Annotated in this window: 435 protein-coding genes, 3 tRNA genes, 1 other RNA gene, 1 pseudogene and 4 riboswitches (1 of these 444 only partly in view); of the genes and pseudogenes, 253 read left to right on the top strand and 187 right to left on the bottom strand. The window is 60.3% G+C overall.

Going from position 1 to position 453,875, the window contains the following annotated elements; translation table 11 throughout:
- Positions 1-524, top strand: the 3' portion of a protein-coding gene (gene murB / locus AB6803_RS04420) for a UDP-N-acetylmuramate dehydrogenase (protein ID WP_371107752.1). Its footprint begins 451 nt before the window's first position; only the last 524 of its 975 coding nucleotides appear in the window; its start codon lies beyond the left edge, outside the window; the stop codon is at positions 522-524.
- Between the two features lie 89 nt (positions 525-613).
- Here murB and AB6803_RS04425 read toward each other — a convergent pair whose 3' ends face one another.
- The gene (locus AB6803_RS04425; RefSeq protein ID WP_371107753.1) at positions 614-1,945 is read right to left on the bottom strand and encodes an MFS transporter; all 1,332 of its coding nucleotides are present in this window, start codon (positions 1,943-1,945) and stop codon (positions 614-616) included.
- A gap of 261 nt (positions 1,946-2,206) precedes the next feature.
- Here AB6803_RS04425 and aqpZ point away from each other — a divergent pair, with 261 nt between their 5' ends.
- From aqpZ to ligA, 9 genes are all read left to right on the top strand, one after another.
- Positions 2,207-2,893, top strand: coding sequence for an aquaporin Z (gene aqpZ / locus AB6803_RS04430; protein ID WP_371107754.1), 687 nt, complete (start codon positions 2,207-2,209; stop codon positions 2,891-2,893).
- Positions 2,894-3,191: 298 nt separating this feature from the next.
- Positions 3,192-4,118, top strand: coding sequence for a D-alanine--D-alanine ligase (locus tag AB6803_RS04435; protein ID WP_371108321.1), 927 nt, complete (start codon positions 3,192-3,194; stop codon positions 4,116-4,118).
- The gene (locus tag AB6803_RS04440; RefSeq protein ID WP_371107755.1) at positions 4,106-5,038 is read left to right on the top strand and encodes a cell division protein FtsQ/DivIB; all 933 of its coding nucleotides are present in this window, start codon (positions 4,106-4,108) and stop codon (positions 5,036-5,038) included. Before AB6803_RS04435 ends, AB6803_RS04440 begins: the two co-directional genes overlap by 13 nt.
- A complete protein-coding gene (gene ftsA / locus AB6803_RS04445; RefSeq protein WP_371107756.1) occupies positions 5,035-6,366 on the top strand; it encodes a cell division protein FtsA in 1,332 nt (443 codons plus the stop codon). The genes AB6803_RS04440 and ftsA overlap by 4 nt, the downstream gene beginning before the upstream one ends.
- Before the next feature lie 110 nt (positions 6,367-6,476).
- Positions 6,477-8,237, top strand: a complete 1,761-nt coding sequence (gene ftsZ / locus AB6803_RS04450; protein WP_371107757.1) for a cell division protein FtsZ — start codon at positions 6,477-6,479, stop codon at positions 8,235-8,237.
- Between the two features lie 331 nt (positions 8,238-8,568).
- Positions 8,569-9,525 carry a UDP-3-O-acyl-N-acetylglucosamine deacetylase gene (lpxC, locus tag AB6803_RS04455; protein WP_371107758.1) on the top strand — a complete coding sequence of 319 codons (957 nt, stop codon included), beginning with the start codon at positions 8,569-8,571 and terminating at the stop codon, positions 9,523-9,525.
- Positions 9,526-9,812: 287 nt separating this feature from the next.
- The gene (locus AB6803_RS04460) at positions 9,813-10,682 is read left to right on the top strand and encodes an outer membrane protein assembly factor BamD (RefSeq protein ID WP_371107759.1); all 870 of its coding nucleotides are present in this window, start codon (positions 9,813-9,815) and stop codon (positions 10,680-10,682) included.
- Between the two features lie 12 nt (positions 10,683-10,694).
- A complete protein-coding gene (gene recN / locus AB6803_RS04465) occupies positions 10,695-12,368 on the top strand; it encodes a DNA repair protein RecN (RefSeq protein ID WP_371107760.1) in 1,674 nt (557 codons plus the stop codon).
- Between the two features lie 80 nt (positions 12,369-12,448).
- Positions 12,449-14,602, top strand: a complete 2,154-nt coding sequence (gene ligA, locus AB6803_RS04470; protein WP_371107761.1) for an NAD-dependent DNA ligase LigA — start codon at positions 12,449-12,451, stop codon at positions 14,600-14,602.
- A 38-nt stretch (positions 14,603-14,640) separates the two neighbouring features.
- On the opposite strand, the gene AB6803_RS04475 is transcribed toward ligA, so the two are convergent.
- Together AB6803_RS04475 and AB6803_RS04480 are read right to left on the bottom strand one after the other, a co-directional pair.
- Positions 14,641-15,177 carry a GNAT family N-acetyltransferase gene (locus AB6803_RS04475; RefSeq protein ID WP_371107762.1) on the bottom strand — a complete coding sequence of 179 codons (537 nt, stop codon included), beginning with the start codon at positions 15,175-15,177 and terminating at the stop codon, positions 14,641-14,643.
- Positions 15,178-15,260: 83 nt separating this feature from the next.
- Entirely contained in the window at positions 15,261-15,473 is a 213-nt protein-coding gene (locus tag AB6803_RS04480; RefSeq protein WP_371107763.1) for a hypothetical protein, read from the bottom strand.
- 112 nt (positions 15,474-15,585) lie between these two features.
- On the opposite strand from AB6803_RS04480, the gene AB6803_RS04485 reads away from it, so the two are divergent.
- Positions 15,586-16,080 (top strand): CreA family protein, encoded by a 495-nt coding sequence (locus AB6803_RS04485; protein WP_371107764.1) that lies wholly within the window; start codon positions 15,586-15,588, stop codon positions 16,078-16,080.
- 265 nt (positions 16,081-16,345) lie between these two features.
- On the opposite strand, the gene AB6803_RS04490 is transcribed toward AB6803_RS04485, so the two are convergent.
- A complete protein-coding gene (locus AB6803_RS04490; RefSeq protein WP_007697141.1) occupies positions 16,346-16,810 on the bottom strand; it encodes a chemotaxis protein CheW in 465 nt (154 codons plus the stop codon).
- Positions 16,811-17,189: 379 nt separating this feature from the next.
- Between AB6803_RS04490 and AB6803_RS04495 the strand changes: the two genes are divergently transcribed.
- From AB6803_RS04495 to AB6803_RS04505, 3 genes are read left to right on the top strand one after another with little or no spacing between them, the layout of a single operon-like run.
- Positions 17,190-17,792, top strand: coding sequence for an SCO family protein (locus AB6803_RS04495; protein WP_371107765.1), 603 nt, complete (start codon positions 17,190-17,192; stop codon positions 17,790-17,792).
- Positions 17,793-17,799: 7 nt separating this feature from the next.
- Positions 17,800-18,948, top strand: coding sequence for an FAD-dependent oxidoreductase (locus tag AB6803_RS04500; RefSeq protein WP_371107766.1), 1,149 nt, complete (start codon positions 17,800-17,802; stop codon positions 18,946-18,948).
- Between the two features lie 20 nt (positions 18,949-18,968).
- Positions 18,969-19,847, top strand: coding sequence for a 50S ribosomal protein L11 methyltransferase (locus tag AB6803_RS04505; RefSeq protein WP_371107767.1), 879 nt, complete (start codon positions 18,969-18,971; stop codon positions 19,845-19,847).
- Between the two features lie 209 nt (positions 19,848-20,056).
- Here AB6803_RS04505 and AB6803_RS04510 read toward each other — a convergent pair whose 3' ends face one another.
- Positions 20,057-20,197, bottom strand: coding sequence for a hypothetical protein (locus tag AB6803_RS04510; protein WP_368509868.1), 141 nt, complete (start codon positions 20,195-20,197; stop codon positions 20,057-20,059).
- A 341-nt stretch (positions 20,198-20,538) separates the two neighbouring features.
- Here AB6803_RS04510 and AB6803_RS04515 point away from each other — a divergent pair, with 341 nt between their 5' ends.
- Positions 20,539-22,374 carry an aminopeptidase P family protein gene (locus AB6803_RS04515; protein ID WP_371107768.1) on the top strand — a complete coding sequence of 612 codons (1,836 nt, stop codon included), beginning with the start codon at positions 20,539-20,541 and terminating at the stop codon, positions 22,372-22,374.
- A gap of 280 nt (positions 22,375-22,654) precedes the next feature.
- Here AB6803_RS04515 and AB6803_RS04520 read toward each other — a convergent pair whose 3' ends face one another.
- Both AB6803_RS04520 and AB6803_RS04525 read right to left on the bottom strand, forming a co-directional pair.
- On the bottom strand, positions 22,655-22,966 hold the full coding sequence (locus AB6803_RS04520) for an AzlD family protein (RefSeq protein WP_371107769.1): 312 nt from the start codon (positions 22,964-22,966) through the stop codon (positions 22,655-22,657).
- 2 nt (positions 22,967-22,968) lie between these two features.
- Positions 22,969-23,691, bottom strand: a complete 723-nt coding sequence (locus tag AB6803_RS04525) for an AzlC family ABC transporter permease (protein ID WP_371107770.1) — start codon at positions 23,689-23,691, stop codon at positions 22,969-22,971.
- Positions 23,692-23,925: 234 nt separating this feature from the next.
- Between AB6803_RS04525 and AB6803_RS04530 the strand changes: the two genes are divergently transcribed.
- Entirely contained in the window at positions 23,926-24,177 is a 252-nt protein-coding gene (locus tag AB6803_RS04530; RefSeq protein ID WP_371107771.1) for a DUF2164 domain-containing protein, read from the top strand.
- Between the two features lie 6 nt (positions 24,178-24,183).
- Here AB6803_RS04530 and panB read toward each other — a convergent pair whose 3' ends face one another.
- Entirely contained in the window at positions 24,184-25,005 is an 822-nt protein-coding gene (gene panB / locus AB6803_RS04535; protein ID WP_371107772.1) for a 3-methyl-2-oxobutanoate hydroxymethyltransferase, read from the bottom strand.
- A 1-nt stretch (position 25,006) separates the two neighbouring features.
- Positions 25,007-25,882, bottom strand: coding sequence for a pantoate--beta-alanine ligase (panC, locus tag AB6803_RS04540; protein WP_371107773.1), 876 nt, complete (start codon positions 25,880-25,882; stop codon positions 25,007-25,009).
- Positions 25,883-26,236: 354 nt separating this feature from the next.
- Here panC and AB6803_RS04545 point away from each other — a divergent pair, with 354 nt between their 5' ends.
- Positions 26,237-27,622, top strand: a complete 1,386-nt coding sequence (locus AB6803_RS04545; protein ID WP_371107774.1) for a hypothetical protein — start codon at positions 26,237-26,239, stop codon at positions 27,620-27,622.
- 1 nt (position 27,623) lies between these two features.
- On the opposite strand, the gene AB6803_RS04550 is transcribed toward AB6803_RS04545, so the two are convergent.
- The 4 genes from AB6803_RS04550 to AB6803_RS04565 form a co-directional block, all read right to left on the bottom strand.
- A complete protein-coding gene (locus AB6803_RS04550) occupies positions 27,624-28,709 on the bottom strand; it encodes a glycosyltransferase family 4 protein (RefSeq protein ID WP_371107775.1) in 1,086 nt (361 codons plus the stop codon).
- A gap of 79 nt (positions 28,710-28,788) precedes the next feature.
- Positions 28,789-29,412: a bifunctional nicotinamidase/pyrazinamidase gene (gene pncA / locus AB6803_RS04555; RefSeq protein WP_371107776.1), complete on the bottom strand. Its 624-nt coding sequence runs from the start codon at positions 29,410-29,412 to the stop codon at positions 28,789-28,791.
- Positions 29,413-29,524: 112 nt separating this feature from the next.
- Positions 29,525-30,808 (bottom strand): L-fucose:H+ symporter permease, encoded by a 1,284-nt coding sequence (fucP, locus tag AB6803_RS04560; protein WP_012651798.1) that lies wholly within the window; start codon positions 30,806-30,808, stop codon positions 29,525-29,527.
- A 379-nt stretch (positions 30,809-31,187) separates the two neighbouring features.
- Entirely contained in the window at positions 31,188-33,659 is a 2,472-nt protein-coding gene (locus tag AB6803_RS04565; RefSeq protein WP_371108322.1) for an ATP-dependent helicase, read from the bottom strand.
- 358 nt (positions 33,660-34,017) lie between these two features.
- On the opposite strand from AB6803_RS04565, the gene AB6803_RS04570 reads away from it, so the two are divergent.
- The 4 genes from AB6803_RS04570 to AB6803_RS04585 all read left to right on the top strand — a co-directional run bounded on the left by AB6803_RS04570 (position 34,018) and on the right by AB6803_RS04585 (position 40,620).
- Positions 34,018-35,175 (top strand): efflux RND transporter periplasmic adaptor subunit, encoded by a 1,158-nt coding sequence (locus AB6803_RS04570; RefSeq protein ID WP_371107777.1) that lies wholly within the window; start codon positions 34,018-34,020, stop codon positions 35,173-35,175.
- Positions 35,172-38,336 (top strand): efflux RND transporter permease subunit, encoded by a 3,165-nt coding sequence (locus tag AB6803_RS04575; protein WP_371107778.1) that lies wholly within the window; start codon positions 35,172-35,174, stop codon positions 38,334-38,336. The genes AB6803_RS04570 and AB6803_RS04575 overlap by 4 nt, the downstream gene beginning before the upstream one ends.
- 247 nt (positions 38,337-38,583) lie before the next feature.
- Positions 38,584-39,597, top strand: a complete 1,014-nt coding sequence (locus tag AB6803_RS04580) for a flagellin (RefSeq protein WP_371107779.1) — start codon at positions 38,584-38,586, stop codon at positions 39,595-39,597.
- Positions 39,598-39,951: 354 nt separating this feature from the next.
- Positions 39,952-40,620, top strand: a complete 669-nt coding sequence (locus AB6803_RS04585; RefSeq protein WP_371107780.1) for an OmpA family protein — start codon at positions 39,952-39,954, stop codon at positions 40,618-40,620.
- Positions 40,621-40,690: 70 nt separating this feature from the next.
- On the opposite strand, the gene AB6803_RS04590 is transcribed toward AB6803_RS04585, so the two are convergent.
- Positions 40,691-41,098, bottom strand: coding sequence for a DUF2000 family protein (locus AB6803_RS04590; protein ID WP_371107781.1), 408 nt, complete (start codon positions 41,096-41,098; stop codon positions 40,691-40,693).
- A 14-nt stretch (positions 41,099-41,112) separates the two neighbouring features.
- Between AB6803_RS04590 and AB6803_RS04595 the strand changes: the two genes are divergently transcribed.
- Positions 41,113-42,018 carry an AraC family ligand binding domain-containing protein gene (locus AB6803_RS04595; RefSeq protein ID WP_371107782.1) on the top strand — a complete coding sequence of 302 codons (906 nt, stop codon included), beginning with the start codon at positions 41,113-41,115 and terminating at the stop codon, positions 42,016-42,018.
- Between the two features lie 19 nt (positions 42,019-42,037).
- On the opposite strand, the gene AB6803_RS04600 is transcribed toward AB6803_RS04595, so the two are convergent.
- The 4 genes from AB6803_RS04600 to AB6803_RS04615 all read right to left on the bottom strand — a co-directional run bounded on the left by AB6803_RS04600 (position 42,038) and on the right by AB6803_RS04615 (position 44,894).
- Positions 42,038-42,763: an amino acid ABC transporter ATP-binding protein gene (locus AB6803_RS04600; RefSeq protein WP_371107783.1), complete on the bottom strand. Its 726-nt coding sequence runs from the start codon at positions 42,761-42,763 to the stop codon at positions 42,038-42,040.
- Entirely contained in the window at positions 42,741-43,400 is a 660-nt protein-coding gene (locus tag AB6803_RS04605; RefSeq protein WP_153365266.1) for an amino acid ABC transporter permease, read from the bottom strand. The genes AB6803_RS04600 and AB6803_RS04605 overlap by 23 nt, the downstream gene beginning before the upstream one ends.
- Positions 43,397-44,068, bottom strand: a complete 672-nt coding sequence (locus AB6803_RS04610; protein WP_371107784.1) for an amino acid ABC transporter permease — start codon at positions 44,066-44,068, stop codon at positions 43,397-43,399. Before AB6803_RS04610 ends, AB6803_RS04605 begins: the two co-directional genes overlap by 4 nt.
- 64 nt (positions 44,069-44,132) lie before the next feature.
- Positions 44,133-44,894 (bottom strand): transporter substrate-binding domain-containing protein, encoded by a 762-nt coding sequence (locus AB6803_RS04615; protein ID WP_371108323.1) that lies wholly within the window; start codon positions 44,892-44,894, stop codon positions 44,133-44,135.
- A gap of 389 nt (positions 44,895-45,283) precedes the next feature.
- On the opposite strand from AB6803_RS04615, the gene AB6803_RS04620 reads away from it, so the two are divergent.
- The gene (locus tag AB6803_RS04620; protein WP_371107785.1) at positions 45,284-46,696 is read left to right on the top strand and encodes an FAD-binding oxidoreductase; all 1,413 of its coding nucleotides are present in this window, start codon (positions 45,284-45,286) and stop codon (positions 46,694-46,696) included.
- Positions 46,697-46,888: 192 nt separating this feature from the next.
- A complete protein-coding gene (locus tag AB6803_RS04625) occupies positions 46,889-50,593 on the top strand; it encodes an AsmA family protein (RefSeq protein WP_371107786.1) in 3,705 nt (1,234 codons plus the stop codon).
- A gap of 28 nt (positions 50,594-50,621) precedes the next feature.
- On the opposite strand, the gene AB6803_RS04630 is transcribed toward AB6803_RS04625, so the two are convergent.
- From AB6803_RS04630 to ssrA, 4 genes are all read right to left on the bottom strand, one after another.
- Positions 50,622-50,834: a ribbon-helix-helix domain-containing protein gene (locus AB6803_RS04630; RefSeq protein ID WP_007697059.1), complete on the bottom strand. Its 213-nt coding sequence runs from the start codon at positions 50,832-50,834 to the stop codon at positions 50,622-50,624.
- 104 nt (positions 50,835-50,938) lie between these two features.
- Positions 50,939-51,133 carry a DUF4169 family protein gene (locus AB6803_RS04635; RefSeq protein ID WP_371107787.1) on the bottom strand — a complete coding sequence of 65 codons (195 nt, stop codon included), beginning with the start codon at positions 51,131-51,133 and terminating at the stop codon, positions 50,939-50,941.
- Between the two features lie 53 nt (positions 51,134-51,186).
- Positions 51,187-51,696: an SspB family protein gene (locus AB6803_RS04640; protein ID WP_371108324.1), complete on the bottom strand. Its 510-nt coding sequence runs from the start codon at positions 51,694-51,696 to the stop codon at positions 51,187-51,189.
- A gap of 118 nt (positions 51,697-51,814) precedes the next feature.
- Positions 51,815-52,186, bottom strand: a transfer-messenger RNA (tmRNA) gene (ssrA, locus tag AB6803_RS04645).
- A 195-nt stretch (positions 52,187-52,381) separates the two neighbouring features.
- Between ssrA and AB6803_RS04650 the strand changes: the two genes are divergently transcribed.
- Positions 52,382-53,305, top strand: coding sequence for a thymidylate synthase (locus tag AB6803_RS04650; RefSeq protein WP_371107788.1), 924 nt, complete (start codon positions 52,382-52,384; stop codon positions 53,303-53,305).
- A gap of 102 nt (positions 53,306-53,407) precedes the next feature.
- A complete protein-coding gene (gene yghX, locus AB6803_RS04655) occupies positions 53,408-54,295 on the top strand; it encodes a YghX family hydrolase (protein ID WP_371107789.1) in 888 nt (295 codons plus the stop codon).
- Between the two features lie 30 nt (positions 54,296-54,325).
- Here yghX and AB6803_RS04660 read toward each other — a convergent pair whose 3' ends face one another.
- The gene (locus tag AB6803_RS04660) at positions 54,326-54,778 is read right to left on the bottom strand and encodes a DMT family transporter (RefSeq protein WP_371107790.1); all 453 of its coding nucleotides are present in this window, start codon (positions 54,776-54,778) and stop codon (positions 54,326-54,328) included.
- Positions 54,779-54,788: 10 nt separating this feature from the next.
- On the bottom strand, positions 54,789-55,316 hold the full coding sequence (locus AB6803_RS04665) for an N-acetyltransferase family protein (RefSeq protein WP_371107791.1): 528 nt from the start codon (positions 55,314-55,316) through the stop codon (positions 54,789-54,791).
- A 331-nt stretch (positions 55,317-55,647) separates the two neighbouring features.
- Here AB6803_RS04665 and AB6803_RS04670 point away from each other — a divergent pair, with 331 nt between their 5' ends.
- Entirely contained in the window at positions 55,648-56,214 is a 567-nt protein-coding gene (locus tag AB6803_RS04670) for a helix-turn-helix domain-containing protein (protein WP_371107792.1), read from the top strand.
- A gap of 27 nt (positions 56,215-56,241) precedes the next feature.
- Here the strand turns inward: AB6803_RS04670 and AB6803_RS04675 are convergent, their stop codons facing one another.
- From AB6803_RS04675 to AB6803_RS04705, 7 genes are all read right to left on the bottom strand, one after another.
- Positions 56,242-57,444, bottom strand: coding sequence for a LysR family transcriptional regulator (locus AB6803_RS04675; protein ID WP_371107793.1), 1,203 nt, complete (start codon positions 57,442-57,444; stop codon positions 56,242-56,244).
- Positions 57,441-58,325: a DUF1932 domain-containing protein gene (locus tag AB6803_RS04680; RefSeq protein ID WP_371107794.1), complete on the bottom strand. Its 885-nt coding sequence runs from the start codon at positions 58,323-58,325 to the stop codon at positions 57,441-57,443. The genes AB6803_RS04675 and AB6803_RS04680 overlap by 4 nt, the downstream gene beginning before the upstream one ends.
- Positions 58,326-58,428: 103 nt before the next feature.
- Positions 58,429-59,595: an ABC transporter substrate-binding protein gene (locus AB6803_RS04685; protein ID WP_371107795.1), complete on the bottom strand. Its 1,167-nt coding sequence runs from the start codon at positions 59,593-59,595 to the stop codon at positions 58,429-58,431.
- A 79-nt stretch (positions 59,596-59,674) separates the two neighbouring features.
- Positions 59,675-60,412 (bottom strand): ABC transporter ATP-binding protein, encoded by a 738-nt coding sequence (locus AB6803_RS04690; protein WP_371107796.1) that lies wholly within the window; start codon positions 60,410-60,412, stop codon positions 59,675-59,677.
- Positions 60,405-61,160: an ABC transporter ATP-binding protein gene (locus AB6803_RS04695; protein WP_371107797.1), complete on the bottom strand. Its 756-nt coding sequence runs from the start codon at positions 61,158-61,160 to the stop codon at positions 60,405-60,407. The genes AB6803_RS04690 and AB6803_RS04695 overlap by 8 nt, the downstream gene beginning before the upstream one ends.
- The gene (locus AB6803_RS04700; protein ID WP_371107798.1) at positions 61,157-62,206 is read right to left on the bottom strand and encodes a branched-chain amino acid ABC transporter permease; all 1,050 of its coding nucleotides are present in this window, start codon (positions 62,204-62,206) and stop codon (positions 61,157-61,159) included. Before AB6803_RS04700 ends, AB6803_RS04695 begins: the two co-directional genes overlap by 4 nt.
- Positions 62,206-63,060, bottom strand: a complete 855-nt coding sequence (locus AB6803_RS04705) for a branched-chain amino acid ABC transporter permease (protein WP_371107799.1) — start codon at positions 63,058-63,060, stop codon at positions 62,206-62,208. The genes AB6803_RS04700 and AB6803_RS04705 overlap by 1 nt, the downstream gene beginning before the upstream one ends.
- Before the next feature lie 296 nt (positions 63,061-63,356).
- Here AB6803_RS04705 and AB6803_RS04710 point away from each other — a divergent pair, with 296 nt between their 5' ends.
- From AB6803_RS04710 to AB6803_RS04755, 10 genes are all read left to right on the top strand, one after another.
- Positions 63,357-64,091, top strand: coding sequence for a PIG-L deacetylase family protein (locus AB6803_RS04710; RefSeq protein ID WP_371107800.1), 735 nt, complete (start codon positions 63,357-63,359; stop codon positions 64,089-64,091).
- A gap of 23 nt (positions 64,092-64,114) precedes the next feature.
- Positions 64,115-65,080 carry a VOC family protein gene (locus tag AB6803_RS04715; protein ID WP_371107801.1) on the top strand — a complete coding sequence of 322 codons (966 nt, stop codon included), beginning with the start codon at positions 64,115-64,117 and terminating at the stop codon, positions 65,078-65,080.
- The gene (locus AB6803_RS04720; RefSeq protein WP_371107802.1) at positions 65,080-65,751 is read left to right on the top strand and encodes a 4-carboxy-4-hydroxy-2-oxoadipate aldolase/oxaloacetate decarboxylase; all 672 of its coding nucleotides are present in this window, start codon (positions 65,080-65,082) and stop codon (positions 65,749-65,751) included. The genes AB6803_RS04715 and AB6803_RS04720 overlap by 1 nt, the downstream gene beginning before the upstream one ends.
- Positions 65,744-66,799: a 4-oxalomesaconate tautomerase gene (locus AB6803_RS04725; protein WP_371107803.1), complete on the top strand. Its 1,056-nt coding sequence runs from the start codon at positions 65,744-65,746 to the stop codon at positions 66,797-66,799. Before AB6803_RS04720 ends, AB6803_RS04725 begins: the two co-directional genes overlap by 8 nt.
- A gap of 402 nt (positions 66,800-67,201) precedes the next feature.
- Positions 67,202-68,308, top strand: a complete 1,107-nt coding sequence (locus tag AB6803_RS04730) for a glycosyltransferase family 2 protein (protein WP_371107804.1) — start codon at positions 67,202-67,204, stop codon at positions 68,306-68,308.
- 291 nt (positions 68,309-68,599) lie between these two features.
- The gene (locus tag AB6803_RS04735; RefSeq protein WP_371107805.1) at positions 68,600-69,436 is read left to right on the top strand and encodes a DUF1932 domain-containing protein; all 837 of its coding nucleotides are present in this window, start codon (positions 68,600-68,602) and stop codon (positions 69,434-69,436) included.
- Between the two features lie 107 nt (positions 69,437-69,543).
- Complete coding sequence (locus AB6803_RS04740; RefSeq protein WP_371107806.1) at positions 69,544-70,062, top strand: dihydrofolate reductase; 519 nt, start codon at positions 69,544-69,546, stop codon at positions 70,060-70,062.
- Positions 70,063-70,238: 176 nt separating this feature from the next.
- On the top strand, positions 70,239-71,366 hold the full coding sequence (hflK, locus tag AB6803_RS04745) for an FtsH protease activity modulator HflK (protein ID WP_371107807.1): 1,128 nt from the start codon (positions 70,239-70,241) through the stop codon (positions 71,364-71,366).
- Entirely contained in the window at positions 71,366-72,289 is a 924-nt protein-coding gene (gene hflC, locus AB6803_RS04750) for a protease modulator HflC (protein ID WP_371107808.1), read from the top strand. Before hflK ends, hflC begins: the two co-directional genes overlap by 1 nt.
- 218 nt (positions 72,290-72,507) lie before the next feature.
- Positions 72,508-74,268: a Do family serine endopeptidase gene (locus AB6803_RS04755; protein ID WP_371107809.1), complete on the top strand. Its 1,761-nt coding sequence runs from the start codon at positions 72,508-72,510 to the stop codon at positions 74,266-74,268.
- Between the two features lie 3 nt (positions 74,269-74,271).
- Here the strand turns inward: AB6803_RS04755 and AB6803_RS04760 are convergent, their stop codons facing one another.
- Together AB6803_RS04760 and serB are read right to left on the bottom strand one after the other, a co-directional pair.
- On the bottom strand, positions 74,272-74,847 hold the full coding sequence (locus AB6803_RS04760; RefSeq protein WP_371107810.1) for a GNAT family N-acetyltransferase: 576 nt from the start codon (positions 74,845-74,847) through the stop codon (positions 74,272-74,274).
- A gap of 35 nt (positions 74,848-74,882) precedes the next feature.
- Positions 74,883-75,773 (bottom strand): phosphoserine phosphatase SerB, encoded by an 891-nt coding sequence (gene serB, locus AB6803_RS04765; protein WP_371107811.1) that lies wholly within the window; start codon positions 75,771-75,773, stop codon positions 74,883-74,885.
- Between the two features lie 13 nt (positions 75,774-75,786).
- Between serB and miaA the strand changes: the two genes are divergently transcribed.
- The gene (gene miaA / locus AB6803_RS04770) at positions 75,787-76,668 is read left to right on the top strand and encodes a tRNA (adenosine(37)-N6)-dimethylallyltransferase MiaA (RefSeq protein ID WP_371107812.1); all 882 of its coding nucleotides are present in this window, start codon (positions 75,787-75,789) and stop codon (positions 76,666-76,668) included.
- 6 nt (positions 76,669-76,674) lie between these two features.
- On the opposite strand, the gene AB6803_RS04775 is transcribed toward miaA, so the two are convergent.
- Positions 76,675-78,702 (bottom strand): ATP-binding protein, encoded by a 2,028-nt coding sequence (locus AB6803_RS04775; protein ID WP_371107813.1) that lies wholly within the window; start codon positions 78,700-78,702, stop codon positions 76,675-76,677.
- Positions 78,703-79,030: 328 nt separating this feature from the next.
- Here AB6803_RS04775 and AB6803_RS04780 point away from each other — a divergent pair, with 328 nt between their 5' ends.
- The 3 genes from AB6803_RS04780 (at position 79,031) to AB6803_RS04790 (ending at position 82,636) form a co-directional block, all read left to right on the top strand.
- Positions 79,031-80,824 (top strand): acetolactate synthase 3 large subunit, encoded by a 1,794-nt coding sequence (locus tag AB6803_RS04780; RefSeq protein ID WP_371107814.1) that lies wholly within the window; start codon positions 79,031-79,033, stop codon positions 80,822-80,824.
- Positions 80,825-80,938: 114 nt separating this feature from the next.
- Positions 80,939-81,511 carry an acetolactate synthase small subunit gene (ilvN, locus tag AB6803_RS04785; RefSeq protein ID WP_371107815.1) on the top strand — a complete coding sequence of 191 codons (573 nt, stop codon included), beginning with the start codon at positions 80,939-80,941 and terminating at the stop codon, positions 81,509-81,511.
- A 156-nt stretch (positions 81,512-81,667) separates the two neighbouring features.
- Positions 81,668-82,636, top strand: a complete 969-nt coding sequence (locus tag AB6803_RS04790) for a capsular biosynthesis protein (protein WP_371108325.1) — start codon at positions 81,668-81,670, stop codon at positions 82,634-82,636.
- Between the two features lie 12 nt (positions 82,637-82,648).
- On the opposite strand, the gene AB6803_RS04795 is transcribed toward AB6803_RS04790, so the two are convergent.
- Positions 82,649-83,497 carry an aldo/keto reductase gene (locus AB6803_RS04795; protein ID WP_371108326.1) on the bottom strand — a complete coding sequence of 283 codons (849 nt, stop codon included), beginning with the start codon at positions 83,495-83,497 and terminating at the stop codon, positions 82,649-82,651.
- 208 nt (positions 83,498-83,705) lie between these two features.
- On the opposite strand from AB6803_RS04795, the gene AB6803_RS04800 reads away from it, so the two are divergent.
- The 6 genes from AB6803_RS04800 (at position 83,706) to AB6803_RS04825 (ending at position 88,053) form a co-directional block, all read left to right on the top strand.
- Complete coding sequence (locus AB6803_RS04800) at positions 83,706-84,299, top strand: LysE family translocator (protein ID WP_371107816.1); 594 nt, start codon at positions 83,706-83,708, stop codon at positions 84,297-84,299.
- A 24-nt stretch (positions 84,300-84,323) separates the two neighbouring features.
- Positions 84,324-84,968: a nitrile hydratase subunit alpha gene (gene nthA / locus AB6803_RS04805; RefSeq protein WP_371107817.1), complete on the top strand. Its 645-nt coding sequence runs from the start codon at positions 84,324-84,326 to the stop codon at positions 84,966-84,968.
- Positions 84,965-85,624, top strand: a complete 660-nt coding sequence (nthB, locus tag AB6803_RS04810) for a nitrile hydratase subunit beta (RefSeq protein ID WP_371107818.1) — start codon at positions 84,965-84,967, stop codon at positions 85,622-85,624. The genes nthA and nthB overlap by 4 nt, the downstream gene beginning before the upstream one ends.
- The gene (locus AB6803_RS04815; protein ID WP_371107819.1) at positions 85,611-85,982 is read left to right on the top strand and encodes a nitrile hydratase accessory protein; all 372 of its coding nucleotides are present in this window, start codon (positions 85,611-85,613) and stop codon (positions 85,980-85,982) included. Before nthB ends, AB6803_RS04815 begins: the two co-directional genes overlap by 14 nt.
- 49 nt (positions 85,983-86,031) lie before the next feature.
- Positions 86,032-87,159 carry an ATP-dependent RecD-like DNA helicase gene (locus AB6803_RS04820; RefSeq protein ID WP_371107820.1) on the top strand — a complete coding sequence of 376 codons (1,128 nt, stop codon included), beginning with the start codon at positions 86,032-86,034 and terminating at the stop codon, positions 87,157-87,159.
- A 141-nt stretch (positions 87,160-87,300) separates the two neighbouring features.
- Positions 87,301-88,053, top strand: a complete 753-nt coding sequence (locus AB6803_RS04825; RefSeq protein WP_371107821.1) for a pyridoxine 5'-phosphate synthase — start codon at positions 87,301-87,303, stop codon at positions 88,051-88,053.
- Between the two features lie 118 nt (positions 88,054-88,171).
- Here the strand turns inward: AB6803_RS04825 and AB6803_RS04830 are convergent, their stop codons facing one another.
- A complete protein-coding gene (locus AB6803_RS04830) occupies positions 88,172-89,059 on the bottom strand; it encodes an SDR family oxidoreductase (protein ID WP_371107822.1) in 888 nt (295 codons plus the stop codon).
- Positions 89,060-89,196: 137 nt separating this feature from the next.
- On the opposite strand from AB6803_RS04830, the gene AB6803_RS04835 reads away from it, so the two are divergent.
- Positions 89,197-89,613 (top strand): winged helix-turn-helix transcriptional regulator, encoded by a 417-nt coding sequence (locus tag AB6803_RS04835; protein ID WP_371107823.1) that lies wholly within the window; start codon positions 89,197-89,199, stop codon positions 89,611-89,613.
- 10 nt (positions 89,614-89,623) lie between these two features.
- The gene (locus tag AB6803_RS04840) at positions 89,624-90,871 is read left to right on the top strand and encodes an FAD-dependent oxidoreductase (protein ID WP_371107824.1); all 1,248 of its coding nucleotides are present in this window, start codon (positions 89,624-89,626) and stop codon (positions 90,869-90,871) included.
- Here AB6803_RS04840 and AB6803_RS04845 read toward each other — a convergent pair whose 3' ends face one another.
- From AB6803_RS04845 to AB6803_RS04860, 4 genes are all read right to left on the bottom strand, one after another.
- Positions 90,872-92,086: an MFS transporter gene (locus AB6803_RS04845; protein WP_371107825.1), complete on the bottom strand. Its 1,215-nt coding sequence runs from the start codon at positions 92,084-92,086 to the stop codon at positions 90,872-90,874.
- A 56-nt stretch (positions 92,087-92,142) separates the two neighbouring features.
- Complete coding sequence (locus AB6803_RS04850) at positions 92,143-92,760, bottom strand: TetR/AcrR family transcriptional regulator (protein ID WP_371107826.1); 618 nt, start codon at positions 92,758-92,760, stop codon at positions 92,143-92,145.
- A 102-nt stretch (positions 92,761-92,862) separates the two neighbouring features.
- Positions 92,863-93,369, bottom strand: coding sequence for an N-acetyltransferase family protein (locus tag AB6803_RS04855; RefSeq protein ID WP_371107827.1), 507 nt, complete (start codon positions 93,367-93,369; stop codon positions 92,863-92,865).
- Positions 93,370-93,524: 155 nt separating this feature from the next.
- Positions 93,525-94,244: an aspartate/glutamate racemase family protein gene (locus AB6803_RS04860; protein ID WP_371107828.1), complete on the bottom strand. Its 720-nt coding sequence runs from the start codon at positions 94,242-94,244 to the stop codon at positions 93,525-93,527.
- A gap of 159 nt (positions 94,245-94,403) precedes the next feature.
- Here AB6803_RS04860 and AB6803_RS04865 point away from each other — a divergent pair, with 159 nt between their 5' ends.
- The 3 genes from AB6803_RS04865 (at position 94,404) to AB6803_RS04875 (ending at position 96,898) form a co-directional block, all read left to right on the top strand.
- Positions 94,404-94,868 carry an Lrp/AsnC family transcriptional regulator gene (locus AB6803_RS04865; protein ID WP_153365317.1) on the top strand — a complete coding sequence of 155 codons (465 nt, stop codon included), beginning with the start codon at positions 94,404-94,406 and terminating at the stop codon, positions 94,866-94,868.
- A 92-nt stretch (positions 94,869-94,960) separates the two neighbouring features.
- Positions 94,961-95,515, top strand: a complete 555-nt coding sequence (locus AB6803_RS04870) for a PH domain-containing protein (RefSeq protein WP_371107829.1) — start codon at positions 94,961-94,963, stop codon at positions 95,513-95,515.
- A 120-nt stretch (positions 95,516-95,635) separates the two neighbouring features.
- Positions 95,636-96,898 carry an NAD(P)/FAD-dependent oxidoreductase gene (locus tag AB6803_RS04875; protein ID WP_371108327.1) on the top strand — a complete coding sequence of 421 codons (1,263 nt, stop codon included), beginning with the start codon at positions 95,636-95,638 and terminating at the stop codon, positions 96,896-96,898.
- Positions 96,899-96,952: 54 nt separating this feature from the next.
- Here the strand turns inward: AB6803_RS04875 and AB6803_RS04880 are convergent, their stop codons facing one another.
- Complete coding sequence (locus AB6803_RS04880; protein ID WP_371107830.1) at positions 96,953-97,996, bottom strand: NAD(P)-dependent alcohol dehydrogenase; 1,044 nt, start codon at positions 97,994-97,996, stop codon at positions 96,953-96,955.
- Between the two features lie 205 nt (positions 97,997-98,201).
- On the opposite strand from AB6803_RS04880, the gene AB6803_RS04885 reads away from it, so the two are divergent.
- The 3 genes from AB6803_RS04885 to ilvC all read left to right on the top strand — a co-directional run bounded on the left by AB6803_RS04885 (position 98,202) and on the right by ilvC (position 100,946).
- Positions 98,202-99,110: an AraC family transcriptional regulator N-terminal domain-containing protein gene (locus AB6803_RS04885; RefSeq protein ID WP_371107831.1), complete on the top strand. Its 909-nt coding sequence runs from the start codon at positions 98,202-98,204 to the stop codon at positions 99,108-99,110.
- 115 nt (positions 99,111-99,225) lie between these two features.
- A complete protein-coding gene (locus tag AB6803_RS04890; protein WP_353619573.1) occupies positions 99,226-99,876 on the top strand; it encodes a TetR/AcrR family transcriptional regulator C-terminal domain-containing protein in 651 nt (216 codons plus the stop codon).
- A gap of 50 nt (positions 99,877-99,926) precedes the next feature.
- Positions 99,927-100,946 carry a ketol-acid reductoisomerase gene (gene ilvC / locus AB6803_RS04895; protein ID WP_371107832.1) on the top strand — a complete coding sequence of 340 codons (1,020 nt, stop codon included), beginning with the start codon at positions 99,927-99,929 and terminating at the stop codon, positions 100,944-100,946.
- A 55-nt stretch (positions 100,947-101,001) separates the two neighbouring features.
- Here ilvC and AB6803_RS04900 read toward each other — a convergent pair whose 3' ends face one another.
- Positions 101,002-101,592, bottom strand: a complete 591-nt coding sequence (locus tag AB6803_RS04900; protein ID WP_371107833.1) for a class I SAM-dependent methyltransferase — start codon at positions 101,590-101,592, stop codon at positions 101,002-101,004.
- 118 nt (positions 101,593-101,710) lie between these two features.
- Here AB6803_RS04900 and AB6803_RS04905 point away from each other — a divergent pair, with 118 nt between their 5' ends.
- From AB6803_RS04905 to AB6803_RS04915, 3 genes are all read left to right on the top strand, one after another.
- Positions 101,711-101,971: a type II toxin-antitoxin system Phd/YefM family antitoxin gene (locus tag AB6803_RS04905; protein ID WP_371107834.1), complete on the top strand. Its 261-nt coding sequence runs from the start codon at positions 101,711-101,713 to the stop codon at positions 101,969-101,971.
- Positions 101,961-102,389 (top strand): type II toxin-antitoxin system VapC family toxin, encoded by a 429-nt coding sequence (locus AB6803_RS04910; protein ID WP_371107835.1) that lies wholly within the window; start codon positions 101,961-101,963, stop codon positions 102,387-102,389. Before AB6803_RS04905 ends, AB6803_RS04910 begins: the two co-directional genes overlap by 11 nt.
- Positions 102,390-102,486: 97 nt before the next feature.
- Positions 102,487-103,716, top strand: a complete 1,230-nt coding sequence (locus AB6803_RS04915) for a PLP-dependent aminotransferase family protein (protein ID WP_371107836.1) — start codon at positions 102,487-102,489, stop codon at positions 103,714-103,716.
- Between the two features lie 21 nt (positions 103,717-103,737).
- Here AB6803_RS04915 and AB6803_RS04920 read toward each other — a convergent pair whose 3' ends face one another.
- Positions 103,738-104,796: an aldo/keto reductase gene (locus AB6803_RS04920; RefSeq protein ID WP_371107837.1), complete on the bottom strand. Its 1,059-nt coding sequence runs from the start codon at positions 104,794-104,796 to the stop codon at positions 103,738-103,740.
- Between the two features lie 175 nt (positions 104,797-104,971).
- Between AB6803_RS04920 and AB6803_RS04925 the strand changes: the two genes are divergently transcribed.
- The 10 genes from AB6803_RS04925 (at position 104,972) to AB6803_RS04970 (ending at position 115,740) form a co-directional block, all read left to right on the top strand.
- Complete coding sequence (locus tag AB6803_RS04925; RefSeq protein WP_371107838.1) at positions 104,972-105,952, top strand: ABC transporter substrate-binding protein; 981 nt, start codon at positions 104,972-104,974, stop codon at positions 105,950-105,952.
- Positions 105,953-105,969: 17 nt separating this feature from the next.
- On the top strand, positions 105,970-107,664 hold the full coding sequence (locus AB6803_RS04930) for an ABC transporter permease (protein WP_371107839.1): 1,695 nt from the start codon (positions 105,970-105,972) through the stop codon (positions 107,662-107,664).
- Positions 107,652-108,683 carry an ABC transporter ATP-binding protein gene (locus AB6803_RS04935; protein WP_371107840.1) on the top strand — a complete coding sequence of 344 codons (1,032 nt, stop codon included), beginning with the start codon at positions 107,652-107,654 and terminating at the stop codon, positions 108,681-108,683. Before AB6803_RS04930 ends, AB6803_RS04935 begins: the two co-directional genes overlap by 13 nt.
- An 88-nt stretch (positions 108,684-108,771) precedes the next feature.
- Positions 108,772-109,767 carry an isopenicillin N synthase family dioxygenase gene (locus tag AB6803_RS04940; RefSeq protein ID WP_371107841.1) on the top strand — a complete coding sequence of 332 codons (996 nt, stop codon included), beginning with the start codon at positions 108,772-108,774 and terminating at the stop codon, positions 109,765-109,767.
- Between the two features lie 47 nt (positions 109,768-109,814).
- Positions 109,815-110,927, top strand: coding sequence for an endonuclease/exonuclease/phosphatase family protein (locus AB6803_RS04945; protein WP_371107842.1), 1,113 nt, complete (start codon positions 109,815-109,817; stop codon positions 110,925-110,927).
- On the top strand, positions 110,924-111,676 hold the full coding sequence (locus AB6803_RS04950; RefSeq protein WP_371107843.1) for an NUDIX hydrolase: 753 nt from the start codon (positions 110,924-110,926) through the stop codon (positions 111,674-111,676). Before AB6803_RS04945 ends, AB6803_RS04950 begins: the two co-directional genes overlap by 4 nt.
- A 79-nt stretch (positions 111,677-111,755) precedes the next feature.
- Positions 111,756-112,673, top strand: a complete 918-nt coding sequence (locus tag AB6803_RS04955; RefSeq protein ID WP_371107844.1) for a PhzF family phenazine biosynthesis protein — start codon at positions 111,756-111,758, stop codon at positions 112,671-112,673.
- A gap of 125 nt (positions 112,674-112,798) precedes the next feature.
- A tRNA-Lys gene (locus AB6803_RS04960) sits at positions 112,799-112,874 on the top strand.
- A gap of 728 nt (positions 112,875-113,602) precedes the next feature.
- The gene (locus tag AB6803_RS04965) at positions 113,603-115,066 is read left to right on the top strand and encodes an FAD/NAD(P)-binding protein (RefSeq protein ID WP_371107845.1); all 1,464 of its coding nucleotides are present in this window, start codon (positions 113,603-113,605) and stop codon (positions 115,064-115,066) included.
- Between the two features lie 203 nt (positions 115,067-115,269).
- The gene (locus tag AB6803_RS04970; protein WP_007696849.1) at positions 115,270-115,740 is read left to right on the top strand and encodes an Rrf2 family transcriptional regulator; all 471 of its coding nucleotides are present in this window, start codon (positions 115,270-115,272) and stop codon (positions 115,738-115,740) included.
- Positions 115,741-115,797: 57 nt separating this feature from the next.
- Here the strand turns inward: AB6803_RS04970 and AB6803_RS04975 are convergent, their stop codons facing one another.
- Complete coding sequence (locus AB6803_RS04975) at positions 115,798-117,015, bottom strand: SfnB family sulfur acquisition oxidoreductase (RefSeq protein WP_371107846.1); 1,218 nt, start codon at positions 117,013-117,015, stop codon at positions 115,798-115,800.
- Between the two features lie 196 nt (positions 117,016-117,211).
- Here AB6803_RS04975 and AB6803_RS04980 point away from each other — a divergent pair, with 196 nt between their 5' ends.
- The 6 genes from AB6803_RS04980 to AB6803_RS05005 all read left to right on the top strand — a co-directional run bounded on the left by AB6803_RS04980 (position 117,212) and on the right by AB6803_RS05005 (position 125,715).
- Positions 117,212-117,811, top strand: a complete 600-nt coding sequence (locus AB6803_RS04980) for an RBBP9/YdeN family alpha/beta hydrolase (RefSeq protein WP_371107847.1) — start codon at positions 117,212-117,214, stop codon at positions 117,809-117,811.
- A gap of 377 nt (positions 117,812-118,188) precedes the next feature.
- On the top strand, positions 118,189-119,604 hold the full coding sequence (locus AB6803_RS04985; RefSeq protein ID WP_371107848.1) for an FAD/NAD(P)-binding protein: 1,416 nt from the start codon (positions 118,189-118,191) through the stop codon (positions 119,602-119,604).
- Positions 119,605-119,804: 200 nt separating this feature from the next.
- Complete coding sequence (locus AB6803_RS04990; RefSeq protein WP_371107849.1) at positions 119,805-120,365, top strand: DUF924 family protein; 561 nt, start codon at positions 119,805-119,807, stop codon at positions 120,363-120,365.
- 176 nt (positions 120,366-120,541) lie between these two features.
- Positions 120,542-123,142 (top strand): mechanosensitive ion channel family protein, encoded by a 2,601-nt coding sequence (locus AB6803_RS04995; protein WP_371107850.1) that lies wholly within the window; start codon positions 120,542-120,544, stop codon positions 123,140-123,142.
- A 215-nt stretch (positions 123,143-123,357) separates the two neighbouring features.
- Positions 123,358-124,185 carry a response regulator gene (locus tag AB6803_RS05000; protein ID WP_371107851.1) on the top strand — a complete coding sequence of 276 codons (828 nt, stop codon included), beginning with the start codon at positions 123,358-123,360 and terminating at the stop codon, positions 124,183-124,185.
- Positions 124,186-124,383: 198 nt separating this feature from the next.
- Positions 124,384-125,715, top strand: coding sequence for a diguanylate cyclase (locus AB6803_RS05005; protein WP_371108328.1), 1,332 nt, complete (start codon positions 124,384-124,386; stop codon positions 125,713-125,715).
- Between the two features lie 33 nt (positions 125,716-125,748).
- Here the strand turns inward: AB6803_RS05005 and AB6803_RS05010 are convergent, their stop codons facing one another.
- From AB6803_RS05010 to AB6803_RS05020, 3 genes are all read right to left on the bottom strand, one after another.
- Complete coding sequence (locus AB6803_RS05010) at positions 125,749-126,768, bottom strand: GlxA family transcriptional regulator (protein WP_371107852.1); 1,020 nt, start codon at positions 126,766-126,768, stop codon at positions 125,749-125,751.
- 301 nt (positions 126,769-127,069) lie between these two features.
- Complete coding sequence (locus AB6803_RS05015; protein WP_371107853.1) at positions 127,070-127,276, bottom strand: hypothetical protein; 207 nt, start codon at positions 127,274-127,276, stop codon at positions 127,070-127,072.
- 75 nt (positions 127,277-127,351) lie between these two features.
- Complete coding sequence (locus AB6803_RS05020; RefSeq protein WP_371107854.1) at positions 127,352-127,597, bottom strand: hypothetical protein; 246 nt, start codon at positions 127,595-127,597, stop codon at positions 127,352-127,354.
- A 78-nt stretch (positions 127,598-127,675) separates the two neighbouring features.
- Here AB6803_RS05020 and AB6803_RS05025 point away from each other — a divergent pair, with 78 nt between their 5' ends.
- Positions 127,676-128,617 (top strand): LysR family transcriptional regulator, encoded by a 942-nt coding sequence (locus AB6803_RS05025; protein WP_371107855.1) that lies wholly within the window; start codon positions 127,676-127,678, stop codon positions 128,615-128,617.
- 103 nt (positions 128,618-128,720) lie between these two features.
- Complete coding sequence (locus tag AB6803_RS05030) at positions 128,721-129,182, top strand: cupin domain-containing protein (RefSeq protein WP_371107856.1); 462 nt, start codon at positions 128,721-128,723, stop codon at positions 129,180-129,182.
- A gap of 15 nt (positions 129,183-129,197) precedes the next feature.
- On the opposite strand, the gene AB6803_RS05035 is transcribed toward AB6803_RS05030, so the two are convergent.
- From AB6803_RS05035 to AB6803_RS05065, 7 genes are all read right to left on the bottom strand, one after another.
- Positions 129,198-131,201 (bottom strand): ASKHA domain-containing protein, encoded by a 2,004-nt coding sequence (locus AB6803_RS05035; protein WP_371108329.1) that lies wholly within the window; start codon positions 131,199-131,201, stop codon positions 129,198-129,200.
- A 45-nt stretch (positions 131,202-131,246) separates the two neighbouring features.
- A complete protein-coding gene (locus AB6803_RS05040) occupies positions 131,247-131,591 on the bottom strand; it encodes a hypothetical protein (protein WP_371107857.1) in 345 nt (114 codons plus the stop codon).
- Positions 131,592-131,593: 2 nt separating this feature from the next.
- Positions 131,594-132,562: a methyltetrahydrofolate cobalamin methyltransferase gene (locus tag AB6803_RS05045; protein WP_371107858.1), complete on the bottom strand. Its 969-nt coding sequence runs from the start codon at positions 132,560-132,562 to the stop codon at positions 131,594-131,596.
- Between the two features lie 97 nt (positions 132,563-132,659).
- Positions 132,660-133,766, bottom strand: coding sequence for a methylenetetrahydrofolate reductase (locus AB6803_RS05050; RefSeq protein WP_371107859.1), 1,107 nt, complete (start codon positions 133,764-133,766; stop codon positions 132,660-132,662).
- Positions 133,767-133,769: 3 nt separating this feature from the next.
- Positions 133,770-134,348 carry a methylenetetrahydrofolate reductase C-terminal domain-containing protein gene (locus AB6803_RS05055; protein ID WP_371107860.1) on the bottom strand — a complete coding sequence of 193 codons (579 nt, stop codon included), beginning with the start codon at positions 134,346-134,348 and terminating at the stop codon, positions 133,770-133,772.
- On the bottom strand, positions 134,341-134,643 hold the full coding sequence (locus tag AB6803_RS05060) for a virulence factor (RefSeq protein ID WP_371107861.1): 303 nt from the start codon (positions 134,641-134,643) through the stop codon (positions 134,341-134,343). Before AB6803_RS05060 ends, AB6803_RS05055 begins: the two co-directional genes overlap by 8 nt.
- Before the next feature lie 240 nt (positions 134,644-134,883).
- Positions 134,884-135,522: a DUF1638 domain-containing protein gene (locus AB6803_RS05065; protein ID WP_371107862.1), complete on the bottom strand. Its 639-nt coding sequence runs from the start codon at positions 135,520-135,522 to the stop codon at positions 134,884-134,886.
- A gap of 19 nt (positions 135,523-135,541) precedes the next feature.
- Here AB6803_RS05065 and AB6803_RS05070 point away from each other — a divergent pair, with 19 nt between their 5' ends.
- Positions 135,542-135,700 carry an entericidin gene (locus AB6803_RS05070; protein WP_371107863.1) on the top strand — a complete coding sequence of 53 codons (159 nt, stop codon included), beginning with the start codon at positions 135,542-135,544 and terminating at the stop codon, positions 135,698-135,700.
- A gap of 67 nt (positions 135,701-135,767) precedes the next feature.
- On the opposite strand, the gene AB6803_RS05075 is transcribed toward AB6803_RS05070, so the two are convergent.
- Positions 135,768-136,469: a corrinoid protein gene (locus AB6803_RS05075; RefSeq protein WP_371107864.1), complete on the bottom strand. Its 702-nt coding sequence runs from the start codon at positions 136,467-136,469 to the stop codon at positions 135,768-135,770.
- A 260-nt stretch (positions 136,470-136,729) separates the two neighbouring features.
- On the opposite strand from AB6803_RS05075, the gene AB6803_RS05080 reads away from it, so the two are divergent.
- From AB6803_RS05080 to AB6803_RS05100, 5 genes are all read left to right on the top strand, one after another.
- A complete protein-coding gene (locus AB6803_RS05080; RefSeq protein WP_371107865.1) occupies positions 136,730-138,310 on the top strand; it encodes a trimethylamine methyltransferase family protein in 1,581 nt (526 codons plus the stop codon).
- A 104-nt stretch (positions 138,311-138,414) separates the two neighbouring features.
- Entirely contained in the window at positions 138,415-139,104 is a 690-nt protein-coding gene (locus AB6803_RS05085) for a ferredoxin (RefSeq protein ID WP_371107866.1), read from the top strand.
- A gap of 77 nt (positions 139,105-139,181) precedes the next feature.
- Complete coding sequence (locus AB6803_RS05090) at positions 139,182-139,922, top strand: phosphodiester glycosidase family protein (RefSeq protein WP_371107867.1); 741 nt, start codon at positions 139,182-139,184, stop codon at positions 139,920-139,922.
- Positions 139,923-140,026: 104 nt separating this feature from the next.
- The gene (locus tag AB6803_RS05095) at positions 140,027-141,493 is read left to right on the top strand and encodes a glycosyltransferase family 2 protein (protein WP_371107868.1); all 1,467 of its coding nucleotides are present in this window, start codon (positions 140,027-140,029) and stop codon (positions 141,491-141,493) included.
- 61 nt (positions 141,494-141,554) lie between these two features.
- The gene (locus AB6803_RS05100; protein ID WP_371107869.1) at positions 141,555-144,089 is read left to right on the top strand and encodes an FkbM family methyltransferase; all 2,535 of its coding nucleotides are present in this window, start codon (positions 141,555-141,557) and stop codon (positions 144,087-144,089) included.
- A gap of 82 nt (positions 144,090-144,171) precedes the next feature.
- Here AB6803_RS05100 and bmt read toward each other — a convergent pair whose 3' ends face one another.
- The 5 genes from bmt to AB6803_RS05125 form a co-directional block, all read right to left on the bottom strand.
- Positions 144,172-145,185 (bottom strand): betaine--homocysteine S-methyltransferase, encoded by a 1,014-nt coding sequence (bmt, locus tag AB6803_RS05105; RefSeq protein WP_371107870.1) that lies wholly within the window; start codon positions 145,183-145,185, stop codon positions 144,172-144,174.
- 152 nt (positions 145,186-145,337) lie between these two features.
- On the bottom strand, positions 145,338-146,390 hold the full coding sequence (locus AB6803_RS05110; RefSeq protein WP_371107871.1) for a glycine betaine/L-proline ABC transporter ATP-binding protein: 1,053 nt from the start codon (positions 146,388-146,390) through the stop codon (positions 145,338-145,340).
- Complete coding sequence (locus AB6803_RS05115; RefSeq protein ID WP_371107872.1) at positions 146,383-147,294, bottom strand: ABC transporter permease; 912 nt, start codon at positions 147,292-147,294, stop codon at positions 146,383-146,385. The genes AB6803_RS05110 and AB6803_RS05115 overlap by 8 nt, the downstream gene beginning before the upstream one ends.
- Before the next feature lie 243 nt (positions 147,295-147,537).
- On the bottom strand, positions 147,538-148,536 hold the full coding sequence (locus AB6803_RS05120) for an ABC transporter substrate-binding protein (RefSeq protein WP_371107873.1): 999 nt from the start codon (positions 148,534-148,536) through the stop codon (positions 147,538-147,540).
- An 838-nt stretch (positions 148,537-149,374) separates the two neighbouring features.
- Positions 149,375-149,518, bottom strand: a complete 144-nt coding sequence (locus AB6803_RS05125; RefSeq protein ID WP_371107874.1) for a hypothetical protein — start codon at positions 149,516-149,518, stop codon at positions 149,375-149,377.
- Positions 149,519-149,754: 236 nt separating this feature from the next.
- Between AB6803_RS05125 and AB6803_RS05130 the strand changes: the two genes are divergently transcribed.
- On the top strand, positions 149,755-151,209 hold the full coding sequence (locus tag AB6803_RS05130) for a cobyric acid synthase (RefSeq protein WP_371107875.1): 1,455 nt from the start codon (positions 149,755-149,757) through the stop codon (positions 151,207-151,209).
- Here the strand turns inward: AB6803_RS05130 and AB6803_RS05135 are convergent.
- On the bottom strand, positions 151,206-153,002 hold the full coding sequence (locus AB6803_RS05135; RefSeq protein ID WP_371107876.1) for a chloride channel protein: 1,797 nt from the start codon (positions 153,000-153,002) through the stop codon (positions 151,206-151,208). The genes AB6803_RS05130 and AB6803_RS05135 overlap by 4 nt on opposite strands.
- 178 nt (positions 153,003-153,180) lie before the next feature.
- Positions 153,181-153,584: riboswitch (cobalamin riboswitch) on the top strand.
- 140 nt (positions 153,585-153,724) lie between these two features.
- On the opposite strand from AB6803_RS05135, the gene cobU reads away from it, so the two are divergent.
- The 5 genes from cobU to cobO are packed head-to-tail and all read left to right on the top strand — an operon-like array spanning position 153,725 to position 160,477.
- Positions 153,725-154,249, top strand: coding sequence for a bifunctional adenosylcobinamide kinase/adenosylcobinamide-phosphate guanylyltransferase (gene cobU, locus AB6803_RS05140; protein ID WP_371107877.1), 525 nt, complete (start codon positions 153,725-153,727; stop codon positions 154,247-154,249).
- A 5-nt stretch (positions 154,250-154,254) separates the two neighbouring features.
- On the top strand, positions 154,255-155,304 hold the full coding sequence (cobW, locus tag AB6803_RS05145) for a cobalamin biosynthesis protein CobW (protein WP_371107878.1): 1,050 nt from the start codon (positions 154,255-154,257) through the stop codon (positions 155,302-155,304).
- A gap of 9 nt (positions 155,305-155,313) precedes the next feature.
- Positions 155,314-159,240: a cobaltochelatase subunit CobN gene (gene cobN / locus AB6803_RS05150; RefSeq protein WP_371107879.1), complete on the top strand. Its 3,927-nt coding sequence runs from the start codon at positions 155,314-155,316 to the stop codon at positions 159,238-159,240.
- On the top strand, positions 159,237-159,836 hold the full coding sequence (locus tag AB6803_RS05155) for a dimethylsulfoniopropionate lyase (RefSeq protein ID WP_371107880.1): 600 nt from the start codon (positions 159,237-159,239) through the stop codon (positions 159,834-159,836). Before cobN ends, AB6803_RS05155 begins: the two co-directional genes overlap by 4 nt.
- Positions 159,833-160,477: a cob(I)yrinic acid a,c-diamide adenosyltransferase gene (cobO, locus tag AB6803_RS05160; RefSeq protein WP_371107881.1), complete on the top strand. Its 645-nt coding sequence runs from the start codon at positions 159,833-159,835 to the stop codon at positions 160,475-160,477. The genes AB6803_RS05155 and cobO overlap by 4 nt, the downstream gene beginning before the upstream one ends.
- Before the next feature lie 18 nt (positions 160,478-160,495).
- On the opposite strand, the gene AB6803_RS05165 is transcribed toward cobO, so the two are convergent.
- From AB6803_RS05165 to AB6803_RS05175, 3 genes are all read right to left on the bottom strand, one after another.
- Positions 160,496-161,299, bottom strand: coding sequence for a helix-turn-helix domain-containing protein (locus tag AB6803_RS05165; protein WP_371107882.1), 804 nt, complete (start codon positions 161,297-161,299; stop codon positions 160,496-160,498).
- Positions 161,296-161,661, bottom strand: coding sequence for a nuclear transport factor 2 family protein (locus AB6803_RS05170; RefSeq protein WP_371107883.1), 366 nt, complete (start codon positions 161,659-161,661; stop codon positions 161,296-161,298). The genes AB6803_RS05165 and AB6803_RS05170 overlap by 4 nt, the downstream gene beginning before the upstream one ends.
- A gap of 101 nt (positions 161,662-161,762) precedes the next feature.
- Positions 161,763-162,548 carry a TSUP family transporter gene (locus AB6803_RS05175; protein ID WP_371107884.1) on the bottom strand — a complete coding sequence of 262 codons (786 nt, stop codon included), beginning with the start codon at positions 162,546-162,548 and terminating at the stop codon, positions 161,763-161,765.
- A 151-nt stretch (positions 162,549-162,699) separates the two neighbouring features.
- Between AB6803_RS05175 and AB6803_RS05180 the strand changes: the two genes are divergently transcribed.
- The 15 genes from AB6803_RS05180 (at position 162,700) to AB6803_RS05250 (ending at position 175,926) form a co-directional block, all read left to right on the top strand.
- On the top strand, positions 162,700-163,104 hold the full coding sequence (locus AB6803_RS05180) for a cobalamin biosynthesis protein (protein ID WP_371107885.1): 405 nt from the start codon (positions 162,700-162,702) through the stop codon (positions 163,102-163,104).
- A gap of 214 nt (positions 163,105-163,318) precedes the next feature.
- Complete coding sequence (locus AB6803_RS05185) at positions 163,319-164,269, top strand: nucleoside hydrolase (RefSeq protein WP_371107886.1); 951 nt, start codon at positions 163,319-163,321, stop codon at positions 164,267-164,269.
- A gap of 306 nt (positions 164,270-164,575) precedes the next feature.
- The gene (gene cobA, locus AB6803_RS05190) at positions 164,576-165,424 is read left to right on the top strand and encodes a uroporphyrinogen-III C-methyltransferase (protein ID WP_371107887.1); all 849 of its coding nucleotides are present in this window, start codon (positions 164,576-164,578) and stop codon (positions 165,422-165,424) included.
- Positions 165,421-166,728 carry a cobyrinate a,c-diamide synthase gene (locus AB6803_RS05195; RefSeq protein WP_371107888.1) on the top strand — a complete coding sequence of 436 codons (1,308 nt, stop codon included), beginning with the start codon at positions 165,421-165,423 and terminating at the stop codon, positions 166,726-166,728. Before cobA ends, AB6803_RS05195 begins: the two co-directional genes overlap by 4 nt.
- Complete coding sequence (gene cobD / locus AB6803_RS05200; RefSeq protein ID WP_371107889.1) at positions 166,725-167,723, top strand: threonine-phosphate decarboxylase CobD; 999 nt, start codon at positions 166,725-166,727, stop codon at positions 167,721-167,723. The genes AB6803_RS05195 and cobD overlap by 4 nt, the downstream gene beginning before the upstream one ends.
- Complete coding sequence (cbiB, locus tag AB6803_RS05205) at positions 167,720-168,700, top strand: adenosylcobinamide-phosphate synthase CbiB (RefSeq protein ID WP_371107890.1); 981 nt, start codon at positions 167,720-167,722, stop codon at positions 168,698-168,700. The genes cobD and cbiB overlap by 4 nt, the downstream gene beginning before the upstream one ends.
- 122 nt (positions 168,701-168,822) lie before the next feature.
- Entirely contained in the window at positions 168,823-169,251 is a 429-nt protein-coding gene (locus AB6803_RS05210; protein ID WP_371107891.1) for a L,D-transpeptidase, read from the top strand.
- 47 nt (positions 169,252-169,298) lie between these two features.
- Positions 169,299-169,454 carry a hypothetical protein gene (locus tag AB6803_RS05215; RefSeq protein ID WP_371107892.1) on the top strand — a complete coding sequence of 52 codons (156 nt, stop codon included), beginning with the start codon at positions 169,299-169,301 and terminating at the stop codon, positions 169,452-169,454.
- 18 nt (positions 169,455-169,472) lie between these two features.
- Complete coding sequence (locus tag AB6803_RS05220; protein ID WP_371107893.1) at positions 169,473-169,757, top strand: acyl carrier protein; 285 nt, start codon at positions 169,473-169,475, stop codon at positions 169,755-169,757.
- Positions 169,758-169,878: 121 nt separating this feature from the next.
- Positions 169,879-170,352, top strand: a complete 474-nt coding sequence (locus AB6803_RS05225) for a 3-hydroxyacyl-ACP dehydratase FabZ family protein (protein ID WP_371107894.1) — start codon at positions 169,879-169,881, stop codon at positions 170,350-170,352.
- A 43-nt stretch (positions 170,353-170,395) separates the two neighbouring features.
- Complete coding sequence (locus AB6803_RS05230) at positions 170,396-171,601, top strand: beta-ketoacyl-ACP synthase (RefSeq protein ID WP_371107895.1); 1,206 nt, start codon at positions 170,396-170,398, stop codon at positions 171,599-171,601.
- A gap of 12 nt (positions 171,602-171,613) precedes the next feature.
- Positions 171,614-172,900, top strand: a complete 1,287-nt coding sequence (locus AB6803_RS05235; protein ID WP_371107896.1) for a beta-ketoacyl-ACP synthase — start codon at positions 171,614-171,616, stop codon at positions 172,898-172,900.
- A 53-nt stretch (positions 172,901-172,953) separates the two neighbouring features.
- On the top strand, positions 172,954-173,982 hold the full coding sequence (locus tag AB6803_RS05240; RefSeq protein WP_371107897.1) for a zinc-binding dehydrogenase: 1,029 nt from the start codon (positions 172,954-172,956) through the stop codon (positions 173,980-173,982).
- A gap of 5 nt (positions 173,983-173,987) precedes the next feature.
- Positions 173,988-174,920, top strand: coding sequence for a lipid A biosynthesis lauroyl acyltransferase (locus AB6803_RS05245; RefSeq protein ID WP_371107898.1), 933 nt, complete (start codon positions 173,988-173,990; stop codon positions 174,918-174,920).
- Between the two features lie 271 nt (positions 174,921-175,191).
- Positions 175,192-175,926 carry a PAS domain-containing protein gene (locus AB6803_RS05250; RefSeq protein WP_371107899.1) on the top strand — a complete coding sequence of 245 codons (735 nt, stop codon included), beginning with the start codon at positions 175,192-175,194 and terminating at the stop codon, positions 175,924-175,926.
- A 10-nt stretch (positions 175,927-175,936) separates the two neighbouring features.
- Here AB6803_RS05250 and AB6803_RS05255 read toward each other — a convergent pair whose 3' ends face one another.
- From AB6803_RS05255 to AB6803_RS05265, 3 genes are all read right to left on the bottom strand, one after another.
- On the bottom strand, positions 175,937-176,128 hold the full coding sequence (locus AB6803_RS05255; protein ID WP_371107900.1) for a hypothetical protein: 192 nt from the start codon (positions 176,126-176,128) through the stop codon (positions 175,937-175,939).
- Positions 176,125-177,330, bottom strand: a complete 1,206-nt coding sequence (zigA, locus tag AB6803_RS05260; RefSeq protein WP_371107901.1) for a zinc metallochaperone GTPase ZigA — start codon at positions 177,328-177,330, stop codon at positions 176,125-176,127. Before zigA ends, AB6803_RS05255 begins: the two co-directional genes overlap by 4 nt.
- A gap of 92 nt (positions 177,331-177,422) precedes the next feature.
- Complete coding sequence (locus AB6803_RS05265) at positions 177,423-178,358, bottom strand: zinc ABC transporter substrate-binding protein (RefSeq protein WP_371107902.1); 936 nt, start codon at positions 178,356-178,358, stop codon at positions 177,423-177,425.
- A 105-nt stretch (positions 178,359-178,463) separates the two neighbouring features.
- Here AB6803_RS05265 and AB6803_RS05270 point away from each other — a divergent pair, with 105 nt between their 5' ends.
- The 4 genes from AB6803_RS05270 to AB6803_RS05285 all read left to right on the top strand — a co-directional run bounded on the left by AB6803_RS05270 (position 178,464) and on the right by AB6803_RS05285 (position 181,000).
- Entirely contained in the window at positions 178,464-179,333 is an 870-nt protein-coding gene (locus AB6803_RS05270; protein ID WP_371107903.1) for an ATP-binding cassette domain-containing protein, read from the top strand.
- Positions 179,326-180,153: a zinc ABC transporter permease subunit ZnuB gene (gene znuB, locus AB6803_RS05275; protein ID WP_371108330.1), complete on the top strand. Its 828-nt coding sequence runs from the start codon at positions 179,326-179,328 to the stop codon at positions 180,151-180,153. Before AB6803_RS05270 ends, znuB begins: the two co-directional genes overlap by 8 nt.
- Complete coding sequence (locus AB6803_RS05280; protein WP_012651681.1) at positions 180,150-180,548, top strand: Fur family transcriptional regulator; 399 nt, start codon at positions 180,150-180,152, stop codon at positions 180,546-180,548. The genes znuB and AB6803_RS05280 overlap by 4 nt, the downstream gene beginning before the upstream one ends.
- Before the next feature lie 80 nt (positions 180,549-180,628).
- On the top strand, positions 180,629-181,000 hold the full coding sequence (locus AB6803_RS05285; protein WP_371107904.1) for a hypothetical protein: 372 nt from the start codon (positions 180,629-180,631) through the stop codon (positions 180,998-181,000).
- Here the strand turns inward: AB6803_RS05285 and AB6803_RS05290 are convergent.
- Complete coding sequence (locus AB6803_RS05290) at positions 180,997-181,527, bottom strand: gamma carbonic anhydrase family protein (protein WP_371107905.1); 531 nt, start codon at positions 181,525-181,527, stop codon at positions 180,997-180,999. The genes AB6803_RS05285 and AB6803_RS05290 overlap by 4 nt on opposite strands.
- A gap of 16 nt (positions 181,528-181,543) precedes the next feature.
- Positions 181,544-182,239, bottom strand: coding sequence for a fumarylacetoacetate hydrolase family protein (locus tag AB6803_RS05295; protein WP_007696662.1), 696 nt, complete (start codon positions 182,237-182,239; stop codon positions 181,544-181,546).
- Positions 182,240-182,380: 141 nt separating this feature from the next.
- On the opposite strand from AB6803_RS05295, the gene dusA reads away from it, so the two are divergent.
- Positions 182,381-183,394, top strand: coding sequence for a tRNA dihydrouridine(20/20a) synthase DusA (gene dusA / locus AB6803_RS05300; RefSeq protein WP_371107906.1), 1,014 nt, complete (start codon positions 182,381-182,383; stop codon positions 183,392-183,394).
- A 350-nt stretch (positions 183,395-183,744) separates the two neighbouring features.
- Here the strand turns inward: dusA and AB6803_RS05305 are convergent, their stop codons facing one another.
- The 4 genes from AB6803_RS05305 to uvrB all read right to left on the bottom strand — a co-directional run bounded on the left by AB6803_RS05305 (position 183,745) and on the right by uvrB (position 188,941).
- Positions 183,745-183,957, bottom strand: coding sequence for a cold-shock protein (locus AB6803_RS05305; protein WP_007696646.1), 213 nt, complete (start codon positions 183,955-183,957; stop codon positions 183,745-183,747).
- Positions 183,958-184,397: 440 nt separating this feature from the next.
- A complete protein-coding gene (locus AB6803_RS05310; RefSeq protein WP_371107907.1) occupies positions 184,398-185,456 on the bottom strand; it encodes an adenylate/guanylate cyclase domain-containing protein in 1,059 nt (352 codons plus the stop codon).
- 101 nt (positions 185,457-185,557) lie between these two features.
- Complete coding sequence (locus tag AB6803_RS05315) at positions 185,558-186,004, bottom strand: SRPBCC domain-containing protein (protein WP_371107908.1); 447 nt, start codon at positions 186,002-186,004, stop codon at positions 185,558-185,560.
- Positions 186,005-186,106: 102 nt separating this feature from the next.
- Positions 186,107-188,941, bottom strand: coding sequence for an excinuclease ABC subunit UvrB (uvrB, locus tag AB6803_RS05320; RefSeq protein WP_371107909.1), 2,835 nt, complete (start codon positions 188,939-188,941; stop codon positions 186,107-186,109).
- Positions 188,942-189,222: 281 nt separating this feature from the next.
- On the opposite strand from uvrB, the gene AB6803_RS05325 reads away from it, so the two are divergent.
- Complete coding sequence (locus AB6803_RS05325) at positions 189,223-190,473, top strand: MFS transporter (protein WP_371108331.1); 1,251 nt, start codon at positions 189,223-189,225, stop codon at positions 190,471-190,473.
- A 158-nt stretch (positions 190,474-190,631) separates the two neighbouring features.
- On the opposite strand, the gene AB6803_RS05330 is transcribed toward AB6803_RS05325, so the two are convergent.
- From AB6803_RS05330 to AB6803_RS05355, 6 genes are all read right to left on the bottom strand, one after another.
- Complete coding sequence (locus AB6803_RS05330) at positions 190,632-191,147, bottom strand: hypothetical protein (protein ID WP_371107910.1); 516 nt, start codon at positions 191,145-191,147, stop codon at positions 190,632-190,634.
- A gap of 271 nt (positions 191,148-191,418) precedes the next feature.
- Positions 191,419-191,817, bottom strand: a complete 399-nt coding sequence (locus tag AB6803_RS05335) for a tetratricopeptide repeat protein (protein ID WP_371107911.1) — start codon at positions 191,815-191,817, stop codon at positions 191,419-191,421.
- A gap of 99 nt (positions 191,818-191,916) precedes the next feature.
- Positions 191,917-193,098 carry an SEL1-like repeat protein gene (locus AB6803_RS05340; protein WP_371107912.1) on the bottom strand — a complete coding sequence of 394 codons (1,182 nt, stop codon included), beginning with the start codon at positions 193,096-193,098 and terminating at the stop codon, positions 191,917-191,919.
- A gap of 93 nt (positions 193,099-193,191) precedes the next feature.
- Positions 193,192-194,784: an SEL1-like repeat protein gene (locus tag AB6803_RS05345; protein ID WP_371107913.1), complete on the bottom strand. Its 1,593-nt coding sequence runs from the start codon at positions 194,782-194,784 to the stop codon at positions 193,192-193,194.
- A 131-nt stretch (positions 194,785-194,915) separates the two neighbouring features.
- Complete coding sequence (locus tag AB6803_RS05350; RefSeq protein WP_371108332.1) at positions 194,916-195,506, bottom strand: hypothetical protein; 591 nt, start codon at positions 195,504-195,506, stop codon at positions 194,916-194,918.
- A 7-nt stretch (positions 195,507-195,513) separates the two neighbouring features.
- Complete coding sequence (locus AB6803_RS05355; protein WP_007696590.1) at positions 195,514-195,903, bottom strand: acyl-CoA thioesterase; 390 nt, start codon at positions 195,901-195,903, stop codon at positions 195,514-195,516.
- Positions 195,904-196,156: 253 nt separating this feature from the next.
- On the opposite strand from AB6803_RS05355, the gene AB6803_RS05360 reads away from it, so the two are divergent.
- The 6 genes from AB6803_RS05360 (at position 196,157) to AB6803_RS05385 (ending at position 201,840) form a co-directional block, all read left to right on the top strand.
- Positions 196,157-197,386: an extensin family protein gene (locus tag AB6803_RS05360; RefSeq protein WP_371107914.1), complete on the top strand. Its 1,230-nt coding sequence runs from the start codon at positions 196,157-196,159 to the stop codon at positions 197,384-197,386.
- An 84-nt stretch (positions 197,387-197,470) separates the two neighbouring features.
- Positions 197,471-197,725 carry a hypothetical protein gene (locus AB6803_RS05365; RefSeq protein ID WP_371107915.1) on the top strand — a complete coding sequence of 85 codons (255 nt, stop codon included), beginning with the start codon at positions 197,471-197,473 and terminating at the stop codon, positions 197,723-197,725.
- A gap of 396 nt (positions 197,726-198,121) precedes the next feature.
- On the top strand, positions 198,122-199,048 hold the full coding sequence (locus tag AB6803_RS05370) for an ABC transporter ATP-binding protein (protein WP_371107916.1): 927 nt from the start codon (positions 198,122-198,124) through the stop codon (positions 199,046-199,048).
- A complete protein-coding gene (locus AB6803_RS05375) occupies positions 199,045-199,806 on the top strand; it encodes an ABC transporter permease (RefSeq protein WP_371107917.1) in 762 nt (253 codons plus the stop codon). Before AB6803_RS05370 ends, AB6803_RS05375 begins: the two co-directional genes overlap by 4 nt.
- A 175-nt stretch (positions 199,807-199,981) precedes the next feature.
- Positions 199,982-201,313: a folylpolyglutamate synthase/dihydrofolate synthase family protein gene (locus AB6803_RS05380; RefSeq protein ID WP_371107918.1), complete on the top strand. Its 1,332-nt coding sequence runs from the start codon at positions 199,982-199,984 to the stop codon at positions 201,311-201,313.
- Positions 201,310-201,840 carry an N-acetyltransferase family protein gene (locus AB6803_RS05385; protein ID WP_371107919.1) on the top strand — a complete coding sequence of 177 codons (531 nt, stop codon included), beginning with the start codon at positions 201,310-201,312 and terminating at the stop codon, positions 201,838-201,840. Before AB6803_RS05380 ends, AB6803_RS05385 begins: the two co-directional genes overlap by 4 nt.
- 12 nt (positions 201,841-201,852) lie before the next feature.
- Here AB6803_RS05385 and AB6803_RS05390 read toward each other — a convergent pair whose 3' ends face one another.
- The 4 genes from AB6803_RS05390 to AB6803_RS05405 form a co-directional block, all read right to left on the bottom strand.
- Positions 201,853-202,758, bottom strand: coding sequence for a DMT family transporter (locus AB6803_RS05390; protein ID WP_371107920.1), 906 nt, complete (start codon positions 202,756-202,758; stop codon positions 201,853-201,855).
- A gap of 96 nt (positions 202,759-202,854) precedes the next feature.
- Positions 202,855-203,556 (bottom strand): TIGR02281 family clan AA aspartic protease, encoded by a 702-nt coding sequence (locus tag AB6803_RS05395; protein ID WP_371107921.1) that lies wholly within the window; start codon positions 203,554-203,556, stop codon positions 202,855-202,857.
- Positions 203,553-203,774, bottom strand: a complete 222-nt coding sequence (locus AB6803_RS05400; protein ID WP_371107922.1) for a DUF1289 domain-containing protein — start codon at positions 203,772-203,774, stop codon at positions 203,553-203,555. The genes AB6803_RS05395 and AB6803_RS05400 overlap by 4 nt, the downstream gene beginning before the upstream one ends.
- A gap of 19 nt (positions 203,775-203,793) precedes the next feature.
- Complete coding sequence (locus tag AB6803_RS05405) at positions 203,794-204,576, bottom strand: adenosylcobinamide-GDP ribazoletransferase (RefSeq protein WP_371107923.1); 783 nt, start codon at positions 204,574-204,576, stop codon at positions 203,794-203,796.
- Between the two features lie 124 nt (positions 204,577-204,700).
- Between AB6803_RS05405 and cobT the strand changes: the two genes are divergently transcribed.
- Positions 204,701-205,717, top strand: coding sequence for a nicotinate-nucleotide--dimethylbenzimidazole phosphoribosyltransferase (gene cobT, locus AB6803_RS05410; protein ID WP_371107924.1), 1,017 nt, complete (start codon positions 204,701-204,703; stop codon positions 205,715-205,717).
- Between the two features lie 185 nt (positions 205,718-205,902).
- Positions 205,903-206,295: a diacylglycerol kinase gene (locus AB6803_RS05415; RefSeq protein ID WP_371107925.1), complete on the top strand. Its 393-nt coding sequence runs from the start codon at positions 205,903-205,905 to the stop codon at positions 206,293-206,295.
- 17 nt (positions 206,296-206,312) lie between these two features.
- Here AB6803_RS05415 and AB6803_RS05420 read toward each other — a convergent pair whose 3' ends face one another.
- Positions 206,313-207,842, bottom strand: coding sequence for a sensor histidine kinase (locus AB6803_RS05420; protein WP_371107926.1), 1,530 nt, complete (start codon positions 207,840-207,842; stop codon positions 206,313-206,315).
- A gap of 122 nt (positions 207,843-207,964) precedes the next feature.
- Between AB6803_RS05420 and AB6803_RS05425 the strand changes: the two genes are divergently transcribed.
- The 3 genes from AB6803_RS05425 to AB6803_RS05435 all read left to right on the top strand — a co-directional run bounded on the left by AB6803_RS05425 (position 207,965) and on the right by AB6803_RS05435 (position 209,724).
- Entirely contained in the window at positions 207,965-208,537 is a 573-nt protein-coding gene (locus AB6803_RS05425) for a thermonuclease family protein (protein WP_371107927.1), read from the top strand.
- Positions 208,538-208,539: 2 nt separating this feature from the next.
- Positions 208,540-209,169, top strand: a complete 630-nt coding sequence (locus AB6803_RS05430; RefSeq protein WP_371108333.1) for a uracil-DNA glycosylase family protein — start codon at positions 208,540-208,542, stop codon at positions 209,167-209,169.
- 66 nt (positions 209,170-209,235) lie between these two features.
- Positions 209,236-209,724, top strand: coding sequence for an Lrp/AsnC family transcriptional regulator (locus tag AB6803_RS05435; protein ID WP_007696539.1), 489 nt, complete (start codon positions 209,236-209,238; stop codon positions 209,722-209,724).
- A 44-nt stretch (positions 209,725-209,768) separates the two neighbouring features.
- On the opposite strand, the gene AB6803_RS05440 is transcribed toward AB6803_RS05435, so the two are convergent.
- The gene (locus tag AB6803_RS05440; RefSeq protein WP_371107928.1) at positions 209,769-210,641 is read right to left on the bottom strand and encodes an NAD(P)-dependent oxidoreductase; all 873 of its coding nucleotides are present in this window, start codon (positions 210,639-210,641) and stop codon (positions 209,769-209,771) included.
- Between the two features lie 271 nt (positions 210,642-210,912).
- Between AB6803_RS05440 and AB6803_RS05445 the strand changes: the two genes are divergently transcribed.
- From AB6803_RS05445 to AB6803_RS05460, 4 genes are all read left to right on the top strand, one after another.
- The gene (locus AB6803_RS05445; RefSeq protein ID WP_371107929.1) at positions 210,913-211,881 is read left to right on the top strand and encodes an aliphatic sulfonate ABC transporter substrate-binding protein; all 969 of its coding nucleotides are present in this window, start codon (positions 210,913-210,915) and stop codon (positions 211,879-211,881) included.
- Between the two features lie 203 nt (positions 211,882-212,084).
- Positions 212,085-213,260 carry an FMNH2-dependent alkanesulfonate monooxygenase gene (ssuD, locus tag AB6803_RS05450; protein ID WP_371107930.1) on the top strand — a complete coding sequence of 392 codons (1,176 nt, stop codon included), beginning with the start codon at positions 212,085-212,087 and terminating at the stop codon, positions 213,258-213,260.
- Between the two features lie 24 nt (positions 213,261-213,284).
- On the top strand, positions 213,285-214,121 hold the full coding sequence (ssuC, locus tag AB6803_RS05455; RefSeq protein WP_371107931.1) for an aliphatic sulfonate ABC transporter permease SsuC: 837 nt from the start codon (positions 213,285-213,287) through the stop codon (positions 214,119-214,121).
- A 10-nt stretch (positions 214,122-214,131) separates the two neighbouring features.
- A complete protein-coding gene (locus tag AB6803_RS05460) occupies positions 214,132-214,935 on the top strand; it encodes an ABC transporter ATP-binding protein (protein ID WP_371107932.1) in 804 nt (267 codons plus the stop codon).
- On the opposite strand, the gene AB6803_RS05465 is transcribed toward AB6803_RS05460, so the two are convergent.
- The 8 genes from AB6803_RS05465 to AB6803_RS05500 form a co-directional block, all read right to left on the bottom strand.
- Positions 214,932-215,408: an SRPBCC family protein gene (locus AB6803_RS05465; RefSeq protein WP_371107933.1), complete on the bottom strand. Its 477-nt coding sequence runs from the start codon at positions 215,406-215,408 to the stop codon at positions 214,932-214,934. The genes AB6803_RS05460 and AB6803_RS05465 overlap by 4 nt on opposite strands.
- The gene (locus tag AB6803_RS05470) at positions 215,405-215,749 is read right to left on the bottom strand and encodes an ArsR/SmtB family transcription factor (RefSeq protein ID WP_371107934.1); all 345 of its coding nucleotides are present in this window, start codon (positions 215,747-215,749) and stop codon (positions 215,405-215,407) included. Before AB6803_RS05470 ends, AB6803_RS05465 begins: the two co-directional genes overlap by 4 nt.
- Entirely contained in the window at positions 215,742-216,434 is a 693-nt protein-coding gene (locus AB6803_RS05475) for a glutathione S-transferase family protein (protein ID WP_371107935.1), read from the bottom strand. The genes AB6803_RS05470 and AB6803_RS05475 overlap by 8 nt, the downstream gene beginning before the upstream one ends.
- Positions 216,435-216,565: 131 nt before the next feature.
- The gene (locus AB6803_RS05480; RefSeq protein WP_371107936.1) at positions 216,566-217,390 is read right to left on the bottom strand and encodes a methyltransferase domain-containing protein; all 825 of its coding nucleotides are present in this window, start codon (positions 217,388-217,390) and stop codon (positions 216,566-216,568) included.
- Positions 217,391-217,487: 97 nt separating this feature from the next.
- The gene (locus AB6803_RS05485) at positions 217,488-217,754 is read right to left on the bottom strand and encodes an usg protein (protein ID WP_183693923.1); all 267 of its coding nucleotides are present in this window, start codon (positions 217,752-217,754) and stop codon (positions 217,488-217,490) included.
- 195 nt (positions 217,755-217,949) lie between these two features.
- The gene (locus tag AB6803_RS05490) at positions 217,950-218,780 is read right to left on the bottom strand and encodes an ABC transporter permease (protein ID WP_371107937.1); all 831 of its coding nucleotides are present in this window, start codon (positions 218,778-218,780) and stop codon (positions 217,950-217,952) included.
- Complete coding sequence (locus AB6803_RS05495) at positions 218,777-219,580, bottom strand: ABC transporter permease (RefSeq protein ID WP_371107938.1); 804 nt, start codon at positions 219,578-219,580, stop codon at positions 218,777-218,779. Before AB6803_RS05495 ends, AB6803_RS05490 begins: the two co-directional genes overlap by 4 nt.
- Positions 219,581-219,695: 115 nt before the next feature.
- Entirely contained in the window at positions 219,696-220,478 is a 783-nt protein-coding gene (locus AB6803_RS05500) for an ABC transporter substrate-binding protein (protein WP_371107939.1), read from the bottom strand.
- A gap of 371 nt (positions 220,479-220,849) precedes the next feature.
- On the opposite strand from AB6803_RS05500, the gene AB6803_RS05505 reads away from it, so the two are divergent.
- Positions 220,850-223,378: an OmpA family protein gene (locus tag AB6803_RS05505; protein ID WP_371107940.1), complete on the top strand. Its 2,529-nt coding sequence runs from the start codon at positions 220,850-220,852 to the stop codon at positions 223,376-223,378.
- 50 nt (positions 223,379-223,428) lie between these two features.
- On the opposite strand, the gene mobB is transcribed toward AB6803_RS05505, so the two are convergent.
- Genes mobB through AB6803_RS05520 form a run of 3 tightly spaced genes read right to left on the bottom strand, consistent with a single transcriptional unit; the run spans position 223,429 to position 225,528 of the window.
- Positions 223,429-223,959 carry a molybdopterin-guanine dinucleotide biosynthesis protein B gene (mobB, locus tag AB6803_RS05510; RefSeq protein WP_371107941.1) on the bottom strand — a complete coding sequence of 177 codons (531 nt, stop codon included), beginning with the start codon at positions 223,957-223,959 and terminating at the stop codon, positions 223,429-223,431.
- Positions 223,956-224,606 carry a molybdenum cofactor guanylyltransferase MobA gene (gene mobA, locus AB6803_RS05515; RefSeq protein WP_371107942.1) on the bottom strand — a complete coding sequence of 217 codons (651 nt, stop codon included), beginning with the start codon at positions 224,604-224,606 and terminating at the stop codon, positions 223,956-223,958. Before mobA ends, mobB begins: the two co-directional genes overlap by 4 nt.
- 10 nt (positions 224,607-224,616) lie before the next feature.
- Positions 224,617-225,528 carry a DMT family transporter gene (locus AB6803_RS05520; RefSeq protein ID WP_371107943.1) on the bottom strand — a complete coding sequence of 304 codons (912 nt, stop codon included), beginning with the start codon at positions 225,526-225,528 and terminating at the stop codon, positions 224,617-224,619.
- A gap of 330 nt (positions 225,529-225,858) precedes the next feature.
- Here AB6803_RS05520 and AB6803_RS05525 point away from each other — a divergent pair, with 330 nt between their 5' ends.
- Positions 225,859-228,408 carry a methyl-accepting chemotaxis protein gene (locus tag AB6803_RS05525; protein WP_371107944.1) on the top strand — a complete coding sequence of 850 codons (2,550 nt, stop codon included), beginning with the start codon at positions 225,859-225,861 and terminating at the stop codon, positions 228,406-228,408.
- A gap of 79 nt (positions 228,409-228,487) precedes the next feature.
- Here AB6803_RS05525 and moaA read toward each other — a convergent pair whose 3' ends face one another.
- Entirely contained in the window at positions 228,488-229,537 is a 1,050-nt protein-coding gene (gene moaA, locus AB6803_RS05530) for a GTP 3',8-cyclase MoaA (RefSeq protein ID WP_371107945.1), read from the bottom strand.
- A gap of 134 nt (positions 229,538-229,671) precedes the next feature.
- Between moaA and AB6803_RS05535 the strand changes: the two genes are divergently transcribed.
- The gene (locus tag AB6803_RS05535; protein ID WP_371107946.1) at positions 229,672-230,046 is read left to right on the top strand and encodes a gamma-butyrobetaine hydroxylase-like domain-containing protein; all 375 of its coding nucleotides are present in this window, start codon (positions 229,672-229,674) and stop codon (positions 230,044-230,046) included.
- A 32-nt stretch (positions 230,047-230,078) separates the two neighbouring features.
- Positions 230,079-231,278: a low temperature requirement protein A gene (locus tag AB6803_RS05540; protein ID WP_371107947.1), complete on the top strand. Its 1,200-nt coding sequence runs from the start codon at positions 230,079-230,081 to the stop codon at positions 231,276-231,278.
- Here AB6803_RS05540 and AB6803_RS05545 read toward each other — a convergent pair.
- Positions 231,272-231,757, bottom strand: coding sequence for a MarR family winged helix-turn-helix transcriptional regulator (locus AB6803_RS05545; protein WP_371107948.1), 486 nt, complete (start codon positions 231,755-231,757; stop codon positions 231,272-231,274). The genes AB6803_RS05540 and AB6803_RS05545 overlap by 7 nt on opposite strands.
- 47 nt (positions 231,758-231,804) lie before the next feature.
- On the opposite strand from AB6803_RS05545, the gene AB6803_RS05550 reads away from it, so the two are divergent.
- Entirely contained in the window at positions 231,805-232,779 is a 975-nt protein-coding gene (locus AB6803_RS05550; protein WP_371107949.1) for an alpha/beta hydrolase, read from the top strand.
- Between the two features lie 57 nt (positions 232,780-232,836).
- The gene (locus AB6803_RS05555) at positions 232,837-233,445 is read left to right on the top strand and encodes a pyridoxamine 5'-phosphate oxidase family protein (RefSeq protein WP_371107950.1); all 609 of its coding nucleotides are present in this window, start codon (positions 232,837-232,839) and stop codon (positions 233,443-233,445) included.
- Between the two features lie 54 nt (positions 233,446-233,499).
- Here AB6803_RS05555 and AB6803_RS05560 read toward each other — a convergent pair whose 3' ends face one another.
- From AB6803_RS05560 to fumC, 3 genes are all read right to left on the bottom strand, one after another.
- Positions 233,500-234,567, bottom strand: coding sequence for a GGDEF domain-containing protein (locus tag AB6803_RS05560; protein ID WP_371107951.1), 1,068 nt, complete (start codon positions 234,565-234,567; stop codon positions 233,500-233,502).
- 194 nt (positions 234,568-234,761) lie between these two features.
- The gene (locus AB6803_RS05565; protein WP_371107952.1) at positions 234,762-236,369 is read right to left on the bottom strand and encodes a fumarate hydratase; all 1,608 of its coding nucleotides are present in this window, start codon (positions 236,367-236,369) and stop codon (positions 234,762-234,764) included.
- A 182-nt stretch (positions 236,370-236,551) separates the two neighbouring features.
- The gene (fumC, locus tag AB6803_RS05570; protein WP_371107953.1) at positions 236,552-237,943 is read right to left on the bottom strand and encodes a class II fumarate hydratase; all 1,392 of its coding nucleotides are present in this window, start codon (positions 237,941-237,943) and stop codon (positions 236,552-236,554) included.
- 413 nt (positions 237,944-238,356) lie between these two features.
- On the opposite strand from fumC, the gene AB6803_RS05575 reads away from it, so the two are divergent.
- The gene (locus tag AB6803_RS05575; protein WP_371107954.1) at positions 238,357-240,258 is read left to right on the top strand and encodes a murein L,D-transpeptidase; all 1,902 of its coding nucleotides are present in this window, start codon (positions 238,357-238,359) and stop codon (positions 240,256-240,258) included.
- A gap of 105 nt (positions 240,259-240,363) precedes the next feature.
- Here AB6803_RS05575 and AB6803_RS05580 read toward each other — a convergent pair whose 3' ends face one another.
- Both AB6803_RS05580 and gph read right to left on the bottom strand, forming a co-directional pair.
- Positions 240,364-241,263, bottom strand: coding sequence for a retroviral-like aspartic protease family protein (locus tag AB6803_RS05580; RefSeq protein WP_371107955.1), 900 nt, complete (start codon positions 241,261-241,263; stop codon positions 240,364-240,366).
- Positions 241,264-241,738: 475 nt separating this feature from the next.
- Positions 241,739-242,413, bottom strand: coding sequence for a phosphoglycolate phosphatase (gph, locus tag AB6803_RS05585; RefSeq protein WP_371107956.1), 675 nt, complete (start codon positions 242,411-242,413; stop codon positions 241,739-241,741).
- 197 nt (positions 242,414-242,610) lie between these two features.
- Between gph and rpiA the strand changes: the two genes are divergently transcribed.
- The 5 genes from rpiA to AB6803_RS05610 all read left to right on the top strand — a co-directional run bounded on the left by rpiA (position 242,611) and on the right by AB6803_RS05610 (position 247,574).
- Positions 242,611-243,312 carry a ribose-5-phosphate isomerase RpiA gene (gene rpiA, locus AB6803_RS05590; RefSeq protein WP_371107957.1) on the top strand — a complete coding sequence of 234 codons (702 nt, stop codon included), beginning with the start codon at positions 242,611-242,613 and terminating at the stop codon, positions 243,310-243,312.
- 13 nt (positions 243,313-243,325) lie between these two features.
- Positions 243,326-243,904, top strand: a complete 579-nt coding sequence (locus tag AB6803_RS05595; RefSeq protein WP_371107958.1) for a DUF2059 domain-containing protein — start codon at positions 243,326-243,328, stop codon at positions 243,902-243,904.
- A gap of 175 nt (positions 243,905-244,079) precedes the next feature.
- Positions 244,080-245,465: a glutathione-disulfide reductase gene (gor, locus tag AB6803_RS05600; RefSeq protein WP_371107959.1), complete on the top strand. Its 1,386-nt coding sequence runs from the start codon at positions 244,080-244,082 to the stop codon at positions 245,463-245,465.
- A gap of 149 nt (positions 245,466-245,614) precedes the next feature.
- Complete coding sequence (locus AB6803_RS05605; protein WP_371107960.1) at positions 245,615-246,988, top strand: class II 3-deoxy-7-phosphoheptulonate synthase; 1,374 nt, start codon at positions 245,615-245,617, stop codon at positions 246,986-246,988.
- 160 nt (positions 246,989-247,148) lie between these two features.
- On the top strand, positions 247,149-247,574 hold the full coding sequence (locus tag AB6803_RS05610; protein ID WP_371107961.1) for a GFA family protein: 426 nt from the start codon (positions 247,149-247,151) through the stop codon (positions 247,572-247,574).
- On the opposite strand, the gene AB6803_RS05615 is transcribed toward AB6803_RS05610, so the two are convergent.
- Together AB6803_RS05615 and AB6803_RS05620 are read right to left on the bottom strand one after the other, a co-directional pair.
- Positions 247,575-248,111 (bottom strand): DUF1003 domain-containing protein, encoded by a 537-nt coding sequence (locus AB6803_RS05615; protein WP_174051536.1) that lies wholly within the window; start codon positions 248,109-248,111, stop codon positions 247,575-247,577.
- Positions 248,112-248,194: 83 nt separating this feature from the next.
- Positions 248,195-250,123 carry an LTA synthase family protein gene (locus tag AB6803_RS05620; RefSeq protein WP_371107962.1) on the bottom strand — a complete coding sequence of 643 codons (1,929 nt, stop codon included), beginning with the start codon at positions 250,121-250,123 and terminating at the stop codon, positions 248,195-248,197.
- Between the two features lie 190 nt (positions 250,124-250,313).
- Here AB6803_RS05620 and AB6803_RS05625 point away from each other — a divergent pair, with 190 nt between their 5' ends.
- The 3 genes from AB6803_RS05625 to AB6803_RS05635 all read left to right on the top strand — a co-directional run bounded on the left by AB6803_RS05625 (position 250,314) and on the right by AB6803_RS05635 (position 254,801).
- Entirely contained in the window at positions 250,314-251,993 is a 1,680-nt protein-coding gene (locus tag AB6803_RS05625) for an NAD+ synthase (protein ID WP_371107963.1), read from the top strand.
- Between the two features lie 30 nt (positions 251,994-252,023).
- Positions 252,024-252,851, top strand: coding sequence for a hypothetical protein (locus AB6803_RS05630; RefSeq protein WP_371107964.1), 828 nt, complete (start codon positions 252,024-252,026; stop codon positions 252,849-252,851).
- 165 nt (positions 252,852-253,016) lie between these two features.
- Positions 253,017-254,801, top strand: coding sequence for an ankyrin repeat domain-containing protein (locus tag AB6803_RS05635; protein WP_371107965.1), 1,785 nt, complete (start codon positions 253,017-253,019; stop codon positions 254,799-254,801).
- On the opposite strand, the gene AB6803_RS05640 is transcribed toward AB6803_RS05635, so the two are convergent.
- Positions 254,761-255,519 carry a hypothetical protein gene (locus AB6803_RS05640; protein WP_371107966.1) on the bottom strand — a complete coding sequence of 253 codons (759 nt, stop codon included), beginning with the start codon at positions 255,517-255,519 and terminating at the stop codon, positions 254,761-254,763. The two genes, AB6803_RS05635 and AB6803_RS05640, sit on opposite strands and share 41 nt — an antisense overlap.
- 272 nt (positions 255,520-255,791) lie before the next feature.
- Complete coding sequence (locus tag AB6803_RS05645) at positions 255,792-258,104, bottom strand: NADP-dependent malic enzyme (protein WP_371107967.1); 2,313 nt, start codon at positions 258,102-258,104, stop codon at positions 255,792-255,794.
- A 228-nt stretch (positions 258,105-258,332) separates the two neighbouring features.
- Here AB6803_RS05645 and AB6803_RS05650 point away from each other — a divergent pair, with 228 nt between their 5' ends.
- From AB6803_RS05650 to AB6803_RS05685, 8 genes are all read left to right on the top strand, one after another.
- Positions 258,333-259,097 carry a glycerophosphodiester phosphodiesterase gene (locus tag AB6803_RS05650; protein ID WP_371107968.1) on the top strand — a complete coding sequence of 255 codons (765 nt, stop codon included), beginning with the start codon at positions 258,333-258,335 and terminating at the stop codon, positions 259,095-259,097.
- 111 nt (positions 259,098-259,208) lie between these two features.
- The gene (locus tag AB6803_RS05655) at positions 259,209-260,015 is read left to right on the top strand and encodes a UDP-2,3-diacylglucosamine diphosphatase (protein WP_371107969.1); all 807 of its coding nucleotides are present in this window, start codon (positions 259,209-259,211) and stop codon (positions 260,013-260,015) included.
- A gap of 166 nt (positions 260,016-260,181) precedes the next feature.
- Complete coding sequence (locus AB6803_RS05660) at positions 260,182-261,405, top strand: MFS transporter (protein WP_371107970.1); 1,224 nt, start codon at positions 260,182-260,184, stop codon at positions 261,403-261,405.
- Between the two features lie 156 nt (positions 261,406-261,561).
- Positions 261,562-262,722, top strand: a complete 1,161-nt coding sequence (locus tag AB6803_RS05665) for an ABC transporter permease (RefSeq protein WP_371107971.1) — start codon at positions 261,562-261,564, stop codon at positions 262,720-262,722.
- A gap of 12 nt (positions 262,723-262,734) precedes the next feature.
- Complete coding sequence (locus AB6803_RS05670; RefSeq protein ID WP_371107972.1) at positions 262,735-263,598, top strand: ABC transporter ATP-binding protein; 864 nt, start codon at positions 262,735-262,737, stop codon at positions 263,596-263,598.
- A gap of 8 nt (positions 263,599-263,606) precedes the next feature.
- Positions 263,607-264,977 (top strand): MlaD family protein, encoded by a 1,371-nt coding sequence (locus AB6803_RS05675; RefSeq protein WP_371107973.1) that lies wholly within the window; start codon positions 263,607-263,609, stop codon positions 264,975-264,977.
- 38 nt (positions 264,978-265,015) lie between these two features.
- Positions 265,016-265,633 carry an ABC-type transport auxiliary lipoprotein family protein gene (locus AB6803_RS05680; RefSeq protein WP_371107974.1) on the top strand — a complete coding sequence of 206 codons (618 nt, stop codon included), beginning with the start codon at positions 265,016-265,018 and terminating at the stop codon, positions 265,631-265,633.
- 31 nt (positions 265,634-265,664) lie between these two features.
- Positions 265,665-266,153 (top strand): GNAT family N-acetyltransferase, encoded by a 489-nt coding sequence (locus tag AB6803_RS05685; RefSeq protein ID WP_371107975.1) that lies wholly within the window; start codon positions 265,665-265,667, stop codon positions 266,151-266,153.
- 26 nt (positions 266,154-266,179) lie between these two features.
- On the opposite strand, the gene AB6803_RS05690 is transcribed toward AB6803_RS05685, so the two are convergent.
- Positions 266,180-266,578 (bottom strand): SRPBCC family protein, encoded by a 399-nt coding sequence (locus AB6803_RS05690; protein ID WP_371107976.1) that lies wholly within the window; start codon positions 266,576-266,578, stop codon positions 266,180-266,182.
- Between the two features lie 302 nt (positions 266,579-266,880).
- On the opposite strand from AB6803_RS05690, the gene gndA reads away from it, so the two are divergent.
- Positions 266,881-268,308, top strand: coding sequence for an NADP-dependent phosphogluconate dehydrogenase (gndA, locus tag AB6803_RS05695; RefSeq protein WP_371107977.1), 1,428 nt, complete (start codon positions 266,881-266,883; stop codon positions 268,306-268,308).
- A gap of 68 nt (positions 268,309-268,376) precedes the next feature.
- Here gndA and AB6803_RS05700 read toward each other — a convergent pair whose 3' ends face one another.
- Positions 268,377-269,408, bottom strand: a complete 1,032-nt coding sequence (locus tag AB6803_RS05700; RefSeq protein ID WP_371107978.1) for a LacI family transcriptional regulator — start codon at positions 269,406-269,408, stop codon at positions 268,377-268,379.
- A gap of 463 nt (positions 269,409-269,871) precedes the next feature.
- Between AB6803_RS05700 and AB6803_RS05705 the strand changes: the two genes are divergently transcribed.
- The 12 genes from AB6803_RS05705 (at position 269,872) to AB6803_RS05760 (ending at position 283,771) form a co-directional block, all read left to right on the top strand.
- Positions 269,872-271,107 carry an ABC transporter substrate-binding protein gene (locus AB6803_RS05705; RefSeq protein WP_371107979.1) on the top strand — a complete coding sequence of 412 codons (1,236 nt, stop codon included), beginning with the start codon at positions 269,872-269,874 and terminating at the stop codon, positions 271,105-271,107.
- A 211-nt stretch (positions 271,108-271,318) separates the two neighbouring features.
- On the top strand, positions 271,319-272,224 hold the full coding sequence (locus AB6803_RS05710) for a carbohydrate ABC transporter permease (protein WP_371107980.1): 906 nt from the start codon (positions 271,319-271,321) through the stop codon (positions 272,222-272,224).
- Entirely contained in the window at positions 272,217-273,158 is a 942-nt protein-coding gene (locus AB6803_RS05715; RefSeq protein WP_371107981.1) for a carbohydrate ABC transporter permease, read from the top strand. Before AB6803_RS05710 ends, AB6803_RS05715 begins: the two co-directional genes overlap by 8 nt.
- 3 nt (positions 273,159-273,161) lie before the next feature.
- Positions 273,162-274,253 carry an ABC transporter ATP-binding protein gene (locus AB6803_RS05720; RefSeq protein WP_371107982.1) on the top strand — a complete coding sequence of 364 codons (1,092 nt, stop codon included), beginning with the start codon at positions 273,162-273,164 and terminating at the stop codon, positions 274,251-274,253.
- 55 nt (positions 274,254-274,308) lie between these two features.
- Positions 274,309-276,771, top strand: a complete 2,463-nt coding sequence (locus AB6803_RS05725) for a glycoside hydrolase family 2 protein (RefSeq protein WP_371107983.1) — start codon at positions 274,309-274,311, stop codon at positions 276,769-276,771.
- Between the two features lie 81 nt (positions 276,772-276,852).
- On the top strand, positions 276,853-277,614 hold the full coding sequence (locus AB6803_RS05730; protein WP_371107984.1) for a sugar phosphate isomerase/epimerase family protein: 762 nt from the start codon (positions 276,853-276,855) through the stop codon (positions 277,612-277,614).
- A gap of 11 nt (positions 277,615-277,625) precedes the next feature.
- On the top strand, positions 277,626-278,759 hold the full coding sequence (locus AB6803_RS05735) for a Gfo/Idh/MocA family protein (RefSeq protein ID WP_371107985.1): 1,134 nt from the start codon (positions 277,626-277,628) through the stop codon (positions 278,757-278,759).
- A 69-nt stretch (positions 278,760-278,828) separates the two neighbouring features.
- Positions 278,829-279,860, top strand: a complete 1,032-nt coding sequence (mgrA, locus tag AB6803_RS05740; RefSeq protein WP_371107986.1) for an L-glyceraldehyde 3-phosphate reductase — start codon at positions 278,829-278,831, stop codon at positions 279,858-279,860.
- Between the two features lie 106 nt (positions 279,861-279,966).
- Positions 279,967-281,577, top strand: coding sequence for a glycoside hydrolase family 43 protein (locus AB6803_RS05745; RefSeq protein ID WP_371107987.1), 1,611 nt, complete (start codon positions 279,967-279,969; stop codon positions 281,575-281,577).
- Between the two features lie 222 nt (positions 281,578-281,799).
- A complete protein-coding gene (locus AB6803_RS05750; RefSeq protein ID WP_371107988.1) occupies positions 281,800-282,129 on the top strand; it encodes an RcnB family protein in 330 nt (109 codons plus the stop codon).
- Positions 282,130-282,317: 188 nt separating this feature from the next.
- The gene (locus AB6803_RS05755; protein WP_371107989.1) at positions 282,318-283,199 is read left to right on the top strand and encodes an alpha/beta fold hydrolase; all 882 of its coding nucleotides are present in this window, start codon (positions 282,318-282,320) and stop codon (positions 283,197-283,199) included.
- A gap of 20 nt (positions 283,200-283,219) precedes the next feature.
- Positions 283,220-283,771: a GNAT family N-acetyltransferase gene (locus AB6803_RS05760; protein WP_371107990.1), complete on the top strand. Its 552-nt coding sequence runs from the start codon at positions 283,220-283,222 to the stop codon at positions 283,769-283,771.
- A gap of 105 nt (positions 283,772-283,876) precedes the next feature.
- Here AB6803_RS05760 and AB6803_RS05765 read toward each other — a convergent pair whose 3' ends face one another.
- The gene (locus AB6803_RS05765) at positions 283,877-290,668 is read right to left on the bottom strand and encodes a hypothetical protein (RefSeq protein WP_371107991.1); all 6,792 of its coding nucleotides are present in this window, start codon (positions 290,666-290,668) and stop codon (positions 283,877-283,879) included.
- A gap of 493 nt (positions 290,669-291,161) precedes the next feature.
- Here AB6803_RS05765 and AB6803_RS05770 point away from each other — a divergent pair, with 493 nt between their 5' ends.
- Together AB6803_RS05770 and AB6803_RS05775 are read left to right on the top strand one after the other, a co-directional pair.
- The gene (locus AB6803_RS05770) at positions 291,162-291,530 is read left to right on the top strand and encodes an Hpt domain-containing protein (RefSeq protein WP_371107992.1); all 369 of its coding nucleotides are present in this window, start codon (positions 291,162-291,164) and stop codon (positions 291,528-291,530) included.
- Positions 291,531-291,679: 149 nt separating this feature from the next.
- Positions 291,680-292,000 carry a 2Fe-2S iron-sulfur cluster-binding protein gene (locus AB6803_RS05775; RefSeq protein ID WP_371107993.1) on the top strand — a complete coding sequence of 107 codons (321 nt, stop codon included), beginning with the start codon at positions 291,680-291,682 and terminating at the stop codon, positions 291,998-292,000.
- Between the two features lie 373 nt (positions 292,001-292,373).
- Here AB6803_RS05775 and AB6803_RS05780 read toward each other — a convergent pair whose 3' ends face one another.
- Positions 292,374-292,994, bottom strand: a complete 621-nt coding sequence (locus AB6803_RS05780) for a DUF922 domain-containing Zn-dependent protease (RefSeq protein WP_371107994.1) — start codon at positions 292,992-292,994, stop codon at positions 292,374-292,376.
- A 177-nt stretch (positions 292,995-293,171) separates the two neighbouring features.
- Here AB6803_RS05780 and folP point away from each other — a divergent pair, with 177 nt between their 5' ends.
- The 3 genes from folP to folK are packed head-to-tail and all read left to right on the top strand — an operon-like array spanning position 293,172 to position 294,839.
- Complete coding sequence (gene folP / locus AB6803_RS05785) at positions 293,172-293,960, top strand: dihydropteroate synthase (RefSeq protein ID WP_371108334.1); 789 nt, start codon at positions 293,172-293,174, stop codon at positions 293,958-293,960.
- A gap of 5 nt (positions 293,961-293,965) precedes the next feature.
- Positions 293,966-294,328: a dihydroneopterin aldolase gene (folB, locus tag AB6803_RS05790; protein WP_007696397.1), complete on the top strand. Its 363-nt coding sequence runs from the start codon at positions 293,966-293,968 to the stop codon at positions 294,326-294,328.
- On the top strand, positions 294,321-294,839 hold the full coding sequence (folK, locus tag AB6803_RS05795; protein WP_371108335.1) for a 2-amino-4-hydroxy-6-hydroxymethyldihydropteridine diphosphokinase: 519 nt from the start codon (positions 294,321-294,323) through the stop codon (positions 294,837-294,839). Before folB ends, folK begins: the two co-directional genes overlap by 8 nt.
- Positions 294,840-294,903: 64 nt before the next feature.
- Here folK and AB6803_RS05800 read toward each other — a convergent pair whose 3' ends face one another.
- The 4 genes from AB6803_RS05800 to AB6803_RS05815 form a co-directional block, all read right to left on the bottom strand.
- Positions 294,904-295,455 (bottom strand): hypothetical protein, encoded by a 552-nt coding sequence (locus tag AB6803_RS05800; protein ID WP_371107995.1) that lies wholly within the window; start codon positions 295,453-295,455, stop codon positions 294,904-294,906.
- A gap of 112 nt (positions 295,456-295,567) precedes the next feature.
- The gene (locus AB6803_RS05805; RefSeq protein WP_371107996.1) at positions 295,568-296,656 is read right to left on the bottom strand and encodes a YcjF family protein; all 1,089 of its coding nucleotides are present in this window, start codon (positions 296,654-296,656) and stop codon (positions 295,568-295,570) included.
- On the bottom strand, positions 296,653-298,128 hold the full coding sequence (locus AB6803_RS05810) for a YcjX family protein (protein WP_371108336.1): 1,476 nt from the start codon (positions 298,126-298,128) through the stop codon (positions 296,653-296,655). The genes AB6803_RS05805 and AB6803_RS05810 overlap by 4 nt, the downstream gene beginning before the upstream one ends.
- Positions 298,129-298,254: 126 nt before the next feature.
- The gene (locus tag AB6803_RS05815; protein ID WP_371107997.1) at positions 298,255-298,746 is read right to left on the bottom strand and encodes a histidine phosphatase family protein; all 492 of its coding nucleotides are present in this window, start codon (positions 298,744-298,746) and stop codon (positions 298,255-298,257) included.
- 280 nt (positions 298,747-299,026) lie between these two features.
- Here AB6803_RS05815 and dksA point away from each other — a divergent pair, with 280 nt between their 5' ends.
- Positions 299,027-299,446 carry an RNA polymerase-binding protein DksA gene (gene dksA, locus AB6803_RS05820; RefSeq protein ID WP_007696378.1) on the top strand — a complete coding sequence of 140 codons (420 nt, stop codon included), beginning with the start codon at positions 299,027-299,029 and terminating at the stop codon, positions 299,444-299,446.
- 103 nt (positions 299,447-299,549) lie between these two features.
- On the opposite strand, the gene AB6803_RS05825 is transcribed toward dksA, so the two are convergent.
- Positions 299,550-300,419, bottom strand: a complete 870-nt coding sequence (locus AB6803_RS05825) for a flagellar biosynthetic protein FliO (protein ID WP_371107998.1) — start codon at positions 300,417-300,419, stop codon at positions 299,550-299,552.
- A gap of 289 nt (positions 300,420-300,708) precedes the next feature.
- Between AB6803_RS05825 and cckA the strand changes: the two genes are divergently transcribed.
- The 3 genes from cckA to trpS all read left to right on the top strand — a co-directional run bounded on the left by cckA (position 300,709) and on the right by trpS (position 305,142).
- A complete protein-coding gene (cckA, locus tag AB6803_RS05830; RefSeq protein WP_371107999.1) occupies positions 300,709-303,324 on the top strand; it encodes a cell cycle histidine kinase CckA in 2,616 nt (871 codons plus the stop codon).
- Between the two features lie 80 nt (positions 303,325-303,404).
- Positions 303,405-303,905 carry a metal-dependent hydrolase gene (locus tag AB6803_RS05835; protein ID WP_371108000.1) on the top strand — a complete coding sequence of 167 codons (501 nt, stop codon included), beginning with the start codon at positions 303,405-303,407 and terminating at the stop codon, positions 303,903-303,905.
- Positions 303,906-304,122: 217 nt separating this feature from the next.
- Positions 304,123-305,142: a tryptophan--tRNA ligase gene (gene trpS, locus AB6803_RS05840; protein WP_371108001.1), complete on the top strand. Its 1,020-nt coding sequence runs from the start codon at positions 304,123-304,125 to the stop codon at positions 305,140-305,142.
- Positions 305,143-305,181: 39 nt separating this feature from the next.
- On the opposite strand, the gene AB6803_RS05845 is transcribed toward trpS, so the two are convergent.
- Together AB6803_RS05845 and AB6803_RS05850 are read right to left on the bottom strand one after the other, a co-directional pair.
- Complete coding sequence (locus AB6803_RS05845; RefSeq protein ID WP_371108002.1) at positions 305,182-306,108, bottom strand: pseudouridine-5'-phosphate glycosidase; 927 nt, start codon at positions 306,106-306,108, stop codon at positions 305,182-305,184.
- Positions 306,109-306,154: 46 nt separating this feature from the next.
- Positions 306,155-307,099: a carbohydrate kinase family protein gene (locus AB6803_RS05850; protein WP_371108003.1), complete on the bottom strand. Its 945-nt coding sequence runs from the start codon at positions 307,097-307,099 to the stop codon at positions 306,155-306,157.
- A gap of 239 nt (positions 307,100-307,338) precedes the next feature.
- Here AB6803_RS05850 and recA point away from each other — a divergent pair, with 239 nt between their 5' ends.
- The 3 genes from recA to AB6803_RS05865 all read left to right on the top strand — a co-directional run bounded on the left by recA (position 307,339) and on the right by AB6803_RS05865 (position 312,242).
- Positions 307,339-308,424: a recombinase RecA gene (gene recA, locus AB6803_RS05855; protein WP_012651593.1), complete on the top strand. Its 1,086-nt coding sequence runs from the start codon at positions 307,339-307,341 to the stop codon at positions 308,422-308,424.
- 171 nt (positions 308,425-308,595) lie between these two features.
- A complete protein-coding gene (gene alaS / locus AB6803_RS05860; protein WP_371108004.1) occupies positions 308,596-311,256 on the top strand; it encodes an alanine--tRNA ligase in 2,661 nt (886 codons plus the stop codon).
- 134 nt (positions 311,257-311,390) lie between these two features.
- Entirely contained in the window at positions 311,391-312,242 is an 852-nt protein-coding gene (locus AB6803_RS05865; protein ID WP_371108005.1) for a GyrI-like domain-containing protein, read from the top strand.
- Positions 312,243-312,288: 46 nt separating this feature from the next.
- Here the strand turns inward: AB6803_RS05865 and AB6803_RS05870 are convergent, their stop codons facing one another.
- Both AB6803_RS05870 and AB6803_RS05875 read right to left on the bottom strand, forming a co-directional pair.
- Positions 312,289-312,915 (bottom strand): glutathione S-transferase family protein, encoded by a 627-nt coding sequence (locus tag AB6803_RS05870; protein WP_371108006.1) that lies wholly within the window; start codon positions 312,913-312,915, stop codon positions 312,289-312,291.
- A gap of 119 nt (positions 312,916-313,034) precedes the next feature.
- Positions 313,035-314,249, bottom strand: a complete 1,215-nt coding sequence (locus AB6803_RS05875) for an NADP-dependent isocitrate dehydrogenase (RefSeq protein WP_371108007.1) — start codon at positions 314,247-314,249, stop codon at positions 313,035-313,037.
- A gap of 234 nt (positions 314,250-314,483) precedes the next feature.
- Here AB6803_RS05875 and AB6803_RS05880 point away from each other — a divergent pair, with 234 nt between their 5' ends.
- The gene (locus AB6803_RS05880) at positions 314,484-315,065 is read left to right on the top strand and encodes a hypothetical protein (protein ID WP_371108008.1); all 582 of its coding nucleotides are present in this window, start codon (positions 314,484-314,486) and stop codon (positions 315,063-315,065) included.
- Here AB6803_RS05880 and AB6803_RS05885 read toward each other — a convergent pair whose 3' ends face one another.
- Positions 315,066-315,491 carry a hypothetical protein gene (locus tag AB6803_RS05885; protein ID WP_371108009.1) on the bottom strand — a complete coding sequence of 142 codons (426 nt, stop codon included), beginning with the start codon at positions 315,489-315,491 and terminating at the stop codon, positions 315,066-315,068.
- Positions 315,492-315,663: 172 nt separating this feature from the next.
- Between AB6803_RS05885 and AB6803_RS05890 the strand changes: the two genes are divergently transcribed.
- The 13 genes from AB6803_RS05890 (at position 315,664) to AB6803_RS05950 (ending at position 327,417) form a co-directional block, all read left to right on the top strand.
- Positions 315,664-316,506: an RNA methyltransferase gene (locus AB6803_RS05890; protein ID WP_371108010.1), complete on the top strand. Its 843-nt coding sequence runs from the start codon at positions 315,664-315,666 to the stop codon at positions 316,504-316,506.
- Entirely contained in the window at positions 316,487-317,287 is an 801-nt protein-coding gene (gene murI, locus AB6803_RS05895) for a glutamate racemase (RefSeq protein ID WP_371108011.1), read from the top strand. Before AB6803_RS05890 ends, murI begins: the two co-directional genes overlap by 20 nt.
- Positions 317,288-317,291: 4 nt before the next feature.
- On the top strand, positions 317,292-317,756 hold the full coding sequence (locus AB6803_RS05900) for a GNAT family N-acetyltransferase (RefSeq protein WP_371108012.1): 465 nt from the start codon (positions 317,292-317,294) through the stop codon (positions 317,754-317,756).
- A gap of 80 nt (positions 317,757-317,836) precedes the next feature.
- Entirely contained in the window at positions 317,837-318,982 is a 1,146-nt protein-coding gene (locus tag AB6803_RS05905; RefSeq protein WP_371108013.1) for an alpha-hydroxy acid oxidase, read from the top strand.
- A gap of 138 nt (positions 318,983-319,120) precedes the next feature.
- On the top strand, positions 319,121-320,638 hold the full coding sequence (locus tag AB6803_RS05910; protein ID WP_371108014.1) for a helicase HerA domain-containing protein: 1,518 nt from the start codon (positions 319,121-319,123) through the stop codon (positions 320,636-320,638).
- Between the two features lie 71 nt (positions 320,639-320,709).
- Complete coding sequence (locus AB6803_RS05915) at positions 320,710-321,045, top strand: hypothetical protein (protein ID WP_371108015.1); 336 nt, start codon at positions 320,710-320,712, stop codon at positions 321,043-321,045.
- Between the two features lie 3 nt (positions 321,046-321,048).
- Complete coding sequence (locus AB6803_RS05920; protein WP_371108016.1) at positions 321,049-321,864, top strand: nucleotidyl transferase AbiEii/AbiGii toxin family protein; 816 nt, start codon at positions 321,049-321,051, stop codon at positions 321,862-321,864.
- Between the two features lie 224 nt (positions 321,865-322,088).
- Complete coding sequence (rpsD, locus tag AB6803_RS05925) at positions 322,089-322,706, top strand: 30S ribosomal protein S4 (RefSeq protein ID WP_007696347.1); 618 nt, start codon at positions 322,089-322,091, stop codon at positions 322,704-322,706.
- A gap of 71 nt (positions 322,707-322,777) precedes the next feature.
- A complete protein-coding gene (locus tag AB6803_RS05930; RefSeq protein WP_007696344.1) occupies positions 322,778-323,707 on the top strand; it encodes a glutaminase in 930 nt (309 codons plus the stop codon).
- 59 nt (positions 323,708-323,766) lie between these two features.
- The gene (ttcA, locus tag AB6803_RS05935) at positions 323,767-324,639 is read left to right on the top strand and encodes a tRNA 2-thiocytidine(32) synthetase TtcA (RefSeq protein WP_371108017.1); all 873 of its coding nucleotides are present in this window, start codon (positions 323,767-323,769) and stop codon (positions 324,637-324,639) included.
- 93 nt (positions 324,640-324,732) lie between these two features.
- On the top strand, positions 324,733-325,560 hold the full coding sequence (locus AB6803_RS05940; protein WP_371108018.1) for an inositol monophosphatase family protein: 828 nt from the start codon (positions 324,733-324,735) through the stop codon (positions 325,558-325,560).
- Positions 325,561-325,578: 18 nt separating this feature from the next.
- Entirely contained in the window at positions 325,579-326,403 is an 825-nt protein-coding gene (locus tag AB6803_RS05945) for an inositol monophosphatase family protein (protein ID WP_371108337.1), read from the top strand.
- Between the two features lie 93 nt (positions 326,404-326,496).
- Complete coding sequence (locus AB6803_RS05950) at positions 326,497-327,417, top strand: adenylate/guanylate cyclase domain-containing protein (protein WP_371108019.1); 921 nt, start codon at positions 326,497-326,499, stop codon at positions 327,415-327,417.
- A 26-nt stretch (positions 327,418-327,443) separates the two neighbouring features.
- Here AB6803_RS05950 and AB6803_RS05955 read toward each other — a convergent pair whose 3' ends face one another.
- From AB6803_RS05955 to grxD, 3 genes are all read right to left on the bottom strand, one after another.
- Positions 327,444-328,724 (bottom strand): multidrug effflux MFS transporter, encoded by a 1,281-nt coding sequence (locus tag AB6803_RS05955; RefSeq protein ID WP_371108020.1) that lies wholly within the window; start codon positions 328,722-328,724, stop codon positions 327,444-327,446.
- A 13-nt stretch (positions 328,725-328,737) separates the two neighbouring features.
- Positions 328,738-329,970, bottom strand: coding sequence for a multidrug effflux MFS transporter (locus AB6803_RS05960; RefSeq protein ID WP_371108338.1), 1,233 nt, complete (start codon positions 329,968-329,970; stop codon positions 328,738-328,740).
- Positions 329,971-330,110: 140 nt separating this feature from the next.
- A complete protein-coding gene (grxD, locus tag AB6803_RS05965) occupies positions 330,111-330,446 on the bottom strand; it encodes a Grx4 family monothiol glutaredoxin (RefSeq protein WP_371108021.1) in 336 nt (111 codons plus the stop codon).
- A 375-nt stretch (positions 330,447-330,821) separates the two neighbouring features.
- On the opposite strand from grxD, the gene AB6803_RS05970 reads away from it, so the two are divergent.
- A complete protein-coding gene (locus AB6803_RS05970) occupies positions 330,822-331,133 on the top strand; it encodes a hypothetical protein (RefSeq protein ID WP_371108022.1) in 312 nt (103 codons plus the stop codon).
- Positions 331,134-331,277: 144 nt separating this feature from the next.
- On the top strand, positions 331,278-332,477 hold the full coding sequence (locus AB6803_RS05975; RefSeq protein ID WP_371108023.1) for a hypothetical protein: 1,200 nt from the start codon (positions 331,278-331,280) through the stop codon (positions 332,475-332,477).
- Here AB6803_RS05975 and AB6803_RS05980 read toward each other — a convergent pair.
- From AB6803_RS05980 to AB6803_RS05995, 4 genes are all read right to left on the bottom strand, one after another.
- Positions 332,463-332,696: a BolA family protein gene (locus AB6803_RS05980; protein ID WP_004108912.1), complete on the bottom strand. Its 234-nt coding sequence runs from the start codon at positions 332,694-332,696 to the stop codon at positions 332,463-332,465. The two genes, AB6803_RS05975 and AB6803_RS05980, sit on opposite strands and share 15 nt — an antisense overlap.
- A gap of 17 nt (positions 332,697-332,713) precedes the next feature.
- Complete coding sequence (purL, locus tag AB6803_RS05985) at positions 332,714-334,945, bottom strand: phosphoribosylformylglycinamidine synthase subunit PurL (protein ID WP_371108024.1); 2,232 nt, start codon at positions 334,943-334,945, stop codon at positions 332,714-332,716.
- Between the two features lie 156 nt (positions 334,946-335,101).
- Positions 335,102-335,641, bottom strand: coding sequence for an acyloxyacyl hydrolase (locus tag AB6803_RS05990; protein WP_371108025.1), 540 nt, complete (start codon positions 335,639-335,641; stop codon positions 335,102-335,104).
- Between the two features lie 185 nt (positions 335,642-335,826).
- Entirely contained in the window at positions 335,827-337,245 is a 1,419-nt protein-coding gene (locus tag AB6803_RS05995; RefSeq protein ID WP_371108026.1) for a PLP-dependent aminotransferase family protein, read from the bottom strand.
- A 187-nt stretch (positions 337,246-337,432) separates the two neighbouring features.
- On the opposite strand from AB6803_RS05995, the gene AB6803_RS06000 reads away from it, so the two are divergent.
- Positions 337,433-337,597 carry a DUF1127 domain-containing protein gene (locus AB6803_RS06000; protein ID WP_371108339.1) on the top strand — a complete coding sequence of 55 codons (165 nt, stop codon included), beginning with the start codon at positions 337,433-337,435 and terminating at the stop codon, positions 337,595-337,597.
- A 90-nt stretch (positions 337,598-337,687) separates the two neighbouring features.
- A riboswitch (ZMP/ZTP riboswitch) is annotated at positions 337,688-337,768 on the top strand.
- A gap of 20 nt (positions 337,769-337,788) precedes the next feature.
- The gene (locus tag AB6803_RS06005) at positions 337,789-338,748 is read left to right on the top strand and encodes a threonine/serine dehydratase (protein WP_371108027.1); all 960 of its coding nucleotides are present in this window, start codon (positions 337,789-337,791) and stop codon (positions 338,746-338,748) included.
- 66 nt (positions 338,749-338,814) lie between these two features.
- Here AB6803_RS06005 and AB6803_RS06010 read toward each other — a convergent pair whose 3' ends face one another.
- The 6 genes from AB6803_RS06010 to AB6803_RS06035 form a co-directional block, all read right to left on the bottom strand.
- Positions 338,815-339,222 (bottom strand): hypothetical protein, encoded by a 408-nt coding sequence (locus AB6803_RS06010; RefSeq protein WP_371108028.1) that lies wholly within the window; start codon positions 339,220-339,222, stop codon positions 338,815-338,817.
- A gap of 126 nt (positions 339,223-339,348) precedes the next feature.
- Entirely contained in the window at positions 339,349-340,020 is a 672-nt protein-coding gene (gene purQ / locus AB6803_RS06015; RefSeq protein WP_007696304.1) for a phosphoribosylformylglycinamidine synthase subunit PurQ, read from the bottom strand.
- Complete coding sequence (locus AB6803_RS06020) at positions 340,017-340,574, bottom strand: RNA 2'-phosphotransferase (protein WP_371108029.1); 558 nt, start codon at positions 340,572-340,574, stop codon at positions 340,017-340,019. The genes purQ and AB6803_RS06020 overlap by 4 nt, the downstream gene beginning before the upstream one ends.
- 8 nt (positions 340,575-340,582) lie before the next feature.
- On the bottom strand, positions 340,583-340,825 hold the full coding sequence (gene purS / locus AB6803_RS06025) for a phosphoribosylformylglycinamidine synthase subunit PurS (RefSeq protein WP_371108030.1): 243 nt from the start codon (positions 340,823-340,825) through the stop codon (positions 340,583-340,585).
- Positions 340,826-340,843: 18 nt separating this feature from the next.
- Positions 340,844-341,608: a phosphoribosylaminoimidazolesuccinocarboxamide synthase gene (purC, locus tag AB6803_RS06030; protein WP_007696300.1), complete on the bottom strand. Its 765-nt coding sequence runs from the start codon at positions 341,606-341,608 to the stop codon at positions 340,844-340,846.
- 265 nt (positions 341,609-341,873) lie between these two features.
- Positions 341,874-342,428, bottom strand: a complete 555-nt coding sequence (locus AB6803_RS06035; RefSeq protein WP_371108031.1) for an RBBP9/YdeN family alpha/beta hydrolase — start codon at positions 342,426-342,428, stop codon at positions 341,874-341,876.
- A gap of 173 nt (positions 342,429-342,601) precedes the next feature.
- Between AB6803_RS06035 and AB6803_RS06040 the strand changes: the two genes are divergently transcribed.
- The gene (locus AB6803_RS06040) at positions 342,602-343,408 is read left to right on the top strand and encodes a DUF2189 domain-containing protein (protein WP_371108032.1); all 807 of its coding nucleotides are present in this window, start codon (positions 342,602-342,604) and stop codon (positions 343,406-343,408) included.
- A 108-nt stretch (positions 343,409-343,516) separates the two neighbouring features.
- Positions 343,517-343,987, top strand: coding sequence for a low affinity iron permease family protein (locus tag AB6803_RS06045; protein ID WP_371108033.1), 471 nt, complete (start codon positions 343,517-343,519; stop codon positions 343,985-343,987).
- 12 nt (positions 343,988-343,999) lie between these two features.
- Here the strand turns inward: AB6803_RS06045 and purB are convergent, their stop codons facing one another.
- From purB to AB6803_RS06065, 4 genes are all read right to left on the bottom strand, one after another.
- Positions 344,000-345,301 carry an adenylosuccinate lyase gene (gene purB, locus AB6803_RS06050; RefSeq protein WP_371108034.1) on the bottom strand — a complete coding sequence of 434 codons (1,302 nt, stop codon included), beginning with the start codon at positions 345,299-345,301 and terminating at the stop codon, positions 344,000-344,002.
- A gap of 102 nt (positions 345,302-345,403) precedes the next feature.
- Complete coding sequence (locus tag AB6803_RS06055; RefSeq protein ID WP_371108035.1) at positions 345,404-345,817, bottom strand: hypothetical protein; 414 nt, start codon at positions 345,815-345,817, stop codon at positions 345,404-345,406.
- A gap of 94 nt (positions 345,818-345,911) precedes the next feature.
- Complete coding sequence (gene rpe, locus AB6803_RS06060) at positions 345,912-346,598, bottom strand: ribulose-phosphate 3-epimerase (RefSeq protein ID WP_371108036.1); 687 nt, start codon at positions 346,596-346,598, stop codon at positions 345,912-345,914.
- A 93-nt stretch (positions 346,599-346,691) separates the two neighbouring features.
- Entirely contained in the window at positions 346,692-347,774 is a 1,083-nt protein-coding gene (locus AB6803_RS06065; protein WP_371108037.1) for a branched-chain amino acid ABC transporter substrate-binding protein, read from the bottom strand.
- 169 nt (positions 347,775-347,943) lie between these two features.
- On the opposite strand from AB6803_RS06065, the gene AB6803_RS06070 reads away from it, so the two are divergent.
- Genes AB6803_RS06070 through AB6803_RS06100 form a run of 7 tightly spaced genes read left to right on the top strand, consistent with a single transcriptional unit; the run spans position 347,944 to position 353,639 of the window.
- Complete coding sequence (locus tag AB6803_RS06070) at positions 347,944-348,438, top strand: flavin reductase (protein ID WP_371108038.1); 495 nt, start codon at positions 347,944-347,946, stop codon at positions 348,436-348,438.
- A 20-nt stretch (positions 348,439-348,458) separates the two neighbouring features.
- Positions 348,459-349,388 carry an AAA family ATPase gene (locus AB6803_RS06075; RefSeq protein WP_371108039.1) on the top strand — a complete coding sequence of 310 codons (930 nt, stop codon included), beginning with the start codon at positions 348,459-348,461 and terminating at the stop codon, positions 349,386-349,388.
- Between the two features lie 4 nt (positions 349,389-349,392).
- A complete protein-coding gene (locus AB6803_RS06080; protein WP_371108040.1) occupies positions 349,393-350,640 on the top strand; it encodes a VWA domain-containing protein in 1,248 nt (415 codons plus the stop codon).
- 7 nt (positions 350,641-350,647) lie between these two features.
- Positions 350,648-350,977 carry an XdhC family protein gene (locus AB6803_RS06085; RefSeq protein ID WP_007696275.1) on the top strand — a complete coding sequence of 110 codons (330 nt, stop codon included), beginning with the start codon at positions 350,648-350,650 and terminating at the stop codon, positions 350,975-350,977.
- On the top strand, positions 350,977-351,684 hold the full coding sequence (locus AB6803_RS06090) for an XdhC family protein (RefSeq protein WP_371108041.1): 708 nt from the start codon (positions 350,977-350,979) through the stop codon (positions 351,682-351,684). Before AB6803_RS06085 ends, AB6803_RS06090 begins: the two co-directional genes overlap by 1 nt.
- Positions 351,681-353,315, top strand: a complete 1,635-nt coding sequence (locus AB6803_RS06095) for an NTP transferase domain-containing protein (RefSeq protein ID WP_371108042.1) — start codon at positions 351,681-351,683, stop codon at positions 353,313-353,315. Before AB6803_RS06090 ends, AB6803_RS06095 begins: the two co-directional genes overlap by 4 nt.
- A 3-nt stretch (positions 353,316-353,318) precedes the next feature.
- The gene (locus AB6803_RS06100; RefSeq protein WP_371108043.1) at positions 353,319-353,639 is read left to right on the top strand and encodes a TfoX/Sxy family protein; all 321 of its coding nucleotides are present in this window, start codon (positions 353,319-353,321) and stop codon (positions 353,637-353,639) included.
- A 6-nt stretch (positions 353,640-353,645) separates the two neighbouring features.
- Here the strand turns inward: AB6803_RS06100 and AB6803_RS06105 are convergent, their stop codons facing one another.
- The 5 genes from AB6803_RS06105 to AB6803_RS06125 all read right to left on the bottom strand — a co-directional run bounded on the left by AB6803_RS06105 (position 353,646) and on the right by AB6803_RS06125 (position 358,578).
- Positions 353,646-354,065: an NUDIX domain-containing protein gene (locus AB6803_RS06105; protein ID WP_371108044.1), complete on the bottom strand. Its 420-nt coding sequence runs from the start codon at positions 354,063-354,065 to the stop codon at positions 353,646-353,648.
- Positions 354,066-354,079: 14 nt separating this feature from the next.
- Positions 354,080-355,600 carry a DEAD/DEAH box helicase gene (locus tag AB6803_RS06110; protein ID WP_371108045.1) on the bottom strand — a complete coding sequence of 507 codons (1,521 nt, stop codon included), beginning with the start codon at positions 355,598-355,600 and terminating at the stop codon, positions 354,080-354,082.
- Positions 355,601-355,783: 183 nt separating this feature from the next.
- Positions 355,784-357,136, bottom strand: a complete 1,353-nt coding sequence (locus tag AB6803_RS06115; protein WP_371108046.1) for a peptidoglycan DD-metalloendopeptidase family protein — start codon at positions 357,134-357,136, stop codon at positions 355,784-355,786.
- 117 nt (positions 357,137-357,253) lie between these two features.
- Entirely contained in the window at positions 357,254-358,096 is an 843-nt protein-coding gene (locus AB6803_RS06120; RefSeq protein ID WP_371108047.1) for a ferritin-like domain-containing protein, read from the bottom strand.
- Positions 358,096-358,578, bottom strand: a complete 483-nt coding sequence (locus AB6803_RS06125) for a peroxiredoxin (RefSeq protein WP_371108340.1) — start codon at positions 358,576-358,578, stop codon at positions 358,096-358,098. The genes AB6803_RS06120 and AB6803_RS06125 overlap by 1 nt, the downstream gene beginning before the upstream one ends.
- Before the next feature lie 130 nt (positions 358,579-358,708).
- On the opposite strand from AB6803_RS06125, the gene AB6803_RS06130 reads away from it, so the two are divergent.
- Both AB6803_RS06130 and AB6803_RS06135 read left to right on the top strand, forming a co-directional pair.
- Entirely contained in the window at positions 358,709-362,128 is a 3,420-nt protein-coding gene (locus tag AB6803_RS06130) for a DUF3971 domain-containing protein (protein ID WP_371108048.1), read from the top strand.
- Between the two features lie 33 nt (positions 362,129-362,161).
- Complete coding sequence (locus AB6803_RS06135) at positions 362,162-362,566, top strand: VOC family protein (protein ID WP_371108049.1); 405 nt, start codon at positions 362,162-362,164, stop codon at positions 362,564-362,566.
- A 78-nt stretch (positions 362,567-362,644) separates the two neighbouring features.
- On the opposite strand, the gene tyrS is transcribed toward AB6803_RS06135, so the two are convergent.
- Positions 362,645-363,901, bottom strand: coding sequence for a tyrosine--tRNA ligase (gene tyrS / locus AB6803_RS06140; RefSeq protein ID WP_174051449.1), 1,257 nt, complete (start codon positions 363,899-363,901; stop codon positions 362,645-362,647).
- 305 nt (positions 363,902-364,206) lie between these two features.
- Here tyrS and AB6803_RS06145 point away from each other — a divergent pair, with 305 nt between their 5' ends.
- Positions 364,207-366,324 carry a caspase family protein gene (locus AB6803_RS06145; protein ID WP_371108050.1) on the top strand — a complete coding sequence of 706 codons (2,118 nt, stop codon included), beginning with the start codon at positions 364,207-364,209 and terminating at the stop codon, positions 366,322-366,324.
- Between the two features lie 195 nt (positions 366,325-366,519).
- Complete coding sequence (locus tag AB6803_RS06150) at positions 366,520-367,038, top strand: GNAT family N-acetyltransferase (RefSeq protein WP_371108341.1); 519 nt, start codon at positions 366,520-366,522, stop codon at positions 367,036-367,038.
- Positions 367,039-367,050: 12 nt separating this feature from the next.
- Here AB6803_RS06150 and AB6803_RS06155 read toward each other — a convergent pair whose 3' ends face one another.
- Positions 367,051-367,728, bottom strand: coding sequence for an alpha/beta hydrolase (locus tag AB6803_RS06155; RefSeq protein WP_371108051.1), 678 nt, complete (start codon positions 367,726-367,728; stop codon positions 367,051-367,053).
- Positions 367,729-367,964: 236 nt separating this feature from the next.
- Here AB6803_RS06155 and AB6803_RS06160 point away from each other — a divergent pair, with 236 nt between their 5' ends.
- The 9 genes from AB6803_RS06160 to AB6803_RS06200 all read left to right on the top strand — a co-directional run bounded on the left by AB6803_RS06160 (position 367,965) and on the right by AB6803_RS06200 (position 376,173).
- Positions 367,965-369,131 carry a cysteine desulfurase family protein gene (locus tag AB6803_RS06160; RefSeq protein WP_371108052.1) on the top strand — a complete coding sequence of 389 codons (1,167 nt, stop codon included), beginning with the start codon at positions 367,965-367,967 and terminating at the stop codon, positions 369,129-369,131.
- A gap of 147 nt (positions 369,132-369,278) precedes the next feature.
- Positions 369,279-370,748, top strand: coding sequence for a Fe-S cluster assembly protein SufB (gene sufB / locus AB6803_RS06165; protein WP_371108053.1), 1,470 nt, complete (start codon positions 369,279-369,281; stop codon positions 370,746-370,748).
- Complete coding sequence (locus AB6803_RS06170) at positions 370,748-371,116, top strand: ADP-ribosylation/crystallin J1 (RefSeq protein ID WP_371108054.1); 369 nt, start codon at positions 370,748-370,750, stop codon at positions 371,114-371,116. The genes sufB and AB6803_RS06170 overlap by 1 nt, the downstream gene beginning before the upstream one ends.
- Positions 371,117-371,181: 65 nt before the next feature.
- Complete coding sequence (sufC, locus tag AB6803_RS06175; protein WP_371108055.1) at positions 371,182-371,937, top strand: Fe-S cluster assembly ATPase SufC; 756 nt, start codon at positions 371,182-371,184, stop codon at positions 371,935-371,937.
- 22 nt (positions 371,938-371,959) lie between these two features.
- Entirely contained in the window at positions 371,960-373,234 is a 1,275-nt protein-coding gene (sufD, locus tag AB6803_RS06180; protein WP_371108056.1) for a Fe-S cluster assembly protein SufD, read from the top strand.
- A gap of 18 nt (positions 373,235-373,252) precedes the next feature.
- Positions 373,253-374,494, top strand: coding sequence for a cysteine desulfurase (locus AB6803_RS06185; protein WP_371108057.1), 1,242 nt, complete (start codon positions 373,253-373,255; stop codon positions 374,492-374,494).
- 11 nt (positions 374,495-374,505) lie between these two features.
- Positions 374,506-374,886 (top strand): SUF system Fe-S cluster assembly protein, encoded by a 381-nt coding sequence (locus tag AB6803_RS06190; RefSeq protein ID WP_007696242.1) that lies wholly within the window; start codon positions 374,506-374,508, stop codon positions 374,884-374,886.
- 75 nt (positions 374,887-374,961) lie between these two features.
- Complete coding sequence (gene sufA / locus AB6803_RS06195) at positions 374,962-375,351, top strand: Fe-S cluster assembly scaffold SufA (protein ID WP_174161688.1); 390 nt, start codon at positions 374,962-374,964, stop codon at positions 375,349-375,351.
- Positions 375,352-375,480: 129 nt separating this feature from the next.
- The gene (locus AB6803_RS06200; RefSeq protein WP_371108058.1) at positions 375,481-376,173 is read left to right on the top strand and encodes a ZIP family metal transporter; all 693 of its coding nucleotides are present in this window, start codon (positions 375,481-375,483) and stop codon (positions 376,171-376,173) included.
- Between the two features lie 57 nt (positions 376,174-376,230).
- Here AB6803_RS06200 and AB6803_RS06205 read toward each other — a convergent pair whose 3' ends face one another.
- From AB6803_RS06205 to gcvT, 5 genes are all read right to left on the bottom strand, one after another.
- The gene (locus AB6803_RS06205; RefSeq protein ID WP_371108059.1) at positions 376,231-376,497 is read right to left on the bottom strand and encodes an addiction module antidote protein; all 267 of its coding nucleotides are present in this window, start codon (positions 376,495-376,497) and stop codon (positions 376,231-376,233) included.
- Position 376,498: 1 nt separating this feature from the next.
- On the bottom strand, positions 376,499-377,119 hold the full coding sequence (locus AB6803_RS06210; RefSeq protein WP_371108060.1) for an alpha/beta hydrolase: 621 nt from the start codon (positions 377,117-377,119) through the stop codon (positions 376,499-376,501).
- Between the two features lie 150 nt (positions 377,120-377,269).
- On the bottom strand, positions 377,270-380,134 hold the full coding sequence (gene gcvP / locus AB6803_RS06215; protein ID WP_371108061.1) for an aminomethyl-transferring glycine dehydrogenase: 2,865 nt from the start codon (positions 380,132-380,134) through the stop codon (positions 377,270-377,272).
- Positions 380,134-380,496: a glycine cleavage system protein GcvH gene (gcvH, locus tag AB6803_RS06220; protein ID WP_371108062.1), complete on the bottom strand. Its 363-nt coding sequence runs from the start codon at positions 380,494-380,496 to the stop codon at positions 380,134-380,136. The genes gcvP and gcvH overlap by 1 nt, the downstream gene beginning before the upstream one ends.
- Before the next feature lie 27 nt (positions 380,497-380,523).
- Positions 380,524-381,660 (bottom strand): glycine cleavage system aminomethyltransferase GcvT, encoded by a 1,137-nt coding sequence (gene gcvT, locus AB6803_RS06225; RefSeq protein WP_371108063.1) that lies wholly within the window; start codon positions 381,658-381,660, stop codon positions 380,524-380,526.
- Positions 381,661-381,731: 71 nt separating this feature from the next.
- A riboswitch (glycine riboswitch) is annotated at positions 381,732-381,809 on the bottom strand.
- Between the two features lie 3 nt (positions 381,810-381,812).
- A riboswitch (glycine riboswitch) is annotated at positions 381,813-381,896 on the bottom strand.
- 183 nt (positions 381,897-382,079) lie between these two features.
- Here gcvT and AB6803_RS06230 point away from each other — a divergent pair.
- The 7 genes from AB6803_RS06230 (at position 382,080) to AB6803_RS06260 (ending at position 387,934) form a co-directional block, all read left to right on the top strand.
- Positions 382,080-382,613: a copper chaperone PCu(A)C gene (locus AB6803_RS06230; RefSeq protein WP_371108064.1), complete on the top strand. Its 534-nt coding sequence runs from the start codon at positions 382,080-382,082 to the stop codon at positions 382,611-382,613.
- A 219-nt stretch (positions 382,614-382,832) separates the two neighbouring features.
- A complete protein-coding gene (locus AB6803_RS06235) occupies positions 382,833-383,831 on the top strand; it encodes an RluA family pseudouridine synthase (protein ID WP_371108065.1) in 999 nt (332 codons plus the stop codon).
- Entirely contained in the window at positions 383,828-384,481 is a 654-nt protein-coding gene (locus AB6803_RS06240; RefSeq protein WP_371108066.1) for an HAD-IA family hydrolase, read from the top strand. Before AB6803_RS06235 ends, AB6803_RS06240 begins: the two co-directional genes overlap by 4 nt.
- Before the next feature lie 9 nt (positions 384,482-384,490).
- Entirely contained in the window at positions 384,491-385,276 is a 786-nt protein-coding gene (locus AB6803_RS06245) for an ATP12 family chaperone protein (protein WP_371108067.1), read from the top strand.
- A gap of 70 nt (positions 385,277-385,346) precedes the next feature.
- The gene (locus tag AB6803_RS06250; RefSeq protein ID WP_371108068.1) at positions 385,347-385,823 is read left to right on the top strand and encodes a hypothetical protein; all 477 of its coding nucleotides are present in this window, start codon (positions 385,347-385,349) and stop codon (positions 385,821-385,823) included.
- A gap of 62 nt (positions 385,824-385,885) precedes the next feature.
- Positions 385,886-387,418: an acyl-CoA carboxylase subunit beta gene (locus tag AB6803_RS06255; protein ID WP_371108069.1), complete on the top strand. Its 1,533-nt coding sequence runs from the start codon at positions 385,886-385,888 to the stop codon at positions 387,416-387,418.
- A gap of 123 nt (positions 387,419-387,541) precedes the next feature.
- Entirely contained in the window at positions 387,542-387,934 is a 393-nt protein-coding gene (locus tag AB6803_RS06260) for a DoxX family protein (protein ID WP_371108070.1), read from the top strand.
- A 166-nt stretch (positions 387,935-388,100) separates the two neighbouring features.
- Here AB6803_RS06260 and sugE read toward each other — a convergent pair whose 3' ends face one another.
- The 6 genes from sugE to AB6803_RS06290 all read right to left on the bottom strand — a co-directional run bounded on the left by sugE (position 388,101) and on the right by AB6803_RS06290 (position 394,188).
- On the bottom strand, positions 388,101-388,415 hold the full coding sequence (sugE, locus tag AB6803_RS06265; protein ID WP_371108071.1) for a quaternary ammonium compound efflux SMR transporter SugE: 315 nt from the start codon (positions 388,413-388,415) through the stop codon (positions 388,101-388,103).
- A 153-nt stretch (positions 388,416-388,568) separates the two neighbouring features.
- Entirely contained in the window at positions 388,569-389,402 is an 834-nt protein-coding gene (fghA, locus tag AB6803_RS06270) for an S-formylglutathione hydrolase (protein WP_371108072.1), read from the bottom strand.
- On the bottom strand, positions 389,399-389,863 hold the full coding sequence (locus AB6803_RS06275) for a YaiI/YqxD family protein (protein ID WP_371108073.1): 465 nt from the start codon (positions 389,861-389,863) through the stop codon (positions 389,399-389,401). Before AB6803_RS06275 ends, fghA begins: the two co-directional genes overlap by 4 nt.
- A 70-nt stretch (positions 389,864-389,933) precedes the next feature.
- Complete coding sequence (locus tag AB6803_RS06280; RefSeq protein WP_371108074.1) at positions 389,934-391,061, bottom strand: S-(hydroxymethyl)glutathione dehydrogenase/class III alcohol dehydrogenase; 1,128 nt, start codon at positions 391,059-391,061, stop codon at positions 389,934-389,936.
- Positions 391,062-391,161: 100 nt separating this feature from the next.
- Positions 391,162-393,171 (bottom strand): acetyl-CoA carboxylase biotin carboxylase subunit, encoded by a 2,010-nt coding sequence (locus AB6803_RS06285; protein ID WP_371108075.1) that lies wholly within the window; start codon positions 393,169-393,171, stop codon positions 391,162-391,164.
- Positions 393,172-393,252: 81 nt separating this feature from the next.
- Entirely contained in the window at positions 393,253-394,188 is a 936-nt protein-coding gene (locus AB6803_RS06290) for a DMT family transporter (protein WP_371108076.1), read from the bottom strand.
- A gap of 226 nt (positions 394,189-394,414) precedes the next feature.
- On the opposite strand from AB6803_RS06290, the gene AB6803_RS06295 reads away from it, so the two are divergent.
- Positions 394,415-394,837, top strand: coding sequence for a helix-turn-helix domain-containing protein (locus AB6803_RS06295; protein ID WP_371108077.1), 423 nt, complete (start codon positions 394,415-394,417; stop codon positions 394,835-394,837).
- Here AB6803_RS06295 and lipB read toward each other — a convergent pair.
- Positions 394,834-395,550: a lipoyl(octanoyl) transferase LipB gene (lipB, locus tag AB6803_RS06300; RefSeq protein ID WP_371108078.1), complete on the bottom strand. Its 717-nt coding sequence runs from the start codon at positions 395,548-395,550 to the stop codon at positions 394,834-394,836. The two genes, AB6803_RS06295 and lipB, sit on opposite strands and share 4 nt — an antisense overlap.
- Positions 395,551-395,750: 200 nt before the next feature.
- Between lipB and AB6803_RS06305 the strand changes: the two genes are divergently transcribed.
- Positions 395,751-395,835 (top strand) — tRNA-Leu (locus AB6803_RS06305).
- Between the two features lie 240 nt (positions 395,836-396,075).
- Positions 396,076-396,600 carry a hypothetical protein gene (locus AB6803_RS06310; RefSeq protein WP_371108079.1) on the top strand — a complete coding sequence of 175 codons (525 nt, stop codon included), beginning with the start codon at positions 396,076-396,078 and terminating at the stop codon, positions 396,598-396,600.
- Positions 396,601-396,665: 65 nt separating this feature from the next.
- Here AB6803_RS06310 and AB6803_RS06315 read toward each other — a convergent pair whose 3' ends face one another.
- Positions 396,666-397,160 (bottom strand): peptide deformylase, encoded by a 495-nt coding sequence (locus AB6803_RS06315; protein WP_371108080.1) that lies wholly within the window; start codon positions 397,158-397,160, stop codon positions 396,666-396,668.
- Positions 397,161-397,356: 196 nt separating this feature from the next.
- On the opposite strand from AB6803_RS06315, the gene mgtE reads away from it, so the two are divergent.
- A complete protein-coding gene (gene mgtE / locus AB6803_RS06320) occupies positions 397,357-398,775 on the top strand; it encodes a magnesium transporter (RefSeq protein ID WP_371108081.1) in 1,419 nt (472 codons plus the stop codon).
- 91 nt (positions 398,776-398,866) lie between these two features.
- The gene (locus AB6803_RS06325) at positions 398,867-399,253 is read left to right on the top strand and encodes a MerR family DNA-binding transcriptional regulator (RefSeq protein WP_007696178.1); all 387 of its coding nucleotides are present in this window, start codon (positions 398,867-398,869) and stop codon (positions 399,251-399,253) included.
- A 5-nt stretch (positions 399,254-399,258) separates the two neighbouring features.
- Here the strand turns inward: AB6803_RS06325 and AB6803_RS06330 are convergent, their stop codons facing one another.
- The 3 genes from AB6803_RS06330 to AB6803_RS06340 all read right to left on the bottom strand — a co-directional run bounded on the left by AB6803_RS06330 (position 399,259) and on the right by AB6803_RS06340 (position 401,495).
- Positions 399,259-399,732 (bottom strand): isoprenylcysteine carboxylmethyltransferase family protein, encoded by a 474-nt coding sequence (locus AB6803_RS06330; protein WP_371108082.1) that lies wholly within the window; start codon positions 399,730-399,732, stop codon positions 399,259-399,261.
- A 12-nt stretch (positions 399,733-399,744) separates the two neighbouring features.
- A complete protein-coding gene (locus AB6803_RS06335; protein WP_371108083.1) occupies positions 399,745-400,734 on the bottom strand; it encodes a heparan-alpha-glucosaminide N-acetyltransferase in 990 nt (329 codons plus the stop codon).
- 68 nt (positions 400,735-400,802) lie between these two features.
- Entirely contained in the window at positions 400,803-401,495 is a 693-nt protein-coding gene (locus tag AB6803_RS06340; RefSeq protein WP_007696172.1) for a DUF599 domain-containing protein, read from the bottom strand.
- Between the two features lie 199 nt (positions 401,496-401,694).
- Between AB6803_RS06340 and AB6803_RS06345 the strand changes: the two genes are divergently transcribed.
- Positions 401,695-403,101 carry an L-serine ammonia-lyase gene (locus AB6803_RS06345; RefSeq protein ID WP_371108084.1) on the top strand — a complete coding sequence of 469 codons (1,407 nt, stop codon included), beginning with the start codon at positions 401,695-401,697 and terminating at the stop codon, positions 403,099-403,101.
- Between the two features lie 47 nt (positions 403,102-403,148).
- Here AB6803_RS06345 and AB6803_RS06350 read toward each other — a convergent pair whose 3' ends face one another.
- The gene (locus AB6803_RS06350; protein ID WP_371108085.1) at positions 403,149-404,168 is read right to left on the bottom strand and encodes a serine hydrolase domain-containing protein; all 1,020 of its coding nucleotides are present in this window, start codon (positions 404,166-404,168) and stop codon (positions 403,149-403,151) included.
- Positions 404,169-404,274: 106 nt separating this feature from the next.
- On the opposite strand from AB6803_RS06350, the gene AB6803_RS06355 reads away from it, so the two are divergent.
- Entirely contained in the window at positions 404,275-404,709 is a 435-nt protein-coding gene (locus AB6803_RS06355; protein ID WP_371108086.1) for a DUF1489 family protein, read from the top strand.
- A gap of 9 nt (positions 404,710-404,718) precedes the next feature.
- On the opposite strand, the gene AB6803_RS06360 is transcribed toward AB6803_RS06355, so the two are convergent.
- The 7 genes from AB6803_RS06360 to AB6803_RS06390 all read right to left on the bottom strand — a co-directional run bounded on the left by AB6803_RS06360 (position 404,719) and on the right by AB6803_RS06390 (position 411,284).
- Positions 404,719-404,994, bottom strand: a complete 276-nt coding sequence (locus AB6803_RS06360) for a hypothetical protein (RefSeq protein WP_371108087.1) — start codon at positions 404,992-404,994, stop codon at positions 404,719-404,721.
- 129 nt (positions 404,995-405,123) lie between these two features.
- Positions 405,124-406,638, bottom strand: coding sequence for a D-alanyl-D-alanine carboxypeptidase (locus AB6803_RS06365; protein ID WP_371108088.1), 1,515 nt, complete (start codon positions 406,636-406,638; stop codon positions 405,124-405,126).
- A gap of 117 nt (positions 406,639-406,755) precedes the next feature.
- On the bottom strand, positions 406,756-407,553 hold the full coding sequence (locus AB6803_RS06370; RefSeq protein ID WP_371108089.1) for a hypothetical protein: 798 nt from the start codon (positions 407,551-407,553) through the stop codon (positions 406,756-406,758).
- A gap of 311 nt (positions 407,554-407,864) precedes the next feature.
- Complete coding sequence (locus tag AB6803_RS06375; protein WP_371108090.1) at positions 407,865-408,470, bottom strand: transglutaminase-like cysteine peptidase; 606 nt, start codon at positions 408,468-408,470, stop codon at positions 407,865-407,867.
- A gap of 401 nt (positions 408,471-408,871) precedes the next feature.
- On the bottom strand, positions 408,872-409,834 hold the full coding sequence (gene pip / locus AB6803_RS06380) for a prolyl aminopeptidase (protein ID WP_371108091.1): 963 nt from the start codon (positions 409,832-409,834) through the stop codon (positions 408,872-408,874).
- Positions 409,835-409,906: 72 nt separating this feature from the next.
- Positions 409,907-410,536: a PilZ domain-containing protein gene (locus tag AB6803_RS06385; protein ID WP_371108092.1), complete on the bottom strand. Its 630-nt coding sequence runs from the start codon at positions 410,534-410,536 to the stop codon at positions 409,907-409,909.
- A 109-nt stretch (positions 410,537-410,645) separates the two neighbouring features.
- Entirely contained in the window at positions 410,646-411,284 is a 639-nt protein-coding gene (locus tag AB6803_RS06390) for a PAS domain-containing protein (RefSeq protein WP_371108093.1), read from the bottom strand.
- A 321-nt stretch (positions 411,285-411,605) separates the two neighbouring features.
- Between AB6803_RS06390 and AB6803_RS06395 the strand changes: the two genes are divergently transcribed.
- Both AB6803_RS06395 and AB6803_RS06400 read left to right on the top strand, forming a co-directional pair.
- A complete protein-coding gene (locus tag AB6803_RS06395; protein WP_371108094.1) occupies positions 411,606-412,376 on the top strand; it encodes a rhomboid family intramembrane serine protease in 771 nt (256 codons plus the stop codon).
- A 167-nt stretch (positions 412,377-412,543) separates the two neighbouring features.
- Positions 412,544-412,978 (top strand): CBS domain-containing protein, encoded by a 435-nt coding sequence (locus AB6803_RS06400; protein ID WP_371108095.1) that lies wholly within the window; start codon positions 412,544-412,546, stop codon positions 412,976-412,978.
- Between the two features lie 103 nt (positions 412,979-413,081).
- Here the strand turns inward: AB6803_RS06400 and AB6803_RS06405 are convergent, their stop codons facing one another.
- The 3 genes from AB6803_RS06405 to folE all read right to left on the bottom strand — a co-directional run bounded on the left by AB6803_RS06405 (position 413,082) and on the right by folE (position 415,262).
- The gene (locus tag AB6803_RS06405) at positions 413,082-414,047 is read right to left on the bottom strand and encodes a patatin-like phospholipase family protein (protein ID WP_371108096.1); all 966 of its coding nucleotides are present in this window, start codon (positions 414,045-414,047) and stop codon (positions 413,082-413,084) included.
- 116 nt (positions 414,048-414,163) lie between these two features.
- On the bottom strand, positions 414,164-414,613 hold the full coding sequence (gene hisI / locus AB6803_RS06410; protein WP_371108097.1) for a phosphoribosyl-AMP cyclohydrolase: 450 nt from the start codon (positions 414,611-414,613) through the stop codon (positions 414,164-414,166).
- 25 nt (positions 414,614-414,638) lie between these two features.
- Positions 414,639-415,262: a GTP cyclohydrolase I FolE gene (folE, locus tag AB6803_RS06415; RefSeq protein ID WP_371108098.1), complete on the bottom strand. Its 624-nt coding sequence runs from the start codon at positions 415,260-415,262 to the stop codon at positions 414,639-414,641.
- 293 nt (positions 415,263-415,555) lie between these two features.
- Between folE and AB6803_RS06420 the strand changes: the two genes are divergently transcribed.
- From AB6803_RS06420 to AB6803_RS06440, 5 genes are all read left to right on the top strand, one after another.
- Complete coding sequence (locus AB6803_RS06420) at positions 415,556-416,014, top strand: iron-sulfur cluster assembly scaffold protein (protein ID WP_371108342.1); 459 nt, start codon at positions 415,556-415,558, stop codon at positions 416,012-416,014.
- Positions 416,015-416,026: 12 nt separating this feature from the next.
- Entirely contained in the window at positions 416,027-416,455 is a 429-nt protein-coding gene (gene yidD, locus AB6803_RS06425; RefSeq protein ID WP_371108099.1) for a membrane protein insertion efficiency factor YidD, read from the top strand.
- Between the two features lie 7 nt (positions 416,456-416,462).
- The gene (locus AB6803_RS06430; protein ID WP_371108100.1) at positions 416,463-416,993 is read left to right on the top strand and encodes a DUF1697 domain-containing protein; all 531 of its coding nucleotides are present in this window, start codon (positions 416,463-416,465) and stop codon (positions 416,991-416,993) included.
- A gap of 123 nt (positions 416,994-417,116) precedes the next feature.
- Positions 417,117-419,105 carry a threonine--tRNA ligase gene (gene thrS / locus AB6803_RS06435; RefSeq protein WP_371108101.1) on the top strand — a complete coding sequence of 663 codons (1,989 nt, stop codon included), beginning with the start codon at positions 417,117-417,119 and terminating at the stop codon, positions 419,103-419,105.
- A gap of 108 nt (positions 419,106-419,213) precedes the next feature.
- Positions 419,214-420,053 (top strand): lysophospholipid acyltransferase family protein, encoded by an 840-nt coding sequence (locus AB6803_RS06440; protein ID WP_371108102.1) that lies wholly within the window; start codon positions 419,214-419,216, stop codon positions 420,051-420,053.
- Between the two features lie 18 nt (positions 420,054-420,071).
- Here AB6803_RS06440 and AB6803_RS06445 read toward each other — a convergent pair whose 3' ends face one another.
- Entirely contained in the window at positions 420,072-421,199 is a 1,128-nt protein-coding gene (locus AB6803_RS06445; protein WP_371108103.1) for a hypothetical protein, read from the bottom strand.
- Between the two features lie 110 nt (positions 421,200-421,309).
- Here AB6803_RS06445 and AB6803_RS06450 point away from each other — a divergent pair, with 110 nt between their 5' ends.
- From AB6803_RS06450 to AB6803_RS06465, 4 genes are all read left to right on the top strand, one after another.
- Entirely contained in the window at positions 421,310-421,897 is a 588-nt protein-coding gene (locus AB6803_RS06450; RefSeq protein WP_371108104.1) for a nitroreductase, read from the top strand.
- Positions 421,897-422,502: a flavin reductase family protein gene (locus AB6803_RS06455; protein WP_371108105.1), complete on the top strand. Its 606-nt coding sequence runs from the start codon at positions 421,897-421,899 to the stop codon at positions 422,500-422,502. Before AB6803_RS06450 ends, AB6803_RS06455 begins: the two co-directional genes overlap by 1 nt.
- Positions 422,503-422,606: 104 nt before the next feature.
- Positions 422,607-423,761: a DUF2336 domain-containing protein gene (locus AB6803_RS06460; RefSeq protein WP_371108343.1), complete on the top strand. Its 1,155-nt coding sequence runs from the start codon at positions 422,607-422,609 to the stop codon at positions 423,759-423,761.
- Positions 423,762-423,854: 93 nt separating this feature from the next.
- Positions 423,855-424,256: a GNAT family N-acetyltransferase gene (locus AB6803_RS06465; protein ID WP_371108344.1), complete on the top strand. Its 402-nt coding sequence runs from the start codon at positions 423,855-423,857 to the stop codon at positions 424,254-424,256.
- A gap of 12 nt (positions 424,257-424,268) precedes the next feature.
- On the opposite strand, the gene AB6803_RS06470 is transcribed toward AB6803_RS06465, so the two are convergent.
- Positions 424,269-425,447, bottom strand: a complete 1,179-nt coding sequence (locus AB6803_RS06470) for an AI-2E family transporter (RefSeq protein ID WP_371108106.1) — start codon at positions 425,445-425,447, stop codon at positions 424,269-424,271.
- 140 nt (positions 425,448-425,587) lie between these two features.
- Positions 425,588-426,721: an esterase-like activity of phytase family protein gene (locus AB6803_RS06475; protein WP_371108107.1), complete on the bottom strand. Its 1,134-nt coding sequence runs from the start codon at positions 426,719-426,721 to the stop codon at positions 425,588-425,590.
- Here AB6803_RS06475 and AB6803_RS06480 point away from each other — a divergent pair.
- On the top strand, positions 426,720-427,112 hold the full coding sequence (locus tag AB6803_RS06480) for a hypothetical protein (protein ID WP_371108108.1): 393 nt from the start codon (positions 426,720-426,722) through the stop codon (positions 427,110-427,112). The genes AB6803_RS06475 and AB6803_RS06480 overlap by 2 nt on opposite strands.
- On the opposite strand, the gene AB6803_RS06485 is transcribed toward AB6803_RS06480, so the two are convergent.
- From AB6803_RS06485 to parE, 3 genes are read right to left on the bottom strand one after another with little or no spacing between them, the layout of a single operon-like run.
- Positions 427,097-427,234, bottom strand: a complete 138-nt coding sequence (locus tag AB6803_RS06485) for a HEPN domain-containing protein (protein ID WP_371108345.1) — start codon at positions 427,232-427,234, stop codon at positions 427,097-427,099. The two genes, AB6803_RS06480 and AB6803_RS06485, sit on opposite strands and share 16 nt — an antisense overlap.
- A gap of 26 nt (positions 427,235-427,260) precedes the next feature.
- Positions 427,261-427,668, bottom strand: coding sequence for a nucleotidyltransferase domain-containing protein (locus AB6803_RS06490; RefSeq protein ID WP_371108109.1), 408 nt, complete (start codon positions 427,666-427,668; stop codon positions 427,261-427,263).
- A gap of 18 nt (positions 427,669-427,686) precedes the next feature.
- A complete protein-coding gene (parE, locus tag AB6803_RS06495; RefSeq protein WP_371108110.1) occupies positions 427,687-429,756 on the bottom strand; it encodes a DNA topoisomerase IV subunit B in 2,070 nt (689 codons plus the stop codon).
- 199 nt (positions 429,757-429,955) lie between these two features.
- On the opposite strand from parE, the gene AB6803_RS06500 reads away from it, so the two are divergent.
- The 4 genes from AB6803_RS06500 (at position 429,956) to AB6803_RS06515 (ending at position 434,159) form a co-directional block, all read left to right on the top strand.
- Positions 429,956-430,852, top strand: a complete 897-nt coding sequence (locus tag AB6803_RS06500) for an alpha/beta hydrolase (protein WP_371108111.1) — start codon at positions 429,956-429,958, stop codon at positions 430,850-430,852.
- Between the two features lie 140 nt (positions 430,853-430,992).
- Entirely contained in the window at positions 430,993-431,763 is a 771-nt protein-coding gene (tpiA, locus tag AB6803_RS06505) for a triose-phosphate isomerase (RefSeq protein ID WP_371108112.1), read from the top strand.
- A 119-nt stretch (positions 431,764-431,882) separates the two neighbouring features.
- A complete protein-coding gene (gene secG / locus AB6803_RS06510; RefSeq protein ID WP_371108113.1) occupies positions 431,883-432,389 on the top strand; it encodes a preprotein translocase subunit SecG in 507 nt (168 codons plus the stop codon).
- A gap of 141 nt (positions 432,390-432,530) precedes the next feature.
- A complete protein-coding gene (locus AB6803_RS06515; RefSeq protein ID WP_371108114.1) occupies positions 432,531-434,159 on the top strand; it encodes a CTP synthase in 1,629 nt (542 codons plus the stop codon).
- Here AB6803_RS06515 and ftrA read toward each other — a convergent pair.
- The gene (gene ftrA / locus AB6803_RS06520; protein ID WP_371108115.1) at positions 434,122-435,138 is read right to left on the bottom strand and encodes a transcriptional regulator FtrA; all 1,017 of its coding nucleotides are present in this window, start codon (positions 435,136-435,138) and stop codon (positions 434,122-434,124) included. The two genes, AB6803_RS06515 and ftrA, sit on opposite strands and share 38 nt — an antisense overlap.
- A gap of 90 nt (positions 435,139-435,228) precedes the next feature.
- Between ftrA and AB6803_RS06525 the strand changes: the two genes are divergently transcribed.
- From AB6803_RS06525 to AB6803_RS06540, 4 genes and pseudogenes are all read left to right on the top strand, one after another.
- Complete coding sequence (locus tag AB6803_RS06525) at positions 435,229-435,624, top strand: rhodanese-like domain-containing protein (RefSeq protein WP_371108116.1); 396 nt, start codon at positions 435,229-435,231, stop codon at positions 435,622-435,624.
- Positions 435,625-435,763: 139 nt separating this feature from the next.
- Positions 435,764-436,813, top strand: a complete 1,050-nt coding sequence (locus tag AB6803_RS06530; RefSeq protein ID WP_371108117.1) for a HoxN/HupN/NixA family nickel/cobalt transporter — start codon at positions 435,764-435,766, stop codon at positions 436,811-436,813.
- 86 nt (positions 436,814-436,899) lie between these two features.
- Positions 436,900-437,433: a FecR domain-containing protein gene (locus AB6803_RS06535; protein ID WP_371108118.1), complete on the top strand. Its 534-nt coding sequence runs from the start codon at positions 436,900-436,902 to the stop codon at positions 437,431-437,433.
- A gap of 13 nt (positions 437,434-437,446) precedes the next feature.
- Positions 437,447-439,320 (top strand): annotated as a pseudogene (locus AB6803_RS06540) (CHASE2 domain-containing protein).
- 39 nt (positions 439,321-439,359) lie between these two features.
- Here the strand turns inward: AB6803_RS06540 and AB6803_RS06545 are convergent.
- The gene (locus tag AB6803_RS06545) at positions 439,360-440,448 is read right to left on the bottom strand and encodes a citrate synthase/methylcitrate synthase (protein ID WP_371108119.1); all 1,089 of its coding nucleotides are present in this window, start codon (positions 440,446-440,448) and stop codon (positions 439,360-439,362) included.
- Between the two features lie 84 nt (positions 440,449-440,532).
- On the opposite strand from AB6803_RS06545, the gene AB6803_RS06550 reads away from it, so the two are divergent.
- Positions 440,533-441,666, top strand: a complete 1,134-nt coding sequence (locus AB6803_RS06550) for a citrate synthase (RefSeq protein ID WP_371108120.1) — start codon at positions 440,533-440,535, stop codon at positions 441,664-441,666.
- Here AB6803_RS06550 and AB6803_RS06555 read toward each other — a convergent pair.
- Positions 441,642-442,019: a VOC family protein gene (locus tag AB6803_RS06555; RefSeq protein WP_174051368.1), complete on the bottom strand. Its 378-nt coding sequence runs from the start codon at positions 442,017-442,019 to the stop codon at positions 441,642-441,644. The two genes, AB6803_RS06550 and AB6803_RS06555, sit on opposite strands and share 25 nt — an antisense overlap.
- Positions 442,020-442,218: 199 nt before the next feature.
- On the opposite strand from AB6803_RS06555, the gene gnd reads away from it, so the two are divergent.
- Positions 442,219-443,244: a phosphogluconate dehydrogenase (NAD(+)-dependent, decarboxylating) gene (gene gnd, locus AB6803_RS06560; protein WP_371108121.1), complete on the top strand. Its 1,026-nt coding sequence runs from the start codon at positions 442,219-442,221 to the stop codon at positions 443,242-443,244.
- 66 nt (positions 443,245-443,310) lie between these two features.
- Here gnd and glp read toward each other — a convergent pair whose 3' ends face one another.
- Genes glp through AB6803_RS06585 form a run of 5 tightly spaced genes read right to left on the bottom strand, consistent with a single transcriptional unit; the run spans position 443,311 to position 448,798 of the window.
- Complete coding sequence (gene glp, locus AB6803_RS06565) at positions 443,311-444,537, bottom strand: gephyrin-like molybdotransferase Glp (RefSeq protein WP_371108122.1); 1,227 nt, start codon at positions 444,535-444,537, stop codon at positions 443,311-443,313.
- Between the two features lie 3 nt (positions 444,538-444,540).
- Complete coding sequence (moaC, locus tag AB6803_RS06570) at positions 444,541-445,035, bottom strand: cyclic pyranopterin monophosphate synthase MoaC (protein ID WP_371108123.1); 495 nt, start codon at positions 445,033-445,035, stop codon at positions 444,541-444,543.
- Position 445,036: 1 nt separating this feature from the next.
- Positions 445,037-445,852, bottom strand: coding sequence for an indole-3-glycerol phosphate synthase TrpC (trpC, locus tag AB6803_RS06575; RefSeq protein ID WP_371108124.1), 816 nt, complete (start codon positions 445,850-445,852; stop codon positions 445,037-445,039).
- Between the two features lie 12 nt (positions 445,853-445,864).
- Positions 445,865-446,881, bottom strand: a complete 1,017-nt coding sequence (trpD, locus tag AB6803_RS06580; protein ID WP_371108125.1) for an anthranilate phosphoribosyltransferase — start codon at positions 446,879-446,881, stop codon at positions 445,865-445,867.
- A gap of 24 nt (positions 446,882-446,905) precedes the next feature.
- Positions 446,906-448,798 carry a SurA N-terminal domain-containing protein gene (locus AB6803_RS06585; protein ID WP_371108126.1) on the bottom strand — a complete coding sequence of 631 codons (1,893 nt, stop codon included), beginning with the start codon at positions 448,796-448,798 and terminating at the stop codon, positions 446,906-446,908.
- Positions 448,799-448,982: 184 nt separating this feature from the next.
- Between AB6803_RS06585 and AB6803_RS06590 the strand changes: the two genes are divergently transcribed.
- From AB6803_RS06590 to AB6803_RS06605, 4 genes are all read left to right on the top strand, one after another.
- Positions 448,983-449,264 (top strand): hypothetical protein, encoded by a 282-nt coding sequence (locus AB6803_RS06590; protein WP_371108127.1) that lies wholly within the window; start codon positions 448,983-448,985, stop codon positions 449,262-449,264.
- Between the two features lie 254 nt (positions 449,265-449,518).
- Positions 449,519-449,983, top strand: a complete 465-nt coding sequence (locus AB6803_RS06595; RefSeq protein ID WP_371108128.1) for a MarR family winged helix-turn-helix transcriptional regulator — start codon at positions 449,519-449,521, stop codon at positions 449,981-449,983.
- Positions 449,976-451,199 carry an HlyD family secretion protein gene (locus AB6803_RS06600; RefSeq protein WP_371108129.1) on the top strand — a complete coding sequence of 408 codons (1,224 nt, stop codon included), beginning with the start codon at positions 449,976-449,978 and terminating at the stop codon, positions 451,197-451,199. Before AB6803_RS06595 ends, AB6803_RS06600 begins: the two co-directional genes overlap by 8 nt.
- The gene (locus AB6803_RS06605; RefSeq protein WP_371108130.1) at positions 451,192-452,736 is read left to right on the top strand and encodes a DHA2 family efflux MFS transporter permease subunit; all 1,545 of its coding nucleotides are present in this window, start codon (positions 451,192-451,194) and stop codon (positions 452,734-452,736) included. Before AB6803_RS06600 ends, AB6803_RS06605 begins: the two co-directional genes overlap by 8 nt.
- A gap of 66 nt (positions 452,737-452,802) precedes the next feature.
- Here the strand turns inward: AB6803_RS06605 and AB6803_RS06610 are convergent, their stop codons facing one another.
- The gene (locus AB6803_RS06610; protein WP_371108131.1) at positions 452,803-453,405 is read right to left on the bottom strand and encodes a DNA-3-methyladenine glycosylase; all 603 of its coding nucleotides are present in this window, start codon (positions 453,403-453,405) and stop codon (positions 452,803-452,805) included.
- Positions 453,406-453,603: 198 nt separating this feature from the next.
- On the opposite strand from AB6803_RS06610, the gene AB6803_RS06615 reads away from it, so the two are divergent.
- Positions 453,604-453,693 (top strand) — tRNA-Ser (locus tag AB6803_RS06615).
- Positions 453,694-453,875 lie beyond the last annotated feature (182 nt).

Genomic DNA, 453,875 nt, shown 5'->3' on the forward strand with positions numbered 1-453,875 from the left:
GCGCCGAGACGTGCGAACGCGTCATCGAGGTGCATGCTGTCGATCGCAAGGGCGTAAAGCATGTGCTGACCAATGCCGAGATGGGCTATACTTACCGCCATTCGGCGGTGGCTGACGACCTGATCTTCACGCATGTTCTTTTCGAGGGCTATCCCGAGGATCGTACCAAGATTCGGGCCGAGATGGATGCTGTGCGCGCGCATCGCGAGACGGTGCAGCCGATCCGCGAAAAGACCGGCGGTTCGACCTTCAAGAACCCCGACGGTCTTTCAGCCTGGAAGCTGATCGACGAAGCCGGTTGCCGCGGCCTCGTCATCGGCGGTGCGCAGATGTCGTCGCTGCACTGCAATTTCATGATCAATATGGAACAGGCGACCGGCTATGATCTCGAATATCTCGGCGAGCAGGTCCGCCGCGAAGTCTTCGAAAAGTCCGGCGTGAAGCTTGAATGGGAAATCAAGCGTCTCGGCGACTTCATGCCCGGCCGCGAGGTTCGGCCTTTCCAGGGTGTCACGACGGAGTAAGGTTGCTCCGCCCGCTTGGACTTCATAAAATGACTCAACGAAAAGGCCGGGTTTTCACCCGGCCTTTTCAATTGGTTATGGCGAGATTCTCAGATTTCCTTGTTGCTCGACAACAGGATACCGATGAGCGACAGAACAGCCGCGCCGGCAAGATAGTAGCCGACATAGACAAGGCCGTAATTCGTCGCCAGCCAGGTGGCAATATAGGGCGCCAGCGAGGCGCCGACGATGCCGCCGAGGTTGAAGGTCATCGAAGCGCCGGTATAGCGAACCGCCGTCGGGAAGGGGGCGGCTAGCGCCGCGCCGATCGGGCCATAGGTGAAGCCCATCAATGCCAGGCCGATGATCGAGCAGGCGAAGGCGCCGGCGAGGCCGGCGGTCAGCAGCGACGAATAGAACAGGCCGAAAATCAGAATGCCGATCGTCGTCAAGGCAAGGATCAGCCGGCGCGAATAGCGATCCGACAGCAGGCCGGAGATCGGGATCGTCAGACCGAAGAAGACGACGCCGACGAGCTGAACCACCAGGAACTGACCCTGCGAATAGCCGAGACCCGCCGGTAGCGGCCCCGAGCCCGGTGCTCTGGTGCCCCAGCTCAGCGTGAACGCGGTCATCAGGTAGAAGAGCACGAAGGTTGCGACGGCGATGATGGTGCCGAGAATCAAGCTGCGCAAATGCGAACGGAAGATGACCGCGATCGGGACGGAGACACGTTCCTCCTTTTCGATGGCGCGGCGGAATTCCGGCGTTTCGGTGATTTTCAGACGGACATAGAGGCCAACGGCAACCAGCAACAGGCTGAGCAGGAAGGGAACGCGCCAGCCATAATCGAGGAAGGCGGCATCCGACATGCTTTCGCGCAGGATCAGGAAGAGACCGGCCGACAGAATGAAGCCGATGGGCGCGCCGAGCTGCGGGAACATGGCATACCAGCTACGCTTGCCTTCCGGTGCGTTCTCCGTCGCCAGCAGCACGGCGCCACCCCATTCTCCACCGAGGCCGAGACCCTGGCCGAGACGGCAAAGCGCCAGCAAGATCGGCGCGAGAATGCCGATGGATTCATAGCCAGGCAGGAGGCCGATCACGACGGTCGAAAGACCCATGGTCATCAGTGCCGCCACCAGCGTTGCCTTGCGGCCGACCCGGTCGCCGAAATGACCGAAGATCATCGCGCCGATCGGGCGAGCGAAGAAGGCGATCGAGAAGGTCGCGAAGGATTGCAGCGTTGCCGAAGTCGGATCGCTTGCCGGGAAGAATAGCTTGGGGAAGACGATAACCGCCGCCGTCGCATAAACATAGAAGTCGAAGAATTCGATTGTCGTACCGATAAGGCTCGCGATCAGAACGCGCGCCGGGGAGTTCGCAACAACGCTGTTCGATGACGAGGGGGTCGGCGATAAGGGGGATATCGCGTCAGTCATGGTTTCACCAATTTTTATGATGCTAAAATGCTGCCTCAGCAGGCAACGCGTGTCCTTAGCGTAATTTTTGTTCAGCGCAAATGTCAAAAAAGCAAGAAATCAACAAATGCGTGCTACCATTTAGCCGTAATTGTTGAGTCGTGAGCAGTTGAGCGAGCGTTTGCCGTTTTCGTAGGCATCCAATCGGCGGGTTGGGCAGTACTCTGTTCTTTCGCAAATGGCGGACTTTCGCTTTGGTCTAGGGCAAAGGAGAAGGGGTTCATGCAGAAAAAGCTTATTGCGGAGTTTCTTGGGACGTTCTGGCTCGTATTCGGCGGCTGCGGGAGTGCAATCTTCGCAGCGGCGTTTCCAGGCCTTGGCATTGGTTTTCTGGGCGTTGCACTGGCATTCGGCTTGACCGTACTCACCATGGCCTTTGCGGTCGGTGGTGTGTCGGGTGGCCATTTCAATCCGGCGGTTTCCGTCGGGCTTACGGTTGCGGGTCGTTTCCCAGGTTCGCAGCTCGTTCCCTACATCATCGCGCAGGTGATCGGTGCTATCGCGGCGGCGGCCGTGCTCTATCTGATTGCCAGCGGCAAGGCTGACTTCCAGCTCGGCGGCTTTGCGGCCAACGGCTATGGTGAGCATTCGCCGGGCGGTTATTCGCTGGTTTCGGCGCTCGTTGCCGAAATCGTCCTGACGTTGTTCTTCCTGGTCGTGATTCTCGGTTCGACCAGCAGCAAGGTGCCGGCGGGGTTCGCGCCGATCGCCATCGGCCTCGCGCTGACGCTGATCCATCTGATCTCGATCCCGATCACCAACACATCGGTCAATCCGGCCCGTTCGACAGGGCAGGCGTTGTTCGTCGGTGGCTGGGCGCTGCAGCAGCTCTGGTTGTTCTGGTTGGCTCCGATCGTCGGCGGGGCGATCGGCGGACTCGTCTGGAAATTGGTCGACGATAAAGACTGAGATCGGGCGTCATAACCCTAACGAGGGCCCGCGCCGGATACCCCGTCGCGGGCCTGTTTGTTTAAAAAATCTAAAGTTGGATATTTCCAACGTAGCAACTCTCTGATTCTAATGGCAGAATTCTTTAGGTCGATTTGATTCGAGAAAATCGATTTCAACGAGAGTGGTCAGAAGTTAACGAAAGTAAACGCTTCATTAACCTTAATGTCGTTCTAATCGGGTCACAGAAGAGGTGGCGAGAATCGCTGCCAGACGGACCGAACGGACGTCAGTTGAAGATGGTGAACTGGGGGTATTGATGGGTGGCAAGCATGTGGCTGTCCTTTTGGGCGGATTTTCCTCGGAGAGGCCTGTCAGCCTGTCCTCGGGGAAAGCATGCGCTGATGCCCTGGAGGCCGAGGGCTATCGCGTTACGCGCGTCGACGTCGAGCGTGACGTGTCCGCGCGTCTTGCCGACCTGAAGCCTGATGTTGTTTTCAATGCCCTGCACGGTCCCTTCGGTGAGGATGGCACGATCCAGGGTGTCCTCGAATATCTGCAGATTCCCTATACGCATTCCGGCGTGATGGCTTCGGCGCTGGCGATGGACAAGTCGCGCGCCAAGACGGTTGCGGCTGCGGCCGGCATTCCTGTTGCTGCTTCGCTCGTTCTGAACCGCTTTGCGATTGCCGGCGAGCATCCGATGCCGGCGCCGTACGTCGTCAAGCCGGTGCGGGAAGGGTCCAGCTTCGGTGTTGTGATCGTCAAGGAAGAGCAGGCGCATCCGCCGCAGATCATCGCCTCGTCGGAATGGCGATATGGTGATGAGGTCATGGTCGAGCGTTATATCCATGGCCGTGAACTGACCTGCGGCGTCATGGGTGATACGGCGCTTGGTGTCACCGAGATCGTGCCGTTGGGGCATAGCTTCTACGACTACGACTCCAAATATGCCGCCGGTGGATCAAAACACGTCATCCCGGCAGAAATTTCACCGAATCTTTACCAAAAGATACAATTATTGGCGTTAAGGGCGCATCAAGCTATCGGCTGCCGTGGCGTCAGCCGGTCTGACTTCCGTTTTGACGATCGCTTCTCCGAAGAGGGTGAGCTTATCTGGTTGGAGATCAATACCCAGCCAGGCATGACGCCTACCTCGCTGTTGCCCGAAATGGCGGCTCACGCCGGCTATTCTTTTGGTGAATTTCTCCGGTGGATGGTGGAGGACTCGTCTTGTTCGCGCTGACGGTCAAAAATATGAGGCGGTCCCGCCACCGTGTCCAGCTCGAGATCGATGATGTCGAGGACGCATTCGTATTGCCGCGGCCGATGCGTCGCGTCGTGCGCTTCCTGGTGAGCCTCGGTTCGGGGCGCGTCAATATTCCGGCGCATACCGGCGCTGTCTCCGTGCTTGCTCTGTTCGCCGCGACCGGCTTTTATGGCATGTCGATCGGCGGTCATACGCAGGATGTCGCACAGGCAACAACGTCGGCTGCCGGCTTTGCCATCGAAGATGTGAAGGTTTCCGGCAACGACCAGACTTCGGAAATCGAAATCCTGCAGCTTCTCGGTCTTGATGGCACTACATCGCTGGTGGCGCTCGATGCCGATGCTGCGCGCCAGAAGATTGCCAATTTGCCGTGGGTGGAGAACGTCGAAGTCCGCAAGGTCTATCCGAAGGCTATCGAAGTGAAGCTCACGGAGCGCAAGGCTTACGCCATCTGGCAGCACGGTTCCGAACTGTCGCTGATCCAGAAAGATGGCAGTGTGATTGCGCCGCTTCGTGACAACAAGTTTGCTCAGTTGCCGCTTTTCGTCGGCCGCGATGCGGAGACGGCTGCGGCATCGATCGATGAAGCCTTCGCCAAATGGCCGGATGTTCGCAGTCATGTGAAGGCATTCGTCCGTGTCGCCGGCCGTCGCTGGGATCTCTATCTCGACAATGGCGTGATCATCAAATTGCCGGAAGACAATATCGACGGCGCGCTGGCACGGCTGACCAAGCTCGACAAGGACCAGAACCTGCTGCAGCGCGATATCGCAGCCGTGGATCTTCGTCTCGACGATCGCATGGCCATTGAATTGACCCCGGATGCAGTGGTTCGTCGCCAGGCGGCGCTGGATGCAAGAACCAAGGCTTTGAAGAAAGCAGGGCAGGATACATGAGCTTGTTCAGTTCGTCCCATTTCGGTCTGCCACGTCTGAAGCCGCTGTCTTCCAAGCGGTCGCATATCGTATCGGTCCTCGACATCGGCTCGACGAAGGTCGTTTGCATGATTGGCCGGCTGACGCCGCGCGAGGAAAGTCAGGTTCTTCCGAACCGCACGCATAATATCGAGATCATCGGCATCGGCCATCAGCGCTCGCGCGGCATCAAGACCGGTGTGATCGCCGATCTCGATGCGCTGGAAAACGTTGTTCGCCTGTCAGTCGATGCGGCCGAGCGCATGGCTGGCCTCACCGTCGACAGCCTGATCGTCAATGTTTCCGCCGGCCGTCTCGGCAGCGATATCTATACCGCCACCATCGATCTTGGCGGCCAGGAAGTCGAAGCCAACGATCTGAAGAAGGTTCTTACTGCTGCCTGCCAGCAGTCGCTCCGCCAGGAACGCGCGATACTGCATTCGCTGGCAACCGGTTATTCGCTCGACGGCGAACGCGGCATTCGCGATCCGCTGGCAATGTTCGGCGATGAGCTTGGCGTTGACATGCATGTCGTCACCGCCGAGCGGGCAGCGCTCCGCAATCTCGAGCTTTGCATCAACCGGGCGCATCTGTCGGTCGAGGGCATGGTCGCAACGCCTTATGCCAGTGGTCTTGCGGCTCTTGTCGATGACGAAGTCGAACTCGGCTGCGCCGCCATCGATATGGGCGGCGGCACGACGACGATCTCGGTCTTCGCTGAAGGCAAGCTGGTGCATACCGATGCCGTCAGCCTTGGCGGCCATCACGTCACCACCGACCTTGCACGCGGTCTTTCAACCCGCATCGAGGATGCCGAGCGGCTGAAGGTGGTGCATGCCTCGGCGCTCGCCAATTCCTCGGAAGAGCGCGAACTGATTTCCATCCCGCCGATCGGCGAGGATGAACGCGACCAGCCGACACAGGTGCCGAAGGCGCTGGTGTCGCGCATCGTCAGAGCCCGCATCGAAGAGACGCTGGAGCTGATCCGCGACCGTATCCAGCGCTCGGGCTTCAGCCCGATCGTCGGCAAGCGCGTCGTGCTGACGGGCGGCGCCAGCCAGTTGACCGGCTTGCCGGACGTGGCACGGCGCATTCTTGCCCGCAACGTTCGCATCGGCCGCCCGATGGGCGTATCCGGCCTGCCGACGGCAGCCAAGGGACCGGCTTTTTCGACGGCGGTCGGACTGATGATCTATCCGCAGGTCGCGGACATGGAGACACACGCGGCGGGCAGCGGTCTGCTCTCGTCGCTTGGAGGTAACAACAGCCGCATCGGCCGCGTTGGCCAATGGCTGAAGGAGAGTTTCTGAGTGCCTGATCCCGGATCGCGACAAGCGCTTTCCGGGCAGGGGTCAGGCGAATGAAATATAGTGAATTGGCCGGCGTGGCGATGCGGCCATAAAGAGAAGGAACGGGTACAATGACTATCAAGCTGCATAAGCCAGATATCACCGAGCTGAAGCCGCGGATCACCGTGTTCGGTGTTGGTGGTGGTGGCGGCAATGCCGTCAACAACATGATCACGGCAGGCTTGCAGGGCGTCGATTTCGTCGTCGCCAACACGGATGCGCAGGCTTTGACGATGACGAAGGCGGAGCGGATCATCCAGCTCGGCGTCAACGTCACCGAAGGCCTCGGCGCTGGTTCGCAGCCGGAAGTCGGTCGCGCCGCCGCTGAAGAATGCATCGACGAGATCATCGATCACCTGAACGGCACGCATATGTGCTTCGTCACCGCCGGCATGGGTGGTGGTACGGGTACTGGCGCTGCGCCGGTCGTCGCACAGGCCGCCCGCAACAAGGGCATCCTGACCGTCGGCGTCGTCACCAAGCCGTTCCACTTCGAAGGCGGCCGCCGCATGCGGCTGGCTGAAATGGGCATCCAGGAACTGCAGAAGTCGGTCGATACGCTGATCGTCATTCCGAACCAGAACCTGTTCCGTATCGCTAATGACAAGACGACCTTCGCCGACGCGTTCTCGATGGCCGACCAGGTTCTCTATTCGGGCGTTGCCTGCATCACCGACCTGATGGTGAAGGAAGGTCTCATCAACCTCGACTTCGCTGACGTCCGTTCGGTCATGCGCGAAATGGGCCGTGCAATGATGGGTACCGGTGAGGCTTCCGGCCAGGGCCGTGCAATGCAGGCTGCGGAAGCGGCTATCGCCAACCCGCTGCTCGACGAAACCTCGATGAAGGGCGCTCAGGGCCTGCTGATCTCGATCACCGGCGGCCGTGACCTCACGCTCTTCGAAGTCGACGAAGCTGCGACCCGTATCCGCGAAGAAGTCGATCCGGACGCCAACATCATCCTCGGCGCCACCTTCGACGAATCGCTGGAAGGCATCATCCGCGTCTCCGTCGTTGCCACCGGCATCGATCGCGCGATGAACGAAGCTGCCGAACGGAATATGGAATTCCGCCCGGTCGCAAAGCCGGCTATCCGTCCTTCCGCGGCCGCCGCTCCGGCAGCGGCCGCAGCCCAGCCTGCCCATGTCGCGCAGGCCCATACCGCACAGGCGCCCGTCAACCAGGCTCCTGCTGCCCCGGTTCAGAGAACCGTCGACCCGATCGCGCAGACCATTCGCATGGCGGAAGCCGAGATGGAACGCGAATTGGACATCCAGATGGGTGCTCGTCAGGCTCCCGCTCCGCAGCCGGTCATGCAACAGCCTGTCGTTCAGGAGGAAAGCTTCCGTCCGCAGAGCCGTATCTTCGCAGCCGCACCCGAGGCTCAGCCGGTGCGTCAGGCTCCGGTTCAGCCCCAGCCGGCCGCGTATCAGCAGCCAGTGATGCAGCAGCCGATCGTTCGGCAGGCTGTTGAGCAGGTTCGCATGCCGAAGGTCGAGGATTTTCCTCCGGTCGTTAAGGCCGAGATGGAACATCGCGCCCAGCCGGTTGCCGCACAGGCTGCCGAAGAGCGTGGTCCGATGGGCCTGCTGAAGCGAATCACCAATTCGCTCGGCCGCCGCGACGAGGACCCGGCTTTCAACGACATGACGGCTCCGGCTCCGGCTGCTGCCCCGCAGCAGCGTCGCGCTCCGTCGCCCGAGGCCAGCCTCTACGCACCGCGTCGTGGCCAGCTCGACGACCAGGGCCGTCAGGTTCCGCAGGCTCGCATGACGAACCAGGAAGACGACCAGCTCGAAATCCCGGCCTTCCTGCGCCGGCAGTCGAACTGATCCGGTCCAAAACATCCTTTTAATAGGATGCTAACCATGTTTGGTGAATCCGGGGCTCACGAGCTCCGGATTTCGTTTTTTGAGGTCTGTCTTTAATCTTAAAATTACCTAGCAAATTCAATCATCTGCTTTCGTAACAAAGCGAAAGAAACAGTGATTTGGAATGCGATCCCCCCGCGCGTATGTAAAGGGCAAGCGAGCCTGCGGAATCGCATTCGACAATAATTGTATGTGGTTTCCGCGGACTAGGTAACAGACTGAACCAGCAATGAGGCAGGGGTCCAACGGTGACCGCCCCGGCTTGGTACAGACAGACGAAGGCAGATTTTATATGGCAATCGGATTGCTGGGTTTTCAGACCACCATTGCAAACCCTGTGACACTTTCGGGTATCGGCGTCCATTCCGGCGCCAACGTGTCGATCACGTTCTACCCGGCCGAAGCTGGCACAGGTGTCATTTTCCAGCGTATGCATGACAATGGCGACGTGACGGAACTGCGCGCGGTTTCCTCGCAGGTCGGCAATACCGATCTTTGCACGGTTCTCGGTTTTTCTTCGGCGCGCTCGGTCGCGACGGTCGAGCATGTCATGGCGGCAATCTACGCGATCGGTCTGGACAATGTCATCGTCGAAGTGACCGGTGCGGAAATGCCGATCATGGACGGCAGCTCCTATCCCTTTATCGAAGCCATCGAGCAAGTCGGTATCGTTTCGCTCGGCGTCAAGCGCCGCTACATTCGTGTCACCAAGCCGGTTCGTATCGAAGCCGGCGGCTCTTGGTGCGAGTTCCGCCCCTATGACGGCACGCGCTTCGAAGTCGAGATCGACTTCGATTGCCCGCTGATCGGTCGCCAGAAGTGGGAAGGCGACATGACTGCGGAGACCTTCAAGAAAGAACTGTCGCGCGCCCGTACCTTCGGCTTCATGCGTGATGTCGAGCGGCTTTGGGCTTCTGGTCACGCGCTCGGCTCTTCGCTGGAAAATTCCGTCGTCATCTCCGACGACAACACGGTGATCAATGTCGAAGGCCTGCGTTACGCCAAGGATGAGTTCGTTCGTCACAAGACGCTGGATGCCGTTGGCGATCTGGCGCTGGCCGGCACGCAGTTTATTGGCTGCTACCGCTCCTATCGCGGCGGTCACCGCATGAATGCAAACGCACTGAAGGCGCTACTGAGCGATCCTTCTGCCTATGACGTGGTCGAGACCTCGGCGCCGCGCCAGCGCGTGCACAGCCGCGATTTCGTCACCGTGAATGCTGCCGAATTCGCTCCCTGGTCGGCGTGACCTCCAGAAATCCAGGTGGGTAAAGTTGCCGCTCCCGCGAGGGGGCGGCTCTTTTTTTGACAGGAGATTCGCGGGTGGCGTCTGGAGGTCGAGTACTTTCTCGCAATCGGGTGGCCCGGAAAGAAATCTCTTGTCGATACAACGATTAAAGCCTGCCATTCGGCGGGCTTTGCCACAAAAATGCGTTAATGCTTCATCATTGCGTTGCCCTGATGGTGCTTTTGCGGCTAGAAACGCCAGCGAGAGAACGCCGTTTCCGCAACAACGGCTAGTGGGACAGTCATCCGATGGGTTTTGCAGGGTCTGAAAGCATGAAGATTACAGCACGGGCTTTGCTCGTATCGCTTCTCCTGGCCGGTACCGGTGCGGTGGTAACGGGTTGCAATACGGACAAGGACATCGACATCAGTAAGCTCGGTGTCGAGACTGATCCGCCGGAAACCCTCTACAATCAGGGTCTTGCCAACATCAAGGCCGGCAACATGGCAGAAGCCGGACGCAAGTTCGACGCCATCAACCAGCAGCAGCCGTTCTCCGAATGGGCGCGCAAGGCGCTGGTGATGAGCACCTTCGTCAAATATCGCACCGGCCGTTACGACGACGCCGTGCAGTCGGGCAATAGCTATCTCAAGCAATATCCCGGCTCCGAAGATGCCGATTACGTGCAGTATCTCGTCGGTTCGTCCTATGCCAAGCAGATCGTCAGCGTAACGCAGGATCAGCGCGCAGCGCAGCAGACGATCGAGGCGATGAGCAAGGTCGTCACCAACTATCCGAACTCGCAATATGTCAGCGATGCGCAGGCCAAGATCCGTTTTGCCCGCGACCAGCTCGCCGGCAAGGAAATGCAGATCGGCCGCTACTATCTTGAGCGCAAGGATTATCTTGCAGCCATCTCCCGCTTCCGTATTGTCATTGAACAATACCCGACGACGAATCAGATCGAAGAGGCGCTGGCGCGTCTGGTCGAAGCCTATTACGCGATGGGCATCGTTCAGGAAGCACAGACGGCAGCCGCCGTTCTCGGCCACAACTATCCGGATAGCCGTTGGTACGCCGATTCCTTCAAGCTTCTGAAGACGGGCGGCCTTTCGCCGAATGAAAACGAAGGCTCCTGGATTTCGAAGGCGGGCAAGAAACTTCTTCTTGGGACGTGAGATTGAGCGCGCATGCTGATCCAGCTTTCGATCCGCGATATCGTACTGATCGAGCGGCTGGATCTTGCCTTCGAGACCGGGCTCTCGGTGCTGACCGGAGAGACGGGCGCGGGCAAATCCATCCTGCTTGATAGTTTGTCGCTGGCCCTTGGCGGCCGCGGCGACGGCGATCTCGTACGCCATGGCGAGGAACGCGGTCAGGTGACTGCGGTGTTCGATGTCGGCATGCAGCACGCCGCCCGCAAGCTTCTGCGTGAAAACGGCATCGATGACGACGGCGACCTGATTTTCCGTCGCACCCAATCCGCCGACGGTCGCACCAAGGCTTTCGTCAATGACCAGCCGCTCAGCGTTCAGCTCATGCGCCAGGCTGGACAGCTTCTCGTCGAAATTCATGGACAGCATGACGATCGCGCCCTGGTCGATACCGACGCTCATCGCATGTTGCTCGACGCTTTCGCCGGTATTACCGAGGATGTGCAAGGTGTCGGCCGGCTCTATAAGGTCTGGCGCGATACCGAACGGACGTTGCGGAAGCAGCGCGAGCAGGTGGAGAATGCCGCTCGCGAAGCCGACTATATTCGCGCGGCAGTCGAGGAGTTGGAGAAGCTGTCTCCGCAGGATGGCGAAGAGGATGAACTGGCCGAGAAGCGCTCGCGCATGATGAAAGCCGAGCGCATTGCCGGTGACATCGCCGAGGCTTCCGAATTCCTGAATGGCAATGCCTCTCCGGTTCCCCATATTGCCTCACTTGTGCGCCGGCTGGAGCGCAAGAGTCATGAGGCGCCGGGCTTGCTGGAAGACACGGTAGCCCTGCTCGACGCGGCCCTGGACCAGCTTTCCAACGCGCAGATGGAAGTGGAAGCGGCTCTCCGCAAAACAGAATATGATCCGCGTGAACTGGAGCGGGTCGAGGAGCGATTGTTCGCGCTGCGGGCTGCCTCGCGCAAATATTCCGTGCCGGTGACAGAGCTGCCGGCGCTGGCCGTGAAGATGATTGCCGATCTCGCCGATCTCGATGCCGGCGAGGAGAGGCTGGCGCGGCTGGATGCCGAACTGGCCGTTGCCAAGGCTGCCTATGATGCCGCAGCACACAGCCTCTCCGACAAGCGCCATCATGCCGGCGAAGCACTTGCCGCCGCCGTCATGGCCGAGCTGCCGGCGCTGAAGCTGGAACGCGCACGTTTCATGGTGGAAATCACTACGGATGCCGAAGGGGCCACCGCCGAGGGCATCGATGTCATCGAATTTCATGTGCAGACCAATCCTGGCACACGGCCGGGACCGATCACGAAGGTCGCGTCCGGCGGCGAGCTGTCGCGTTTCCTGTTGGCGCTGAAGGTGGCGCTGGCCGATCGCGGTTCGGCGCCGACCCTGGTCTTCGACGAAATCGACACCGGTGTCGGCGGTGCGGTGGCTGATGCTATCGGCCAGAGGCTGAAGCGCCTGTCCGATCGCGTGCAGGTGCTCTCGGTCACCCATGCGCCGCAGGTCGCAGCGCGCGCCGCCACGCATCTCCTGATCTCCAAGGGGCCGGTTGCCGACGGTTCCGAGAAGATTTCCACCCGTGTCGCCACGATGGCGCCCACCGATCGTACCGAGGAAATCGCCCGCATGCTCGCTGGCGCGTCGATTACCGAGGAGGCGAGGGCGGCGGCCAAGCGGCTGCTGGCGGGCAACGGCTGAGAGCGTCAAGCCTCACCCTACGCACTTCCCATTCCGCAAATTTTCACTAAAACATCTCGGAAATCCGGGAGTGCGAATCCATGAGCAGTGAACAGAAGCCCGTCGAAGATTTGACCGAAGAAGAAGCCGCCGCTGCGCTTGCTTATCTGGCCGCCGAGATCGCGCGCAATGACGCGCTTTATCACGGCAACGACGCGCCGGAGATTTCGGATGCGGAATATGACGCGCTGAAACGACGCAACGATGCCATCGAAGCGCGCTTCCCGGCGCTCATTCGCGCCGATAGCCCATCGCGGCGGGTCGGTGCCGCGCCGTCCGAAACCTTCATGCCCGTCGTGCACGCACGGCCGATGCTGTCGCTCGACAATACCTTCTCGCAGGAAGACGTGCAGGATTTCGTCGCCGGCGTCTATCGCTTCCTTGGCAGGTTGCCCGACCAGTCGATCGCCTTCACCGCCGAGCCGAAAATCGACGGGCTCTCCATGTCGATCCGTTACGAGAATGGCCGGATGGTGAGCGCGGCGACGCGTGGCGACGGCACTACCGGCGAAAACGTCACTGCCAATATCCGCACCATCAAGGAGATCCCGCAGACCCTGCCGGCCGGCACGCCTGCGGTCGTCGAGATACGCGGCGAGGTCTATATGGCCAAGAGCGATTTCCTGGCGCTGAACGCGCAGATGGAAGCGGAGGGCAAGCAGACCTATGTCAATCCGCGCAACACCGCAGCCGGCTCGCTGCGCCAGCTCGACGCCAAGGTTACGGCCAGCCGCAAGCTGAAATTCTTCGCCTATGCCTGGGGGGAGATGTCCGACATGCCGGCCGACACGCAATTCGGCATGGTGCAGACATTCGGGGAATGGGGTTTCCCGGTCAATCCGCTGATGAAACGGCTGAATTCGGTCGCGGACATTCTCGCGCATTACGACGAGATCGGCCTTCAGCGTCCGGACCTCGACTATGATATCGACGGCGTCGTCTACAAGGTCGACAGTCTGGAATTGCAGGCGCGTCTGGGCTTCCGCTCGCGCTCGCCGCGCTGGGCGACGGCGCATAAGTTTCCGGCCGAGCAGGCACTCACCCGGTTGCTCGATATCGATATTCAGGTCGGCCGTACGGGTGCTCTGACGCCGGTCGCTAGATTGGAGCCGATCACCGTCGGTGGTGTCGTGGTGACCAATGCGACGCTGCACAATGCCGACTACATCAAGGGCATCGGCAACAAGGGTGAGCCGATCCGCGATGGCCGCGACATTCGCGTCGGCGACATGGTGATCGTGCAGCGCGCCGGCGACGTCATTCCGCAGATCGTCGACGTCGTGCTGGAGAAGCGGGAGGCGTCGAGTGTCGCCTACGAGTTCCCTAAGACATGCCCGGTCTGCGGCAGCCACGCGGTGCGCGATCTCAATGAGAAGACCGGCAAGGTCGATGCGGTGACGCGCTGCACCGGCGGCTTTATCTGCCGGGCGCAGGCGACGGAACATCTGAAGCATTTCGTCTCGCGCAATGCCTATGACATCGAGGGGCTAGGCTCGAAGCAGATAGATTTCTTTTTCGAAAGCGAGGATCCGGCGCTGCAGGTGCGTACGGCGCCCGATATCTTCACCCTGGAAAGGCGCCAGCAGTCATCGCTGACCAAGCTGGAGAATATCGACGGATTCGGTAAGGTCAGCGTTTCCAAGCTCTATGCGGCCATCAACGAGCGGCGCGATATCGCTCTGCATCGCTTCATCTTCGCGCTCGGCATTCGCCATGTCGGCGAGACCACGGCAAAGCTCTTGGCGCGCTCCTATGGCACCTATGAGGCTTTTGAGGCGGGGATGAAGGAAGCGGCCCCGCTCGCGGGTGACGCGTGGAACGACCTCAACAATATCGAGGGTATCGGCGAGGTGGTCGCCCGCGCTGTCGTCGAGTTCTATAAGGAGCCGCGCAACGTCGAGGTGATCTCGAAGCTGCTTGACGAGGTAAGGCCGCAGGAGGCGGAGCAGCCGACCACCTCGGGCAGCCCGGTCGTTGGCAAGACGGTAGTTTTCACCGGTTCGCTGGAAAAATTCACCCGCGACGAAGCCAAGGCTAAGGCTGAAAGTCTCGGCGCCAAGGTCTCCGGCTCGGTCTCGAAAAAGACCGACATCGTGGTGGCGGGACCGGGCGCCGGCTCGAAGCTGGACAAGGCGCGGGAGTTCAACGTGCAGATCATGACCGAGGATGAGTGGCTGGAACTGATCGGTGGGTGATCGGCGGCGGCGATCCATGGACCGCCGCCTCTGGCCGTTTACATCCTGATCCGCGCCATCGTGAAGGCATCCACATATTCGCCGTTGCGAAATGCAAAGGCTTTGAGCCTTCCTTCGGTTTCGAAGCCGAATTTCTCGTAGAGTCCGATGGCAGATTTGTTGTCGACATAGACGGTCAGCTCCAGGCGCTTGATTGCGAGCCAGTTGTCAGCGGTGTCGATCAGGGCGGCCAGTAGTTTCGAGCCGATGCCGCAGCCAACGAATTCGTCGTGGACGCCCATTCCGAGGTGCCCGGTGTGGACCTGCCGACCGGAATGACGCCGCAGACCGGCATTGCCGACCACTTGCCCAGCGACGACCGCGACGAGGTTGGTCGCGTCAGGGGCTGGCTTTTCCAGCCATTCTCGCGTCTGTTCGATACTCTGAAAGGGCAGGCGCAACGTGCCGGCGCGAAAGCCGGGCAGGTTGGCGATAAGGGCGATACTTTCAGCGTCGGATGGCCGCGCGGCACGGATTTCTACAGCCTCGGATCGTGAGGATCCTCGTTCATCCGGTTCTTGCTGTCTTGAATTCATATGGCTCTCCTTGATATTCGGGAGGAGAGCAAGGACTTCAAACCCTGCTCGCCTCGGCAGGGTCGAAGGGGATCGCAGTCAGCTTAACGCAACGCAGCTCCCACTCGCCCTGCAAGGGGTGAGGTGGTGAGAAGATGCATCATGGTGGCGCGGTTTGCGATCATGTCGGCAGCTTCCTGTGCTTTTGCTCCGAAGTCAACAGCGTGGCCCGTGTATGCGATGGTGTTGGACGTGGCAGGCGATGCGCTGAAGCTTGCCGTCAACCACATGATGAAATTGGGGAATGCCAGGTTCATGGCTGGGCTTAAGAGCGGGTGATGACCACGTCGACCTCTTGCATCCCCCGAGCGCTATCTTACTTTAGCGATGCCGCTTGAACTCCCGGCGGCGATTGTCGGAGGATGACTGATGACGTCTTTGAAGTTGTATGCTGCCATTGCCGCGTCGTTTTTGGCACTAGCGCCCGTTTCCGCCTCCGCCGATGTTGTCGGCAAGGTTGGTGTGGACTGGACCGGCAATGATATTCTGGTCGATGCGGTGCCTGATCCGGGCGTGTCCGGTGTCACCTGCCACGTCACCTATTTCGACCGCAGCGTCATCGACCGGCTGAGAAAGGGCAACTGGTTCGAGGATCCCTCCAACAATTCGATCGCCTGCCAGCAGACCGGCCCGATCTCGATCGGCGACATCAACCTGTCGCAAGGCGGAGAGGAAGTGTTTCGCGCCGGGCTGTCGCTGATCTGGAAGAAGCTGGTTGTCACTCGGATCTACGACAAGAAGAACGATACGCTGGTCTATCTTATTCATTCGCGCGAGTTGACCAACGGCTCGGCGAAGATGGCGATTTCCACTATCCCGCTGTTCAGCCAGACCGTGACCTGGAAGAACGGCAAGCCTAACTGAGGTTACCGCGATGCTGTCGTGACAACCATAAAGTGGATTGTACCAAAAAAAGTTTAGCCCGTTAGTTGCCAAACTCACTTAAACGCTTCCGTATTGCATCATTTTGGTGCAATTTTATGGACGAACGTGGGAGTGTCGCTTCCATCTGTTCACGGCCTGCATGATCCGCCCGCGCCGGCTACACCCCGCTGGTGTCGGCTTAATAACATGATCGCCCTGAAGCAGCCGCTTCAGGGCGATTTTGGTTGGGGCTGTTTTTTCCGGATCAGGCTGCCTGCGCCAATTGTTCGGCGATGACAGTGTCGAGGTTGAGGAAGCAGACCATGGTCTTTTCTCGTGCCACGATGCCGCGGCAAAAAGCCCGCTGTGCTTCCGGAATGATTTCCGGTGGCGGCTGCAGATCTTCGCTCTTGATGGTCATCATGTCGGACACCTGCTCGACCAAAAGGCCGACGAGCTTACCGGCGATGTCGGTAACGATGATGGCTGAACGCTCGGACGGTTCGGTCATCTTCATGCCAAGACGGCAGGCCATGTCGATGACCGGGATCACCGCGCCGCGCAGGTTGATGAGGCCAAGCACATAGGGCGGCGTATGCGGCATCGGCGTCACCGGCGCCCACCCGCGGATTTCGCGGATGGCCATGATGTCGATGCAGAATTCCTGTCCGCCAAGATGGAAGGAGACGATCTCCAGATAAGCGCCCGATTGTTTGATGGCATTCGTCATGGTCAAGGACTTCCCGTTTGGCGCCGGCGGCACGCGGCGATGGCGATTGCAAGGGGATCGGCTGGAGCGGTTCAATGCTGCTACAGCATCCGAAGGCTTTGGCGCTCGAAAGGCGCGCAGCTGCTTCGGCGGGCGTCATGCCCTTCTGAATGAAGATGGATCGGCCGCTGGTCCAGCGGCCGGCGAATCTGACTTCGCCTACAGGATTGGATGTTGGCGCGGACTGGTTAGGATTGCTTTAACGCGGGGGCGAATTCCGGTGCATGCGAAAACATCTTCTTGAATTGCGTCGTTCCCTTCAACCCGTTACACCCGGTCCATGATCGCCCGCCGTCTCGCATGCCGAGTGTTAGCCGGGCGTGGTGGGGAATAAGCAGCGATGAAAACAGTGCGAATTGTTGTCTGGGTAGCCGTGTTGATCATGGCCGGAGTGTTGGGGTGGTTGACTTTCGGGGGCAGCAAGACGCCGGAGGCGGCAGCCGAAGGCCCCTATGGAGTACCGTTTGCGCTCACGGCCCAGAACGGCCAGCCGATCAGCGAGCAGGCGTTTCGCGGCAAGCCGACGGCGCTGTTCTTCGGCTACACGCATTGCCCTGACGTTTGCCCGACCACGCTGTTTGAAATGAACGGCTGGATGCAGAAGGTTGATCCTGACGGCACGAAGCTCAATGCCTATTTCGTCACCGTCGATCCGGAGCGCGATACGCCCGCGATCATGAACCAGTATGTGTCCAATGTCTCGAACCGCATCACTGGCATCTCCGGCGATCCCGCCAAGGTGATGGACATGGTCAAGGGCTTCCGGGTCTATGCCAAGAAAGTTCCGCTCGACGAGAAGGATCCGAACGGCGATTATACCATGGACCACACCGCCTCGGTCTTCCTGCTCGATGCCTCCGGCCGCTTTGCCGGTACGATCGCCTACCAGGAGGATCCGGACATTGCGGTCAAGAAGCTGGAGAACCTGATCAAGAAGGGATAGGGCGCCTATGGAGGATAGGGCCGGGGGAGAGAGGAAATCCAAGTTCATCCTGATTGCGGGTGCGGGTCCGGCCGGCTTGACGGCGGCGTTGGAACTGGCCCGTCGCGGCTTTGTGCCGCGCATCGTCGATGATGGCGAAGGGCCGGTGCCGTTGGAGGAGAGCCGGGCTCTCGGAATCAATGCCCGCACATTGACGCTGCTTTCGCCATCCGGCGTGGCCGGGCATATTCTCGCCACTGCTCAACCGGTCGCACATTTCCGTATCCGTTCGGGGGAGAAGACCCTTGCCGATGTCGATACACGGGAGGTGCCGGGTCGTTTTGGTGCCGTGCACGTTCTGGCGCAGGGCGCGACTGAGCGGTTACTGATCGAGGCGCTCGCCGTCTACGGCATCGCGCCGGAATGGCAGACCGCGGTCGTAGCGGAGACGATCGCCGATACTGGGAAGCCGGAAGTGACGTTGCGACGCGCCGACGGAAGTACGGAAACCGTTCGTCCCGATATACTGATCGGTGCCGACGGGGCGCATTCGGCCGTGCGCAAGGCGCTCGGTGCCGGTTTTCCCGGCGAGGCGCTGGAGGCCTATTTCTATATTGCCGATTTTCGCTATGCCAAACCGGTGGACACGCATTTCGTTGAGATCGCGCTTTGCGATCCCGGTATGATCGGGCGTCTGCCGGTGTCTTCCGATATCCTGCGCTATATCTCGACGCGGGAGGATTTTGAAAACCGCATCGTTCATCCGGACACAGTCGTCGAAAAGATCTGGGTTTCGCAGTTCCGCATTCATTTCCGCCACGTCGAGCCGATGGCCAAGGGCAATGTGTTCCTGGCGGGCGACGCGGCCCATATTCATTCTCCGGCAGGGGCTCGGGGCATGAATCTTGGTATAGAGGATGCCTGCTGGCTCGCTTGGCTCATTGCGGAAGGGCGCGAAGAGGAGTATTCGGCGCTCAGAATTCCGGCCGTGAAGCAGGTGCTGAAGCAGACCTATGGTTTGACCCGCTTGATCACCATGGAAAATGCGCTGGCGATCGCGATGCGCAATCTGCTCGCGCCGCTGCTTCTGGGTTTTGGGCCGTTGCGACGCAGGCTGCTTCATGGCGTTGCCGGCTACGACACGCCGAAGCCGCCATGGATCGACTGGGCTGAATAAGAGCAAGAGAGAGCGAAGAGTTGAGTGAAATCCGCCTTTACGTGACGACGACCGAGAAAAAGTCCGAGCAGGTTCTCGATCTGATGACGCCGGTGTTCGAAGATGAAGAATTGCCGATCGCGACCAGCGAGATCGATGAGAAGAGCGACATCTGGGAAGCGTCAATCTATCTTTATGCGGATGACGAAGACGACGTGCGCGCGCGTTTTGCGGCTTTGCTGAAGCCGACCTTTCCCGAGCTTGTCATCAAAAAGGAAGTGATTCCCGATGTCGATTGGATCGCCAAGTCGCTGGAGGGGCTGAAGCCGGTTCGTGCCGGGCGCTTTCTGGTCCACGGCTCCCATGACCGCGACAAGATCGGCTCGAGCGATATCGCCATCGAGATCGATGCCGGCCAGGCGTTTGGCACAGGCCATCACGGCACGACGGCGGGCTGCCTGGAGACGATCGAAACGGTGCTTGCCAGCCGGCGGGTGCGCAATGCGCTCGATCTGGGCACCGGCAGCGGTGTGCTGGCGATCGGGGTGCGCAAGCTACGCAATATCCCGGTTCTCGCCACCGATATCGATCCGATCGCGGTCCGTGTCGCCCGCGAAAATGTCCGCCGCAACGGCATTGCATCCGGCATCGCGCTGGAAACGGCACCGGGCTTTCATTCCACGGCCTTTTCCCGCCATGGGCCTTTCGACCTGATCATCGCCAATATTCTGGCCCGACCGCTGATTAAAATGGCGCCGCAGCTGGTCGCTCATCTGGCACCCGGCGGCTCGGTCATTCTCTCTGGCATCCTCGCCGCACAGCGCTGGAAGGTGTTGGCGGCCTATAATGGTGCGAAGATGCGTCATGTCCGCACCATCTGGCGCAACGGCTGGGTTACCATCCATCTCGACCGGCCTTGAGCCGGTCCATCTTCCGTTGGATGTGCCTTTTCAAGGTCATTAAAACGCAAAAGGCGGTGCCGAAGCACCGCCTTGCTGATCGGTATTTGACCGATCTTGCCCGCGAGCGTGTGGAGGAGTGCTCAAGCGGGCTCTACCGTTCTGGTTCGATCCGGGTGGGAGGAGGAGTCCCGGTCCGATCCAATAGGAACGTGTAGCTCTTCTAATTGTTAGTAACGACCGCCACGGCTTGCGGCGATTACCTTCGACGTTTCGACTTCGAGCTGACGAAGCGCGCCGATGGAGTGGCGTACGGTGCGCCGCTCGCCAGCCAGCGCCGGGCTAACATATGCGGAGCGAGAGATAGGCATTGTCATTGTCCTTTTCGAGCAGGTTCGTTGTGAACCCCGTTTGATGCGCTCCATATAGCGACTCGCCCCCTTGCGTGGCAGGGGGTATGCTTCATGGGAGCTATGCAGTTAATGCATATTGCCTGCCGCTATGATGTCACAATCGATCTCGGCTGCTCACGAAATGGGCGAAATCGTTAACGGGCGACTCGCATCGCCGACCGGCGGATCGGTTGAGAAGTTCCGCGCGCCTATTCACGCGTGATCTCGAGTGAAAATCGTTTCGCACTTCCCGGGATCATGCTCTAACATGCTGTTGCCGCTCAGTTTCGCGGATTCTCGGGTCATTTTCGGATTAAGCCATGTTCCAGTCTTTCGACGTCACATCCACCCCGCAATTCGGTCGCGAGCGCGTCACCGGCCTGCGTGCCGCCTTCAGCGATCTCGGCATTGACGGCTTCCTCGTGCCCCGTGCGGACGAATATCAGGGTGAATATGTGCCCAAATGCTCGGAGCGCCTGGCCTGGCTGACGGGATTTACCGGGTCGGCAGGTGTTGCGCTCGTGACACAGTCGCAAGCTGTTGTTTTCGTCGACGGCCGCTATGTGACGCAGCTGGCCGAGCAGGTGGACCGATCCGTGTTCACTGGCGGCGATCTCGTCGACGAGCCGCCGCATGTCTGGCTGCCGCGTCATGCGAAGAAAGGCTTCCGTCTCGGCATCGATCCGTGGCTGCACACTGGCGCCGAAGTCCGGCGGCTGGAAAAGGCGCTGGCGGAAATCGGCGGCAAGCTGGTCTTTCTGCCGCATAACCCGCTGGACAAGCTCTGGGCCGACCGCCCGGCCGAGCCGCTTGGCGGCGTCATCATTCAGGATATCGGGCAGGCCGGCATCTTGGCGAAGGACAAGCTGGCGACCATTGCGGCCGATCTGAAGGCGAAGGATCTCAAGGCGGCGTTGATCACCGATCCGTCCTCGGTCGCCTGGATCTTCAACATTCGTGGCAACGACGTGCCGCATACGCCGCATCCGCTGGCGCGCGCCATCATCTATGCCGAGGGTGAAGCCGAGATTTTCCTCGACAAGCGCAAGACCAAGATCGAGGCGGAGGCCTACCTCACACAGATCTGCAAGCAGCTTCCGCCTTCCGATCTCGTCAAGCGACTGGCTGCTGCCTCCGCGAATGGCGGGCGTATCCTGGTCGATCCCGATCTGGCGTCCTATGCGCTCACCGACATCATTCGCCGCGAGGGCGGCGAGGTGGTGGAGGGCACGGATCCGGCCAAGCTGCCGCGCGCGCGCAAGAATGCCGCCGAGATCAACGGCTCGGCCGCCGCCCATCTGCAGGATGGGGCCGCCATGGTCGAGTTCCTTTATTGGCTGGAAACGAGCAAGCCGGGCACAGTGACGGAGATCGCCGCCGCCGAACGGCTGGAGGCAAGCCGCGCCCGCGTCGGCCAGAGCATGCAGAACCCGCTCAAGGATATTTCCTTCGACACCATCTCCGGTGCCGGGGAGCATGCGGCGATCATGCATTATCGCGTGACGACGGAGACCGACCGGCTGATCCAGGTCGGCGAGCTGTTCCTGATCGATTCCGGGGCGCAGTATATCAACGGCACTACGGACATTACCCGTACGGTCGGCATCGGCGCGGTTCCCGAGGAGCAGAAACGGCTGTTCACGCTGGTACTGAAGGGCATGATTGCCATCAGCACGGCGCGTTTCCCGAAGGGCACGCGCGGCTGCGATCTCGATCCGCTGGCGCGTATCGCGCTGTGGAAATCCGGCGTCGACTTCGCCCATGGCACCGGCCATGGCGTCGGCTCCTACCTCTCGGTGCATGAGGGGCCGCAGCGCATCTCGCGGCTATCGACGCAGGAGCTGCTTCCCGGCATGATCCTGTCGAACGAACCCGGCTATTATCGCCCTGGCCACTTTGGCATCCGCATCGAAAACCTGATTTATATTCGCGATCCCGAGGAGATTGAAGGCGGCGATATCCCGATGCTCGGCTTCGAGACGCTGACCTTTTGCCCGATCGACCGCAGCGTTATCCTTGCCGAGCTGCTGACGCATGACGAACTGCATTGGCTGAACGACTATCACGCCAGAACGCGTGAGGCGCTGATGCCGCTGATCCACGATCCGGATATCCGGGCCTGGCTCGAGAACGCGACGCTGGAATTGAGTCACTAAGAGCGCCTATCCCGCCCCTGGCGGGCGGGAAAGCGATTTCTTAGGATTAGATGAGGGCTCGTCCCTCGGCTAATTCTTAGAAATCGCAAGGGCGGGGGTAGGTAGGGACGCACGGATCTTTGAAGCAAGGGACCAAGAAATGGCCCCCCTCTCTTGCAATTTCAATGGCTTAGAAATTGCGATGAGCTTTTGAATGGGCAGAGCTTTCCGTGCCGCAATTCCTAAACCAGTGAAATTGCTTTCTCGCCCGCCAAGGGCGAGATAAGGCCTGCGTGTCGCTTTAAATCCCGGCAAAATGCCGCCACGCCATCACGACGGCCCATCCCGCGATCAGCATGAATGTGGATGAGAAGCGCAGGCCGACCAATAGCGCGGCGAACATAGCCACCTTCGTGTCCCAGCCGCCGTTGAAGAAGGCGGGGGCGACGAGGGTTGTCAGCACGGCGGCTGGCACGGCATTCAGCGCAGCTTCCACTCGGGGTGGAATGCGCGTCATCTTGACGATCAGAATATAGCCGCCGATGCGGGTCAGGAAGGTGACGACGGCGGCCGTGAGGATCAGCAGGACCATATGCAAGTCGAAATCGAACATGGTCAGACCTCGTGATTTTCATTGACGAGGTCGGGCTTGCGGTTCGCTTTGACCGGCGGCAGCATGGCGGCGAGGGCGACGCCCGCGAGCGCGCCGATGCTGACATGCCAAGGCGAGCCGACGTAGCGATAAGCGATGGCCGAGACACCGGCGCTGGCGATCACCACGGGCAGGAAATTATCACGCTTGCGGAAGCCGATGACGATGCCGAGGAAATAGACCGGCAGCAGGATATCGAGGCCGATCGCCTTGGGATCGCCGATCATGCTGCCGAGCAGGCCGCCGATGAGGCTCAGCATCACCCAGACGACATAAATGACGGCGGCAAAACCCAAATACCAGGCGAAGGTGACGGGTTTGCCGCTCTCGTGACGTTTGACCGTTTCGGCAAATTGCGGATCGACCAGCAGGAAGAAGGTGAAGAATTTCTGGACCGGCGAGAAATGCCGGATGTAGCGGGCAATCGCGGCCGAATAGAGCACATGGCGGAAATTGACCGCCAGGATCGACAGCACGATCAACCAGGCCTGAACGTTGTGGCCGAAGAGATCGATGCCGACCATCTGGCTGGCGCCGGCATAGACGGTGCCGCTCATCAGCGTGAGTTCGCCGAGCGACATGCCTTGGTCTCGCGCCAGGGCGCCGAACAACGCGCCGAATGGCGCCGCCGCGATGGCAACCGGAGTGCCGCCCTTCAGGCCTTCAAAAAAATCCGCGCGACTCATGGTCCGCTCTGTCCTTCATGGGAATATCCGCACATAACTGGCTAAATCCGCGTGGATTTAACGGGTCATAGGCGGCGAAAAATACAACTGACTTTGCGCGTTGGATGGGATGCGCTGTGCACGGAGGAGCTGTAAGCTGGGAGGCAAGCATCGGCAATTCAATTTCCTTGATAGGACAATCGATTCCGTTGAACATCCGATTGGATATGTCCACGAAACGCCTGGGTGTCATCGATGAAGAAAATCACCTTCCCGAAGGAAGAAAAGGCCGCGATCGTGGCCCGCCTTCAGAAATATTTCGCCGACGAACTCGATCAGACGATCGGCACGCTGCCGGCTGAATTCCTGCTTGACTTCTTCACCACCGAAATCGGTCCGCATTTCTACAATCAGGGCCTGCGCGACGCCCATGCTGCGCTGATGACCAAGATGGAGGATTTTGGCGAGGCGATCTATCTGCTGGAGAGGGAGGTGGAGAAGCGCTGATCGGCTTTATTTCTTCGGCTGAAACGTATGCTCCGGCCCTGGAAACGTCCCTGCTTTCACCTCTTCCGCATAGGCTTCCACCGCCTTTGAAACCGTCGGCGCCAGCTGAGCGAAGTGCTTCACGAAGCGGGGTTTGAAATCGCTGAAGAGGCCGAGCATGTCGTCGGAGACGAGGATCTGGCCGTCACAGGCGGGGGAGGCGCCGATCCCAATGGTTGGGATACCGACCGAAGCGGTGATCTCGCGGGCAAGCGTTTCGACGGTGCCCTCGACGAGAAGCGCGAAGGCGCCGGCTTGCTCGATGGCTTTCGCATCCCGACGGATCTTCTCGGCTTCTTCTTCTGAGCGGCCGAGCGCGCGATAGCCGCCTGCCGTTTTCACCTGCTGCGGCATCAGCCCGACATGGCCGAAGACCGGCACGCCGCGAGCGGTCAGGAATGCGACGGTCTCAGCCATTTCCTCGCCGCCCTCCAGCTTGACGCCATCACAGCCCGTTTCTTTCAGGATCCGCACGGCATTGCGGAAGGCCTGCTCTTTCGATTCCTGATAGTAGCCGAAGGGCATGTCGACGATGACGCAGGCTTTTTGGACGCCCCGCATGACTCCTTGGCCGTGCGCAATCATCATCTCCAGCGTCACGCCGACTGTCGATTCCATCCCGTAAAGCACCATGCCGAGGGAATCGCCGACCAGAAGCAGATCACAATGCGGGTCGAGCAGCCGGGCAATCGGCGTCGTATAGGCCGTCAGACTGACGATCGGGCGTGTGCCCTTCATCGCCTCGATCTGGGAGGTGGTATTGCGTTTGGTCAGTCCTGTCGCGCTCATGTCAAGCCGCCTTTTCGCTGGCGGCCTGCTTGCGGCCGATGACGCGGTTGTCGAGCAGGCGGGTCGCGCCGATGCGTACGAAGAGGGCGACGAGGATGGGTTGGCCGTGCAGGCTCGTAAGCGGTTCGAGCGTGTCGGGATCGCGGACGGCGGCGACTTCTGTTGTTGCCAACGGTTCGCTGGCGATGAAGTCGCGCAGTGCCGCTTCGAAAGCGATGGGGTCGTCAGCGCCCTCGTTATAGAGCCGTTCGGCTTCGGCCAGCGCCTTCGGGACGATGACGGCGGCGGCACGCTGTTCCGTCGAGAGGTAGACGTTGCGTGATGATAGCGCCAGGCCATCGGCATCGCGGACCGTCGGCACCGGCACGATGCGGACCGGCTGGGCCAGATCCTCCACCATGCGGCGGATGATCGCCACCTGCTGATAATCCTTCTCGCCTAAATAGGCGCTGTCGGGCTGGGCGATGTTGAAAAGCTTGGTGACAACAGTGGCCACGCCGGCGAAGTGGCCGGGGCGAACAGCACCCTCCAGCTCCATGCCGAGCTTCGTCACGTCGACAACCGTTTCCATCGGCCGGGGATACATGTCGGCGATGCCGGGCGCGAAGATGAAATCGACCTTGCCGTCCCGCAGCATGGCGCTGTCCCGCTCGAGATCGCGCGGATATTTCGCCAGATCCTCGTTGGCGCCGAATTGCAGCGGATTGACGAAGATCGAGACAACGACGATATCGTTTTCAGCTCTGGCGCGCGCGACAAGCTCCATGTGACCGGCATGCAGATAGCCCATGGTCGGCACCAGGCCGATGCTGTTGCCGGCTCTGCGATGCACGGCAAGGCGCTCGCGCAATGCGGCTATCGTGCTGATCGTCTCCATGATGCTCCTCCACGGACGCGCCGCCCGACGCTTGTCCGTCTCCCGTCTTTTGATTTTGGCGGCTCTTCTAACGTGTGCAGTGCGAAAAGGCAATTCAAGGAGAGGCGGTCATTCGCCCTCATGGTTCGAGACGGCATTGCTGTCTTCCTCACCATGAGAGCTAACCCTCCGTGCAATCTAATGCCAAATCAGCGCTTGCGAGCAGCGCGGCGTTCACTCCACCTCATGCTGAGGTGCGCAGCCCAAAGGGCAGCGCCTCGAAGGATTGGGGCGGCCCGGATCCATCAAAGCTTTTCATATAACTTAGCGTTTTTCTCAATCTTTTTCGGTTAACTGCCGCTCATGGCGAAGATCGTGGCATTGGCGGCATATTTTTATCAGGCAGCGATTGCCTTCGGGCTGCTGATCGCGGTGGCGCATCTGCTGGCACCGGCGGATTATGCCGCCTATTCGTTGTTCATCTCCATCAGCCAGTTTGCGGCGATCTTCTGTTTCGAGTGGATTCGCTTTGCCTGCAGCCGCTTCTATCCCGGCCAGGCGCCCGGCAGCGAGGCGGCGGAGCGTACGGCGTTGAGCATCGAGTTTGCGGCTTGCGCCGTGATCTGTATCCTGGTTGCCAGTGCGTCGATCTTCTTTGCCGTATCGCCCGAGATCGCGGTGCTTGGCAGCCTTGTGGTCATCCTTCAAGGTGGAAGCGACCTACACCTGACCATGCTGCGCTTTCGCCAAGAATTTCACGCCTTTTCACGCCTGCAGGGCTCCCGCGCCACCATTCTGGCCATTGGCACGCTGGCCGGTGCGGCGATTGCGCCGAACTTCACCTCTACTGTGGCCGGTCTGCTCGGCGGCTATGTCGCCTATAGTATCCTGGCGATGCTTCTCACCCGCAACAGCCTGCGCGAGGCGGCGGGCTTCCAGCCGCCGCTGGTCAGAAAACATTTTGTCTATGGCAGCGTTGCGGCCGGCGCCTCTGTCATCGGGCTTCTGGCGCCGCTCGGGCTGAAATCGATCCTGACAGCGGTCTTGGGGGCGGGCGGTGCGGCAGGGGCACTCCTGGCGCTTGATCTGCTGCAGCGGCCTTTCGTACTGATTGTCGCGGCTCTGCAGGCTATTCAATATCCCGATGTCGTCGCGACCTATGATCGCGAGGGCGCCACACCGGCGTTCCGGCGGCAGCTTGGCGGCTACTATTCGCTGCTATCGGGCTTCACGCTGATGACGGCGGCGGGGATTTTCGCGCTGTTGCAGCCGGTCGGTCATTTCGTCATTGCGCCCGGTTTGCGCGAGGGCTTTTTCAGTGCCGCGCCGTTTGTCACCGGCCTTGCCGTCTGCCGGGCTCTGACGCTCAACATGCTGCCGACGCCGGCGCATCTGCGTCACCGGTTGCTGGCGATCTTCCTGCTGGCGGTGGTGGATTGCGTGTTGCTCAATGCCGGGGCCTTAGCGGGCGGCTATCTTCATTCCTTCAGCGACGGTGCGCTGATGGCGGGCGGCATGGTCGGCGCGCTGATCGCGATGGTGATCGGCGGGAAGGTCTTGATGGCACTGCCATTTGATTTCGTCTGGCAGCCGGTCGTGCTTTCCGCCGTCGGGCTTGCCGTGCCGGTGCTTGCGACCGCCGGATTCGATTATTCGCTATGGATCTCGGTGGGGGCGGGGATTATCGGTGGCGGCGTCTTCTGCCTGCTCGGCCTCTACAGCTACTTCGTGACGATGTTCCGTCCACGAATGGCCTCGTAACTCAGAGACTTTCGAGCATTCTCAGCACTTTTTCGGCGCTGCTATCCCAGGAAAAGCGGGCGACATTCTCGTAGCCCTTCTTGCTGAGATCCGCTCGCAATGCTTCATCGCCGGCAATCCGGCGCATGGCTGTGACCAGCTCATCCTGTTTCGTCGGGTCGAAGTAGAGCGCGGCGACGCCAGATGCTTCGCGCACGGCGGGGATATCGGCTGCAAGCACCGGGCAGCCCTGCGTCATGGCTTCCAGCGGCGGAATGCCGAAACCCTCATAGAGGCTCGGAAAGACGAAGGCGGTGGCATGGCGCTCGAGTGCGGCGATCTCGGCATCGCTCAGTCGACCGGGGAAAAGCATGTGGTCATTGGACTGAGGGCCATCCGATTTGAACACGGTCGGTGCGGTGCCGCCGACGACGACCAGCTTCTGATCGAGATCGCCGAGTGCCTCGAAGGCGCGGATGGCGAAATCGAGGTTCTTGTTTGGCTTCATCGTGCCGACCAGCAGGAAGAAGCCGTTCCTCTTGAGGCCCAGGCGCTGGATGATGGTTTCGTCCGGCTCGATGGCGGCGAAGTGATCGACGGCGTTGTAGACGACATCGATGCCATCTGCGAGGACGCGGAAGACAGAGGCCAGCTCCTGGCGGGAGAATTCCGAGACGGTGCCGATTTTCGCGGTGCGGGTCAGGACCGCACCGAGCGCGCCATGCAGCAGCCGATAGCTGCGCTTGAACGACTGCGGATGCCGGAAGATCGTTACGTCATGGATGATCACGGCCTGGCGGCGATGTAGCAGCGGACCGCTGCCACCGAAGCCGATCAACCGGCCGCCTCGCGAGCGGGCAAGCAGCGCCGTCTGCTCCCAGAGATGGCCGGGGCCGGAGCCGAAGGCGTCGACCGATATGGCCGAAAGTTCGATATCGAGCGGCGTGTCGCGGGGCACGGCCAGCCGCCAGCTCGCGCCCTTCAGTGCAGCGGGCACGTCGCCTGCGGCTATCTTGCGGTCGAGCGCCAGCGTCAGCTCTCGCGCGAAACGCTGCACGCCCGATAGAGGCTGGCCGAGAAAACGCCCGTTGATGGTGATCGACTGCACGCGAATATCCATATTCCCTAATATCGGGAATAGTTTGCGCCGTTTTCTTTAGAGAAGCCTTAGCCTGGGAGAAGAGAGTTTAAGCAAGCGCATCTTTGCTGCTGATAATGGCGACGCCGCGCGTCCGCATCTCGTTGATTGCCGCCTGAACGCCGGCGGGATCGATGCCGCGGCTCGCATCCTCGATGAAGCGGACGGTGACGCCCGGTAGCATCTCGACGGCGTCGAGCGCTGAGAATTTCACGCAATAGTCTGTGGCTAGCCCGCAGAGATCGAGCTCGGTCACACCCTCGGCGCGCAGCTGCGCGGCAAGGCCGGTAAGGGCGGCCTGATCATTATCGCGGAAGGCCGAGTAGCTATCGACATCCGGCTTTTGGCCCTTCTGCTGGATGAAATCGATGCCGTCGACATTAAGGGCGGGGTGAAGCCGGGCGTCCTCGGTATTCTGGACGCAATGGTCCGGCCACATCATCTGCGGCTTGCCGGAGAGCATGCCCATTTCGAAGGGCTTCTTGCCGGGATGGGCGGAAGCGAAGCTGCCATGGCCGGCGGGGTGCCAATCCTGGGAGGCAAGGACCATGTCGTATTTGCCGCTGTCGATGAGTTTGTTGGCAATAGGCACCACCTGATCGCCTTCGGGAACCGGCAGATTGCCACCGGGGCAGAAACCGTTCTGGATGTCGATCAGCAGCAATGCTTTCATAAGGCCTGTCCTTCCGTTTCTGTTGCGCTGCACGATGCCAAGCGTTGCGCTGCGGATCAAGCCTTTTGCGCCGCGCCTGACGATCAGGCGCGGCGCAATGGTTTTCGAAAGCTTACGAGGGCTTGTGACCCTTGAGGCCGTAGAAGGCGATGTAGACGTAGCAGATGATCGGCATGAGGAAGGCGAGGTGGATGCCGATGGTGTCGGCAAGCCCGCCCTGGATCATCGGCAGGATGGCGCCGCCGACGATGGCGAGGCAAAGGATGCCGGAGCCCTGGCTCGTATATTTTCCGAGGCCATGCAGCGCCAGGCTGAAGATCGTCGGGAACATGATCGAGTTGAACAGGCCGATCGCCAGCACCGACCACATGGCGACATGGCCGGTCGTGAGCACGGTTACCAGAAGCAGGATGGCGACGATGATGGCATTGAAGGCCAGCGCCTTGCCGTCGTCGACATGGCGCATGACCAGCGAGCCGATGAACCGGCCGATCATGGCGCCACCCCAGAAGTAAGACACGTAATGCGCGGCTTCGGCCTCGGAGAAATGGGCGATATCCGGCTGGCTCAGAAAGTTGACGAGGAAGCTGCCGATGCTGACTTCGGCGCCGACATAGAGGAAGATGCCGACTGCGCCGAGGACGAGATGGCGATATTGCCAGGCGGAGCCGCCGCCGCGCATGGGTTCGATCGTTTCCTCATCTTCTACATCCGGCAGCTTCAGCGCCGCGAAGATGGCGGCGAGCAGCAAGAAGGCTGCACCAAGCATCAGGTAGGGGAGCTTCACAGCGCCGGCTTCAGCAAGCCTGATGGCGTCGAGCTGTTCCGGCGTCGCGTTGGTGGCAGCGACCGTTGCGGCCGAGAGGATCAGCATGGCGCCGAAGATCGGGGCGATGGTGGTGCCGAGCGAGTTGAAAGCCTGGGTCAGGTTCAGGCGGCTTGCGGCGGTATCCGGAGGCCCGAGCACGGTAACATAAGGGTTGGCCGCGACCTGCAGGATAGTGACGCCGGCGGCGAGCACGAAGAGGGCGCCCAGGAAGAGGGCGTAGATGCGATAACTGGCGGCCGGGATGAACAGGGCGCAGCCGATCGCGGCGATGACGAGGCCGACGACGATGCCCCATTTATAGCTGATGCGCTTTACCAGCGCGCCTGCCGGCAGCGACACGATAAAATAGGCGCCGAAGAAGCAGAGCTGGATCAGCATCGACTGGGTGTAGTTGAGCTGAAAGACGCTCTTCAGGTGCGGCACCAGAATGTCGTTCAGGCAGGTGATGAAACCCCACATGAAAAAGAGTGAGGTGAGTGCGATAAGCGCGAATTGATAATTACCCTGGCCCTGGTGCGCGGAGGCGCGACCGCCGGCGGGCGCAGAGCTTGTTGCTATGCCAGCCATTTTTTTATCCTCGATTTTTGTTTTTGCCAGGCGAGGGTGGGGCCCCTTCAGGTGTGCCGAACGGCAGGCTGGCAACGGCTTACCGAGACATCGCGGGAAGCGCGCTGACTCGAAGCCGCAGAACTCGATATAAGGGATTGGTCCGAGATTGGTAGCGTGCTAGCGATGCGGATTCCGCAGGGCAGGAGTGTCGAGGGCGGGAGGCTTAAGCAGCGCTCGCGTTGGCCACGTCGGTTTCATACACTCCGTCATCCTCGGGTCAAGCCCGAGGATGACGGAGCATGTGGAGGATGCGGAGGCACACGCAGAATTTAGTGTGCATTCTTCGTTATTGGTAGCCGTTCGACCCTCTGGTTCCAAACCAGAGGAGTCACGTCTCTCAAACCCGCTCCACAAACCCGTCCAAGACCCGCTTCTGCCCCGCCCGATCGAATTCGATCGTCAGCTTATTCCCCTCGACACCCGAGACATTGCCGTTGCCGAACTTGATGTGGAACACGCGGTCGCCGACGAAGAATTTTGAGGGCTCGGAGGAGGTGGATTTGGCGATGAGTTCGCCGTCGATGGTGCGGGTTTTGGGGCCGCTTTCGCCGTAACCGATGCGCTCGACGGCGTGGCCGGAGCGGGAGCCCCAGTTGTCGCGGGTGGCGTCGGTCTTGTTCGCCTGGGCGCGTTTCCAGCCGGGAGTGGAATAGGAATTGGCGAAGGGCTCGGCCTTGTCGAAGCGCGATTGGCCATAGCCGCCGCGGCCGTAACCGCCGTAGGATTGCTCCACTTCCGCGACTTCGACATGGGTGACAGGCAGTTCGTCGAGGAAGCGCGACGGGATGGTCGACTGCCAGAGACCGTGGATGCGGCGGTTGGAGACAAACCAGATGTGGCAGCGGCGCTTGGCGCGGGTGAGGCCGACATAGGCGAGGCGGCGTTCTTCCTCCAGCCCGGCGCGGCCGCTTTCGTCGAGCGAGCGCTGATGCGGGAACAAGCCTTCCTCCCAGCCGGGCAGGAAAACGGTTTCGAATTCCAGGCCCTTGGCGGAGTGCAGCGTCATGATGGAGACGGCATCGAGATTTTCGTTCTGCTCGACGTCCATCACCAGGGCGACGTGCTCGAGGAAGCCGCGCATGGATTCAAAACTGTCCATCGAGCGGATGAGTTCCTTCAGGTTTTCCAGCCGTCCGGGCGCTTCCGCCGATTTGTCGTTCTTCCACATGTCGGTGTAGCCGGACTCTTCGAGGATCTGCTCGGCAAGTTCGGTGTGCGGCGTGTTTTCGAGCAGGCCCTGCCAGCGGCGGAAGGATTGCACGACGTCGAACAAAGCCTTGCGCGGCTTCGGCTTCATCTCGTCGGTCTCGATGATGTCGGCTGATGCCGCCAGCATCGGGATATCGCGGACGCGGGCATAGTCGTGCAGGGCGCGCACCGTGGTGTCGCCGAGGCCGCGCTTCGGTGTGTTGACGATCCGCTCGAAGGCGAGATCGTCGGCCGGCTGGCAGACCAGGCGAAAATAGGCCATGGCGTCGCGGATTTCGAGGCGCTCGTAGAAGCGAGGGCCGCCGACGACGCGATAATTGAGGCCGAGCGTGACGAAACGGTCTTCGAATTCGCGCATCTGGAAGGAGGCGCGCACCAGGATCGCCATGTCGTTCAGCTTGTGCTGATTGCGCTGGAGCTGCTCGATCTCCTCACCGATGGCGCGGGCTTCCTCCTCGGAATCCCAGGAGGCGTGCACCTGCACCTTGATATCGTCAGGGTCAGAGCGATCGGTGAACAGCGTCTTGCCGAGGCGGCCCTCATTATGGGCGATCAGATGGGCAGCGGCGCCGAGAATATGTTCGGTGGAGCGATAGTTGCGCTCCAGCTTGATCACCTTGGCGCCGGGAAAATCCTTTTCGAAGCGCAGGATATTGTCCACTTCCGCGCCGCGCCAGCCATAGATCGACTGGTCGTCGTCGCCGACGCAGCAGACATTCTGCAACTCGCCCTTCGGCCGCTGCGCCAGCAGGCGCAGCCACATATACTGCGCCGTGTTGGTGTCCTGATACTCGTCGACGAGAATGTAGCGGAAGCGCTGGTGATAGTCTTTCAGCACATCCGGATTCTGCCGGAACATGTTGATCGGATGCAGCAAAAGGTCGCCGAAGTCGCAGGCGTTGAGCGTCTTCAGGCGGTTCTGGTAGGCAGCATAGAGTTCGCGGCCCTTGCCGTTGGCAAAGGCGCGGGCGTCGCCCTCCGGAATCTCCGCGGGACCAAGACCCTTGTTCTTCCAGCTGTCGATCATCCCGGCGAATTGTTTGGCGGGCCAGCGCTTGTCGTCGATGCCTTCCGCCTGGATCAGCTGTTTGATCAGGCGGATGACGTCGTCAGTGTCGAGAATGGTGAAGCTGGAGGAGAGGCCGACCAGCTCGGAATGACGGCGCAGCAGCTTGACGCCGATCGAGTGGAACGTGCCGAGCCAGGGCATGCCCTCGACCGCGCCGCCGACGAGCAGGGCAACGCGCTCCTTCATCTCGCGGGCCGCCTTATTGGTAAAGGTGACGGCGAGGATCTGGCTGGGGAAGGCGCGGTTGGTGGAGAGGATATGGGCAATGCGGGTCGTCAGCACCCGCGTCTTGCCGGTGCCGGCGCCGGCGAGCACGAGAACCGGCCCGTCCAGCGTCTCTACCGCTTCCGTCTGTTCCGGATTGAGGCCGGTGAGATAGTCGGGCCGCCGGCCGCCATCGCGCGCCGCCATGGCGCGGGCCGCAATACCGCCGCCTACACTGGTGGGGCCGGGGGCTGGCGCGGGCCGGCGCGGAACCAGGTGTTCCGGCTCTTCGTCGAAGAAGGGAATGTCGTCATGTCCGATGGTCATGAGGTTCAATGTAATGATTCTGCCCTGAAAGGCAAAAGAAACGGCCCAAAAATAGAACAAAAAGTGCACATTCACAGGTGTATGGAGGTTATCAAGAGGCTATCCCACCCCTGAACAGGGATGTGGGGATGCAAATGAAATGCCTCGTTGTCCCCGCCAAGATTACAACTTTGTCATAATGCGTGGCAAAGCTTGCCGCATATGTTCAAAAAAACGATATTGCAGCAAATCGGGCACAATCCTGCGTTATATCGCGATTTGCCCTAGGGGTGGCCTCAGTAAGTGCGCTGGGTGCGATGAGGCCATATAAAACTGACGACGCGATTTCATCGCCTCTGACAACGAGCCGGAGACGTGCATGACCGCCTGGAAGCAGCTTTCCTTGTCTTTTCTGTTGCTAGCGGCAGGTATTGCCGCTGTGGTGGTTTTCGTGCCCGGCACGGCTGGATTGCTGCGGGCAGTTGGCGTCCCTGAAGCCGTCGTGGGGGCTATTGCGCCTGGCGAAAGCACCAAGAGTGAGAAGGCAGCGAATGGCGGTGCGCGGCGTGGCGCCGATAAGCCGCTGGTGGTGACCGAGGCCGTGGTCAGCGGCGTGGTCAATGATCGCCTGAGCGCCATCGGCACCGGCGATGCCATACGCTCCGTCGTCGTCATGCCGCAGGCAACGGGCACGATCCGCGAAATCCTCATCAAGTCCGGCGACCATGTAAAGCAGGGACAGGTGCTGGCCCGTCTTGACGATGACGAGCAGATCATTGCGCGCGGTCAGGCGGAGGTGGCCTTGAAAAGTGCCGTCGAGAAGTCGCAGCTCTATCACAACATCAAATCCAGTGTGTCGCGCATGGAGGTCTTCGATTCCGAGATCGTCGAGCAGGGCGCACGGCTGGCGCTGAAATCGGCCGAGCTGGCGCTGAAGCGCCGGGATATCGTTGCGCCGATCGATGGTATCGTCGGTATCGTTCCCGTCGTCATCGGCGACAATGTCACGACGACGACCAGCATCGTCACGCTCGACGACCGCTCGGAAGTCCTGGTCGATTACTGGGTACCGGAGCGGTTTGCCAATACGGTCAAGGTCGATCAGCCGGTTGAGGCGACGTCGGTGGCGCGGCCGGGACGGTTGTTCTCCGGCGTGGTCGAGGCGGTCGACAACCGCGTCGATGGCGCCAGCCGTACCTTGCGGATCCGCGCCCGTATCGACAATGCCACGGACGAGTTGCGCGCCGGGATGTCCTTCAATGTCGGCATGCGCTTTGCCGGCGAAACCTATCCTTCCGTCGATCCGCTGTCGGTGCAGTGGGACGGCGAAGGCTCCTATGTCTGGCGTGTCATCGACGGCAAGTCGTCCAAGGTGCGTGTCAGTGTCGTGCAACGCAATCCGGATGCGGTGCTGGTTCAAGCCGATCTCAAGGACGGTGATCGGATCGTCACCGAGGGGTTGCAGCGCGTGACCGAGGGCGGCGCGGTGCGCCTTGCCCGCGAAGTGGCCGAGGCCACGGAGGCCGTCACGCAATGATGGGGCACGGCAACGATACCGGCGATGGGGCCGGGACTGGCACTGGCTCCGGCAAGCAGGCTTTTACCGCGCTTTTCGTGCGCCGGCCGATCCTGGCGCTGGTCTTCAACACGCTGATGGTCGTTGCCGGCCTTGCCGCCTATTTCGGTGTCGAGGTGCGCGAATTGCCTGACGTCGACCGCCCGGTCGTCACCGTGCGGACCATGTTTGACGGCGCTGCGCCGCAGACGGTGGATCAGGAACTGACCAAGGTCATCGAGGGCGCGGTCGCCCGAGTCAGCGGCCTGAAATCCGTGTCCTCCAGTTCCTCCTTCGGCCAGAGCCGGGTGACGCTCGAATTTTCCGACACCATCGATCTCTCGGTTGCGGCCAACGATGTTCGCGATGCGATCGGACGCATCACCGAGCAGCTGCCCGACGAGGCGGACGCGCCGCAGATCGTCAAGGCGGATTCGGATTCGCAGCCGATCATGCGGCTTGCCGTCACCTCCAATACGCTCACCATGGACGACCTGACGCAGCTCGTCGACAACGAGATCACCGACCGGCTCGCCTCCGTCGATGGCGTTGCCGATGTCGAGCTCTATGGCGACCAGGAGAAAGTTTTCCGCATCGATGTCGATCAGGGAGCGCTTGCCGGGCGAGGGCTGACGATCGGCGATCTGACGACGGCGCTGGCGACAGCGGCGCTCGATGTGCCGGCGGGATCGCTGAAGAGCAATCGGCAGGATATCGTCGTGCGCGCCACGGCCGCGTTGCAGACCCCCGAGGATTTCTCGCGGCTGATCATCAAGGATCGCGTCCGGCTTGCCGATGTCGCAACCGTGACGCTCGGTCCCCGCGATGGGACCACGGCGCTGCGTTCCAACGGTGTACAGGGCATCGGCCTCGGCATCATCCGGCAGGCGCAATCGAACACGCTCAACATCTCCAACGGCGTGAAAGCCGTGGTGGCGCAGCTGTCGAAATCTTTGCCTGAGGGAACCCGCATCGCGATCACCAGCGATGACGCCGTGTTCATCCAGGGGGCGATCCATGAGGTGGTGCTGGCGCTGATACTCTCTGCGCTGATCGTCACGATCGTCATCTACCTCTTCCTGCGCGACTGGCGCGCGACGCTGATCCCGGCGGTCACCATGCCCGTGGCGCTGACCGGAACGCTGGCAGCGCTCTACATGGTCGGTTTTTCCATCAACATCCTGACGCTGCTGGCGATCGTGCTTGCCACCGGCCTCGTGGTCGACGATGCCATCGTCGTGCTCGAAAATATCGTTCGGCGAAGATCGGAGAAGATGGGACCGCGCGCGGCGGCGGTGCTCGGCACGCGCGAGGTCTTCTTCGCTGTCATCGCGACGACGGCGACGCTTGCCGCCGTCTTCATTCCGCTGTCCTTCCTGCCGGGGCAGGTGGGTGGCCTGTTCCGCGAATTCGGCTTCGTGCTCGCTTTCTCCGTCGGCCTGTCATCGATCGTGGCGCTGACGCTTTGTCCGATGCTGGCCTCGCGCATGCTGACCAAGGAGATGCGCGAGGATCACGGCATGCTCGGCCGTTTCGGCGAGCTGTTTTCCGGTGTCTATCGCCGTACGCTCGGGGCCTGCCTGAATGCGCCGTTGGTGGTCATCGTCTTCTGCGCGATCTTTTCCGCCGCCGCGATCTTCGCTTTCCTGGGCGTCAAGAGCGAGCTGACGCCGAATGAGGACCGCGCCATGGTGATGCTCAGGCTGACCACACCGCAAGGTGCCAGCCTCGATTACACCAAGGATCAGTTGCAGCGTGTGGAAGAAAACCTGCAGCCCCTGATGGACAGCGGCGATATCCGCAATGTCTACGCGATCTCCGGACAGAACGGACAGGTGAATACCGGCTTCATGGTATTGACGCTGGCGCCCTGGAGCGAGCGTCACCGCACGCAGACCGACATCGTTGCCGATATCAACCGGGCGATGGCCCGCGTGCCGGCGTTGCGCGGCAACGTCTTCCAGTCAAACAGTCTGCGCATCCGTGGTGCCGGCAGCGGCGTGCAGATGGCACTGACGGGCAATGATCACGAGGCATTGACGCAGGCGGCGCTGAAGCTGGTGCAGGCACTGGACGCCACCGGGCAATTCGACACGCCGCGTCTCAACAATGAGCCGACCCAGGCGCAGGTCTCCGTCGCGATCGACCGCGAGCGCGCTTCCGATCTCGGTGTCGACATCACCGGCCTGTCGACGGCGCTGCAATCGCTGCTCGAGGGTCGCTCCGTTGTCGATGTCTTCGTCAAGGGCGAGGCCTATCCGGTGCTGCTGACCTCGACCATGCGGCCGATCGACGATCCGACCGATCTCGAAAACGTCTTCCTGAAGACCGGCGACGGCAAGATCGTGCCGATGTCGGTCATCGCCAGCCTGAAGGAAGGGGCGGTCGCGCCGCAGCTCACCCGCGAGCAGCAACTGGCATCGGTCGCGATCACCGCCGGCCTCAAGAACAACATGTCGCTCGGCCAGGCCGTGGAGGAAGTCACGCGCATCGCCGCGCCGCTTCTGCCGCCCGGCGCGCGCCTGATCCCGCTCGCGGAAGCGGCGACGCTGCAGGAGAATTCCAGCGGCATGGCGCTTACCTTCGGTTTCGCCATCATCATCATCTTCCTGGTGCTTGCCGCGCAGTTCGAGAGCGTGCTGTCGTCGCTGATCATCATGTCGACGGTGCCGCTCGGCCTTGCCTGCGCGGTCTTTGCGCTCGTCATCACCGGTTCCAGCCTTAACATCTACAGCCAGATCGGCCTGGTGCTGCTGGTCGGCGTCATGGCGAAGAACGGCATCTTGATCGTGGAGTTCGCTAATCAGCTGCGCGATGCCGGTGAGGGCGTGCGCGAGGCGATCGAGAGGGCCTGCGCGCTGCGTCTACGCCCGGTGATGATGACCATGATCGCGACCATCCTCGGCGGTGTGCCCCTGGTGTTTGCGCATGGGGCGGGAGCGGAAGCACGCATCGCGCTTGGCTGGGTGATTGTCGGCGGCCTCGGTTTCGCGACCCTGGTGACGCTTTACGTCACGCCAGTCGCTTATCTCCTGATCGCCCGCTTCGCCAAGCCGCAGGCACACGAGGAGCAGCGATTGCACGAGGAAATGTCGGATGCGGCGCTCAGGGCGAAGCTGACGAAACTCAGGGCGGCGGAGTAATCGCGCCTTTCGGCGTAATAGATAAATCGATTTCAACCAAAGATTTATAGTAACTCGACCGTTTCGATTAGCTGTTTATTAAACATGATTGTTAATCATAGGTGCCTGTAACCACCCGAGTTCAGGCGCTTTTTTTGCCGGACTCACGTTCGCCGACATGGTCGGCCCGCCTGCATGAGCGCTCGCGGCATGGTTCCAATGTCTCCTTGTGCCTGTTGTGTATCGTTGCGTCCGGAGTTCGTGTGTCGTGAGTATTTTTTCGACCTTCATCAGGGTTAGTCCCTCCGTCAATACCGCCCTTGAAGTCCTCAGAAACACCCAGTCAGATTTGAATGTCGCCCAGCGCCAGGTGTCGTCGGGCCTGCGCGTTCAGACCGCCAAGGACGACGCCACCTATTGGCGGATTTCGACATTGACGCGCACCGATATCGGCGCCGTGTCGGCCGTGCAGGATGCGCTCGGGCTTGCCTCCGCCACGGTGAGCACCGCCTCCACAGGCGTTACCAGCGCAATTGATATCGTCACCCAGATCAGGTCGAAACTGGTGAGCGCCTACGAGGGCAGCGTCGACAAGACCAAACTCAATGACGAGATCACCCAGCTCAGGGATCAGCTTCGCAGTGTCGGCCAGTCCGCGAGCTTCAATGGCGTCAACTGGATCGTGCTTCAGGACGGCGAGGATCCGACTGAACCGCATCGAATCCCCGGTTCGGTCATCCGCAACACCGACGGCACCATTTCAATCGGGATGTTGAACTATGAAGGCGTCACCTCGACCAGCGGCTCCATCGCATCGACGGATGCGCGATATCTCATCGACGATCAGTCCGGCGGTACCGGCGGTTATGGCGTACTCACCTCCACCGCCTTTGCGACGGAAGCTGGTGCGGCCCAGAATTATGTGTTGGTCAGCAGCAAGTATGGCGACACCAGCGGACAGGTGGAAATCTCGCTCGACGCGAATACGACGAACGGCGCTTTGACGGACATGGTCAATACCGTCACCTCCATGCTGCATCAATTGAACACGATAGGCTCGGCCTTCGGCTCCCTGGAAACACGCGTCAACCTGCAGAGCGAATTTGCCAGCAGCCTCAGTGATTCGCTCACCAGTGGCGTTGGCAAGCTTGTCGATGCGGACATGGAGCAGCAGTCGAGCAAGCTATTGGCGTTGCAGACCCAGCAACAGTTGGGGATACAATCGCTATCGATCGCCAATGCGAGCTACAATACGCTGACGCAACTCTTCCAGAATTTCTAAGGGTAGGGCTAGTGTTGCCGTTCGCTTTCGCAAATGCCAATGATACCGGAATGGTAAAAGGTAGAGATGCGTGCATGCTTATCACGTCAGTCGTGTTAGCCATTTTTTCGCTTGGCTGGAGTGTGCGTGGTGCTCTCAGAGGTAGCCTCAATGCAATGGTAATCTGGCTCGGTTTCTCAATGTTCTGGGGCCTGATGTCCATCATGTTTTCTATGGCCCAAGCCCAACGCTAAAAGATTGTTGCCGAAACGGCTCTCATCCAAAAGATATAAGGTCCTCATAGATTTCGCTTCATCATATTGCCGCAATGCTCCATATCTGCTTCGGACCATCGAACCGGAGAGCGACGATTCCATGATCAAAAAAATTGCCATTCTTGCCATCTCGGCAGCCTTTCTTAATGCATGCACGACGACCGACCCCTATACGGGTGAGCAGAAAGTCTCCAATACGGCCGGGGGCGCCGCGATCGGTGCCGGCGTCGGCGCGGTTGCCGGTCTTCTCATCGGTCATTCGCCGGCTTCGCGCCGCAACGCCGCGCTGATCGGCGCCGGTGTCGGGGCGCTCGCAGGGGCCGGTATCGGCAACTACATGGATCAGCAGGAATCCGAACTGCGTGCGCAGTTGCAGGGCACGGGCGTTTCCGTTACCCGCGTAGGCGACCGCATCATCCTGAACATGCCGTCGGCCATCACCTTCGATATCGACCGGGACGAGATCAAGCCGGAATTCTTCGCGACGCTGAACTCGGTCGCGATCGTGCTGCGCAAATTCAACCGCACGCTGATCGACGTCAACGGCCATACGGATTCGACCGGCAGCCTGCAGCATAACCAGGACCTGTCCGAGCGCCGCGCCGGCTCGGTTGCTTCCTATCTCGGCAGCCAGGGGATTGACCAGCGCCGCGTTTCGGCCGTCGGCTTCGGCCCGACGCAGCCGGTTGCCAGCAACGCCAACGAATCCGGCCGCGCCCAGAACCGCCGCGTCGAAATCCAGATCGCGCCGATCACGCAGAACGGCTGATCTGGCATCAGCATTTGACATGAAGACGGCCGGGTTTGCGACCCGGCCGTTTTGTTTGAAGGCTATTCCCTCACGCGTGCATCGTCGCGCCCTTGGTGATCTTGTCGACGATCTTCTTGTCGGCGCGCAGCGCGATGCCGACGACCTTGGCGTCTTCGGGGGTAAACTCAGAAAAGACCGCGCGGTTGGCAGCGTCATGGCCGGTTGAGAACATTTCCTCGATGAAGATCGAGGAGGTGACGCCGCGTTCCAGCGAGCGGCGATGGATCGTAGCGATCGTTTCCTCGTCGGCGGATAACACGATCATTGGCTGGATCGACAGGGCGTTGTAGCGATTGCCCGCGCGATCGCTGTAGGGCTCGCCGATAATATCCGGAAACTGCCCGGCAATCCCGGTCGAGAGGAAGGCGGTCACGTTCAGTTTTTGCCAGGACTGAAGATTGTTTCGCAGAACGATCGCGATTTTGGTATCAAACATCGGTAGCCACTTTCATGCTGTCTGGGAATGAGCAATTGCACGAAGAGATAGCCGGTCGGGCCTTTGAGGGTCTTGAACGTTTGTGCGTGGGGCCGGACGCGAACCGTATCGTCTCGGCGCCTGCCTATCCCGGGATCGAGCGCATTCATGCGCAATTCCATGGCGACGCCTTCGATTTGCACCGACACGATACTTATGCCCTTGGCGTCACCATTCGCGGCGTGCAGACCTTTAGCTATCGCGGCGAGCGCCGCTACAGCCTGCCGGGCCGGGTGATTATCCTTCACCCAGACGAGGTGCATGACGGCGGTGCGGCGACCGATGACGGGCTGATCTACCGCATGCTCTATCTCGAACCGTCGATGCTGATGCAATGCCTGGAAGCGGCGGGCATCGGCCTGCCTTTCGTCGATGAGCCGGTGATCGAGGATGACCGTCTCGCCGGTCTGCTATTGGGAGCACTTGGCGAACTCGACCGCGAGCTGGACGAGCTTTTCGTCGACGATTTCATCTCACGCATGGCGACAGGGCTCGCCTTGCATGCGCGCCTGCCGCAGAAGCCCTTGGGACTTATCGCCTGGGGCCAGGTCAAAACGGCGCGGGATTATCTGGAGGCGCATGCCATGCGCGGCGTTCGTTCGGAGGAACTGGAGCGCGTCACCGGCCTCGATCGTTTCGCGCTGTCACGCCATTTCCGCGCCGCCTTCGCCACCAGCCCGCATCGTTTCCTGCTGATGCGGCGGCTGCAGCGGGCCAAGGCGATGATCGGCGACGGCGAGCCGATTGCCGAAGTCGCGACGGCCACGGGTTTTGCCGACCAAAGCCATCTGACGCGGCATTTCAAGAAGGCGTTCGGCATGGCGCCGGGCGCATGGGGTGGAATGGTCGGTGCTGCACGACTATCGGCGCGGCACCTATAAGCAGGCTCTCCGGCAATGCTCAGAGCATGCCAAGGAACTGCTTGAGTTCCGCCGTTTTCGGATTGGCGAAGACGTCGCCCGGCGGCCCGATTTCATGGACGCGACCCTGATGCATGAAGACGACGCGTGAGCAGACGTCGCGGGCGAACCTCATCTCATGCGTTACCATCAGCAGTGTCATGCCTTCGCTGGCGAGCTCTCGGACAACTGCGAGAACCTCGGCCACCAGCTCGGGGTCGAGCGCGGAGGTGATCTCGTCGCAGAGGAGCGCGATCGGCTGCATGGCAAGAGCCCGGGCAATGGCGACACGCTGCTGCTGGCCGCCCGAGAGTTCGTCGGGAAAGGCGTCGAACTTGTGCTCGAGACCGACGCGGTCGAGCATGCGCCGCGCCATAGCCTCGGCATCGGCCTTGGAGGTCTTCTTGACGACCATCTGCGAGAGCATGACGTTGCGGCCGGCGCTTAGGTGCGGAAATAGGTTGAACTGCTGGAAGATCATCCCGACCTTCAGCCGCAATGCCTTCAAATGCAGCTCGTCGGGCAGAAGCTGGGCGCCGGCCACGGAAATCGAACCGTCGTTGATGTTCTCGAGCCCGTTGATGCAGCGCAGAAGCGTCGATTTGCCCGAGCCGCTCTTGCCGATGATGGCGATCACCTCGCCGGGCTCGACGTCGAGGTTGATGCCTTTCAGCACCTCGTTCTCGCCAAAGCTTTTGCGGACTTCAGTGACCTCGATGAGCGACATTCAGTTTCCTTTCCAGGATCTGGCTGCTCTTCGACAGCGGCCAGCACAGGGCAAAATAGATAAGGGCGACGAAGCCGTAGACGGTGAACGGCTGGAACGTCGCATTGGTGATGATCGTGCCGGCCTTCGACAGCTCGACGAAGCCGATGATCGAGGTGAGGGCCGTGCCCTTGACCACCTGTACCGAGAAGCCGACCGTCGGTGGGACGGCGATGCGGAGCGCCTGCGGCAGGATGACGTAGCGCATCTGCTGGAGGTAACCCATGCCAAGGCTGGCGGAGGCCTCCCATTGACCTTTCGCCACGGCCTCGACGCAGCCGCGCCAGATCTCGATGAGGAAGGCTGAGGACCAGAGGATGAGGGCGACGCCTGCGGCGAGCCATGCCGGCACGTCGATGCCGAAGAGCCCGAGGCCGAAGAAGGCGAGGAAGAGCTGCATCAGCAGCGGCGTGCCCTGAAAAAGCTCGACGAAATATTTGACGGCAACGCGGGCGACCTTGTTCTTGCCGATGCGTAAGAAGAGGAGGATCGCACCGACGGTGCCGCCGCCGATGAAAGAAACGAGCGAGAGCAGAACGGTCCAGCGCGTGGCGAGCAGAAGGCCGCGCAGAATATCCCAGGTGGTGAATTGAATCATCGGCGGACCCTGCGCGGAAAGATGAGCGAACCGGCGGCGGCAAGCAGTTGCCGCAGGATGATGGCCAGAAGCAGATAGATCGCCGTGGAGACGAAATAGGCTTCGAAGGCGCGGAAGGAGCGGGACTGGATGAAGTTCGCCGCAAATGTCAGGTCCTCGGCGGCGATCTGCGAGACGACGGCGGAGCCGAGCATGACGATGACAACCTGCGACGACAGGGCCGGCCAGATGCGCTGGAGCGAGGGAACGAGAATGACGTGGCGGAAGGTCTCGAACGGCGTCATCGCCAGGCTGGCGCCGGCCTCGAACTGGCCGCGCGGCGTTGCCTGGATTCCGGCACGGATGATCTCGCAGCTATAGGCGCCGAGATTGACGATCATGGCGAGATTGGCCGCCGTGATTTCGCTCATGTGAATGCCGATGCCGGGCAGGCCGAAGAAGATGAAGAAAAGCTGGATCAGGAACGGTGTGTTACGGATCAGCTCGACATAAGCAGCAACAATCGGCTTGAGCCAGCGGGGACCCAGAGCTCGCGCCCAGGCGCAGGCAATGCCGAGCGCGATGCCGACCACCGCACCGACCAGGGTCAGTTCTATAGTGACGAGGACGCCCTTGATCAGAACCGGATAGTATTCGGCGAGCCAGCCGAAGTCGAAGTGATAGCGCATGAAATGGTGCCTCGCTCGGCTCCGGCCGCACCATCGGATGAGGGCACGGCCGGGCTTGCGTTAATCAGAAACCGGCGGGGAGGTCGGCGCCCAGCCATTTCTGCGATATCTTGCCGAGCGTACCATCGGCCTTGGCGGCGGCGATGATGTCGTTGACCTTCTTCTGCAGCGCGGGTTCGCTCTTGTTCAGTCCGATGAAGCAGGGGGAGTTGGTGATGAGGAACTTCATCTCCGGCTTCTTCGGCGGGTTTTTGGCAAGGATCGCGGCGGCGACGACGTTGCCGGTGGCGACCAGGTCGACCTGACCCGACAGGAAGGCGGAGATAGTGCCGTTATTGTCTTCGTAGCGCTTGATCGTCGCATCCTGAGGGGCGACCTTCGTCAGCGCCAGGTCTTCGATGGCGCCGCGCGTGACACCGATCGTTTTGCCGGAGAGATCCTCGGGCTTGGTGGCGGTGACGTCGGCGGGGCCGAAGACGCCATTGAAGAAGGGCGCATAGGCGTCGGTGAAGTCGATGACGGCCTGGCGTTCGGCATTCTTGCCGAGGCTCGAAATCACCAGATCGACCTTGTTTGTCTGGAGATAGGGAATGCGGTTGGCGCTGGTGACCGGTACCAACTCGGTCTTCACGCCGAGTTTCTCGCCAATCAGGTTTGCCATGTCGATGTCATAGCCCATGGGCGCCATGTCCGGTCCGACGCTGCCGAAAGGCGGGAAGTCCTGGGGAACGGCAACGCGGATAGTGCCGCGCGAGGTGATATCGCTCAAGGCGTCCGCCCGGGCTGCCTGCGGGCTCGACAGCGACCCCATCGCCAGCATCGCCATACCCAGTGCCGTGAGCAATTGTCTGCGCTTCATCGAATGTCCTTCCAAACGTGGCTATGTGTAACAGCCGGACAGCACGCAAGAGGTATGCCAGTCGGTTGAAGGATAGGATCGCTCGCTCAAGACGTGCTCTCTCTCAGAGGGAATTTTGCGGCAAATGCACATTTTTCCGGGTTTTGCTTAAAAAATAAGCATAATTGCCGGTCGCCAGCAATGTCCGTCGTGTGTCGGCGATCGCAATCGAGGCGGCTTGATCGCGGGCAGGCGAGCGCTCGCTCGGTGTGGAAACCACGGGCGATTTTCATGACTGGACAGCATCGTCCTGATGCCCCATAGAACCGCAAAAGGTTAACGCGCTCTTATATGTTTTTGATGGGAGATTCGGGACGATGGCTCTGGCGGATGCGAAGGCGGGGATACGCAACGAGGCAGGGATTGCTGCAGTTCTCGGCATCCTGAAACAGGCCTTTGGCGAGCGTTTCCAGACCGGAGAAAGTTTTCGCGCCCAGCACGCGCATACGACCACCTATATTCCCACGCAGCTTCCCGATGGAGTGCTCTTTGCCGAGACGAGCGAGGACGTGCAGGCGGTCGTCAAGGCTTGCGCCGAGCATAAGGTTCCGATCATCGCCTTCGGTACAGGCTCCTCGCTGGAGGGGCAGGTGAACGCGCCGCAGGGCGGAATTTCCATCGATTTCAGCCGGATGAATCGGGTGCTTGAAGTGAATGCCGAGGATCTCGACTGCACGGTCGAGCCCGGCGTCACTCGCGAACAGCTCAACACCTATCTGCGTGATACCGGCCTGTTCTTCCCGATCGACCCCGGCGCCAATGCCTCGATCGGCGGCATGACGGCGACGCGCGCCTCGGGCACCAATGCCGTGCGCTACGGCACGATGAAGGACAATGTGCTGGCCGTGACCGTGGTCGCCGCCAACGGCGAAGAGATCCGCACCGCCCGCCGCGCCAGGAAATCGTCGGCTGGCTATGATCTGACCCGGCTCTTTGTCGGCTCGGAAGGGACGCTCGGCGTGCTGACTTCGGTGACGTTGCGCCTGCAGGGCATTCCCCAGAAGATCGCCGGCGGTGCCTGCGCCTTTCCGAGCATCAAGGCAGCTTGCGATGCGGTCATCATGACGATCCAGATGGGCATTCCGGTTGCGCGGATCGAGCTTCTCGATGCCGTCCAGCTGCGGGCTTGCAATGCTTACTCAGGCCTCACCTATGAGGAGCAGCCGACGCTGTTCCTCGAATTTCACGGCACCGAAGAGACGGTCGCGCTGCAATCGGAGCAATTCGCCGAGATCGCGGCGGAGTGCGGCGGCGGCGAGTTCCTCTGGACCAGCAATCTCGAGGAGCGCAACAAGCTCTGGAAGGCGCGCCACGATGCCTATTGGGCGGCGCGGGCGCTTGCGCCGGAACTGGCGGCGCTGTCGACGGATGTCTGCGTCCCGATCTCAAGGCTTGCCGAATGCGTTGCCGAGACCCAGGCCGACATCGAGGAACACGGATTGCTGGCGCCGATCGTCGGGCATGCTGGCGACGGTAATTTCCACGTGCTGGTGCTGTTCGACGACAAGACGCCCGAAGGCATCGCTATCGTCGAAGCCTTCGTTGCGCGGCTGAATGCGCGGGCCCTGGCCATGGACGGAACCTGCACCGGCGAGCATGGCGTAGGGCAGGGCAAGATGTCGTTTCTCGAGCAGGAGCTCGGCGGCGCCGTCGACCTGATGCGCCAGGTCAAGCACGCACTCGATCCAGACGCGATTTTCAACCCGGGTAAGATCTTTCATGGCCATTGAAAAATGGAATAGCCCATGATCCCGGCTTGCCCCTTGCGTGAATGGCGCTAGGCTATGACGTTCCGTATCTCGGGAGCTGCGGTGCGGTTTGGATAGGGATCGGATTCGCTAAGGATCGAGGCTGCTTTTTTGCCTATATGGCTGGATATGTGATGCCTTGTATATCGGAATGCAGAATGGAGATGGTGTGCATTGTTAGGTAGGGTCCTGGTTTTCCTGGGGGGATTGCTTGTAGTGGTGCTGTTCGTGGCGCTGCTCGCTCCGCTCTTCATAGACTGGACCGATTTTCGCAAGAATTTCGAAGATCAGGCGAGCCGTATCATCGGCAAGAAGGTGACGGTTCACGGCTCCGTCGACGCCCGTCTTCTGCCGTTTCCCTCCGTGACATTGCATGACGTCCGCGTCGGTCAGGAAGCCGACGGGACGCCGCTGGTGCAGATCGCTCAATTCTCCATGGATGCCGAGCTGGCGCCGTTCCTGTCCGGCGAAGCGCTGATCTTCGACATGCGCGTCTCCGAGCCGAAGGTGCGTCTGCGGCTGTTGAAGGACGGCACGCTCGACTGGATGCGCGGCAGCCAGCCGGAAATGCCCGCCAAATCGGTCGTACTGGAAAGCGTGCATGTCGATGGCGGCGATATCCAGTTCATCGATGAGCAATCGGGCCGCACCCGGCACATTACGGGTTTCAATGCGGAAATGTCCGCGAAGTCGCTCGCCGGTCCCTGGCGGATCGAGGGGGATGCGGCACTTGATGGCGAACACGGCAATTTCACCATTTCCAGCAGCCAGCCGGACGACAGCGGCGTGTTGCGCGTCCGCACCCGGCTTAATCCGGACCGCCATCCGCTCAGCGTGGATCTCGACGGTGAGCTGAAGCTGGTCGACCAGAAGCCGGATTATCTCGGTCTCTTCACGGCGGGGATCGAGGATAAGCAGACGCGCAAGCCCGCGGACGAGCAGGCTCAGCCTCGCATCAAGGGTCGGTTCGAGCTGACCAACGAGCGAATTCGTATCCCTGAATATCGCCTTGAGGTCGGGGCGGCGGACGATCCTTACGTGGTGACCGGGGAGGCGACGCTGGACACCGGCAGCAAGCCGGAATTCTTGTTGACCGCCGATGGCCAGCAGATTGACGTCAACCGTCTCGGCAACAATCAAGGCACCAACGGCAAGACCAACCGCAATCCCGCCGTCTCCGCCCGCCAGCGCCTGAACAATCTGATTGCGATTGCCGCCGAGGTTCCGATCCCGCAGGTGCCCGGCAAGGCGACATTCCGCCTGCCGGCGATCGTTGCCGGCGACACGACGATCCGCGACGTGCAGATGGACCTGGAGCCCGCCGGAACCGGTTGGAAGATCGATCATGCGATCGGCATGCTGCCGGGCCGTACGCAGGTCGAGGCCACTGGCAAGCTGATGCTGCAGGGCGAGCCGAATTTCATCGGCAATCTGGTCGTTGCCTCCAACCAGCCGTCGGGCCTGGCGTCCTGGCTGGTGGGCTCGGTCGATCCGGCGATCCGGCAGTTGCGGCAGGCCGGCTTTTCCGCCGACGTCAATTTGCGGCACGAGGAACAGCGCTTCGATAACCTTGAGATCGCCATCGGTTCGGCCACGCTCAAGGGCAAGCTGGACCGGCAGGCACCAGATAAGCAGGCGCCGAAGCTTGGCGTCGATCTCAGCGGTGACGCGCTGGACCTCGATGCGTTGAGGGCACTGACAGGCATGTTCACCGGTCAGGACGCCGGCGAGGCCCTGCTCGACCACCAGATTACGGCGCATCTGAAGGCGGACAAGTTCGCAGTGTTCGGCGTACAGGCCGACAATGTCGAAACGTCCTTTTCGATCACCGATGGCGCGTTGACGCTCGACAAACTATCGGTCCGCGATGTTGCTGGGGCCGAAATCACGGCAACAGGGCGCGGCGATGGCTCTTTGTTGAAGTACAAGGGGTCGGGCGAGATCACCTTCAAGGCAGCCGATCCCGGTCCTTTCTTCGAAATGCTGAGCCAGCATCTGCCGCATCATCCGGTCATGGATCGGCTGGTGCGCAATGCTGCGTGGTACGGCAATACTGCGTTGCGCGGTGCGCTATCCCTCGGCGGTGACGAAGGTGACGGTGTGACGGTAACGCTCGCCGGCGTGTCCAACGGCAGCCGCGTCAATCTCGACTACCGCATGTCCGACCTGCTAGCGCTGACCGGCAAGGGCACGACGACGCTGGAGGCAACGCTTGAAAATTCGGTGACCTCAATCCTGTTCGGGCAGGCGGGGCTAGATCCGCTGCCCGTCGAAGCCGACGCCAATGGCCGCCTGACGCTGAAGGTGACAGCAGAGGGCACCGAACCGGCGGATGCGGCGCTGACCTTTGCGACCGACAAGACCTCGTTCACGGCCAATGGCAAGGTCGATGTCCGTCCCAGCGCCTTCCTCAACGGCAAGATCGCACTGTCGCTCGACAGTGCCGATCTCGATCCCTATTTTGTCATGAACGGTATCGGCGTGCCGCAGATGGGGACGAGCCTACCGGTCAAATTCCAGGCGAATGCCGTGCTCGATGCCGACAAGATCGCGCTCTCCGACATGAAGGGCCAGCTTGCCGACAACAATGTCTCGGGCGCGCTGACCTTCGATCGCAAGTCACCGAATATCAAGGCGACCGGCGAACTGGCGCTCGACAAGGCCGATCTCGACTGGCTGGGCGAAGCGATCTACGGGCCGATGACGGATGCCGCGACCGGCAATCTGACCAAGGCCAAGCTTGGGCTGCCGACGTTCAGCGGGCTCGATCTCAACATCAAGCTTTCGGCCAAGCAGGTCTGGCCGGGGATATTCGGTCCGATCGCCAATTTCAGAGCCAACGCTGCCTATAAGGGCGAGGAATTGCGGCTGAACGATATTGCCGGCGCCTGGAACGGCGGCGCGCTCGCCGGCAATCTGATGCTTGCCAATGCCGACGGCACCGGGCTGATGCAGACGAAACTCAATCTCACCAATGGCGATCTTGCGACCGTCGCCTGGCAGCGCGATGGCGCGCCGCTGGCCACTGGCCGCTTTGGTCTGGACCTGAGCATGGAGACCAGCGGCAAGAGTATGGGTGAGCTTGCCGCCAATGCCAGCGGCTCGGGCGAGGCCAAGCTTGGCGAAACGCATGTGCGCGGTCTCAATCTTTCGGTACTCCCACCATTGTTGTCGGCGACGGACCAGATCCAGGGCGATATTACCGCTGACAAGGTGTTGCCGATCGTACAGACGCTGCTCAACAATGGCGAGGCAGCATTGCCGGCGATGAGCATCCCCTTCAACATCTCGACCGGTGTCATCCGCGCCACCAATCTCAGCGCCGGCAACGATGTCGCGAAGCTGTCGGGCAGCGCTGAGATCAGCCTGCCGGATGAGCGTATGCGCGGGTCGCTCGGTATCGATTTCAACGCCGGCAATGAGGTGTTGAACGGCGCCGAGCCGGCGCTGCGTCTCGACTTTGCCGGTCCGTTGGCAAGCCCCGGCCGGACGATGAATGTTACCGACATCACCAGCTTCTTATCGCTGCGCGCCTTCGAGCGTGAGCGCCGTCGCGTCGAGCGGCTTCAGGCGAGCGTATTGGAAAAGCAGCGGTTGCGGCGCGAAGTGGCGCTGTACAAATACAACGCCACTATGCGTGAAGCCCAGCGCCAGCGCGACGCAGCAATCGAGCAGCAGCGGAGCCTTGAAGAACAGCGCCTAAGGGGACTGGCGCGTGAAGCTGCTGCCGAAAAACAGGCGGAAGCGGCGGCCAAGGCGAAAGCAGACGCGGAAGCCCGCGCAAAGGCACAGGCGCAGCAATTGCCGGTTCTCAACGGACAAGGGCCGCAGAAGATTGCGCCGTTGAACTTCAATGGCCTTCCGGGCATCGCTCAGTAAGACACATCATCCGTTGGATGCGGACAAACTAAGCGCGTTCTTTCAGCCATTTCAAGACGTAGAGTCGCAGTGCGGAGGAGAGGTTGCTCTCCGGTTCGCGCCCGTCGTCGATTTCGGAGATCAGCGCGGCAAGCGAGGTGCCGCGCGCCTTGGCGATTGCCTTCAGCTCGCTCCAGAACGCGTCTTCAAGGGAAAAGCTCGTGCGGTGGCCATGCAGCGTCGCGGAATGTTTGCGGATCATCGGTGGATCGATCAAAAAGCTCGGAAGGGGGAGGGAATTCTAAGAATGATTCAAAGTACTGAAGTAAGCTATTGATTTCGAAAAGACTTCGTTTGGCTTGGCGGCTACTCGTCCGTCTTGGTCGGCTCGATGTGGCCGGCCTCGTGCGTTTGAGCGGCCTTGTCGTTGAGCGCCTTGGTCAGGTGCTTCTCCGCCTTGGTGCGGCCGAAGCTGATGCGATTTTGTTCCGCCTGCTTTTCCTTTTCGGAGCGGGCCTGTTTTTTCCGGAACTGACGCAGATTGACGACTTCGGCATTCATCACGGTCCCCACGGATGATGTAGAAAGGGGAAGCCTGCGCTTCCCCTCGGATATTATTGCTTCTTGCGGAATGCGTCGAGCGAGACGACCGAACCCGGTTTTTTCTCTTCGCCTTCCTTGGCTTCCACCACCGGCTCTTCGCTGCCTTCGGCCGGCACCGGATAGGCGGTGATTTCGCCGGTCGGCATTTCCTCGTCGTCGGCGAGCGGTACATCGAACTCCAGTTCGAAATTCACCGACGGATCGTAGAAGCCGCGAATCGCATTGAAGGGGACGACCAGCTTTTCAGGAACGTCGGAGAAGGACAGGCCGATCTCGAAGAGGCTTTCGGTGATCTTCAGATCCCAGAATTGATGCTGGATGACGATGGTCATCTGTTCCGGATATTTCGACTTCAGGTGCTGCGAAATGCGCACACCGGGCGCTCCGGTCAGAAAGGTAATGAAGAAATGATGGTCACCGGGCAGACGACCGGTGGCGCCGACCTCGGTCAACACCTTACGGATAACTCCACGCAGGGCGTCCTGTGCCAAAATGTCGTAGCGGATATGATCCTGCCCCATGCTTTCCTGTCTTTCGTTGGCCATGTTTTTTCTAAGGCTTATGCCACGCCGGGCGCAGACGGGAAAGCCCCCGGGCGAGTCATCACCTGATCATACATAATATCGAAAATAGGGAGAAGGTGAAGGTTTCTGTTGCCAGGTACCTTCGAACCCCGCCTTAAGGTGCGAACCTTCAGGACTTGATTTGAAGTGTCACACTGCGATTAAGCAGCGAGACGAGCTTCCGCATAGTTGTCGTTTGCAACTACAATTTTAGCCCGATAACGGTGGTACAATGCCGAGCAAAAAGTCGATCTTTACGCCCTTGTCGATCCTATTTCGCCCCCATCAAAAGCCGGTCTGAAGCAAAGCTCGCCTGGCCGGTTTTTGGTGGAGGCGCCGGGTACCGCCCCCGGGTCCAATAGGTTTATTACATCGCTCGTTTATCGCCATAGCCGGCCCGAAGACCGGCATGGCTGATATAGTGTTTTCCTTGGGCGAAGGGAAGGGCAATTGTCATAAATGCGTCGCCTAGGCATCGCTTTGCTGCGATAGCTGACCATCGGGAGCGAGAATTGCCGGGATTGTGCCCGGTTGCAGTTGGTTTTGCACCGACTTGCCATTAAATTGGCGGCCAATGGAATCGGTGGCGGAGGCAATTGTTTTACGGTTGCCCGGATCCTTCGCGGAAATCTCGGAGCTCAGAATGGTTCGCCATCCGGAATATCAATATCTCGACCTGATGGCGCACCTGCTCGAAAACGGTGATCGCCGGATCGACAGGACTGGTGTCGGCACGCTGAGCGGGCTCGGCGCGATGATGCGCTTCGATCTTTCCAAGGGCCAGCTTCCGGTTTTCACGACCAAGCGGGTCTATTGGAAGCTCGCCGTCAAGGAGATGCTCTGGTTCCTGACCGGCGACACCAATATTCGCAATCTTCTGAAGCAGAATGTGCGGATATGGACCGACTGGCCGCTGGCCGCTTATCGCAAGGCGACGGGAGAGGCTATCAGCCAGGAGGACTTCGAGGCGCGGATACTGGCCGACGAGGCCTTTGCCGAGACATGGGGCGATCTGGGTCCTGTCTATGGGAAGCAATGGCGGCAGTGGCGCGATGCCGACGGCCATGTTCATGATCAGATCGCAACGGTTATCCATCAGCTCAGGCATAATCCAAGCAGCCGCCGGATGATCTTCCATGCCTGGAATGTCGGCGAACTCGCCGGAATGGCGCTTCCGCCGTGCCATATGGTCTATCAGTTCCATGTCTCGAACCTGCCTTCTCCCGGCGAGACCAAGCGGCCGCGCCTGAGCCTGATGGTTTACCAGCGGTCCTGCGATCTGTTTCTGGGAAATCCCTTCAACATCAGCCAGCAGGCTGTGTTGCTGGCGATGGTTGCCCAGCAGGTGGACATGGACGTGGGTGAACTGGTCTGGGCGGGCGGCGACGTCCACATCTACCTCAACCATCTCGACGCGATCCGCGAGCAGCTGAGTCGGGAACCACGGCCATTTCCGACCCTGCGATTGCTCCGCCGGCCGGACAGCATCGACGATTACCGAATCGAGGATTTCGAGGTCAGCGACTACGAGCCCCATGCGGCGATAGCGGCGGAGGTTGCGGTTTAAATACCGTTATCCGCGCGGGCATATCCGGCGATAGCGCAAAAGTGAATTCAAGAACTGGCTTAAGTGTTTAGGCTGCTCTTCGTAGATATGAGGGGAGCGCCAATGACACGTCTGACCGCCAAGGATTTTCATCCGGAACTGCTGGAACTCTACGACTATTACGCGCATGGGAAAATCACGAAACGCGAATTTCTCGATCGGGCCGGCAAGTATGCCGTGGGAAGTCTGACGGCCGCCGCGATCCTCGGTCTGATGAGCCCCAATTATGCGCTTGCGCAGCAGGTCGAGTTTACCGATCCCGAGATCCTGCCCGAATACATCACCTATCCTTCGCCGAATGGGAACGGAACCGTTCGGGCCTATTTCGTCCGGCCGGCCGCTGCCAAGGGCAAGGTGCCGGCGGTCGTTGTCGTGCATGAAAACCGGGGGCTGAACCCTTATATCGAGGATGTCGCGCGCCGTGTTGCGAAAGCGGGTTTTATCGCGCTTGCGCCGGATGGCCTGACCTCCGTCGGCGGCTATCCCGGCAATGACGAGAAGGGGCGGGAGTTGCAGCAGCAGGTCGATCCGCAAAAGCTGATGAACGACTTCTTCGCCGCGATCGAACTTCTCATGAAGCAAGAGGCAACGACCGGAAAGGTTGGCATTACCGGCTTCTGCTATGGCGGCGGTGTGGCGAATGCGGCCGCCGTTGCCTATCCCGAACTGGCAGCGGCCGTGCCCTTTTACGGGCGCCAGCCGCGTGCGGAGGATGTGCCGCGCATCAAGGCGCCGCTGTTGCTTCATTATGCGGGACTGGACAAGGGCATCAACGAGGGGTGGCCGGCCTATGAGGCGGCGCTGAAGGCGTCGAACAAAGTCTACGAGGCCCATATCTATCCCGACGTCAATCACGGCTTTCACAATGACTCGACGCCCCGCTACGACGATGCCGCGGCCAAGCTTGCCTGGGACAGAACGATAGGCTGGTTCAAGCGCTATCTGGCTTGAGGGTTGGCGATTGCTGTCGGCACCCTTTCGTCAGGAAGCGTGCCGGCCCGCGACGAGGACGGCGCCGATCACCAGCAAGACGGCGCCGGCGATCTGCCAGGCATTGTCCGACAATGTCATCCTTCCGGATCGTGCCGCGTCGAATATCAGGCCCGCGAGAAGCTGGCTGCCAACCAGTACTGCGATGGTCGGTGCCGCGCCCAGACGCTGATAGCCCCAGATGCCGGCGAAGACGACAAAGGAGCCGAGCAGGCCGGGCAAAAGCGCCCACGGCCGGATTGTGCCGATGGCTTCGACGATCCCGGCCGTGCCTCTGCGGGCAAAAAGCAGGAGCAAAAGCGCCGTCAGCCCCACCGAAGAATTGATGACGAGCGTGATCAGGACCGTGGACACGGATTGGGTGATCCGCACCATGAGAATGTTCTGCAGCACCAGCGATATGCCGGCGACGGCGAGGGTCGCCAATATGATATAGCTCGACATGCTTCGGCCTTCAGGCTGTCTGGATAGCGTCGGGTTCGGTGCGTTGGTCGAGCAGCAGTTGCAGGAAGGCGAGATCGAGCCATCTCCCGAATTTGGTGCCCACTTCCGGCAGAAGGCCGACCTGCTTGAAGCCGAGCTTCTCATGCAGCCGGATCGAACCGGTGTTTCCAGCCTCGATGCCGGCGACCATGGCATGCTTTCCGATCGCTTTTGCCCGCCCGATCAATTCAATCATCAGTGCTTCGCCGACGCCGTTTCGGCGCTGATCGTTTCGCACATAGACCGAATGTTCCACCGTATAACGATAGCCGTCGAAGGCGCGCCAATCGCCGAAAGACGCATAGCCGACGACATCCTCCCGGTCGTCGATAGCGACCAGCACCGGATAGCCCAGTTTCAGGCGATCCCGGAGCCATTCTCTCCGATTGTCGGCGTCCACCTGCATTTCGTTCCAGATCGCGGCGGTATTGACGACGGCGTCATTGTAGATTGCGGTGATACCGTCGATGTCCGTGGCTGCCGCATCGCGAATTCGCATCGATTTCTTCCTTCGGGAATCTCATAAATTGGATATCTGTGGTCACCAGAGATGTCTTTCGATACGCCGGATTTCTAGTTTTGTCTATTATATTAATACAAGTATCCACTAAAGTGTCGATCGGTTGCCACGGAAAGTGCGGTGATGGTGTCGCCAGCAAATGCGATTCTTCTGAAAAATGTAATTATTTCATATGAACTTGGGCTTTATCTATCACCCTGCGGCTATTCCAGTTTTCGCTGGAGCTGATCCGCCTCCCAATAGGCCCGATCGAAAGAGGGAAATACTCTCCTGATTGCTATGCGTGAAGCTGTCCACTATAGTAGCACGCATGTCTCAGCTTGATAGTGTTGATAAACGCATAGGCACCCGCATCCGGATCGAACGCGAAAGCCGTGGCTGGTCGCTGACGGAGCTCGCCGAAAGGTCTGCCGTTTCCCGCGCCATGATCCACAAGATCGAACGCGGCGACAGCAGTCCGACCGCCACTTTGCTCGGCAAGCTTTCCGGAGCGTTCGGCCTCAGCATGTCGACCCTGATGGCTCGCGCGGAAATGCATCAGGGGCGTCTCCTCAAGAAGGAGGATCAGCCCGTCTGGGTCGACCCGCAAACCGGCTACGAGCGGCGGCACATTTCCCCAAAGTCGGATTTGCCTCTGGATCTTGTTCGCATTGAGCTGCCGGCCGGAGCGGAAGTCTCGATGCCCGCGTCGGTCTATGCTTTTGCCCGGCAGCTTATCTGGGTCCTCGATGGAGATCTGGTATTCCTCGAGGGCGATGCGCGCCACGGAATGTCCGCCGGCGATTGCCTTGAACTCGGTCCGCCGACAGATTGCGTGTTCAAGAATGAAAGTCAGCGGCCCTGCGTCTATGCCGTGATTGTTCTGCGCAATTCGTAGAATGCGGATCGACATCATAAGCAAATGCTATAATGGCGTGCTGACTCTTTCCCGCACGAGATCCAGAAACTGCTCCTGAGCCGCCGTTGGCATCCAGCCGGATCGCAGCGTCAGGCCGATGGGCCGCGCCGTGTGGTCGAGGTTATAGGGCAGGGCCTTGATGAGGCCGCGTGTCAGCTCTGCTTCGGCCTGTAGATAGGAAATGCAGCCGAGATGATCGGTTCGGTCCAAAAGCTCGCGCATGAGGATCAGCGATCCCGATTCGATGATGCTCGTTGGCCTTCGTCCAAGGCTGTCGAACATGGCGTCGAAATGCTTCCGGATCGGCGTTCCGCTCAAGCCCACCACCCAGGGGTAGGAGGCAAGCTCTTCCAGGGCGATATCGTCCTTCCCGATCAGCGGATGATCGCGGCCGGCGACCAGCACCAGCGTATCGGTGAAAAGCATGCGCTGTTCCACGTCACCGATCGGCGCGGGATCGCGCAGGGCGCCGATCAGAAAGTCGATCTCCCCGCGTCTGAGCCCGGCCAGAAGATCGGCATAGGGACCTTCCACGACCTGGATCGGTATCTTGGGGCGAAGCGCGCGGAAGTTGGCGATTGCTTGCGGCAGGACATAGGATCGCGACAATGGCATTGCGCCGATGACGATGCGTCCGGCCTCCTCGGACACCGTTTCGGCAAGATCGGCTTCAGCCTGGCTGAGTTCGGCGAAGGCGAGTCTTGCCGCCTGCGCGAGCGTCTGCGCCGTCCGCGTCGCGACGATGCCGTAGGACGTTCGCTCAAACAGCGGACGGGCTGCCTCTTGCTCGAGCTGGGTGACGGCACGGTGCACGGTCGGCTGGGCGAGGCCGAGGCGACGTGCGGCGAGCGTAAAATTCTCCATTTCGCGCACGGCAATCAGCGCCTGAAGCTGTGCCGTCGTCGCGGTGATGCGCAGCCGCGGGCTGAGATCGGACAGCGCCGGGTCGAGATAGCCGAAGGCACGGCGGACGCGCTTTGCGAGGACCTCGCCCTGCCTGTTCACGAACAGTCCCTGGGCGGTCCGCGTGAAGAGTGCCATGCCGACGCCGCGCTCGATTTTCGACAGGGCCTGCGTCACGGCCGGCTGCGACACATGACATAGTTCCGCAGCCTTCGTCACCGAGGCCGTATCGACGACCATCAGGAAGACCCTGAGATGGCGAAGATTGTGCTGTAGCTCCGGCTCTGACGACTGTGCGGAATTCAAGACAGGAGGTGCTCCAATATCAGGTCGACGCGCTCGGTCAGCGAGAGATCGGCAGCGCTGAGACCAAGTTTTCCGATTCGGCGCTGCCAGTCGACGGCGGCCGATGCCATTCCGTCGGGAAGGCCGAGATCGCGAAGCGTCACCGCCACTTCTTCCATTTCGGCTGCGCGCCGCGTTCCATGCACCATCATCCGTTCGAGGTTGTAGGACGAACGGGCGGCCCAGTCGATCCCCGGATCGGACGCCTGCAAGGACGAAAGAACGGCATCCTCCACACCCGCCCGGCGTGCCGCCAAAACACATTCGGCTGTCAGCGCCTCAAACCCTTTGATCATGACGGAGCGCAGCATCTTGATCGAGGATGCCTGTCCGATTGTGTCACCGGCAACGCGGGCATTCATTCCAAGGCTTGTCAGCAAGGCTTCGGTCTCCGCTGCCTCGTTGCCGGCCAGAAGGAGAGGGGTGCGGTGGCGGGCTGGATAGACCGGAGCCATCACCGCTACGTCGACGTAACGGGCGCCGGCCTCCTCGACGATTTTCGCGGCGGCCACCTTCGTCGAAGGCGAGCAGGAATTGCAATCGAGATAAAGCGCGCCTTTGTCGAGGTGGGTAGCAACCATCTTTGCAGCTTCGAGCGCGCGGTCGGCGGTCACGAGGCTGAAGATCGCGCTTTTGCCGTTCGTCGCCTCGCGCGGGCTTTCGCCGGAGAGGACCTCGAGCCGTGCGCAAGCATCAAGGAGATCCCGGCGATGATCGGTGCTTTTTATCTTGATGTCGAAGGTAGTGATAGGCGCTTTGATCGGGCTGCCTTCGACAGTTTTCCAGCCGGCGACAAAGGCCTGCGCTGCTTCCCCAAATCCGATGAGTGCAATCGTCGACATGCTGTCGGTTCCTCGTGCGAACATTCAGCCTAACAAAGGTATAGCGAAAACTTATCGTGCGGACCGCGGCATCGCCGCGATCCACGGGTCGTACGACCCTAGCTCAGTGGGCCGGATCCTTGACGTTGTCGTAGGTCTGGAACTCGACGTTGTACAATTCTCCGCCGACCTTCTCGACCTTGCGCATGTAGATATCCTGGACGATATCGCGGGTCGCGGGGTCGATCGAGATTGGGCCTCGTGGGCTCTGCAACTGCATTCCCTTGGCGGCATCGACGAATGTCTGGCCGCTGGCATCGCCCTTGGTCTTGTCGAGGGTCTTGTAGATCAGGTCGAGGGCATCCCAGGCGGCGACCGCGACCATGTTGGGGCGCATGCCGTCATTGGCCTTCTTGAAGGCTTCCACGAAAGCCTTGTTCTCCGGCGAATCGTGGCTTGCCGAATAAGGGCCGCCGGTGATGACGCCGATGGTCGGATCACCCATATCGTTCAGGAGATCGTCGTCCGTGACGTCGGCCATGGCGATGACCTTGATGCCGGACTTGTCGAGACCGCGCTCGACGAACTGCTTCATGAAGGCGGCACCCGCGCCGGTCGGAACGAAGACGAAGAGCGCTTCCGGCTTTTCATCGGCCGCGCGTTGCAGGAAGGGCGCAAAGTCCGGATTGGCAAGCGGAACCTTCAGCTTCGAAACGACCGTGCCGCCATTGGCCTCGATGGTCTTCTGGAACCACTTTTCTGCATCGGCGCCCGGGCCATAGTCCGAGACGATGCTGACGAATTTCTTCGCGCCGTTTTCCGGAGCCCATTTGCCGATGACGCTGGCCATTTGCGGGATGGTCCAGGATGTTCTGAGAATGTAGGGCGAGGCATCCACGATCGACGACGTCGCGGCCACCATGATGACCTGCGGGATTTTCGCACGCTTGGACAGCTGCGCGACGGAAAGGGCCGCGGGTGTGTTTCCAAAGCCGGTCAGGATGGACACCTTGTCGTTGGTCACCAGTTCCTGCGAGAGGCGCAGCGCGTTGTCGGCGGCGCTGCCGTCGTCCTTGACGATCAGCTCGACCTTCTTGCCGCCGGCGGTATCGCCTTTGGTCGCGACGTAGGTCTTGATCGCGGCACCGATCTGCCGACCGTTGGACTGGAATCCGCCGGTGAGCGGGATGACGACGCCGACCTTGACGGTGTCTTGGGCAAAACTCCTTGCGGGCGCCCCGATCAAACTGATCGCGGCGACGGCGCCTAGCGCCAGTTTCTTAATGCTCATGTCTCTCCTCCTATTGAAAAATCTCTGTGGTGTGCATGTCGTTCAAACCGGCCCTCTTTCCGGCGTGGACCCATGATGATCAGTGTTTTCGTTCTCCGGCGGGCGCCGATGCCCCCGCGCCGACGCCAAGAAATTTGCCCAGGGTCGAGCTGTCCTGTGCCAAGGCGGTACTGCTTCCGGAATAGGCGACCGCACCACGCTCGAGGATCACGGCTTTGTCTGTGATAGCGAGAATTTGTTGCGCATGCTGCTCGACGATGATGGCGGCCATGCCCTCGTCGCGGACGATGCGCCGGATGGCGGCGAGCAGCTCCTCCACGATGATCGGCGCCAATCCTTCGGTCGGCTCATCGAGCAGCAATATCTTCGGATTGAGAACGAGCGCGCGGGCGATTGAGAGCATCTGCTGCTCGCCGCCTGACAGTTGGTTGCCGTAATTGTTCCGGCGTTCCTCCAGCCTCGGGAAGAGCAGATAGACCGCCTGAAGGCTCCATTTGCCGGGTCTGGCCACCGCCGTGATATTTTCCTCGACCGTCAGCGACCGGAATATGCCGCGCTCCTGCGGCACCCAGCCGACACCTGCTTCGACGCGACGTTCCGGTGTCAGGCGCTCGATGTTCTGGCCGCTGACCGTGACTTTGCCGCCGTGATAGCGCGTCAGGCCGACAATGCTGTTGAGTGTCGTCGTCTTGCCGACACCGTTGCGGCCGAGGAGCGCTACGGCTTCTCCCTGGCCGACCGAGAGGCTGATGCCGTGTAGAATGACGGCCTTGCCATAGCCGGCTTTCAGGCCGTCCAGCATCAAGAGTTCAGGCATGGTGCGCCCCTCCCAGATAAACGTCCTTGACCCGGGGATCCGTCGAAATCTCGTCGACGGTGCCTTCCGCGAAGAGCGCGCCGGCGACGAGAACGGAGATCCGGTCGGCGAAATTGAAGACTAGGTCCATGTCGTGTTCGATCAGTAGGATCGAGACATCGGCGGGCAGAGCCGCCAGCCTTGCCAGTACCTCATGCCGGTCGGCTTCGGGCACGCCGGCCGCCGGTTCGTCGAGAAGAAGAACCTTGGGCTTGCAAGCGATTGCCATGGCGATTTCGAGGAGCCGCTGCTTGCCGTAGGGCAGGCCGGAGCAGGGCTGGTCGAGAACGGTATCCAGACCGAAATCCTGAACCAGGCCGGCAATCTCGTCCTCAATGCCGGGAAGCTTGCCGGCGAAGCGGAACCAGTCCTTGCCATGTCCGCGCCGTTCGCTGATCACGAGGCCCAGGCTTTCCACGACGGTCAGATCGCCGAAAAGCTGGTTGATCTGAAACGTCCGGACCAGACCGCGCTGCACGCGCTTTTCGCGCTTAAGCGACGAGATATCCTCGCCATTCAGCAGGATCTGCCCGCTGGAAGGCGCAAGCACGCCGGTCAGAAGGTTGATCAGCGTCGTCTTGCCCGCGCCGTTGGGGCCGATCAGGGCATGACGAGCGCCGCTTTCCAGGCGGAACGAGACGTCGGTCGTGGCCTTCAGCGCGCCGAACATCTTGTTGAGCTGCTTTGTTTCGAGAACAGCGGCGGTCATGGTGCCCTCCTGGTCGACGTACGGCCTCTAAAGAGGTTGCCGCGAATGGTGGCGAGGCGGGCGGAGAGCGAAAGTACGAGCTGACGGGGACGATCGCGTCCAATGAGGACAAAGGCGACCAGGAGCATGCCGAGCCAGAACTGCCAATATTGCGGCGTCAGTGACGACAGTCCGTCCTGGATGAGCTCATAGACCAGGGCGCCGATAACGCCGCCGTAAAGATAGCCCGTGCCGCCGATGACCAGGATCATCAGGCCATCAGCGGATTTCTGGAACGACAGGGCATCCAGCGAGATGAATTGCTGTGTCTGGGCAAACAGCGCGCCGGCGATCCCGGCATAGGCGCCAGAGAGCGTGTATATGGCGACGAGCCGCGCGTTGACGGGAACGCCGACTGCCGAAGCGCGCAGCGGATTGTCCCGGATCGCCTTCAGCGAATAGCCGAAAGGCGAGGATACGATCAGTCGCGCCAGCAGGAACAACACGAACAGCACGGCGAGGCTGTAGGCATAGCCGGTGTGCCCGTAGATATCGAAATCGAAAATCCCGAACAGGGGATCGATGCTGATACCCTGCAGGCCGTCGGCGCCGCCGGTGAGCCAGTTGGCCTGATTGGCGATTTCGGCAAAGACGGCGGCGACGCCAAGCGTCACCATCAGCCGTGTGAGGTCACCGCCGCGCAACAGCAGGAAGCTCGTCAGGAAGGCTACGACCGCGCCTGAGAACGCGCCGACGATCAGCCCGGTCAGCGGCTCGCCGGTGACATGGATCGAGAACAGGCCGCTTGCATAGGCGCCGACGCCATACATTGCCGCCTGACCGAGGGAGACGATACCGGCATAGCCGAGCATCAGGTCGATCGAGAGAGCGAGAATGGCGAAGCCGACGATTTCGGTCAGGATCAGATGCTGGTTGGGGAAGAGGAACCAGGAGGCGAGCGCGAGAGCCCAGAACGCCAGTTCAAGGACGCTCCAACGTGCCGAACGCCTCATGACGTCTGATACCCGCTGCTTCAAAGCAGGGATTGTGGAATGAGATATCTGCATCAGCCGGCCCTCGCGAAGAGACCCTGGGGCCGGACGACCAGTACCGCCACGAGGATGATATAAATGATGAAGCCGCCGAGCGACGGCACATAATATTTGCCCAGAACGTCCGCGACGCCGAGCAGGATGGAGGCACAGAGAGGGCCGTAAATGCTTGACGTCCCGCCGACGGAGACGACGATCAGGAAATAGACCATGAACTTGAGCGGGAATGTTGGGTCGAGGCCGAGGATCTCTGCCCCAAGCGCGCCGCCAAGCCCAGCGAGGCCGGATCCGACCGCGAACGTCACGGCAAAAATCGTGTTGACGTGAATGCCGACGCCGCGAGCCACACGCCGGTCATCCACGGATGCGCGCAACCTGCTCCCGAAGCGCGTGCGGGCGAGGATCATCTGCAGTGCAACGGCGAGCGCGCCGCAGATGAGGATGAGAAAGGCGCGATAGACACCGATGCCGACGCCGAGCACATCGACGCGGCCGCGCAGAAAATCCGGCAGGTTGAGGATCTGCTGCTGCGATCCCATGACATAGTCGATCCCAGCAACCGCCATGAAGACGATGCCGATCGAAAACAGCACCTGATCGAGCGGCGTCTTGTCATAGAGGCGGGCGTAGAGCGTCTTTTCGAGAATGACCCCGGCAATCGCCGTTGCAATGAAGGCAATCGGCAGCGTCAACAGAAAGGGCACGCCCCATCTGTTGGTCAAAATGACGGTGACGTAGCCGCCGGCCATCGCGAAGGCGCCGTGCGCCAGATTGATGAAATTCATCAATCCCAAGGTGACTGCCAGTCCGCACGAGAGCACGAACAACAGCATGCCATAGGCGAGGCCGTCGAATAAAAGGGTTAGCATTTTTCCTCCCTGTCCCGGATGCGCTTCCTCGAAGACCGCCAGATTTGGCTGTTTCTCCCGAACGCATCTTTCGCAGGACCTTTTGGGTCTTGAATGGTGATTAGCCATGACGGGAAGCGGGGCAGTTGCCCATTTCAAAATGGTCGCTTCCTCATAAGAAAAAGCTATAGGCAGCTTGTCGGGAGCGCGGGTCTGCCTGCGCGGCTATAGCCAAAACTTATCGGCGAGGCATCAAATCCAAATTGGCAAAAGGCCCCCTCCGGCGTGAAATCACGCGCAATTCGGAAGGAGATCCCATGTCGGAACAAAAGACTGCACTTGTCATCAGCGCACACGCGGCTGACTTCGTATGGCGCTGCGGCGGCGCGATCGCGCTGCATGCGGAGCTTGGTTATAAGGTGACCGTCGTTTGCTTGTCTTTCGGCGAGCGGGGAGAATCCGCCAAGCTCTGGAAGCGGCCGGACATCACGCTCGAGCAGGTCAAGGCGGCGCGGCGGGCGGAATCGGAAAAGGCGGCCAAGGCGCTTGGCGTCCACGATCTTATCAGCTTCGACCTTGGCGACTATCCGCTCCGCCTCACGGACGAGGATAAGTACCGGCTGGTCGACGTGATCAGGAAGGTACAGCCGGCCTTCATGCTCAGCCATTCGCAATATGATCCCTACAATACCGACCATATGTATGCGACGCAGGTTGCCCTCGAGACCCGGATGATCGCGCAGGCCTGGGGTCACAATCCGGGCGAGAAGGTGCTGGGTGCACCGCAGCTTTACCTGTTCGAACCGCATCAGACCGAGCAGATGGGCTGGAAGCCCGATGTCTTCCTCGACATTACGTCGGTCTGGGACAAGAAGCGGGCTGCCATCGAATGCATGGAGGGGCAGGAGCATCTCTGGGAGTTTTACACCCGCGTCGCCCAGAACCGCGCCAATCATTTCCAGCGCAATTCGGGCGGTCAGTCGGGTGGCCGTGCCTCGAAATATGCAGAGGGTTTCCAGTCGATCTTCCCACGCACTGTCGATGAGCTCTAATGAGCTCTCGGGAGGAACGTGACATGGAACCCTGTTTCGATATCGCCCATCTGGCGCATGTGGAGATGTACTCCGACAAGTTCGAGGAAAGCCTCGACTTTTTCGTGAACGTCTATGGGCTGACGCTTGCCGGTCAGGACGAACAGTCGGCCTATCTGCGGGCGTGGGACGATTACGAGTTCCACACGCTGAAGCTCACCCGGCATCAGACCACGGGTGTCGGGCACATCGCCTACCGTGTATCTTCCGAGGCGGCACTGGAACGACGTGTCAAGGCGATCGAGGCGAGCGGTTTCAAGGTTCTCGGCTGGGTCGATGGCGACCTCGGCCATGGCCGCGCATTCCGGTTCGAGGACCCGTTCGGCCATGTGTTCGAGATCTATTGGGACACTGTCCGCTATTCGCCGCCCGAGCATGAGAAGCCGGCCCTGAAGAATGTCGCGCAACGATATCATGCACGCGGCTGCCATCCGCGTCGTCTCGATCATCTGAACTTGCTGGCCTCCGATGTTGCCGAGTTCAGGCGCTTCATGGAGACCTGCCTCGGTTCCCGCGTGACGGAGATGATCCAGCTCGACAATGGTAGGCTCGGCGGTTGCTGGTTCACCGTCAACAACAAGACCTATGACCTCGCCTGCACCGAAGAGCATGGCGGCGGGGGCGGGCGTCTTCATCATGTGACCTACGCCACCGACAGCCGCGAAGAGATATTGCGCGCCGCCGACATCTTTCTCGAAAACGGCGTGCACATCGAAACCGGCCCGCACAAGCACGCGATCCAGGGCACTTTCTTCCTCTACGTCTGGGAGCCTGCCGGCAACCGGGTGGAGCTCGCCAATTCCGGCGCGCGCCTGATCCTGGCTCCGGATTGGAAGCCGGTGGTCTGGACGGAGACGGAGCGCAAGAAGGGGCAGGCCTGGGGCTTGAAGACGATCGAGACTTTCCACACCCACGGGACGCCCCCGGTTAAAAAGCAAGGAGACGCGTAATGGGTATTGTTGTGCAGGACATCGCTCGGGTTTCGCAGGATATAATCGAACGGCTGGCCTATGGCGGGGTCGCGACCGTGCATGAGGCGCAGGGCCGCAAGGGCATGCTCGCCAGCTATATGCGTCCGATCTATGCCGGTGCCCAGATCGCTGGTTCGGCCGTGACCATCTCGGCCCCTCCTGGCGACAACTGGATGCTGCATGTGGCGATCGAGCAGCTGAAGCAAGGGGATATCCTCGTTCTCGCGCCGACCTCATCCTGCGACAATGGCTATTTTGGCGATCTGCTGGCGACCTCGGCGATGGCGCGCGGATGCAAGGGCCTGATCATCGACGCCGGCGTCCGCGACATTCGCGATCTGACGCAGATGGGCTTTCCTGTGTGGTCGAAGGCGATATCGGCGCAAGGCACCGTCAAGGAGACGTTGGGTTCCGTCAATGTGCCGGTGGTCTGCGCCGGCGCCTATGTCGAGGCTGGTGATGTCATCGTCGCCGATGACGATGGTGTCTGCGTCGTCAAGCGAGAGGAGGCGGAAGCCGTTGTTGTCGCGGCGGAGAGGCGCCTGGCCAACGAGGACGCCAAACGCAAGCGGCTTGCGGCCGGTGAACTCGGGCTTGATATCTACGAGATGCGGCCGACCCTGCAGGCAAAGGGGCTGAAATATGTATGAGGACGGTATCCCTTGCCTGTGGATGCGAGGGGGGACCTCCAAGGGCGCATATTTCCTCGCCGAGCATCTTCCGGCGGATCCCGCCGAACGCGACGCGCTGTTGCTGAAAATCATGGGATCGCCGGATCCCCGGCAGATCGACGGGATCGGCGGCGCCGATCCGTTGACGTCGAAGGTTGCCGTGCTGTCGCCTTCGACGCGCGCCGATGCTGATGTGGACTATCTGTTCCTTCAGGTCTTCGTGGATCAGGCCCTCGTCAGCGATGCGCAAGGGTGCGGCAATATTCTCGCTGGTGTAGGTCCGGCAGCCATCGAGCGTGGCCTTGTTAAGTCGAACGACGGCGTTACTGAAGTCCGCATCCACATGCTGAACTCCGGTGAGGTGGCGGTTGCACGGATAGAGACGCCGGGCGGCCGGGTGAACTATGCCGGCACGACCGAAATAGCTGGTGTTCCGGGCTGCCATGCGGCTGTCCCGCTGTTGTTCATGAATATAGCCGGTTCGATGTGCGGCGCGTTGCTGCCGACGGGTAACGAGGTCGATGTCATCGACGGGATAGAGGCAACTCTGGTCGACAACGGCATGCCCTGCGTCATCATGCGGGCCGCCGATTTTCGGCTGACGGGCGAGGAGACCCGCGAGGCGATCGAAGACAATGCGGAGCTCAAGTCGCAGATCGAAGCCATTCGTCTAAAGGCAGGCCCGATGATGAACCTCGGCGATGTGAAAACTGCCTCGGTTCCGAAGATGACCTTGGTGTCGGCGCCGAAGCAGGGCGGCGCGATATCGACGCGGAGCTTCATCCCGCACCGGGTTCATGCCTCCGTCGGCGTTCTCGCCGCAGTCACGGTTGCGACCGCGACGCGCCTTGCGGGCAGCCCTGCCGCGCAATTGGCGGCGGCACCGTCCGATGGACGTTATCTGATCGAGCATCCGACCGGCGCGATGGAGGTCTTTCTGGATATCGGTGACGACGGTTCGATCAACGGGGCGGGAACGGTCAGGACGGCGCGAAAGCTGTTTGATGGCCGGGTCTTCGCGGGGTGATCTGAGTTAGGTCGAGCAGAAGGCGCGCCAGCGACTAGCGCTCGGGATTCCCTATTAGGATTGGCATAGGATGAGAGGGGTGCCGGCGACCGTGAGGTTGCCGGCATTTCCATTTCTGGGGCACGAAGGCGAACACCGGCGCCGATTTTGCATGGCAATGGTAGCCCAGGCGTATGCGTGTTCACTGCTGCCTTGGAAATAATACTGCTTGCTATGGAAATTTTTAGAAACAATGGCGCCGAAATTTCGGTCTGTATTCAAGATATTGCATATTTATCGGAATTGAATGCGGTCGATATGAGTACATTATCGGATCGGATCCATGGTAAGCGCGCATTACTATTCCGCACATCGATTTTATAATTTAGACTATTGAAAATAATTGCGGGCGTTCTTTAAGGATTGTTGCGTCGAAGGCCGCGATTATGGCACGTTACACTTCGGACAGTATTCGCGGACAAATGTCGACACGTGTTCTGCGATATAGTCGCTGGAAGGGTTTTGATGAAAAAGATTTCTGCCATTATTCCTTTTTTTCAACGCAAAAGCGGCCTTCTGACGACAGCCGTGCAATCCATTATTGACCAGAAACTGCCGAATGACGTCAAAGTCCATATCCTGATCGTGAACGACGAATCTCCCATAGATCCGCTGTCTGAAGTCTCGCATCTGTTGTTTCCGGATCATGTCAGTTTCGAAATCATTGCACAGCAGAATGCCGGCCCGGCGGCCGCCAGAAACACCGCGCTCGATGCGGTTCCCGCGGAGACGGAGTTCGTCGCTTTTCTTGATTCCGATGATGTCTGGTTTGAAAACCACCTCAGGACGGCGGTTACGGCGCTTCGCGACGAAGGCGTATTTTACTTCAGCGACAATTATGAAGACAGGCCCGTCACGACTTTCGAGAAAACCAAGTATTTCAGTCAGGCCGCTAGTACCGGCGATTGGGAGATCGTCGAGCCCGCCTTGAATATCTTCCAGTTCAAACCGGGATTGGCGTTCAAGGCTTTTATCAGAGAATATATCGCGCAGACCTCCACCGTCGTTTACAGATTTTCCAAGTTCAAGGATCTGCGGTTCGATTCCGATCTGCGCTATTCCGGCGAGGATTATTTCTTCTGGCTTTCGATCGCCAATAGTGGGTCGCCGGTGACATTTTCGAGCAACGTCAATGGAGATCGGGACAAGGGCGTCTCCGTTTATCGTGACGCTTATTCCTGGGACAGCCCGAAGGTTCTGGTTCGTCTGCTCGGCAATCTGCTGTTCTGGAAAAGAGTAGGCACCAGTTTCAAGCTCGACGATGACGACAGGCAGATTCTGGACGAGCATATCAACAAGACGAGAATGGGTATCTCCTATCTGATCATGCGCAACAGTCGCCGCGATCGCGCCAAGAGCGTGGGGGCCATCTTCCGCTTTTTGAAAATGGATCCGGTCGGCATCGCGCAGAGCCCGGCCTTAATCATGAGGGCGATTGGCCTCGCCAGGAAAGGTCTTTTGGAGTTCTAGGCCGGACCCAGAGCGTTTCAGCGCTTCACGGAATCGCTTCGCCGCTCTATCCCATTGTTTTGACGCAATTCCGGACGGAAAACCGCTGCGCACTTTTCCTGGAATTGCTCTGGACTCTCGCGGCGCCGGTCGCAGCAGCCTCGTCATCTCGCGAAGTTGACTTACATCCCGAGCCATTTTTATTTACGAATAGGCCGGAAGCTATCCCGCGTCGTTTCGCGCCTTACCCACCATGTATTCCGCGAGGCACCAGATAGCCTTCATCTTTGCACAAGGGGAAGGAGATCGCTGGTGGATATCGGAGTGATTGGAGCTGGCGCGATGGGGAGCGCCATTGCGGGGCGATTGGTCGAAAGTGGTGCCCGGGTGCTCACCGATCTCGAGGGCCGCTCAGTCGCGACCGTGGAGCGGGCAAAGGCGGCGGGCATGAATGCCGTCGGGCTGGATGGCATCATCGAGGCCGACATCATCCTCTCCATCGTTCCGCCCGCCGAGGCTGTCGGCGTGGCCGAGGCTCTGTCGGCCGCGTTGCGCCGCCGTGGCCGGACGACGATATTCATGGACTGTAATGCGATATCGCCGAAGACGATGGCACAGGTTGCGTCGGTTTTCGGCAGCGACTGTGGAGAGGTCCTGGACGGATCCATCATCGGCGGTCCGCCGCAGCCCGGCCAGAAAGGCCCCAAGCTCTACGTCAGCGGCGATGCCGCAAACAAGAGCGGCGTACTCGCCGATCATGGGCTTCAAGTGCGCCGCATCGACGGGCCGATCGGCGCCGCATCGGCATTGAAGATGTGCTACGCCGGCATCAACAAGGGCGTTACGGGCCTCGGCACCGCCATGCTGCTTGCGGCGATCAGGTCTGGAGCGGACCAGGCCTTGAAGCGGGAACTTCAGGAGAGCCTGCCCGACCTTGACCGCAAGTTTGTGCATGGCATTCCGGACATGTATCCGAAAGCCTATCGCTGGGTTGCGGAGATGGAGGAGATCGCCGAATTCCTCGGAGAGGACGATCCCGCAGCCCTGATCTTCAAGGGAATGGCGGGTCTCTATCGCAAGATGGCGGAGGATCGCGCCGCCGGCGGTATGCTTGCCGGCGAGCTGGATCAGCTCAATAGCGATGCTTGATCTTATGGCGGGCGAGCACTTTTGCTTGCATAGCCGCGGATATCAGCTTGCAAGGCGACGAGCCTGACGCGCATATGAGGCCGTCGATCGCTGAGCGAGGGAGAAGGATGAGCGCACCAATCAAGACCATCGTCGTTGCCGTATCGCGCAACGGTATTATCGGCCGTGATGGTGACATGCCCTGGCGGCTGTCGTCCGATCTCAAGCGCTTCAAAGCGCTGACGCTTGGCAAGCCTGTCATCATGGGGCGCAAGACGTTCCAATCGATCGGCAAGCCGCTGCCGGGCCGCCCGAACGTGGTGATCACGCGTGATAGCGATTTTTCGGCCGAAGGCGTGACGGTCGTGCATTCGCTGGATGATGCCATCGATGTCGCGGCTCGTCTCGCGGCGGAAAGCGGCGTGGACGAGATCTGCATCCTCGGCGGCGGCGAGATTTATCGCCAGGCAATGAGCCGTGCCGACCGGCTGTTGATTACCCATGTGGAAGCCGATGTGGACGGTGACACGTCCTTTCCGGCGATCGATCCGGCGCTATGGCAGGTCGATAGCGAGCTTGCCGTGCCGGCGGGTGAGAAGGACAATTATCCGACACGCTTTGTCAGCTATTTCAGGCGAAAGGCGTAAAAGCCGTATGTGGAATTCAATTATTTTCCAATAAATCCGCCTAACTTCCTGAAGTTGCGTTGAAAGCAGGTGTGTCGATACCTATAACGGGGACAATCGCCGCAACTTGTGGATTTCGCACTGCGAATGACAAAGTTTAGCGCGATGACTGGGAGTTCACTAACAAAGAGGTTTTGATGCCCTGGAGCAATCAGAATGGCGGCGGCGGCCCTTGGGGCGGCGGTGGCGGCGGCGGAGGAAATAATCAAGGACCATGGGGGCAGGGACCGAACCGGCCGCGTGGAAACGGTAGTGGCGGGCCACCCGACCTCGAAGACATTATTCGCCGTGGCCAGGACCGGCTGAAGGGGCTTGTGCCCGGCGGTTTCAATGGCGGCGCCTTTCTTATTGTAGCGGCGGTTATTGCCGTTTTCTGGCTTATTCAGTGCGTCTATACGGTTCAGCCGGACGAGCGTGGCGTCGAACTGCGGTTCGGCAAGCCGCGCGCCGAGGTGTCCATGCCTGGCCTGCATTTCCATTTCTGGCCGATGGATCGCGTCGAGATCGCCAAGGTGACCGAGCAGCAGCGCAATATCGGCGGGCGTTCGGGTTCCGGCTCCAATGCCGGTCTGATGCTGACGGGCGACCAGAATATCGTCAACGTTCAGTTCTCGGTGCTCTACACCGTTACCAATCCGCAGGCCTATCTCTTCGAGGTTGAAAGCCCTGATGAGACGCTGCAGCAGGTCGCTGAAAGCGCCATGCGCGAAGTGGTCGGTCGTCGTCCCGCCCAGGACATCTACCGCGACAATCGTCAGCAGGTCGCGGTCGAAGTGAGAAACATCATTCAGGACACGATGGATCGCTATAGCGCCGGCATTTCCATCAATGCCGTGCCGATCGAGGACGTATCTCCGCCGCGCGAAGTGGCCGATGCCTTCGACGAGGTGCAGCGCGCCGAGCAGAACGAAGACCAGCAGGTACAAGAGGCGAACCAATACGCCAACCAGAAGCTGGGTCAGGCCCGTGGTGGTGCCGCCCAGATTCGCGAAGAGGCTGCTGCCTACAAGGATCGTGTCGTCAAGGAAGCTCAGGGTGAGGCACAGCGTTTCATCTCGATCTACGACGAATACGTCAAGGCGCCGGATGTGACCCGCAAGCGGTTGTTCCTAGAAACCATGGAGTCCGTTATCGGCAATTCCAACAGCATCATCATCGACGACAAGCAGAGCGTCTTGCCCTACTTGCCGCTGAATGATCTCGGCAAGTCCACGACGCAGACGGGTGGCAAGCCTGCAACTGTAGTTCAGCCGGAGGCCAAATAATGACGTCCAGCCGTTTGCCAACCATTCTCATCGCGCTCGCGGTGCTGCTGCTGATCGTTTATTCCTCGGTCTTCGTGGTTAATGCCCGCGAGCAAGCAATCGTTCTGCGCTTCGGCCAGATCCGCGAAGTCAAGACCGAGCCGGGCCTCTACTTCAAGCTGCCTTTCGCCTTCATGGATGCCGATCGGGTGCAATATATCCAGGATCAGGAACTGCGCTTCGATCTGGACAATATCCGTGTCCAGGTTTCGGGCGGCAAGTTCTATGAGGTTGACGCGTTCGTCGTCTACAGAATCACCGATGCGCGGAAATTCCGCGAGACGGTATCGGGCGATCGCGATGCGGCGGAATCGCGTCTCAGAACCCGCCTCGACGCATCGCTGCGCCGGGTCTACGGTCTTCGCGGTTTCGAAGCCGCTCTGTCCGAAGAGCGCGCCTCGATGATGACGGAAGTGCGTGACGACCTGCATCGCGACGCGGAGACCCTCGGCCTCAACATCGAGGATGTTCGCATCCGCCGCACCGACCTGACCCAGGAAGTGTCGCAGCAGACCTACGACCGTATGAAGGCCGAACGTCTGGCGGAAGCGGAACTGATCCGCGCCCGCGGTAACGAAGAAGGCCAGCGCCGCCGCGCCATCGCCGACCGCCAGGTTGTCGAGATACTGGCGGATGCGCAGAAGGATTCGGAAATCCTGCGTGGTCAGGGCGAAGCCGAGCGCAACGGCATCTTTGCCGATGCCTCCACGCGCGATCCGAGCTTCTATGAGTTCTATCGCTCGATGGCGGCCTATCGCTCGTCGTTCGGCTCTGGCGGCAAGACGCTGGTGCTGCCGCCGAACCAGTCGGAATTCTTCAAGTATTTCGACAGTTCGACCGGCTCGGCCACCACGTCGGGCACGCCGGCACCGGCCAAGCCGTGAACGATGAAGCTCGCAAATTGGCGAGCGATACATAGCTGAAATTCGAGGGGCTGCCGGTTGGCGGCCCCTTGTTTTTTTGTGGAACCGTGTCAGCTCTACCATGATCGTAAAGGTTGGAGAGAGCTGCGGGGATATCGCAAAAAGGTGATTACACGCTTCATCATTCCGCCTTATGGTGATGCTTATAAAAGATTTCCCTTTCTCGATGAGGATGCCTGATGGCCTTGACCATTCGCCTGTCTTTCAGACGTTCGTTCGCTCTTCTGGCCAGTGTGGCGCTGATAGCCGGCCCCGTTCTGGGCAGTGTCGAACAGGCGCGTGCGCAGACGGCGCAGACCCCCTCGACCGCCGACAGTCAGGCACCAGCCGCAGCAACCAATCCGGCTCAGGCTCCGGCAATTGGCTCGACCGGGACGACAGCTCAAAATCCGGCCGCCGCACCCGCGATTGCTGGCAATCCGGCGATGAATGCTGGCCCAGCTTCCGTTGCCGATCTGGCATCCGGACTGCTCGATGCGGTGGTCAATATTTCGACGTCGCAGAAGGTCAAGGATGAGGGCGATGGCCCGGCAACACCCAAGGTGCCCGACAATTCGCCGTTCCAGGATTTCTTCAACGACTTCTTCAAGAACCGCAACAACGACAACAGCAATCGTAAGGTCAGCTCGCTCGGCTCCGGCTTCGTCATCGATCCCACCGGCTATATCGTCACCAACAATCACGTCATCGAAGGCGCTGACGATATCGAGGTAATTTTTCCGAATGGCAACAAGCTGAAGGCGCGGCTGATCGGCACGGATACGAAGACCGACCTTTCCGTGCTCAAGGTGGAGTCGAAGCGGCCGCTGGTCTCGGTAAAGTTCGGCGATTCCGCCAAGATGCGGATCGGCGATTGGGTGATGGCCATCGGCAATCCCTTCGGCCTCGGCGGCTCGGTGACTGTCGGCATCGTCTCGGCGCGGGGCCGCAACATCAATGCCGGCCCCTATGACAATTTCATCCAGACGGATGCGGCGATCAACAAGGGCAACTCCGGCGGCCCGCTCTTCAACATGAAGGGTGAGGTGATCGGCATCAACACGGCTATCATTTCCCCGAGCGGCGGTTCCATCGGCATCGGCTTTGCCGTGCCGTCCGAGCTGGCCGAAGGTGTCGTCAAGCAGCTGATGGATTTTGGCGAGACCCGCCGCGGCTGGCTTGGTGTGCGCATTCAGCCGGTCACCGACGATGTCGCCAACAGTCTCGGCCTCGATGGCGCCAAGGGCGCGCTGGTAGCCGGTGTCATCAAGGGTGGGCCCGTCGACAATGGTTCGATCAAGGCCGGCGATGTCATCCTGAAATTCGATGGCAAGGACGTGGACGAGATGCGCGACTTGCCGCGCGTCGTCGCCGAAAGTCCGGTAGGCAAGGCTGTCGATGTGGTCATCATGCGCGACGGCAAGCAGCAGACCGTCAAGGTTACGCTCGGCCGGCTCGAGGATAGCGATCAGGCGGCAGCGGCAAGCAGCGACAAGGGCGGCGAGGACAAGAGCAAGACGCCGAAGCTCGCGCCGGACGACAATGGCAGCGGCGGCAATGACGGCGTCATCAATCCCGATGGGGGTGATGATAACGACGACGGCATGGACGGTCAGGACCAGGGCAGCGATCAGCCACAACAGGCACCGCAGCAACAGGCTGCCCAGAATGTGCTTGGCATGAAGCTCGCAACGCTGAACGCCGAAAACCGCAAGAGCTTCGGCATCGCCGACAGTGTCGATGGTGTCGTCATCACCGAGGTCGCACCGGGTTCGGCCGCGGCCGAGAAGGGACTGAAGCCCGGCGATATCGTCGTCGAAGTGGCGCAGGAATTCGTACAGACGCCGACCGCTGCCTCGGAGAAGGTCGCATCGCTGAAGCGGGAAGGCCGGCGCAACGCGCAGTTGATGATCGCGTCTCCGAGTGGTGACCTGCGTTTCATCGCCGTGGCGCTGGAGTAACCGTCAGTTTTTCGGCGCTTGCCGCGACCGCCATTCGGCGGCGGCCAGGCTGTAGAGTACATGGCGCTTCAGGTGAGGGTGGGTATCTGGCACGCCGGGGTGATCGAAATCGCCGTCCTCGACCCGATGCATGCCGATCCGCTCCATCACGGACGTCGATCTGACGTTGTTGTGGACGGCGAAGGAGACGATCCGGTCGAGATCGAGCGTCTCGAAACCGCGGGCGAGCAACGCCCGCGCCGCTTCGCTGACAAGCCCCTTGCCCCAATGCTGCGGCACCAGCCGCCAGCCGATCTCGACGGTTCCTACCGGGACGAACGGCTCCAGATGATCCGTCCGCATCAGCCCGCAGTATCCGATGGCCTCGCCACTGGCCTTGAGCTCCAGCGCATAGAGGCCAAGACCAGTGTCGACGATCATGGATCGCACGCGCTCGAAAAATGCATCCGCTTCCACGCGATTGCGGCGAAATGGAAAGAATTCCATCACCCTATCATCGGAATTGATCTCATAGGCGAGATCACGATCTTCGTCCCGCCAGTTGCGGATGATGAGGCGTTCGGTTTCGGCAATGATCATGATGGCATACGATCCTTGATGCGTTCCCGCCGAAATTATGCTCTGACGAAATCACTCTTTCGATAGCCCTGAATGTAGAGCAGGGCGGTCAGGTCGCCGTGGTCGATGCGCATCTTGGCTTCAGCGGCGACGGATGGTTTGGCGTGGAGCGCGACGCCGGAGCCGGCGAGTTGCAGCATGCCGAGATCATTGGCGCCGTCGCCGACGGCGAGAGCGTCATCTGGGGAGATGCCGAGCTTTTCGGCGATCTCAATCAGCGCGTCGACCTTGGCCTGCTTGCCGAGGATCGGTTCGGCGACATGGCCGTTCAGAATGCCGTTGTCTTCCGTCAGGATGTTGGCGCGGTCCTCATCGAAACCCAGGGTCGCGGCGATACGGCTGGTGAAGACGGTGAAGCCGCCGGAGACGAGCGCGGTGTAGTAGCCCTTCGCCTTCATCGTGGCGATCAGTTCGAGTCCGCCTGGAGTGAGGGTGATGCGCTTGGCGATGACCTCGTCGACCACCGAGATCGGCAAGCCCTTCAAAAGAGCGACCCGTTCGCGCAGGGCCGGCTCGAAGGCAATCTCGCCGTTCATGGCGCGGGCGGTAATCGTCGCGACCTGGTCCTTGAGGCCGACTTCGGCTGCCAGCTCGTCGATGCACTCCTGGCCGATCATGGTCGAATCCATGTCGGCGATCAGCAGCTTCTTGCGGCGCGTCTCCGCGTCCTGGATGACCAGATCGATCGGCGCGCTGGCGATGACCGCGCGAATATCGGTTTCGGCGGCCTTGAGGTCGGTGCCGTCGCGCAATGCGATATCGCAGGCGATGCCGTCGGCCAGCCAATAAAGTCCCGACGCTTTGACGGCGTCCGACGCGCGCTCGGCGATGGCCGAAGCGAGAACGGGGTTTGACGGATTGGCAATAAGCGTGGCAACGAAGGCCATGATCAGAAATCCTATGAGCGATATCGACGCGATCCTGATAACCGGGCCGACCGCCAGCGGCAAGTCCGCGCTTGCGGTGGAATTGGCGCGCGCGCATGGCGGCGTTGTCGTCAATGCCGACAGCATGCAGGTTTATGACACACTCAGCGTGCTGACGGCTCGCCCATCTGAAGCGGATATGAACGGCATTCCGCATCATCTTTACGGCCATGTGCCGGCGGGGCAAGCTTATTCCACCGGTGTCTGGCTGCGCGAGGCGGCGGCATTGGTGGCGCAATTGCGCGAAGAAGGGCGGATGCCGGTTTTTGTCGGCGGCACAGGGCTTTATTTCAAGGCGCTAACCGGTGGGCTTTCCGACATGCCCGATATTCCTACGGAGATTCGTAGCCGCCTGCGGGAGCGGCTGCTGGTTGAGGAGACCGACGAGCTTTATCGCGAGCTCCTCGATCGCGATACCGCCGTGGCAGAAAGCCTCAATCCCCAGGACGGTCAGCGCATCGTGCGGGCTCTGGAGGTGATCGAGGCGACGGGACAATCCATCGCGGCTTTTCAGGGTAAGACAGGGCCTGTCATTATCAACGCCGATCGCGCGCGGAAAATGGTGGTGCTGCCGGATCGTGCCGTCCTGCATCAGCGCATCAACGGCCGTTTCGAAAAGATGCTCGCCATGGGGGCCGAAGATGAGGTGAAGGCGCTACTGGCGCTGGATCTGTCACCGGACATGCCCGTCATGAAGGCGATCGGCGTATCGCAGATCACCGCGATGCTGAGGGGGGAGATGACGCGCGCGGAGGTTCTGGACACTGGTGCGGCCGCGACGCGGCAATATGCCAAGCGGCAAATGACCTGGTTTCGCAATCAGATGGACGGGAGCTGGGAGCGCGTCAGCTCGTAGCTGGTGTCAGTCCTTGTTGTAAAGGCTGCTCAGCGGCTTTTTCAGGATGCTGTCGCGCAGTGACAGGCCGGGCTCGCGTTGCGGCGGTGAGGAACCGTCTCTTGCCGGGACCGGTCGGCTGCCTGAATTGTCATTGCCACGATAGTCGTGGCGCAGTTCGGCAAGCCGGCTATCGATCGATGTCCGGGGCGTGGCGTCGATGGCGGGTGCCGGAGCGCGCGGCAGCATGTCGGGTCGATAGGGCTCTATCGGCGGCGCGGCAATTCTTGTCGGTTGCGGCGTGGGCGTAGGCTGCTCGCGATAATCCTCGGCCCTATCATCCGCTTCGTCGCTCGAAGCTGTGTAGCTCTGCTGGAAGGCGGAGATATCGGGACCTGTGATCGAGCGCATGCGGCTGACGATGGTGCGCAGATCGACGGTGTCGGGCGTTTCATCGCTCGTTCTCGCAACGCTGCCATTGGCCTTCGGCAGCAGATGCTCCTCGACGCGGGAAAAGCGCATACGCATCGGCACGGCGATCGCCTCACCAAAGGCAATGGCTTCGCCGTTGCCGATGGAGGAGAGGAAGCTGGTGGTCGAGATCGAGGAATTCGGAATGGCGGAGCGGATGATGTCTTGGTCGCGGTCGTTGGCGAGACGCATGGCGAACACTGTCGAGCATTGCGACAGGATCGTCTGGTCGAGTTCGCCCGGGCGCTGGGTGATGATGCCGAGCGATACGCCGTATTTGCGGCCTTCCTTGGCAATGCGGGCGATCGCCTGGCGGGTCGGGAAGAAGCCGAGCGTCGGATCAGCGGGAATATAGCGATGCGCCTCTTCGCAGACGACGAGCATGTGGATCGCGCCATCGCTCCAGAGCGTGAGTTCGAAGGCCATGCGGCAGAGGACGGAGGCGACGGAATTGACGACTTCGGAGGGGATGCCGGCGAGCTGAAAGGTACAGATCGGCTTGTCGTCGCCTGGAATGCGGAAGATCTGCGCGATCGTCTCCATGATCGTGTCGCTGATCGTGTTGTTGGAGAACATGAAGTGGTAGCGCGGATCGTTGATTGCCGAGATGACGCGCATTTTCAGCGAGCGCAGATGCGGTTTTTCCTGACGGCCCTCGAGCCGGCCGATGCGCTCGTCGATCAGAGCCAAGAGGTCGGCCATGCGATAGGGGACCGGCGTATCGGCGGTCACCGAGCTTTTTTCGGACTGGCGGCGCATCAGTGGCGAGTCGCTGCCACGAAAGGCGCGTTTTGCCTCCGGAATGATATCGCGCAGCATGTCCAGTTCTTCGGCGATCGGTGGACGACCACGAAAGATGACTTCGGCAAATTCTTCCAACCGCATGAGCCAGAAGGGCAGGTCGAGCGTATCGGTATCGATGACGACGGAGTGCTTGGGAAAGGCGGCGGCGAATTCGTTGTGCGGGTCGAGGATCAGCACGCGCAGCTTGGGATCGGAGGCGATCGCCTTGTGCAGGAGCAGCGAGACGGCGGTCGATTTGCCGACGCCGGTGGAGCCGACCACGGCAAAATGCTTGGCCAGCATCGAGGGAATATGGATGGCGGCGTCGATGCTCTCATCCTGCGTCAGCTTGCCGATGACGCAGCTGCTGTCCTTGCCAGCGTCATAGATCCGCATGAGGTCGGCGGCGCGCATGCGATGTGCGATGGCGCCGAGATAGGGATAGGCTGAAATGCCGCTCGAAAATTCTTCGCGGCCATTCAGTCCGACGCGGACCTCGCCCAATAGCTCCACCTCGATGCGGAAAAGATTGTCCTCACCTTCGCCCCAGCCGCTACTGCCGGTATTCATGGCATAGACGAGGGCCGCGACGCGATTGCTGCCGACGCTGATCGAGATCAGCTTGCCGACGGACCAGAGCTCGGTCAGATCGGTGCCGCCATCCTCGGCGACCGCGGCGATAGTTGCCCTGGAACCGGTACACGCGACAACGCGGCCGAGAAAACGATTTCCCGGCTTCAGCACGTCACGGCGATCAAGGTCTCCAGCTTTGCCGGACGTCTGCAAGTCGTTATTGAGCAAACGGCTACTCCCAGCGTTAGGAGACGGAGCATAGGGAGGGCGGCTTAATAAAACCCTTTCGGAAGGCTGCGCTTTTTAAGCGGATCGACGCGCCTCGCGATTTTTTATTGCGGAATGCGTTGACGCTTGGAAATTTTCTGTCTATCACTCCAGCCCATGAAAAACTCGACGGCTCTTATCGTGGTGGGAATGCGCATGGGCAGGATGGTGTAACCATCCGGCGATAGCCACCCATGCGCTAGACAACAGGCTCCCCAAGGAGCCTTTTTTTATGCCCGAAATCGAGATTTCATTTTTCCAAACCTCCAGCAGATAGCGGAACAAACGTATGACCGGCACAGATAATCAGGCGAGCAGCAATCAGATGACAGGCGCGGAGATCGTGTTGCGGGCGCTCAAGGACAATGGCGTCGAACACATTTTCGGTTATCCGGGCGGCGCCGTTCTTCCGATCTATGACGAGATCTTCCAGCAGGACGATATCCAGCACATTCTCGTGCGCCACGAGCAGGGCGCCGGCCATGCGGCCGAAGGCTATGCCCGCTCGACCGGCAAAGTCGGCGTCATGCTGGTTACCTCCGGCCCCGGCGCGACCAATGCCGTCACGCCGCTGCAGGACGCACTGATGGATTCGATCCCGCTCGTCTGCCTGACGGGCCAGGTTCCGACCTCACTGATCGGCTCGGACGCATTCCAGGAATGCGACACGGTCGGCATCACACGGCCCTGCACCAAGCACAATTGGCTGGTCAAGGACGTCAACAAGCTCGCAGCTGTCATTCACGAGGCATTCCGCATCGCCCAATCCGGCCGTCCGGGTCCGGTTGTTGTCGATATTCCGAAGGATGTTCAGTTTGCCACCGGCACCTATACGCCGCCGGAAGCGCATGATGCCCAGAAGAGCTATCAGCCCAAGTTGCAGGGCGATCTCAACAAGATCAAGCAGGCTATCGAGCTGATGGCGAATGCGCGCCAGCCGGTCATCTATTCCGGCGGCGGCGTCGTCAATTCCGGCCCGGAAGCCTCCAAGTTGCTGCGTGAACTGGTCGAGCTGACCGGTTTCCCGATTACCTCGACGCTGATGGGTCTCGGCGCCTATCCGGCATCGGGCAAGAGCTGGCTCGGCATGCTCGGCATGCATGGTTCCTACGAAGCCAACATGGCGATGCATGATTGCGACGTCATGGTCTGCATCGGCGCGCGCTTCGACGACCGTATTACCGGCCGCCTGAATGCCTTTTCGCCGAATTCGAAGAAGATCCACATCGACATCGATCCGTCGTCGATCAACAAGAACGTTCATGTCGATATCGGCATCCTCGGCGATGTCGGCAATGTTCTGGAAGACATGGTTCGCCTTTGGCGGGCCTTGCCGCAGAAGCCGGCTGCCGATCGCCTCGGCGATTGGTGGGCGAATATTGCCCGTTGGCGCGCGCGCAATTCCTTCGCCTACAAGCAGAGCGGCGATGTCATCATGCCGCAATATGCCATTCAGCGCCTCTATGAGCTGACCAAGCATCGCGATACCTACATCACGACCGAGGTCGGCCAGCATCAGATGTGGGCGGCGCAGTTCTTCGGCTTCGAGGAGCCGAACCGCTGGATGACCTCGGGCGGTCTCGGCACCATGGGCTACGGCCTGCCGGCGGCTCTTGGCGTACAGATCGCCCATCCGGAAAGCCTGGTCATCGATATCGCCGGCGATGCCTCGATCCAGATGTGCATTCAGGAAATGTCGGCGGCGATCCAGCACAATGCGCCGATCAAGATCTTCATCCTGAACAACCAGTATATGGGCATGGTACGCCAATGGCAGCAGTTGCTGCACGGCAACCGCCTGTCGAACTCCTATACGGAAGCCATGCCGGATTTCGTCAAGCTGGCGGAAGCCTATGGTGCTGTCGGCCTGCGCTGCGAAAAGCCCGGCGATCTCGATGCCGCCATCCAGGAGATGATCGACGTCAACAAGCCGGTCATCTTCGATTGCCGCGTCGCCAATCTCGCCAACTGCTTCCCGATGATCCCCTCGGGCAAGGCGCATAACGAGATGCTGCTGCCGGACGAAGCCACCGACGAAGCCGTCGCCAACGCCATCGACGCCAAAGGCCGGCAGCTCGTTTGATCGGATCGCCGGGACACGGGGAATTCCCGTGTCCCGCGCCTTTCGATTAGGGGCTATATTGTAGACGCCCTGCTGACTTCCCGAAGATAAAACCGAGGAAACGGAACAAGGACAATGAACGCACACCTTCAACCCACGGGCTCCGCCTACTTCATTTCGCCGGAAACGGCGGCGGCCGAGAGCCATACGCTATCGGTCCTCGTCGACAACGAACCCGGGGTGCTTGCCCGCGTCATCGGCCTTTTCTCCGGTCGCGGCTACAACATCGAAAGCCTCACCGTTTCGGAGACCGAGCATCAGGCGCATCTGTCGCGCATCACCGTCGTCACGCGCGGCACGCCGCAGGTACTGGAGCAGATCAAGGCACAGCTTGAGCGCATCGTGCCGGTTCATCGCGTCGTCGACCTGACGGTGCGCGCCCGCGAACTCGGCCAGGAGCGGCCGATCGAGCGCGAAGTGGCGCTGCTGAAGGTCACCGGAAGCGGCGAAACCCGCGCCGAGACGCTGCGCCTGGCCGATGCCTTCCACGCCAAGGTGGTGGATGCCACCGTCGAGCATTTCATTTTCGAAATCACCGGCAAGTCCTCCAAGATCGACCAGTTCGTGGCCATCGTGAAGCCGCTCGGCCTGATCGAAGTCTGCCGCACCGGTATTGCTGCCATGAACCGCGGTCCGCAGGGGATGTAAAAGCTTCCGTCGTTGACCGGCTTCCGAGCGTCGCGTAGGTTTCGCGGCGCTTGGGGCGTGATTGGCCCTATCTCAGGCGGGGTAGCATAGGTGGGGTTTTCAACCGGGGATCATTTGCGGGAAGCCGGTGAGAAGAGCTGGTATCCGCCTGATGGTATGCGTCTCGGCGCTACCTTTTATGTCCGTAACGCCTTTCCCTGGCTTGGCCAATATTTCGGGGCGCAGAAGATCGCGACCACCCTGTCGCCCGGCATCGGCGGCGTGCTGTCCTGGGGCGGCCGCGTGCCGGCAAAGGCGGCGGCAACGATTTCAAGGCTACGCGGTCTGCCGCGCTGGAATCTGGAAGACGGTTTTCTACGCTCGGTCGGCCTCGGGAAGGCGGGTGCGATGCCGCTCTCCATCGTGGTCGACGATCTAGGTCTGCCGGTGGATGCGAGCCGACCCTCGCGTCTTGAGCGGCTGATCGCCGGCGCGGAGGGTGCCGGGGAGCTGGGCAAGGCCATCCGCGAGCAGATCGTTCTTCACGGGCTCTCGAAATACAATCACCTGCCGCACAGGGCGCCGGCGATCGAGCGGACGACGAAGCGCCGCATCCTGCTGGTCGATCAGGTTGTCGGCGATATCTCCGTTGGTAAGGCGCTCGGTTCACGCGCCTCTTTCGAGCGGATGCTCGCCGATGCGTTGGCAAGCGATGCGCAGTGCCTGATCCGGACGCATCCGGACGTCATGGCTGGCCATGCCAAGGGGTATCTGACCACGGAGACCGCCGCCAGGGATGGAGCGATCTTTGTCAACGATGCCGTATCGGTGGCGTCGATTCTTGAGGTCGTGGATGAGGTCTGGACAGTCTCCAGCCAGTTCGGCTTCGATGCGCTGCTGCGCGGCATTCCGGTTCGCTGCTATGCCGCGCCCTTCTATGCTGGCTGGGGCGTGACGGAAGATTATTTTGGCGTGCTTGCGAAGGTGACGCTTGCCGGAAACAGAACGAAACGGCGGACGGTCGACCAGATCGCCGCGGCGGCCTTTTCGCTTTATCCGACCTATCGCGATCCCGCGACGTGGCAATTGATGGATGTTTTTCAGGCGATCGAGCTGATCGTCGAGCAGCAGCGCGCCGCGGCCTAGCAAAGACCTTGATTAGAGCATTTCCAGCGGCTTCTTCCTTGACGGCGGCGGGAAGGCGGCGTCGAGGGTGGCCCAGTCCTCATCGCTGATGTCGAGCGAAACGGCGTCGCGATTTTCCTCCACTCGTTGCGGATTGGAGCTCTTGGGGATGGCGATCACGCCTTCGCGTTCCAGCAGGAAGGCGAGCGCAACCTGGGCCGGCGTCGCCTGGTAGGTCTTGGCGATGTGAATCAGGTCGGGATGATGCAGCAACCGGCCCTGTTCGATCGGCGAATAGGCCATGATCGGAATGTTGCGCTCCTGGCACCAGGGCAGCACATCATATTCGATGCCGCGCCGGACGAGATTATAGAGCACCTGGTTGGCGGCGACGTTGCTGCCGTCGGGAACTGCAAGCAGTTCCTCCATATCGTCGACATCGAAGTTCGATACGCCCCAAGCACCGATCTTGCCGGCAGTCTTGAGGCTTTCGAAAGCAGCGACCGTTTCGGCCAGCGGATGTTCGCCGCGCCAATGCAGCAGATAGAGGTCGATGCGATCGGTTTTCATCCGCTTCAGGCCGCGCTCGCAGGCTTCGATCGTGCCCTTGCGGCTGGCATTATGGGGATAGACCTTGCTGACCAGAAACACCTCGTCACGCCGTCCCTCGATGGCCCTGCCGACGATTTCCTCGGAGCCGCCGTCGCCATACATCTCGGCGGTATCGATCAGCGTCATGCCAAGGTCGAGGCCGACCTTGAGGCTGGCGATTTCATCTTTGGCGCGGGCGGCATTCTCGCCCATATTCCATGTGCCCTGGCCGAGTGCCGGAACCGCAATGCCGGAGGAGAGGGTGACGGTGGGAATGGGGTCGTGCATGATCTGTCCTCGTTGCGAACGAGGGCAAGGATAAGTCCGTTCGCCGGGATTTCAATCGAGACCATTCATGTCACTGTGACAATCGTCCTATGGCATTCGAATCCAACGCGAATTAGTGTCTCCCACCCATGCGCCGCCATGATCTGGGCGCTGACAGCATACAATGAGTGGATGCCGTTGCTCACGCTGGAGCGGTGTCCGAGGAGGCTTTATGGCGCTGGATACGTTTTTGGCTCTTCTACTGTTCGCTTTCACAACCTCGATTACGCCGGGGCCGAACAATATGATGCTGTTCGCATCGGGCGTGAATTTCGGTTTTCGCCGCACGATCCCGCATATGCTCGGGATCGGTGTCGGCTTCTTCGTGCTGCTGCTCGGTGTGGGGCTGGGGTTGGGGGCGTTGCTGCATACCGTGCCGCTCCTTTACACCGCTCTGAAGTTCGCCGGTGGCGTCTATCTCGTCTGGATCGCCTGGAAGATCGCGACGTCGCGCAGTATTGCCGAAAAGGAAAGCGGCGCACAGCCGATGAGCTTCCTGAGTGCGGCGGCCTTTCAATGGGTCAATCCCAAGGCCTGGGTAATGGCGGTGACCGCTATGGCGACCTATACCAATCCCGAGCTCTATCTCATCAGCGTCGTTATTGTCGGTCTCGCATTTGCGGCCGTCAACGTGCCGAGTGTGTCCACCTGGGCTGGCTTCGGCTCGGCGCTGCGCGACTGGCTCTCCGATCCCGTCCGGCTGAAATGGTTCAATATCACCATGGCGGTCCTGCTGGTGCTCAGCCTCTGGCCGATGCTAAAGTAACGGCAGACCAGACGGGAGACAGCCATGTCCAGCGGGCATTCGCATCACGATGAAGACCATCATCACCATGATCACGACAACCACTATTCCGATATGCAGGCCCGCGTGAAAGCGTTGGAAACCTTGCTGACGGAAAAGGGGCTGATCGATCCCTTGGCGATCGATGCCATCGTGGAGACGTACGAGACGAAGGTCGGGCCGCGCAACGGTGCGCAGGTGGTGGCGAAGGCCTGGAGCGATCCGGAGTTTGCCGACTGGTTGAGGCGTGATGCGACGGCGGCGATTGCCAGCCTCGGTTTTACAGGCCGGCAGGGCGAGCATATGCGCGCCGTGTTCAATACGCCGGAGACGCATAACCTCGTCGTCTGCACGCTTTGCTCCTGTTATCCCTGGGCCGTGCTCGGCCTGCCGCCGGTCTGGTACAAGGCGCCGGCCTATCGCTCGCGCGCCGTTATAGATCCGCGCGGCGTGCTGGCGGAATTCGGCCTGACGCTGCCGGAGGGGCAGAAAATTCGCGTGTGGGATTCGACGGCGGAACTGCGTTATCTCGTCATTCCCGAACGTCCCGTTGGTACCGAGGGCATGGGCGAGGCGGCGCTAGCCGATCTCGTCAGCCGCGATGCCATGATCGGCACGGCGATCGCCAAGTCACCGGAGGCGGCGCTATGAACGGGCCGCATGATCTCGGGGGGCAGATGGGTTTCGGGCCGGTCGCACCGGAGCCAAATGAGCCCTATTTCCATGCCGAATGGGAAAAGCGCGCACTCGGCATTACGCTATCCTGCGGCGCATTCGGCGCCTGGACCATCGATGAGAGCCGGCATGCGCGGGAAAGCATTCCGCCCGCAAAATACCTCGCGGCCAGCTATTACGAGATCTGGACACGCGGTATCGAGATGCTGCTGGAGCGGCATGGCTTTGCAACGGCCGAAGAGTTGCGGGCCGGCCATTCGTCGCGGCAAGGCACTGTGCCAAAGCGCGTCCTGAAGGCCGATATGGTTACCGGCGTTCTCGCCAAGGGCGGGCCTTGCGACAGGCCGGTCGAGACCGCGGCGATTTTCGCGGTTGGCGATCGCGTGCGGACCAAGAATTTCAATCCCACGGGACATACCCGCCTGCCGCACTATGCTCGCGCCAAGACCGGGGTGGTAGAGGCCGTGCAAGGCTCGTTCGTCTTCCCGGATGACAACGCCCATGGCAAAGGCGAGAACCCGCAATGGGTTTACACCGTCGTCTTCGACGCTCCGGAAATCTGGGGCGAGGGTGCCGATCCTTCGCTCACCATCTCCATCGATGCCTGGGAGAGCTATCTTGAGCGCGTGTGAGACGGCGTCACCCCTGGCGCAATCGCCGCAACTGCCGAAATCCGTCGATGGCGAACCGGTCTTCCCCGAACCCTGGGCGGCGGAGGCCTTTGCCATGACCGTGCATTTGCATGAGAAGGGACTGTTCAGCTGGGGCGAGTGGGCGGAGCGGCTTTCTTCCGAGCTGCACAGGCCCGGCCGCGCCGAAGATGGCAGCGATTATTTCGACTGCTGGGTGGCAGCACTTTCCGGCTTACTGATCAGCCACGGCGTTGCCGATGCCGGCGTGATCCTCGATCTGCAGAAAAGCTGGCAGCGGGCGGCGGAGGCAACGCCGCACGGCAAGCCGATCCTGCTGGAAAACGATCCGCAGCGCTGAACGGCTTTTACTGCTTGCGTCCTTGGGCCGAATCCTGCCAAGTCGGACGATGCAATTCGCGCCGCAACAAGATGAAGCGCTCAAGGCCGTTGCCAAATGGCTGAAAGAGGGGCGCTCGCCGCTGTTCCGTCTGTTCGGTTATGCCGGTACGGGCAAGACGACGCTCGCGCGGCATTTTGCCGAACATGTCGACGGCGACGTGCTGTTCGCGGCCTTCACCGGCAAGGCAGCGCAGGTGCTGCGTTCGCGCGGGGCCAGTAATGCCAAGACCATTCATTCGCTGATCTATCGTCCGCGCGGCGAAGAATCCGTCGAGGATGAGGAGACCGGCAAGACCTCCATGGCGCCGATGTTCACCATCAATCGCCAGAGCCCGGTTGCGAAGGCGGCGCTGATCATCGTCGACGAATGTTCGATGGTGGACGAGGCACTCGGCAAGGATCTGATGAGTTTCGGCACGCCGATCCTCGTTCTCGGCGATCCCGGCCAGCTGCCGCCGATCTCGGGCGGTGGCTTCTTCACCAATGAAGAGCCGGACTATCTGCTGACGGATATTCACCGCCAGGCTCGCGACAATCCGATCATCCAACTCGCCATGCATGTGCGCGAAGGCAAGGAGATCATGCACGGCGACTATGGCGCGGCGCAGGTGATTTCGAAGAACGAGGTCACGCAGCCCTTGGTGATGGACGCGGACCAGGTGCTGGTCGGCACCAACCGCACCCGCAAGCGCTACAATCAGCGTCTGCGTGAACTCAAGGGTTTTGCGACAGAATATCCGCAATCCGGCGACAAGCTGGTTTGCCTGCGCAACGATCCAGCCAAGGGTCTGCTCAACGGCTCGCTCTGGCAGGTGATGACCTCTTCCAAGGAAACGACGAAGCCGGGTATCAACCTGCTTATCCGGCCGGAAGATGACGACATGGATCGGGGTGCTGCGAAGATCAAGCTGCTGAAACAGGCCTTCGAGGATGTGGAAGGCGAGATCCCCTGGTCGACGCGCAAGCGCTATGACGAGTTCGACTATGGCTATGCGCTGACCGTCCACAAGGCGCAGGGTTCGCAGTGGAACAATGTCGTGCTGTTCGATGAAAGCTGGGCGTTCCGCGACACGCGCGAACGCTGGCTCTACACGGCGATCACGCGCGCTGCCGAGACGCTGACGATCGTCCGCTAGGGCCGTAGGCCGAGTAGCGTTGCGTCGAGCGAAAGATCATCAATCTTTTGCATGGATCGATGTTCGAATCTCGTTGGTCTTGCGGCCCGCAATGGCATAAAACGACGCCATCATCCTCTTTGAAAATCATGGATTTCGATCATGCCTGCCAAGCTTTCCGTGAACCTCAACGCCATCGCGATGCTGCGTAACCGGCGTGATCTGCCCTGGCCGAGTGTCACGGGGCTTGGACGCATTGCATTGGCCGCTGGTGCCAGTGGCTTGACGGTGCATCCGCGGCCGGATCAGCGGCACATCCGCTTCTCGGATCTGCCCGAGATCCGGGCGCTGATCGATGACGAGTTTCCGCAAGCCGAGTTCAATATCGAGGGTTATCCGAGCGACGAATTCTTTGATCTCTGCGCCTCCGTCGAACCCGAGCAGGTGACATTGGTGCCGGATGATCCGTCGCAGGCGACTTCGGATCATGGATGGGATTTCCGCAAGAACCACAACCTGCTGGCCGATGTCGTCGCCAAATATAAGACGATCGGCTGCCGTGTTTCACTGTTCGCGGATGGTGACGGCGACGCTGAAGCCGTCAAGATCGCCCGGGACGTCGGTGCCGACCGCATCGAGCTTTATACCGGCCCTTATGGCGGCTGCTATGACGCGCCGGAGCGGGCGGCTGTCATCCTCGAGGCACTGGGCAAGACGGCCGATGCCGCGTTTGCCAGCGGTCTTGCCGTCAATGCCGGCCATGATCTGACGGTTGCGAATTTGCCGGCGCTGCTCAAGCGCATTCCGGCGCTTGCCGAAGCTTCCATCGGGCATGGACTGACGGCCGATGCGCTGGAGTACGGCATGGCCGAGACGGTGCGGCGGTTCTGCCGGGCTTGCGGGCAGGCGATTTAAGGGGAAGGTTTTGGGGCTGGTCAGGCGAGCTTGTTTTTGCCGCGCCTTCATACCTGGCCCCTCATCCTAGCCTTCTCCCCGCATCGCGGGGAGAAGGGACCAAGGAGTATCCAAAAACTCAGCCGAGCAGCGCAGCCTTGTGTTCTTCGAAGAAGGCACGCACCGTCTGCGGCTCCTTGCCGGTCAGCTTGTTGAAATCATTGGTGAGAATGTCGAATTTGCCGGCGCGGGCATTGGCGTCGGCGGAGACGAGCATGTCGACCACGAATTTCGGCAGGCCGGCACCGGTCAGGCCGGCGGCGAACTGTTCGTCGTTCACCTGCACGACCTCAAGCGGACGGTCGGTGACCTTGCTGACGACGGATGCCACATCTTCGATCGTCAATGATGTGGAGCCGGTCAAGGTATAGGTCGCGCTTTCCGTGGTGTCGGAGGCAAGCGCTGCGGCGATGGCAAGCGCGCAATCGTCACGGCTGATGTTGCTGGTACGGCCACCGCCGGTCGCGGTATACCATTTCCCGGTTGCGAGGCTATGCGGCAGGCCCATGAGGAAATTGTCGAAATACCAGGCGTCACGCAGGATGGTGTAGCCGATGCCGCTCGCCTTGATGGCGTTTTCGGTGCCGAGATGGTCGGGCGCGAAGCTGACGAGAGAACCGTCCGGGGCGGGCATGGACGTATAGAGGATATGCTTGACGCCGGCCTTCTTCGCAGCTTCAACGGCAGCCGTCTGCTGCTTCAGGCGCAGGCCGGGAACGGCGAGTGCGTCCGTGCTGATGATCAGCAGGCGGTCGACGCCGGCGAAGGCGGCAGGAAGAGTGGCGGCATCGTCGAAATCGGCCTTGCGGGTGATGACGCCCTTGGCGGCGAGCTCGGCGAGCTTCTCGGGGCTGCGGGTGGCGGCGATGATGCGGCCGGGCGCAACCTTGTAGGTCTCCAGCAGGTGATGAATGACGCGCTGGCCGAGCTGGCCGGCGGCGCCGGTAACGAGGAGGGTGCTGCTCATATCTTTATCCTTGTTTGACCGCCGCGGACTCGCAGAGGTTTGTCGCTCTCAAAAAGAGACTAACACTAGAATAGGAATTGACTTCGGCCTGTAAAGGAGGCAGTTTTTCGGCTGTAGGTTACTTTAAGGGAACCAGCATGAGCGCCAGCACCGTCGTCAATCTGCGCAGCATAGAGGCACCGCTGCGTGCCGTCGATATCAGCCAACTCGATTTCACGAATTGCCCGGTGCGGGATCTGATTTCGCGGATCGGCGGCAAGTGGTCGATCTTGCTGCTTGAGGCACTGGCACAGCGGCCCTATCGCTTCGGCGAACTGCGCCGGATGGTGCCCGATATTTCCCAGCGCATGCTGACTCAGACGCTCCGGGACCTGCAACGAGATGGCTATGTCGGTCGCGAGGTTTTCCCCACCAAGCCGCCGAGCGTCGAATACCGCATGACCGATCTTGGCCGCTCGCTCTACGTGCCGCTGGCGCCGCTTTTGAATTGGGCCGAGGCCAATCATGAAGCGGTGCGTGCGGCACGCGTCCGTTTCGATCAATCGCAGGACTGAGCGCGACCCCGTGAAATCCCTGAAAATTGCCATTGTCGGCGCCGGACCTGCCGGGCTTGCCGCTGCCCTTTTTCTCTCCCGTGCCGGCCATGCGACGGAGATTATCGAGCGTTTCGACAATCCCGCACCGGTCGGATCCGCGCTGATGCTACAGCCAACCGGCCTGACCGTACTGGAATCGCTCGGCCTTGGCCCCGCCATTCACGCGGCTGGCAATCGTATCGACCGGCTGTTCGGCATCGAGACGAAGCGTGGCCGTACCGTTCTCGACGTGCGCTATGATGCCTTGGCCGGCGGGCGTTATGGGCTTGCGGTTCATCGCGCCGCATTATTCGACACGCTTTACCATGAGGTCTCCACCCGGAGACATTTTGTGTTCACCGGGCGGCGGGTGGTTTCTCTGCTGGAGGAGGGCGGTCAGACCTATCTCGCGGTCGAGGGTGGCGAGCGGCTGGGACCGTATGATCTTGTCATCGATGCCAGTGGTGCGCGTTCCGAATTGGTCACCGCTTCGCCGGTCGCACCGCATGCGCGCAACCTCACCTATGGCGCCTTTTGGGCGACACTGGATTGTCCGGATGGATTGGTGGATGAGAGGGCGCTGACGCAGCGCTACGATCAGGCGAAGGTGATGATCGGCGTCTTGCCGATCGGGCGGCGGCAACCGGATATGCCGAAGCAGGCCGCATTGTTCTGGAGCCTGAAGGTTGCGGATGTCGACGAGGTGCGCCGTCGGGGGCTCGATCGCTGGAAGGCGGCGATCCGTGGCTATTGGCCGGAATGTCAGCCCTTGCTCGATCAGATCAGCGATTGGGATCAGTTGACGCTGGCGCGCTATGCCCATCGGACCATGACCACGCCCTATAACGGCCGCATGGTCTTCGTCGGCGATGCCGCGCATTCGACCAGCCCGCAGCTTGGGCAGGGCGCCAATATGGCGCTGCTGGATGTGGCCGCACTTGCGCATGCCTTGGTGAGCAATGAGGATATCGGGACGGCGCTTGCCGCCTATGCGCAGGCGCGGCGGTTGCATGTGCGGCTGTTCCAGCTGCTGTCGCTGGCATTTACGCCGTTCTACCAGTCGGATTCGGCGGCCCTTGCCTGGGTCCGCGACCGGCTGGTCGCCACCATCGCCAAGATACCGCCGGGACCGCAGATATTGGCGTCGATTGTCTCCGGCACGCTGGTCGATCCCTTTGCGGCGGCGGGTCTCAGCGAATGCGATTGGCTGCGGAACGCCGTTCCGCAGCCATCCTGATCATTTTCCCCGTTCGGTCAGGAAGATCAGCAACGCCACGACCGGGAAGGCGACGCCGATCCACGAGGTGAGGTTCCAGCCACCGGTGGCATAGGCCCAGCCGCCGAGCGCCGAGCCGATCGCGCCGCCGCCAAAGAATGTCGCCATGTAGAGACCGTTCAGGCGGCTGCGATGTTCGGCGCTCAGCGCATAGATGGCGCGCTGGCCGACCACGAGATTGGTCTGCACGCCGAAATCGAGCATGATGCCGGAGAGCGTCAGGGTGAGAAGCGCCAGCAGCGAACCGCTGCCGGAGGCGTGGCCGATGAGGAAGGCGATGATGGCGAGCACCATGGCAGCGCCAGTGGCAAGTTTCGTCAGGCCACGGTCGGCCAGGCGACCGGCGATCGGTGAAGCGATAGCGCCCGCGGCACCAGCCAGAGCGAAGAGGGCAATACCGTTCTGCGTCAGGCCGAAGGCCGGACTTGCCAGCAGCAGTGGCGTCGTCGTCCAGAACAGGCTGAAGGCGCCGAACATGCAGGCCTGATAGAGGGCGCGGCGCTGCAGTACCGGCTCGTGCAGGGCGAGATGACCCATTGACGAGAGCAGTTGGCCATAGTGCAGCTTGGTGTGCGGACGGCGGGTCGGCAGGACGATACGCAGGATGACGGCAAGCCCGATCATGACGCCGGCCGAGAGGATATAGACCGCATGCCAGGAGAGCAGTTCCGACAGGAAGCTCGCCGCCGGCCGGGCCAGCATGATGCCACAGAGCAGGCCGCTCATGACATTGCCGACGACCGCGCCGCGGCTGGCATCCGGCGCCATATGGGCGGCGAAGGGCACCAGCACCTGCACCGCGACGGAGGCAAGGCCGATACAGAGCGAGGCCAGCAGGAAGAGTGACGGCGACCATGCGAAAGCCGCGCCGACAAGCGCCACGGCCGCCAGTGCGACCAGCGTCAGCACCAGCCGGCGGTTTTCCAAGAGATCGCCGAGCGGCACGATCAGCAGCAGGCCGAGTCCATAGCCGATCTGCGTCAGCGTTACGATCAGGCCGGTTGCCGCCGGCGTGAAGCCGAGCGCCTGGCTGATCGGGCCGGCCAGCGGCTGGCCGTAATAGAGATTGGCGGCCACCAGCCCGCAGGCGGCGGCGAACATGAAGGTCATCAATGGCGAAATGGTCTTTTCGGGGAGCGGAGCGCTCTCCCTTGGGACGGCGGCGGTGGCGGGCATGTCTTTTGTTCCTTGATGCGGGCAAGGGGAGCGGGCTCCCCAAAATTCGATGAAAATCAGTCCAGTAATTTCATGGCCACTTCGGCGACGGCGAGCATCTGCTCCTGTCCCCGGCCGGTTTTTCCGATCACGCGCATGCCTTTGGTGAGGCAGAGCAACGTGCAGGCGCTACTTTCGGCATCGATATGCCTGGGTACGGAGCCATCCGCCTGTCCGAGGTGGATGAGATCCAGAATACGCCGCTCATCGAAATCGAAAGCCACCCCAACGCGGCCGGCGACTTCCTCGTCGAAAAGTGCGAGCTCGGTCGCGCTGCCAACGACGAGGCAACCTCTTCGACCGACCTCGCCACAGGACGCCTCGGCAAAGAATTTCACCAATGCGCGCAGCTTATCGTGGCCGTTGGTAGCGCGGTCCAAGCACTCGTCGATCAATTGCTGCCGTACATGGCGATAACGGCCGAAAGCGGCGAGGAATATGCCACGCTTGTCTCCGAACGCCTTGTAGACGCTGCCGGCCGTCAGCCCCATTGCCTCGGTCAGTTCGCTGATCGAGGCGGCATAATAGCCGCGCTCGGAAAAGACCCGCAACGCCTCGTCGAGAGCGGCGTCCATATCGAATTCACGCGGGCGGCCGCGCAACTTCGGTGAAATGTCCAATGAGTCCGTTGTCATGTGGATTATTTAGGAAATGATCGTTTCCAAATCAAGCGGAATTTTGCGTCGCAACAAAATCGTGATGCGTATCGCCGGAGCTTTCGCTGATCTCCGGCACGTCTATTCGTAGAGGATCGCCATGTTGATGGTATCGATATAGCGCCCGTCGATGCAGGCGGATTTACGCGCTATGCCCTCCCGGACAAAGCTGACCCGCTCATAAAGGGCGATGGCGCTGGCATTATCGGCGTGCACGCTGAGTTCCACGCGCACGAAGCCGGCATCGCGCGCCGCTTGCAGGGTCGCCTCTATGAGCTGCTGTCCCAGGCCTTTGCCGCGATAGGACGGAATGATCCCCATGCCGAGCTTGCCGCCATGGGCATGCGAAGGGAAGAAATGGCGACTGATATCGCACCAACCGACTACCGTTTCGCCATCAAGGGCAACGAATTGCGGATTGCCATTCCGGATCATGCCAAGCACGAAATCGCGCGTCTCATCCAGGGGAAATGCTTCCAGCAAGGATAGGTACTTTCGCTCACGCGCAACGGTATCGAGGGCCTTGTGAAAGCCCTCGATATGCTCGTCCGCTATCGGCAGTATCCGGATCTCGGTCGTGCTGGTCATGGATGTCGATATCTCCAAGCAAATCAAAGCTGTATCGACACTATTGATGGATCTGGCGGCTGTCCATGTTCATGGTCGCAAACAGGCATTCCCTCACCGAAACATTAGGGAGGGTGTCCATCGTCTATCTGACTCGGTCAAGCCGCGGAGTTTCGTCAAGCCGCCTGACTAGTGCTCGCCTTTTCCGCATCGAGGGCGAAGTCGACGGCGGTTTGCGCGTGGATTGTCGTGGAGTCGAAGCCCGGCATAGCAAGCCCGTTCGGATCGAGGATCAGGCATATCTCGGTGCAGCCGAGGATGACGCTGTCGGCACCTTCGGCCTTGGCGCGCTCGATGATCTCGACCAACTTCTCGCGCGACTCGTTCTTGACGATGCCAGCGCATAGTTCGCTGAAGATGATGTCGTGGACGGTGGTGCGGTCGTCGGCGCCGGGAACCATGATGGAAACGCCGTTGCGGGCCATGCGTTCGGCGTAAAAACCGTGTTCCATCGTGTAACGGGTGGCGAGCAATAACGGCTTGACGCGGCCGGCAGCCTTCAGTGCGGTCGCCGTTTCGTCGACGATGTGGATGAGCGGGACGGAGACGCGCGCGGCAACGTCCGGTGCGATCAGGTGCATGGTGTTGGTGCAGATCAACACACATTCGGCGCCGGCGACCTGCAGGCGGTGTGCGACATCGCCGAGGCGGGCCGCGGCGGCATCCCAGCGTCCGGCCTTCTGCAGAGCGACGATCTCTTCGAAATTGACGGAGTACATCAATACCTCGGCGGAGGCGAGGCCGCCCAGGCGGTCGCGAACCATCTCGTTGATCAGGCGATAATAGACCGCCGAACTTTCGAAACTCATGCCGCCGATCAGGCCGATGGTGCGCATAATGCTGCTCTCCGTTATTGTTTTGAGTGACGGAATAGTGCCGCATGTCAGCCGCCTTATGTTTGCAATCTTTGTCGCGAGAGCATTTTCTTCTGCTGTTTTTTGCGCCATTGTGTCAAATGACGCAAAAATACAGCGTCGCCATGGAGATTGCCGCGCATGCTTGACGAACGCGACCGGAAGATTCTCGACCTCCTGCAGACGGATGCCGGTATCTCGGTGACCGATCTTGCCGATCGGGTGGCTTTGTCGGTTTCGGCCTGCTCGCGGCGCATCCAGCGGCTGGAGGAGAGCGGCCATATCGCCCGGCGCATCGTTGTCCTCGACCGTGAGAAGATGGGCGTGCCGACGACGGTCTATGCACTGATCAAGACCGCCCACCACGCGGATGAGTGGATCGAGAGGTTCCGCAAGGCGATCGGCGATATCCCCGAGATCGTCGAGGCGCACCGGCTGACGGGCAATTACGATTACATCCTGAAGATCGTGCTGCCGCGCGTCGAGCAGTATGATGTCATCTACAAGAAGATCGTCCGCAAGGTGGAACTGTTCGATGTATCCGCCTCGATATCGATGGAGGAGCTGAAAAGCGGCGCCTCGATTCCTGTCGGCTATGCGCAATAGGTCCATAGAGTCGCAGGCTGGTTTTGCATATTATCTCAGCGAATTCTCTCAGCTAAGGTGTCGTGGCGTGTGTGCTTTAGAGGCCATTTGTCATGAGCAATGCGGACATTCAGAACTATGCGCTGCCCGGCGAAAAGTTGTTGTGGCAGGGCCGGCCGAAACAAGGCCTTATGTTTAGCAGGAAGGACCTGCTTCTGGTGCCATTTTCGCTGATGTGGGGTGGATTTGCGGTCTTCTGGGAAAGCATGGTTGCGCGCCAGGCCAATGCACCGTTGTTTTTCAAGCTATGGGGTCTGCCTTTCGTCTTGATCGGCTTGTACCTCATCGTCGGTCGTTTCGCGCTGGATGCATTCGTCCGTGCCAGGACGCAGTATGCGGTCAGCGATCAGCGTATCATGGTTTTGCGTGAAGGCTGGTTTTCCAAACTTCTGACCGTACCGCTGGGTCAGTTGCAGACCCTGGATCTGGATCAGAATGGCAATGGAACGGGTACCATCAGCTTCGGAAACGATGTCCAGATCGGCTACGGCCGCCGTGGCGGCGGTATCGGTCTTTGGACACCCGCGCTTTCGAATACCCCTAAATTTCTCGGTATCGCCGATGTGCGTGAGACATTCGATCTGATCCAGCGAGCGCGAAATCGTTGATGGCATTTTCGATTACACCGTAAGAATCACGCCCGCACAGGTGCCATGCATAAAAGGCAGTTGCTGGCCGTCGCCCTCAACTCTACGTTTGCGGCGATGTAATAGATGCGGGGTGTCGTTATGCAGGATCATCATATCGTCGTCGTCGGGGGCGGTTTCGGCGGATTGCAGCTCGCCAATGATCTGAAAGGCGCACCGGTCCGCATCACGTTGATCGACCGGCGTAACCATCACCTGTTCCAGCCGCTCCTGTATCAGGTCGCGACCACCTTGCTCGCCACGTCCGAGATCGCCTGGCCGATCCGCAACTTTTTCCGGGACCGGCCGGAGGTGACGACACTGTTGGCGGAAGTCGCTGATGTCGATAGCCAAGCGCATACGGTCACACTGAAGAATGGTGATACGATCGGCTACGATACGCTGGTGCTGGCAACGGGAGCCACTCATGCCTATTTCGGCCATGACGAATGGGAGCCGGTGGCGCCGGGGCTGAAGACGCTCGAGGATGCGACGACCATTCGCCGCCGCGTGCTTTTGGCTTTCGAACAGGCCGAGCTGGAAAAAGATCCGGCCATTCGTGAGGCGCTGCTCACCTTCGTGATTGTCGGCGCCGGGCCGACCGGGGTCGAGCTTGCCGGCATTATCGCCGAGCTGGCACGAAAGACGCTGCCGAAGGAATTCCGCAACATCGATACCAGCAAGGCGAGGATCATCCTTGTGGAAGCAGGTCCGCGCGTTCTCGCAAGCTTTGTCGAGGAGTTGTCGGACTATGCCCAAAAGGCGTTGGAAAAGCTCGGTGTCGAACTTCGTTTCGGCAAGCCGGTCACATCCTGCACCGCCGAGGGCGTCACCATCGGCGATAGTTTCGTGCCCTGCCGCACCATCGTCTGGGCCGCCGGCGTTGAGGCGTCGCCGGCTGCGAAATGGCTCGATATCCCGGCTGACCGGGCCGGACGCGCCATTGTCGATAAGGAATTGCGGGCGCCCGGCCAACCGGATGTTTTCGTCATCGGTGATACCGCCGCGGTGACGCGCGAGGATGGCAGCCCCGTGCCGGGTATCGCGCCGGCCGCCAAGCAGCAGGGTGCCTATGTCGCCAAGGTGATCAGGGCGAAACTGGCGGGCCAGCCGGCACCGGGGCCGTTTCACTATCGCCATCAGGGAAGCCTTGCCACGATCGGCAAAAGCGCCGCGATCATCGATTTCGGCCGGATCAAGCTCAAGGGCTGGCTTGCTTGGTGGGTCTGGGGCCTTGCCCATATCTACTTCCTGATCGGCACCCGCTGGCGCATCGCCGTCGCCTGGAGCTGGCTGTGGATCTATATCAGCCGCCAGCACAGTGCCCGGCTGATTACGCAGAGGGAAACCATGCGTGAGGAATGAAAAAAGGGCAGCCGTTTGGCTGCCCTTTTTCTGTCGATCTTTGCGCGGTGGCGCTTAGGCCAGGGATGCAATATCGATGACGAAACGGTAGCGGACGTCGCTCTTCAGAACGCGTTCATAGGCTTCGTTGATCTTGTCGATATTGATCAGCTCGATTTCCGAGACGATGTTGTGCTCGCCGCAGAAGTCCAGCATTTCCTGGGTTTCCTTGATCGAGCCGATCATCGAGCCGGAGAGGCTGCGGCGGCCGGGGATCAGCGAGAAGGCATGGACCGGAACGGCATGTTCCGGAACGCCGAGCAGCACCATGCTGCCGTCATACTTCAGCAGGTTCAGGTAGGCATTCCAGTCGATGGCGGTGCCGACCGTGTTGAGGATCAGGTCGAAGCTGCCTGCGAGCTTGGTGAAGGTTTCGACATCGCTGGTGGCGTAATAGTGGTCCGCGCCGAGCTTGAGGCCGTCTTCCTTCTTCGACAGCGTCTGGCTGAGAACGGTTACTTCCGCGCCCATGGCATGCGCCAGCTTGACGCCCATGTGGCCGAGGCCACCCATGCCGACAACGGCAACCTTCTTGCCGGGGCCGGCCTTCCAGTGGCGCAGCGGCGAATAGAGCGTGATGCCGGCGCACAGCAGCGGCGCACCTGCGTCGAGCGGGATATTGTCCGGGAAGGAAAGGACATAGCCTTCCTTGACAACGATCGAGTCGGAATAGCCGCCATAGGTTGGCGTCTCGCCATCGGCTTCGACGTCGTTATAGGTCTGGACCAGGCCCGGCATATAATGCTCGTAGTCGAGGTCGCGCGTGGCGCAGGTCGTGCAGGAGTCGACGAAACAGCCGACGCCGACGCGGTCGCCGACCTTGAACTTCGTGACCTTCGAACCGACGGCGGTTACAATGCCGGCGACTTCGTGGCCCGGCACCATCGGGTACTTCGAGAAGCCCCATTCGTTGCGGGCCTGGTGGATGTCGGAATGGCAGACGCCGCAATATTTGACGGAGATGGCGACATCATCGTCCTTCGGCTCGCGGCGTTCAAAGGTGAAGGGGGTGAGCGGCTTGGACGCGTCTGTGGCGGCGTAGCCCTTTGCAATAGCCATGGGGAGTTCCTTTTTGGTAGGATTGGCTCTAGGTGAAGATCGAAATTTTGATGACTGACTATGCGTCGGAAACGGGCGACAGCGTTAGAGCGATCCTGCAAGCTTTATGTACGATTCTCCGAATCTGGATGGCCTACGCTCTTTCGAAACAACGGACGGAGACCTAGATAGGTCTCGACAAATCCTCGAGAATAATCGGTTGCGCATGACCCTGCCTTTCAATCCCAATCAGGAACTTGCTTCCATCATCGCCCGTTTCGCGACGGAGGATGGGGAGCATCGCACACCGATAGAAGGGCTCAATCTCTATCGGCAGTCGGCCGCGACCGTGTGGCAGCACGGGGCTTACCGGCCCTGCTTTGCCATTGTGGTCCAAGGGCGCAAAACCCTGACCGTTGGCGCCGATATATACCACTACGGCGTTGGCGAGTACATTCTAACTGCCCTCGACCTTCCCGTATCGACGCAGGTCACCAATGTCGGCAGCGAAACACCCTATCTTTGTTTCGGCATGGCGCTCGACAGCGAACGGCTGAAGGAGCTGCTGTCGCGCGTCAATATTCCGCGCGAGGCGGTGACGGCGGAACCCGTGCGGGGTCTGGCGGTCAATCCTGCCTCGCCGGAGCTGCTAGACGCCTCGTTGCGGCTGCTGCGATTGCTCGACCGGCCGGAGGATATTCCGGCGATGGCGCCGCTGATCGAGCAGGAGATTCTCTACCGCCTGCTGACCGGCCCGAATGGACCTCGGCTGCTGCAGGTTGCCATGGCCGAGAGCCAGAGCAACAGGGTGGCGCGCGCCATTGCCTGGATTCGCGGCAATTTCACCCAGCCGCTGCGCATCGAGGAACTGGCCGACCGCGCGGGCATGAGCGTTTCCTCGCTGCATCATCATTTCAAGGCCGTCACGGCGATGACGCCGATACAATACCAGAAGCAGCTTCGGCTGCATGAGGCACGACGGTTGATGATTGTGGAGCAGCTCGATGTCGGCTCTGCCGGTCATCGCGTCGGCTATCAGAGCCCATCGCAGTTCAGCCGCGAATATAGCCGCCTTTACGGCCTGTCGCCGCTCCGGGACGTCGAGGGCATACGCAGTCCGGTCGCCGCGGAATAGTTTTGCGTGCTTTATTGATGCGGTGCAGCGACGATTTTCGCTTGACGCTCGCTCTGCTCTGCGCCATAACGCGCCACGAACCGTACCGTACGGTACTCATTTGAGGGTGGCCATCGTGCTCAGCGAAGCAGGACAGTCGAGCGAGTTTTCGCCGCGCCAGAACGCCGTTCTGGAGCAGGCGTTGCGGTTGCTCGTCGATGGCGGCGAAAAGGCGCTGACGACCTCGGGCGTCGCGCGCGCCGCCAATTGTTCAAAGGAAAGTCTTTATAAGTGGTTTGGCGATCGCGACGGCCTGCTGTCGGCGATGATCACCTATCAGGCCAGCAAGGTACGTACGTTCGAGCGCAACGGCGAGCGGCTGACGGCGGCGAGCCTGCACGATCATCTCGTGGTGTTCGCGCGTGATCTCCTTGAGGTTCTGGCGGGCGACGTGTCGCTGGCGTTGAACCGCCTGGCGATCGGCCAGTCGAACCGCGATGGCTCCAAGCTCGGCAAGCTTTTGCTTGAACGCGGCCGCCGGCAGATCGACCGCCGCGCCAGCGGCCTCATCGACGCCGGCAAAAGGGCAGGGCTTCTGCGCTTCCTAGATGCCGATGAGGCTTACCACACGCTTTACGGGCTCATTGTGTCTGATCTGCATGTGCGCATGCTGCTCGGCGAGCCCGGTTTGAAGGATACGAGCCGTCAGGCCGAGAGGGCGGTCACCGCTTTTCTCAAGCTTTACGGCACGGAAAAGGTTTTGGCGGAAGCAGCCGCAACCGTCTGAGAAGTTTCAATTTACGCCTTACACCAGACAAGCAAAGGGAAGGAAAAACAATGCGCGTCTATTACGATCGTGATGCCGATCTCAATCTCATCAAGTCGAAGAAGGTTGCCATCATTGGCTATGGTTCGCAGGGCCGCGCCCATGCGCTGAACCTCAAGGACAGCGGCGCACAGAACGTTGTGATTGCGCTGAAGGCCGGTTCGCCGACCATCAAGAAGGCCGAAGCCGATGGCTTCAAGGTCATGACGGTTGCCGAAGCTGCCGGCTGGGCTGACCTGATGATGATGGCGACCCCGGACGAACTCCAGGCCGACATCTACAAGGCCGACATCGCCCCGAACATCCGTGACGGCGCGGCGATCGCTTTCGCACACGGCCTCAACGTTCACTTCGGCCTCATCGAGCCGAAGGCTTCGGTCGATGTCGTCATGATCGCTCCGAAGGGCCCGGGCCACACGGTTCGCGGCGAATACCAGAAGGGCGGCGGCGTTCCCTGCCTCGTTGCCGTTCACCAGAATGCTTCCGGCAATGCTCTTGAACTCGCTCTCTCCTACGCTTGCGGCGTTGGCGGCGGTCGTTCGGGCATCATCGAAACCAACTTCCGCGAAGAGTGCGAAACCGACCTCTTCGGCGAACAGGTCGTTCTGTGCGGCGGTCTCGTCGAGCTGATCCGCGCTGGTTTCGAAACCTTGGTCGAAGCCGGCTACGCACCGGAAATGGCCTATTTCGAGTGCCTGCACGAAGTAAAGCTGATCGTCGACCTGATCTATGAAGGCGGCATCGCCAACATGAACTACTCGATCTCCAACACCGCTGAGTGGGGCGAATACGTCACCGGCCCGCGCATCATCACCGAAGAAACCAAGGCCGAGATGAAGCGCGTCCTGAAGGACATCCAGACCGGCAAGTTCACCTCGGACTGGATGCAGGAATACCGTTCGGGCGCTGCCCGTTTCAAGGGTATCCGCCGCCTGAACGACAGCCACCAGATCGAAGAAGTCGGCGCCAAGCTGCGCGGCATGATGCCCTGGATCGGCAAGAACAAGCTGGTCGACAAGAGCGTCAACTAAGCTTTTCGGCTGTTGCTGAAATGAGAAAGGCCGGGGCGAGAGCTCCGGCCTTTTTCTATTTCCGTGCTTTGACGTAGAGCCATTTCGTCGGTTTGCCGTCGAAACCGCCGCCGTCGGCTTCGGTCATCGCTATGTCTCTCCAGCCGCCTTTGTCGAGCAGAGCCGTCAGCCATGCGGCCGAGGGGTAGTTATAGTATCGGCCGAATGTATCGTGGCCTTCGGCTTCACCGGCTTTGAAGCTGGCGTGGAAGATGCCGCCGTCTTTCAGCGCGCGGCGCATCCGATCGAGAATATCGGGCAGGGCGGCGCGAGGCGCATGCAGCAGGCTTGCTTCGGCCCACACGCCATCGTGAGCGTCTTCGATATCGAGCGTTTCGAATCGTAATATCTGAACCGGCCTACCGATCAGGGCCTCCGCCTGTTTGGCAAGCTCGGTCGAACCATCGGTCGGCGTCACGTCGAAACCGCGCGAGATCATATAGGCCGCGTCCCGCCCAGCGCCGCAGCCGAGTTCTAGGATAGATGCGCCTGCGGGAAGAGCGGCCAGGAAGGCATCAAGTCGGCTTTGCGGCAGGTTGCGCTTGCGCGCCGCGTAGACGGCGGCATTGACGTTGTAGAAAGAGGAGGTGGGGTCGTCGTTTGTCATGCTTGTTCCAATTCGGTCATCAACTTCTTTATCGGCGTGGCATCGTTGTTCGGCAAGTTCGATCTTGAATTGCGGGCAAAACATAACTAGTCTGTAAACTAGTCAGATGGAGGGTGCCATGCGCCAATGGCCGGTTCAGGATGCCAAAGCGAAATTCAGTGAAATGCTTGATGCTTCACTGGAGGAAGGGCCGCAGCTCGTTTCAAAGAGAGGCGAACCCAAAGCTGTGCTTGTGTCAGTCTCTGAGTGGGAGGCGCTGAAGAAGCGGGCCAAGCCTTCGGCCAAGGACGTGCTTCTCGCGCAGGAGCCGAGATTCGAACTCGATATTCCGTCCCGCAAGGAATGGGTCTGGCGGGACATCAATCTGGATGAGAGCTGACATCTTGTATTTGCTTGATACGAACGTGGTATCGGAATTGCGTAGGGTAAAGCCCCATGGCGCGGTACTTGCTTGGATAAATAGTGTCAGGAGCGAGGACCTTTCGATTTCGGCCATTACGATCGGCGAGATCCAACGCGGTATTGAGTTGGCGAGGGAAACCGATCCGCAAAAGGCAAAAGAACTTACGCGCTGGCTGGATGATTTGCAGGTCGGGATCCGGGTCATTCCCTTGGATGCGGACTGTATGATCCGATGGGCGCAATTCATGCATCGTAAATCGCCGGCGCTGATTGCCGATGCAATGATAGCGGCGACTGCATCTGTTCATAGTCTCACGATCGTTACGCGGGATGTCGTCGATTTTTCGGCCTTTCCTGCCGTTGTTATCAACCCCTTCGACTACAAATCCCCCTGAGAATGTCACCGTCACAAACAAAATAGGTCAGCATTATTGACTTATATTTTATTGCGTGTTTTGGTGCTGCAAAGACCAAAAATTACGAGGAAGCCCCATGTTGAATTGGGAAAACATCTTTGCGACGCGTTCCAGCCGTATGCGCGCCTCCGAAATCCGCGAGCTGCTGAAGCTTTTGGAGCGGCCGGACATCATCTCTTTTGCCGGCGGCATTCCCGATCCCGCGCTGTTTCCGGATCAGGAATTCAAGCAGGCCTATGCGGACATCTTTTCCGGTCCGGCGGTCAACGCGGCGCTGCAATATTCGGTCAGCGAAGGCTACAAGCCGCTGCGCGAGTGGCTGGTCGGCCAGATGGTGGCGCTTGGCGTTCCCTGCGAGCTTGAAAACGTCTTTATCGTTTCCGGTTCGCAGCAGGGTCTCGATTATCTCGGCAAGCTGTTTCTGTCGCCCAGGGATACGGCGCTGGTGACCGCGCCGACCTATCTCGGCGCGCTGCAGGCCTTCAATGCCTATGAGCCGACCTATGATCAGCTCACCCCCGGCGGTAACCGCACTCCTGCCTCCTATCGCGCTGCGGCAGAGCAGGCGGGCGGCAGGGTGAAATTCGCCTATCTCTCCGCCGACTTTGCCAATCCGACCGGCGAAACGGTCGATCTCGCCTCCCGCGAAAAGCTGATCGATCTTGGCGACGAACTGGATATTGCCGTCATTGAGGATGCCGCCTATCAGTCGCTGCGTTACGACGGTGAGCCGGTCCCGCCCATCCTGGCGCTGGAAATTGCCCGCAAGGGCCATATCAACGACACGCGTACGATCTATTGCGGCAGCTTTTCCAAGACCTTGGCGCCGGGCCTTCGCGTCGGCTTCGTTGTTGCCAATGCGCCTGTTATCCGCAAGCTGGTGCTGATGAAGCAGGCGGCTGATCTGCATTCCTCGACCATCAACCAGATCGCCATCCATCAGGTCGCCGAGCGCGGCTTTGATGCGCAGGTCGCCAAGGTCCGCAAGGCCTATAGCCACCGCCGCGACTGCATGCTGGCCGCACTTGCGAAATACATGCCTGATGGTACGAGCTGGACTAAGCCGGAAGGCGGCATGTTTGTCTGGGTGACCCTGCCGAAGGGCATGGATGGCGCCAAGCTGCTGGCAAAGTCGTTGGAAAGCGCCAAGGTCGCTTTCGTGCCCGGCCAGGCCTTCTTCGCCGATGGCTCCGGGCCGAATACGTTCCGTCTCAGCTTCTCCTGCGCCAACGAGCAGATGATCGATGAGGGGATTTCGCGTCTCGGCAAGTTGGTCGCGGGCGAGATCGGAGCGATGGCGGCGTAAGCCGCCACGCCATTTTCATGCTTATTTCTTCAAATGCGGCGCGATCAGCGACAGGTCGGCCTCGCTCAGCCGGTCGCTGGCAGTATTGGCTTGGTGCCAATAGGGGTAGAGCAGCGGCAGCAGGCTGACATCGTCGAGGCGCTTGCGTTCTTCGTCGGTCAGCTTCAGCTCGGCGCTGGCGAGGTTGTCCTTAAATTGCGCGTCGGTGCGGCCGCCGATGATGACCGAGGTGACACCCTTGCGACCGATCAGCCAGGCGAGTGCCACTTGCGCTGCTGAGACGCCGCGACCGTCAGCAATGTCCACTAGCGTATCCACGATATTCCACAGGCGGTTCTCGTCGCGGATCGGCGGCTCGGTCCAGCCGGCGAACTGACGCGTGCCTTCCGGCGTTGCCTGGTTGCGACGGTGCTTGCCGGAAAGAAGTCCGCCGGCGATCGGGCTCCAGACCAGCACGCCGAGGCCCTGGTCGATGCTGACCGGCAGCAGCTCGTATTCGGCGTCGCGGGCTTCGAGCGTGTAGTGAATCTGCTGACTGACGAAGCGCTGATACTTGTCGCACTCGCTGATGCCGAGCGCCTTCATGATGTGCCATGCGGAGAAATTCGAGCAGCCGATATAGCGTACTTTGCCCTGGCGGACGAGCGTATCGAGCGCCTCCAACGTTTCTTCCAGAGGCGTCTGGCCATCCCATTCATGCAACTGATAGAGATCGATGACATCGGTCTTCATGCGCTTCAGGCTGGCCTCGCAGGCCTGGATCAGGTGTTGGCGCGAGGAGCCGGCGTCGTTGACGCCAGGGCCCATCGGGAAACGAGCCTTGGTGGCGATCAATACGCCGTTCTTGCGCGGACCGCCGATGATTTCGCCAAGAATCTCTTCCGAGGCGCCCTGTGAATAAACATCGGCCGTGTCGATCAGGTTTACGCCGGCGTCCAGGCACATGTCGACCAGCCGCTTCGCCTCGGCAACGCCGAGATCGCCGACGGTCTTGGCCCAGCCGACGCCGCCGAAGGTCATCGTGCCCATGGTGATGGTGGAAACTTTGAGGCCGGAACGGCCAAGCAGACGATATTCCATAGATTTATCCTCCAAAAATCAGATCTGAAATTCGTGCGCTAGGAAATAGGGCTGCTCACCGACGGTCAAGGCCGAAGCACGACAAGAAAGCCCCACCTCTTTAAATTGAACTGTCACAATCATGTTAATCCATACGTCTAAGCAACCCTCCTGATCACCCAGTCGAGGACGCTCCATGAAGACGCTTGTTTCCGCTTTCGCCGGCCTCCTGGCCGCCGCTCTTTTCTCCGGCTCGGCCATTGCCGCCGACCTCGTCCTCTATACCAGCCAGCCGAATGCGGATGCGCAGGCAACCGTCGATGGCTTCATGGCCGCCAATCCCGGCATCAAGGTCGATTGGGTCCGCGACGGCACGCCGCAGATCATCGCCAAGCTCCAGGCTGAAATCCAGGCCGGCGCTCCGGTCGCTGACGTTCTGTTGATCGCCGACACGGTCACGCTGGAACGTCTGAAGGAAGCCGGCAAGCTCTTGGCCTACAAGTCGCTGGAAGCGGTAAACTACGATGCGGCGCTCTATGACGCCGACGGCTATTATTACTCCACCAAGCTGATCACCACCGGCATCGTCTACAACACCGCCGCTTCGATGAAGCCGACGAGCTGGCAGGATCTGACCAAGCCGGAAGCCAAGGGTCTGGTCGCCATGCCGAGCCCGCTTGCTTCGGGCGCTGCCCTCATTCATGCGCAGACGCTTGCCGGCGTCGGCAGCCTCGGCTGGGATTTCTATAAGAACCTTGCCGTCAATGGCGCGGTCGCGGCCGGTGGTAACGGCGCGGTGTTGAAGTCGGTCGCCTCGGGCGAGAAGGCCTATGGCATGGTCGTCGACTACATGCCGATCCGCGAAAAGGCCAAGGGCGCGCCGCTGGAGTTCGTGTTCCCGTCCGAAGGCGTTTCGGCCGTGACCGAGCCGGTCGGCATTCTCGCCAGCGCCAAGCATGCCGACTCCGCCAAGAAGTTCGTCGATTATGTTCTCTCGGAAAAGGGCCAGGAAGGTTTCCTGAAGCTCGGCTACATCCCGGCCCGTAACGGCATGTCGCTGCCTGCCGGTTTCCCGGCGCGTGACAGCATCAAGGTTTTGCCGTTGAATGCTGCCGAGGCCCTGAAGAACACCGATCAGGACCTCAAGACCTTCTCCTCCTATTACGGATCGAAGTGATCCGATCTGGGCAGTCGATGTACGGATATATGCGTAAGGGAAACAGCCAGCCAGCCTGGCTGTTTCCTTTTGTCGTCACCATCGTGATGCTTTTGAGCGTGCTGCCGCTGGTACGGCTGGCGGAGGCCGGTATAGCGGCGCTGCTGCGCGGCGGCGCCTATGAGCTGATCACCGATCCCGCCCTTTGGCGTTCGGCCTGGCACACTATCGAGACGGCCGTGCTCGGCACGATGATTTCCTTGGCTCTCGGCTGCCTCTTCGCTTTCCTGCTGACCCTGACCGACATGCCGGGCAGGGGGCCGCTTGGTTTTCTCTTCGTCCTGCCGATGATGATCCCGCCGCAGGTGACGGCGCTTGCATGGGTGCAGATGTCCGGCCCGTCGAGCCCGCTGTTGAAGGCGCTGCATATCGCCCCGCCGCTTGGCTCGCCGCAGCCGCTCTATTCGATTAGTGGCATTGCGCTGCTTTACGGTGTGCAGCATGCGCCGCTGGTCTATCTGGCGCTTCGGGCCGGGCTGATGGCGCTGCCGCGCGACGGTGTCGAGGCGGCGAGATTGTCTGGGGCTTCCGGGCTCCGTGTGTTCCGGAATATCATCCTGCCGCTGTCGCTGCCCGGTGTCATTGCGGGTGCTGCCATCGCCTTCGTCTCCTCGGTCGGCAATTTCGGCATCCCGGCGATCCTCGGAATACCGGCTTCGATCTTCACGCTGTCGACACTGATCTTCACCAAATTCTCCACCTTCGGTCCGCGCACCTTCGGCGATATCGCCTTGTTGTCGGCGATGATCGCTGTGATCGCTGTCGCCGGCCTTGCGGTTCAGGGCAGGGCATTGAAGGGGCGGGACTATCGGGTTATCGGTCTGTCCGGAGCATCTGCCGCCTTCTCGCTCGGTCGCTGGCGTTTTGCCGCCCTGCCGTTGCTCTGGGCGATCCTGTTCATCATGCTGGTTGCACCCTTCTTCGCGCTGGTGGCCGGGGCGCTGGTGCCGGCCTATGGCGTGCCATTGACCTTCAAGACGGCGTCTTTGAATGCCTTTGCCGAAATCCTGTTTCGCCAGACGGTGACGCGCACCGCTTTTTCCAATTCTCTGTTTCTGGCCGGGACCACGGCGCTCGGTCTCCTGGTGGTGACAATCCTTACTGCCTATGCGCTGACGAAGCGTAAGGACATGCTGAGCCGGATCGTCGGCGGCTTGATCGAGATTCCATATTCGCTGCCGGGGATCATTATCGCCGTCTGCTTCATTCTTGTTTTTGCGGCCCCTTTGCCAATCCTCAGTGTCACGCTCTACGGCACGATCTGGATCATTCTGCTCGCCTATTTCTCCGCCTATTTCGCTGTCAGTCTCAAGCCGGTGATGAGTGCCTTCCTGCAGCTCGATCCGGCGCTGGAAGAGGCCGCGCGTCTATCGGGTGCCGGTTTCTTCCGGCGTCTCTTCGATATCATCGTGCCGCTGATCGCGCCGGCGGCTGGGGCCTCGGTGATCCTGGTCTTTCTCATCGCCTGCAACGAGTTGACGGTCTCGGCCCTGCTCTGGTCGGCGGGGACACAGACACTGGGCGTCGTCATCTACAATCTTGATGACGGCGGCAGTGCCGATCTTGCCTCTGCCATGTCGGTCATCGTCATCGCCATGGTCGTCACCATGATGCTGCTTCTGGAAATCCTGGCCAAGCGCCTGCCGAAGGGAGTGGTGCCGTGGCGAAGCTGATCCTCAATCACGTCAGCAAGGATTTCGGCACGGGCGGCCGCGCCGCTGTCCATGCTTTGTCGCTGGATGTTCGCGAACGCGGCTTCCTGGCGCTACTGGGGCCTTCCGGCTGCGGCAAGACGACGGTGCTCAGAATGATCGCTGGCTTCGAGCAGCCGACGGATGGTTCGATCCATCTCGGCGAGCGCCTGCTGGCCGATGCCGCCCATACGCTGCCGCCGGAGCGGCGCAATATGGCGATGGTGTTCCAGTCCTATGCGCTCTGGCCGCATATGAATGTTGCCGACAATGTCGGTTATCCGTTGAAGGTTCGCGGTATTTCCGGTGAGCGCTACCGTCAGAAAGTACACGAGGCGCTGGCGACGGTGCGGTTGGAGGATTATGCGGAACGCCGCCCCGCCGATCTCTCCGGCGGCCAGCGGCAGCGCGTGGCACTGGCGCGCTGCCTGGTGACATCGCCCGATGTCGTGCTGCTCGACGAACCGCTCGCCAATCTCGACCGTCATCTGAAGAAGGAGATGGAAGAGACATTCCGCGAATTCCATCAGCGCTCCGGCGCCACCATGGTCTACGTCACCCATGACCAGAGCGAGGCCATGGCGCTGGCGACCGATGTTGCGGTGATGTCCGAGGGGCGCTTGCTGCAGATTGCTGCACCGGCGGAGATCTATGCGCGGCCGGAGGGGCGGTTGGTCGGCGGATTGGTCGGGCAGGGTGCTATCCTGTCGCTCGCCGTTCCGGATGGCGGCCCGCGCCTGATCGATTGGCCGGCATTGAAAATGATCTGGAGCGAGCAGGAAGCGACTATCCCGCGCGCCGATATTCTCGTTCGGCCCGAGGATGTCGTCGCCGATGCAGAGGGTATTGGATGCCGAGTGGACTCCGTCCTCTACGAGGGCGAGCGCTATGCGTTGCGGCTGTCGCTGCCGGATGGGCAGGTGTTGCGCGCCTATAGTCGCGACGCGGTGAAGCCGGGCGATGTCTATGCCGTCGCTATCCGTTCGGCTTGGCGGCTCTGATCGATGCTGCCGGGCGGAAAGACAAGACGGTTGTTCGCCGTCTCCAGCTGTGCTTGATTTGCCTCATCTCATGAATGGGAGTCGCGCCATGTCCGACCAGAGCTTCCCGATTTTCGATCTTGGCACTTTCGAGGCGGCCGGCGATCAGGAGAAGAAGCGGCTTGGTGCCGAGGTCGACGAGATCTGCCGTTCGACCGGTTTCCTGGCGATCGCCAATCACGGTGTCGATGCTGCGGTGATCGCGGGCGTGTGGGCCAAGACGCATGCGTTTTTCGATCGGCCGGCCGATGTTAAGCAGCGGGTGAAGGCACCTTATCCAGGCTACCCCTACGGCTATCTCGGCCCCGGCACGGAGGCATTGGCGAAGTCGCGCAATGTCGATACGCCGCCCGATCTCAAGGAAAGTTTCAACGGCGGACCGCTTTCCGTGCCGCCTGATATGACCGATCCGGAAGCGCTTGGCTTCTGCTATGCCGCTACCATCTGGCCGGAGGGACCGGAAGGTTTCGTGGACGCGTGGAAGGCCTATTATCGTTCGATGGAGGATCTGGCGCGGCGGATCATGAGGGTTTTTGCGACGGCGCTTGGCCTCGACGAGCATTTCTTCGATAGTTACGTCGATACACCGATCAGCGCGCTCAGGGCTCTGAACTATCCCGAGCAGCGTGTTGCGCCGCAGCCGGGTCAGCTACGCGCCGGAGCCCATACCGACTACGGCAGCCTGACGATCCTTTTGCCGCAGCCTGGCTCCAAGGGTCTGGAGATTATCGCGCCTGATGGCCAATGGACGCCGGTGCCGCCGATACCGGGTGCGTTCGTTATCAATATCGGCGACCTGATGGCGCTCTGGACGAACGATCGCTGGATCTCCACCGTGCATCGCGTCGTCAATCCGCCCCCGGAAGAGGGCGGCATGCAGCGGCGGCAGTCGCTGGCTTTCTTCCATCAGCCGAACTGGTTCGCCGAGATTGCCTGCCTGCCGTCCTGCTTGCCACCGGGCGAGGAGCCGAAATACGCGCCGGTACTCTCCGGTCCCTATCTCATGGGCAAGTTCAAATCGACCGTTACTGCCAAGGCCGGTTGATATGCGTGAACCAAGCCAATCCTGATACCCATAAACCGGAATGCTTCATGTCCCTGCGTCTTGCCACCTTCAATGTCGAAAACCTGCTGACCCGTTTCGATTACACCGGTTTTCGCAATCAGCTGCGGCAGGACCGCGTGTTGAAGCTGTTCGATGTGAAGAACGAGAATATCTATCAGCAGCTTGAAGCCGCCCGCGTGGTGGCTGCCACCGACGACACACGGCAGATGACGGCGCTCGCCATTGCCGATGCCAATGCCGATATCATCTGCCTGCAGGAGGTCGACAGCATGGCGGCGTTGCAGGCCTTTGAATATGGCTATCTCTACCGCATGGTCGGCAACGGCTATCGGCAGAAATTCCTGATCGAAGGCAATGATTCCAGAGGCATCGATGTCGCCGTCATGATGCGCGAGCAGACGGGCGACGGACAGCCGATTGTGCTGAAGGACATCAAGAGTCACGCCATGGTGACTTATCGCGATTTCGGTCTATTCACCGACGAGTTAACGGCGCTCGGCCTTCACGAGGACGACAAGATCTTCAAGCGTGACTGCCTGGAGCTCGATCTGACCGTCGGCGGCGTGCCGTTCTCGCTCTATGTCGTGCATCTGAAGTCGATGGGTCCGGCGCGGGAGGGTGTCGACGGCCGCCAGTCGACCATGCCGGTGCGCCGTGCGGAGACGCTGGCGGTGCGCCACATCATCGAGACCCGTTTCGGCGCCGGTCATACGGCTGCCAAGAATTTCGCCATTTGTGGCGACATGAACGACTATCAGGAACGTGTCGACGTTATCGGCACACGCCACACGGGCTATCGCTTCGAGCACCGGGATGAAGAGGCGAGCGCGCTCGATGTCTTCAGTCATGACGGTTTCGTCGAAAACGTCATGCGCCGGCGTGACGAGCTTGACCGCTGGACGCTCTATCACGCGCGCGGACCACAGGAGCAGTGGCTCTGCCAGCTCGACTATATCTGGCTGTCTCCGGCCCTGGCGCGCGCCAATGCGGCGCGGTTGCCCGATGTCGTGCGCTCCGGCCAGCCTTTCCGCACCATCTTTCCGCCCGGACAGGAGGTGGAACGCTATCCGCGCACCGGTTGGGACAGGCCGAAGGCCTCCGACCATTGCCCCATCGTCATGACATTGGATCTTTTATGAACTCCGCTTTCAAACCGCAAAACGACATGGCCGGCTGGCCACCTGAGAATACCGTGTTTCCGGTTGCCCGCATCGATCTCAAGGTGATTGCCGGCCATCATCCCTTTCATCTCGGCGAAGCAGAGGCGGCAGGTGAGAACTGGAAGAAGGAGATCGCCGCCAATCCCGCGCTTTACGACGGCCGTATGATCTTTCAGCATCGCCTCGAGGTCAGCGAGCAAGCCGTGGCGGGCGAGGGCTATGTGACGCCGTTCTCCACGTTTCTCTGGTGGCGCAAGCACAGGGAGCGCGGCGGTGGCTTTCATGTCTTCGCCTTTCCGGTCGCCGTTTCCTCCGATGGCGCGATCATCGCCATCCGCATGGCGCAGCACACGGCCAACCCCGGCCAGGTCTATTGCGCGGCGGGTTCGATGGATGAAAACGATATTGTCGACGATCGTTGCGATGTCGAGGGTAACATGCGGCGCGAGGTTCTGGAGGAAACCGGTCTCGATCTTGAGGTGGCCATTGCCGAGCCCGGCTATTATGCGACGCATGCCAACCGCTCCGTCACCCTGTTCCGCATCTTTCGCTTCCCCTGGACCGCCGACGAGATGCTCGAAAAGATCAGGGCTCATATGCTGGTGGACGAGGAAAAGGAGATCGACGGCGCGGTTGCCATCCGCTCCGCCGATCCGACGGCGCATCGCTACAGCTCGGCGATGCCGCCCATCCTGACATGGTTCTTCGCTCGTGCGGAACAGCTTTAGCTTGCGCTCGAAGGTGTTGCCGTTATGTATGAGGAAGCCGGGTGGCTATGCAGTCTAAAGTCATGTGAGGGAGGCAGGGGTGGCCCGCAGCTTCAGTGTCTATGATGTGTTCACCGACAGCAGGCTTGCGGGCAATCCGCTGGCTGTGATCTTCGATGCCGAAGGCCTGAGCGATGAGGCGATGCAAGCGATCGCCAAGGAGATGAACCTTTCCGAGACGGTGTTCGTTCTGCCGCCGCAGAACCCGACACATACGGCGAACCTGCGCATCTTCACACCAGGTCGTGAACTCCCCTTCGCCGGCCATCCAACGGTCGGCACCGCAATCGCACTTGCCGAGCGGACGCACGCCAATCATGGCGGCGATATCGATCTGGTCTCGGTGCTCGACGAGCGGGTAGGGCCAGTGCGTTGCGCGGTCAGGCTCCGGCAGCAGAAGGCAAGCTTTGCCGAGTTCGACCTGCCGCGAAAATCGCAGCAGATCGTGCTGCCGCTCGACAAGGCGGATATTGCCAATGCGCTCAGCCTGAAGATCACCGAGATCGGCTTCGAGAATCACGTCCCGTCGATCTGGAGCGCCGGCGTGCCGTTTCTGCTGGTACCGGTGCATGATGTCGGAGCGGCCGAGCGGCTGGAATTCGATCTGCAGCTTTGGGAAAAGATGGTGCCCTTCGTCGACGGCGCACTTGCCTCCGCCTTCGTCTATTGTCGCGGTGCCGTCAATCACACCGCCAAGTTCCATGCCCGCATGTTCCCGGTCGGAATGGGCATTGTCGAGGACCCGGCGACGGGCGCGGCCGTGGCGGCGCTTTCAGGCGCCATCCATCGGTTCGATCAGCTGCCGGATGGGCATCATCCGATCATCATCGAACAGGGAGTCGAGATGGGCCGCCCGTCCTTCATCCACCTCCATATCGATATCGATGGCGGCGAGATTGCCAATGCGCGAATTGGCGGTCAAGCGGTGCGTGTTGCGACCGGAATTCTTGAGCTTTGATTTCATTGAGTTTTTCTCGTTCTTCGAAATTTTTTTGACGAATAACGAAAGAAAATTGATCTGGCCGCTGGACAATCAAACCGATCCTATTTATATGCCCGTTCACACCGCCAGCGAGCGGTTACGGGTGATTAGCTCAGTTGGTAGAGCAGCTGACTCTTAATCAGCGGGTCGTAGGTTCGAGCCCTACATCACCCACCAAATTCTCCTAGATTACATAGGGATAGAGGCGTCAGTTCAAGCTGGCAGCCTTCCCTTTTGGGGTTTGGTTTTTGTTTGCGGGATCTCAGGACAATAAAGCTGTAGGCATCGTCTGCTTGCGGATCGGGTCGAGGACGTCGACGTGATGATCACGGATGAGTGACCTCATCCATATAGACGCTAATCGACGCACTTTTTTCAAAGCGCAGAATCAGGATTGGGAAATTTTCGCGGGAAAAACGCGGAAATACGTGCGACCGTACGCGCCACGTGTTCAGCCAATCGCCGTTGACCTTAAGTATCAGACAATCGCATCAGCGCTTGCCTAATGCCTCTTATGCCCGCCTTCCATCACGCTGAAGACGAAGATCACTACGAGGAGCAGGATCAGCGTATAGTCGAAGGCGGACAGCATGCGGAGCAGTTCCATGATGTTTCTCCTCCCAGAGAACATGAGCCAGAACAATCATTAGTATGTTCTTTTATTGGATGTATGCCAAGGTTTTTACATCCTGCGGTGCAATAACGCCGTTGTGCGCGGCACAAAGAAGTGTTTGTTCGCAAAGGCGATATCGGTTTCGATGCCGTTGTGTCTGCTCACGGGAACCATTCGGCTTGCCGTGGCATTCTATTGTCAATAAAATTTGTGGAGTATATTGCTGTAGGGCATGCGCATTTGGCGGCGCTGGGATCGTCTGCGCGATCGATCGGACTGGAAGGATTTGGCGATGACCACTTATTCTCACGATTCGTCGCGCGATCGGCCTGTCATCGCAATTGTCGGCGGCGGCGTTTCCGGGGCGGCGGTCGCCTTTCATCTGCTGCAGCGCCAACGGCTGCAACCCGGTCAGCTTTTCATTTTCGAGCCACGCGCTAGGCTGGGGGCGGGGCTTGCCTATGATACCCAGGATCCCGCGCATCGCATCAATGTGCCGGCGGCGAAGATGAGCCTGCTGCCTGACGATCTCGAGCATTTTCAACGCTGGATCGAAGCCAATGATGCGCTGGCCGGTGATCAGACGGCGGTAGCGGCGAATGGCAGCCTGTTTCCGCGCCGTGAAGTTTTCGGTCGTTATATCAATGATATGGTGCAGCCTTTCATCGACGATGGCCGCATTACCCATGTGGCCGAGAAGACTGCCGACGTGCGGCGGCTGAATGATCGCTGGGTCATCAAGGGCGAGGCTGGCCGGCGGGTAGAGGCGGATATCCTCGTCATCGCCACGAGCCATCCGTCGCCGTTGCCGCCGGAGCCGCTGCGGAGCGCTTTGGCCGACCATCCGCGTTTTGTCGTCGATCCGACACGCCCGGATGCACTCGTTGCTATCCGCGCTGACGATCGCGTGCTGGTGGTCGGCAACGGCCTGACCTCCGCGGACGTCATCGCCTCCCTTACCCTTCGCGGCCATAAGGGGCCGGTCACCGCCGTCTCCAGGCGCGGCTTGCGATCGCGCGGCCATGCGCCGGTACGGCAGGAACTGTTCGGCGATTTCGTCAGTCGTCCGTCGCGGACAGCGCTCGATCTGTTGCGGCATGTACGTGCCACCATTCGCGAGGCGCAAGCCGAAGGGCGGAGCTGGCACGCCGTCATCGATCAGGTGCGCGCACAGGGGCAGGATTTGTGGCGGGCGATGCCGCTTGAGGAACGGCGGCGCGTGGTGCGGCATTTGCGGCCATTCTGGGACGTGCACCGCTTCCGCGTCGCGCCGCAGGTGGAGGCCGTCAGCGAGGAAGCGATTCGCGACGGCAGGCTGAAAGTGCTCGCAGCCTCCGTCGCATCCGTGGAGGCAAAAGAGGGGGCGATTGATTGTCGCCTCGACCTCAGTCATTCGGCCGGGAGCATTGATCGTCAGTTCGATGCGGTCGTGGTGACGACCGGGCCGGGCCATCGCGGCATATTGGAGACGCAAGGCTGGATCGGCGCACTTGCCGATGCGGGCTATCTCGCCATCGATGCGACGCGCCTCGGCCTTGCCTGCAATACGACATCCCAGGCGCAGGGGCGGGATGGCGCGGTGGCACCGTCGCTGTTCATTTCCGGGCCGCTAGCGCGAGGCACGTTCGGTGAGCTCATGGGCTTGCCGGAAGTGGTCGAGCATGGCGTCTTCGTCGCGGAGCAGGTGGCCTCGGCAATCGACGACCATGCCAATCGCAAGCATGACAGGCCGCAATTCGATATCAGCGCCGCGTAAAGGCAAGAAAAACTGCAAAATCGTTGCTTAGGCGATACATTTGCCTGAATTTACTCATATAAACTATACAATTTGTGAGTTATTGTCTTGTTCGTTAAAGGCGGCGGGATTACTTCCGTAGCTAATAATGACAGGATCGGCGGCCGAGTTTCGACCGGTCAGCCGGGCTCCCAACAATCGAACTTGTAGTAAAGCGGACAGCGATGCTCACGAAAAAAGGAAAATACGGGTTGAAGGCGCTGGTGGATCTGGCACGCCTGGCGCCGGGCGAGACTGCGTTCATCAACGACATTGCTTCGCGTAACAACATCCCGAAGAAATTCCTCGACACCATTCTGCTGGAATTGCGCAATGCCGGCGTGCTGCGCTCGAAGAAGGGGCCGGGCGGCGGCTATTCGCTGTCGCGTCTCGCCTCCGAGATCCGCATCGGTCATGTCATCCGCACGCTCGACGGTCCGCTCGCGCCGATCCGCTGTGCCAGCCGCACCGCCTATGAAGCCTGTGACGATTGCGCCGATCCGGAGCGCTGTCATGTCAGGCGCTCCATGACGGAAGTCCGTGATGCGATCGCCGACATTCTCGACAATATGACGCTGGAACAGTTCGTTGCCGGCGGTGGGCCGGGCATCGATACGGAAGAGCGGGAAGACTACCGCGCTTCGAAGATTGGCTGAGTCGACTTCCAGATCTGTTTGAATTTTTCCGCCGGCGTAGAGCCGGCGGTTTGCGTTTCACTGTCTCCAATTCTTCGGCGGCGTTACGCCATTCAGATGATAATTGCCGACCAGATGATATTTCCAGCGGATAGGATCCTGCAGCGTGTGGGTGCGGGCATTGCGCCAATGGCGGTCGAGATTGAGGCCGATGCGCGTGGATGCGGTGCCGGCGAGTTCGAACAGCGTGTTCGAGGCTTCAATGGCGATTTCCGTCGTCAGCGTTGTTGCTGCTGCCACGCCAAGCGTAGCGTCGATCACATGGTCTTCGGTCGGATTGATCTGGGCGATATCGATTTTCCGGCCCGCGCGGTCCAGCAGTGCCGCCGCCGCCTCGATGCGGACGGAGATCTGGCCGATCCTGGCAATGGTAAGCGGGTCGTCCGCCGCGCGCTCGACGCCGCTGTTCATCCAGGGGCGGGCGCTGGTCTTCACGAATTTCACGGTTTCGGCAAAGGCGGCCCTGGCAATGCCGAGATCGATGCCGGCATGGATGATCTGATCCACCGGACCTATGGTCGTCGGCCGTTCGAAACCTGTGTGATGCGCAAGGACGGCGTCGGCATTGACATAGACATTATGCAGGATTGTCGTGCCGCTGCCGGAGGTGCGTTGGCCGAAACCATCCCAATCGTCGATGATCTGGATGCCCTCGGTGCCGCGCGGGACAAGGGAGATAGTCTGTTCATCCAGCGTATCCAGCGCTGAGATTGCGATCCAGTCGGCGAAAAGCACGCCGGCGGCATAGGATTTGCGGCCGTTGACGCGATGACCAGGCCCTTCCGGCGTCAGGCGGGTATTGTTCTGTCCGGCCGTTGCTGTGTCTGGTTCGGAAAGGGCATTGCCGAAGCGATCGCCGGCCAGTGCCCTCGCAAAGAAGGTGTCCTTCTGCTCTTCGCTGCCGCCGGTGCGCAGGGCTTCGAGAATGTAGAAATGATTCCGTGCAATCTCGGCGATCGAGGGATCGGCTTCCGCCAGGATGGCGATGATTTCGGCGAGAATGGAATTGGAGATATCAAGGCCGTCATATTCTGAGGGCGTGGTGATGCCGAGCAGGCCGGATTGCGACAGGGCCTCCACTTCATCGTATGGGAGCACGCGGTTGATGTCGCGGTCGCTTGCCTGCTGCGCGAAACGGGCGGCCAGCGATCGGGCGATCTGCAGCGCTTCCTCTTCGCTTTGAATGCGGTGCGCGAGCGGTCTGATATGCTCGTGCAACTGCGAAACAGTTCCCATCCATCACTCCACCAGCCGATGGTATATTCAGTGACTTAGCGATGCCAAATCGATAAGCTCTTAATTTCTATAGATGTAGTGTACATTAGATTTTCTTTGCTTATCCAGATTTCGTAGCTCGGCATAATAGGCGTCGAATGGAGAAATTGTAAGCGTGCGGCTGGGCAGGCCGCCGATTGCCATCCAGGAGAGCGCCATGGTTGCGACATTGATCGTTCCCGGTCTGAACGGCTCCGCCGAGGGGCACTGGCAGCGCCATTGGGCGCGCGATCATAAGGATGCGACCATCGTTCGCCAGACCTCCTGGGCAAGGCCGGTGCTCAAGGATTGGCTGGCGGCATTGGAGACCGAACTGGAGCGGGCAGGGGACGTGTGGCTTGTCACGCATAGTCTCGGATGTTTGCTTGCGGCAAATCTCGCAGATCGGCCCGCTGCTCACCGCGTGAAGGGTGCTTTTCTCGTTGCGCCCTGCGATCTCGAGCGAGCGGAGCGACTGCATCCGGGCGCCATCGATTTCAGCGCGATGCCGACGGAGGCTCTACCGTTTCCAAGCCTCGTCGTTGGCAGCCGCGACGATCCCTACATGGATTTTGCGGAACTTCGCCGTCATTCCGCGCGGTGGGGCAGTGAGTTTCATGATCTCGGCCATGCCGGCCACATCAATATTGCCAGCGGTTTCGGTCATTGGGAGCAGGGCTACCGATTGTTTTCCGATTTCGCCAAGCCGCTTGAAAACCAAAGAAATAAGCGCGCAAGACCGCGATTGCACAACGTTCTGTGCCCGGCCATGTCGTAAGTGCCATCAGCCGTCAAAAACGCCGGTCGCAAGAAAGCGCTTGCTACCGGCGCATTTTCGCGCTTTCATATACGACTAAATAAGTAGACTATATGAGCAACCACATTCCTCCGGGCCGAAGAGCTCGCAGCGTGAAGGTTGACGAAGGGAACAGGGTTTCGCGCTGGAGCGGAAACCCGCCTGAAGCATCCCTCTTTCGGAAGAGAGCCGAAGTGGGAGTTGTGCGTCAGGTTCAAGGAACCAACGCGGCCCTTGTGTGTTTACGGGCGCGCAGCGCTTCGCGGCCTGATGGCTGCGAGCCGCATGAGGTTTACCGGCAAAGTATCAGTATGCCCTTAGAAAAGCATGATCGACCACCTCGCCCCCCAGGAGTTGATATGACGGTTCAGGGATTTTTTTCCGCCAAGGCAAATGCCGCGGCACAGGCCTATGGGATACCGCGCATCGCCGTCATCGGCCGCGGTTTTTCCGGCATGATGATGGCGATCGCCTTGATGAAGACGATGCGGACGCCCTTTCACCTGCAACTCTTCGACCCGAATTCCAGCGTCAGCGGCGGTCAGGCGCTAGCCTCCGGCCATAGCAGCGAAATCCTCAACAGCCGCGTGCGCGATCTCTCGGTCTCAGCCGGCGATCCCGACGATTTCAACGACTGGCTCTGTAGCAATGCCCCGTTCCGCAGCGCCGTGCCGGCGGCGATACCGGGATTTCTGCAGATCTTCGTGCCGAAGAGCATTTTCAGCGACTATGTCTATCAGCGTTTCTCCGAGGCGCTGTCCTCGCGGCGGGATATTACGGTGCAGGTGAGCGGCGAGACGGTGGTCGGCCTTCGTCGTGGCCGTGGCGGCCGTTTTCTGGTGGAAAGCGCCGGTGTTGCCAATCCGCTGTTCGACATGGTGGTCCTGGCGACCGGTTACGGCATTGCCGATGACCAGCCGCAGAGCGGCGAGCCCGTGGCAACGCCGACCACGGTGCGCGCCCGTCGCCTGGTCTCGCGCCCGCACACGGTCTTGCTCGGCAGCGGCCTGCGCGTCGTCGACCGGCTGTTACAGATGCGCGACAGCGGCTATGACGGCCAGATCACCCTCGTTTCCAGACGGGGCTTCCTGCCGCAGAGCCACACCCGCAGCAATGCCGATCCCGTCTTTCCTGCCGAAGCGATGCCCGGCAATCTCAGCGAGATCGTCCGCTTCATTCGCGCGGCTTGCGAAAATGCCGAAGCCAGCGGGCAAAGCTGGCAATCGGTCATGAACGGCCTGCGCAAACATGCGCGTTCGCTCTGGCGGTCGCTGCCGGCGGGCCAGAAACAGCAGTTCAACCGCCATCTGCGTGCGCTTTACGATAGCCACCGCAATCGTCTGCCGGAGGCGCTGCATGTGCGGCTGCAACAGGAGCTCGCCGAGGGCAACACGCTGTTGCGTCGCGGCCACTTCCTACGGCGCACGCCGACAGGCTTGACGATGAGGCCGGCCGGCCAGCAGAGCATCGAGCAGATCTATGCCGACGAGGTGATCGACTGCCGGTGTCAGGCGCCCGATCTGACCACGCCACTGATGCAGAGCCTGATCGATACGGGCCTTGCCATGCCGGACGAACTCGGTCTCGGCCTCGCCGTCGAGGCTACCGGCGCGCTTTCGGTGGATGGTCGCAAGACCGACGGGCTTTTCGCCGTGGGGCCGCTGGGGCTTGGGAGCCTGCCGGATATCGATCTGGTGCCCGAGATCGTCACGCAAGCCTATGCGGCTGCCGAAGGCGTGGCGGCGCGGTTCTATCCGCAATGCAAGGCCGTATGATCGGGCCATCTCTCGCCCGCCAGGCGCGATATATGACCTCGTGCTCGCGTTGCAAGATTTGCTGATTGGCATCGTCACGGACTTGGGCCGAGGCATCGCCTTTATCCTGATCCTGCAAAAAGGATGAGTAATGGTGAACTCGCCATTGCCGCCATACGCTTATGGACCTATCTCCCGAGGGCAGAGTTGGGAGACAGGCAATGGCAGCAAAGCCGATCGTTTGTACGCCGGAAGAGGTGCTGAGCTTCTGGTTCGAGGAGTGCACGAGCGAGGACTGGTTTCGTTCGACCATTGATCTCGACCAAGAGATCGGTCGTCGGTTTCGCGACACGCACCAGGCTCTGGCCGCGGGGGTGACCGATCTCTGGCGGGCGACGCCGGAAAACCGGCTGGCTTCGATCATTGTCCTTGATCAATTCCCCCGCAATCTCTATCGCGGCACGCCGCTCGCATTCGCCACCGATGGCCTGGCGTTGCAGGCGGCGAAAGCGGCTTTGGAGGTTGGCGCGGACCAGGGGATGCCGGCGGAATGGCGAATATTCTTCTATCTGCCGTTCGAACATGCAGAGAGCCTTGCCGAGCAGGATCGGGCGGTTGCACTTTTTCAAGCGCTCGGCCTGGATGAACAGATCGACTATGCGCTCCGGCATCGCGCCGTTATTGCCTCCTACGGTCGATTTCCCCATCGCAACGCCATGCTTGGGCGCGTATCGACCGAGGCTGAGAAAGAGTATCTCGCCAAACCGGGAGCAGGTTTCTGAAGGGGTAAAGGCGGCAGATGCCTTTCTGTCGCCTTTCTTTGCCTTACAAGGCTTACGCGAAGGGGCTATGAAATGCGCAATCGCAATACAGGTCGATTCTGTTCTTTCATTTCTTCCGCGCGGCGAATCCGTTTACTCAGGCCGCCAGCGACTTTATCCGCGACGAGGAGCTTTGCTTGCGCCTGCTGAAACACCGCCTCCGTTTTTTGTCCTTGCTGCTGTTGGGATTGAGCTTTGCTGTGATCGCAAGTTCTTTGGCAGGCGGGGGTGCGTTCGCGCAGGATCAGCAGCAGGTACAGCCGGCCCAGCAATCGGATCAGACGCCGCAATCGCCACCGCTCGCCAACGGCTTGCTGGACGCCGCTGTTGCCGATCTTAATAAGGCCAAGAAGGACTTCGCCTCGATCGAGGATAGTTCCAAGAGCGACGGGGCGGACGACGACACGCTGGTGGCGCTCTCCGGTCGGGCGGATGATCTCAATCGCTCCATCGCAGCGCTCTCCGCGCGGCTGAAGCCGCGCTTTGCCGAGATCGACACGCGTCTGACGCAGCTCGGCGCTGCTCCCAAGGAAGGACAGCCGCCCGAAGCGCCGATCGTCACTCAGGAACGTGACCGGCTTACCGCCGAGCGTTCGCAGATCAGTGCCGTGACCCTGGATGTCGACAATTTTGTTACCGCGACCAACCGGCTTTCGATGCAGCTCGTCGAAATGCGCCGCAAACTCTTTGCCGAGACGCTGTTCAAGCGCACCGGGATTTCCGCCGGCACATTCGAGGATGCGGGAACGGCTTTCGTCGACGAAGGCGTAAAGTTCAGCGATGCGATAACAAGCTGGATCGGCTTTGTTGTAAAGGCCAAGCTAGGCTCGCTTCTTGCAGCTGTCTTTCTGTCGTTCACCGCGGCCATGATTTTCCTGTTGGGCGGCTACCGGCTGTTCGGACGTTATTACGTCCGGGACGAAAATATCGAGAATCCGCCTTATATCAGTCGTCTCTCGGTGGCTTTCTGGTCGACATTGATCCGCACGCTGTCGCTCTCCGCCTTTCTCGTCACGTCCTATTTGAGCCTTTCGAACTTCAACGTGCTGCGGCCGGATATAGCTCCGGTGCTGGCCGCCTTCTTCGGCTTCATCTGGCTTGTCTATTTTGTTGGTCGTCTGACCAATGCCGTTTTTGCGCCTTTCAGGCCGCATTGGCGGCTGGTCAAGCTGTCGAACAAGGGCGCGCGGTCGCTGAGCTGGTGCATGCAGGCCATGGCCGTCGTGAACGGTCTGGATTATGTTTTCGACCGCGTCAGCGAATCCATGGGATCGCCCGTCGTCGTCACGGTCGCAAAGAGCTTTTTCGCCGCGCTGCTGATCGGTTTGATCCTGATTACAGCCTCCTTTGGCAAGCCGATTCTCGCCAAGAGCGGCGATCCCGATGCCCCTGGCCGGCGCTGGCCGCACGGCATGGCGATCATCCTTCGGGTGCTGGGCACGCTGCTGATCTTCACGGCCGTCATCGGCTATGTCGGCCTGGCGCGCTTCATCGCGACACAGCTGATCCTGACCAGCGCCGTGCTTGCGACGATGTATCTCGGTTTCCAATTGGGGAAGGCCGTGTCACGACAGGGTGTTTTCGCCGAGACGATCATTGGACGGTTCCTCGAAAACCGCTTCAAGCTCGCCGAGGTCGCGCTCGATCAGGCCGGCCTTGTCGCCGGTCTTGCGACCTATGCTGTCGCGCTTCTGACCGGCATTCCGCTGATCCTGCTGTCCTGGGGCTTCCATATCCAGGATCTGGAGCTTATCGCCTACCGGCTGTTCACCGAGATCCGGATCGGCAATATGTCGATTTCTCTGGTCGGCATCCTTGTGGGCGTCCTGCTCTTTGCCGGCGGGTATCTGGTGACACGCTGGTTCCAGCGCTGGCTTGACAGCAATGTCATGGCGCGCGGCCAGATGGACCTGGGTGTCCGCAACTCCGTCAAGACGGGCATTGGCTATCTCGGCATCGCGCTGGCGTCGATCATTGCCATTTCGGCTGCTGGTATCGACCTGTCGAGCCTGGCGCTCGTTGCCAGCGCGCTTTCGGTCGGTATCGGTTTCGGCCTGCAGAATATCGTGTCGAACTTCGTCTCCGGCCTGATCCTACTGGTCGAACGGCCCTTCAAGGTCGGCGACTGGATCGTTTCCGGCGCTTCGGAAGGCATCGTCAAGCGCATCTCGGTGCGCGCCACCGAGATCGAGACCTTCCGAAAGCAATCGATCATCGTGCCGAATTCGGAGCTGATCAATGCTTCCGTCGGTAACTGGACGCACCGCAACCGTCTGGCGCGTTCGGAAATCCCGGTTTCCGTGAGCTTTGAATCCGATCCAAAGAAGGTGATGGATATCCTGCTGGAACTGGTGCGCAGCGTTCCGAAGGTGCTGAAAAACCCGGAGCCGCATGTCGAATTCCTGCGCTTCGGTCCTTCCTCGCTCGATTTCGAGATGCGCTTCTATCTCTCGGATCTCTCCGACGGCATGGAGATCCGCAACAGTCTGCGGATCGAGATCCTAAGGCGCTTTCGCGAGGAGGGGATTTCCATTCCCTATCCGCATCAGGAACTGCACATTGTTCGTGACGGTAAGCGGGGCAAGCCGAGCAGCATTCTCGCAGAATCAGCGGACGGTCCGGAAGGCGAGAGCGAAGAGGTCGTGAAGGATGTCGTTTCCCCGGTCGAGGAGCAATTGCCACAGCCGCAGGAAACCAGAGGCGCCGGCCGTCGCCGTGGCAGGACGCCGGCGGAGTGATGTCGTGTCGCCCGTCTGAAATTCAAAATTCGAAAGTATAGAACGGGGATGCTCTGGTTTTGAAAGACTAGGGTGTCCCTTGGTATTCAGATGCGCGCCCGGTGCTCTGACGGCTGCTTTCTTCATCTATGGGAAACCAGTCGACTTAACAAATACTCAAAGGCTTTGCTGTAGAAACCCGGACGAGGTGGAGTTTTTATTAGCAGGTTTTTATCATGTCATTTTTGGGTATTTCCGGAATGCAATATTCCGGCGGGTCGCTTTCCGGAGCACGCATTCTTCTTGCCGAGGATTCGAATGTCTTTACGTCGATGATCAGCAGCAAGCTGAAACAGCTCCTCGATATCGATGTTGAAATCTGCCGGAACTTCGAAGAGCTGCAGCTTGCCTACGACAAGTCGTCGGAGCCGATCCGGCTGGCGATCTCCAACATCAATCTGCCGGGGGCGGAAAAGGGCGAGGCGCTGGAATATCTCATCGATCTCAGCATCCCCACGATCGCCTTTACGGGCACCTTCCTTGCGGGCATGCGCGACGAGCTGATCGCCAAGGATGTTGTCGACTATATTCTCAAGGACAATGTCTTTGCCGTCGATCTGTTGGTGGAATCGATCTGCCGTTTCCTCACCAATCATCGCCATCATGTGCTGATCGTCGACGACAGCGCCACTGCGCGGGCTTTGCTGTCCAGCCGCCTGAAGCGCTATAATTTCCGCGTAAGCGTGGCGGAGAACGGCGCCAAGGCGCTGGAGATCCTCAAGGCCAACCGCGACATCGGTCTGATGGTCACGGATTACAATATGCCGGATATCGACGGCTTCGAACTGACGCGCCGCATCCGCGCCAGCATCGGTTCGCATGAGCTGCGCATCATCGGCGTCTCCTCCTCCACCAATCGGCTGCTGTCGGCGCGTTTTCTCAAGGCAGGCGGCAATGACTTCATGCTGCGGCCATTTATCGACGAGGAATTCTACTGCCGCGTGAATCAGAATCTCGACACGTTGCTGCAGATCCAGTCGGTGCGGCAGAAAATGAGTGCCTGATATGTCGGAAGGGGACAGCCATAGGGGGTCGGACAAAGGAAATGTGAATATAATTCATGTTTTTCATGAGATTTGTACAATCTATGGTTCTGCTTTCTTCATGAATCCTGTTCACGATGCGGTCGATGGCGCCGTCGCTTCATCTGCGCCAGCAATGACGAACAGGCGATGCCGGGCGGTTTGGAGGACGTGAAGGAAATGGTGGTCGGCGTGGATTTCCTCAGTGATGACCATAGTCATCGCCGTGGCAGCCAGAAGATACTTCTGGTGGAAGATTCACGCATGTTCTCCGCCGTTCTGTGCCACCGCTTCCAGACTGAACTTGGACTTAACGTCACCCACTGTGCTTCGCTGAAGCAACTGAACGACGTGCTAGCGGTCGGCGGGCCTGGTTTCACCATGGCGGTCGTCGATCTCAACCTACCGGATTCCCCGCATGGCGAGGCGCTGGATGTGGCTATTGCTCATCATATTCCTTCCGTCGTCTTTACCGCATCGTTCGATGTGGCGATGCGAAACCGCATCATGGAGCGCCGCATTGTCGATTATGTCCTGAAGGACAATGAATTCGCCCTTGATAACCTCGTTTCCTCTGTCCGGCGCGCCATCGCCAACCGCAGCACGCGGGTACTGGTGGTGGACGATATGCCGTCGGCACGGCGCGTGCTGGTAGAGATTCTGGAGGCGCAGCAGTTCAGGGTCGTTGAAGCCGGGTCCGGTATCGAGGCCCTGGCGGTGCTCGAGGAGTACAGCGATATCGAGATGGTGCTGACCGACTATCATATGCCCGACATGAACGGCCAGGAACTGACGCGACGCATTCGCCATCGCTTCGGCTCGGACCGGATGCGCGTCATCGGCGTCTCCTCTTCGAATGATCGCCTGCTTTCGGCGACCTTCTTGAAGGCTGGTGCCAGCGATTTCATCTACCGCCCCTTCGTGGAGGAAGAGCTGCAGTGCCGGATTGCGCTCAACGTCGAGACGCTGATGCAGATCAAGCAATTGCGCGCTCTGGCGGCGAGCGACTATCTGACCGGGCTCTATAACAGGCGGTATTTCTACGATCAGGGCCCGACGATTGTGAATGAGTGCCTGCGCCGTCAGCGACCGAGTTCCGTGGCGATCCTTGACATCGACCATTTCAAGAAGCTGAACGACACCTATGGTCATGAGATCGGCGATCAGGTGCTGAAGGCAGTCGCAGAGCGGCTCAGATCCCTGTTCGAAGGTAGCGATAGCTTGTTGTCCCGGCTCGGTGGCGAAGAGTTCGCCATTCTCTTCACGGAGACGGACTCACGTGCCGCCACCGCCATTTGCGACGATGTACGCGTCAGCCTCTCGAACCTGAAGGTCAATGCGGACGACGAGGAATTGTCGGTGACCGTGTCGATCGGCGTTGCCGAAATTGCCGGCTACGAGGCGTTCGAGAATTATCTCAACGCCGCCGACCAATTTCTCTACATGGCGAAGCACAATGGCCGAAACCAGGTCTATTCCGACTTCAAGATGACGAAAGAAGCGGCCGAATAGGCCGCTTCGATTGGCAGGCATGAAGGGTGGGTGTCAGACGACGACGCCGGTGCGATTGCTCGACATGGTGAGCTTGCGTTCGGCACGCTCTTGCTGCGGCGACCGATTGTAGAGTTCGCGATAACACTTCGAGAAGTGCGAGGCGGAGACGAAGCCGCAGGCAACCGCTACTTCCACCACCGGCATGGAGGATTGTACCAGCAGGTGGCGGGCGCGGTCGAGGCGGATTTCGAGATAGTAGCGAGCCGGCGAACGGCCCATTTCCTGGCGGAACAGGCGCTCGATCTGGCGGCGCGACAGCCCGGCATCGTCGGCGATCTCGAGCAGCGACAGCGGCTCGGCGAGATTGCTTTCCATCAGTTCGATGATCGACAGCACCTTGGCATTCTGGACGCCGAGGCGGGCGCGCAGCGGCAGGCGCTGACGGTCATGCGGGCTGCGGACGCGATCGGTCAATTGCTGCTCGCAGACGCGGTTGACGAGGTTCTCGCCAAAATCCTGGCCGATCAGGTTCAGCATCATGTCGAGCGAAGCCGTTCCACCGGCGCAGGTGTAGAGATTGCTGTCGACCTCATAGAGATCGGCATAGACTTCGGCCTGCGGGAAGGTCTCGGAGAAACCGGGGAGGTTTTCCCAGTGGATGGCGCAGCGCTTGCCGTTGAGCAGACCTGCCTGGGCCAGAACATGCGCGCCCGTACAGAGGCTCCCGACGGCGACACCGCGATTGTAGGTCTCGCGCAGCCAGGCATTGACCGACTTGTTGTTGAACTCCTCGACATAGATGCCGGAACAGACGAGCACCATGTTCGGCCGGTTTTCGCCGCCAAGATTGCGGCGTTCGTCAGCAAGCGACGAATTGACTTCCAGGCCGATTCCGCTGGAAGAATAGACCTTCTGGCCGTCGGTCGAGGCAAGCCGCCACGAATAGGCAGGGTAACCCAGCATGCGGTTGGCGATCCGGAGCGTTTCAACCGCAGCGGAAAACGGCAGCATGGTAAAATGGGGGACGAGAAAGAAAACCAGGGAACGCGTCTTAATCGGAGTCTTGCTCATATCGGGAAAATCCATGCTCCAGGACCATTCCGTATACCTTGCGTCAAATGCGCCGGCTCGATGGTCTAATAGCGACATTGGCATGGATAATCGCGGCCGCAAAGAGATATTTGTGCTGGCTCATTAAGATTGCCGTGGGAAAGAAAGCGGGCTGAGCAGCCAAGCAATTCCCTTAGATGGTCAAATATATATGGGAATTATAATCAAGATAAAAGAAAAGCGGGCATGCAGGCACTGGATGTTCGAAAGGCGACACTCGTTTCGGTTGAGCGTCGCCTTTCAAATTTAGAGGCTGTTACAATCATCGCGCAGCCTTGGGATTCTTGGTTTCGTCGATGGCGGGCCAGCCCAGATCCTTGCGCATGTCGTCCGAGAGGGACTCAAGCTCGCGCTCGGAGCGCCATTGCTGCCAGCGATCGGCGATGCGGCCGATGAATGGTACAAAACCACCGCTTGCCGGGAGCGCGCTCTGCGTCCTGCCGGTGTCTCTATAGGTAATCGTCGTCATTTCCAGGTTCCTTTCGGTGTTTAGTTGCCCGAAAGGTCGCGACCTTTGCGAGCGAATATGGGGCTGCTTCACGTATCAATCAAGCGAATAGATCTTATAGATGCCATGAGAATTATTGAACGATGGAGCTCTCGCGGGCTTTCGTTCGTGGGCCGACAGCATCCGATCCGGCGGCAGGCCGCGTGCGTTGACGTCGTCGATCAGATGCGCTGGAAAGCGCGCCACGATCTCATCGAGCGTGTGCTGTGCCGTCCGCTGGACGACGCGGACACGCATGAGGTTGAACAGGCGAGATGTCTCGTAAAGTACCGTGCCAGCCATGGTCATTGCTCCTTTTCGGCTGCCTTATCCATTTCATTAGGGCTAATATGGTCCCTCGTTGACATTCAGACAAACGAAATGATATGGTGCTTAAGATCAGAAAAATTGAAGGATGCCGATATGACCGTACCGTTTCGCCGGCCCATACCGCTGCTCGACAATGAAGTTCTGCGCACCTTTGTCGCCATCGCCGAGACCGGTAATTTCTCCACCGCCGCCGATGCGGTCTTTCGCACACCGTCGGCCGTCTCCATGCAGATCAAGAAGCTGGAAGAGCAGCTTGGCGTGACGCTTTTCCTGCGTGACGCCCGTTCCGTCAGTCTGACGCAGCATGGCGAAATGCTGCTTTCCTACGCGCGCAATATCCTGGCGCTCTCTAACGAAGCCGTTTCCCGCTTCATCATGCCCGAACTCAGCGGCGTCGTGCGCCTCGGCGCACCAGACGATATTGGCGAGCGCTTGCTGCCGAGCATCCTGAAGAGTTTTTCGGAGAGCTATCCGAGCATCATGGTGGATGTCGTCGTGGATATGAGCCTCCAGCTGAAGAAGCGCATCGAGGAGCAGCGGCTGGATCTGGCGCTGATCAACTGTGCGACGCGGCCATTTCCCACCGAAGGCGAGGTGATCTACACGGAGCGTCTCGTTTGGGCCGGCGCCAAGTGTGGCACGGCCTATCGGCGCGACCCCTTGCCAATCTCGATCTGGGAAGACGGTTGCATCTGGCGGTCGGAGGCATTGGCGCAGCTGGAACGACACAAACGCCCTTACCGTGTCTCCTATCTCAGCGCTCATACGATGGCGCAGCGCGCCGCTATCGTCTCCGATCTCGCAGTCGCGCCGTTTCCGCGCTCCTATATTGGCGAGGATATGGAGATCCTCGGCCCGAATGAGGGCTTGCCGGAACTCACCTCCTTCGACATTCGCCTGCTGACGGCATCGCAGATGACGGGGCCGATGAAGGCAGTGGCCGATAGTATCCGGCAGGCATTCGTGGAAATCGGACGAAAAATGGCCGCGTAAGGGCAAAGCCCAATCAAGCAGCACGACCGAATTTGACGAAGTGGTTTTTCACTGTGTCGCGACAAGCGCGGAAGCTCTATCCTTGGTCGCAGGGGAGGTTGCCATGCCGAAAGTCGACATCGCTACCGTGCCGGAACGCAAAGGCACGGGCTATCCGCCGCAATTCAACATACTCAGTGCCGAACGCATCCGCCAGCGGCTGGGCGATGCAGGTGGGCTTACCGATTTCGGGTTCAATCTCACGCGCCTGCCTCCGGGCAACTGGTCGAGCCAGCGGCACTGGCATTCTCACGAGGATGAATGCGTCTATGTGCTCGAAGGCGAACTGACGCTCATCGAAGATGCCGGCGAGACGGTGTTGCGCGCCGGCGATTGCGCGGCCTTTCCGAAGGGCACCGGCAACGGCCATCATATGATCAACAGATCGGACGCGATGGCGGTCTATCTCGAAATCGGCTCGCGCCAGCCCGCCGACGTCACCACGTGCTCGGATATCGACATGATGAGCACCAACGCCGACGGTCGGTTTGTGCATAAGGACGGCACGGTCTATCTCGAGCCCTGAGTTGCGGCCCTGCAATTACTCCCGGCTGCGCCGCCGTCTGCGGCCGCCACCTTCGCCGCCCGCATCCTCGGCGGACTGCTTGCGTTCCGGCAATGTCACGACTTTCGACAGTTCCGGAAAGGCATCGACCTTGTTGGGCAGCGCCATGGCATAGACGAAATGCTCCTGAAATTTTGATTCAAGCGCCGTCTCTATCTTCTCGATTTTGCTGACGGTTTCCTCGATCTCGCGGCGGTAGCCGCGGTTAAGAAGCGCCATGCGCGCGCCGGTACCGGCGGCGTTGCCGACGGCTTTCACCTTGTCGAGGGCACAATCCGGAATGAGGCCGAGCACCATTGCATATTTCGGATCGATGAAAGTGCCGAAGGCGCCGGCAAGGCCGATGCGGTCGACATGATCGATGCCCTGCTTGTCCATCAAGAGTTTGACGCCGGCATAGAGGGCGGCCTTGGCAAGCTGGATGGCGCGAACGTCGTTCTGCGTCACCGTGATGCGCTGTTCGCCGTCGCGTAGCAGGTAGGAATAGGTACGGCCGTTCTGCAGGATACGCGGAGAGCGCGCCATCATGCCGCCGTCGACAACGCCGTCCTCCGAGATGATGCCGGTGAGGAACATCTCGGCCACGACCTCGATGATTGCCGAACCGCAGATGCCTGTGACGCCGACAGTGGAGGTGGCTTCGTCAAAACCGGGCTCGTCCGACCAGGGCTCGATCCCGATCACGCGGTAGCGCGGCTCGAGCGTCACGGGGTCGATGCGCACGCGCTCGATGGCGCCCGGAGCAGCACGCTGGCCGCTCGAAATCTCGGCACCTTCGAAGGCCGGGCCGGTGGGCGAGGAGGCGGCGACGACACGCTGGCGGTTGCCGAGGACGATTTCGGCATTGGTGCCGATATCGACGAGCAGCATCATCTCGTCCTGCCGGTGTGGCCCTTCGGCTAGCGTCGCAGCGGCCGCGTCGGCGCCGACATGGCCGGCGATGCAGGGCAGCATATAGACGCGCGTGCCCGTATTCAACGGCAAGCCGACTTCGGCCGAGGTCAGGTGCACGGCGCCGGAAACGGCAAGCGCGAAGGGCGCGCCGCCAAGCTCGGTCGGGTCGATGCCGAGAAAGAGATGATGCATGATCGGATTACCGACGAAGACGGCGTCGAGAATGTCCTGGCGCGACACGCCGCCTTCGGCGCAGACCTTGTCGATCAGCCCGTTCAGCGCCTCGCGCACGGCGTTGGTCATCGCGGGTCGTCCGTCCGGGTTCATCATCACGTAGGAGACGCGGCTCATCAGGTCTTCGCCGAAGCGGATCTGCGGGTTGGATGTGCCCGCCGACGCGACCGTTCGGCCCGAGAGCAGCGACGAGAGATGCATGGCGATCGTGGTCGAGCCGATATCGCAGGCGATGCCATAGGCTTCGTTCTTCAGGCCCGGATAGAGCGCGATCAGCCGTGGGGGATCGCTCTCATGATCCCGGTGGATTGCGGCGGTGACCTTCCATTCGCCCTTGCGCAGGATCGACTGCACCTGCGGGATGATGTGAAAATCGACGTCGAGATTGTCGTATTTCCAATCGGCAGCCAATGCCGCCTTTAACCGATCGAGATCGCCGGTTGGCTTGTGCATATCCGGTTCTTCGACCTCGACGTAGCACATGTGCACGGCCGTATCGCGGGCGATAATGCGCTCGTCGACGGCCTTGCGGACCACCTGCGCATTGATCACCGTATCCTGCGGCACGTCGATGACGAGATCGCCCTGGATCAGCGCCGAGCAGGAGAGGCGGCGCCCATCCGGTAGGTCGCGGACCTCGGCATAGCGCTTTTCCTTCGGACCAATCGGCGAGAGATGGTCGTTGGCGGACACGATCTTATGCTTGGCGAAATTGCCTTCCTGCACCGATATCTGGCAGCGCCCGCATGTCGCGCGACCGCCGCAGACACTCTCGACATAGACGCCGAGCTGCCGTGCGGCTTCCAGCACCGGCGTGCCGACCGCGAAACGGCCACGCTTGCCGGAGGGCATGAAGAGAACGAGAGGATTCGTGCTGTCGCTGGCTTGAGCCACGGATCAGCCTTTCTGTTTGCTGAGGCGGCGCACGTTCGAACGAACACGCTTGCTATAGGGCTTGACCATGGCCTGGGCGACCGCGTCGGCGGCGCCGTGCGACGAGGCGCTGCCGCCCTTTGTCATTGCCGCAATATTCTGCTGGGTCATGGCGATATTGGTGGCAACGGCGCTTTCGGCCGCCGCCATCATCTTTTCCGAGACCATGCGGTTGAATTCCGTCATGTTCACGCCGCCGCCAGTCATCGCCGTCATCCACATCTGTTGCATGCGCATCGCGATCACCATGGGCGCCTCGATCCACAAGGTGGCGAGATCCTTGGAAAGCTTCCGGCTTGGATAGGTCATTACTATTCCCTCGCTGCGCTTACGCCGGCGCGGGCCGCGCGTCCGCCACGTCGGCCGCCGCCACCAGCCGAGGGAGCGGCGGAGGACGGAGCACTCGTTCCGCCTTCAGCCGGCTTGTAGTCACGGTAGGTCATGATCCAGTTGGTGCAATTTGCGTCGGTGCCGTTCAGCACGTTTGCGGCGCGCACGGCCTCCATTTCCTGCGGGCGGCAGGGGTTCATGATCGCCGAGGTCATGCCGGCGCCGATCACCATTGGGATGAAGCCAGCGTTAATGCCGTGGCGGTGCGGCAGGCCGAAAGAGATATTGGAAAGGCCGCAGGTGGTGTTGACCTTCAGCTCGTTGCGCAGGCGGTGAAGTAGCGCGAAGACCTGGCGGCCGGCATCGCCCAGCGCGCCGATTGGCATGACGAGCGGATCGACGACGATGTCATGCGGCTTGATGCCGTAATCCATGGCGCGCTCGACGATCTTCTTGGCGACGGCGAAGCGCACGTCCGGATCCATGGAAATGCCGGTCTCGTCGTTGGAGATGGCGACAACCGGCACGTCGTATTTCTTGATCAGTGGCAGGATGGCTTCGAGCTTCTCCTCCTCGCCGGTGACGGAATTGACCAGCGGCCGGCCCTTGGCGACCTTGAGCGCCGCCTCGATGGCGGCCGTCACCGAGCTGTCGATCGATAGCGGCACGTCGACGAGGCCCTGGACGATTTCCAGCGTCTGAACCAGCAGGCCCGGTTCCGTCTCGTTCGGGTTGACCGAGGTGACGCCGGCATTGACGTCGAGCATGGTCGCGCCGGCGGCCACCTGTTCCAGCGCATCCTTGATGACGGTATCGAAATTGCCCTCGATCATCTCGGCGGCCAGCTTCTTGCGCCCCGTCGGGTTGATGCGTTCGCCAATCACGCAAAAGGGCTGGTCGAAACCGATGATGATTTCGCGAGTGGCGGATGCAACGATGGTGCGCGTCATGTCTGATCCTCTGGTCAGTTGGCCCGATAGAGCTGGTCTATCGTGCCGGGATGGGGGTTACAAGCGGGCCGGGCTCCTCCGCCCGCCGCTTGATATTTCAATGCGTCTGATGCGGCGGATGGTGGGCGGCTGCTTCGGCCATTTCCTGCTGGTTCTCTTCCTTGCCCTCGCGGATGTGTTCCAGTCTTTCTGCGACCAGCGCGTCGGTTTGGTTCGCTTCGTGCTTCCACGGCCGGCGGCCCTTCAGCACGCCGGAATCATGCACCATCTCGGCGACATATTCTTCCTGGCGATAGGCCATGACGTGGACACCGGACACGCCCTCGATCTCCTTCACCTCGTTGATGATGTCGATGCAGAGCTGCTTGCCCTCTTTCTTCTGATCCTGCGCACCCTCGATGCGTTTGATGATCTCATCCGGAATATGCACGCCCGGCACGTTCGAGCGCATCCAGCGGGCGGTCTTGGCCGAGGCGAGGGGACCGACGCCGACCAGGATGAAGCATTTCTCATGCAGGCCGAGGTCGCGGACCTTCTTCATGTAGTCCCGGAACATCGGCACGTCGTAGCAATATTGGCTCTGGACGAACTGTGCGCCGGCCTCGATCTTCTTCGCCAGACGATAGGGACGGAAGTCGTAGGGCGGCGCAAACGGGTTGATGGCCGCGCCGAGAAAGACCTTGGGCGGCGAGGTCAGCTTGCGACCGGACAGGAATTTCGCATTGTCGCGCATGACGCGCACGGTTTCGAGCAGCGACATGCAGTCGAGATCGAAAACCGGCTTGGCGCCTGGCTGATCACCCGCCTGCACGCCGTCGCCGGTCAGGCACATGATGTTGCAGACGCCCATTGCGGCAGCCCCCAGCACGTCGCCCTGTATGGCGATGCGGTTCTTGTCGCGGCAGGCGATCTGCATGATCGGGGCATATCCCATGCGCGTCAGCAGCGCGCAGATGCCGACCGAGGACATGTGGCAATTGGCGCCGGAGGCATCGACCGCGTTGATGCCATCAACCCAGCCGGAGAAGATAGCGGCGCGTTCGTAGACATCTTCGGGGTTGGCGCTATCGGGAGGATTCAGCTCTGCGGTAACGGCGAATTCGCCGCGGCGAAGCACCCGCTCAAGCCGGCCGAGCGAGGAGTGGCCGGGCAGGGGATCGAGCGGCAGATGCGCGCCCAGCGGATTTTCATCGATATGCGCCATCGATCAGGCTTCCTTTTTTGCCGCTTCACGGGCGGCGGCGGCTTCGGCGGTCACACGCAGCCAGGAGGAGGTCTCGCGCAGCGATTGGTTCACCGGCTTCTGTACGTTCAGGATCGCATCGCCATAGGCCATGTTGCGCGAGCCGTTCCAGGCCTGCACCCAGACGCAGGGCATATCGGGCTCGACTTCGCAATTGCCATTGGCGCGCACGCCGCCGCAGGGACCGTTGCGCAACTGCTTCGGACAGTTCATCGGACAGGACATGCCGGTCGATGACAGCGCGCACTGGCCGCACATGCGACAGTCGAAGAGGAAACCCTTCACATTGCGCTCGACGAAGGTGATGGGGCGTTCGACGCGCTCGTAGCCGATCTTTTTCCAGAGCGGATGCAGCAGCAGGAAAGCATCGGCGAAGCGGCGGTAGAACCATTCGAGGAAACGCGAATGGCGCACGGCCCAGAGGCGGACGGTATATTTGCGCCGCGCACGACGGTTCGGGGAGACGCCGGCTGGGGTATAGGCACCGCTGGCAGCCTTGGCGCCGGCTGCGGAATTGCCCGGTTTCTGGAGGGCGTCAGCCATTGTCGCGGCCCCCGGCCTTCACCAGCGCGATGAGACGCTCCCGGTCATAGGTAGCTTCGAGCTCGCTGGCAGCCTTATCGGCTTCGGCTTCCAGATCGTCGGAGACGGGCACGGGATCGGCCTTGCGCCATTCGGCCAGATAGTCGTCCGTCTCGGCAGCGCCCGTGCGCATGGCGCACATGTCGATCGCTTCGGTGAAGCGCAGGGATAGCTCGCGCTTTGCCGCCTGCCGCCCTTTCTTGATGATCACCTGGGCCGGAATATCCCGCCAATAGACGACAATGCGATCCGCCATGCAGAAGTTCTCCTCTTTGATCAAGAATGCACGTCCGCCGATCCCGGGACTGCGCTCGCCACGACGCGGCACATGCCGAAAAACGACGCTCTATGCAAAGCATGTCCGCAAGCGGCGACAAACTTCACCGTTGCGCAAGGCGGCGAGTGTTTTAGGCCGCGATTCAATGCTTTCGATGCAGTGCAGCATGGCGATATCACGGGGACACCGCAAGCGGCGAAATGAGATGGAATGTCGTAATCAGACAGCCAGTAGTTCACGCGCGAGATCGCCATAACCGGTGAAGCGGTATTCGTAGTCCAGGCCGAGAAAGGCCGCTGCTGCCTTTGCCTTTTCCTGTAGCGCCGGATCTTCTTCCTGCGAGAGATAAACGACCTTGCGGTAATTGCCGAAATACATGTCCCGCAGTTCCGGATGACGGTCGAGGCCGAGCGGCACGATGACGAAGGCTTCGAACTGACGGGCGAGGAAATCGGTGAGGAAAAACGAGGTGATGTCGTCCTCGCGGGCGGCGAAGGCTTCGTTGCCGCTGAAGAAGGAGTAACAGTGCGGGCCGGAGAGACGTTCGATGCCCTCGCGTTCACAGATCTTGTCGATGTCACCGCCGGTCCCGCAGTCGGCATAGCCGATGAAGATCCTCTCGAAGCCGCGCGCGCGCGCGTTTGCAATCGCTTCTTCCAGGGCAGGTGCGATCTTCTGTGGATAGGAATGGTAGATCGCGGGAAGACAGTGCAGGTCAATGTGATCGAGACTATTAATTCTGGTGACCGCCAGTATCTCGCGCGCGATTGCTCCGCACGCGATCACATGAACCTTTTGCGATGTTGTGCGTTTCTTGGGCGGAGGCTTTTTCTCCGCCTTTTGCCGATCAATATCCATTCCGAGAGGGTTCCCGATCATGACTTCACCGACACTCACCAAAGTCGCCGCCGCTTGCGCTGTGCTTATGCTACTCGCTTCATGTGCCAACACAATTCGTGGCGTGGGCAGGGATACGGCCAATGCCGTCAATGCGACGGAAGATGCTGGCCATACCGTCAAGAAGGCCGCTCAATAACAAATCTAGGATGCCATTGGACTGGCGACAACCTGCCGGTTTGTCGCCAGTTCGGAATCCTTGGCAATCAGGCGCCGGCAGCCAGGCTGTTGTGTTTGCGCTTCATGAAGTCCTTGGCGGTTTCGACGGCCACGGCAGCATCGCGGCAATAGGCATCTGCGCCGACAGCCTTGCCGAATTCCTCGTTCAGCGGCGCGCCGCCGACGAGAACGACGTAATCGTCGCGCATGCCCTTTTCCTTGAGCGTATCGATGACGACCTTCATGTAGGGCATGGTGGTTGTCAGAAGCGCCGACATGCCGAGAATGTCGGGCTGTTCGCGCTCGATGGCATCGAGATAGTTTTCGACGGGGTTGTTGATGCCAAGATCGATGACGTCGAAGCCTGCGCCCTCCATCATCATGCCGACGAGATTTTTGCCGATGTCGTGAATGTCGCCCTTGACGGTGCCGATCACCATCTTGCCGAGCTTCGGCGCACCGGTTTCCACCAGCAGCGGCCGCAGGATAAACATGCCGGCCTTCATCGCATTGGCGGAAAGCAGCACTTCGGGCACGAAGAGAATGCCGTCGCGGAAATCGATGCCGACGATGCGCATGCCCTCGACGAGTGCCTGCGTCAGGACGTCATAGGGCGTCCAGCCGCGTTCAAGGAGGATATTGGTCGCTTCCTCGATTTCCTCCTTCAGTCCGTCATACAGGTCGTCATGCATCTGCTGCACGAGTTCCTCATCAGAAAGTTCCGCGAGAATGATTTCGTCGTCAGACATGCGCTCCATCCCATTTTCGTGCAGTTCATCAGAGGCTTGTATAAAATACTGCCTCAATAAGCGATAAACCTCAACGATGACAAAACTCTTTTCGAAAGCGACGTTGCGCGGATAAATCGCGACGGATGGAAATGAGGCAATTTCGCCTTGCCCATGTCTGTCCTATGCTAGTCGCTGGCGCATAAAGGAATGTCCATGCGACGGAATAGGGTAGCATGGAGCAGAATAGACGCATTCATGCGGAGGAGTGAGGAATCATCATGGACGATATCATTGAGCAACCGGCAGCGGGCGGTGATGGTGGTGGAAGGCGTTCGCGTGGCGAAGGCAGGGGTGCTGCCGCACGGCGCGCATCGCGCAGCGGCGGCGGGCCGGGTCCGTCACTTCCTTATATCGTCCGCAAGATCGGCGTTTACGAGGTGCTGGACGAAGAGGGCCTGCAGCTCATTGAGCGCAACGCCGACACCGTACTCGAGGAAATCGGCATCGAGTTTCGCGACGATGCGGAAGCGCTGGCGCTGTGGAAAGACGCCGGTGCCGACGTTAAGGGGCAGCGGGTGCATTTTCCGAAAGGGCTTTGCCGCGAACTTCTAAAGACCGCGCCGAAGGAATTCACCTGGCATGCGCGCAATAGCGACCGCAACGCTCATGTCGGCGGCAAGGCGACGATCTTCGCGCCGGTCTACGGCCCGCCCTTCGTCCGTGACCTCGAAGGCAATCGCCGTTACGCGACCATCGAGGATTTCCGCAATTTCGTGAAGCTTGCCTATATGGCGCCGTCGATGCATTCGTCCGGCGGCACGGTCTGCGAGCCGGTTGACGTGCCTGTCAACAAGCGCCACCTTGATATGATCTACAGCCATATCAAATATTCCGACAAGCCGTTCATGGGCTCTGTGACCGCGCCGGAGCGCGCCGAGGACACGGTTGCCATGGCGAAGATCGTCTTCGGTGACGATTTCGTCGAAAACAATTGCGTGACGCTGAACCTTATCAATGCCAATTCGCCGATGGTGTTCGACGAAACCATGCTTGGCGCCTTGAAGGTCTATGCACGGCATAACCAGGCTTCCGTCGTTTCACCCTTCATCCTTTCCGGCGCGATGAGCCCGGTGACGGTAGCTGGCACGCTGACGCAGATCCTGGCCGAAGTGCTGGCCGGGGCCTCCTTCACGCAGCTGATTCGCAAGGGATCGCCAGTGCTGTACGGTACCTTCGCCGCCTCGATCTCGATGCAGTCGGGCGCTCCGACCTTCGGTACGCCGGAGCCGTCGCTGGTGTCCTATGGCTCCGCCCAGCTTGCCCGGCGTCTCGGCCTGCCGTTCCGAACCGGCGGCTCGCTTTGCGCCTCCAAGGTGCCGGACGCGCAGGCGGCGCATGAGTCGGCCAATACGTTGAACATGACGCTGCTCGCCGGCACGAATTTCGTGCTGCATGCGGCCGGCTGGCTCGAAGGCGGTCTGGTGTCTTCCTACGAGAAGTTCATGATCGACCAGGATCAGCTCGGCATGATGCAGAAGATGGCCGAGGGCGTTGATCTCTCCGAAAATGGCCAGGCGCTGGACGCTATCCGAGAAGTTGGCCCCGGCAGCCACTATCTCGGCTGCGCCCATACGCAGGCGAACTTCCAGAGCGCTTTCTACCGCTCGGCTCTCGCCGACAACAATTCCTTCGAGCAGTGGGAAATCGAAGGCCAGAAGCGTGTCGAGCAGCGCGCCAACGCGCTTTGCCGGTCCTGGCTCGATCACTACGAAGCCCCGCCGCTCGACCCCGCGATCGACGAGGCGCTGCTGGCCTATATCCAGAAGCGCAAGGATTCGATGCCGGATGCCTTCACCTGAAGAGAGCCCGATGCCGCCAGGGAGCAAGGCGGTGCGGTACGTGTTGCCGATCTGATCCAGAAGGAGGTCTGGCGACCGCATTACGAATATAAGGGGCCGCGCTAATGAGCGGCCCCACCATCGTTAGGAAACTCCGTGCGGCGCTTGGCGTCCACGGAGTTTTTGTTCGTGGCGTGGTATGTTTTGACGAGGGTGAGGGGCCGTTACTGCACGACGGGACTCCGGCACGAAGCGTCATCCTGCTCGGCAATATCGGCGGTTCGATCTGGCAGCCGTTTTCGCGCTGGCGGCAATTGCCGGAAAATGCCGGCCGTCGCGATCCGCTCGACGACTGGTCGAAGGCGATCATCCAACCGATTGCAGCGACTTTCAGTGCAACCGCCTATTTTCCGTCCGATCCGCCCTGGCAGCCGTTTCAGCGATGGGCGATGCAGGCGGAAGGCTTGAAGGCATCGCCGCTTGGTATCCTGATCCATCCGGAATACGGCCTGTGGCATGGCTATCGTGGCGCCCTGGGGTTTGCCGATGCTATAGGGGCAGGGGAGCCAGCCGGGGTTGCCGCGCATCCTTGCGATCATTGTGCTGAAAAACCCTGTCTGACGGCCTGTCCCGTCGAAGCAGTCACATCCGTTGGATTCGACGTTGCGGGCTGTCGGTCGCATTTGCGGACGGATGCGGGGCAGGCCGGCTGTATGATTGGGGGTTGTCTGGCGCGCAACGCCTGTCCGGTGGGGGGCAGCTATCGTTATTCGCCGGCGCAGCTTGCCTTTCACATGGCTGCACTCCACCTTTAGAAAGGCGAGGCGATTCCTTCTTTCGCCGCATTTTCGATGCGCTTTGGCGCCGCCGAAATTCTCTCCGGAGTTGTCGCTTGATTCGATTGCTGACTGTGCTTGCCATTCTTGCCTGCGCCTCCACAGCCTTTGCCGACGAGGCCTGCCGCAAGGTTCTGCATCTCGGCGACAGCTACACCGTCTGCACCTTCGATCCCGCCATCGACGGCATCCAGCTCTATGAATATGACCACAGCGGCAAGCCCTATGGTTCGTTCCGGGCACTGGAAAGCGATCTCGCCCAGGACCGCCTCTTCGTTCGTTTCGCAATGAACGGCGGCATGTATCAGGACGATCTCTCGCCGGTCGGCCTCTATGTCGAGGCCGGCAAGCAGTTGAAGGCGATCAACACCAACAAGGGTTGGGGTAACTTTCATCTCCTGCCGAACGGCGTCTTCTATATCCAGCCAGGCCGCGCCGGCGTCATGGAGAGCAGTGCCTTTGTCGCTTCCGGCATCAAGCCCTTCTATGCGACGCAATCCGGGCCGATGCTGGTGATCGACGGCAAGCTGCATCCGTCGTTCCTTGCCGACAGCACCAGTTTCAAGACGCGCAATGGCGTTGGCGTCTCAGCGGATGGCAAGGTCGTCTTTGCCGTCTCCGATGGCTTCGTCCGCTTCCATGATTTCGCAACCCTGTTCCGCGACGAACTCGGCTGTGCCAACGCGCTTTTCCTTGATGGCAGCATTTCCAGCCTCGATATTCCGGAATGGCAAAGGCGGGATGGCCTATTTCCGCTCGGCCCGATCATTGCGGTGACGCAATCGCCGCCGGGCTGAGCGCAATGGGGCGTAAGGTTGGAACCAGCCACAATCGCTAATCCACATCGCAGGGGGATTTTATCCTTCGGATGCGGATTGTCGGATTGGGGCTTCGAACATCGATGACGGAAATTGCAGGCGAGGCAAAAGCGCTGATCTTCATGACGGCGCGCGATTGCGAAATATATGTCAGGCAATCCCTGGCAAGCCTCTCCCGGCAGACGCTTGACGATCTGCACGTCCTGTTTATCGACGATCGCTCCGACGACGACACCGGTATTATCGCCGCCGCGTTGCTCAACGATCTTTTCCCCAATCGCCACACCTTCATCCGCAACGAAACGCGCCTCGGAAAATCGCGCAACGTCTGGGAGCATCTGAGGCCGCGCACGAAGATGGCCGAGTTCATCGCCGTCCTCGACGGCGACGACCAGGTGATCATTCCCAACATTCTGGAGCGGATGTCGGAGAGCTATGCCGGCGGGCAGGATGTCGTCTGGACGAACTTTATCACCGATGGTGGTGGGGTCGGCGGCAATGGCGCTCTCGATCCGAATCTTTCGCCGCGCCGGCAGGGTTGGAAGACCAGCCATCTCTTCAGCTTCCGCGCCTTGCTGCTGGATAATGTTCCCGAAGGTTATTTGCGCGACGATGCCGGACAATGGTTCATGGCGGCCTGTGACATCGCCCTTGCCCTGCCCATACTCGATCAAACCCGGCGCTATGAGTTCATCCCGGTCAATGCCCATCGTTACACGGCGACCAATCCCTACTCGCACCATAATCTCGATCCGCAGTCGCGCGGGCTGAATTCCACGGCGCAGCAGCGGTCTGCACAGGAGGTGTTCAACAAGCCGCCCCTGCCACTGACTCGACCGGCAAAGACAGCTGCGACGCCGGTGGTGGCCAGCGTTGCTGCCGAACATCGTGCACCGGTTATCAGCGCTACCGCCGATGCGGCGCAGGCCTGGCAGGAAACGGCAGGGCAGATCCTTGTCGCGGGCTATCCGACGCTGCTTGATGCTCAATCCGCGGCCGGTCGCGATATGCTGACGCCGATGCAGATCTGGGCGCTGCGCCGCGCGGCTCTCAGCAGGGGCGATAGCCCGAATATCCTGCACATCGGGGCGCCGCGCTCGGCATTGGCTCTGGCGTCCATTCTTTCCGGCTTAGACGCCGGGCTGAACTGCCTATGTCTTTCGCCAGAACAAGTTGGGGATATGGAAGCCCGTTTCGTCGCCAGCGGCCTGACCGAGGGTATTTCCATCATCGAATCCGAAGCGACCAATATAAACTTCGAGGAATTCTCTGCCGCTTTCCCCGATACAAGGCAGATCAGCGACGACATCAAGTTCGATCTGGTGGTCGTGGACCTGTGGAACACGTCCTATCCGACCGAGAGCGCGCTTGTGGCCCTGCCGGCACTGGCAAACAACCTGTCGCCGCGTGGTTTCGGTTTCTGCCTCTTTGCCCAGGATAGGGCCACCGAGGCGCTGGCGGCGAAACGTTGGGCCAGTGTCAGTACGGGCCTGAAATTCGGCCTCGATGCCATCGGCGGCAGCGGATTGATGGTCATCGGCGGCCGCTGATGATGCTCTCGAACGCGCCTGCATATTCTCGATAAACCTTTGCATGTTGGAAAGAACCGCGATGACTCTGCAAGCCACCGTCGCCTGCGAAGTGAACAGCTACCGGATCCCGGTCCGGTTCCACCTTCCCAATCCGGACGATCATATCCAGAGGTTCATCCTGCAGAACCGCGCTTTCTACGAGCGGGCGATGCTGGAAGATATCGGGTCGTCGCTGCCGGAGGATGCTCTCGCCGTCGATGTCGGCGCCTATATCGGCAATCACACGCTGTTTTTCAGCTCCGTGCTCGGTGTCAGGACGCTTGCCATCGAGCCGAACCCGGTGGCCTTTGCCGTGCTTCAGGCGAATGTCGAACTCAATGGCGTGAATGGGTTGGTCGAGTTGCACCCGCTTGCCCTCGGTGCCGCTGCCGGCACGGGCGAGATTGTCGGCGCTGATGCCACCAATCTCGGTGGCGCGCGGTTCCTGCAGGCTGATCGCGGCGATATCCGCATGGCGAGCCTCGACGATATCGTTGGCGAACGGCGGGTTCATCTCATCAAGGTCGATGTCAACGGCGCGGAAGCCGATGTGTTGCGAGGGGCGGCGCAGACGATCGCACGTTGCCGGCCGAAGCTCGTCGTCAGCGCCGGCACCGTCGCCGTATTGGCGGCAGTGGAGGCCGTTCTCCGTCCCCTGGGCTATCGCAAGATCCAGCTTTACAACGAGACGCCGACCTATCTTTTCGAGGTGTCGCATACCGAGGCCGCCTTGCCCGGGCGGGCGATCGACCTGCTCGATCCTCGCGACCTCGCCGCATTGCCTCCGACCCGGGAAATCATTGCCGGCATGGCGACCGTTGCCGGCAATGAGATTGCCCTGCGGGCGACGGTCATGTCGCTGCTGCCGCAGGTCGATCGGCTCTATGTCTATCTCAACGGCTTCACGGAGGCTCCACGCTTCATCGCCGAGCATCCGAAGATCCGGCATTTCATCGACACCGACGGCAGCCGTTATGGCGACGCCGGCAAGTTCTGGGGGCTCGAGCAGGTCGAGGATGCCATCTATGTCACCTGCGACGACGACATCATCTATCCCGACGATTTCGTTGCCCGCATGGTCGGCGAGTTGGCGCAGTTGCGCGGCCAGGCGGTCGTCAGCGTGCATGGCTCGATCATTCTGCAGCCGAGCCGCGGCTACTATAAGGAACGCGGCCGCGCCGTCTTCCACTACGAGCGTTCCCTTATGCGGCGCCGGCGGGTTCATGTGGCGGCGACCGGCACCGGTGCGTTTCACTCCAGTGTCGTCAAGATGACGCTCGCCGATTTCCGCCATCGCAACATGGCGGACATCTGGCTTGCGGAGTATCTGCATCGTCAGGGTATTCCGGCTTATGCCGTGCCGCGCAAGGAAGGCTGGTTGCTATCGATAGAGGTGCCGCGTTCCTCGATTTATGCGCAATCGGCGGCCAATACCGGCTCGACCTATGACAGCTCGCGCAGGCAGGACGAGGTGTTGTCGTCGATATACCCACTCTCGCTCCTCGCATCGGACGCGGCGGATGCCGCATCGATTGTCTATCTGGTGGATACCGATCGTGCCGACGGGCTGGTGGAGTTCATCCTGGCGGTTGCCGGACGGGAGCGCGACCCCATCGTTTTCGTCACTTGCGATCACGAGACGGAGGATATGCGCAATGTGACGCTTCATCCGGATTTTCTCTGCGAAGTGCATCTTGTCGCCCGTAGCGGCGGCCGCACGATGGGCTATCGGGAATTGCTGTCGAAGCATGCGGGGCGCGTCAAGGCCTGGACCCTTCGCAACGGTAATGAGCTGAAGCTGGCGGCAGGCAGCGAGTGGGAAAAATGGCTCGAGCCGATTGCGCCGCTCGCCGGTTTCATATCCCCGGTATCTCCAGCGGCAGTACCTACGGTACAGGGCATTGTGGATAGTCGTCCGGCCTTTGATTCCGCGAAGTATTGGGAGCAACGCTATCTGGCCGGCGGTAATTCAGGGGCCGGATCTTATAATAAATCAGCCGAATACAAGGCTCATATCCTGAACGCCTTCGTGGCCGAAAAGCAGCTGAAGCGGGTAGGTGAGCTTGGGAGCGGCGACGGCAACCAGCTCCGATATCTTGCCTTCGAAGATTATACGGGATTCGATATCTCGCAGACGGCGGTCGATCTCTGCCGGCAGATGCATGGAAACCGCCCCGGTCGCACCTTCGTCTGGCTTGGCGATCCACAGCTGGATACAAGCAGCTACAACGGGGCTTTCGAGCTTACCCTGTCACTCGACGTCATTCTTCATCTTGTCGAAGATGAGGTTTACCGCGCCTATATCGACCGGTTGTTCTCGCTGTCGAACCAGTATGTCGTTGTCTACACCTCGAATTACGATGCGCCTGACCGGCACGGCGCGATCCATGTGAGAAACCGACGGTTCACCGACGATGTCGCGCGCTGGCTGCCGGAATGGAAGCTGCTCAAGCACGTCGATAATCCCTACAAGCATCCGCTGATCTCGGAGGCGGATTTCTTCGTCTTTGGCAGGGATGCCGCCGAGGATATGTCCTTCCTTGATGTGGTCAATCAACGTCCGCTCGGACAGTAAAGCCGCGCGTCGAGGGCGAAAGACAGGCTCAAGTTAAAGCCGGCCGACATGATTTTGCGGCCGGCTTTGATATTGGCGATGCTTAGCCGCGGCGGCGCCGCTCCCTTGCCGGTGCGGCTCCGCCTTCATTGGCAGTCTTGTTGCGCAGCGGGCCGATGCGCTCGATGATGGTTTCCAGCGTTGGGCGTGGGCCGGGCGTGTAATTGTCGAGCGCCTCGCGCATGGCGGCGAGGTGGTTGCAGGACGTGCCGCAGCACCCGCCGATGATCTTGGCGCCGGCGTCGCGGGCAAGGCGCGCATAGTCGGCCATCAGCGGCGGCGTGCCGGAATAATAGATCTCGGCACCACGATATTCGGGAATGCCGCAATTGCCCTTGACGATCACGGTTGCGGTCGGGTCGGCCTCGGTCATATCGAGCAGGCTCGAGAGAATATCCGATGCGCCGACGCCGCAATTGGCGCCGGTGGCGAGCGGACCTTCGCCGACGTCCTTGGCAACGCCTTGGAGATCCTTTGGATGTAGGCCCATCATCGTCTTGCCGGCGGTGTCGAAAGAGCCGGTATAGGTGTAGGGCAGGCCGACCTTGACGGCAGCCTCGGCCGCGGCGCGGATTTCTTCCGGCGAGGACATGGTCTCGATCCAGGCGACATCAACGCCGCCGGCCTTCAGGCCTTCGATCTGTTCGGCAAAGGCGGCAACGGCATCCTCATAGGTCAGCGCGCCGAGCGGCACCAGCAACTCGCCGGTGGGGCCGACGGAGCCGGCGACGATGACCTTGCGGCCGGCCTTGTCGGCGACAGCGCGGGCGATTTCCGCCGCCGTCTTGTTCAGGCTGTGAACGCGATCCTGCGCATGGTGGAGCTTCAAGCGGTGGCGCGTGCCGCCGAACGTGTTGGTGAGGATGATATCGGCACCGGCATCGACGAAATCCTGATGCAGCTTGGTGATGCGCTCTGGATGCTGTTCGTTCCAGATTTCCGGCGCTTCACCGGCCTCCAGCCCCATGGCGAAGAGATTGGTGCCCGTCGCACCATCGGCAAGCAGCACGCCCTTTTCGGCGAGAAGATCGGTCAAGGGATTGGCTGTGACGGTCATGGGGTCTCCTCGGGTGTTCTGAATTGAAATGTAGATATAAACATTTCTTTATGTGATCGCAATGTCGGGATGAAGGCGGAGTTTGCTCGATGATCCGATGTCGAAGAAAAGCGCCCGGGTAGGGCGCTTTCCACTTGCGACGGTGATCGATTTCAGGCTGCTGCCATTCTCGTCGTTTCATGCGTCGTCGGTGTCACCATGGCGGTGATGATGCCTTGCAGGTCGATCGTGCCGATCGGCCGGCCGGCGGCATCGGTGACGACGGCCGAGTTCTGCGCGTTGTCGGTCATCTGTTTGGCTGCCATTTCGAGCGTCATGTCGCCGGGCACGCGCGGGCCGTGGGCTTCGCCGGCAATCGGCTTCATGATCGTCTGGGTCTGGATCACACGGCCGCGATTCACCTCCTTGACGAAAGCAGTGATGTAGTCGTCGGCGGGTCTGAGCACGATCTCCTGGCCGCTGCCCTGTTGCACGACCTTGCCGTCGCGCAGGATGGCGATCTTGTCGCCAAGGCGCAACGCCTCGTCGAGATCGTGGGTGATGAAGACCACGGTCTTCTTCAATTCCTTCTGCAGGTCGAGGAGCACGCTCTGCATGTCGACGCGGATCAGCGGGTCGAGCGCGGAGTAGGCTTCGTCCATCAGCAGGATGTCGGCGTCATTGGTCAGCGCCCGGGCAAGGCCGACGCGCTGCTGCATGCCGCCGGAAAGCTGGTTCGGATAGTGGTTTTCGAAGCCTTTAAGGCCGACGCGCTCGATCCAGTATTGGCCCTTCTTCTCACTCTCGGATCGTGCAACGCCCTGGATATCCAGGCCGTAGATGGTGTTTTCGATCACCGTGCGGTGGGGCAGCAGGGCGAATTTCTGGAACACCATCGCCGTCTTGTGGCGGCGGAACTCGCGCAGGGCATTTTCACCCATTTTGCAGACATCGACGCCGTCATAGAGCACTTCGCCGGCCGTCGGCTCGATCAGCCGGTTGATGTGGCGGATCAGTGTCGATTTGCCGGAGCCGGAGAGGCCCATGACGACGGTGATGGCGCCGGCCGGCATGTCGATGTTGATATCCTGCAGGCCGAGGACATGGCCGTGCGTTTCGTTGAGTTCGGCCTTGCCGAGGCCGTTCTTCACCGCATCCACATAGTCGCGCCCGCGCGGGCCGAAGATCTTGTAGAGGTTCTTGATCTGGATCGCGTGACTAGCCATGAATGACCTCCGAGTGCTTCTGGAGCCGCCTGCCATAGGCCTGGCTCGTCCGGTCGAAAATGATGGCGATGGCGACCAGGGCGAAGCCGTTGAGGAAGCCGACGGTGAAGAACTGGTTGTTGATGGCCTGCAGCGTATTTTTGCCGAGCCCGCCGACGCCGACCATCGATGCGACGACGACCATGGCGAGCGACATCATGATTGTCTGGTTGATGCCGGCCATGATGGTGGGCAATGCCAGCGGGATCTGCACGTTGAATAGTTTCTGCCGGTGCGACGAGCCGAAGGCGTCTGCTGCTTCCAGCACTTCCTTGTCGACCAGGCGGATGCCGAGATTGGTCAGACGGATCATCGGTGGGACGGCGTAGATGACGACGGCGATCAGGCCCGGCACCTTGCCGATACCGAAAATCACGACGACGGGAATAAGATAGACGAAGCTCGGCATCGTTTGCATCACGTCGAGGGTCGGGTTGATGATCGATTGCAGCCGGTCGGAGCGAGCCATCAATATGCCGATCGGCAGGCCGATGATGATGGCGATCAGGGTGCAGACGGTCACCATGGCGAGCGTCACCATCGTGTCGCCCCAAAGGCCGCAAACGCCGATCAGTATCATGGAAATTGCGGTGCCGGCGACGATCTTGAGATTGCGGCTGGCGGCATAGACGACGCCCATCATGACGATCAGGATGATGAACCAGGGTGTAGTGGTGAAAAGCCATTCCAGATAGTTCAGAAACCATTGCAGCGGTTGTACCACCGCGTCGATGACGTTGCCGTAGGCGCGCACCATTCCCCTGAAACCGTCATCGATATTCTTGCGCGCGAGGCGGATAAGCGTGTCGTCTATTGCCGGGAAATTACAGAGAACATCCGGCAGGAAACTACATTGGATAGCCATGAACTTCCCCTTTTTGTCCGGTTTTGCCCAGCCAATGCATGTGGCCTTCACGCATGAATGGTATGCAGCACTGCGACCGGTTCTTCAGGCTGCCTCTTTCCTTTTTACAATATTCGCAGGCGTTATTCTGCACTTGTTGCGACCTGAAGCCGCGTCGGTCTGTCGGTATGAGCGTTAGGCAGCGGCTGCGAATGCGGAATCGGCGGCCGGCGAAGCGCCAGCCGCCAGTTCCGGCATCTCATATCAAAGCGAAGCCTTGACCTTGGTGGCGACCTCGGGGGCAACCCACTTGGTCCACATGTCGGGATAGGTCTTCAGGAAATATTTCGCACCATCTTCGTTGGTGCCCTGATTGTCCGTCATCCAGGCCAGAACCTTGCCAACCGTGCCGTTGTCCCATTTGCGGGTCTTGACGTAGTCCATGGCAATGCCTGCCTTGGAGGCGAAGGCCTTCGTTACGACCGTATAGACGTCGGAGACCGGATAGGAATTGACCTTCGGATTGGCGCAGTCCTGGATTGCCGTGCAGGCGTCCCATTCCTTCTTGTCGTGCGGCACACCGAAGCTCAGGCGCACCATTTCGTATTTGCCGAGGATGGCGGTCGGTGCCCAGTAATAGCCGAGCCAGCCGGACTTCTTTTCGAAGGCGTTGGCGATCGAGCCGTCGAGGCCGGCAGCGGAGCCGGTATCGACGAGGGTGAAGCCGAGTTTCTCTGCGCCAAGCGCCTTATAAAGATTGGCCGTGGAGATCTGGCAGTTCCAGCCCGACGGGCAATTGTAGATGGCGGCCTTGGATTTGTCTTCCGGGGCAGGGAAGAGCTCGGGGTGCTTCAGCGCGTCCTCGACAGTCTTGATATCAGGATGCGCGTCGGCGAGGAACTTCGGAATCCACCAGCCTTCGACGCCGCCATCGCTGAGAAGCGGTGCTGCCTCGATCAGGCGGCCTTCGGAAACGGCCTTGTCGAGCGCGGTGCGCACGGCATTGACCCAGAGTTCGGGCGCGATGTCAGGCTCGCCCTTCTCGTTCATGGAGGTGAAGGTCGGCTGCGTGTCGCCGGTCACCAGCGTCACATTACAGCCGTAGCCGTTCTCCAGGATAATCTTGTCGACCTGCGCGGCAACGCCGGCGGACGCCCAGTTCATTTCGGCGATCGAAACGTCGCCGCATTCCGCAGCCTGTGCCGAGCCAGCCAAAGCATAGGCACCGAATGCGAAGATGGCGGAAGCGATAAGCTTCTTCATTGGATAATGTCTCCCAGTTTCCCGTTAAGTTACGGAAATCGGCGTCAGGCGGACCTGATGCCTGCCGATCCCCCGTCAGCGTGGTCGAACCACACCGTTCACCCGCCGCTGACGACGTCTGCCCGGTCCCCTATGCTGCTGTCGTGCGTTTGCTTTTATGCGGCCGCGGAACTCTGTCGCAGCCGTGCATTTTTCACATCGACGTGATGCAGCCTAATGATTTAAGGGGGGAAATCAACCTGCCGCCGGTCCGTCCAGCTTATCGCGACTTATCGGGAAGCTTATATAAGCGCTTGAATTGGCCTATTTTCCGCTGTTCGTGGCTGTAAAATGGGCATTGAGAGCCGGAGGCGGTGTCCCGGATCCGGTAGAGATAAAGGATCTCTAAAATATCGCGTCCGACAGAGACTTTTTATATTCCATTCGCGGCGTTTTTGACGTCTTGAAGCAATCCGCAAAATTTTCCAAAAATTTTGCGGATTCATCCTTATTTAAGCACTTAATAACCCTCCGGTAACGATGTCAGGCTATCAATCGAGATGTGGCGGGGGACACCGCCCATCTCCGGATCAGGTAGTGCGTCCCGGAGATAGCGAGCCTTGCAGTGTAATATGCAAGCGAGCCGGCGTTTTTTGGCAAACCGCGTCGATCTCCGGATCGCGCGGTTTTCGCGTTTCAGGCCTCGGCCTCACTCTCGCCGTCAGAATCGATATAGCATCTGATCTTAGCGTATGAGCGGTCGTTCTGTTCGCTCGCTGACGGGCGGGGCGATAAGCAAAGCCGCCTATGCGGTGGCATGGCGGCTTGTTGTGCGGCGGGCTGGTGGCTTGACGGCCAATCAGCCGACGCTGTAGGTGCGGATGAAACCGATGGGGCCGGAGCGGGTGTCGAGCTGCTGCAGCCGATTGTCGGGGCGGGGCGCCGGCAGCTTGGAGTTCCAGGCGATCTGGATGGAGTTCTTGTTGTTGAAGATGAAGAGCATCGGGGTATCCTCCGGGCCGGATGGGCCGGCTTTTGTTGTATGATTTGGCGGTGGAGATAATCCTCTTCCACAGAGTGAGCAATGGATGAAATCGTCATCCGATGTCGCAAATAGAGTAAACTGTAAAGTCGTGCATTCATGGCCCGGACGGCAGGTTTTCGGCCATTGATGATGGCGGCGAAATCAAGGCGGAATCCCGGCATTCCAGTGGTAGTGACTGATCGGAGCGATAACGGATGACAAAGGCGATCATGTTGCAGGGGACCGGTTCCGATGTCGGAAAAACGGTATTGGTTGCCGGGCTCTGCCGTCTGTTCGCCAATCGGGGAGTCCGGGTCCGTCCGTTCAAGCCGCAAAACATGTCCAACAATGCCGCCGTCGCCGAAGATGGTGGGGAGATTGGCCGGGCGCAATGGCTGCAATCGCTGGCCGCGCGCGTGCCGTCGTCGATACATATGAACCCTGTGCTCCTGAAGCCGCAATCGGAGACCGGCAGCCAGATCATCGTGCAGGGCAAGGTCTGGGGACATGCCAAGGGCAAGGATTATCAGGCGCTGAAGCCGCAACTGCTCGGTGCCGTGCTGGAAAGCTTCGCGACCATGCGCGCCGGAACCGATCTGGTGATCGTCGAGGGTGCCGGTTCGCCCGCCGAGATCAATCTCAGGCAGGGCGACATTGCCAATATGGGCTTTGCCATCCGCGCCAACGTGCCTGTGGTGCTGGTCGGCGACATTGATCGCGGCGGCGTCATCGCCTCGCTGGTCGGCACCTATCATATCCTGCCGGAGGAAGACCGGCGGATGATCCGCGGCTATATCATCAACAAGTTTCGCGGCGATGTCTCGCTGTTCGGCGCGGGGATCGAAGCCATCGGCAGCTTCACCGGCTGGCCCTGCCACGGCATCGTGCCCTGGCTGAAAGCGGCAGGCCGGCTGCCACCCGAGGATTCCGTCGTGCTGGAGCGGCTGGCGCGCGGCTCCGACGGCGCGCTGAAGATCGCCGTTCCCGTTCTGCCGCGCATTGCCAATTTCGATGATTTCGATCCGTTGCGCGCCGAACCCGATGTCGATCTGATTTTTGTTCGCGCCGGTGAGCGGCTGCCTGCGGATGCGGCGCTCGTGATCCTGCCGGGTTCGAAATCGACTATCGGCGATCTCATGGACCTGCGGGCGCAAGGATGGGACCGGGATATCGCCGCCCATGTCCGGCGAGGCGGGCGCGTCATCGGCATTTGTGGCGGCTACCAGATGCTCGGCCACATGGTCCATGATCCGCTTGGCATCGAAGGGTCGGTCACGGAGACACCGGGGCTCGGCCTGCTCGATGTCGAGACCGAGATGGCGCCGGAAAAGACCGTGCGCAACAGCACGGCTCTCTCCACGGAATATGACACTCCGCTCTCCGGCTATGAAATCCATCTTGGCGTGACGCGCGGCAAGGATTGCGATCGGCCCTCGACCGTGATCGACGGTCGGCCGGATGGCGCACGCTCCGGCGACGGCCTGATCATGGGCACCTATCTGCACGGACTTTTCACCAGCGATGCCTATCGGGCAAAGTTGCTGGCAAGCTTCGGCCTGAGCGGCGAGCGGATGGATTACCGCGCCAGCGTCGAGACAGCGTTGGACGAGATTGCCACGGAACTGGAAGCGGTGCTTGATCCGGCCTGGCTCGACAGTCTCGCGGGTTAAAGCTCGCCGGAGACCTCGCGGCGGCGGCGGTCGAGTTCTTCGCTGTAGCGGCGCAAAGTATAGCTCTCTGTGAGCAGGCCGATCACCCGGCGCTCGATGAGGTCGTTGACCACCACCAAGGCTTCGCTTGCCGTCTGGTCGAACAGAGCGGCCGCCTGCTTGGCGTTCATCTGCGGCTGCAGGAAATCATTGCGGTGGCGGATGAAGTCGGCAAGGCCGTGGTGTTCGTCGTCCTTTTCGACCGGGCTCGCATAAATGTCCGGCACCAGCACCATGCCGGCATATTTTTCGTCCTTGTCGAGCAGAATGACGCGCTGGGCCGAGCCGATCGGAAAATCGTGCCGAAACTCCTCGATGCTCATGTCGACATTTGCCGTATGCACATCCGGGCGCATCATCCGCGCGACGGTGAGGTTGCGGATCCAGCCGACGTCATGGGCACTGCGGATGCTTTCGCCACGCAGATGGAAGCGCCAGGTGGCGAAGGAGTAGCCGAAAGTCGTGCGCACCACCAGCGACGAGGTGATGACGGCGGCCAGCACCAGCGCGGTGATCGGGAAATCGCCGGTGATTTCCAGCGCCAGGAAGGTCATGGTCAGCGGGCCGCCGATGATGGCGACCGCAAGCGAACTCATGCCGACGACGGCGTAGATGACCGGCGTCAGCGTGGTATGGTCGAAATAGGGCGCGCAATAGGCGAAGATCTTGCCGAGCAGCGCGCCCATGAACAGCGAGGCGAAGAACAGGCCGCCCCTGAAGCCGGAGCCGATCGAAACTGCCGAGGCAAGCGACTTCAGCAAAAGGAGGCTGGCAAGTCCCCATAGGGTGACTTCGCTGCCAAGGTTCAGATGCAGCGCGCCGTGGCCGGCGGAGAGAACCTGCGGCGAGATCAGCGCCAGAAGGCCGACGACCAAACCGCCGAGCGCCGGGCGGAAGGGCGGCGCGATCGAACTCTTGCGCGCCAGCTCCTCGACGAAAGCGACGCCCTGCATGATCAGGATGCCGACACCGGCGCAGAAACCGCCAAGCAGGATGGCCGGGATATAGTCGGCGGGGACCACGGCGCCGAACCGGCCGACATCGATGGCGAAATCATCGCCGGCAAGCATGCGGGCGATGAAGGTCGAGATCAGTGCCGAGACGACGACCGGGGTCAGTGTCAGGATGGAGTAGGTGCCGATGATCAGCTCGAAGGCGTAGAAGGCGCCGGTGAGCGGCGCATTGAAGGCGGCGGCGATGGCGCCGGCCGCACCGCAGCCAACCAGCATTCGAAGATCGGCGCGGCGGAACTGCATCTTGTAGCCGAATTTCGAGGCGATACCGGCCGCCAGCTGGGTATAGCCGGCCTCCAGTCCGACGGAGGCGCCGAAGCCATTGGAGATCAGGTTCTGCACGGCGACAAGGATGCTGTCGGTGAGCGACAGGCGGCCGCCGTGAAGCGCATTGGCTTCGATCGGGTCGATCATCGGCTTTTTGCGGGTGCGTGACATAATGAAGATCATCAGGCCGAGCAGGATGCCGCCGGCGATCGGGGCGATCAGCAGCAGCGACTTGTCGGTAATCTGCATGGCTGCCGAGCTCAGCCGGTCGTCGTCGGGGATGCCGTAGACGAGGCTGTGCAGCTTACGCGATATCAGGCTCATCGCCGTGACGGCGCAGCCGGAGGTGACGCCGACGAAAGCGCCGGCAATGACGAGCCCGAGCTCGCCACGGCGAAACAGCGCCCTCAGCCGGCTAGCGCTGAAAAAGGCGGAGAGAACACCAAGACGGCGTGGTTGAAATTTCTGCAACATGGGGAACTGACGATAGTTTCGTGCTCAGATGTATATACCTGGCTTCCATAAACTCCTAACATCAAAGAAATACGGCAAAAAGACTGCGTGACCAGAGGTTCCCGGGCTATTTTCGCTGTTGGAACAGCCGATGTCGCATCCGCCGCCTTGATTGACTTGCCAGGGCTGAAAGCCTAATCATTGCGGCATAACGAATGGTTCCCGAGCGGCGATCTGTCGCATGGGATGAAAAGGGAATGTGAAGGGGCGGACCCAACTCGGGCGTTCTCATCACAGCCGACCCCGCGACTGTAGAGCGGTCAGGGTTTTCCATCCGGTTTCGAGGGCATTTCGCTGACAGTCCGCAATGGTGTGGGCGAGTGGAAGCAGCTTCAGAGCCGGAAAAGCCACTGGCGTGGCATCATGATCAACCAGGGCTGGACGCCTCTAATATCTACGAATCGTCCGCTTTTTCATGATGACCTGCCGGGAAGGCGAGGAAGATCCGCTGGTGCATGAGCGGGGGCGACCGGTTTCGGTTCGCCTCCGCTTGCTGCGCCTTACCCGCGAGCCAGGAGACCTGCCATGCGTATCGGGCGCAAAGCCCATCCTGGGACGCATGTCTCGCTGCCAGCACGGAGGTTGTCATGGCGCCAAACGAGTTTTTCGCGCGCAAGCGCCCGCTTTTCGGTTTCAGCCGCACTGTGCTCACCCTCGTGCTCGTGTGGGAGCGGCAATAGCTCATGCCATCCTCACCATCCCGTGCGGTTTTCGTTCTCGGCGGCGCGCGCTCCGGCAAATCCCGATTCGCCGAATCCCTGATCTCCGATAGCGGTCTTGACCGTCATTATGTGGCAACCGGGCAGGCCTGGGACGAGGAGATGCGCGATCGTATCGCACAGCATCGGAACGATCGCGGCGATCTCTGGACGACGCATGAGGAGCCGCTCGATTTGACCGCCCGGCTGGCGTCGATCGACGGTGGTGGCCGCGCCGTTCTCGTCGATTGCCTGACGCTCTGGGTCACCAACCTGATGATGGCCGAGCGTAACATCGCGGCGGAATTTTCCGCTCTCACCGAATTTCTGCCGAAGGCCGGGTCGCGGCTCGTCCTCGTTTCCAACGAGGTCGGGCTCGGCATCGTGCCGGAAAACCGCATGGCGCGTGAGTTTCGCGACCATGCCGGCCGGCTGCACCAGATGATCGCGGCGGCAAGCGCCGAAGTCTATTTTATCGCGGCGGGACTGCCGCTGAAAATGAAGGGTTGATCCGCATGAGCCAAGAAAAGATTCCCGCCACCGTCATCACCGGCTTCCTTGGCGCCGGCAAGACGACGATGATCCGCAATCTGTTGCAGAACGCCGGCGGCAAGAAGATCGCCCTGATCATCAACGAATTCGGTGATCTCGGTGTCGATGGCGATGTGCTGAAAGGCTGCGGCGCAGAGAATTGCACCGAGGACGATATCATCGAGCTGACCAATGGCTGCATCTGCTGCACCGTCGCCGACGATTTCATCCCGACCATGACCAAGCTTCTGGAGCGGGACGTGCGCCCGGATCATATCGTCATCGAGACATCAGGCCTGGCGCTGCCGCAGCCGCTGGTCGCCGCCTTCAACTGGCCGGATATCCGCACCCAGGTCACCGTCGATGGCGTCATCACCGTGGTCGATAGCGCCGCTGTTGCCGCCGGTCGTTTCGCCGATGATCATGACGCCGTCGAGGCCCGTCGCGTCGAGGACGATTCGCTCGATCACGAAAGCCCGATTGAGGAACTGTTCGAGGATCAGCTCACCTGCGCCGACCTGATCGTTCTCAACAAGACCGATCTGATCGACGTCGCCGGCCTGGGCCGCGTCCGCGCCGAAGTCGCATCCCGCACCGTTCGCAAGCCAACGATCATCGAAGCGAAGAACGGGGACGTTCCGGCCGCCATCCTGCTCGGCCTCGGCATCGGCACGGAAGCCGACATCGCCAACCGCAAATCGCATCATGAGCTGGAGCATGAGGACGGCGCACCGCATGACCATGACGAATTCGACAGCTTCGTCGTCGAGCTCGGGCCGATCGCCGATCCCACCTTGTTCATCGAAAAGCTGAAGGGCGTGATTTCCGAACACGATGTCCTGCGCCTCAAGGGCTTTGTCGACGTTCCCGGCAAGCCGATGCGCCTGCAGATCCAGGCCGTCGGCAGCCGCATCGACCATTATTTCGACCGCGCATGGACGCCGGGCGAAGCGCGCGCGACGCGGCTGGTGGTGATCGGGCTGCATGGGATGGACGAAGGGATCGTGCGCAAGTCGATCGAGGCTTTGGTCTAAGGCAGAGCCATGCATCTCCTCCTAGCGCAAAAGGGTACGATCAGCGACGGCGAGGAGGCGATCGATCTCGGTCAGTCGCCGGGCAATATCCTGTTCCTGTCGGCGGCCGATACTGAGCTTGCGGCCATCGCCGCCGCCCATGGACAGGGAGAGGCGGGCTATTCGCTGCGACTTGCCAGCCTGATGAGCCTCAAGCATCCGATGTCGGTCGACACCTACATCGAGCGGACGGCGCGGCATGCGAAGCTGATTATCGTTCGCGCGCTTGGCGGAGCCAGCTATTTCCACTATGCGCTCGAGGCGCTGCATGCCTGTGCTGCACGCAGTGGCGCTCTTATTGCGGTGCTGCCAGGGGATTCGAAGTCCGATCCGGGGCTGATGCCGTTTTCCAACATCGCCCTCGACGATCTCAATGCGCTGTGGTCCTACCTGATCGAAGGCGGGGATGCGAATTCGCGGGCGTTTCTTGGCTATGCCGAGGCGATGTTGTCAGGGGCGGAGAAGCCGGCAACGGCATCACCTCTGATGAAGGCCGGGATCTGGTGGCCGGGCAGGGGTGTGATTGGGGTTGAGGAGTGGAAAGCGGTTTCTGCGTTGCGTGGAGATACCCCCTCATCCGCCCTTTGGGCACCTTCTCCCCAAGGGGAGAAGGGGAAAGCCGAGGGTGTGGTGATTTTACCCTCGCCCCAGCGGGGAGAGGGTGGCGCTCCTGAGCTTGTCGAGGGAGTGCCGGGTGAGGGGGCGATGCTGGGGGAGAAGCAGCTTGCGGATATCAATCCGCCGACAGTCGCCATCTCTTTTTACCGCGCCCTCGTCCAGAGCGGCGAAACCAAGCCTGTCGAAGCCTTGATCGAAGCTGCTATCGCCGAGGGCATGCGACCGCTGCCGGTGTTCGCCTACAGCCTCAAAGATCCAGTATCAATCGGCATTCTGGAAAGCGTGTTCACCGAATTGAAGCCGGATGTCGTCATCAACACGACCGGCTTTGCCGTCTCGGCGCCGGGTGCCGATCGACAGCCGACCGTGCTGGAGACGAGCAATGCCGTCGTGTTGCAGGCGATCTTTTCCGCCTCATCGAGAGAGGCATGGGAGGCGTCATCACAGGGGCTTTCGGCGCGCGATCTCGGCATGAATGTCGCTCTGCCGGAAGTGGATGGGCGCGTGCTTGCCCGCGCCGTCTCCTTCAAGGCGGCGGCGCGCTATGATGAGCGCGTCGAGGCCAATATCGTTGCCAGTGAGCCAGCCGAGGACCGCATGCGCTATACGGCGCGGCTTGCTGCCAATTGGGCACGGCTGCGCAGGACGCCGCCGCCGGAGCGCCGCGTGGCGCTGGTCATGGCCAACTATCCGAACCGGGATGGGCGGCTTGGCAACGGCGTCGGGCTCGATACGCCGGCGGGTACGATCGAGGTGCTGAAGGCGATGCGGGCGGCGGGTTACCCGGTCGCCGATCTGCCTGATGATGGCGATGCGCTGATCCGGCATCTGATGGACGGGCCGACCAACTCCGGTCACGATGGCAAGGTTATTCGCGAGACACTTTCTTTAAGTGAATACAAATGTTTCCTCGCGTCTCTTCCCAAACAGATTCAGGACGAGATCAATACCCGTTGGGGCAATCCCGAGAGCGATCCCTATGTTCGCGACGGTGTTTTCGCGCTGTCCTTCACCCGCTTCGGTGAGGTGCTGGTCGGCATCCAGCCGGCGCGGGGCTACAATATCGATCCGAAGGAAAGCTATCATTCTCCGGATCTCGTGCCACCGCACGGCTATCTCGCTTTCTATGCGTTCCTGCGCCAATCCTTTGGCGCGCATGCCGTCATCCATATGGGCAAGCACGGTAATCTCGAATGGCTGCCGGGCAAGGCCTTGGCGCTGTCGGAAACCTGCTATCCCGAGGCGATACTCGGGCCGTTGCCGCATCTCTATCCCTTCATCGTCAACGATCCCGGTGAGGGCACGCAGGCCAAGCGCCGCACGAGCGCCGTGATCATCGACCACCTGACACCGCCCTTGACCCGTGCGGAAAGCTACGGTCCGCTGAAGGATCTTGAAGCGCTGGTGGACGAATATTACGAGGCCTCCGGCGGCGATCCCCGCCGTATCCGGCTGCTGCGCAAACAGATCCTCGACCTCGTCGCCGATATCGGCCTCGATCAGGATGCAGGCATTTCCAAGGGAGAAGGCGAGGATGAGGCGCTGAAGAAACTCGACGCCTATCTTTGTGATCTCAAGGAAATGCAGATTCGGGATGGACTGCATATCTTCGGCGTCTCGCCGGTGGGTAGGCTGCTTACGGATTTGACGGTGGCTCTGGCGCGGGTGCCGCGGGGATTGGGCGAAGGGGGCGATCAGAGTTTGCCGCGGGCGATTGCGCGGGATGCGTTGCGCCAGGATACGCCGTTCGATCCCTTAGATTGCGATATGGCCGCCGAATGGACCGGCCAACGGCCCGACATTCTCACCAAGATTTCTGACGATCCCTGGCGCACCCAAGGCGATACCGTCGAGCGCATCGAACTCCTGGCGGCGAAATTCGTTGCTGGCGATATCGCATGTCCCGAAGACTGGCCGCATACACACACCGTCCTCGCCGAAATCGAAACCCGCCTGAAACCCTCCATCCTTGCCTGTGGCGACGCAGAGATCATTGCCCTGATGAAGGGCCTCGACGGCAGGTTCGTGCCACCTGGTCCTTCCGGTGCGCCGACGCGCGGCAGGCCGGATGTGCTGCCGACGGGGCGGAATTTCTATTCGGTTGATAGTCGCGCAGTGCCGACGCCGGCTGCCTATGAGCTTGGCAAGAAATCGGCTGAGCTGTTGATCCGCCGCTATGTGCAGGATCATGGCGAATGGCCGGTCTCCTTCGGGCTGACGGCCTGGGGCACGTCCAACATGCGTACCGGTGGCGATGATATTGCCCAGGCGCTGGCGCTGATCGGCGTCAAGCCGGTCTGGGACATGACCTCGCGGCGGGTGACCGGCTACGAGATCATTCCGCCCGCTCTGCTGCGTCGCCCGCGTGTCGATGTCACGCTGCGCATTTCCGGCTTCTTCCGCGATGCTTTTCCGGAGCAGATCGCGCTGTTTGACAAGGCGGTCCGCGCGGTCGGTACGCTGGAGGAGGACGCGGCGGACAATCCGATTGCGGCGCGGATGCGTGGCGAGATCGCGCGGCTTGAGGCAGCGGGATTGGACCAGGCTTCGGCCAGCCGGCGTGCCGGCTATCGCATCTTCGGTTCCAAGCCGGGTGCTTATGGCGCCGGGCTGCAAGCGCTGATCGACGAGAACGGCTGGGAGCGGCGCGCCGATCTGGCGGAAGCCTATCTCGTCTGGGGCAGTTATGCCTATGGGGCGGGCGAGGACGGGAAGGCCGAGCGCGGCGTGTTCGAGGAGCGACTGCGCTCGATTCAGGCGGTGGTGCAGAACCAGGACAATCGCGAGCACGATCTGCTCGACAGCGACGATTACTACCAATTCGAAGGCGGCATGGCGGCGGCGGCGGAGCAGCTCGCCGGCGCGCGTCCGTCGATCTATCATAATGACCATTCCCGGCCTGAAAAGCCGGTCATCCGCTCCTTGGAAGAGGAGATCGGACGTGTCGTACGCGGCCGCGTCGTCAATCCGAAATGGATCGATGGCGTCATGCGCCACGGCTACAAAGGTGCCTTCGAGATTGCCGCAACGGTCGACTATCTCTTCGCCTTTGCAGCGACGACGGGCGCTGTGCGCAATCATCATTTCGAGGCGGTCTATCAGGCCTTCGTGGTCGATCAGAAAGTGCGCGACTTCATGGCCGAGAAGAATCCAGCCGCACTTCGCGAAATGAAGGAACGCCTGCTGGAAGCCATCGACCGCCAGCTCTGGACGCCGCGCAGCAATTCTGCCCGGTTCGATCTGGAGGTTCCCGTGCGGGGCAAGGAGGCCGTGGCGTGAGTGCGGCCGACGATCTTCTTCGGGCTTTCCATGACTATGTGACGTTGCGGAGCGATCCCCTATTGCAGCGTTTCATCGGAGGCTTCGATTGGCGGATGGATGAGCGGTTGCTTGCTGCCCATAGACTGCCTGTATTGGACCACCTGAATATCCTCCACGCGCCGACTAATGCCGCAGAACGTGATCTGTTCTCCACCCTCTCAAGCACCGCAAGCGCTCTGCATTGGGGGCAGACCTATAGCATTGCCGATTTTGGCGTGGATTTCCTGCAGAGATACGGTTGGGTCGAGCTGTTTGGTACGCGCGGTCACTTCGTCAGCGATGATATGGCCGGCGGTTTTCTGCTGCTCGGGCCTGACGTCCACTACCCGGATCATCATCACATTGCCGAGGAAATCTATATCCCGCTGACCGACGGCGCGCTGTGGAGCAAGGATGGCCAACATTTCCTGCCGCGCTGGTCCGGCGAGATCATTCATCATCCCTCGGGCATCCGCCATGCGATGCGGACCGAGGAGATGCCGCTGGTGGCGCTTTACCTTTGGCGAGGTGGACCGCTGGCGCAAAAATCCATCATTTCAGGGAGAGCAAAATGAGCGAAGACATAGCCGAAACCGGCACTGACGCACCGAGAAACGACGACGCTCGCCATTCCGACAAGATGGCCAAGAAGAAAGCCGCGCGTGACAAGATCATGGCGACCAAGACCGACGAGAAGGGTCTGATCATCGTCCACACCGGCAAGGGCAAGGGCAAATCATCCTCCGCTTTCGGCATGATCTTTCGCCATATCGCCCACAAGAAGCCATGCGCGGTGGTGCAGTTCATCAAGGGCGCGATGTGGACGGGCGAGCGGGATCTGATCGAGACGCATTTCTCCGACATCTGCCAGTTCCACACGATGGGTGAGGGCTTTACCTGGGAAACGCAGGATCGCGCTCGCGACGTAGCTGCGGCGACGGCGGCCTGGGAAAAGGCCAAGGAGCTGATCCGCGACGAGCGTAACTCGATGGTGCTGCTCGACGAGATCAATATCGCGCTGCGCTATGATTATCTCGACATCAACGAGGTGGTGGCATTCCTGAAGGAAGAAAAGCCGCACATGACGCATGTCGTCCTGACCGGCCGAAACGCCAAGGAAGAGCTGATCGAGATCGCAGATCTCGTCACCGAAATGGAGCTGATCAAGCATCCCTTCCGCTCCGGCATCAAGGGACAGCCGGGCGTGGAGTTCTGATTGGAGGAGTGACGTGCTTCAGCCGACCGATGTCATCCCCTTCAACCGATCAGCCGTCTGCTGATCGGCCGGGAAGAAGGATTCGATTGCTAGTTCCGACAGGGTGACATCGACGGGGGTGCCGAAGACGGTGGTGGTCGAGATCAAGGAGAGGCGCCCGGCTTTGGTAAGGAGTTCGAGAGGGACGGCAATGCCGGCATAATCCTGTCCGTGCGGGTTCGGCCTATGTGCCGGCGGAGCGGGATAGGCTGCAAGTTCCTTCAGCAATGCCGCGAGGATGGGATCGCCAGTGGCAGTGATCTGCTGGCGCAGGCGCTCGAGCAGGTGGGCGCGCCATTCCGGGAGGTTTAGGATGCGAGGCGCGAGGCCGCCCGGATGCAGGCTCAGCCTCAACACGTTCACCGGTGGTTTGAGCAGTGTGACGTCGGCGACGTCGGAGAGCAGGGGTGCGACCGCGGCGTTTGCGGCGATCAGCGTCCAATGCCGGTCGATCGCCAATGCAGGAAATGGTTCGTGGCCCTTCAGAACGAGGTCAATGGCCCGGCGTGCCGGGGCAAGTGCCGGGTCGTCCAGCGAGCGCTCCGGGAAGACCGGCGCGAAGCCCGCCGCCAGCAGCATCGGATTGCGGTCTCTAAGCGGCACGTCCAGCCGCTCGGCAAGATGCATCAGCATGTCGCGGCTCGGAAGTGCGCGCCCGCTCTCTATGAAGCTGAGATGCCGTTGCGATATCTCTGCTTCAAGGGCGAATTCGAGCTGGCTCAAACGGCGGCGTTGCCGCCATTCGCGCAGGTAATCGCCGAGAGAGCGGGCTGGCATCATCATGCGGCTGCCGGCATTTGGTCGATGAAGCCATGAACAGCTTTCAGCCGCTCGCCGTCGAGAATGGCGAAATCGGTGCCTTTGACCAGCGGTTCGCTGCCTTCCGGGCCGAGATCCCAGGAGAAGCGAATATTGTCGCCATGGCGATCGGCGGAACCGGAGAGTTTGAAGCGGAAATCGGGGAAGCGGTCCTGCACGGCGGCGACCAGAGCATCGATCTGCTCACGGCCGTTGCCGCTCATCAGCGGGTCGATGTAGGTGCAGGATTCTGTCCAACCTTCGCTGATAAGCGCGCGTCGGCGCTCGGCGTCGGTTTCGTTCCAGACAGCGATATAGCGTTCGGCAATGGTTGTCGCATCGGTCATCGGGTTGTCTCCTTTAGATCACCTGAACCGTTCAGGCAGGGTGATCATGGGTGAGCCCAAACACAGTATCAATTACGTCTCAGGTAATCAAAGCGCCGATATTAGAAACCGATCCAGACCCGGACTGGATTGGTCGGGTCGGACAGCAGCTTGATGGCAAAGGCGATGCAGACGATCACCAGCAGCGGCTTGATCAACCGCGCGCCGATACGCATGGCAAGGCGAGAGCCGACTTGCGCGCCGAGAAACTGGCCGAGACCCATGACAATGCCAACCTTCCAGAGGATGGCGCCGGAAAAGATGAAAACGATCAGGCCACCGAGGTTCGAGCCGAAGTTCAACAGCTTGGTATGTGCGGTTGCTTTCAGCAGGCCGAAGCCGGCGAGCGTGACGAAGGCGAGCATCAGGAACGAGCCGGTACCGGGACCGAAGGCGCCATCGTAGAAGCCGATCAGCGGCACCAGGGTGATGCCGAAAAGGCCGGCGCTCATGCGGCGGTGTTTTTCGACATCATTGAGATTGGGCTTGAAGGCGAAATAGAGGGCGATCGCGATCAGCAGGAAGGGCAGGATGATGCGCAGGACATTGCCGGGCATGATCGTTGCCAGTGCCGCGCCCAGCATGCCTCCGATCACGGCCATCAATGCCATCGGCAATTGCTCGTGAAGCTGCACATGGCCTTGGCGGGCATAGGCGATTGTCGCGGAGGCTGCGCCGCAGATCGACTGCACCTTGTTGGTGCCGAGCGTCTGCAACGGCGGAATGCCAGCAAGCAGCATGGCGGGGACAGTAACCAACCCGCCGCCACCGGCGATCGAATCGACAAGTCCGGCGAAGAATGCGGCGGCAAAGAGCAGAAGCAGCAGATGAAGGGTAATGTCTGGCAAGGCGGAAACTCGGCGGCATGAAATCGAGGCGCCTTCTTGCATTCCTGTTGTGCCAAGGCAATTGCCGATGGGACACATTGCGCGAAATTGACGGGCAGGGGATGGCTGGGTAGATGTGTTTGACCATAACCGCCGCCGCCGAGGAGTGACTATGACGACCTATTCCAATTCTACGCGCCGCTATCTCCTTGGCTTGGGTTGTGAGCGCGGCACGGATTGGAATGATGTGCGTTTGCTTGCCGAACGGGCCATGCAGGAGGCCGGGATAGGGGCAGATCAACTCCTTGCGGTGGTCTCGATCGATACGCGAATGAATGAGCCGGCGATGCTGGAGGTGGCCACGCATTTCCGCCTCCCGCTGCGGTGTTTCAATGTTGCGGCGCTGGAGCGGGAGACGCCGCGTTTGAAGAATCCCTCCGAACTCGTCTTTGCCCATGTCGGTTGCCATGGCGTGGCCGAGGCTGCAGCATTGGCTGCGGCTGGACCTGATGCAGAGCTTGTCGTTCCGAAAATCAAATCCGCCTTTGCCACTGCGGCGATTGCAAGAATCGCTTGAGCCATCGGTCTTTTGGCATCGTTTCGTCGCAATCTGTGACGAATCTACCTGGGATCGCTTCCGATATTGCAGAAATGGCCGCTGTGGGTATGGTGAGGTATCTCGCCGATCGCGGTTCTCGCGTGTCCCGGCAATCCCGAAACATGATCTCCGAAATTGCAGCGCCATTTTTGGAGAATCTTATGTTTTATCAGAATGATAAGAAGGAAATATCATGCACAAGGTAATTTACGATACGGATCCTGGCGTCGATGACGCGATGGCGCTTCTTTTTTTGCATCGTCATCCGGATATCGATCTTCTCGGCGTCACCACGGTGTTCGGCAATGCTTCCGTCGATACGACGACGCGCAATGCGCTGTTTTTGAAGCGCGAGTGGAACATTCCGTGCCCCGTCGCCCGCGGCGCCAGCGTCACGTTCGATCCCTCGCGGCAGGAGCGGCCGTGGCCGACCTTCGTACACGGCCATAACGGTCTCGGCGATATCGAGGTGCCGGCAACGATCGATCTGCCCACCGATCCGCGTCCCGCCTATCAATTCATCATCGATACCGTCCGCGCCAATCCGGGCGAGGTGCGGCTGGTGGCCGTCGGCCGCATGACGAATCTGGCGCTGGCGCTGAAGCACGATCCGGAGATCGCCAAGCTGGTCAAGGATGTCGTCATCATGGGCGGCAATTTCTACGTTCCGGGCAATGTGACACCGGTGGCGGAGGCCAATATTCATGGCGATCCGGAAGCGGCAGATGCCGTTATGACCGCAGCGTGGAAGGTCGTGGTTGTTGGCCTCGATGTGACTGCGGTCACGACGATGAGCCGCGGCTATCTCGCCGATATGGCTAGGGTTGGCGGCCCGTCCGTGCAGCTCCTGTCGGACCTGTCGCAATCCTACATCGATTTCTATGGCCACATCGTCGACGACGGCATGATGGTCCACGATAGCTGCGCCTGCGTCTATGTCGTGGCGCCGGAGCTGTTCGATACGATCGAGGGTGCGGTGCGCGTCGTCTGTGGCGGCATTGCCGACGGCCAGACTATCGTCAAGCCCAACGGCCGGCACTTCCCGGCGAACGAATGGGACAATCTGCCGAGCCAGATCGTCTGCACCGGTATTCGTTCGCAGGCGACGATCGACCTGATCCGTGACGTGATTCTCGGCAAGTGAGCTGATGAAGTCAGTCTTGGAGAGGGCGGCGGTGCAGCCCTCTCCAAGGTATTCTGCTCTAAAATTTTGTTTATTCTATAATATTATCAAATAATTGCGGTCACCCCGTCGCAATTCGATTCAAGCACTTGAAGCGTTGAATCGGGTTTGCTGTTGTCGCCTTCGGGAAAATGAATATCGCACCGTTGCTGCCGTCCGGATCCGGTCTGATCTATCATTTCATCGGGGAAACGGGAGTTCGACCGCTGCCGCCTTATCCCGTTCTCAAGATTGCAATTTTTGCCATCCGGGCATAGGACAGATGGGATGAACGATACCGCATTTTCCAATCTGCCGGCGCTGGAGCCGGGCTCCGTCTGGCTCGTTGGCGCCGGACCGGGCGATCCCGGGCTGCTGACCTTGCTGGCAGCCAAGGGATTGGCGGAGGCGGACATTATTGTGCACGATGCGCTCGTCAACGAGGATTGCCTGAAGCTTGCGCGCCCTGGCGCGGCACTCGAATATGCCGGCAAGCGCGGCGGCAAGCCGTCCGCCAAACAGCGGGATATTTCGCTGCGTCTTGTCGAGCTGGCGCGTGCCGGAAAACGCGTGCTGCGGTTGAAGGGCGGCGATCCTTTCGTCTTTGGGCGTGGCGGTGAGGAAGCGCTGATGCTAGTGGAGCATGGTATTCCCTTTCGTATCGTTCCGGGCATCACCGCCGGGATCGGCGGTCTTGCCTATGCCGGCATTCCCGTCACCCATCGCGACGTCAATCACGCCGTCACTTTTCTCACCGGTCACGATTCTTCTGGCCTCGTGCCGGATGCGATTAATTGGGAGGCGATCGGCAAGGGTTCGCCCGTCATCGTCATGTATATGGCGATGAAGCACATCGCCCAGATCAGCGACAATCTCATCGCCGCCGGCCGTTCTGCCGACGAGCCGGTCGCCTTCGTCTGCAATGCCGCCACGCCGGCACAGCAGGTGCTGGAGACGACGCTTGGGCGTGCGGAGGCCGATGTCATCGCCTCCGGCCTGGAGCCGCCGGTGATCGTCGTGGTCGGCGATGTCGTGCGGCTGCGATCGTCCCTCGACTGGCTGGGGGCTTTGTCCGGTCGCAAGCTCGTGCCGGCAATGGAGATGCAGGCGGGTGGCGGTCGCAAGGTGCCGGCATGAGCGGCTTGTTGATTGCAGCCCCCGCTTCGGGCTCGGGCAAGACCACGATCACGCTCGGCCTGCTCAGGGCGTTGCGGAAAAGGGGGATCGCGGTTGCGCCGGGTAAAGCCGGCCCCGACTATATCGATCCCGCGTTTCTTGCTGCGGCGGGCGGTTCGCTCTGCCTCAATTTCGATCCCTGGGCAATGCGCCATGAGCTGATCTCCGCCAATTCGGCGCTGCACCGTGCTGGTGACCGGATGCTCGTCATCGAAGCCATGATGGGACTGTTCGACGGCGCGGCGGATGGCTCCGGCACACCGGCCGATCTTGCCGCCTTCCTGGGGCTTTCCGTGGTGCTGGTGGTCGATGCCTCTCGCATGTCGCAGTCCGTCGCCGCTCTCGTCAGCGGCTTTGCCAATTTCCGCACCGATATCCGCATCGCCGGCGTCATCCTCAACCGGGTGGGCAGCGACCGGCATGAGACGATGCTGCGCCGGGCGCTGGAAGCGGTTCGTATTCCTGTCGCTGCCGTCATTCGTGCCGACAAGGGGCTGACATTGCCGGAGCGGCATTTGGGGCTGGTGCAGGCCGGCGAACATGCAGGGCTGGAAGACTTCATCGAACATGCGGCGGAGACACTCACCAAGGCATGTGACTTCGGATTGCTGCTGCGCGCCGCGCAACAGAATGTCGTCCGGCCATCGGCGGCCAATGTCGCCCGGCTTATGCCCTTCGGTCAGCGGATCGCTGTCGCCCGCGATATCGCCTTCGCCTTCTGCTACGAGCATATGCTCCTCGGCTGGCGCCGGCGCGGGGCGGAGATTTCATTTTTCTCGCCACTGGCTGACGAGGCTCCGGCGGCGGATGCGGACGCCATCTATCTGCCGGGCGGTTATCCCGAGCTGCATGCGGGCAAGCTCGCGGCTGCAACCCGGTTCCATAAGGGGATGAAGGCTGCGGCGGTTCGTGGCGTGCGGATCTATGGCGAGTGCGGCGGCTATATGGTGCTCGGTGAGGGATTGGTGGATGCCACCGGCATGCGCCATGCAATGCTTGGCCTGTTGCCGGTCGTCACCAGCTATGAGAAGCGTCAACGCCATCTTGGCTACCGGCGCGTGACACCGCTGGCAGGGGCTTTCTTCGAGCGGCCGATGACGGCGCATGAATTTCACTATTCGACGATCGTCTCGGAAGGCGAGGCGGATCGATTGTTTGCGGTCACGGATGCGCTCGGCGCAGACCTCGGCACGGCGGGCCTGCAGCGCGGCAATGTCGCCGGGTCCTATATGCATCTGATCGATCTTTCCGGTGACGTTGCGTGACGGGCAGGATCCTACATGGCGGTGGGATCACCGCCGCGGCACGTCTTTACGGCGGACGACCGGAAGACTGGCTCGACCTGTCGACCGGGATCAACCCAAATCCCGTCATCTTGCCCGACATCCCCGTTTCCGCCTGGCATCGGCTGCCGGACCAGTATCTTGTGGAGTGGGCTCGAGAGGCGGCGAGGGGCTATTACCGCAGCGGCGATCTCCTGCCGCTGCCGGTTCCCGGCACGCAATCGGTCATCCAGCTTCTGCCGCGAATAGCGCCGGCCGGCAGCGTCGCGATCTTGTCGCCGACCTATGGGGAATATGCCCGCGCTTTTGCGTTGGCCGGGTTGCGGTTGAACGAAGTCACCGAGATCAATGATGTTACCGACGGCCACGGCCTTGTCGTCGTCGTCAATCCCAACAATCCGGATGGCCGGATGCTGCCCATCCATCGGCTGCGGGAATTGCATGATCGGCTGCAAGAGCGTGGCGGCATGTTGGTGGTCGATGAGGCATTCGGAGATATGGAGCCGGAGGGCAGCCTTGCGCCATATGCGTCCTTGATGCCGAACCTCATTATCTTGCGTTCCTTCGGCAAATTCTTTGGTCTCGCTGGCCTGCGCCTCGGTTTTGTTATCGCGGAAGCCTCCATTCTCGCGCGTTTCGAGGATTGGCTTGGCCCCTGGGCAGTTTCCGGGCCGGCGCTTTCCCTGGCGGCTTCCTTGATGAACGGCGACACGACCGCTATCCACAATCGTATTCTTGAACGGCGCGTGGCGCTGGACGCCGTTCTTCACAGCGCCAAACTCAACATTGCCGGCGGCACGGGGCTGTTTGCTCTCGTTGCCGACGAGCGCGCAAGCGATATACATGCGCATCTCTGCCGCCATCATATTCTTGTCCGTAAGTTCGATTATGCGCCGAATTGGCTACGCTTCGGCCTTGCTCGGGACGAGGAAGGCGATCGCAGGCTGGCTGGGGTGCTGGAGACTTATTCGGTATGATCATCGACGAACATTTGCTCATCCTCATTCTGGCATTGCTGCTGGACCGGATCATTGGTGATCCCGCCTGGCTCTGGCAGCGCCTGCCGCATCCCGTCGTGCTGTTCGGCAAGGCGATTTCCTTTTTCGATCGCCATTTCAATGCCGAGCATCTGCCGGATCTGACACGTCGCCGCAATGGTGTGATGTCGATCGTCGCGCTGCTCTTCGGCGCGGCCGTTGCCGGCTGGGCCGTTCACGGGTTGCTCGCTTTCTTCGGCTGGTTCGGCATTTTGATCGAGGTGGGGCTGGTGGCGATATTTCTGGCGCAGAAGAGCCTGGCCGATCATGTCGGCGAGGTGTCGAGCGCGCTGCGTAGCGAAGGGTTGGAGGGCGGTCGCCGCGCCGTGTCGCGCATCGTCGGCCGTGACCCGGAAACACTGGACGAACCTGGGATCTGCCGCGCCACGATTGAAAGCCTAGCCGAGAATTTTTCCGATGGCGTGGTGGCGCCGGCGCTTTGGTATGGCGTTTTCGGTCTGCCAGGCCTGTTTATCTACAAGATGCTGAACACCGCCGATTCGATGATTGGCCATAAATCCGAGACTTATATCGATTTTGGCTGGGCTTCGGCCCGGCTGGACGACGTCGCCAATTGGCCGGCGGCGCGGCTGTCGATCCTGCTGATTGCCGCAGGTGCACTCGCCAAGAAGGGGATTTCGGCGCTCGGCAACACGATCCGCGTTGCGGTCCGGGATGGCGGACTGCATCGCTCGCCGAATTCCGGCAGGCCGGAAGCGGCGATGGCCGGCGCCCTGGATATCCAGCTTGCCGGCCCGCGAGTCTATGGCGGTGAAGTGGTGCGCGAGCCGATGATCAATGGTTCCGGGCGGGACACCGCCACCGTCAGCGATATCGAAACCGGCGTATCGATCTTCTATTCCGCCTGCTCGATGCTGACACTCCTTGCTTTTGTGGCTTTCCTGCTGCTGCTTTGAGCGAGCCGTTTGCGTTAATGAATTGCTCACCATCCGTATTAATTTAGTATAATCGGATAGATGATAGAGTTTCCCTTCATCGGAATTGTTTCAAAGAGAAGCAAACGGTGGAAGGGGACAAGATGAGACGGGTACTGATAGCAGCCTCCGCATGTCTATGCCTGCAATTTCCTGCTGTTTCAGCGCAGGCTGGAACTATTCTTGCCAGAATTGATCTTCGGTCGCAGACGATGACCGTTTCCGAAGATGGTGTTCTCAAGTATCGTTGGAAAGTATCGACCGCGCGCAAGGGCTATGTGACGCCGGTCGGCTCCTATACGGCGAAATGGCTGTCGCGCGATCACCGCTCCAAGAAATATGATGATGCGCCCATGCCGTACGCGGTGTTCTTCAACGGCGGTTACGCCGTGCATGGCACCTACGAGCTGAAGCGCCTTGGCCGGCCGGCATCGCATGGCTGCGTGCGGCTGGAGCCGCGAAACGCCGCGACCTTCTTTTCGATGACATCGGAAGCGGGGCTCAAGAACACGCGCATCGTCATCAGCGATTGATCGTTCGTTGCTTCGGCAAATTTGCTGGCCGTTGCGGCTAAGCCGCAATGCTGCCGCATCTTGCCCGCATGCCGGCCGTCACCCTGGCGGTGATGGCGCCGGAAGCCTCGTTGCTGTTTGCGCAACAGTCTTTCGCCAAATTGCCGGGGTCTCCGGCGGAACCCATTGGCTTTTGGAATGGATTTCCCTATGAGGAGGATTGAATTATCATTTCAAGAGGTATGGGCGTGACTGCTACATTCGACAAAGTTGCTGATATTATCGCTGAGACAAGCGAAATCGATCGTGAGACGATCACCCCGGAGAGCCACACGATCGACGATCTTGGCATCGACAGCCTCGACTTCCTGGACATCGTTTTTGCCATCGACAAGGAATTTGGCATCAAGATTCCGCTGGAAAAGTGGACCCAGGAAGTCAACGAAGGCAAGGTTTCGACCGAGGAATATTTCGTCCTCAAGAATCTCTGCGCCAAGATCGACGAACTGCGCGCCGCCAAGGGCTGAGCAACGTCTTTGCTTTTTTGACGCCCAGCCGCTCCTGATTATAGCGGCCGGGCGGTTTTATTCTTAACTATCGTATCCTGCCCGGACCATCAGAGGTCAGCGGGTAGGATCGGAGGCGTTGATGCTGCTGGAATATTTCCAGATGATCGATCGGGTTCATTCCGTCGATCTGTCCAAGGGTCTTTTGAAGGCGCATTCGGTCGTTCCGGCCAAGAGCCCTGTTTTCGAAGGTCATTTTCCCGGCATGCCGCTCGTTCCCGGCGTTCTTCTGATCGAAACCATGGCCCAGGCTTCGGGCATGCTGGTGCTTGCGGTGACCAATTTCGCCTCCATGCCGTTCCTGATGTCGGTCGATGGCGCCAAGATGCGCACCTTCGTCGAGCCCGAAGCGGAACTCGACATCGAGGCGGAACTGGAGCATGACGGCTCGGGCTTTGCGGTGACCAAGGCGCGGATCACCATTGCCGGCAAGAAGATCTGCGATGCGCAGTTGAAGCTGCGCACCATGCCGTTTAATGAGGTGCCGCTGGCCGATATCGTGCGCAAGCGGGCTGGCGAGGTCGGACTTCTCGACGCCATCGCCGCCAATGGCTGACGCTTCCGGCTTGCATGGCCCCGCATTCTTAGAGGATTGATGAATGAGCAAGGCTCAGAATGATGTGGTGATTACGGGTATCGGCATTGTCACCTGTCAGGGTGTCGGCAAGGATGCGCATGTCGCCCTGCTGACCGCGGACAAGACGCCGACGACCATCGTCGAAACCGAAAAATTCAAGCCCTATCCCGTGCATCCGCTGCCGGAGATCGACTGGTCGCAGCAGATCCCGAAGCGCGGCGATCAGCGGCAGATGGAAAACTGGCAGCGCATCGGCGTCTTTACCGCCGGCCTGGCGCTGGACGATGCCGGCTTCAAGGACGATCTTGATGCCTGCGGCAGCATGGACATGATCGTTGCCGCCGGCGGCGGCGAGCGCGACCTCAATGTCGATACGCTGATCGTCGATGAAGGCCTGAAGCGCAATGATCGCGAACTGCTGTTGAACGAGAAGCTGACGACCGAACTGCGTCCGACGCTGTTCCTGGCACAGCTTTCCAATCTGCTCGCCGGCAATATTTCGATCGTGCACAAGGTGACGGGCTCGTCGCGCACCTTCATGGGCGAGGAAGCGGCCGGCATCTCGGCTGTAGAGACCGCTTTCCATCGCATCAAGTCGGGCGAATCGAGCCACGCACTGGTCGGCGGCGCGTTTTCGGCCGAGCGGCAGGACATGATGCTGCTGATCGAATCGGTCAACGCCCATGCGATCGGCGAATGGCATCCGCTCTGGTCCCGCAAGCCGGAAAATGGCGGCGGCATGATCATGGGCTCGCTCGGTGCCTTCCTCGTGCTGGAATCGCGCGCCCATGCAGAAGCGCGTGGCGCACATATCTATGCAACGATCGACGCGATCGAGGGCGATCGCGGCAGTCGCGACGCTGGCAAGTTCGAGGCGCGGCTCGAGCGCCTGCTTGCACCCGCCAAGGATACGCAGGGCGACGATACGGTCGTCTTCTGCGGCACGACGGCGATCGCCGATCTTGCAACGCGCGAAAAGGCCGTGTTGGAAGCGCAGCTGCCGGCATCGGCCATTCGTGGCTATGCCGGAATTTCCGGCCACGGGCTCGAAAGCCAGTTTCCGCTCGGGATCGCTTTTGCGGCGCTCGCCATCGCCAACAAGGCCAAGGTGCCGGCTTTCGACGCCGCGCACGAAAAGCCGATGAAGACCGGCGCGACGAAGGCAGTCGTGACGACCGTAGGCCACGCGCGCGGCGAAGGCATCGCCGTCCTGTCCGCCGAAGCGTGAGGAGTTAGGATCATGACCGCATCCGCCTATAAGGATCATCTCGGCCGCCCCATCGTCGCCGTTACCGGCATGGGCATCATCACCTCGCTCGGCCAGGGATTGCAGGACAATTGGAACGCGCTTTCCTCGGGCACGTCGGGGATTCACGGCATCACCCGCTTTCCGACCGACGGGCTTTCGACGCGCATTGCCGGCACGGTGGATTTCATCGATATTCCGGCGCCGAACGCCGTCGAACGTTCCTATGCCTTCGCGCGTGAAACGACGATCGAGGCGCTTGCCCAGGCTGGACTTTCCGGTGATTTCAACGCGCCGCTCTTTCTTGCTGCGCCGCCGATCGAGCCGGAATGGAGCGCACGCTTCGAGCTTGCCGACCGCTCGCCTCCGGGTGATCATCCAGGTGACGCCTATGATCGTTTTCTCGCGGCTATGCGCCAGCGTCCCGATCCCGTGTTCCATGAGGCGGCGCTGTTCGGCGCCATTTCCGAACGTCTAGCCGATCGTTTCGGCACGCGTGGCCTGCCGGTGACCCTGTCGACGGCCTGTGCATCGGGTGTTACCGCGATCCAGCTTGGTATCGAGGCAATCCGCCAGGGCCGTACGACACGCGCATTGACGGTTGCGACCGATGGCTCGCTGAGCGCCGAGGCGCTGATCCGCTTTTCCCTGCTGTCGGCTCTTTCTACCCAGAACGATCCGCCGACCAAGGCCTCCAAGCCCTTCAGCAAGGATCGTGACGGCTTCGTCATCGCCGAGGGGGCTGCGACGCTGGTGCTGGAATCACTGGAATCAGCGGTTGCTCGCGGCGCGAAGATCCTCGGCATTATGAAGGGCGCCGGCGACAAGGCCGATTCCTTCCATCGCACTCGCTCGTCGCCCGACGGCGGCCCGGCGATCGCGACGATCCGCGCGGCACTGGCCGATGCCGGCATGGCCGAGACCGATATCGGCTATATCAATGCCCACGGTACCTCGACGCCGGAAAACGACAAGATGGAATATGGCGCTATGTCCGCCGTCTTCGGCGAACGGTTGCCGACCATCCCGGTCTCGTCGAACAAGTCGATGATCGGCCATACGCTGACAGCGGCCGGGGCGGTCGAGGCGGTGTTCTCGCTGCAGACCATGCTGACTGGCACGCTGCCGCCGACGATCAACTACAACAATCCCGATCCGACGATCATTCTTGACGTCGTGCCGAACAAGAAGCGTGAAAAACAGGTTGGCGCCATCCTTTCGAACTCCTTCGGGTTCGGCGGACAGAACGCCAGCCTTGTCATGGCGCTCGAACCGGCTTAATCGGACCTTCGAAGAAAAAATATTACTGCGCCCAAGGGGCGAGGGATTTTGCCATGCGTGCTTTGCAACTGATCGACGACCGCAAACTTGAGATCACCGATCTGCCGGAGCCCGAAGCTCCCGGCGCGGGCGAGGTGACCCTGCGCGTCAAGGCGGTCGCCCTCAATCATATTGACGTCTGGGGCTGGCGGGGCATGGCCTTTGCCAAGCGCAAGATGCCGCTGGTGATCGGCGCGGAAGCATCCGGCGTCGTCGAGGCGATCGGGCCGGGTGTTGCCAATGTGCTGCCGGGCCAGCTCGTGTCGATCTACGGCGCGCGCACCTGTGGTCTCTGCCGTCATTGCCGCGAGGGTCGCGACAATCTCTGCGAACATGTTGGCGGCGTGCATGGTTTCCATCTCGACGGCTTTGCGCAGGAAAAGGTCAATCTGCCGGCGCGCCTGCTGGTTCCGGCTCCTCCCGGTGTCGACGCGATCGGCGCGGCGCTGGCGCCCGTCACCTTCGGTACGGTCGAACATATGCTGTTCGACAATGCCAAGCTGGAGCCGGGCGAGACGATCCTCGTTCATGCCGGCGGCTCGGGCATTGGCACGGCGGCGATCCAGCTCGCCAAGAAGATCGGCTGCACGGTGATCACCACCGTCGGCTCCGACGACAAGATCGAAAAGGCCAAGGCGCTCGGCGCCGATCACGTCATCAATTACCGCACCGACCGCTTCGAGGGCGTGGTGCGCAAGCTGACCAAGAAGAAGGGCGTCGACGTCGTTTTCGAACATGTCGGCAAGGACACCTGGGCCGGTTCGATGCTCTGCATGAAGCGCGGAGGCCGTCTCGTTACCTGTGGTTCGACCTCGGGCGTCTCTACCGAGATGAACCTGATGATGCTCTTCCAACAGCAATTGAAGCTGCTCGGCTCCTTCGGTTGCCGGATGGAAAACATGGCGAATGCCATGCAGAAGATGGCGCGGGGCCTGGTGCATCCGGTGATCGATACTGAAGTGAGCTTCGATGATATCGACCGGGCATTGGAACGGATGGAGTCGCGCCAGATATTCGGCAAGATCATCCTCAAGATGGACTGACCGGCGTGAAGCTCGTCATTACCCGGATCGTCATTGCGCTTAGGAACTTCCAGCAGTGGCTGGTGGCGCAGGTGATCTTCGGATTCTTGAATTTCCTGAAGCTGTTTCCGGTCGATGGCGGCATCAATTTCGCCGACTGGCTGACCCGGAAAATCGGGCCACGCATGCGCCGGCACCAGCTGATGCTGACCAATCTCCGCAACGCCTTTCCTGAGAAGAGCGAGACTGAGATTACCGAGATCGCGCTGGCGAGCTGGGGCAATATGGGGCGGCTGGCGGCGGAATATGTTTTCCTCGACCGGCTGTTCGATTTCGATCCATCGCGTGAGGAGCCGGGCCGCATCGAGGTCTCGGGTATCCCGATCTTTCTCGACCTAAGAGAGAATCCCCGTCCATTTATCGTCTTTACCGGGCATACGGGCAACTTCGAGTTGTTGCCGGTGGCCGGCGCGGCCTTCGGACTGAAGGTTACCGTGCTTTTTCGTCCGCCGAATAATCCCTATGTGGCACAGAAGGTCTTCGATTTTCGCGCCAAGCGCATGGGCAGTCTCGTGCCCTCGCATGCGGGGTCGTCGTTCACCCTGGCCCGCCAGCTTGAGAATGGCGGCGCGGTCGGCGTGCTGGTCGATCAGAAATTCCGCAAGGGGCTGAAGACCCAATTTTTCGGTCGCGAGGTCAAGACCAATCCGCTCTTGCCAAAGCTCGTACGGCAGTTCAATTGCGAGGTTTATCCGGCTCGATGCATCCGTTTGCCCGGCAATCGCTACCGTTTGGAGATCGAGCCGAAGCTGGAGATGCCGCGCGACGAGCGTGGAAATCTGGATTTGCCCGCCACCGCGCAGATGCTGAACGACAAGGTCGAGAGCTGGGTGAGGGAGCATCCGGAGCAGTGGCTTTGGTATCACGACCGCTGGAATATCAAGAAATCTGTTTTCTGAAATATTACCGAAATAGAGTGGTCTGTGCCAAAATGAACCACTTTTGATCGCAACAGGCCGCACCTTTGGCCTTGGGTAAGCTTGAGCTTTCGAAAAATTCGCCTTTTCCGAGAACTTCCGTTTGCCAGCATTGAAAGTGAGGGTAAGTCATGTTATTTCAATTTACAGAAAGTTTGGTGAGATTGCGGACACCAAGCTGAAAATCCTTGGTCACAGTGGGTATCGGGAATGAGGCCCGAGGCTTATCTTTGGGCAAGGGCAGGAGGGCAATTTGCTGGCACTCTTTCATGCCTTCTCCACGAAATGTGCCCAGATTCAACGTGCGATCAAGCTGGGTGATGACGAACTGGTTAGTTCTCTGGATCGCGAATTGGAACCGCTCATTGCGGCTATTATGGCCTACAAGGCCAACAGTCTTCTTGAAATGTACATGCAGCTCCAGTTCATGAGCAATCTCATTCGCGAGGAATCGGATGACCGTTCGCGTGTGATGCGTAATTCTGCGTCGTTGTCATTGCTGATCGATCGCTATTTTGGCGGCGCCAGTGAGGCTGCGGCGGATGTGCTATTGGCGTTCTCCGCGGAGAAAGATGAGCACGAGAGCCAGGTTCCGGGTTTCGACGAGGACAACGTTCTGAACGATGTCATTCTCGACAGCCTGCCCGATCGCGTTGCCGTCATCACGCGCGACTATCGTTATCTCTACAGCAATGCGGCCAACTCGGAATCCTTGAAGTCGAAGCCGATCGAACTGGTGGGACGGCATGTTGCCGAATTCATCGGTTCCGAATGCTTCGAAAGCACCTTCAAGGGTAAGCTCGATAGCTGCCTGGCTGGCGAAACGGTCGATTGTCTCTATCCGGTCCAGCGTCCAGTGGATACCGGCAAGACACTGCACTGCAGCATGACGCCGCTGCGGGCCACCAAACCGCGAGGCGAGGTGATCGGTGCGCTGCTTGTCGTGCATGAGGTCAGTGTCGTTCCGGCGAGTATGCTGGTGGCGTGATCGCGCCGTTTCAGGTTCCAAACAGTAAACGGTCCAGTGCGCCCGCAGATTTGCGGGCGGTTGGTTTGCTGTGCTTTTTCTCTTCGTGATCGACTGCCGGCGAAGCGGATTTCGAGACGGATGCCGGCTGACCCTTTCCACTGCCTTCCGCTTCGCATTCGAAGCAGAAGCAGCGGAAGTTGATGGCTTTCTGTTCGCTCATGCGGCTGATCTGTTCCAGCTTGCAAACGGGTCCGGCAGGTTCCTCCAGCGCTCGGGCGCGAAGCGGTCTGTTTCGATCAGACAGGCATCCAGTTCCGCGGTGATTTTTTCCTGATCCATGGGATCGGCGCCGATGAAGACCAGCTCCTGGCGGCGGTCACCCCAGGTTGGGTCGAGATAGGGGCCTATGGCACGCTTGAAGGCGGGATCGCTTGGCCATTGTTCCTGAGGGACGGCCGCCCACCAGAGGCCCATCTTGGAGGTGCGCACCAGCGCGCCGGCCTGGCTCATTTCACCGACATAGTGCGGGCGGGTCGCGAGCCAGAAGAACCCCTTGGCGCGCACGACACCCGGCCACGAGCGATCGAGAAACTCCTGGAATTTCATGGGATCGAACGGTTTCTTCGCGCGATAGACGAAGGAGCGGATGCCGTATTCTTCCGTCTCCGGAACATGATCCTTGAAACCGTGCAACTCCTTGTACCAGAGGGGATGCGTTTCGGCGCGATCGATGTCGAAGCGGCCAGTTCCGAGAACTTCGGCCGGTTCCACCTTGCCGAAATCGGTCTCGATCAGGCGTGCATCGGGGTTGAGTCCAACGACGATCTTGCGGGCGGCGTCCTGCTGCTCAGGGCTTGCTGCGCCGACCTTGTTGAGGATGACGACATCGGCGAATTCGATCTGCTCGACGAGGAGATCGACGATGGTCCTGTTGTCGCCATCGCCCGCGGTTTCGCCGCGATCGGCGAGGAAATCGGTCGAACCGTAATCGGCCAGCAAATTGGCGGCGTCGACGACGGTGACCATGGTGTCGAGCTTGGCGACATCGGAAAGGCTGTTGCCGTCTTCGTCACGAAACTCGAAGGTCGTGGCCACGGGCAGGGGCTCGGCGATCCCGGTCGATTCGATCAGCAGATAGTCGAAGCGATCCTGGACGGCGAGCTGGCGCACTTCCTTCAGCAGGTCATCGCGCAGCGTGCAGCAGATGCAGCCATTGGTCATCTCGACGAGTTGTTCTTCCGTTCTCGAGAGATTGGCGCCGCCGTCGCGCACCAGCGCGGCGTCGATATTCACCTCACTCATGTCATTGACGATGACGGCGACGCGCAGGCCCTGGCGATTGTTGAGGATATGATTGAGCAGCGTCGTCTTGCCGGCGCCGAGAAAGCCGGAGAGAACGGTGACTGGGAGCTTCTTGTTCATGGTCACCTCTTTTGTAATGTAATATTATTACAGTGATGAGTTTGAAAAAAGCGAGCAGATGGCTCGCTCTTTTCGGCGATACAGCGCCTATCTCAGGAGAGGCAGGTCTTCAGGGAATTGGCGATGCCGCGCATCAGGTCGAAATAGAGATCCGGCCCTTGCGGCAGGGTCGCCGCTTCCGGGTCAAGCACGCCGGATTTCGCGGATGTACCCTCCAGGACGACGTTGACCAACTTCGGCTCGAATTGCGGCTCGGCGAAGACGCAGGTGGCACCGAGTTCGGCGACCTTGCCATGAATTTCCGATATGCGCTGTGCGCCGGGAATGCTCTCGGGGCTGACCGTGATCGAACCCGCGACACGCACGCCATAGCGGCGCTCGAAATATTGGTAGGCATCATGGAAGACGATGAAGGGCTTGCTCTTCACTGGAGCGAGAGTCGAAGCGATTTCCGCGTCGAGCGCGTCCAACCTGTCGTCCAGCGCCTTCTGATTGGCTTCATAGGTCAGCGCATTGGCGGGGTCGGCCGCGACCAATGTGGTGGTGATTTCGGCCGCCATCGCCTTGGCATTGTGTGGATCGAGCCAGAGATGCGTATCGAACTCTCCGTGATCGTGATCATGATCCGTAGGCTCGTCGCCATCGTCATCCGCTTCGAAAGCGCCACCCTCACGGAATTTCAGCTTGGTAATGCCGGGCGCCTTGTCGAGTTCGACCACCAAGGCGTTGGAGCCGAGGGCCGAAAGTGGCTTTTCCAGGAAGGCTTCCATGCCGGGTCCGACCCAGAAGACCACCTTGGCGGCTTCCAGCGCCTTCGCATTCGAGGGCTTCAGCGCATAGGTATGCGGCGAGGCGGCGCCATCGACGATCAGCTCCGGCGTACCGACGCCGTCCATGATTGCGGCAACGAGGGAATGAATGGGCTTGATCGACACCACCACATCCGGCGCATCGGCGGCCATGGTGGCGCCGGCGAAAAGCCCGGAAAACAGCAGAGAAGCGGTGAGGGGGAGAATGGTCTTTAGCATGGTTACGCGCGATCGCCCTTGAATGGGTCTGTTATGTTATTACATCAATTGCGTTATGCTATAACGTGTGCGATAGCAAGGCGCAACAGCGCAAGTGGAAATTTCATGCTTTCTTCCGTGGACAATCATAGACGGCCGCTAGTGTCGCTCCATGATGTCGGCGTCCGCCGTGGCGGCCGCTGGCTGGTGCGCGGCGTCGATTTCTCAGTGAACCGCGGCGAGATCGTTACGCTGATCGGCCCAAACGGTTCGGGGAAATCCACCAGCGCCAAGGCGGCGATCGGCGTGCTGAAGCCGGATGAAGGCAGCGTTGAGCGTATCGCCGGCCTCAAGGTCGGCTATGTCCCGCAGAAGCTTGCTATCGACTGGACATTGCCGCTTAGCGTCCACCGCTTGATGACCTTGACCGGTCCTTTGCCCGAAACCGAATTGAGAGCGGCGCTGGAAGCGGTGGGGATCGCCCATCTTGCAAAGGCCGAGGTGCAGCATCTGTCTGGCGGCGAGTTCCAGCGGGCGCTGCTGGCGCGGGCCATCGCCCGCAAGCCGGATCTTTTGGTGCTGGACGAGCCGGTGCAGGGCGTCGATTTCAGCGGCGAGATCGCGCTTTACGATCTGATCAAATCGATCCGCAACTCCGAAGGCTGCGGTATTCTGCTGATCTCGCATGATCTGCATGTAGTCATGGCCGAAACCGACACGGTCGTCTGCCTGAACGGGCATGTCTGCTGCCGTGGCACGCCGCAGGCGGTCAGCCAGAGCCCGGAATATGTCAGGCTGTTCGGCACCCGGGCAGCGCAATCGCTGGCGATCTACAGCCATCATCACGATCATACGCATTTGCCGGACGGCCGGGTGCAGCATGCCGATGGCACGATCACCGATCATTGCCACGCCGATGACGGCCATCACGACCATGATGATCATGAGCACCATGATCACGACCATCATCACGCCGAGGGAGAGCGCCATGTTTGACGATTTCTTCCTGCGCGCCGTCGTCGCCGGCGTTGGTCTTGCCTTAACCACTGGGCCGCTCGGCTGCTTCATCATCTGGCGGCGCATGGCCTATTTCGGTGACACGATTTCGCATTCGGCGCTGCTCGGCGTGGCGCTGTCGCTGCTCTTCCAGCTCAATCTGACGCTCTCGGTCTTTGCTGTCGCAGTGCTGGTGTCGGTCCTGCTGCTCTTCCTGCAACGCCGGCAGGCGCTTTCGGCGGATGCGCTGCTCGGGATCCTGTCGCATGCGACGCTGGCGATCGGCCTTGTCATCGTGGCTTTCATGAGCTGGGTCAGGATCGATCTGATCGCCTTCCTGTTCGGCGACATCCTCGCCGTCAGCCGCTCTGATATTGCGATGATCTGGGGCGGCGGTCTCTTCGTCTTGGCGGCGATCGCCTGGCTTTGGCGGCCGCTGCTCGCCTCCACCGTCAATCCGGAGCTGGCCGAAGCCGAAGGGTTACGGCCGGAGCGGGCGAAGCTGTTCTTCATGCTGCTGATGGCCGTTGTCATTGCTATCGCCATGAAGATCGTCGGCATATTGCTGATCACAGCGCTGCTGATCATTCCCGCCGCCACTGCGCGCCGGTTTGCCGCGACGCCGGAGATGATGGCGGTGTTTGCCTCGCTCGTCGGTGCGATTGCCGTTGTTGGTGGCTTGTTCGGCTCGCTACGCTACGACACGCCGTCCGGCCCGTCGATTGTGGTCGCGGCGCTCATCCTATTTATCTTCAGTCTGCTGCCTCTTGTTCGCAGGGGTAGCGCGCCGGCGGCGCAACAAGGAGGACAGGAATCATGACCACTCCGATGCTCACGAAGAACCAGACGCTTGTCTTCGACGTCCTGACCAAGGCGGAAGGGCCGCTCAGCGCCTATACCATTCTCGACAAGTTGCGCGACAACGGTTTCCGCGCGCCGCTGCAGGTCTATCGGGCGCTGGACAAGCTGCTGGAATATGGTGTCGTGCATCGTCTCGAGAGCATCAACTCCTTCGTTGCCTGCGCCCATCCGAATGAGAATTGCCACAGCCACGGCCTGGTCGCCTTCGCCATCTGCGAGAGCTGCGGACAGGTGACCGAATTCCACGACCATGAAGTGGATCACCGGCTGATGGGCTGGCTGAAATCGCAGAAGTTCAAGGCAGAGAAATCGACCATCGAAATCCGAGGCCATTGCGCGAGCTGCGCGACTTAGTTGTGTCTTGACAGTTTCTCGCGGCTTGGTATCAAGGGCTGCCCCTTTGCTTTGCCAAGTGAGCGCAAGAGACCAACAAGATGGAATTCACCTCTGAGACAGGCAAGATACCCAAAGGTTATGGATATGTTCTCAATCCGTCCTCTCTCTTTGATGCGCTAAGCGCTGCGGGAGTAGAGATTGAGGTGCATGTCGTTCGCCGCCACGGCAGGCGGCTCTTTGACGCTCATTTTTGGCCGCCAAATCCCAATGTGCCGCGCGAGCGGCTGTATGTAGAGGTGGGGACGGCAATTGAGCAGGATTTATATGACTTCCGTCAGCGAGTGAAGTTCGAAGCCATCCCGAACCTCGTTCGATGGATTTCTAACCTTGTCGCCCTTGATCTCAAGTCGCCTGTCCGACGGCAAGCTCAGACTATTCAGCTTCTACCTTGCCGGTCGCAGACACCTTAATCCAGTCTCTTGAGATCCCGCGCAAAACGCTGCCAGTTGGCGACATAATTGCGCGCCGAGCGGCGCAGGCCCTCGATGGCGGCTTCGTCCAGCACGCGGATCGCCCTGGCTGGTGCGCCGACGATCAGCGAGCCATCCGGAAACTCCTTGCCTTCGGTCACCAGCGCATTGGCGCCGACCAGGCAGTTGTTACCGATCTTCGCGCCGTTCAGCACCGTTGCGCCCATGCCGATCAGCGAATTGTCGCCGATGGTGCAGCCGTGGATGATGGCGTGGTGGCCGATGGTGCAGCCTTCGCCGATCGTGACCGGAAAACGGGGATCGGTATGCACCATCACGCCTTCCTGGATGTTGGTGCCCTTGCCGACGACGATCGGCTCGTTGTCGCCGCGCAGCACGGCGCCGAACCAGATGCCGACATCCTCGCCGAGCTCGACCTTGCCGATGACGGTGGCATCCGGCGCGATCCAGTAGAGGCCGGATTGGGGCGTCTTCGGCACAAGGCCGGAAAGAGCATAGAGCGGCATGCTGTCCTCCTTGCGATCAAACCACGTTCAGCACCAGCGTTGCCACGCCGTCCACGGCGCAGGTGATCCTGTCTCCGCGTGCGACGGGGCCGACGCCGGCGGGCGTGCCGGTCAGGATGATGTCGCCGGGCGCCAGCGTGAAGAGCTTCGACAGTTCGGCGATGATCTCAGGCACTTTCCAGATCATCTGCTGGAGGTCGCCGCGCTGCGCCGCTTCGCCGTTGCGCATCAGCCAGATACCGCCCTTGTCGGGATGGCCGACCTGGGTTGCTGGCACCAGTGCCGAGACCGGCGCGGAATGTTCGAAGGCCTTGCCGATTTCCCAGGGGCGGCCGAGCTTCTTGGCTTCGCCCTGCAGATCGCGGCGGGTGAAATCGATGCCGACGCCATAGCCGTAGATGCAGTCCAGCGCGCGCTCGGCCGGAATATCGGCGCCGCCGCTTCTGAGCGCAATCACCAGTTCGACCTCATGATGGACATCGGAGGACAGCGGCGGATAGGGGAAATCGCCAGAGACCAGCAGATTGTCCGGGTTCTTCTGGAAGAAGAAGGGCGGCTCGCGGCTGGGATCATGACCCATCTCGATCGCATGGTCAGCATAGTTGCGGCCGACGCAATAGACGCGGCGCACGGGGAAGAAGGCGGCCTCGCCCTCGATTGGCAGCAGCACGGGCGCGGGCAGGGGAATGACGGTGGCGGGGGTTTCGGTCATGGCTACTCTTCAAATGTTCAATCTGCATCCGGAAGACTTGCGGCCCTCCGACTCCGTTGGTCAACCTAGCATCATTGTTGCCGCTGGGAAAACTGGCCTTCGACAAGGTTTTGGTGTAGATCGCGGGCAGAAAGGTTTCCCATGTACGCTGACGCCCTGAAGACCGGCCGCAAGATTTTCGCCGTGGCCCCGATGATCGACTGGACTGACCGGCATTGCAGGTATCTGCATCGGCAGATCAGTCGCAATGCTTTGCTCTACACCGAGATGGTGGTGGCGGATGCGATCATTCATGGGCCGCGCGATCGGCTGCTGGGGCATGATGTCAGCGAGCATCCCGTCGCGTTGCAGCTCGGCGGCTCGGATCCGGCCAAGCTTTCCAATGCCCTACAGATCGCCGAAGCCTACAATTACGATGAGATCAATCTGAATGTCGGCTGTCCGTCGGACCGCGTGCAGTCGGGCACCTTCGGCGCCTGCCTGATGCTGACGCCGGAGACGGTGGCGGATTGCATCGCGGCGATGAAGGCGGTGTCCAAGGCGCCGGTGACGGTGAAATGCCGGATCGGCGTTGACGAGCAAAAGCCGGAACAGGCGCTGCCGGAGCTGATCACCCGCGTACTCGATGCCGGTGCCGACGCCATCTGGATCCACGCCCGCAAGGCCTGGCTGAAGGGCCTTTCGCCGAAGGAGAATCGCGAGATCCCGCCGCTGGACTACGACATCGTCTACCGGATGAAGCAGCGTTGGCCCGATGTTTTCATCGGCATCAATGGCGGCATCCAGACGCTGGATCAGGCGGAAGCACATCTCGCCCATGTCGACGGCATCATGCTCGGCCGCGCCGCCTATCAGAATGCCGCTATCCTCGCCGATGTCGACAGTCGCTTTTTCGGCGAAGCGGCCGTCGAGCCGGATTGGAACGGCTTGCGCGACCGGATGATGGCCTATACCGAACGCCACATCGCGAGTGGCGGCCGCGTGCACCACGTCGCCCGCCACATGGTCGGCCTCTTCACCGGTCTGCCGGGCTCGCGCCGCTACCGCCAGATCCTGTCGACCGACGCCAACAAGCCTGGGGCAGGGCCGGAGGTGATCGCGGCGGCGTTTACGGCGGTGGATTTTGGCGGAGATGTGGAGCGGGCGAGCGCCTGAGGGGCTGGTGCCCTATCTCGTCCCTTGCGGGCGAGAAAGCAAAATCAGCATTTAGCTTCAGCTAAGTGCTAGATTTTGCAAGAGAGGGGGTGGGCAGGGACGCACTGAATCCTGAACTACTTCGCTCAAGAACGTGACCCCCGCTCTTGCAATTTCAATGGCTTAGAAATTGCGCTGAGCTTTGAGCAAGTAGAGCCTCCGGTATCGCAATTCCTAAACCTGTGAAATTGCTTTCTCGCCCGCCAAGGGCGAGAGAGGTCCCCGAGTTGCAACTGCCCCATCCCCACAAACGCGAAACGGCGCGGTTTGCACCGCGCCGTTCGAAACTTTATCCGGATATCAACTAAGACTTAGGAAGCCTGGATGTTGACAGCCTTCGGGCCCTTGCCCATGCGATCCGGCTCGGTGTCGAAGGTGACCTGCTGGCCTTCGCGCAGCGACTGGATGCCGGAAGCCTGGAGAGCGGAGATATGGACGAATACATCCTTGGCGCCGCCATCAGGAGTGATGAAACCAAAACCCTTGTCCTGGTTGAAGAATTTTACGATGCCCTTGGTGGCCATTGGGATAGTCCTTTTCCCTACAGTCTGAATATTGCCCGAGATCTCCCGGACGGCTTTGCCCCCGCGAAACGCGAAAGCCAGTCGAGAAGTTCACGTACGGGGAAAGAACGTCTACGCAGAGGTTAACCCCCTGAGGCTGCCTCGCGCAGTCGGCATTGCCAAATCAGTCCAGTCACCGGCATGCAAATGCCCGAGCACACTATGGGTGACAGGATTTGCAGCAAAAGGCAAGGGGGAATATTAGGGCCGGGCCAAGAAAGAGGAGGGATTGGAGGGGGATTTCAAGGGGTTGGTTGGGAGAGGATTACGATCCACACCCGAAAGCGCATAACCAAATGCCATTTGCACGAAAAGCATTACTGACTTGCACGTTGATTGAGCTGGGATTTAAATTCAACCTAATCGCTACTGATTTAATTTTAATGGTGTCGCCACCGCTCTCACCCCTCCACCAAAGTAAAAACCGCACACGGCGCCACAATCCCACGCAACACATGCTCGCCCATCGGCATCAAAGCTATCCTCGTCTCCACTGCAACTGCCCCCGAGATCAGCACATTGTAGCCCAGCGGCTTGCAGAGGCCTTCGAGGCGGCTGACCAGGTTGACGGCGGGGCCGATGGCGGTGAAGTCGAGGCGGTCGGCGGCGCCGATGTTGCCCCATAATATTTCGCCGAAATGCAGGGCCATGCCGAAGGGGAGCGGCGGCAGCCCTTGCGCTTGCCGCACGCCGTCGAGATGGGTCATGCCGGCGCGGACGGCGGCTGCCGCGCGCAGGGCCGCGTCGCAGGCTTCGGCCGGCGTGCCGGTGACGGGGAAGATCGCCAGTGCTCCGTCGCCGATGAATTTCAGCACTTCGCCGCCGAAAGCATTGACCGAGCCGGTGACGCGGTCGAACCAGGCGTCGAGGATGGCGATCATCGCCGCCGGCTCCGTTACCTCGGAGAGGGCGGTGAAATCGCGCAGATCGGCGCAGAGAAGTGCTGCGCGGATGGTCTCGCCAGTGCCGCGGGAGAGCGAGCCGGCCTGCACGCGGGCAGCACTGCGCCGGCCGAGATAGGCTTCGAGCAGCGCTGCCTGTGCCGCCCGAGCGGACAAGGCGGCCAAGGGCGCGGCGGCAAAGCGGGCGATCTCGTGCAGCCGTTCGGTCTCGGCGGGGCTGAAGGGGCGGGTTCCGGCCCAGCCCAGCAGCGGACTGTCCAGCGCCGCGCCGATCGTCGTTTCCTGCACCGGGCCGAGCCCGGCCAACCAGTCGTGCCCGGCTTGGCTCAGCGGACTGCCGGCGAAACCCAGCGCCTCGATTACTGCTCCGGTTTCCGCCCGCCACAGCCAGGTGCGGCGGGCGATGATCGGATGCGGCACCGCGAGCGTCAGGGCGCCGCCAGCCAGCGGCAGGCCATCGGCCAGCAGCCGGCTGCCGAGATCGGCCAGGAAGGATTCAGGGCCGGGCGAGGTGCCGGCCTCGTCAACCAGCCAGGCGAGGGGGGCGGGCAGATCCATGCCGCGATCATGCCACGGCAGTCAAGGGTTGTCATCCGCGCCGTTAGCGCCGTTCACCCTGGAAAGGTGATCGGCTCAAGAGAAGTGACGGCGGAAAGATATCACACCCTGCCGGAAAACGAGTCCGGAGGCGGCGTGCGCCCGGCCGCGACTTCGGCCAGCCGGCCGAGATAGTGAGCCCAGCCTTCCGCATGGCCGGCGCATTGGTCGGCATTGGGCAGGCCGGTATGGGTCAGGCGCAGCAGCGTTCCGTCCGGCTGTTCGATCAGGTCGATCTCAACCAGGCTCGAGCCCGGCGGCACGATTTCACTGCCGTCCCAGCCGAAGCTATAGGCCAGGCGATGCACCGGCACCACCTCGCGAAAGGAACCGCGCGCAAAACGCGCACCGGTGACATTGACGAGATAGAGCCCTCCGGGCTGAGGCTCGATCTGCGCCTCCGTTCCCATCCAGCGCAGTATCTTTTCCGGATCGGTCAGCAGGGCGAACACGGCGGCGGGTGGCGCCGCGATATGGGTTTCACGGCGGACGACGAGGGCCTCTTGCATGTCTCTCTCCCGTTGTTGTTATCGCTTGCTCCGCTTGGCGGGGCATCTCCTCACCTGCAGCATTTAGGCAAAAGCTCGATCTCAACAAGGGGAGCGTGTATTCTACCGCCCAGGTCGCCCGGTCTTGCCCTTGGTGCGGCTCTTCCTCTGCTTCTCGTCCGCCGCATCCTCATAGGATCCGACACCCGGCTTCGCGCGGATGACTGGCTTGTCCGGCGTCTTGCCCAGTACCGGCTTCTCCGTGCGGCCGACGGTCATTTCGTCGAGGCTGTTTTTGCGGAAGAGCGGCGTGCCGGCGTCGCTGCCGGGACCCATTTCGTCGAGGGTGGGCTTGGAGAAGTAGGAGGTCGATTGATCGGAGTTTGCCTCTGCGGCGGCCGATCCTCGGGTCGAGTTCGAGGATGACGAGCTCGCGCTGCGCTTGGCCGAAGTTGACGGTCCTTTCCCCTCGATGCTCTTCGCCTCTTCCCGCGCCATCGGATCGTCCATGACGGCGAGTTCGGCGGCCTTGAGGCGCTTGATCTCGTCGCGCAGTCTCGCGGCCTTTTCGAAGTCGAGGTCGGCGGCGGCGTCGCGCATGGCTTTTTCCAGCGCGTTGAGATGGGCCTGCAGATTGTTGCCGACGAGGTGGCCACCATCGGCAAAGCCCTTGCCGGAGACGCCGCCGATATCGGCGCGGACATGGTCCTTCTCGTAGACGCTGTCGAGAATGTCGGAGATCCTCGCCTTTACCGATTCCGGCGTGATGCCGTGTTCGGTGTTGTAGACCATCTGTTTTTCGCGGCGGCGGCTGGTTTCCTCCATCGCCCGCTTCATCGAGCCGGTGATGTTATCGGCATAGAGGATGACCTTGCCGTCGACGTTACGGGCGGCGCGGCCGATGGTCTGGATTAGCGAGGTCTCGGAGCGCAGGAAGCCTTCTTTGTCGGCGTCGAGGATGGCGACAAGCGCGCATTCGGGAATGTCGAGACCTTCGCGCAGGAGGTTGATGCCGACGAGCACGTCGAAAGCACCCAAACGGAGATCGCGGATGATCTCGATGCGCTCCAGCGTGTCGATGTCGGAATGCATGTAGCGGACGCGCACGCCCTGTTCATGCAGATATTCCGTCAGGTCCTCGGCCATGCGCTTGGTCAGCACGGTGCAGAGGGTTCGATAACCCTTGGCGGCGGTCTCGCGGATTTCGCCGAGGACGTCGTCGACCTGGGTGCGAGCGGAGCGAACCTCGACCGGCGGGTCGATCAGGCCGGTCGGGCGGATGACCTGTTCGGCAAAGACGCCGCCGGATTGGTCCATTTCCCATGCGCCTGGCGTCGCCGAGACCGCGATGGTGTCCGGGCGCATGGCATCCCATTCCTCGAAGCGCAGCGGCCGGTTGTCCATGCAGGAGGGCAGGCGGAAGCCGTATTCGGCCAGCGTCGCCTTGCGCCTGAAGTCGCCCCGGTACATGCCGCCGATCTGGCTGACCGAGACGTGGCTTTCGTCGATGAACAGCAAGGCATTGTCGGGGATATATTCGAACAGGGTCGGCGGTGGCTCGCCGGGGTTGCGGCCGGTGAGATAGCGCGAATAGTTCTCGATGCCGGCGCAGGAGCCTGTGGCTTCCAGCATTTCGACGTCGTAGCGGGTGCGCTGCTCCAGGCGCTGTGCCTCCAGCAGGCGGCCGGCCTTTTCCAGTTCGGCGAGCCGGATTTTCAGCTCTTCCTTGATATGGCGAATGGCGCCGTTCAGCGTCGGGCGTGGGGTGACATAGTGCGAATTGGCGTAGATTTTCACCGACTTCAGGTCGCCGGTCTTCTGGCCGGTCAGCGGGTCGAATTCGGTGATGGCGTCGATCTCGTCGCCGAACATGGAGATGCGCCAGGCGGCATCCTCCAGGTGGGCCGGGAAGATTTCGATGGTGTCGCCACGCACACGGAAGGAGCCGCGAATGAAATCCATGTCGCGGCGCTTGTATTGTTGTGCCACCAAGTCGGCCAGCAATTGCCGCTGGTCCAGCCGGTCGCCGACATTCATCTGGAAGGTCATCGCCGTATAGGTCTCGACCGAGCCGATACCGTAGATGCAGGAGACCGAGGCGACGATGATGCAGTCGTCGCGCTCCAGGAGCGAGCGCGTCGCCGAGTGGCGCATGCGGTCGATCTGTTCGTTGATCGAGGATTCCTTCTCGATGAAGGTATCCGAGCGCGGCACATAGGCTTCCGGCTGGTAATAATCGTAGTAGGAGACGAAATATTCCACCGCATTGTCGGGGAAGAAATTCTTAAACTCGGAATAGAGCTGGGCGGCCAGCGTCTTGTTCGGGGCGAGGATGACGGCGGGGCGCTGCGTCGCCTCGATCACCTTGGCCATGGTGAAGGTCTTGCCGGAGCCGGTGACACCGAGCAGCACCTGGCTGCGGTCGCCATTATCAAGGCCCTCGACGAGGTCGCGAATGGCGGTCGGCTGGTCGCCGGCGGGCTCATAGTCCGAGACCATGCGGATCGGGATGCCGCCTTCGGATTTGTTCGGGCGGGCCGGGCGGTGCGGCGTCCAGAGCTTGCCGTCCTTGAAGAGCGGATTGCCGCTCTCGATCAGCGCCGACAGAGCCTCGACTGTAGCGGTAACGGCCGTGCCGGCATTGGCGGCATTTTCCAGCGAGGTATCCATGCCGGACACCGGATTGAGGCCGGCAGCCGCGCGCGTCTTCGGATCGGTCGAGCCGCCCATCGAGGTGCCGCGTCCCGATTTGGAGGCGGCAATTTCCACCTTCTTGCGATGCTTGCCGGCTTTCGAGGCGATCTGCCGCTGCGTCTCGATGCCGGATGTTTCGGCTTCCGATTCCAGTTGCTTCACCCAGTCGGCGACGCTGCCGCTGAGCGGCGCGCCTTCAAACGGTGCTTGCGGCGCCTCTTCGAAACCGGTCGGGGCGGGGGAGTTTTTCGGTGATCTGGCCATGGAGCGAATATGGCGAGAGTTAACGCCGATGTGAAGAGGGGAAGAGTACAAAAGGGAAACAAGCCATGGTTTTTTCCGTTCGCCGAATATGTCAAATATGTTACAAGCCAAAGCAGGCTGGTGCGTTATTGCTGATCTCGTCGGCATAGCGCGATCCTCGCAGGCGCCAAGGGAGGAGCCGGCCGCAACGTCGATATGCCCGGCTCCTGCCGGGTCCCCCCAGCTTCGACGGCATCCGGACTTTGCCCGCCTCGCCGCCGCCATCCGGTCGGAGGATCATGATGACCGCATTGGATAGCTTACGTTCCTTGTCCCCCCAGCAACGAAACACCGTCATAGCCGCCTATCTCGGCTGGACGCTGGATGCTTTCGATTTTTTCATATTAGTCTTCGTGCTCAAACACATAGCGGAGGAATTTCATACCGATGTTCCGGCGGTTGCGGTGGCGATCTTCCTGACGCTCGCCATGCGGCCTCTCGGGGCGCTGATCTTCGGCTTTGCCGCCGACAAATATGGCCGGCGCGTGACGCTGATGGCGGATGTGCTGCTCTATTCTGTGTTCGAGTTCCTCACCGGTTTTTCGACCGGCCTGACCATGTTCCTCTTGTTGCGGGCGCTCTTCGGCATCGCCATGGGCGGGGAATGGGGTGTCGGGGCTTCCTTGACGATGGAAACCGTGCCTGAGGAGTCGCGCGGCATCGTCTCCGGCATCCTGCAGGCCGGCTATCCCTCCGGTTATCTGCTGGCGTCGATCGTGTTCTTCCTGCTGTTCCCGGTGATCGGCTGGCGCGGCATGTTCATGGTCGGCGCTCTGCCGGCGCTGCTGGTGCTCTATATCCGCCGCAACGTGGAGGAATCACCGGCGTTCATGGAGCGGCAGAAGACGCCGCAACGGCCTTTCTTCACCGTATTGCGCGAGAACATCCCGCTGTTCCTGTGGGCGGTGCTGCTGATGACCGCATTCAATTTCTTCAGTCACGGCACGCAGGATCTCTATCCGACCTTCCTCGAAACCCAGCGGCAATATGACAGCCACACCGTCGGTGCCATTGCCATCGTCTACAATATCGGCGCCATGATCGGCGGGCTGACCTTCGGGGCGCTGTCGCAGCGGCTCGGCCGGCGGCGGGGCATCGTCATCGCCGCGCTGCTGGCGATCCCGATCGCGCCACTTTGGGTTTACGCGCATGGGCCGGTCATGCTGGCTATCGGCGCCTTCCTCATGCAGTTCTTCGTGCAGGGGGCCTGGGGTATCGTGCCGGTGCATCTCAACGAATTGTCGCCGGACGAAATACGCGGCACATTCCCCGGTTTCGCCTATCAACTCGGCAATCTGCTGGCCTCGGGCAATGCGTCGATTCAGGCGGGCCTGGCGGTGCATTGGAACGGTGACTACGCTTTTGCGTTATTGATTGTAGCTGTGATCGTCGCCGCCGTGGTGGCGGTGCTTGCCGGTTTCGGCTTCGAGAAGAAGGATATTCGCTTCGGTGAGGCAGGGGTGGAGGAGCCCCAGAGCGCGACGCAGACCTAAATCTCCGCGCCCTCGTCGAAGCGTGGCCGGCGGCTACTGCATAATTCCTTAAATCGTCATCGATTTAAGGATAAAATTATGCAGCAGATTTAAAGCGCTACAGCGACCTTTGCGCGTCAGATGTGACGCGCGGCGCTGTAGTGCCGCCGGCCTCCAATCTATTTGCCGCAAATCTCGGAAATCTTCTCCTGCGCGAAACCGCGGGCAAGCTCCTGCATGCCACCGACGGAAGATATCAGGTCGCCGATCGGGCCGCTGATTCCGACATGCGAATCGGTGATGCGGCAGGCGCCGACATCGACTGTCACCGAGGCTTCCAGCTGTCCTTTCACCGTTGCCTGCAACACGCCATGCGATTTGCAGGCGATATCGGCATGGGCGTTAATCTGCACGCCACCGGGGGCGCTGCATACATCCATCGATTTGACCTCGAACTTTTCCTTATGATCGAGGCCCGGCAGCTTCTTGCAGGGGTCCGCTTCGTTCACCGACTTCTCGATCTGCGGGCCGAACTTGCTCTGGAGCAGCGACCAGCAGGAACCAGGCGCTGCCTGCGCCGGCGTGGCTGCCATGGGCAAGGGCGATAGGGGCAGGATAATCGCGGCGGCCAACAATCCCATGCGGAGCGGCGAAAGGAACGGGGAGAAGGGCAGTGCGGCGGATTTCTTGGTCACAGCGGTCGATCCCTTGGCGGCTGAATCGGGAAGTTGTTTGCGATATTCTTCACGCATCGAGCCCAGCTAGCAATGCCGTATCTACGGCAAAGATGAGGCACGGTGGCTCAAGCCCTCATCACTTTGCAGCCGGTGAAGTGATCATAAAGGGTTTGACCGCGCCAGACGATCAGGGGATTGCTGGCTTGCCGTCGATTATGAGGCTGGCGGTATCATGCGATGGAGCAACCATTGGACCTCGGGGATATGCTCTGAACGAGAATCGTCCCGCTCAGTTCATCTGATCGAGAATGCTCTGCGCCGGCGCATAGCCTTGCGCGGCGGCTTTGCGGAACCAGGCGATCGCCATGTTGCGGTCCCTCGTGACGCCGTCGCCGCGAAGATAGGCGTAGCCGAGGTGGAATTGCGCTTTGGGCAGGCCTTGATCGGCGGCTTTGGCAAACCAGCCGATGGCCTGGGCATAATCCTGCGGAACGCCTTTGCCGAGGGCATAGAGGCTGCCGATATTGTCCTGCGAGGCCGCGTCTCCCTTGTCCGCCAAAGGCTGCCAGGAAGCGAGGGCACCGCTGTAATCGCCCTTGTCATAGGCCGCTTGCCCATCCTCGGCGTGGGCATGGAAGGCGATCGAGAGTGCCAGCGTCAGTCCGAGGCCTATCTGTTTGAGCCGCATCCGGAGATATCTCCCATCCGTGATTTCAGTTCATGCAAGAGCTAGGCCTATCCCCGCTGCCTGGTTAAGGTTGGGGACGGCCTTGTTTGTTTGTTCATCTCAGATCGGGATGCTTTTCCGCTGTAGCGGCATATCCTCATTGCCATCAGGCTCACTATCGTCGCCATTCATGGCCTTGGCCCGGCTGAACCATTCCAAGGATTTGGCTCGATCGGCGGGCACGCCGTCGCCATCGCGATACATGATGCCGAGGTTGAGAGCGGCGTCGGCGTAGTTCTCGGCTGCCGCCTTTTCGAACCAGCCGACGGCTTCGGGACCGTTCTTCGCTACACCTTCGCCGTCACGATACATGACGCCGAGATTATATTCGGCCTCGACGTCTCCCTGATCCGCCGCCTTGCGGAACCAGGTGATGGCTTCGACGTCGTCTTCAGCGATCCCATCGCCATCGGCATACATGGTGCCGAGATTATATTGCGCGTCGGCATCGCCCTGGTCGGCGGCCTTGCGGAACCATGCGACGGCTTGATCGCCATCCTTGGGCACGCCTGCGCCGTCGCGATACATGACCGCGAGGTTGTATTGCGCCTCGATCTTGCCCTGGTCGGCCGCTTTGCGATACCAGGCGAGCGCCTGGCCGCTGTCCTTGGTTATGCCTTCGCCGCTGTCATACATGATGGCGAGGTTATATTGCGCATCGACATTGCCCTGGTCGGCGGCCTTCCGATACCAGGCGATGGCCTGGCTCTTGTCCTGATCGACGCCATCGCCGTTGTCGTACATCACCCCGACATTAAACTGCGCTTCGGCATTTCCCTGTTCGGCCGCCTTGCTATACCAGACGAAAGCCAGGGTCCTGTCCTTGGGTACACCTTCACCCTCGTCATACATGATGCCGAGATTGTATTGCGCGTCCGCATAGCCTTGATCGGCCGCCTTGCGGTACCAGAGAATGGCCTGTGCATGGTCCTTGGCGACGCCCTCGCCATTATCATACATGGCGCCGAGATCGAATTCGGCCTTTGCATTGCCCTGGTCGGCCGCCTTACGATACCAGTTGAGAGCCTGCTTCAGATCTTTCTCGATGCCATCGCCCAGCTTGTACATTTCGCCGAGCTTCAGTTGTGCGGCCGCATCACCCTTGTCTGCGAGCGGGCGCCAATAATCCAGCGCCGCCTTGTAGTCGCCCCGGTCATAGGCATTTTGGCCGATATCGGCATGGGCAAGGCCGCTGGATGCCAGCGCGAAGAACAGTGCGATGGCTGCTCGCTTGAAATGCACAATCTACCCCTCAATCAGTCGTCTTTTTGTGTGAATACTAAATAATGTGACGGGCGAGGGCGCAAGGCGCCTCCGCGCGCATACATGATCGGCTTATGGCAACAGCGTCGCCAGTATCTGGAGAATGATCCAGCCGGGCGGGTCGCTTTGGCTGGTCGTTTTGGTCGGTTTGTTGCCCTCTAGGCCGGCGCTCTTAAGCGGGTTTTCGCCATTCGCGGCCATGTAGCTCAGGCTATGTTGCGCCTCCGGTAGTCCCTGATCTGCTGCCTTATGAAACCATTTAGTGGCCTGGCCGATATCCTTCGGTACGCCGTCGCCACTATAGTACATGGAGCCGAGGCCGTATTGGGCGCGGGCGTCGCCTTGCTCCGCAGCTCTGCGGAAGAAGTTTGCGGCCTGCGCATAGTCCTTGGGAACGCCGCTGCCACTGTAATAGAGATAGCCGAGGGCATACTGGCCTCCCGCGCTGCCCTGGTCGGCCGCCTTGCGATACCAGATGGCGGCCTTGCCTTTATCCGGCGCCATGCCTTGACCCTTGTCATAGATATAGCCGAGCGCATATTGCGCGTCCGGATGGCCTTGTTCGGCCGATTTTCGATACAATTCCAGAGCCTTGGCATCGTCCTTGGGGAGGCCACGGCCGTCGGTATACATGGTGGCGAGGGCGTATTCGCCCTGCGCGTCTCCTTGAGCAGCGGCCTTGCGATACCATTCGACAGCGACGTCGTCGTTGACCGCCACACCCTTGCCGTTGGCGTAGAGATAGCCGACGGCATATTGCGCATCGGCGCGGCCCTGATCGGCCGCCTTGCGATACCATTGCAGCGCCAGCTTGTAGTCCTTGGGGACGCCGAGGCCGTTGGCGAAGCTGTAGCCAAGCCCGTATTGCGCATCGGCACGGCCCTGCTCGGCGGATTTCTTGTACCAGGAATAGGCCTGCGCATCGTCCTGATCGACACCCCGGCCATTGGTGTAGGCATAGCCGAGGGCGTATTCACCCTGGGGGTCGCCCTGATCCGCCGATTTCTGATACCAGTCGATCGCCAGGCTTTGGTCCGCAGCCGTGCCGAGACCTTTCTCGTACATGTAACCAAGCGCATATTGCGCATCGGCGCGACCCTGATCGGCCGCCTTGCGATACCAGCCGAGCGCGATCGCATCGTCCTCGCGCACGCCGAGGCCATGCCCATACATGTAGCCGAGCGCATATTGCGCCTGTGCCTGGTCCTGGGCGGCGGATTTCTGATACCAGCCGACCGCCTGCTCGTTATCGACATCCGTGCCGCGGCCGTTGGCATAGGAATAGCCGATGGCGTACTGCGCGGCGGCATAGCCCTGTTCGGCCGCCTTGCGATACCAGGCATTTGCCTGTTTCAGGTCCTTATCGACGCCGAGGCCGTTGGAATACATGTAGGCGAGGGCGTATTCGGCCTGCACGTTTCCCTGCGCGGCGGCCTTTCGATACCATTGCACCGCCTGCGCGTCGTCATGCTCCACGCCCTGGCCCTTGGCGTAACGATAGCCGAGGCCGTATTGGGCGGCGGCATTGCCGTCCTTTGCGAATTGCACCCAATATTTCAGCGAGATCGAGGTGTCGCCAGGCGTCGGCGCGGGATCTTCGGCATGGGCAAGCGGCGCGAGCGAAAGGGCTATCGCCAGTCCAAATGCCAATCTTCCGATTTTCAAAGCTTATTCTCCCCGCCTGCGCGCTGAAGCGCAATCGATCTGAACAATATGGCGATGTCTTGGCCGCTGGCTGTAACGCCTGGGGATGGTGGGTATTTCCCTGCGGTCACCCCCATGGCAGGTCGCCATTTTTATCCGGGCAGCAGGTCATATTGCCGGAAGATCCAGGTGATTTGATAGATTAAGCCGATCGTCACGAAGGCGGCCTGGAAGCGTCTGTTGGCGGTGATGGCGGCGGTGATGCAGAGGATGATGTAGATGATATTGCGGGTCGGATATTCCCAGCCGAGCGATCGGAAATAGGTCTCACCCTTGAGCAACGTGTCGATGAGATCGACGGCATAGGTGACGGCGAGAAGGCCGAAGAACCAGCGGCGTCGGGAGATGAAATATTCCTCGAAGCCGCCATAGTCCTCGACCGAGGGCGGGTTCAGCAGCACGCAGAGGAAATAGAACAGGCAGCAGAAGCAGATGAGGAAGAGGTAGACGCCGAAACTGATCTCGGCCACGGATTGCAGCCGATATTCCCACCACCAGAAATGGATGATGAACAGGAACATCGACAGGACCCAGCCGAGATGGACGAAATAGACGCGGTGCTTGCCCGGTGCCTGCACGAAGCCGGCGAGACGCGTCAGGAGCTGGGCGAGCGAGAGGCCGATGACCATGCTCATGACCGTCCTGATATAGACGTAAACCTCAGGCGTCCGCGCAGCTTCCATCATCCTGTCAGCTCTCCGCGGGAACCGGTTTCGGCGCGCCGTTCTCGTCGAGCGCGACCATGATGAATGTCCCGGCGATGACCTTCTCCATCTGGTTATAGCGCGAACGGTGCGCCCAGGCTTCGACGACGAGCGTGATCGAGGTACGGCCAACGCGTTCAATCTCGGTGTAGACGCTCAGCGTATCGCCGATCTTTACCGGCAGCTCGAACGCCATCTCCTTGACGGCGGCGGTGACGACGCGGCCGCGCGCGCGCTCGGCGGCGCGAATGCCGCTCGCCAAGTCCATCTGCGCCATGACCCAGCCGCCGAAGATATCGCCGGCGGGATTGGCATCGGCGGGCATGGCCAGCGTGCGCAGGGTCAACTCGCCTCTCGGCTTGGGGCTGTCGTTCATTCACTCGCTCCTATCGATCAAAGGCTTGATTCCGATGTTCAACCTACGCAATCGGACCGGGATGGGGAAGCATCGTCGATGTGTCGTCACCAGGCAATCGTACTCGAGGGTGACCTTTTGCAGCACGCCTCCCACTATTCGCGTCCACCCCGCCGGATGCCCCTCATGGGCGGTAAGCATTCATTCACCGTTTTTATTTAATCTTCTTAAGTGTTGTCGACCGTGGCTGGGGCAGCGAGAGCGGATCCAAAGTATGGCGTATTTATCCTTTCTGCGGCGGGCAGCGCTGCCTTTGCTGTTGTCGTCGGCGCTGGTTGCCTGCACGGCCGACAGTCTTGTGCCGCCGTCCGGCATCGACAGTAGCCGCGTAAGCTCGATCAAGCCGCATCGCAGCGTGTCGTCGCGGCAGTTTACCTATCAGGGTGGCCAGGTGCCCGTGAACTCTGCGTCTGCCAACTATGCCAACACCTACGATTCCGTCGGTAATCCGCAAACCGCAGCCAGGCAAGCTCGCCTGCCGACGAACGGCAGTGATGAGGCTGTGACCACCACGGATGTCGAGCAGGGTCTTGCGCAACAATCGAACGCGCAGTCCCAGGGTGTCAACATGGATGCCGAACTCGGCGTCGGTCCGAGCGAAGAGGCGCAGTCCGCGTCGGTCGTCGGGTTGGCGCAAGAAGAAGAGCAGAACATCGCGGAGGGCCAGACCGATCAGCCAGTGGTCGACGGCATCGGCTCCGACGCGCCGGTGCAAACGAACCGTTCGATCATTCAGCGCCCGGCCGCACAGGCCGAGCTCAACCAATCGCCGATCCGTCGTCAGCAGCCGGATACGCAGGTGGCAATGCTGCCCCGCGTCGACAATCCGATGCCGCGTATCGACCAGCAGATGGAGGCGCCGCAATCATCGCCGGGCGTTATGCCAGCTTCAGAAATCGCCTGCCGGCAGGAGCTGCGGCGCATGGGTGTCGTCTATACCGACAAGCCGGCGATCTCGAACGGTCCGGCCTGCCAGGTTCCTTACCCGGTTTCGCTGGGCGGTCTTTCGGGCAACATAGCGGTCAAGCCGGCGGTGACCCTGAATTGCCAGGTGACGCTTGCCTTCGCGAAATGGGTCAAGAACGAATTGGCGCCGGCGGCGCGCACGCGTTACTGGTCGGGCATCGGGACGATCGTGCCGATGGGAGGTTATTCCTGCCGCCGGATGAACAATAGCCGGCAACGCTACAACCCAATGTCGGAACATGCCCATGGCAACGCCATCGATGTCGGCACCTTTGTCCTGAAAAACGGCCATGTGATCGATGTGCGCAAGAAGGGGCTGTTCTCCTTCCGCGAGGGGCGGCTGCTGAAGGCGGTGCGGAGCGACAGCTGCCGCTATTTCGACACCGTGCTCGGCCCCGGCAGCAATCCGGAACACTGGAACCATTTCCACTTCGATCTCAGGGATCGCAAGGGCGGGCGGCGTTACTGCAGCATGTAATGGCCGGTTTGCTGGGATAAACGCGGTTTACCTATGAAGGGAATCGCAGTTAACTGCTGCTCGCTAAATTAGGAAATTCATCTGATGGAAGACGTTCCGAGAAGGAAGAGTAGCTTTGGAAGGGCGCTGGTCGCTGCCCTTGTTGCGATCGTTCTGGTGATCGGCGGTCGCTGGTACGCTTATGTCGCCTATACGGATAATCCCTTCGATGAAGTCGGTATTGGTCTCAACACGATGATGCCAGGTCCGATCCGCGAGAAGGGCTGCGCGATGCTAAGGGCACGTTTTGAAAACAAGACGTTGCCGCCGGCCGGTTGTGGCGTGAACGGCAGCTGGTGATCCGTAGCTCTTTTTGTGATTGATCGATGCTTAGTCGGCGAAAAGAAAAAAGCCGGCACAAGGGCCGGCTATAGTGGTGCTCAGCAACGACAGGGGATCTTTGCTGGCTCCGGAAAAAAACTTAATGACGCAATGATGCATGAAATATGGATACGCGGGCAATCAGTCTTCGAGTATCATCGGCGCTGACGCTGTCACCAAGAGGCGTTGGGCGGGGTTGCGACAACCGTTGCTCACCTAACGAAACATATGCCCGACGAAAGTCACGGTTTGATGACAACTTGTTCGCTTAGGCGAACGCACTGTTCCACCCGGCGGGATGGTAAAAGGCTACTACCGGCTATATAGCGGGCAAACGCCGCGAAAATAATCACAAAGCCGGACTTTGCCTGCATCATGGCCCCGATCATCTCTATCCGTAATCTCACCAAGACCTATTCCAATGGGTTTGAGGCGCTGAAAGGCGTTAGCCTCGATATCGAACGGGGCGAAATCCTGGCACTGCTCGGACCGAATGGTGCTGGCAAGACGACGATGATTTCCATCGTCTGCGGCATCGCCAACCCGAGTAGCGGTACCGTGACCGTCGGTGGTCACGACGTGGTGACGGAATTTCGCGCCACGCGCGCGATGATCGGATTGGTGCCACAGGAATTGACGACCGACCTGTTCGAGACGGTATGGAACACGGTGAGCTTTTCACGCGGCCTACACGGCAAGAAGGCGAATCCGGCTCATATCGAGCAGGTCCTGCGCGATCTGTCGCTCTGGGACAAGAAGGACAACACGCTCCGCCAACTCTCCGGTGGCATGAAGCGGCGCGTGTTGATCGCCAAGGCGCTGTCGCATGAGCCCGAGATCCTCTTTCTCGATGAGCCGACGGCGGGTGTCGACGTGACGCTGCGCAAGGATATGTGGCATGTCGTCGAACGGCTACGCGCCAATGGCACCACCATCATCCTGACGACGCATTATATCGAGGAGGCCGAGGAGATCGCCGATCGCGTCGGCGTCATCAATGGCGGCAAGCTGCTGCTGGTGGAGGACAAGAAGACGCTGATGGCCAAGCTCGGCCGCAAGCAGCTTATCCTCGACCTGACGGAGCCGCTGGATGCCGTTCCGCCCTGTCTCGACGGCAATGGTCTGTCGCTAGGCCCAAACGGCATGACGCTTATCTATGATTTCGATGCCGAACATGAGCAGTCGAGTATCGCGGTGCTGCTGTCGCGCCTGTCAGCCGAGGGCATTCATTTCAAGGACCTGTCAACGCGGCAGAGCTCGCTCGAGGACATCTTCGTATCGCTGGTGGGAGAGAGCAAATGAACTTCGAGGCGATCAGGGCCATCTATGGTTTCGAAATGGCGCGCACGCGCCGCACGCTGTTGCAGAGCGTTGTCTCGCCGGTCATTTCGACGTCGCTCTATTTCATCGTCTTCGGCGCCGCGATCGGTTCGCGCATCCCGCTGGTGGAGGGCGTCTCCTACGGCGCTTTCATCACGCCGGGGCTCATCATGCTGACGCTGCTCGGCCAGTGCATCAGCAACGGTTCCTTCGGCATCTATTTCCCGAAATTTTCCGGCACGATCTATGAAATTCTGTCCGCACCCGTCGCCATGACGGAGATCGTGCTCGGCTATGTCGGCGCGGCCGCCACCAAGGGCATGCTGATCGGCTTGATCATCCTGCTGACGGCGAATTTCTTCGTTGATATCACCATCGAACATCCGTTCATGATGATCCTGTTCTTCGTGCTGACGGCGGTGACTTTTAGCCTGCTCGGCTTCATGATCGGCATCTGGGCCGGCAATTTCGAGCAACTCAACCTAATCCCGATGCTGGTCGTGCCACCGCTGACCTTCCTTGGCGGCAGCTTCTATTCGATCAACATGCTGCCGCCCTTCTGGCAGGCCGTGAGCCATCTCAATCCGGTGCTCTATCTCGTCAGCGGCTTCCGCTGGAGCTTTTATGGCATTGCCGACGTCAATCCGGTGCTGAGCCTCGCCATGATCACGCTTTTCCTCTTCGTCTGCCTGGCGACCCTTTGGTGGATTTTCAAGACGGGATATCGGTTGCGAAACTGATTGGCGGAGCATTTTTTCCGCAAGCCGGACTGTTGCAATCGCGGTTCCGCAGCTCATAAACTCCGCGCCCATGTAACATGGCGGAGCAGGGTGGTAGGTCATCGGGAAGCGGGGGCGAGATGACGGCCATGAAGCATGACTGGGCATCCAAGTCGATCCTTTTAGCAGGTGTTCCATGCCCATAGTTCCCCAGCAGCATTCATTGCCAGATGTTCTCTCACGTCTCGACCGGTTGACCAATTGGGAGCGTAAGCCACGCGGGGAGATGCGTGTCGGGCTCGAGCCGATGCTAGATCTTATGCAGCGGTTGGGCAATCCTCACCGGAGTTTCCGCGCCATCCATGTTGCCGGCACCAAGGGCAAGGGATCCGTCTGCGCGCTTGCCGCCGCTGCCCTACTGCGGGCGGGATGGCGGGTCGGTCGTTATGCCTCGCCGCATGTCGATCACGTCAACGAGCGCATCAGCGTATTGGGCCAGGAGGTCGAGGACGACCGTTTGGCGGAAGCGCTGGAAAAGGTGCTGGACAGCTACGAAGCCGCAAAGCGAGAGGCGACGCCGGGCGAGGACGCCACCTGGTTCGATGTGATGACGGCCGCCGCTTTTGTCGTTTTCAGAGATGTCGGTCTGGATTGGGCCGTTGTCGAGGTCGGGCTCGGCGGGCGACTGGACTCCAGCAACGTGGTGTTCGGCGAAGTTGCCATCGTCACCAATATCGAGCTTGAGCACACGGAAATTCTCGGGAATACGCGCGAGGCGATCGCTGGCGAGAAGGTCGGCATATTGAAGCCCGGCGCGACGCTTGCCACTACGCTTCCGGCTACCGATGCCGCTGGACGTGTCTTGCAGCAGCGTGCCGACGAACTCGGTTGCCCTATATTGTGCACCGACATCGCCGATGATGCGACGATCGCGGACAAGAATGCTGCGCTAGTCGGCCTGGTTCTCGATCATCTGGGACAGCAGGGCGAACGCGTGCGCGAGGGGGATAAAACAGGAGCACCCATCGGCGCCTGGCTGGTCGATCAGACAGTCAGGGAGAGCGGGCGTCTACCCGGACGCATGGAGCGATTTGCCTTCACGCTTCCAGCCACATCGGCCATCGCGCAGCGCCTGGTGCCGATGATCATGGATGGTGCGCATGTTCCATTCAATATCGAGGCTGTGCTGCGCGACATTACACGCTCTTCCGACGTTAGCGGCGCATGCGTGGCCATCGTTGCACTGGCGTCCGACAAGGATGCGCACGGCTTTCTGACGGTGCTGTCCCGATACGTCGCCTATGCCGTTTTTACGGAAGCGTCCGGATCCGGTCGGGCTCATCCCGCCCATGAATTGGCAACACTGGCGACATCCATGGGAATGGCCTGCGAAGCCGAGCTTGATCCCCATGAGGCGCTGGATCGGGCCGCAACGAGGGCGTCTGAAAATGGCGATTGGATCCTCGTCACCGGGTCGCTCTATCTCGTCGGAGCGCTGCGCAGCACCGTTCTGGAGAGGCGCGATTGAGCACGGCAGTCACCATTCGGCCGGCTCTTCCCGAGGATGCTGCGGCAATCGCCAATCTGCATGTTGCCATTTGGCGCGAGACCTATCGCACGCTGACTACGCCAGAGGCATTCCGCACACTCGACGAAGCTTATCGGCAAGTGCGTTGGACGGCCACCTTGTCGGACCCGGGCCGTGATCAACTAGTGCTTCTCGCGGAGCAGAACGGGCGTTTGGTTGGCATTGGCGCGGCCGGTGCGCCGTCATTGGCTCTTTTCGAGGGGCGGGGCGAGATACGATCGCTCTACGTTGATCCCGCTATCAAGCGTCAGGGCGTCGGTCGCCGCCTCATGCGCGAACTGGCGCTTCATCTGGCGGCTCTGAACTATCCGGGCGCGGCACTCGGCGTCGTCGTCGGCAACGATCCGGCAATTGCATTCTATCAGTTGTTGGGCGGAAAGATGTCGGAGCGCTACACCGACCCCGGCCCGGTCTGGCGCTCCGAAAATATCGTCTTCGTTTGGGATGACCTGTCGTTGCTGATGTAGCATCGCCGGTTCTTATCCGCTTATGGTCTTTCTCCGTGGTGTCATCGTCATGGCCATTACGCCGATGATGACGCAGACCAAACCGATGCCGGCTGTCTGGCTCAGAGGCTCCCCAAGGAAGACGACGCCAATGGCGACACCGATCGGGACGCGCAAATAGGCCTGCGCGGTGGTGCCGATCGAGCCGAGGGTTTGGATCAGCCGGAAATAGATCGAAAATGCAAGCGCAGTCGACAGGATGGCGAGCGCCAGTAGTGCCAGGATTGACGCCGTGGAGGGCGCGAGCGTCCATGGCCGATCCACGACAAGGCTAACCGGGATGAGAATGACGGCGCCGCAGAGCAGCGAACCGACGGCAGGCATCATCGGATCGAGGCCCTTGAAATTACGGCCGAATAGGGCGGCTCCCGCATAGCAGACCGAAGCCGCGACGACGGCGAGCTGCGCGGGCAATTGCCGACCGAAGCCGTTCAAGGCGTCGAAGCCGATGATGAAGCAGATGCCTGCCAATCCCACGGTGATGCCGAACAGCTTGTATGCGGTGACGCGCTCGTTGCGCAGCAGTATGGCAGCAAGCAGGAAAGTGAAGATGGGTGTGGTGGAGTTCAGGATGGTCGCCAGGCCGGCATCAACCGTACGTTCGGCCCAGGCGATCAGCGTGAAGGGAATAACGCTGTTGAGACAGGCCTGAACGAGGAAACGACGCCATATCGCCGGCTCCTTGGGAAGGCTCAGCCCTCGCCAGCGGATAATCGCAAATAGCACCCCGCCGGCAATGAGCGTGCGTGCTGCGATGAGGGTGATCGGCGGGATGGTCGCCACGCCGATCCGGATAAAGGTGTAGGAGGCGCCCCACAGTGTCGCGAGCATCAAAAGGAGCAGAAGCTCCGTCGTGGCGTTGGTTTTGGTCTGTGGCATGACGACTGAACTTTCGGGATCGATATTGGGATATATGCCGTCATCCCTAGCGTGCATTCGGCCCGCAATGCTTCGGGCCTCATCGAACTATCGCGCTCAATCCCGCAGCCGCAGTTCGTCGGTCTGCATCTGCATCGACCCTAGCGTTTCCAGGAAGCTCATGCCGAGCAGGCTCTGGTCGAGCTTGCCTTCCTCCGCGACGGTCGCCTCGACGTCGCGGCGCACAATCGGGCCAATGGCGACGGAGCCGAGTTCTACGGGGGCGGCTCTCGCCCGGCCGTTCGCGGTGATCATGGTCATGGAATAGGTGAGGTTTTCCGGGATGATGCCGACGCGCTCGGCGTCCTCCCGCGAGAGCGCGATGGAGCTGGCGCCGGTGTCGACGAGCATGTCGATCGGCTGACCGTTGATCATCACTTCCGCCTGGAAATGGCCGTTCGAGAGCTTGTGGAGGATAACCTCCTGGCCGCCCTCACTGGTCGTGACGACGACGGCATGTCCGGGCACGAGGCCGGCAAACAGCCGGCTGCCGACCTCCTGGGCGTCGCGTCGGTAAACATAGGCAGTCGACAGCGCCATGATGATTACCAGCCAGATCAGCAGATTGCGCAGCGACTGGCTGACGGTTTGGCGACTTGCCCAGATGCCGGCAGCCATCATCAGCGAAAGAGGCAGCAGATAGATGACACGAGCAAAATCGTCATTTTGCATGCCGAAGGTCGTGCCGCTGTTATTGTTGAAGAGTAGGAGCGCGAGACCGATGCCGATGATGGCGAGGGCGATGTTCAGGCGGTTCATACGATGCTGCGCTCCCGCGCCATCCGCTGGCGGCGGGTTTCCCGGCGCGGCTTGCGCTCGACGGTGGCGAGGCGCTCCGGCAGGGCCTGCATGATATCCTGGCGCTCGTCGTCGCTATAGGTCATCCATCCGCCGATTTCCTCGCGCGTGCGTCCGCAACCGAAGCAATAGCCGGTGTTCAAATCGATGGAACAGACAAGAATGCAAGGTGTTAGCATAGGATCATATATCGATGCTTCAGACGCACATGGCAAGGGTACAGAAAGCAGCGATCTCGCAAATTTGCTGTGCCGCGCCGATGGTGTCGCCGGTATGGCCGGAAAGCCTTTTACGGATGCGCCGCGTGAAGAAAAATGCTGCCGCCGCCGTGACGAGAAGGCAGAGGACGAAGGCGGGAAGCCTGAGGCTTGGCCATAGCAGAAAGGCCGAAAGCACCAGCGCGGTGATCAGCGCGATCTGCATGGGGCCATAGTCCGGTTTTCCCGCCGACGCGGCGACCCCATCCGGCTTGGCCGCCGGCAGGGCATACCAGTGCCAGACCATGGCGCCACGGCTCAAGACGGCCGCCGCCGGGATGGTCAGCGCCGCGTCGAAGGGAGCGAGGCCACGGCCGATCGCGGCGAGGGCGGCAGCGCGCAGCCCGAAAGACAGGATCAGAGCCACCGCGCCATAGGTGCCGATGCGGCTATCCTTCATGATAGCCAGCGCCCTGTCGCGATCCTTGCCGCCACCGAGCCCATCGGCGGTATCGCTGAAGCCGTCCTCATGCAGCGCGCCGGTCGTTATCGTTTGAACGGCGAGCGCCAGAAGTGCAGCCATCAGCGGATCGGCATCGAAGGCCAGCAGCACGCCGAAGACGATTGCGGCGGGCAGGGCGATCAGCAGGCCGGCGAGGGGAAAGGCACGTGAGACACGGTCAAGCTTGCCGTCTTCGCCCTCAAAGAAGGAAGCGGGCACGGGAATGCGGCTCAAGAAGGCCATGGCGCGGGCGATGTCGCCCGTATATTCCCGAATATCCATCCTCTCCCCGTTATTCTTGCGACAGCATTGGGCGCTTTTTGCAGTTGTTCGCGCCCGTGCCGAAGACTAATAGAGTCGCACGCAAAAAACCTGATTTGAGACCAAAAGACAAGGAACGGCATTCATGAGCGTTACCGGCCTGCCATTCGACGATTTCCGCACGCTGCTGCGCGACCTTCCGGGCCCCGATCCCCGAGCGCTGGTGACAGCGCGCGAGCGCGACGCGCAGCTCACCAAGCCGCCGGGCGCTCTCGGTCGCCTCGAGGAGATTGCCTTCTGGCTCGCGGCCTGGACGGGCCGTGCGCCCGCCGTCACCCGCCCGCTCGTTGCGATCTTTGCCGGCAATCACGGCGTCACCAAGCAGGGCATCACGCCGTTTCCGCCGTCGGTGACGCAGCAGATGGTAGAGAATTTCGCCGCAGGCGGCGCCGCCATCAACCAGATCTGTGTCACCTATGATCTCGGCCTGAAGGTGTTCGATCTGGCGCTCGATTATCCGACCGGTGACATTACCGAAGAGCCGGCGCTTTCCGAGCGCGACTGTGCCGCAACCATGGCCTTCGGCATGGAAGCGATCGCCGGCGGCACGGACCTGCTCTGCATCGGTGAAATGGGCATCGGCAACACCACGATCGCAGCCGCCATTCACTACGCGCTCTATGGTGGCACGGCGGCGGAATGGGTCGGCCCCGGAACCGGTTCGGAAGGCGAGATGCTGAAGCGCAAGATCGCCGCCGTCGAAAAGGCCGTGGCGCTGCATCGCGAGCATCTCTCCGATCCGCTGGAGCTGCTGCGTCGCCTCGGTGGCCGCGAGATCGCCGCCATGGCCGGCGCCATTCTCGCTGCCCGCATGGAGCGTATTCCTGTTATCATCGACGGCTATGTCGCGACCGCCGCCGCATCGATCCTCAAGGCTGCCAACCCGTCCGCGCTCGACCATTGCCTGATCGGCCACGTCTCAGCGGAGCCAGGGCATCTGAAGGCCATCGACAAGCTCGGCAAGACACCGCTCCTGGCGCTTGGCATGCGGCTCGGCGAGGGCACAGGCGCGGCGCTTGCCGCAGGTATCGTCAAGGCCGCCGCCGCCTGCCATTCCGGCATGGCGACCTTTGAGAGCGCTGGCGTTACCAACAAGCACTGACGGATAAAATAGCGAGGCGCGACGATTGCGCGCCTCGCCTCCAAAATTCCGTCCGACTTTCGATTTATGTCATAAAGCCGTAACAAATTCTGGAGCCGACTCAGTGGTCGGCTTGCCTTGGCGATGACGAAACTGTATTCGCAAGGCAGCTAAATTGCACTCAGGACTGCGCGGACAGGGCGAAGATGGCCGAGTTTTCGAAATCAGCGGTAACCAAGGAAACAGGTATCCGACATTTTTTTGCCGCTGCCAGCTATTCCTGGGGTGGCTTTCAGCGCCTGCTGCAGGAATCCGCTTTCCGGCAGGAACTCCTGTTCGCAGGGGTCGCCTTGATCCTGCTGATCGCGGTCGGCGCGACGCTTGGCGAAATCATGATTGCTGTCGTGTTATTTCTTGGTGTCTTCGCAGTTGAGGCGATGAATACGGCGGTCGAGGAAGTGATCGACCGGATTTCGCCGGAGATTTCCAATGTCGGCAAGCATGCGAAGGATTTGGGATCCTTTGCCGTTTTCTGCATGCTGGTCGCGTCGGGCCTCTATCTGCTGTACATCATCGGCTATCATCTGTTTTTCCGATAGCCGTTACGGCTTGAGCCTCAGGCAAAGCTTTTCTTGCGGCGCTCGACAGACGGCGCGTCCTCAATGGCCGGCAGGCTTTGCAGCACGCGCTTGGCTGGCAGGATGGCGATGACCTCGGTGCCTTCGCGCAGCTTCGATTTCAGCATGAACTGACCGTCATGCTTGGCAAGGATCGCCTGCACGATCGGCAGGCCGAGGCCGGTACCCTGTTCTGCGCTCTTGATGGCGATCGAGCCCTGACCGAAGGCGGAGAGAACCACCGGTATCTCTTCTTCGGGAATGCCGGGTCCATTATCCCTGATCGCCACATATTGTCCGCCGCCGGAGGTCCAGCCGACCTTGACGGTGATCTCGCCCCCTTGAGGCGTGAACTTCACGGCATTGGACAGGAGATTGAGGATCACCTGTCGAATGGATTTCTCGTCGGCCCAGACGGAAGGAAGTTGCAGCTCGAACTGCTGCGAGATGGAGATATTTTTTCCGCGAGCGCGCAACTGCACCATACCGATGCAATCCTCCGCCACATCCAGCAGCGAGATCGCCTCTTCGTTCAGCTCGTACTTGCCGGCCTCTATGCGCGAGAGATCGAGGATCTCGTTGATCAGATTGAGCAGGTGCTGTCCGGAGCGATGGATATCCGTTGTGTATTCGCGATAGGTGGCATTGTTGAGCGGTCCCATGACTTCAGCCGACATGACTTCGGAGAAGCCGAGGATGGCGTTCAGCGGTGTTCTGAGTTCATGCGACATCGAGGCCAGGAAGCGCGATTTGGCGAGATTGGCCTCTTCGGCGCGGCGGCGGGCCTCATCCGACATCGATTTGGCGACCTCGAGCTCGGCGATCAGGTCGTCCTTTTCCGATTGGAAGGAGAGGATTTTCAGGTTGGATTGAAACATCCGGTTGGTGATGAAGGTGAAGAAGATAACGGCGACGGTGACTGAGGCGGCAAGGGTGATATCGAGCGGATCGCGGGTCAGGATCGCCTTGACGGCGAGAGCGACGATCGCCGGGGCAAAGGCGAATGGCACCGCGCGCGGCAGCATGAAATTCGCCATGGTGGTAATACAGATCGCCACCAACAGCGCCGCGCCCTTATAGAGCACGAAGCTGTCGCCACCGCAGGCGGAGCAGCCCTGCATGGCGAAGAACGCCCAGCAAAAGCCGATGAAGAGTTGGCCCAACAGCAGGATCTGGCGCCATTTCCTGGCGCGCCCGATGGTCATCTCGTACTTCTTCGCACGGCGGCCAAGCAGCATGTTGACGGCATGCATCGTCAAGGTCGGAATGGCCCAGATGAAGATTTGCGCGTCGCGGGTAAGGTAGGCGCCGAGGGCCGCGACGATGATGACGAAGAGCGGCATGACGGAGGCACCCTGTAACAGGGTGTCGACATGCATCATCATCAGTTCGCGGTCGAAACTCCGGCTATGGCCGGATTGCAGGCGCTCGCGCGTCTGCCGCACGGCCTTCGACACAGCCCGGTTACGGTGACTGCGCGATCGGTCGACGATGATTTTATCTGTCGATGTGCTGACGCCGGTACTCATGGTTGCGTTGAAACTTGGCTTGCGGAAGGCTACAGACTAGCGGTCAAATCTTAAGAAGATGCTGCCTGAAATGTTTTGTTTGCCATCTTTACCAAGGGTTTGTTCGTGAAGGAGGCAAAAGCGTGACGCGATCTGGGCGCCTGTTTCGTGACGGCGTAACGACGTTCGCCCTACTGGTGTTGCTCGGTTTGCTGGCGCTGAAGTTGAACAATCGCCCGGAACTGGTTCAAACCGGACGATTTTACGTTGTCGATGGTGACACACTCGCTCAAGGCGGCGAGCGTTTTCGGCTGCGCGGCATCGATGCACCGGAATATCGGCAGCAATGTCAGCGCCACAATGCAGGCTGGGCCTGTGGCGAAGAGGCGCGTAGAGCCCTTGATCGGCTTATGAAGGCGGGGTTGCCCGAATGCCGAGGTAGCGAAAAAGATCGCTATGGCCGGCTGCTGGTGATTTGCAGAGCTGGCGATGTCGACATTAACGCCGCGATGGTGCGCAGTGGCATGGCTGTATCCTATGGTGGCTATGCAGCTGATGAGGCTCAAGCGCGGCAGGCGAGGGCCGGGCTTTGGGCCGGCGATTTCGAACGGCCACGCGACTATCGGCGCGAGGAGCAGATGGAACATGCTGGCGGAAGCGATCCGCTTGGCGGATTGGGCGATTATCTGCGAAAGCTGGTGGGATGGGGTGAATGACGATGCCGGGCAACGAGTTGCAGGCGTTGCGCGACGCAATCGCCCTCTGTCGTGTCTGTCGCGACGCGCCGATACGCGGTGAGGCGGATCGGCTACCGCATGAACCGAGGCCGGTTGCGGTGTTGTCGGCGACGGCGCGCATCCTGATTGCCGGGCAGGCGCCAGGGCTGCGCGTCCACGAGAGCGGCTTGCCGTTCAATGACGCCTCCGGCGACCGGCTGCGGCAATGGCTGGGCGTCGACCGAGACAGTTTTTACAATCCCGATCATTTCGCCATCGTGCCGATGGGTTTCTGTTTTCCCGGCTATGACGCTGCCGGCAGCGATTTGCCGCCGCGCAAGGAATGCGCGCCGCTCTGGCGGCAGAGGACGCTGGAGGCGATGCCTCAGATAGAACTCGTCCTGGCCATCGGGCAATATGCCCAGGCCTGGCACTTGGGCGTAGCGCGGATGGCGTCGATGACGGAAACAGTTTCGGAATGGCGGCGTTATCTTCTGACCAACCGGTCGCCGGCCATTCTGCCGTTGCCGCATCCAAGCTGGCGCAATAGCGGTTGGCTGAAGCGCAATCCCTGGTTCGAGGCGGAGTTGCTGCCGGTGTTACAAGAACGTGTAAAAATCCTCGTTTCTTGAAACAAGTTTCTTTTCTTTCGCCAAAAACGCGCTATAGAGAGAATATAATTCGAAAGGATAGCCGAAATGGATCGTCTCGACCGCAAAATCCTGCGCCTGCTGCAGGAAGATTCCACTCTGGCCGTGGCTGATCTTGCCAAGAAGGTCGGGCTGTCGACGACACCATGCTGGCGCCGTATTCAGAAGATGGAAGAAGATGGTGTCATTCGCCGCCGCGTCGCGCTGCTCGATCCGGAAAAGGTCAACACCAAGGTTACCGTTTTCGTCTCGATCCGCACCAACAGCCACTCGATCGAATGGCTTAAGCGCTTTTCCGAAGTGATCGCCGACTTCCCGGAAGTGGTCGAATTCTATCGCATGAGCGGTGATGTCGACTATCTGCTGCGCGTCGTCGTTCCGGATATCGCCGCCTATGACGCTTTCTACAAGCGCATGATCGCCAAGATCGAAATCCGCGACGTCTCCTCGGCCTTCGCGATGGAGCGGATCAAGTATTCGACGGAACTGCCGCTGGATTACATGCTGCTGGATACCGCGAAGTCGCAGGAGGACTAAGCGCCATATTTGCAATGGCGCTTAGCAAAGAACGGCGGACTAAATTACTTCCTGTCCAGCCGCGCCAGCAGCGACGAAGTATCCCAGCGATTGCCGCCCATGGCCTGGACGTCGCCGTAGAATTGATCGACGAGTGCGGTTAGCGGAAGCTTGGCCTCATTGCGGCGGGCTTCCGCCAGCACGATGCCGAGATCCTTACGCATCCAGTCGACGGCGAAGCCGAAGTCGTATTTGCCGGCGTTCATAGTCTTGTGGCGGTTTTCCATCTGCCAGGAGCCGGCCGCGCCCTTGGAGATGACGTCCACGACCTTTTCAATGTCGAGGCCGGCCTGCTTGCCGAAATGGATGCCTTCCGCAAGCCCCTGGACGATGCCGGCGATGCAGATCTGGTTGATCATCTTGGTGAGCTGGCCCGCGCCGACCGCGCCCATCAGGCCGACCATGCGGGCATAGGCGTCGATAACGGGCCTTGCCTTTTCGAATATGGCCTCGTCACCACCGCACATGACGGTCAGCACGCCATTCTCCGCGCCGGCCTGGCCGCCAGAGACGGGGGCATCGATGAATTCAACGCCTTTTTCCTTGGCCGCTGCGTGGAGCTCGCGTGCGACTTCGGCGCTTGCGGTCGTGTTGTCGATCAGGATCGCACCGGCCTTCATGCCTGAGAGCACGCCGTCCTTGCCGATCGTTACCGAGCGCAGGTCGTCGTCATTGCCGACGCAGGTAAAGACGAAATCGGCGCCTTCGGCAGCCGCGGCGGGGGTGGAGGCAAACTTGCCGTCATACTGCTTGGCCCAGGCTTCTGCCTTGGCGACGGTGCGGTTGTAGACGGTGACGTCGTGGCCACCCTTGACCTTCAGATGCCCTGCCATGGGATAGCCCATGACGCCCATGCCGATGAAAGCGACCTTTGCCATTCGCGAAACTCCCTTACGAATTTTGACAAAAGGCTTAGCGGAAAGGCGAGGGGGACGGAAGACCGATTTGTCGGCGAACTTGTCTCGGTCTCATTCGTCTTGGAAGATAATTCCGCATATTCCTCATTTCTCGAAATCGAATTTCGATACATTCGCCGAAATTCACAATATCAGATGTCGATATAATCCATGGATTTGCAATTCTTAGGGCATCAATAGCAATGCCGGTGGCAACGGGACGTGTCCCGATCCGGTGGGGAAAGGACTTTTCATGATCTCGCGCAGACAGACACTCAGCCTTCTCGGCGCCACGGCCGCCGCCCTCACGCTGCCTTCCATACGGCCGGCGCGCGCGGCCGCTGCAACCACCCTTCGTATAGGCTGGCAGAAGAACGGTGTACTGGCGCTGGCCAAGCGCAAGGGCTCGCTGGAAAAGCTGCTTGCCGGTCGCGGCATTTCTGTCGAATGGTCCGAGTTCACCTCCGGCCCGCCGCTGTTGGAAGCGCTGGGCGCCGGTGCGCTCGATTTCGGCGCAACTGGCGATGTGCCTCCGCTTTTCGCGCAGGCCGCCAACGGCAATCTGCTTTATGTGGGCCAGTATTCGGGAAGCCCGGAAGGTTCAGCCATTCTGGTGCGCAAGGATTCGCCGATCCAGACGCTAGCGGATCTCAAGGGCAAGAAACTGGCCTTCAAGCGAGGCTCAAGCGCCCATAACGTCGCCGTAAAGGCGCTTGCCAAGGGTGGTCTGACAGTGAACGACGTCCAGCCGCTCGATCTCGCGCCGCCGGATGCTTCCGCTGCTTTCAAGACCGGCGCGATCGATGCCTGGTCGATCTGGGATCCCTATCTCGCCATCGCCGAGGCCGATCCGGATACCCGCATTCTGGCGACGGCACGCGGGCTGCTCGATTCCTACAGCTATTTCCTGGGGAATGCCGATTTCACCAAGGATAATGCACAGGTTATCGTGGATGTGCTCGGTGAGCTCGCCAAGGTCGGTACCGCGGCGCAGACCAATCTGGACGATACGGTCGCGGCGCTCTCGGAGATCACCGGCGTGCCGGCCAATGTTACCAGGGTGACGCTGACGCGCCCTGATTTCAATCTTGGCGCCATCTCGACCATCACCGATGCAGCCATCGCCTATCAGCAGGGATTGGCGGACTCGTTCTACGACCTCGGGATCGTTCCGAAGAAACTGACCGTGACCGATATCGTCTGGCGGCCGAAAGCAAGCTGAGCGACGAACACTCACTTCCCATGATCGATTAGCCCCGCTCGAAACATGACGGGTGAAGGCCATCTCGCGGAAAAATATTCCGCGAGATGGCCAACAATAGAAAATCTGCATTGTCGATATAATCGGTAGTCTATGCCACTATCCCTCGGAAGCCCCAAGGGACATGCTCCCGATGACCCGCGCCTAGAAGACAGGAAAACACCATGACCAATTCCGCCAAGCCCATCGACTTCCTGTGGTTCATTCCGACCTCCGGCGACGGCACCTATCTGGGCTCGACCGATCTCAACCGTGGGCCGGAAATCGGCTATCTCACGCAGATCGCCCAGGCGGTCGACAGGCTCGGCTTTTCCGGCGTGCTGCTGCCGACGGGCGTCTCCTGCGAGGAATCCTTCATCACGGCCGCCGCTCTGTCGGCGCACACACAGAAGCTGAAGTTCCTGGTGGCCATCCGCCCCGGCACGGCGTCGCCGGCCTATTACGCCCGTCTCGCCTCGACGCTCGATCGCGTTTCCAATGGTCGCGTGCTGCTCAATATCGTTGTCGGCGGTAGCCCGGCCGAACTGGCGGGTGACGGCATTCATCTCGAGCATGACGAGCGCTATGCCCATGCCGACGAGTTCTTCACGGTCTGGGAAGAGCTTATGGAGAAGGGCTCTTCGACATTTAAGGGCAAGTATATTACGGCCACCAACGCAAGGCTCGGCCTGCCGCCGGTGCAATCGCCGCGCCCGCCGCTTTACTTCGGCGGTTCCTCCGACGCCGGTATCGATTTCTCGGTTGGCCGTGTCGACAAGTATCTGACGTGGGGCGAGCCTCCGGCACAGGTGGCCGAGAAGGTCGAGAAGGTCCGTGCCGCCGCCGCCAAGAAGGGCCGCGAAGTCAGCTTCGGCATCCGCCTGCATTTCATTGTTCGCGAGACGGACGAAGAGGCATGGGCCGCCGCCGACCGGCTGATCTCCAAGCTCGATGACGAGACGATCCGCGAAGCACAGGAGCAGTTCGTCAACCAGTCCGACTCCGTTGGCCAGAAGCGCATGGCAGCCCTTCACGGCGGCCGCCGCGACAAGCTCGAAGTCTCGCCAAATCTCTGGGCTGGCGTTGGCCTCGTACGCGCCGGTGCCGGCACGGCGCTGGTCGGTTCGCCGCAGACTGTTGCCGCAAGGCTGCGCGAGTATCAGGATATCGGCATCGAAACGGTGATCGGGTCCGGTTATCCGCATCTGGAAGAGGCCTATCGCGTCGCGGAACTGCTGTTCCCCGAACTCGGGCTGACCCGCGAACAGCAGCGCGCCGGCTTTCGCAACGAATTCGGTGCAAAGCAGATATTCGCCGGCGGCAGCCATGGCGGCAATCTGAAAGTTGTTTCCGGCTCTTAACGCGAACAATACGGGGAGATTCTCATGTCGGCATTCGACACATCCTTCGTCCGCGTGGCTGCGCAAAGCCGGGCTCGCCCGGCAAAGCAGGTACGGCCGGTCATCTCCCTGGAGCGGTTTTTGCCTTTCCTGCTGCCGGCCGTCGTCATAGCGGCCTGGCAGCTTGGCTCGTCGGTTGGCTGGATCTCCACGCGCATCATGCCGTCGCCGGCCGCTGTCGTGCTTGCCTTCTGGCAGACGACGATTTCCGGGCAGTTGCCGCATAATATCCTCGTCAGCGCCGGCCGCGCCTTTGCCGGCCTGCTGGTCGGCGGCTCGATCGGCTTCCTGCTCGGCATCGCCAACGGCGTGTCGCGCCTGTCGGAAAAGCTGACGGATACGACGTTGCAGATGCTGCGCACCATTCCGCATCTGGCCATGGTGCCGCTGGTCATCCTATGGTTCGGGATCGGCGAGGAATCGAAGCTGTTCCTGACGGCCCTTGGCGTGCTCTTCCCGATCTATCTCAACACCTATCATGGCGTTCGCAATGTCGATCGTGGCCTCATCGAGATGGGCAGGGTCTATGGCATGAGCAACTGGACGCTGTTCAAGAAGGTGATTTTCCCGGGCGCCTTGCCGTCGATCCTCGTCGGCTTGCGTTTCGCGCTCGGCATCATGTGGCTGACGCTGATCGTGGCGGAATCGATCGCCGCGTCCTCGGGCATCGGCTACATGGCCAACAATGCCCGCGAATTCGGCATGACCGATGTCGTGGTGCTGACGCTGGTGATCTATGCCGTGCTCGGCAAGCTTGCCGATGTTGTCGCCCGGGCGCTGGAGCGCAGGGCGCTGCGTTGGAACCCGGCCTATCAGAATTAAGGAATCACCCATGACCGCCATCGCATTGGAACGCGCTTATCAGGACTCCTCCGGGAGCGCTCGGTTGCAGACGGGTGCTGCCGCCATCCACATCAAGGGCCTGGAAAAGAGCTTCGACAATAATCGCGTGCTGCGCGGCATCGATCTCGATATTCCCGCCGGCCAGTTCGTCGCGGTCATCGGCAAGAGCGGCTGCGGCAAGAGCACGCTGCTGCGCATCCTGATGGGGCTGGATGAGCCGACTTCGGGCCATCTGCGTTTCGAGACCGATGACGCGAATGACGCGGCACCGAATGCCCGCATCGTCTTTCAGGAGCCGCGATTGCTGCCTTGGCTCTCCGTTGCCGACAATGTCGCCGTTGGTCTCGGCGAGGGGCTGCCGCAGCAGGTGGTACGGTCCGAAACTGCGGCCGTGCTTTCGGAAGTGCAGCTGGCAGAGAAGGCCGGAGAATGGCCGTCGCGGCTTTCCGGCGGTCAGAGGCAGCGCGTGGCGCTTGCCCGCGCGCTGGTCAGCAAACCCGGCGTACTGGCGCTGGACGAGCCGCTTGGCGCGTTGGATGCGCTCACCCGCATCAGCATGCAGGAATTGCTGAACCGCGTCTGGCGCGAACTCGGCTTTACCGCCGTGCTCGTGACGCATGATGTCAGCGAGGCCGTGCATCTGGCCGATCGCGTCGTGGTGCTTGATGAGGGGCGGATCGTGCTTGATCTCGCCGTTCCCCATCCGCACCCCCGCCGCCATGGCAATCCGGCGCTTGCCGAACTCGAGGGACAGTTGCTGGCTGCTATCCTCGGCGATGCCAAGGCAGGCTAATTTGGCCGGGTTTCGTCGCCTTCGACATAGAGACGCAGATTGTCGAAGCCCATTTCCGTGCCCATCAGCCGGGAACCGTTGTCGCCATAGCCGTCGAGAAATACCACCTGTTCGGTGAAGAGCATTCGCGTACCGGATGGTTCCGGCGCGAAGGCGACGGTGGCGAGCGACACGGAGATGCGCTTGTCATCGAGCATCATGTCGAAAGCGTAGATGATGCGCTCGTTGGGCACGATGTCGATATAGCGGGCCTGATAGGCGTGCACCACGCCGTCCGTCGACGCAATGCGGTTGCTCTCGCTGCCGCCGGGGCGGAAATCGAGTTGATATTCCAGCGGCGTCCATTCCCCATGGCAGGAAAACCATTGGCGTTTGTTCTCGGCCACTGCCCAGGCGCCGAAGACGCGCGGCAAAGGCGCCTTGAAATGCCGCTCTATGGTGAGCGTCGTGTGTTCCGTCGATCTCCCAGTCATTCTGTTATCGTCTCCGTGGAAGTATCGGCCAGAAACTGATCCAGCCGGTCGAAGCTTCTGTTCCATCCTGCCTTGCGCTCTGCGATCCAGTGCTCGACCGATGCAAGCGCCTCCTTACGCAGATGGTAGGTCCGCACGCGGCCAGATTTTTCCGACAGCACCAGACCGCTGCTCTCTAGTACCTGCAGGTGTTTCATCACGGTCGGCAGCGCCATGGCGAATGGCTGTGCCAGTTCCGTCACCGAGGCGGGACCGTTGCCGAGACGGTCGATCATGCCGCGTCGGCTCTGATCCGACAGGGCCTGGAACATCCGGTCGAGTGCCAGGGGTTCCTCAAGCATGCGGGTGTTCCGGCCGGAACTGCGGGGGCAGCTTTTCATGATAGGGATAGAAATGGAAATAGGGCATCGCCTCCTTGAGCACGCGGGCGAAGGACGGACGCTTGAGCAGGCGCTGGTAATATTGTTTGATCCGGAGATGCTGTTCGCCGAAGGGCACCAGCGTTTCGGCGTAGAACAGCGCCGGGGCTGCGGCGCAATCGGCCATTGTCAGTGCGTCTCCGGCCATCCAGGTTTTTTCGCCCAGCTGCTGCTCGATCATGCCATAGGCGGTGCGCAATAGTGTTTGCGCCTGCTCGACGCTTTGAGGATCGTGTGCGCCTTCGGGCCGATTCTTGTCGGCGACGATCGCCTGCATCGGTGCCTGGACGTAAAGATCGAAAAAGCGATCCCAGAGGCGGACGCATAGTGCATCCGTCGGATCGGGTGGCAGCAAGGGCGTTGAGCCGGGATAATGCCGGTCGAGATATTCGATGATGATGCTGGTTTCTGGAACGGTGCTGTCGAGTGCCTCGTCGCGCAGGACTGGGAATTTCCCGATTGGCCACAACCGGAGCAAGGAGGCGCGCGAATCCACGTTGCCGAGATCGATAATGCGGCTCTCGAACGGTGTACCGTTTTCATAGAGCGCCATCAGGACTTTGTGACAGAAGGAGGCGAGGGGGTGCTGATAGAGAATAAGGGACATGCGGAGACCTTTCCTACATCAAGGCTTCGTACTGAAACTTAACCGAATGGCTAAGTAACAGAACGACCGCGATGGGGCAAGGAATAGTTATCCAATCGGGTAACTATTCCGGAGGTCCTGGGAGGAGCATCTTATTCCGCGATGAGGCGCGCGATGATCAGATGGCCCGGCGTCGGCTGGCCGTCTTCCATGCGGACATTGATGTCGGTGATCTCGACCAGTTCGAAGCCGGTCGCCTTGAGACGTTCCTGCACGTAGCTTTCGGCATGGGCGAAGCGCTGATGCGGGCCGACCATATAAGGGCGACCAGCGAGCGCGCTGTCCGGCAAGGTCTCGGAGGAGAAAATGAAGAGACCACCCGGCGTCATGTTGTCGGCGGCGCCGAAGAACAGCGGCTCCAGCGCACCGAGATAGGGCAGAACGTCGGTGGCGGTGATCAGGTCGAAAGGCTCTTCGTCATTGTCGTCGAGGAAATCCTCGACTTCGGCGACGAACAGCGTCTCGTAGAGGTCTTTTTCGTGGGCGACTTCGACCATGTTTTCGGAAATGTCGATGCCGGTGATGTCCTCGACGATATCGCGTAGCGTGCCGCCGGTCAGCCCCGTGCCGCAGCCGAGATCGAGCATGCGTTTGAATGGGCCGAGACCGAGCGCCTGCAACCGCTGGCGTACGAGAACCGGAACGTGATAGCCGAGCTGCTCGACAAGTACGTCCTCGAAGACTTCGGCATGCTGGTCGAACAAGGTTTCGACATAGGCGTCGGGCGCCTTCACCGGCGTTTCGCCGCGGCCCATCGAGGCAATGCGTACAGCCGCGCCGCCATGGTCGTCGGGATCGATCGTCAGCACTTGCTGATAGGCCTTGACGGCGGCATCGATGTCGCCGGCCTTTTCCAGCGCGAGCGCGCGGTTATAGGCTTCCGCCAGCGCGTCTTCGTCGATCTTCTTCTTAGCCATGGGACACCAGCCTTTCCGTTTGTCAGGCAGGCCTTAAGGCGCTTCCTTGGCTTTTGCAAATAGTTTGGGGCTTTTGCAAATGGTTTGGCAGCCAGCGTTAGTGCAGGATGAACTCTCCCTTCAGCGCGCGCCATTCCGTCGCCGAGATCAGCTTGCGGTGGACATAGCGCACCGAATGCAGCGGTCCGTCCAGCTTTTCCTGCCAGAACTTCAGGAAGCCGTGCATCTCGGGAAAGTTCGGGGCGAGATCATAGTCCTGCCAGATATAGGTCTGTAGAAATTGAGGATGATCGGGCAGGCGATAGAGGATCTGCGCCGTGGTCAACCCGTAGCCTTGCAACTGCTTTTGCATTTCGTCGTGCATGAGGTCTCTCTTTCTGTTTCCACTACCTTTCGTGACAGATGGTCACGGATAAATGGAAGCACTTCAAGGTAAACCTATGCTTTATAAAAGTGTCATGAAAGAAAATTTATTCACAGAAATCAATATGATAGCAGCCTGTCGAGATGAGTGCTGCCAAAAGGGCGGGTGGCACCGGAGGATGCCACCGCAATTGGATCAGCGCTTCAGATGCCGTGTCAGATAGCCTTCCATGCGAGCCCAGCCATTGCGCATGACTTCGACGATCGAAAGATAGAAAATCGCCGCCCACAGATAGGCCTGGTAGTCGTAGGTCTGTGAGAAGGCGTAGCGCGTCTCTCCCATCAGATCATAGACGGTGATGATCGAGACGGTTGCCGAGCTCTTGATCAGCAGGATGATCTCGTTGCCGTAGGGACGCAGCGCCACGATCAAGGCTTGCGGCATGATGACCTTGTAGAAAGTCACAAGCTTGTGCAGGCCGAGCGATGCGGCGGCCTCGCTCTGGCCGCGATGGACGCTCTGGATGGCACCGCGCACGATTTCCGCCTGATAGGCTGCCGTGTTCAGCGTAATGGCAAACAGACCGCAATTGAAGGGATCGCGGAAGAACCACCAGAGGCCGATATAATCGAGAGAGCCACGGGCCTGCGGAAAGCCGTAATAGACGATGAAAATCTGCGCCAACAGCGGCGTGCCACGGAAGAGATAGACATAGCCATAGGTCAGGCTGCCCAGAATCTTGTTCTTCGACATTCTGGCTAGGGCGAGCGGAATTGAGAGTATCGCGCCGAGAATGAAGGAATAGCCTACCAGCGTCACCGTTATCCAGAGACCATGCAGGAAACGCGGGCCGAACTTGAAGAACTTTGCATTATCCCAGTTGGTGATCATCATCGTGATCAAGGCGATGCCGAGCAGCGCCCAGATGAACAGGAATAAATAGCCGACAATGCGGGATTTGGAGATGCGCTTCATCGTCTCCGGCGGTGCCGGCTGCGCCGGGATCAAAGCTTCAGCATAGCTCATCGGCGAAACTCCGCACGCTTGGCCCAGCGATCGAGGTAGGACAAACCAGCTGAGGAGATGATGGCGAGTACCAGATAGAGGGAGCAGGCAACGGCGTAGAAGAAGAATGGCTCCTTCGTCGAGCGCACGGCCAGGCCTGTCTGGCGGATGATATCGGCGAGTCCGATGATGGAAACGTAGGACGTGTCCTTCAGCAGGTTCATCCAGAGGTTCCCGAGATTGGGGAGCGAAATGCGGATCAGCTGCGGCAGGATGATGAGACGCATCGTGCGGACGCGGTGAAAGCCGAGGGCGTCACCCGCCTCATACTGCCCCTTGGGGATAGCCCTGAAGGCCGAGAGCAGCACTTCCGAGCAATAGGCTGAAAAGACGATCGAAAGTGCGATCATGCCGGCAACGAAGGCGTTGATCTCGACCGGTCCATCGTAGCCGATATGCGCTAGGGCCGTTTGCAGCAGGATCTGCATGCCGTAATAGATGATGAAGAGGGTCAGAAGCTCCGGCAGGCCGCGGAAGATGGTGGTGAACACGCCGGCGGCGAGCCGCAGCGATCTTTCTTCGGATTGCTGCGCCAGCGCGACCAGGAAGCCGACGATCAGGCCGAGCGGCAATGTCAGCACGGCGACCGTTATAGTCACCCTGAGACCACCGGCGATTTCGTCGCCCCAACCGGTATCGCCGCAGGCGATGACGGTGTTCTGGCCGAACAAGGTGAAAAGTCCGACCGGGCCGCACAGCGGATCGAAAATATTACTCAGCCAAGCCCATAAAGAGCCGAGCGCGGAAAACAATCCGCCCATACCATATTTCCCCTCACGGCTTTTTGCCGTGTTACTCTTATATAACCGTTGTCAAACAAAAACGGCGGAAGGGCAAGCTTCCGCCGTTGTCTTTTCCCAAGAAATCGACAGGCGATCAGTTGCCGTAGACGTCGAAGTCGAAATACTTGTCCTGGATCTTCTTGTAGGTGCCGTCAGCGCGGATCGCGGTAATGGCCGCGTTGAACTTATCCTTGAGCGCGGTGTCACCCTTGCGAAGACCGATACCGGCGCCGATACCGTTGATTTCCGGATCGATCTTCAGCGTGCCGAGCAACTTGCAGCAGCTACCGGCGTCGGACTTGACCCACTCCGAGAGAACCACGACGTCGTCGATGACGGCGTCGATGCGGCCGTTCGAGAGGTCGAGCTTATATTCGTCCGGCGACGGATAGAGCTTGAGTTCGGCATCCTTCAGGTGCGCCGTGGCATAGTTGGCGTGCGTGGTCGAGGACTGCGCGCCGATGCTCTTGCCCTTCAGGGCCTCATCGGTCGTGTCGGTAATCTTGGAATCCTTCGGCACGGCGATGGCGGGTGGCGTGTTGTAGTACTTGTTGGTGAAATCGATGGTCTTTTCACGCTCCGGCGTGATCGACATGGACGAGACGATGGCGTCGAACTTCTTGGCCTGGAGGGCCGGGATGATGCCGTCGAAATCCTGATTCACGAAAGTGCACTTGATCTTCATCTGATCGCAAAGCGCATTGGCTATATCGATGTCGAAGCCGACGATCTTGCCCGAGGCATCGAGCGATTCGAACGGAGGATAGGTGGCGTCCGTGCCGATGACGATCGAATCGCTGGCTGCGAGCGCGGCGCCTGCGAAAAGCGACATCGCTGCAAGTGATGCTGCAGCGAAAAGACGAGTGGAAATGCGCATTTTGATCCTCTCAGTTGGCGACCGGCAGCTCTTTTTCTTCATTGGCGGCCGGCCAGAATGGAGCGGGCCAGAGGCCTGCCTTGGGAGGATAATCGTACTTTTTTTTCGCAAATTGCAACTGGAATTATGAAGGACTTCCGCACCGCACACTGTCGTCTAAGTGCTTTGCATGGCGTCACAAACTGAATGAAAGCCGTCCGGCGCATTCAGCTAGGGTTAATTCAGGCCTCCTAATAGTGTCGGAACAATACGCCCCCCTGCCGCGATTCAACCTTACGAGGAACGAAAAACGGCCGGGATCATGAGACATCGCCTCTGCGGGCTTGAATCCGCAACCCGGCGGATAATGAAGATAAGAGGAGACCCCATCTATGGGAAAGCGATCCAGATTATTTGCCAGCGCTGCATTCCCGCTGCTTTCGTTGTCGCTCGCATTTGAGCCGGCGGCTGCCGCGGCGTTGCGGGCACAGGACGTAGCGCCACTCAACAATGATGCCCTCGGATCGATCGCTGCCAACGGCGGTGCAAGTTTTGAAGTAGCCCAGGAGCAGCCTCAGGGCGGCCAGTCCGAGGAAGAGCTGCGCAAGCACAAGAAGCCGGGCGAAGCCGAACAGGGCGCGCCGCAGGGGCAGAAGCATGAAGCCGCGCCCGCGCAGCAGGGCGGAGCCGAGCCACAGCATAAGGCAAAGGAAGCTGCGCCCGAAGCGGCACCGCAACCGCAGAAGCATCAGCAGGAGGCGCCGCAGCCGAAGGCCGCCGAGCCGCAGGCCGCTCCCAAACAGCAACAGGAGCAGCCCGCGGAGAAGCCGCCGGCACAGAAGCCGCAGGCTCAGCCTGAAGCCAAGCCGCAGCCAAAGGCCGTAGAGCCGCAGGCGCAAGAGCCGGCGCCGAAGCCGCATAAGCAACCTGCTGAGCAGCAGCCAACGGCTCAACCGGAAGTAAAGCCGCAGCCAAAGGCCGCACCTGAGACACAGCAGCAAGGCCAGCCCGAGCAAAAGCAGCACCAGAAGCCGCAGGCCCAGCCAGCCGAGCCGGCACAGCAACAGACACCCGCCAAGCAGCCGGCTCCGGCCGCGCAGCAGCCTCAGGGCCAGCAGGCTAAGCCGGAGACTGAAACTCAGCCCGCGCAGAAACCGCATCAGAAGCCTCAGGCCCAGCCTGCCGAGACAGCGCCGCAACAGAAGGCACCGGCGCAGCAACCAGCCGAACAACAGACGGCACCCGCTCAGCAACCGGCCCCTGCCGCGCAGCAACCCCAGGGTCATAAGACCCAGCCGGACGGCCAGGCTCAGCCGGCAACGGAGGGAGCTCCCGGCAATCAGCAGGGACAGAAGCCCGGCGGTGACAAGACGCACGGCAAGCCACAGCAGGGTCAGCCGGGTGAGCAGCCGCCCGCAGGCACTGCCCAGCAGCCGGCACCGAAGGGTGAGCCGCAAGGACAGCAGGGCCAACAGCCAAATCAGGCGGCTCCGCAGACCGGCAAGCAACCGCAGCCGAACAATGCAGCCGGCGCTCCTGCGCAGGGTACAGTCACGCCGGCGCCCGCCAACGGAACCGCGCAGCCTAACGGCGCAGCCCAGCCGGGGGCCGAAACGACAGTTCCCGCCAGCGCACCGGTGTCGCCGCAAGAATTGGAGCGTCGCAAGAAGATTGCGGAAAATCCCGCCGAAAGCAAAGGTCCTGTCATCCTGCCGGTCCAGAACGGCGCTGCCGTGTTGGATAGCGACAAGGATGCCGCCCGTCGCGGACATCGTCAGGGTGGCCAGAACCCCGGCGGTCAGGGTGGTGCGCAAGCAGGGCAGCAGGGCCAGCCAGGCCAGGCTCCTGCAGGCCAAGGCCAAGCCGGTCAGGCCGGACAGGGCCAAAATGCCCAGACACCGCCGCCGGCCGCCTACACGAAGCCGCCGACCTCCGATGCCGAGGCACAGCGCGCGGCGGGCGGTCAGCAACAGCCACCTGTGAAGATGGAAGCCGTGACCAGCGAGCAGGGCCGCCGTATGGATGCCCGGCCGAATTTTGCGGCGCCAGGCGGAACGACGGTCCAGACCATCATCAATCAGGACAACCGTACCATCGTGAATGTCGACAACAACTATGTCGTTCGCCATGACGATACCGAACGCTTTGTCCGCGGCGGTGAGCGTCCGACCTACGAGCAGCTTCCGCGGGACCGCTATCGCGAGACCATCGACCAGCCGGACGGCGATCGTATCATCACCGTGCGCAACCGTTATGGCGACATCATCCAGCGGTCGCGTGTCGATGCGGACGGCCGCGAATATGTGCTGTTCTACTCGCCGGAGCTCGAACAGCAGCCGGATCATGACGACTATTTCCGGGATCCGGGCGATAGCCTGCCGCCGATGCGTCTGCTCATCCCGCTGAGCCAGTACATCATCGACACCGGAACCGAGCGCGATTCGGACTATTACGACTTCCTGCGTGAGCCGCCGGTCGAGCCTGTCGAGCGCATCTATTCGGTCAATGAAGTGCGTTATTCCGCGCGTATCCGCGACAAGGTGCGCCGTATCGATCTCGATACGATCACTTTCGCAACCGGCAGCGCGGAAATTCCGATGTCGCAGGCGAGCACATTGCGCGGCGTCGCCGACGCCATCGGTCAGATCGTCAAGAAGGACCCGACCGAGACCTTCCTGATCGAAGGTCATACGGATGCCGTCGGCTCTCCCGAAAGCAACTTGATCCTTTCCGACCAACGGGCAGAATCGGTCGCGAAAGTGCTGAGCGATGTCTACGGTGTTCCGCCGGAAAACCTGGTGACCCAAGGATATGGCGAGCAATATCTGAAGGTGAACACGCAGGGGCCGGAGCAGGAAAACCGCCGCGTCACCATCCGCCGTATCACGGCGCTGGTGCGTCCGGTCGCTTCCAACCGGTAAAATCTTCTTGTCTCATGATACAAAGGCCGTCGGGAAACCGGCGGCCTTTGTCATTTGGAGGGTTGGCCGAGGCCGACCGTTGCGGCGATGAAATCGGCGATCGCCTGAGTGTCGTCGAGATTGAAAACGGTCAGCGCGCCGGCATTCTCGACTGGATGATCGGCGGCGATGGCGACGATATGCAGGTCCTGTGGCGCCAGAGGTTCGTTCTTCGCGGCCTCCAGCCGGCGCGCCTCGATCTTCGGGATCGGCTCGCGCTTGTAGCCTTCGATCAGGACGAGATCGCAAGGCGCGATCCGGGCGAGGATTTCTTCGAAGCTTGGTTCCGCCTCGCCACGCAATTCGTGCATGATGGCGTAGCGCGTGCCGGAAACGATGGTGACTTCATGCGCCCCGGCCTCGCGATGGCGAAAACTGTCGGCGCCGACCTTGTCGATATCGAAGTCATGATGGGCATGTTTGATGGTCGAGATCTTGTAGCCGCGGCGGGTGAATTCGGTGACCAGGCGCACGGCGAGACCGGTCTTGCCGGAGTTCTTCCAGCCAGCGATGCCGAAGATTTTTGGGCGCGGGGTTGTCATGGGGTCTTCTCCAGTGCCGTGAGCCATTTTTCCGCGTCGATCAGGTCGTCAGGCCTATTGATGTTGAAGAAGGGGTCGAGCGGGCCGATCGCCGTTTCGATGGTCGGAAAATCCACAGTCCGGACGAGGTGACGCCCAAGGAAATCGCGGACGCGCCGTTTCTCATCCGCGAGAAGCCAGGATTCGAGATCGTCCGCAACGGAGACGGGCCAGAGGCCGAAGACGGGATGATCGCGTCCCAGCGATGTGGCGATTGCGATGTCATCCCGGCTTTCAATGGGGGCTGCGAGCCGAGCCACCAGATCGATCGGGAAAAACGGACTGTCGATCGGCACGGTGACGAGATGGGAGGTGCGGGGGTGGTGTCCAGCAGCATAGCGCATGGCGGTCAGCACGCCGGCGAGGGGGCCAAGCTTGCCCGGAATGGTGTCGGGGACCAGCGGCAGTCCTTCCGTATCCGGCCAGTCGGCATCGGCGTTGAGCGCGACCGGTATTGTCTGTCGCTGCCCGATCCGTGTCGCGATGCGCGTCAGAAGTTTTTCGCCGCCGAGCGAAACGAATGCCTTGTTCATACCCATGCGGCTGGAACGACCGCCGGCAAGCAGGAAGGGCGGGATTTCGGCGGAATCTGCGATGAAGCCGGGCATGCTGGCGACCTCAGGCGGGCACACGCGGCTCTGATTCCTGGGCGATAGGCTGGGCCGCTTGCCGCTTTCTCTCCCGATAGAATGTATAGATGCCCGAAGCGATGACAATGGCGGCGCCGATGAAGGTCCAGGCATCCGGCACCTCGCCGAAGAAGATTAGGCCGAGCAGTGCCGACCAGATCAGGCTGATATAACGAAACGGCGCGACGAAGGAGATTTCGCCTGTCCGCATCGCCAGGATGGTCGCCTGATAGCCGATCAGCACTAGGACCGATGCCAGCAGGATATGCGAGAACGAGGTGAGGCTGACCGGTTGCCAGCCACCGAGCGGTTCTGTCAGCAGCGCACCGAAGATTGAAATCGAAACTGCGGTGCACACCGTCACCATCAGCGACGGTACATCCTTGCCGATGCAACGCGTGGCCAGATCGCGTGCGACGGTTGCGAACATGCAGGCAATGGAGAGCAGGGCGGCCGTTGTAAAACCTTGGGGATCGGGGCGGACGATGATCAGTACGCCGGCGAAACCGACGATGATTGCCGCGCAGCGCCGCCAGCCGATTGGTTCCTTGAGAAACAGCGCCGCGCCGAGCGTGACGGCGAGCGGCACTGCCTGCTGAATGGCGGACGCATTGGCGATGGGCATCATTCCAAGCGCGGTGATGTAGGTTCCCGCCGCGATCGCCTCGCAGGCGATGCGCAGGGCGATCATCGGCTGCAGAATGACTTTCCATGAGCGCAAGGCGCCCATGTGCCGGGCGAGCAGGTAGACGATGATGCTGGTGAAGAGCCCGCGGATAAAAATGATCTCGCCGGCATTCATGACCGAGATGACTGATTTGGACAGCGCATCGCTACAGGCGAAACCTGCCATTGATGCGGCCATGTAAAGGGCGCCCTGCGTATTCTTGGTCCGCGGCATGAAACGATTCCCTAGATATATCGGTTTGACCTACTGTGCTTTTCGTTAAATTGGAATCGCTCATAGCCTGCTGGTGGTGGAATTCGATTGTGCGTTGCAGCGAAACTCCCGGTTGATCGCATGCTTGGCTCCGACAAAATCGCAAAACGAGACAGAATTTCGGATTTTTCTTAGATTGCACAAGCTTTTATGTGTGCGCTTAATTCTTATTCAATCTTATTTCCCGAGGCTCCCACTCGGTTTTGCATGACGCAGAAGCATCTACCGCAGCGCAGCAGGAATGATGATCCCGCCTTCGCCGGATACCAACCAATTTGATTGGGGCGTGGCATGTTCTTCATTGATCGTCTTCTGCAAAGTCGCAGGATCGTGACCAAGGTTCTGATTTTCGTCGTGCCGCTGGTGGTGCTGATCGCCGGTGTCGGCATGGTTGGTTATCACACGGCCAATATCCTCAACGGACATATGACCGTGACGCGGGCGACGATCGAAAACATCAGCGATTTCGAGAATTTGCAGGCGGCGCTACAGGAATTCACCACCTCGCCGTCCGACGAGACGCGCCAGGCCCTCACCGGCAAGATCGATGCGCAGGAGGCCGGTGTTCAGCGCCTGAGCGGCCTGCTCAGTGACGACCAGCGCACCAAGATTTCCACCGTTGGCGCCTTGGCGGACAAGATGCGCGCCCAGACTGCTGCTCTTTGGACGATCAGGCAGAAGCAGGACAGCGATGTCGATTCGATCCGCAAGGCGGTGCAGGGCATCGAAGCCGGCGGCAAGGCTGCCGCCAAGCAGATCGACATCATCCGCAAGGAATTCAGCGACAAGGAAACCTTCGCCAAGGAACTGCTCTACGATGCGGCCGCCTACAAAGGCCTGTCCGAAAAGATGAGCAACCTGCGCATTCAGGTGCAGATGGCTGCCGACGCGGATGAGGAAATCACCGATGCTCGTACCTATGCCGATGCCATTCTGAAGCAGTTGACCATCTCGCAAGCCCTCGTGTCCAAGCGCGGCGCCGGATTGGTCAATAATGCCGCAGACGCAGCCAACAAGCTCGACGCTTTGCTGAAGGGGAGCGGCACGTCGGACCAGAAGGTCGAGGCCATGGGGCCGATCCTGCAGAGCTTCGTGAAGATCGAGGGCGACATGACCCTGCAATCGGCCAAGAACAGCGACACCGCCGCCGATCGCTTCGTCAGCCTCGACAAGATCATCGACGGGCAGAAGGAGCTTCTGGACCGCGTCGACGTGGCGCTCGGCATTATCGATCGCTTGACATTGCATGCGTCGCGTATGGAGAATGTCCGCGACGCGACCTCGCGCGATGCCGTCATCGCCGATCTGAAGGATCTGCAGGAGGTCGCCGCCAAGATTTCGGCGCTCGGCCCGACGAATGCCACGATGCGTGATTTTGCTTCGCATACTCAGCCGCTGATCGACGGCGTGACCAAGGGATCGGCCGATCTGCTGCAGACTTCGGCTGATTGGAAGACGACGCGGGTCGACTCCAACGGCATATTGGCGGACGCGATGACATCGCTGCGAAGCTTCGTCGCCCAGGCCCAGGAGATCGGCAAGGAAGACAGCGAGCGTTCGGCCAATGTCTCGGTTATCGCCATGATCCTCGGCACGCTGCTGGCGATCGTCGGTGGCCTGATGTTGGTAGAGACGCTGCGCGGACCGCTGAAGCGGGTGACCGAGATCATGACGCGGCTTGCAAGCGGCGACCTGGAAGTTGCGATCGATGGCCGCAATCGTGGTGATGAGATCGGCGACATGGTGCGCTCGGTCACCGTCTTCCGCGATGCTGCTGTCGAAAACGTACGGCTGGAGCGGGAAGCGGAGAGTGCTCGCGCCCTGTCGGCGGAAGAGGCTGAACGCCGAGCCGCAGACCGCGCCCGCATTGAGGCCGAGCAGAAGCAGGCGCTGAATGCGCTCGCCGACGTTCTTGCCAAGCTTGCCGACGGCAATCTCGAGGAAAGCATGCGCGAAGACCTCTCCGCTGATTTCGTCGAAATGGCCTTCACCTACAATCATGCGATCGAGGCCTTGCGCGAAACGCTGACGGATGTCCGCTACACCGCCGAGGAGATCAAGGGCGGCACCGGCAATCTCGCCATGTCGGCCGACGATCTGGCGCGCCGCACGGAACAGCAGGCAGCCGCGCTTGAGGAAAGCTCGCGGGCGCTGCATCGCCTTAGCGATGTCGTGCGCTCCACCGCCGAGCGTGCCAAGCAGACGGCTGTATCCGTGAACGAGACCCAGGCCTATGCCAGCAAATCCGGCGAAGTTGTCGCCAAGGCTGTCGGCGCCATGAGCGAGATCAATCGCTCGTCGGAAAAGATTGCCACCATCATCGGCGTTATCGACGAGATCGCCTTTCAGACCAACCTGCTGGCGCTGAACGCCGGCGTTGAAGCGGCTCGCGCCGGTGATGCCGGCCGTGGCTTTGCCGTCGTCGCCCAGGAAGTGCGGGAACTGGCGCAGCGTTGTGCCAACGCAGCGAAGGAAATCAAGGGCCTGATTTCCGCAAGTTCGGCGCAGGTGCGCAGCGGCGTGCATCTGGTCGAGCAGACCGGCTCGGCACTATCGGAGATCATCAGGCACGTTACCGGCGTCCAGAAGCTCGTATCCGATATTTCTTCCGCAACGGCCGAGCAATCGACCGGCATCGAAGAAGTCACGCGGGCGGTTGGCGAGGTCGAACTGATCACCCAGAGAAATGCGGCGATGGTCGAGGAGAACAATGCCGAGATCCATGGCCTGCGCCAGCGCGTCGACACACTCTCCGAGAAGATCGACCGCTTCCGGACGGGCGATGGCGACGACATGTATCAGAGCCATGATACCGGAAATAACCGATATCGCGCCGCCTAAGGTTTTAGTTTAGAAAACAGAGATAAATAGCGAAAATGCCGGGATTTTGACCCGGCGTTTTTTGTCTGGATAGCTGAAATCAGCCACCGGTGACGCTCATGTGGCGTGCGACCGCAGGTCTGTTGTGGGTGCGGTCGATGATGAAATCGTGGCCTTTCGGCTTGCGGGTAATGGCTTCGTCGATGGCGGCGTAGACGAGACTGTCGTCTTCGGTGGCCCGCAAAGCGGTTCGCAGGTCGGCGGCATCGTTCTGGCCGAGGCACATATAGAGCGTGCCGGTGCAGGTGAGGCGCACGCGGTTGCAGCTCTCACAGAAATTATGGGTCATCGGCGTGATGAAGCCGAGCCGGCCGCCGGTTTCCCTGACATCGACATAGCGGGCCGGGCCGCCGGTCTTGTAAGGGATATCGGCGAATGTGAATTGTTGCTCGAGGTCGGCGCGCAACTTCGAGAGCGGCAGATACCGGTCGGTGCGGTCTTCCTCGATCTCGCCCATCGGCATCGTCTCGATGACAGTCAGATCCATGCCTCGACCATGGGCGAAGCGCAGCATCTCGGGGATCTCGGCTTCGTTGAAGTCCTTGAGCGCCACGGCATTGAGCTTGATTTTCAAACCGGCCTTCTGCGCAGCGTCGATGCCTTCCATCACCTTGGCGAAATCGCCCCAGCGGGTAATGGCGCGAAACTTGTCGGGGTCGAGCGTGTCGAGCGAGACATTGATGCGGCGCACGCCGCAATCGTAAAGTTCATCGGCATGGCGGGCGAGCTGCGACCCGTTGGTGGTCAGCGTCAATTCTTCGAGATCGCCGGTATGAACGCGCTTGCCGAGTTCGCGTACCAGAAACATGATGTTCTTGCGCACCAGCGGCTCGCCGCCTGTCAGCCTTATCTTGCGCACGCCCTTGGCGATGAAGGCGGAACAGAGCCGGTTCAGCTCTTCCAGCGTCAGCAGGTCCTTCTTTGGCAGAAAGGTCATATTTTCCGACATGCAATAGGTGCAGCGGAAGTCGCAGCGGTCGGTCACCGAAACGCGCAGATAGGTGACCGCCCGGCCGAAGGGGTCAACCATCGGGGACGCATCCGCCACCAGGGGCGATCCGTTGCCTATCGTACCGACAATGCTGTTCACGAAAACCTCCGTTACCATGCTAATGTGTGCATAGGCGATTGTTGCGTCAAGGGAAATGCATTTCGAATGCACTTGCGTGTGAACAAGCGTCGGCCTACTTCTCCGAGCAGGCATTGAAACGCATGGGAAAATCGATGGGCGACGTCTGGCCAACCGAATTGAGAGTATCGAAGGACCGTCATCATCTGGTGGTGAGCTTCAACGACGGCGCAAGCTTCGATCTGTCGGCGGAAATGCTACGCGTGCTGTCGCCATCGGCCGAGGTGCAGGGGCATGGGCCGGGGCAGAAGATCACGGTGCCGGGCAAGCGCAATGTCGGGATCATGTCGATGACGCCGACGGGAAACTACGCCGTACGCATCGGCTTCGACGACATGCACGATACCGGCATTTTCACCTGGACCTATCTACGAGAACTCGGCGAGAAGGGTCCGGAGCTTTTCGCGGCCTATGAGGCTGAATTAAAGGAAAAAGGCTTGAGCCGCGATGCGGCCGGCAAGCCTCGCTAACATAGGCTTTTTTAAAAAAAACGGGGGCAGGCATGGTCGGTCGGGGTAGGGAAAGCTGGCTGCGCGCCAAGGGCGGCAAGAGCGAAAGCAAAGTCTCTTTCATCGAACTGTTTTTCGATCTCGTCTTCGTCTTCTCGATTTCCCAGCTATCCCATGCCTTGGCCGGCCATTTCACGCCGCTTGGCGCTCTTGAGGCCATCATGCTGGTCTTCGCGGTCTGGTGGGTATGGGTGTTCACGGCCTGGGTGACGAACTGGCTCGATCCCGAGCGCATGCCAGTACGCATCATGCTGCTGGTGTTGATGTTCGCCGGCCTAGTGCTCTCGGCGTCGATCCCGGAGGCCTTCAGCGAAAAGGCGATCTTTTTCGCCGTCGCCTATGTCTTCATGCAGGTGGGCCGTTCGCTGTTTGCCGCCTATGTCCTGAGGGGCGTCAATCCCGGCAATTATCGCAATTTCCTGCGCATCTCGAGCTGGCTGATTCTGTCGGGCATCTTCTGGATTGCCGGGGCGATCCTCGGAGGCGAGGCGCAGGTGGTACTATGGCTCGTGGCGCTCGTGATCGAATATGCGTCTCCCGCTTTGGGCTTCCGCGTGCCCGGTCTCGGCAAATCGACCATCGAGGATTGGGATGTCTCCGGCGCGCATCTTGCGGAGCGCTGCGCGCTGTTCATCATCATCTGCCTGGGTGAGGCGGTACTGCTGGCGGGCAAGACCTTTGCGGAGGAGCCGCTTTCCCTGCTGATGATCGCCGTCTTCATCATTGCCTTCGTGGGCACGGTCGTCATGTGGTGGATCTATTTCCAGTTCGGCCATGAGCGCGCCGCCCATCGCATCGAGCACCACGACACGCCCGGCGGCTTGGCGCGGCAGGCCTTCACCTATGCTCATATTCTCATTCTTGCCGGCATCATCCTGAGTGTCGTTGGCGACGAGTTCCTGTTCTCGCATGCCCGCGATCAGGCCGATCTGCACACCGCAGCCGCCATTCTCGGTGGCCCGGCGGTGTTCCTCATCGGCAATCTCTGGTTCAAGGGAGCAACGACCGGTCGGCCGCCGCTATCGCATCTGGCCGGCCTTGCCGGATTGGCGCTGCTGCTTTTGACGCTGCCGATGGTCGTGGTCTATCAGCTCGGTGTTCTTGCGACGGCCGTGCTGATTGTCGTGGCGATCTGGGAGTATGCTTCGTTGTCGCGCGCCGTACCGCTCGCCCGGCCGCCCGGCAATCACTGATCGCCGACGGCTTCCAGCGGTTCGCTTTCGTCCTGCAGCAATAGATCGATGATGCGTTCCATATGCGCCGTCATCAACTCGCATTCCTCGATCGGCGCGCCCGAAAGCATGCGGTCGATGAGACCTGTCTGGATCGCCATGGCTTCCTCGGTCACGCGCCGGCCCTCCTCGGTCAGGTAAAGTCGCAAGACGCGTTTGTCAATTTTATCGCCGCGCCGCTGGATCAGGCCGCGCTTTTCCATCTGCGGCAGGAGCATGCTCATGTTGGAGCGTCCGACCAGCAGCTTGCGGGCCAGTTCCTGCTGTGAAATGCCCTCGAAACGGAAGAGATTGATGAGGATGTCGAGATGCGGCGTCTTGATGTCGAGATGGGCGAGTGCCCGGCCGAGCGACTGTTGCATCAGCTGACAGGCGCGGCCAACGGCGATCCAGCTGCGAAAACGGGGATGGTCCCAAGGTAGGGGTTGATTTTTGTTCATCGTTGTACTTTATTGTTCATAGTTGAACATTTTTTTGGATTCCCACTATGCCATCCTTTGCGCTTAAGGTCACCCGGCTGGGACTGTCCAGCCTTAGTCGCATTTCGCCGAAACTTGCCGGGCAGGCTGCCTTCAAGCTCTTTTGCCTGACGCCGTCGCGCCAGCCCCAGGGCGCAAAGGCCAGGGCCGCTCATGCGGAGGGCAGGGCGCGCCTGAGTTCGGCCGAAGAGATCATGTTGTCGTTTCGTGGCGGTCGGGCGATGGCCTACCGCTTCAATGGCGGGGCCAAGGGTCGGCGCCCTCGCTATCTTGTTGTCCATGGCTGGGGTTCCAGCAGCGAATACATGTCGGAGCTGGCTGCTTACCTCGCCGATACGGGTGCCGAGGTGATCGCGCTCGATCTGCCGGGCCATGGTCGTTCGCCGGGGCGGTTCCTCAATCTGCGCCTCGCCGTTTCCGCCATTGCCGCGGCAGTGGAACGATTCGGTGCCTTTGATGCGACCATCGGCCATTCCTTCGGCGGAGCTTCCATCGCGCTCGCAGCGGCGGGCTTCCTGCCTGATATCGATCCGGTTGTGCCGGAGCGGCTGGTGCTGATCGGGGCGCCGAGCGCGATGGGTTGGTTGTTCACCGATTTTGGCCGGCTGATGGAACTCAATCCGAAGACCCAGATGGCGCTTGAGGCGGAGGTTGGCCGGGTCACCGGCAGACCATTGAAGGACTATGATGCCGGGAGTGGCGTTCGTGATCTCGGCAGGCCGATGCTGGTTGTTCATGCCGAGGACGACAAGGAGGTGAGTGCCGACCATGCCCGCGTCTATGAGAGACTAGGCGGCGATATCCGCATGCTCTGGGCGAATGGCTTTGGCCACCGCCGCATCGTCAGCGCCGCTCCGGTGCTGGAGGCGATCGGCGAATTCCTGGCGGAGGCGCAAACCGCAAACGGAAACGAAAATGCGCTCGAAACCGACGGTGAAACGGTGATATCGTTTTCCCGGACTCGAGCGCGGCGCGTGTCATAGCCACGTCATGCCTTGCGCTTAACCCACTGGATGCGGTTCGAAAAGATGCGAGGCAACATGAAGATCGTCACTTCCGTTGAAGAATTGAATGAACTCTATGGCGGCGCCGGCGAGGCCGCGACCGCCAAGGTGACGAATGCGCTGACGCCGCTTTACCGCTTGATGATCGAGGCTTCACCCTTCATGGCGCTGGCCACTGTCGGCCCGGAAGGGCTGGATTGCTCGCCGCGCGGCGATCTCGGCGGCATCGTGCGGGTGGAGGATGACAAGACGCTGCTGCTTCCCGACTGGCGCGGCAACAATCGCGTCGATTCGCTCGCCAATATCGTCCGCGATCCCCGTATCGCGCTGATGTTCCTGATCCCGGGCTCGAACACGACGATGCGGCTCAATGGCCGCGCGGTCGTTTCCATCGAGGAAAGCCTGCTGGCCAGCTTCGATATGGATGGCAAGCATCCGCGCAGCGTCGTGGTGATCACCATCGACGAGGTCTATTTCCAGTGCGCGCGGGCAGTGATGCGCGCGGAGCTCTGGAATGCGGAGAGGTTCGTCGACCCTGCGAACCTGCCGACGCCCGGCATGTTGCTGAAGGCGGCGAAGGGCGATTTCGATCAGGAAACCTATGACCGCGAATGGCCGGCGCGCGCCGCCAAGAGCATGTGGTAGAAAAAGCCGCCGTAGCCTCCAAAAGAATGATGCCGGCGGCCGTTGGCCTCGATTTTATGTCTTGTAGATAAGCCAACTTTTGGCGAAGTCCTTCTGCATGCCGCCCTGATAGGCATAGCTGCAGTTGCGACCGGCATTCTTGGCGGAATAGAGCGCAATATCCGCCTTGCCGTAGAGTTCACTGGGGTCTGCGGCATCGGACGCCATGCAGACTCCGAGCGAGATGGTGATCGGACCGTAATTCACCCTGGTGCGCGAATTCTTGAATGGCGTTGCCTCCAGTGCGCGACGGATGCGTTCGCAGGTCGCGATTGCTTCCTCGGGCGTATAGCCTTCGAGGATCAGCGCAAACTCCTCGCCGCCGGTGCGCGCAACGAAGGTCTCGCGGCGGACGTTGGCGCGGATGACGGAGGCGACAGTTGCCAGGATCTTGTCGCCGACCGGATGACCGAAGTTGTCGTTGATCTTCTTGAAATGGTCGATATCGGCCAGCACCAGCGCCGTCACGGGCCGGGCCATCTGGCTGTCGAAGACGGCAGCCAGGCGGTCGTCGAAGGCGCGGCGATTGGAAAGCCGTGTCAGCGCATCGGTGTTAGCGATGCGCTTGTATTCGTCCAGCTCCTTGCGGACCTGGTCCATCTCCTGGCTGCGCTGGTTGACGTTCTCGACGGTCCGCTCACCATGCGCCATGGTGTCGCCGGTCGCTTCGGTCAGGATATCGATGGCACCGCGCAACAGGTCTGCGCTATTGTTGTTTTTGGACATGATGCGCTGGCAGGTTTCGCCGAGAAGCCGGTTGTAGCTTTCCAGAGAGGTCTGCTCCTGCTGAAGCGCGCCCAACACGCCATCCAATTCGGTGATGATGCGGGCATGCGCCTCATCGAAAATACGACCGGAATGGCGGGCGAAATGTCGCGCGGCGATCGCGTCCAGCTCTTCCTGCGTGGCATTGCTGCCGAGGGCGGCAAGTTCGCGAGTCAGGACAGGATTGGAGCCGATATAGGCTTCGTAGAACAACTCGTAGTTGCGCGGGATGGGCGCGACACCCATGGACCGCATGGCATAGGTAATCTGTCCTGCCACGTCGGGAATTTGCGCCTTGGGCGCAATCACCGTATTCATCGACGAACTCCATAATATCAATTCATGAAAGCACTAACTTTACTTAGCCTAAGAATCTTTGAAAAGAAATAAGGCAATTAATATCAAATTTTATCTGCAATCTAAGATCCAGAACTAAATGCTTTCATATATAGATATACTTAGCAAGAAGGCGCCGAGTGGCGCCTTCCTTCTCTCTATTCCGGTAAAAGTGGTCAGCCCAGGTTGAGTTCCTGGAAGAAATCGTTGCCCTTGTCGTCGATGACGATGAAGGCGGGGAAGTCTTCCACCTCGATTTTCCACACCGCTTCCATACCGAGTTCCGGATATTCCAGCACCTCGACCTTTTTGATGCAGTCCTGAGCAAGGCGCGCGGCCGGACCGCCGATCGAACCCAGATAGAAGCCCTTGTGCGTCTTGCAGGCCTCGCGCACGGCGCGCGAGCGGTTGCCCTTGGCGAGCATGACCATCGAGCCGCCGAAGGACTGGAACTGGTCGACGTAGCTGTCCATGCGGCCTGCCGTCGTCGGGCCGAAGGAACCGGAAGCATAGCCCGCCGGGGTCTTGGCCGGGCCTGCGTAATAAACCGGGTGATTCTTCAGATATTCGGGCATGCCTTCGCCCTTTTCGAGACGCTCGCGGATTTTCGCATGCGCCAGGTCGCGGGCAACGATGATGGTGCCGGTCAGCGACAGCCGGGTTTTGACCGGATGGCGTGAGAGTTCCGCCAGGATATCGGCCATCGGCCGGTTGAGGTCGATGCGGACCATCGATTCGGACAGCTTCGCCTCGTCGATTTCGGGCATGTATTTCGACGGATCGGTTTCGAGTTGCTCGATGAAGATGCCGTCACGGGTGATCTTGCCCTTGGCCTGGCGGTCGGCCGAGCAGGAGACGCCGAGGCCGATCGGCAGCGAGGCGCCGTGGCGGGGCAGGCGGATGACGCGGACGTCATGGCAGAAATATTTGCCACCGAACTGCGCGCCGACGCCGAGGCTCTGCGTCAGCTTGTGGATTTCCTTTTCCATTTCGATATCCCGGAAGGCATGCCCGCTTTCGGAGCCCTCCGTGGGAAGACAGTCCAGATACCGCGTCGAGGCGAGCTTGACCGTTTTGAGAGTCATCTCGGCCGACGTGCCACCGATGACGATGGCGAGATGATAGGGGGGACAGGCCGCCGTGCCGAGCGTCAGGATCTTCTCTTTCAGAAAATCCAGCATGCGGTCGTGGGTGAGCAATGACGGCGTGCCCTGATAGAGGAAGGTCTTGTTGGCCGAGCCGCCGCCCTTGGCGACGAAGAGGAATTCGTAGGCGTCGGTGCCTTCCTCATAAATGTCGATCTGGGCCGGAAGGTTGTTCTTGGTGTTCTTTTCTTCGAACATCTTGATCGGCGCGAGCTGCGAATAGCGCAGGTTCTTCTTCTCGTAGGCGTCAAGCACGCCCTTGGCCAAGGCTGCGCTGTCGCCGCCTTCGGTCCAGACGCGCCGGCCCTTCTTGCCCATGATGATCGCCGTGCCGGTGTCCTGGCACATTGGCAGCACGCCACCAGCGGCAATATTGGCGTTCTTCAACAGGTCGTAGGCGACGAAACGGTCGTTGTCGGTCGCCTCCGGGTCTTCGAGAATGGAGGCGAGCTGCTTGAGGTGGCCGGGTCGCAGAAGATGGTTGATGTCGGCGAAAGCGGTCTCGGCAAGCAGCCGGATGCCCTCGGGATCGACGGTCAGGATATCCTGGCCCTTGAACGTATCGACGGAGACGTAATCGCCAGAAATCTTGCGATAGGGAGTGGCGTCTGCACCGAGGGGAAAGAGATCGTCAGCCATGCGTGGACCTTTCAATGCCTTGAAGTGGCGGGTTTGGAAACGGTCTAAATCCGGCAGGGTCCAAATGCAATTGCTTGGGTGCGACGATGGAATTTCAAATTAGGAGATTGTCGATGATCACTGACAATCAATCCGGTGTGGGCTCCCGGCGGCTAGTCGGGAGCTCTCTTCACAAGCTGAACTTACTTCGGCCCGATCATCGTCTCCGGCCGGACGATCGCATCGTAGTCCTCGGCCGTAACCAGCCCGCTCGCCAAGGCTTCTTCCTTCAGCGTCGTGCCGTTCTTATGTGCCGTCTTGGCGATCTTGGCGGCGTTGTCGTAGCCGATCTTCGGGGCGAGCGCGGTGACCAGCATCAACGAGCGTTCCAGGCCCGCCTTGATATTGTCCTCGCGTGCCTCGATGCCGACGACGCAATTGTCGGTGAAGGAGACTGCGGCGTCACCGAGCAGTTGCACCGACTGCAGGAAGTTATAGGCCATCATCGGGTTGTAGACGTTGAGCTCGAAATGACCCTGGCTGTCGGCGAAGGTGAGGGCGGCGTTGTTGCCGAAGATGTGGATGCAGACCTGCGTCAGGGCTTCGCACTGTGTAGGATTGACCTTGCCCGGCATGATCGAGGAGCCCGGTTCGTTTTCCGGCAGCGACAACTCGCCGAGCCCGGAGCGCGGGCCGGAGCCGAGCAGGCGGATGTCGTTGGCGATCTTGAAGAGGGCGGCCGCCGCGGCGTTGATGGCGCCATGGCTGAAGACCATCGAATCATGGGCGGCAAGCGCCTCGAACTTATTCGGGGCGGTGACGAAGGGCAGGCCGGTGATCTTGGCGATCTCGTCCGCGACTTTCTCGGCAAAGCCGATCGGCGCATTGAGGCCGGTTCCGACAGCCGTGCCGCCCTGGGCGAGTTCGCTGAGACCCGGCAGCGTCAGTTCGATGCGCTTGATGGCCGAGGCGACCTGTGCCGCATAGCCGGAAAACTCCTGGCCCAGCGTCAGCGGCGTGGCGTCCTGCGTGTGGGTGCGGCCGATCTTGATGATATGAGCGAAGTCGGCGACCTTCTTTTCCAAAGCAGCATGCAGATGTCGCAGGCTTGGCAACAGGTGATGGACGATCTGCTCGGCGCAGGCGATATGCATTGCCGTCGGATAGGTGTCGTTCGACGACTGGCTCATATTAACGTGATCGTTCGGGTGCACCGGCTTCTTGGAGCCCATGACGCCGCCAAGTATTTCGATTGCGCGGTTGGAGATCACTTCATTTGCATTCATGTTCGATTGCGTGCCGGAGCCAGTTTGCCAGACGACCAGCGGAAAATGCTCGTTGAGCTTGCCATCGATGACTTCCTGCGCCGCTTCGGCGATCACTTTACCGAGAGCGGGATCCAGTTGGCCGAGCTCCACATTGGCGCGAGCGGCTGCCTGCTTGACGATGCCCAGCGCGCGGACGATCGACAATGGCTGCTTTTCCCAGCCGATCTTGAAATTGCCGAGCGAGCGCTGCGCTTGTGCGCCCCAATAGCGGTCGCTTGCCACTTCGATCGGGCCAAACGTGTCGGTTTCGGTGCGGGTGGAGGTCATGATCCCTGATCCTGCTTTTCCGTTGAAAAAGATAGTTGCCATATAGGTCCGAATGGCGCTCAAGAAAACAGCTGAGGCTTGTATTTCATGACTAAATTCATCATGTTTTTGCGCCTGTGGAGAATGGCGTGTTCTTTTTGACACGCTCGGTGGATATTCTTCGCAGCATGCTTATAGACGCGTGAAAACCGCAGGAAAATTCAATAAAAAATTAACTAATAATTTCATAATTTTGTGTGAATTAAACCGCGAAGCGCGTCTTTGCTTTCTCACACGAAGTTGAGACGTTGAACAAAAGGCGGGGCTGGTCGTTTTCATTTTGATGGTTAAACGATGTTAGGAACATCGTGGCCGATTTGAAAACAGCACCGTCTGTCTTGAGGCTACAGCATGACACGGGGACTGATTAGAGAATGAAACTTGTCACCAAAGCCGCAGCATCCGTCCTGGCGCTTTCCTGCTGCATCTCCGCCGTCGGCGCGACATCCGCGAACGCGATGACCCTCATGGACTTCATTCGTGGAGGCCAGGGGCGCCAGCAGAGTACGCAAGTCTCCGCCCCGGTCCCCGCCAATCCGGCTCAGGATACCCTTGGCTCCAGCCCGGCGCCGCAGGCAAAAGGGCCGCTGCCAAAGGTCGATGCCCCGCAATATTATACCTACAAGCCCGAAGCCATGCGGCTGGTCGCTTCCAATCGTTTTGCGGATCCGGTGGTGACCGGAGCTGTTGCCGATGCTTCGGCGACGCCGGTAGCTGTCGATTCCAATGCTTCGCAGCGTCATCATCTGACGGAAGTTCGTTTGATGGCGACGAATGATGTCGCCAAGGCGGTCGAATCTTATTACGCCGACCAGAGCAAGCCGCTGGTCTGGGTTGCAGACAGTGCCATCAGCGACAAGGCCAAGGCTGCCATGGCGGTTCTGGCCGATGCGGCCTCCGTCGGCCTCGATCCAGCCGATTACGCCGTGACGCCGCCGAGCTTCGACCAGGCAAGTGTCGATCCGGAGATGCGCGACCGTGCACTGATGCAGTTCGAGCTGGCGCTCTCCAGCAAGGTGCTGATGTTCGTTCAAGACACGGTGCGCGGCCGGCTCGACCCGAACAAGATCTCCGGCTATCACGACTTCAAGCGCAAGGACGTCAACCTGATGCCGGTGCTTGGCCTGTTGCGCGCAAGCCCGGATGTCGCCGCCTATCTCAATAGCCGCAGCCCTTCGAACCAGCAGTTCATGGAACTGAAGGCCGAGCTTGCCAAGCTCAAGGGTGCAAGCAGCGCCGAAGGCAACAGCATCTCCATTTCGTTGACAGGCACTCTGAAGCCGGGCGGCAGCTCGCCGGAAATGGCCAATATCGTCAAGGCGATCCAGCATCGCGGCTCCGATGCGCTGAAGACGGCTCACGCTGAAACGCTTGCCTCCTATCAGGGGACGCCGGATTACACCCCGGACCTCGTGTCGCTGGTCGAGGACTTCCAGAAGGAAAAGGGCCTGACGTCCGATGGCGTCATCGGCCAGTCTTCGGTTCGCGCCATGGTCGGCGAAAACAACGATGTGAAGATCCAGAAGCTGGTCATCGCAATGGAGCAGCTGCGCTGGCTGCCGGACGAGCTCGGACCGCGCTACGTCCTCATCAACCAGCCGGCCTTTATGGTCTATTATCACAACAACAATCAGGAACAGCTGTCGATGCGCGTCGTCGTCGGCAGCAAGGCGCATCAGACCTTCTTCTTCCAGAACCAGGTCCAGACCGTCGAGTTCAATCCGTTCTGGGGCGTTCCGCAGTCGATTATCATCAACGAGATGCTGCCGAAGCTGCGCTCCGATCCGAATTATCTCGACCGCATGGGTTATCAGGTCGAGGTCGGTGGCCGCGCCGTCGCCTCGTCCAGCGTCGACTGGTACGGTTCGACCAAGAGTGTTTCAGTCCGCCAGCCGCCGAGCAGCGACAACGCGCTGGGCGAGCTGAAGATCCTCTTCCCGAACTCGCATGCGATCTACATGCATGACACGCCGCAGAAGAGCTTCTTCAAGAAGGATATGCGCGCTCTCAGCCATGGCTGCGTCCGCCTTGCCGATCCGCGCGCCATGGCCGCCGCCGTCCTGAACACCACGGTTGATGATGTCGCCAAGCAGATTGCCGGCGGCCAGAACAAGGCCGTGGCCGTGCCGCAGAAGTTCCCGATCTACATCGCTTACTTCACCGCCTGGCCGAACAAGAACGGCGTCGTGCAGTATTTCAACGATGTCTACGATCGTGACGCGGCAACGCAAAAGGCGCTCGACGCGACCAGCAAGTCCCGCATGGCGCAGATCTGATTGCGGTTTGATATTCGAACACAGAAAAGGCGGTCTTTTGGGCCGCCTTTTTCATGGTGAAGCTTGCGAAGACCGTGCCTCAGAAACCGGGCAAAGAAAGCGACGTTAGTCCTTGGTTTCGATCCGCCATTCACGGCTTCCGAAGGTAACATCGAAACGCGACAAGAACGAGCGGCCCAACAAGCCATCAATGTCTCCGCCTAACGCCTTTTCGTCGGCGAGAACGACGGTGGTGACATCATTGGCTTCCACACGTCCGACCTTGACCGTGGAGGCGGTCGTGCGGAGCCCTTGCGAGACGCCGTTGGCCGTTTGCAGGGAAATCGCATTGCGCTCATCGAGCAGCAACTTCGCCCGCGTTGCGAATTCCTTGCTAACGGATACAAAGCCGGCGCCGGTGTCGACCACGAACCTACCGTCCACTCCGTTGATGCTGACCTTCGCGATGATCACACTTTTACCCTGAGTGGGGAAGCGGTCGCTGCCTGTGGCATAGCTCGCCGCGCACTTTCCCTTGGTGGTGTAATCCTTGATAATTCCACGCACGGCCGCAGTATCGTTCTGCTCTGGATTGATGGATATCCAAGTCTGCAGCGGTGCGATTGCTTCGCAATAGCTGCCGAGAGCGGAGTAGCTGTCGGAAATGTTTTGAAAGACCAAGCTGTTGAGTGTCGTCAGACTGTCGGAGAGACCGATGACAGAATAGTAGTCATCGATCGCATCGCGATATTTCTTCGCTCTCTGGCGGATTTGTCCGCGCAGAAAGTGAAAATCCCGCATGCCCGGTGTCATAGCTATAAGCTCGTCCGAGACTTTCAGTGCCTCATCAAAATCGCCCAAACCGCCGAGAATGTCTGCCGCGTTTTGGAGCGCGACATTCGAAGGTACGCATTTGTTGGAAAATGCGACGAGAGCCTTTGCCGCTTCGCGGCGATAGCCTCGCACCTGCAGTTCTCCCGCGAAACTATAAAGGGCATTCCAGTCACACGGCTCGCGACGCAGCATGTCCAGATAGGAGACCATGGGCGTGCGGCCCGCAACAATATTCGGCAGTGGGTCGATTTCGAATTTCTGGTAGACGGCAAGCAATGCCGGGTCCGGCTTTGCCGCGATCGCTTCCTCGACACGGCCAATAATGCGGTCGCCGTAGATGTAGAATGCAATTCCCGAGCAGAGGACGGTGCAAATTGCTAGCGTACGGACTATCGGCGCAAACCGCCCTTTTCGTGGAGGCAGTCTTCCGCTGTTGCGGTCTTCAGGGTCTGCTATCAGCAAGCGCGCGCTCCGCCTTTAAACCGCAATTCGCACCCTCATTTCGGCGCGGATGGCAAGCGGGTGACGTTACTCCCGCCTGATCCTCATCCCGTTAAGTGAAGGTTGTGTAATGCTGTTGTGGCGCAGGAGCGCGAATGGCGCAAGATCCATTACAACTTCGGGCATAAAGTAAAGCGAGCCTCCCGGCATTTGGCCGGACGCTGCCCTAAGCTGGAAGCAACCCCTGGACCAACGCCGGTGTAAGCTCGTCATAATGGCTGATGATGCGGCTTGGGCTGAGGGTTTCCACGCTGACGTCGGAATAGCCGAAGGGTACGGCGATCGACGGGACGCCGGCATTGCGGGCAACGAGGATATCGTTGACGCTGTCGCCGATCATGACGGTGCGGCTGATGTCGCCGCCGGCGCGCTCCACGGTACCGATCAGATGATCGGCATTCGGCTTGCGAACGGGGAAGGTGTCCCCTCCGGTGATGGCTTCGAAATAATGGGTGAGATTGAGCCTCTCGAGCAGCGTGCGGGCGAGGGATTCCATCTTGTTGGTGCAGACCGCCAGCTTGTAGCCCTGGCCCTTCAATGCATCCATGGCGGCCAGCAGGCCGGGATAAGGTTCGGTCAGCCCCGGCATCGTCTCGCTATAGTGTGTGATGAAGCGCTGAAGGAGCGCGGGCAGCTCTTCCGGAGCGAGCGTGTAATCCCGCAGCTTGCAGGCGCGTTCGATCATCACCTGTGCACCATTGCCGACAAGATGTGTCAGGTCGTCGTAGCTGACGGGTGCGAGATTGAGCGCTGCAATCGTATGATTGAGGCTGGCGACGAGATCGGCATGGGTGTCGAGCAGGGTGCCGTCGAGATCGAATACGACAAGGGGAGATTTCACCAGGAATCAGCCTTTGGAACAGAAGAGAAAAGCCAGTCTTTCGGAGTTAGAAGATCGGGCCGGCAATTGCAACTAATGGCGCCGCAAGCCTCTCGAATATGGTCCGGGATTTCTATGTGAGGCCGTTATTTTGGCTTTCGTTTGCCCGGAGAGCCGTGTAAACAGCACCCAACGTAACTATCGGGAGCAGGTGGCGCATGGACGCCCGCCAAATGAAGATCGAGGCTGCACGGGCGGCTCTGGCCTATGTCGAGAGCGGTATGCGACTCGGAATCGGAACAGGCACCACGGCTGAGGAATTTGTTCGGGTGCTCGCTGAGAAGGTTGCGGACGGCCTCGTGATCGAGGGTGTTCCGACCTCTGAGCGGACGGCGCGGCTCTGTGTCGAGCTTGGCGTACCGCTGAAGTCGCTCGATGAACGACCCGAACTCGATCTCACCATCGACGGCGCCGACGAATTGGACGCTGCGCTGCGGCTAATCAAGGGCGGCGGCGGTGCGCTGCTGCGCGAAAAGATCGTCGCGGCCTCGTCGCAGCGAATGATTGTCATTGCCGACGAAAGCAAGGTTGTTCAGACGCTTGGCGCGTTTGCGCTGCCGATCGAGGTCAATCCGTTCGGTCTTGTTTCCACGCGTATCCAGATCGAGAAGACGGCCGCTCGCCTTGGCCTTTCCGGCGCGCTCAACCTGCGTCAGTCGGAAGACGGCAACTTCACGACCGATGGCGGGCATTTCATCATCGACGCATCTTTTGGCCGTATTCCTGATGCAGAGGCGCTGTCGATTGCGCTGAATTCGATTCCCGGTGTTGTCGAACACGGGCTCTTTATCAACATGGCGACACTTGCGATCATTGCCGGTCCCGCCGGCGCACGCACGTTGCAGGCGAACAATACATAGGAGCACTGAACTCATGATCAAAATTGCGGGTCTTGGCCGTTTTGCCGCTGCAACCATCGTTCTTTCTGGTATCGCGCTCGGCTCCGTCAGCGCGCAGGAAGTGTCGGAAGAGCAGATCAAGGCCGCTCGTGCCGCGATCAACGCGCTCGGCGTCACGAACCAGTTCGACAACATCCTGCCGAATCTCGCCGAGCAGTTGAAGAGCACGATGATCCAGGCTAACCCGAATTTCGGCGACGCCATCAATTCGTCCGTCGACGCAACCGCACTTGCCCTTGCACCGCGTCGCGCTGACCTGGAGCGTGAAGCTGCCGTAACCTACTCAAAGGCATTTACGACCGAAGAGCTCAACTCTATCGCCACCTTCTTCACCTCGCCAACCGGCAAGAAATTCCTGCAGGACAATCCGGTTGCTTTGCGCGAACTTTACAAGGCGGCCGACATCTGGGGCCAGGGCATTTCGCGCGATCTCGCCAACCAGAGCAGCGACGCCCTGCAGAAGGTGGTAAAGGCGCCGATCGCTCCTGTATCGACCGACGATGCCAACGGCGCCCAGCCGGCACCTGCGCCGGCACCGGCAACCAAGAAATAAGCTTGATCTTTTGTCGCGATCCCATCCGAATTCTTGGGGTCGCGCAACTCTAGTTCTTTGAATTTAAGAGCCCGGATATCGTTCCGGGCTTTTCTTTTAGCATGTCGAGATCCTATATCAGTGCCAACACCTATGAGCGTTTCGCGCGCCGCTCTTATTTCCGCAGGAGTATCCGATGTCTTCCTTTGATTTCGATCTTTTCGTCATTGGTGGCGGTTCGGGAGGCGTGCGCAGTGCGCGCGTCGCCGCGTCGCTCGGCAAGAAGGTCGGCATCGCCGAGGAATATCGTTACGGCGGCACATGCGTTATCCGCGGCTGCGTGCCGAAGAAGCTCTTCGTCTATGCCTCGCAATTTAGCGAGCATTTCGAGGATGCAGCCGGCTTCGGCTGGACTGTCGGCGAAAGCACCTTCGACTGGAAGAAGCTGATCGAGGCGAAGGACAAGGAAATCGAGCGGCTTGAGGGGCTTTATCGCAAGGGGCTCGACAACGCCAAGGCCGAGATCTTCGATACGCGCGCCGAGCTGGTCGATGCCCATACGATCCGTCTCCTGAAGACCGGTAAGACCGTTACCGCGGAAACGATTGTCGTCGCCACAGGCGGAACGCCGAACCTGCATGCGGCCTTGCCAGGCCATGAATTCTGCATTTCTTCCAACGAGGCTTTTCATCTGGAAGAGTTGCCGAAATCGATCCTGATCGCCGGCGGCGGCTATATCGCCGTGGAGTTCGCCAATATCTTCCACGGGCTCGGTGTTGAGACGACGCTGATCTATCGTGGCGCCGAGATCCTGTCGCGCTTTGACCAGGACCTACGCAAGGGCCTGCATGAGGCAATGGAGGCCAAGGGCATCCGTATCCTCTGCCACGACATCATCGAGAGTGTGACGAAGACGCAAGAGGGTCTCAGCGTCCGGACGAAGAATGACAAGGCATTGACCGTGGACACGGTGATGCTGGCGCTCGGCCGCACGCCGAATACGAAGAGCCTCGGGCTCGAAGCCGCTGGCGTGGCAATCAACGAACACGGTGCCATCGTCGTCGACGAATATTCGCGGACGTCTGTGCCGAACATCTATGCGCTGGGAGATGTCACCGATCGGGTACAGCTGACGCCGGTGGCGATTCATGAGGCCATGTGTTTCATCGAGACCGTCTACAAGAACAATCCGACCCGCCCGGACCACGAGCTGATCGCGACGGCTGTCTTCTCTCAGCCGGAGATCGGCACGGTGGGCCTGAGCGAGGAGGAGGCCGCCAGGCGTTATCCGGAACTCGAGGTCTATCGTGCCCAGTTCCGACCGATGAAGGCAACATTGTCTGGCCGCAGCGAGAAGATGATCATGAAGCTGATTGTCAATGCCGCCGACCGCAAGGTGATCGGCGCGCATATTCTCGGCCACGATGCCGGTGAGATGGCGCAGCTGCTTGGCATTCCCCTGAAGGCCGGCTGCACAAAGGAGGATTTCGATCGCACCATGGCCGTTCATCCGACGGCGGCCGAAGAATTGGTGACGATGTATTCCCCAAGCTACCGCATCCGCAACGGCGAGCGCGTGTAAGCAATAGGGATAGTAATTCCCCGGCGCACAAAAGACCTGCCGAATAGTTGGTTCGCCTTTGCAAGTGGCCGGCAAAGGTTTATAAGCGCGCACAATTTACGGCGACGGGCACTTGGCGAAGAGACCAGGCGCGAAAACAGGTGAGTGAGATGGCACAGAATTGGACACCGAGCACTTGGCGGCAAAAACCGATCCAGCAGGTGCCGGAATATCCGGACCAGGCGGCGCTGGCGGCAACGGAAGCGCAGCTTGCTAGCTATCCGCCGCTCGTTTTTGCCGGTGAGGCTCGCCGTCTGAAAGCGCATCTTGCCAATGTTGCCGAAGGCAATGGCTTCCTGCTGCAGGGCGGCGACTGCGCCGAGAGCTTTGCCGAGCATGGCGCCGACACGATCCGCGACTTCTTCCGCGCCTTCCTGCAGATGGCCGTCGTCCTTACGTTTGGTGCGCAGCTGCCGGTCGTTAAGGTCGGCCGTATCGCCGGTCAGTTCGCCAAGCCGCGTTCCTCGGGCATCGAAACCCAGGGCGGCGTGTCGCTGCCGAGCTATCGCGGCGATATCGTCAACGGCATCGAATTCAACGAAGAAGCGCGCATCCCCAATCCGGAACGTCAGCTGATGGCTTACCGCCAGTCGGCGGCGACCCTCAATCTTCTGCGCGCCTTTGCGATGGGCGGTTATGCCAACCTCGAAAACGTGCACCAGTGGATGCTCGGCTTCGTCAAGGACAGCCCGCAGGGCGAGCGCTACCGCAAGCTCGCCGACCGCATCAGCGAGACCATGGATTTCATGAAGGCGATCGGCATCTCCTCGGAAAATAATCCGAGCCTGCGCGAGACCGATTTCTTCACCAGCCATGAAGCGCTGCTGCTCGGCTACGAAGAGGCCTTCACGCGTGTCGATTCCACCTCAGGCGACTGGTATGCGACCTCGGGCCACATGCTCTGGATCGGCGACCGCACGCGCCAGGCCGACCATGCACATATCGAGTATTTCCGTGGGATCAAGAACCCGATCGGTTTGAAGTGCGGTCCTTCGCTGCAGGCGGACGATCTGCTCAACCTGATCGACATCCTCAACCCGACGAACGAGGCCGGCCGCCTGACGCTGATCTGCCGTTTCGGCCATGATAAGGTCGCCGACAACCTCCCGCGTCTCATTCGCGCCGTCGAGCGCGAAGGCCGCAAGGTCGTCTGGTCCTGCGATCCGATGCACGGCAACACGATCACGCTTAACAACTACAAGACCCGGCCGTTCGAGCGTATCCTGTCGGAAGTCGAAAGCTTCTTCCAGATCCACCGCGCCGAGGGCACGCATCCGGGTGGTATCCATATTGAGATGACCGGCAAGGATGTGACCGAATGCACGGGCGGCGCCCGTGCCGTCGGCGCCGACGATCTGCAGGATCGCTACCATACGCATTGCGATCCGCGTCTCAATGCCGATCAGGCCCTGGAGCTGGCCTTCCTGCTGGCTGAGCGCATGAAGGGCGGGCGCGACGAGAAGCGCCTGGCTGCGCGCGGCTGATCGAGCGCTACCACATCATTCCTTATGCACGGGCCGGCTCAAAACCGGCCCGTTTGTTTTGGTGCATCTGCAATCAATCCGGCTGAAGATTGTTTCATTTCTTTGCGTTTGACGCTGGTGGTGTCCTCGTCAAGATTGCGGGGAAACGAAGGGGATCAGCATGAATGACGAACACACCGGCGCCTGCCTTTGCGGAGCCGTACGTTTCAAGACACAGGGCGCATTACGGGAGGTTGTTGCCTGCCATTGCTCGCAATGCCGCAAGCAGACCGGGCTCTACTATGCAGCAACTGACGTGCCTCGCGATAACATCACCATCGAAGGCGAGGAGGCGATCACCTGGTATCGCGCCAGCTCCTTCGCGCGCCGGGGCTTCTGCCGCGTCTGCGGTTCGGCGCTGTTCTGGTCGGCGGACAGCTCCGACAATATCTCGATCATGGCCGGGCTGTTCGATCAACCGAGTGATCTAAAGCTGAGCTACCATATTTATTGCGCCGACAAGGGCGATTTCTACGAGATCGGCGATGGGTTGCCACAATATCGGCAAGGGCGGCCAGGGTTGTTGACGGCGGGGCCGTCAGGCTGATCAGCTCCCATTCTTCTCTGCCACGAGCTTGCTCAGTTTCGCGACTTCTTCCCGCACCGCCACGAGTTCTGTCAGTACCTGCAGGTCTATCTTTTGGTGCAACGACAGGACTTCGAGTTCGGCCTTGAGATTGACTTCGTAGTCCTTGGCGGCCTCGAAGCGGTCACGCTCGGTCTGGCGGTTCTGTGACATCATGATGATCGGGGCCTGGATGGCGGCGATCATGGAGAGGACGAGGTTGAGGAAGATGAAGGGGTAGGGATCGAAGGCGCGGGTGAGGAGGACGATGGTGTTGACGATGCACCAGAAGACCAGGAACAGCAGGAAGCAGATGATGAAGGACCAGGAGCCGCCGACGCGGGCGATGCCGTCCGCGAGGCGTTCGCCATAAGAGGCTTTGGCGGAGAAGGCAGCATTGATGTCGGTGGAAACGATCTTGCGCTCATGTGCCTTCTTGAGCACGCGCTTTTCGACCTCGCCCAACTCCTCGGCCGTCTTGTCGAAATGCTGATGAACGAAATTGGGCAGATTATACATGGGAACACTCCAAGGACTCGATCGCCTTTGAGTGCCAAGTATTCGACTGGCCGATGGAAATGCAACGTGAAAAGGGTCGCAGCCTAGCTGCCCTGGTTGACCAGCCAGGCGTGCGACGGGAAGAAGCGGTCGAGCCCGTATTCTCGTCCGAACATCATGTCATGCTGCAAATAGCGGTAGTCGCGCATTATGGGATCGAGATCCTGCTCGTTGCGAGACCAGTCCGGAAAGGTCTGGTTGTCGCGCGTCGCGAGCTGATAGCGATCGACGATGTTGTACTTCTTCTGCACCCGGCCGAGAAAACCGGTGTAGAACGGGTGTTCGTAGCCGGCGGTCTTGAGGATGTGATAGGGCAGCTGCGACGGGCTGATCGTGCCGACATCCTTGCGCACCCCCTTCCTGCTTGACCAGATGACCAGCGGCGTTTCGTGCTCCCGCTTCATGACGTCGAGCGGCGCCTTTCTGGATGCCACCTGTTCGGGCATGTAGCCGGTGTTCGGATAGACGCTGCCGAGCGGCGGCAGATGATCGCCCCAGAGAACGATGATCGTTTCGCGGTCGCGCTTGGCGGCCCAGTCCATCAGCATTTTCAGGCTTTGATCGGATTCGCGCACGCCCTGCGCATAGGTCGCGAGCGTATCGCGGTCGGCGTCCGTCAGGTCTCCCTTGATGTCGACGGTGTTCTGCGCATAGCGGTTCGGTTCATAGGGACCATGGCCCTGCAGGGTGACGGCGAAAAAGAAGAACGGCCGATCCATTTCGTCGCCCTCGTGCATGATCTCTTTCATCAGCGAGTCGTCCGAGGCGAAAATGCCGCGCTTTTCCATGGGCGGCATGGTGTCTTCCGTGTGGAACTCCTCAAAGCCGAAGGCCGTGTAGACTTCGTTACGATTCCAGAACCAGCCGCTGAAAGGATGAAGCGCGCGCGCTGCATAACCTTGGCCACGGAAGAAGGTGGCGAGCGACGGCATCGGTTTGCGGACATATTGCTGGTAGGGAATGCTGCCATAGGGCAGGAAGGCGTTGGAGAAGCCGGTCAGGGCCTCGAACTCGACATTCGCGGTCATGCCGCCGAACTCCGGCGAGAAGACATGCCCGGATTGCGCCGCGCGAATGGTCGGCATCGGGTCCGGTGTGAAGGTCAGTTTGGAAAGCCGGGTCGGATCCCAGAAGGATTCGCTCATCAGCATGATGACGTCAGGCTTCTGGCGCGGAGCTGAGAGATAACCGTAATTGCGGGCCGGTATCGCGTCCATCGCATCCGGCCCATAACCCGCCGGCACTTTGACGTCTGCCATCGGCAGGTTCAGCGAGAAGGCGATGATGAAGCCGTTGTAGCTGTAATTTTCCTTCTGATCCCAGACGATGGGGATGATACGCAATTTCTCGCGAATGAATGAATATTGGGTCGCGTCCATCTGTGAGACGAAGAGGGCCGCAAGGGGCATACAGATGGAGAGCCGCGCGACCCTGGCATGGCGCGAAAGCGTCGCGGCATGCCGCCAGGCATAGCGCCAGAGAAGTGCGAGGGCGGCGACCAGGGCAATGATGCCGAAAGCGAGCGCGATGGCGGTCCATGGCCGTTCGCGCACCATCACCGGCATGAGCTCCATGATCTGGCGCGCAAACAGGAAATCCGAGGGATACAGCGGATCGGAGAGATAGTGCTGCTTCTGGTTGGAGAGGAAGGCCGGGATGAGGACTAGAGGTGCGACCACCAATATCGACTGATGGGCGCGGCCGAACAGAGCATCGAGCACGAGCATCAGCAGCATGACGATGCCGACGGTGGTGAAGGCGGGCTGATTGGCTGAAAGAAAATAGGCCGGGATATCCGTCAGTTCGCCGCGCGCGACCCACTCGACCGCGATGACGATCAGCAGCGAAGACAGGAAGGTCAGTAGAAGGCTGAGAAGCTGGCGGAGAGCCGCCGATTGCTGTCTCGCCGTGCCAAGCTTTTGCAGAATGGCGGGCTTGCCTGCCAATGCGGAACTGGATACCGGGGCGACCACCGATCTCTCCGTATGTTATAAATGTTTCACAGAAGTGTCACTCCTTTGTCATGAATACCGGATGAACCGCAAGGCTTGCTTAGTACTTTTCCGGTGGCAAAATACCGCTTGTGCGAGTGCCGCCCTCTTTCGCACGCGAAGACAGCCAAAGGCTGTTGCGGAACGGGGACGCCGTCGTTAAATATATGGCATGACAGAACAAAGCCCCATCACCCAGACGATCCGCATCGCTGTCGCGCAGCTCAATCCGACGGTCGGCGATGTCTCCCGCAACCTTGCAAAGGCGCGTGAAGCCCGGGCCGAGGCGGCGCGCGAGGGCGCACAGCTTGTCCTGTTCACGGAGCTGTTCATCTCCGGCTATCCGCCGGAGGATCTGGTGCTGAAGCCGGCCTTCATCCGCGCGTGTCAGAAGGCCGTGGACAGTCTTGCCGCTGATACCGCCGATGGCGGACCGGGTGTCATCATCGGCTTTCCGCGACAGGATGAGACGGGGCGTTACAATTCTGTTGCTGTGATTGACGGCGGCAAAGTTATCTTCGTCAGGGACAAGGTCGATCTGCCAAACTATGGCGAGTTCGACGAAAAGCGCGTCTTTGATGAGGGGACTATCGCCGGACCGGTTAATTTTCGAGGCGTGCGGATTGGTATCCCGATTTGCGAAGAGATTTGGAACGATCTCGGCATCTGCGAAACGCTGGCCGAAAGCGGCGCGGAAATTCTTTTGGTTCCAAACGGCTCACCTTACTATCGCGGCAAGGTCGATGTTCGTTATCAGGTCGTGCTCCGCCAGGTGATCGAGTCGGGCTTGCCGCTCGTCTTTGCAGCTCAGGTCGGTGGCCAGGACGAGTATGTTTTCGACGGCGCGAGCTTTGCTTTCAACGCCGACAGAACACTGGCTTTCCAGATGAGCCAGTTCGAGACCGCGCTCGCGGTGACGACCTGGAAAAAGAACGGCGACGGCTGGCATTGCAGCGAAGGTCCCATGGCCCATATCCCGGAAGGCGAGGAGGCTGATTATCGCGCCTGCCTGCTGGGCTTCCGCGACTATGTGAACAAGAATGGCTTCAAATCGGTCGTGCTCGGCCTGTCGGGCGGTATCGATTCGGCCATCTGCGCTGCGATCGCCGTCGATGCGCTCGGCGAGGAGCGGGTGCGTACCGTGATGCTGCCTTACCGCTATACGTCGGAGGATTCGCTGAAGGATGCCGCCGATTGTGCCAAGGCGCTCGGCTGCCGCTACGACATCGTGCCGATCGAGGAACCGGTGACGGGCTTCAACGCCGCGCTGGCCGATCTGTTCGAAGGCACCGAGAGCGGCATCACCGAGGAAAACCTGCAAAGCCGTGCTCGTGGCACTATCCTGATGGCGATCTCCAACAAGTTCGGCTCGATGGTGGTCACCACCGGCAACAAGTCGGAAATGTCGGTCGGCTATGCCACGCTTTATGGCGATATGAACGGCGGCTTCAACCCGATCAAGGACCTCTACAAGATGCAGGTCTATGCGCTATCGCGCTGGCGCAACCTGCATGTGCCGCCCGGCGCGCTCGGCCCATCGGGCGAGGTGATCCCTTACAACATTATCGACAAGGCGCCGTCGGCCGAACTCCGGCCGAACCAGACAGACCAGGATTCGCTGCCGCCCTATCCGGTGCTCGACGATATCCTCGAATGCCTGGTGGAGAAGGAGATGGCGGTGGAGGAGATCGTCGCGCGCGGGCACGATATTGCGACAGTTCACCGGATCGAACATCTGCTTTATCTCGCTGAATACAAGCGCCGGCAGTCGGCGCCGGGCGTGAGGATCACCACGAAGAATTTCGGCCGCGACCGGCGCTATCCGATCACCAACCGGTTCCGCGATCGTTGATCGTAACGCCATCCGGCGAGTGGAGAAGCAATGCGCAGTTCGGTCGAGATCTACAATATTCGCACCGGTGAGAACCGGATCGTCTGGCAGACGGACACATTGATCGAGGCGCCGAATTTCGCGCCGGATGGGCGCTATCTGCTGCTGAACGCCGATGGACTGCTTTACCGGATTGCCCTCGACGGCAAAGCCGAGCCCGTTCAGGTCGATACCGATTTTGCGACGCTCTGCAACAACGATCACGGCATTTCGCCGGATGGCTCGCTGATCGCCATTTCCGACAAGACCCAGCATGGCAAGTCCTGCATCTACGTCCTACCGGCCGAAGGCGGGACACCACGGCAGGTGACCACCAATCTGCCGTCCTACTGGCATGGCTGGTCGCCCGACGGGAAGCACTTCTCCTATTGCGGTATCCGCAACGACGTCTTCGACATCTACACGATCTCGGTCGACGGCGGCGAGGAAACGCGGCTAACGCATGGCGAGGGCCGCAACGACGGGCCGGACTATTCCGCCGACGGGCGATGGATCTACTTCAATTCGAGCCGCACCGGCCTGATGCAGATCTGGCGCATCCATCCCGACGGCACTGGTCTCCAGCAGGTGACAAACGACAATTACGGCAACTGGTTCGCCCATCCATCGCCCGGGAACGACAAGGTCGTGCTGATTTCCTACGATCCCGATGTCTTCGATCATCCGCGCGATCTGAATGTTCGCATGCGATTGATGGACATGGATGGCGGCAATCTCGTGACGCTCTTCGAACTCTTCGGCGGGCAGGGAAGTATCAATGTGCCGAACTGGTCGCCCGATGGCGATGAATTCGCCTATGTCCGCTACGAGCCGGCGTGACCTCTCTGGACAGGGCGCACGCTCCGTTATAAATCTTTGGACGTTCTCAGGGCGCATCCGATCCGCGGGAAGGGCAAGGCCCACCTGATGCATAGAACGTAAGACTGCCACACCTCTTTTCAGTCTGTGGGCGCGGATACCAGACGTGAATGAAAGGAGGTCTTTGTGACCACGCGCTCTCTGGCGGGTAACGCCACTCTCGATTCCCTGAAAAGACAGGCCAAGGCTTTTCTGAAAGCCATTCATTCCGGCGATCAGTCGGCACTTAGACGTGTTGCACCCTATTTTGCCGATATCACGGATGTCGGGCTTCAGGACATCCAGCTTGTCCTTGCCCGCGAACGTGGCTTCTCGAGCTGGGCGAAACTCAAGACACATCTGGAGAGCGGTGATCGACAGATAACGTCGACAGATCAGCTTGCCAATGAGTTCCTATCGTTGGCGACGGTTTCGTATTTTCCCCATATTCCGGCCGATCCGGCGCGGTTTGCCGAGGCACTGAGGTTGCTGGAAGCGCATCCCGAGATTGCTGAGGAAAATATCCATGTCGCTGCCGTGCTTGGAGATGCCGCCGGCGTGAGCCGCTGGCTCGATCGACAACCGCAGCTTCTTGAGCGCAAGGGCGGGCCTTTCGATTGGTCTCCGCTGATGTCCGCCGCTTATGCCCGTTTGCCCGGCCATTCCAGCCTGCCGGCGGCCAGGGAGCTTGTCAGGCGAGGTGCCGATGCCAACGCCTTCTTCCTTGATGGCGGTCAGTATCGCTTCACGGCGCTGACCGGTGTCTTCGGCGAGGGCGAAGCGGGCAAGATCCGGCAGCCGCAACATTCGGAATGCGAGGCTTTCGCGCGCCTGTTGCTTGATGCCGGTGCAACGGCGAACGACAGCCAGGCGCTTTATAACCGGATGTTCGAGCCGGATGACACTTGCCTGAAGCTGCTGCTGGAATATGGCCTTTCGGCCGAAGACAAGAACAATTGGCTGGTGCGCGAGGACGGCAAGCTGGTCATGAATTCGCAGACCGTGTTCGACTATCAACTGACCTGGGCTTGCGAGAAGCGCATCGGGGAGCGCATCAAGCTGTTGGTAGAGCATGGGGCTGATGTTAATCGGCCCGTGAATGGCAGAACACCTTACGAATGGGCGCGGTTGGGTAATGACAAGGATCTAGTTCTGTATCTCGTTCAGCAGGGAGCTATAGCCGTCCGTCTAAAGCAAGAGGATTGGGTCCATATTCTCATTCGGCAGACGCCCCGAGATGCGACGACCGATCCGGCGATACTTGTCGATCATATCAAGAGAAGAGTAGCGGGTGACCTCGACATTCCCGAAGCGATGCGCGGGGCTCACCCCGCCATGTTGCATGAGGCTGCCGGCGATAATGATTTGCGGGCTGTTCGCCTTATGCTGGCGTTGGACCTTGACGTCAACGCCATGACCAGCCGCACGCCGCTGCATGAAGCTGCTTTGCACGGCCATATCGAGATGGCAAAGCTGCTGATCGAGCATGGTGCGGATACCAGCATTCGCGATCCCTACCATTACGCACCGCCGATCGGCTGGGCCGAATATAATGACAGAGCAGAGATGGTGGAGTTCCTGAAGACACAGCCGCTCGATATCTTCGCGGCCGCTGCTTATGCTCAGATCGGGCAACTGGCCGCGCATCTGGAAGTCCACCCTGAATTGATCAACACCCGTTTCGGTGATTTTCGCCCGCGTGGGGAGGCAAGTCCGGATCGAGACTGGATGACGCCGCTTGGCTTTGCCATTCTCAATCGTCGCATTGAAGCGGTCCGTTTGCTGTTGGACCGTGGCGCTGATCGTTTCGTGAGAGATGCATCCGGTCGGTCCTATCGCGATCTCGCAAGAGAGACAGGTGACGAGGCAATCATATCGCTGTTGAGGACGCCTATTGCGTCGGCTGCGGTCCCGCCGCTTTCGGATGCCTGAGGTCAAGCGTGCCCTGGTCGGTCGCAAGGAATTGCGGGCCGACCTGGCGCACCTTGTTGGTCGCGGGATCGTAGGGCCGGTCCGGTTGCAGTTGCTTCGGCTGAACTGGAGTGATTTCAGGAGTTGGCATCGCAGCCGTCTTCTGCTGCGGCAAGGCGGCGCTGTCGGTCTTGGGCTTTTCCGTCTCGATCGTCGTGATCGAGCTTTCGGGCCGAGCCAGCGATTGCTGTTCGGGCGCGTAAGCCTTCGGCGTTATCCTTGTGTCGATCACGGTATCCGGCGTGGCCGACAGGGGAGTGCTGCACCCATTCCGTTGCATGTCGTCCAATAGTTGCCGTCTCTGCACACCCGCATCATCGATGCGGGTTACGCTGACCTCACGCTCATCCATCAGCGAGGCAAGATCATCCCGCATCCGCTCCATCGCGTCATGCATGTCATCGCAGGCGGCCTCATTGTCGGCGCCGAGGATCGTCAGGCTGCTGTCGGATGTGCAGCCTTGATTGCGCATGTCGCTCTTCAGGCGCCGTATCGCCATGTTCTGCTGGACGATGGCGCGCGAAAGATCCCGTGTCTCAGCGTTGGCGCCGATGATCTCGGTCGTGTTGGCATATCGGCCGCGCAATTCGTCGCAGATGGCATTCACCTGGGCAAGGGCCGGCGTTGCCGCCAGCAGGGACAAGACAAGAGAGGTAAAGAGTTTTTGGCCGCGGTTCACGTTGTGCTCTTCGAAAAGCGGTTCGATCTCCACGGAGAATATACCGTGTAGCTTAACAACGTATCCATCAAAACATGCTGATTGTGAAAGATTTTTTGTAGTCGAGCCAAGGATCGAACTTGGCTCGTATCTTTTCGGCAGCGCGAGCCGATAAAACGGAGAACTGCTGGCGAAAATATAGCTGCCGATTATGATAATTTAGTCGGCTAATGACTCGTTATCTGCGTCGTGACGACCGCCCTTGGGGGCGGCCGTTCGAAGTGAGCGTTCGCTCAATTCGGCTGTGATGCCTCGACCACGGCCAGAGCCGCCATGTTGACGACTCCACGCGAGGTGACGGAGGGCGACAGGATGTGGGCGGGAAGCGCGGTGCCGAGCAGGATCGGGCCGACATGCAGGCCGTCGGTCATGGTCTTGACCACGCCGAGCGTGATGTTGGCGGCATCCAGATTGGGGAAGACCAGCAGGTTCGCCTCGCCGGAAAGCGTGCTGTCCGGCATGACGTGGCGGCGCAGGCTCTCGGAGATGGCGCTGTCGCCGTGCATTTCGCCATCGACTTCCAGCTCGGGCGCCGCTTCGCGTACAAGCGCTAGCGCATCGCGCATCTTGGTGGCGCTTTCCGATTCCCGCGATCCGAAGTTCGAATGCGAGACGAGGGCGACGCGCGGTGCGATGCCGAAGCGCTTGATTTCCTCTGCCGCCAGCACCGCCGATTGGGCGATCTCCTCGGCATTCGGGTTAAAGGTGACGTAGGTGTCGGTGTAGAAGGTCGCGCCGCGCTGGGAAATCAGCAGGCTGAGCGCCGAGAAGTCGCGGACGTCAGAGCGTTTGCCAATGATCTGGCGGACGATGCGCAGATGGCGCTCGTAACGGCCTTCGAGACCGCAGATCAGTGCGTCGGCATCGCCGCGCTTCAGCGCCAGGGCGCCGATGACAGTGGTGTTGGTGCGAACGATGGTTCTGGCTGCTTCCGGAATGACACCGCTGCGGCCGACGAGCGAGAAATAGAGTTCGACATATTCGCGGAAGCGCGGATCATCATTCGGGTTGATGACGGCGAAATCGGTATGCGGCCGGATCTTCAAGCCGTAGCGCTTCAGACGTGTCTCGATGACGTTGGGACGGCCGATCAGGATCGGCACGGCGGTGCCTTCTTCAAGAAGGACCTGGGCGGCACGCAGAACACGCTCGTCTTCGCCTTCGGAGAAGACCACACGCTTGCGCTCGGCGATCTTCGCGGCTGCAAAGATCGGCTTCATCACGAAGCCGGAGCGGAAGACGAAGCGGTTGAGCTCGTCCATATAGGCGTCAAAATCGGTGATCGGACGCAGCGCCACGCCGCTTTCGGCGGCGGCTCTTGCGACAGCCGGCGCGATGCGCAGGATCAGGCGCGGATCGAAGGGCGAGGGGATCAGGTAGTCCGGCCCGAAGACCGGCGTTTCGCCGGTATAGGCGCGAGCGGCCACATCCGAAGGCTCCTCGCGGGCAAGCGACGCGATGGCGCGCACAGCGGCCATCTTCATTTCCTCGTTGATCGTCTTGGCGCCGCAATCGAGAGCGCCGCGGAAGATATAGGGGAAGCAGAGGACGTTGTTGACCTGGTTCGGGAAGTCGGAACGGCCGGTGCAGATCATCGCATCCGGCCGGGCGGCGCGGGCGAGGTCCGGCATGATTTCCGGCGTCGGATTGGCCAGCGCCATGATCAGCGGCTTTTCCGCCATCTGTTCCAGGAGCTCGGGCTTCAATACGCCGGCGGCGGACAGGCCAAGGAAGACATCGGCGCCGCCGATCGACTCGGCAAGCTCGCGCTTGTCGCTTTTCTGGGCATAGACTGATTTCCATTCGTCCATCAGCACGTTGCGGTCTTCATAGACGAGGCCCTCGATGTCGTGGACCCAGATATTTTCGCGCTTGGCACCGAGAATGACCAGAAGGTTGAGGCATGCAAGTGCCGCAGCACCCGCGCCGGAGGCGACGATCTTGACGTCCTCAATCTTCTTGCCGGCCAGTTCCAGCCCGTTGAGAATGGCGGCAGCGACAATGATCGCGGTGCCGTGCTGGTCGTCGTGGAAGACCGGGATTTCCATCTTCTCGCGCAGGCGGCGCTCGACGTCGAAACATTCCGGCGCCTTGATGTCCTCAAGATTGATGCCGCCGAAGGTCGGTTCGAGTGCCGAAATCGTAGCGACCATCTCATCTACGGTCGGGGCCTCGATTTCGATGTCAAAGACATCGATGCCGGCGAATTTCTTGAAGAGGACCGCCTTGCCTTCCATCACCGGTTTGGAGGCCAGTGGGCCGATATTACCAAGGCCGAGGACGGCCGTGCCGTTGGAGATGACTGCGACGAGATTGCCACGCGAGGTATAGTCGAAGGCCGTTTCCGGATTGTCGCGGATGGCAAGGCACGGTGCGGCGACGCCGGGAGAATAGGCAAGCGCCAGGTCGCGCTGGTTGCCAAGCGGCTTGGTCGCCTGGATTTCCAGCTTGCCGGGGCGGGGATAGCGATGAAAGAAGAGAGCCTGTTCGTCGAGATTGCCACTCGCCATGTTCTTGGCTGCCTTCGATGTGTCGTTCGTATCCATCCCGCTTCTCCATTCCTGCTTGCGCGCCTGCGCCTCAAGCCCCCTCCATACATCAATCGTTCGGAGTGCACAGTATGGATTTGACGCTGCTGAAGGGTTTTTTGTCGCGGCAAAGGCATAATTTTCCTTTGCGGAAACTGTGACTTTGCAAAGGGCAGACGGCGGGCGGCCGCGTCATACGAGGTTCATGGCGGGAGGCTAGGAGGGTGGAAAACAGTGAGATCCCTCATGACCCTCATGACCCTCATCGCCTCTCATCGCGGCGGCACGCATCTGTGGCCGGAAAACACTCGGCTCGCCTTTTCGAATACCGCCAAGCTTGCTGTCGATCTCGTGGAATTCGATGTGCACCAGACGCGAGACAACCGGCTCGTCGTCCATCACGATGCGCTGATCGACCGCATGACGGATGGCAAAGGTGCGATCGCCGATTTCAGTTATGACGAGCTGATGCGCCATATCGTCATCGGCAGCGGCGGCGAGACCATTCCCACCCTTGCCGAAACCATCGATATTTTCGGGCCTTCCGCGATCGACCTTCGGCTGGAGATCAAGACGAAGCTGGATGGCAAAGCCTATGACGGCATGGAGGGCCGCATCGCGGACGAGCTGCTGGCGAGTGGCGTGCTGGGGCGAACCATGGTGACCAGCTTCTCGCTTTCACGTCTTGAAGCCTTCGGCACGGCGCTCGACGAGCGTGGCCTGAATGTCGGCGAACTCCTCGGCCTCGTCTTCCTATGCTTGCCGCAGACGGTTGCGCAGCTTGGTTGGGAGGGCATCCTTGCCGCAATTGGCCGGTTTGGTGTCCGTGACATCGCCTTGCGGGCAGAGACGATCGACGCCGATGTGATGGAGCTGTTCGGGAGAAACGGCGTGACGGTCCACGGCTGGGCGGCGCATACGAGCGAGGCGGCGCGGGCGATGTTCCGTCTCGGGGTCGCCAGTTTTACAACCGACCGGCCAGATCTCGCCATAGCTGCAAAACACAGCTGATTTCCTGCCATGAGCGCTCCGCACAGCATTTGTCATCATCCTGAAACACGAGTCTGATTTTGGAATAGGTAACGTAGGATAGGGCGCGGACAAAAGTTCGTGAATGAAAACATGGACACTCGGCGATTTCGAACGCTGTTCATTTCTGACGTTCACCTCGGCTCGAAAGCGGCCAAGGCGGACTTCCTCCTCGATTTTCTCCGTCTTCATGACGCCGACACCATTTACCTTGTCGGCGATATCGTGGATGGCTGGCGTCTGAAGCGCAACTGGTACTGGCCGCAGGATTGCAATGACGTCGTGCAGAAGCTGTTGCGCAAGGCGCGCAAGGGCTCGCGCATCGTCTATATCCCCGGCAATCACGACGAGTTCCTGCGCGATTTTCCCGGCATGCATTTCGGCGGCATCGAGGTGGCCCAGCGCGCGATCCACGAGACAGCCGACGGCAAGAAATATCTTGTCCTGCATGGCGATGAGTTCGACGTCGTCGTCCGCAACGCCCGTCTGCTCGCCTATCTCGGCGACTGGGCCTATGACATGGCGATCCTGATCAATATCGGCCTTGCCGCGGTTCGGCGCCGCCTGAATATGCCCTACTGGTCCTTCTCAGCCTGGGCGAAGCTTCAGGTCAAGCACGCCGTCAACTTCATCGGCGAGTTCCAGCGCGTCGTCGTGGAAGAGGCCAAGCGTAGCGACGCCGACGGCGTCATCTGCGGCCACATCCACCATGCCGTCATCGAGGACTTCGATGGCATCCGCTACATCAACACCGGCGACTGGGTCGAAAGCTGCACGGCAATCGCCGAGCATGATGACGGCACGTTCGAGCTGATCACCTGGCACTCGATTGCCGAGACCCTACCGGTTGGCGTTGCTGCTGATGAATTGCCGGAAGCGCTTGGAGCGCAGGCGGCGTAATATTTCGCCGCCTCACGGGCCTAATAACGCTCCGTCACAATTATTGATCACTGAGATCCCACTGCTTTGGTCATTTTAGGCTGAAACGTTACAGCTAGTCCATTTCCCGCCATAGTCGTAATCACGATAGGGTGCTAGGAACACATCAGTTCCCTTCAGGTCTGTCATGATTCCCGCGACAAAATCTCTGCAGGGCGAGGGCGCGCCGCCGTATTTTCGGTTGCGCACCGCCTTGTCCTATTGCGCGCCGTTGATCGTCAACGGAATTGCCTTGCCGTTTTTTCCCGTCTGGCTGGCCGGGTTGAGTTTCAGCGATCGTGAGATCGGCCTAATCCTTGCCGTGCCGATGGTGGTGCGGGTTCTCGTCGTGCCTATTGTCGGCATGCTTGCCGACCGCGTGCAGGAACGTGCCACGGTTTTGTTCTGGTCGGGCGCGCTGTCGCTGTTGACGGCGATCGCGCTTTACTGGACCAGCGATTTTTGGCCGGTGCTTCTGGTCTACGGCATCCAGGGCGCGACATACGCGCCTTACGTTCCCATCGTTGAATCGATCGCCGTTTCCGGCGTACGGCGCTGGGGTTTCGATTACGGCTCGATGCGCGTCTGGGGATCGATCGCTTTCATCATCTCGACCCTTATCGGCGGTCAGATGATCGGCAAATGGGGCGACACGACGGTGCTTCCCGCCATGGTCGCGGGCTTCGTCCTGACAACGCTGATGGCCTTCTTTTGTCCGCGCATCGGGCCGACGCGACGGCGCCATCATCAACCGATCGATTTGCAGGCGCCAACCGGCAGCTCGCTCCGGTCGCCGCAATTGCTGATCACCATGATTGGTGTATCGGTGCAGCAGTCGAGCCATGCCATGATGTATACATTCGCGTCGATCTACTGGCGCGATCTTGGTTTCTCAGGCACGCAGGTTGCCGTCCTCTGGTGCGTCGGGGTTGCCGCCGAGGTGATGGTGTTTTTCATGTCGAGGATGTTGGGCCGCCGGTTCAGCGCCTGGACACTGATTTTTTTCGGCTCGGCCGTGTGCGTCGTCCGCTGGATACTGTTCCCGATCAATTTCGGCTTTGTCGGCTATTTCGTGCTGCAGTGTTTCCATGCCTGCACCTTTGCCTGCGTGCATACCGGCATCCAGCGCCGCATCGTCGCTTCGGTGCAGGAAACGCAGGAGGCATCGGCTCAGGGTGCTTATTTCTTCTATAACGGCATGTTTCTCGGGCTGATGACGCTGGCATCCGGCTATCTTTACGCTTGGCTTGGCCTTTCGAGCTACTACGTCATGTCTGGCGTCGCTGCTTTTGGCCTCGCCATGCTGATCGTCGCCCGCAACACTCAGCCGCGCAGCTCCGCAATCGGCGGAAGAGCGAGCGAGGCATCGTAAGGTGCCTCAAAACGAATTCATTTGGATATCAAAATGCTATGGCATATTTCTGTTGTCTGTGCGCCATAGAAATCGCCTATGAACTCGGTGTATTAACGATTAGCGTCGCGCGGGGATTCCCGAGTCGGCGAGTATGCCGCAAGACTTGAAAGACGTATGAGTTTGAAAGCAGCCGAACAGAAACCCGACGCACCGAGGATCGACGACGAGCCCGATGGCAGCGGGCATCGCTATCGGCTGGAAGGCAATTGGCGCAGTGCCAACGTTCACGGCGTGCTGCGGCGCATCGATCAGCTGACGGCGCGGAGCACTGGCGGCCAGGTGGTGATTGATCTTGCCGATCTCTCCGATGTCGATACGGCCGGAGCGCTGCTGATCCGCCGTCTGAAGGAGAGCCAGGAAGCGCATGGCGCCACTGTCAGCATCGAAGGCTCCAATCCGCATATTGACGAGCTGCTGACGGCCTTTACCGAGGACCCGGATGACGAAAAGCCGGAACCCAGGCCGAAAAAGTCCCGGGCGGAGCGCATTTTCGCGCCGATCGGCGAAACCGTCTACGACATCTGGGGCAATCTCGTCGCGGCCATGTATATCCTCGGCTCGGCGGTGCGCGGCGCGCAGCTCAAGTTCGGGCGCGGCAGCGGCGTCTCGCCGGCCTCGATCGTCAACCAGATCGACCATATGGGCGTACGCGCCGTCCCGATCATCCTGTTGATGTCCTATCTGATCGGCGCGATCATCGCCCAGCAGGGAGCATTCCAGCTGCGCTATTTCGGTGCCGAGGTCTTCGTCGTCGATCTCGTCGGCATCCTGCAATTGCGCGAGATCGGTGTGCTTTTGACCGCCATCATGATCGCCGGTCGTTCGGGCAGTGCGATCACCGCCGAAATCGGCTCGATGAAGATGCGGGAAGAGGTCGATGCACTGAAGGTGATGGGCCTGAACCCGATCGGCGTGCTGATCTTCCCGCGGTTGGTTGCATTGACCGTGGCGCTGCCGTTGCTGACGATCCTTGCCAACTTCGCCTCGCTCTTCGGTGCGGCAACGGTGACCTGGGCCTATTCCGGCATTACCTTCGCTACCTTCATTGCGCGCCTCCATGAGGCGATCAGCCTTTCCACTGTCATCTCGGGGATGATCAAGGCGCCGTTCATGGCGCTGGTCATCGGTATCGTTGCGGCAGTCGAAGGATTGAAGGTCGGTGGCAGCGCCGAATCGCTCGGCCAGCATGTGACCGCATCGGTGGTGAAATCGATTTTCGTGGTGATCCTGATGGATGGGCTGTTTGCCATATTCTATGCCGCGATCGATTTCTGAGGAATGTCAACGATGAGCGCGCTTCACTCGGAAATACCCTTGGAAAAAGATGATCGTGGCAGGGACATCGTGTTGTCGGCACGGGATGTCACCGTCGCTTTCGGATCGAAAGTGGTGCTCGATAAATTGAACCTCGATATCTATCGAGGCGAAATCCTGGGCTTCGTCGGCGCTTCCGGTGCGGGCAAGTCGGTGCTGTTGCGCACCGTGCTGCGGCTGCTGCCGCGCCGTTCGGGCAAGATCGAGATCCTCGGCGAGGATTACGACAAGCTTTCCGAGCCGGAGCGCAACAGGCTCGACATGCGCCTTGGCGTGCTTTTCCAGCAGGGCGCACTGTTTTCCTCGCTGACGGTCAAGGAAAACATTCAGGTGCCGATGCGGGAATATCTCGATCTGCCGACGAGCCTGATGGACGAGCTGGCGCATCTGAAGATCCGCATGGTCGGCCTTGCCGCCGATGCGGCCGACAAATACCCCTCAGAGCTTTCCGGCGGCATGATCAAACGCGCGGCCCTGGCGAGAGCCCTGGCGCTCGACCCCGATCTTGTTTTCCTGGACGAGCCGACCTCCGGCCTCGACCCGATCGGTGCCGCGGAATTCGACGAGTTGATCGCCAAGCTGCGAGACACGCTCGGTTTGACCGTCTATATGGTGACTCACGACCTCGACAGCCTTTTTTCCGTCTGCGATCGTATTGCCGTTCTTGGGCAGAAACGCGTATTGGTGGAAGGAACGGTTGAGGACATGCTCGCCTGCGACGACCCCTGGGTGCAATCCTACTTCCGTGGTAAACGCGCGCGTTCGATCGTGCCGACGGAAAGGGTTGGAGACCGCAAAGACGACAACGGCGCTGGCGCCCACAGCCGCGAGAAGTAATTGGAACAATGGAAACCAAAGCCAACTATACGATTGTCGGGTTCTTCACATTGCTGGTCATAGCGGCGGCCTTCGGCTTCGTCTACTGGATGGCGGAATATGGCCGGGGCGGACCGATGGTCGAACTGGTCGTTCGCATCCCGGGCTCGGCAAACGGCCTGAGTGTCGGTTCGCCTGTCCGCTTCAACGGCATTCAGGTCGGCTCCGTGCAGGGTCTTTCGATCGATGCCGACGATCCGAACTATTCGCTGGCCTTTACCGAAGTGCGCGCCGACGCGCCGGTCTATACGTCCACCAAGGCGATTCTGGAGATCCAGGGTCTGACGGGTGCGGCCTATATCGAGCTTTCCGGTGGCCGTAACGGTGACGAAAACATTCTCAAGCGCTCGGTCGATACCGGCAAGCGCGCCGTGCTGCTTGCCGATCAATCGAGCGTCACGAACCTGCTCAACACCGCTGACAAGATCCTGAACCGTGCCAACGACACGATCGGCGATATCCAGGGGTTCGTCTCCGATTCCCGCGCGCCGCTGACCGATACGGTGCGCAACGCGCAGACTTTCTCCAAGGCACTGGCGGACAATTCCGACAATATAGACAAGTTCCTCGCCAGCATGGGACAGCTTTCCGATACCTTCAAGACCGTGTCGACGCGCATCGACTCGACGTTGGAGGCGGCCGAGAAACTGGTGCGCGCGGTCGATGCCAACAAGATCAACGATGTCGTGAACAATGCCGACAAGATCACCGCCAATGTGGCGGATGCGACGACCGACCTGAAGGCAACCATCGCCAGCTTCAAGCAGACCGCCGAGACCTACAACACCTTCGGCCAGAAGGCGCAGCAAACGCTGGACCGCGTCGACGCCCTCGTGGCGCAGATCGATCCTGCCAAGCTCAAGGGGTCGGTCGACGACATTAGCCAGGTGACAAAGGACGCCCGCACGGCGGTCACATCCATCCGGGATGTCGCGAATTCGGTTGCTGCCCGTCAGCAGGACATCGATCAGACGATTGCCAATGCCCGGTCGATTTCAGAAAAGCTGAACTCCGCTTCCGGCAAGGTCGACGGCGTTCTCAGCAAGGTGGACTCGCTGCTCGGCTCCGACAGCACGCAGTCGCTGTTTGCCGAAGCCAAGGACACGCTCGAATCCTTCAAGAAGGTGGCTGATAATCTCAATGCGCGGATCGGGCCGATCGCCGATAATCTGCAGAAGTTCTCAGGCAGCGGTCTGAGCAACGTCCAGACCCTCATCAATGACATGCGGGGCACGGTTGACAATCTCAACAACACGATCACTAACTTTGATCGCAATCCGCAGCGCCTGCTGTTCGGTGGCGATACGGTCAAGCAATATGATGGCCGGGCACGGCGTTGATGAATAGCGGTTTTGGGGTTGTGAGGGATATGCGGAATATGGTCGGTTGCGTTTCGAGTGAGCGTTATCAGGTGTACCGGAAGGCAGCGATCGTTCTGCCCTTGCTCGCGGCCCTGCTCAGCGGCTGCGGTTCCAAGGCATCCAACGATACCTATGACCTCTCGGCCTCGGTCAAGGCGAGCGGTCCGTTGATGAAGGGCAAGCAGATCCTCATTCCGCCGCCCACGGCGTTGCAGGCGCTCGACAGTAACCTGATCGTCATTCGCGTCTCTCCCTCTGAAATCCAATATCTCGGCAAGGCGCAGTGGAGCGACAAGCTGAGCCGGATGGTGCAGTCGAAGCTGGTCGAAGCCTTCGAGAACACCGGCAAGCTTGGCGGCGTCGGCGTGCCGGGGCAGGGGCTTGCGATCGACTATCAGATCGTCACCGACATCCGCTCCTTCGAGATCGATGCTGCCGGCGGCCAGAAGTCCGCCGCTGTCGAAATCTCGGTGAAGATCCTCAACGACCGCACGGGCACGATCAAGTCGCAAAGCGTCTTCCGCAAGGTCGTTCCGGTCACCGGCGGCAGCAACCCGGATTTCGTGAAAGGTCTCGATACGGCCTTTGCCGGCGTCACCGCCCAGATCGTCGACTGGACACTGCGCTCGCTCTGAGGTTTGCCTATCCGTTTAACGGACGTCAAAAATGCCTATTTTGGTCAGACCGATCACGCCTGACGATGCTCTGGCTGCCTTGGAGGTGCACCACGCGGCCGTACGCGTGACGGCTGCGAAGGACTATGCTCCCGAGATCATCGAGCAATGGGCGTCGATGCCTGTTAGCGCCGGGGCCATAGCCCGCTTCCATGAGAACGCGGAAAACGAAATTCGCTTTGTTGCAGAGATCAACGGCGAGGTCGTCGGATTTGCTGCGATCGTCCTGGCGAATGAGGAACTGAGAGCGTGCTATGTGTCACCCAGGGCAGCGGGTAGGGGTGTCGGCAGGGCACTGATTGCCGAACTTGAACGCATCGCAAAGCAGGAGGGTATTGTCATCCTTCGGCTGGATTCATCCTTGACCGCCCACCCCTTTTACGAAGCGATGGGCTATCAAACAGAATCCCGAGGGGAGCATGTCCTCGGCTCCGGGCAACACATGTCCTGTGTCCGCATGACAAAGAAGCTGGCTCAATAAGGTCAGCATCCTTACATGCTTATCGGCTATCGCTCCATCAGCGCCTTCAATGTGTTGAGATCCTTCAGCACATGTGCTGTGTCGGCTGCGAATTGCTCATCCGTCATCCCAGGCAGTCTCAGCAGCGTGAATATAACTTCGCAGCCGTCGCCATTTGGCACGACCCTGAGTGCGTTATAGACCTGCAAGCCGGATTCGAGGATCACCGTATGGTCGATGACGCCGAAGTCGTTGCGGAGTGTAAAGCGGATGCGGGCTGAGCCGAGGATACCTTTGGTGACCCATTCCTCGCCGTCCTGCTCCAATCCGGACGTCAGGCCGGAGGCCCAGAGCGGCATGTTTTCCGGGCGGCCGGCAAAGCCGTAGACCTCCAGCCATGGGCGGTCGATGGAGACATGAACGATCTTGGCTGGCATGGTCGACATGGACGCTTCCTCCTCTATATCGATCTTCAGTGGACTACCGGGTCAAGGGCCGAAGGCCTGTCGCAAGCCGGCCTTTTGAAGAATCCTGCAGCATTCTTGCCCGGTTCTGCAATGGGGCCGATTCGAGGCTGGCGAAGGCTTGCCGTTTTGCGCCCGGAGTGCAACAACACGCCCAACGCATAACTCCCGAAAGGCGGTATCGGTTTCGGGGAAGGCTTAGGCGTCATATTCAAAATATCACTGCGTCCTCTGCGCATGCGATGGGATGTGAGGCGCAGCCAGAGAATTATTGGAGGATTGTCGTGGAAAAGGCAGAAATCGGACTGATCGGTCTCGCTGTGATGGGATCGAACCTGGCGCTCAACATTGCCGAAAAGGGTAATAAGATCGCGGTGTTCAACCGTACACCGCAAGTGACGGATGAATTCTATGCGAATGCGGGCGCGCTGAAGGACAAGATCATTCCCTGCAAGACGATCGAAGAGTTCGTCGAATCGATCCGTCCGCCGCGGCCGATCATCATCATGATCAAGGCTGGCGAGCCGGTCGACCAGCAGATGGCGGCGCTGCAGCCGTATCTGGACAAGGGCGACATCATGATCGATGCCGGCAACGCCAATTTCCGCGACACCATCGCCCGTTTCGACCGCCTGAAGGATACCGGCCTGACCTTTATCGGCATGGGTGTCTCCGGTGGCGAGGAAGGTGCGCGCCATGGCCCGTCGATCATGGTCGGCGGCACCGAAGAGTCCTACAAGCGTGTCGAGAAGGTGCTGACCTCGATTGCTGCCACATACAACAACGATCCCTGCGTTGCCTGGCTCGGCAATGACGGCGCCGGTCATTTCGTCAAGACGATCCACAACGGCATCGAATATGCCGACATGCAGATGATCGCCGAAATCTATGGCATCCTGCGCGACGGTCTCGGCAAGAGCGCGGCTGAAATCAGCGGTATCTTCGGTGACTGGAACAAGGGTCGCCTCAACTCCTACCTGATCGAGATCACCGAGCAGGTTCTGGCCGCCAAGGATCCGGCGACGGGCAGTGCCATGCCGGACGTCATCCTCGACAAGGCCGGCCAGAAGGGCACCGGCAAATGGTCGGCGATCGAAGCGCAGAACATGGGCATTCCGGCCACCGCCATCGAAGCGGCCGTCGCCGCCCGCAGCCTGTCGGCCATCAAGAGCCAGCGCGAAGCCGCCGAGAAGATCTTCGGCACACCGGACTACAAGTTCCCGATTGCCTTTGGTCCGGACCTGCTGAAGGATTTGGAATTGGCATTGTTTGCCGCCAAGATCGGTGCCTATGCGCAGGGCTTTGCCGTCATGGCCGAAGCCTCCAAGGAGTTCAACTGGTCGCTGCCGATGCCGGTTATCGCCAAGATCTGGCGGGCGGGCTGCATCATCCGCTCGCAGTTCCTGGATGAGATCACCAGCGCCTTCACCAAGACACCGGATGCCGCCAACCTGATCGTTACCCCGGCCTTCGCTGAAATGGTCAAGGAATCGATCCCGTCCCTGCGCCGCATCGTCTCGGCCGCCACGGCCTCCGGCCTGCCGGTTCCGGCTCTGGCCTCCGCTCTGACCTATTTCGACGCCTATCGCCAAGCGCGCGGCACCGCCAACCTGATCCAGGCGCAGCGCGACTTCTTCGGCGCACACGGCTTCGATCGCGTCGACGGCAAGGATATCCATCATGGCCCCTGGGGCAGTGGCGCCAACGGCTGATATTTTCGGCTGATTTTGAAGATAAAAGAGCCCGCCGGATAAGTGTCCGGCGGGTTTTTTCGTGCCCGTCAGCCCTTCGGCCAGATCGGGGAGCTGATGCTTTGCAGCAGTTCCGGCTCGATGCCGTCGATACGGGCGATCACGGCCTTGCCCAGTTCGCGGCCGGCATGGCGGAAGTCCTCGTGGATCGCGATGATTTCTGGACGGATCCAGCTTAGCACGTCGGTCGATTGTTTGGCGACCATGTCGATGTCGTGGCCAAGATGGAAGCCCGCCGCCTCGATGCCGGCATTGACGGCGATGGCGCCGGCGCTGCTGGAGCAGACGATGCCGTCGGGCGCATGCGGGGAGCGCATCAACGCCTCGACCGTATCCTTGATCTCGGCGAGCGTCGTATCGGTGCTGGCCCTCAGCGGAACCTCCTGAGCCTGATACTCGCGCAAGCCCGTCTGAAAGCCGATCTGGGTGTGCAGATAATAATTGAGCTTGCCCGGCGGCTGCAGCAGCGCGATGCGGCGACGTCCCTTGGCGACCAGCGCGCGCACCGCTTCGCGCGCGAAAGCTTCGTTGTCGAAGTCGTGGAAAGGATGGGAGATTCCCATGTTCGTGCGCCCATGAGTCGCAAAGGGCATGCCGCGCTGATGCATGAGTTCCACGCGCGGATCGTCCGGCTCGGTGCGCGATATGATAACGCCGTCCGCCGATCCGGTATCGAGGATATAGCGCACCGGCACCAGCGGGTCCTTGCTGTGCGAATGCGGGGTGATGACGAGATGATATTGCGTGCCGGCCAGAACCTCGGAGATGCCGAAGACCATGTGGCTGGTGAAGCCCATGATCTCTTCGTCGATGCTCAGTACCAGCGCGATAACATTGGTCTTGCCGGTTCTCAGGCGCACGCCGGCGCGATTTGGCTGGTAGCCCAGTTGACGGGCCACCATACGCACACGCTCCTTGGTTTCAGCGCCGATATCCGGAGCATCCTTCAGGGCGCGCGAAACAGTCGTGATCCCAAGGCCGGTCATGAAGGCAATCGTCTTCAGCGTAGGCCGCTCGGGCGAGGGCTGAATACCACCGCCTGAAGTTTTCTTATTATCCATCTCGTCCAAGCCTGCCTCCCGGCCGCTTCTCCCGCGACCATGCGCTTATATCGCCCGTGGCAGCGCCGCAAGCACATGCGTGATACGGCCGCTCCTCCCTCATTGCGGAAATCTGTAACGATACAGTAGAAAAGTCGAGCGCTTTTTCTGCCTTGATGTCAAATAAGATATCCAGGGGTTGAATCCACAGTCTTGGATGAAAAATTTTGCAGCTGCGAAGCGATATGCGAGATTTATGGGGCAATGCAGCAATTTTAATCGAAAAAAATCAATAAATTAATGGAAGATCCGATTGATGCAGGCGCCTGATGAATCCTCAGGCACATCGCATTTTTTGCAAGCATAACTGTAATTTGAAATCGTATAGTCGGGCTTTCGGTAAAATTTCGCGGACAGGCGGTTGCGCGTTGAAAATGATTAGACTACGTTTTTCCGGCAACGTTTCAGTGAGGGAGGAAAACTCATGAATATTCGTTTGATGGCGACTGCGCTTGCTGCGTCGGTCGTGTTGCCACTGGGAGCGGCCAACGCGACCGATCTGGAGGTAACCCATTGGTGGACGTCCGGCGGCGAAGCCGCTGCGGTGGCCGAACTGGCAAAGGCGTTTGATGCCACCGGCAATCATTGGGTCGATGGCGCGATTGCCGGCTCCGGTGGTACTGCGCGTCCGATCATGGTCAGCCGCATTACCGGCGGCGATCCGATGGGCGCCACTCAGTTCAACCACGGCCGTCAGGCCGAAGAGCTTGTGCAGGCGGGTCTCATGCGCGACCTGACCGACGTCGCCACGAAGGAGCACTGGAAGGATGTCATTCGCCCGTCCAGCCTGCTCGATTCCTGCACCATCGACGGCAAGATCTATTGCGCGCCGGTCAATATCCATTCCTGGCAATGGCTTTGGCTCTCGAACGCAGCCTTCAAGAAGGCCGGCGTCGAGGTTCCGAAGAACTGGGATGAGTTCGTTGCCGCTGGTCCGGCGCTGCAGAAGGCCGGCATCGTGCCGCTCGCCTTGGGTGGTCAGCCATGGCAGGCCGCGGGTGCCTTCGACGTGTTGATGGTCGCCATCGCCGGCAAGGATACCTTCCAGAAAGTATTCGGCGACAAGGATAAGGAAGTCGCTGCCGGACCGGAAATCGCCAAGGTCTTCAAGGCTGCCGACGATGCCCGCAAACTGTCCAAGGGCTCCAACGTTCAGGATTGGAACCAGGCCACGAACCTGGTGATCACCGGTAAGGCCGGCGGTCAGATCATGGGCGACTGGGCGCAGGGCGAGTTCGCGCTGGCGGGCCAGAAGGCTGGCACGGACTATACCTGCCTTCCGGGTCTCGGCGTCAATGAAGTCATCTCGACAGGCGGCGACGCATTTTACTTCCCGCTGCTGAAGGACGATGCCAAATCCAAGGCTCAGGAAGTGCTGGCCAAGACGCTGCTCGATCCGAAGACGCAGGTCGCCTTTAACCTGAAAAAGGGCTCGCTTCCCGTTCGTGGTGACGTGGATCTCACGGCCGCGAACGACTGCATGAAAAAAGGCCTCGAGATCCTGAAGAAGGGCAACGTGATCGAGGGCACGGACCAGCTTCTTTCTGCCGATACACAGAAGCAGAAGGAGGACTTGTTCTCCGAGTTCTTCGCAAATCCCGCGATGACGCCGGAAGCGGCGCAGAAGCGCTTCGTCGACATCATCGCCGCAGCTGATTGACCGCTATCTTCTCGCTGTAGTGATACCGGCCTCGCGTTGCAGGTCGGTATCACGGCCAGGACATCTTGTGTGACCTGGTCTGCCACAGCACCCCTCATGGCCGGCGGATCCGCATGTATGTGACGGTTACAGTGGGTGAGGGGAAGCGCAGGAACCGCGATCAAGATCCGGTTCTGATCGTCGAAGCAGTCGCGATGCAGAAGGAACTACAATGACGGGTCAAGCGAAAGCCGGCCGGCCAAATCAATATCTGCGCAATCTGAACTCGAAGATTGCATCCATTCCCATGATCCTGACGGCTGTCGTCATCTTCCTGGGCGGCTCAATCTGGACAGTGGTTTATTCTTTCACCAGTTCAAAGCTGCTGCCTCGCCTCAGCTTTGTCGGGCTGGATCAGTACCATCGCCTGTGGGCGGCGCCGCGGTGGATCATGTCCATCGAGAATCTTGCGATTTATGGCGTGCTGTCCATGATCTTCAGTCTCGTCATCGGCTTCGTGCTGGCGGCGTTGATGGACCAGAAGATCCGGTTCGAAAACACTTTTCGCACGATTTTCCTCTATCCCTTCGCCCTCTCTTTCATCGTCACCGGTCTGGTTTGGCAGTGGCTGCTCAATCCCGAATTCGGCATCCAGTCCGTGGTGCGTTCACTCGGATGGGCGAGTTTCACCTTCGATCCGCTCTATACGCCGAGCATCGTCATTTACGGCGTGCTGATCGCCGCGCTCTGGCAGGGAACGGGTCTTGTCATGTGCCTGATGCTTGCCGGCCTGCGCGGCATCGATGAAGACATCTGGAAAGCCGCGCGCGTGGATGGGATCCCCATGTGGAGGACCTATCTGTTCATCGTCATTCCGATGATGCGCCCAGTCTTCATTACGACGCTCGTCATTATCGCCAGCGGTATCGTCAAGGTCTACGACCTCGTCGTCGCGCAAACCAGCGGCGGACCCGGCATCTCGTCGGAAGTCCCGGCGAAATATGTCTACGACTACATGTTCCAGGCGCAGAACCTTGGTCAGGGTTTTGCTGCCTCCACCATGATGTTGGTGACCGTTGCCATCATCATCATCCCCTGGGCCTACCTGGAATTCGGCGGAGGGCGCAAGCGTGGCTGATCCTGTTACTCTCAAGAATACGAATGGCAGTGAGGCCGCGAGCGGCAAGACCTTCTCGGGACCGAACGGCCGCAAACCGCGCCCGGTGATTTCCGGCCGCAATATCATGCTTTACGGCACGCTCTTCGTTGCTGCGGTCTACTACCTGCTGCCGCTCTATGTGATGATTGTCACCTCGCTGAAGGGAATGCCGGAAATCCGGCTTGGCAATATCTTCTCGCCGCCGCTCGAAATCACCTTCGAACCATGGGTGAAAGCCTGGGCGACGGCCTGCACCGGCCTGAATTGCGACGGTCTTTCCCGTGGCTTCTGGAATTCGGTGCGCATTACCGTGCCGTCCACGATCCTCTCGATCGCGATCGCTTCGGTCAATGGCTATGCGCTTGCCAACTGGCGCTTCAAGGGAGCGGATCTGTTCTTCTCGATTCTCGTCGTCGGCGCGTTCATTCCCTATCAGGTGATGATCTACCCGATCGTCATCGTGCTACGCGAAATCGGTATTTACGGCACGCTTAGCGGACTTATCCTGGTGCACAGCATCTTCGGCATGCCGATCCTGACGCTTCTGTTCCGCAATTACTTCGCATCGCTGCCGGTGGAGCTTTTCAAGGCTGCGCGCATCGATGGTGCGGGTTTCTGGCAGATTTTCCTGCGCATCATGCTGCCCATGTCGCTGCCGATCTTCGTCGTCGCCATGATCCTGCAGATCACCGGTATCTGGAACGACTTCCTGTTCGGCGTCGTCTTCACCCGGCCGGAATATTATCCGATGACCGTGCAGCTCAACAATATCGTCAATTCTGTCCAGGGCGTGAAGGAATACAACGTCAACATGGCGGCAACGATCCTGACGGGTCTTGTTCCGCTGGTCGTCTATTTCGTCTCCGGACGGCTTTTCGTCCGTGGCATCGCCGCCGGCGCAGTGAAGGGTTGATTTATGAATAGCAGCGTTTCAATCAAGGAACTGTCGCTCGATTTCGGCGCGGTCAGCGTCCTGAAGAACCTCAATCTCGAGATCCAGGACGGCGAATTCCTCGTATTGCTCGGCTCGTCCGGCTGCGGCAAGTCGACCTTGCTCAATTGCATCGCCGGTCTGCTCGATATCACCGAAGGGCAGATCTTCATCAAGGGCAAGAACGTTACCTGGGAAGAGCCGAAGGACCGCGGCATCGGCATGGTGTTCCAGTCCTACGCGCTCTATCCGCAGATGACGGTCGAAAAGAACCTGTCGTTTGGATTGCAAGTCGCCAAGGTGCCTCAGGCCGAGATCGACAAGCGCATCGCCCGCGCCGCCGAAATTCTGCAGATCCAGCCGCTGCTCAAGCGCAAGCCGGCCGAGCTTTCGGGCGGTCAGCGTCAGCGCGTGGCGATCGGCCGTGCCCTAGTGCGCGATGTCGACGTGTTCCTCTTCGACGAGCCGCTGTCGAACCTCGACGCCAAGCTGCGCTCGGAGCTACGCGTCGAAATCAAGCGGCTGCACCAGTCGCTGAAGAACACCATGATCTACGTCACTCATGACCAGATCGAAGCCCTGACGCTCGCCGACCGCATTGCCATCATGAAGAACGGCATCATCATGCAGCTTGATGATCCGACAACCATCTACAATGAGCCGCGCAACCTGTTCGTCGCCGGCTTCATCGGCTCTCCGTCGATGAATTTCCTGCATGGCGAATTGGTCAATCGCGACGGCAAGGTCGCCTTCGCCACCAATGACGTGATCTTCTCGCTTGAGGGCTATAGGGCCGCAGAGCCGCTGGTTGCGGGCCGCAAGGTCGTCCTCGGGGTCCGGCCGGAGCATATCAAGGTCAATGAGGATCTGGGGCCGGGTGCGGAAACGCATGATGCGACTGTTGACATCGAAGAGCCGATGGGCGCCGACAACCTGCTCTGGCTCAATCATGCCGGCCACACCATGTCGGTACGCATCAACGGCGCACGGCGCTTCAGCCCGGGATCGCGTGTCAAGCTCGGCTTCGACATGACGGTCGCCTCGCTCTTCGACGCGCAAACAGAACTCAGAATCTAGTCATAAAACGGGGGCGGCTTGGCCGTCCCCGTCCATAGCAGTCCGAGGAAGTCCGATGTCGTCCGCATTCAATGATGGTTTCAATCTCGATCTGGCTGGTTCGTGGAGTCTGACGTCCCCCGACAGCGATCATTCCCTCTCCATGCCGATCCCCGGTGACGTCCATACCGCGCTTCATGCGGCGAGCCTCACTCCCGATCCCTATTTCGGCCGGAATGAAGAGGTGGTGCAGTGGGTTGCCAATCAGGACTGGCAGATCACACGCAGCTTCAATCTCGATGATGCCAACGGCGACTGGTATCTGGATATCGACTATCTCGACACGGTGGCGAGCGTCTACGTCAACGACGTGCTCGTGCTTGAGGGCAACAACAGCTTCCAGCGCTACCGTCCCGACGTTTCCAAGGCCGTGAAGGCCGGTGAGAATACGATCCGCATCGTGCTGCATTCCAGCGTCAAGGCGGGCGCCGAACTGCAGGCGAAGCAGCCGTTCTATATTCCTTACAGCACGGCCAATTCGCCGATCCCGAATGGCAACATGCTGCGCAAGCCGCAATGCCATTTCGGCTGGGATTGGAACATTGCGGTCGCGCCGCTTGGCCTCTATGGCACCATCGCGTTGAAGAAGCTTGAGACTGTCCGCATCGAAAATGTCGTCACGCAGCAGTTCCACAATGCGGACGGTTCGGTCGATCTCAAGGTGACGGCATCGCTGTTTGCGAAAGGCACCGGCGTCGCCCAAGTCTATTTCGCGCTTGAGGATGAGCGGTTGCGGCTCGATATCGGCGTCAATGCCGGCGAGACCTCGATCACCCATGTCTTCCATATCGACAAGCCGAAGCTCTGGTGGCCGGCCGGCAGTGGCGAACAGGCGCTCTATACACTGTCGGTTGAGACCAATTCGGAAACCGTAACCCGCCAGATCGGCCTGCGCACCGTCGAGCTCATTACCGATGAGGACGAGGCGGGCAGTCGTTTTGCGCTGAAGGTCAACGGCCGCGAGATCTTTGCGCGCGGCGCCAACTGGATCCCGGCGGATGCGCTGTTTTCGCGCTCCAGCCCGGCTTTGACCGAGGATCTGTTGAAGTCGGCGGCGGCCGCCAACATGAACATCATCCGCGTCTGGGGTGGTGGTTTCTACGAGCATGACTGGTTCTACGACATCTGCGACCGGCTCGGCCTGATGGTCTGGCAGGACTTCATGTTCGCCTGCAATCTCTATCCCTCGACCGGCGACTTCCTTGAGAATGTCGCGGACGAAGTTAGCTATCAGGTCCGGCGGCTGGCGACGCATCCGTCGATCGCGCTCTGGTGCGGTGACAACGAACTGGTGGGTGCGCTTACCTGGTTCGAGGAATCCCGCAACGACCGCGACCGCTATCTCGTCTCCTACGATCGCCTCAATCGGACGATCGAGCAGGCGATGAAGAAGGCAGCGCCCGATGCGATCTGGTGGCCGTCGAGCCCGGCGTCCGGCTATCTCAACTTCGGCGACGCCTGGCATGCAGACGGATCCGGCGACATGCATTACTGGTCGGTCTGGCACGAGAACAAGTCCTTCGACAATTATCGCTCCGTGCGTCCGCGCTTCTGCTCGGAATTCGGCTTCCAGTCCTACACGTCGCTGCCGGTCATCAAGACCTATGCCGACGCCAAGGACATGAACATCGCGTCTCCGGTGATGGAACTGCACCAGAAGAATGCCGGCGGCAATGAACGTATCGCCGGCACGATGTTCCGCTATTTCCGTTTCCCCAAGGATTTCCCGAACTTCGTCTATCTGAGCCAAGTGCAGCAGGGCCTCGCCATTAAGACGGCGGTGGAATATTGGCGGTCGCTGAAGCCGCATTGCATGGGCACCATCTATTGGCAGCTCAACGACACCTGGCCGGTGGCCTCGTGGTCGAGCCTCGATTATGGCGGGCGCTGGAAGGTAATGCACTATCTGGTGCGCCGCTTCTTCCAGCCGGTCTCGGTCGCTGCCATCCCGTCCGAGGATAACAAGACGATCCGCTTGTCACTGGTCAATGACACCAATGTCGATGTCACCGTCGATATCGCTGTGTCGCTGCTCAAGCTCGATGGCGAACGTGTATCGCTGACGACGGCCCATGCGGTCTGCACGCCGGATGCGGCTGCTACTGCATTGTCCATCGATGCCTCGCAGGTGCCGGCCGATTGCCTTCTGGCGTGGCACTTCACCGCATCGAACGGTATGGGCGGCGAGGGGCATTATGTCCACGGCACCTACAAGGGGCTGGAGCTTCAGCCTGCGGGCCTGACGGTCCAAAGGAAAGAGATCGAGGAAAATGGCACGGTTGAGCTGACCGTCACCGCGCGGGGACTGGCGCTGTTCGTTATGATCGAGAGCGAGACCGAGGGGCGTTATTCCGACAATGCCTTCGACCTTGCCGCCGGCGAAAGCCGCCGTGTCGTCTTTACGCCGACAAAGCCGCTTGCCGGCGTTGTTCCTGACTTCCGCATTTACGACCTCCAGTCCAGCCAATCGGTGGATTGAGGATATCCAGCCGCCATTCGGCGGTATTTCAGGGCCGCTGGCCCATGACAGAAGGCCGTTAGGCCATTGGAGAGCATGACGATGACGAAACTTGGATTTCAGATTTATAGCGCCCGCAACTTCCAGCCCTATTCCGACGTGTTCGTAAAGCTCGGCAAGGCCGGTTATGCGGAAGTTGAAGGCTTCGGAGGTATCTATGCCGATCTCGACGAGGCCGGCCTGAAGAGCCTGCGTGCGGAGCTGGACAAGAACGGCCTGGTAATGGCGAGCGGTCATTTCAGCCCGGACTTCCTCGACGGTCAGGTGCAGAAGTCGCTGACGATCGCCAAGACGCTCGGCATGGATTCGATCTATGCACCGCATCTGGCCGCCGATCAGCGCCCGACCGATGCAGCCGGCTGGTTCGCTTTCGGCAAGCGCCTGCAGGAGATGAGCAAGCCCTACAAGGACGCCGGTTTCGAATTCGGCTGGCATAACCACGACTTCGAATTCGTCAAGCAGGCTGACGGCTCGTTGCCGATCGAACAGATCTTCGAAGGTGCTCCTGACATTTCCTGGGAAGCCGATATCGCCTGGGTCATTCGCGGTGGCGGCGATCCCTTCGCCTGGATCGAGAAGCTTGGCTCGCGCATCACGTCGGTTCACGTCAAGGACATTGCGGCGGCCGGTGAAAACAAGGACGAAGACGGCTGGGCCGACCTCGGCTATGGCACCGTTCCGTGGCAGAAGCTGCTGAAGGTGCTCGCCGGCACCAGGGCCAAGCACTACGTCATCGAACATGACAATCCGAGCGATATCGATCGTCTGATCACGCGCTCCATCGCATCCTTCAAGACCTACTGAGGCACTATCCCATGGCTAAGGAACTTGGCGTCGGCATCCTCGGATGCGGCAATATCTCAACGACCTACTTCAAGCTCTCTCCGCTCTTCAAGGGCCTGAAAGTGCTCGCCTGCGCTGATATCAACATGGATGCGGCGCGCCTGCGCGCAGAGGAATATCAGGTCAAGGCGCAGACTGTGGACGAACTGCTCGCCAATGACGAGCTGGACGTCATCGTCAACCTGACGATCCCGGACGCGCATTTCCCGATCTCCAAGCGCATTCTGGAGGCCGGAAAGCACGTCTATTCCGAAAAGCCTCTGGTGCTGACCCTGGAGCAGGGTGAGGAACTGCGTCGCATCGCCAAGGAAAAGGGGCTTGCCGTCGGCTGCGCTCCCGATACCTTCCTCGGTGGTGCACACCAGCTCGCCCGCAAGTTCATCGACGACGGCGGCATCGGCCGCGTGACGTCGGGCACTTGCCACGTCATGAGCCCGGGCATGGAGATGTGGCATCCGAACCCGGATTTCTTCTTCCTTCCGGGCGGCGGTCCGATCCTCGATCTTGGTCCTTATTACATCGCCAACCTCATCAACCTCATCGGTCCGGTGAAGCGTGTCGGCGCGATGACCTCGATGGCGTCGGAAACCCGCACCATCACCAGCCAGCCACGCAACGGCGAGACCATCCCGGTGAAGACACCGACGACGATCCAGGCGCTGCTGGAATTCGTCAGCGGCGCCACAGTGACGGTGACGGCGAGCTGGGATGTCTGGTCGCATCGTCATGCCAATATGGAGCTCTACGGCACCGATGGTTCGCTCTACGTGCCGGATCCGAACTTCTTTGGCGGCGTGGTCGAGGCCAGCGGCCGTGACAAGGAGATCAAGCCGCTTGCCGACTGGGCACATCCTTTCGGCATCGCCAACCAGGAAAGCCCGAGCGGCGCGCGTGCCAACTACCGCACGGCCGGTCTCGCCGACCTTGCGGCATCGTTGATCGACGGGCGCGACGCGCGTTGCTCGCTCGACCGCACGCTGCACGGCGTCGATGTCATGACCTCGATCCTGAAGTCGGGTGCGGAAAACCGCTTCATCGACCTGACCACGACCTGCACGCAGCCGGCCGCTCTTGGCATCGAAGAAGCTCAGGCGCTCTTGAAGTAGGCGCAGGAAAAGCTAGTTTGCGCGCGGGTGGATAACCCGCGCGTTTTTCATCTCAAAGGAATTGGCATCATGTCTTGGCAACCGGCATCTGACCGCTATGCGAAAATGAAATACAACAGAACGGGCCGTTCCGGCCTGAAGCTGCCGGCGGTTTCGCTGGGGCTTTGGCACAATTTCGGTGGCGACACGCCGCATGACCGCAAGGTCGACATGTGCCGCACCGCGTTCGATCTCGGCATCACCCATTTCGACCTGGCCAACAATTACGGTCCGCCTCCCGGCAGCGCAGAAACCGCTTTCGGCGAGATCCTGCGGACCGACTTCGCCGGGCTGCGCGACGAGCTCATCATCTCGTCGAAGGCCGGATACGACATGTGGCCGGGTCCCTATGGCGAATGGGGCAGCCGCAAGTATCTGATCGCGTCCTGCGACCAGAGCCTGAAGCGCATGGGGCTCGACTATGTCGACATCTTTTATTCCCATCGCTTCGACCCGGATACGCCGCTCGAAGAAACCTGCGCGGCGCTCGACCATATCGTCCGTTCGGGCAGGGCGCTCTATGTCGGCATCTCGTCCTATAACTCGCAGCGCACGCGCGAAGCCGCTGCGATCCTGAAGGATCTTGGCACGCCTTGCCTGATCCACCAGCCGAGCTATTCCATGCTCAACCGCTGGGTCGAGGATGACGGTCTGGTCGATACGCTGGAAGATCTGGGCATCGGCTCGATCGTCTTCTCGCCGCTTGCCCAGGGCATGCTGACGACGAAATATCTCGGTGGCATCCCCAGCGACAGCCGCGCCGCCCAGAACCATTTCCTGAAGCGCGACTTCATTCGTCCGTCGATCATCGAGAATATCCAGAAGCTCAACGAGATTGCCGAAAAGCGCGGCCAGACGCTAGCGCAGATGGCAATCGCCTGGGTTCTGCGTGGCGGTCGTATTACCTCGGCTCTGATCGGCGCGAGCCGTTCGTCGCAGATCGTCGATTGCGTCAAGGCGCTCGACAATCTCGAATTCACCGCGGAAGAGCTGAAGGAGATCGATGTCTACGCCCGCGAGGCGGACATCAATCTCTGGGCCAAGTCGGCCGAACGCGATTGATCAATCAAAAACGCCCGGGACCTGGTTCCGGGCGTTTTTCTTTGTCTTGATTTCCTATTGCCGTCCGAACGGCGCATAGTGGTGTGTTCTCTGGAGGAGATGTCCCATGATCCGCAACCCGATCCTGCCGGGCTTCAACCCCGACCCGTCCATCTGCTGCGTCGGCGAGGATTACTATATCGCGACGTCGACCTTCGAATGGTATCCGGGCGTGCAGATCCACTATTCGCGCGATCTGGTGAACTGGACGCTGGTGCGCCGGCCGCTGGAGCGGGCCTCACAGCTCGACATGCGTGGCGAGCCAGATAGCTGCGGCATCTGGGCGCCATGTCTCTCCTATGCCGATGGCCAGTTCTGGCTGGTCTACACCGACGTCAAGCGCTACGACGGCAATTTCAAGGATGCCCATAACTACATCGTGACCTCGCCGACGATCGAAGGCGAATGGTCCGAGCCGTCCTATGTCAATTCATCTGGCTTCGATCCATCGCTCTTCCATGACGAGGACGGGCGCAAATGGTTCGTCAACATGCAATGGAACCAGCGCACGGAAAGCTATGGTGGCTCGCCGAAGACGCCGGCCTTTGACGGCATTCTGCTGCAGGAATGGGATGCGGCGACGAAATCGCTGAAAGGCCCGATCAAGAATATTTTTGCCGGCACCGAACTCGGCCTGGTCGAAGGCCCGCACCTCTTCAAGCGCAACGGCTGGTATTATCTGACGACCGCCGAGGGCGGTACGGGCTACGATCACGCTGTCACCATGGCGCGTTCGCGCAATATCGATGGCCCCTACGAACTGCATCCGAACAAGCATTTGATCACCTCAAAGGATCGTCCGGACGCGGCCTTGCAGCGGGCAGGGCATGGCCAATATGTCGAGACCCCGGATGGGCAGTTCTACCATACGCATCTCTCCGGCCGCCCGCTGCCGCCCCACCGCCGCTGCACGCTCGGCCGCGAGACCAGCCTGCAGAAATGCGTCTGGAAGGAAGATGGCTGGCTCTATCTGGAAAACGGCACCACCGTTCCCGATATCGAGGTGCCCGGCCTGAACGGCGCTGAGCCTATCGAGAAGCCGCGCCGCAGTGGCTATAATTTCGACGGCGGCAAGTTGCCGGCGGATTTCCAATGGCTGCGCACGCCGCAGCCGGAGCGCATTTTCAATCTGACGGATCGATCAGGTCATCTGCGCCTGTTTGCGCGGGAAAGCATCGGTTCCTGGTTTGAGCAGGCGCTGGTCGCTCGCCGGCAGGAGCATCATAGCTTCCGCGCGGAAACCGTCGTCGAGTTCCAGCCGGACACCTATCAGCAGGTCGCAGGCCTCACGCATTACTACAATCGCTTCAAGCTGCATGCGATCGCCGTCACCCTGCATGAGAAACTCGGTCGCTGCGTCACCATCATGACCTGCGCGGGCGACTATCCGAACGGCCGATTGACCTTTCCGATCGATGGCGGTGTTGCCGTTCCCGATGGGCGCATCCAGCTTGCCATGGAAGTCTACGACAACGACCTGCAGTTCTTCTGGCAGGCGGAAGGCATGGGAGCATGGCAGGCGATCGGCCCTGTGCTCGACGCCGGCGTCATCTCCGATGAGGGTGGGCGCGGCGAGCATGGCTCCTTCACCGGCGCCTTCGTCGGCATGTTTGCCTTCGACACGTCGGGCCGGGCAAAGACCGCCGATTTCGATTGGTTCAATTACGACGAGCTTTGATTTTCCCGATCATTGACCGATTATCGGTACGCCCTTATCTGCAAGGGAAGGCGGTATTTCTTTCAGATGCGAACTATTGATGAGTTGTCGCACTCATTTTATCAGTAAATCCCGGCAAGCATCTAATTTTTATTACAAAAATGTAATGGAACCGTCAGCTTCGCTTCATCTCTTGCGGGATAGAAGCTTCCTTTGCAGATCGTGAATCGAGGAAACGTCCCAATGAGAAAAATCCTTTCCATCCTTATCGCCGCCTCGGTTCTGACAACGCCGCTGGCAATGGCCACCGAGGCTAATGCAGCACAGGCGAACAAGCAGGTTGTTGTCCTCAAGAAAGACGTGGTCAAGAAGAAGGTCGTTGTTCGCAAGGGTGGCTGGGTTACGGGGCGTCGCCTGTCGGCATCCGACCGCCATCGTGCCGCGACCATCGATTATCGCCGTCACCGTCTGTCTGCTCCACCGCGCGGCTATCACTGGGTTCGCATCAAGAATAACTTCCTGCTCGTCGGCATGACCAGCGGTTTGATCTCCAAGGTGGTCAACGCACGCTGAGCGCGGACTGATATCGGAAGTGCAGGAGGATGGTCCGTCGGGCCGTCCTTTGCTCCATGCAGCGCCGGCATTAGGCCGAAGCCGAAAGCCACTTGCAGCAGACCGCCGCAGGTGGTTTCTTTGTTTTCAATGGTCTGACGGTGAAGAGTGTCGTCTTGATCGGGCCATTCCCAATGAAAGGAGTGGCAATGAAAAAGATCGCTGCCGGCGTACTCGACGTCGCCTATGAGGAGATCGGCCCGGAGGACGGCTCTGCGGTCTTGCTGCTCCATGGCTTTCCCTACGACGTGCATGCCTATGATGAGGTTGCACGACAACTGGCGGGCAAGGGGCTGCGTTGCATCGTCCCGTCTCTTCGAGGCTACGGTCTGACACGCTTCCTCTCGGCGGAGACGCCGCGTTCCGGCGAACAGGCGGCGCTCGGGGCCGATTTGCTGGCCTTGATGGATGCACTCTCGATTGAGAGCGCCATTCTCGGCGGCTATGATTGGGGCGGCAGGGCGGCTTGCATTGTCGCCGCGCTCTGGCCGGAGCGTGTTCGTGGTCTGGTAAGCTGCGGAACCGGCTACAATATCCAGAATATCGCCAAAGCAGGACTGCCCGTTTCTCCTGAGGAAGAGGCTCGCTACTGGTATCAATATTACTTCCATTCGGAGCGCGGCAGGGCTGGGCTTACCGCAAATCGCCGCGAGTTCTGTCGCTTCATCTGGCGGCTATGGTCTCCGACATGGGCGTTTGACGACGAGACCTTTGATCGCAGCGCCGTCGCCTTCGACAATCGCGATTTCGTCGATGTCGTCATTCACTCCTACCGTCACAGATTTGGCGGCATTGCTGGCGACCCGGCTTTCGCGGAGATCGAGGCGCGCCTGGCGAAACAGCCCGATATCACGGTGCCGACAATCGTGCTGCAGGGAGCCGATGACGGCGTCGATCCACCGCAAGCGGCCGACCGCGATGTCGCGCACTTCTCCGCACATTATCAGCGCCGGATCATAGCTGGCGTAGGGCATAATCTACCGCAGGAGGCGCCGGGCGCTTTTGCGGAGGCGGTGCTTGCTCTCCCATAGGTCTTTGAGGGTATTTGCCGATGAGCAGCACAACGCCTGACCTTGAGGGAATCGATGTCAGACTTCGTCAGCCTCACGAAGGCGATATCGACGCGCGGTTTGCGCTGGGAGCGAATGTCGATATTGCCGTGATGTTTGGCCTCAGTCGAGACGATGTAAGCCCGCTTACGAGGGCTGCTGCCGAGAAATGGGTTCAGAACTTCGATCAGAATCCGCATGCCTGGATAATCGAAGCTGAGGGAAGGTTGATAGGCGAAATCCGCCTTGATCGTGTCGATCTTAGAGATCGACGCGCCTCAATGGCTATCGGGATCTACGACAAGGCATTTCTCGGTCGCGGGTTCGGCAGCGCGGCTATCAAGCTTATATTGGGCTATGCCTTCGGAGTGCTTCAACTACATCGCATCAGTGTCCGCGTTCTTGCCTATAACCATCGGGCCATCAGGGCTTACGAGAAATGCGGTTTCGTTCTTGAGGGCCGTGAGCGGGAAACAGCTTTCGTTGACGGGCATTGGCACGATGACATTATGATGGGAGTGCTTGCGCATGAATTCGAGCCGCCAAAGAATTGATATTTTGAATTAATTTTCTGAATCGTAAACGAGCATCCCGATCTGAATCAAAAATCCCCGGCGCAATGACCGGGGATTTTCTGTTTCGCTTATCGTTTTGACCAATCAGTTCAGGCGGCCCGCCGCGTGGGCCAGCATGGTGTAGACCTTGCCGGTGTCGGAGGTCAGGTAGGACTGGGTGACAGTGCGATCGCGGTCGGTGCGGGCGACGTCTGCCAAAAGCTTTTCGAAATCGGCGATGTAGCGATCGACGGCGGTGCGGAATTCCGGCTCGCGGTCGTACTTGCGCTTGATCTCGTCAAAGGTCTGCTGGCCCTTCAGCGTGTAGAGACGACGGGTGAAAACATCCCGCTCGCCGCGCTGATAGCGGCGCCACAGGTCGACCGAGGCGTCATGGTCGATGGCGCGGGCGATGTCGACGGAGAGCGAGTTCAGCGATTCCACCACATGGCGCGGATTGCGCGCTGCAGGGGTCGATTCCGTCGGCGTGCGAGGCGTCGCCTGACGCGCGGGCTGCAGGTCGGCATGTTCATCGCGCGATGCGCCGCGAAGAAGATCACTGATCCAGCCGCCGCCGGCCGTTTCCTGGCGGGCGGGAACCGGGGCTTCCGTCGGACGCGGCTGCGGGGCAGCCGGACGTTCCACGATGGTGCCGCGCAGGCCCAGAGCCTCGATCGAGGGCTGCTGCGGCTGCGGAGCCGGCTGTTGCGGGGCAGGCTGCTGAACAGCCTGCTGGGCGACCGGTGCCTGTGGAACGGGTTGCTGGGGCCGGGGAGTGGGAGCAGCAGCGGTTGGAGCAGGTGCTGCCGGGCGTGGACGTTGGGCTGGCTGCACGTCTGCGAGAGCACGGACCGTCGGCTCGGAGATTTCGAGGTGTTGCGTCGAGCGGCCGACGATCTGCGAAATGTCCTGCAGGGCCTTGATCTGTTCGGCCACGGCGCGGCGCATGGCGGCCGCACTTTCCTTGGCTTCTTCCGGCAGGTCGAAGGCACCGCGCTTCAGTTCGCTGCGGGTGAGGTCGAGCTCCCGGCGAATGTCGCCCGCCGAACGGCGGATTTCATCGGTTGCGCCGGAGAAGCGGCCGACAGCGTCGTCGACGGCAACACGCAGCGTTTCGCGGAGCTGCTGAGCGGCACCGTCCGAGGACTTGCCGGCTTCGGAGAGCATCTGTTCGACATCGGCAATCGAAGCCGAAAGGCCACCGCGAAGACGGTTCGTCAGATCGCCCGAGCGGCGCTCGGCATTGGCGAAGGTGCTCTCGATGGACTGGTTGGCCTCCTCGCCGGCCTTCTGCAGCGTGCCGCGCATAGCCTCTGCCGCCTCTTCGGCGCGCTTTTCCGCTTCGGAAAGAACGCGGCCGATGTCGGCGAAGGAGGACTGCACGCCCTGGCGCAGATTGCCGGTGACCTGGTTGGAGCGCTGCTCGGCGCGATCGAAGGCAGTTTCCACCATGCTGCCGAGGGCGCGCATGGTGTTCTCGATCTCTTCCGAACGCTGCACCAGGCCGATGGACAGGTTCTGCAGCGCGGTTTCGCGCTCTTCCAGCGTCGACACGAGGTTCGACTGCGCTGCACCCAGAAGCTGGGATGCCTGCGTCAGCACCTTGGAATGCTCGTCGAAGCGACCGATGATGCCGCCGACCTGCGCCAGCGTCTTGCCGGAGATGTCCGAAAGCTTGTCGACCTTGCCTTCGAGGAGACGGGTCGAAGCGGAGACCATCTCGCCGGCCTTCGATGCGGAATCGGCAAACTGGGCCGAGGTTGCGCTGAGGCGGCCGTCGACAGCGGCGAATTCCTGCGCCGCGTTGTTCAGCATGCCGACGATGGTCGAGTTGTTGTCCGCCAGCCGTTCGATAATGCCGTTGACGCTGGCAAGCAGGTTGTTCTCCAGCGAGCTGACGGTATGGGCGGTATGTTCTGTGCGAGCCGAAATCGCGGCGAGCGTATCGTTGGTGCGCGATGCGATGGCGTCGATCAGCGCTGCATTTTCCGCACGCAGGCGGTCGGTGCTTTCCTGGGCAGCCTGCGAGATCAGCGCTGCTGCTTCCTGGCCGGTTGCGGCGTAGCGGTCGACGATCGGGCGTGCCTTTTCATCGATCAGACGCGACAGTTCGGTGGAGCGGCCGGCGAGCATGGAATTGAGCTCGCGGGTGCGCTCGTCAAGTGAAGTGCGGATCGATGTGCCGCGGGCTTCCAGAGCCTTGTCGACATCGGCCAGCGTCGCATTGATCTCGTTGGCGCGCTCTTTCAGGTTGGAGCGGATTGCGTTGCTGCGCTCGTCGAGCGCGCGCTCGACCTGCGCCATGGTGGAGGCGATCTGTTCGCTGCCGCCGGCAAGCGTGTTGCGGATGGCAGAGCCACGGGCTTCCAGCGACTGTTCGGCGGAAGACAGGGCCTGCGAGATGGCGCTGACCTGGTTGCTGACCAGGGTCTCGGCTTCGGCGACCTTGTTGACGATCGCGTTGCCGGCTTCCGAGAAGGTCTGGGCGACGGCGGCAGCCTGGCTTGCCAGTCGATTATGCGTTTCGGAGACGCGGCCGACGATTTCTTCCGAACGCTCGCTCATGACGCGGGTAAAGGCGTCGCTGTGGTTGCCGAGGTCGTCGGCAAATTGCTGGCCGGTACGGGCAAGCAGATCGGCCGTACGTGTCGCTTCGCTGTCCATGCCCTGGGCGGCATCGGCGACGGCGGTGCGCAGCGTCGTGGCGAGGTTGGTGGCCTTGCCTTCGATGGTGCGGTTGACGGCTTCCAGACCGACATTGAGCGCCCGGTCCATGGTCGACAGGCGCTCTTCGATGCGGGCACTGCCGCTTTCGAGCGCCTGGTTCAGATGGGTCGTACGGCTGTCGAGTGCTTCGGCCAAGGTTGCCAGACGCTCGTCGAGTGCTGAGGTGAGGCGGGTCGCTGCATCGCCGCCGCTGCTGTCGATGCGCGCAGCGCCGCTTGCCAGCGTGTCGGACAGACGGTTGCCGGCGGCATCTACCTGGGCGGCAACGCCGCCGACGCCTTCATGGATACGATTTTCGAGGGTGGACAGGCTGGCCTCGACGCGCGAGCCGGTCTCGGCGAAACGGCTGGTCATACCGTCGATCGACTGGTTGAGGTTGGTCGAGAAGGTCTCGGCCGAACGCTGTATATCGCCTGCCGCCTGCTGAATACGGCCGGCAATATCGCCAGCACCGCTGTGCAGACGCTCTTCGAGTGTCTTTGCGCTGGCGTCGATGGTCTGGCGCAGCGAAGCCTCGCGATCCTCAAGCGACATTTCCAGCATGCTGGCGCTTGTGGCGATCGACGTTCCGATCGCAGTCGCCTGTTCCATAAGGGTATTGTCGATCTGGGCATGGGCGTCGCGGAGCGTCACGCTGATGGCGTTGCTGCGATCGTCCAAAGTGGAACGCATGCGTTCATAGGCGGAAGCAAGGTTCTCGTCCATCTGCGACAGGCCGGCGCCAAGCGCCTTTTCAACCCGTTCCGCCGAACCACCAACGACGCTTTCGATGCGGTCGCTGCTGCTGCCGAGCAGGCCGGAAAGCGCATCGGTATGGGCGGTGAGCGAACGGTCGAGGCGTTCCTGATTTTCGGTGTAGGCGGCGCGAATGGCGTCAGCCTTGTCACCAAAGGCACCGGCGACGCGAGATTCCGCGCCCGCAACGCTGTCAAGCAGGGCATTGGCACGAGCTTCGAGTGTGCTTTCGAAGCGGCTCTGGTTTTCAGCGAGCGAGATGGCGAATGCCATGCTCTTGTCGTCGAGTGTGTCGGTGAGCGCGGCATGGCCATAGTTGATCGACTGGGCGATCGCGTCTGCGCTGTTTGCCAGCGTTTCCTCGATCCGGGCCTGGTTGTCGGACAGGGCGATTGCGAGCGCCAGCGTCTTGTCGTCGAGGCTGCCGACGATCTTGTCATGGGTGCCGGCGACCGTGTTGGCGAGCGCATCCATCCGGCTGGAAAGCGAATTCTCCAAGCGCGCCTGCGTATCGGCCAGCGAGGCGGCCAGGGCGACGGCTTTCTGATCCAATGTGTCGGCAACGGCGTTGTGGTTGCCTGAGAAGGCGTTGGTGATCGCTTCGGCGCGATGAGCCAGCGTTTCCTCAAGGCGCGACTGGCCCTGGGTCAATGCGTCGGCGAGCGCCTTGGTCTTGCCGTCCAAGGTATTAGCGACCGCTTCGGCGTGGCCGGCGACGGTGTCGTCCAGCCGTGCCTGGCTCTCCGAAAGCGCAATGGCAAGCGCCATGGCCCGGTCGTCCAGAGTGTCGGCAATCTTGCTATGCGTGTCGGCCAGCGTGCTGGTCAGGCTCTCGGTGCGGCTGTGCAGGGTGTCTTCGATGCGCGACTGCCCTTCAGACAGCGCGATGGCAAGTGACATTGCCTTGTCGTCGAGCGTGTCGGCGATCTTGGCGTGCGTATCGGCCAATGTGCCGGTCAGAATCTCGGTGCGGTTGTTCAGCGTGTCTTCGATACGCGATTGGCCGTCGGAGAGTGCGATGGCAAGCGCCATGGCCTTGTCGTCCAGCGTGTCCGCGAGCTTGCTGTGAGTGTCGGCGACGGTATTGGCAAAGGTGTCGGCACGGCTCGCGAGGGTGTTTTCGAGACGAACCTGGCTTTCGGCCAGCGAACTCGTCAGCTTTGACGTGCGCTCATCGAGAGCCGATGTCAGGTTTTCATGCGTACCGCTAACCGCATTGATGATGCCTGCCGAACGGTCGGCCAAAGTCTGCTCGAAGCGCGTCTGATGATCGGAGAGGGCGCCGAATAGCGCGCTGCTGCGCTCGGCCATGACAGCATCGATATGCTCATGCGCGGAACCCAGCGCCTGGGTGATTTCGCCGGTGCGAGCAGAGAGCGTGTTGTTGATCTCGTTGGCGCGGCCGAGGAAGGTATTGGTCAGCTCGCTCGTGCCCTTGTTCAGCGCGGAGGAGATATCCGATGTGGCCGTCTGCAGGGACTTGGTGAACTCGCCGGAATGGGCTGCGAGTGTGTCGCTCAGTTCGGCGGAGCGGCCGGCAAAGGCCGAGGTGAGTTCTTCCGTACCGCTCTGGAGAGCAGTCGAGACATCGCGCGTCACGCCCTCAACGGCGGAGGTGAAGGCGCCTGCATGCGCGGCGAGGCTGGAGTTCATCTCGCTGGTGCCGGAGGTCAGGGCCGAGGAAATATGCGTCGTCGCTCCCTGGAGAGCGGTCGCGATTTCACCGGCCTTGTCGCCGATCGCACTTTCCAGCAGTTCCTGGCTAGTGGCAAACGTCGTCGCCAAGGCAAAGGACTGATCAGTCAGCGAAGAACCGAGGCGCTCGATGCTGGATGTCAGAATGCCGTCAATGGCATCCGAGCCGCCGCTCAGCGTCTCGTTGATCCGTGTCAGGCTCTCAGACAGCTTGCTGTCCAGCGAGCCGGCGCGTTTGTCGAAGGCGGAGGTAAATTCGGAGACGCGTTCGTCGAAGGTAGTCGAAAGATGCGCAACGGTCGACTGGAAGCGCTCCTCGAAGAAGCCGGAGCGAAGATCGATATCCATGATGGTATCGTCGGCCGTCGACTGCAGGCTCTGGCGGAAGCTCGCGCCCTTTTCGTCGAGGCTGCTGTTCAGCTTGGAGAGGACGGCGTCGAGCGTGCCGGTGATCGAGCGCTCGCTACCGGTCAGGCTCTCGCTGATTTCGCGGGTGCGGGCGACCAGCGTTTCGTTGAGCTGACGCGCACGCTCGTTGAGCGCGGTGTTCAGCTTTTCGGTATTGGCGTCGAGCGTCGATGCGCGCGTCTCGAATTGGCCCACCAGCTCCTTGCCGCGTTCGGCAAGGGTCGACGACAAAGATTCAAGGCGGGAGTCGAATTCCTGGCTCAGCGCGAAGCCGGACGCATTGAGGTTCTGCAGCAGGCTGTCGGTCTTGGCGGACAGCAAAGTGCCGAGCGCTTCCACGGCGGCATCGGATGTCTCCATCAGCGTGGCGGCGCGCGTGTCGATCATCGAGGCGAAAGCCTCGCCGGAGGTCGACAGGCGCACGGCAATTTCCTCGGTCGCCAGCGACAGGTCTTCGCGGATCTGCTCATGCACGCCGACGATGGACGAACGAATGCGCTCAGCATGGTTGACGATCGCGTCGCGTTCCGAGCCGAGTTCATGCACGAGGCCGCGTACGCGCAGCTCGTTATCGGCATAGCTGCGCTCGAGCGCGTTGACTTCGGTGTGAACCAGCGTCTCGAGTTCGGTGGCGCGGGCGATCGTCCGCTCGATGCCTTCGTTCATGGCCGAAACTTCGCGGCGCACGGCCTGGCCGACGGTCATGATGCGCTCAGAGGCGACGGTTTCGGGCTCGACAAGACGCAATGCCACCTCAGCCATGGAGCGGGCGGCGTTGCGCATGTCATGGGCGCGCGAAATCATCATGCCAAAGGCATAGAAGAGAAGGACGGGAACGATGATGCCGATCATGCACGCGATGAGGCCGGGAAGGGCGGCGACATCGGCAAATGTGCGGATATTACGGATCTGATCGCCGTAAAGCAGAAAGGCGAGGCCGGCGCCGCCGATGATCCAGAACAGCGAGACGATCGTGGCGTTGCGGACGGCGTTGCTTTGGGAGCCGCCATCGAGAGCTTTCAGGATGCTTGCCGGGCTGGCGCGGTTGGCGTCATTGGCCGGAGCAAAGACCGGGCTCCTCGGCGCTTCAGCCGGTCGAGCCGCTGCTGCGGCAGGGGGGGTGCTGCGCGCTGCGGATGCCTTGCGGGCTGCATCGTCATTGGGTTGTTTTGTAGGCGGATTCGATGGCTCAGACACTATTGCCTCCGGGGCATCTGGCGTTGAACCGCCGCGAGACTCCAAGCTATCCTCACTGAAATCGATCTGTAAAGCTTCGTCCAATGCTTGAAAGGCTTTGTCCTCGATCGACTCGATGTACTTTTTGTTCGCCATACGGTTACGCCTCGTTACAACTCAATCGGGCCTGCCGTGTCTTTTCCGGAAAATCCGCCACGTCCGGAAAAGACGAACCCTGCCTCCCGCGAGGTCACCCGTCTTCGACTGCTGTCGAGATGGATTTCCCATTACATTTCAGGGTGGATACCCGCTTTATCAAACGGAAGGTATGAAAACATTACCACTATCCACTCGTTGGGCAAAGGCATGTGCCAGAAACCCAATTTAAGAGTATCGTAGTGACACATTCCCCCAAGCGTGACAATTAATTCCACCGCCGGCTCATCACGACATTAAGCTGTTGTTAACATTTTTTAACCGCGGAAGCCGGTGAAAGTCTAAGAATTTAGCCATGTTTAACGCGCATTAACCATGTCGCGAGATTTGCGCCCTGAATGTGCCAAAATTTAACTTGATGGCCATCACCGGGCCGCAAGCTTGCGGCAGTTCCCAAAGAAGTCATAGATATAAAGTACGGGAGAGTTGGCACATGGCAGCATTGAATATCGCGTTCGAGGCGCCGGATAATTCGCGCGGCGCGGCGCCGTCGCGGGAACGGGCAATCGATCTGGTTCACCTGGCGAAGCAGACGATGGGCGACAAGGCACTGGAAGTGGAAGTGCTCCAGATGTTTGCCCGGCAGGCCCGGTCCTGTCTGCAGGAAATCAGCAGCGGCGACAGCAAGCGCGTCCGGGCTGCATCGCACCGGTTGAAGGGGGCTGCTAGTGCTGTCGGCGCATTCAAAGTGGCCGATGCCGCCAGTGCGCTCGAAAGCGATGCCGGCGACGCCTCCTGCATGGCGACGGTAACGACCAGCGTCATCGAGGCGGAGAATTTCATTCTCAAGCTGTCGCGTTGAACTGAGACGGCTGAAAATCACAGATTCTTGTCATTGCGCCGCCAAACGGTTTCAGCCGTTTCGGCGGCGCAAATGTTGACTGCCTCCGGGAATTGGTGGAAGAAAAATTCCGGATCATCCTTCACTCACGAATACCGGAATTCATTGACATGACCAAACTGACCATCGTTGCTTTCGACGGCACGCGTTTCGACCTCAATGCCGACGAAGGCTCCACCGTGATGGAGAACGCCGTTCGCAACTCCGTTCCCGGCATCGACGCCGAATGCGGCGGCGCCTGTGCCTGTGCCACCTGTCATGTCTATGTCGATGATGACTGGGTAGAGAAGGTCGGTGGTCCGCAGCCGATGGAAGAGGACATGCTGGATTTCGCCTTCGACGTCCGTCCGAGCTCGCGGCTCTCCTGTCAGATCAAGCTGACGCAGGCGCTCGACGGTCTCGTCGTGCATGTTCCCGAACGTCAGGCCTGATAGGCAGGCAATCTTTTCATGCTGTTGGCAAAAAGATGCCTCGCTCAGCTTGTCGCAGCGAGCGAGGCAAGGCGGGCGCATCACCAACAGGCAAGGGAGGAAACACCTGCGGTTTCAGGACGCGCCAGGAGAACACCTGGTATATTCATCAAGAGCAAAATTCTGACAGGTCTTCGCGAAAAGCTTTTCTCTTTTTCGCATTTCGATCCACCAGAATCGGATCAGCGCTGTAATTGACAGGAAAAACCTATTTCAGATTCTCGTAAAGTTCAAAGAACGAAACTGGTGAACGATTCACAGGTAATAGTGACAGTTTTCACACAGTTGGCTGTGATCAAAGCGTGATTTTGGTGGAAAACCGCCGTGGCAACCCTTATTCGCCACGCCGCTGGCTGCGATAAGTCAACAGCCGCTGCATGCGGTTCTGGAAATTCAGTGCCTCGATTCGGTCGAAGCGGGCCTGATCCTTGTCATGGAGTTCGGTTTCCCGAGCGGTGACGTCGTTTGCCTTGTCCTGAAGCGTATCGCAATTCTTGGCCGGGGGCAGAGCGAGTATGCCTTGTTCCATTCGGCGCGCATGCTGGCGCGCGATGTCGACATGCCGGTCCTCGTGGCGCCGGATATCCGCCGAGAGCGTATCCCAGATCATGGACAGTTGCCGGCTTGCATGCCGGCGATCGCGCCAGCGCGGCAGGATGATTTCGGTGTCGACCGTGACCTTGACGCCGGCGATATGACAACGTCCGTCTCTTTGCTCATAGGTGGCATTGCCGCCGAAGCGGATTTTCGTAGCGCCGGGATGATGGCTGCTGGAGCCCATGGCAACTGGCCCGCGCGCATTCAACGCTGCATCGAGCGTATCGGCACTGTTGCCCTTAATGTCGAAATAAGAGACGGATTTGCGGGCAATCACCTCCGCTTTCGCCACACCGGAAATGCCGCACAGAAGCAACAGGATGAGCGGAACGCGGATGTGGCGGGATGCAAACGGCATTCATGCTGCTACCAGTTGAACTTCGATCAAGCTTGCGGCATAGCCACTGCGAGCGCAATATCGGGCGCGAGGTTTTTTCATTTTCAATGGGATGGATGGTTCGTGACGGAGCTTCGCAGCCATAGCTGGCATGTCGCGCACGGGCGCAGGCTCGACCTTGGCGAGCACGGCGTCATCATGGCGATCGTCAATGTAACGCCGGATTCCTTTTCCGACGGCGGCCACTATGAGGCTGTCGATGCGGCGGTCGCCCATGCACTTGCCTGCGTCGAGGAGGGAGCTGATATCATCGATATCGGTGGAGAGTCGACGAAGCCGAACGCGGACGCCGTCAGTGCCACGGAAGAGCAGGGGCGGGTACTGCCGGTCATTGAGGCGCTGCGTGGCAAGACGGATGCGCTGATCTCCATCGACACCTATCGCGCCGATACGGCACGGCTGGCGATCGGCGCAGGCGCCCATATTGTCAACGACGTCTTCGGTCTGCAGCGTGAGCCGGAGATCGCCGCGTTGGCGGCGCAGACGGGCGCGGGGCTCTGCATCATGCACACCGGCCGCGACCGGCAGAAGCTCACCGATGTCATCGACGACCAGGTGCTGTTTTTGAGCCGATCGCTCGATATCGCCGCCGCGGCTGGCGTGGACAGACAGAACATCGTGCTCGATCCCGGCTTCGGCTTCGCCAAGGATACTGAGGAGAATCTGGAGCTGATGGCGCGCTTTACCGCGCTGCTGCGCTTCGAACTGCCCCTGTTGGCCGGCACTTCGCGCAAGCGTTTCGTCGGCGCTGTCACCGGGCGGGAGGCGCAGGACAGAGATGTGGGAACGGCGGCGACCAGCGCCATATTGCGTTTGCAGGGCGCCGCAATTTTTCGGGTACACAATGTCGCAATTAACAGGGATGCACTGGCGGTCGCGGATGCTATCCTTAGGACACGGGCGAAATTAGGCGGCAGGACGCCATAAGCGATATGATCTACACCATCACCCTTCAGAACTGTGCCTTCTTTGCCCGCCATGGCGTGCATGACGAAGAGGAATTCCTCGGCCAGCGCTTCTTCGTCGATGCCGAACTCGATGTCGATGGCGGCGATGCGCTGGATCGGGATTCGATCGGCGATACCGTCAATTACGGCATTGCCTTCAGCGTCATCGAGGAAATCGTTACCGGTCGCCGCCGCTATCTGATCGAGGCGCTGGCGCTCGACGTCGCCAAGGAATTGTGTCGGCGGTTTCCGAATATTCGTCGGGCGAAGATTACGGTACGCAAGCCCAACGCGCCGGTTCCGGGCGTTCTTGATTATGTGCAGGTGAGCGTTGAACACTTTGCCTGAAGCCGGCTTTTCGCGCGCTACTCTCGGCCTTGGCGGTAACCTCGATAATCCGGTGCGGGCCATGGCGCTCGCCTTGCGGACACTGGACGCGCGCGCCGACTGCCGTGTTGCCGCGGTTTCGCGGGTCTATCGTACGCCGCCATGGGGCAAGACCGATCAATCGTTCTTCTATAATTCCTGTGCCGCCGTCGATACGACACTGTCGCCGGAAGCATTGCTCGATGTCTGCCTGGATATCGAACGCGAGATGAAGCGGGTGCGCCTCGAGCGCTGGGGGCCGCGTACCATCGACATCGATGTCCTGACCTATGGCGACATTGAGCAGATAGAACCGCTGCTGACGATCCCGCATCCGCGGATGACCGAGCGGGGATTCGTGCTGATGCCGCTTGCGGATTTTGCCGCTGATCTCGTGGTCAAGGGGCGAACGGTGAAGGATTGGCTGGGCGCGGTGGATGTGCAGGGGATCGAGATCGCGGATGAAAACCGCGATTGGTGGCGTTCCGCCTGACGCGGAAACGTAAAAGCCGGCATATCAATGCCGGCTTTTCCAGAAATAGCGATGGGCCAGGGTTCTACTCAATCGATCCCACGGCCATCTGATCGACATCGGCGCGTTGCAGCGTGACGCCGATCACCGGTACCATCTGTTCGCCGACCTTGACCGAGATCGTGACATTCATCGACTTCTTGTCGGTGACGCGTGCGATCATGGCGCCGTTCAGCTTCTGGCGATTGAGGCCGAGGACCACTGTGCCATCGCTGACGGTGCCCGAGGTGACATCGAGGCCTTTGCCCGCCGCTCCGTCCAGGAACTTCCCACTGTAGCTGGCGCCGTTCTGGGTGATTTCGGCGGACATCGGCTGCTGGAAGACGCCGACGCGGCAGGTGCCGTCGAGCTTCACGCCGGCCGAGCTGCCATCGAGCGCCTGACCGGTCAGATTGCAGGTGAACTTCGTACCCTTGTATTTGCCGGCGACGATCTCGCCCGGGCCGCGCCAGGAGCCGGCGACGGACTGGAAGAAGGCCTTATCACGGGATCCCGCATCGGCTGAATGTACCCAGGCACCTAAGGAAAGGGCCGCGGCGGCAAAGCCGCTTACAAGAAGAAACTGGCGCGAAAACATGGACATTCCCTAACGAAGAGGAACCTGAAACTGGTGTCCACTTTTGCCTTAGAATGGTTAATGCTTGGTTTCTTATGGAGGAGAAAGCCGCTTTCGCAGGTGTTTACAGCATTCAGCGGCCGGTGATGTTCGGGGCTAGGTCTCCGACGAAATCGCCGATGCCTGGCCGTTTCAATGCCTTGAAGGATAGGGGCCGGCAAAGATCCATGGCGGCAATGCCGATGCGTGCCGTCATCATGCCATTGACGACGCCTTCGCCCAGCCGGGCGGAGAGTTTCGAGGCAAGGCCATGGCCGATCAACTGCTGCACGATGCTGTCGCCAACGGCGATGGAGCCGGTTACGGCGAGGTGGGCGAGCACGTCGCGCATCAGCTTGAGCATGCCGAGCCCGCCGGGCCTGCCGCCGTAAAGCTCCGCCATGGCGCGGACAAGCTTGGCTGATTCGTAGAGGACGTAGAGGATATCGACGAGCGCGCGCGGGCTGACGGCGGTGACGACGGAGACGCGTTTCGACGCGCCCAGAATGAGCGCGCGGGCGCTGCGATCGAGTGGGCCGAGCAGCTCGCGTTCGGCAAGGTCGATAAGGTGCGGCGCGTCGATGATATCGTCTTCGGCAGCTTTCAGCGTGGCGCGACCTTTCGCAGTTGCCGGATTGGCTTCCAGGAGGGTGCAGAGACGCTGGACCAGCGCTTTCGCGCGCGCTGGGCGCGTCTCGATGACAGCGGCGTCAGCCTCCGCCTTGATCGTCTGTACTGCCGCAAGCCGCATCATGCCGGCCGTTTCGCGGACAACGATGGCAAGAACTGCGAGGATGCCGACGGCGAGCACGGTCAGTGCCGTATAGCCGAGCCAGTCGGCGCGGCTGAACAGGTTGCGAATCAATTCGTCGGTCCACAGGCCGAAGGCGAGCGACACGAGAATGCCGAAGGCGCTAAGGGCGACCTTGCCGAAGGAGAATCTGCGGCGGCGCGGCGCGGCAATGGCCGCCTCGGTTTCGGATGCGGAGAGGGCAGGATTGAGGAACGGATCCTCCTCATCCGGCGTCAGAACGATTTCGGTGTCGAAGCTCTGCGGCTTGCGGCGCGGCGTCTCAGGTGCCGTTTTGGTATGTGCACCATCCTTTGGCGCCTCCGGCTCCAGCGAAAAGGCGGCGGGACGGCGGGCAAGACCCTTTGGGTCGTCTTCTGTCGGCTTCGTCATGCGAGGCGGTCTCCGAACAGGAACTGCATGGCGCGGTCGAGGCGGATATGCGGCACGGAGAGTTTGATACCGCCGCCGGTTTCGTCCAGCTCCGGCGGACGAAACCGGACCACGTTCACCTCGGGCAGATGGACATTTGTCGCGCCGGGGTCAAGCGCATCGAACAGCCATTGCGGATTTTCCGGCAGGTCGCCGGGAAAGACCGCCGTCTTGCGATTGCCGTCGAAGCGTTCGCCGCCGATGGTTTCCGCATCCATGGGGGTGCCGACGATAACGGGCAGGGTATGGCCGTCGCGTTTCACCGTTGCCTCGCGGGTGGCGCGCACCGAAGCGATCGCCATGACGTCGATGCCGGCGCCGGCCATGCCGATGCGGTCGATGGCGCGCTCGACAAGGCGGCGGGTCAAAGCTTCAAGCCGGTCATGGCTTTCGTGATGGAGGTGATCGGCCTTGGTCGCGGCGACCAGCACGCGGTCGATGCGACGGCCGAGCAGGGACGATAGCAAGGAATTGGTGCCGGGACGGAAACAGGCAAGCACATCGGTCAACGCGCGCTCGAGATCCTGCACGGCTTCAGGGCCACGATTGATCGCCTGCAACGCGTCGACAAGCACGATCTGCCGGTCCAGCCGGGCGAAATGTTCGCGGAAGAAGGGTTTGACCACGACGGATTTATAAGCCTCGTAGCGCCGCTCCATCATGGCCCAGAGCGATCCCTTCTGCGCAATGGTTTCGTTTGCGGGAATCAACGGAGCGAAAGTGAGCGCCGGCGAGCCGTCGAGGTCGCCGGGAAGCAGGAAGCGGCCGGGCGGCAAGGTCGATAGCGAGCGTTCATCGGATTTACACGCCTTGAGATAGTCGGCAAAGGCAGTCGCGAGGTCTCGCGCCGTCATCTCGTTCGCCGGTGCGGCAATGTCGGTTACTTGCGTCAGCGCCAGCCATTTTTGAGAGAGTTCGGCACGCACGCCAGTCTGCGCCAGCGCCAGCGTTTCCTCGCTGAAAGTGCGGAAATCCTTGGCGAGCAGCGGCAGATCGAGCAGCCATTCGCCGGGATAGTCGACGATGTCGATGGAAAGGCGGCCGGGCGAGAACAGCCGGTTCCAGCCGCTGGCGCTCTGGTAATCCAGCGTGATGCGCAGCTCCGAGATCGCTCGCGTCGAATCAGGCCAGATACGCTCCTTCACCAGCGCACGAATGTGGTCCTCATACTGGAAGCGCGGCACGGCGTCGTCCGGCTGCGGTTCAGGGCGAACGGCGGAGACGCGGCCGGATTGTACCGGCTCGAACAGCGGCAGGCGGCCGCCATTCAGAAGATTGTGCACCAGGGAGGAAATGAAAACGGTCTTGCCGGAGCGCGAGAGGCCGGTGACGCCAAGCCGAATCGTCGGATTGACGAGGCCCGTTGTGCGGTCGACGAGGTTGTCGAAGGCGATGCGGGCGTCGTCCGTGAAGGAGGTCAGGCTTGGCGGCAAGGCGGGATCCCTGAATGACAGCGTCGTCGTCAATATAGGAAGCAATGCAAGCGCCGAAAAGATGATCAGGCTTTATAGATCAAAACTCGCTAAATCATCGCCTGGCCTGATATTTTCCAACTGGTCCTATTCGGTGATGAATTCCGTCAGGATCCAGCCGGAGGATGTGGCGTCGATTACGGCGAGACCGGCGGTCGGAAAGCCGGCGGGCAGGGCGGCGACCAGCGCGTCATGGCCGATCAGGGCTTCGAGTGTCTGCTCGATGATCGGGTTGTGCCCGACCAGCATCACCGATTCCTCGGTCACCTGCGAGGAGATGATTTCCAGATAGACGTCCAGCGTCGCATTGTAGAGCGCGTCGACGAAACGGAATTCGGGAGGCGGGGTCATGGCGCGGCGGACGGCGTCGGCGGTCTGGCGACAGCGGAGCGCTGTCGAGGAGATGACGAGATCCGGCTTATAATCCTTGTCGGCGGCCTTGTCGGCAACGATCTCGGCGTCGGCATAGCCATCGTCGCTCAGCGGTCGGTCGAAATCCCGCTGGCCGGGGGCGGCGTGCTGAGCCTTGGCGTGACGTAAGAGGTAAATCCTGGAAGGTGGCGGTGAGATGCTGGTCATGGCAAAATTCCCATGCTGAATTTATCCTTTGACGTATCGTTTCATCCCATGCGCCGTCAACTGCGGAACTATTGGTGATACGGGGACTTAGCGACCCCTCACGCCAAGGTTACGGCAACAGCACAATTTCGATATTGCAAGAATATGATGAAAAAATAGACTGTTAGCCGAATTTTATGACAAAATTAAAAATCGGTTTACAGCATCTATTTGGCTTGAACCGATACTATCGGTTGGGATATACAGCGCGCCATATGAGATGTTCTTCAGGAGAATCGCGTTGAGTGAGAAGATCGATCTTAGCGAGTATGTGCCCTCGGAAAACGAGGAGTTCATGAATTCGCGTCAGCGGGCCTACTTTCGAGCAAAGCTAGTAGCCTGGAAGAATGATATCCTAAGAGAAGCGCGCGAAACGCTCGAGCATTTGGCCGAAGAAAGCGCAAACCACCCAGATCTGGCCGACCGGGCTTCTTCGGAAACCGACAGAGCCATCGAACTCCGGGCTCGGGATCGTCAGCGTAAGCTGATCTCGAAAATCGATGCCGCTATGCAACGCATCGATGAAGGCACCTACGGTTACTGTGAAGAAACCGGTGAGCCGATCGGCCTGAAGCGCCTGGATGCTCGACCGATCGCTACCCTGTCGATCGAAGCACAGGAGCGCCACGAGCGCCGCGAAAAAGTTTATAAAGACGAATAATCACTGTCCGGCTAAAATCGGACTGCAAAAAATAAAGGCACGACGGAAATCCCCGTCGTGCCTTTTTCGTATCTTTGTGAAGCCAGCTAAAGCCGTATCCTGATTACTTATCGCGGTTGACGCTCATTTCGCCGAAAATGCGCGCGACTTCTTTTTGAAGCGCGGCGTCCGAGCCGGTGATCGGCGCGAGCTCGGGGTCACGGCGTTGTGCCGGGGCCGCCGCGGGTTGTTGTTGGATCTGCCGCTGCTGCGGCGCGTTCGGGATGATCCGCTCGGCGGTGAGGTTGTTTGCCATTTCGGCCTCCAGCACGCGCTGGAAATCGCTGCCGGGCTCACGGATCTGCTGCGGCGCTGCAACTGCCGGGGCGGCGGGAGTGGCGCGCGGCGGTTCCTGCGGCAGAACGACATGGCGTGCCGCGTCCAGTATCTCGGCAGCCTCAGCTTCGCTCAACACGGCCGTTGCGGATTGCTGCGCGCGCGGCGGCTGTGCCGCAACGGGCTGCGGGCGCTCGATTGCCGGTTCGATGGCGGCGGTCGGTTCGGAGTCCAAATAGGCCTCGATCTTTGCCTCCGCAGACTCCTTCGGCTGGCGATCAAGGCGCGGAAGCTCCGGTGCCGGCTCCAAACGACGTTCAGGGGGCGTCGGCAGCTCGATCGGGATCGGCGTCTGTGCCGCCGCTTTGCTTGGATCGGAAATACCGGATTCGATGACGATATCGGTCGGGCCGCCGATCATGATGAGGTGCTCGACACCGTCGCGGCGGACCAGCACGAGGCGTCGGCGGGCATCGACGGCGGCGGCGTCCAGCACCTGCAGGCGCGGCTGGCGGTTCTTTCCACCCCGCACGAAAGGCGACGGCGCTCGGCTCCGCAGGATCCAAAGAATGCCGATCAACAGGAGAAGGGCAATGCCAACCCCACCGGCTGCTAGAAGGAATCGGCTGCCATAGGCCCCGGCGATATCGTCCCACATGTCGAGATACTCCGTAATTAACCCCGATGTCGCGGCCTTGCCGTGGTAGTACGACCGGCCGCGCGCCTTCCTCTTTGTTCTGATATGAGGCAATCATATGGACAGGTTCACCTTCGAGGCAAGATAAGATCGTTCGCTGTCCAGCGCTCTTCCTTGTGAATACAAGCCTTTCTGCCTCCGCAAAGCTTTTTGCTGAGGCGGCAAATTGCTAAAGATGATTCGAAGGTCCGATTCCGGCGATCCGTCAAGTGTACGACGTGACAAGGAAGAGGACGGAGACGAGGGGTCCATGACGAAGCAGCGTCCGTCCGACGAGTATAGCGTACCGCTGGTGGACCGCGGGGTTCGTTCGGGCACCGTGCTGCGCATCATCCTGCTGGCCCTAGTATTAGTGGCCGCGGCGGCTGCTTTTGTGGTCTTCAAGGATCAGCTCGACAATGAGGCCGTACTCGGCGGGCTCGGCATTCTTGCCATGGTCGGCATCTTCTTTCTCGTGTCGTCGATCATCGGCTTCGTCGAGGTCATGCCGCAGACGCAGTCCGACAATCTGGCACGCTCGTTCCTCAACAGCCATCCAGACGGCACCCTGATCACGGACGAAAAAGGCCGTATCGTCTATGCCAATTCTGCCTATGGACGGCTGACTGGTGCGGCCAAGGCGACCGAGGTTCAATCGCTGGAAACGCTGCTGTCGCGCAATCGCGAATCCAATGAGGCGCTCTATCGCCTGGCCAATGGCTTGCGCGACGGCAAGGAGGGGTCCGAGGAGTTCCGGTTGCTGAAGCCGCTCGGCGCTGCGGAAGGCAGTGGCAATGACGGCCATTGGTATCGCTTGAAAGCGCGCGTGCTGCCGCCCGAGCCTGGACGTGGCAAGGCGCTACACATCTGGCAGATTACCGACATCACCTCGGAGCGTGACGACCAGGAACGCTTCTTCAAGGAATTGCAGAACGCCATCGATTATCTCGATCACGCGCCTGCGGGCTTCTTCTCTGCCGGCCGCAAGGGCGAGATATTCTATCTGAATGCGACGCTCGCCGAATGGCTGGGCTTCGATCTCACCAAATTCGTGCCGGGCTCGATGAGCGTCGGCGATCTCGTCGCCGGCGAGGGCCTGACGCTGATCCAGTCGGTGCAGGCCGAGCCGGGGTTGAAAAAGACGGTGACGCTGGATCTCGACCTGCGCCGCGCCAACGGCCAGAGCCTGCCGGTGCAGATCGTCCATAGTGTCACCTCGATGCGCGACGGCGCGCCCGGCGAAAGCCGGACCATCGTTCTGACCCGGCAGAATGGCGGCGACAACGCTCAGTCCGCTTCCGTTGCGGCGATGCGTTTCAGCCGCTTCTTCAACAATACGCCAATGGCGATTGCTTCAGTCGATGGCGCCGGGCGCATCCTGCGCACGAACGCGCCATTCCTGAAGCTCTTCTCCGATCTCGTGTCGCGCGACGATATCGAGCGCGGTGCGGCGCTTGAGACGGTTGTCAATGAAAGCGATCGCCCACGGCTCAAGGATGCGCTGGCCGCCGCCAAAGACCGGCAAGGCGATATCCCGCCGATCGATTCCCGCAATCCGAAGGACGATACCCGGCATTTCCGCTTCTACGTCAACGCCGTCATCGACCAGACCGACGAGGCGCCGGAAGAGGCAGCCATCGTCTATGCCGTCGAAGTGACCGAGCAGAAGGCGCTGGAAACGCAGATGGCGCAGACGCAGAAGATGAATGCGGTCGGCACGCTTGCCGGCGGCATCGCGCATGATTTCAACAACGTACTGACGGCCATTCTGCTGTCTTCCGACCATCTGCTGCTGCAGGCCCGGCCCTCCGACGCCAGCTTCGCGGATCTGATGGAGATCAAGCGCAATGCCAACCGTGCCGCCGTGCTGGTGCGGCAATTGCTTGCCTTCTCGCGCAAGCAGACGATGCGGCCGACGATCCTCAATCTGACCGACGTGATCGGCGACCTTCGCATGCTGGTGGAACGGCTGCTGTCGGGCACGCATGTCAAGCTCGATGTTGATTACGGCCGCGATCTCTGGCCGGTGAAGACCGACCTGTCGCAGTTCGAGCAGGTGCTGATCAATCTCTGCGTCAACGCCCGCGACGCGATGCCGGGCGGCGGGACGCTGACGCTGCGCACCCGCAATCTGCCGGCCTCGGATGTCGCTGCTTTCAACTATGCCTATCTGCCACATGAGGAGATGGTGCTGGTGGAGGTCAACGACACCGGCACGGGTATTGCGCCTGAGATCATGGACAAGATCTTCGAGCCCTTCTTCACGACGAAGGAAGTGGGCAAGGGCACGGGTCTCGGCCTTGCCATGGTCTATGGCATCATCAAGCAGTCCGGTGGCTATATCCATCCGGAATCGGAAGTTGGCAAGGGCACGACCTTCCGCATCTTCCTGCCGCGCCATATCGTCGAAATGCCGGCCCTGACGGAAGGCCAGACGCCCGAGAGCCGCGATATCTCGGCGATGGACCAGAGCGTCGCCGCCGTCGTTCCGCCGGAGGAACCTGCGGATCTCACCGGCAAGTCGGCCGTCGTGCTCCTGGTCGAGGACGAAGAGGCGGTCCGTCGTGGCGGCAAGCGCATGCTTGAGACGCGTGGCTACACCGTTTACGAGGCCGGCTCCGGCGTCGAGGCGCTCGAGATCATGGAAGAACTCGACGGCCAGGTGGATGTCGTCGTGTCCGACGTCGTTATGCCGGAAATGGATGGGCCGACTCTGCTTGGAGAGCTGCGCAAGAAATATCCGGATATGAAGTTCATCTTCGTCTCTGGCTATGCCGAGGACGCCTTTGCCCGCAATCTGCCGGCCGACGCCAAATTCGGCTTCCTGCCGAAACCGTTCTCACTGAAGCAGCTTGCGGTGGTCGTCAGGGAGACGCTGGATCACTAGTGAGAATTTTTCTGTGTCTCGCTGAAAGATGGCGAATTGCGAACAAAAGCTAGTCACAATGAGATGGCAGCAACTAAGAGATGTTCGTCGCTCATCTTCCCGCAGGCTACATCCTTTCAAAACTCGTGATTCAGCGAGATGCCGTCTACAAAAGGTCGCTGGTCGGCGTGGCTTTGGTGTGCTCGGTTCTTCCGGACGCGGATCTTGCTTACTTCTACCTCGTTGACCAACGAAGACATGAACACCACGATTATATAACGCACACGCCGGTCTTCTGGCTCGCGATCGCCGGTGTTTTGGCTTTAAGGCTCGTCATGTTTCGCAAGCGTGGGTGGTTGATCTTCGTCTTGATGGGCCTGCTCAGCATATTGCTGCATCTCGCTCTGGATTCGGTGACTGCCGATATCCGCTGGCTATTTCCTTTCAGCGACCAAGGTTTCAACCTCGTTCAGGTACCGGCGCTTTATCAGCCATGGTACCTCAACTTTGTCTTTCACTGGACGTCTCTGATCGAGCTGGCAATCTGCGTTTTGGCGATGGTCTTGTTCGCAAGGGATCGGCTCCAGCAGAGGCTGCTGTAGAAACATTGTTTTACTCTCATTGCTATTTTGATCCGATCCGTGGCATCTAGCGGGCATGAACGACCTCGCAAATCCCAATCTGCGGACGTGGTGGCGCTCCTTGTAGGAGCGGCAGTCGTCATTTCTTGAAATCGACCCTTGCCGCCGTGATCCGGCAGGTATGGTCAATTTTCCAAGTTTCTTCCCGATCGCGGCGGCTCCTTTACGGAGCATCAAAATGTACTCACCAATTGACAGTCGTCCCGTCATCCTGACTGGTGATCGACCCACCGGCCCTCTGCATCTCGGCCACTATGCTGGTTCTCTGCGGAACCGTGTGGCCCTTCAGCATAGTCATCGGCAATACCTGCTTCTCGCAGACACGCAGGCCCTAACCGATAATGCCGATGATCCGGATAGGGTTCGCCGCAACGTCCTGGAAGTCGCGTTCGATTATCTCGCCGTGGGGATCGATCCGGCGGAGACCACGATCTGCCTGCAGTCTGCCTTGCCGGCGCTCGCCGAATTGACGCTTCTATACCTGAATTTCGTGACTGTCGGGCGGCTTGAACGCAATCCGACGATCAAGACGGAAATCCAGCTTCGTGGCTTCGAGCGCGATATTCCGGCGGGGTTTCTTTGCTATCCTGTGTCCCAGGCGGCCGACATTACCGGCTTCAAGGCGACGATCGTTCCCGTTGGCGAAGACCAGGCGCCGTTGATCGAGCAGACCAACGAGATCGTGCGTCGTCTCAACCGGCAGATTGGTCGCGAGCTTTTGCCGGAAGCCGAGGCGATGATCCCGGCGATCGGTCGTCTGCCGGGTGTCGATGGCAAGGCGAAGATGAGCAAATCGCAGGGCAACGCCATCCCGCTCTCTGCCTCACCGGACGATATTCGCGAGGCGGTTCGGCGAATGTACACCGATCCTGATCATCTGCACGCAGCCGATCCGGGCAAGGTCGAAGGCAACGTCGTTTTCACCTATCTCGACGCGTTTGCCGAGGATCGGGATTTTGTCGACGAGATGAAGGCGCGCTATCGAAGGGGCGGTCTTGGTGACATGACGGTGAAGCGGCATCTCGAGGATGTGCTGCAAGCGCTGCTCGCGCCCATCCGTGAAAGGCGCGCCCGCTATGCCGGCGATCCGGCCTATGTCCTGGATTTGCTGCGGCAGGGTACGCTGAAGGCGAGGGAGCGCACCGAGGCGACAGTTGCCGAACTGCGCGCCGCTCTCGGTCTATTCATATTGACCTGATGAGCGACGCTGTGTCCGACAACCGTCGTGCAGTTCTCGTTATTCCGCCAGGGCAACCGCGATTTCGGCGGCGAGACGGGCATTGTTTTCGACCAGCGCGATATTGGTCTTCAGGCTGCGGCCATCGGTAAGGTCGAAGATGGTGCTGAGCAGGTAGGGAGTGACCGCCTTGCCGACGATTTCGTCGCGTTCGGCGCTGTCGAGCGCGCGTTCGATATAGATCTCCATCTCCTCGCGCGGGATCTCGGCGGCTTCCGGCACCGGATTGGCGATCAGCATGCCGCCGTCGATGCCGAGTTGGTCGCGGGTGACCTGGAAATTGGCGATCGCCGCCGGGCTATTCAGCGTCAGTGGGCTCGGCAGGCCGGAGGCACGCGACCAGAAAGCCGGGAATTCGGCGCTGTCGTAGGTGACGACAGGGACGCCGCGGGTTTCCAGCACTTCCAGCGTCTTCGGAATGTCGAGGATCGCCTTGGCGCCAGCGCAGACGACGATGACGCCGGTGCGGGCAAGCTCTTCGAGGTCTGCGGAGATGTCGAAGCTTTCCTCAGCGCCGCGATGGACGCCGCCGATGCCGCCAGTCGCGAACACCTTGATGCCGGCGCGGGCGGCGGCGATCATCGTCGCGGCAACGGTTGTCGCACCGGTGCGGCGTTCTGCAATCGCGAAAGCGAGATCGGCGCGCGATACCTTCATCGCGCCTTCGGTCTTGGCGAGCGCTTCCAGCTCTTCAGGCTCCAGGCCGATATGCAGGACGCCATGAATGACGGCGATGGTTGCCGGCACGGCGCCTTCCTGGCGGATGATTGCCTCGACGCTCTGCGCCATTTCGATATTGCCGGGATAGGGCATGCCATGGGTGATGATGGTCGATTCCAGTGCTACCAGCGGCGCGCCACGCAGCTTGGCGGCGGCAACCTCCTTCGAATAGGAGATCGGCAGCAGGGGGGAGATGGGCTTGGTCATGGTCTAGTCCAATCGGCTGAAACAGGAAATGCGAGATCAATGCGCTTCATGACAGAATTACGGCTTGTGGAACAAGAGCCAACATCGCCTTCAGAAGCGCGGGCGACAAATTTTCCGCCGTGGCGAAAGGGGATTGCACGGTAATCGCGGCCACCGCCGTGCCGTGCCGGACGGCCTCGGCGAGATCGTGGCCGGCAAGCAGAGCGGAGAGAATCCCGGCAGCCAGCGAATCTCCCGCGCCGGTGACATCGGCGACATTATCAACGACAGGCGGCTGAAGGCTGACAGTGGTGTCGCCGGAGAAGGCGATCAATTCGCGCTTGCCACGGGTAATCACACCGCTTTTGAGGCCGAGTGCGCGCAGTCCGGCAACCCAATCACGCGGATCGTCGGGACGGCTTTCCGTCAGTGCCGCGGCCTCCGCCTCGTTGAGGAAAAGATGGTCGATGCCGGCAAGGCAGGGCTTCAGGCGGACAACCTTGGCCGGCGAGATCGCGATCGCGGCCAGCGGCTTTCCGTGAGTGGCTGCCCGCGCGGCAATCGAGCTCAGCGTGTCAGCCGGCAGGTTGGCGTCGCAGAGGATCAGGTCGGTGGTCTCGAAAGCATCGCGAATGGCGCGGATCGCCAGCCGGCGCGGCACGAACAGCTTGTAGAGCTCCATGTCGGCGAGCGCGATCACTAGATTGCCGTCACGCTCGAGGATTGCGGTGTAGCTCGGCGTCTTGCGGTCAAGGAAGACGAAGGGCTTGTCGTCGATGCCGGCGTGGTTTGCGGCTTCCGCCACCATCTCGCCTGAGGGATCGCCGCCGCGTGGCGAGATCAGCCGTACATCGAAGCCGAGGCGGGCCAGATTGCGCGCCGCGTTGAAGCCGCCGCCGCCCGGTTCCTCGAACCAGGCGCCCGGGTTGCTGGCGCCGGGTGCCGTATCGCCGAAAATGCGGCCGCGCCGGTCGATGTGAGCGCCGCCCAAAACGAGAATCTTCTTCGCCATATCGATCTCCTTAGCGGCCAAAAAGGCGAATCGAAGCGGTTGATAACATGCCGGAATTGGCCGGCGAGGGTACGTAAGTGCTTGGGATGAAAGAAGAAAACAAATGTAGAACGGAATTCATTTTACCTTTTTCTTTCAATCGTTTGTTGTGGCCTTGTGAAATGAGAACAAATAGAGTACAAAATTCTCATTAGCGGCGACATTGCTTGAGCGGCTTCAATAACCTAAAGGTGGATCGAATGTCTCAGAATTCTTTGCGGCTTGTAGAGGACAAATCGGTGGATAAAAGCAAGGCACTTGAAGCGGCACTCTCTCAAATTGAGCGGTCGTTCGGCAAGGGCTCGATCATGAAACTCGGCTCCAACGAGAACGTGGTCGAAATCGAAACAGTTTCCACTGGCTCCCTGAGCCTCGATATCGCGCTCGGCATTGGCGGCTTGCCGAAGGGGCGTATTGTCGAGATCTACGGGCCGGAAAGCTCCGGTAAAACGACACTGGCACTGCAGACGATTGCTGAAGCACAGAAGAAGGGCGGCATTTGCGCCTTCGTTGACGCCGAACACGCGCTCGATCCGGTCTATGCCCGCAAGCTTGGCGTCGACCTGCAGAACCTTTTGATTTCGCAGCCCGACACCGGCGAACAGGCGCTTGAAATCACCGACACGCTGGTGCGCTCCGGCGCCATCGACGTTCTCGTCGTCGACTCCGTTGCCGCGCTGACGCCACGCGCCGAAATCGAAGGCGAGATGGGCGACAGCCTGCCGGGCCTGCAAGCCCGTTTGATGAGCCAGGCGCTGCGCAAGCTTACTGCTTCGATCTCGAAGTCGAACACCATGGTGATCTTCATCAACCAGATTCGCATGAAGATCGGCGTCATGTTCGGTTCGCCGGAAACGACGACCGGCGGTAATGCGCTGAAGTTCTACGCCTCGGTTCGCCTCGATATCCGCCGCATCGGCGCCGTCAAGGAGCGCGAAGAGGTGGTTGGCAACCAGACCCGCGTCAAGGTCGTCAAGAACAAGATGGCACCGCCCTTCAAGCAGGTGGAATTCGACATCATGTATGGCGAAGGCGTTTCCAAGACCGGCGAACTGGTTGATCTCGGCGTCAAGGCCGGCATCGTCGAAAAGTCCGGCGCCTGGTTCTCCTATAACAGCCAGCGCCTCGGCCAGGGCCGCGAAAACGCGAAGCTCTTCCTACGGGACAATCCGGATCTCGCCCGCGAGATCGAACTGTCGCTGCGCCAGAATGCCGGCCTGATCGCCGACCGCTTCCTGCAGAATGGCGGGCCTGATGCCGATGACGGTGAGGCTGCCGCCGAATAGCGGTTTCCAGAGCCGTTCCAGGCTTTGATATAGGACTAAAATTCAAAACCGGCCGTATTGTCCAAGGGATGTGCGGCCGGTTTTGTTTGTGCGGCTGGACAGGGCCGGGAGCGAACGATAAAAGCCACTGACTTTGATAGGACTTGCCGAAGGCATACTGAAGGGCCAAACATGAGCGGTGTGAATGAAATCCGGTCGACCTTCCTCGACTATTTTAAGAAGAACGGTCACGAGATCGTGCCGTCGAGCCCGCTCGTGCCGCGCAACGATCCGACATTGATGTTCACCAATGCCGGCATGGTGCAGTTCAAGAATGTCTTCACCGGCCTGGAGCAGCGTCCCTATACGACGGCGTCGACCGCGCAGAAATGCGTGCGCGCCGGCGGCAAGCATAACGACCTCGATAATGTCGGCTATACCGCCCGTCACCACACCTTCTTCGAAATGCTCGGCAATTTCTCCTTTGGCGATTATTTCAAGGAGCGGGCCATCGAGCTCGCCTGGAACCTGATCACCAAGGAATTCGGCCTCGACGCCAAGCGCCTGCTGGTGACGGTCTACCACACTGACGACGACGCCTTTAACCTCTGGAAGAAGATCGCCGGTCTCTCGGACGACAAGATCATCCGCATCCCGACCAGCGACAATTTCTGGGCGATGGGCGATACCGGCCCGTGCGGGCCGTGCTCGGAAATCTTCTACGACCATGGCGACCATATCTGGGGCGGGCCTCCCGGCTCGCCGGAAGAGGATGGCGACCGCTTCATCGAGATATGGAATCTCGTTTTCATGCAGTTCGAGCAGATCACCAAGCAGGAGCGGGTCGACCTGCCGCGTCCGTCGATCGACACCGGCATGGGTCTCGAGCGCGTCGCCGCAGTGCTGCAGGGCAAGCATGACAATTACGACATTGATCTCTTCCGCGCGCTGATCGAAGCGTCGGAAGAGGCAACCGGCGTCAAGGCCGAGGGCGAGCATCGCGCCAGCCATCGCGTCATCGCCGACCATCTGCGCTCCTCCGCCTTCCTGATCGCCGACGGCGTGCTGCCGTCGAACGAAGGTCGCGGTTACGTGCTTCGCCGCATCATGCGCCGCGCCATGCGCCATGCGCAGTTGCTGGGCGCCAAGGAACCGTTGATGTGGAGGCTGCTGCCGGCGCTGGTGCAGCAGATGGGCCGTGCCTATCCGGAGCTGGTGCGCGCCGAGGCGCTGACCTCCGAGACGCTGAAGCTCGAAGAGACCCGTTTCCGCAAGACGCTGGAACGCGGCCTGTCATTGCTGAACGATGCCACTTCGGAGCTGCACAAAGGCGACAGCCTCGACGGCGAAACCGCCTTCAAGCTCTACGACACCTATGGCTTCCCGCTGGACCTGACGCAGGACGCATTGCGCGCCCGCGGCATCGGCGTCGATATCTCCAGCTTCACCGATGCGATGGAACGGCAGAAGGCCGAGGCACGTTCGCATTGGACCGGCTCGGGCGACAAGGCGACCGAAACCATCTGGTTCGAGCTCAAGGAAAAGCACGGCGCCACCGAGTTCCTCGGCTACGACACGGAAGTCGCTGAGGGCGTGATCCAGGCGATCGTCAAGGACGGCGTTGCCGTCGACAGCGCGTCCGCCGGCGACAAAGTGCAGATCATCGTCAACCAGACGCCGTTCTATGGCGAATCCGGCGGTCAGATGGGCGATACCGGCGTGATTTCCAGCGATACCGGCAAGCTTGCGGTCAGCGATACGCAGAAGAAGGGCGAGGGGTTGTTCGTGCATATCGCCACGGTTTCGGACGGCACGATCAAGGCCGGCGACGCTGTTGTCCTGACAGTCGACCACAACAGGCGCTCGCGCCTGCGCGCCAACCATTCGGCAACTCACCTGCTGCATGAAGCGCTGCGCGAAGTGCTGGGCACTCATGTGGCGCAGAAGGGCTCACTGGTCGCGCCCGAGCGCCTGCGCTTCGACGTTTCGCATCCAAAGCCGATGTCGGCCGAGGAGCTGAAGGTCGTCGAGGACATGGCCAATGAGATCGTGCTGCAGAACTCGACGGTCACGACCCGCCTGATGAGCGTCGACGATGCCATTGCCGAAGGCGCGATGGCGCTGTTCGGCGAGAAGTATGGCGATGAAGTGCGTGTCGTGTCGATGGGGCAGGGCGTGCGCGGCGGCAAGACCGGCAAGCCCTATTCCGTCGAGCTTTGCGGCGGCACGCATGTTGGCGCTACCGGCCAGATCGGCCTTATCCGTATTCTCGGCGACAGCGCTGTCGGCGCCGGCGTGCGCCGTATCGAGGCAGTCACCGGCGAATCCGCTCGCGATTATCTGGCCGAGCAGGACGACCGCGTGAAGGCGCTGGCCACCGCGCTGAAGGTGCAGCCGATCGATGTCGTTTCGCGCGTCGAAGCGCTGATGGACGAGCGTCGTAAGCTCGAGCGTGAACTGGCGGACGCCAAGCGCAAGCTCGCCATGGGCGGTGGCCAAGGCGGCTCGGCCGATGCAGTTCGCGAAATCGGCGGCGTCAAGTTCCTCGGCAAGGCCATTTCCGGTGTCGATCCGAAGGACCTGAAGGGGCTTGCCGATGATGGCAAGACCAGCCTCGGCTCCGGCGTCGTCGCGCTGATCGGCGTTTCCGAAGACGGCAAGGCTAGCGCCGTTGTCGCCGTCACCGACGATCTGATCGGCCGCTTCAGCGCTGTCGATCTCGTCCGCATCGCCTCTGCCGCCCTTGGCGGCAAGGGTGGCGGCGGCCGTCCCGACATGGCCCAGGCCGGTGGACCGGATGGTGCAAAGGCGGATGAGGCTGTTGAAGCGGTTGCTGTGGCACTCGCTGGCTAAGATGCGGATTTAATTTCACTATTGATAAACGGCGGGGCGAATAACCCCGCCGTTTTGTTTTGCTCGAAACTCAGCAGGATTTGTCAAATCGAGATATGGTTCCGTGGGGCCGATCGATTTGCAAGGGGGCTGACATGAACGGCGAAACGGCATGGGCGCTTTATGAAACCCGTCTGCGGCGGGTCTCTGCCTATATTCACGAGCATCTGGACGAAGAGCTCGATATGGAGAGACTTGCCGCGATCGCCTGCATGTCCAGCTATCATTGGCACAGGATCTATCGGGCGATCTATGGCGAGACGGCGGCTGCCACCGTCAAGCGGTTGCGGCTGCACCGCGCCGCCGGCGATCTCGTCAACACCGATCTTGTCGTCAGCGACATTGCAAAGCGGTCGGGCTATCCCAACCTCCAATCGTTCAACCGCATCTTCAAATCCGTCTACGGCATGCCGCCGGCGCGATATCGGAATGAGGGAAGTCACACGATCTTCGAACCCAGCACCCAAGGAAGGATCAGGCTTATGTTCGACGTCACGCTTCGCACCATTTCCCCGCTCTCGCTGATCGGCGTTTCTCATGCCGGCCCCTACATGCAGATCGGCCAGGCTTTCGAAACCCTGTTCGGCACGCTCCATGCCCGTGGTCTTGCCAGGCCCGATATGCGGATGATCGGCGTCTATCTTGACGACCCAGATGTCGTCCCGGCGGAGAAATTGCGCTCCTATGCCTGTGTCAATGCCGGCGATGAGATCGCCGCCAGCGCGCCGCTAGAGCGACGAACGATCGCTGGCGGTGAATATGCCGTGCTGCGGCACAAAGGCCCCTATGCCGATATGTACAAGGCCTATCAGTGGCTCTACGCCGAATGGCTGCCCGCCTCCGGCCGGCAGCTGCGCGATGCGTTGATGTTCGAGGAATACCTCAACAATCCTCGTGACGTGCAGCCGACGGAGTTATTGACCGAGATCTACATGCCGCTGCAATAGCGGCACGAAGTCTTGATCGAGAGAATGGCTGTAGAGCTTTGTCTTTTCAGCCATTTGCCTGTTTCGGCATCGCTGCGTTATCAAGCTCGTTGCCACGGCGATAGGCATCGCGGTTGCTGACGCGGCTCCAGTAATCGATATAGGCCGGCCGCGTTTCGATCGTGCCGAAATTGAGGCCCCAGCCGACATGCGAGCCGACATAGACGTCGGCGGCCGTGAAGCGGTCGCCTGCGATATAGGGTGAAGCGGTTACGGCCTGTTCCAGCGTGTCGAAGACATTATCCAGACTGCCGCAGCCGGCCATGCGCAGGCGTTCATTCGGAATTTCGAAGCCAAGGGCGCGATTGGTGACCGCCATCTCCATCGGCCCGGCGGCGAAGAACATCCAGCGGAAATAGCGGCCGCGCTCGGCTGCCGTCGGCGCCAGGCCGGCCTCAGGGAAGGTCTCGGCCAGATAGGCGCAGATGGCCGCGCATTCCGTGACGACGGTCTCACCATGCTTGATCGCCGGCACCTTGCCCATGGGATTGACCGTGAGATAGTCGGTCGCTTTCATCGTCGTGCCGAAATCGAGATATTCGGTGCGATAGGGCACACCGATCTCCTCCAGCATCCAGCGGGCAATGCGCCCGCGCGACATCGGGTTGGTGTAGAAAACGAGTTCCTCGGTCATGCGTTCCTCCCTTTTGTTCTGCCATTCTTGCCATCCGGCACGTGCGGCGGCAAGATTTTCCGGCAAAAGAAAACCCGGCGCTGAGGCCGGGTTTTCGTAAGCTTTGCTGTTGCCGAGGCTTAGGCAGCCATGGCCTTCTGCAGGTTCTCGTCGATCTTGTCGAGGAAGGCGGTGGTGGAGAGCCACGGCTGGTCGGGGCCGATCAGCAGTGCCAGATCCTTGGTCATGTAGCCGGCTTCGACCGTGTCGACGCAGACCTTTTCCAGCGTGGAAGCGAACCGGGCGAGTTCGGCGTTGTCGTCGAGCTTAGCGCGATGAGCGAGGCCGCGGGTCCAGGCGAAGATCGAGGCAATCGAGTTCGTCGAGGTTTCCTGGCCCTTCTGGTGCTGACGGTAGTGGCGGGTAACCGTGCCGTGAGCAGCTTCGGCTTCAACCGTCTTGCCATCCGGCGTCAAGAGAACCGAGGTCATCAGGCCGAGCGAGCCGAAGCCCTGGGCAACCGTGTCGGACTGGACGTCGCCGTCATAGTTCTTGCAGGCCCAGACGTAGCCACCGGACCACTTCAGCGCGGAAGCGACCATGTCGTCGATCAGGCGGTGTTCATAGGTGATGCCGACTTCGTCGAACTTCGCCTTGAATTCGCTCTGGTAGATCTCTTCGAAGATATCCTTGAAGCGGCCGTCATAGGCCTTGAGGATGGTGTTCTTGGTCGAGAGGTAGACCGGCCACTTGCGCATCAGGCCATACATCATCGAGGCGCGCGCGAATTCGCGGATCGATTCGTCGAGGTTGTACATGGCCATGGCCACGCCGGCGCCAGGAGCGTCGAATACTTCCTTCTCGATGACCGCGCCGTCTTCGCCGACGAACTTGATGGTCAGCTTGCCCTTGCCGGGGAATTTGAAATCAGTGGCGCGGTACTGGTCGCCGAAGGCGTGACGGCCGACGACAATCGGCTTGGTCCAGCCCGGAACCAGGCGCGGTACGTTCTTGCAGATGATCGGCTCGCGGAAGATGACGCCGCCGAGGATATTGCGGATCGTGCCGTTCGGGCTCTTCCACATTTGCTTGAGGTTGAATTCCTTGACGCGATCTTCATCGGGCGTAATCGTCGCGCACTTGATGCCGACGCCGTGCTTCTTGATGGCGTTGGCGGCATCGACGGTGACCTGGTCGTTGGTCGCATCGCGGTTTTCGACCGAGAGGTCGTAATAGTCGATATCGATATCGAGGTAAGGATGGATCAGTTTGTCTTTGATAAACTGCCAGATGATGCGAGTCATCTCGTCGCCATCGAGATCGGCAACGGGGTTAGCGACCTTGATCTTCTTCATGCTTCTGCCTCGTCTAAGCTGATGGGAGCGGATGTCCCCGTGAGTGATATGAAGTCTCGAGCGCTATAGCATCGCAAGTTCCGAACGCAAAGCCAAAGAGGCGCTAAAGCGGCGTTTTTGCTCATCACATCCTGCTCATCGCGCCGTTTGCTTTTGTAGGACGAACCATTGCCAAAGCGACGGATGCGGCTAATGTCGCGCGCATGCTTCGCTGATCGTTATGGATTCTTACTCATGCAGAAAATTGCCGCTGCCGCGCTTCTCGCTGTTTTTCTTCCTCTCTCGCTCAGCGCAGGCCCGGCCTCGGTGGCCGATGTGACGACGCCGGTCAAGGCAGTGATGGACGCTACCGTTTCCAACTGGGCGGGCGGCGACAGCGACTGGCAGGATATTTTCGAGGAGAGCAAGCTGGACGAGCGCTACAGCAAGGATTTCATTGCGAAATACAAAGCGGCGGCACAGTTTCCCGCAGCCGACGAGGATGGCATTTCGCCCTTCGATTACGATGTCATTGTCGGCGGTCAGGATGCATGTCCGTTACAGGATATGAATATCGCCGCGCAGGCCCCCAATGGTGATACGACGGAGGTGGTCGCGACCTTCAAGTCGTTAGCTTGCCAGGGCTCTGACGCCAACAGTCAGGCGGTGACCACGGTGCGTTTCGAGGTCATTCAGGAGGCAGGCAAGCCGGTCATCGACGACATCATCACGGTCGACGAGGGCGGTCAGTCTAATTCGCTGAAATCCGTCATGCAGGATATCGTCAAGCAGCAGCAGTCGGCGGACCAGCAGCAGAAACAACCGGATCAGAAATAGTCAGATCGTATTGGAGCTCTTCTTATCAGGGCGGACGATGAGCCAGAATATGATGGCAGCAGGTCCGATGAACGTCACCATCAGACCCAGAACCTGAAGTGTGTTTTCGTCGACTTCAACCCCGATGAGACGGCCTGTAATAAAAGCCCCAATAATGTCAGAAAAAAAGAGCATAGCCGGCCCTAAAATTGCGCCCGCGACGGCGTAATGGCCGATTTTTGTCCATCCTCTCAGAACGAGGGCAAGATGGATGGGGAGGCCCAAGATCAACGCAATCGCGTAGCCAATCGCCGCCAAGGGCAGAAAGACGTCCCAGAGCGAGATATGATCTTCCAGCCCCTTTCTGAAGAAGAACGTCGCGATGACTATTGAAGGCAACGGTGCAATGACGACGCCAGCGGCCAGCCTTCGCGAAATTATTCTCATGCATTAATCCTTTCGCCCCGTATGTATGGTTGTGGACTATATGTAAGCTATCGTTAAACGACAATTGACGAAGGGCGGTGAACGGGACGCTCAAAAGTCTTGCCGATTGCCGGCTGTCTCGTTATTTCGACCGTGATTTGCGCGGTATGGTCCGCGCATGGGGAAAGGCGTCATGGCAGGCACGAATAGCGAGCGTCAACTTCTGGCCGAAGGACCGGCCGTCATTCTGGTCGAGCCGCAGATGGGTGAGAATATCGGTATGGTGGCGCGCGCCATGGCGAATTTCGGCCTCGCCGAGCTTCGCCTCGTCAATCCGCGCGACGGCTGGCCGAACGAACGGGCGCAGGCGACCGCCTCCAAGGCCGATCACATCATCGAGGCGACCAAGGTCTACGACACGCTGGAGCAGGCGGTCGCCGACCTTAATTTCGTCTATGCGACGACGGCGCGCGAGCGTGACGGCTTCAAGCCGGTGCGCTCGCCGGTGGTTGCTGCCGAGACGCTTCGTGCAAGATTCAAGGCAGGCGAGGGTACCGGCATCCTTTTTGGTCGTGAGCGCTGGGGCCTGACCAACGAAGAGGTGGCGCTGGCCGACGAGATCGTGACCTTTCCCGTCAATCCCGCCTTCGCCTCGCTGAATATCGCCCAGGCCGTGCTGCTGATGTCCTATGAATGGATGAAGACCGGCATGGAAGATGTCGCCGCCGTGCCGTTCCAGGCGATGGAGCAGCGGCCCTCGACCAAGGAGCAGCTCTTCGGTCTGTTCGATCAGCTAGAAGAGGCGTTGGATGCGCGCAACTATTTCCATCCTGCCGGGAAAAAGCCCAAAATGATCGACAATCTGCGCGCAGTCCTCTCGCGCCGGGCGTTTACCGAACAGGAAATCAGCGTCTTGCGCGGCGTGATCTCGTCCCTCGACCGCTTCACGCGAAAATCTCCGCGCGGTAGCGGCTCGCATCCCAGATCCTCCGCTGCACCGAAGGAACCCACAAACGATGACAGCAACGGCGAATGAGCTGAAACCGGTCCTGATGTTCGATTCGGGCATTGGTGGCCTGACGGTGCTGCGCGAGGCGAGGGTGTTGATGCCGGAGCGCGGTTTCATCTATGTCGCCGACGATGCCGGCTTCCCCTATGGCGACTGGGAAGAGCAGGCGCTGCGCGAGCGCATTGTTGGTCTCTTCGCCAAGCTCTTGGCGGATTACGATCCGGAAATCTGCATCATCGCCTGCAATACCGCCTTCACGCTTGTCGGTGCTGATTTGCGCGCCGCTTTCCCGCAAATGACCTTCGTCGGCACGGTGCCGGCCATCAAGCCGGCGGCGGAGCGGACACGATCCGGTCTGGTCTCGGTCCTGGCGACGCCGGGCACCGTCAAGCGCGCCTATACGCGCGATCTCATCCAGTCCTTCGCGACGCAATGCCATGTCCGGCTCGTCGGCTCGGAAAATCTGGCACGTATAGCGGAAGCCTATATTCGCGGCGGCACCGTTTCCGATGATGCTGTGCTTTCCGAAGTCGGCCAGTGCTTTGTCGAGATGGATGGCCGCAAGACCGATATCGTCGTGCTTGCCTGCACGCATTATCCCTTCATGGCCAATATCTTCCGCAGGCTTGCGCCCTGGCCGGTCGATTGGCTCGATCCTGCCGAGGCGATCGCGCGCCGCGCCCGCAGCCTGGTGCCGCAGGTGGCCGATGCCGTTCATCCCGACACTTACGATTTCGCCGTCTTTACCTCCGGCACGCCGGATTTTCCGACACGACGGCTGATGCAGGGCTTTGGGTTGAGGGCATAACGATATGGCTGGCACGATTTCATTGCGGAAACTCGATCTCATCGACATGCCGGCTGCGGCTGGGGTCCATCGAGCCGCCTTCGACGACCGGCTTCCAACGCTGTCGGGGCTTCATACGTCGGAAGAGGATGTCGGCTTCTGGAGTGCGGTCGTCTTCAAGGACTGCCAGATATGGGGCGCGGAAGAGGGTGGTCGCCTCGTCGGCGTCATCGCCTTTCTCGAGGATTGGATCGATCAGCTCTACGTCCTGCCCGAGGCGCAGGGTCGCGGTATCGGCACCAGATTGCTGGAGGTCGCGAAAGCGGCCTATCCGTCGCTTTCGCTCTGGACATTTCAGCGAAATGTCGCAGCGCGCCGTTTTTACGAGAAACACGGCTTCTTGGTTGTTGACGAGTCGGACGGGGCGGGCAATGAGGAGAAGGAGCCCGACGTGCTTTACAAGTGGGAAGCGCGATTGCATCGCTTATAGAGCAATGTGAGGGCGGTATTGGGGAGGACGATATTTGATGCCTTTTGAAAAGCATTGCGGTTTCACCGTCGAGGCAAACCATGCGCCTCACTGACTGCTATAATTTCCATGATTTCCGCGCCTTGGCGAAAAGCCGTCTTCCAGGTCCGATTTTCAACTACATCGATGGCGCTGCCGACGACGAAGTGACGCTTCGCCGGAATACGGCTAGCTTCGAAAGTTGCGATCTGGTGCCCAATGTCCTGCGCGGCGTCAGCAGCGTGGATATGTCCGTCACGGTGATGGGGCAGAAGCTGGCAACGCCATTTTACTGCTCGCCGACGGCCCTGCAGCGGCTCTTCCATCATCAAGGCGAGAACGCGGTTGCTGCCGCGGCGTCTTCCATGGGCACCATGTTCGGCGTTTCCTCGCTTGGTACGGTCAGCCTCGAAGAAGTGCGCAAGAAGCATCAGGGGCCGCAGGTCTATCAGTTCTACTTTCATAAGGATCGCGGCCTAAACCGCGCCATGATGCAGCGAGCCAAGGATGCCGGCGTTAATGTGATGATGTTGACTGTCGACAGCATCACCGGCGGAAACCGCGAGCGTGACCTGCGCACCGGTTTCTCCATTCCCTTCAAGCTCAATCTGGCTGGCCTGGCGCAATTCGCCATGAAGCCGGCATGGGGCTTGAACTATGTCACGCATGAGAAATTCCGTCTGCCGCAGCTCGAGGAGCATGTGGACATGAGCGGTGGGGCGATGTCGATCGGCAAATATTTTACCGAAATGCTCGATCCGTCGATGAATTGGGATGATGTTTCCGAAATGGTGGGACATTGGGGCGGGCAATTCTGCCTCAAGGGTGTGATGTCCGTGGAGGATGCCAAGCGCGCCGTTGAAATCGGATGCACGGGTATCGTGCTTTCGAACCATGGCGGGCGGCAACTGGACGGCTCGCGCTCGGCTTTCGATCAGCTGGCCGAAATCGTCGATGCGGTCGGCGATCGGATCGACGTTATGATGGATGGCGGCATTCAGCGCGGGACGCATGTGCTGAAGGCGCTTTCGCTTGGCGCCAAGGCGGTTGGTGTCGGACGTTTCTATCTCTATCCGCTCGCGGCTGCGGGTCAGCCGGGTGTCGAGCGGGCGCTCGGCATGCTGCGTACCGAGATCGAACGCGGCATGAAGCTCATGGGCTGCACGACGGTCGATCAGCTATCACGCGCCAACCTGCGTTTCCGGTAGAGGGGCGACCGGATTGCATTCCCCTGTGGGTTTCTGAAATCCGTTCGCGAAAGCCGCAGAAATCTTTGATAGACGGAAGCGCCCCGTTTCTGAAAGATGGGCGCTTCCACATCTGAGTCTTGTCAAAGGGGTATTGCATTGCAGGTCGGCATCGACATGGGAACGGCGTCCGGCGGGACCAGCGCCCAACTCGATATCGAGGAACTGCTGGCAACCCGTCTCCTCGTGCAGGGCAATTCCGGCTCCGGAAAGTCGCATCTGTTGCGCCGCCTGCTGGAGCAGTCCGCGCAGTGGGTGCAGCAGGTCATCATTGATCCCGAGGGCGATTTCGTCACGCTGGCCGACAAGTTCGGCCATGTGGTAGTCGATGGCGAGCGCACCGAGGCCGAGCTCGCCGGTATCGCCAACCGTATCCGTCAGCATCGCGTTTCCTGCGTCCTGACGTTGGAAGGGCTGGATATCGAGCAGCAGATGCGTGCCGCCGCCGCCTTCCTCAACGGCATGTTCGATGCCGAGCGCGAATATTGGTATCCGGTGCTGGTCGTCGTCGACGAAGCGCAGATGTTCGCGCCGTCGGTCGGTGGCGATGTCTCTGAAGATGCGCGCAAGATGTCGCTCGGCGCCATGACCAATCTGATGTGTCGCGGCCGTAAGCGCGGTCTTGCTGGCGTCATCGCCACGCAGCGTCTGGCGAAGCTTGCCAAGAACGTAGCTGCCGAAGCCTCGAACTTCCTGATGGGCCGCACTTTTCTCGATATCGACATGGCGCGTGCCGCCGACCTGCTCGGCATGGATCGCCGGCAGGCGGAGATGTTCCGCGACTTGAAGCGCGGCAATTTCGTAGCACTCGGCCCGGCTCTCTCACGCCGGCCGCTGCCGATCACTATTGGTAATGTCGAAACCTCGGCGCGCTCGTCCAGCCCGAAGCTGATGCCGCTGCCGGATGCGCCGCAGGATGTTGAGGATCTGATCTTCACGCCGGACCCGGAGGAATTCTCAAGACCGGTCGTTCGCCGCACCACGCCCGCGCCACGCCCGACGACGGATATTCTGGCCGAGCTCTCCCGTTCCACACCTGCCGCCGGCGCGGCACCTGCCGAACCGAGGGCGAGCCAGCCGGAACTGTCGACGGAAGATCGCGAGGCGCGTGTCGGTGCTGTGCTTTCTGAAATTCTCGACGATCCCGCCTCGGGTTTCCGAACGGATTCAGTGCTCTATCAGGAGTTCCTCGTGCGTCTGCGCATGCGCCGTGTGCCGGGTGTACCAATGGCCCTGTCGGAATTCCGCCGTCGTGTGGCGATCGTGCGCTCCGGCGCCGACGAGGCGACCATGGCGACCGAGGCCTGGGGCACGGCCATGTCGCTCTCCTCTGGCGTTACAGACGATCTGCAAGGTGTGTTCCTGATGCTCGCCAAGGCGGCCATCTGCGGCGAGCCATGCCCCTCAGACGCGCGCATCGCGCGGGCCTATGGCACTCACTCAGCCCGTCGCGCCCGGCGATTGCTCAGCTATTTCGAAGAGCAGGGCAGCGTCGTCGTTCACACTGATTTCTCAGGGAAACGCATCGTTGCCTTCCCGGATATCGGCAGCCAGACCGCGCCGGGTGATGCCAATGCGCCCGATGTCGATGGTGGCGAGCAGGCGGCCGCTGAATAGCTGCCACTAATGGTGATTGTTGACCCGTATCCGGGATACGCTTATATTCATCTCTAATCGGAGATGATCCAATGGCCGTGCGCGACAGAATTCAGCGATATAGGGAAAGTGGAGGGGCGTCCGACCTTGTGAGGGTGGAGGTTCTGGTCCCGGCTGCGCGTCGCAATGATATCCTATCGCAAGCCAGCGAGATGCGTGCTGAACACCGGCAAAGGAAAGAGCGCCTTCAGCAGAATCTTGATGAAGCTCTTGCCCGCTATGGCATTCGCCTATTGGACAATATCGACTTAGATCGACTTCCGGAGCTCGCGCAAAAATCGAAAGTGGTGGCTGACGCATTGATGGAGCGCGGCGATGCGCGTGCTTTTGCTATGGGGCGACGTATCTTGAGTGAGATCGGACAATAGCTGATGGCGCTCACGAATCTACAAAAAGAGATTATGGCTTCCATCGCGAAGAACCGCTCGGAAACGAGCTATGTCGCCGGTGGCCTTGTCTTGAACATGAACTGGCCCCGCCTCTCTGACGATATTGATATTTTTCAGGACACCGACGAGGAAATCGGTCCAACTGCGGACCGGGATATAGAAACACTCAAGGGCGACGGCTTCCGCATTTATATTGAGGTGAATGTATACGGTTGCGTTGAAGCTCAGGTTTCCAAGGCGCATGAGAATACGCTCATCCAATGGATGAGCGAATCGCGAACCCGTTTCTTTCCGCTTATTCGCGATGAGGAATGGGGAGCGAGGCTTCATCCGGCGGACCTGGCTGTCAATAAAGTCCTGGCGGCGTCGACAAGAACTAAGCCGAGAGATTTTGTTGACTTGGTGATGATCGACGAAAGAATGTCTCCTCTTGGTGCGGTTATTATGGCTGCATCGGGGAAGCCACCGCATTACTCTCCCATCAGAATAATTGATGAAATTCGACGGAGAGGGCTATCGGTTTCGACTGATGGGTATGATTCCGTGAGAGGTCTCCCGATGGATTTCACGGCCAATGTCGTCCGGGAAAAGCTGGTCGAAGCGCTTGATGAAGCGGAGAGTTATATTCGGTCTGCGCCAGCAGATATTGTCGGGCTGCTCGCGGTCAATCCCGGCGGCATGCCCGTTCGGATATCGGCGTTAAATGAGGCTGGCGTACAGTTTCGAAAGGCGACATCCGAGCCTGATTTGATGCCGTCGCTGCCGAATGTGCCGGAGGAGTGGGTGTCTGACAGGTAGCACGGCCTAAAACCAGGCTTCCCGCTGTTGACAATTTCATGACGACCCCTTACAGACCGCCCCAACGCCGGGCAGAAATGTCCGGTGTTTCACTGACATGTCCCGTGGCTCCTCCGTTCGCTAACGTGAGGAACCTGTCAGAGCTCGAAAACGGAGTTCAGAGGAGGGCGTGTTTCCTTCGCGGTTTGGCAACAAGCCGCTAAAACACTTTGAAAGGAAATGCGATGAGCAAGCGCGAATCGTCCAAGTATAAAATTGACCGCCGTATGGGCGAAAATATCTGGGGTCGTCCGAAGTCCCCGGTTAACCGTCGCGAATACGGCCCGGGCCAGCATGGCCAGCGCCGCAAGGGCAAGCTTTCGGACTTCGGTGTGCAGCTGCGCGCCAAGCAGAAGCTGAAGGGCTACTACGGCGATCTGCGCGAGAAGCAGTTCCGCGCCACCTTCGACGAAGCCAACCGCCGCAAGGGCGACACTTCGGAAAACCTGATCGGCCTGCTTGAATCGCGCCTGGACGCGATCGTATACCGCGCCAAGTTCGTTCCGACCGTTTTCGCTGCCCGTCAGTTCGTCAACCATGGCCACGTCACGGTTAACGGCGTTCGCGTCAACATCGGTTCCTACCGCTGCAAGGCTGGCGACGTTATCGAAGTTCGCGAAAAGTCCAAGCAGCTCGTGATCGTTCTGGAATCGGTTTCGCTCGCCGAGCGTGACGTTCCGGACTACATCGAAGTTGACCACAACAAGATGGTTGCGACCTTCGCTCGCGTTCCGACCCTCGCTGACGTACCGTACGCAGTCGTCATGGAACCGCAGCTAGTCGTCGAATTCTATTCGCGTTAATCAGCGGATATCTTTCTTACGAATGGAAAAGCCGCTCCTTCTGGGCGGCTTTTTTCTTTCTGGAGATCATCATGGCGGATTTGCAGGCAGTTCTTGACAGCATCCATGCTGAGCTTTCGCCGCGTCTCGGCGAGGGCAAGGTCGCGGACTATATTCCCGAACTTGCCAAGGTCGACCCGAACCAGTTTGGCATGGCGATCGCGACGGTGGATGGCAATATCCACAGTGTCGGCCATGCCGATGTGCCCTTTTCCATCCAGAGCATTTCCAAGGTCTTCATGCTGACGCTGGCGCTCGGCAAGGTGGGCGAGAGCCTTTGGAACAGGGTTGGCCGCGAGCCCTCCGGCACCGCGTTCAACTCCATCGTCCAGCTTGAGCGCGAAGAGGGGATTCCGCGCAATCCCTTCGTCAACGCCGGCGCGATCGCCGTCAGCGACGTCGTATTGTCGGGCCACGCGCCACGCGAGGCGATCGGCGAGCTTTTGCGCTTTGTGCGCTATGTTGCCGATGACGAGTCGATCACCATCGACGACAAGGTGGCACGCTCGGAGACGCAGACCGGATTCCGTAATTTCGCGCTCGCCAATTTCATGCGCGCCTATGGCAATATCGACCATCCCGTCGAACATGTGCTCGGCGTCTATTTCCATCAATGTGCCGTGTCGATGAGCTGCCAGCAGCTCGCCAAGGCTGGGCTTTATCTCGCTGCGCGCGGCACCAATCCGATCACCGGCCATTCCGTCGTTTCGCCGAAGCGGGCGCGGCGTATCAATGCGCTGATGCTGACCTGCGGCCACTATGACGGTTCCGGGGATTTCGCCTATCACGTCGGCTTGCCCGGCAAGAGCGGCGTTGGCGGCGGCATTCTGGCGGTGGCGCCGGGTATTGGCTCCATCGCGGTCTGGTCTCCGGGACTGAACAAGGTCGGCAATTCGCAGCTCGGCGCGGTGGCGCTGGAAATGCTTGCCGCGCGGACCGGCTGGTCGGTCTTCGGCGATTGATGCCGTGTCTTTGACCACGCTTTCTGCTATCAGCGTGCCAAGGCCTGAGGGATGATAAGATGAATATCGCAACGACAGTGGCGGATGAGCTCGATATCGAGGCGGAAGAAGGCGGCAATGCCACCCATCCGCTGTTCGCCGACGCACCGCGTTCGGTCTCCTTCAACAAGCTGCGCAAGCGCCTGCTGCGCCAGGTGCGCCAGGCGCTCGACGATTTCCAGATGCTAACGGGCCAGAAGCGCTGGTTGGTTGGCGTATCCGGCGGCAAGGATTCGTATGGGTTGCTGTCGATTCTGCTCGATCTCAAATGGCGCGGCCTGCTGCCGGTGGAGCTGATCGCCTGCAATCTCGATCAGGGCCAGCCGAATTTCCCCAAGCATGTCCTGCCCGAATATCTGATGAAGATCGGTGTCGAACACCGCATTGAATATCGCGACACCTATTCCATCGTGAAGGAAAAGGTGCCGGCGGGTGCGACCTATTGCTCGCTCTGTTCGCGCTTGCGCCGCGGCAACCTCTATCGTATCGCCCGCGAAGAGGGCTGCGACGCGCTGGTGCTCGGCCATCATCGCGAGGATATTCTCGAGACCTTCTTCATGAATTTCTTCCACGGCGGCCGATTGGCCTCGATGCCGGCGAAGCTCCTCAATGACGAGGGCGACCTGATGGTGCTGCGCCCGCTCGCCTACGCCGCCGAGGACGATCTCGCCAAGTTCGCCGCCGCCATGCAGTTTCCGATCATTCCCTGCGATCTCTGTGGCTCGCAGGACGGCCTGCAGCGCAATGCAATGAAAGACATGCTTAGTGATATCGAACGCCGCATGCCGGGCCGCAAGGATACGATGCTGCGGGCTCTGGCGCATGTGAACCCATCGCATCTGCTCGATCCCAAGCTTTTCGATTTCGCGGCGCTGATGGCGCAAAAGCCCTAAGTCGTCGCCTGCACTCGATTTAATTGGTTTTGCCACAAGGCTGTCATCGAATCGGGCATAAGGGGAGCCATCCTCTTTCTGCAGAGATCATCGATGACCCTCTCCGATCCAGACTTCGACTATCTGATGGCGACCGTGGCCGAGGCTGCGGCGCTTGAAATTCTGCCGCGCTTCCGCAATCTTGGAGCAGGCGATATTTCCGAAAAAACCTCCGCCGTCGATCTGGTAACGGAAGCCGATCTGTTGACGGAGAAGCGCATCACGGCGGCACTGAAAGCACGCTTTCCCGGTGCGCTCGTGGTCGGCGAGGAAACCTACGAGGCGGATAGATCCGTCGTGCCGGCGCTGGCGCATGCGGACCTTGCCTTTGTCATCGATCCTGTCGACGGCACCTTCAATTTCGCGTCCGGCCTGCCGGTCTTCGGAACGATCCTTGCCGTCGTCGCCAAAGGCGAGACGATCGCCGGGATCATCCATGATTCCGTGCTCGGCGATACCGTTACCACTGTGAAAGGTGCCGGCACCTATTTGCGGCGACGCAACGGGCAGGCGCGCAGGCTTGCTGTTGCCCCCGCTGTTCCGTTAAGCGAGATGACCGGATTGATCTCCTGGGGCCATATGGACGAGCCGGACCGGTCCCGCATCAGCGCCAATATGGCGAAGATACGCATGGGGTTTGCGTTGAACTGCTCGGCCTACGAATATTGGATGGTTGCCTCCGGCAGGATCCATTTCATCGGCCATTCGAAACTGATGCCCTGGGATCATCTGGCAGGCGTGCTCGCGCACCAGGAAGCCGGTGGCTTCACGGCGAAATTTGACGGCACGCCCTATCGGCCCGGCGAGACGACGGGTGGCATTATTTCGGCTCCGGATGAGGAAAGCTGGCGGATCATCCGCCGCGAGATTGTCGGCGCCTGACAGGAGAGGACTTGTATGATGACATCATCCGTTGACGTGACGACCCTTGCCGATCTGCTGCGCCAAGCGGCAAAGGCAGAAATCCTGCCGCGCTTCCGTAGGCTTGGCAGCAATGACGTCCGCGCCAAGAGCGAGGCGACCGATCTGGTGACGGAAGCGGATGAACAGGCCGAGCGGATGATCAAGGCCGAGGTGGAGCGGCTATGGCCCGAGGCACTGTTTATCGGCGAGGAATCGGTTGCTGCCGATCCGGCGCTTCTTGACAAGCTGCAGGGCGCGGATCTGGCCATCATCGTCGATCCGGTCGACGGAACGTTCAATTTCGCCGCCGGTATTCCCGCATTCGGCGTCATGGCGTCGGTGGTTTCGAAAGGCGAGACCGTGGCGGGCATCATCTTCGACCCGATGGGCGATGATTGGGTGCTGACCGAAAAGGGCAGTGGCGCGTGGTTGCGCCGGCCAGATGGCGAGGCGCAGCGGCTCTCCGTGGCAAAGCCTGTTGCCTTGGAGGAGATGGTCGGCATGGCCTCCACCGGCTATCTGCCGCAGGGCAAACGTGCCGAAATCCTGGGCAATCTCGCCAAGGTGCGTTTTATCACCAACTATCGCTGTGCGGCCCATGAATACCGCACCTTTGCCGGCGGGCATGTCCATTATCTCATGTACAATAAGCTCATGCCCTGGGATCACCTGGCCGGCGCGCTGATCTCCGAGGAAGCGGGTGCCTATGTCAGGCGCTTCGATGGTTCTCCCTATCTCCCGCATCATCTCGACGGTGGGTTGTTGGTCGCGGTGGACAAGTCGTCATGGGATTTGCTGCGGCAAGAGGTCTTCACCGTCTGAGATGGTGCCACTTGGAAAGTCGTGGGCTCGGCGTTATCTTCACCCGCGACAGGCAACCGTCCTCTGGCGGAGTTTGCCGCTGGGATGAGGCCGATGTCCGAGACGAGCCGCAAGCTGACTACCATCTTCTGTGCCGACGTGCAGGATTATTCCCGCATGATGCGAAACGACGAGGAAGGCACGCTCGCAACGCTCAAACGATATCGCGAGGCGATGGCGCGCCTCATCGAAGCGCATGGTGGTCGTGTCATCAATACCTGGGGCGATGGCGTATTTGCCGAATTTCCCAGTGTCGTCGAAGCGTTGCGCGCGGCGGTTGATGTCCAGAATGAACTCGCCGGCTACAATGCGAAAAGCGATCCGGATACGCAGATGCAATTTCGCATCGGCCTTAACCTTGGCGATGTGATCGCCGAAGGCAACGATCTTTATGGTGATGGCGTCAACATTGCCGCGCGCCTTCAGGCCTGCGCGGCGGCTGGCGGCATCGTGATTTCAAACACGGTTTATGACCAGGTTCGTAATAAGGTGGCTGTCGGCTTCGATTTTCTTGGCCAGCTGGAGGTCAAGAACATCGACGGCGGCGTGGCGAGCTATGCGGTGCGGATCGGCGTCCCACAGGCGGCCGGTGCCCCGCCGGAGCGTCGCAGTATTCGCGAAGAGGTTCGGGCTTCAACGGAAGCGAACGCCGGACCTGCCGCTGGATTTACCCAGATTTATGGTTCGCTGGCGCTGGCCGCCCTTGTCGTGCTGGTGGTTAACGCATTCACCTGGCACGGTGATTTCTGGGCGAGATGGCCCTTGCTTGGTCTCGCATTTGCGGCCGGCCTTCGATGGGCACGGACGAACAGGCAGATAGATCCTCAGCTTGCCACTTTTGCCGTGATCGGTGCTGGTCTTATCGGCATCAACCTTCTGTCCTGGCATGGAACGCCCTGGGCAATATGGCCGCTGCTGGGCCTGGCCATTTTCGCCGGTCGGCGCTGGCTCGGGCGCCCGCGCGGCGACATTTGATTGGTCGCCGCACCGGAGATCTCTGATCAGACGTGACCCATGCCGGGCTCCAGCTTCGGGCTGTCGCCGGGATGAGTGAAGAGTTTGCCTTTTTCCGCCCATAGGGTTGCAAGGATCGATAGCGCACCGAAAATGGTAAAGCCGGCGATCAGCGGCTGCGGCGTGCCGTTGAACATTTGGCCGACAATGCCGCCAAGAAGCACGCCGCCGGTGGTGGAGACCGAGCTGGTAATGGAGGCCGCGGTTCCCGCCAGGTGTCCCATCGGCTCGAGGCTGATGGCCATGATATTGGTGGTGATGACCGCAAACATCATTAGCATTACCGAGATCAGCACATAGGTGAACACGAAGCTCGGCATGCCGGCCATTCCGATGACATAGCCGAAGGCTCCAAGCAGTGTGAAGATGATCATCGCGACATGGGAGATGCGCCGCATGCCGAAGCTGCGAACGAAATAGCCATTGGCGAATTGCGCAACCGCTGTGCCCGCCGCCGTCACGGCGAAGGCGATCGGGAACCACTCGCCGAGGCCATAGACCTCGCCGAACACCTGTTGCACCGAGACGATATAGGCGCAGATAACGGCGGTATAGAGCGTCAGGCCGATCATGTAGCCGCAGGTGATGCGGTTGGTCAGCACCGTCTTGAAGCCGGAAATAACAGAGCCGACGGAGAGCGGCAGACGCTCATCGTCCGGCAGCGTCTCCTTCATCCGGAAGAATGCGATAAGAAGGAGAACGGCGCTGGTGATGCCGAGCGCGATAAAGATCCATTGCCAGTTCGAATAGGCGACTATCAGCTGACCGACAGCAGGCGCGACCATCGGCATGATCATGAAAACGATGGTGACGTAGGACATGACCTGCGCCATTTCGCGGCCGCCGAAGCAATCGCGCACGATCGCCAGCGTGGTGATCCGCACGGCTGCGGCGCCGACGCCCTGGGTGAAGCGCAGCACCAGAAGCATGGTCAGGCTACCGCTCCAGGCGGCGGCAAACAGCGCGACCGTATAGAAAGCGAGGCCGCCAAGCAGGATATTGCGCCGGCCATAGGCGTCGGCCAGGCTGCCGAAGAACAGCTGGCAGATGCCGAAGCCGAGAAAATAGACGGCAATGACCATCTGCGTGTCGTTGGGATTGGCAACTGCCAGCGACTGGCCGATATTCGGCAAGGCCGGCAGCATGCTGTCGATGCCGAGCGAAATGCTCGCCGTCATCAGCGCGATGATGATGACGAATTCGACGATGCCGAGGCCGATACGCGCGGAGCCGGTTGGTTCCGCTGATTTTGCTTGGGGCGGTGTCATGTAAAAATGCCTGTCAATGAAGAGCGAGGGATTGATCGGCCGGCGGTGGCGCATTGTGTGGCTGGAAGAGGCGCCCCTTCTCGGCAATCAGCACGAAGACGATGCCGATCAGCGAGACGGTGAAGTAGCCGACGACCATCGGCGTTGCCGTGCCGTTGAAATATTGGCCGATGCCAGCACCTATCGATGCTCCGCCGACCGTGCTCATGAAGCCGAGTACGGAGGAGGCGGTGCCTGCGACATGGCCGAGCGGCTCCATCGCGAGCGAATTGAAGTTCGAGCCGATCAGGCCGAACTGGAACATCGCCAGCGCGAAGAAGACCATGAACAGCGGGAAGGGCATCGGCGCGGGGCCGTAAAGCTGCACCAACAACCAGATGAAGGTGACGAAGCAGAAACCGAAGAGTGCCCCATGCGACAGCCGCCGCATGCCGAAGCGGCCGACGAGCTGCGAATTGATGAAGGACGACAGGGCCATGAACACCGCCACGCCGCCAAAGGCGACGGGTGTGTAGACGCCCAGCCCATAAATGCCGCTGTAGATCTGCTGTGCCGAATTGATGAAGCCGAACAGCGCGCCGAACAGGAAGGTGCTGGCGAGCGTGTAGCACAGCGCGACACGGTTCGTGAGAACCATGCGGAAGCCAGCAGCGACGGACTTTACGGTCAGGGGCCGGACATTCTCGGGCTTCAGCGTCTCCGGCAGGCGGAAATACATCCATATGCCGACCAGGGTCGCCATGGTGGCGATGAAGACGAAGATCATGTGCCAGGTGCTCACCAGCATGATGATCTGGCCGCTTCCTGGCGCAATGACCGGAACGATCATGAAGACCATCATGATCAGCGACATGACCTCGGCCATCTGCCGGCCGCCGAAGATGTCGCGGACAATGGAAATGGTGATGACGCGCGTTGCCGCCGAGCCCAGGCCCTGGATGAAGCGCAGGGCAAGCAGGCCGGCAAAGGACGGGATGAGCGCGATGCCGAAAGCGGAGACGATGAAGACGATGAGGCCGATCAACAGCGGCAGGCGGCGGCCGAAGCGATCCGACAAGGGGCCATAGAAAAGCTGCGCCGAACCGAAACCGATCAGATAGGCGGTCACCACATATTGACGGTGGTTCTCGTTTTCGACGCCGAGGGAGGAGCCGATCTGCTGAAGGGCGGGGAGCATGATGTCGATCGCCAGCGAGTTGATCGCCATCAGAAAAGCCGCGAGCGCGATGAACTCGCGTTTGCCCATGGGCAATTGCCAATGGGACATGGCTGGGGATGGGTTCGTCACGGTTTTATTCCCATAAACATATCAAGGCGCTGTCGAGCGACAGCGCCTTATCAATCGAGTTGGACTATGGAAACCGGACGAGAGTGCCCGGTGACCGGTCAGGCGGCGCCGCGGACGCTGATGCCGTGTTCCTGAAAATGCTGCTGCAGCTCGCCCGCCTGGAACATTTCGCGCACGATGTCACAGCCGCCGATGAACTCGCCCTTCACGTAGAGCTGGGGAATCGTGGGCCAACTGGAATAGTCCTTGATACCCTGGCGAATTTCCGCGTCAGCCAGAACGTTGACACTCTTATAGTCCACGCCGATGTAGTCGAGGATTTGGACCACCTGGCCCGAGAAACCACATTGCGGGAACTGCGGGGTGCCCTTCATGAAGAGAACGACATCGTTGGTCTTCACTTCATTTTCGATGAATTCGTTGATGCCGCTCATATCCGTGTCCTTTCACATGCGGGGTCAAGGTCCGCAGTTCCAAATCTTTTCCTTAAATAGCAAGGAGAACGTTCGATTTCCAGCCGCAATAATGTGTCCGAATGTTTTTCATCGCATGAATGGGCTTTCGCGCAACATTGGTCCCGAATGATGGCGCCGTGTTGGAATTATCACCTTTTTTTGAACAGTGCGTTTTGAAATCGCGTCTTCAACTGGGAAACCGAACAACACATATAAAAAGAAGCAAGGGACGCTTAATATTACGCTACTAGGTTTTTTAGAGTCGGTGGCGGGAGAATTTTTGACGCACGCCGGTAGGCGGCATGATGGGTACCTGTCCCTTTGCGAGCATTGCATTTTTCGGGAGCGGGTATCATGAGCCATCATCACTATTCTGACGGCCAGGTCGGCGAGGAACGCGATTTTTACGGTTCCAGCGAGACGAGCGAAGGCGAGCGGGAATATTATGAACATGTTCGAACCCCAAAAGCGTCGATACTGAACAGCGCCGTCACGGTCAGCGCCATTGTACTGATGCTCAGCATTGCCTTTGGTTATCGCGCGACAACCACAACTGCGGCACCGCAGGTTCAGCCCCAGCCTCCGACGGCCTTGCATAGAATCATGACCGCGCCGCCGGCCGATCCCTGCGCCGATTACTCGCCCTATTCTGGCCGGGAGTGCTGACGTAGAGGCTTCCTTAACCATGCCGTGGGAACCTCTTCGTCAGTTTTCGCGATGGTTTGCCATGAAAAAGCCGGCAGGTCATGGTGTTGGCGGTCTCTGAGATCGATGCGATGCACATCAGTGCGCCGGGGAACCAAGTACATTATGCGTAACGTTGACAAGAGGGTGGTCCTTCACTTCCCTGGCTTCGAGCCACTGGATGCGTCCTTGCATCGGGCGCGTTATGAGCGTTCGGCGACGCAAAGTGCCGCCGCATGGGATTTTTCGGTCGCCGTCGATTCGTTGCAGAACTTCGGCAGGGCGCCTTATTTCGATGTGAATGCCAAGGGCGCCGATTGGCAGACCCTTAGCCGCGTTCATATCCTCGATCACAACGATCTGGTCGCAAAGCTGAATGGCAGGCCATTTTTCACGCGGCTGGGGCAGGGCTATCTCGCCGCCGGGAGAGTGGCGGCGTCCGGCGGCATGAAGGGATATTTCCGTCACGCCTGGCGCTTCGGCCTGTTCTTCATTTTTCCGTTCCTGTTGATGCTGGTCGGGCTGCTCCTCAGCCTCTTGATCGCGTTTTCCCCATTTTTCCTCGGGCTTCCATCTTGGAGCCATATCGGCAGCATCGCGCTGGCGGTGGCCTTCTTCATCTACGTCTTCCTGCCTCAGGCAGAACGGCTGCACACGCTGCATCTCTTCGCCGACTGGGAGATGGCTGTCGCCATGGCGGGGTTGAACGGAATTGGTGCTGAGCAATGGATCGAAGCCTGCGCGATTAGCGCGCGCCAGGCGCTCGATGAGCCGGCCGATGAATATGTCATTTCCTCGCACAGCATGGGGTCGAGCGTTGCCGCCCATGTGATCGGGCTGCTGCTCGAGCGGGAGCCGGCGCTATTTCAGGGCAAACGCATTGTGTTCACGACGCTCGGCAGCGCCATCCTGCAATGTGCATTGATGCGGCCGGCGGTGACGCTGCGTTCGCGAGTAGGCCTATTGGCCCGCTGTCAGGAAATCTTCTGGCTCGATGTCCACTGTCTGACGGATGCGATCCATTTCTACAAAGCCAAAGTCGCCGCGGTCTGCGGACATGCTGACGCGCCGCAGGCCACGATCCAGTTCATTCGCTTCAAGAAAATGCTGTCGTCGAAGCATTATGCCAAGATCAAGCGCGATTTCCTGCGCGTACACCGGCAATATGTGCTCGGACCGGACGTCCGGGCTCCCTTCGATTTCACGCTTCTGACGGCCGGCCCGCTGCCGGCATCCAGTTTTGCTGCATTCACGCAGACAGATATGCCGGAGCTGGCTTTCGGCCCCGGCAGTGACAGCGTCCGGATTTCCTCAGTCGGGCGCTGAGGTCTGCAGCGCTAGGGCGTGCAGGACGCCGCCCATATTGCCCTTCAATGCGTCATAGACCATCTGGTGCTGCTGCACGCGGCTCTTGCCACGGAAGGCTTCGGCCACGACTTCGGCGGCATAATGATCGCCATCCCCGGCCAGGTCGCGAATCGTCACCTTGGCACCGGGAATGCCGGCCTTGATCATGTCTTCGATATCGCCGGGATTCATTGGCATTAGTGATTTACCTCATTCTATTCGGCAGCAGCGAGCGCGCTGCCATCCATGAAGGCAGGAAACCACGATTCATGCGCCAGACGCAACTGCTGAACGGAAACGGAAAGCAGACCGTCAATGGCAAGCGCGTCACCTTCGACCGTGCCGAGACGACGGAAAGGCACACCGGCGCTTTCGGCGTTGATGCAGACGAAATCGGCAACATCGGTGGGCACGGCAATGACATAGCGCGCCTGATCCTCACCGAAGAGCAGGGCATGAGACAGGCCCTTGCACTCGCCAAGATCGATGTTCAGGCCCTTGCCCGAGGCCATGGCCATTTCGGCGAGCGCCAGCCCGAGACCGCCCGATGAAATGTCGTGGCAGGCGGTAACCTGGCCGTTGCGAATGGCGGAGCGGACGAAATCGCCGTTGCGGCGTTCCGCGAAGAGATCGACTTCCGGGGCCGGGCCATCCGTCGAGCCGAGGATGTCGCGCAGATAGATGGAAGAGCCGAGATGGCTGCCGTCGACACCGATCATAATGATGCGATCGCCTTCGGAGGCCGAGCCGATACGGGCCATCGCTTGCCAGTCCGGAAGCAAGCCAACACCGGCGATCGTCGGGGTCGGCAGGATCCCGACGCCGTTGGTTTCGTTATAGAGCGAGACATTGCCCGAGACGATCGGGAAATCGAGCGCGCGGCAGGCTTCGCCGATGCCTTTGATGGCGCCGACGAGCTGCCCCATGATCTCGGGCTTTTCCGGATTGCCGAAATTCAGATTGTCGGTCGCGGCCAGCGGCTCGGCGCCCGTCGCGGTGATATTGCGCCAGCATTCGGCGACGGCCTGCTTGCCGCCTTCGAACGGATCGGCTTCGACATAGCGCGGCGTCACGTCGGAGGAGAAGGCAAGCGCCTTGGTCGGATGACCTTCGACGCGAACGACGCCGGCGTCGCCGCCCGGAAGCTGCAGCGAGTTGCCCTGGATCAGCGTGTCATATTGTTCGTAAACCCAGCGACGGCTGGACTGGTTGGCCGAGCCGACCAGCGACAGCAGTGTCTGGCCGTAATCTTCGGGTGCTGCGACGAGATTGGCGGGCAGGGCGCCGCGCTTGTCGGCTTCGCGCCAGGGGCGATCATATTCGGGAGCCTGGTCGCCGAGATCCTTGATCGGCAGATCGGCGACTTCCTCGCCCTGATGGATGACGCGGAAGCGCAGGTCGTCGGTGGTCTTGCCGACGATGGCGAAATCCAGGCCCCACTTGACGAAGATCGCCTTGGCGACCGCTTCCTTTTCCGGCTTCAACACCATGAGCATGCGCTCCTGGCTTTCCGACAGCATCATTTCATAGGCCGTCATCTGCTCTTCGCGCACCGGCACCTTGTCGAGATCGAGCTCGATACCGAGGTCGCCCTTGGCGCCCATTTCGACAGCCGAGCAGGTAAGGCCGGCAGCACCCATGTCCTGGATGGCAATGACGGCGCCGGTCTGCATCAGCTCAAGGCAGGCTTCCAGCAGGCACTTTTCGGTGAAGGGATCGCCGACTTGAACAGTCGGGCGCTTTTCTTCGATCGATTCGTCGAATTCCGCCGATGCCATGGTCGCGCCGCCGACACCGTCACGACCGGTCTTGGCGCCGAGGTAGACGACCGGCAGGCCGACGCCCTTGGCTTCCGACAGGAAGATGGCGTTGGATTTCGCAAGGCCGGCTGCAAAGGCGTTGACGAGAATATTGCCATTATAGCGCGCGTCGAACTCGACTTCGCCGCCCACGGTCGGTACGCCGAAGGAATTGCCGTAACCGCCGACGCCGGCGACGACGCCGGAAACGAGGTGGCGGGTCTTCGGATGATCCGGCTCGCCGAAGCGCAGGGCGTTCATCGCCGCGATCGGGCGCGCGCCCATGGTGAAGACGTCGCGCAGGATGCCGCCGACACCGGTCGCAGCCCCCTGATAGGGCTCGATGTAGGACGGATGGTTGTGGCTCTCCATCTTGAAGACAACGCAATCGCCGTCATCGATGTCGACCACCCCGGCATTCTCGCCAGGACCCTGGATGACGCGCGGTCCCTTGGTCGGCAAAGTGCGCAGCCACTTCTTCGAGGATTTGTAAGAGCAGTGCTCGTTCCACATGGCCGAGAAGATGCCGAGCTCGGTAAAGGAGGGCTCGCGGCCGATCAGATCCAGAATGCGCTGATATTCGTCCGGCTTCAGGCCGTGGGCGGCAATCAGTTCCGGGGTGATCTGGATCGTATTCGAAAGGGTCATGGGCGCTCGAAGGTCCTTGCCTGTAAAGGGTTTGAAGGCCGGTCAGGGGATCGGGGGTCTCTTTAGCGCATGTGAACCTGTCGCGCGACAGGAAAATGACCGCGATTCACAATAGGTAAATCACGATCGTGATCATTTGCAGCCGCTTGGCCGCGATCAGAACTTGTACCCGACCAAAACGCCGACGCGGGTCATGCCGCCATTGGGGCCATCGCAAATATTAGCATGCGACGAATGAGCAATCTGCGCCATCATATTCCAATGGCTGTCGAAATTGTATCCGATGCCGGCATATTCATGGAAGAGCAGACGGCAGCCGAGCATGGGGCCGTGCTCGGTCCAATCATCGAGGTTGCCGGTGTGGATCGTACCGCCGAAGCCGGCCTCCGTGAAAATGCCGTTGCTATGCGTGAGCGTCCAGGAAAGGCCACCATAGAATTGCGTCGCCGAACCCGCTGTGCCGACAGAGGTTCCGAGATGAATGCGCGGATGGGTCAGTTGGTCCTTCCAGCCCGCGGTCGGATTGTACCCGAACGGATTGAACAGCACCTGGACATCTGGGAAAACGCCGTTCTCGTGGTCGTATCCGCTCTGAATAGACCCGCTTGCACCGAAGCGCAGTTCATCGAATATCTTGCTGTCGGCGGCCGCGGCGGATTCATTGGCAATGAAAATAAAACCAGCCGCAACAAACATAGCCGCTAGGCCAATCTTCCCAAAAGGGCGGCCCAAAATGGATACAGTAAGCATGCACTCCCCCCAAAATGGCGAGCGAATCGCGTCTTATTGAGGGATCGTAGCACCCCCGAACCCGAGGTAAAGCGTCAGTTACTAAGTAAAGCTTGTTTTCTCGACAACGAAGCAAAACCGCAACAATACCGTCATATGTGGCTGTCGTAGCCCGCCGAGCCGTTTTCCAGAAGGCGACGTAACGTCATGAAACCGGCTGCGACATCGTCGCGGCGCTGCGGAGAGGAAAAAGCGACGCGAACGCGGTGATAGACCTTATCCGAACGGCCCGCCTTGAACTCATCCTCGTCGTCGATCAGCACGCCCTCAGCAATCGCGGCGTTCTTGAATGTGCCGGAAAGCCAGGGCTCAGGCAATTTCAGCCACAGGAATGGCACATGCTGATGTGAGGTGAATTCGAAGCCGGATAGAGCGTCGCGTGCCAATTGCTCCCGGGCGCGGATTTCCTCGACCGCCTTACGGCGCAGCGCCAGCGCATGGCCATCGAGCACCAGTCGGGCGCAGGTTTCCGCCAGGATGAAAGGCAGCCCGCCGGTCGTCATCTTGTGGGTGACCTTGATGCGCTGGGCGAAATGCGGCGGGCAAGCGACCCAGCCGCCGCGTACACCCGCGGTGACGGATTTCGACAGGCCGCTGACCAGAAAGGTGCGCTCCGGCGCTATGCTTGCCATCAACGGGTTCGGATCCTCAGTCATGCCACCATAGAGGTCGTCCTCGATCAGCCAGACGCTGTGACGCCGGGCGATGGCGGCAATCGCGCGGCGGCGCGCTTCCGGCATGGTCGTCAACGTCGGATTGTGGGCCGTGGGCATCAGAAAGGCCAGGCGTGGATGCTGCTGCTGGCAAAGCCGCTCGAAATCGTCGGGAATGATGCCGTGCTCGTCGGACTCCACCAATATGGAGCGGCGACCGAGAAGACGGGTGGCGCGGCTGACCTGCGTGTAGGTCAGGTTCTCGAAGACGATCTTGTCGCCAGGGGAGGTGACTGCCGAAATGACCGCGATGGCGGCGGCATGGGCGCCGAGCGTCGGCACGACAGTCTCGATCGCCGGTTGCCAACCGTTGCGGGCAAGCCAGACCTGACCGGCACGGAACCAGTTCGTCGGGAAACTCCGCGAATAGGAGGAAATTTCCGCCTGATGATCGCGGCTGATGTCGGCGAAAAGCTGGCCAATGATCTGACCCTGGCCGATATCGGGTGCTGCCGTCGTATCGAAGCGGATCTTGCCGTCCGGAGTCTCTAGGCCACGGGTGCCGGAGAGCGCCTGCGTGATCGGATCCACCGGCTCGATCTGCCTGCTGTTGATCCGGTCGAGCACATAGGTGCCACGCCCGACTTCGCCGGCGACGAGGCCGCGTTCGTGCACGAGCGCATAGGCCCGGCTGACCGTGCCGATCGTCACGCCGATATCATAGGCGAGATTGCGCTGCGGCGGCAGTTTGGTCCCCGGTGGTAAAACACCGTGGGTGATCGCGTTTTCGATGGCGTCGGCGACGCGGATGTAAACCGGTCCGATCCCGCTGGAAATGTCAGGTAGCCAATTTGTCATGATGACAATTTCTTAAATTGCTTCGAAAATAGAGTCAATACTAAGAGTCAATTGTATCGTTTGGCTTGGTACGCCCTTATTGTCATAATCATGCGAGCATAAAATGGATACAATTGATACAATCTGCCTTTCCAAAGGCACCGCACCCGTCAGGATGCCGCTTGTTGCTTTCAAGCCGGCGAAGCTTATGTCGCGCCTGGCACACCGTTTTTGGGCGCCCTTTGCACTTTGGATCGAGAAGCGCGAAAGCCGGTGGACGTTGCGAGATCTGACGGATGACCAATTGTGCGATATCGGGCTTACGCGCAGTGAGGCGAAGACTGAAGTCAGCAAGTCGTTTTTCTGGGATTGAGCGAGTAGGGCTGCGTATCAAGCCAGCGCGCGCCCGTCTTGTTCGGGGCCTTTCACATCCTTGACATTGTCTGGCCAGTGCACGAGCTTGTCGCAGCTGCGCGACTGGCGGATTGTGATGGAAAACCATCGTGGAACGCAGCCACATATGCCGACCGCCTGGGCCTTACTGAGAAACGCAAAGGGGCTCATATGCGCTTGGATATCGATCGAATCGAAACCGCTGCCACGACCATACACAAGGTCTTTCTGCATACACCGCAATATATCTGTGACAGTCTGAGCCGGGCTCTGGGCTGCCGGGTCGTTCTCAAAGTGGAAACGATGAATCCTGTGCGCTGCTTCAAGGGCCGTGGCACAGAGATGGTTTTGGCACGGCTACAGTCGCAAGGTGATACGAAGTCGGTCGTCTGCGCCAGCGCGGGCAATCTGGGCCAGGCACTCGCCTATGGCGGTCGGCTGAGAAACTTTGATGTCACGGTGACGGCGTCCGCCACGGCCAATGCCTTCAAGGTGGAGAAGATGCGGTTACTTGGAGCAAATGTGGTGTTGGTCGAAGGGGAGATCGAAGCCGCGCTCCGGGCGGCCTCGGATCATGCCGAAGAGACGGGCGCATTCCTCGTGGAGGACAGTAAAAATCTCGACACTTGTGAAGGTGCCGCGACAATCGGGCTCGAGCTTTCGGAATTTCCTCAAGCGCTGGACGCTGTTTTCGTTTCTCTCGGTGCCGGGGCAATGGCGACCGGCATCGGCTACGCCCTGAAGTGCCGGCGGCCAAGTGTGGAGATAATCACGGTCCAGCCCCAAAATGCGCCGGCTATGACTCTTTCCTTCAAGGCCAGGCAGATTGTGGACGCTGGCGCCCCGAACACCATCGCCGATGGAGTGGCCGGGCGCTATGTAATCCCGGAAGTCCTCGATGATTTATTGGCCGTCACCGATGACGCCCTTTTGGTCAGCGAGGAGAGCATCGAACAGGGAATGCGACTTCTATACCTGCATTCGGGACTTATCGTGGAGCCCGCCGCCGCACTTGGCGTCGCCGCCATTCTTGAGAATCCGCAGCGTTTTGCTGGCAAGACCGTGGCAACCGTTCTTTGTGGCGGCAATGTCGAACCCAAGGCATTCGAAGAGTGGATTGGGAAGCATTGAAAGTCTGTCCGCTTGAACCCGAGCGGTGGCTTACTCGTTGACAACGAGTCGCTACGGCCAACTCGCTTACTGGCAGCCCTTCGAGCCCGCGGCCCAACGGTTGACGTCGCCGGTGATGCGGCCGCCGGAAGCGCCACCCATCATTGGGCCGAAAGCCTGCAGCTGCGCCGGATTGCCTTCCGCCTGGACGACGAGGGACGGGCGGCCGGTCGGGTGCTTCTTGTCGACCACGAGAATGCGCGGGCGGCCGGTGAAGGAGTTGAGTTCAGGCGCGAGCTGATAGCCGGCGAAGGCCGGATCGGCCGATTTGAACCAGCAGGCATTGGCGCTCATCATGACGCGTTCCATCGTCGTCAGCGCAGTGCGATCAACCGTGATAGCGGTCGGTGCACGCGTGCCGCAGGATGTGACGAGCAGGCCGAGAGCCGCAAGAGCGGCGGCGGAATAAAATCCGGTAGCGAGGCGAGGGCGCATCAATCTCTCTTCCAATGGATGGGTTTGGGCTGCTCCAGCCGATGATGTGAAAGGAACGTTCCGACACCCTCACGGCACAAAGCGCCAGCCGGTTCGAAAGTTCCACTGTTCGTGTGGATGATCGCCTCAGGCGGCGATCACGTCGAGGGCGGAGGCGAAGAGGCCGCGACCGTCGGAGCCGCCATGAGCTGCCTCGATCAGGTTTTCCGGATGCGGCATCATGCCAAGCACATTGCCCTTGGCGTTGATGACGCCGGCGATGTCGTTGATCGAGCCGTTCGGGTTGGTGCCTTCAGCATAGCGGAAGACCACCTGGCCATTACCTTCGATCGCCGCCAGCGTTTCGCTGTCGGCAAAATAATTGCCGTCATGATGGGCGACCGGGCTGCGGATCACCTGGCCCTTCGCATAGGCGCGGGTAAAGTCCGTTTCGGCGTTAGTGACCTCGAGCTTGACCTCGCGGCAGACGAACTTCAGCGAGGCATTGCGCATCAGCGCGCCCGGCAGCATGCCGGCTTCAACCAGAATCTGGAAGCCATTGCAGACGCCGAGAACCTTGACGCCCTTGTCTGCCTTGTCCTTGATCGCCTGCATGACCGGCATGCGGGCTGCAATCGCGCCGCAACGCAGGTAATCGCCATAGGAGAAGCCGCCGGGAATGACGATCAGGTCGACATCTGGAATCTCGGTTTCCGTCTGCCAGATCGTGACGGGCGCCTGTCCGGAAATCTTGGTCAGCGCCGCGATCATGTCACGGTCGCGATTGAGACCGGGAAGTTGAACGACTGCTGATTTCATGATTCTGCTCCCGAGATAGGCGAAAGATATTGGCTTGGAACGTGATCGGTGAGCCATACCCCATTGTCCGTGACAAAGAAAGAATGACCTTCGGAATGCATGCGCGCCGCTTCGACTTCGAGGATGATATGGACACCCTTGCGTCGGGCAGCGACGATCTTGGCCGTTTCCGTATCCGCCGACAGATGAACGTGGTGCCGTTGCATCTTCTTCAGTCCCGCGTTCTGAATTACTGTCCAGCTCTCCATCGTGGTTCCATGAAAGAGCTGCGACGGTGGCGTCGCCGGGGCCAGCGCCAGATCGACGTTGACGCTGTGACCCTGCGCCGCCCGAATACGATCGCCCATCAGGGTAAAGCGCTTCTTCGGGTTGGTCTCGATCACTTCGAGGAGATCGGCGTCGGTAACATCAAAACGAGTGAAAACAGCCTTCTTCAAATCTTCGAACGGCACCCATCCCTCCGGATCCAATGTCAATCCAACTTCATGCGGTGCGTGCCGCAGCACGTAGCTCATGAACTTGGAGATTTCGGTCTGGAGGCTCGCGGATGCCATCGATGATCTCAGTCGATCGAAATGCTGAAGTTCTCGATCACCGTGTTGGCGAGGAGCTTTTCGCACATGGCTTTCAGCTCGGATTCTGCCTTTGCCTTGTCTGCACCGTTGAGCTCTAGGTCGAAGACCTTGCCCTGGCGCACCTGGCCGACGCCTTCGAAGCCGAGCGCGCCGAGTGCGCCTTCAATGGCCTTGCCCTGTGGGTCGAGAACGCCGTTCTTCAGCGTGACGGTTACACGAGCCTTGATCACGATTGTCCTTCCTGCGCTTTACTTGACGAGTACCGGCCCCGTGCCGCGCACGGGTTCGTTTTCATTGATGATGCCGAGACGGCGGGCAACTTCGGAATAGGCTTCCACCAGCCCGCCCATGTCGCGACGGAAACGGTCCTTGTCCATCTTCTCATGGGTTTCGATGTCCCAGAGACGGCAGCTGTCCGGCGAGATTTCGTCGGCGAGGATGATACGCATCATGTCGCCCTCGAACAGGCGTCCGCATTCGATCTTGAAATCGACGAGCTGGATGCCGACGCCGAGGAAGAGGCCGGTCATGAAGTCGTTGACGCGGATGGCGAGCGCCATGATGTCATCGAGTTCGGCGGGGTTCGCCCAGCCGAAAGCGGTGATGTGCTCTTCAGAAACCATCGGGTCTTCGAGCGCGTCGGACTTGTAGTAGAACTCGATGATCGAGCGCGGCAGCACCACGCCTTCCTCGATGCCGAGGCGCTTGGCGAGCGAGCCGGCGGCGACATTGCGCACGACGATCTCGAGCGGGATCATCTCCACTTCCTTGATCAGCTGCTCGCGCATGTTGAGGCGGCGGATGAAGTGCGTGGGAATACCGATCTTGTTCAGATGGCTGAAAATATATTCGCAGATGCGATTGTTCAGAACACCCTTGCCATCGATGACTTCGTGTTTTTTCTTGTTGAAGGCGGTGGCATCGTCCTTGAAGAATTGGATCAGTGTGCCCGGCTCAGGTCCCTCGTAAAGGATCTTGGCCTTGCCCTCGTAAATACGGCGGCGACGGTTCATTGGTGTTGTTCTCTGTCGTTGGCGCTCTGGAGGAAGCGCAATTGGATCTGTCTGTTGGCGTCCCCATAACGGATAAGAAGCAAATTCACAATCCGCCAGCGCCTCCTTCCTCGGAATTCCGGCTTTGGTGGGTACCAATGCGAGAATCGGGATCCTGTCGTCTCATGTTCTACAGGCTTTTATTTGACGATGGAATGAAGCCCGCAAGTACTGCACAGGCTAGTGATCCACCCCAAGCAAACCATTATACCATACTTGGCCGCGACTACGGCTTAAGGTTGCTCAGAAACTTGGCGAAGACCATCGTGCCTTCCGGCCAGGGACCGTGGCCGGAATCGGCATTGATATGGCCTGCCTCGCCGGCGTCGATCAGCAGCGAGCCCCAGCTGTGGGCCAGCTCTTCGGTCTGCTCGTAGCTGCTGAATGGATCGTTGCGGCTGGCGATGATGAGCGAGGGAAAAGGCAGGGGATCGAGCGGGTAGGGACCGAAGGTCATCAGATGCTTCGGCTTGATCTTCGGATTGGCGACATCGGGCGGCGTGACGAAGAAGGCGCCGGCCACCTTTTTGCGAAACAGCGGGATCGCGTGGATTACCGATGGGACGCCAAGCGAGTGCGCCACCAGCACCACCGGCTTGGTCGCGGCGTTCACCTCTTCGGCGATGCGGGCAACCCAGTCGTCGCGCACGGGCTTTGACCATTCCGCCTGTTCAATGCGCCGCGCGGTCGAGAGCTTCTGCTCCCAGCGCGTCTGCCAGTGGTCCGGGCCGGAATTGGTGTAACCGGGAACGATGAGAATATCTGCGTCGGAGACTTTCATGATGCGCCGATGTGGAAAAGGAAGACCTGACTGTCAAGGGAAAAGGCGACAATTGCGGCAAAATTTGTTAGGATGACGCTTGCCGGTAGCGATTGATGATGTCGGCGCCTCTTTTGCCCCGATATTTTCGTGCCGCCAGCTGAACACATAGGCTGATGAGGAGGAGCAATACTATGGCGGCATTTCACGTCATGGCTGGCGCGGACCACACCTTTACGCGTCCGGCCATCCGCAAGATCGGCGTTGCCGATCTTGTTGACGCCCTGAAACTGGGACTGGACGATTTCAGAGAGAAACCGTCACACTATGTTTTCCTGTGTCTCATGTATCCGATCGCGGGTATTGCGCTGACACTGTGGAGTTCTGGCGCCAACCTGCTGCCGCTGCTCTTTCCGTTGATGTCCGGCTTCGCGCTGGTTGGACCGCTGGCGGCGATCGGTCTCTACGAGATCAGCATGCGACGGGAAAGAGGGATGGATACCTCCTGGCGGCATGCTTTCGATGTGCGCTTTTCGCCGGCCTTGCCGTCGATCATCGTGGTCGGTCTCATGCTCTTTGCCTTCTTCATCGTCTGGCTGGTGGTGGCACAGAACATCTACATGGCCTTTTTCGGTGACTCGGTGCCGGTGACGTTGTCGTCGTTCCTGTCCAACGTGCTGTCGACGCCGCAGGGCATGGCGATGATGTTCTGGGGCAATCTCGTCGGATTCGTCTTTGCCCTTGTGGTTTTGGCGACCACCATCGTCACCTTCCCGCTATTGCTTGACCGCGATGTCGGTGCCGTGGCGGCGGTCGATGCGAGCCTGCGCGCGACGTTGCTCAATCCGGTGCCGGTCGCGATCTGGGGCCTGATCGTGGCCGCACTTCTTGTGATCGGTACGATCCCGATCTTTGCGGGCCTAGCCGTGGTCATGCCTATCCTCGGCCATGCCACCTGGCATCTCTATCGCAAGCTGGTCGTGCCGGCCGAGGCGCACTAGGTAACTGGGGCGAGTGGAACCTCAGTGACCTTGCGGCGTTGATCCGCGTCACCCAGCATGTGTCTCCCGAATTCGGAGATACGCAGGGAGAGGCTGAGGACTCGATGCATGGCAAGGCTCAAGCATATTTTCGCGCATTTCGCCGCCACAGTTTCGGAATGGGCGGGGAAACCGGTTATTTTCATCATGGCGCTGCTCTCGGTCGTCGTCTGGGGTCTGACGGGGCCGATCTTCAACTATTCCGAAACCTGGCAGCTCGTCATCAACACAGGCACGACCATCATCACGTTCCTGATGGTCTTCCTGCTGCAGAACGCCCAGACGCGCGATACGCGCGCTATTCAAGCCAAGCTCAATGAACTCATTCTGACCAGTGCCGCGGAAAACCGCTTTGTCGGGATTGAGAACCTCGACGAGGAGGATCTGAAGCATCTGGACCGGCTGGTGGAAAAAGCTGCCAAGGGTACCGGCGGCGGGGCAAAAAATGACGTACCAGAAAATGAGACCTCTGCGAAATCCCGCCCGAAACGGAAGAGGCGGCGCATCGTCAGCGCCGCCTCTTCAAAATCGGATCAATAGGTCGGTTCGACCTCAGCCGAAGACGCGCTTGAAGATCGTGTCGACGTGCTTGGTGTGATAGCCGAGGTCGAACTTTTCGCGGATATCCTCTTCCGACAAAGCCGCGCGCACTTCCTGATCGGCGAGCAGCTCCTCGAGGAAGTCCTTGCCCTGTTCCCAGACCTTCATGGCGTTGCGCTGCACGAGGCGATAGGAATCCTCGCGGGAAACGCCGGCCTGGGTCAGCGCCAGCAGCACGCGCTGCGAATGAACAAGCCCGCGGAACTTGTTCAGATTGTTCATCATATTTTCCGGATAGACCAGAAGCTTGTCGATGACGGTGGTGAGCCGCGACAGTGCGAAGTCGAGTGTGACGGTCGCGTCCGGGCCGATCATGCGCTCGACGGAAGAGTGCGAAATATCGCGCTCATGCCAGAGAGCGACGTTTTCCATCGCCGGGAGGGCATAGGAACGAACCATACGGGCAAGGCCGGTCAGGTTTTCGGTCAGCACCGGATTGCGCTTGTGCGGCATGGCCGACGAGCCCTTCTGGCCGGGGGAGAAATATTCCTCGGCTTCCAGCACTTCAGTGCGCTGCAAATGGCGGATTTCGACGGACAGGCGCTCGATCGAGGAGGCGACGACGCCGAGCGTTGCGAAGTACATCGCGTGACGGTCGCGCGGGATGACCTGCGTCGATACCGGCTCCGGCTTCAGGCCGAGGGCGGCGGCGACATGCTCTTCGACGCGCGGATCGATATTGGCGAAGGTGCCGACGGCGCCGGAAATGGCACAGGTAGCGACTTCCTCGCGCGCGGCGATCAGGCGCTGCTTGCAGCGCTCGAATTCGGCATAGGCAAGCGCCATTTTGACGCCGAAGGTGATCGGCTCGGCGTGGATGCCGTGCGAGCGGCCGATGGTGACGGTGTCCTTGTGCTCGAAGGCGCGGCGCTTCAGCGCTTCCAGCAGCTTGTCGATATCGGCAAGCAGGATATCGGTGGCGCGCACGAGCTGAATGTTGAAGCAGGTGTCGAGAACGTCGGAGGAGGTCATGCCCTGGTGCACGAAGCGGGCATTGGGACCGACGATTTCGGCCAGATGCGTCAGGAAGGCGATGACGTCATGCTTGGTGACGGCTTCAATCTCATCGATGCGGGCGACGTCGAAGGTCGCCTTACCGCCTTTTTCCCAGATCGTTTCGGCCGCGGACTTCGGAATGACGCCGAGTTGGGCCAAAGCGTCGCAAGCATGGGCCTCGATCTCGAACCAGATACGGAACTTGGTTTCGGGCGACCAGATGGCGACCATTTCCGGTCGGGAGTAGCGCGGGATCATGGGCTCACAACTTTCTTGGGATACTGGAAACGAATGCTTGGCGCCCCCATAACAAAGACGGGCGGCAATCTCAATGTTTCTTGGCGCAATCTTTCGTTCGGTTCAACGCATATGCCTGGCGAGATAGAGGCTCGCGGCCAGCAAACAGAGGAGACCGAAGGGCAGAAACAGGCCAAGGCCGAGGATCGCGAACTGATAGACGGCGCTGGCGCTGGTGAAAGCGAATTGAAATGCCCAGACGAGCGTGCCGAAAGGCGCATGCCAGCGCGAATAGAACCAGCGGTAGTCCATGGCGAAGAGAAAGGCGGTCATGGCGACGGTGCCGAGCGACAGCATAAGGAAGAACGCCGCGAAACGGGCTTCGAGCGTTCGACCGCGAGCGAGTAACCGCGCCAGCGCCACCATGAAGGGCCATGCGAGCGCGCCGCCAAAGAAATAGACGGCGATCAACGCAGGCAGGTGGCTCGTCAGAAGGCCGTTGCGCAGATAAAGCGCCGCCAGCACAGAACCCGCCATTGCTGCGCCCCAACAGGGCGCCCCGATCAGTAGCTGTCGATAGGAAGGGACGGCTGCCTTGAGCCGCCCGCTCGCAACGACAGTGCTGGCCGGATTAATTTGATCCAACGCGGCCTCGTTCTGCGGCAGCCCTGAGATCGGAAACCGTCTGCTTGTAGGCCTCGACGGAGCCGCCCTTGAAGATGGCCGAACCGGCCACGAGCACATTGGCGCCGGCAGCGGTGATGAGCGGCGCGGTCTCGACGGTGACGCCGCCATCGACTTCAAGTTCGATCGGGCGGCCGCCGATAAGTGACTTGGCGTTACGGATCTTGTCGGCCATGGCCGGAATGAATTTCTGGCCGCCGAAGCCTGGATTGACCGACATGATCAGGATCAGGTCGATATCGTCGAGGACGTTTTCCAGGATCGACAGCGGCGTTGCCGGATTGAGCGTGACGCCGACCTTCTTGCCGAGATTGCGGATCGTCTGGAGCGAGCGATGCAGATGCACGCCCGCTTCGGCATGAACCGTAATCCGGTCGCAGCCGGCCTTGGCGAAGGCTTCGAGATAGGGATCGGGGGGCGAGATCATCAGGTGGCAGTCGAATGTGGCAGTCGTATAAGAGCGCAGCGACTTGATGACATCGGCGCCGAAGGAGATGTTTGGCACGAAATGCCCATCCATGACATCGAGATGGATCCAGTCCGCCCCAGCTTCTGTCACATCTTTGACTTCCTGCCCGAGCTTGGCGAAATCGGCTGCGAGAATGGAAGGGGCAATGCGGATCGGCAGGGGCATGGGATAGCTGAACTCCGTCTGATTTTTTCGCGCTTGGCTTACCACCGGTTCGGCTAGCGGACAACCTAATCCGCTAGACTTGCACCGACCCTGTCAGTTCGACGCCGCCGTCAGAGGCACAAAGGCGTTGCCGCGCCATTCCAGCAAGCGATAAGGATTGTCCGTCAATTCGTGGTTGCTGCCGAAGGTGATCGGGCCGATCGGGGTCTGGAAGGCCGTGCCGATGAGTTTGTCGGCAAGCGGCTTATTTTCCGCCTTGGCACTTTCGGCCGCCTGATTTGCAATCAACGCTGCCGCTGCAGCCGGCAGGATGTAGCCGTCCGGTTCAATGCCGCTGGCGCGCATCGTCTGCATCGCCGCCTGGGCAGCGGGCAGGCTGGCGTAATCGGGCAAGGCGATGGCCTGCACACCGTCGGCCAAAGGCACCGGCTGGTTGGCGGCACGCATCGCGTCGCCGCCCATCAATTTCAATGGGATGCTCTCGCTTTGGGCATCTCGAGCGATGATTGCCACGTCGCTGCGGTCGCCGCCGATGAAGACCCGCGTGGCGCCGGCTTTTTTCAGCCGGCGGACAAGGGCGATCTGCTGGTCCTGGCCAGGGCGAAAGGTATCGGTGAAGACAGGCTTTAAGCCCTTTCCCTCAAGTGCAGTGCGTATTGCGCCCACCAGTTCGCGACCGTGAATCGTGCCATCGTCGATCAGGGCTAACGGCTCGGCCGCCCAGTTTTTTAGGATGGTGTCTGTGGCCATTGCCGCCTCGGCAGTGTCCACCGGTGCAAGGCGAAACAGCGGCCAGCCGTTCTTCAGCGCATCTTCCATCAGGATATGGGAGCGCGCCGAGACGGTGATGACGGGAATGCCGGCATCCTTCAGCCGTGGCAGCGCGCTTTCCAGCGTCTCGCTGCAAAGGAAGCCGACGGCAACTTGAACCTTGGCGGAGATCAGCGCCTCGGCGACGGCCTGGCCGCCATCCTCCGTGCAGGGCTCATCGACGACAGTGGCGGAATTCTGTTGTGCCTGCACTTCGAAATTGGCGCCGGCGGTGATCTCCGCACCGAGGGTTGCGAAGTTGCCTTCCTGCGGAGCGACGATGCCGATATTGATGCTCGCGGCATGGCTGCTGCCGGCTGCCAGGAGCAGCATCATCAGAAGCGGTGTGCGACGCAGAACATTCATCGAATGGTTATCCCGGGCAAATCTTCTGCCCTTTTATCCACATGACAGTGGTCGTCAAAGAAAAAGCAACAAAATCACTCGGTTTTCAATAATCCTATTGTAGAAAAGCTAGCATTCGCCCGCCATATTGAACGGAATGTGTGAAATGACAGAAATGAGGGAAACGATCGTGCTAGACAGGCAGAGTATGGGGCCAGCGCTCTATCGCGATGCCATGAGCCGCTATGCGGGGCATGTGCAACTGGTGACCACGGCACTCGGCAGCGAGCGGCGCGGGGTGACCATCACGGCTGCCTGCTCGGTGTCGGACAATCCGGCCACGGTCCTGATTTGCCTCAACAACAGCAATGTGAAGAACGAGATCTTCTTCAAGAGCGGCGTCTTCGCGCTGAATGCGCTCGGCGCGCATCATCAGGGGCTTGCGGATGCCTTTTCCGGCAAGACCGGCCTCAACAACGACGAGCGCTTTACGGCCGGTACCTTCGAGACGCTGGTGACTGGCGCACCGGTGCTTGCGGACGCGCTGGCCGCCTTCGACTGCCGCGTCATTGAGATCAAGGAAGCGTCAACGCACAACATCATTTTTGGCGAGGTCATGGCGGTGCGGTTCAGTGAAATCAAGCCGGCGCTCATCTATATGAACCGCGACTATCACACGCTATAAACTCCCCGAAGGGAGAAACCATGTCCGATAAAGCTGCACCTTCATTGCCTGGCTCGATCGACGAGACGATCGCCTTGCTCGGCGCTCACGACTATCTCGCTGGGCGCGCGCTTGGCACGGTGCTGTTTCTGGCGCTGAAGATGAAAAGGCCGCTGTTTCTCGAAGGCGAGGCCGGTGTCGGCAAGACCGAGATCGCCAAGGTGCTGTCGAAGGCGCTCGACCGGCCGCTGATCCGCTTGCAGTGCTATGAAGGTCTCGACGTTTCCTCCGCCGTCTATGAATGGAACTACCCGGCGCAGATGCTGGAAATCCGTCTTGCCGAAGCATCGGGTCTTACCGATCGCGACCGTATCGAGGCTGATATCTTCTCCGAGCGCTATCTGATCCGCCGGCCCGTGTTGCAGGCCTTGTCGAGTGTCGGAGGCCGCGCGCCGGTCTTCCTGATCGATGAGCTTGACCGCACCGACGAGGCGTTCGAAGCCTTCCTGCTGGAAGTGCTCTCCGATTTCCAGGTGACCGTGCCGGAGCTTGGCACCATCAAGGCCGCCGAGCCGCCGATCGTCATCATCACCACCAACCGTACCCGCGAGGTGCATGACGCACTGAAGCGGCGCTGTCTCTATCATTGGGTCGATTATCCCGAGGCCGCGCAAGAACTGGAGATCATCCGCCGCAAGGTGCCCGGCTGCAACGAGGCGCTCTCGCGTCAGATCGTTGCCTATGTGCAGAAGCTGCGGGCGCTCGACCTCTTCAAGACTCCCGGTGTCGCCGAAACCATCGATTGGGCGACGGCTCTGACCGAACTCGACAGGCTGGCGCTCGATCCGGAGACGATTTCCGATACGCTCGGCACCCTGCTGAAGTATCAGGACGACATCGCTCGCATTCAGGGCGGCGAGGGCAAGCGGGTGCTGGATGAGGTGAAATCCGAACTGCTCGCGACGGGATAAGACGATGGAGCCGCAAGTACAGGATGGCATCGCCGCTCCGCCGTCACCGCCCGGTGACGGGCGCCTTGCCGACAATATCGTCTTCTTTGCCCGCGCGCTCCGCAAAGCGGGACTGAAGATCGGTCCAGCTGCCATTGCCGATGCTATCGAAGCCGTGGAGGCGATCGGTATCGGCTCGCGCGACGAATTTCATGCGGCGCTCTGTTCCACCTTCGTCAAGCGGCATGAGGATCTTGCGGTCTTCGACGAAGCTTTCCGGCTGTTCTGGCGTTCGCGCGATCTCGTGCAGAAGATGATCGCGATGATGTCGCCGATCGCACTCGATAATCGCGAGAAGGAAAAGCCGAAGCCGGGCGAAACCCGCGCTGGTGATGCCTTGCTCGGCGATCGCAATGACCGCCGGCCTCAGCGCGAGACGCCGGATATCGAGATCGATGCCCGCTTCACCACATCCGGCAGCGAAGTGCTGCGCCGCATGGATTTCGCGCAGATGTCGGCTGTGGAGATCGCCGTTGCGAAGAAGGAACTTGCGAGGCTGGAACTGCCGCTCGATCACGTGCGGACCCGCCGTTTTGTGTCGGCTCATGCGCCGGTTCGGATCGATCCCCGCGCCACGATGCGCTCGGCGCTGCGCACCGGCGGCTCCCTGATCCTGCCGCGCTATCGTAGACACAGGGAGATGCAGCCACCGCTGGTGGTTCTCGCGGACATCTCCGGCTCGATGAGCCAATATACCCGCATCTTCCTGCATTTCCTGCATGTGCTCACCGAAAGGCGGCGACGTGTACATACTTTCCTCTTCGGCACGCGGCTCACCAATGTCACACGGGCTATGCGCCACAAGGATCCTGACGAGGCGCTGGACGAATGCGCCGCTGCCGTGCGCGACTGGTCGGGCGGCACGCGCATTGGCGAGACGCTGAAGGAGTTCAATCGGCTGTGGGCGCGCCGCGTGCTCGGGCAGGGCGCTATCGTGCTCCTCATCACTGATGGATTGGAGCGGGACGATGTCAAGCTTCTTGAAACCGAGATGGATCGCCTGCATCGCTCTTGCCGGCGGTTGATCTGGCTCAACCCGCTGCTGCGCTTCGAAGGCTTCGAACCTCGTGCCCGTGGTGTGCGAACCATGCTGCCGCATGTTGACGAATTCCGTCCGGTCCACAATCTATTATCTCTGGCCGATCTCGTATCGGCCCTCAGCGCCGGTCGTGCCGGTGCTTACGATCCACGCCGTTTTCTCGCCAAGCTGTGAGGCAAACATGACAAACATATCCGAAAGCCTGGATCCGCTTGTGATCGCGGAGGAATGGGCGTCCGCCGGCCGCAGCGTGGCGTTGGCGACCGTCGTTGACACCTGGGGCTCCGCACCGCGCCCGACCGGCAGCCATCTCGTCATCGACGGCGAGGGCAATTTTCATGGCTCGGTTTCCGGCGGCTGCGTCGAAGGTGCAGTCATCACCGAAGCGCTGGACGTGATCGAAAGCGGCAAGGCGCGCATGCTGGATTTCGGCGTCGCGGATGAAACCGCCTGGCGGGTTGGCCTGTCCTGCGGCGGCCGTATCCGTGTCTATGTCGAAAGGCTTCATTGATGGACCGTCAGATACTGGCGAGACTGAACGCATTGCGACGCGCGCGGCGGGCGGTGATCCTGGTTACCGATCTGTCCGGTGGTCCGGACCGACTGATTGTCGAGGGGGATACGGTTGATGGGCCTCTTGCTGATGCGGTCGCGTCCGCCTTCCGCTCGGGAAAATCCTCGGCGGTGGACATTGACGGACGCAACCTCTTTCTCAATGTTCACCTGCCGCCACCCCATATTGTTGTCATCGGCGCCGTGCATATCAGCCAGGTCTTAGCACAGATGGCCGGGCTTGCCGGCTTCGACATCCGCATCATCGACCCGCGTACCGCCTTTGCGACGCCCGAGCGCTTCGAGGGCGTCGATCTCGTTGCCGACTGGCCCGTGGATGCGCTGAAGGAGCGGCCGCTCGATGCCTATACGGCGCTGGTCGCGGTCACCCATGATCCGAAGATCGACGATTTTCCGATCGCCGAAGCATTGAAGGTTGGCTGTTTTTACGTCGGCGCGCTCGGCAGCCGCAAGACGCATGCGGGCAGACTGGAGCGACTGACGCGGGATGGGCTAAAGGAAGGCGATCTTGCGCGGATTCACGCGCCCATCGGCCTTCCCATTGGTGCGTCGAGCCCGGCCGAAATCGCCGTTTCTGTTTTGGCCGAGATTATCGGAGCGCTACGCGGCCGCAACGTCTTGTCTCCAAAGGGTGACAAACAATGATTTTCGGTGATTTACCGACGAGGGAGGCGGTTGGCGCGGTCCTGGCGCATTCCGTTCGCTTGCCGGATGGCAGCTTTGCCAAAGGGCATGTGCTTGAGCCGGCGGATATCGATCGGCTCGCTGTCGCGGGGATCGATCGCGTCATTGCCGCGCGGATCGAACCGGGCGACTTGATGGAGGACGAGGCTGCGGAGCGGCTTGCGCGGGCAATCGTGCCGGATCATCTAACCTTTTCCGAGGCGGCCACGGGGCGCGTCAATGTTCATAGCGCGGTCGACGGCCTGTTCGTTGCAAACCGCGCCGCCGTCGACCGGCTGAACAGCGTCGACCCGGCGATTACGCTGGCCTGTCTTGCCGATCACGTCCCGGTGCGCCGCGGCGATATGGTGGCGACCTTCAAGATCATACCGCTCGCGGTCTCCGGCACGAAGGTTGCCGCCGGTGTCGAAATCCTGCGGCGGATGACGGCGTTCGAGGTCAAGCCGTTCCTGCCGCATGCGATATCGCTGATCGCCACCGAACTGCCGTCACTGAAGGCCTCCGTCATGGACAAGACGGCGCGCATCCTGTCGCAACGGCTGCAGCTCGCCGGCAGTACGCTCGCGCGGGAAGAGCGCGTGGCGCATCGTGCGCCTGCCGTCGCGCAAGCGATTGGTGCGGCGCTGCGGGCATTGGATCGATCGGCAAAGCTGATCATCGTCTTCGGCGCGTCGGCCGTCATCGACGCCGGCGACGTCATTCCGGAAGCGATCCGGCTGGCAGGCGGCGACGTCATTCAGGTCGGCATGCCGGTCGATCCCGGCAATCTGCTGGTGCTCGGCAAGGTCGGCGACGTCTATGTCGTCGGCGCTCCCGGCTGCGCGCGCAGCCCGAAGGAAAATGGTTTCGACTGGGTGCTGGACCGCATTCTCGCTGGCGAACAGCCGACGCCGCAGGAGATCAGCGGCATGGGCGTGGGTGGTCTTCTGATGGAAATACAATCGCGACCACGGCCGCGCGATATCCCCGTAAAGCCGGAAGTACAGATTTCTGTTGCCGTCGTTCTGCTTGCCGCCGGCAAGGCGAGCCGCATGGGCGAGGGTGGACCACACAAGCTATTGGCTGAGTTCGATGGCATGCCGCTGGTTCGCCGCTCCGCCGTGACGGCGTTGTCAAGCGGAGCCGCCTCCGTTGTGGTCATCACCGGTCATCGTCGCGGGGAGATCGAAGAGGCGCTTACCGGGCTGGCGGTTGAGCAGGTCCACAATCCGGATTATGCCTCCGGCATGGCAGGCTCGCTGGTAGCGGGCATCGGCGCGACGACGGCGCAACGGGCCGATGGCGTGCTGGTCATGCTGGCCGACATGCCGGGTGTCACGAGTGACGACCTGAAGGTGTTGATTGCGGCTTTCCGCCAGGCGAACGGTCAAGCGATCGTGAGGGCCGTGTCGCGCGGCAAGCGCGGCAATCCGGTCATCCTGCCGCGAGCAGTCTACGATGCCGTGATGCGGCTGGACGGTGATGTCGGCGCCCGGCATATCGTCGAGACATCAGGACTCGCCGTCATCGATGTGGATATCGGCGATGCCGCCCATCTCGATGTCGATACGCCCGAAGCCGTGCTTGCCGCCGGCGGGATTTTGAAGGGGTAGGGAATGGATAATATCGAAATCGAAGAGATGTTCCAGGCGCTCGGTCCGGTGACGATCAAGCGCATGTTCGGCGGCAAGGGCATCTATCATATGGGCCGCATCCTTGCCATCGAACTGGACAGCGAGATGCTGCTGAAGGCCGACGAGATCAGCGCTCCGGAATTCGAGGCGGCGGGCGCCAGGCGCTGGGCCTATGAGGGCAAGAAAGGCAAGCCCGTCAAGATGCCCTATTGGTCGATCCCAGACGATGCTTTCGACGATCCGGATATCATGGCGCGCTGGGTGAGGCTCGCCTACGAGGCGGCCGTGCGGGCGGATAAATAGTTTTGGCTAAAAATCGTCCTTGCTCAGATGAGCGATCGTCGCCTCTGCAAAAGCCGACAGCGGCTGCGGCAGCTCGTTGCGGCCAAACCAGCCGAAATCGGAGAGCTTATCCGGCTCAACAAGACTTGCTTCGCCGGAAAAATCCTTGGTGACGTAGATCAGCGAGATCCAGTGCTGTTGGTCAGCCTCATTGAGGACTTCGGTCGTGCAGAGATAGTCGATCTGGCCGATGGAGAGGCCGCTTTCCTCTTCGGCCTCACGGGTGGCGGCTTCGGCGGCCGGCTCCATATGGTCGACCTTGCCGCCGACGATGCTCCAGAATCCGGCTTCCGGCGCCTTGAGGCGCTTATAGAGCAGTAATTTCCGATCCCGCAAAATTGCGAGACCGGCTCCTAATCCTGGGAAATCGATGCCGGGTTTCCCCATGCCGCGCGACCCTGTTAGCCCTTGGCGTTGGCTACGATCAGCATGAAAGCGGGGATATCGTCGCCGAAGCCGACCGGAGTCGGGCCGTCATCGTGGTCGCGGTAACGGTTGCGGCGTTCACGATTGTCGTCATTGGCAGCGGGGAAAGGCCGATTGTTGTTACGAGAACCGTTATGGGACTTGTTATTGTTCTCAGACTTGCGCTCGTTTCTCACGCTCTCGGCCTTTGCTGGTGCTGCTTCGATCACTTCAACGACGACAGTATCTTCGACGTCGATATCAGATTTATGACTCGAGGCACTCCGGCCTCTGGGGCTGCGATCACGCTCGCGGCTTTTGCCTTTCGGCTCGCGGCGGCGAGAAGAACGATTGTCGTCCCCGCCTTCTTCGGCCGGCGGCAGCGCCGACAGATCGCCGTTCAGCCACTGGACATCTTCGCCGATCAGCTTTTCGATCGCGTCGATATGCTTGGTGTCGCGCTTAGTCACGAGAGTGAAAGCAGCACCTGAGCGGCCGGCACGGCCGGTGCGGCCGATCCGGTGGACATAATCTTCCGAATGGATCGGAACATCGAAATTAAACACATGGCCGACATCGGGAAGGTCGAGACCGCGTGCCGCGACGTCGGAAGCCACGAGAAGCTGGATCTGGCCGTCACGGAAATTCTGCAACATCGTCGTGCGCGAGCGCTGGTCCATGTCGCCATGCAATGCGCCGACCGAGAAGCCGTGGCGCTGGAGCGAACGGAAGAGGTCGGCCACATCTACCTTGCGATTGCAGAAGATGATGGCGTTCTTCAGGTCAGTCTGGGCGCGGATGAGATCGCGCAGAGCTGCACGCTTCTCGTAATCCTTGCCATGCGAGGCGACGAAGCGCTGTGTAACGGTCTTGGCCGTCGAGGCCGGCGCCGAGACTTCGACACGTTCCGGGTTCTGCAGGAAGCGGTCTGCCAGCTTCTGGATTTCTGCCGGCATGGTGGCCGAGAAGAACAGGGTCTGGCGGGTAAAGGGAATGAGCTTGGCGATGCGCTCGATATCCGGGATGAAGCCCATGTCGAGCATGCGGTCGGCTTCGTCGATGACGAAGATCTCGACGGCGCTCATCAGCAGCTTGCCACGCTCAAAATGGTCGAGCAGGCGGCCGGGCGTGCAGATCAGCACATCGGCGCCGCGCTCAAGCTTGCGGTCTTGTTCTTCGAAGGACACGCCGCCGATCAGCAGGGCGATGTTCAGCCGGTGATTCTTGCCGTACTTCTCGAAGTTCTCGGCGACCTGCGCAGCGAGTTCGCGCGTCGGTTCGAGGATCAGCGTGCGCGGCATACGAGCGCGGGCGCGGCCCTTTTCAAGCAGGGTCAGCATCGGCAGAACGAAGGAGGCGGTCTTGCCGGTGCCCGTCTGGGCGATGCCGCAGATGTCGCGGCGCTGCAGCGCAAAGGGAATGGCGCCGGCCTGGATCGGAGTCGGCGTGGTGTAGCCCGCGTCTGTTACTGCGGATAGGACTTTTTGGCTCAAGCCAAGGTCAGCAAATGTTGTCAAAGGGAAAACTATTTCCGTTCCGGTTCGGTCGAACACTCATGAGTCGACACGTTCTAGCGTGCCGCAATGCTGCGCGACATAGAACCAAATACCCGCGAAGTCAAGGAAAGCGGGCGCTTCGAAAAGCTTGAAGCCCATTCATAACGCAATTTTTAGATTAGCGCCATCTTTGTTGCTCGTTTGTCACAATTCTCGCGCCGAAATTGTCCCGATCCCATTGATATAACTTGCCAGCTTCATGCCGGCATTGATGAAATACATCGGGTCGATCGGATGGCCATTTTCCCGGACTTCATAGTGCAGATGGGTTCCCGTCGAGCGTCCCGTGCTGCCGGCCAGACCGACGGCGTCGCCCGTCTTTACCGTATCGCCGGCCTTGACCAGCAATTCTTCCATATGGCCGTAGCGCGTCGAGATGCCATCGCCGTGGTCGATCTCCACCATATTGCCGTAGCCGCCCGTCCAGCCGGCGGAAACGACCTTGCCTGGCGCCGTCGCCCTGACCCTTTCGCCCGGGCTGAAATGGAAATCGGTGCCGGTGTGCAGCGCCAGCTTGCCGAGGAAGGGATCCTTGCGATTGCCGAAGGGGCTGGTAATCAGCTTGCCCGGTGCGGGATTGCGGAATGGCAGGCTCTCGGCCGCGCCGCGCACCGCCTCCAGACGCGTCAGGGCCGTATCGAGATCGGCCATGGACTGTTCGAACTGATCGACATTTTCAGGCGCGACATAGGGGCCGCCGACGCCTTCGTCATCGTTGCCGGGATCGGCGTCCTTGCTGGCGATGCTCGCCGTTACCGTCGGAACCTTGATGCCGACATTCTGCATGATCGACTGGATGCTGTCGGCGGTATCGGCGGCACCGGTTGTCAGGTGCTGCACGCGAGCCAGTTGATCCTGTTCGATATGCTTCAGCGACAGCGTCACCCTGGAGAAGACGCGATCGGCGCGATCGGCGACTGTCTCGGGGGCGGGAACATAGGCGAGGGTGGAATTGTCGGGTGTGGCATCGGCGGGCTTGCCGCTCGATAGCAGCGTCTCGATCGCCTTCAGGCCGCCGGTCAATTCCGCGTGGTCGCCCTTGTCGGCGCGATTACCGGTGGTCGCGGCATTGGCACCCTTATCCATCAGCCCGGAATTCTCGGCGCGGTCGAGCAGCGCATCGAGCTTGCCGTGGCGCGACGACAATGCCTGCTGCTGTTCTATCAGCTTGTCGACCTTTTTCTCGACCACCTGCTGGTCGAGGAGCTGGCGCGAGGTGACCCGGTCGACCTGCGCGCGCAGCGCAGCGATGCGGTCTTCATAGTCATATTGCATGCGCGCCTGACGGGCCATGGTCGCGCCGATCAGATCGTCGCGCAGCACGAGATAGGAGGTCGCCAGAAGATAGCCGATCGAAAAGATGCCGATGAGACAGACGGCAAGCGCTGCCATCCACGGGCGAACGGTCATGTGACGCACCGTATCGCCGCTTGCCACGATGATGGTGTGACACTGCTTCTGCTTGCCGAAAACCTGATTCCGAGGCTTGGCTGTCACCGAGAATCTCCCAATCGATGCATGCTCGCATCCATTGTGGAACTTGACGGAATTATGGTTAACGATTGCTTTACGTGAGACTATTAGAAAACTGAAAAACTCTTGTATTTTAGTATGTTATGCATTGCTTGTGGATGTAAGCGAGCGATAGAAGGAAGGCGTCAAGCCGGCCTCGGCGCGGGCGATGTCATTGAACGGCGCTTTCAGCGAACCACGGAAATTCGAGCGCACCAGTTCCTGGAATGTGCGGGCGGGATCGCGCTTTTCGCGGGCGCAGAGAAAGCGGAACCATTTGGCGCCGACGGCCACATGGCCTTTCTCGTCGTTGTAGATAACATCGAGTACGGCGGCACTTTCCATATCGCCGGTTTCCCGCATCTTCGCCTGAAGCGCCGGCGTCACGTCAAGGCCGCGGGCCTCGAGAATGAGCGGCACGACGGCGAGGCGGGCGGTAAGATCGGTGCGGGTCGCGTGCGCGGCCTGCCATAAGCCGTCATGGGCAGGCAGGTCGCCATAGTCGGCGCCGAGTTCGCGCAGGCGCGCGCGTACCATCTTGAAATGCTTGGCCTCCTCGAAGGCAACCTGCATCCAGCCATCGAAAAAGGAATTGGGCACGGGGCCCGTTGCAAAGCGCGCCACGATATCGAGCGCCAGGTCGACCGCATTGAGCTCGATATGAGCGATGGCGTGCAGCAGCGCGATACGGCCCTGGAGCGTGTGCAGCGAGCGCTTCTTCATGTGCTTCGGGGGCACCAGTTCCGGTTTATCCGGCCGGCCGGGGCGATCGGCCAGCGGCAAATCGAGCGGTGAGCGCAGGGACAGGGTGCGTGCGAACCAGCGGGTGGCCGTCTCCTGGGCAAGCGTCGTCTTGCGATCGAGATCAGCAGAGCGAATGGCGGCGATGGCGCCGCCGCGCAGCGAGGTGATCGTCTCGATGTCCACCGATCCCGGTATCGTCATCAAAGTTCCTTCACAGCGGCCAAGACTTCCTCCGCGTGGCCGGCCACCTTGACCTTATCCCAGATACGCGCGATTCGGCCGTCTGCCCCGATCAGGAAGGTCGAGCGCACGACGCCCATATAGGTCCGGCCATACATGCTCTTCTCTCGCCAGACGCCATAGGCTTCGGCTGCCGTCTTCTCTTCATCGGCGGCAAGGGGAACGGACAGATCATACTTCTTCACGAACTTGTCATGGCTTTTGACCGAATCCGGCGACACGCCGAGGATTGAGGCACCAGCCTTTTCGAAGTCGGCTTTGAGCGCGGTGAAGGCGAGCGATTCGGTGGTGCAGGCGGACGTATTGTCCTTGGGATAAAAGAAGATCACCAGCGGTTTGCCAGCAAAATCCGTGAGGCTTATGCGGCCGCCGCCATCGCGCGGAAGGTCGAAGTCCGGGGCTTTGTCTCCGACTGCTAATTCAACCACTGGGATTTTGGTCACGGGAAAACCTTTCTTTTGCCGGTATTTTAGATGACACTGGGTATCAGCCATATATACTGCACCGGTATGCCGTCCACATAGGACGCAGCGTCACCAACAAAATTGCGAAAAACGAAAGGGACGCACGGGAGTGATCCGAGGCGAAAAGATTATATTCCGCAAGAAGGATCTCGTCTCGCTCGACCACTTGCCTTCCGCCCAGGTCGACGATCCCATGATCGTGCATGTGCCGGAGCCTGTGCGCCGTAATCGTTCGCATGTCTGGCATGTCTGTCGCATCACCCTCGTCTTCATCACATTCCTCATCCTGATCGCCGGCGCGGTCGTCGCCACCATCGAGAGCGGCGTCTTCGACCAGCCTCTGTCGCAGAAGGCGCAGTCGGCTCTCGATCAGGCGATCGGGCCGCGCTACAAGGCGGAAGTCGGCTCGACCGTCGTCCGGTTCACGCCGAACCTGCGGCTGGCGCTCGAGGCGCATGACGTCAATGTGGTCGACCAGGAAAGCGGCAAACACCTGTCGACCATGTCGTCGGTCAGCATGGAGCTGGATCCGCTGGCGCTTATCGAAGGCCGCGTCGAAGTGGCCAACGTTTCGGCAGAGGGCATCGCGCTCGATACGGCGCTGTTACCGCAAGGCGACCCCGTCGACCTTACGGCGCTGCGCGTCGATGCTCTACCGCACGCGCTGGATTCAGTCTTCGACAATCTCGATTTCCTTGAACGCTTCGTCGAGCGCGGCGGCACGAACTCGGTGCGTATTTCTGGTTTTGCCGTGAAGCTGGCGCGTCAAGAGGGCGAGCCGATCTCGCTCGTGGTCGACAATCTCACTTTCGAACGTAGCGGGCCGAAGGCACTGCATCTTTACGGAGAGGTTGCCGTCAACGGCTCCCTCGCGACGCTGGATGTGGTCGCCGACCAGCAGGAGGCCGGTCATAGCTCTTCGCTGACGGCGAAACTTGCCAATGTCGACCTGAAGCCGCTGACGATGGCCTATGACCAGAACGGCACGCCGCGCCAGGGCCTCATGAGCCTCGCCGGCATGACCTTGACGGCTGTCCGTGGTGGCGCGGATGCGGATCCAAAACTCAGCGCGTCCATCGATGTGCAGCCCGGCACGCTTTACATGGACCGCGACAAGCAGGACCTGACGCAGGCCAACATCAACCTTGCTTATGACTTTACGCGCCAGACACTTGAGATCGCGCCGTCGAAGGCACAGTTCGACGGCACCATCGTACCCTTCTCCGGCGCGCTGATCGATCTTGACCGGATCGATGCCAATGCCGGCAAGGGCTTCGGCATCGATTTCCTGATCCGCGGCGGTACGGCAGCTTCCTCGATCTCGAGCGAACAGCCGGTGAGCTTCGACGGGCAGGCGACCGGGCGCTTCCTGGCGGCGACCAAGGAGCTTCAATTAGAGAATATCGGCATTTCGACACCGCTCGGCGCGCTGTTCGGTTCGCTGCATATGAAGCTCGGCGACAGCTCGCCGGAAATCAGCTTTGGCGGTCGCGCCGATAAGCTTGATACGACTGCGATCAAGCAGCTCTGGCCATTCTGGATGGCCTCAAAGCCGCGCACTTGGGTGGAAAGCAATCTTTTCGGCGGAACGGTGACCAATGCGGTCATTTCCGTTTTCATTCCCGCCGGACGGCTGAGGGAGGCTGCGCAAACGGGCAAGCTGCAGCTCGGAAAGGATGAGTTGCATATCGCCTTCGATATCGACGGCACCCGGCTCGACGTGCCCGGCGAAATTCCGCCGCTGCGCGATACCAAGGCGCATTTCGACCTGACGGGTCCGACGATGAATGTCGGTATCGCAAGCGCCACCTCCTATTTCTCAACTGGCCTGTCAGTGACGCTGAACGACAGCAATTTCTCGATCCCGTCTGCCTATGACAAGCCGCTGATGGCGGAGCTCAATCTTGCAATATCCGGTACGGGCGATTCCATCGGCGAACTGTTGACCTATAAGCCGCTGGAAGTGCTGCAGAGAACCGAATTCAAGCCAGAAAACTTCAACGGCAAGATCGTCGCCAAGGTCGATGCTACCATTGGCCTGCTCAGCGACCAGAAGCCGCCGCCGCCGGTCTGGAAGGCGAACCTGCAGCTTAGCAGTGTCGACCTGCTGAAACCGATGAACAATCGTAAGATCAGCAATATTACCGGTAGTATCGACGCAGATCCTCAGGCTGTGCATCTGAATGCCCAGGCGCAGATCGATGGCATCCCCGCACAGATCGACATGGTCGAGCCCACGGACAGTAAATCGCCGGCCAAACGCAGCCGCGTGATCACGGCTACGCTTACCGATGCCCAACGTAATTCCGTCGTACCAGGCCTTAACGACATCATAGACGGCCCGATCAAGCTGGAGCTCACGCGCATCGATGACGATCGCCAGGCCGTCAAGATCGATCTCGGCAAGGCGGCCCTGACGGTGCCGTGGATCGGCTGGTCGAAGGGCAGCGGCATTCCGGCCACAGCCCAATTCGAGGCTTCCGGACCGGACAGTCAGACGGCGCTGAAGAATTTCGTCCTCAAGGGCGACGGCTTTGGTGTCAGCGGCGATCTCGTCGTCAGCAAGGGCGGCCTGACATCAGCCAATTTCAGCAGCGTCAAACTGTCGGCGCTCGACGATTTCGCACTCTCGGTCAAGCACGGCAAGAGCGGCGCCTATGACATTTCGATCTCCGGCGATTCAGCGGACCTGCGACCGGTTCTCGCGCGGCTGAAAGCATCGTCGAGCGGAGGAAATGGCGGCAGCGCAGACGATTCATCCAGTGCGACGGTCCGCGCCAATATCGACAAGGTCATCGGCTTCAACGACGAATCGATCCGCAATCTCAAGGGTGTCTATTCCGTCTCCGGAGGACATATCGTGGCGGCGGATTTTTCCGGGCTCACCGATAGTGGCGAAGCCGTCGTCAGCCAGATGAGCAAGGGCAGCGGCAACGGCACCATTCGCATCACCAGCGGTGACGCCGGGGCGGTGGCGCGTTTTGCCGACCTCTATAAGCACTTGAAGGGCGGGCTTCTCAATCTGTCGCTGCGCTCCACGGGGCAGGATGCGTGGGATGGTTCGCTGGATATCCGCAACTTCTCCATCATCGACGAAAAGAAGCTTTCGACCATCGTTTCGACCCCTAGCGGCAAGAATGGCAAGAGCCTGAATGCCGCCGTCAAAGAGAATATCGACACACGGGCACAGAGTTTCGACCGCGGTTTCGCGCGGCTCGTGCTGCGCAATGGAACGCTGTCGGTGGAAAACGGCGTCGTGCGGGGAACACAGGTCGGGGCGACCTTCCAGGGAACGGTCAAGGATGCCAAGGGCAACATGGACCTGACCGGCACCTTCATGCCCGCCTATGGCCTAAACCGCCTGTTCGCGGAAGTGCCGATCGTCGGCTTCATCCTCGGCAACGGCAGCGACCGCGGCCTGATCGGCATTACCTTCCGAGTGACCGGCACGATCGAGAAGTCGAACATGCAGATCAACCCGCTGTCGATCATCGCGCCGGGTGTTTTCCGACAGATATTTGAATTTTGAGGAAATAAGCGACGAGCCGGGAGCCGGAGTGGGATGAATCAGAACATTGCCCATATTGCCATCGTCGTTCGAGACTATGACGACGCGATCGACTTCTATGTGAACAAGCTCGGGTTCGTCCTGGTTGAGGACAGCTATCAGCCGGCGCAGGACAAGCGTTGGGTTGTCGTGAAGCCAAGGGGCGATGGTGCGGCCTCGCTGCTGCTTGCGCGCGCCTCCTCACCCCATCAGGAAAATTATATCGGCGACCAGGCCGGGGGACGAGTGTTCCTGTTTCTACAGACCGATGATTTCTGGCGTGACTATGCTGTCTATCTCGAAAAAGGTATCGAATTCACGCGCGAGCCGAAGCAGGCGGACTACGGGATTGTTGCTGTTTTCAAGGATCTTTACGGCAATCTCTGGGATCTGGTGCAGTTCACCGATGGACGGTCGTAAGCTCCGATTTCTTTGGAAATAGAACGAGAAAAGCCGGCGCGATGCGCCGGCTTTTTCATGTGTTTGATGTTCGCCCGCTCAAGCCGCCGGGCGAACCAGGATGTGCTTCTTCTTACCGAGCGACAGCTTGATGACGCCATCGGCGGTGATTTCGCCGCTGCCGATCAGCTTGCGTTCGTCGCTGACGGGCTGGTCATTGATACGCACGGCGCCGCCCTGGACATGACGGCGGGCTTCGCCGTTCGATGCGGCCAGGCCGGCGCGGACGATCAGAGACAGCAGGCCGATGCCGGCGTCGAGTTCTGAGGCTGGAACCTCGACGGACGGCAGGTTTTCGGAAAGGCCGCCTTCCTCGAAGGTCTTGCGCGCGGTTTCGGCGGCAAGTTCTGCCGCCTCGCGGCCGTGCAGAATGGCGGTGACTTCCGTTGCCAGGATCTTCTTGACCTCGTTGAGTTCCGAGCCGGCAAGCGCGGAGAGGCGAGCGATCTCGTCCATCGGCAGCGTGGTGTAGAGCTTCAGGAAGCGGGAAACGTCCGCATCCTCGGTGTTACGCCAGTACTGCCAGAAGTCATAGGCCGAGAGCAGATCGGAATTCAGCCAGACCGCGCCGGAGGCAGACTTGCCCATCTTGGCACCCGAGGAGGTGGTCAACAGCGGCGAGGTCAGCGCGTAGAGCTGCTTTGTCCCCATACGGTGACCCAGGTCTATGCCGTTGACGATGTTGCCCCACTGGTCCGAACCGCCGATCTGCAGACGGCAATCGTAGCGCTTGGCCAGCTCGACGAAGTCATAAGCCTGCAGGATCATGTAGTTGAATTCGAGGAAGGACAGCGACTGCTCGCGATCCAGGCGCGTCTTGACGCTGTCGAAGGACAGCATGCGGTTGACCGAGAAATGCCGGCCGACGTCGCGCAGGAATTCGAGGTAGTTGAGCGAGCGCAGCCATTCGGCGTTGTTGATCATCAACGCGTCCTTCGGGCCATCGCCATAGGTGAGGTAGCTGGAGAAGACGCGCTTGATCGAGGCGATGTTGCTTTCGATCGTGTCCACGGTCATCAGCTGGCGAGCTTCATCCTTGAAGGAGGGGTCGCCGACCATGCCGGTGCCGCCGCCCATCAGCGAGACGGCGCGATGGCCGGTCGCCTGCAGCCAGTGCAGCATCATTATCTGCATCAGCGAGCCAACATGTAAGCTCGGTGCCGTGGGATCGAAGCCGATATAGGCGGTCACGGTTTCCTTGGCGAAAAGATCATCAAGGCCAGCTTCATCGGAAATCTGGTGGATGAAGCCACGCTCTTGCAGGGTGCGCAGGAAATCGGATTTGAACTCGGCCATGATCTTGGTCTCTCGGGCGCCGCATCTCTATGCTCTACGGCGAAATCGCTGTTGTTGAACTGTCGCGGCGCGTTTAGCATTGATTTCGCGTGGCGTCACCACTTTGCTTGAACGGCGCCTCGGAAGTTTCAGCAAAAACGGAAAGACGATCGAACGGCTTTGCCTGCCGCAGTATTTCGGTTGAAAGAGGTCGTCAGATCGCCGCGAAGGGGCCGAAAATGCGCCCAGCATTCGCCGAAATCCGATCCCAAGCTGGACATACCATTGACCCTACGTGCACCACATGTTTCACGAAAGAAACCGGTATGTCACCTTTGTTTTCGGTAATGGGACTGTCGTCCATAAGGGCGATCTGGGCATTGCTTGCCATGGTCCTGGTATTGGCTGGTCTTGCTGTTGCGGGTCCGGCCGAAGCGCAAAACGCCATGGAAAAGCGAATAGCGCTTGTTATCGGCAACTCGGCCTATAAAGCCGGCGCATTGCCGACGCCCGCAAATGATGCGGGTCTGATTGCGCAGACGCTGCAGGCCGCAGGCTTTGATGTGATCGGCGCGCGCGACCTGAACCAGGACGGGCTGCGCGATGCGCTGCGCGACTTTCTCGCCAAGGCAAACGCCTCCGGCCCCGACACGATCGCTTTTGTCTACCTGGCCGGCTATGGGCTTCAATATCAAGGCGACAACTATTTCGTGCCGGTCGACGCACAGATCGCCAACGCCACCGATGTCCCGGTCGAAGCCATCAGGGTTAGCGATTTCACCAGGTCGCTGGCGGCGATCAGGAACAGAGGCAGCATTGTTGTCCTTGATGCTGCGCGCGCCAATCCATTCGCCCAATCCAATCAGCCGCTTGCGGGCGGTTTGGCGCTTGTCGAGGCCGATGCCAATCAGCTGATCGCGTTCAACGCCGCGCCCGGCACAGTGGCGCCGCCGGAGGCGGGACCCTATGGCGCTTATGCGCATGCCTTGGCGGAGATGATGCGCGTCGGCGGTCTTCCGCTGAGCGACGTGTTCGACCGCACGCGGCTGCGTGTCAGCGACCTCAGCAAGGGTGCGCAGATATCATGGGATGCCTCGAAGTTTGGCGGAGCATTCACGTTCCTCGACCGTGGCCCCGATGCGCCCGCGGTCCAGGTTTCCAGCTACAATAGCGCCACGATGCGTACGAAGGCGATCCGCGATTTCGATGAGAGGGACGCCTATTTTGCGGCACTCGACCGCGACACCTTGGCGGGCTATGAAGACTTCCTCGCCGCCTATCCGGATGATCCGATGGCAAGGCGCGTGCGCGCCATCATTGCCGCCCGTCGTGAGGCGATCACATGGCGCGAGACCTGGGTCGCGGATACGCCGGAAGCCTATTGGTCCTATCTGAGGCGCTATCCACGCGGCCCGCATGTGTGGGACGCTCGTCGTCGCCTGGAACATTTCGAGGCGGCACTCGAACCACCGCCATCGTTTGCGGTGATCGAATATGATGTGCCACCGCCGCCGCCGCCGGAGATCGTCTATGTCGATCGGCCCATCCTCTATTTCGATGATGCGGATTTCGGTTATGCCCCACCGCCGCCGGTGGTTTTCCTCGCGCCGCCGCCTCCGGATTTCGTCGTGCTGGCGCCGCCGCAGCCGTCGGTCGATCTCTATGTCCTGCCGGCGCCGGTCTTCGTTCCGGTCCCCGAATGGGTGCGCCCACCGCGTGATATAGCGCCGCCTGAAAACAATGTGATCTTCAATAATATCCACAATACTGTCGTCAACAACACGGTCATCAATAACAACACGACTGCCCCCGCAGCGCCGAGCCTGACGACGGCGCAAAAACTGACCGGCGCCGCAGTTGTCGCCGGCGCGGGTGCCGCGGCGCTGCATGTCGCTCTGCCGCCCTCGGTGCAGAAGCACGCCGCAATCATTCAGAAGCAAAGTCCGGCCGCCGCGACGAAGGTTCCGGCGATTAGTCCGGTACCCGCAGGGCAGCCGCAGAACACGCATGCTCTTCCCGGCACGAAGGGCCAGCCATTGCCACCAGTCGGCAACACGCAGGTGACACCCAAACAGGTTCAGGCTAAGAAGCCTCTGCCTTCACAGCCTCCCGCCAATAGCGTGCAGAATCCGGTGTCGGCGGCAAAGCCAGCGGCTCATGCTCAAGCAGCAAAAGCGACAGCGCCCGCAGCTGTTACAGGGGCACCCGCAAAGCCGAAAGTCGTCGCCGCCGCGCCGCCGCGCCATGCGGTTCCCAGGCCTGCCGCCCAAGCCAAACCCGCGCCCCAGATGGCACGTCAAGCGGCTGCGAAACCTCAGGCTCAGCCAAGGCCTCAACCGCAGCCGAGAGCCGTGCAGCAGGCGAAACGGCCACCACAGGCGCATCCGCCACAGAAACCTCCCGTGAAGAAATGTGGAGCGCCCGGTCTGCCTGCATGTCATTGAGGGACGTCACCGCATAAGTGACATCGGGACGGATGGCCGCCAGGGAGATTACTCGTTGGCGGCTTCCGTTCGCTGCGACGATGATATGAGCGATCGCTATTGTTGAGCCGTCGCCGCGCGTTTAACACTGATCTGGCGGCTCGTCCTGTCAGGTACGAGCCGGACATTTCAGCGGGATCGGAAAGACATCGGCTGATGAGCGACACAATCATATTGGAAACACCTCGTCTCGTTCTGACGATGTGGCACAAGGGCGATGCAGCGCTCATTCAGCAGTTGCATTCGACCATCGATACGACCCGCTATCTCTCGGGCGCCGCGCCGTGGACACTGGAGAAGGCCGAGGAGCGGCTGAAGAGCTGGTTCGGCGAGCAGGCGCGCGACGGTGTGACCAAATACAAGATACTCAGGCGCGACGACGGCCGCTTTGTCGGCCGGGCGGGCTTCTCACGCTTTCAGGAAGAGCGCGGGCGTGGTGAGTTCGAGCTCGGTTATTCACTCAGCCGGAAGGCCTGGGGTAATGGCTATGCGACAGAAATCGCGGGCGCCTTGGCGGAGTGGTTCTTCAAGCGCGGTATTGCCAAGCGGTTCATCGCCTTCACTCACCCGGAAAACGTCGCCTCGCAGCGGGTTCTGCGCAAAATCGGAATGCAAGAAAGCCCGCCGATGGTGATCGACGGGCTCGTATGCCCAACTTTTGGGATGTCGCGGTAAGAGGCGAGCCTCTTACCTGATCCGCTTGGCCGCCGGTTCCGGCACCAGTTCGCCGTTAAGGCGACGATCGAGGTAGTCTTCGCATTCGCCCATGAGCGTCTCGACCTGGCCATTGAAGAAATGGTTGGCGCCGGGGACGATCTTGTGGGTGATGAGGATGCCCTTCTGCGTCTTCAGCTTCTCGACGAGGCCGTTTACGTCCTTTTCCGGGGCAACCTTGTCGGCATCGCCGTTGATGATCAGGCCGGAGGACGGGCAGGGCGCCAGGAACGAGAAGTCGTAGATATTCGGCTGCGGCGCGATCGACATGAAACCTTCGATCTCGGGGCGGCGCATCAGTAGCTGCATGCCAATCCAGGCGCCGAAGGAATAACCGGCAACCCAACAGCTCTTCGAATCGGGGTGCAGGCTCTGCACCCAGTCGAGCGCCGAGGCGGCATCCGACAATTCACCGGCGCCATGGTCGAATTCACCCTGGCTGCGGCCGATGCTGCGGAAGTTGAAGCGAAGCGTGGTGAAGCCGCGCTTCTGGAACATGTAGAAAAGCTGGTAGACGACCTGATTGTTCATCGTGCCGCCGAACTGCGGATGGGGGTGCAGGATAATCGCGATCGGGGCGCTCTTTTCCTTGGAGGGCTGATAGCGGCCTTCAAGGCGGCCTGCGGGGCCGTTGAAAATAACTTCGGGCATCGATACTCCGGCTCTTCTTTTTCTGCGTTCAAACCAGGTGGGACGCAGCAAGTTGACTTGACGAATGCGCTCATCTTTTCTAGAACGCAGTTTAGAACAATTCGAAACTTGGTACGGTCTTCCACGCGTTGCTTGTTCAACGGTTTGTGGAACGTGTCATAAGGCATGCCCGGTCGAAATTTCAAGGAAAATGCACCGGGCGGCGCAACAAGGCTTTGTCAGGCAGGAAGAAGATTATGGCTGCAACGCGCCTTTATCTCGACTGGAACGCCACCGCTCCGCTCCATCCGGCGGCGCGCGATGCTATGTTGCATGCCTTGGATCTTTATGGAAACCCTAATTCCGTGCATGGCGAGGGCAGGGCAACGCGGGCGGCGATCGAGGCCGCGCGTCGGCAGGTTGCAAGCCTGATGGGTGCCGACCCGGCGCATGTCATTTTCACCAGCGGCGCGACCGAAGCCGCCAATATGGTGTTGACGCCGGAATTTCGCATGGGCCGCACGCCGCTGGCGATCGGCCGCCTCTATATCTCGGCGATCGAACATCCGGCCGTGCGTGAAGGCGGGCGCTTTGCGAAGGATAAGATCAGCGAAATTCCGGTGACGCCGAAAGGGACAGTCGATCTGGCCGCGCTGGAAACGATGCTTGCCGCGCATGACAAGACCGAGGGGCTGCCGATGGTGGCGATCATGCTCGCCAATAACGAGACCGGCATTGTTCAGCCCGTGTCTGAAGCGGCAAAGATCGTGCAGGCGTTCGGCGGCTTGTTTGTCGTTGACGCGGTTCAGGCGGCTGGCCGGATTCCGCTCGATGTCAATGCGATCGGCGCGGATTTCCTCATCGTCTCGTCGCATAAGATCGGCGGACCGAAAGGGGCGGGTGCATTGATCTCTCGCGGCGAAGTGCTGATGCCGAAGCCGTTGATCCATGGCGGGGGCCAAGAAAAGGGCCATCGTTCCGGCACGGAAAACGCGCTTGGGATCATCGGCTTTGGTGCCGCCGCAGCTGCGGCTATTGCCGAGCTTGATCACCGCAATGCGGATGTGGCAAAGCTCCGTGACCGGCTGGAAGTGGGCATGAAACTTGCCGCGCCTGATGTCATCATTCACGGCGAGGACGGCGCGCGCGTGCCGAATACCAGCTTCTTCACCCTGCCGGGGCTGAAGTCCGAAACCGGGCAGATCGCCTTTGATCTCGAAGGTGTGGCGATCTCGGCAGGCTCGGCCTGCTCCTCCGGCAAGGTCGGCGAAAGCCATGTGCTGTCGGCGATGGGCTGCGATCCGAAGCTCGGAGCGCTGCGTATTTCGCTCGGGTTTACGACGACCGAAGAGGATGTCGAACGCGCGATTGCCGCCTTCGCCAGAATTGCCGGACGACGCAAACCTGCGGGCGCTGCGGCCTGACGACTTACAATTTTGCGGAAACACAAATTTCCGCTTGCCAAGCGGGCTGAAAAGTCCCTTTTGGCCGACTACATAGAGGGTAGGCGAAAGTCTGCTGAAACGTTGACAAGCTGCCGGACCTTGGATCCGGCGAGATTGGAGAACGACATGGCTGCCGTCCAAGAAACAATCGATCAGGTTCGTCTGATTGACGTGGACCAGTACAAGTATGGTTTTGAGACCATCATCGAAATGGACAAGGCTCCGAAAGGCCTGTCCGAGGATATTGTTCGCTTTATTTCCGCCAAGAAGCAGGAACCGGAGTGGATGCTGGAATGGCGCCTGGAGGCTTACCGCCGCTGGCTGACGCTGGACGAGCCCACTTGGGCGCGAGTCGACTATCCAAAGATCGACTTCAACGACATCTATTACTACGCCGCGCCGAAGACCACTCCTGGCCCGACCTCGCTTGACGAAGTCGATCCTGAGCTGTTGAAGGTCTATGAGAAACTCGGCATTCCGCTGCGCGAGCAGGAAATCCTCGCCGGCGTCGAGCGGCCGAAGATCGCCGTCGATGCAGTGTTCGATTCGGTCTCCGTGGTCACCACCTTCAAGGAAGAGCTGAAGAAGGCCGGCGTGATCTTCATGTCGATCTCGGAAGCTGTCCGCGAGCATCCCGATCTCGTGCGCAAATATCTCGGCACCGTCGTTCCGACGACCGATAATTACTATGCGACGCTGAATTCCGCCGTGTTTACCGACGGCTCCTTCGTCTTCGTGCCGAAGGGCGTGCGGTGCCCGATGGAGCTATCGACCTATTTCCGCATCAACGAGAAGAACACCGGCCAGTTCGAGCGCACGCTGATCATCGCCGAAGAGGGAGCCTACGTCTCCTATCTGGAAGGCTGCACGGCGCCGCAGCGCGACGAAAACCAGCTGCATGCGGCTGTCGTCGAGTTGGTCGCGCTCGATGATGCTGAGATCAAGTATTCGACGGTGCAGAACTGGTATCCGGGCGACAAGAACGGCAAGGGCGGCATCTACAATTTCGTCACCAAGCGTGGCGATTGCCGCGGCCATCGTTCCAAGATCTCCTGGACGCAGGTCGAGACCGGTTCGGCAATCACCTGGAAGTATCCGTCCTGCATCCTGCGCGGCGACGACAGCCGTGGCGAGTTCTATTCGATCGCCGTCTCCAACGGTCATCAGCAGGTCGACAGCGGCACCAAGATGATCCATCTCGGCAAGAACACGTCAAGCCGCATCGTGTCGAAGGGCATCGCTGCCGGCGTCTCGCAGAACACCTATCGCGGCCAGGTCTCGGCTCACCGCAAGGCGTCGAACGCGCGTAACTTCACGCAGTGCGACTCGCTGCTGATCGGCGACAAGTGCGGCGCGCATACGGTGCCCTACATCGAGGCGAAGAACTCGACGGCGCAGTTCGAGCATGAAGCCACGACGTCGAAGATCTCTGAAGATCAGCTGTTCTACTGCCTGCAGCGCGGCATCCCGACCGAAGCTGCGATCGCGCTGATCGTCAACGGCTTCGTCAAGGAAGTCCTGCAGGAGCTGCCGATGGAATTCGCCGTGGAAGCGCAGAAGCTGATCGGCATCTCGTTGGAAGGCAGCGTGGGGTGATGGCCGCAGTAGAGACAGTCACACTCTTCCGCCCAGTTGGATTGGAAGAGTTGAAGCTGATCGAGGAGAGCGGATGGAAAGCCTTTCCGCCACGACTTCCGGATCAGCCGATTTTCTATCCTGTGACGAACGAAGGTTACGCAGCTCAGATTGCAAGAGACTGGAACACCAAGGTCGGATCGCAGCGCGGTTACGTGACACGTTTTGATGTTAATGCCGCTTATGCATCGCGTTTTGAACGCAAGATCGTTGGCGGACGGGAACATGAAGAGCTTTGGGTGCCAGCGGAAGAACTCGACGAATTCAATCGCAATATCATTGGCGCGATTGTTGTAACGCAGAGCTTCATGCCGGCAGACGATCGCTAAACCTATAGAGACAATCACCGTTGGTTCGATAACCAATCGCCAAGGGTGGGATGAAGGAAACGAATATGCTTGAAATCAAGAACCTGCATGCCCGCATCGCCGAAGACGGCACCGAGATCATTCGTGGTCTGAACCTGACGGTAAAGGCCGGCGAAGTTGCTGCCATCATGGGCCCGAACGGCTCCGGCAAGTCGACGCTCTCCTATATCCTTGCCGGCCGCGACGACTACGAAGTGACCGAGGGCGATATCCTCTATAACGGCGAGAGCATTCTCGAGCTTGATGCTGCCGAGCGCGCCGCCAAGGGTATTTTCCTCGCCTTCCAATATCCGGTCGAAATCCCCGGTGTTGCCACCATGCAGTTCCTGAAGGTGGCGATGAACGAGCAGCGCAAGGCGCGCGGCGAGGCTGAGTTGACGACGCCGGACTTCATGCGTCGCGTCAAGGAAGCTGCCGGTAAGCTACAGATCAACACCGAGATGCTGAAGCGTCCGCTGAACGTCGGTTTCTCCGGTGGCGAGAAGAAGCGCGCCGAGATCCTGCAGATGGCATTGCTCGAGCCGCAGCTTTGCGTGCTTGACGAAACCGACTCCGGTCTCGACATCGATGCACTGAAGATCGTCGCAGATGGCGTCAATGCGTTGCGTTCGCCGGACCGCGCCGTGATCGTCATTACCCACTATCAGCGCCTGCTGGACTACATCGTTCCGGACACCGTCCACGTCCTCTACAAGGGCCAGGTGATCAAGTCCGGCGACAAGACGCTGGCGCACGAACTCGAAGCCAACGGCTATGCCGACATCATTGGGGCTGCGGCCTGATCGGGGCGGAAAGGATACGTCGATGAACGTTCAGACGACGACCCGCCTGACTGCCGCGGAAACCGCGCTGATCGAGGCTTACAACAACCAGCTGGGCGACCTGCCGGGTGACGGAGAAGTCTTCGCTATCCGCGACCGCCTGCTGGACGACCTCAAGACCGCTGGCCTGCCGACGCGGCGCTTCGAAGCTTGGCACTATACCGATTTCAAGAACCTGCTGCGCACGGTTCCGACTGATCTCGGCACTGGCAGCGTCGAGCCGCTGTCGCCGACGGCTGAGGGTTCGGCCGTTCTTTCGGTTCTGCAGGGTCGCGCGGTCGGCAAGACCTCGGTCGATGGCCTGATTGTCGGCCGTTATATCGACAGCCTGACGGACGGCACGGCCGCCGCCGGCCTGGAGGCACTTGGCAGGGATGACGCGATTGGCCGCATCAATGCCAGCTTCGTGCGCGATGGCTACGTCATCGAATTTCCCGATGGCACTGAGCTCGATGCACCGCTGGAGATCCAGTTCATCCATGCTGGCGGACAGATTCACAGCCGCCTGCCTGTTACGTTCGGCGCCGGTGCCAAGGCAACCGTGATCGAGCGTCACGAGGGTGTTGCGGGCGCTGCTGCGCTGGTGTCCTCGATCAGTGACATCACGGTCGGCAAGGGTGCCGAGGTGACCTGGATCATCCTGCAGGAGCAGGGTTCCGAGGATACGCATCTCGGCCAGATCCGCATTGATCTCGGTCAGGACGCCAAGCTGAAGCTGTTCGTGATCAATGCCGGCGGAAAGCTGGTGCGCCAGGAGCTGCATATCAAGGTTTCGGGCGAGGGCGCCGAGCTCTCGCTGCGCGGCGTCAATCTGCTCGGTGGCGATACGCATACCGATGTGACGATGGTGCTTGGCCATGACGTGCCGCACACCAGCTCGACGGAGATCGTCCGCAACGTGGTGTTCGACCGCGCTCGCGGCGTCTTCCAGGGCATGATCCGCGTCGCTCCGGATGCGCAGAAGACCGACGCCAAAATGGCTTGCAACACGCTGCTGATGTCCGACGACGCCGAGTTCTCCGTCAAGCCTGAGCTGGAAATCTTCGCCGACGACGTGCAGTGCGGCCATGGCGCTACCGTCGCCGATATCGACAGCAACCATCTCTACTATCTGATGGCGCGCGGCATCCCGAGGAACAAGGCCCGCGCCATGCTGGTCAATGCTTTCGTGGCCGAAATTGTCGAAGAGCTGGAAGACGAAGCACTGGTCGAGGCGCTGGAAGGCGTTATCTTTGCCTGGCTCGAAAAGCACGCCTGATTGATTGGAGCAATGCTCGTGGACAAGATCGTACCAGCCACTGCCTATGACGTTGAAGCGATCCGTCGGGATTTTCCGATACTGTCGACGACCGTTCACGGCAAACCGCTGGTCTATCTCGACAACGGCGCATCGGCACAGAAGCCGCAGGTCGTGATTGACGCCATATCGCATGCCTATTCGAGCGAATATGCCAATGTGCATCGTGGCCTGCACTTCCTCTCCAATGCCGCTACCGAGGCCTATGAAGCTGCGCGCGAAAAGGTGCGCCGCTTCCTGAATGCGCCCTCGGTGGACAATATCGTCTTCACCAAGAACTCGACCGAGGCGATCAATACGGTTGCCTATGGCTGGGGAATGCCGAAGATCGGTGAGGGCGACGAGATCGTCATCTCGATCCTGGAGCATCACTCCAATATCGTGCCCTGGCATTTCATTCGCGAACGGCAGGGCGCCAAGCTGGTCTGGGTGCCGGTCGATGACGAGGGCGCATTCCACATCGAGGATTTCGAAAAGAGCCTGACGGAACGCACCAAGCTCGTCGCCATCACGCATATGTCGAATGCGCTCGGCACTGTCGTCCCGGTCAAGGAAATCTGCCGCATCGCGCATGAGCGCGGCATTCCCGTGCTGATCGACGGTTCGCAGGGCGCTGTGCATATGCCCGTCGACGTGCAGGATATCGATTGCGACTGGTACGTGATGACCGGTCACAAGCTCTATGGTCCCTCGGGGATCGGCGTGCTCTACGGCAAGAAGGACAGGCTTGCCGAGATGCGGCCGTTCCAGGGCGGCGGCGAGATGATCTTCGACGTCACCGAGGAAAATGTCACCTACAATGATCCGCCGCATCGTTTCGAGGCCGGCACGCCGCCGATCGTCCAGGCGATCGGGCTCGGCTATGCGCTCGATTACATGGAGAGCGTTGGCCGCGAAGCGATCGCCCGCCACGAAGCCGATCTTTCGGCTTACGCGGCGGAACGGCTCAGAGACATCAACTCTCTGCGTGTTATTGGCACGGCGCCCGGCAAAGGTGGTATATTCTCCTTTGAACTCGCCGGCATCCATGCTCATGACGTGTCGATGGTGATCGATCGTCAGGGTGTTGCGGTGCGGGCGGGAACGCATTGCGCCCAGCCGCTCTTGAAACGCTTCGGCGTCACCTCCACATGCCGAGCATCGTTCGGCATGTACAATACCCGAGCCGAGGTAGACGCCCTGGCCGATGCGCTGGAATATGCGCGCAAATTCTTTGCCTAAGGAGGCACGCGATGTCACTCGACGAAAGCGAACAGAAGATCGACGTGCGCGAAGGCCTCGTGCATTCGAGCATCCCCGAGGAAGAGCTGGCTCGTCTCAGCGATGACGTCATCAGCGCGCTGAAAACAGTCTATGACCCTGAAATTCCCGCCGATATCTTCGAACTCGGGCTGATCTACAAGATCGACATCGAAGACGACCGCATGGTGAAGATCGTCATGACGCTGACCGCGCCCGGCTGCCCTGTCGCCGGCGAGATGCCAGGCTGGGTCGAAAACGCCGTCGGCGCCGTCGAAGGCGTGTCGGGCGTCGAAGTCAGCATGACCTTCGACCCACCGTGGTCGGCGGACCGCATGTCGGAAGAAGCGCAGGTGGCGATCGGCTGGTATTGAAGCTTTAAGCCGCTCGCTTTACATTATGACTCGAAGCACCGGATCTTGACCCGGTTGTGGAAGGAGAATGGGCCCATGGGCTTTGCTGTAATGACCATGACCGAGACCGCCGCAGCGCGCGTCAAGGCGATCGTCGAGAATTCCGGCCCCGATGCCAAGGGCGTTCGCGTCGGCATAAAGAAGGGCGGCTGCGCCGGGATGGAATATACCATCGATCTGGTGACCGAGCCGAATGCCAAGGACGACCTTATCGAGCATAACGGCGCCAAGGTCTGGGTCGAGCCGTCGGCCGTGCTTTATCTTCTCGGCACCCAGATGGGCTTCGAGACCACGACGCTGCGCTCGGGCTTCACCTTCACCAATCCGAACCAGACATCGGCCTGCGGCTGCGGCGAATCCGTCGAGTTGAAGCCGGCTGATCTTGCCGCGTTGGCGGCACAGCGTCAGGCAGCGCCTGCCGCCTGATGCGGGTTTCGCCGTATTTTACCTTGTGGCGTTTCGTGCTTTGATCGATATCCTGGGTTTTCTCCGCCGCCTCGTTGGCTAACCGGCGCAGCTGGATAAAGTCGAGAAAGCGAGCAACGGAGGGACTGTATGGCGGCTTCGGCGTGGGTTTATACGTTGATCCCGGCAACGGCAGCCATCATGGGCTCTGTGGTTGCGGTGAACACGCGGCCCGGGCCTAATTTTGTCAGCGCGATCCAGCATTTTGCCGCAGGCGTCGTGTTTGCGGCCGCCGCCGGCGAAATCCTTCCTGAGGTCATGCATCAAGGCAATCCCTTGGCGACGGTGATCGGTGGCGCGATCGGCGTAATCGTCATGTTGCTGGTCAAACAATTGGAAAATTGGGCAAAAGGGCCAGTCGGCCTCCTGGCGGCTATCGGAATCGATATCCTGATCGATGGCCTTGTGCTCGGCATTGGGTTTGCCGCTGGCCCGAAGGTCGGCTTGCTGCTGACCATCGCCCTGACGATCGAGGTGCTGTTCCTTGGCTTGACCGTGGCTACTGAGCTTGGCGAGAGCGTCCGCTCCCGCACCAGGATCGTCGCCGTCACGGCGGCGCTGACGCTTCTGCTACCAATAGGCGCTTTGCTCGGAACGCCGGTGGCGTTGCTGCCCGGCCCCATCTTGACTGGATTCTTCTCGTTCGGCCTGATTGCGCTCCTCTATCTCGTCACCGAGGAGCTGCTGATCGAAGCACATGAAACACCCGATCGTCCCTGGGTGACGGCGATGTTCTTCGCAGGCTTTCTGGTGCTCCTCGTGCTTGAAGAAGCGATCGGCTGATCGATGCACGGGTAGGGTTGGCCCGACTTCGAAGCCAATTTTCTTCGAAGCCAATTTTCAATGTGCAGCCGGCACCGGTGTCAGCTTGAGGCCGAGCGCCTTGACGACTTTCAGGATCGTCGCGAATTCCGGATTTCCTTCGCCACTGAGGGCGCGGTAGAGCGCCGAGCGGTTCATGCCGACATCCTTGGCGAGCTTGCTCATGTTTCGCGTGCGCGCCAATTCGCCAAGCGCCTTGGCAATAGAGGAGGGATCGGCTGTTTCGAAGGCGGCTGCGATTTGGCCGTCGACCGTATTCTGCCCGGCAGGTATTTGCTGATCCATCTTATATGCCTTTCCGTATGAGCCAGTCGCCAATCAGCGTGGCTTCGCTTTCGTGCAAGCCGTGTCCCGTAGGCAGCATATGCATGCTGACATCGGCGTGGCAGTTCTCGAATTGTCGGTGGACCAGCGGCGCATCGCCCGGCTCGCGGCGTTGGTCGTTCTCGCCCGCCGTCATCAGGATTGGTAGGCCAGGCATCGATGGGAAGCTTGCTTCGGGAGCCGGAGACAAGGGGCGCATCAGAACTGCGCCCGATACGATATCCGGTCGAGCGCGCAGGATCGAGGCGGCCATGATGGCGCCGTTGGAGAAGCCAACGAGAATCGGCGGCTGTTTCAATATGCCTTGTTCGCTCGCTTCCGTAATAAAACGGCAGAGCAGGTGCGTCTGCTCGACGAGATCACCATAGTCGAGACTGCGATCGGGATTGCGGCGGAAGAAGGCGAACCCGTCTTCCCATTCCACACCGCCGCGCAAGGACATGTAGGGCCGCTGCGGTGCAATGTCGTCCGTAAGGGGAATGAGATCCATCTCGCTTCCGCCGCTGCCATGCAGCAGAAGAAGCGGCGGTGAAGGAAAGTCTTCCCGTCCGGCAATGAAATGAAATCCTGGCAGTTCCGGCATGATATCTAGCTTCCAGCGCCGTTCTTCGCCGCGCCGTGAAAAGCGCCGCGCATCCGATCGGACACGCGGCGCAGTCATAGACATTTTTCACGATAGATTTATGTCGGGTATGAGCGAAGCGGCTGAACCGCTTCACTTTTTTCGGAAACCTTACTCCGCGGCTTCAGCGTAATCCTCGACCGGCGGGCAGGAGCACACCAGATTCCGATCGCCGTAGACATTGTCGACGCGGTTGACGGGCGACCAGTATTTATCGACGCGGAAGGCCCCCGGCGGGAAGCAGGCCTGTTCGCGGGAATAGGGCCGGTTCCACTCGCCGACGAGGTCTTCGACCGTGTGCGGCGCGTTTTTCAGCGGGTTGTCGACCTTGTCCATCCGGCCCTCTTCGATAGCGCGGGCCTCCTCACGGATTGCCAGCATCGCCGCGCAGAAGCGGTCGAGCTCGGCCTTGGTCTCCGATTCGGTCGGCTCGATCATCAGCGTGCCGGCGACCGGCCAGCTCATGGTCGGTGCGTGAAACCCGCAATCGATCAGGCGCTTGGCGACGTCATCAACTGTGACGCCGGCGCTGTCGACCAGCGGGCGTGTGTCGATGATGCATTCATGCGCTACACGGCCGGTCTTCGACTTGTAGAGCACGTCGTAAGCGCCCTTCAGCCGCGCGGCGATGTAGTTGGCGTTGAGGATCGCGACCTTAGTCGCCTGCGTCAGCCCTTCGCCGCCCATCATTAGGCAATAGCTCCAGGAGATCGGCAGGATGGATGCCGAGCCGAAGGCTGCTGCCGATACCGCGCCGGGGCGTCCGTCCGTTTGCGGGTGGCCGGGCAGGTGTTCCGCCAGATGCGCCTTGACGCCGATCGGGCCCATGCCGGGACCGCCGCCACCATGCGGGATGCAGAAGGTCTTGTGCAGGTTCAAATGGCTGACATCGGAGCCGATATCGCCCGGACGGGAAAGACCGACCATAGCGTTCATGTTGGCGCCGTCGAGATAGACTTGGCCGCCATGCTCGTGCACGAGATCGCAGATCTCCTTCACCGTCTCCTCGAAGACGCCGTGCGTCGAGGGGTAGGTGATCATGCAGCAGGAAAGGTTGGCGGCATATTGCTCGGCCTTGGCGCGGAAATCGGCCATGTCGATGTCGCCGTCATCGCTGACCTTGATGACAACCACCTTCATGCCGGCCATCTGCGCCGAGGCCGGATTGGTGCCATGCGCCGAGGTCGGGATCAGGCAGATGTCGCGGTGACCCTCGCCATTGGCGATATGATAGTTGCGGATGGTGAGCAGGCCGGCATATTCGCCCTGCGCGCCGGAATTTGGCTGCATGGAGAAGGCATCGTAGCCGGTGACGGCGCAGAGCTTTTCCGTCAGATCGTCGATCATCTCGCGATAGCCGAGCGCTTGGTCGGCCGGCACGAAAGGATGAATATCCGAGAATTCAGGCCAGCTTATCGGCAACATCTCAGCTGTTGCATTAAGCTTCATCGTGCAGGAGCCGAGCGGGATCATCGAGCGGTCGAGCGCCAGATCGCGGTCGGAAAGCCGGCGGATATAGCGGGTCATCTCGCTTTCGGCGCGGTTCATGTGGAAGATCGGATGCGTCAGGTATTCGCTGGTGCGCAGCAGGGTCTTCGGCAAGCGATAGCCGGGCTCAAAGTCGGCCAGGCGGAAATTACCGCCAAAGGCGCGCCAGACGGCTTCCAGCGTTGCCGGACGCGTCCGCTCGTCAAGGCTCATGCCGATCCTGGTTTCGCCGACCTTGCGCAGGTTGACACCTTCGGCAACGGCGGCGCGCAGGATCAGGCCCTGCATATGGCCGACCTCGACGGTAATGGTGTCGAAGAAGGTCTCCTGCTCGATGGTGTAGCCGAGTTTCTCGAGGCCCTTGGCCATCAGCACGGCCTTCTGGTGCACCTGCTGGGCGATTGCCTTCAGGCCTTGTGGTCCATGGAAGACGGCATACATCGAGGCCATGACGGCAAGCAGGACCTGCGCGGTGCAGATGTTCGACGTCGCCTTTTCGCGACGGATATGCTGTTCGCGGGTCTGCAGCGACAGGCGGTAGGCGCGATTGCCGCGTGCATCGATGGACACGCCAACGAGACGGCCGGGCATGGAGCGCTTATAGGAGTCCTTGACGGCCATATAGGCCGCATGTGGTCCACCATAGCCGACCGGCACGCCGAAGCGCTGCGAGCAGCCGATGGCGATATCCGCGCCCATCTCGCCGGGCGACTTCAGTAGCGTCAGCGCCAGCGGGTCGGCGGCGACGACGGCAATGGCGCCGGTTTGGTGCAGTCTGGCAATCAGCCCGGTGAAGTCATGGATGTGACCATGCGTGCCCGGATACTGGAAGATAGCGCCGAAGACGTCGACCGGATCGAGATCGGTGAAAGGATTGCCGACGATGACCGACCAGCCTAACGGTTCGGCGCGGGTCCTGATCAGCGCGATCGTCTGCGGATGGCAATCAGCATCGACGAAGAAGGCCTTGGCCTTGGATTTCGCCACGCGCTCGGCCATCGCCATGCCTTCGGCGGCGGCGGTTGCTTCGTCGAGCAGCGAGGCATTGGCGACATCGAGGCCTGTAAGGTCGCAGATCATCGTCTGGTAGTTCAGCAGCGCCTCGAGGCGGCCCTGGCTAATTTCCGGCTGGTAGGGCGTATAGGCGGTGTACCAGGCGGGGTTTTCCAGGATGGTGCGCTGGATGACGGGTGGCGTGATCGTGCCGTAGTAGCCCTGGCCGATCAGCGAGACCAGAACCTTGTTCTTGTTGGCGGTCTCGCGCAGCTTGTCGAGCGCCTCGCGCTCCGTCATCGGCGCGCCCCAAACGAGCGGCACCTTCTGGCGGATGGAGGGCGGCAGTGTCGCGTCGATCAGCTTGTCGAGGCTGCCATAGCCGATCACCTTCAGCATGTCGGCCATCTCCGAGGGAGACGGGCCGATATGGCGGCGATTGGCGAAATCGTAGGGCTGATAGTCGGTGAAGGTAAATTCGGTCGGTGTACTCATTATCCGATCAGCTCCTTGTAACCGGATTCATCAAGCAAACCATCGACATCGGCGACATTCTTCAGCTTCAATTTGAAGAACCAGCCAGCGCCCATCGGGTCGGAATTGACGAGCTCCGGGTCCGCGGTGATGGCTTCGTTGATCTCGGTGATCTCGCCGTCAAGCGGACAATAGACTTCCGAAGCCGCCTTGACGGATTCGACGGTCGCCGCATCGTCGCCCTTGGAGAAGCTGGCGCCGACCTCAGGCAGTTCCACGAAAACGAGATCGCCGAGTTGTCCGGCAGCATGCGCTGTGATCCCAACGGTCGCGACGTCGCCTTCGATGTTCAGCCATTCATGTTCTTCGGTAAATTTAAGCATGGATAATCCTCTCTGGGCTATGACGTCTTAGCGTTTGTAGGTCGGGGTGATGAAAGGCAGGGCAGCTACGGTGACGGGCAGGTATTTGCCTCGCACTTCGGCAAAGATTGGCGTACCCGGTGCAGCGAAGCTGACTGGCACGTAGCCCATGGCAACGGGGCTTTCGACGCTCGGGCCGAAGCCGCCCGAGGTGACCTCGCCGATTTCGGTCTTGCCTTCGGCATCCGCATAGAGCTTGGCATGGCCGCGAACCGGGGCCTTGCCTTCCGGCTTCAGGCCGACGCGGCGGCGCGATGCGCCATTGTCGAGTTCGGCAAGGATGCGCGCGCTACCAGGGAAGCCACCGACGCGGACGCCACCAGTCTTTCGGGCCTTCTGCATGCCCCATTCGAGCGCTGCCTCGACTGGCGTCGTCGTCTGGTCGATGTCGTTGCCGTAGAGACAAAGTCCAGCTTCGAGACGGAGCGAGTCGCGGGCGCCGAGACCGATCGGCTGGACGTCGGGATGTTCGAGCAGCCGCTTGGCAATGTCCTCGGCCTTATCGGCCGGCACAGAGATTTCAAAACCATCTTCGCCGCTATAGCCTGAACGCGAAACCAGGCAGGACACGTCGTGCAGGCGACAATGGCGCACATCCATGAATTTCATATAGGCGAGGTCGGCCCAGAGCTCGGCAAGGACGGCAACGGCGCGTGGTCCTTGCAGCGCGATCAGGGCGCGATCCAGTAAAGTGACTTCGCAGGTATCGCCGATATGGTCTTGAAGATGCTTGAGATCTGCTTCCTTGCAAGAAGCATTGACGACGACGAAGAGATAGTCGTCCATATGGGTGATCATCAGATCGTCGAGGATGCCGCCATTGTCGTCAGTGAAGAATCCGTAGCGCTGACGTCCCTCCGCGAGACCGAGAATATCGACCGGCACGAGGCTTTCCAGGGCCAGCGCCGCATCCTCATATTTGCCGGAGCGGGCGCGGATCGTCACCTGGCCCATATGCGAAACGTCGAACAGGCCGGCAGATGCGCGGGTCCAGAGATGTTCCTTCATCACGCCGGCGGGGTATTGCACCGGCATGTCGTAGCCGGCGAACGGCACCATGCGGGCACCAAGCGACAGATGCAGGGCGTGAAGGGGTGTCTTGTTCAGGGCAGCGGTCTCGTCCAAATGACGTCTCCGGGGTTTGCGCTCGGTTAAAAGCGCAGGGCTCAAAATTTCGGCGCGGCTGCGCCTTACGATGAGCCCCCTCTGTCCGTTTGCCTGAGATTGTTATCCCTTCGGCGAACGCTTGCGCGTTTCTCTCCAGAGTTCCGTCTGCCCCTTGCTGGTCCTTTGGCCTGAGAGTTTCCGGGGCGGTTGCTCCTTCGGCACCGGCTCGCACCGGATTCTCCCAACAAGGTTGAGTGCCATTATCTGGTAGTCGTCAGAGATGGCAAGGGGCAAATGTCGCCCTCGAACAAATTTTTGTCGCGCGCCTTGTTTGAGCACACGCGGAAGTGCGCGACCGGCGGATGCTTGGGACTTTGCAACGGCGCTTCGAGACGCTATCCCATCAAGCCAAAAGAGGAACAGGGCAGGAGACAATGATGAACCGCAACTATGCCGCAGCATTGCTGATATCGGCGACCGCACTTTCGTTCTCGACCACAGCCGTCACGGCACAGCAGAGCAACGACGCCAACGGTATGCAGGGTATGCACATGGATGCGGGCAAGGCGCCAACCGGATCCGCGACGGCCAAGCTCGGCGATCTGGACATCAGCGGCGGCTACGTGCGTGCCATGCTGCCGGGCCAGCCGGTCGGCGGCGGCTACATCACCATCCACAATGGCGGCAAGAGCGACGACAAGCTCACCTCCGTCACATCGTCGCAAGCCGGCAAGGTCGAACTGCATCAGATGAAGATGGAGGGCACGATCATGAAGATGCGCGAAGTCAAGGAAGGCATCGCCATCCCCGCCGGTGCCACCGTGACGCTTTCGCCGAGCGGCATGCATATGATGTTCAAGCAGGTGAAGACGCCGTTCAAGCAGGGCGGCGCCGTGCCGGTTATGCTGATGTTCGAGAAGGCGGGGATGGTCGATATCACCTTGCCGGTCGTCGCGCCGAATGCAAACTGAGGTTCGGGTAGCCATGCAAAGGGTAACGGCGTCATAAAATTGCCACTCGTGGACAATTCCGGTTTCCACTTTCCCTCGAAATGCTCTAAAGCCACGTCAAAAGGCCGGGATGGACCGGCCCTGGGGCAAGATCGTTCCCAGTTCCCTGATTTGGCATGATGTTGCCCGAAACCGTTTCACAGCTTTCGGGACCACGCCGCGACTTTTGAAAGAAGAAGAATGGCCGGGATTGAGCATATAGAGGTCGAGCCTGACGAGGCCGGCATGCGCCTCGACCGCTGGTTCAAGGTGCATTTCCCTGGGCTCGGCTTTGGGCAGTTGCAGAAGCTCATGCGTTCTGGTCAGGTCCGCGTCGATGGCGGTCGCGTCAAGACCGATGCGCGTGTACAGCCGGGACAGATCGTGCGGATACCGCCGCTGGACGTCGACGCAAAAGGGGTGAAGAGCGGGCCGATCGGCAACAAGGATATGAAGCATTCCAGCGATGCCGATCTTCTGGCGCGCATGCTGCTGCATGAAGACGAGAAGGTCTTCGTGCTGAACAAGCCGGCCGGCCTTGCCGTGCAGGGGGGCTCCGGCCTTACTCGTCACCTCGATAAGATGCTTGAGGCGTGGACGAGCAAGAAGGGCGAGAAGCCGCGCCTAGTGCATCGTCTTGACCGCGACACCTCCGGCGTCCTCGTCGTCGCCCGCACCCGAGGTGCGGCGCAGAAGCTGACCGCGGCCTTCCGAGAACGCGACACCAAAAAGACCTATTGGTCGCTGGTAAAGGGCGTGCCGCGCAAGCATGAGGACAAGATTTCGACCTGGCTGGTGAAGGAAGCGACCGCCGATGGCGACCGCATGCGTATCGCCAAGCATGGAGAAGATGGCGCCGATCACGCCATAACCTATTATCGCGTGCTTGAAACGGCGGCGCAGAGCCTCGCCTGGCTGGAGATGGAGCCCTATACCGGCCGCACGCACCAGCTGCGTGTCCACGCGCTGCATATGGGGCATCCGATCATCGGCGATCCCAAATATTTCGATGACGACCACAACTGGGACTTCCCGGGTGGCGTTCAGAACCGGCTGCATCTGCATGCCCGTCATATCGATATTCCGCATCCCAATGGCGGCCGCCTGCGGGTCACCGCGCCGTTGCCGCCGCATATGGTGCAGACGTGGAACCTTCTCGGCCTTGATATGGCATCGGCGGGGGAGCCGGACGACGAATGAAACTCGTTCTTTTCGATTGCGACGGGACGCTGGTCGACAGCGCGCGGTTGATCCACGAGGTCATGGCTCGCACTTTCGTCGACTTCGGTCACAAGCGGCCCGACGTTGCCTCCACCAAGTCGATCATCGGTCTGACGCTCGATATCGCGATTGCCCGCATGCAGGGCAAGCCGCATGTCGATGACGAGGCAATAGCCATGACGGCGCATTACAAGGCGATCTATCCCGGCGTACGCGACGAGGCGGATATGCAGACGCCGCTTTTCGACGGTATCAAGCCGTTGATCGAGACGCTGGCCGCCCGCGAGGGGTTGTTGCTGGGCGCGGTCACCGGCAAGTCGCGCCGCGGCCTGACGCATATTCTCGAGGTGAACGGCTTTACGCCCTATTTCATCGTCTCGCGCACCGCGGACGATTGCCCCTCGAAGCCGCATCCGGCGATGGTGACGGAGTGCTGCAGCGAGACGGGAATGGATCCGCATGATACCATCGTGATTGGCGATGCTATCTACGACATGCAGATGGCGAAGGCAGCGGGTGCGACCGCAATCGGCGTTGCCTGGGGCTATGCCTCGGTGGAAGAGCTGCTGGCCGCCGGCGCTGACACTATTGCCCATCATCCGAACGACCTGTTGAGCCATATTCTCTGAGGTGACGCCATGCGCGACCTGTTGAACGACCTTTCCGAAGGCCTGAGCCATCCTGATCCGATCCGCCGGGCGCAGATCCAGATGAAGAAGCCTTTGCCGAAACGCTTCTACAAGGATGTGGGCATCCGCGAGGGCGAGGACGGCCATGTGATCGAGCTGGACGGCAAGGTGGTGAAGACGCCAGCCCGCCGATCGCTCGCGGTGCCGACCGAGGCGCTGGCGAAACTGGTAGCAGCCGAATGGGCACGGCAGGTAGAGATCATCGACCCAGCCGTCATGCCGGTCACGCGCCTGGTCAATACTGCGCTCGATGGCGTGGCGACCGATCCGCAAGCGGTCTTCGAGGACATCCTGCGCTTTTCCTCCAGCGACCTGCTCTGCTATCGCGCCGATCAGCCGGAGCGTCTGGTGGAGCGGCAATCGGAGCGGTGGGATCCGCTGATCGACTGGGCAGCCAATGAGCTCGGCGCTCGCTTCATCCTGGCGGAAGGCGTCATGCATCAGGAACAGCCGCGCGAGGCGATCGCGGCCTTTGCCGTGACGCTGCGCAAATACGACACGCCGCTGGAGCTTGCCAGCCTACACACGATCACCACGCTGACGGGTTCGGCAATCCTGGCGCTCGCCTTCGCCGAGGGACGGCTACCTCTCGCCGAGGTCTGGTCGCTCGCTCATCTCGATGAAGACTGGACAATCGAACAATGGGGTCATGACGAGGAAGCCGATCATCGCCGCGCCCAGCGCTTCGAAGAGTTTCAGGCGGCAACGGATGCATTTTCTGCGCTTCGCAGTTGAATGTTGTTGATTTCCAGTCCGTTATATCCAACTCTGCATCTTACGGGGTTGGGAGTTTGGGACGCGAATCATGCTGCAATTGAGGTCGGGTGCGGTATCGGTGCTGGTGGGATGCTTGGCGCTGGCCGCTTGCTCGAGCTGGTCGCTGACCGAGCCGCCTGCGCCGCCGGCCTATGATGTGCGCAGCGCCACTGTTGTTGCCGATCAGGCCGTACCGCCCGTTCCACCGACGCTGCTGTCAGCCATAAACGATCACGTCAACGCCGCCATTGCCGTGACGACGCGTGAAACGCCATTGCCAAAAGTAGCACTGACGATCCGTGTAACGGATCTTCGCCAGAGACGCAGCTTCAACCACGATCGCAATTCGGCAAAGATCAATGTTGACGCTGCGTCAGTCGACAACGGTGCGGTGCTTGCAATCGCTTCCTTCGATATCGTGAACTACACGCCGGATCCGACCGCGGCCAACGATCTGATGGCCGAGGATATTGCCGCGCGTATCCGCTCGATCTTCGTGCTGAACGCGCCACCGCTGGTGAACTGAGCGGGCGGCTTCAAACCATTCCTGCGTCATGCTAAGCCGGATAAGCGTAGAAGAGGGCCATCATGAAAGAGATCCTGCAGGAACTGGAACGTCGTCGGGAGGTCGCAAGGCTCGGAGGCGGACAGGCACGTATCGATGCGCAGCATGCGCGCGGCAAGCTGACGGCGCGCGAGCGGATCGACATCTTTCTCGATGAAGGCTCCTTCGAGGAGTTCGACATGTTCGTCGAGCACCGCTCGACCGATTTCGGCATGGACAAAACCAAGATCGCCGGCGATGGCGTCGTCACCGGCTGGGGTACGGTCAACGGCCGCACCGTTTTCCTTTTTGCCAAGGATTTCACTGTCTTCGGCGGCTCGCTTTCACAGGCGCATGCCGAGAAGATCATGAAGGTCCAGGATATGGCGCTGAAAAACCGTGCGCCGATCATCGGTATCTACGATGCCGGCGGCGCGCGCATCCAGGAGGGCGTGGCAGCACTCGGCGGCTATGCCGAGGTGTTCCAGCGCAACGTGCTTGCCTCCGGCGTCATCCCGCAGATTTCCATCATCATGGGTCCTTGCGCCGGCGGCGACGTCTATTCGCCCGCCATGACCGACTTCATCTTCATGGTGCGCGACACGTCCTACATGTTCGTCACCGGCCCGGATGTGGTGAAGACGGTGACCAACGAGACCGTGACGTCGGAGCAGCTCGGCGGCGCTTCGGTGCATACAACGAAATCCTCGATTGCCGATGCCGCCTACGACAACGACATCGACACTCTGATGCAGGTGCGACGGCTCATCGATTTTCTGCCGCAGTCGAATACCGCCGCTCTCCCGGAAATCGAGTGCTATCAATCGGTCACCGACCCGGACATGTCGCTCGACACGATCATCCCCGCCAATGCCAACAAGCCCTATGATATCAAGGAGCTGATTCTAAAGGTGACGGACGAGGGGGATTTCTTCGAGATCCAGGCGAGCTTCGCCAGAAACATTGTCTGCGGCTTCGGCCGTATCGAGGGGGCGACGGTCGGTTTCGTGGCCAATCAGCCGATGGTGCTTGCCGGCGTGCTCGATAGCGACGCCTCGCGCAAGGCGGCGCGTTTCGTGCGCTTCTGCGACTGCTTCAATATTCCGATCGTCACCTTCGTCGACGTGCCCGGCTTCCTGCCGGGCACAGCGCAGGAATATGGCGGGCTGATCAAGCATGGCGCCAAGCTGCTCTTCGCCTATGCCGAGGCCACCGTGCCGAAGCTCACCGTCATCACCCGCAAGGCCTATGGCGGCGCCTATGACGTCATGGCGTCGAAACATCTGCGCGGCGATCTCAATTATGCCTGGCCGACCGCGCAAATCGCCGTCATGGGCGCCAAGGGTGCGGTCGAAATTATCTTCCGCAAAGATATCGCCGATCCGGAAAAGATCGCGGCGCATACGAAGATGTATGAAGACCGTTTTCTGTCGCCCTTCGTCGCCGCCGAGCGTGGCTATATCGACGAGGTGATCAAGCCACACTCGACGCGACGCCGGCTGGCGCAAGGGCTCAGAATGCTGCGCAACAAGGATCTGACCAATCCATGGAAGAAGCACGACAATATTCCGCTTTAGGCATGTGACAACAAGTCACGGATTTTACACGGTAAATTGATTGGACGTTAGAAGCCGTGTTTTCACGTTCGCAACCGACCCATTTAATGCTTTCATTTGGGGGAGTTAGAACTGGAGTTTAAAATGGCGCTTTCCGATCGGCTGAATCAATATCAGCCTTATGCACTTGCTGTACTGCGTATCATGACTGGCCTGTTGTTCATGGAACATGGCACGCAAAAGCTTTTCGGCTTCCCAGCCAGTGGTCAACCCGGCGGTCCGCTGGAAACGCTCATGTTGGTTCAGGGTATTCTTGAAGCCTTCGGAGGTTTGGCAATTGTCTTAGGTCTGTTTACCCGTCCGGCTGCATTCATCCTTTGCGGCAACATGGCTATCGCCTATTTCATGGCCCATATGCCGGGCAGCTTCTTCCCGGTGAACAATAAGGGCGACGCAGCTATCCTTTACTGCTTCGTCTTCCTGTTCCTGATCTTCGCGGGTCCAGGCCTCCTGGCCATCGACAATCGCAAGAAGTAATCGATCTCAACGTCTGGCTCGGCCAATCGCCGGGTCCGACATATCATCATAACCCCCATCTGCATCGGGCGCGGCACGCAAAAGCTCTTCAGCTTTTCGCCCGCGCCCTTTGCAACTACGATATTGCTCTTCGTGTTCGTGTCAGAGTGATTGGAGTTCGCAGGCCTCAGGCAGCGAGCTTGAGCCCGGCAATGCCCGCAACGATCAGGCCGATGCAGAACAAGCGAACGAGGGTTGCGGGATCGCCCAGCAACCAGATGCCAAGCAGGACGGTGCCGACCGTACCGATGCCCGTCCAGACGGCATAAGCCGTGCCCATCGGCAAAGTCTTGACCGCCAGACCCAGCAATACAATGCTGATGACCATCGATATCACGGTGAGGATTGTCGGCATCGGTCGGGTGAAGCCATCCGTATATTTCAGGCCGACGGCCCAACCGATTTCAAATAGACCTGCGAGGAAAAGCAGGAACCAAGCCATTTTACGCTCCTTTGTGAGAGCGAGGCCGTCCCCGCGGTATCTTGCGGTCGGTAATGCAATACCGACCGCCGCAGTCGTCTGCGCGGGTAGATATATGCCCCAGTTACATCGGTTTTTCAACCTGGCGATTGCATAGCTGCTATGCCACGCGTCTTATGCCAGCCGCTCGGCATGCCACTTCAGATGATCTTCCATGAAGCTGGAGATGAAATAGTAGGAGTGGTCGTAGCGCTCGTGCATGCGTAGCGTGAGACCGATGCCGGTGTCCTTGATCGCCTCTTCGAACAGCCAGGGCCGCAGGCCGGTTTCCAGGAAACTGTCGGCCTTGCCCTGATCGATCAGGAATTCGTGGAATCGGGCGCCGTCCTCGACCAGCGCACAGGCATCATATTTCCGCCAAGCGGCCTTGTCGGCTCCGAGATATTTCTCCAGGGCCGGCGCCGACCAATCGGCGGTCGAGGGCTGGACGATCGGTGCGAAGGCGGAGCAGCTCTTGAAGCGATCTGGATTCTTCAGCGCGATGGTCATCGCGCCATGGCCGCCCATGGAATGGCCGAAGATGCCCTGCCTGCTCATATCCAGGCGAAACTGCTGGCTGACCAGTGCGGGCAGTTCCTCGGTGATGTAAGTGTACATCTTGTAGTTCTCGGACCACGGCTCCTCGGTGGCGTCGAGATAGAAGCCGGCGCCTTTGCCCATTTGCCAGTTGGTCAGCTCGTCCGGCACATCGTTGCCACGTGGGCTGGTATCCGGGCAAACGATAATCAGGCCGAGTTCAGCCGCCATGCGGCGATATTCGCCTTTCTCCATGACGTTGGCATGGGTGCAGGTGAGGCCGGAGAGATACCAGAGGACGGGCCGCGGCTCCTTGATCGCCTGTGGCGGCACGAAAACCGCGAAGGTCATCTCGCACTGGCAGGCCTCGGATTCATGCGAAAATACGCCCTGCATGCCGCCGAAGGCGGTGTTCTGGGAAATGATGTTCAAGACTGGTCTCCAGACGGATCGTGGGCTTTTGCCCGCCGGCAAAGCCGGTCGAATGTTTCAAGAAAAGCCGAGCGGTCGCGTGGCGAAAAGGCGGCGTTGTAGCCCTTGCTCTCGCCGGTCTCGCGCAGATGCGCGCCGAGATCACGCATGGCGGTAGCCATGCCGATATTGGCGATATCGAAGATCCGGCCGGTCGGCCCTGTCACCAATGCTCCGGTGGCGACACAGCGCCCGGCAAGCGGTACATCGGCGGTGACGACGATATCGCCGGGTCCGGCATGCTCGGCTATCCAGTTGTCGGCGGCGTCGAAAGCACTGGAGACGATGACGTTCTTCACCATCGGATCGCGCGAGGGCCTGAGGCCCGAATTGGCGACAAGCGTCACCTCGATGCCGTGGCGCTCGGCAACTTTCAAAATCTCCGGCTTGACCGGACAGGCATCGGCATCAACGTAGATCATTTTATACTTCAATATTTACAATGGCATGCGGCGGTTAATTCATGCGCCGCATGCTATTTGCTGGCAGAGATCAGTAGACCACGACGCCGCGGATGCTTTCGCCGGAATGCATCAGCTCGAAGCCCTTGTTGATGTCTTCGAGCGGCATGGTGTGGGTGATCATCGGATCGATCTGGATCTTGCCTTCCATGTACCAGTCGACGATCTTCGGCACATCGGTGCGGCCACGCGCGCCGCCGAAGGCGGTGCCCATCCAGTTGCGGCCGGTGACCAGTTGGAACGGACGGGTCGAGATTTCCTGGCCAGCACCGGCGACGCCGATGATGACGGACTTGCCCCAGCCGCGATGCGAGGATTCCAGCGCCTGGCGCATGACCTTGGTGTTGCCCGTGCAATCGAAGGTGTAGTCGGCGCCACCGATCAGGTCGCCGTTGCGCTTCGTCATGTTGACAAGGTAGGGCACGATGTCGTCACCAACATCCTTCGGATTGACGAAGTGGGTCATCCCGAACTTTTCGCCCCAGGCCTTGCGATCGTTGTTGATATCGACGCCGATGATCATGTCGGCACCAGCAAGGCGCAGGCCCTGAAGCACGTTGAGACCGATGCCGCCGAGACCGAAGACAATCGCGGTCGAGCCTATTTCGACCTTGGCGGTGTTGATGACCGCACCGATGCCGGTGGTCACGCCGCAGCCGATGTAGCAGATCTTGTCGAAGGGCGCGTCAGGATTGACCTTGGCAAGCGCGATCTCCGGCAGGACCGTGTAGTTGGCGAAGGTCGAGCAACCCATGTAGTGATGGATCTTGTCCTTACCGATCGAGAAGCGCGAGGTGCCATCGGGCATCAGGCCCTGGCCCTGGGTGGCTCGGATCGAGGTGCAGAGGTTGGTCTTGCGCGACAGGCAGGAATAGCACTCGCGGCACTCCGGCGTGTAAAGCGGAATGACGTGATCGCCTTTCTTCACCGAGGTGACGCCCGGGCCGACGTCGACGACAATGCCGGCGCCTTCATGGCCGAGGATGGCCGGGAACAAGCCCTCCGGATCGGCGCCCGACAGTGTGAAGTCGTCGGTATGGCAAATGCCAGTTGCCTTGACCTCAATCAGAACTTCGCCGGCCTTTGGGCCTTCGAGCTGCACGGTCATGACTTCGAGCGGTTTACCTGCCTGAACGGCAACGGCGGCGCGTACGTCCATCGTTTCATTCCCTTCTAAATAATGATTGGTCGGCGCGACATTCGCATGGTCGCGCAGTATGGCTCAAGCTAAAAATCAGACACTTAATGCCGTATTTTGATCAGTCGAATTCCATGATCACCGCATCGACGGCGAGGCTTTCGCCCGGCTTGGCGTTGATCTTGCCGACGGTCAGGTCGCGTTCGGCGCGCAAGACGTTCTCCATCTTCATCGCCTCGACGATCGCCAGTGTCTCTCCAGCCTTGACCTCCTGTCCTTCGGCGACCGCGATAGCAACGACGAGGCCCGGCATGGGGCAGAGCAGCAGCTTGGAGGTATCCGGTGGCAATTTCACCGGCATGAGCTTATCGAGTTCGGCCTGACGCGGGGTGAAGACTCTGGTCCGGACGGAGAGCCCCTGCCAATCGATGCGCAAGCCGTTGAGGAAAGCACGGATTTGCGCTGTCACCTTGCGCTTGCCGATCGAGCCGGTCCAGACGGAATCGCCTGGACGCCAGTCAGTTGCAACCGTCAGGCTGTCGCCAGCGATCTGCATGTCCATTTCGAACGGGATGGTGACGAGGCCGTCGAGCAGTGTGATCGGAATATAATCCGTCCCAAGCTTGACCACCCATTCCTCGCGCAATGGTCCCGTGGCTGGCCGCAGCCTGTCGGCGTAGCGCTCGCGTCGGTTGGCATCGACCAGACCGCAGGAGAGGGCTATGGCCGCCAGCAGTGCGCCTTCGTCGCCATTCGGCGTCATCGGGGCAAAACCGTCAGGATATTCCTCCGCGATGAAGCCGGTCGACAGGCGACCTTCGCGCCAGCGCGGATGCTTCATCAGGGCCGACAGGAAAGGCATGTTGTGTTCGATGCCGTCGACGACGAAACCATCCAGCGCCTCGCCCATGGCGTCGATCGCTTCAAGCCGTGTCGGTGCCCAGGTGCAGAGCTTGGCGATCATCGGGTCGTAATACATCGAGATTTCAGCGCCCTCGAAGACGCCGGTATCGTTGCGGACGATCGCCTTGCCGTTCTTGCCTTCGCGCGGCGGGCGATAACGCGTCAAACGGCCGATCGACGGCAGGAAGTTGCGGTAGGGATCCTCGGCATAGAGGCGGCTTTCGATCGCCCAGCCGTTCAGCTTGATGTCGTCCTGCTTGAAAGGCAACGTCTCTCCGGCAGCAACGCGAATCATCTGCTCGACCAGATCGATGCCGGTCACGAGTTCAGTCACGGGATGCTCGACCTGCAGGCGGGTGTTCATTTCGAGGAAATAGAAATTGCGGTCGCGGTCGACGATGAACTCGACGGTACCGGCGCTCTGGTAATCGACCGCTTTGGCAAGTGCTACGGATTGTTCGCCCATGGCTTTGCGTGTCGCCTCATCGAGGAACGGCGAGGGCGCTTCCTCGGCGACCTTCTGGTTCCGGCGCTGGATCGAGCACTCACGCTCGCCGAGATAGACGACGTTGCCGTGCCCGTCGGCCAGCACCTGGATTTCGATGTGCCTGGGATCGACCACGAATTTCTCGATGAAGACGCGGTCGTCGCCGAAGGAGCTTTTCGCCTCGGAACGGGCGCGATCAAAACCATCGCGCACTTCATCCTTGCTCCAGGCGATACGCATGCCCTTGCCGCCGCCGCCTGCTGACGCCTTGATCATCACGGGATAGCCGATCTCGCCCGCAATCTTCTCGGCGTGATCGGCATCGTCGATGACGCCGAGATAGCCGGGCACGGTGGAAACCTTGGCGGCATTGGCGAATTTCTTCGACTCGATCTTGTCGCCCATCGCCTTGATCGCCTTCCGCTTCGGACCGATGAAGATGATGCCTTCTTTCTCCAGGGCTTCGCAGAAGGCGGCGCGCTCGGAGAGGAAGCCGTAGCCGGGATGCACCGCTTCGGCCCCGGTTTCCTTGCAGGCGGCGATGATCTTTTCGGCAACGAGATAGCTTTCGGCGGCAGGGGCTGCGCCGATATGCACGGCCTCGTCGGCCATCTCGACATGCAGGGCGTCGCGATCGGCGTCGGAATAAACCGCGACAGTCAGGATCCCCATCCGGCGCGCGGTCTTGATCACACGGCAAGCGATCTCGCCGCGGTTGGCGATCAGGATTTTCTTGAACATGCAAACTCCGCCCAATACATATGCCCTGTCAGTGTTTTAGCCACAAATCGCGCCGGCGGTCCATGCGGAAGATACGAGCCGTCAGGTAGACGTTACCAAGCGCGACTGCACCCGTTCGCGCCAGAGAATGAACAGGCCCGATCCAACGATGATCAGAATGCCGATCCATTTGGAAAAATTGGGAAAATCGCCGAACAGCGCATAGCCGAGAATGGTGGCGGAGATGATCTCGAAATATTGAAAGGGCGCCAGCAGCGATAGCGGCGCGAGCCGGAATGCGCGGACGACCAGCATATGGGCATAGCCGGACACCGCGCCGAGAATCAGCAGCAATACGAGACCGAGCCAGGAGGCGGGCAGGGACGGCACAAAATCGGTTGCACCGGCTGACGCGCCGATCCACAGCGCGCCTGTCATGAAGATCGTTCCGCCGATCCCGGCCATGGTCTGCATGGTCAAAGGTGAATCGGCCTCGCCAACGGCGCGGTTCATGAAGAGATAAAGAGCAAAGAGAAAGGCGCAGGCGACCGGCAACAGCGCCTTCAGGCCGAAAACCTCGAAACTCGGCTGAATGACGATCATCGCGCCGCCGAAGCCGACGACAATCGCCAGCCAGCGCCGCCAGCCGACTTTATCGCTGAGAAACAACGCCGAGAGTGCGGTCAGAATGAAGGGCTCGACGAAATAGATGGCAAAGACGTCGGCAAGCGGCATGTACTTGACCGCTGCAAAGAACAGCAGGCTCGCCGCGCCGTGCAAGGCGCCACGCAACAGGTTCATCCATGGCCGCTTGGCCGAAAGCGCTCCCCAGCCGAAGGCTGCGAAAAGCAGCGGCAGCGTGCAGACGAGCTGAAAGAAGAAGCGATAGAAGGTCACCTGTCCCGGCGACATCGCCTCGAAAGTCGCCATATATTTGGCGATGGCATCCATCACCGGCAGCACGATCATGGCGCTGGCCATGATGGCCATTCCTTGCAGAGGGTTTTGATGGGCGGGAGCGGTGGCGAAAGCGGACATGACAGGCCATCAATCACAGGAACGCCATTCGATCAAGACATTGGCCACAACCTGTCTTTTTCTGCTCATCGGACCATTTGACGTAAAGTGCCGGACTTTCCCAATTCGGACACATCAGGGTGGCCGGATGACGCCCTTAGACCTATGTCTGCCTGGTTAATCCGCTAAAAATTTAAGCGCGCCGCTCAGAATTTCACCGGCGCGACCAAAACGGAGGATCGCACCGATGTTGAAGACGGAACATGAGACGACCGTTTTTTCGGATGAAAGCGACGATACCCTGGGTGGACGCATCTCCATGGCCCGAGATGCCGCCGGCATCAGCCTCGAATCATTGGCAAGCCAGCTTGGGGTGAACCAGGAAACGATGCTCGCTTGGGAATCAGACCGTTCGGAACCGAAATCCGCGGTTCTGGCCGCGATGGCCAGCCTGTTCGGCGTTTCACCGGCCTGGCTGATGACCGGCACGGGGGACGGGCCGCGCGAAGATAGCGAAGAACGGGCGCTGGAAGCCGTCAGGAGCGAATTGTCTCGGCTGCGGTCCGCCCATCAGGACATCGGCCGGCTGATCGAGACGACGACCCGCCAGATCGAAAGGCTCGACCATCAGATTCGCCTACGCAACGTCAGCAAGGACGTCGCGCATTAGACCTCATTGGCTGTTTCGCCGAAAACCTGCTCGAAAGCCTCGCGTAGACGGATATCCACATCCGTCATCATGACCGGCAGGCCGAGATCGACGAGGCTAGTGACGCCATAGGCCGAGATTCCACAAGGAACGATGCCGGAGAAATGGCTAAGGTCGGGATCGACGTTCAGCGACAGGCCGTGAAACGTCACCCATTTGCGCACGCGAATGCCGAGCGCCGCGATCTTGTCTTCGGTCATGGTCCCATCCGGCAGCAGCGGCTTTTCCGGACGGCGCACCCAGACGCCGACGCGATCCTCGCGCCGCTCCCCGCGGACATTCATTGAATCGAGCGTGCGGATGATGACTTCTTCCAGCGCGGCCACGAAGGCGCGGATATCCTGACGCCGGCGCTTCAGATCGAGCATGACATAGGCCACGCGCTGGCCGGGGCCGTGATAGGTGTATTCGCCGCCGCGCCCGGTGGCGAAAACCGGAAACCGATCGGGCTCGATGAGATCGGCCGCGTTGGCGCTGGTGCCTGCCGTATATAAAGGAGGGTGCTCGACCAGCCAGACGAGCTCCGGCGCGTGGCCATCGGCAATGGTGGCGACTTCCGCCTCCATGGTCGCCACCGCCTCATCATAGGGCACGGGACAGTCGGCGATGCGCCAGCGCACGGGCGGTGAGCCGGCAAGCGGAAACATTTGGTGTTCGAGATCGGTGCGTAGCATCTGCCAGTCCTTTGCGTGCTCTCGGCCGCATCTCTGACAAAAACCTGACGGGCCGGCAAGCACCGCCTATATGGAGGCTTTCACGAGGTAATTCAAACAGCTGTGAAAACTCTTCAAAAAAACTGACACATATCTCTTGTGCCCCCGGAATGCTTTTGCTACATGCAGCCGCGCCGGAGCAATTCGGCGCCTACCACGATGCGGTCGTGGCGGAATTGGTAGACGCGCAGCGTTGAGGTCGCTGTGGGGCAACCCGTGGAAGTTCGAGTCTTCTCGACCGCACCAAAACAAGAAACCCGCTTCGGCGGGTTTTTTTGTTTTTCCGCTTTGTCGGCCTTTTCTACATCCTTTTAAGTTGCGCGATATGTGATATACTTGCTGTGGTTGCTGTTTCTGTACAGTTACCGTTCATGTTCGTCATCATATGGTGTCGCTCATCGAACCCTGATGGCGCGTCAATTGACAAATCGAAAGGGCGAGATGATTAATAGTTTCGACATTCGTCATAGAGCGGAGGATTTGCCAATGACTAGTCGTGCCATCCTGTTGATGTCTTTTGCGTCTTTTGCAGTTTTGGGCTCGATGGCCCTCTCATCGCCGGCCTCTGCGCTAACGATGAAAGAGTGCAGCACCAAATACCAAGCTGCCAAGGATGCGGGTACTCTGAACGGCCAGAAGTGGAATGATTTCCGCGCCGCTCAGTGCGGTGCCGATGCCTCTGCAACCACCACTGCACCGGCTGCGACCGCACCCGCCGCAACGGCGCTTGCAAAGACCACTGCCGCCGCCAAGGTCGACACGAGCGAGCCAGATGTCACCAAGCCGCCGGCCAAGGAGCCGCCGAAGCCGACGACCGTCGCTCCGTCGGGCGTGACCTTCCCGACCGCCGTCGATACCAAGTATTCGAGTGAAACGCCCGGCAAGGGCCGCTTCCACACTTGCGTCGACGCCTACAACGCCAACAAGGCCAAGAACAGCCTCAATGGCCTGAAGTGGATCCAGAAGGGCGGCGGCTACTACAGCCTCTGCAACACCAAGCTGAAGAGCTAATCTGCCTCTTCATGAACAATCAGCGGGCGCCCAAGTGGCGCCCGTATTTTTTTGTGCGGACCGGCTCAGGTCCTGGCTTTCTCCCATTTCTTCACCAGCCGGTCGCGCTTCAACTTTGAAAGTCGCTGTAGCCAGAACAGGCCGTCGAGCTGATCGATCTCATGCTGGATGCAAACCGCCAGGAAGTTTTCGGCCTCGGCTTCATGGGATTCACCGGTCATATCCTGATAGCGGAAGCGGATGGCCCTCGGTCTGACAACCTCGTCGGTGAAGCCCGGCATGGACACGCTGCCCTCCACATGGCGCATCGTCTCCTCGGAAAACCATGTGATCTCCGGATTGATATAGGTACGAACGCCATCCTCGCGGCTGAGTTCGATTACCGTGACGCGCTGGAGAACGCCGATATGGGCAGCAGTGATGCCAACGCCAGGTGCCGCGCGCATGGTGTCCAGGAGATCGCTGGCCAGACTGCGCAGACCGTCGTTGAAGACAGTCACCGGCGCACAGGCGCTTCTCAACAATGGATCGGGGAAGCGGATGATAGGACGGACTGGCACGGCACTCTCTGCTGACGGGGCGACATCTTAACCACCTAAGGATAGGGGCAATACCAAGCTAATACCACCATCTTACAGATCCGACACAAAACGTCAGCTTTCTCGTCTATCCAATTGTTGACAATAAGCTTTTCACCGTCATTCTCCAGAGCGAAATCCTGGATCTCCATAAATTGAATCGGGAAGGGAGGCGACAATGACCACGACCGACGAAGACGAACGCCTTCGCAAGACCTCCGCGGAGACCGATCCCGACATCTATAATGAGGACGGCGTCGTCCGCTCCGATTTTCTGAGCAAGGTCAGCGACGCGATCGAGCGGCGGGATCTTCCGTTCCTGCAGCAGAATGTCGTGCGACTGCACGATTCCGAACTCGGCGATCTTCTCGAATCGTTGCCCCCGCACGAGCGTCTGGCGCTGGTGCGATTGCTCGGCAACGACTTCGACATGACGGCGCTGACGCAGGTGGACGAGGCGATCCGTATGGAGATCGTCGACCAGATGCCGAACGACCAGATCGCCGCCGGCATCGGCGAGCTCGATTCGGACGACGCCGTCTACATTCTCGAAGACCTTGACCAGGAAGACCGCGACGAGATCCTGTCGCAACTGCCGTTTACCGAGCGGGTCCGCCTGCGCCGCGCGCTCGATTATCCGGAGCGGTCGGCCGGCCGCCGGATGCAGACCGAATTCGTCGCCGTGCCGCCATTCTGGACGGTCGGCCAGACGATCGACTACATGCGCGACGAAGAGGGGCTGCCGGAAGCCTTCACACAGATTTTTGTCATCGACCCGACCTTCAAGCTGCTCGGCGGCATCGATCTTGACCGTATCCTCAGGGCCAAGCGGCAGACGAAGGTCGAGAGCATCATGCGTGAGACCTCGCATCCTGTCCCGGCCGAGATGGACCAGGAAGAAGCTGCCCAGCTCTTCGAACAATACGACTTGCTGTCAGCGGCCGTCGTCGACGAGAATCAACGGCTCGTCGGTGTGCTGACCATTGACGACGTGGTCGACGTCATCAACGAGGAAGCCGACGAGGATATCAAGCGCCTCGGCGGTGTCGGCGACGAAGAACTGTCGGACAATGTTACCTCGACCGTGCGTTCGCGCTTCGTCTGGCTGGCGGTCAACCTGATCACGGCAATCCTCGCTTCCAGCATCATCGATGTCTTCGACGGCGCGATCGAGAAGATGGTAGCGCTGGCCGTGCTGATGCCAATCGTCGCCTCGATGGGCGGTAATGCCGGCACCCAGACGATGACCGTCACCGTGCGGGCGCTCGCTACCGGCGACCTCGATATCTACAATGCTTTCCGCGTCATCCGCAGGGAAGCGAGCGTCGGTCTGATCAACGGCATTCTTTTCGCCATCATCATGGGTGCTGTCGCCACATTCTGGTTCCATGATTCTCAGCTTGGTATCGTCGTCGGCGCGGCAATGATCATCAATCTGGTCGCGGCGGCCCTTGGCGGTATCCTTCTACCACTGATTCTGCATCGCTTCGGCGCCGACCCGGCCATCGCCTCATCGGCATTCGTTACCACGGTGACGGATTGCACGGGGTATTTCGCATTCCTGGGCATTGCAACGTGGTGGTTCGCCATTCACTAGGCTGAAATGACGGAGGGGTGTCATCGTGCACAAATTGACTATTACGTAAAAGTCAATATTATGACCACTGCAAGACAGGGGCGCACGACTGGTGGATAGATACTATAGCATAACGGAGCTGACGCGGGAATTCGGAGTTTCGACCCGAACACTGCGCTTCTACGAGGATGAAGGCCTTATCCACCCTGAGCGCCGGGGCCGCACACGCTTGTTTCGTACGGCCGACCGCCGTCTAATCATGGAAATCCTGCGTGGCCGGCGAATCGGCTTCACCATCGCCGAAATCCGCGAGATCATCCAGGTCTACAAGGAACCGCCGGGCGAGATGGGCCAGCTGAAACTGCTGATGAAGCGCGTCGATGAAAAACGCAACGAGCTGCGCCAGAAGCGCAAGGATATCGAGGATACGCTGACTGAACTCGACAATGTCGAGGAAGCCTGCCTTGGCCGGTTGGCTGAGATCGGCGTGGGGACCTAAGTCCCTCAAATCCACCTGCGTGTATGCCTGCAATAGAACTCGAATTCGCAGCCGAAGCGGGAGAGCAGATGCATTTCCTCGCATCGGATCACCAGTAGCGTGGTCAGCGCCGCCGCGACGGCCGCCATGGCGACGAACCAGACGTTGCCGATCATCAGGCCAAGACTGGCCGTCAGCAGCGTATAGCCAAGATAGGTAGGATTGCGGGTAAAGCGAAACGGGCCTTTGGTCACCAGATGCGCGGTACACCGCTGCGTCAGTACGGTGGTGCGGCTCTCGATCAGCGTCTTCACCGCCCAGACATTCAGCGTCACCGCGACGATCGTCAAAAGAGCGCCGATACCCCAGCAGACAATGACCCATGGGTAGGGCAAATGCACCGGATAATCCTGGTTCAGGTACAGCGCCGTTATGACTGCGAGATTATATAATAAGGGCGGCCATGGGAAACTCAGCGACTTGGAACGATAGGCATTCATCGAATAACCCTGTCATTGCGCTTGTTCCGTGCACTGTAGCGCGATTCGCGTCACTCGTTCATCGCTATCTGCCTTAATTGCCCCGGAATTCAGGGGCGCGAAGAGGTTCTGCGCTTGCAATTGATCGAGCGTGCACTTGCAGAAGCTGCGGCACATGGCTTCGCTGCCCGATTGTGTGCAGGACACCTCGCACTGCCTGATATAGCCGACAGTGGGATCCGGCGCCGGCGCAGGCGCTACCAATGACAGAAGATAGACGAGACCGAAGAGTAGCGGCTGGTGCACGAGGTAGAAAATCAGGCTGTGGCGGCCAGCGCGGGCGATCAGATTGCGGCCGGGGCCAAGTTTTGCCAGGGGCCGGAGCCAGCCGAGCGAAATCGCAAGCTGCGCGATGCCAAGACCGATAAGAAACGGCGTCAGCCATGGGAAAACCGGCACGTAGTCGTTCGATCGCGGCAGGTTTTCGGACAAGCCGACCCAATAGAGCCAGGGCACGTCGAAGAAAGAGGAATGCAGCGAAAACGGCGCGACGACATTGTCGACGACAATACCGGCCAGGAGCAGCACGGCGATCAAAAGGGTCGCGAAGGCCGGCAGGCGCAGGAAAAGCAGGCCGATGATGCTGGCAGCGGCAATGCTGTGCAGAATGCCGAAGAATATCCACTCGTCGCGCATGCCGATGAAGGTCACGATGGAAATCGCCACAGCAGCGGCTACGATCATGCCGAGGCGCTTGAAATAGGACTGCCAGCGGATTTCGGGCGTGTTGGCAAGCACCAGGCTGACGCCGGCGAGAAACAGGAAGGTGCTGGCAATGGCGCGAGCATAGAATTTCAGCCAGCCTGTCTCCGCCGTACCCGGCTCAAGATAGCCGAAGAACTCGAAATCCCAGGTGCAATGATAGCTCGCCATCGCCAGAAGCGCGATCCCGCGGGCCGTGTCCAGAATGCCGATGCGGGGCGTTTTCTGCGGCGCATCGATACTCTCGGCGATAGCGGCCATTTGGCGGATCCTTCCAGGCATGAATTCAGATCGTCGGTACCAGCTTAATCATCGCCAACGCGGCGATGTCATGGCACATCGATATCCATGATGGCCAGACGGGCGTCGGAAAAAAACTGCCGGCGGACCAGAACGATGATGATGAACATCGTCGTGACCATGAAGACGTAAGGGCTCAGGAACCAGCCGAGATAACCGATCGACAGGAAGATGGTTCGCAGACCCGCATTGAAATTGCGCGCGGCGATGATGTTCATGCGGATGACACGCTCTGCGGCCCGCTCTGCCCGCGCGGGATCGAGCTCGGCATCCTGACGCATCGGCAGGGCGCCGAAGAGAATGGTGCAATAGTTGAACAGGCGATAGGCCCAGCCGAATTTGAAGAAGGCATAACCGAACAGGCAGGCAAGCCCCGCCACCTTGAGTTCGAAGGCGGCACGGCCGCCATTGAGGATGAAAGGCAGGTCGGCGAAGAAGGCATTGACCTTGTCGGTGGCGCCGAGCAGAGCGAAGCAGCTACCGATGGCGAAGATCGATGTCGAGGCAAAGAATCCGGTGCCGTTCTGCAGGCCAGCCAGGATTTGCGTATCGATCATCTTCAGGTCGCGGCGCAGCGAATTGTGGATCCATTCGCGCCGGCGCTCGTTCATCGCCAGCGTCAGGCTGGTGCGATTGAAGAAGCTGGCGCTGCTGGTGATCCAGTTCAGGGCAATCCAGAGAAAAATGAAGAGGGCGAGGGCGACATAGTCGACGGTCGTCATGAAGGCAGATTCTCCCAGTCTTTCTATTCCAGACTGTAACGCACGCCTGTTCGGGCGCAATGGCCTTATGTTTGCGCCGCCTCAAGCCTATATGTTATGTCGCAGGCATGAAATCCGATGTCGGTCGATCGCCGTGCAGGGCTGCCCTGATAGCGTAGCCTTGTCATTGCTTGATTTGCCGAGGAGGCACCAAAGGTCCATGTTTCTTTCAGTTTTCGATGTTTTCAAGATCGGCGTCGGACCGTCCAGTTCGCACACGATGGGACCTATGTCGGCCGCGAATCGGTTTCTTGACCTCGTGCTGTCGAGCGAGTGGCCGCGGCCGTCCTCGAACGTGCATGTCGCCTCGATCAAGGTGAGCCTGCATGGCTCGCTCGCCCATACAGGCATCGGCCACGGCACGGGCAGGGCGGTGATTCTCGGCCTGATGGGCGAACGTCCGGACCAGGTCGACCCCGACCGGATGGATGCCGTTATCGACGAGGTCGAGCGTAGCGGCCGCATCACGCCGCCGGGGCATCCGGCCTACCAGTTTCAGCCGAAGACCGACCTGATCTTCGACAAGAAGGTGCCGCTGCCGGGCCATGCCAACGGCATGAGCTTTTCCGCCTTCGACAAGGACGAGCGGTTGCTCGTCAAGCGCATCTACTACTCCGTCGGCGGCGGCTTCGTTGTCACCGATACCGAGCTTGAACAGATGCGGGCCGACAAGAAGAAGGCGTCTTCCGGCGAACGCATTCCGTTCCCCTTTTCCACAGCCAAGCAGATGCTTGATATGGCCGAGCGCTCCGGTCTCTCGATCGCGCAGATGAAGCGTGCCAATGAAGAGACGCGCATGAGCAGCGATGAACTCGATGCTGGGCTGGATCGCATCTGGACGGCGATGAGCAGCTGCATCGACCGCGGCTTGAAGGTCGATGGCATAATGCCGGGCGGCCTGAAGGTGCGCCGTCGCGCCCGCTCCATTCATGACAAGCTGCAGGAGGAATGGCGCAGCAACCGCATCAATCCGCTGCTCGCCAACGACTGGCTGAGCGTCTACGCCATGGCCGTCAACGAAGAGAACGCCGCCGGTGGCCGCGTCGTCACCGCGCCAACCAATGGGGCCGCTGGTGTCATTCCGGCGACGATCCGCTATTACCAGCATTTTCATGAGGACTGGGACCAGGATGGAATCCGCAATTACCTGCTAACGGCCGCAGCCGTCGGCGGCATCATCAAGCACAATGCCTCGATCTCCGGCGCCGAAGTCGGCTGTCAGGGCGAGGTGGGTTCGGCGGCCGCGATGGCGGCTGCGGGACTTGCCGCCGTCATGGGTGCCTCGCCGGAGCAGATCGAGAACGCCGCCGAAATCGCGCTGGAACACCATCTCGGCATGACCTGCGACCCGGTCGCCGGCCTCGTGCAGGTGCCCTGCATCGAGCGCAACGCGCTTGGCGCCGTCAAGGCCGTAACTGCCGCCTCATTGGCCCTCAAGGGCGATGGCCAGCATTTCGTGCCGCTCGACGCCTGTATCGAAACCATGCGCCAGACCGGAAACGACATGAGCGAGAAATACAAGGAGACGTCGATGGGCGGTCTCGCTGTGAACGTCGTCGAATGTTGAGCCTGAATATTTGCGTCATCGCCTCATCCCCTAGATGAGGCGAACGATCATTTTGTGATTGGGCTGGTCATTGGACTGGCGGCCGTTCGGCTGCCCAGTATCTTCTTCTGCAACTGCTCGATTTGCGGACCGCTTGGACCGTTATTCGTGTCGGCTACCCTGTGAACAATGACCGTGCCAATGGCGGGAAGCACCATCAGATACTGGTTGCCCATGCCGGACGCCCAGTAGAATGGCGCAGTTTCCGGATCTGCGGCGGCTGACGGCGTGGCTGCCTTCAGCCTGTATTGCCCTGTCCACCAGCTGTAGCTGTAACCTGCACCGTGTCCGAGATCCACATAGGTTTTGGTGCTTCTCTCTACCCATTCTGCCGGGACGATTTGAACGTCCCGCCACCGGCCTTCATTCAGAAAGAGCACGCCGACACGAGCCAGGTCGCGAGCGGACATCCGGATCTTGTAGGCAGGATGCTCGGAATGAGGAATGCTCTTGAAATAGAAATGCCCGGGATGAAAGTCCTGCATCTCCAGAGGTGCGGCAATTCGTGCGGCAAAATCCTCCGCAATCGGCACGCCGGTCAGACGCTCGAGGATGACGCCCAGAACATTAAAGTCCCAATTGTTGTAGAACCAGTGCGTTCCGGCAGCATGAGACCCTCGCGCTGGCGATGAAGCCGGATTCTGGTCGGCGGCGGCATGATAGATTCCCGATCTCGATGTCAAGAGATCGGCAATGGTTGCCTGTTTTTCTTCGGATGTCAGTGACGGCTCGCAATCATCGATGCCAAGCTCCGCCAGCGTCATGGATAGATCGACTGTACCCTGCGCTTCATGCGTACCGATCAAAGCACTGAGCAAGCTCTTGCGTATCGAGGCAAGGCCTGTGACATCGGCAATCCCGCCCCAAGCGCTGACAACGATACCATTCTGCACGATCATGATCGCTGACGAGCCTATGGATGTAGCGAAGTCATAGGCTTCAGCAAGTCCGGAGCTAGACCATCCCAAAGTCTCAGGCTCGGCCGCTACTGCCCATTCCGCGCCAGGATAATTGCCGTCTCCATTCATCGACGTCTCCCAGAATCATGCATGGTTCGGGCTGAATGATATCGAGTTTGTGGACGCCTGACGTGAAAAGCTTGACGCTGCCGGTCAAAAGGATTTCAACGGCGTCATGGCTTTGCATCTGATCAAATTATGCGTGGGCGCGGACTCGCTTGAGGATCTGCGCGAATGGGTTTCCGAACGGGCGATGAGCGCTATTGCCGCCGGCCTGGAACCGCATACGACCCATACGACGCGCATGGTGCCAAAGCGCATGGAGGAGCTGCTGGATGGCGGCTCGCTCTATTGGGTGATCAAGGGACAGGTGCAGGCGCGGCAGAAGCTGCTCGGTATCGAAACCTTCACCGATGTCGACGGTATTCATCGCTGCCGGCTGATCCTCGATCCGAGTGTCGTAGAAACCGCCGGACAGCCGCGTCGGGCTTTTCAGGGTTGGCGTTACTTGCCGCAGGATGACGTGCCGCGCGACCTTGATAGTCTCGGCGGCGTTGCCGAGTTGCCCGCGGATTTGAGACGCGAGCTTTCCGAATTGGGATTGCTGTAAAGCGGGCGCTCAGCGCACTCGCAGCTGCACCGGTGCCTGACCGTTCGGCGAGGTGATGTGCAGCCGAATATTGGCTTCCGGCTGCGAATAACGCCAGGCGCGCGCGCCGTGGCAAAGCAGGATGCCGATCAGGTCTTTCGTCTTACTGCGCGAACGCGAACGGTTAAGGCCGAGATCGGCCAGCCGCAATGCTGCTTCATGCAGCGGATGAAGGGCAAAGCCCTTCGGTTTGGTCTTTCCCGCGCCATCGAGCGAGAAACCTGGAAAGTTCTCGTTCATCGCCATCGTATATCCCCGCAACACATTACAAACTCAGGGCCGGCCCGATACATATCCGGGACCGGAAAGCCGGGCGTCGCCACGCAAAACCCGGCAATCTCTTGACAATGCGACACGAAAACCGCGGCCACATTCCTATTCCAAACTTGCCCAGCACTTCACGCCGGCCTTCTTGAGCGCCTTGCAGGCGTTGACCGCCGCATTCTGGTCGTCGAAGCCGCCGAAGCGAGCGCGATAGCCGCCGTCATAGGCAACTGCGTAAGCCTTGGCCGAGCGTAATGCCTTGCCGCCCTTGCTCTTGGCTCTATCGAGCAGATCGTCGGCGCCGTCCTTGCTGGAGGAAACGCCGATCTGGACGACCCAGCCGGTCATATCCTTCTCAGCCTTGCTCGCCTTGGCGATTTTTTCAGGCTTTTCCGCCTTCTCGACCTTCTGAGGCTTGATGATCTTTGTGTCGGACTTGGAGGTCGAGGCGGTCGTCAGCGTATCAACATCATCCTCGCTGCTCTCGTCCGGAGCGGTCGGCGCTATGGAGGCGACCTCCTTGGAGGCGACGCCATGCTTCTGCTTGGTCACAAGCAGCGGATTGCCGGACTTCGGCTCGACTGCGGCAAAAGCGGCGGCGCTTGACGGTTGTTGATAGTCTTCAACTTCCGCGCTCTCGTCCTTGCTCGCTTTCACACTGCCAGCCGCCGCCATGCGGGCGCTTGCGGCCTGGATATTCGGCGTTTCCGCCACGGTCTGGGCAACCACGTTGGAGGAAATATGCTTGGTAGACGCGACCGGAAGATAGGTCGCGATCAGCTTGCGCATCTGGTTGTCGCGGGCAGGCGTCGAAGCGCCACCGAGCACGACGCCGACGATCGAACGGCCGTCGACCTTCACGGAGGTCGCGAGATTGTAGCCAGCGGCGCGGGTGTAACCGGTCTTGATGCCATCGACACCGCGGACCGAGCCGAGCAGATGGTTGTGTCCAGGGATTACTCTGTTGCCGAGACGAAAGCTCGTCGTGGAGAAGAGGCCGTAATATTGCGGAAAGTGCTCGCGCAGGGCGATGCCGAGGCGGGCCTGGTCCCGCGCCGTGGTCATCTGCGCGGTGTTCGGCAAGCCGTTCGGGTTGCGATAGGTCGTGCGCGTCATGCCGAGCATGCGCGCCTTGTCGTTCATCATGCGGGCAAAATTATCTTCCGAGCCGCCGAGCATCTCGCCGAGCGCCATGGCCGCATCGTTGGCCGACTTGGTGACGATGCCAAGGATCGCTTCGCGAACGGTAACCGACCGGCCAGTGCCGATGCCAAGCTTCGTCGGCGCCTGCATGGCCGCGTTCTTCGAAAAGACCACCGGCGTATCGAGAGAGATCCGACCGGATTCGAGCGCCTCGAAGGTCAGATATACCGTCATCATCTTGGTCAGCGATGCGGGGTAGTGAAGCGTGTCGGCATTCTCGCTGTAGAGAACATTGCCGGTATTCGCATCGATAACGATGCCCGCATATTTCGAGCCACCGGCTGCGTACGACGCATCAACGGTCATCGTTATCGTCGCCGTCGAAACTGCGAGACCAAACAGCATCTTCGCCAGAAACTTGCCGGAGTGTGATGAGGATGCGGAATAATTTGATCTGGACACTACTTCACTCTCTGCTTGCATTTACGGTCTCGACTATCCGGCCGCCGCCTCCAAGAACGTCCGTTGGGTTCCAACGTAGGAGCTTAGCGTTACCAATCGGTTTATGATGAACAGTTGGTTTCAAATTTCTGCACCAATTTAGCTGTCGCTCGCGGAAATTCCGCCGGCGCTTGGTGCATCGATGAGGTGGGATCTGACGAAGCCCTGGACGGCCGCATCCATGGTCTGCCAGTCGCCGAGCTGATTGGCGGAAAAGCGGTAGAGCACACTGAGGTCCTTACCGACTTTGACGTCCCTCTGGCAATCGCCGCTGGTCGCAAGGACGGGCGAGGCGGGTAGGATGCAGCGGACGACATAATCAGGCTCGCCGGGGCGTGGCGCGGTCAGAAGCACTTCGCCGCTATAGCCGGCATCGGCGCGGAGCGGGTGCGCTATCAGGCCATGCGGACCGGCAAAGGCCTGCCCATCCATCAAATGCGAATAGATCGGCACCAGTCGGCCCGACATATCACGTGACATGGTGCTCTGGCTGATCTGGAGGAAAATCAGCGAAGAGGACTGGGAGATATCGTCAAAACGCAGCCGGTCGGCATCGCTATAGCCCTGCATCTGCGGCCATGTCAGATAGAGATCGACGCGTTCAGCAGCCCCACTCACGCGCTCACTTGGAAAGCGGATCGTATTGGCACCAAGGCGCAACGCATCCTCACCGATCATTATGGTGATCGGCCTGATGCTGTCGGTGTGGCCCGCAAGCGAAATCTTCTCGCCGAGCCAGCGGCCTCCGATGGTGATTGCAACGGTCAGGGCAGCAAGCACGGCTATCCCGGTCGTCAGACGATAAACCAGACCGCTCGAAATCAGCGGCTGTTCGTCGATCATGGAGGTGGACGACAGAGAAGGGGCCATGCTCTTGCCTTCGGTTCCAACCCGCATCAGAGATCATCGTCTGCGACGTATCCGCTGCGGCAAGAGACCCTTGATGAGTCCCAATATAGAATGATTGCCGCCTTGATGGTTAATGAGCGGTTAAGAATGCATCGTCCCGCATATTTAATGACAGCTGCGGTCTCGCGACGCGTCAGGCAGATTTCGAGTGGAATGCGGCTGGAAACGAAAGGAGCCGTTCCCGGGACAGTGGGAACGGCTCCGAGGCGCCGGTCGGGACAGAGATCTGGGGACAGACCGGGCCCTTTACTCACGCCGCCAACGCTAGGCCGCCGGCGATCGCAAGCTGGAGAATTGTCCTACTTCAAGCTGCCGACTGCGACGGCGCGACCATCCTGTATCTTGACCCAACGGGCCGGATCGTCGGCGGACTGGCGCTTCAGGAAGGTGTATTCGGTCTCCGACCAGAGCTTCACCTTGTTACGCATGTTGTCGAGGACGAAGTCGCCGCGGTCGGTGCGCACCGTCAATACGGCATGGCCTTCGCCGTTCGGCTGCAGCACAACGGTCATCAGCAGGTCGGAGGGAGAGAAGCCGGCTTCGATCAGGTCCTTGCGCTTCAGGAGCGCGAAATCCTCGCAATCGCCCGCGACGGTCGGGATCGCCCATTTTTCCTCGACGCCGTAAAGATCCATGTCGGTCATCGGCTTGATCGTCGTATTGACCGTATAGTTGATCTTCAGGATCGTCTTCCAGCGATCTTCGGTGAGGATGGCCGGACCGGCATCACCGCCAGCATAGGCGCATTCCGCCGGATTTTCCCTGCAGAACTGATAGTGGCCGATCGGCGGTGCTGCATCGCCGGTGATCGTCATGTTGGCAGGCGTCGCGTGGGCGAGGCCGAGACAGCCGAAAGTGAAGAGAGCTATTGCGGCATAACCGCGAAGAAAGAATTGAAAGCTCATGTCCGTTTGTCCCTGTTTTATTGGGACCAGAATGACATGCAGGCTTTTATCCCACGCAAAATTACGCAGTCAAATTAAGCACTTAGTTTATTCAAACACGCGTCGAATTGTCATAAAATGAGAAGAAAATTTGAATCAAATTTGAAGTAATTTCCATCGGAATTCGAAAATCTGCCCGCGTTTGTCACTGTGACTGGATTTCCCATATCCGTTTGTTTTTGAATGACTTTCTTTCTGCTTGCTAAAATTAGCCATACGGCTTGCTTCCCAGTAGCGTTAATGAAGCAGGGCCGACGCCTTGTCTCGGCACGTAGCAGAGGCCGTTCGAGTGCGGGGGATTTCCTCGTACTGTGCCATTTTGGGACGACGCCCCAAAAATATTTTTGAATTTTTTACTGCCTTCAAGCGAAGGCGCGAGACGCGTCCGCTGCTTCGACGATGGCCGCTGCCATCTCCGATGTCCCCGGCGAATGAGCCGCGTTGGCAACCACCACCAACCGTGCCATGGGCCACGCCCGCGACAGTTCCCATGCGGTGACGACGGGTGCCTCGAGATCGAGCCGGCCCTGGATCATTATAGAAGGGATGCCGGCGAGGCGATCGATATTCCGCAATATCTGTCCATCTTCCAGCCAGCCATGATGGCGGAAGTAGTGCGTGATGATGCGGGCTCTTGCGATGACATAGCTTGGATCGGCCCAACGGTTGGAAAGTGTTGCGCGCGGATCGACAAGGATGGAAGCCGATTCCCACTCGTGCCAATCCTTGGCGGCCTTGAGATGGACGGCCGGCTCGGGATTGCGGAGCAGTTGATGATAGGCCGCGACCAGATCGCCATCGCGCTCGTTCTCCAGAGCGGCTGCGCGAAAACGCTCCCATTCCTCGGGAAAGAAGCGAGCTAGGCCTTTATAGAGCCAATCGATCTCGGATTGCCGGGTCATGGTCACGCCGGCGACAATGAGGGCTGCGACGCGCTCGGTATGAGTTTGCGCGTAAATCAAGGCCAGGGTGCATCCCCAGGAGTTACCGTAGACCAACCAACGCTCGATGCCGAAAAAGAGCCTTAGCCGTTCGATATCGGCAACCAGATGCCATGTGGTGTTGGCGGAGAGGTCGGCTTCCGGCTCGGAAGCGTGCGGCAGGCTGCTGCCGCAGCCGCGCTGGTCGAACTGGATGATACGATAATGCCGCGGATCGAAGAATCGGCGGGCGCCGGCGGAGCTGCCCGATCCGGGACCGCCATGCAGGATGATGACGGGAATACCGTTCGGGTTGCCCGATTGCATCCAATGAACGCTGTTGGCGTCGCCGACATCGAGCAAGCCCTGATCATAGGGCTCGATTTCCGGATAAAGCGTCTTCATCGGCGACCACGCGGATAGAGGAGAGTGAAGCGCCTCTGTCTCTAGAAAGAACGTGACGTCAGAATGACGGGATCAGAGGAATTCGCGCAAGGTCTCGCGGGATTGCAGCGAGAGGAACTCGATCGCGACACCTTCCATGAAGTGGCGCACGACGCGGCCACGCATATTGCCGAGGCGCACTGGCGTCCCGATCGGCGGACGGGCTTCGACGTCGACGGCGGCACCTGACAGCGACAGGTCCATGATGCGGCAGACATGGACGGTGCCGTCTTCCAGGGTCAATTCGCTGGTGGTGGAGCGCGGCGTCAAGCGGTCGTGACGGCGATCTTCGGGAAGACCAAGCTCGTGCTTGTTGGCCAGCCAGGTCAGCTGAGCCGCGAGCTTCTCGCGCTTGCGGTCGGTCGCGTTGATCGACATGCTGAAGCCGCGACCGTCGACGGCTACGACATTGCCTTCAACGCGGCCAAGATGGTCGATATAGGCCACGACACGTTCATTGGTGCGCGGACGTCCCAGGCAAGTGACATACATGTCGCCCGGCGACATGTCGGTGACCAGGCATTCGAACTCTTCGTAACTGGCCAGCATCAGGCGGCCCTGCATATTGATCGGTACCCGCTGAAAGGTTCGCTGATCGCTGCGGGTCGCATTCCCTGCCATCTGATTTGGCCGCGTCGTCTGAGCTGGCTGGAATGATTGCATGAACGGGCTTCTTCAACCGACTATATTTAGTACAATCTTTAGCCGAAACTTCTTAAGGTAAGGTTGTCTTTCCCCAGAGATGGCTCAGAAAAAGGCGGCCAAATTTGTCTCACGATGGATCAACCTGCGTGTGAGGACGCGTATTCACCTTCAGATTCAGCATCCGGCGCATCACATCACCAAACCTGACACCATCCTGATGGGAGATCATACCGACAGGCTCCGGATGCGATGGCGGTTCGATGGCGCGGGCAGGGCGATCGTAAAGAAGGCGGCTGCGGTCGAGCGCCAGGAATTCCAGGGGCTCACTGCCAAGCCATGCCGTATGGGCAACCGGCGTCAGACAGCCGAGCAGGCGATCGCAGACATCACCCGACGAACGCATCGGCATCAGCACCATTTCAAAGGCCATATGGCGGCCGCTGATGCTGTAGCCGGTCGCATTGATCAAGGCGGGGACCACATGCGTCATCACGCCCGTCGCTATGCGCACCGGGTCGTCGATCTGGCTGCCTGCCCACAACGCCGCAAAACTCTCACCGCGAATTTCGCGCCCCATGAGACTGCAAATCGCCGTCCCTGCCAGCCGGAAACGCGGTGCGTCATTCGGCAAGAGCTCAAGTATGAACAGCTCCGGCAGGATGTGGCGGACCGCCGAGGGCTGTATCAAATTGCGCAAAGGGGCATCCGCGCTGCCGCGCAGTTGCTCCCAATAGGTAAATATCTCGATGCTCGTCTTCTGGCGCATGACGCGTCGGTGTCCCATTTCAGTTCAAATACCGGGGCGTTCATCGCCCTTGCACCTAGCCATGCGTATTTCATGCCAACGCCGGACCGTTAAGGTTAAGAGAAGGTTTCGTTTGCCTTCCACGACCCTGAATGGGAGACATGATCCATCACTTCACGAGGTGACCTTCAGCACGAACTCTTTCGGGCGTGGGATGCGAGCCATTGCGCGGCATCCCGATGAGGCGCGTCCGAACAAGCCGTCCACCTGAGTTGGACGGCTTTTTTTTTGACGATCGCTGCTGTATGTCTCGAGTCCCTTTTCAGGACCTCAGAGCAAGACATGGATGATGCAGAGCCGCCGCGCCAACAGCCAGAGGATCCGCGGCCGCCGCAGCGCGTTCCGGCTTTCAACCTGCCACCCGTTATTATCGCCAGCCTGGCGCTGCTGGCCGTCGTCTTTGCCGTTCAGAACCTGCCCTGGTGGTCGGACGATACGCTGAACTGGCTTTATTTCACCTTCAGTTTCATTCCCGCGCGCTATGCCTTTCCGCTATCGCAGCAAGGGCTGGAATGGCTGTGGACGCCGGTCACCTATTCGCTTCTGCATGGCGGTATCGAGCATATCGTCTTCAACGGACTGTGGCTGATGGTCTTCGCAGCACCCGTTGCGCGCCGGATTGGCGTGGTGCGCTACGTGATCTTCTGGGTTTTTTCGGCAGCCGCCTCGGCATTCCTGCACGCCGCCATCTATTGGGGCGACCAGAGCCTGCTGATCGGCGCATCCGGTGTCGTTTCGGGGCTCATGGGAGCGGCCTGCCGCTTTGCCTTTCCCGCGATGGACGGTCGCCGCGTCGGCATTCGGCAGGCACATCTCAACCCACGGCTGTCGATCCTCGCATCGCTGCGCAGCCGCACCGTCCTTGCCTATATCGTGATGTGGATCGCCGGCAATGCACTGGTCGCCTTCGGCATCACGCTCGTCGGCGACAGTTCGCAACCGGTTGCCTGGGATGCGCATATCGGCGGCTTCCTCTTCGGCTTCCTGCTGTTTTCGCTTTTCGACCGGCAGCCTGGTGTCGACGTCGAAAATCCCGCTGCATCAACGGAATGAAGCTGTTGCTTTCTTGGTCCCACAGGCGCAACATTCGTCTCTATCGGATGCGCGTGGGAGGAGACCAACGCGGCCGATGACGGGAGCAGCGGTCCGAAACCTTGGGGTGGTTTCGGAACAAATCCGAGGCTCGCATGTTCACTGTGCTTTCGAGATGGGAGAATCGAATGTCAGTTTCCGTAAAAGCCATACTTGATACCAAAGGCCGCAATGTCGTTACCACCGGGGGTAATACGACTGTTGCGGAAGCCGCAAGAATGCTCAACGAGAACCGCATCGGCGCGATTGTCGTTGTCGGCATGGCAGGCAAGATTTCCGGCATATTCACCGAGCGCGATGTCGTCAACGCGGTGGCCAAGTACGGCAGCGAATGTCTCGATCAGCCGATCGCCTCGTTGATGACGGCCAAGGTGCATCGCTGCAAGGAAGAGACCACCACCGACGAATTGATGGAAGTGATGACCCAACGCCGCTTCCGCCATGTCCCCGTCGAAGACAAAGGCAAGCTCTCCGGCATCATCTCGATCGGCGACGTCGTCAAATGGCGCATTCGTGAGATCGAACTCGAGGCCGAGCAGATCAAGGCCTATATCGCTGGGTAAGAAGCGGCCGGTTGGTGACGCATATACAAAACCCATCCCGCCCTTGGTCAGCGAGATGGGTTAAAGCTACCTTTTTTCAGAGATTCACGTCTCCATCGATGCTCTACCGTGCGTAGGCTTCCTGCATGCGCCTGATTTCGGTAAGCCGCGCCAATGTCTCCTCGTAGCCGCGCTCGATCGCCTCGCCGGCGCGATGGAATTCCGACAGGCCGATATCGCTGAGGCGCGGATGCAGTGCCAGATCCGGCGGATCGCCGGCAAGACGAGCACGCGAGATCCGATCCTGGATAATGTTGAAGGACTGCACCATCACGCCGGTCATGCCGAGCTTGGTATAGGGTGCCTCATCGCGACGTTGTTGCTCGCTGGTGGGGGGGCCGGCATTGTGCTTGACGACGGCCGAGCGGCCATAGAGATCGTAGTTCAGGTTGACGGCGACCACCAGCGGCTGTTCGTAGGCGCGGCAGACGGAAACGGGTACGGGATTGACCAATGCGCCGTCGACCAGCGTTCGGCTATTGGTGCGAACCGGCTCGAAAATGCCGGGCAGGGCGTAGGACGCCCGCAACGCCGTGATCAGCGAACCATTGGCGATCCAGACCTCGTGGCCGGTGTTCAATTCCGAGGCGACGGCAACGAATGTGCGATCGAGATCCTCGATCGACAGGCCTTCTAGGTGTTCCTGCATGCGCTTGGTGAGCCGCATGCCGCCGAATAGGCCGCTGCCACCGATGGTGAGATCGAGCAGGCTCGCGATGCGGCGCATCGTCAAGGAGCGGGCAAAAGCCTCCAGTTCATCAAGCTTGCCGGCGAGATAGCAGCCGCCGACCAGAGCCCCGATGGAGGTGCCGGCGACCATGCCGACCTCGATGCCCGCTTCGTCCAGCGCGCGCAGCACGCCGATATGGGCCCAGCCGCGAGCAGCACCGCCACCGAGCGCCAGCGCGATCTTCACTTTCTTCGGGGGAGCGGGAGCAATGGGTGGCGCTATGATATCGCGCGATGTCGTTTGATCCGAACCCGCCGCAGTCTGTCCGGCGCCCTGGCGATTCAACCCCCAATTCAGCATGACATATCTTCCTCCGAGGCTTGTACCTGCCCCTTGCTAAAATACTGTCCCTTTTTGGTTTCCAAATCGTATATTTCGCTATCACACGACCGATGCGCGCAAACTGGCAACTTGGCCTATTTTTGATAGATTTCGCTGGGATCGAAATGCAGGTGATCGTCGACCACGTTCAGCACCGGCTTTCCATCCTCCAGCTCGACCGTGCGGTAGAAGCAGGAACGGCGACCAGTATGGCACGTTGCATCGTGACCTGCGACTACAACTTTCAGCCAGATGGCATCCTGGTCGCAATCGGTGCGTATCTCCGTCACCGTTTGCAGGTTTCCGGAGGTTTCGCCCTTCTTCCAGAGCTTCCCGCGCGAACGGCTGAAATAGTGCGCTGTCTTAGTCTTGATCGTCAGCGCCAGCGCCTCGGCATTCATATGCGCGACCATCAACAGTGCGCCGTCATGGGCATCGGTTACGATCGCGGTAATCAGGCCGCGATCGTCGAAACGAGGCGTAAAATCGCCCGCATCCTCAAGCTCGGATTTGTCCGTGGAAGGGGCGTTGAATACCAAATTCATCTCAGGCTCTTTCCCTGGAGCCCTATCAACGGCTCCGGACCATCGTCATGAAGCGGACCTGCTCGGCCGGATCGGCCTTGAAGGCGCCGGTGAAAGTCGTCGTCAACGTCGACGAGCCTTGCTTCTGTACACCGCGCATCGCCATGCACATATGCTCGGCTTCGATCATGACGGCGACGCCGCGCGGGCGCAGGGAGTCGTCGATGGCGTTGGCGATCTGGGCGGTCATGGCCTCCTGCGTCTGCAGGCGGCGGCCGAAGATTTCAACGGTGCGGGCGATCTTCGACAGGCCGAGGACGCGGCCATTCGGCAGATAGGCGACATGCGCCTTGCCGATGATCGGCACCATATGGTGTTCGCAATGCGAGAAAAACGGAATATCGCGCACGAGGACCATGTCGTCGTAGCCGGAAACCTCTTCGAAGGTGCGGCCCAGCACATCCTCGGGGCTCATATCGTAGCCGGCGAAAAGCTCGCGATAGGCCTTGGCAACACGTTCCGGCGTATCAAGCAGGCCCTCGCGCTGCGGATCATCGCCAGCCCAGCGAAGCAGGACGCGAACGGCGTCCTCGGCTTCCTTCTGCGACGGACGATCCAATACACGATCGGATTCAACGACTTGCGGAAAGTTCTTTACAATGGCGTCCATTACCTGTGGTCTCCTGATCCGCATTGCGGACCTTGTTTTGTCGGACTCGCCACTGGTATTTCCCGCAACATGGAGAAATGTGTACCTTTGGCGGGCTCCGGGGCGTTCTGGCTGGCGGACAAGCCTGCCGTCCTGCACGGTTTCCCATCAAACTTACAGAAGACCATTGCAATTTTGTGGTCTTCGAACGACATACATATAGTATGGCATTGTCCCTGTGAAAGTGTCCGAACGAGACACAGTGTGTTTTTTGTTTTGAAACGCAAAACGGGTACATCGGAGCGAAATCGATGATGGACGAGATCTATAACAGCAAGATCCTGGAATTCGCCGGCAATATCGAACGCATTGGCAGCCTTTCAGACGCCGATGCAAGCGCTCAGGCCCATTCCAGACTGTGCGGCTCCCGCGTCAAGATCTGGCTGAAAATGGACGACGGTGTCGTTACCGATTTTGCGCACGACGTCAAGGCCTGTGCGCTTGGCCAGGCATCTTCTTCGGTCATGGCCCGCCATGTCGTCGGCGCCACGTCCGCCGAGCTACGCCAAGCACGCGAAGATATGCTTGCGATGCTCAAGGTTGATGGCGAGGGGCCATCGGGCCGCTTCGAAGACATGCGCTATCTGAAGCCGGTCAAGGATTACAAGGCGCGCCACGCATCGACGATGCTGACATTCGATGCCGTGGTGGATGCGATCGGGCAGATCGAGGCGGCGCGCGGAAATCATGCAACTGCCGCAGCCGTTTTATAAAGGCGGCGAGCCATGTGCTATCTCTGTTCCATTCAGGAAGACGATGATGAGGGAGGCGCCGCAGCAGGCTCCAGCGGCTTGAGGCGCGGCGAGACAGCATCTCGCGACAATGCTAAGCCCCTGCATTCCCGCAACTATTCCGGCCCCTTCCGCAAGACACCCGATCGGCTCTTTGGCATGGGCCTTGTCCGCCTCTATCAACTGACCCTTTCCGGATTCATCGGCAATTCCTGTCGCCATATTCCGACCTGCTCGGAATATGGCTATGAATCCGTCGCCCGTCATGGCCTGTGGGCCGGTGGCTGGATGACGCTGTTTCGGGTGGCACGATGCGGACCTGGCGGCACCAGCGGGCTCGATCCCGTGCCGGAGGCTCTAGAAAACCGCTATCATTGGTGGACACCCTGGCGATATTTCGTCATTGGCCGAAAAGCAGCCTGAGCGGCGCATGAGGACGTATGTCGCACTGCTGTATAGCATCGTTCTCGGCCCAGGCCGTCGCGTGGTCATGAGCGATCTGCGGGCGATGGCTGAGGATCTTGGTTTTACCAACGTCAAAACACTGGTCGCGACAGGCAATCTGGTCTTCGAGGCCGGCGATCAACCGATTGCAGCAATCGAAACTCAACTCGAAGCAGGCTTTGCGAAGACTTTCGGCAAGCGCGTCGACATCATCGCCCGCGATGCTGCCACATGGATGAAGCTTGTCGCCAGCAGTCCGTTCGCAGATGGCGATGGCAGCGAAGTGGCCGTCCGCGTCATGCGCAAACCGCTCGATCCGTCGGTGATCGAAGTATTGGAAAAGCGCAGAAGCGACCCGGAGCGACTGGCCGTGGTCGACGGCGATCTATGGATCGATTTCGGCGGCAAAGCGAGCGAAACGCGCCTGCTGTCCTCCCTCACCACCAAACACCTCGGCGTTGGCACATTGCGCAACTGGAATACGGTACGCGGAGTGGCCCGGATGATCGGCTCGTAGGCCTCTTTTCCTTTACTAAACGGCGAAATATCGCTATCAGGCGACCGCGTTCAACAACATTGATTGACCGCATCTGTTGAAACCACCCGCATTCGTTGGCGGGACTGGACAAGGAGAATTTCGATGTCCCAATCCGTTTCCCTGATATTTCCCGATGGTTCCGTGCGCAGCTACGATGCTGGCGCAACCGGCCGGGATGTCGCTGAATCCATTTCCAAGTCGCTTGCCAAGAAGGCCGTCGCCATTGCGATCGACGGCACCGTGCGCGACCTTTCCGAGCCGGTGACCGACGGCAAGATCGAGATCATTGCCCGTAACGACGACCGCGCGCTGGAGCTCATCCGGCATGACGCGGCGCATGTCATGGCGGAAGCCGTGCAGGAGCTTTGGCCCGGCACGCAGGTAACCATTGGCCCGGTGATCGAAAACGGCTTCTATTACGACTTCGCCAAGAACGAGCCCTTCACGCCCGATGACCTGCCGGTCATCGAGAAGAAGATGCGCGAGATCATCCAGCGTAATAAGCCCTTCACCAGGCAGATCTGGTCCCGCGAAAAGGCGAAGCAGGTCTTTGCCGACAAGGGCGAGCGCTACAAGGTCGAGCTTGTCGACGCCATTCCCGAAGGTCAGGACCTGAAGATCTATTATCAAGGCGATTGGTTCGACCTCTGCCGTGGGCCGCATATGGCCTCCACTGGCCAGATCGGCACGGCCTTCAAGCTAATGAAGGTGGCCGGCGCTTATTGGCGCGGCGACAGCAACAATCCGATGCTGACCCGCATCTATGGCACGGCCTTTGCCGAGCAGGCCGATCTCGACAACTATCTGCATATCCTCGCCGAGGCCGAGAAGCGCGACCACCGCCGTCTCGGCCGCGAAATGGACCTGTTCCATTTCCAGGAAGAGGGTCCGGGCGTCGTCTTCTGGCATGGCAAGGGTTGGCGCATCTTCCAGACTTTGGTCTCCTATATGCGCCGCCGTCTGGAAGGCGACTATCAGGAAGTCAACGCGCCGCAGGTGCTCGACAAGTCGCTCTGGGAAACCTCCGGTCACTGGGGCTGGTATCGCGATAACATGTTCAAGGTAACGGTTGCCGGCGATGACACCGACGACGATCGCGTCTTCGCGCTGAAGCCGATGAACTGCCCTGGCCACATCCAGATCTTCAAGCATGGCTTGAAGTCTTACCGCGAACTGCCCATCCGTCTTGCGGAATTCGGCAACGTGCATCGCTACGAGCCTTCGGGCGCGCTGCACGGGCTGATGCGCGTGCGCGGCTTTACACAGGACGACGCGCATATCTTCTGCACGGACGAGCAGATGGCGGCTGAATGCCTGAAGATCAACGACCTGATCCTCTCGGTCTATGAAGACTTCGGTTTCGAGGAAGTCGTCGTCAAGCTTTCGACCCGTCCTGAAAAGCGCGTCGGCGACGATGCGCTCTGGGATCGCGCTGAAGGCGTGATGATGGAGGTCCTTAAAACCATCGAGGAGCAGTCCGGCGGCCGCATCAAGACCGGTATTCTGCCGGGCGAAGGCGCGTTCTACGGACCGAAGTTCGAATATACGCTGAAGGATGCCATCGGCCGTGAATGGCAGTGTGGCACGACGCAGGTCGATTTCAACCTGCCGGAACGCTTCGGCGCCTTCTATATCGACCAGCATTCCGAAAAGACGCAGCCGGTGATGATCCATCGTGCCATCTGCGGCTCGATGGAACGCTTCCTCGGTATCCTGATCGAGAACTTTGCCGGCCATATGCCGCTTTGGGTGTCGCCGCTGCAGGTGGTTGTCGCAACCATTACCTCGGAAGCCGACGGTTACGGCGAAGAGGTAGCGGAGGCGCTACGCGATGCCGGGCTCACCGTCGAGACCGACTTCCGCAACGAGAAGATCAACTACAAGATCCGCGAGCATTCGGTAACGAAGGTTCCGGTGATCATCGTCTGCGGCAAGAAGGAAGCCGAGGAGCGCTCGGTCAATATCCGCCGTCTCGGCAGCCAGGCCCAGACGGCGATGTCGCTGGACGAAGCGATTGCATCGCTCTCGCTCGAAGCCACACCCCCGGATATCCTGCGCAAGCGCGAAGCCAAGCGGGCCAAGCTCGCTTGAGACGACAGATGTCGTCTGACGGCGCCTTCAGTGCGCCGTCAGATAACTGACATAGATCTGTAATATATGCGCCTGGATGCACAAGGAGCGGGGCAGCCCGTCGCGGATTTGGATTTCAAAGAATTATCCTACGCCAATGAGCGGGATACGCGCATCAAGCGCTGGTTCATCCGCTCCATAGAGGGCCTTTCCGGTCGCGATCGCTATACTCGCCTCTACGATATCTGGCGCAGCGATATCGTCGGCAAAAGTGAGCGTGTCTTCGGCAAGATGCTCGATCTCATCGATGTGCGCCTTGTCGCCAAGGGCGAATGGCCGCCGCGTGATGTTCCCGACGCGCCGATCGTCATCGTCGCCAACCATCCCTTCGGCATCGGCGACGGCATTGCCGTGCTGGCGCTTGCAGAACAGCTTGGTCGCCCGTTCAAGGTGCTGATCAACAACGAGCTGCTGAAAGTACCTGAGATGAACGACTATTCGCTGCCGGTTTCCTTCGAGGAAACCAAGGAAGCGATGGCGATCAACATGAAGACGCGCCACGAGGCCGTTCGCCTGCTCAAGGAAGGCACGACGATCATCGTCTTTCCGGCCGGAGGCGTCGCGACGGCCAAGAAGGGTTTTGGCCGCGCCGAGGACCTGCCGTGGAAGATCTTTCCGGCAAAGCTCATCCAGGCGGCGCGCGCCAGCGTCATTCCCATCTATTTCGAAGGCCAAAACGGCCGGCTGTTTCATCTCGCGAGCCGCGTATCGATGACGCTGCGCATTTCGCTGCTGATCCGAGAGTTCCGCCGCCTTTCCGGCAGCACGATCACCGCCCATGTCGGCAAGCTGATGACCTGGGAAGCGATGAGCGAAGGCAGCGACCGCAAGGATCTGCTGTCTAAACTCTACGGCGCGGTGTTTTCCATGGCGCCGCCGAAGCGGGCGCTGCGGAAGAAAGCCGGCTGAGGCAAAGGTGCCTCACCATCAATCCATACTATCGCCGCCATCATCGCCGGCGGAAGGCGCCAATTGCTCGTAAGTCGGCAACGGCCGCTGTTGGCTCGATACACCTGGCTGGCCCGACGGCCCCTGGTTCTGTTGTGCCTGCGGCGACTGCACGGGAATCTGCTGTGCGGGCTGCTGATCGTCGGCGTCCTGCGGCTGCTGTTCCTTCATGAGCACTTCGACATCGGTGTTTCTGCCGGCGACGACAGTGAAGTCGCGCTGGTAGATCTTATCCTTGTTGCGGGCGACGGCGGTATATTGGCCTTCGGCGAGCACCATCACCGGGAAAGCGCTGAGGCTTTCGCCGACGATATCACCGGCAGAGGTGAGGATCGACCAGGCTGTATCGGCGATCGCCTCGCCACCGGCATCCGAGACCAGCTTGAAAGTGATCTTGGCCGCCCTGTGCTGGATCGTCGCCTCTGTCACCTTGCCGGCCTCGACCTGGATATCGGCTCGAATCACGGCATTGACGGCGCCATATTCAGAGACGACGTGATAGATGCCGGCGCTAAGGCCGACCAGCGTGTTTGGCTTGACGTCTGACATGACAAGGCCACGCTCGCCATCTTCCTTGGCGTCGCCAGCATAGATCGAGAAACTCAGCTCGGCCGGCGGAATGCGCACGTCGGAACCGGAGACGGCATTCAGCACCATGCCGCCGGCGTCCAGCACCATGGTCTGCTTCTGCGATGCGCCGCTTTCGGACACGGTCAGTTTTTTGGTGACGCCCGCCCGGCCGAAGGAGACATTGACGAAATAATCACCGGGCAGGAGATGGAAGGAGGCCGAGCCCCCCTTGGAGCTCGCCACCAGTGGCAGCTTGCCGTCAGCGCCCGCAAAGGGGCTGAAGACATACCAGGACAGGCCCTGCTGCTGTGGACCGCTGTCGGGTGCGAGCTTGGCTTCCAGCGAAACGTCGCGCAATGTTCGCGCAGGCGAGTTTTCACCATCCGGGGCCACGAAGGCGTTGAGCTTCGGCATTTTCATGCTGCCGTCGAGCTGCTTGAACTCCTGAAAGGCATCCTGCGCCGAGGCAGCCGTGCTCAGGCTTGCGAGCATGGCGAAAGCCGCGCCCAATCGGTGAGCGGATGAAATACCTGACATGCGTTCCCAACCGATTGACTTCCGATAAAACACAGGCCACTTCAAGACCAATGCGGTGGCAAATTCAAGACCCACTTCCTCCCGCGCATGAAAATGAAAGCAATCATTCCATGAAAACCGATATCAAGCTGGTCGATTATCTGGCGGTTCGCCGATCCATTCCCGCGTTTCAGATGGCAGAGCCAGGCCCGGACAAGGCCGAAATCGAAGAGATTCTGCGGCTAGCCTCCCGCGTACCGGATCATGGCAAGATCGCTCCATGGCGTTTCATCGTCTATCGCGGTGAGGAGCGGGCGAAGATCGGCGAAGAGTTGCTGAAGCTCGCGCTGGAATCCAAGCCGGACCTGTCCGGGGAGATGATCCAGGTCGAGCGCACGCGCTTCACCCGCGCGCCGGTCGTCATCGCGGTTGTCAGCAAGGCGGCGCCGCATTTCAAGATCCCGGAATGGGAACAGCTGATGTCAGCGGGCGCGCTTTGCCTCAACCTGCTGATCTCGGCCAATGCACATGGCTGGGTATCGAACTGGTTGACCGAATGGTTCGCCTATGACGAACGCGCCTATCCGCTCCTCGGCGTCCAGCCGGGCGAAAAGGTTGCCGGCTTCATCCATATCGGCTCCTCCGATTTCCCGCCGATAGAACGGCCGCGCCCGGAACTGACGGAAACAGTGACCTGGGTTGGCGGCGAGGGCGCGTAATGTTCTACACGACGGATACCAACCGGCACGGCCTGTCCCATGACCCCTTCAAGGCGATCGTCACGCCGCGGCCGATCGGCTGGATCGGCAGCAAGGGCAGGGACGGCTCCATCAACCTGTCACCCTACTCCTTCTTTAATGCCGTCAGCGATCGACCGAAGCTGGTGATGTTTTCCTCGACGGGCCGCAAGGACAGCGCTCGCAATGTCGAGGAAACCGGTGTCTTCACCGCCAATCTGGTCAGCCGCAATCTCTTGGAAAAGATGAACCATTCATCGATTTCCGTGCCCTACGGCACCAATGAGTTCGCGCTGGCCGGCCTGACGGCCGAGCCGGGCCGACTGGTGGATGCGCCCTATGTTGGCGAAGCCTTTGCCGTCCTCGAATGCCGGGTGACAGAGATCATGCGGCCGAAGGATCTCGATGGAACGCCGACGGAAAACGTCATGGTTTTCGGCCAGGTCGTCGGCATCCACATTGATGAGGCGATCATTCGCGACGGTCGGCTCGATATGGCGCTTGCCCGCCCCGTCGCGCGGATGGGCTATATGGATTACAGCGAAGGTAGCGACGTCTTCGAATTGGTGCGGCCGAAGACACCGTGACGCCCGTTCGCGCATTAGTGGTTAATAAATAAGGTAAACGCGCCGTAAACCTTTCGCCATTAACGTGTCCCCAGTGAGTTTGCGGGACGGGAATCGTTCCGCCGATATCGGGGCGTTACGTGATCATAGAAGCATTTCTTCGCTGGGCCGAGACCGCCAAGGCAGAGGGCAGGGCAAGGGCGGCCAATGCCCTTGGCCGCGCCTATCTGCAATCGGCAATGCCGCCCGAAGAACGTGCCGCCGCCGAAATGGCGATGATCTATATTCTCGATGATCCGTCGCCGCGCGTGCGCCTGTCGCTGGCCGAAGCCGTGGCACGTGCTGCAAATGCGCCGCGCAACATCATTCTTGCCTTGGCTGAGGATCAGCCGGAAATCGCCGGGCAAGTCATTCTCTTTTCGCCGGTCTTCACCGATGGCGATCTCGTCGACCTTACGCTGCGCGGCAGCGATGTGACGCGTGTTCTGATCGCCTCGCGCGGGCAGGTGCCCCGGCCGGTTTCCGCGGCACTGGCCGAGATCGGTGGCGAAACCGAGATTCTCTGCCTGCTGGAAAACGAAGCAGCCTCATTGTCGCGCGCTTCGCTCAAACGCATTGCCGAGCGGCTTGGCGATCACGCCGAGATTCGCGGCCTGCTTCTTGCCCGGGACGCCCTTCCTTCGGATGTCCGCCATCTGCTCATGCGCCACGTTTGCGATGCCTTGGCAGACTCCAGCCTTATCCAGGCGACGATCGGCGCCGGCCGGCTGCAGCATGTCACCCGCGAAGCCAGCGAGACAGCGACGGTTTCTATTGCGGGCTCGGTTCAGCACGACGATATTCCGGATCTGGCCGAGCATCTGCGGCAGTCCGGCTGGCTGACGCCGGCCTTCCTGATGCATGCACTTTGCTCCGGTAAGGTCGATTTCTTCGCCGGTGTGATCACGAATCTCTCCGGCTGCGACGAGCGGCGGGTCCGTTCGATCCTGTCGACCGGACGCGTCTATGCTGTCCGCGCGCTCTATGAATCTGCTGGCTTGCCGCGCGACATCAGTGTTGTCTTCGTCGAGGCAACCCTGATCTGGCGCGAGGCGTCACGCACTGCTGATGGCACCATGCTGGACAATGTCTCGAGCCGGCTGATGCGCAAATTCCGCCTCGCCGAGCGGTCGCCTGCTGCGGCCACGCAATTGCTGGATATGGTGGAGAAACTTGCCAATGCCGAACGGCGGCAGACGGCGCGAAGCTTTGCAGCGCTGGCGGCTCTCGCGGCAGCGTGATATTGATCGGTCACCAAAGCTTTCAGGATACAATTCTTGCTGACCATTGCCGTTGAATCGCCGCGCCAGGACGGTGTTATCCGTCTCCTCGATATGTCGAGCGCCTATGCTGAATCGCTCTATCCGGCGGAGAGCAACCATCTGCTCGACCTCGACTCGTTGGAAAAACCCGAAGTGACCTTCTGGGTCGCACGGCTGGATGGCGATATCGTCGGCTGCTGCTCTCTGGTCGAGGCGGGTGATGGCACGGCGGAAATCAAGCGCTTGTTCGTCGATCCGATAGCCCGGGGGCGCAAGGTCGCCTTGAAGCTGATGGACGTGCTCGAAGAGAAGGCTGCGGAAAAGAAGCTGACGGCGGTGCGGCTGGAAACCGGCATATACCAACCGGAGGCCATCGCGCTCTATCGCAAGCTGGGCTATGTCGAGATCGAACCTTTCGGCGAGTACAAGCCCGATCCGCTCAGCCTGTTCATGGAAAAGACGCTGTCCCGATAGCGGGAAATCTAATCAGCCGTCGGAGCCATCCCGGATGCGCAGCTGCAGTTCCGGCTCCTGGGCATGCTGTTCCTCGGTCAATTCGGCTTCGCGAATCCATTCGCGCCAGATGGCGACGATGATGGCCATCAGCACCGGGCCGATGAAGAGGCCAAGGAACCCCATCGTCTTGACGCCACCGACAAGGCCGAAAAAGGTCGGCAGGAAGGGCAGCTTGATCGGCCCGCCAACGAGCTTCGGCCGTAACGTCTTGTCGACGATGAAGAGTTCAACCGTCCCCCAGACGAACAGGGCCACACCGGCCCATAACGAACCGCTGGCGATCAGATAGATCGAGACGAGCGACATGGAGAGCGGCGCGCCGCCCGGCACCAACGCCATGACGCCGGTGAGAACACCGAGCGTAATCGCCGATGGCGCTCCCGCGATCCAATAGGCAACGCCAAGCACGATGCCTTCGCCGATCGCGATCAGCGTCATTCCCATGACCGTGGAGCTGATCGTCGCCGGCACGACGCGGGAGATCCGCTCCCAGCGGTTCGGCAGGATGCGTTCGCCCAAAAGATCAACCTGACGCACGAACATCGAGCCGTCGCGGTAGATGAAGAACAGGGCGATCAGCATGAAAAGCAAGGTCAGGATGACATGAAAGGCGCCGCCGCCGGCGGCAAGCACCGCGCGGTAGATATTGCCGATATGCGCACCGCTGATGAGCTGCGCCAATTCGCCTATGGAACCGGGGCTGCCGATATACTGCGTCCACTGATCGCCAAGCCAAGCCCCGACCATCGGCAGCGCCAGAATCCACTGCGGCGGCGGAGCGCCGTCGCGGTTGACGTGCACAGCCCAGCCGAACCATTCGCGCACCTCGCCAGCCATATAGATGGCTGACAGCACGATCGGCAGCACAAGGAAGGTGACGATAAAGGCGATGGCGATGGCGGCGGCGAGCGTCGTGTTGCCGCCGGTGCGGCGTAAGAGATCGCTATAGAGCGGCCAGGTGGCAAACCCGATCACAGCAGCAGCCAGTACCGGGATCAGAAAACCGTAGAAGAAATAGATGCCGGCCGCGGCAATCAGGATTAACAGCCACCGCGCCGCCGAAATCGACGGAATAAGGGCCATGCGTGAAGGTGCGGTAGGCCCCAGCCACCGTGGTTCCCTCGGCTTTTGACGTTCGAATACACCCACCGGACTTGCTTTACCTTTTTTATTCGATCAACCGGTTATGGGCCATGATCTAGGCCGATTCAAGGGCCGCAGCCCCAAAGCCTATATAATCCGTTGTCATGACGGCAAGACGACTACCAATGCGGGCAAGAAGCTACCGCTCAGGATGGCCGGCGGACGACCTTGAAGGCGAAGAACTGGGTCTTCTGCGTCGGATTGAAATTGTTGTCGGCAACGAAGATCAGCACATCCGTGCCATCCTTCGCCTTACCGAAGGTGACGCCCTCGATATTGTCGGGTGCAAGGCCAAGCGCGCGCAAATCCATCACCTGGGTCTTGCGTACGGGCACGATGCGCTGATCGGTCTTTGCGAGCGACGGGATGGCGGAAACATCGGTTGCGCCGTCGAGATCGAACATGTTGATGACCACCGAATTGCCGATATCCTGCGCATAACCACGCTCGATCGACAGCCCATGCCGGTCATCCAGCGCCAGGATTTCCGACATGCCGAAATCGTTCCAGCCGCCGGGCTTGGTCGGCGCCTGCGGGATCGGTGAGATCGGATAGACATATTGCGCTTTCTGTTCGCCCGTGGCCGCATCGTAGCGGATGAGGCGAGCGAGCGCGCCGTTGGTCAGCGTCGTAATCGGCCCGTCCTGATAGAGCGCGGATTCCATGCCAACGAGGAGGTCGCCTCCCGCGAGGAACGTCAGGCCCTCGAAGGCGAGGTTGTCGCGGATGCCATTGCTTTTGTCGGCGGTGGGGGCAAAGCCTTCCGGCAAGGGCAATTCACGCACGAAGCTGCCATCGCGATTGGCGACGCGCACGAATGGCGGTAACAGCGCCTTGCCGTCGCCTTCGCTGCTCCAGTAGATGCCGTCCTTGCCGATGCGGATCGACTCGGAATCAACCGTGCGGAATGCAAAGGGCTGGCCGTTCTTGTCCTTCAGCGTAACATGATCGAGCACCATCACGCCCTTGAGGCCATCAGCGCCGACAGCGATGTCGAGATCGTAGAAGCGAGCCGGCGCCCTTTCGGAACGGTCGTCGCTGATCGAGATATAGTGACCGGTCGAGGGATCGAAATCGATACCGGAGAGACCACCGACCTCGACACCGTTTTCCATGAAACCTGTCGGAATATCGTATTCGCCGAGATAGGAAAGGCTGATGCCGGCTTTACAGTCGCCGAAGGGGCAGGGCACGTCGACAACCGCACCGATATCGGCGGCGCGGGCAGTGGCGCAGAGAAGAAGAGCAACAGCGGCGGTCGTCAGGAAGGGCTTCATCATGGCGATATCGTTACATCCGGATCATGAGCTGGCGGGTTCGTGCCGCATCTATGCATCCGCCCATGACGCTTTCGTTACGGATCGCGCTCCATCGCCTAAAAATATCGGGAAATCGATATTTGCCTTGATGACTGGGACTTCAGCCGCCGTCTGGCATGAAGGCGTTGCGCATAGCCGATACGAAGATTTCCGCCTGAGCGACTATTTCATGCGCGTCGCCCAACTCAATGAGTTCGCCCGTATAATCGGCAACCAAACGGATTTCCTCGGCCCGTTTCAACAGTCGACCCATTTCCTTGGATATCCGACCATTCTTGATCAGATGTTCACTAAATGCATTGATAAGACCTCGGTGAGTTTTACCGACGTCCTGCTTTACAAGATTGCCTGAGCAAGAAGCGCGGCGCGTGCGGCGTCAAAGATGGCATAATAGGCGCGATTACAAGCGCCATCCGCGTCACCCAATTCAAGCAGGGCGCGCGCCGACTTGCACGCTTGGTCTGCCTTAGCCATCAGAGCTTTGGGCGTCAATTTATCACTCACACCCGAACACCTTCCCGAGCGATATTATGAAGCAAACTCGGATTTGAGTAGCGCTCCGGATGCTCCCACTCATCAAGCCAGATTGGTAATGGCGAGATGTTAATTCCCGTCTCCAGCAATACGTCGAAGGCAACATCAGCCATCGCCAGTTTGGTGGATAAAAAGCGTTCATGCTTTCCACTCAAGAGGACGGCGACATCAGCATCGCTATCGGAACGATGCGTTCCACGGGCACGGCTGCCATAAACAATAGCGCCAGCCGTGTCATAACGGTCCGCTATCAATCCTAGAAAACGCTTAACTGCCTGTCTGGTATTAAGATCAATCTCGTGAATGGGCCTCAGTGCTCCGACAAGCCTCCAACACATGCACCAAAATCGCGGACCGGAGACGGCACCAAGCAATGATGCCGTCTCATCCTGTCAGATATCCAGATTCTCCGCAAATGCCGCGCGTTCCTGAATGAAGCGGAAGCGAGCCTCGGGTTTGGTGCCCATGAGGTTGTCGACGGCGTCACGCGTGCCTTCGAAATCCACCTCGTCGATCACGACGCGCAGCAGCGTGCGTTTCGACGGGTCCATCGTCGTTTCCTTGAGTTGGGCGGGAAGCATTTCGCCCAAGCCTTTGAATCGGCTGATTTCGATCTTGCCCTTGCCCTTGAATTCACTCTCCATCAGCTCCAGCCGATGGGCGTCGTCACGGGCATAGATGGATTTCGAGCCCTGCGTGATCTTGTAAAGCGGCGGCACGGCCAGGAACAGGTGGCCGCCACGAACCAGCTCGGGCATCTCCTGATAGAAGAAGGTGATCAGCAGCGAGGCGATGTGGGCACCGTCGACGTCGGCATCGGTCATGACGACGATGCGCTGATAACGAAGATCTTCCTCACGATATTTCGAGCGAGTTCCGCAGCCGAGCGCCTGGACCAGATCGGCGATCTGCTGGTTGGCGGAGAGCTTTTCGCGGCCGGCGCTGGCGACGTTGAGGATCTTGCCGCGCAGCGGCAGGATCGCCTGGTTCATGCGGTTGCGAGCCTGCTTGGCGGAGCCACCAGCCGAATCACCTTCGACGAGGAAGAGTTCGGCGCCTTCGGCGGTGTTCTGCGAACAATCGGCAAGCTTGCCCGGCAGGCGCAGCTTGCGCACTGCCGTCTTGCGGTTGACTTCCTTTTCCTTGCGGCGGCGCAGGCGCTCCTCAGAGCGCTCGATCACCCATTCCAGCAGCTTTTCGGCCTCGGTCGGGTTGTCGGTGAGATAGTGGTCGAAAGGATCGCGCAACGCGTTTTCGACGATGCGTTGCGCCTCGACAGTCGCAAGCCTGTCCTTGGTCTGGCCGACGAATTCCGGTTCGCGAATGAAGATGGAGAGCATGCCGACACCGGAGATCATTACGTCGTCGGTGGTGATGCCGGCGGCGCGCTTGTTCTGCGTCAGCTCGGCGTAGTTCTTCAGCCCCTTGGTCAGCGCGATGCGCAGGCCGGCTTCGTGGGTGCCGCCTTCGGGCGTGGGAATGGTGTTGCAATAGGAGTGGACCTGCGGGTCACCGCCATACCAGGTGATCGCCCATTCGAGCGAGCCATGGCCGGTTCCCTTCTCCGACTTTCCGGCGAATATTTCGCGGGTGACGGTGAACTCATTGCCCATCGTCGCCTTGAGATAGTCCTTCAGGCCACCGGGGAAATGGAAGACGGCTTTTTCCGGAACGTCCGAGCCTGCCGGCGCCAATTCGGGATCGCAGCTCCAGCGGATCTCGACGCCACCGAAGAGATAGGCCTTTGAGCGAGCCATGCGGAAGACGCGGGCCGGATCGAACTTGGCGTGGTCGCCGAAAATCTGCGGATCGGGATGGAAGCGGACGCGGGTGCCACGGCGGTTATGGACATCGCCGAGCTCTTCAAGGCCGCCCTGCGGCACACCGCGCGAAAAGCGCTGGCGATAGAGCTTGCGGTTGCGCGCCACCTCGACTTCGAGATCGTCGGAGAGCGCATTGACGACGGAGACGCCCACGCCGTGCAGACCACCCGAGGTCTCGTAGGCCTTGCCGTCGAACTTACCGCCGGCATGCAGCTTGGTCATGATGACCTCGAGCGTCGACTTGCCCGGCACCTGCGGATGGTTTTCGACCGGAATACCGCGGCCGTTATCGGTGACGGTCAGGTAGCCGCGCTGGTCGAGATGCACTTCGATGAAATCGGCATGGCCGGCGACGGCCTCGTCCATGGAGTTGTCGATGACTTCGGCGAAGAGATGATGCAGCGCCTTCTCGTCGGTGCCGCCGATATACATGCCGGGGCGCATACGCACCGGTTCGAGCCCTTCGAGGACGCGGATCGAATTCGCACCGTATTCCTCGGCGGAGGAGGTTGTCGGAGCTGCGCGCGGGGCAGGGGCGGGAGCGGCCACAGGGCTTTCAGCCTTTGGGGCCGGCTTTTCCGCCGTTTCGGGCTTCGGCGAAACCGGCAGTCCGGAGAAGAGATCGTTGCTGTTATCCATGGAGCTGTTCAGATTTATCCTTGAAGGGGTCACACCCCAGAATCATCACATTTGCCGTCGATGCCGCGAATCACCTTGATTCTGCCAGAAATGACGTTCTAACGCGATGGCGCCCCGGTGACGGGACAAATTCGAAAAAAGATTTGCGTTGCCGGGCGACGAATGGCAAGCCCGTGAGCCTATCGAGGAAAGTGTCCGCATGCGAATGTCCACAGCTCATTTGTCGATACTAGCCGCAATTGCGGCCTTTTTGCCGCTAGCCAACGCTTCGGGTGCCGCCGCCGAAGCGCTGAAGCCCTTCAAGGACGAGCTGTTTTCCAATCAGACGGTCATCGAAAGTCATGACAATGGCGCCTTCCAGACGATCGACTATCAGGAGATGCGCGACATCAACGGCCGCGACCAGATTCCGGAAAAGCGGGTCAAGCCGGCCTATGTCGAAACCGGCGTACGCTGGAAAGCACAGGAAGACGAGACCTTGCCGCTTGGCGATCGCAAGCTCGACGTCACCCGCATCGGCCCGGCATCCGGACAGGCTTTCACGGTGATCTTCATCCATGGCCGCGGCGGCGACCGTCGGCTGGGGTCGAACGACTACACCTTCGGCGGCAACTTCAACCGGCTGAAGAATCTCGCCTACAATAATGGCGGCACCTATTATGCCCCGAGCGTCAAAAGCTTCGACAGCAACGGCGTCGCCGACATCGCGGCCCTGATCCGCTATTCCTACGAGAAGTCGGGTGGCAAGCCGGTGATCCTAACCTGTGCCTCTATGGGTAGCTTCGTCTGCTGGGGCATCACCCGCGATGCCGAGAGCGTCAAGCGCCTGAAGGGCATGGCGATCTTAAGCGGCGTCACCGATCCCGATTTCGTCAAGAGCGCTTTCTACAAGGCGAAGCTGCCGGTCTGGTTCACCCATGGCAGCAAGGATCCGGTCTATGCCGCCGCCGACCAGGAGGCGCTGTTCGAAAAGCTCTACAAGGCGCATTACCCGACGCGGTTCACGCTGTTTGCGACCGGCAATCACGGCACGCCGGTTCGCATGACCAACTGGCGGAAAGTGCTGAACTGGATCCTTGATCCACAGCCTTCATAGGTCTTTTCGAAAAATTTTCGGTTTATTTTCGCAAAAGCGATTTTTAAACGATTTTAAGCCGATCCGAGGACCACCGTTAACTTTTCTTTCCCTCTCACTTTTGTTAGTGCGGCAGCACATGAATGAAGGGGAGATGAGGAATGACGAAGCAAATACGGCCGCTTTTGGCGGGAAACTGGAAGATGAACGGCACGCGTGCCAGCCTCGACCAGATCAAGGCCATCGCGGAAGGGGTGAAGGCGCCGCTGTCGGAAAAGATCGACACACTGCTCTGCCCGCCTGCGACGCTCCTCTATGTCGCAACGGCGCTTTGCGATGACAGCCCGCTGGCGATCGGCGCGCAGGACTGCCATCAGCTGGTCAGCGGCGCGCATACGGGCGATATTTCCGCCGAAATGATTGCCGATTGCTTCGGTACCCACGTTATCGTCGGCCATTCCGAGCGCCGCAGGAACCATGCGGAAACCGACGCATTGGTGCGCGCCAAGGCGGAAGCGGCGCTCAATGCCGATCTGATCGCGATCGTCTGCATCGGCGAGACGGCGGAAGAGCGCGACAATGCTCAGACACTTGACGTGCTCAAGCGCCAACTCGCCGGTTCGGTTCCGGACGGTTCCGTGTCGGAAACGACGGTCATCGCCTATGAGCCCGTTTGGGCAATCGGCACGGGTAAGGTTCCAACGCGCGCCGATGTCGAGGAGGCCCACGCCTTCATCCGCGGCGAACTTGGAGAACGCTTCGGCGAGGACGGCAAAAAGTTCCGTCTTCTCTACGGTGGCTCGGTCAGCGGCGCGAATGCGGCGGACCTGCTTTCGGTCGCAAATGTCAACGGTTTGCTCGTCGGCGGCCAAAGCTTGAAAGCCACAGACTTCCTCGCCATCTATGGCGCATTCGAACGGCAGTTCGCCTGAAGGCCTCACTTGCCTGAATTCCAATCTTAAAAGGGCTTGGAATAGGCGATAGCCTCATGTAAAGAGCCGCGAGCTTTTCTTTTTGATTGATGCCCGCGCCCGTGGGCAGGACTGGACCTATGCAAACCGTATTGCTTGTCATCTATCTCATGATTGTTGTCGCCCTTATCGGCGTGGTGCTGATTCAGCGCTCGGAGGGCGGTGGCCTGGGCATTGGCGGTGGATCGGGCTTCATGTCGGCGCGCGGCACGGCCAATGCGCTGACGCGCACCACGGCAATCCTGGCGGCTCTGTTCTTCGCACTGGCGCTCGGCATGAACGTGCTGTCGCGCTTCGAGGGACGTCCGACGGATATTCTGAACCGTATTCCGAGCACGTCGGGCCAGGGTAACGGCATTCTTGATTCGCTGGGCGGCCAGAAGGGCACAGCCCCGGCAGGCAGCCAGACGCAGCCGGCCAACAACAGCGGCGTTCCGAACAGCGGCGCGGTTGCTCCGCAGTCTCAGACGACGCAGCCTGCTCCGGCAACGACCACCCAGCAGGCTCCGGCCGCTACCGGTCAGCAGACGGCGCCAGCTACGACGACGCCTGCCCAGAGCGGCAACGGCGTTCCGACCGGCAACTAAGCCCGGTCGCATATCATCCTCCGGCAGGTCTTCGGATCTGCCGGTTTTGTTTTGTCGAAATTCCGTGTTCTGTGTCCAAAATTCCGGAAACGAATTTTAGGGCTGGCAGAATCGTTTGTTAGAAGGTATCCGGTGACTCCCATGGCGCGATATGTATTCATCACTGGCGGCGTGGTTTCTTCCCTCGGAAAAGGAATTGCGGCTGCGGCTCTCGGAGCGTTGTTGCAGGCCCGTGGTTATCGGGTCCGCCTGCGCAAACTCGACCCCTATCTGAACGTGGATCCGGGCACGATGAGCCCGACCCAGCACGGCGAGGTCTTCGTGACCGACGACGGCGCGGAAACCGACCTCGATCTCGGCCACTACGAGCGCTTTACCGGCCGCTCTGCCACCAAGACCGACAACATCACCACCGGTCGTATCTACAAGAACATCATCGACAAGGAACGCCGCGGCGACTATCTCGGCGCCACCGTTCAGGTCATTCCGCATGTGACCAACGAGATCAAGGACTTCGTGATCGAAGGCAATGACGAGTATGATTTCGTCATCTGCGAGATCGGCGGCACGGTCGGCGACATCGAGGCGATGCCGTTCATGGAAGCGATCCGCCAGCTCGGCAACGATCTGCCGCGCGGCACCGCGATCTACGTTCACCTGACGCTGATGCCTTATATCCCGGCGGCCGGTGAGCTGAAGACCAAGCCGACGCAGCATTCCGTCAAGGAGTTGCAGGCACTCGGCATTCATCCCGACATCCTGCTGGTGCGCGCCGATCGGGAAATCCCCGAGGCAGAGCGTCGCAAGCTTTCGCTGTTCTGCAATGTCCGTCAGTCCGCCGTTATCCAGGCGCTCGATGTCGCCAACATCTACGACGTGCCGATGGCCTACCACAAGGAAGGCCTCGACAACGAAGTGTTGGCTGCGTTCGGCATTGAGCCGGCACCGAAGCCGCGCCTCGACCAGTGGGAAGAAGTCTGCAACCGTATCCGCACGCCGGAAGGCGAGGTGACCATCGCCATCGTCGGTAAATATACCGGCCTGAAGGATGCCTATAAGTCGCTGATCGAAGCGCTGCATCACGGCGGGATCGCCAACCGTGTCAAGGTCAACCTCGAATGGATTGAGTCCGAGGTCTTCGAAAAGGAAGATCCGGCGCCGTATCTTGAAAAGGTCCACGGCATTCTCGTGCCCGGTGGCTTTGGCGAACGCGGCTCCGAGGGCAAGATCCTCGCGGCGCGCTTTGCCCGCGAGCGCAAGGTGCCGTATTTCGGTATCTGCTTCGGCATGCAGATGGCCGTCATCGAAGCGGCTCGCAACCTTGCCGGCGTCGAACATGCATCATCCACCGAATTCGGCCCGACCGATGAGCCGGTTGTCGGTTTGATGACGGAATGGCTGAAGGGCAACGAGCTGCAGAAGCGCACGAAATCCGGCGATCTCGGCGGTACGATGCGCCTCGGCGCCTATAAGGCGGCCCTGAAGAAGGGCACGAAGATTTCCGAAATCTACGGCTCGACCGATATTTCCGAGCGCCATCGCCACCGCTACGAAGTCAACATCGACTACAAGGATCGGCTGGAAGATTGCGGTATTGTGTTCTCCGGCATGTCGCCGGACGGCGTCCTGCCGGAAACGGTCGAATATCCCGACCATCCTTGGTTCATCGGCGTTCAGTACCATCCGGAACTGAAGTCCCGCCCGCTCGAACCGCATCCGCTGTTCTCGAGCTTCATCGAAGCGGCGACGGAACAGAGCCGGCTGGTTTGATGGCTGAAAATCGCTTGCGGTAGTCACTGGGACTAACCGCAAGCTTCTCCCTGAAATGATGGCGCATCGTGGCGAGCGATCCAAAGCCGCTCGCGACGGCAACATCGTCCAGCGATCTCGCCGTCTCTTTTTCAAGAAGATCGCGCGCATGTCTCAATCTCTCAGCCAGAAGCCATTCACCCGGTGCCATGCCGGTCGTCGCTTCGAATCGGCGCTGAAAGGTCCGCACGCTCATTCCGGCCCGTTCTGCCAACGCGACGATCGGCTGCTCTTCATGCAGCCTCTGGCGCATCCAGTCGAGCAGCGGACCTAGTCTGGCCCCTTCGCGCTGACGCAACACCGGCGTTTCGATATATTGCGCCTGACCGCCCTCGCGATGAGGAGGCACCACGAGCCGGCGCGCTACGCTGTTTGCTGCTTCTGGCCCAAAGTCCCTACGGATAACGTGGAGACAAAGATCGATCGCCGCAGCACTACCGGCTGCGGTCAGAACGGCACCTTCATCGACATACAGCACGTCTGCATCGATGGTGACGTCGGGATAGCGGGCGGCAATAGCATCGACATAGCGCCAATGTGTTGTCGCCTTCCGCCCCGCCAGCAATCCAGCGGCGGCAAGAACGGCAACGCCCGAGCACAGCGACATGACGCGAGCGCCGCGATTGCTCGCAGCCTGGAGCGCGGTGATCAATGGTGCGGGGACGGGAGAGGCTATTCCGCGCCAACCGGGAGCGATGATCAGATCGGCCTCCTGCAAGATATCGAGGCCCCGATCGACCTGGACCCGCAGGCCACCGGCGGCACGCAAAGGACCATCCTCTATGCCGCAAACGGAGAAGCGATACCAATCCTCTCCCATCTCAGGTCGCGGCAGACCGAATATCTCGCAAGCGACGCCGAATTCGAAAGTGCAGAGCCCGTCATAGACAAGAGCGACGACATGCGGACCGTGAAGAACGGGAGTGGAGGTGTTTGGCATGATTTTGACGATATATGGCGTTTCAGCCAATTTCAACAGGGAGATGCTCGCGGCATAAATGCTCCAGCAACACCAATGCAGGAGCCTCTCATGCCCAGCCGCGTCAGTGAAATACCAACCGCTTCTCCCAGTGCGATCGCAGAATACTATGGTCAAAAGCTTGCGTTCGAAACGGATTGTTCGGATGTCCAGCTATCCATGACCTCAGGAAATGCCGATTTCGTACTGCTCGACGTTCGTGGGCCATCGCTGTTCGAACAGCAACACATACCCGGAGCAGTCAACCTGCCTCATGGCAAGATGACGGCGAGAAGAATGGCGGAATGGCCGGATGATACGCTCTTTGTCGTCTACTGCGCCGGCCCGCATTGCAACGGAACCGACAAGGCGGCCTGGCGTCTCGGCACGCTTGGCAAGCGCGTCAAGGTCATGATTGGCGGCGTGACAGGCTGGGCAGACGAGGGATTTGTTTTCGAGAGAGGTTAGAGCGTCAGCGAAAAGGAGCCCGGCTCTCACCGGGCTTCTGTTTTTGCACCGCAAAAAATCTGCTCCCTACGTCATTTGACTGTCGCGCTGTTCCCGTTTCCATGGCAATTTTGCCGGTAAGCACATTGGGAACAAAAGTATGATACTCAATCCATTTGATGACCGGATCGAGCGGTCGAAGACCAAGATTGCCGTCACCTATATTTTGCTGATCGCATTCAACATAGCTGCCTGGGTTTGGGCATGGGTCGCTTTTTCCGACAGGCCATCGCTGCTGGGCACCGCGTTTCTCGCCTATATGTTCGGCCTGCGGCATGCGTTCGATGCCGATCACATCGCCGCGATCGACAATGTGGTGCGCAAGCTGATGCAGGAGAAGAAGCAGCCCTATGCCGTCGGCTTCTTCTTTTCGCTCGGCCATTCCAGCATCGTCGTGCTCGCCTCGATCTTCATTGCCGCGACGGCGGCTGCGATGCAGGGACAGTTCGAATCCTTTCACGATGTCGGCGGCGTCATCGGGACGAGCGTCTCGGCCGTCTTCCTGCTTCTCATCGGTGTCGCCAACCTGTTCGTGCTTAAGGGCGTCTGGTCGGCTTTCAGCCGGGCAAGGCGGGGCGAGAAGATCGCCGACGAGGATCTGGACGCGCTACTGGCCGGCGGCGGCTTTCTTGCGCGCATCTTCCGGCCGATGTTCAAGGTGGTGACGCGCTCCTGGCATATGTATCCGATTGGCTTCCTCTTCGGTCTCGGCTTTGATACGGCGACGGAGATCGGCCTGCTCGGCATTTCGGCGGCGCAGGCAGCACAAGGCATGTCCTTCTGGACGATTCTCATCTTCCCGGCGCTCTTTACCGCCGGCATGTCGCTGATGGATACCATCGACAGCACACTGATGACCGGCGCCTATGGCTGGGCCTTCGTCAAGCCGGTGCGCAAGCTCTGGTACAATCTGACGATCACCGCCGCGTCGGTCGTCGTCGCCATATTCATCGGCGGCATCGAGGCGATAGGGCTGATCTCCGACAAGCTCGGTCTTGAAGGCGGCGTCTGGAGCTTCATCGGCGATCTCAACGACAATCTTGCCAATTTCGGCTTCGCGATCGTCGGTATCTTCCTGTTGAGCTGGCTGGTTTCGACGGTCCTCTATAAGGCTGGGGGCTACGATCGCTTGCAGATCAACCGCTCCTGACGCATCATCGGTTTCAGGAATCGAGAACGCCGTGACTGGAGATCGTCGTCCTCGGCCCCGGTTACATGCGATGAGGGGGCACAATCATGATCCAGACAAGCGATATTCTCGGCGTTGCGCTCGCAGCGGGCGTTCTCTGCGCCATCAGCGCCGGGTCGGCCTCTGCGCAAGCCGTCGCGAACTGCTCGCTGCGGCCGGCGGTCAGTACCGAGCGCCAGACCCTGAATTGCGAACCGGGGCTTAGCATCACCGTCGAACGCGGGGCGCGCTACCGGCTTGCGGACCGGAATCGCGACGGTCAGGTGGATGCTATCGTGCTCAACAGCAAGGCTGCATTGGTCGATGTCGATAGCAGCCGCATTCAAGGCGGGTTCGAAGTGGTGACGCCGCAGGCGATCGCCGCCGTTCGTGGCACGCGATGGGCGGTCGATGCGCAGCGTGGCAAGACATCCGTGCTGGTGCTGCGCGGCCGCGTCGCCGTCAACAAGGTTTCGACAGGGCAAGGCGTTACGCTCGGGCAATGGCAGGGCGTTGATGCCGACCACGGTCGCTCACCACTGCATGTCAAAGCATGGGCACAACCACGCATAAATGCATTGATGGGCCGCCTCGGCCAGTGAGATCCTGACGCCCATGCGCAGACCGCCGCTCCAGACGCTGATCGCGCTTGTCTTGACCGCCGTCTGGGGGCTCGGCCTCGGCATCACCCATCTGCGCGGCGACATTCCCTTCATCGACGGCGCCGAGGCGACGCTGACGAACCTTAGAAATGCCGTCGGCGGCAGCCGCCAGCCGCCCGATATCGTCACCATTGTTGCCATTGACGACGATGCTTCGCGGGCCGCAGGACGCTACCCGCTGCCCCGCGCGAGCCTCGCCACAATCATAGATTCGATCGCCGCGTTAGGGCCGAAAGCCATCGCGCTCGACATGCTTCTGGTCGATCCGGGCGATGAAGCCGGCGATGCAGCGCTGGAGCAATCGCTCAAGCGGACCAATGTCGTATTGGCCGCCGCCGGCATATTTCCCGAAAGCCGCCAGCGCGTCACTGACAACAGCAAGGAACCTCTCGCCCGCGTTCCCAGCGCGCTGCAATTCCTGGAGCCGCAGCAGCGGTTCGCTGAGGCTGCGAGCTATGGCGTCGTCAATGTGCAGACCGACAAGACGGGAACGCCGCGTTTCGTGCCCATGCTGTTTCGCAGCGGTGAGCGGATCGAACCGTCCTTCTCGCTGCGCGTCGTTTCGGCGGCGACCGGCGAACACCCGACGGTCATCTCCGATCACATCAAGATCGGCGACCGCTCCGTGCATACCGATACCGGCTATCTCATGCCGCTCTCCTTCTATGGTCCACGCGGCACGATCCGCACCATCAGCGCCAGCGCGGCGTTGAATGGACAATTGCCGGAGGAGGCGATCAGGGACCATATCGTCGTCATCGGCGCCACCGTCACCGGCGGCGGTGATGTCTTTCCCACACCCTTCGACCCAGTGCTGCCGGGTGTCGAAGTCATCTCCACCTCGATCACGCATCTGGTCGCCGGTGATGGCCTGATCCGTGACCACGGCGTGCGCCTCATCGACCTCTATTTCACCGTCGGCCTGCCACTCGTCATCGTCAGCCTGCTTGCCTGGCGGCGCAACACCATCGGCCTGATCATGGCGCTCTGCGTCGTCCTTGCCTGGCTGGCGATCAACCTCAGCGCCTTCAAGCATGGGATATGGCTGAGCGCCGCCCTGCCGATCGCAGCGACGGTGCCTCCGACGCTGCTCTTCGGCGCGGCCCAGCTTTGGCTCGGCCGCAGGCAGGCCGGGCGGTTTGCCGAACAGAGCGAACGCCTGCAGCGCATCCAGGCGCCCGGTCTTGCCGAACATCTCGCCCACGATCCCGGCTTCCTCGCGGAGCCGGTGCATCAGGAGGCTGCCGTGGTCTTCATCGACATCAACGGCTTTACGGGCCTCAGCGAGGCGATCGGCCCGGCCGCTGTGCGGGAGCTGCTGAACGGTTTCTACAATCTTGTCGACGAGGAGGTGACAGCCAGCGGCGGCGCCATTACCAGTTTCATGGGTGACGGCGCGATGATCCTTTTCGGCCTGCCGCAGCCGAAGCGAACCGATCCCGCCAATGCGGCGCGCTGTTGCATTCGTCTCGCCGACCGGATGCGGGGCTGGCTCGCAGCGCTGCCTGAGGCGACCGCTTCGCGCATCGGCTTCAAGATCGGCGCCCATTCGGCACCATCGTCGCCTCCAGGCTCGGCGGCGAAGGCCGCCAGCAGATCACGGCGACCGGTGACACGGTCAACGTTGCCAGCCGATTGATGGAAGTAGCAGCCCGCCATCACGCCGAAATCGCCATCAGCAACGACCTGTTGCATTCCGCCGGACATGACAGCCTGCCCTATATCGAAGGCAGGCTCGAAGGTCCGGTCGAAACAAGCTTGCGCGGCCGCGCCGGATCCCTGGCGATATGGCTCTGGCGCAGTCACGTATCGTCAGCAAGAGCCTGATGCGGCCGCGACAGGTCACGGCCTCATGAGTGACATTTGTTACGCAGCCTTCGGCAACGGGCCAACGTAACGCGACTGCGGGCGGATCAGGCGACCGTCCAACATCTGTTCGCGCGCATGCGCAATCCAGCCGACCGTCCGGCCGATCGCAAAGACGCCGGTGAAGGAGTTGCGCGGAAAGCCGAGAGCGTCAAGCAGCAGAGCAGTGTAGTATTCGACATTGACGTCCAAAGGACGATCCGGCTTGCGTTCCTTCAGAAGTACCAGCGCCGCAGCCTCGATCGCTTCGGCAAGGGCGATGCGGCCGGCATCGGCCTGACCACTTGCGAAAATCGGCTTGAGCGCTGTTTTCAACGCGTCGGCACGCGGATCGCGAACGCGGTAGACACGGTGGCCGAAGCCCATCAGCCTTTCGCCGTGATCAAGCGCCTGCGACAGCCAAGCGCGAGCATTGGACGGCTCGCCAACCGCATCCAACATGTCGAGCACCGGACCGGGAGCGCCGCCATGCAGCGGTCCCTTGAGAGCGCTGATCGCAGCCAGCACCGACGATGTCAGGCCGGCATGAGTCGAGGCGATGACGCGGGAGGCGAAGGTGGAGGCATTCAGGCCATGGTCGGAGATCGTCACCAGATAGGCGTCGAGACCGGCCGTCTGCTCCGCTGTCGGACGCTTGCCCGTCAGCATGTGCAGGATGTCAGCGGCCTGCGATAGCGAGGCATCCGGCTTGATCGGCGTCTCGCCGTTCTGAAGGCGCAGCACGGCGGGCAGGAAAACAGCCGGTGCCGCCATCAGGCGGATGGCGGTCGCGAAATCCTCGCCGTCCTCGATGCGTGCGAGCAACGCCCGCACGGCCTCGACCGGCGGCAGAGCCAGCAACGCCGGATCGGCGGCGCCGACATGCGCGAACAACTCCGCGCGCGCGGCACCCAGTTGCGTCTTGATGCTTGCAGCATCGGCGTGTTCTTCAAACAGGCCGTCGAGCAGCAGGGCTGCGACATCCTCGAAACGGCTCGTCGCCACCAGATCGTCCAGCGACACGCCGCGAATGATCAGCCGGCCGGCAGCGCCGTCGACATCGGACAGCTTGGTTTCGGCGGCAATGACATCTTCAAGACCACTTTTCATTATCATTCTCCTTTGACTATGCGTTTAGATCAGTCCTATTTGCATTGACGTCAATCTTGATGAAATTGATCAATGTGAGGATTTATGAGCTGGCTGACGGCGGAGCAGGCGCTAACCCTGCTAGGCACAAAAACGCAGACGCTGTACGCCAATGTCAGCCGCGGCCGCATCCGTGCAAAGCCCGATCCGGCGGATACGCGGCGCAGCCTCTACTTTACCGATGACGTCAAACGGCTGGCGGCGCGCCATGCCGGACGGCGCAAGACAGAGACGGTGGCGGCCGAAGCGATCCAATGGGGCGATCCGGTGCTGCCTTCGGCGCTATCGACGGTGTCAGACGGTCGGCTGTTCTATCGCGGGCAGGACGTGGCCAAACTTGCCGAACATGCGACACTGGAGGAGATCGCAGTCCTGCTCTGGGACATGAAGCGGCCACTGCGGCTGGAAGGGCAGGGTGGCGATAAACGATTGCCCGCCCTGAGCGCTGCCTTCTCTGCTCTGGCTGGGCGCGCTACGACGGACCTACCCTCGCTTGGACGCTCATTGCCGGCGCTTCAGAACGAAGCCGAAAGCGTGTTCGGCACCGTTGCGGTAGCATTGGCACCGGGGGCGTCGACGGTGCCGTTGCATGAACGCCTGGCAACGGCATGGAACAGGCCGGATGCCAGCGACCTCATCCGCCGCTGTCTGGTTCTTTTCGCCGATCACGAGCTCAACGCCTCGACCTTTACGGCGCGAATCACCGCTTCCGCTGGCGCAACGCTGTCAGCTGCCGCACTCTCCGGTCTTGCGACGCTGACCGGGCCGCTACATGGCGGTGCGTGGCAAAGCGTACGCACGCTGGTCACCCGTGCCGCCGCGATCGGGGCGGAGGAGGCGGTGCGCGGCTATCTAGCGGAGGGACGACCGGTACCGGCGGTCGGACATCCCTTCTATCCGGACGGCGATGCGCGCGCCAAGGCGCTGCTCGCCTGTTTCATCCTGCCGCCCTTGTTCGCGGAGGTTCGAAGCGTAGCTGAGGACCTCGTCGGAGAACGTGTCAATGTCGACTTTGCGCTGACGGCGATGACATCGGCCTATCATTTGCCTGAGGATGCGCCGCTGATCATCTTCGCGCTTGCCCGCACCGTCGGCTGGCTGGCGCATGCCATGGAGCAAGCGACAAGTGGTCACCTCATCCGGCCGCGCGCGCGTTATGTCGGCCCACCGGTCGAGTGACAGACGGCCTCGATATTGTGTCCATCGGGATCGAGGATGAAGGCGCCATAGTAGTTAGGATGATAATGCGATCGGATACCGGGAGGCCCATTGTCCTGTCCGCCGGCGGCAAGGGCAGCCTCGTAGAATCGGTCGACGACCGCTCTGTCCTGAGCCGTAAAGGCAACGTGAACACTGGTTTGCTGTACATTTCGCTGCCCTATCCAGAAGAAGGCCTTCGGCCGGATTCCATATCCGGCAAAGGTTGCGCCTTCGGCGTATAGACGCTCTATGCCGAGGGGCAGCAAAGCCTTGTCATAAAAGGCTTTCGACCGTTCGACATCGCTCACTCCGATTGTGACGTGATCCAGCATATTGGCTCCAGAGATGGCCGATGCGGATAGCTTGGCAGTTTGCTGGCGCCAAGCAATATCACAGATGCGTGAGCGCCGTATGTTTCGCCCTGATCCCGCGCGGCTGCATAGCTCGCCCGTCATTTGTTCATTGGCAAAGACCGCTAAATATCTTTATTGAGATTTCAACCGATACAAATCCTTCCTAGGAGACTGAAACATGCAAATCGGAATGATTGGCCTTGGCCGTATGGGCAGCAACATGGTGCAGCGTCTGATGAAGGGCGGCCACACCGCCGTCGTTCTCGACGCCCGTCCGGAAAGCGTCACGACGCTTGAGCAACTCGGCGCCACCGGCAGCACCTCGCTCCAGGATTTCGTGTCGAAGCTCGCCCGTCCCCGCGCCGTCTGGCTGATGCTGCCGGCCGCGATCGTCGACCAGGAGCTGGCCGCGCTCCTTCCGCTGCTCGACGAGGGCGATATCGTCATCGACGGCGGCAACTCCTACTACCATGACGATATCCGCCGCGCCGAGGAACTGAAATCCAAGGGCATCCATTATGTCGACGTCGGCACCAGTGGCGGGGTCTTCGGCCTGCAGCGCGGCTATTGCCTGATGATCGGCGGCGAAAAGGATACCGTCGAGCACCTGTCGCCGATCTTCGCAACGCTCGCACCGGGCGTTGGCGATGTTCTTCCCTCGCCAATGCGCTCTGAAGAAGCTGCAAAGGCCAGCACGGCAGAACAGGGCTACCTGCATTGCGGCCCGTCGGGCGCCGGCCATTTCGTCAAGATGGTCCATAACGGCATCGAATACGGCCTGATGGCCGCCTACGCCGAAGGCTTCAACGTGCTGCGTCATGCCAATGTCGGCAAGCAGACCACCGAAGCCGACGCGGAAACCGCGCCGCTGTCCCATCCGCAATATTACCAGTACGACCTCGACATCGCCGAAATCAGCGAAGTCTGGCGCCGCGGCAGCGTCATCACCTCCTGGCTGCTCGACCTCACCGCCGACGCTTTGCATGGCGATGCGGCCCTGTCTCAATATGCCGGCCGTGTTTCGGATTCGGGCGAGGGCCGCTGGACCATCTCGGCCGCGATCGACGAAGGTGTCCCGACGCCGGTGCTCAGCGCCGCCCTCTACGGCCGCTTCGCTTCGCGCGGCAATGATGACTACGCCAACAAGGTTCTGTCGGCCATGCGCGCGGGCTTCGGCGGCCACCACGAGAAGCCGGTCAAGTAATCGCTTTACGGTCTTGATGATAGTCGTGCCGGGCGGATCAAACTGCCCGGCATTTTTGTGTCCGGTTTAGCTCAGCAGGTCAGGGCGCAACAGCAGAACCGGGCATATGGAGCCGACAGCAAGTTCCGGTGCATGCGGCGGGCGGATGATAAGGCAATCCGAGCGGGAAAAGACCTTCATCATCGAGGAATCCTGCTTGGAAAAAGGCTCGGCCAACCAAGAACCGTCGGCGGCTTTCGTCAGCGTCGCGCGGACATAGTCCTGACGCTGATCATTGGCTTTAAGAGGTATCGCGGCTAGGGCTGTAGCCTCCCTTTTTATCGGCGGCAGCAACGCGAGCTTGCGAATCAGCGGCTCCAGAAACAACAGGCCGCAGACGAGGCTGGAGACCGGATTACCGGGCAGCCCGAGGATGTGAGTTTCGCCAAGACTGCCGACCATCAGCGGCTTGCCGGGGCGCATGGCGATCCGCCAGAAATCGAGCTGCATTCCCGCTTCGATGAGCGTCGCCTGCACCAGATCGTGATCGCCGACGGAGGCGCCGCCGAGCGTGACGATGACATCCGCTTTCGCCACCTGCGCCCGACCGATCGCGGCGGTAATTTCCGCCTTGTCGTCGGGAACAATGCCGAGATCGAGCACATGCGCGCCGGCGCTGCGAGCAAGCGCCGCGATCCCAAAGGTGTTCGACGCGATAATCTGGGAGGGGCCGGGCTCAGCTCCGGGTATCACCAGCTCGTCGCCGGTCGCAAGGATCGCCACCAGCGGGCGGCGGTAAACATCGAGTGCCGAATGGTTCATGGCCGCCGCCGCCGTCAGCCGCGAAAAATCCATCACCGTGCCGGCCGGAAGCACGACTTCACCTTCGGCAAAATCCTGGCCGCGCGGGCGGATATGCTGCCCCTTGCGCAGAGGATAGGTGGTGCGGATGCGGCTATCTTCCAGACGTTCGGCATCTTCCTGCAGCAGCACCGTATCGGCGCCAGCCGGAACCGGAGCACCGGTGAAGATACGCACCGTTTCGCCCTTGCCGACCGTACCTTCGAAAGCATGGCCCGCGGCGGAGGCGCCGATCACGGTCAGTTCCGCGCCCGGCTCGGCGGCATCTTCGAAACGCAGCGCGTAGCCATCCATCGCCGAGGCGTCGAAGGGCGGTTGGGTCAGGCGTGCTGCCAGATCCTTGGCGAGGACGCGGCCCTCGGCCAGGTCGAGCGGAACGCTTTCAATACGATGGGGTGGCGTTGCGCTGTTCAGCAGACGCGCCTGGGCATCGGCTACGGGTAAAAGGCTCATGCGTCAGGCCTCCGGGTGACGGAAATCGCCGGATTTGCCGCCGGATTTCTCCAATAATCTGATGCCGCCGATTTCCATCGTCCGGTCGGCGGCCTTGGCCATGTCGTAGATGGTCAGGCAGGCAACGGAGACCGCCGTCAGCGCTTCCATCTCGACGCCAGTGCGGCCGGTGAGCTTCGCGGTTGCGGTTATGCGCAGGCCGGGCAGGGCGGCGTCCTCGGTGATATCGACCGTAACCTTGGTCAGCATCAGCGGATGGCAGAGCGGGATGAGATTGGCGGTCTGCTTGGCGGCCATGATACCAGCAAGCCTCGCCGTGCCGATGACGTCGCCCTTTTTGGCATTGCCTTCGCGGATCAGCGCCAGCGTTTCCGGCTTCATCGTCACATGGCCTTCGGCGGTGGCGATGCGGACAGTCTCGGCTTTGTCGCCGACATCGACCATATGCGCCTCGCCGGAAGCGCCGATATGGGTGAGGCCGGTTTTCTCCGTGCTCATCTTACTCGGCCGCGACTGCGCCGGGCTCGCCGGTCAACAGCAGACGCGTCGCCGCCGCCACGTCGTCCTTGCGCATCAGGCTTTCGCCGACGAGGAACGTGGTGATATCAACGGCTTCTAGCCGCTTGCAATCAGCATGGGTGAAGACGCCGCTTTCGCCGACCAGCAGCCGGTCGGCGGGAACCAAAGGCGCGAGAGCCTCGCTAACCGTCAAGCTGACCTCGAAGGTGCGCAGATTGCGGTTGTTGATGCCGATCAGCGGCGAGGACAGCTTCAGCGCCCGCTCCATCTCCTCAACGTCGTGCACTTCGATCAACACATCCATGCCGAGGCCAAAGGCCTCGTCCTGCAGGCGCTCGGCCTCGCTATCGGAGAGCGAAGCCATAATTAGCAGAATGCAGTCACCGCCCCAGGCGCGCGCTTCATGCACCTGATAGGTCTCGAACATGAAATCCTTGCGCAATGCCGGCAGCGAACAGGCCGCACGAGCGGCGGTCAGAAATTCCGGCGCGCCCTGGAAGCTCGGGCTATCCGTCAAGACGGAGAGGCAGGCTGCACCGCCGGCCTCATAGGCTTTGGCGAGGGCAGGCGGATCGAAATCGGGGCGGATCAGGCCCTTCGAGGGGCTGGCTTTCTTGATTTCGGCGATCAGGCCGAAAGCGCCGGCATTCTTCTTGGCGAGCAGGGCCTTATGGAAGCCGCGCGGCGCGGACTGGCCGGCCTGCATTGCCTTGAGATCGGCAAGCGAGATCTTGGCCTTGGCGGCGGCAATCTCCTCACGCTTATAGGCTTCGATCTTCCGGAGGATATCGGTCATAACGTCCTGAACCTATTCTTCAGCGTTGGAGACGGCGATCAGCTTTTCCAGCGCAGCGGCGGTCGCGCCGCTGTCGAGCGACTGCGCCGCGAGCTTCATGCCATCATGAAGCGTTTCTGCCTTGCCGGCAATCACCAGGGACGCTGCGGCGTTGGCAAGAGAAATATCGCGATAGGCGTTCTTTTCACCGCTGAGCACCGCACGGAGCGCTGCGGCGTTGGCAATGCCGTCACCACCCTTGAGGTCGGCAAGATCGGCATGCGGAAGACCAAAATCGGCGGGCGTCAATTCGAAGGTACGGATCTTTCCGCCTTCGAGCGCCGCGACCGAGGTTGTGCCGGTCGTTGTGATCTCATCGAGGCCATTGCCATGCACGACCCAGACGCTTTCGGCATTCAGGTCCTTCAGCACCTCGGCGAGCGGCACGACCCATTGCGGTGCGAAGACGCCGAGCAGCTGCCGGCGGGCGCCAGCCGGGTTTGCCAAAGGTCCCAACAGGTTGAAGATGGTGCGGGTGCCGAGTTCGACGCGGGAAGGGCCGACATGGCGCATCGAGGAATGATGCAGTTGCGCGAACATGAAGCCGATACCGGCCTCGCGAATGCAGCGGGCGATCGTCTCGGGACCGATATCGAGCTTGATACCCAATACGGACTGCGTGTCGGCCGTACCGGCCTTGGAGCTCTGAGCGCGGTTGCCGTGCTTTGCCACCGGCACACCGGCACCGGCAACGATGAACGCCGCCAGCGTCGAAATATTGTAGGTGCCAAAGCCGTCGCCACCCGTACCGACGATATCGATCGCATCCGCCGGCGCTTCCACCGCCAGCATCTTGGCACGCATGGTGGTGACGGCGCCGACGATCTCGTCGACCGTCTCGCCACGCACGCGTAGCGCCATCAGGAAAGCGCCGATCTGCGAGGGCGTGGCTTCGCCCGACATCAGGATCTCGAATGCCTGACGGGCTTCATCCCGTGTCAGCTCCTCGCGATTGGCGACCTTGGCGAGGAAAGGTTTCAATTCAGCCATCGGCTTTCGATCCTCCCAACCGGGCTAGCGAGACATCGCCTGTTCGGCGAGGTTCTGGTTGACCGTGACGGTGTATTTGGACTGCAGGTCGGCAACGATCTGGTCGAGAATGTCGTCACCGGCAGCGTTGGCAACCTGGGTCGCCTGCTGATCCTGGTTGCTGAGCGCATCGGTCGTCGGATTGTTGTTGACGTCGGTGACCTTCAACAGGATCTGCGTCGTGTCGTCGGCACCGATGGCATTGGCGGCTGTGTCGATCGGGCCGGAGAAGGCAGCTGCAACGCCAGCACGGCCAAGAACCGGATCATCCGTCGTGCGCGTCACGTCAGCCTTGCTCTCCACGGCAATGCCCAGCGGTGCGGCGATATCGGCAAGCGACTTGCCCTTCTGCGCTTCCTGCTTCAGCTCAGTGGCCTTGGCGGCGAGCGCGATCTTCTGCTGCTCGGCAGTCCAGTCGACAACGGCTTTTTCACGGACTTCGGCAAGCGGGCGATCACGATCCGGGGTGATACCCAGGACATCGTACCAGACGTAACCGTCGTTACCGACCGTCAGGGGCGCAGCATTGCTGCCCTGGTCCGCCTTGAAGACTTCGGTGAGCAATTGCTGCTTGGCGGGCAGATCCTTGAGCTCGTTGCCAGCCTGGTCGAGCCCGGTGGAATCGACCGAATCGACCGTTACCGCCTTCAGGTTCAACTGCTGAGCAGCCTCCTGCAAGGATACGCCGGAGCCGCGCAGGTCTTCGAACTTGTCATGGATGCTGGTGATATCACTGGCGGCTGCATTGAGCGCGATCTGCTTGCGGACATCTTCCTTGACGTCGTCGAAGTTCTTCGCGGTCTCGTCCTTGACGTTGGTCACGCGCAGGATCACCGGGCCGAAGGAACCGTCGACGACGGGCGTCGTGCCGCCTTCCTTGGTGACGGCAAAGGCGGCTTGGGCGAGCGTCTGATCCGGAACCTGATCCTTTGTGAAGGTGCCGAGCAGCACGTCGGCCGGCTTCTTGCCCTGATCGGTGACGAGCTGGTCGAAGGTGGTGCCAGTCTTCAGCGCATCCGAGGCCGCATTTGCGAGGTCCTTGTTGGCGAAGGTCAGTTGTTCGATCGTGCGCGTTCCCGGTGTGGTGAAGCTATTCTTGCGCTTTTCGAATTCGGCGCGAGCGGCATCGTCGGTCACGCTTGCCGGATCAGCGATATCTTCCGCCTGGAGCTTCACATAGGAGAATTTGCGATATTCGGGCGCGCGGTATCGCGATTTAACGCCGTCGAACCATTTCGAGAGGACATCCTCGGCCGGGGCCTTGATCGGATCGATATTGGCGTTGGTCAGCAGCAGATAGTCGATGCTGCGGCTTTCGTCATGATATTGCTTGACGGCATCGACCAGTGTCTTCGGCGCGGTGAAGCCGTTGGAGACGGCTTCGACGATCTGACTGCGGACCGCAACCTTGCTGCGCTCCTTGATATAGTCGTCGGGATTGATGCTGCTGTTGCGTAGCAGGCTCTCGAACTTCTGGCGATCGAAGGTGCCATTCGTTGCCTTGAAGGCCGGATCGTCGCCGATGAGCTTGGCGAGACGATCCTGCGACAGACCTAGGTTCATATCGCTGGCCAGCTGGTCGAGCGACGCGCCGGCCACAAGCTGCGCGACGGTCTGCTGCGCAATACCGAAGGCGCGCGCCTGTTCCGGCGTGATCTGCATGCGCAGCTGCTGGCTGATCGCCTGGATCTGGCGGCGATAGGCAAGGCGGAATTCGTTGGTGTCGATCTTCTGATCGCCGACGGTCACAACGGCATTGCTACTCCCGCCGGTGATGAGCGAACGCTCGATCCCCCATATGCTGAAGGCAGCGGCCAGAAGAAGAAGCAAGCCCTTGGCAACCCAGGTCTTGGCCAGTTTTCTCAACACATCGAACATCGGAAGGCAAACCTCGTCATCAATACCCTCTTCGCCCACGGGCGAAGCAATCGGAGTTCCTTAGAGCAATCCGAAACGGAATTGAAGAGCTAGCGAGGAAATCAACCGGGCGAGGCACGGAAGCTCCGGAACCTTTACCCAGGATTGACGTTGACTGACAAGGTAACAACAAAAGGAGCCGACGATGGCCGAGACGAAATCCGCTTCCGCCCAATCCGCCTCAGCACAGGCACACGCAGAAACCGCCGTCGACGACCTGGCCGCGCAGATTGCAGCGCTGCGGGAGGATTTGACAAGACTTTCCCACAGCGTGGCAGCGGTCGGGCAGGGCGCAAAGTCGGTCGTCACCGAGGAGGCTCAGGAAGTAACCGAGCAGCTTCGGGAGAAGGTTCGTCAGGATCCGATCTTCATGGTCGCGGCCGCAGCCGGTATTGGTTATCTGATAGGGCTGCTCAGTCGCCGCTAGCCCGCCGGCTCACTTGCCTGTTGAATCGATAAATCCGTGGGCTTAACGCCCGCGGACGACGTTTGGTGTTTGAATTTTGAAACGTGACTTGCGCGCCGCCTTGCCTCTCCGGCGACTGCGACATCTTTGTGACACCCCCTGCGACATTTTTGACCATCTGCCGATGATCGCCCTTCGACCTATTGAATCGGGCGCTCACTTACTATACGTCACGGTATTATAAGGTTGCTTATGAATAGCAGGCTTCTCATATCATGCACACAGCACCGACACTCGGCTTTCTCCTCCACGACGTTGCCCGGCTTCTTCGGAAGCGGTTCGAGCAGCGTGCGAAAGATTTGGGATTGACGCGCTCGCAATGGCAGACGCTCGCCTATCTCTCGAACAATGAGGGCATCCATCAGGCCGGCCTTGCCGAGATACTGGAAATCGAGCCGATTACACTGGTTCGTATTCTCGACAAGCTGGCTGATCGCGGGCTGGTCGAACGTCGCCAGCATCCGAACGATCGCCGAAGCTGGCTGCTCTATATGCGCGATGAAGCCCGGCCATTGCTCGACACCATGCGCAGCCTGGGCGACCAAACCCGCAGGGAGGCCCTCCAAGGTGTCCCTTTCGAGGAACATGAGCGCCTTTATCAACTGCTTACCCTTATGAAATCGAACCTGGTTCAGGCCTGCCGTGCAACGGTCGGCGACAAAGAGACACATCATGGCTGACGCATCCTCTCCGCTTCGCGTACCCGCAAATGCAAATTCCGCTAGCGAACAGAACCAAGCCGCAGTTGCGGAGGCGCCGTCCTCCAATCCGGCGCCCGCGCCGGCCGCGGCAGGAGCTGCGGCTCCGGCCGCCGCTCCCGAAAAGCCGCGCAAGCGCCGCAGTCCGACGCGGCCGATCCTCTTTGCGCTGCTGCCGGTCGCGATCGTCGTCGGCGGTTACTATTACGTCACCGGCGGGCAGATCATGTCCACGGATAATGCCTATGTCCAGGCCGATATGGTCGGCGTTTCGACCGATGTTTCCGGCACGGTGATTTCGGTCGACGTGCATGAAAACGAAGTGGTGAAGAAGGGGCAGGTCCTTTTCCGCCTGAAGCCTGATTCGTTCCGCATTACGCTGGAAGGCGCGCAGGCGCAGCTCGGCAACGCCCGCAACCAGATCCTGAACCTGGAGGCAAGCTACAAGCAGTCTCTCGCCGAGATCGCCCAGGCGCAGGCCGACATTCCCTATTTCCAGAACGAATATGAGCGCCAGCAGAACCTGATCAACAGCTCGGTCGCCTCCAAGGCCGCTTACGATCAGGCCAAGCACAATCTCGATGCGGCCCAGCAGAAGGTCTCCGTCGCTCAGGCGCAGGCGGCAACCACGCTCGCCCAACTCGGCGGCAATGCCGACCTGCCGGTCGAACAGAACCCGCTCTACCTGCAGGCCGAGGCCGCTGTCGACAACGCCCAGCGCGAGCTGGACGATACAGTGGTGCGTGCACCCTTCGACGGCATCACCACCAATGTTCCCTCATTGCAGGTCGGCGCCTATCTGACGGCCGCGCAACAGGGCTTCTCGCTGGTGTCCACCACCAATATGTGGATCAACGCCAGCCCGAAGGAAACCGAGCTGACCTACGTCAAAACCGGCCAGAGGGTCACCATCTCGGTCGATGCCTATCCGGGCGTCACCTGGAAGGGCACCGTCTCCAGCATCGCGCCGGCCTCGGGCGCGAGCTTCTCGCTACTGCCGGCGCAGAACACGACGGGCAACTGGGTGAAGGTCGTGCAGCGCATCCCGATGATCATCAGCATCGACGATACGCAGGGCAAGCCGCCGCTGCGCGTCGGCATGAGCGTCGTCGCCGGTGTCGATACCGGCCACGCCCGTGGCCTGCCGGACTCCATCGCCAGCCTGTTGGGCCAATCCCACGGTCAGGATCATGAGTAACGCTGCCGCCGCTTCCCCCGCCGGCCCGATCGCCAATCGCGGCGCCATTACCGCCTGCGTCATCCTGGCGGTCATCATGCAGGCGCTGGACACCACCATCGCCAATGTCGCCCTGCCGCATATCCAGGGCGACGTTTCGGCCAGCGCTGACCAGATCAACTGGGTTCTGACCTCCTATATCGTCGCCGCCGCGATCATGACGCCGCCCTCCGGTTTCCTGTCGGCCAAGTTCGGGCGCAAGCGCGTGCTGCTGGTGGCGATTGCCGGCTTCGTCGTCGCCTCTGTGCTCTGCGGCCTGGCGCAATCGCTGAACCAGATCGTCGGCTTCCGCCTGTTGCAAGGCCTGTTCGGCGCAGCGCTTGTGCCGCTGTCGCAGGGCATCCTGCTTGACATCTACAATGTCGAGGAACGCGGCAAGGCGATGGCGCTGTTCGGTGTCTCGGTCATGGTCGGCCCGGTCCTCGGGCCTGTTATCGGCGGCTGGCTGACGGACAATATGAGCTGGCGTTGGGTGTTCTACATCAACGTGCCGATCGGCGCGCTCGCCTTCTTCGGCATCGTCGTCTATGTGACGGAAACCAAGCTCGACGCGCTCGCCAAGCTCGACATATTCGGCTTCAGCATGCTGTCGATCGGCATCGGGGCACTCCAAATTTTCCTCGACCGTGGTGAACAGCTGGACTGGTTCTACTCCGGAGAGATCATCATCGAGGCGCTGGTTTGCGCCTGCGCCTTCTATCTCTTCCTGGTGCATACGTTCACGGCGAAGAAATCCTTCGTGAACCCACGATTGTTCCTGGACCAGAATTTCGCGGTGAGCATGCTGTTCATCTTCATCGTCGGCGTCACCTATCTCGCCTCGCTGGCGCTGATGACACCCTATCTGCAGACGCTGATGGGCTATCCGGTCGTCACCGCCGGTATCGTCATGGGCCCACGCGGCCTCGGCACCATGTTCTGCATGTTCCTCGTGGGACGGCTGATCGGCAAGGTGGATACGCGCTGGCTGCTCTTTATCGGCCTCGCTCTGACCGCCTGGGCGATGTACGATATGACCGGCTGGACGCCCGACGTCTCGCAATGGACGCTGATTTCGGTCGGTTTCGTGCAGGGTGCCGGTCTCGGCTTCCTTTTCGTGCCGCTGACGACGATCGCCTTTGCGACGCTGCCGGCGCAGATGCGCGGCGAGGGGACCGGCCTCTACAATCTCTCGCGCAATATCGGCTCCAGCGTCGGCATATCCGTCGTTTCGATGTTGATCACCGAGAATACCCAGGTCAACCATTCGACGATCGCCGCCTACGTGACACCGTTCAACCGCTATTTCGATGCGACAGCGGCACAGGGCCTGAGCCCAGTAACAGCCGTCGGCCGCGCCTCGCTCGACAGCATCATCACCACGCAGGCGACGATCATCGCCTATATGGACGATTTCAAGCTGCTGATGCTGATGTCGATCTTCGCCATGCCGCTGCTCATGCTTCTGCGCAAGCCAGCCGCGCCGCCGGTGGTCGATCATAGCGTTGCGATGGAATAGCCGCGCAGTCTTTCCAGTTTCACTGCGCGGTTACATGGCCGCCGGACACCACGCCGGCGGCCCTTTTTATCCTTGTGGGAAGCGACGGCTGACGAAGCGCGAGCCGACCGCGCCGAAGCGCCAGAGCGGATCGACATTCTTGGTGAGTCCGATCCGCTTGCCCGCGACAACGGACAGTGGTTCAGCCAGAGAGAACTCAAAGGGCGCAGCATCCAACGCCCTGCCGTTCAAGCTGATATCGATGCCCATCGCCTGCGTCAGCTTTCCCGGCCCGCTGCAAAGTGCTGCTATGTCGGTAGTGCCGCGCCTGTGGATCATCTCCGCGACGCCACTCTCCGGCTCCATAGCCCGGAGCAGCACAGCGCTCCCCGTCGTGCAGACAAAATTCACGCACCAGTGAATGCCATAGGAACGATAGATGTAGATATGCCCCGCCGGGCCGAACATCGCCGCATTGCGCGCCGTCGGCCCGCGAAAGGCATGAGATGCCTCATCATCCGGCCGATAAGCTTCCGTCTCCACGATACGCCCGCCAACGCCCGCAACGGTAAAACGCGCGCCGATGAGATCGGACGCAACGACAACGGCGTCACGGGAAAAGAAGGCGGTGAGGGCAGGGCCGGCAAGCGGCGCCGGGCCGAGGGGCAGGGGCTGGTCGCTGGGCGTCATGGGCGAGGGCAGTGTCCTTTCGGATGTCGATGCTAGAAACTACTATCGCCCGCGCGCTGAAACGCCTAGCCCAATCCCTGCGTCTTCGATTGGGTCACGAATTGGGCCGCACACCGGCGCGCAACCGGTTGACGCTCTGGCCCGAATAGCTGTAAAGCCAGCCCACCACATTTTCTGAAGCGCAACGCTTCGGCGACAGGAAGAGTGTCCGAGTGGTTTAAGGAACCGGTCTTGAAAACCGGCGTGCGGGAAACCGTACCGTGGGTTCGAATCCCACCTCTTCCGCCATTGGCCGCCGATTACCCTCTACCGCGCGATATAGCCGCCAATGGCCGCATCATCACCAAGTAGCACACACTGCCGATTCCACGCTCTAGTCCATTCGCTTCTATCAGTAATCAGGCTGGGGGATGACAAGAAGTGCCGCGCGCAATATCGGGTGCGCTGAGTCGAACTGTGGCTAAGTCGCT

This window comes from Rhizobium sp. RCC_161_2, from assembly GCF_041355235.1.
In the GTDB taxonomy this organism is placed as follows: Bacteria; Pseudomonadota; Alphaproteobacteria; order Rhizobiales; family Rhizobiaceae; genus Rhizobium.

What these genes read in the sequence shown, in the direction of transcription:
- AB6803_RS04425 (WP_371107753.1), bottom strand. Translation starts at nt 1,945, where the DNA reads ATGACTGACGCGATATCCCCCTTATCGCCGACCCCCTCGTCATCGAAC.
- aqpZ (WP_371107754.1), top strand. Translation starts at nt 2,207, where the DNA reads ATGCAGAAAAAGCTTATTGCGGAGTTTCTTGGGACGTTCTGGCTCGTA.
- AB6803_RS04435 (WP_371108321.1), top strand. Translation starts at nt 3,192, where the DNA reads ATGGGTGGCAAGCATGTGGCTGTCCTTTTGGGCGGATTTTCCTCGGAG.
- ftsA (WP_371107756.1), top strand. Translation starts at nt 5,035, where the DNA reads ATGAGCTTGTTCAGTTCGTCCCATTTCGGTCTGCCACGTCTGAAGCCG.
- ftsZ (WP_371107757.1), top strand. Translation starts at nt 6,477, where the DNA reads ATGACTATCAAGCTGCATAAGCCAGATATCACCGAGCTGAAGCCGCGG.
- lpxC (WP_371107758.1), top strand. Translation starts at nt 8,569, where the DNA reads ATGGCAATCGGATTGCTGGGTTTTCAGACCACCATTGCAAACCCTGTG.
- AB6803_RS04460 (WP_371107759.1), top strand. Translation starts at nt 9,813, where the DNA reads ATGGGTTTTGCAGGGTCTGAAAGCATGAAGATTACAGCACGGGCTTTG.
- recN (WP_371107760.1), top strand. Translation starts at nt 10,695, where the DNA reads ATGCTGATCCAGCTTTCGATCCGCGATATCGTACTGATCGAGCGGCTG.
- ligA (WP_371107761.1), top strand. Translation starts at nt 12,449, where the DNA reads ATGAGCAGTGAACAGAAGCCCGTCGAAGATTTGACCGAAGAAGAAGCC.
- AB6803_RS04475 (WP_371107762.1), bottom strand. Translation starts at nt 15,177, where the DNA reads ATGAATTCAAGACAGCAAGAACCGGATGAACGAGGATCCTCACGATCC.
- AB6803_RS04480 (WP_371107763.1), bottom strand. Translation starts at nt 15,473, where the DNA reads ATGAACCTGGCATTCCCCAATTTCATCATGTGGTTGACGGCAAGCTTC.
- AB6803_RS04485 (WP_371107764.1), top strand. Translation starts at nt 15,586, where the DNA reads ATGACGTCTTTGAAGTTGTATGCTGCCATTGCCGCGTCGTTTTTGGCA.
- AB6803_RS04490 (WP_007697141.1), bottom strand. Translation starts at nt 16,810, where the DNA reads ATGACGAATGCCATCAAACAATCGGGCGCTTATCTGGAGATCGTCTCC.
- AB6803_RS04495 (WP_371107765.1), top strand. Translation starts at nt 17,190, where the DNA reads ATGAAAACAGTGCGAATTGTTGTCTGGGTAGCCGTGTTGATCATGGCC.
- AB6803_RS04500 (WP_371107766.1), top strand. Translation starts at nt 17,800, where the DNA reads ATGGAGGATAGGGCCGGGGGAGAGAGGAAATCCAAGTTCATCCTGATT.
- AB6803_RS04510 (WP_368509868.1), bottom strand. Translation starts at nt 20,197, where the DNA reads ATGCCTATCTCTCGCTCCGCATATGTTAGCCCGGCGCTGGCTGGCGAG.
- AB6803_RS04515 (WP_371107768.1), top strand. Translation starts at nt 20,539, where the DNA reads ATGTTCCAGTCTTTCGACGTCACATCCACCCCGCAATTCGGTCGCGAG.
- AB6803_RS04520 (WP_371107769.1), bottom strand. Translation starts at nt 22,966, where the DNA reads ATGTTCGATTTCGACTTGCATATGGTCCTGCTGATCCTCACGGCCGCC.
- AB6803_RS04525 (WP_371107770.1), bottom strand. Translation starts at nt 23,691, where the DNA reads ATGAGTCGCGCGGATTTTTTTGAAGGCCTGAAGGGCGGCACTCCGGTT.
- AB6803_RS04530 (WP_371107771.1), top strand. Translation starts at nt 23,926, where the DNA reads ATGAAGAAAATCACCTTCCCGAAGGAAGAAAAGGCCGCGATCGTGGCC.
- panB (WP_371107772.1), bottom strand. Translation starts at nt 25,005, where the DNA reads ATGAGCGCGACAGGACTGACCAAACGCAATACCACCTCCCAGATCGAG.
- panC (WP_371107773.1), bottom strand. Translation starts at nt 25,882, where the DNA reads ATGGAGACGATCAGCACGATAGCCGCATTGCGCGAGCGCCTTGCCGTG.
- pncA (WP_371107776.1), bottom strand. Translation starts at nt 29,412, where the DNA reads ATGAAAGCATTGCTGCTGATCGACATCCAGAACGGTTTCTGCCCCGGT.
- fucP (WP_012651798.1), bottom strand. Translation starts at nt 30,808, where the DNA reads ATGGCTGGCATAGCAACAAGCTCTGCGCCCGCCGGCGGTCGCGCCTCC.
- AB6803_RS04565 (WP_371108322.1), bottom strand. Translation starts at nt 33,659, where the DNA reads ATGACCATCGGACATGACGACATTCCCTTCTTCGACGAAGAGCCGGAA.
- AB6803_RS04570 (WP_371107777.1), top strand. Translation starts at nt 34,018, where the DNA reads ATGACCGCCTGGAAGCAGCTTTCCTTGTCTTTTCTGTTGCTAGCGGCA.
- AB6803_RS04575 (WP_371107778.1), top strand. Translation starts at nt 35,172, where the DNA reads ATGATGGGGCACGGCAACGATACCGGCGATGGGGCCGGGACTGGCACT.
- AB6803_RS04585 (WP_371107780.1), top strand. Translation starts at nt 39,952, where the DNA reads ATGATCAAAAAAATTGCCATTCTTGCCATCTCGGCAGCCTTTCTTAAT.
- AB6803_RS04590 (WP_371107781.1), bottom strand. Translation starts at nt 41,098, where the DNA reads ATGTTTGATACCAAAATCGCGATCGTTCTGCGAAACAATCTTCAGTCC.
- AB6803_RS04595 (WP_371107782.1), top strand. Translation starts at nt 41,113, where the DNA reads ATGCTGTCTGGGAATGAGCAATTGCACGAAGAGATAGCCGGTCGGGCC.
- AB6803_RS04600 (WP_371107783.1), bottom strand. Translation starts at nt 42,763, where the DNA reads ATGTCGCTCATCGAGGTCACTGAAGTCCGCAAAAGCTTTGGCGAGAAC.
- AB6803_RS04605 (WP_153365266.1), bottom strand. Translation starts at nt 43,400, where the DNA reads ATGATTCAATTCACCACCTGGGATATTCTGCGCGGCCTTCTGCTCGCC.
- AB6803_RS04610 (WP_371107784.1), bottom strand. Translation starts at nt 44,068, where the DNA reads ATGCGCTATCACTTCGACTTCGGCTGGCTCGCCGAATACTATCCGGTT.
- AB6803_RS04615 (WP_371108323.1), bottom strand. Translation starts at nt 44,894, where the DNA reads ATGGCGATGCTGGCGATGGGGTCGCTGTCGAGCCCGCAGGCAGCCCGG.
- AB6803_RS04620 (WP_371107785.1), top strand. Translation starts at nt 45,284, where the DNA reads ATGGCTCTGGCGGATGCGAAGGCGGGGATACGCAACGAGGCAGGGATT.
- AB6803_RS04630 (WP_007697059.1), bottom strand. Translation starts at nt 50,834, where the DNA reads ATGATCCGCAAACATTCCGCGACGCTGCATGGCCACCGCACGAGCTTT.
- AB6803_RS04635 (WP_371107787.1), bottom strand. Translation starts at nt 51,133, where the DNA reads ATGAATGCCGAAGTCGTCAATCTGCGTCAGTTCCGGAAAAAACAGGCC.
- AB6803_RS04640 (WP_371108324.1), bottom strand. Translation starts at nt 51,696, where the DNA reads ATGGGGCAGGATCATATCCGCTACGACATTTTGGCACAGGACGCCCTG.
- AB6803_RS04650 (WP_371107788.1), top strand. Translation starts at nt 52,382, where the DNA reads ATGGTTCGCCATCCGGAATATCAATATCTCGACCTGATGGCGCACCTG.
- yghX (WP_371107789.1), top strand. Translation starts at nt 53,408, where the DNA reads ATGACACGTCTGACCGCCAAGGATTTTCATCCGGAACTGCTGGAACTC.
- AB6803_RS04660 (WP_371107790.1), bottom strand. Translation starts at nt 54,778, where the DNA reads ATGTCGAGCTATATCATATTGGCGACCCTCGCCGTCGCCGGCATATCG.
- AB6803_RS04665 (WP_371107791.1), bottom strand. Translation starts at nt 55,316, where the DNA reads ATGCGAATTCGCGATGCGGCAGCCACGGACATCGACGGTATCACCGCA.
- AB6803_RS04670 (WP_371107792.1), top strand. Translation starts at nt 55,648, where the DNA reads ATGTCTCAGCTTGATAGTGTTGATAAACGCATAGGCACCCGCATCCGG.
- AB6803_RS04680 (WP_371107794.1), bottom strand. Translation starts at nt 58,325, where the DNA reads ATGTCGACGATTGCACTCATCGGATTTGGGGAAGCAGCGCAGGCCTTT.
- AB6803_RS04685 (WP_371107795.1), bottom strand. Translation starts at nt 59,595, where the DNA reads ATGAGCATTAAGAAACTGGCGCTAGGCGCCGTCGCCGCGATCAGTTTG.
- AB6803_RS04690 (WP_371107796.1), bottom strand. Translation starts at nt 60,412, where the DNA reads ATGCCTGAACTCTTGATGCTGGACGGCCTGAAAGCCGGCTATGGCAAG.
- AB6803_RS04695 (WP_371107797.1), bottom strand. Translation starts at nt 61,160, where the DNA reads ATGACCGCCGCTGTTCTCGAAACAAAGCAGCTCAACAAGATGTTCGGC.
- AB6803_RS04700 (WP_371107798.1), bottom strand. Translation starts at nt 62,206, where the DNA reads ATGCAGATATCTCATTCCACAATCCCTGCTTTGAAGCAGCGGGTATCA.
- AB6803_RS04705 (WP_371107799.1), bottom strand. Translation starts at nt 63,060, where the DNA reads ATGCTAACCCTTTTATTCGACGGCCTCGCCTATGGCATGCTGTTGTTC.
- AB6803_RS04710 (WP_371107800.1), top strand. Translation starts at nt 63,357, where the DNA reads ATGTCGGAACAAAAGACTGCACTTGTCATCAGCGCACACGCGGCTGAC.
- AB6803_RS04715 (WP_371107801.1), top strand. Translation starts at nt 64,115, where the DNA reads ATGGAACCCTGTTTCGATATCGCCCATCTGGCGCATGTGGAGATGTAC.
- AB6803_RS04720 (WP_371107802.1), top strand. Translation starts at nt 65,080, where the DNA reads ATGGGTATTGTTGTGCAGGACATCGCTCGGGTTTCGCAGGATATAATC.
- AB6803_RS04725 (WP_371107803.1), top strand. Translation starts at nt 65,744, where the DNA reads ATGTATGAGGACGGTATCCCTTGCCTGTGGATGCGAGGGGGGACCTCC.
- AB6803_RS04740 (WP_371107806.1), top strand. Translation starts at nt 69,544, where the DNA reads ATGAGCGCACCAATCAAGACCATCGTCGTTGCCGTATCGCGCAACGGT.
- hflK (WP_371107807.1), top strand. Translation starts at nt 70,239, where the DNA reads ATGCCCTGGAGCAATCAGAATGGCGGCGGCGGCCCTTGGGGCGGCGGT.
- hflC (WP_371107808.1), top strand. Translation starts at nt 71,366, where the DNA reads ATGACGTCCAGCCGTTTGCCAACCATTCTCATCGCGCTCGCGGTGCTG.
- AB6803_RS04755 (WP_371107809.1), top strand. Translation starts at nt 72,508, where the DNA reads ATGGCCTTGACCATTCGCCTGTCTTTCAGACGTTCGTTCGCTCTTCTG.
- AB6803_RS04760 (WP_371107810.1), bottom strand. Translation starts at nt 74,847, where the DNA reads ATGATCATTGCCGAAACCGAACGCCTCATCATCCGCAACTGGCGGGAC.
- serB (WP_371107811.1), bottom strand. Translation starts at nt 75,773, where the DNA reads ATGGCCTTCGTTGCCACGCTTATTGCCAATCCGTCAAACCCCGTTCTC.
- miaA (WP_371107812.1), top strand. Translation starts at nt 75,787, where the DNA reads ATGAGCGATATCGACGCGATCCTGATAACCGGGCCGACCGCCAGCGGC.
- AB6803_RS04780 (WP_371107814.1), top strand. Translation starts at nt 79,031, where the DNA reads ATGACCGGCACAGATAATCAGGCGAGCAGCAATCAGATGACAGGCGCG.
- ilvN (WP_371107815.1), top strand. Translation starts at nt 80,939, where the DNA reads ATGAACGCACACCTTCAACCCACGGGCTCCGCCTACTTCATTTCGCCG.
- AB6803_RS04790 (WP_371108325.1), top strand. Translation starts at nt 81,668, where the DNA reads ATGCGTCTCGGCGCTACCTTTTATGTCCGTAACGCCTTTCCCTGGCTT.
- AB6803_RS04800 (WP_371107816.1), top strand. Translation starts at nt 83,706, where the DNA reads ATGGCGCTGGATACGTTTTTGGCTCTTCTACTGTTCGCTTTCACAACC.
- nthA (WP_371107817.1), top strand. Translation starts at nt 84,324, where the DNA reads ATGTCCAGCGGGCATTCGCATCACGATGAAGACCATCATCACCATGAT.
- nthB (WP_371107818.1), top strand. Translation starts at nt 84,965, where the DNA reads ATGAACGGGCCGCATGATCTCGGGGGGCAGATGGGTTTCGGGCCGGTC.
- AB6803_RS04820 (WP_371107820.1), top strand. Translation starts at nt 86,032, where the DNA reads ATGCAATTCGCGCCGCAACAAGATGAAGCGCTCAAGGCCGTTGCCAAA.
- AB6803_RS04825 (WP_371107821.1), top strand. Translation starts at nt 87,301, where the DNA reads ATGCCTGCCAAGCTTTCCGTGAACCTCAACGCCATCGCGATGCTGCGT.
- AB6803_RS04830 (WP_371107822.1), bottom strand. Translation starts at nt 89,059, where the DNA reads ATGAGCAGCACCCTCCTCGTTACCGGCGCCGCCGGCCAGCTCGGCCAG.
- AB6803_RS04835 (WP_371107823.1), top strand. Translation starts at nt 89,197, where the DNA reads ATGAGCGCCAGCACCGTCGTCAATCTGCGCAGCATAGAGGCACCGCTG.
- AB6803_RS04845 (WP_371107825.1), bottom strand. Translation starts at nt 92,086, where the DNA reads ATGCCCGCCACCGCCGCCGTCCCAAGGGAGAGCGCTCCGCTCCCCGAA.
- AB6803_RS04850 (WP_371107826.1), bottom strand. Translation starts at nt 92,760, where the DNA reads ATGACAACGGACTCATTGGACATTTCACCGAAGTTGCGCGGCCGCCCG.
- AB6803_RS04855 (WP_371107827.1), bottom strand. Translation starts at nt 93,369, where the DNA reads ATGACCAGCACGACCGAGATCCGGATACTGCCGATAGCGGACGAGCAT.
- AB6803_RS04860 (WP_371107828.1), bottom strand. Translation starts at nt 94,244, where the DNA reads ATGCGCACCATCGGCCTGATCGGCGGCATGAGTTTCGAAAGTTCGGCG.
- AB6803_RS04865 (WP_153365317.1), top strand. Translation starts at nt 94,404, where the DNA reads ATGCTTGACGAACGCGACCGGAAGATTCTCGACCTCCTGCAGACGGAT.
- AB6803_RS04870 (WP_371107829.1), top strand. Translation starts at nt 94,961, where the DNA reads ATGAGCAATGCGGACATTCAGAACTATGCGCTGCCCGGCGAAAAGTTG.
- AB6803_RS04875 (WP_371108327.1), top strand. Translation starts at nt 95,636, where the DNA reads ATGCAGGATCATCATATCGTCGTCGTCGGGGGCGGTTTCGGCGGATTG.
- AB6803_RS04880 (WP_371107830.1), bottom strand. Translation starts at nt 97,996, where the DNA reads ATGGCTATTGCAAAGGGCTACGCCGCCACAGACGCGTCCAAGCCGCTC.
- AB6803_RS04885 (WP_371107831.1), top strand. Translation starts at nt 98,202, where the DNA reads ATGACCCTGCCTTTCAATCCCAATCAGGAACTTGCTTCCATCATCGCC.
- ilvC (WP_371107832.1), top strand. Translation starts at nt 99,927, where the DNA reads ATGCGCGTCTATTACGATCGTGATGCCGATCTCAATCTCATCAAGTCG.
- AB6803_RS04900 (WP_371107833.1), bottom strand. Translation starts at nt 101,592, where the DNA reads ATGACAAACGACGACCCCACCTCCTCTTTCTACAACGTCAATGCCGCC.
- AB6803_RS04905 (WP_371107834.1), top strand. Translation starts at nt 101,711, where the DNA reads ATGCGCCAATGGCCGGTTCAGGATGCCAAAGCGAAATTCAGTGAAATG.
- AB6803_RS04910 (WP_371107835.1), top strand. Translation starts at nt 101,961, where the DNA reads ATGAGAGCTGACATCTTGTATTTGCTTGATACGAACGTGGTATCGGAA.
- AB6803_RS04915 (WP_371107836.1), top strand. Translation starts at nt 102,487, where the DNA reads ATGTTGAATTGGGAAAACATCTTTGCGACGCGTTCCAGCCGTATGCGC.
- AB6803_RS04920 (WP_371107837.1), bottom strand. Translation starts at nt 104,796, where the DNA reads ATGGAATATCGTCTGCTTGGCCGTTCCGGCCTCAAAGTTTCCACCATC.
- AB6803_RS04925 (WP_371107838.1), top strand. Translation starts at nt 104,972, where the DNA reads ATGAAGACGCTTGTTTCCGCTTTCGCCGGCCTCCTGGCCGCCGCTCTT.
- AB6803_RS04930 (WP_371107839.1), top strand. Translation starts at nt 105,970, where the DNA reads ATGTACGGATATATGCGTAAGGGAAACAGCCAGCCAGCCTGGCTGTTT.
- AB6803_RS04940 (WP_371107841.1), top strand. Translation starts at nt 108,772, where the DNA reads ATGTCCGACCAGAGCTTCCCGATTTTCGATCTTGGCACTTTCGAGGCG.
- AB6803_RS04945 (WP_371107842.1), top strand. Translation starts at nt 109,815, where the DNA reads ATGTCCCTGCGTCTTGCCACCTTCAATGTCGAAAACCTGCTGACCCGT.
- AB6803_RS04950 (WP_371107843.1), top strand. Translation starts at nt 110,924, where the DNA reads ATGAACTCCGCTTTCAAACCGCAAAACGACATGGCCGGCTGGCCACCT.
- AB6803_RS04965 (WP_371107845.1), top strand. Translation starts at nt 113,603, where the DNA reads ATGACCACTTATTCTCACGATTCGTCGCGCGATCGGCCTGTCATCGCA.
- AB6803_RS04970 (WP_007696849.1), top strand. Translation starts at nt 115,270, where the DNA reads ATGCTCACGAAAAAAGGAAAATACGGGTTGAAGGCGCTGGTGGATCTG.
- AB6803_RS04975 (WP_371107846.1), bottom strand. Translation starts at nt 117,015, where the DNA reads ATGGGAACTGTTTCGCAGTTGCACGAGCATATCAGACCGCTCGCGCAC.
- AB6803_RS04980 (WP_371107847.1), top strand. Translation starts at nt 117,212, where the DNA reads ATGGTTGCGACATTGATCGTTCCCGGTCTGAACGGCTCCGCCGAGGGG.
- AB6803_RS04985 (WP_371107848.1), top strand. Translation starts at nt 118,189, where the DNA reads ATGACGGTTCAGGGATTTTTTTCCGCCAAGGCAAATGCCGCGGCACAG.
- AB6803_RS04990 (WP_371107849.1), top strand. Translation starts at nt 119,805, where the DNA reads ATGGCAGCAAAGCCGATCGTTTGTACGCCGGAAGAGGTGCTGAGCTTC.
- AB6803_RS05000 (WP_371107851.1), top strand. Translation starts at nt 123,358, where the DNA reads ATGTCATTTTTGGGTATTTCCGGAATGCAATATTCCGGCGGGTCGCTT.
- AB6803_RS05005 (WP_371108328.1), top strand. Translation starts at nt 124,384, where the DNA reads ATGGTGGTCGGCGTGGATTTCCTCAGTGATGACCATAGTCATCGCCGT.
- AB6803_RS05010 (WP_371107852.1), bottom strand. Translation starts at nt 126,768, where the DNA reads ATGAGCAAGACTCCGATTAAGACGCGTTCCCTGGTTTTCTTTCTCGTC.
- AB6803_RS05015 (WP_371107853.1), bottom strand. Translation starts at nt 127,276, where the DNA reads ATGACGACGATTACCTATAGAGACACCGGCAGGACGCAGAGCGCGCTC.
- AB6803_RS05020 (WP_371107854.1), bottom strand. Translation starts at nt 127,597, where the DNA reads ATGGCTGGCACGGTACTTTACGAGACATCTCGCCTGTTCAACCTCATG.
- AB6803_RS05025 (WP_371107855.1), top strand. Translation starts at nt 127,676, where the DNA reads ATGATATGGTGCTTAAGATCAGAAAAATTGAAGGATGCCGATATGACC.
- AB6803_RS05030 (WP_371107856.1), top strand. Translation starts at nt 128,721, where the DNA reads ATGCCGAAAGTCGACATCGCTACCGTGCCGGAACGCAAAGGCACGGGC.
- AB6803_RS05035 (WP_371108329.1), bottom strand. Translation starts at nt 131,201, where the DNA reads ATGCCCTCCGGCAAGCGTGGCCGTTTCGCGGTCGGCACGCCGGTGCTG.
- AB6803_RS05040 (WP_371107857.1), bottom strand. Translation starts at nt 131,591, where the DNA reads ATGACCTATCCAAGCCGGAAGCTTTCCAAGGATCTCGCCACCTTGTGG.
- AB6803_RS05045 (WP_371107858.1), bottom strand. Translation starts at nt 132,562, where the DNA reads ATGACGCGCACCATCGTTGCATCCGCCACTCGCGAAATCATCATCGGT.
- AB6803_RS05050 (WP_371107859.1), bottom strand. Translation starts at nt 133,766, where the DNA reads ATGGCGCATATCGATGAAAATCCGCTGGGCGCGCATCTGCCGCTCGAT.
- AB6803_RS05055 (WP_371107860.1), bottom strand. Translation starts at nt 134,348, where the DNA reads ATGGCTGACGCCCTCCAGAAACCGGGCAATTCCGCAGCCGGCGCCAAG.
- AB6803_RS05060 (WP_371107861.1), bottom strand. Translation starts at nt 134,643, where the DNA reads ATGGCGGATCGCATTGTCGTCTATTGGCGGGATATTCCGGCCCAGGTG.
- AB6803_RS05065 (WP_371107862.1), bottom strand. Translation starts at nt 135,522, where the DNA reads ATGGATATTGATCGGCAAAAGGCGGAGAAAAAGCCTCCGCCCAAGAAA.
- AB6803_RS05070 (WP_371107863.1), top strand. Translation starts at nt 135,542, where the DNA reads ATGACTTCACCGACACTCACCAAAGTCGCCGCCGCTTGCGCTGTGCTT.
- AB6803_RS05075 (WP_371107864.1), bottom strand. Translation starts at nt 136,469, where the DNA reads ATGTCTGACGACGAAATCATTCTCGCGGAACTTTCTGATGAGGAACTC.
- AB6803_RS05080 (WP_371107865.1), top strand. Translation starts at nt 136,730, where the DNA reads ATGGACGATATCATTGAGCAACCGGCAGCGGGCGGTGATGGTGGTGGA.
- AB6803_RS05085 (WP_371107866.1), top strand. Translation starts at nt 138,415, where the DNA reads ATGAGCGGCCCCACCATCGTTAGGAAACTCCGTGCGGCGCTTGGCGTC.
- AB6803_RS05095 (WP_371107868.1), top strand. Translation starts at nt 140,027, where the DNA reads ATGACGGAAATTGCAGGCGAGGCAAAAGCGCTGATCTTCATGACGGCG.
- AB6803_RS05100 (WP_371107869.1), top strand. Translation starts at nt 141,555, where the DNA reads ATGACTCTGCAAGCCACCGTCGCCTGCGAAGTGAACAGCTACCGGATC.
- bmt (WP_371107870.1), bottom strand. Translation starts at nt 145,185, where the DNA reads ATGACCGTCACAGCCAATCCCTTGACCGATCTTCTCGCCGAAAAGGGC.
- AB6803_RS05110 (WP_371107871.1), bottom strand. Translation starts at nt 146,390, where the DNA reads ATGGCTAGTCACGCGATCCAGATCAAGAACCTCTACAAGATCTTCGGC.
- AB6803_RS05115 (WP_371107872.1), bottom strand. Translation starts at nt 147,294, where the DNA reads ATGGCTATCCAATGTAGTTTCCTGCCGGATGTTCTCTGTAATTTCCCG.
- AB6803_RS05120 (WP_371107873.1), bottom strand. Translation starts at nt 148,536, where the DNA reads ATGAAGAAGCTTATCGCTTCCGCCATCTTCGCATTCGGTGCCTATGCT.
- AB6803_RS05125 (WP_371107874.1), bottom strand. Translation starts at nt 149,518, where the DNA reads ATGCTCTTCATCTTCAACAACAAGAACTCCATCCAGATCGCCTGGAAC.
- AB6803_RS05130 (WP_371107875.1), top strand. Translation starts at nt 149,755, where the DNA reads ATGACAAAGGCGATCATGTTGCAGGGGACCGGTTCCGATGTCGGAAAA.
- AB6803_RS05135 (WP_371107876.1), bottom strand. Translation starts at nt 153,002, where the DNA reads ATGTTGCAGAAATTTCAACCACGCCGTCTTGGTGTTCTCTCCGCCTTT.
- cobU (WP_371107877.1), top strand. Translation starts at nt 153,725, where the DNA reads ATGCCATCCTCACCATCCCGTGCGGTTTTCGTTCTCGGCGGCGCGCGC.
- cobW (WP_371107878.1), top strand. Translation starts at nt 154,255, where the DNA reads ATGAGCCAAGAAAAGATTCCCGCCACCGTCATCACCGGCTTCCTTGGC.
- cobN (WP_371107879.1), top strand. Translation starts at nt 155,314, where the DNA reads ATGCATCTCCTCCTAGCGCAAAAGGGTACGATCAGCGACGGCGAGGAG.
- cobO (WP_371107881.1), top strand. Translation starts at nt 159,833, where the DNA reads ATGAGCGAAGACATAGCCGAAACCGGCACTGACGCACCGAGAAACGAC.
- AB6803_RS05165 (WP_371107882.1), bottom strand. Translation starts at nt 161,299, where the DNA reads ATGATGATGCCAGCCCGCTCTCTCGGCGATTACCTGCGCGAATGGCGG.
- AB6803_RS05170 (WP_371107883.1), bottom strand. Translation starts at nt 161,661, where the DNA reads ATGACCGATGCGACAACCATTGCCGAACGCTATATCGCTGTCTGGAAC.
- AB6803_RS05180 (WP_371107885.1), top strand. Translation starts at nt 162,700, where the DNA reads ATGACGACCTATTCCAATTCTACGCGCCGCTATCTCCTTGGCTTGGGT.
- AB6803_RS05185 (WP_371107886.1), top strand. Translation starts at nt 163,319, where the DNA reads ATGCACAAGGTAATTTACGATACGGATCCTGGCGTCGATGACGCGATG.
- cobA (WP_371107887.1), top strand. Translation starts at nt 164,576, where the DNA reads ATGAACGATACCGCATTTTCCAATCTGCCGGCGCTGGAGCCGGGCTCC.
- AB6803_RS05195 (WP_371107888.1), top strand. Translation starts at nt 165,421, where the DNA reads ATGAGCGGCTTGTTGATTGCAGCCCCCGCTTCGGGCTCGGGCAAGACC.
- cbiB (WP_371107890.1), top strand. Translation starts at nt 167,720, where the DNA reads ATGATCATCGACGAACATTTGCTCATCCTCATTCTGGCATTGCTGCTG.
- AB6803_RS05210 (WP_371107891.1), top strand. Translation starts at nt 168,823, where the DNA reads ATGAGACGGGTACTGATAGCAGCCTCCGCATGTCTATGCCTGCAATTT.
- AB6803_RS05215 (WP_371107892.1), top strand. Translation starts at nt 169,299, where the DNA reads ATGCTGCCGCATCTTGCCCGCATGCCGGCCGTCACCCTGGCGGTGATG.
- AB6803_RS05220 (WP_371107893.1), top strand. Translation starts at nt 169,473, where the DNA reads ATGGGCGTGACTGCTACATTCGACAAAGTTGCTGATATTATCGCTGAG.
- AB6803_RS05225 (WP_371107894.1), top strand. Translation starts at nt 169,879, where the DNA reads ATGCTGCTGGAATATTTCCAGATGATCGATCGGGTTCATTCCGTCGAT.
- AB6803_RS05230 (WP_371107895.1), top strand. Translation starts at nt 170,396, where the DNA reads ATGAGCAAGGCTCAGAATGATGTGGTGATTACGGGTATCGGCATTGTC.
- AB6803_RS05235 (WP_371107896.1), top strand. Translation starts at nt 171,614, where the DNA reads ATGACCGCATCCGCCTATAAGGATCATCTCGGCCGCCCCATCGTCGCC.
- AB6803_RS05240 (WP_371107897.1), top strand. Translation starts at nt 172,954, where the DNA reads ATGCGTGCTTTGCAACTGATCGACGACCGCAAACTTGAGATCACCGAT.
- AB6803_RS05255 (WP_371107900.1), bottom strand. Translation starts at nt 176,128, where the DNA reads ATGAGCGAACAGAAAGCCATCAACTTCCGCTGCTTCTGCTTCGAATGC.
- zigA (WP_371107901.1), bottom strand. Translation starts at nt 177,330, where the DNA reads ATGAACAAGAAGCTCCCAGTCACCGTTCTCTCCGGCTTTCTCGGCGCC.
- AB6803_RS05265 (WP_371107902.1), bottom strand. Translation starts at nt 178,358, where the DNA reads ATGCTAAAGACCATTCTCCCCCTCACCGCTTCTCTGCTGTTTTCCGGG.
- AB6803_RS05270 (WP_371107903.1), top strand. Translation starts at nt 178,464, where the DNA reads ATGCTTTCTTCCGTGGACAATCATAGACGGCCGCTAGTGTCGCTCCAT.
- znuB (WP_371108330.1), top strand. Translation starts at nt 179,326, where the DNA reads ATGTTTGACGATTTCTTCCTGCGCGCCGTCGTCGCCGGCGTTGGTCTT.
- AB6803_RS05280 (WP_012651681.1), top strand. Translation starts at nt 180,150, where the DNA reads ATGACCACTCCGATGCTCACGAAGAACCAGACGCTTGTCTTCGACGTC.
- AB6803_RS05285 (WP_371107904.1), top strand. Translation starts at nt 180,629, where the DNA reads ATGGAATTCACCTCTGAGACAGGCAAGATACCCAAAGGTTATGGATAT.
- AB6803_RS05290 (WP_371107905.1), bottom strand. Translation starts at nt 181,527, where the DNA reads ATGCCGCTCTATGCTCTTTCCGGCCTTGTGCCGAAGACGCCCCAATCC.
- AB6803_RS05295 (WP_007696662.1), bottom strand. Translation starts at nt 182,239, where the DNA reads ATGACCGAAACCCCCGCCACCGTCATTCCCCTGCCCGCGCCCGTGCTG.
- dusA (WP_371107906.1), top strand. Translation starts at nt 182,381, where the DNA reads ATGTACGCTGACGCCCTGAAGACCGGCCGCAAGATTTTCGCCGTGGCC.
- AB6803_RS05305 (WP_007696646.1), bottom strand. Translation starts at nt 183,957, where the DNA reads ATGGCCACCAAGGGCATCGTAAAATTCTTCAACCAGGACAAGGGTTTT.
- AB6803_RS05310 (WP_371107907.1), bottom strand. Translation starts at nt 185,456, where the DNA reads ATGGATCTGCCCGCCCCCCTCGCCTGGCTGGTTGACGAGGCCGGCACC.
- AB6803_RS05315 (WP_371107908.1), bottom strand. Translation starts at nt 186,004, where the DNA reads ATGCAAGAGGCCCTCGTCGTCCGCCGTGAAACCCATATCGCGGCGCCA.
- uvrB (WP_371107909.1), bottom strand. Translation starts at nt 188,941, where the DNA reads ATGGCCAGATCACCGAAAAACTCCCCCGCCCCGACCGGTTTCGAAGAG.
- AB6803_RS05325 (WP_371108331.1), top strand. Translation starts at nt 189,223, where the DNA reads ATGACCGCATTGGATAGCTTACGTTCCTTGTCCCCCCAGCAACGAAAC.
- AB6803_RS05335 (WP_371107911.1), bottom strand. Translation starts at nt 191,817, where the DNA reads ATGCGGCTCAAACAGATAGGCCTCGGACTGACGCTGGCACTCTCGATC.
- AB6803_RS05350 (WP_371108332.1), bottom strand. Translation starts at nt 195,506, where the DNA reads ATGGAAGCTGCGCGGACGCCTGAGGTTTACGTCTATATCAGGACGGTC.
- AB6803_RS05355 (WP_007696590.1), bottom strand. Translation starts at nt 195,903, where the DNA reads ATGAACGACAGCCCCAAGCCGAGAGGCGAGTTGACCCTGCGCACGCTG.
- AB6803_RS05360 (WP_371107914.1), top strand. Translation starts at nt 196,157, where the DNA reads ATGGCGTATTTATCCTTTCTGCGGCGGGCAGCGCTGCCTTTGCTGTTG.
- AB6803_RS05365 (WP_371107915.1), top strand. Translation starts at nt 197,471, where the DNA reads ATGGAAGACGTTCCGAGAAGGAAGAGTAGCTTTGGAAGGGCGCTGGTC.
- AB6803_RS05370 (WP_371107916.1), top strand. Translation starts at nt 198,122, where the DNA reads ATGGCCCCGATCATCTCTATCCGTAATCTCACCAAGACCTATTCCAAT.
- AB6803_RS05375 (WP_371107917.1), top strand. Translation starts at nt 199,045, where the DNA reads ATGAACTTCGAGGCGATCAGGGCCATCTATGGTTTCGAAATGGCGCGC.
- AB6803_RS05380 (WP_371107918.1), top strand. Translation starts at nt 199,982, where the DNA reads ATGCCCATAGTTCCCCAGCAGCATTCATTGCCAGATGTTCTCTCACGT.
- AB6803_RS05390 (WP_371107920.1), bottom strand. Translation starts at nt 202,758, where the DNA reads ATGCCACAGACCAAAACCAACGCCACGACGGAGCTTCTGCTCCTTTTG.
- AB6803_RS05395 (WP_371107921.1), bottom strand. Translation starts at nt 203,556, where the DNA reads ATGAACCGCCTGAACATCGCCCTCGCCATCATCGGCATCGGTCTCGCG.
- AB6803_RS05400 (WP_371107922.1), bottom strand. Translation starts at nt 203,774, where the DNA reads ATGCTAACACCTTGCATTCTTGTCTGTTCCATCGATTTGAACACCGGC.
- AB6803_RS05405 (WP_371107923.1), bottom strand. Translation starts at nt 204,576, where the DNA reads ATGGATATTCGGGAATATACGGGCGACATCGCCCGCGCCATGGCCTTC.
- cobT (WP_371107924.1), top strand. Translation starts at nt 204,701, where the DNA reads ATGAGCGTTACCGGCCTGCCATTCGACGATTTCCGCACGCTGCTGCGC.
- AB6803_RS05415 (WP_371107925.1), top strand. Translation starts at nt 205,903, where the DNA reads ATGGCCGAGTTTTCGAAATCAGCGGTAACCAAGGAAACAGGTATCCGA.
- AB6803_RS05420 (WP_371107926.1), bottom strand. Translation starts at nt 207,842, where the DNA reads ATGAGTACCGGCGTCAGCACATCGACAGATAAAATCATCGTCGACCGA.
- AB6803_RS05430 (WP_371108333.1), top strand. Translation starts at nt 208,540, where the DNA reads ATGCCGGGCAACGAGTTGCAGGCGTTGCGCGACGCAATCGCCCTCTGT.
- AB6803_RS05435 (WP_007696539.1), top strand. Translation starts at nt 209,236, where the DNA reads ATGGATCGTCTCGACCGCAAAATCCTGCGCCTGCTGCAGGAAGATTCC.
- AB6803_RS05440 (WP_371107928.1), bottom strand. Translation starts at nt 210,641, where the DNA reads ATGGCAAAGGTCGCTTTCATCGGCATGGGCGTCATGGGCTATCCCATG.
- AB6803_RS05445 (WP_371107929.1), top strand. Translation starts at nt 210,913, where the DNA reads ATGATCTCGCGCAGACAGACACTCAGCCTTCTCGGCGCCACGGCCGCC.
- ssuD (WP_371107930.1), top strand. Translation starts at nt 212,085, where the DNA reads ATGACCAATTCCGCCAAGCCCATCGACTTCCTGTGGTTCATTCCGACC.
- ssuC (WP_371107931.1), top strand. Translation starts at nt 213,285, where the DNA reads ATGTCGGCATTCGACACATCCTTCGTCCGCGTGGCTGCGCAAAGCCGG.
- AB6803_RS05460 (WP_371107932.1), top strand. Translation starts at nt 214,132, where the DNA reads ATGACCGCCATCGCATTGGAACGCGCTTATCAGGACTCCTCCGGGAGC.
- AB6803_RS05465 (WP_371107933.1), bottom strand. Translation starts at nt 215,408, where the DNA reads ATGACTGGGAGATCGACGGAACACACGACGCTCACCATAGAGCGGCAT.
- AB6803_RS05470 (WP_371107934.1), bottom strand. Translation starts at nt 215,749, where the DNA reads ATGCTTGAGGAACCCCTGGCACTCGACCGGATGTTCCAGGCCCTGTCG.
- AB6803_RS05475 (WP_371107935.1), bottom strand. Translation starts at nt 216,434, where the DNA reads ATGTCCCTTATTCTCTATCAGCACCCCCTCGCCTCCTTCTGTCACAAA.
- AB6803_RS05480 (WP_371107936.1), bottom strand. Translation starts at nt 217,390, where the DNA reads ATGGCTAAGAAGAAGATCGACGAAGACGCGCTGGCGGAAGCCTATAAC.
- AB6803_RS05485 (WP_183693923.1), bottom strand. Translation starts at nt 217,754, where the DNA reads ATGCACGACGAAATGCAAAAGCAGTTGCAAGGCTACGGGTTGACCACG.
- AB6803_RS05490 (WP_371107937.1), bottom strand. Translation starts at nt 218,780, where the DNA reads ATGAGCTATGCTGAAGCTTTGATCCCGGCGCAGCCGGCACCGCCGGAG.
- AB6803_RS05495 (WP_371107938.1), bottom strand. Translation starts at nt 219,580, where the DNA reads ATGGGCGGATTGTTTTCCGCGCTCGGCTCTTTATGGGCTTGGCTGAGT.
- AB6803_RS05500 (WP_371107939.1), bottom strand. Translation starts at nt 220,478, where the DNA reads ATGCGCATTTCCACTCGTCTTTTCGCTGCAGCATCACTTGCAGCGATG.
- AB6803_RS05505 (WP_371107940.1), top strand. Translation starts at nt 220,850, where the DNA reads ATGGGAAAGCGATCCAGATTATTTGCCAGCGCTGCATTCCCGCTGCTT.
- mobB (WP_371107941.1), bottom strand. Translation starts at nt 223,959, where the DNA reads ATGACAACCCCGCGCCCAAAAATCTTCGGCATCGCTGGCTGGAAGAAC.
- mobA (WP_371107942.1), bottom strand. Translation starts at nt 224,606, where the DNA reads ATGCCCGGCTTCATCGCAGATTCCGCCGAAATCCCGCCCTTCCTGCTT.
- AB6803_RS05520 (WP_371107943.1), bottom strand. Translation starts at nt 225,528, where the DNA reads ATGCCGCGGACCAAGAATACGCAGGGCGCCCTTTACATGGCCGCATCA.
- AB6803_RS05525 (WP_371107944.1), top strand. Translation starts at nt 225,859, where the DNA reads ATGTTCTTCATTGATCGTCTTCTGCAAAGTCGCAGGATCGTGACCAAG.
- AB6803_RS05535 (WP_371107946.1), top strand. Translation starts at nt 229,672, where the DNA reads ATGGGCGACGTCTGGCCAACCGAATTGAGAGTATCGAAGGACCGTCAT.
- AB6803_RS05540 (WP_371107947.1), top strand. Translation starts at nt 230,079, where the DNA reads ATGGTCGGTCGGGGTAGGGAAAGCTGGCTGCGCGCCAAGGGCGGCAAG.
- AB6803_RS05545 (WP_371107948.1), bottom strand. Translation starts at nt 231,757, where the DNA reads ATGAACAAAAATCAACCCCTACCTTGGGACCATCCCCGTTTTCGCAGC.
- AB6803_RS05550 (WP_371107949.1), top strand. Translation starts at nt 231,805, where the DNA reads ATGCCATCCTTTGCGCTTAAGGTCACCCGGCTGGGACTGTCCAGCCTT.
- AB6803_RS05555 (WP_371107950.1), top strand. Translation starts at nt 232,837, where the DNA reads ATGAAGATCGTCACTTCCGTTGAAGAATTGAATGAACTCTATGGCGGC.
- AB6803_RS05560 (WP_371107951.1), bottom strand. Translation starts at nt 234,567, where the DNA reads ATGAATACGGTGATTGCGCCCAAGGCGCAAATTCCCGACGTGGCAGGA.
- AB6803_RS05565 (WP_371107952.1), bottom strand. Translation starts at nt 236,369, where the DNA reads ATGGCTGACGATCTCTTTCCCCTCGGTGCAGACGCCACTCCCTATCGC.
- fumC (WP_371107953.1), bottom strand. Translation starts at nt 237,943, where the DNA reads ATGACCTCCACCCGCACCGAAACCGACACGTTTGGCCCGATCGAAGTG.
- AB6803_RS05575 (WP_371107954.1), top strand. Translation starts at nt 238,357, where the DNA reads ATGAAACTTGTCACCAAAGCCGCAGCATCCGTCCTGGCGCTTTCCTGC.
- AB6803_RS05580 (WP_371107955.1), bottom strand. Translation starts at nt 241,263, where the DNA reads ATGCTGCGTCGCGAGCCGTGTGACTGGAATGCCCTTTATAGTTTCGCG.
- rpiA (WP_371107957.1), top strand. Translation starts at nt 242,611, where the DNA reads ATGGACGCCCGCCAAATGAAGATCGAGGCTGCACGGGCGGCTCTGGCC.
- AB6803_RS05595 (WP_371107958.1), top strand. Translation starts at nt 243,326, where the DNA reads ATGATCAAAATTGCGGGTCTTGGCCGTTTTGCCGCTGCAACCATCGTT.
- gor (WP_371107959.1), top strand. Translation starts at nt 244,080, where the DNA reads ATGTCTTCCTTTGATTTCGATCTTTTCGTCATTGGTGGCGGTTCGGGA.
- AB6803_RS05605 (WP_371107960.1), top strand. Translation starts at nt 245,615, where the DNA reads ATGGCACAGAATTGGACACCGAGCACTTGGCGGCAAAAACCGATCCAG.
- AB6803_RS05610 (WP_371107961.1), top strand. Translation starts at nt 247,149, where the DNA reads ATGAATGACGAACACACCGGCGCCTGCCTTTGCGGAGCCGTACGTTTC.
- AB6803_RS05615 (WP_174051536.1), bottom strand. Translation starts at nt 248,111, where the DNA reads ATGTATAATCTGCCCAATTTCGTTCATCAGCATTTCGACAAGACGGCC.
- AB6803_RS05625 (WP_371107963.1), top strand. Translation starts at nt 250,314, where the DNA reads ATGACAGAACAAAGCCCCATCACCCAGACGATCCGCATCGCTGTCGCG.
- AB6803_RS05630 (WP_371107964.1), top strand. Translation starts at nt 252,024, where the DNA reads ATGCGCAGTTCGGTCGAGATCTACAATATTCGCACCGGTGAGAACCGG.
- AB6803_RS05645 (WP_371107967.1), bottom strand. Translation starts at nt 258,104, where the DNA reads ATGGATACGAACGACACATCGAAGGCAGCCAAGAACATGGCGAGTGGC.
- AB6803_RS05650 (WP_371107968.1), top strand. Translation starts at nt 258,333, where the DNA reads ATGACCCTCATGACCCTCATCGCCTCTCATCGCGGCGGCACGCATCTG.
- AB6803_RS05655 (WP_371107969.1), top strand. Translation starts at nt 259,209, where the DNA reads ATGGACACTCGGCGATTTCGAACGCTGTTCATTTCTGACGTTCACCTC.
- AB6803_RS05660 (WP_371107970.1), top strand. Translation starts at nt 260,182, where the DNA reads ATGATTCCCGCGACAAAATCTCTGCAGGGCGAGGGCGCGCCGCCGTAT.
- AB6803_RS05665 (WP_371107971.1), top strand. Translation starts at nt 261,562, where the DNA reads ATGAGTTTGAAAGCAGCCGAACAGAAACCCGACGCACCGAGGATCGAC.
- AB6803_RS05670 (WP_371107972.1), top strand. Translation starts at nt 262,735, where the DNA reads ATGAGCGCGCTTCACTCGGAAATACCCTTGGAAAAAGATGATCGTGGC.
- AB6803_RS05675 (WP_371107973.1), top strand. Translation starts at nt 263,607, where the DNA reads ATGGAAACCAAAGCCAACTATACGATTGTCGGGTTCTTCACATTGCTG.
- AB6803_RS05680 (WP_371107974.1), top strand. Translation starts at nt 265,016, where the DNA reads ATGGTCGGTTGCGTTTCGAGTGAGCGTTATCAGGTGTACCGGAAGGCA.
- AB6803_RS05685 (WP_371107975.1), top strand. Translation starts at nt 265,665, where the DNA reads ATGCCTATTTTGGTCAGACCGATCACGCCTGACGATGCTCTGGCTGCC.
- AB6803_RS05690 (WP_371107976.1), bottom strand. Translation starts at nt 266,578, where the DNA reads ATGTCGACCATGCCAGCCAAGATCGTTCATGTCTCCATCGACCGCCCA.
- AB6803_RS05700 (WP_371107978.1), bottom strand. Translation starts at nt 269,408, where the DNA reads ATGGATAATAAGAAAACTTCAGGCGGTGGTATTCAGCCCTCGCCCGAG.
- AB6803_RS05705 (WP_371107979.1), top strand. Translation starts at nt 269,872, where the DNA reads ATGAATATTCGTTTGATGGCGACTGCGCTTGCTGCGTCGGTCGTGTTG.
- AB6803_RS05710 (WP_371107980.1), top strand. Translation starts at nt 271,319, where the DNA reads ATGACGGGTCAAGCGAAAGCCGGCCGGCCAAATCAATATCTGCGCAAT.
- AB6803_RS05720 (WP_371107982.1), top strand. Translation starts at nt 273,162, where the DNA reads ATGAATAGCAGCGTTTCAATCAAGGAACTGTCGCTCGATTTCGGCGCG.
- AB6803_RS05725 (WP_371107983.1), top strand. Translation starts at nt 274,309, where the DNA reads ATGTCGTCCGCATTCAATGATGGTTTCAATCTCGATCTGGCTGGTTCG.
- AB6803_RS05730 (WP_371107984.1), top strand. Translation starts at nt 276,853, where the DNA reads ATGACGAAACTTGGATTTCAGATTTATAGCGCCCGCAACTTCCAGCCC.
- AB6803_RS05735 (WP_371107985.1), top strand. Translation starts at nt 277,626, where the DNA reads ATGGCTAAGGAACTTGGCGTCGGCATCCTCGGATGCGGCAATATCTCA.
- mgrA (WP_371107986.1), top strand. Translation starts at nt 278,829, where the DNA reads ATGTCTTGGCAACCGGCATCTGACCGCTATGCGAAAATGAAATACAAC.
- AB6803_RS05745 (WP_371107987.1), top strand. Translation starts at nt 279,967, where the DNA reads ATGATCCGCAACCCGATCCTGCCGGGCTTCAACCCCGACCCGTCCATC.
- AB6803_RS05750 (WP_371107988.1), top strand. Translation starts at nt 281,800, where the DNA reads ATGAGAAAAATCCTTTCCATCCTTATCGCCGCCTCGGTTCTGACAACG.
- AB6803_RS05755 (WP_371107989.1), top strand. Translation starts at nt 282,318, where the DNA reads ATGAAAAAGATCGCTGCCGGCGTACTCGACGTCGCCTATGAGGAGATC.
- AB6803_RS05760 (WP_371107990.1), top strand. Translation starts at nt 283,220, where the DNA reads ATGAGCAGCACAACGCCTGACCTTGAGGGAATCGATGTCAGACTTCGT.
- AB6803_RS05765 (WP_371107991.1), bottom strand. Translation starts at nt 290,668, where the DNA reads ATGGCGAACAAAAAGTACATCGAGTCGATCGAGGACAAAGCCTTTCAA.
- AB6803_RS05770 (WP_371107992.1), top strand. Translation starts at nt 291,162, where the DNA reads ATGGCAGCATTGAATATCGCGTTCGAGGCGCCGGATAATTCGCGCGGC.
- AB6803_RS05775 (WP_371107993.1), top strand. Translation starts at nt 291,680, where the DNA reads ATGACCAAACTGACCATCGTTGCTTTCGACGGCACGCGTTTCGACCTC.
- AB6803_RS05780 (WP_371107994.1), bottom strand. Translation starts at nt 292,994, where the DNA reads ATGCCGTTTGCATCCCGCCACATCCGCGTTCCGCTCATCCTGTTGCTT.
- folP (WP_371108334.1), top strand. Translation starts at nt 293,172, where the DNA reads ATGGCGATCGTCAATGTAACGCCGGATTCCTTTTCCGACGGCGGCCAC.
- folB (WP_007696397.1), top strand. Translation starts at nt 293,966, where the DNA reads ATGATCTACACCATCACCCTTCAGAACTGTGCCTTCTTTGCCCGCCAT.
- AB6803_RS05800 (WP_371107995.1), bottom strand. Translation starts at nt 295,455, where the DNA reads ATGTTTTCGCGCCAGTTTCTTCTTGTAAGCGGCTTTGCCGCCGCGGCC.
- AB6803_RS05805 (WP_371107996.1), bottom strand. Translation starts at nt 296,656, where the DNA reads ATGACGAAGCCGACAGAAGACGACCCAAAGGGTCTTGCCCGCCGTCCC.
- AB6803_RS05815 (WP_371107997.1), bottom strand. Translation starts at nt 298,746, where the DNA reads ATGACCAGCATCTCACCGCCACCTTCCAGGATTTACCTCTTACGTCAC.
- AB6803_RS05825 (WP_371107998.1), bottom strand. Translation starts at nt 300,419, where the DNA reads ATGTGGGACGATATCGCCGGGGCCTATGGCAGCCGATTCCTTCTAGCA.
- cckA (WP_371107999.1), top strand. Translation starts at nt 300,709, where the DNA reads ATGACGAAGCAGCGTCCGTCCGACGAGTATAGCGTACCGCTGGTGGAC.
- AB6803_RS05835 (WP_371108000.1), top strand. Translation starts at nt 303,405, where the DNA reads ATGTTCGTCGCTCATCTTCCCGCAGGCTACATCCTTTCAAAACTCGTG.
- trpS (WP_371108001.1), top strand. Translation starts at nt 304,123, where the DNA reads ATGTACTCACCAATTGACAGTCGTCCCGTCATCCTGACTGGTGATCGA.
- AB6803_RS05845 (WP_371108002.1), bottom strand. Translation starts at nt 306,108, where the DNA reads ATGACCAAGCCCATCTCCCCCCTGCTGCCGATCTCCTATTCGAAGGAG.
- AB6803_RS05850 (WP_371108003.1), bottom strand. Translation starts at nt 307,099, where the DNA reads ATGGCGAAGAAGATTCTCGTTTTGGGCGGCGCTCACATCGACCGGCGC.
- recA (WP_012651593.1), top strand. Translation starts at nt 307,339, where the DNA reads ATGTCTCAGAATTCTTTGCGGCTTGTAGAGGACAAATCGGTGGATAAA.
- alaS (WP_371108004.1), top strand. Translation starts at nt 308,596, where the DNA reads ATGAGCGGTGTGAATGAAATCCGGTCGACCTTCCTCGACTATTTTAAG.
- AB6803_RS05865 (WP_371108005.1), top strand. Translation starts at nt 311,391, where the DNA reads ATGAACGGCGAAACGGCATGGGCGCTTTATGAAACCCGTCTGCGGCGG.
- AB6803_RS05870 (WP_371108006.1), bottom strand. Translation starts at nt 312,915, where the DNA reads ATGACCGAGGAACTCGTTTTCTACACCAACCCGATGTCGCGCGGGCGC.
- AB6803_RS05875 (WP_371108007.1), bottom strand. Translation starts at nt 314,249, where the DNA reads ATGAAGAAGATCAAGGTCGCTAACCCCGTTGCCGATCTCGATGGCGAC.
- AB6803_RS05880 (WP_371108008.1), top strand. Translation starts at nt 314,484, where the DNA reads ATGCAGAAAATTGCCGCTGCCGCGCTTCTCGCTGTTTTTCTTCCTCTC.
- AB6803_RS05885 (WP_371108009.1), bottom strand. Translation starts at nt 315,491, where the DNA reads ATGAGAATAATTTCGCGAAGGCTGGCCGCTGGCGTCGTCATTGCACCG.
- AB6803_RS05890 (WP_371108010.1), top strand. Translation starts at nt 315,664, where the DNA reads ATGGCAGGCACGAATAGCGAGCGTCAACTTCTGGCCGAAGGACCGGCC.
- murI (WP_371108011.1), top strand. Translation starts at nt 316,487, where the DNA reads ATGACAGCAACGGCGAATGAGCTGAAACCGGTCCTGATGTTCGATTCG.
- AB6803_RS05900 (WP_371108012.1), top strand. Translation starts at nt 317,292, where the DNA reads ATGGCTGGCACGATTTCATTGCGGAAACTCGATCTCATCGACATGCCG.
- AB6803_RS05905 (WP_371108013.1), top strand. Translation starts at nt 317,837, where the DNA reads ATGCGCCTCACTGACTGCTATAATTTCCATGATTTCCGCGCCTTGGCG.
- AB6803_RS05915 (WP_371108015.1), top strand. Translation starts at nt 320,710, where the DNA reads ATGGCCGTGCGCGACAGAATTCAGCGATATAGGGAAAGTGGAGGGGCG.
- AB6803_RS05920 (WP_371108016.1), top strand. Translation starts at nt 321,049, where the DNA reads ATGGCGCTCACGAATCTACAAAAAGAGATTATGGCTTCCATCGCGAAG.
- rpsD (WP_007696347.1), top strand. Translation starts at nt 322,089, where the DNA reads ATGAGCAAGCGCGAATCGTCCAAGTATAAAATTGACCGCCGTATGGGC.
- AB6803_RS05930 (WP_007696344.1), top strand. Translation starts at nt 322,778, where the DNA reads ATGGCGGATTTGCAGGCAGTTCTTGACAGCATCCATGCTGAGCTTTCG.
- ttcA (WP_371108017.1), top strand. Translation starts at nt 323,767, where the DNA reads ATGAATATCGCAACGACAGTGGCGGATGAGCTCGATATCGAGGCGGAA.
- AB6803_RS05940 (WP_371108018.1), top strand. Translation starts at nt 324,733, where the DNA reads ATGACCCTCTCCGATCCAGACTTCGACTATCTGATGGCGACCGTGGCC.
- AB6803_RS05945 (WP_371108337.1), top strand. Translation starts at nt 325,579, where the DNA reads ATGACATCATCCGTTGACGTGACGACCCTTGCCGATCTGCTGCGCCAA.
- AB6803_RS05950 (WP_371108019.1), top strand. Translation starts at nt 326,497, where the DNA reads ATGTCCGAGACGAGCCGCAAGCTGACTACCATCTTCTGTGCCGACGTG.
- AB6803_RS05955 (WP_371108020.1), bottom strand. Translation starts at nt 328,724, where the DNA reads ATGACACCGCCCCAAGCAAAATCAGCGGAACCAACCGGCTCCGCGCGT.
- AB6803_RS05960 (WP_371108338.1), bottom strand. Translation starts at nt 329,970, where the DNA reads ATGGGCAAACGCGAGTTCATCGCGCTCGCGGCTTTTCTGATGGCGATC.
- grxD (WP_371108021.1), bottom strand. Translation starts at nt 330,446, where the DNA reads ATGAGCGGCATCAACGAATTCATCGAAAATGAAGTGAAGACCAACGAT.
- AB6803_RS05970 (WP_371108022.1), top strand. Translation starts at nt 330,822, where the DNA reads ATGAGCCATCATCACTATTCTGACGGCCAGGTCGGCGAGGAACGCGAT.
- AB6803_RS05975 (WP_371108023.1), top strand. Translation starts at nt 331,278, where the DNA reads ATGCGTAACGTTGACAAGAGGGTGGTCCTTCACTTCCCTGGCTTCGAG.
- AB6803_RS05980 (WP_004108912.1), bottom strand. Translation starts at nt 332,696, where the DNA reads ATGCCAATGAATCCCGGCGATATCGAAGACATGATCAAGGCCGGCATT.
- purL (WP_371108024.1), bottom strand. Translation starts at nt 334,945, where the DNA reads ATGACCCTTTCGAATACGATCCAGATCACCCCGGAACTGATTGCCGCC.
- AB6803_RS05990 (WP_371108025.1), bottom strand. Translation starts at nt 335,641, where the DNA reads ATGTTTGTTGCGGCTGGTTTTATTTTCATTGCCAATGAATCCGCCGCG.
- AB6803_RS05995 (WP_371108026.1), bottom strand. Translation starts at nt 337,245, where the DNA reads ATGACAAATTGGCTACCTGACATTTCCAGCGGGATCGGACCGGTTTAC.
- AB6803_RS06000 (WP_371108339.1), top strand. Translation starts at nt 337,433, where the DNA reads ATGTCGCGCCTGGCACACCGTTTTTGGGCGCCCTTTGCACTTTGGATC.
- AB6803_RS06005 (WP_371108027.1), top strand. Translation starts at nt 337,789, where the DNA reads ATGCGCTTGGATATCGATCGAATCGAAACCGCTGCCACGACCATACAC.
- AB6803_RS06010 (WP_371108028.1), bottom strand. Translation starts at nt 339,222, where the DNA reads ATGCGCCCTCGCCTCGCTACCGGATTTTATTCCGCCGCCGCTCTTGCG.
- purQ (WP_007696304.1), bottom strand. Translation starts at nt 340,020, where the DNA reads ATGAAATCAGCAGTCGTTCAACTTCCCGGTCTCAATCGCGACCGTGAC.
- AB6803_RS06020 (WP_371108029.1), bottom strand. Translation starts at nt 340,574, where the DNA reads ATGGCATCCGCGAGCCTCCAGACCGAAATCTCCAAGTTCATGAGCTAC.
- purC (WP_007696300.1), bottom strand. Translation starts at nt 341,608, where the DNA reads ATGAACCGTCGCCGCCGTATTTACGAGGGCAAGGCCAAGATCCTTTAC.
- AB6803_RS06035 (WP_371108031.1), bottom strand. Translation starts at nt 342,428, where the DNA reads ATGAAAGTCTCCGACGCAGATATTCTCATCGTTCCCGGTTACACCAAT.
- AB6803_RS06040 (WP_371108032.1), top strand. Translation starts at nt 342,602, where the DNA reads ATGGCGGCATTTCACGTCATGGCTGGCGCGGACCACACCTTTACGCGT.
- AB6803_RS06045 (WP_371108033.1), top strand. Translation starts at nt 343,517, where the DNA reads ATGGCAAGGCTCAAGCATATTTTCGCGCATTTCGCCGCCACAGTTTCG.
- purB (WP_371108034.1), bottom strand. Translation starts at nt 345,301, where the DNA reads ATGATCCCGCGCTACTCCCGACCGGAAATGGTCGCCATCTGGTCGCCC.
- AB6803_RS06055 (WP_371108035.1), bottom strand. Translation starts at nt 345,817, where the DNA reads ATGGCGGGTTCTGTGCTGGCGGCGCTTTATCTGCGCAACGGCCTTCTG.
- rpe (WP_371108036.1), bottom strand. Translation starts at nt 346,598, where the DNA reads ATGCCCCTGCCGATCCGCATTGCCCCTTCCATTCTCGCAGCCGATTTC.
- AB6803_RS06065 (WP_371108037.1), bottom strand. Translation starts at nt 347,774, where the DNA reads ATGAATGTTCTGCGTCGCACACCGCTTCTGATGATGCTGCTCCTGGCA.
- AB6803_RS06075 (WP_371108039.1), top strand. Translation starts at nt 348,459, where the DNA reads ATGTCCGATAAAGCTGCACCTTCATTGCCTGGCTCGATCGACGAGACG.
- AB6803_RS06080 (WP_371108040.1), top strand. Translation starts at nt 349,393, where the DNA reads ATGGAGCCGCAAGTACAGGATGGCATCGCCGCTCCGCCGTCACCGCCC.
- AB6803_RS06085 (WP_007696275.1), top strand. Translation starts at nt 350,648, where the DNA reads ATGACAAACATATCCGAAAGCCTGGATCCGCTTGTGATCGCGGAGGAA.
- AB6803_RS06090 (WP_371108041.1), top strand. Translation starts at nt 350,977, where the DNA reads ATGGACCGTCAGATACTGGCGAGACTGAACGCATTGCGACGCGCGCGG.
- AB6803_RS06095 (WP_371108042.1), top strand. Translation starts at nt 351,681, where the DNA reads ATGATTTTCGGTGATTTACCGACGAGGGAGGCGGTTGGCGCGGTCCTG.
- AB6803_RS06100 (WP_371108043.1), top strand. Translation starts at nt 353,319, where the DNA reads ATGGATAATATCGAAATCGAAGAGATGTTCCAGGCGCTCGGTCCGGTG.
- AB6803_RS06105 (WP_371108044.1), bottom strand. Translation starts at nt 354,065, where the DNA reads ATGGGGAAACCCGGCATCGATTTCCCAGGATTAGGAGCCGGTCTCGCA.
- AB6803_RS06120 (WP_371108047.1), bottom strand. Translation starts at nt 358,096, where the DNA reads ATGACGATACCGGGATCGGTGGACATCGAGACGATCACCTCGCTGCGC.
- AB6803_RS06135 (WP_371108049.1), top strand. Translation starts at nt 362,162, where the DNA reads ATGAATCAGAACATTGCCCATATTGCCATCGTCGTTCGAGACTATGAC.
- tyrS (WP_174051449.1), bottom strand. Translation starts at nt 363,901, where the DNA reads ATGGCCGAGTTCAAATCCGATTTCCTGCGCACCCTGCAAGAGCGTGGC.
- AB6803_RS06145 (WP_371108050.1), top strand. Translation starts at nt 364,207, where the DNA reads ATGTCACCTTTGTTTTCGGTAATGGGACTGTCGTCCATAAGGGCGATC.
- AB6803_RS06150 (WP_371108341.1), top strand. Translation starts at nt 366,520, where the DNA reads ATGAGCGACACAATCATATTGGAAACACCTCGTCTCGTTCTGACGATG.
- AB6803_RS06155 (WP_371108051.1), bottom strand. Translation starts at nt 367,728, where the DNA reads ATGCCCGAAGTTATTTTCAACGGCCCCGCAGGCCGCCTTGAAGGCCGC.
- AB6803_RS06160 (WP_371108052.1), top strand. Translation starts at nt 367,965, where the DNA reads ATGGCTGCAACGCGCCTTTATCTCGACTGGAACGCCACCGCTCCGCTC.
- sufB (WP_371108053.1), top strand. Translation starts at nt 369,279, where the DNA reads ATGGCTGCCGTCCAAGAAACAATCGATCAGGTTCGTCTGATTGACGTG.
- AB6803_RS06170 (WP_371108054.1), top strand. Translation starts at nt 370,748, where the DNA reads ATGGCCGCAGTAGAGACAGTCACACTCTTCCGCCCAGTTGGATTGGAA.
- sufC (WP_371108055.1), top strand. Translation starts at nt 371,182, where the DNA reads ATGCTTGAAATCAAGAACCTGCATGCCCGCATCGCCGAAGACGGCACC.
- sufD (WP_371108056.1), top strand. Translation starts at nt 371,960, where the DNA reads ATGAACGTTCAGACGACGACCCGCCTGACTGCCGCGGAAACCGCGCTG.
- AB6803_RS06190 (WP_007696242.1), top strand. Translation starts at nt 374,506, where the DNA reads ATGTCACTCGACGAAAGCGAACAGAAGATCGACGTGCGCGAAGGCCTC.
- sufA (WP_174161688.1), top strand. Translation starts at nt 374,962, where the DNA reads ATGGGCTTTGCTGTAATGACCATGACCGAGACCGCCGCAGCGCGCGTC.
- AB6803_RS06200 (WP_371108058.1), top strand. Translation starts at nt 375,481, where the DNA reads ATGGCGGCTTCGGCGTGGGTTTATACGTTGATCCCGGCAACGGCAGCC.
- AB6803_RS06205 (WP_371108059.1), bottom strand. Translation starts at nt 376,497, where the DNA reads ATGGATCAGCAAATACCTGCCGGGCAGAATACGGTCGACGGCCAAATC.
- AB6803_RS06210 (WP_371108060.1), bottom strand. Translation starts at nt 377,119, where the DNA reads ATGCCGGAACTGCCAGGATTTCATTTCATTGCCGGACGGGAAGACTTT.
- gcvP (WP_371108061.1), bottom strand. Translation starts at nt 380,134, where the DNA reads ATGAGTACACCGACCGAATTTACCTTCACCGACTATCAGCCCTACGAT.
- gcvH (WP_371108062.1), bottom strand. Translation starts at nt 380,496, where the DNA reads ATGCTTAAATTTACCGAAGAACATGAATGGCTGAACATCGAAGGCGAC.
- AB6803_RS06230 (WP_371108064.1), top strand. Translation starts at nt 382,080, where the DNA reads ATGAACCGCAACTATGCCGCAGCATTGCTGATATCGGCGACCGCACTT.
- AB6803_RS06235 (WP_371108065.1), top strand. Translation starts at nt 382,833, where the DNA reads ATGGCCGGGATTGAGCATATAGAGGTCGAGCCTGACGAGGCCGGCATG.
- AB6803_RS06240 (WP_371108066.1), top strand. Translation starts at nt 383,828, where the DNA reads ATGAAACTCGTTCTTTTCGATTGCGACGGGACGCTGGTCGACAGCGCG.
- AB6803_RS06245 (WP_371108067.1), top strand. Translation starts at nt 384,491, where the DNA reads ATGCGCGACCTGTTGAACGACCTTTCCGAAGGCCTGAGCCATCCTGAT.
- AB6803_RS06250 (WP_371108068.1), top strand. Translation starts at nt 385,347, where the DNA reads ATGCTGCAATTGAGGTCGGGTGCGGTATCGGTGCTGGTGGGATGCTTG.
- AB6803_RS06255 (WP_371108069.1), top strand. Translation starts at nt 385,886, where the DNA reads ATGAAAGAGATCCTGCAGGAACTGGAACGTCGTCGGGAGGTCGCAAGG.
- AB6803_RS06260 (WP_371108070.1), top strand. Translation starts at nt 387,542, where the DNA reads ATGGCGCTTTCCGATCGGCTGAATCAATATCAGCCTTATGCACTTGCT.
- sugE (WP_371108071.1), bottom strand. Translation starts at nt 388,415, where the DNA reads ATGGCTTGGTTCCTGCTTTTCCTCGCAGGTCTATTTGAAATCGGTTGG.
- AB6803_RS06275 (WP_371108073.1), bottom strand. Translation starts at nt 389,863, where the DNA reads ATGATCTACGTTGATGCCGATGCCTGTCCGGTCAAGCCGGAGATTTTG.
- AB6803_RS06280 (WP_371108074.1), bottom strand. Translation starts at nt 391,061, where the DNA reads ATGGACGTACGCGCCGCCGTTGCCGTTCAGGCAGGTAAACCGCTCGAA.
- AB6803_RS06285 (WP_371108075.1), bottom strand. Translation starts at nt 393,171, where the DNA reads ATGTTCAAGAAAATCCTGATCGCCAACCGCGGCGAGATCGCTTGCCGT.
- AB6803_RS06290 (WP_371108076.1), bottom strand. Translation starts at nt 394,188, where the DNA reads ATGTCCGCTTTCGCCACCGCTCCCGCCCATCAAAACCCTCTGCAAGGA.
- AB6803_RS06295 (WP_371108077.1), top strand. Translation starts at nt 394,415, where the DNA reads ATGTTGAAGACGGAACATGAGACGACCGTTTTTTCGGATGAAAGCGAC.
- lipB (WP_371108078.1), bottom strand. Translation starts at nt 395,550, where the DNA reads ATGCTACGCACCGATCTCGAACACCAAATGTTTCCGCTTGCCGGCTCA.
- AB6803_RS06310 (WP_371108079.1), top strand. Translation starts at nt 396,076, where the DNA reads ATGACTAGTCGTGCCATCCTGTTGATGTCTTTTGCGTCTTTTGCAGTT.
- mgtE (WP_371108081.1), top strand. Translation starts at nt 397,357, where the DNA reads ATGACCACGACCGACGAAGACGAACGCCTTCGCAAGACCTCCGCGGAG.
- AB6803_RS06330 (WP_371108082.1), bottom strand. Translation starts at nt 399,732, where the DNA reads ATGAATGCCTATCGTTCCAAGTCGCTGAGTTTCCCATGGCCGCCCTTA.
- AB6803_RS06335 (WP_371108083.1), bottom strand. Translation starts at nt 400,734, where the DNA reads ATGGCCGCTATCGCCGAGAGTATCGATGCGCCGCAGAAAACGCCCCGC.
- AB6803_RS06340 (WP_007696172.1), bottom strand. Translation starts at nt 401,495, where the DNA reads ATGACGACCGTCGACTATGTCGCCCTCGCCCTCTTCATTTTTCTCTGG.
- AB6803_RS06345 (WP_371108084.1), top strand. Translation starts at nt 401,695, where the DNA reads ATGTTTCTTTCAGTTTTCGATGTTTTCAAGATCGGCGTCGGACCGTCC.
- AB6803_RS06350 (WP_371108085.1), bottom strand. Translation starts at nt 404,168, where the DNA reads ATGAATGGAGACGGCAATTATCCTGGCGCGGAATGGGCAGTAGCGGCC.
- AB6803_RS06355 (WP_371108086.1), top strand. Translation starts at nt 404,275, where the DNA reads ATGGCTTTGCATCTGATCAAATTATGCGTGGGCGCGGACTCGCTTGAG.
- AB6803_RS06360 (WP_371108087.1), bottom strand. Translation starts at nt 404,994, where the DNA reads ATGGCGATGAACGAGAACTTTCCAGGTTTCTCGCTCGATGGCGCGGGA.
- AB6803_RS06365 (WP_371108088.1), bottom strand. Translation starts at nt 406,638, where the DNA reads ATGCAAGCAGAGAGTGAAGTAGTGTCCAGATCAAATTATTCCGCATCC.
- AB6803_RS06370 (WP_371108089.1), bottom strand. Translation starts at nt 407,553, where the DNA reads ATGCGGGTTGGAACCGAAGGCAAGAGCATGGCCCCTTCTCTGTCGTCC.
- AB6803_RS06375 (WP_371108090.1), bottom strand. Translation starts at nt 408,470, where the DNA reads ATGAGCTTTCAATTCTTTCTTCGCGGTTATGCCGCAATAGCTCTCTTC.
- pip (WP_371108091.1), bottom strand. Translation starts at nt 409,834, where the DNA reads ATGAAGACGCTTTATCCGGAAATCGAGCCCTATGATCAGGGCTTGCTC.
- AB6803_RS06385 (WP_371108092.1), bottom strand. Translation starts at nt 410,536, where the DNA reads ATGCAATCATTCCAGCCAGCTCAGACGACGCGGCCAAATCAGATGGCA.
- AB6803_RS06390 (WP_371108093.1), bottom strand. Translation starts at nt 411,284, where the DNA reads ATGCGCCAGAAGACGAGCATCGAGATATTTACCTATTGGGAGCAACTG.
- AB6803_RS06395 (WP_371108094.1), top strand. Translation starts at nt 411,606, where the DNA reads ATGGATGATGCAGAGCCGCCGCGCCAACAGCCAGAGGATCCGCGGCCG.
- AB6803_RS06400 (WP_371108095.1), top strand. Translation starts at nt 412,544, where the DNA reads ATGTCAGTTTCCGTAAAAGCCATACTTGATACCAAAGGCCGCAATGTC.
- AB6803_RS06405 (WP_371108096.1), bottom strand. Translation starts at nt 414,047, where the DNA reads ATGCTGAATTGGGGGTTGAATCGCCAGGGCGCCGGACAGACTGCGGCG.
- hisI (WP_371108097.1), bottom strand. Translation starts at nt 414,613, where the DNA reads ATGAATTTGGTATTCAACGCCCCTTCCACGGACAAATCCGAGCTTGAG.
- folE (WP_371108098.1), bottom strand. Translation starts at nt 415,262, where the DNA reads ATGGACGCCATTGTAAAGAACTTTCCGCAAGTCGTTGAATCCGATCGT.
- AB6803_RS06420 (WP_371108342.1), top strand. Translation starts at nt 415,556, where the DNA reads ATGGACGAGATCTATAACAGCAAGATCCTGGAATTCGCCGGCAATATC.
- yidD (WP_371108099.1), top strand. Translation starts at nt 416,027, where the DNA reads ATGTGCTATCTCTGTTCCATTCAGGAAGACGATGATGAGGGAGGCGCC.
- AB6803_RS06430 (WP_371108100.1), top strand. Translation starts at nt 416,463, where the DNA reads ATGAGGACGTATGTCGCACTGCTGTATAGCATCGTTCTCGGCCCAGGC.
- thrS (WP_371108101.1), top strand. Translation starts at nt 417,117, where the DNA reads ATGTCCCAATCCGTTTCCCTGATATTTCCCGATGGTTCCGTGCGCAGC.
- AB6803_RS06445 (WP_371108103.1), bottom strand. Translation starts at nt 421,199, where the DNA reads ATGTCAGGTATTTCATCCGCTCACCGATTGGGCGCGGCTTTCGCCATG.
- AB6803_RS06450 (WP_371108104.1), top strand. Translation starts at nt 421,310, where the DNA reads ATGAAAACCGATATCAAGCTGGTCGATTATCTGGCGGTTCGCCGATCC.
- AB6803_RS06455 (WP_371108105.1), top strand. Translation starts at nt 421,897, where the DNA reads ATGTTCTACACGACGGATACCAACCGGCACGGCCTGTCCCATGACCCC.
- AB6803_RS06465 (WP_371108344.1), top strand. Translation starts at nt 423,855, where the DNA reads ATGTCGAGCGCCTATGCTGAATCGCTCTATCCGGCGGAGAGCAACCAT.
- AB6803_RS06480 (WP_371108108.1), top strand. Translation starts at nt 426,720, where the DNA reads ATGGCGATATCGTTACATCCGGATCATGAGCTGGCGGGTTCGTGCCGC.
- AB6803_RS06475 (WP_371108107.1), bottom strand. Translation starts at nt 426,721, where the DNA reads ATGATGAAGCCCTTCCTGACGACCGCCGCTGTTGCTCTTCTTCTCTGC.
- AB6803_RS06485 (WP_371108345.1), bottom strand. Translation starts at nt 427,234, where the DNA reads ATGGCTAAGGCAGACCAAGCGTGCAAGTCGGCGCGCGCCCTGCTTGAA.
- parE (WP_371108110.1), bottom strand. Translation starts at nt 429,756, where the DNA reads ATGGATAACAGCAACGATCTCTTCTCCGGACTGCCGGTTTCGCCGAAG.
- AB6803_RS06500 (WP_371108111.1), top strand. Translation starts at nt 429,956, where the DNA reads ATGCGAATGTCCACAGCTCATTTGTCGATACTAGCCGCAATTGCGGCC.
- tpiA (WP_371108112.1), top strand. Translation starts at nt 430,993, where the DNA reads ATGACGAAGCAAATACGGCCGCTTTTGGCGGGAAACTGGAAGATGAAC.
- secG (WP_371108113.1), top strand. Translation starts at nt 431,883, where the DNA reads ATGCAAACCGTATTGCTTGTCATCTATCTCATGATTGTTGTCGCCCTT.
- AB6803_RS06515 (WP_371108114.1), top strand. Translation starts at nt 432,531, where the DNA reads ATGGCGCGATATGTATTCATCACTGGCGGCGTGGTTTCTTCCCTCGGA.
- ftrA (WP_371108115.1), bottom strand. Translation starts at nt 435,138, where the DNA reads ATGCCAAACACCTCCACTCCCGTTCTTCACGGTCCGCATGTCGTCGCT.
- AB6803_RS06525 (WP_371108116.1), top strand. Translation starts at nt 435,229, where the DNA reads ATGCCCAGCCGCGTCAGTGAAATACCAACCGCTTCTCCCAGTGCGATC.
- AB6803_RS06530 (WP_371108117.1), top strand. Translation starts at nt 435,764, where the DNA reads ATGATACTCAATCCATTTGATGACCGGATCGAGCGGTCGAAGACCAAG.
- AB6803_RS06535 (WP_371108118.1), top strand. Translation starts at nt 436,900, where the DNA reads ATGATCCAGACAAGCGATATTCTCGGCGTTGCGCTCGCAGCGGGCGTT.
- AB6803_RS06545 (WP_371108119.1), bottom strand. Translation starts at nt 440,448, where the DNA reads ATGAAAAGTGGTCTTGAAGATGTCATTGCCGCCGAAACCAAGCTGTCC.
- AB6803_RS06550 (WP_371108120.1), top strand. Translation starts at nt 440,533, where the DNA reads ATGAGCTGGCTGACGGCGGAGCAGGCGCTAACCCTGCTAGGCACAAAA.
- AB6803_RS06555 (WP_174051368.1), bottom strand. Translation starts at nt 442,019, where the DNA reads ATGCTGGATCACGTCACAATCGGAGTGAGCGATGTCGAACGGTCGAAA.
- gnd (WP_371108121.1), top strand. Translation starts at nt 442,219, where the DNA reads ATGCAAATCGGAATGATTGGCCTTGGCCGTATGGGCAGCAACATGGTG.
- glp (WP_371108122.1), bottom strand. Translation starts at nt 444,537, where the DNA reads ATGAGCCTTTTACCCGTAGCCGATGCCCAGGCGCGTCTGCTGAACAGC.
- moaC (WP_371108123.1), bottom strand. Translation starts at nt 445,035, where the DNA reads ATGAGCACGGAGAAAACCGGCCTCACCCATATCGGCGCTTCCGGCGAG.
- trpC (WP_371108124.1), bottom strand. Translation starts at nt 445,852, where the DNA reads ATGACCGATATCCTCCGGAAGATCGAAGCCTATAAGCGTGAGGAGATT.
- trpD (WP_371108125.1), bottom strand. Translation starts at nt 446,881, where the DNA reads ATGGCTGAATTGAAACCTTTCCTCGCCAAGGTCGCCAATCGCGAGGAG.
- AB6803_RS06585 (WP_371108126.1), bottom strand. Translation starts at nt 448,798, where the DNA reads ATGTTCGATGTGTTGAGAAAACTGGCCAAGACCTGGGTTGCCAAGGGC.
- AB6803_RS06590 (WP_371108127.1), top strand. Translation starts at nt 448,983, where the DNA reads ATGGCCGAGACGAAATCCGCTTCCGCCCAATCCGCCTCAGCACAGGCA.
- AB6803_RS06595 (WP_371108128.1), top strand. Translation starts at nt 449,519, where the DNA reads ATGCACACAGCACCGACACTCGGCTTTCTCCTCCACGACGTTGCCCGG.
- AB6803_RS06600 (WP_371108129.1), top strand. Translation starts at nt 449,976, where the DNA reads ATGGCTGACGCATCCTCTCCGCTTCGCGTACCCGCAAATGCAAATTCC.
- AB6803_RS06605 (WP_371108130.1), top strand. Translation starts at nt 451,192, where the DNA reads ATGAGTAACGCTGCCGCCGCTTCCCCCGCCGGCCCGATCGCCAATCGC.
- AB6803_RS06610 (WP_371108131.1), bottom strand. Translation starts at nt 453,405, where the DNA reads ATGACGCCCAGCGACCAGCCCCTGCCCCTCGGCCCGGCGCCGCTTGCC.